Annotated in this window: 389 protein-coding genes, 11 tRNA genes, 3 rRNA genes and 8 pseudogenes (1 of these 411 only partly in view); 241 read left to right on the top strand and 170 right to left on the bottom strand. The window is 59.7% G+C overall.

The window, feature by feature from the left end:
• Positions 1 to 57 precede the first annotated feature (57 nt).
• Both AC3IUE_RS24715 and AC3IUE_RS24710 read left to right on the top strand, forming a co-directional pair.
• Positions 58 to 133, top strand: a tRNA-Glu gene (locus AC3IUE_RS24715).
• A 3-nt stretch (positions 134 to 136) separates the two neighbouring features.
• A tRNA-Gly gene (locus AC3IUE_RS24710) sits at positions 137 to 212 on the top strand.
• 309 nt (positions 213 to 521) lie between these two features.
• Here the strand turns inward: AC3IUE_RS24710 and AC3IUE_RS24705 are convergent.
• From AC3IUE_RS24705 to AC3IUE_RS24690, 4 genes are all read right to left on the bottom strand, one after another.
• The gene (locus AC3IUE_RS24705) at positions 522 to 2261 is read right to left on the bottom strand and encodes a dipeptidase (RefSeq protein ID WP_489264057.1); all 1740 of its coding nucleotides are present in this window, start codon (positions 2259 to 2261) and stop codon (positions 522 to 524) included.
• Positions 2262 to 2459: 198 nt separating this feature from the next.
• The gene (locus tag AC3IUE_RS24700; RefSeq protein WP_489264055.1) at positions 2460 to 3095 is read right to left on the bottom strand and encodes a LysE family translocator; all 636 of its coding nucleotides are present in this window, start codon (positions 3093 to 3095) and stop codon (positions 2460 to 2462) included.
• 1 nt (position 3096) lies between these two features.
• Positions 3097 to 3867 carry a 2OG-Fe(II)-dependent halogenase WelO5 family protein gene (locus AC3IUE_RS24695; RefSeq protein ID WP_056742718.1) on the bottom strand — a complete coding sequence of 257 codons (771 nt, stop codon included), beginning with the start codon at positions 3865 to 3867 and terminating at the stop codon, positions 3097 to 3099.
• 92 nt (positions 3868 to 3959) lie between these two features.
• Complete coding sequence (locus AC3IUE_RS24690) at positions 3960 to 4586, bottom strand: alanyl-tRNA editing protein (RefSeq protein ID WP_489264054.1); 627 nt, start codon at positions 4584 to 4586, stop codon at positions 3960 to 3962.
• Between the two features lie 91 nt (positions 4587 to 4677).
• On the opposite strand from AC3IUE_RS24690, the gene AC3IUE_RS24685 reads away from it, so the two are divergent.
• A complete protein-coding gene (locus AC3IUE_RS24685; protein ID WP_489264052.1) occupies positions 4678 to 5676 on the top strand; it encodes a LysR family transcriptional regulator in 999 nt (332 codons plus the stop codon).
• A gap of 202 nt (positions 5677 to 5878) precedes the next feature.
• On the opposite strand, the gene AC3IUE_RS24680 is transcribed toward AC3IUE_RS24685, so the two are convergent.
• Complete coding sequence (locus AC3IUE_RS24680; RefSeq protein WP_056742723.1) at positions 5879 to 6286, bottom strand: PA2817 family protein; 408 nt, start codon at positions 6284 to 6286, stop codon at positions 5879 to 5881.
• Between the two features lie 83 nt (positions 6287 to 6369).
• Complete coding sequence (locus AC3IUE_RS24675) at positions 6370 to 8817, bottom strand: acyl-CoA dehydrogenase (protein ID WP_489264051.1); 2448 nt, start codon at positions 8815 to 8817, stop codon at positions 6370 to 6372.
• A 249-nt stretch (positions 8818 to 9066) separates the two neighbouring features.
• Between AC3IUE_RS24675 and AC3IUE_RS24670 the strand changes: the two genes are divergently transcribed.
• The 4 genes from AC3IUE_RS24670 (at position 9067) to AC3IUE_RS24655 (ending at position 12235) form a co-directional block, all read left to right on the top strand.
• Positions 9067 to 9726: a transglutaminase-like domain-containing protein gene (locus tag AC3IUE_RS24670; protein ID WP_489264050.1), complete on the top strand. Its 660-nt coding sequence runs from the start codon at positions 9067 to 9069 to the stop codon at positions 9724 to 9726.
• 43 nt (positions 9727 to 9769) lie between these two features.
• A complete protein-coding gene (locus tag AC3IUE_RS24665; protein WP_150657071.1) occupies positions 9770 to 10393 on the top strand; it encodes a glutathione S-transferase family protein in 624 nt (207 codons plus the stop codon).
• A 133-nt stretch (positions 10394 to 10526) separates the two neighbouring features.
• On the top strand, positions 10527 to 11459 hold the full coding sequence (locus AC3IUE_RS24660) for an ABC transporter ATP-binding protein (protein WP_008152392.1): 933 nt from the start codon (positions 10527 to 10529) through the stop codon (positions 11457 to 11459).
• Complete coding sequence (locus AC3IUE_RS24655) at positions 11456 to 12235, top strand: ABC transporter permease (RefSeq protein WP_056742732.1); 780 nt, start codon at positions 11456 to 11458, stop codon at positions 12233 to 12235. Before AC3IUE_RS24660 ends, AC3IUE_RS24655 begins: the two co-directional genes overlap by 4 nt.
• 149 nt (positions 12236 to 12384) lie before the next feature.
• Here the strand turns inward: AC3IUE_RS24655 and AC3IUE_RS24650 are convergent, their stop codons facing one another.
• Positions 12385 to 12903 (bottom strand): DUF2062 domain-containing protein, encoded by a 519-nt coding sequence (locus AC3IUE_RS24650; RefSeq protein ID WP_489264048.1) that lies wholly within the window; start codon positions 12901 to 12903, stop codon positions 12385 to 12387.
• Positions 12904 to 13038: 135 nt separating this feature from the next.
• On the opposite strand from AC3IUE_RS24650, the gene AC3IUE_RS24645 reads away from it, so the two are divergent.
• From AC3IUE_RS24645 to AC3IUE_RS24590, 12 genes are all read left to right on the top strand, one after another.
• A complete protein-coding gene (locus AC3IUE_RS24645; protein ID WP_489264047.1) occupies positions 13039 to 15261 on the top strand; it encodes a DNA internalization-related competence protein ComEC/Rec2 in 2223 nt (740 codons plus the stop codon).
• A gap of 98 nt (positions 15262 to 15359) precedes the next feature.
• Entirely contained in the window at positions 15360 to 15995 is a 636-nt protein-coding gene (locus tag AC3IUE_RS24640; RefSeq protein WP_046049059.1) for a MotA/TolQ/ExbB proton channel family protein, read from the top strand.
• Positions 15992 to 16423 (top strand): ExbD/TolR family protein, encoded by a 432-nt coding sequence (locus AC3IUE_RS24635; RefSeq protein WP_046049060.1) that lies wholly within the window; start codon positions 15992 to 15994, stop codon positions 16421 to 16423. The genes AC3IUE_RS24640 and AC3IUE_RS24635 overlap by 4 nt, the downstream gene beginning before the upstream one ends.
• The gene (gene lpxK / locus AC3IUE_RS24630) at positions 16423 to 17433 is read left to right on the top strand and encodes a tetraacyldisaccharide 4'-kinase (protein ID WP_489264046.1); all 1011 of its coding nucleotides are present in this window, start codon (positions 16423 to 16425) and stop codon (positions 17431 to 17433) included. Before AC3IUE_RS24635 ends, lpxK begins: the two co-directional genes overlap by 1 nt.
• Positions 17434 to 17458: 25 nt before the next feature.
• Complete coding sequence (locus AC3IUE_RS24625) at positions 17459 to 17644, top strand: Trm112 family protein (protein WP_007945752.1); 186 nt, start codon at positions 17459 to 17461, stop codon at positions 17642 to 17644.
• Entirely contained in the window at positions 17641 to 18405 is a 765-nt protein-coding gene (gene kdsB / locus AC3IUE_RS24620; protein WP_008152377.1) for a 3-deoxy-manno-octulosonate cytidylyltransferase, read from the top strand. Before AC3IUE_RS24625 ends, kdsB begins: the two co-directional genes overlap by 4 nt.
• Entirely contained in the window at positions 18405 to 18869 is a 465-nt protein-coding gene (locus AC3IUE_RS24615) for a low molecular weight protein-tyrosine-phosphatase (protein WP_489264044.1), read from the top strand. Before kdsB ends, AC3IUE_RS24615 begins: the two co-directional genes overlap by 1 nt.
• A complete protein-coding gene (gene murB, locus AC3IUE_RS24610; protein ID WP_489264043.1) occupies positions 18866 to 19885 on the top strand; it encodes a UDP-N-acetylmuramate dehydrogenase in 1020 nt (339 codons plus the stop codon). The genes AC3IUE_RS24615 and murB overlap by 4 nt, the downstream gene beginning before the upstream one ends.
• Positions 19886 to 20131: 246 nt before the next feature.
• A complete protein-coding gene (locus AC3IUE_RS24605) occupies positions 20132 to 20605 on the top strand; it encodes a (2Fe-2S)-binding protein (RefSeq protein ID WP_150657063.1) in 474 nt (157 codons plus the stop codon).
• Positions 20602 to 22923 carry a xanthine dehydrogenase family protein molybdopterin-binding subunit gene (locus tag AC3IUE_RS24600; protein WP_489264042.1) on the top strand — a complete coding sequence of 774 codons (2322 nt, stop codon included), beginning with the start codon at positions 20602 to 20604 and terminating at the stop codon, positions 22921 to 22923. The genes AC3IUE_RS24605 and AC3IUE_RS24600 overlap by 4 nt, the downstream gene beginning before the upstream one ends.
• Positions 22923 to 23906, top strand: a complete 984-nt coding sequence (locus AC3IUE_RS24595) for an XdhC family protein (RefSeq protein ID WP_489264041.1) — start codon at positions 22923 to 22925, stop codon at positions 23904 to 23906. Before AC3IUE_RS24600 ends, AC3IUE_RS24595 begins: the two co-directional genes overlap by 1 nt.
• A complete protein-coding gene (locus tag AC3IUE_RS24590; protein WP_489264040.1) occupies positions 23903 to 24496 on the top strand; it encodes a nucleotidyltransferase family protein in 594 nt (197 codons plus the stop codon). The genes AC3IUE_RS24595 and AC3IUE_RS24590 overlap by 4 nt, the downstream gene beginning before the upstream one ends.
• 181 nt (positions 24497 to 24677) lie before the next feature.
• Here AC3IUE_RS24590 and rne read toward each other — a convergent pair whose 3' ends face one another.
• Positions 24678 to 27887 (bottom strand): ribonuclease E, encoded by a 3210-nt coding sequence (gene rne, locus AC3IUE_RS24585; protein ID WP_489264038.1) that lies wholly within the window; start codon positions 27885 to 27887, stop codon positions 24678 to 24680.
• 700 nt (positions 27888 to 28587) lie between these two features.
• Between rne and rluC the strand changes: the two genes are divergently transcribed.
• From rluC to AC3IUE_RS24570, 3 genes are read left to right on the top strand one after another with little or no spacing between them, the layout of a single operon-like run.
• On the top strand, positions 28588 to 29550 hold the full coding sequence (gene rluC, locus AC3IUE_RS24580; protein ID WP_461999521.1) for a 23S rRNA pseudouridine(955/2504/2580) synthase RluC: 963 nt from the start codon (positions 28588 to 28590) through the stop codon (positions 29548 to 29550).
• The gene (locus AC3IUE_RS24575) at positions 29537 to 30199 is read left to right on the top strand and encodes an HAD-IA family hydrolase (protein ID WP_134419081.1); all 663 of its coding nucleotides are present in this window, start codon (positions 29537 to 29539) and stop codon (positions 30197 to 30199) included. The genes rluC and AC3IUE_RS24575 overlap by 14 nt, the downstream gene beginning before the upstream one ends.
• Positions 30200 to 30223: 24 nt before the next feature.
• Positions 30224 to 31213 carry a S49 family peptidase gene (locus tag AC3IUE_RS24570; protein WP_489264037.1) on the top strand — a complete coding sequence of 330 codons (990 nt, stop codon included), beginning with the start codon at positions 30224 to 30226 and terminating at the stop codon, positions 31211 to 31213.
• A gap of 205 nt (positions 31214 to 31418) precedes the next feature.
• On the opposite strand, the gene AC3IUE_RS24565 is transcribed toward AC3IUE_RS24570, so the two are convergent.
• Positions 31419 to 31997: a Maf family protein gene (locus tag AC3IUE_RS24565; RefSeq protein WP_489264036.1), complete on the bottom strand. Its 579-nt coding sequence runs from the start codon at positions 31995 to 31997 to the stop codon at positions 31419 to 31421.
• 106 nt (positions 31998 to 32103) lie between these two features.
• Here AC3IUE_RS24565 and AC3IUE_RS24560 point away from each other — a divergent pair, with 106 nt between their 5' ends.
• From AC3IUE_RS24560 to AC3IUE_RS24480, 17 genes are all read left to right on the top strand, one after another.
• Entirely contained in the window at positions 32104 to 32631 is a 528-nt protein-coding gene (locus AC3IUE_RS24560) for a YceD family protein (protein ID WP_004371317.1), read from the top strand.
• A gap of 13 nt (positions 32632 to 32644) precedes the next feature.
• Positions 32645 to 32827, top strand: a complete 183-nt coding sequence (gene rpmF / locus AC3IUE_RS24555) for a 50S ribosomal protein L32 (protein ID WP_008152339.1) — start codon at positions 32645 to 32647, stop codon at positions 32825 to 32827.
• A gap of 4 nt (positions 32828 to 32831) precedes the next feature.
• On the top strand, positions 32832 to 33842 hold the full coding sequence (gene plsX, locus AC3IUE_RS24550; RefSeq protein WP_082459097.1) for a phosphate acyltransferase PlsX: 1011 nt from the start codon (positions 32832 to 32834) through the stop codon (positions 33840 to 33842).
• A gap of 125 nt (positions 33843 to 33967) precedes the next feature.
• Positions 33968 to 34906, top strand: a complete 939-nt coding sequence (gene fabD / locus AC3IUE_RS24545; protein ID WP_046049074.1) for an ACP S-malonyltransferase — start codon at positions 33968 to 33970, stop codon at positions 34904 to 34906.
• 16 nt (positions 34907 to 34922) lie between these two features.
• Complete coding sequence (gene fabG, locus AC3IUE_RS24540) at positions 34923 to 35666, top strand: 3-oxoacyl-ACP reductase FabG (RefSeq protein WP_461999515.1); 744 nt, start codon at positions 34923 to 34925, stop codon at positions 35664 to 35666.
• Between the two features lie 191 nt (positions 35667 to 35857).
• The gene (acpP, locus tag AC3IUE_RS24535) at positions 35858 to 36094 is read left to right on the top strand and encodes an acyl carrier protein (protein WP_003442511.1); all 237 of its coding nucleotides are present in this window, start codon (positions 35858 to 35860) and stop codon (positions 36092 to 36094) included.
• A gap of 108 nt (positions 36095 to 36202) precedes the next feature.
• Positions 36203 to 37447, top strand: a complete 1245-nt coding sequence (gene fabF, locus AC3IUE_RS24530; RefSeq protein WP_489264032.1) for a beta-ketoacyl-ACP synthase II — start codon at positions 36203 to 36205, stop codon at positions 37445 to 37447.
• Positions 37447 to 38262, top strand: coding sequence for an aminodeoxychorismate lyase (pabC, locus tag AC3IUE_RS24525; protein WP_461999513.1), 816 nt, complete (start codon positions 37447 to 37449; stop codon positions 38260 to 38262). The genes fabF and pabC overlap by 1 nt, the downstream gene beginning before the upstream one ends.
• Before the next feature lie 3 nt (positions 38263 to 38265).
• Complete coding sequence (mltG, locus tag AC3IUE_RS24520) at positions 38266 to 39522, top strand: endolytic transglycosylase MltG (protein WP_489264030.1); 1257 nt, start codon at positions 38266 to 38268, stop codon at positions 39520 to 39522.
• A 19-nt stretch (positions 39523 to 39541) separates the two neighbouring features.
• Positions 39542 to 40174 (top strand): dTMP kinase, encoded by a 633-nt coding sequence (gene tmk, locus AC3IUE_RS24515; RefSeq protein ID WP_489264029.1) that lies wholly within the window; start codon positions 39542 to 39544, stop codon positions 40172 to 40174.
• Positions 40167 to 41156 carry a DNA polymerase III subunit delta' gene (locus tag AC3IUE_RS24510; protein WP_489264027.1) on the top strand — a complete coding sequence of 330 codons (990 nt, stop codon included), beginning with the start codon at positions 40167 to 40169 and terminating at the stop codon, positions 41154 to 41156. The genes tmk and AC3IUE_RS24510 overlap by 8 nt, the downstream gene beginning before the upstream one ends.
• A gap of 42 nt (positions 41157 to 41198) precedes the next feature.
• The gene (locus AC3IUE_RS24505) at positions 41199 to 41555 is read left to right on the top strand and encodes a PilZ domain-containing protein (RefSeq protein ID WP_033056958.1); all 357 of its coding nucleotides are present in this window, start codon (positions 41199 to 41201) and stop codon (positions 41553 to 41555) included.
• Between the two features lie 14 nt (positions 41556 to 41569).
• On the top strand, positions 41570 to 42355 hold the full coding sequence (locus AC3IUE_RS24500) for a TatD family hydrolase (RefSeq protein WP_489264026.1): 786 nt from the start codon (positions 41570 to 41572) through the stop codon (positions 42353 to 42355).
• Positions 42356 to 42697: 342 nt separating this feature from the next.
• On the top strand, positions 42698 to 43336 hold the full coding sequence (locus tag AC3IUE_RS24495; RefSeq protein ID WP_007945721.1) for a TetR/AcrR family transcriptional regulator: 639 nt from the start codon (positions 42698 to 42700) through the stop codon (positions 43334 to 43336).
• 141 nt (positions 43337 to 43477) lie between these two features.
• Positions 43478 to 44446 (top strand): GTP 3',8-cyclase MoaA, encoded by a 969-nt coding sequence (locus tag AC3IUE_RS24490; RefSeq protein ID WP_489264025.1) that lies wholly within the window; start codon positions 43478 to 43480, stop codon positions 44444 to 44446.
• A 167-nt stretch (positions 44447 to 44613) separates the two neighbouring features.
• Positions 44614 to 45222: a DUF4823 domain-containing protein gene (locus AC3IUE_RS24485; RefSeq protein WP_056742765.1), complete on the top strand. Its 609-nt coding sequence runs from the start codon at positions 44614 to 44616 to the stop codon at positions 45220 to 45222.
• 17 nt (positions 45223 to 45239) lie between these two features.
• On the top strand, positions 45240 to 45800 hold the full coding sequence (locus AC3IUE_RS24480) for a DUF1285 domain-containing protein (RefSeq protein ID WP_046049085.1): 561 nt from the start codon (positions 45240 to 45242) through the stop codon (positions 45798 to 45800).
• Positions 45801 to 45860: 60 nt separating this feature from the next.
• Here AC3IUE_RS24480 and AC3IUE_RS24475 read toward each other — a convergent pair whose 3' ends face one another.
• Positions 45861 to 46733 carry an esterase/lipase family protein gene (locus AC3IUE_RS24475; RefSeq protein WP_489264024.1) on the bottom strand — a complete coding sequence of 291 codons (873 nt, stop codon included), beginning with the start codon at positions 46731 to 46733 and terminating at the stop codon, positions 45861 to 45863.
• 191 nt (positions 46734 to 46924) lie between these two features.
• Here AC3IUE_RS24475 and AC3IUE_RS24470 point away from each other — a divergent pair, with 191 nt between their 5' ends.
• The 6 genes from AC3IUE_RS24470 (at position 46925) to araH (ending at position 53378) form a co-directional block, all read left to right on the top strand.
• On the top strand, positions 46925 to 47641 hold the full coding sequence (locus AC3IUE_RS24470; RefSeq protein WP_046049087.1) for a FadR/GntR family transcriptional regulator: 717 nt from the start codon (positions 46925 to 46927) through the stop codon (positions 47639 to 47641).
• A gap of 130 nt (positions 47642 to 47771) precedes the next feature.
• Positions 47772 to 48647, top strand: a complete 876-nt coding sequence (locus AC3IUE_RS24465; protein ID WP_489264023.1) for an SMP-30/gluconolactonase/LRE family protein — start codon at positions 47772 to 47774, stop codon at positions 48645 to 48647.
• 198 nt (positions 48648 to 48845) lie between these two features.
• Entirely contained in the window at positions 48846 to 49664 is an 819-nt protein-coding gene (locus AC3IUE_RS24460; protein ID WP_489264022.1) for an SDR family oxidoreductase, read from the top strand.
• A gap of 121 nt (positions 49665 to 49785) precedes the next feature.
• Positions 49786 to 50790, top strand: coding sequence for a substrate-binding domain-containing protein (locus AC3IUE_RS24455; protein WP_461999506.1), 1005 nt, complete (start codon positions 49786 to 49788; stop codon positions 50788 to 50790).
• Between the two features lie 65 nt (positions 50791 to 50855).
• Entirely contained in the window at positions 50856 to 52400 is a 1545-nt protein-coding gene (gene araG / locus AC3IUE_RS24450; protein WP_489264020.1) for an L-arabinose ABC transporter ATP-binding protein AraG, read from the top strand.
• A gap of 9 nt (positions 52401 to 52409) precedes the next feature.
• Positions 52410 to 53378 carry an L-arabinose ABC transporter permease AraH gene (gene araH, locus AC3IUE_RS24445; protein ID WP_033056977.1) on the top strand — a complete coding sequence of 323 codons (969 nt, stop codon included), beginning with the start codon at positions 52410 to 52412 and terminating at the stop codon, positions 53376 to 53378.
• 77 nt (positions 53379 to 53455) lie between these two features.
• On the opposite strand, the gene AC3IUE_RS24440 is transcribed toward araH, so the two are convergent.
• Positions 53456 to 54616, bottom strand: coding sequence for an integrase core domain-containing protein (locus AC3IUE_RS24440; RefSeq protein WP_489264019.1), 1161 nt, complete (start codon positions 54614 to 54616; stop codon positions 53456 to 53458).
• Between the two features lie 339 nt (positions 54617 to 54955).
• On the opposite strand from AC3IUE_RS24440, the gene AC3IUE_RS24435 reads away from it, so the two are divergent.
• From AC3IUE_RS24435 to AC3IUE_RS24420, 4 genes are all read left to right on the top strand, one after another.
• Positions 54956 to 55669, top strand: coding sequence for a GntR family transcriptional regulator (locus AC3IUE_RS24435; RefSeq protein WP_489264017.1), 714 nt, complete (start codon positions 54956 to 54958; stop codon positions 55667 to 55669).
• Positions 55666 to 56664 (top strand): ADP-ribosylglycohydrolase family protein, encoded by a 999-nt coding sequence (locus AC3IUE_RS24430; RefSeq protein WP_489264016.1) that lies wholly within the window; start codon positions 55666 to 55668, stop codon positions 56662 to 56664. Before AC3IUE_RS24435 ends, AC3IUE_RS24430 begins: the two co-directional genes overlap by 4 nt.
• A gap of 222 nt (positions 56665 to 56886) precedes the next feature.
• Positions 56887 to 58353: a purine-cytosine permease family protein gene (locus AC3IUE_RS24425; protein ID WP_489264014.1), complete on the top strand. Its 1467-nt coding sequence runs from the start codon at positions 56887 to 56889 to the stop codon at positions 58351 to 58353.
• The gene (locus AC3IUE_RS24420) at positions 58346 to 59275 is read left to right on the top strand and encodes a PfkB family carbohydrate kinase (protein ID WP_489264013.1); all 930 of its coding nucleotides are present in this window, start codon (positions 58346 to 58348) and stop codon (positions 59273 to 59275) included. Before AC3IUE_RS24425 ends, AC3IUE_RS24420 begins: the two co-directional genes overlap by 8 nt.
• Positions 59276 to 59428: 153 nt before the next feature.
• Here the strand turns inward: AC3IUE_RS24420 and AC3IUE_RS24415 are convergent, their stop codons facing one another.
• The 3 genes from AC3IUE_RS24415 to AC3IUE_RS24405 all read right to left on the bottom strand — a co-directional run bounded on the left by AC3IUE_RS24415 (position 59429) and on the right by AC3IUE_RS24405 (position 61757).
• Positions 59429 to 59683: a hypothetical protein gene (locus tag AC3IUE_RS24415; RefSeq protein ID WP_056742783.1), complete on the bottom strand. Its 255-nt coding sequence runs from the start codon at positions 59681 to 59683 to the stop codon at positions 59429 to 59431.
• Between the two features lie 103 nt (positions 59684 to 59786).
• A complete protein-coding gene (locus tag AC3IUE_RS24410) occupies positions 59787 to 60992 on the bottom strand; it encodes an MFS transporter (protein WP_489264012.1) in 1206 nt (401 codons plus the stop codon).
• A 111-nt stretch (positions 60993 to 61103) separates the two neighbouring features.
• On the bottom strand, positions 61104 to 61757 hold the full coding sequence (locus tag AC3IUE_RS24405; RefSeq protein ID WP_489264011.1) for an HD domain-containing protein: 654 nt from the start codon (positions 61755 to 61757) through the stop codon (positions 61104 to 61106).
• A 296-nt stretch (positions 61758 to 62053) separates the two neighbouring features.
• Between AC3IUE_RS24405 and AC3IUE_RS24400 the strand changes: the two genes are divergently transcribed.
• The gene (locus tag AC3IUE_RS24400) at positions 62054 to 62536 is read left to right on the top strand and encodes a GNAT family N-acetyltransferase (RefSeq protein WP_056745432.1); all 483 of its coding nucleotides are present in this window, start codon (positions 62054 to 62056) and stop codon (positions 62534 to 62536) included.
• A gap of 74 nt (positions 62537 to 62610) precedes the next feature.
• Positions 62611 to 63168, top strand: a complete 558-nt coding sequence (locus AC3IUE_RS24395; RefSeq protein WP_056745431.1) for a hypothetical protein — start codon at positions 62611 to 62613, stop codon at positions 63166 to 63168.
• 19 nt (positions 63169 to 63187) lie between these two features.
• Here AC3IUE_RS24395 and AC3IUE_RS24390 read toward each other — a convergent pair whose 3' ends face one another.
• Positions 63188 to 63631 (bottom strand): hypothetical protein, encoded by a 444-nt coding sequence (locus AC3IUE_RS24390; protein ID WP_489264010.1) that lies wholly within the window; start codon positions 63629 to 63631, stop codon positions 63188 to 63190.
• A gap of 180 nt (positions 63632 to 63811) precedes the next feature.
• Between AC3IUE_RS24390 and AC3IUE_RS24385 the strand changes: the two genes are divergently transcribed.
• From AC3IUE_RS24385 to AC3IUE_RS24365, 5 genes are all read left to right on the top strand, one after another.
• Positions 63812 to 64804: a 2-dehydro-3-deoxygalactonokinase gene (locus AC3IUE_RS24385; protein WP_150657034.1), complete on the top strand. Its 993-nt coding sequence runs from the start codon at positions 63812 to 63814 to the stop codon at positions 64802 to 64804.
• Between the two features lie 19 nt (positions 64805 to 64823).
• On the top strand, positions 64824 to 65444 hold the full coding sequence (locus tag AC3IUE_RS24380; RefSeq protein WP_489264009.1) for a 2-dehydro-3-deoxy-6-phosphogalactonate aldolase: 621 nt from the start codon (positions 64824 to 64826) through the stop codon (positions 65442 to 65444).
• Positions 65445 to 65489: 45 nt separating this feature from the next.
• Positions 65490 to 66638, top strand: a complete 1149-nt coding sequence (dgoD, locus tag AC3IUE_RS24375) for a galactonate dehydratase (protein ID WP_008152275.1) — start codon at positions 65490 to 65492, stop codon at positions 66636 to 66638.
• A 201-nt stretch (positions 66639 to 66839) separates the two neighbouring features.
• A complete protein-coding gene (locus AC3IUE_RS24370) occupies positions 66840 to 68150 on the top strand; it encodes an MFS transporter (protein WP_149629305.1) in 1311 nt (436 codons plus the stop codon).
• Positions 68151 to 68210: 60 nt separating this feature from the next.
• A complete protein-coding gene (locus tag AC3IUE_RS24365) occupies positions 68211 to 69014 on the top strand; it encodes an IclR family transcriptional regulator (protein ID WP_008152270.1) in 804 nt (267 codons plus the stop codon).
• On the opposite strand, the gene AC3IUE_RS24360 is transcribed toward AC3IUE_RS24365, so the two are convergent.
• A complete protein-coding gene (locus AC3IUE_RS24360; RefSeq protein WP_489264008.1) occupies positions 69015 to 70067 on the bottom strand; it encodes an NAD(P)-dependent alcohol dehydrogenase in 1053 nt (350 codons plus the stop codon).
• Between the two features lie 190 nt (positions 70068 to 70257).
• Between AC3IUE_RS24360 and AC3IUE_RS24355 the strand changes: the two genes are divergently transcribed.
• Positions 70258 to 71148 carry an AraC family transcriptional regulator gene (locus tag AC3IUE_RS24355; protein ID WP_283181186.1) on the top strand — a complete coding sequence of 297 codons (891 nt, stop codon included), beginning with the start codon at positions 70258 to 70260 and terminating at the stop codon, positions 71146 to 71148.
• Between the two features lie 60 nt (positions 71149 to 71208).
• Here AC3IUE_RS24355 and AC3IUE_RS24350 read toward each other — a convergent pair whose 3' ends face one another.
• Positions 71209 to 72873 (bottom strand): electron transfer flavoprotein-ubiquinone oxidoreductase, encoded by a 1665-nt coding sequence (locus AC3IUE_RS24350; protein ID WP_489264007.1) that lies wholly within the window; start codon positions 72871 to 72873, stop codon positions 71209 to 71211.
• 549 nt (positions 72874 to 73422) lie between these two features.
• On the opposite strand from AC3IUE_RS24350, the gene AC3IUE_RS24345 reads away from it, so the two are divergent.
• The 10 genes from AC3IUE_RS24345 (at position 73423) to AC3IUE_RS24300 (ending at position 83580) form a co-directional block, all read left to right on the top strand.
• Positions 73423 to 74172, top strand: a complete 750-nt coding sequence (locus tag AC3IUE_RS24345; protein ID WP_056745417.1) for an electron transfer flavoprotein subunit beta/FixA family protein — start codon at positions 73423 to 73425, stop codon at positions 74170 to 74172.
• Entirely contained in the window at positions 74173 to 75102 is a 930-nt protein-coding gene (locus tag AC3IUE_RS24340; protein ID WP_489264005.1) for an electron transfer flavoprotein subunit alpha/FixB family protein, read from the top strand.
• A gap of 81 nt (positions 75103 to 75183) precedes the next feature.
• Positions 75184 to 76020, top strand: coding sequence for a substrate-binding periplasmic protein (locus AC3IUE_RS24335; protein ID WP_489264004.1), 837 nt, complete (start codon positions 75184 to 75186; stop codon positions 76018 to 76020).
• Between the two features lie 9 nt (positions 76021 to 76029).
• Positions 76030 to 76386 (top strand): DUF4398 domain-containing protein, encoded by a 357-nt coding sequence (locus AC3IUE_RS24330; RefSeq protein WP_056745411.1) that lies wholly within the window; start codon positions 76030 to 76032, stop codon positions 76384 to 76386.
• Positions 76383 to 77195, top strand: coding sequence for an OmpA family protein (locus tag AC3IUE_RS24325; RefSeq protein ID WP_489264003.1), 813 nt, complete (start codon positions 76383 to 76385; stop codon positions 77193 to 77195). Before AC3IUE_RS24330 ends, AC3IUE_RS24325 begins: the two co-directional genes overlap by 4 nt.
• 202 nt (positions 77196 to 77397) lie before the next feature.
• Positions 77398 to 78837, top strand: coding sequence for an aminotransferase-like domain-containing protein (locus tag AC3IUE_RS24320; RefSeq protein ID WP_008146981.1), 1440 nt, complete (start codon positions 77398 to 77400; stop codon positions 78835 to 78837).
• Positions 78838 to 78925: 88 nt separating this feature from the next.
• The gene (locus AC3IUE_RS24315) at positions 78926 to 79393 is read left to right on the top strand and encodes a translation initiation factor 2 (RefSeq protein WP_489264002.1); all 468 of its coding nucleotides are present in this window, start codon (positions 78926 to 78928) and stop codon (positions 79391 to 79393) included.
• 163 nt (positions 79394 to 79556) lie between these two features.
• Positions 79557 to 79811 (top strand): YkgJ family cysteine cluster protein, encoded by a 255-nt coding sequence (locus tag AC3IUE_RS24310; protein WP_056745406.1) that lies wholly within the window; start codon positions 79557 to 79559, stop codon positions 79809 to 79811.
• Between the two features lie 41 nt (positions 79812 to 79852).
• Positions 79853 to 80458 carry an START domain-containing protein gene (locus AC3IUE_RS24305; protein WP_056745401.1) on the top strand — a complete coding sequence of 202 codons (606 nt, stop codon included), beginning with the start codon at positions 79853 to 79855 and terminating at the stop codon, positions 80456 to 80458.
• A gap of 1028 nt (positions 80459 to 81486) precedes the next feature.
• On the top strand, positions 81487 to 83580 hold the full coding sequence (locus tag AC3IUE_RS24300) for an LTA synthase family protein (RefSeq protein ID WP_056742509.1): 2094 nt from the start codon (positions 81487 to 81489) through the stop codon (positions 83578 to 83580).
• A gap of 61 nt (positions 83581 to 83641) precedes the next feature.
• Here AC3IUE_RS24300 and AC3IUE_RS24295 read toward each other — a convergent pair whose 3' ends face one another.
• The gene (locus tag AC3IUE_RS24295; protein WP_174602692.1) at positions 83642 to 83800 is read right to left on the bottom strand and encodes a DUF3309 family protein; all 159 of its coding nucleotides are present in this window, start codon (positions 83798 to 83800) and stop codon (positions 83642 to 83644) included.
• A 279-nt stretch (positions 83801 to 84079) separates the two neighbouring features.
• Here AC3IUE_RS24295 and AC3IUE_RS24290 point away from each other — a divergent pair, with 279 nt between their 5' ends.
• From AC3IUE_RS24290 to csrA, 3 genes are all read left to right on the top strand, one after another.
• Positions 84080 to 84895: an SDR family oxidoreductase gene (locus tag AC3IUE_RS24290; RefSeq protein ID WP_056742507.1), complete on the top strand. Its 816-nt coding sequence runs from the start codon at positions 84080 to 84082 to the stop codon at positions 84893 to 84895.
• A 64-nt stretch (positions 84896 to 84959) separates the two neighbouring features.
• Positions 84960 to 85292 (top strand): YnfA family protein, encoded by a 333-nt coding sequence (locus AC3IUE_RS24285; protein WP_461978067.1) that lies wholly within the window; start codon positions 84960 to 84962, stop codon positions 85290 to 85292.
• Between the two features lie 153 nt (positions 85293 to 85445).
• Positions 85446 to 85631, top strand: a complete 186-nt coding sequence (gene csrA / locus AC3IUE_RS24280; RefSeq protein ID WP_046049117.1) for a carbon storage regulator CsrA — start codon at positions 85446 to 85448, stop codon at positions 85629 to 85631.
• 5 nt (positions 85632 to 85636) lie between these two features.
• Here the strand turns inward: csrA and AC3IUE_RS24275 are convergent, their stop codons facing one another.
• The 5 genes from AC3IUE_RS24275 to mnmC form a co-directional block, all read right to left on the bottom strand.
• On the bottom strand, positions 85637 to 85864 hold the full coding sequence (locus AC3IUE_RS24275; RefSeq protein WP_003199186.1) for a YheU family protein: 228 nt from the start codon (positions 85862 to 85864) through the stop codon (positions 85637 to 85639).
• 201 nt (positions 85865 to 86065) lie between these two features.
• Positions 86066 to 87256, bottom strand: coding sequence for an osmoprotectant NAGGN system M42 family peptidase (locus AC3IUE_RS24270; RefSeq protein WP_056742504.1), 1191 nt, complete (start codon positions 87254 to 87256; stop codon positions 86066 to 86068).
• Positions 87257 to 87428: 172 nt separating this feature from the next.
• Positions 87429 to 89174, bottom strand: coding sequence for an N-acetylglutaminylglutamine synthetase (gene ngg, locus AC3IUE_RS24265; RefSeq protein ID WP_489264001.1), 1746 nt, complete (start codon positions 89172 to 89174; stop codon positions 87429 to 87431).
• A 3-nt stretch (positions 89175 to 89177) separates the two neighbouring features.
• The gene (locus AC3IUE_RS24260) at positions 89178 to 90950 is read right to left on the bottom strand and encodes an N-acetylglutaminylglutamine amidotransferase (RefSeq protein ID WP_008151236.1); all 1773 of its coding nucleotides are present in this window, start codon (positions 90948 to 90950) and stop codon (positions 89178 to 89180) included.
• Positions 90951 to 91074: 124 nt separating this feature from the next.
• Complete coding sequence (gene mnmC / locus AC3IUE_RS24255) at positions 91075 to 93057, bottom strand: bifunctional tRNA (5-methylaminomethyl-2-thiouridine)(34)-methyltransferase MnmC2/FAD-dependent 5-carboxymethylaminomethyl-2-thiouridine(34) oxidoreductase MnmC1 (RefSeq protein WP_489264000.1); 1983 nt, start codon at positions 93055 to 93057, stop codon at positions 91075 to 91077.
• A 160-nt stretch (positions 93058 to 93217) separates the two neighbouring features.
• On the opposite strand from mnmC, the gene pap reads away from it, so the two are divergent.
• Positions 93218 to 94741: a polyphosphate:AMP phosphotransferase gene (gene pap / locus AC3IUE_RS24250; RefSeq protein ID WP_489263999.1), complete on the top strand. Its 1524-nt coding sequence runs from the start codon at positions 93218 to 93220 to the stop codon at positions 94739 to 94741.
• 101 nt (positions 94742 to 94842) lie between these two features.
• Positions 94843 to 96027: a thiolase family protein gene (locus tag AC3IUE_RS24245; RefSeq protein WP_489263998.1), complete on the top strand. Its 1185-nt coding sequence runs from the start codon at positions 94843 to 94845 to the stop codon at positions 96025 to 96027.
• Positions 96028 to 96149: 122 nt separating this feature from the next.
• Here the strand turns inward: AC3IUE_RS24245 and AC3IUE_RS24240 are convergent, their stop codons facing one another.
• Positions 96150 to 96344 (bottom strand): DUF6316 family protein, encoded by a 195-nt coding sequence (locus AC3IUE_RS24240; protein WP_033055288.1) that lies wholly within the window; start codon positions 96342 to 96344, stop codon positions 96150 to 96152.
• Between the two features lie 211 nt (positions 96345 to 96555).
• On the opposite strand from AC3IUE_RS24240, the gene AC3IUE_RS24235 reads away from it, so the two are divergent.
• Positions 96556 to 97515, top strand: coding sequence for a DMT family transporter (locus AC3IUE_RS24235; protein ID WP_489263997.1), 960 nt, complete (start codon positions 96556 to 96558; stop codon positions 97513 to 97515).
• Between the two features lie 124 nt (positions 97516 to 97639).
• On the opposite strand, the gene AC3IUE_RS24230 is transcribed toward AC3IUE_RS24235, so the two are convergent.
• Positions 97640 to 99034: a class II fumarate hydratase gene (locus tag AC3IUE_RS24230; protein WP_123368995.1), complete on the bottom strand. Its 1395-nt coding sequence runs from the start codon at positions 99032 to 99034 to the stop codon at positions 97640 to 97642.
• Between the two features lie 192 nt (positions 99035 to 99226).
• Between AC3IUE_RS24230 and AC3IUE_RS24225 the strand changes: the two genes are divergently transcribed.
• From AC3IUE_RS24225 to AC3IUE_RS24205, 5 genes are all read left to right on the top strand, one after another.
• Complete coding sequence (locus tag AC3IUE_RS24225) at positions 99227 to 99751, top strand: DUF2059 domain-containing protein (RefSeq protein ID WP_056742489.1); 525 nt, start codon at positions 99227 to 99229, stop codon at positions 99749 to 99751.
• A 12-nt stretch (positions 99752 to 99763) separates the two neighbouring features.
• Positions 99764 to 100063, top strand: coding sequence for a BolA family protein (locus tag AC3IUE_RS24220; RefSeq protein ID WP_008151216.1), 300 nt, complete (start codon positions 99764 to 99766; stop codon positions 100061 to 100063).
• A 102-nt stretch (positions 100064 to 100165) separates the two neighbouring features.
• Positions 100166 to 101107 carry an oxygen-dependent tRNA uridine(34) hydroxylase TrhO gene (trhO, locus tag AC3IUE_RS24215; RefSeq protein ID WP_046049127.1) on the top strand — a complete coding sequence of 314 codons (942 nt, stop codon included), beginning with the start codon at positions 100166 to 100168 and terminating at the stop codon, positions 101105 to 101107.
• 39 nt (positions 101108 to 101146) lie between these two features.
• Positions 101147 to 101749 carry a DsbA family protein gene (locus AC3IUE_RS24210; RefSeq protein ID WP_178082691.1) on the top strand — a complete coding sequence of 201 codons (603 nt, stop codon included), beginning with the start codon at positions 101147 to 101149 and terminating at the stop codon, positions 101747 to 101749.
• Positions 101742 to 103559, top strand: a complete 1818-nt coding sequence (locus AC3IUE_RS24205; protein WP_489263996.1) for an ABC transporter ATP-binding protein — start codon at positions 101742 to 101744, stop codon at positions 103557 to 103559. The genes AC3IUE_RS24210 and AC3IUE_RS24205 overlap by 8 nt, the downstream gene beginning before the upstream one ends.
• Before the next feature lies 1 nt (position 103560).
• Here the strand turns inward: AC3IUE_RS24205 and AC3IUE_RS24200 are convergent, their stop codons facing one another.
• Positions 103561 to 107733: a hypothetical protein gene (locus tag AC3IUE_RS24200; protein WP_489263995.1), complete on the bottom strand. Its 4173-nt coding sequence runs from the start codon at positions 107731 to 107733 to the stop codon at positions 103561 to 103563.
• 219 nt (positions 107734 to 107952) lie between these two features.
• On the opposite strand from AC3IUE_RS24200, the gene AC3IUE_RS24195 reads away from it, so the two are divergent.
• Together AC3IUE_RS24195 and AC3IUE_RS24190 are read left to right on the top strand one after the other, a co-directional pair.
• A complete protein-coding gene (locus AC3IUE_RS24195; RefSeq protein ID WP_489263994.1) occupies positions 107953 to 110412 on the top strand; it encodes an EAL domain-containing protein in 2460 nt (819 codons plus the stop codon).
• A gap of 78 nt (positions 110413 to 110490) precedes the next feature.
• Positions 110491 to 111252: an iron-containing redox enzyme family protein gene (locus AC3IUE_RS24190; RefSeq protein WP_489263993.1), complete on the top strand. Its 762-nt coding sequence runs from the start codon at positions 110491 to 110493 to the stop codon at positions 111250 to 111252.
• 85 nt (positions 111253 to 111337) lie between these two features.
• Here AC3IUE_RS24190 and sugE read toward each other — a convergent pair whose 3' ends face one another.
• The 3 genes from sugE to rdgC all read right to left on the bottom strand — a co-directional run bounded on the left by sugE (position 111338) and on the right by rdgC (position 113804).
• A complete protein-coding gene (sugE, locus tag AC3IUE_RS24185; protein ID WP_008151200.1) occupies positions 111338 to 111652 on the bottom strand; it encodes a quaternary ammonium compound efflux SMR transporter SugE in 315 nt (104 codons plus the stop codon).
• A gap of 119 nt (positions 111653 to 111771) precedes the next feature.
• Complete coding sequence (locus AC3IUE_RS24180; protein ID WP_056742477.1) at positions 111772 to 112737, bottom strand: bile acid:sodium symporter family protein; 966 nt, start codon at positions 112735 to 112737, stop codon at positions 111772 to 111774.
• Positions 112738 to 112883: 146 nt separating this feature from the next.
• Positions 112884 to 113804: a recombination-associated protein RdgC gene (gene rdgC, locus AC3IUE_RS24175; RefSeq protein ID WP_046056543.1), complete on the bottom strand. Its 921-nt coding sequence runs from the start codon at positions 113802 to 113804 to the stop codon at positions 112884 to 112886.
• 160 nt (positions 113805 to 113964) lie between these two features.
• On the opposite strand from rdgC, the gene AC3IUE_RS24170 reads away from it, so the two are divergent.
• The 4 genes from AC3IUE_RS24170 (at position 113965) to AC3IUE_RS24155 (ending at position 114508) form a co-directional block, all read left to right on the top strand.
• Positions 113965 to 114040: transfer RNA gene (locus AC3IUE_RS24170), tRNA-Val, on the top strand.
• Positions 114041 to 114059: 19 nt separating this feature from the next.
• A tRNA-Asp gene (locus AC3IUE_RS24165) sits at positions 114060 to 114136 on the top strand.
• 200 nt (positions 114137 to 114336) lie between these two features.
• Positions 114337 to 114412: transfer RNA gene (locus AC3IUE_RS24160), tRNA-Val, on the top strand.
• A gap of 19 nt (positions 114413 to 114431) precedes the next feature.
• Positions 114432 to 114508, top strand: a tRNA-Asp gene (locus AC3IUE_RS24155).
• Positions 114509 to 114649: 141 nt separating this feature from the next.
• On the opposite strand, the gene AC3IUE_RS24150 is transcribed toward AC3IUE_RS24155, so the two are convergent.
• On the bottom strand, positions 114650 to 115783 hold the full coding sequence (locus tag AC3IUE_RS24150) for a catalase family protein (protein WP_489263991.1): 1134 nt from the start codon (positions 115781 to 115783) through the stop codon (positions 114650 to 114652).
• Positions 115780 to 117588, bottom strand: coding sequence for a di-heme-cytochrome C peroxidase (locus AC3IUE_RS24145; RefSeq protein WP_489263990.1), 1809 nt, complete (start codon positions 117586 to 117588; stop codon positions 115780 to 115782). Before AC3IUE_RS24145 ends, AC3IUE_RS24150 begins: the two co-directional genes overlap by 4 nt.
• 270 nt (positions 117589 to 117858) lie before the next feature.
• Between AC3IUE_RS24145 and bamJ the strand changes: the two genes are divergently transcribed.
• The 5 genes from bamJ (at position 117859) to AC3IUE_RS24120 (ending at position 120567) form a co-directional block, all read left to right on the top strand.
• Positions 117859 to 118575, top strand: a complete 717-nt coding sequence (gene bamJ / locus AC3IUE_RS24140; protein ID WP_046049137.1) for a BamJ family beta-barrel-assembly machinery protein — start codon at positions 117859 to 117861, stop codon at positions 118573 to 118575.
• Between the two features lie 293 nt (positions 118576 to 118868).
• Positions 118869 to 119324, top strand: a complete 456-nt coding sequence (locus AC3IUE_RS24135) for a YkvA family protein (RefSeq protein ID WP_056742472.1) — start codon at positions 118869 to 118871, stop codon at positions 119322 to 119324.
• A 113-nt stretch (positions 119325 to 119437) separates the two neighbouring features.
• Entirely contained in the window at positions 119438 to 119779 is a 342-nt protein-coding gene (locus tag AC3IUE_RS24130) for a helix-turn-helix domain-containing protein (protein WP_033059241.1), read from the top strand.
• Complete coding sequence (locus AC3IUE_RS24125) at positions 119776 to 120147, top strand: hypothetical protein (RefSeq protein WP_046049139.1); 372 nt, start codon at positions 119776 to 119778, stop codon at positions 120145 to 120147. The genes AC3IUE_RS24130 and AC3IUE_RS24125 overlap by 4 nt, the downstream gene beginning before the upstream one ends.
• On the top strand, positions 120148 to 120567 hold the full coding sequence (locus tag AC3IUE_RS24120) for an SEL1-like repeat protein (protein WP_489263989.1): 420 nt from the start codon (positions 120148 to 120150) through the stop codon (positions 120565 to 120567). It begins immediately after the preceding gene.
• A 49-nt stretch (positions 120568 to 120616) separates the two neighbouring features.
• Here AC3IUE_RS24120 and AC3IUE_RS24115 read toward each other — a convergent pair whose 3' ends face one another.
• Positions 120617 to 122407: a bifunctional diguanylate cyclase/phosphodiesterase gene (locus AC3IUE_RS24115; protein WP_489263988.1), complete on the bottom strand. Its 1791-nt coding sequence runs from the start codon at positions 122405 to 122407 to the stop codon at positions 120617 to 120619.
• Positions 122408 to 122571: 164 nt separating this feature from the next.
• Complete coding sequence (locus AC3IUE_RS24110) at positions 122572 to 124653, bottom strand: carboxy terminal-processing peptidase (RefSeq protein WP_489263987.1); 2082 nt, start codon at positions 124651 to 124653, stop codon at positions 122572 to 122574.
• Between the two features lie 182 nt (positions 124654 to 124835).
• On the opposite strand from AC3IUE_RS24110, the gene AC3IUE_RS24105 reads away from it, so the two are divergent.
• Together AC3IUE_RS24105 and AC3IUE_RS24100 are read left to right on the top strand one after the other, a co-directional pair.
• Positions 124836 to 125798, top strand: coding sequence for a zinc-binding dehydrogenase (locus AC3IUE_RS24105; RefSeq protein WP_056742465.1), 963 nt, complete (start codon positions 124836 to 124838; stop codon positions 125796 to 125798).
• Positions 125799 to 125923: 125 nt separating this feature from the next.
• Entirely contained in the window at positions 125924 to 127093 is a 1170-nt protein-coding gene (locus tag AC3IUE_RS24100; RefSeq protein WP_489263986.1) for an IS4 family transposase, read from the top strand.
• A gap of 61 nt (positions 127094 to 127154) precedes the next feature.
• Here the strand turns inward: AC3IUE_RS24100 and AC3IUE_RS24095 are convergent, their stop codons facing one another.
• The 6 genes from AC3IUE_RS24095 to AC3IUE_RS24070 all read right to left on the bottom strand — a co-directional run bounded on the left by AC3IUE_RS24095 (position 127155) and on the right by AC3IUE_RS24070 (position 132470).
• Entirely contained in the window at positions 127155 to 127808 is a 654-nt protein-coding gene (locus AC3IUE_RS24095) for an HAD family hydrolase (RefSeq protein ID WP_134102893.1), read from the bottom strand.
• Positions 127809 to 127842: 34 nt separating this feature from the next.
• Positions 127843 to 128832, bottom strand: coding sequence for an ABC transporter ATP-binding protein (locus AC3IUE_RS24090; RefSeq protein ID WP_489263985.1), 990 nt, complete (start codon positions 128830 to 128832; stop codon positions 127843 to 127845).
• Positions 128829 to 129629 (bottom strand): ABC transporter permease, encoded by an 801-nt coding sequence (locus AC3IUE_RS24085; protein ID WP_489263984.1) that lies wholly within the window; start codon positions 129627 to 129629, stop codon positions 128829 to 128831. The genes AC3IUE_RS24090 and AC3IUE_RS24085 overlap by 4 nt, the downstream gene beginning before the upstream one ends.
• Complete coding sequence (locus AC3IUE_RS24080) at positions 129616 to 130452, bottom strand: ABC transporter permease (protein ID WP_415757390.1); 837 nt, start codon at positions 130450 to 130452, stop codon at positions 129616 to 129618. Before AC3IUE_RS24080 ends, AC3IUE_RS24085 begins: the two co-directional genes overlap by 14 nt.
• A gap of 5 nt (positions 130453 to 130457) precedes the next feature.
• Complete coding sequence (locus AC3IUE_RS24075) at positions 130458 to 131264, bottom strand: alkaline phosphatase family protein (RefSeq protein WP_489263983.1); 807 nt, start codon at positions 131262 to 131264, stop codon at positions 130458 to 130460.
• 138 nt (positions 131265 to 131402) lie between these two features.
• On the bottom strand, positions 131403 to 132470 hold the full coding sequence (locus AC3IUE_RS24070; RefSeq protein ID WP_489263982.1) for an ABC transporter substrate-binding protein: 1068 nt from the start codon (positions 132468 to 132470) through the stop codon (positions 131403 to 131405).
• 349 nt (positions 132471 to 132819) lie between these two features.
• Here AC3IUE_RS24070 and AC3IUE_RS24065 point away from each other — a divergent pair, with 349 nt between their 5' ends.
• The gene (locus AC3IUE_RS24065; protein ID WP_008145862.1) at positions 132820 to 133533 is read left to right on the top strand and encodes a UTRA domain-containing protein; all 714 of its coding nucleotides are present in this window, start codon (positions 132820 to 132822) and stop codon (positions 133531 to 133533) included.
• Between the two features lie 37 nt (positions 133534 to 133570).
• Here AC3IUE_RS24065 and AC3IUE_RS24060 read toward each other — a convergent pair whose 3' ends face one another.
• Positions 133571 to 134338, bottom strand: coding sequence for a DODA-type extradiol aromatic ring-opening family dioxygenase (locus AC3IUE_RS24060; RefSeq protein WP_461999470.1), 768 nt, complete (start codon positions 134336 to 134338; stop codon positions 133571 to 133573).
• A 103-nt stretch (positions 134339 to 134441) separates the two neighbouring features.
• Between AC3IUE_RS24060 and AC3IUE_RS24055 the strand changes: the two genes are divergently transcribed.
• The gene (locus tag AC3IUE_RS24055; protein ID WP_461999469.1) at positions 134442 to 135098 is read left to right on the top strand and encodes a thiopurine S-methyltransferase; all 657 of its coding nucleotides are present in this window, start codon (positions 134442 to 134444) and stop codon (positions 135096 to 135098) included.
• 186 nt (positions 135099 to 135284) lie between these two features.
• Here the strand turns inward: AC3IUE_RS24055 and htpX are convergent, their stop codons facing one another.
• Both htpX and AC3IUE_RS24045 read right to left on the bottom strand, forming a co-directional pair.
• Positions 135285 to 136172, bottom strand: coding sequence for a protease HtpX (htpX, locus tag AC3IUE_RS24050; protein ID WP_008145865.1), 888 nt, complete (start codon positions 136170 to 136172; stop codon positions 135285 to 135287).
• A 316-nt stretch (positions 136173 to 136488) separates the two neighbouring features.
• Complete coding sequence (locus tag AC3IUE_RS24045; RefSeq protein WP_056742510.1) at positions 136489 to 137700, bottom strand: pyridoxal phosphate-dependent aminotransferase; 1212 nt, start codon at positions 137698 to 137700, stop codon at positions 136489 to 136491.
• 226 nt (positions 137701 to 137926) lie between these two features.
• Between AC3IUE_RS24045 and msrB the strand changes: the two genes are divergently transcribed.
• The 3 genes from msrB to AC3IUE_RS24030 all read left to right on the top strand — a co-directional run bounded on the left by msrB (position 137927) and on the right by AC3IUE_RS24030 (position 139369).
• Positions 137927 to 138325: a peptide-methionine (R)-S-oxide reductase MsrB gene (msrB, locus tag AC3IUE_RS24040; RefSeq protein WP_056742451.1), complete on the top strand. Its 399-nt coding sequence runs from the start codon at positions 137927 to 137929 to the stop codon at positions 138323 to 138325.
• A 100-nt stretch (positions 138326 to 138425) separates the two neighbouring features.
• Positions 138426 to 138911 (top strand): glutathione peroxidase, encoded by a 486-nt coding sequence (locus AC3IUE_RS24035; RefSeq protein WP_007983498.1) that lies wholly within the window; start codon positions 138426 to 138428, stop codon positions 138909 to 138911.
• Positions 138908 to 139369: a MarR family winged helix-turn-helix transcriptional regulator gene (locus AC3IUE_RS24030; RefSeq protein ID WP_008145868.1), complete on the top strand. Its 462-nt coding sequence runs from the start codon at positions 138908 to 138910 to the stop codon at positions 139367 to 139369. Before AC3IUE_RS24035 ends, AC3IUE_RS24030 begins: the two co-directional genes overlap by 4 nt.
• Here AC3IUE_RS24030 and AC3IUE_RS24025 read toward each other — a convergent pair.
• A complete protein-coding gene (locus AC3IUE_RS24025; RefSeq protein ID WP_056742447.1) occupies positions 139353 to 141674 on the bottom strand; it encodes a hybrid sensor histidine kinase/response regulator in 2322 nt (773 codons plus the stop codon). The two genes, AC3IUE_RS24030 and AC3IUE_RS24025, sit on opposite strands and share 17 nt — an antisense overlap.
• 166 nt (positions 141675 to 141840) lie before the next feature.
• On the opposite strand from AC3IUE_RS24025, the gene AC3IUE_RS24020 reads away from it, so the two are divergent.
• Positions 141841 to 142731 (top strand): ATP-binding protein, encoded by an 891-nt coding sequence (locus AC3IUE_RS24020; RefSeq protein WP_056742445.1) that lies wholly within the window; start codon positions 141841 to 141843, stop codon positions 142729 to 142731.
• A complete protein-coding gene (locus AC3IUE_RS24015; protein ID WP_076028162.1) occupies positions 142728 to 143210 on the top strand; it encodes a GAF domain-containing protein in 483 nt (160 codons plus the stop codon). The genes AC3IUE_RS24020 and AC3IUE_RS24015 overlap by 4 nt, the downstream gene beginning before the upstream one ends.
• On the opposite strand, the gene AC3IUE_RS24010 is transcribed toward AC3IUE_RS24015, so the two are convergent.
• From AC3IUE_RS24010 to AC3IUE_RS23970, 9 genes are all read right to left on the bottom strand, one after another.
• Positions 143211 to 146159 carry an HD domain-containing phosphohydrolase gene (locus AC3IUE_RS24010; RefSeq protein ID WP_489263981.1) on the bottom strand — a complete coding sequence of 983 codons (2949 nt, stop codon included), beginning with the start codon at positions 146157 to 146159 and terminating at the stop codon, positions 143211 to 143213. It lies immediately after the preceding gene.
• 49 nt (positions 146160 to 146208) lie between these two features.
• On the bottom strand, positions 146209 to 149853 hold the full coding sequence (locus AC3IUE_RS24005) for a transporter substrate-binding domain-containing protein (protein WP_489263980.1): 3645 nt from the start codon (positions 149851 to 149853) through the stop codon (positions 146209 to 146211).
• Positions 149854 to 149861: 8 nt separating this feature from the next.
• Positions 149862 to 150488 carry a response regulator transcription factor gene (locus AC3IUE_RS24000; RefSeq protein WP_033059130.1) on the bottom strand — a complete coding sequence of 209 codons (627 nt, stop codon included), beginning with the start codon at positions 150486 to 150488 and terminating at the stop codon, positions 149862 to 149864.
• Positions 150489 to 150743: 255 nt separating this feature from the next.
• A complete protein-coding gene (locus tag AC3IUE_RS23995) occupies positions 150744 to 151136 on the bottom strand; it encodes a response regulator (protein ID WP_056742438.1) in 393 nt (130 codons plus the stop codon).
• A gap of 183 nt (positions 151137 to 151319) precedes the next feature.
• Positions 151320 to 152648: a deoxyguanosinetriphosphate triphosphohydrolase gene (locus tag AC3IUE_RS23990; RefSeq protein WP_056742437.1), complete on the bottom strand. Its 1329-nt coding sequence runs from the start codon at positions 152646 to 152648 to the stop codon at positions 151320 to 151322.
• A 69-nt stretch (positions 152649 to 152717) separates the two neighbouring features.
• Positions 152718 to 153881 (bottom strand): EAL domain-containing protein, encoded by a 1164-nt coding sequence (locus tag AC3IUE_RS23985; RefSeq protein WP_489263979.1) that lies wholly within the window; start codon positions 153879 to 153881, stop codon positions 152718 to 152720.
• Between the two features lie 903 nt (positions 153882 to 154784).
• Entirely contained in the window at positions 154785 to 155126 is a 342-nt protein-coding gene (locus tag AC3IUE_RS23980; protein ID WP_046049173.1) for a hypothetical protein, read from the bottom strand.
• Positions 155123 to 155512: a phage holin family protein gene (locus tag AC3IUE_RS23975; RefSeq protein ID WP_008145878.1), complete on the bottom strand. Its 390-nt coding sequence runs from the start codon at positions 155510 to 155512 to the stop codon at positions 155123 to 155125. The genes AC3IUE_RS23980 and AC3IUE_RS23975 overlap by 4 nt, the downstream gene beginning before the upstream one ends.
• A gap of 1 nt (position 155513) precedes the next feature.
• Entirely contained in the window at positions 155514 to 155828 is a 315-nt protein-coding gene (locus AC3IUE_RS23970) for an ElaB/YgaM/YqjD family protein (RefSeq protein ID WP_046049174.1), read from the bottom strand.
• Positions 155829 to 156134: 306 nt separating this feature from the next.
• On the opposite strand from AC3IUE_RS23970, the gene AC3IUE_RS23965 reads away from it, so the two are divergent.
• A complete protein-coding gene (locus AC3IUE_RS23965; protein ID WP_056742431.1) occupies positions 156135 to 157343 on the top strand; it encodes an ammonium transporter in 1209 nt (402 codons plus the stop codon).
• On the opposite strand, the gene AC3IUE_RS23960 is transcribed toward AC3IUE_RS23965, so the two are convergent.
• Complete coding sequence (locus tag AC3IUE_RS23960; RefSeq protein WP_489268940.1) at positions 157340 to 159052, bottom strand: cation:proton antiporter; 1713 nt, start codon at positions 159050 to 159052, stop codon at positions 157340 to 157342. The two genes, AC3IUE_RS23965 and AC3IUE_RS23960, sit on opposite strands and share 4 nt — an antisense overlap.
• A gap of 207 nt (positions 159053 to 159259) precedes the next feature.
• On the opposite strand from AC3IUE_RS23960, the gene AC3IUE_RS23955 reads away from it, so the two are divergent.
• From AC3IUE_RS23955 to AC3IUE_RS23945, 3 genes are all read left to right on the top strand, one after another.
• Entirely contained in the window at positions 159260 to 159496 is a 237-nt protein-coding gene (locus tag AC3IUE_RS23955) for a glutaredoxin family protein (protein ID WP_046049177.1), read from the top strand.
• Positions 159497 to 159664: 168 nt separating this feature from the next.
• On the top strand, positions 159665 to 159982 hold the full coding sequence (locus tag AC3IUE_RS23950; protein ID WP_008145883.1) for a hypothetical protein: 318 nt from the start codon (positions 159665 to 159667) through the stop codon (positions 159980 to 159982).
• Positions 159983 to 160053: 71 nt separating this feature from the next.
• Entirely contained in the window at positions 160054 to 160944 is an 891-nt protein-coding gene (locus tag AC3IUE_RS23945) for a pseudouridine synthase (RefSeq protein WP_489263977.1), read from the top strand.
• Between the two features lie 88 nt (positions 160945 to 161032).
• Here the strand turns inward: AC3IUE_RS23945 and AC3IUE_RS23940 are convergent, their stop codons facing one another.
• Positions 161033 to 161254: a YgdI/YgdR family lipoprotein gene (locus AC3IUE_RS23940; protein ID WP_056742424.1), complete on the bottom strand. Its 222-nt coding sequence runs from the start codon at positions 161252 to 161254 to the stop codon at positions 161033 to 161035.
• 76 nt (positions 161255 to 161330) lie between these two features.
• On the bottom strand, positions 161331 to 161933 hold the full coding sequence (gene mobA / locus AC3IUE_RS23935) for a molybdenum cofactor guanylyltransferase MobA (RefSeq protein WP_056742422.1): 603 nt from the start codon (positions 161931 to 161933) through the stop codon (positions 161331 to 161333).
• 81 nt (positions 161934 to 162014) lie between these two features.
• On the opposite strand from mobA, the gene moaB reads away from it, so the two are divergent.
• A complete protein-coding gene (gene moaB, locus AC3IUE_RS23930) occupies positions 162015 to 162554 on the top strand; it encodes a molybdenum cofactor biosynthesis protein B (protein WP_046049182.1) in 540 nt (179 codons plus the stop codon).
• On the top strand, positions 162538 to 163764 hold the full coding sequence (locus AC3IUE_RS23925; RefSeq protein ID WP_489263975.1) for a molybdopterin molybdotransferase MoeA: 1227 nt from the start codon (positions 162538 to 162540) through the stop codon (positions 163762 to 163764). Before moaB ends, AC3IUE_RS23925 begins: the two co-directional genes overlap by 17 nt.
• A gap of 60 nt (positions 163765 to 163824) precedes the next feature.
• Here the strand turns inward: AC3IUE_RS23925 and AC3IUE_RS23920 are convergent, their stop codons facing one another.
• Positions 163825 to 164139, bottom strand: coding sequence for a hypothetical protein (locus AC3IUE_RS23920; RefSeq protein WP_489263974.1), 315 nt, complete (start codon positions 164137 to 164139; stop codon positions 163825 to 163827).
• Between the two features lie 229 nt (positions 164140 to 164368).
• Here AC3IUE_RS23920 and yegS point away from each other — a divergent pair, with 229 nt between their 5' ends.
• Entirely contained in the window at positions 164369 to 165286 is a 918-nt protein-coding gene (yegS, locus tag AC3IUE_RS23915; RefSeq protein WP_056742416.1) for a lipid kinase YegS, read from the top strand.
• Here yegS and AC3IUE_RS23910 read toward each other — a convergent pair.
• The 3 genes from AC3IUE_RS23910 to AC3IUE_RS23900 all read right to left on the bottom strand — a co-directional run bounded on the left by AC3IUE_RS23910 (position 165270) and on the right by AC3IUE_RS23900 (position 167632).
• Entirely contained in the window at positions 165270 to 165929 is a 660-nt protein-coding gene (locus AC3IUE_RS23910) for a response regulator (RefSeq protein ID WP_046049186.1), read from the bottom strand. The genes yegS and AC3IUE_RS23910 overlap by 17 nt on opposite strands.
• Positions 165926 to 166819 carry a sensor histidine kinase gene (locus AC3IUE_RS23905; RefSeq protein ID WP_489268938.1) on the bottom strand — a complete coding sequence of 298 codons (894 nt, stop codon included), beginning with the start codon at positions 166817 to 166819 and terminating at the stop codon, positions 165926 to 165928. The genes AC3IUE_RS23910 and AC3IUE_RS23905 overlap by 4 nt, the downstream gene beginning before the upstream one ends.
• Before the next feature lie 342 nt (positions 166820 to 167161).
• Positions 167162 to 167632 carry a hypothetical protein gene (locus AC3IUE_RS23900; RefSeq protein ID WP_150656970.1) on the bottom strand — a complete coding sequence of 157 codons (471 nt, stop codon included), beginning with the start codon at positions 167630 to 167632 and terminating at the stop codon, positions 167162 to 167164.
• A 462-nt stretch (positions 167633 to 168094) separates the two neighbouring features.
• On the opposite strand from AC3IUE_RS23900, the gene AC3IUE_RS23895 reads away from it, so the two are divergent.
• On the top strand, positions 168095 to 169030 hold the full coding sequence (locus AC3IUE_RS23895; RefSeq protein WP_056742410.1) for a chemotaxis protein CheV: 936 nt from the start codon (positions 168095 to 168097) through the stop codon (positions 169028 to 169030).
• Positions 169031 to 169120: 90 nt separating this feature from the next.
• Positions 169121 to 169927 carry an MOSC domain-containing protein gene (locus AC3IUE_RS23890; RefSeq protein ID WP_489263972.1) on the top strand — a complete coding sequence of 269 codons (807 nt, stop codon included), beginning with the start codon at positions 169121 to 169123 and terminating at the stop codon, positions 169925 to 169927.
• Positions 169928 to 169999: 72 nt separating this feature from the next.
• On the opposite strand, the gene ppnP is transcribed toward AC3IUE_RS23890, so the two are convergent.
• The 8 genes from ppnP to AC3IUE_RS23850 all read right to left on the bottom strand — a co-directional run bounded on the left by ppnP (position 170000) and on the right by AC3IUE_RS23850 (position 179306).
• Positions 170000 to 170284: a pyrimidine/purine nucleoside phosphorylase gene (ppnP, locus tag AC3IUE_RS23885; protein WP_007940055.1), complete on the bottom strand. Its 285-nt coding sequence runs from the start codon at positions 170282 to 170284 to the stop codon at positions 170000 to 170002.
• Between the two features lie 69 nt (positions 170285 to 170353).
• The gene (locus AC3IUE_RS23880) at positions 170354 to 170896 is read right to left on the bottom strand and encodes a 3'-5' exonuclease (RefSeq protein ID WP_489263971.1); all 543 of its coding nucleotides are present in this window, start codon (positions 170894 to 170896) and stop codon (positions 170354 to 170356) included.
• 71 nt (positions 170897 to 170967) lie between these two features.
• Positions 170968 to 172929, bottom strand: a complete 1962-nt coding sequence (locus AC3IUE_RS23875) for an acetyl/propionyl/methylcrotonyl-CoA carboxylase subunit alpha (RefSeq protein ID WP_489263970.1) — start codon at positions 172927 to 172929, stop codon at positions 170968 to 170970.
• A 109-nt stretch (positions 172930 to 173038) separates the two neighbouring features.
• Positions 173039 to 173836: an enoyl-CoA hydratase/isomerase family protein gene (locus tag AC3IUE_RS23870; RefSeq protein ID WP_489263969.1), complete on the bottom strand. Its 798-nt coding sequence runs from the start codon at positions 173834 to 173836 to the stop codon at positions 173039 to 173041.
• Positions 173833 to 174990 (bottom strand): citronellyl-CoA dehydrogenase, encoded by a 1158-nt coding sequence (gene atuD / locus AC3IUE_RS23865; RefSeq protein WP_489263968.1) that lies wholly within the window; start codon positions 174988 to 174990, stop codon positions 173833 to 173835. Before atuD ends, AC3IUE_RS23870 begins: the two co-directional genes overlap by 4 nt.
• 23 nt (positions 174991 to 175013) lie before the next feature.
• Entirely contained in the window at positions 175014 to 176630 is a 1617-nt protein-coding gene (gene atuC / locus AC3IUE_RS23860; RefSeq protein WP_489263967.1) for a geranyl-CoA carboxylase subunit beta, read from the bottom strand.
• Between the two features lie 3 nt (positions 176631 to 176633).
• On the bottom strand, positions 176634 to 177503 hold the full coding sequence (locus AC3IUE_RS23855) for an SDR family oxidoreductase (RefSeq protein WP_489263965.1): 870 nt from the start codon (positions 177501 to 177503) through the stop codon (positions 176634 to 176636).
• Between the two features lie 12 nt (positions 177504 to 177515).
• Entirely contained in the window at positions 177516 to 179306 is a 1791-nt protein-coding gene (locus AC3IUE_RS23850; RefSeq protein ID WP_489263964.1) for an acyclic terpene utilization AtuA family protein, read from the bottom strand.
• 190 nt (positions 179307 to 179496) lie between these two features.
• Here AC3IUE_RS23850 and AC3IUE_RS23845 point away from each other — a divergent pair, with 190 nt between their 5' ends.
• The 3 genes from AC3IUE_RS23845 to AC3IUE_RS23835 all read left to right on the top strand — a co-directional run bounded on the left by AC3IUE_RS23845 (position 179497) and on the right by AC3IUE_RS23835 (position 182123).
• Complete coding sequence (locus AC3IUE_RS23845) at positions 179497 to 180123, top strand: TetR/AcrR family transcriptional regulator (RefSeq protein ID WP_046049199.1); 627 nt, start codon at positions 179497 to 179499, stop codon at positions 180121 to 180123.
• A 92-nt stretch (positions 180124 to 180215) separates the two neighbouring features.
• Positions 180216 to 181010: a substrate-binding periplasmic protein gene (locus AC3IUE_RS23840; RefSeq protein ID WP_489263963.1), complete on the top strand. Its 795-nt coding sequence runs from the start codon at positions 180216 to 180218 to the stop codon at positions 181008 to 181010.
• Positions 181011 to 181109: 99 nt separating this feature from the next.
• Positions 181110 to 182123: a GNAT family N-acetyltransferase gene (locus AC3IUE_RS23835; RefSeq protein ID WP_489263961.1), complete on the top strand. Its 1014-nt coding sequence runs from the start codon at positions 181110 to 181112 to the stop codon at positions 182121 to 182123.
• 169 nt (positions 182124 to 182292) lie between these two features.
• On the opposite strand, the gene AC3IUE_RS23830 is transcribed toward AC3IUE_RS23835, so the two are convergent.
• Positions 182293 to 182841: an RNA polymerase factor sigma-70 gene (locus tag AC3IUE_RS23830; RefSeq protein WP_008145913.1), complete on the bottom strand. Its 549-nt coding sequence runs from the start codon at positions 182839 to 182841 to the stop codon at positions 182293 to 182295.
• Between the two features lie 381 nt (positions 182842 to 183222).
• On the opposite strand from AC3IUE_RS23830, the gene AC3IUE_RS23825 reads away from it, so the two are divergent.
• Positions 183223 to 196206, top strand: coding sequence for a non-ribosomal peptide synthetase (locus AC3IUE_RS23825; RefSeq protein ID WP_489263960.1), 12984 nt, complete (start codon positions 183223 to 183225; stop codon positions 196204 to 196206).
• Positions 196207 to 196389: 183 nt separating this feature from the next.
• A complete protein-coding gene (locus AC3IUE_RS23820) occupies positions 196390 to 197202 on the top strand; it encodes an alpha/beta fold hydrolase (protein ID WP_489263959.1) in 813 nt (270 codons plus the stop codon).
• 94 nt (positions 197203 to 197296) lie between these two features.
• Here the strand turns inward: AC3IUE_RS23820 and dsbG are convergent, their stop codons facing one another.
• The 3 genes from dsbG to dsbD are packed head-to-tail and all read right to left on the bottom strand — an operon-like array spanning position 197297 to position 200645.
• Positions 197297 to 198067: a thiol:disulfide interchange protein DsbG gene (gene dsbG, locus AC3IUE_RS23815; protein WP_489263958.1), complete on the bottom strand. Its 771-nt coding sequence runs from the start codon at positions 198065 to 198067 to the stop codon at positions 197297 to 197299.
• A complete protein-coding gene (locus AC3IUE_RS23810) occupies positions 198043 to 198909 on the bottom strand; it encodes a TlpA disulfide reductase family protein (RefSeq protein ID WP_056742384.1) in 867 nt (288 codons plus the stop codon). Before AC3IUE_RS23810 ends, dsbG begins: the two co-directional genes overlap by 25 nt.
• Complete coding sequence (gene dsbD / locus AC3IUE_RS23805) at positions 198909 to 200645, bottom strand: protein-disulfide reductase DsbD (RefSeq protein WP_489263957.1); 1737 nt, start codon at positions 200643 to 200645, stop codon at positions 198909 to 198911. Before dsbD ends, AC3IUE_RS23810 begins: the two co-directional genes overlap by 1 nt.
• Positions 200646 to 200798: 153 nt before the next feature.
• Here dsbD and AC3IUE_RS23800 point away from each other — a divergent pair, with 153 nt between their 5' ends.
• The 5 genes from AC3IUE_RS23800 to AC3IUE_RS23780 all read left to right on the top strand — a co-directional run bounded on the left by AC3IUE_RS23800 (position 200799) and on the right by AC3IUE_RS23780 (position 205306).
• Entirely contained in the window at positions 200799 to 201482 is a 684-nt protein-coding gene (locus tag AC3IUE_RS23800; protein WP_046049207.1) for a response regulator, read from the top strand.
• Entirely contained in the window at positions 201479 to 202804 is a 1326-nt protein-coding gene (locus AC3IUE_RS23795) for an ATP-binding protein (RefSeq protein WP_489263956.1), read from the top strand. Before AC3IUE_RS23800 ends, AC3IUE_RS23795 begins: the two co-directional genes overlap by 4 nt.
• 217 nt (positions 202805 to 203021) lie before the next feature.
• Positions 203022 to 203507: a GNAT family N-acetyltransferase gene (locus AC3IUE_RS23790; RefSeq protein ID WP_489263954.1), complete on the top strand. Its 486-nt coding sequence runs from the start codon at positions 203022 to 203024 to the stop codon at positions 203505 to 203507.
• Positions 203508 to 203584: 77 nt separating this feature from the next.
• Complete coding sequence (locus AC3IUE_RS23785) at positions 203585 to 204997, top strand: aspartate aminotransferase family protein (protein ID WP_489263953.1); 1413 nt, start codon at positions 203585 to 203587, stop codon at positions 204995 to 204997.
• Positions 204998 to 205078: 81 nt separating this feature from the next.
• Positions 205079 to 205306: an MbtH family protein gene (locus tag AC3IUE_RS23780; RefSeq protein WP_008152757.1), complete on the top strand. Its 228-nt coding sequence runs from the start codon at positions 205079 to 205081 to the stop codon at positions 205304 to 205306.
• A gap of 187 nt (positions 205307 to 205493) precedes the next feature.
• Here AC3IUE_RS23780 and AC3IUE_RS23775 read toward each other — a convergent pair whose 3' ends face one another.
• The 9 genes from AC3IUE_RS23775 to AC3IUE_RS23735 form a co-directional block, all read right to left on the bottom strand.
• Entirely contained in the window at positions 205494 to 206396 is a 903-nt protein-coding gene (locus tag AC3IUE_RS23775; RefSeq protein ID WP_489263952.1) for a metal ABC transporter substrate-binding protein, read from the bottom strand.
• Entirely contained in the window at positions 206397 to 207296 is a 900-nt protein-coding gene (locus AC3IUE_RS23770) for a metal ABC transporter permease (RefSeq protein WP_489263951.1), read from the bottom strand.
• Positions 207296 to 208144, bottom strand: coding sequence for a metal ABC transporter ATP-binding protein (locus AC3IUE_RS23765; protein ID WP_489263950.1), 849 nt, complete (start codon positions 208142 to 208144; stop codon positions 207296 to 207298). The genes AC3IUE_RS23770 and AC3IUE_RS23765 overlap by 1 nt, the downstream gene beginning before the upstream one ends.
• Positions 208141 to 209067: a metal ABC transporter substrate-binding protein gene (locus AC3IUE_RS23760; RefSeq protein WP_489263949.1), complete on the bottom strand. Its 927-nt coding sequence runs from the start codon at positions 209065 to 209067 to the stop codon at positions 208141 to 208143. The genes AC3IUE_RS23765 and AC3IUE_RS23760 overlap by 4 nt, the downstream gene beginning before the upstream one ends.
• A gap of 35 nt (positions 209068 to 209102) precedes the next feature.
• Entirely contained in the window at positions 209103 to 209675 is a 573-nt protein-coding gene (locus AC3IUE_RS23755; protein WP_489263948.1) for a DUF6162 family protein, read from the bottom strand.
• Positions 209672 to 210001, bottom strand: coding sequence for a hypothetical protein (locus AC3IUE_RS23750; protein WP_489263946.1), 330 nt, complete (start codon positions 209999 to 210001; stop codon positions 209672 to 209674). Before AC3IUE_RS23750 ends, AC3IUE_RS23755 begins: the two co-directional genes overlap by 4 nt.
• Positions 209998 to 210540 (bottom strand): thiamine pyrophosphate-binding protein, encoded by a 543-nt coding sequence (locus AC3IUE_RS23745; RefSeq protein WP_489263945.1) that lies wholly within the window; start codon positions 210538 to 210540, stop codon positions 209998 to 210000. Before AC3IUE_RS23745 ends, AC3IUE_RS23750 begins: the two co-directional genes overlap by 4 nt.
• On the bottom strand, positions 210537 to 211736 hold the full coding sequence (locus AC3IUE_RS23740) for a PepSY-associated TM helix domain-containing protein (protein WP_489263944.1): 1200 nt from the start codon (positions 211734 to 211736) through the stop codon (positions 210537 to 210539). The genes AC3IUE_RS23745 and AC3IUE_RS23740 overlap by 4 nt, the downstream gene beginning before the upstream one ends.
• A gap of 399 nt (positions 211737 to 212135) precedes the next feature.
• Positions 212136 to 212594 (bottom strand): VOC family protein, encoded by a 459-nt coding sequence (locus AC3IUE_RS23735; RefSeq protein ID WP_489263943.1) that lies wholly within the window; start codon positions 212592 to 212594, stop codon positions 212136 to 212138.
• Between the two features lie 268 nt (positions 212595 to 212862).
• Here AC3IUE_RS23735 and AC3IUE_RS23730 point away from each other — a divergent pair, with 268 nt between their 5' ends.
• The 3 genes from AC3IUE_RS23730 to AC3IUE_RS23720 all read left to right on the top strand — a co-directional run bounded on the left by AC3IUE_RS23730 (position 212863) and on the right by AC3IUE_RS23720 (position 215592).
• Positions 212863 to 214077 (top strand): SfnB family sulfur acquisition oxidoreductase, encoded by a 1215-nt coding sequence (locus AC3IUE_RS23730; RefSeq protein WP_056742362.1) that lies wholly within the window; start codon positions 212863 to 212865, stop codon positions 214075 to 214077.
• 2 nt (positions 214078 to 214079) lie between these two features.
• Positions 214080 to 214745 (top strand): methionine ABC transporter permease, encoded by a 666-nt coding sequence (locus AC3IUE_RS23725; RefSeq protein ID WP_033059210.1) that lies wholly within the window; start codon positions 214080 to 214082, stop codon positions 214743 to 214745.
• A gap of 76 nt (positions 214746 to 214821) precedes the next feature.
• Positions 214822 to 215592: a MetQ/NlpA family ABC transporter substrate-binding protein gene (locus tag AC3IUE_RS23720; protein WP_489263940.1), complete on the top strand. Its 771-nt coding sequence runs from the start codon at positions 214822 to 214824 to the stop codon at positions 215590 to 215592.
• A gap of 109 nt (positions 215593 to 215701) precedes the next feature.
• On the opposite strand, the gene soxR is transcribed toward AC3IUE_RS23720, so the two are convergent.
• A complete protein-coding gene (soxR, locus tag AC3IUE_RS23715) occupies positions 215702 to 216169 on the bottom strand; it encodes a redox-sensitive transcriptional activator SoxR (RefSeq protein ID WP_489263939.1) in 468 nt (155 codons plus the stop codon).
• 95 nt (positions 216170 to 216264) lie between these two features.
• Here soxR and AC3IUE_RS23710 point away from each other — a divergent pair, with 95 nt between their 5' ends.
• A complete protein-coding gene (locus AC3IUE_RS23710) occupies positions 216265 to 216630 on the top strand; it encodes an antibiotic biosynthesis monooxygenase (protein ID WP_056742353.1) in 366 nt (121 codons plus the stop codon).
• Here AC3IUE_RS23710 and AC3IUE_RS23705 read toward each other — a convergent pair.
• The 4 genes from AC3IUE_RS23705 to msuE all read right to left on the bottom strand — a co-directional run bounded on the left by AC3IUE_RS23705 (position 216627) and on the right by msuE (position 220796).
• Positions 216627 to 217730, bottom strand: coding sequence for a sigma-54 interaction domain-containing protein (locus tag AC3IUE_RS23705; RefSeq protein ID WP_046049225.1), 1104 nt, complete (start codon positions 217728 to 217730; stop codon positions 216627 to 216629). The genes AC3IUE_RS23710 and AC3IUE_RS23705 overlap by 4 nt on opposite strands.
• A 23-nt stretch (positions 217731 to 217753) precedes the next feature.
• On the bottom strand, positions 217754 to 218941 hold the full coding sequence (locus AC3IUE_RS23700; protein ID WP_489263938.1) for an acyl-CoA dehydrogenase family protein: 1188 nt from the start codon (positions 218939 to 218941) through the stop codon (positions 217754 to 217756).
• A gap of 135 nt (positions 218942 to 219076) precedes the next feature.
• Positions 219077 to 220222 carry an FMNH2-dependent alkanesulfonate monooxygenase gene (gene ssuD, locus AC3IUE_RS23695; RefSeq protein ID WP_489263937.1) on the bottom strand — a complete coding sequence of 382 codons (1146 nt, stop codon included), beginning with the start codon at positions 220220 to 220222 and terminating at the stop codon, positions 219077 to 219079.
• 10 nt (positions 220223 to 220232) lie between these two features.
• Complete coding sequence (gene msuE / locus AC3IUE_RS23690; protein WP_046049228.1) at positions 220233 to 220796, bottom strand: FMN reductase; 564 nt, start codon at positions 220794 to 220796, stop codon at positions 220233 to 220235.
• A 402-nt stretch (positions 220797 to 221198) separates the two neighbouring features.
• Here msuE and AC3IUE_RS23685 point away from each other — a divergent pair, with 402 nt between their 5' ends.
• The 4 genes from AC3IUE_RS23685 to AC3IUE_RS23670 all read left to right on the top strand — a co-directional run bounded on the left by AC3IUE_RS23685 (position 221199) and on the right by AC3IUE_RS23670 (position 225419).
• Positions 221199 to 221468, top strand: coding sequence for a hypothetical protein (locus tag AC3IUE_RS23685; protein ID WP_056742349.1), 270 nt, complete (start codon positions 221199 to 221201; stop codon positions 221466 to 221468).
• A gap of 101 nt (positions 221469 to 221569) precedes the next feature.
• Positions 221570 to 222184 (top strand): LysE family translocator, encoded by a 615-nt coding sequence (locus AC3IUE_RS23680; protein ID WP_046054456.1) that lies wholly within the window; start codon positions 221570 to 221572, stop codon positions 222182 to 222184.
• Positions 222185 to 222387: 203 nt separating this feature from the next.
• Positions 222388 to 223545: a cysteine desulfurase family protein gene (locus AC3IUE_RS23675; protein WP_489263936.1), complete on the top strand. Its 1158-nt coding sequence runs from the start codon at positions 222388 to 222390 to the stop codon at positions 223543 to 223545.
• Between the two features lie 65 nt (positions 223546 to 223610).
• Positions 223611 to 225419: an aminopeptidase P family protein gene (locus AC3IUE_RS23670; RefSeq protein ID WP_489263935.1), complete on the top strand. Its 1809-nt coding sequence runs from the start codon at positions 223611 to 223613 to the stop codon at positions 225417 to 225419.
• Here the strand turns inward: AC3IUE_RS23670 and AC3IUE_RS23665 are convergent.
• The gene (locus AC3IUE_RS23665) at positions 225412 to 226332 is read right to left on the bottom strand and encodes a LysR family transcriptional regulator (RefSeq protein WP_489263934.1); all 921 of its coding nucleotides are present in this window, start codon (positions 226330 to 226332) and stop codon (positions 225412 to 225414) included. The two genes, AC3IUE_RS23670 and AC3IUE_RS23665, sit on opposite strands and share 8 nt — an antisense overlap.
• Before the next feature lie 104 nt (positions 226333 to 226436).
• Here AC3IUE_RS23665 and AC3IUE_RS23660 point away from each other — a divergent pair, with 104 nt between their 5' ends.
• Positions 226437 to 227435 carry a zinc-dependent alcohol dehydrogenase family protein gene (locus AC3IUE_RS23660; RefSeq protein ID WP_489263933.1) on the top strand — a complete coding sequence of 333 codons (999 nt, stop codon included), beginning with the start codon at positions 226437 to 226439 and terminating at the stop codon, positions 227433 to 227435.
• Here AC3IUE_RS23660 and AC3IUE_RS23655 read toward each other — a convergent pair.
• Positions 227432 to 228022 (bottom strand): 2-hydroxychromene-2-carboxylate isomerase, encoded by a 591-nt coding sequence (locus AC3IUE_RS23655; RefSeq protein WP_489263932.1) that lies wholly within the window; start codon positions 228020 to 228022, stop codon positions 227432 to 227434. The two genes, AC3IUE_RS23660 and AC3IUE_RS23655, sit on opposite strands and share 4 nt — an antisense overlap.
• A 36-nt stretch (positions 228023 to 228058) precedes the next feature.
• Positions 228059 to 228787, bottom strand: coding sequence for an SDR family oxidoreductase (locus tag AC3IUE_RS23650; RefSeq protein ID WP_489263931.1), 729 nt, complete (start codon positions 228785 to 228787; stop codon positions 228059 to 228061).
• A 92-nt stretch (positions 228788 to 228879) separates the two neighbouring features.
• Here AC3IUE_RS23650 and AC3IUE_RS23645 point away from each other — a divergent pair, with 92 nt between their 5' ends.
• Positions 228880 to 229440 carry a TetR/AcrR family transcriptional regulator gene (locus AC3IUE_RS23645; protein WP_489263930.1) on the top strand — a complete coding sequence of 187 codons (561 nt, stop codon included), beginning with the start codon at positions 228880 to 228882 and terminating at the stop codon, positions 229438 to 229440.
• Between the two features lie 15 nt (positions 229441 to 229455).
• Here AC3IUE_RS23645 and AC3IUE_RS23640 read toward each other — a convergent pair whose 3' ends face one another.
• Together AC3IUE_RS23640 and rhtA are read right to left on the bottom strand one after the other, a co-directional pair.
• Positions 229456 to 229737, bottom strand: a complete 282-nt coding sequence (locus tag AC3IUE_RS23640; RefSeq protein WP_008156219.1) for a hypothetical protein — start codon at positions 229735 to 229737, stop codon at positions 229456 to 229458.
• A gap of 168 nt (positions 229738 to 229905) precedes the next feature.
• The gene (gene rhtA / locus AC3IUE_RS23635; RefSeq protein WP_489263929.1) at positions 229906 to 230793 is read right to left on the bottom strand and encodes a threonine/homoserine exporter RhtA; all 888 of its coding nucleotides are present in this window, start codon (positions 230791 to 230793) and stop codon (positions 229906 to 229908) included.
• A gap of 661 nt (positions 230794 to 231454) precedes the next feature.
• On the opposite strand from rhtA, the gene AC3IUE_RS23630 reads away from it, so the two are divergent.
• From AC3IUE_RS23630 to rrf, 5 genes are all read left to right on the top strand, one after another.
• Positions 231455 to 232993 (top strand): 16S ribosomal RNA (locus AC3IUE_RS23630).
• Between the two features lie 161 nt (positions 232994 to 233154).
• Positions 233155 to 233231: transfer RNA gene (locus AC3IUE_RS23625), tRNA-Ile, on the top strand.
• Positions 233232 to 233258: 27 nt separating this feature from the next.
• A tRNA-Ala gene (locus tag AC3IUE_RS23620) sits at positions 233259 to 233334 on the top strand.
• A gap of 250 nt (positions 233335 to 233584) precedes the next feature.
• Positions 233585 to 236476 (top strand): 23S ribosomal RNA (locus tag AC3IUE_RS23615).
• Between the two features lie 156 nt (positions 236477 to 236632).
• A 5S ribosomal RNA gene (rrf, locus tag AC3IUE_RS23610) occupies positions 236633 to 236748 on the top strand.
• The 16S, 23S and 5S rRNA genes sit together here with 2 tRNA genes alongside, the layout of an rRNA operon.
• A 115-nt stretch (positions 236749 to 236863) precedes the next feature.
• Here the strand turns inward: rrf and AC3IUE_RS23605 are convergent.
• Positions 236864 to 237787 (bottom strand): TIGR03571 family LLM class oxidoreductase, encoded by a 924-nt coding sequence (locus tag AC3IUE_RS23605; RefSeq protein WP_489268936.1) that lies wholly within the window; start codon positions 237785 to 237787, stop codon positions 236864 to 236866.
• Between the two features lie 272 nt (positions 237788 to 238059).
• Between AC3IUE_RS23605 and mrdA the strand changes: the two genes are divergently transcribed.
• Positions 238060 to 239952 carry a penicillin-binding protein 2 gene (gene mrdA, locus AC3IUE_RS23600; RefSeq protein ID WP_489263927.1) on the top strand — a complete coding sequence of 631 codons (1893 nt, stop codon included), beginning with the start codon at positions 238060 to 238062 and terminating at the stop codon, positions 239950 to 239952.
• 12 nt (positions 239953 to 239964) lie between these two features.
• Here the strand turns inward: mrdA and AC3IUE_RS23595 are convergent, their stop codons facing one another.
• Entirely contained in the window at positions 239965 to 240924 is a 960-nt protein-coding gene (locus AC3IUE_RS23595; RefSeq protein WP_095131011.1) for a LysR family transcriptional regulator, read from the bottom strand.
• Between the two features lie 156 nt (positions 240925 to 241080).
• Between AC3IUE_RS23595 and AC3IUE_RS23590 the strand changes: the two genes are divergently transcribed.
• The 7 genes from AC3IUE_RS23590 to AC3IUE_RS23560 all read left to right on the top strand — a co-directional run bounded on the left by AC3IUE_RS23590 (position 241081) and on the right by AC3IUE_RS23560 (position 247950).
• Positions 241081 to 242382 carry an MFS transporter gene (locus AC3IUE_RS23590; RefSeq protein WP_056741990.1) on the top strand — a complete coding sequence of 434 codons (1302 nt, stop codon included), beginning with the start codon at positions 241081 to 241083 and terminating at the stop codon, positions 242380 to 242382.
• Positions 242379 to 243134: a class II aldolase/adducin family protein gene (locus AC3IUE_RS23585; RefSeq protein WP_056741989.1), complete on the top strand. Its 756-nt coding sequence runs from the start codon at positions 242379 to 242381 to the stop codon at positions 243132 to 243134. Before AC3IUE_RS23590 ends, AC3IUE_RS23585 begins: the two co-directional genes overlap by 4 nt.
• Positions 243131 to 244060, top strand: coding sequence for a 2-hydroxyacid dehydrogenase (locus tag AC3IUE_RS23580; RefSeq protein WP_489263926.1), 930 nt, complete (start codon positions 243131 to 243133; stop codon positions 244058 to 244060). The genes AC3IUE_RS23585 and AC3IUE_RS23580 overlap by 4 nt, the downstream gene beginning before the upstream one ends.
• A 127-nt stretch (positions 244061 to 244187) precedes the next feature.
• Positions 244188 to 245567, top strand: a complete 1380-nt coding sequence (locus AC3IUE_RS23575; protein ID WP_056741987.1) for an MFS transporter — start codon at positions 244188 to 244190, stop codon at positions 245565 to 245567.
• An 18-nt stretch (positions 245568 to 245585) separates the two neighbouring features.
• Complete coding sequence (locus tag AC3IUE_RS23570) at positions 245586 to 245978, top strand: RidA family protein (protein ID WP_489263925.1); 393 nt, start codon at positions 245586 to 245588, stop codon at positions 245976 to 245978.
• The gene (locus AC3IUE_RS23565; protein WP_461999413.1) at positions 245971 to 246591 is read left to right on the top strand and encodes an RraA family protein; all 621 of its coding nucleotides are present in this window, start codon (positions 245971 to 245973) and stop codon (positions 246589 to 246591) included. The genes AC3IUE_RS23570 and AC3IUE_RS23565 overlap by 8 nt, the downstream gene beginning before the upstream one ends.
• A gap of 48 nt (positions 246592 to 246639) precedes the next feature.
• Positions 246640 to 247950: an OprD family porin gene (locus AC3IUE_RS23560; protein ID WP_489263924.1), complete on the top strand. Its 1311-nt coding sequence runs from the start codon at positions 246640 to 246642 to the stop codon at positions 247948 to 247950.
• Between the two features lie 9 nt (positions 247951 to 247959).
• On the opposite strand, the gene AC3IUE_RS23555 is transcribed toward AC3IUE_RS23560, so the two are convergent.
• Complete coding sequence (locus tag AC3IUE_RS23555) at positions 247960 to 248892, bottom strand: LysR family transcriptional regulator (protein WP_033061190.1); 933 nt, start codon at positions 248890 to 248892, stop codon at positions 247960 to 247962.
• 162 nt (positions 248893 to 249054) lie between these two features.
• Here AC3IUE_RS23555 and AC3IUE_RS23550 point away from each other — a divergent pair, with 162 nt between their 5' ends.
• From AC3IUE_RS23550 to qhpG, 7 genes are all read left to right on the top strand, one after another.
• Entirely contained in the window at positions 249055 to 250365 is a 1311-nt protein-coding gene (locus AC3IUE_RS23550) for an MFS transporter (protein WP_046055142.1), read from the top strand.
• Positions 250366 to 250389: 24 nt separating this feature from the next.
• Positions 250390 to 251619, top strand: a complete 1230-nt coding sequence (locus tag AC3IUE_RS23545; RefSeq protein WP_489263923.1) for a Zn-dependent hydrolase — start codon at positions 250390 to 250392, stop codon at positions 251617 to 251619.
• 151 nt (positions 251620 to 251770) lie between these two features.
• Positions 251771 to 252796: a histone deacetylase family protein gene (locus tag AC3IUE_RS23540; RefSeq protein ID WP_489263922.1), complete on the top strand. Its 1026-nt coding sequence runs from the start codon at positions 251771 to 251773 to the stop codon at positions 252794 to 252796.
• A 248-nt stretch (positions 252797 to 253044) separates the two neighbouring features.
• Positions 253045 to 254949, top strand: a complete 1905-nt coding sequence (locus AC3IUE_RS23535; protein ID WP_489263920.1) for a sigma-54-dependent Fis family transcriptional regulator — start codon at positions 253045 to 253047, stop codon at positions 254947 to 254949.
• Positions 254949 to 256667: an ABC transporter ATP-binding protein gene (locus AC3IUE_RS23530; protein WP_489263919.1), complete on the top strand. Its 1719-nt coding sequence runs from the start codon at positions 254949 to 254951 to the stop codon at positions 256665 to 256667. The genes AC3IUE_RS23535 and AC3IUE_RS23530 overlap by 1 nt, the downstream gene beginning before the upstream one ends.
• Positions 256657 to 257334 (top strand): subtilisin-like serine protease QhpE, encoded by a 678-nt coding sequence (gene qhpE, locus AC3IUE_RS23525; RefSeq protein WP_489263918.1) that lies wholly within the window; start codon positions 256657 to 256659, stop codon positions 257332 to 257334. The genes AC3IUE_RS23530 and qhpE overlap by 11 nt, the downstream gene beginning before the upstream one ends.
• Positions 257331 to 258620: a flavin-dependent monooxygenase QhpG gene (qhpG, locus tag AC3IUE_RS23520; RefSeq protein ID WP_489263917.1), complete on the top strand. Its 1290-nt coding sequence runs from the start codon at positions 257331 to 257333 to the stop codon at positions 258618 to 258620. The genes qhpE and qhpG overlap by 4 nt, the downstream gene beginning before the upstream one ends.
• 123 nt (positions 258621 to 258743) lie before the next feature.
• On the opposite strand, the gene AC3IUE_RS23515 is transcribed toward qhpG, so the two are convergent.
• On the bottom strand, positions 258744 to 260234 hold the full coding sequence (locus AC3IUE_RS23515; protein ID WP_489263916.1) for an aldehyde dehydrogenase family protein: 1491 nt from the start codon (positions 260232 to 260234) through the stop codon (positions 258744 to 258746).
• 275 nt (positions 260235 to 260509) lie between these two features.
• Between AC3IUE_RS23515 and AC3IUE_RS23510 the strand changes: the two genes are divergently transcribed.
• Positions 260510 to 260764, top strand: a complete 255-nt coding sequence (locus AC3IUE_RS23510) for a DUF1652 domain-containing protein (protein ID WP_008145342.1) — start codon at positions 260510 to 260512, stop codon at positions 260762 to 260764.
• Positions 260765 to 260814: 50 nt separating this feature from the next.
• On the opposite strand, the gene AC3IUE_RS23505 is transcribed toward AC3IUE_RS23510, so the two are convergent.
• Positions 260815 to 261171 (bottom strand): hypothetical protein, encoded by a 357-nt coding sequence (locus AC3IUE_RS23505; protein WP_489263915.1) that lies wholly within the window; start codon positions 261169 to 261171, stop codon positions 260815 to 260817.
• Between the two features lie 343 nt (positions 261172 to 261514).
• Here AC3IUE_RS23505 and peaA point away from each other — a divergent pair, with 343 nt between their 5' ends.
• From peaA to peaD, 4 genes are all read left to right on the top strand, one after another.
• Positions 261515 to 263095: a quinohemoprotein amine dehydrogenase subunit alpha gene (gene peaA, locus AC3IUE_RS23500; RefSeq protein ID WP_489263914.1), complete on the top strand. Its 1581-nt coding sequence runs from the start codon at positions 261515 to 261517 to the stop codon at positions 263093 to 263095.
• Positions 263096 to 263190: 95 nt separating this feature from the next.
• A complete protein-coding gene (gene peaB / locus AC3IUE_RS23495; protein WP_489263913.1) occupies positions 263191 to 264621 on the top strand; it encodes a quinohemoprotein amine dehydrogenase maturation protein in 1431 nt (476 codons plus the stop codon).
• 1 nt (position 264622) lies between these two features.
• Positions 264623 to 264946 carry a quinohemoprotein amine dehydrogenase subunit gamma gene (gene qhpC, locus AC3IUE_RS23490; RefSeq protein WP_008145336.1) on the top strand — a complete coding sequence of 108 codons (324 nt, stop codon included), beginning with the start codon at positions 264623 to 264625 and terminating at the stop codon, positions 264944 to 264946.
• 24 nt (positions 264947 to 264970) lie between these two features.
• Complete coding sequence (gene peaD / locus AC3IUE_RS23485; RefSeq protein ID WP_489263912.1) at positions 264971 to 266089, top strand: quinohemoprotein amine dehydrogenase subunit beta; 1119 nt, start codon at positions 264971 to 264973, stop codon at positions 266087 to 266089.
• Between the two features lie 140 nt (positions 266090 to 266229).
• On the opposite strand, the gene AC3IUE_RS23480 is transcribed toward peaD, so the two are convergent.
• From AC3IUE_RS23480 to AC3IUE_RS23470, 3 genes are read right to left on the bottom strand one after another with little or no spacing between them, the layout of a single operon-like run.
• Positions 266230 to 266631 carry a lysozyme inhibitor LprI family protein gene (locus tag AC3IUE_RS23480; RefSeq protein WP_489263911.1) on the bottom strand — a complete coding sequence of 134 codons (402 nt, stop codon included), beginning with the start codon at positions 266629 to 266631 and terminating at the stop codon, positions 266230 to 266232.
• A 57-nt stretch (positions 266632 to 266688) separates the two neighbouring features.
• A complete protein-coding gene (locus tag AC3IUE_RS23475; RefSeq protein WP_489263910.1) occupies positions 266689 to 267087 on the bottom strand; it encodes a GFA family protein in 399 nt (132 codons plus the stop codon).
• Positions 267080 to 268012 (bottom strand): ADP-ribosylglycohydrolase family protein, encoded by a 933-nt coding sequence (locus AC3IUE_RS23470; RefSeq protein WP_489263909.1) that lies wholly within the window; start codon positions 268010 to 268012, stop codon positions 267080 to 267082. Before AC3IUE_RS23470 ends, AC3IUE_RS23475 begins: the two co-directional genes overlap by 8 nt.
• Before the next feature lie 195 nt (positions 268013 to 268207).
• Here AC3IUE_RS23470 and AC3IUE_RS23465 point away from each other — a divergent pair, with 195 nt between their 5' ends.
• Positions 268208 to 268696, top strand: coding sequence for an SRPBCC family protein (locus AC3IUE_RS23465; RefSeq protein WP_461999397.1), 489 nt, complete (start codon positions 268208 to 268210; stop codon positions 268694 to 268696).
• Positions 268697 to 268703: 7 nt separating this feature from the next.
• Positions 268704 to 269504, top strand: coding sequence for an aminoglycoside phosphotransferase family protein (locus AC3IUE_RS23460; RefSeq protein WP_489263907.1), 801 nt, complete (start codon positions 268704 to 268706; stop codon positions 269502 to 269504).
• Between the two features lie 103 nt (positions 269505 to 269607).
• Here AC3IUE_RS23460 and AC3IUE_RS23455 read toward each other — a convergent pair whose 3' ends face one another.
• Together AC3IUE_RS23455 and inhA are read right to left on the bottom strand one after the other, a co-directional pair.
• Positions 269608 to 269772, bottom strand: a complete 165-nt coding sequence (locus tag AC3IUE_RS23455) for a hypothetical protein (protein WP_489263906.1) — start codon at positions 269770 to 269772, stop codon at positions 269608 to 269610.
• 256 nt (positions 269773 to 270028) lie between these two features.
• Positions 270029 to 270724, bottom strand: a complete 696-nt coding sequence (inhA, locus tag AC3IUE_RS23450; RefSeq protein ID WP_489263905.1) for an isonitrile hydratase — start codon at positions 270722 to 270724, stop codon at positions 270029 to 270031.
• A gap of 90 nt (positions 270725 to 270814) precedes the next feature.
• On the opposite strand from inhA, the gene AC3IUE_RS23445 reads away from it, so the two are divergent.
• Complete coding sequence (locus tag AC3IUE_RS23445; protein WP_489263904.1) at positions 270815 to 271798, top strand: GlxA family transcriptional regulator; 984 nt, start codon at positions 270815 to 270817, stop codon at positions 271796 to 271798.
• Here AC3IUE_RS23445 and AC3IUE_RS23440 read toward each other — a convergent pair.
• The 3 genes from AC3IUE_RS23440 to AC3IUE_RS23430 all read right to left on the bottom strand — a co-directional run bounded on the left by AC3IUE_RS23440 (position 271767) and on the right by AC3IUE_RS23430 (position 275270).
• A complete protein-coding gene (locus tag AC3IUE_RS23440; RefSeq protein ID WP_489263903.1) occupies positions 271767 to 272669 on the bottom strand; it encodes an alpha/beta fold hydrolase in 903 nt (300 codons plus the stop codon). The two genes, AC3IUE_RS23445 and AC3IUE_RS23440, sit on opposite strands and share 32 nt — an antisense overlap.
• Before the next feature lie 36 nt (positions 272670 to 272705).
• On the bottom strand, positions 272706 to 273095 hold the full coding sequence (locus AC3IUE_RS23435; protein ID WP_056741965.1) for a hypothetical protein: 390 nt from the start codon (positions 273093 to 273095) through the stop codon (positions 272706 to 272708).
• A 348-nt stretch (positions 273096 to 273443) separates the two neighbouring features.
• Positions 273444 to 275270, bottom strand: coding sequence for a glycoside hydrolase family 15 protein (locus AC3IUE_RS23430; protein WP_489263901.1), 1827 nt, complete (start codon positions 275268 to 275270; stop codon positions 273444 to 273446).
• A gap of 310 nt (positions 275271 to 275580) precedes the next feature.
• On the opposite strand from AC3IUE_RS23430, the pseudogene AC3IUE_RS23425 reads away from it, so the two are divergent.
• From AC3IUE_RS23425 to AC3IUE_RS23385, 9 genes and pseudogenes are all read left to right on the top strand, one after another.
• Positions 275581 to 276752: pseudogene (locus tag AC3IUE_RS23425) on the top strand (MFS transporter).
• 170 nt (positions 276753 to 276922) lie between these two features.
• A complete protein-coding gene (locus AC3IUE_RS23420; RefSeq protein WP_489263900.1) occupies positions 276923 to 277657 on the top strand; it encodes a thioesterase II family protein in 735 nt (244 codons plus the stop codon).
• Positions 277658 to 277915: 258 nt separating this feature from the next.
• Positions 277916 to 279343, top strand: a pseudogene (locus AC3IUE_RS23415) (condensation domain-containing protein); the annotation flags it as partial.
• Positions 279335 to 287002, top strand: a pseudogene (locus AC3IUE_RS23410) (amino acid adenylation domain-containing protein); the annotation flags it as partial. The pseudogenes AC3IUE_RS23415 and AC3IUE_RS23410, both read left to right, overlap by 9 nt.
• Positions 286985 to 288526 (top strand): annotated as a pseudogene (locus AC3IUE_RS23405) (amino acid adenylation domain-containing protein); the annotation flags it as partial. The pseudogenes AC3IUE_RS23410 and AC3IUE_RS23405, both read left to right, overlap by 18 nt.
• Positions 288527 to 288559: 33 nt before the next feature.
• Positions 288560 to 288889 (top strand): phosphopantetheine-binding protein, encoded by a 330-nt coding sequence (locus AC3IUE_RS23400; RefSeq protein ID WP_489268934.1) that lies wholly within the window; start codon positions 288560 to 288562, stop codon positions 288887 to 288889.
• Positions 288889 to 300666, top strand: a complete 11778-nt coding sequence (locus tag AC3IUE_RS23395) for a non-ribosomal peptide synthase/polyketide synthase (protein WP_489263899.1) — start codon at positions 288889 to 288891, stop codon at positions 300664 to 300666. The genes AC3IUE_RS23400 and AC3IUE_RS23395 overlap by 1 nt, the downstream gene beginning before the upstream one ends.
• 167 nt (positions 300667 to 300833) lie before the next feature.
• On the top strand, positions 300834 to 301790 hold the full coding sequence (locus tag AC3IUE_RS23390) for an alpha/beta hydrolase (protein ID WP_489263898.1): 957 nt from the start codon (positions 300834 to 300836) through the stop codon (positions 301788 to 301790).
• Positions 301791 to 302282: 492 nt separating this feature from the next.
• Positions 302283 to 302513, top strand: a pseudogene (locus tag AC3IUE_RS23385) (DUF6124 family protein); the annotation flags it as partial.
• Positions 302514 to 302732: 219 nt separating this feature from the next.
• Here AC3IUE_RS23385 and AC3IUE_RS23380 read toward each other — a convergent pair.
• Together AC3IUE_RS23380 and AC3IUE_RS23375 are read right to left on the bottom strand one after the other, a co-directional pair.
• Entirely contained in the window at positions 302733 to 305210 is a 2478-nt protein-coding gene (locus AC3IUE_RS23380; protein ID WP_489263896.1) for a TonB-dependent siderophore receptor, read from the bottom strand.
• Positions 305211 to 305510: 300 nt separating this feature from the next.
• Complete coding sequence (locus tag AC3IUE_RS23375; RefSeq protein WP_461999384.1) at positions 305511 to 307160, bottom strand: cyclic peptide export ABC transporter; 1650 nt, start codon at positions 307158 to 307160, stop codon at positions 305511 to 305513.
• A gap of 233 nt (positions 307161 to 307393) precedes the next feature.
• On the opposite strand from AC3IUE_RS23375, the gene AC3IUE_RS23370 reads away from it, so the two are divergent.
• Positions 307394 to 308922, top strand: a protein-coding gene (locus AC3IUE_RS23370) for an IS3 family transposase (protein WP_185752810.1) whose coding sequence is annotated in 2 segments (ribosomal slippage) — positions 307394 to 307835 and positions 307835 to 308922 — 1530 coding nt in all. Because the reading frame shifts where the segments join, the coding sequence is not laid out codon by codon here.
• A gap of 129 nt (positions 308923 to 309051) precedes the next feature.
• Here the strand turns inward: AC3IUE_RS23370 and pvdO are convergent.
• The 3 genes from pvdO to pvdM all read right to left on the bottom strand — a co-directional run bounded on the left by pvdO (position 309052) and on the right by pvdM (position 312741).
• Positions 309052 to 309930: a dihydropyoverdine dehydrogenase gene (gene pvdO / locus AC3IUE_RS23365; protein ID WP_489263895.1), complete on the bottom strand. Its 879-nt coding sequence runs from the start codon at positions 309928 to 309930 to the stop codon at positions 309052 to 309054.
• Between the two features lie 150 nt (positions 309931 to 310080).
• Positions 310081 to 311361 (bottom strand): pyoverdine-tailoring periplasmic protein PvdN, encoded by a 1281-nt coding sequence (gene pvdN, locus AC3IUE_RS23360; RefSeq protein WP_489263894.1) that lies wholly within the window; start codon positions 311359 to 311361, stop codon positions 310081 to 310083.
• 30 nt (positions 311362 to 311391) lie between these two features.
• Positions 311392 to 312741: a pyoverdine-tailoring dipeptidase-like protein PvdM gene (gene pvdM, locus AC3IUE_RS23355; protein ID WP_489263893.1), complete on the bottom strand. Its 1350-nt coding sequence runs from the start codon at positions 312739 to 312741 to the stop codon at positions 311392 to 311394.
• A gap of 248 nt (positions 312742 to 312989) precedes the next feature.
• Here pvdM and pvdP point away from each other — a divergent pair, with 248 nt between their 5' ends.
• A complete protein-coding gene (gene pvdP, locus AC3IUE_RS23350) occupies positions 312990 to 314609 on the top strand; it encodes a pyoverdine maturation tyrosinase PvdP (protein WP_489263892.1) in 1620 nt (539 codons plus the stop codon).
• Positions 314610 to 314723: 114 nt separating this feature from the next.
• Here pvdP and AC3IUE_RS23345 read toward each other — a convergent pair whose 3' ends face one another.
• Genes AC3IUE_RS23345 through AC3IUE_RS23335 form a run of 3 tightly spaced genes read right to left on the bottom strand, consistent with a single transcriptional unit; the run spans position 314724 to position 319272 of the window.
• A complete protein-coding gene (locus AC3IUE_RS23345; RefSeq protein ID WP_489263890.1) occupies positions 314724 to 316118 on the bottom strand; it encodes an efflux transporter outer membrane subunit in 1395 nt (464 codons plus the stop codon).
• Between the two features lie 7 nt (positions 316119 to 316125).
• Entirely contained in the window at positions 316126 to 318099 is a 1974-nt protein-coding gene (locus AC3IUE_RS23340; protein ID WP_489263889.1) for a MacB family efflux pump subunit, read from the bottom strand.
• Positions 318100 to 319272, bottom strand: coding sequence for an efflux RND transporter periplasmic adaptor subunit (locus tag AC3IUE_RS23335; protein ID WP_489263888.1), 1173 nt, complete (start codon positions 319270 to 319272; stop codon positions 318100 to 318102).
• 400 nt (positions 319273 to 319672) lie between these two features.
• Here AC3IUE_RS23335 and AC3IUE_RS23330 point away from each other — a divergent pair, with 400 nt between their 5' ends.
• From AC3IUE_RS23330 to AC3IUE_RS23305, 6 genes are all read left to right on the top strand, one after another.
• Positions 319673 to 320155 carry a sigma-70 family RNA polymerase sigma factor gene (locus AC3IUE_RS23330; protein WP_056741950.1) on the top strand — a complete coding sequence of 161 codons (483 nt, stop codon included), beginning with the start codon at positions 319673 to 319675 and terminating at the stop codon, positions 320153 to 320155.
• Between the two features lie 122 nt (positions 320156 to 320277).
• Positions 320278 to 321615 (top strand): lysine N(6)-hydroxylase/L-ornithine N(5)-oxygenase family protein, encoded by a 1338-nt coding sequence (locus AC3IUE_RS23325; protein ID WP_489263887.1) that lies wholly within the window; start codon positions 320278 to 320280, stop codon positions 321613 to 321615.
• Between the two features lie 502 nt (positions 321616 to 322117).
• Positions 322118 to 324820, top strand: coding sequence for a magnesium-translocating P-type ATPase (mgtA, locus tag AC3IUE_RS23320; protein ID WP_489263886.1), 2703 nt, complete (start codon positions 322118 to 322120; stop codon positions 324818 to 324820).
• Between the two features lie 93 nt (positions 324821 to 324913).
• The gene (locus tag AC3IUE_RS23315) at positions 324914 to 325327 is read left to right on the top strand and encodes a response regulator (protein WP_489263885.1); all 414 of its coding nucleotides are present in this window, start codon (positions 324914 to 324916) and stop codon (positions 325325 to 325327) included.
• A 111-nt stretch (positions 325328 to 325438) separates the two neighbouring features.
• Positions 325439 to 326065, top strand: coding sequence for a response regulator (locus tag AC3IUE_RS23310; protein ID WP_489263884.1), 627 nt, complete (start codon positions 325439 to 325441; stop codon positions 326063 to 326065).
• A gap of 12 nt (positions 326066 to 326077) precedes the next feature.
• On the top strand, positions 326078 to 329296 hold the full coding sequence (locus tag AC3IUE_RS23305) for a transporter substrate-binding domain-containing protein (RefSeq protein ID WP_489263883.1): 3219 nt from the start codon (positions 326078 to 326080) through the stop codon (positions 329294 to 329296).
• Positions 329297 to 329299: 3 nt separating this feature from the next.
• Here AC3IUE_RS23305 and dkgB read toward each other — a convergent pair whose 3' ends face one another.
• Positions 329300 to 330103 (bottom strand): 2,5-didehydrogluconate reductase DkgB, encoded by an 804-nt coding sequence (gene dkgB / locus AC3IUE_RS23300; RefSeq protein WP_489263882.1) that lies wholly within the window; start codon positions 330101 to 330103, stop codon positions 329300 to 329302.
• Between the two features lie 318 nt (positions 330104 to 330421).
• On the bottom strand, positions 330422 to 331330 hold the full coding sequence (locus tag AC3IUE_RS23295) for a LysR substrate-binding domain-containing protein (RefSeq protein ID WP_489263881.1): 909 nt from the start codon (positions 331328 to 331330) through the stop codon (positions 330422 to 330424).
• Positions 331331 to 331434: 104 nt separating this feature from the next.
• Between AC3IUE_RS23295 and AC3IUE_RS23290 the strand changes: the two genes are divergently transcribed.
• The 5 genes from AC3IUE_RS23290 to AC3IUE_RS23270 all read left to right on the top strand — a co-directional run bounded on the left by AC3IUE_RS23290 (position 331435) and on the right by AC3IUE_RS23270 (position 335999).
• Positions 331435 to 332301: a pirin family protein gene (locus tag AC3IUE_RS23290; RefSeq protein WP_056745033.1), complete on the top strand. Its 867-nt coding sequence runs from the start codon at positions 331435 to 331437 to the stop codon at positions 332299 to 332301.
• A gap of 93 nt (positions 332302 to 332394) precedes the next feature.
• On the top strand, positions 332395 to 333078 hold the full coding sequence (locus AC3IUE_RS23285) for an isochorismatase family protein (RefSeq protein WP_046057124.1): 684 nt from the start codon (positions 332395 to 332397) through the stop codon (positions 333076 to 333078).
• A gap of 56 nt (positions 333079 to 333134) precedes the next feature.
• Positions 333135 to 333761 carry an isochorismate family cysteine hydrolase YcaC gene (ycaC, locus tag AC3IUE_RS23280; protein ID WP_033061120.1) on the top strand — a complete coding sequence of 209 codons (627 nt, stop codon included), beginning with the start codon at positions 333135 to 333137 and terminating at the stop codon, positions 333759 to 333761.
• 191 nt (positions 333762 to 333952) lie between these two features.
• Positions 333953 to 335395, top strand: coding sequence for a mechanosensitive ion channel domain-containing protein (locus AC3IUE_RS23275; protein ID WP_489263880.1), 1443 nt, complete (start codon positions 333953 to 333955; stop codon positions 335393 to 335395).
• 163 nt (positions 335396 to 335558) lie between these two features.
• On the top strand, positions 335559 to 335999 hold the full coding sequence (locus tag AC3IUE_RS23270; protein WP_489263879.1) for a carboxymuconolactone decarboxylase family protein: 441 nt from the start codon (positions 335559 to 335561) through the stop codon (positions 335997 to 335999).
• On the opposite strand, the gene AC3IUE_RS23265 is transcribed toward AC3IUE_RS23270, so the two are convergent.
• From AC3IUE_RS23265 to AC3IUE_RS23250, 4 genes are all read right to left on the bottom strand, one after another.
• Entirely contained in the window at positions 336000 to 337592 is a 1593-nt protein-coding gene (locus AC3IUE_RS23265; protein ID WP_489263878.1) for a DHA2 family efflux MFS transporter permease subunit, read from the bottom strand.
• Positions 337589 to 338710, bottom strand: coding sequence for an HlyD family secretion protein (locus tag AC3IUE_RS23260; protein ID WP_489263877.1), 1122 nt, complete (start codon positions 338708 to 338710; stop codon positions 337589 to 337591). The genes AC3IUE_RS23265 and AC3IUE_RS23260 overlap by 4 nt, the downstream gene beginning before the upstream one ends.
• 230 nt (positions 338711 to 338940) lie before the next feature.
• Positions 338941 to 339876: a choline ABC transporter substrate-binding protein gene (locus tag AC3IUE_RS23255; protein WP_489263876.1), complete on the bottom strand. Its 936-nt coding sequence runs from the start codon at positions 339874 to 339876 to the stop codon at positions 338941 to 338943.
• A gap of 25 nt (positions 339877 to 339901) precedes the next feature.
• Positions 339902 to 341368 carry an aldehyde dehydrogenase family protein gene (locus tag AC3IUE_RS23250; RefSeq protein ID WP_489263875.1) on the bottom strand — a complete coding sequence of 489 codons (1467 nt, stop codon included), beginning with the start codon at positions 341366 to 341368 and terminating at the stop codon, positions 339902 to 339904.
• A 204-nt stretch (positions 341369 to 341572) separates the two neighbouring features.
• Between AC3IUE_RS23250 and AC3IUE_RS23245 the strand changes: the two genes are divergently transcribed.
• Complete coding sequence (locus tag AC3IUE_RS23245) at positions 341573 to 342301, top strand: class II aldolase and adducin N-terminal domain-containing protein (RefSeq protein WP_489263874.1); 729 nt, start codon at positions 341573 to 341575, stop codon at positions 342299 to 342301.
• A gap of 2 nt (positions 342302 to 342303) precedes the next feature.
• Here the strand turns inward: AC3IUE_RS23245 and AC3IUE_RS23240 are convergent, their stop codons facing one another.
• Genes AC3IUE_RS23240 through AC3IUE_RS23230 form a run of 3 tightly spaced genes read right to left on the bottom strand, consistent with a single transcriptional unit; the run spans position 342304 to position 346259 of the window.
• On the bottom strand, positions 342304 to 343377 hold the full coding sequence (locus tag AC3IUE_RS23240; RefSeq protein ID WP_489263873.1) for a GlxA family transcriptional regulator: 1074 nt from the start codon (positions 343375 to 343377) through the stop codon (positions 342304 to 342306).
• 22 nt (positions 343378 to 343399) lie between these two features.
• The gene (locus tag AC3IUE_RS23235; RefSeq protein WP_489263871.1) at positions 343400 to 345061 is read right to left on the bottom strand and encodes a choline dehydrogenase; all 1662 of its coding nucleotides are present in this window, start codon (positions 345059 to 345061) and stop codon (positions 343400 to 343402) included.
• Between the two features lie 28 nt (positions 345062 to 345089).
• Positions 345090 to 346259, bottom strand: a complete 1170-nt coding sequence (locus AC3IUE_RS23230; protein ID WP_489263870.1) for an aromatic ring-hydroxylating oxygenase subunit alpha — start codon at positions 346257 to 346259, stop codon at positions 345090 to 345092.
• A 299-nt stretch (positions 346260 to 346558) separates the two neighbouring features.
• On the opposite strand from AC3IUE_RS23230, the gene queC reads away from it, so the two are divergent.
• The 4 genes from queC to AC3IUE_RS23210 all read left to right on the top strand — a co-directional run bounded on the left by queC (position 346559) and on the right by AC3IUE_RS23210 (position 351704).
• Positions 346559 to 347248: a 7-cyano-7-deazaguanine synthase QueC gene (gene queC, locus AC3IUE_RS23225; protein WP_489263868.1), complete on the top strand. Its 690-nt coding sequence runs from the start codon at positions 346559 to 346561 to the stop codon at positions 347246 to 347248.
• 410 nt (positions 347249 to 347658) lie between these two features.
• Entirely contained in the window at positions 347659 to 348159 is a 501-nt protein-coding gene (locus tag AC3IUE_RS23220) for a sigma-70 family RNA polymerase sigma factor (protein ID WP_461999360.1), read from the top strand.
• A gap of 40 nt (positions 348160 to 348199) precedes the next feature.
• Complete coding sequence (locus AC3IUE_RS23215; RefSeq protein ID WP_489263867.1) at positions 348200 to 349183, top strand: FecR family protein; 984 nt, start codon at positions 348200 to 348202, stop codon at positions 349181 to 349183.
• 97 nt (positions 349184 to 349280) lie between these two features.
• The gene (locus AC3IUE_RS23210; RefSeq protein WP_489263866.1) at positions 349281 to 351704 is read left to right on the top strand and encodes a TonB-dependent siderophore receptor; all 2424 of its coding nucleotides are present in this window, start codon (positions 349281 to 349283) and stop codon (positions 351702 to 351704) included.
• Between the two features lie 127 nt (positions 351705 to 351831).
• On the opposite strand, the gene AC3IUE_RS23205 is transcribed toward AC3IUE_RS23210, so the two are convergent.
• A complete protein-coding gene (locus tag AC3IUE_RS23205) occupies positions 351832 to 352983 on the bottom strand; it encodes an MFS transporter (RefSeq protein ID WP_056740119.1) in 1152 nt (383 codons plus the stop codon).
• 168 nt (positions 352984 to 353151) lie between these two features.
• Here AC3IUE_RS23205 and AC3IUE_RS23200 point away from each other — a divergent pair, with 168 nt between their 5' ends.
• A complete protein-coding gene (locus tag AC3IUE_RS23200) occupies positions 353152 to 354144 on the top strand; it encodes a diaminopimelate epimerase (protein ID WP_489263865.1) in 993 nt (330 codons plus the stop codon).
• A gap of 154 nt (positions 354145 to 354298) precedes the next feature.
• On the opposite strand, the gene AC3IUE_RS23195 is transcribed toward AC3IUE_RS23200, so the two are convergent.
• From AC3IUE_RS23195 to AC3IUE_RS23165, 7 genes are all read right to left on the bottom strand, one after another.
• The gene (locus tag AC3IUE_RS23195; RefSeq protein ID WP_489263864.1) at positions 354299 to 355558 is read right to left on the bottom strand and encodes an IS256 family transposase; all 1260 of its coding nucleotides are present in this window, start codon (positions 355556 to 355558) and stop codon (positions 354299 to 354301) included.
• A gap of 80 nt (positions 355559 to 355638) precedes the next feature.
• A complete protein-coding gene (gene codA / locus AC3IUE_RS23190; protein WP_123368400.1) occupies positions 355639 to 356886 on the bottom strand; it encodes a cytosine deaminase in 1248 nt (415 codons plus the stop codon).
• A 13-nt stretch (positions 356887 to 356899) separates the two neighbouring features.
• Positions 356900 to 358171, bottom strand: coding sequence for a cytosine permease (codB, locus tag AC3IUE_RS23185; RefSeq protein WP_489263863.1), 1272 nt, complete (start codon positions 358169 to 358171; stop codon positions 356900 to 356902).
• 280 nt (positions 358172 to 358451) lie between these two features.
• Positions 358452 to 359282 carry an alpha/beta fold hydrolase gene (locus AC3IUE_RS23180; protein WP_489263861.1) on the bottom strand — a complete coding sequence of 277 codons (831 nt, stop codon included), beginning with the start codon at positions 359280 to 359282 and terminating at the stop codon, positions 358452 to 358454.
• A gap of 201 nt (positions 359283 to 359483) precedes the next feature.
• The gene (locus AC3IUE_RS23175; protein ID WP_489263860.1) at positions 359484 to 359936 is read right to left on the bottom strand and encodes a GNAT family N-acetyltransferase; all 453 of its coding nucleotides are present in this window, start codon (positions 359934 to 359936) and stop codon (positions 359484 to 359486) included.
• 111 nt (positions 359937 to 360047) lie between these two features.
• Positions 360048 to 360404: a 6-carboxytetrahydropterin synthase QueD gene (gene queD / locus AC3IUE_RS23170; RefSeq protein WP_008152165.1), complete on the bottom strand. Its 357-nt coding sequence runs from the start codon at positions 360402 to 360404 to the stop codon at positions 360048 to 360050.
• A 94-nt stretch (positions 360405 to 360498) separates the two neighbouring features.
• Positions 360499 to 361578 (bottom strand): patatin-like phospholipase family protein, encoded by a 1080-nt coding sequence (locus AC3IUE_RS23165; protein ID WP_489268932.1) that lies wholly within the window; start codon positions 361576 to 361578, stop codon positions 360499 to 360501.
• Positions 361579 to 361824: 246 nt separating this feature from the next.
• Between AC3IUE_RS23165 and AC3IUE_RS23160 the strand changes: the two genes are divergently transcribed.
• The 4 genes from AC3IUE_RS23160 to AC3IUE_RS23145 are packed head-to-tail and all read left to right on the top strand — an operon-like array spanning position 361825 to position 364438.
• Positions 361825 to 362133, top strand: a complete 309-nt coding sequence (locus AC3IUE_RS23160) for a PepSY domain-containing protein (RefSeq protein ID WP_056740132.1) — start codon at positions 361825 to 361827, stop codon at positions 362131 to 362133.
• The gene (locus tag AC3IUE_RS23155) at positions 362133 to 362456 is read left to right on the top strand and encodes a PepSY domain-containing protein (protein WP_056740134.1); all 324 of its coding nucleotides are present in this window, start codon (positions 362133 to 362135) and stop codon (positions 362454 to 362456) included. The genes AC3IUE_RS23160 and AC3IUE_RS23155 overlap by 1 nt, the downstream gene beginning before the upstream one ends.
• Before the next feature lie 3 nt (positions 362457 to 362459).
• Positions 362460 to 363128, top strand: a complete 669-nt coding sequence (locus AC3IUE_RS23150; RefSeq protein ID WP_056740136.1) for a response regulator transcription factor — start codon at positions 362460 to 362462, stop codon at positions 363126 to 363128.
• On the top strand, positions 363125 to 364438 hold the full coding sequence (locus AC3IUE_RS23145) for a sensor histidine kinase (protein WP_489263859.1): 1314 nt from the start codon (positions 363125 to 363127) through the stop codon (positions 364436 to 364438). The genes AC3IUE_RS23150 and AC3IUE_RS23145 overlap by 4 nt, the downstream gene beginning before the upstream one ends.
• Positions 364439 to 364563: 125 nt before the next feature.
• Here AC3IUE_RS23145 and AC3IUE_RS23140 read toward each other — a convergent pair whose 3' ends face one another.
• Complete coding sequence (locus AC3IUE_RS23140; RefSeq protein WP_489263858.1) at positions 364564 to 366711, bottom strand: methyl-accepting chemotaxis protein; 2148 nt, start codon at positions 366709 to 366711, stop codon at positions 364564 to 364566.
• 371 nt (positions 366712 to 367082) lie between these two features.
• Between AC3IUE_RS23140 and AC3IUE_RS23135 the strand changes: the two genes are divergently transcribed.
• The 5 genes and pseudogenes from AC3IUE_RS23135 to AC3IUE_RS23115 all read left to right on the top strand — a co-directional run bounded on the left by AC3IUE_RS23135 (position 367083) and on the right by AC3IUE_RS23115 (position 370791).
• Positions 367083 to 368399, top strand: a complete 1317-nt coding sequence (locus AC3IUE_RS23135) for a Na+/H+ antiporter family protein (protein WP_489268930.1) — start codon at positions 367083 to 367085, stop codon at positions 368397 to 368399.
• A gap of 195 nt (positions 368400 to 368594) precedes the next feature.
• Positions 368595 to 369419, top strand: a pseudogene (locus tag AC3IUE_RS23130) (cache domain-containing protein); the annotation flags it as partial.
• 36 nt (positions 369420 to 369455) lie between these two features.
• On the top strand, positions 369456 to 370277 hold the full coding sequence (locus AC3IUE_RS23125; protein WP_489268928.1) for a methyl-accepting chemotaxis protein: 822 nt from the start codon (positions 369456 to 369458) through the stop codon (positions 370275 to 370277).
• Positions 370278 to 370415: 138 nt separating this feature from the next.
• Positions 370416 to 370532: pseudogene (locus AC3IUE_RS23120) on the top strand (DMT family transporter); the annotation flags it as partial.
• A 94-nt stretch (positions 370533 to 370626) separates the two neighbouring features.
• Positions 370627 to 370791 (top strand): metallothionein, encoded by a 165-nt coding sequence (locus tag AC3IUE_RS23115; protein WP_056740143.1) that lies wholly within the window; start codon positions 370627 to 370629, stop codon positions 370789 to 370791.
• Positions 370792 to 370838: 47 nt separating this feature from the next.
• On the opposite strand, the gene AC3IUE_RS23110 is transcribed toward AC3IUE_RS23115, so the two are convergent.
• A complete protein-coding gene (locus AC3IUE_RS23110; protein WP_008152143.1) occupies positions 370839 to 371066 on the bottom strand; it encodes a DUF6555 family protein in 228 nt (75 codons plus the stop codon).
• Between the two features lie 145 nt (positions 371067 to 371211).
• On the opposite strand from AC3IUE_RS23110, the gene AC3IUE_RS23105 reads away from it, so the two are divergent.
• The 3 genes from AC3IUE_RS23105 to AC3IUE_RS23095 all read left to right on the top strand — a co-directional run bounded on the left by AC3IUE_RS23105 (position 371212) and on the right by AC3IUE_RS23095 (position 373245).
• The gene (locus AC3IUE_RS23105) at positions 371212 to 371991 is read left to right on the top strand and encodes an AraC family transcriptional regulator (RefSeq protein ID WP_134099418.1); all 780 of its coding nucleotides are present in this window, start codon (positions 371212 to 371214) and stop codon (positions 371989 to 371991) included.
• Between the two features lie 95 nt (positions 371992 to 372086).
• Entirely contained in the window at positions 372087 to 372260 is a 174-nt protein-coding gene (locus tag AC3IUE_RS23100) for a DUF1427 family protein (RefSeq protein WP_082555777.1), read from the top strand.
• A 28-nt stretch (positions 372261 to 372288) separates the two neighbouring features.
• The gene (locus AC3IUE_RS23095) at positions 372289 to 373245 is read left to right on the top strand and encodes a quinone oxidoreductase family protein (RefSeq protein WP_489263857.1); all 957 of its coding nucleotides are present in this window, start codon (positions 372289 to 372291) and stop codon (positions 373243 to 373245) included.
• 146 nt (positions 373246 to 373391) lie between these two features.
• Here the strand turns inward: AC3IUE_RS23095 and AC3IUE_RS23090 are convergent, their stop codons facing one another.
• Both AC3IUE_RS23090 and AC3IUE_RS23085 read right to left on the bottom strand, forming a co-directional pair.
• Positions 373392 to 374414 (bottom strand): purine-nucleoside phosphorylase, encoded by a 1023-nt coding sequence (locus tag AC3IUE_RS23090; protein ID WP_489263856.1) that lies wholly within the window; start codon positions 374412 to 374414, stop codon positions 373392 to 373394.
• 24 nt (positions 374415 to 374438) lie between these two features.
• The gene (locus AC3IUE_RS23085; protein ID WP_489263855.1) at positions 374439 to 375395 is read right to left on the bottom strand and encodes a nucleoside-specific channel-forming protein Tsx; all 957 of its coding nucleotides are present in this window, start codon (positions 375393 to 375395) and stop codon (positions 374439 to 374441) included.
• Between the two features lie 243 nt (positions 375396 to 375638).
• Here AC3IUE_RS23085 and selD point away from each other — a divergent pair, with 243 nt between their 5' ends.
• Positions 375639 to 376673 (top strand): selenide, water dikinase SelD, encoded by a 1035-nt coding sequence (selD, locus tag AC3IUE_RS23080; RefSeq protein ID WP_489263854.1) that lies wholly within the window; start codon positions 375639 to 375641, stop codon positions 376671 to 376673.
• Positions 376673 to 377770, top strand: a complete 1098-nt coding sequence (gene mnmH / locus AC3IUE_RS23075; protein WP_489263853.1) for a tRNA 2-selenouridine(34) synthase MnmH — start codon at positions 376673 to 376675, stop codon at positions 377768 to 377770. Before selD ends, mnmH begins: the two co-directional genes overlap by 1 nt.
• 151 nt (positions 377771 to 377921) lie before the next feature.
• Here the strand turns inward: mnmH and AC3IUE_RS23070 are convergent, their stop codons facing one another.
• A complete protein-coding gene (locus tag AC3IUE_RS23070; protein WP_461999302.1) occupies positions 377922 to 378596 on the bottom strand; it encodes a histidine phosphatase family protein in 675 nt (224 codons plus the stop codon).
• Between the two features lie 368 nt (positions 378597 to 378964).
• Here AC3IUE_RS23070 and AC3IUE_RS23065 point away from each other — a divergent pair, with 368 nt between their 5' ends.
• From AC3IUE_RS23065 to hemB, 3 genes are all read left to right on the top strand, one after another.
• Positions 378965 to 379678: a glutathione S-transferase family protein gene (locus AC3IUE_RS23065; RefSeq protein WP_461999301.1), complete on the top strand. Its 714-nt coding sequence runs from the start codon at positions 378965 to 378967 to the stop codon at positions 379676 to 379678.
• A 20-nt stretch (positions 379679 to 379698) separates the two neighbouring features.
• A complete protein-coding gene (locus AC3IUE_RS23060) occupies positions 379699 to 380541 on the top strand; it encodes a PhzF family phenazine biosynthesis protein (RefSeq protein ID WP_489263852.1) in 843 nt (280 codons plus the stop codon).
• Positions 380542 to 380828: 287 nt separating this feature from the next.
• Complete coding sequence (hemB, locus tag AC3IUE_RS23055) at positions 380829 to 381803, top strand: porphobilinogen synthase (protein ID WP_046056079.1); 975 nt, start codon at positions 380829 to 380831, stop codon at positions 381801 to 381803.
• A gap of 125 nt (positions 381804 to 381928) precedes the next feature.
• On the opposite strand, the gene AC3IUE_RS23050 is transcribed toward hemB, so the two are convergent.
• On the bottom strand, positions 381929 to 383464 hold the full coding sequence (locus AC3IUE_RS23050) for an FAD-dependent oxidoreductase (protein WP_489263851.1): 1536 nt from the start codon (positions 383462 to 383464) through the stop codon (positions 381929 to 381931).
• 183 nt (positions 383465 to 383647) lie between these two features.
• Here AC3IUE_RS23050 and AC3IUE_RS23045 point away from each other — a divergent pair, with 183 nt between their 5' ends.
• On the top strand, positions 383648 to 384742 hold the full coding sequence (locus tag AC3IUE_RS23045; protein WP_489263850.1) for a DUF1615 domain-containing protein: 1095 nt from the start codon (positions 383648 to 383650) through the stop codon (positions 384740 to 384742).
• Between the two features lie 83 nt (positions 384743 to 384825).
• Here AC3IUE_RS23045 and AC3IUE_RS23040 read toward each other — a convergent pair.
• Positions 384826 to 385107 (bottom strand): annotated as a pseudogene (locus AC3IUE_RS23040) (hypothetical protein); the annotation flags it as partial.
• Positions 385108 to 385260: 153 nt separating this feature from the next.
• Positions 385261 to 386055, bottom strand: a complete 795-nt coding sequence (locus AC3IUE_RS23035; RefSeq protein WP_056740172.1) for a DUF4349 domain-containing protein — start codon at positions 386053 to 386055, stop codon at positions 385261 to 385263.
• Positions 386056 to 386218: 163 nt separating this feature from the next.
• Between AC3IUE_RS23035 and AC3IUE_RS23030 the strand changes: the two genes are divergently transcribed.
• The gene (locus AC3IUE_RS23030; protein ID WP_489263849.1) at positions 386219 to 386842 is read left to right on the top strand and encodes a glutathione S-transferase; all 624 of its coding nucleotides are present in this window, start codon (positions 386219 to 386221) and stop codon (positions 386840 to 386842) included.
• Position 386843: 1 nt separating this feature from the next.
• Here the strand turns inward: AC3IUE_RS23030 and AC3IUE_RS23025 are convergent, their stop codons facing one another.
• On the bottom strand, positions 386844 to 387284 hold the full coding sequence (locus AC3IUE_RS23025) for a CBS domain-containing protein (protein ID WP_008148332.1): 441 nt from the start codon (positions 387282 to 387284) through the stop codon (positions 386844 to 386846).
• A 426-nt stretch (positions 387285 to 387710) separates the two neighbouring features.
• Here AC3IUE_RS23025 and AC3IUE_RS23020 point away from each other — a divergent pair, with 426 nt between their 5' ends.
• Entirely contained in the window at positions 387711 to 390071 is a 2361-nt protein-coding gene (locus tag AC3IUE_RS23020; protein WP_489263848.1) for a DNA polymerase II, read from the top strand.
• On the opposite strand, the gene AC3IUE_RS23015 is transcribed toward AC3IUE_RS23020, so the two are convergent.
• The 3 genes from AC3IUE_RS23015 to AC3IUE_RS23005 form a co-directional block, all read right to left on the bottom strand.
• The gene (locus tag AC3IUE_RS23015) at positions 390036 to 390506 is read right to left on the bottom strand and encodes a DUF1810 domain-containing protein (protein ID WP_489263847.1); all 471 of its coding nucleotides are present in this window, start codon (positions 390504 to 390506) and stop codon (positions 390036 to 390038) included. The two genes, AC3IUE_RS23020 and AC3IUE_RS23015, sit on opposite strands and share 36 nt — an antisense overlap.
• Before the next feature lie 29 nt (positions 390507 to 390535).
• Positions 390536 to 391357, bottom strand: coding sequence for an aldo/keto reductase (locus tag AC3IUE_RS23010; protein WP_056740179.1), 822 nt, complete (start codon positions 391355 to 391357; stop codon positions 390536 to 390538).
• A 240-nt stretch (positions 391358 to 391597) separates the two neighbouring features.
• Positions 391598 to 392746 carry an aldose epimerase family protein gene (locus AC3IUE_RS23005; RefSeq protein ID WP_489263846.1) on the bottom strand — a complete coding sequence of 383 codons (1149 nt, stop codon included), beginning with the start codon at positions 392744 to 392746 and terminating at the stop codon, positions 391598 to 391600.
• A 252-nt stretch (positions 392747 to 392998) separates the two neighbouring features.
• Between AC3IUE_RS23005 and AC3IUE_RS23000 the strand changes: the two genes are divergently transcribed.
• Entirely contained in the window at positions 392999 to 393748 is a 750-nt protein-coding gene (locus AC3IUE_RS23000; protein WP_489263845.1) for a hypothetical protein, read from the top strand.
• 222 nt (positions 393749 to 393970) lie between these two features.
• Entirely contained in the window at positions 393971 to 394756 is a 786-nt protein-coding gene (locus tag AC3IUE_RS22995) for a sulfite exporter TauE/SafE family protein (RefSeq protein ID WP_046047606.1), read from the top strand.
• 42 nt (positions 394757 to 394798) lie between these two features.
• On the opposite strand, the gene AC3IUE_RS22990 is transcribed toward AC3IUE_RS22995, so the two are convergent.
• Positions 394799 to 395167: a VOC family protein gene (locus tag AC3IUE_RS22990; RefSeq protein WP_489263844.1), complete on the bottom strand. Its 369-nt coding sequence runs from the start codon at positions 395165 to 395167 to the stop codon at positions 394799 to 394801.
• 179 nt (positions 395168 to 395346) lie between these two features.
• Between AC3IUE_RS22990 and AC3IUE_RS22985 the strand changes: the two genes are divergently transcribed.
• Positions 395347 to 395919: a DUF4174 domain-containing protein gene (locus tag AC3IUE_RS22985; RefSeq protein ID WP_056740188.1), complete on the top strand. Its 573-nt coding sequence runs from the start codon at positions 395347 to 395349 to the stop codon at positions 395917 to 395919.
• A gap of 286 nt (positions 395920 to 396205) precedes the next feature.
• On the top strand, positions 396206 to 396574 hold the full coding sequence (locus AC3IUE_RS22980; RefSeq protein ID WP_489263843.1) for a DUF6124 family protein: 369 nt from the start codon (positions 396206 to 396208) through the stop codon (positions 396572 to 396574).
• A 244-nt stretch (positions 396575 to 396818) separates the two neighbouring features.
• Here the strand turns inward: AC3IUE_RS22980 and ampC are convergent, their stop codons facing one another.
• Positions 396819 to 397961: a class C beta-lactamase gene (gene ampC / locus AC3IUE_RS22975; RefSeq protein ID WP_489263842.1), complete on the bottom strand. Its 1143-nt coding sequence runs from the start codon at positions 397959 to 397961 to the stop codon at positions 396819 to 396821.
• A 160-nt stretch (positions 397962 to 398121) separates the two neighbouring features.
• On the opposite strand from ampC, the gene AC3IUE_RS22970 reads away from it, so the two are divergent.
• On the top strand, positions 398122 to 399042 hold the full coding sequence (locus AC3IUE_RS22970) for a LysR family transcriptional regulator (RefSeq protein ID WP_489263841.1): 921 nt from the start codon (positions 398122 to 398124) through the stop codon (positions 399040 to 399042).
• Positions 399043 to 399108: 66 nt separating this feature from the next.
• Here the strand turns inward: AC3IUE_RS22970 and gudD are convergent, their stop codons facing one another.
• Positions 399109 to 400452, bottom strand: a complete 1344-nt coding sequence (gene gudD, locus AC3IUE_RS22965; RefSeq protein WP_489263839.1) for a glucarate dehydratase — start codon at positions 400450 to 400452, stop codon at positions 399109 to 399111.
• A gap of 37 nt (positions 400453 to 400489) precedes the next feature.
• Entirely contained in the window at positions 400490 to 401836 is a 1347-nt protein-coding gene (locus AC3IUE_RS22960; RefSeq protein WP_489263838.1) for an MFS transporter, read from the bottom strand.
• Between the two features lie 281 nt (positions 401837 to 402117).
• Between AC3IUE_RS22960 and AC3IUE_RS22955 the strand changes: the two genes are divergently transcribed.
• Complete coding sequence (locus AC3IUE_RS22955) at positions 402118 to 402831, top strand: FadR/GntR family transcriptional regulator (RefSeq protein WP_046047599.1); 714 nt, start codon at positions 402118 to 402120, stop codon at positions 402829 to 402831.
• Between the two features lie 142 nt (positions 402832 to 402973).
• Here AC3IUE_RS22955 and AC3IUE_RS22950 read toward each other — a convergent pair whose 3' ends face one another.
• Positions 402974 to 403885, bottom strand: coding sequence for a DMT family transporter (locus AC3IUE_RS22950; protein ID WP_489263837.1), 912 nt, complete (start codon positions 403883 to 403885; stop codon positions 402974 to 402976).
• Positions 403886 to 403981: 96 nt separating this feature from the next.
• Between AC3IUE_RS22950 and AC3IUE_RS22945 the strand changes: the two genes are divergently transcribed.
• A complete protein-coding gene (locus AC3IUE_RS22945; RefSeq protein WP_489263836.1) occupies positions 403982 to 404845 on the top strand; it encodes a LysR family transcriptional regulator in 864 nt (287 codons plus the stop codon).
• Positions 404846 to 404963: 118 nt separating this feature from the next.
• On the opposite strand, the gene trhP is transcribed toward AC3IUE_RS22945, so the two are convergent.
• The gene (trhP, locus tag AC3IUE_RS22940) at positions 404964 to 406289 is read right to left on the bottom strand and encodes a prephenate-dependent tRNA uridine(34) hydroxylase TrhP (RefSeq protein ID WP_489263835.1); all 1326 of its coding nucleotides are present in this window, start codon (positions 406287 to 406289) and stop codon (positions 404964 to 404966) included.
• Between the two features lie 163 nt (positions 406290 to 406452).
• Between trhP and AC3IUE_RS22935 the strand changes: the two genes are divergently transcribed.
• Positions 406453 to 407514 (top strand): AI-2E family transporter, encoded by a 1062-nt coding sequence (locus AC3IUE_RS22935; protein WP_461999279.1) that lies wholly within the window; start codon positions 406453 to 406455, stop codon positions 407512 to 407514.
• Here the strand turns inward: AC3IUE_RS22935 and AC3IUE_RS22930 are convergent.
• The 3 genes from AC3IUE_RS22930 to AC3IUE_RS22920 all read right to left on the bottom strand — a co-directional run bounded on the left by AC3IUE_RS22930 (position 407511) and on the right by AC3IUE_RS22920 (position 408589).
• Positions 407511 to 407693, bottom strand: a complete 183-nt coding sequence (locus tag AC3IUE_RS22930; protein ID WP_056740211.1) for a hypothetical protein — start codon at positions 407691 to 407693, stop codon at positions 407511 to 407513. The genes AC3IUE_RS22935 and AC3IUE_RS22930 overlap by 4 nt on opposite strands.
• A 100-nt stretch (positions 407694 to 407793) precedes the next feature.
• Positions 407794 to 407988, bottom strand: coding sequence for a hypothetical protein (locus AC3IUE_RS22925; RefSeq protein WP_003179723.1), 195 nt, complete (start codon positions 407986 to 407988; stop codon positions 407794 to 407796).
• Between the two features lie 235 nt (positions 407989 to 408223).
• Positions 408224 to 408589: a hypothetical protein gene (locus AC3IUE_RS22920; protein WP_056740212.1), complete on the bottom strand. Its 366-nt coding sequence runs from the start codon at positions 408587 to 408589 to the stop codon at positions 408224 to 408226.
• 245 nt (positions 408590 to 408834) lie between these two features.
• On the opposite strand from AC3IUE_RS22920, the gene AC3IUE_RS22915 reads away from it, so the two are divergent.
• Positions 408835 to 409686 (top strand): shikimate 5-dehydrogenase, encoded by an 852-nt coding sequence (locus AC3IUE_RS22915; RefSeq protein ID WP_489263834.1) that lies wholly within the window; start codon positions 408835 to 408837, stop codon positions 409684 to 409686.
• Positions 409687 to 409698: 12 nt separating this feature from the next.
• Positions 409699 to 410217, top strand: a complete 519-nt coding sequence (locus AC3IUE_RS22910; RefSeq protein WP_489263833.1) for a cupin domain-containing protein — start codon at positions 409699 to 409701, stop codon at positions 410215 to 410217.
• Positions 410218 to 410385: 168 nt separating this feature from the next.
• Here AC3IUE_RS22910 and AC3IUE_RS22905 read toward each other — a convergent pair whose 3' ends face one another.
• Positions 410386 to 411033 (bottom strand): YceH family protein, encoded by a 648-nt coding sequence (locus AC3IUE_RS22905; RefSeq protein WP_489263832.1) that lies wholly within the window; start codon positions 411031 to 411033, stop codon positions 410386 to 410388.
• Between the two features lie 307 nt (positions 411034 to 411340).
• Here AC3IUE_RS22905 and AC3IUE_RS22900 point away from each other — a divergent pair, with 307 nt between their 5' ends.
• From AC3IUE_RS22900 to AC3IUE_RS22875, 6 genes are all read left to right on the top strand, one after another.
• Entirely contained in the window at positions 411341 to 412318 is a 978-nt protein-coding gene (locus AC3IUE_RS22900; protein ID WP_056740453.1) for an NAD-dependent epimerase, read from the top strand.
• Positions 412319 to 412366: 48 nt separating this feature from the next.
• Positions 412367 to 413107, top strand: a complete 741-nt coding sequence (locus AC3IUE_RS22895) for a glycosyltransferase family 2 protein (RefSeq protein WP_461999273.1) — start codon at positions 412367 to 412369, stop codon at positions 413105 to 413107.
• Positions 413104 to 413382: a lipid-A-disaccharide synthase N-terminal domain-containing protein gene (locus tag AC3IUE_RS22890; RefSeq protein ID WP_008148397.1), complete on the top strand. Its 279-nt coding sequence runs from the start codon at positions 413104 to 413106 to the stop codon at positions 413380 to 413382. Before AC3IUE_RS22895 ends, AC3IUE_RS22890 begins: the two co-directional genes overlap by 4 nt.
• A 3-nt stretch (positions 413383 to 413385) precedes the next feature.
• Complete coding sequence (locus AC3IUE_RS22885; protein WP_056740220.1) at positions 413386 to 414906, top strand: ArnT family glycosyltransferase; 1521 nt, start codon at positions 413386 to 413388, stop codon at positions 414904 to 414906.
• Positions 414903 to 415841, top strand: coding sequence for an SdiA-regulated domain-containing protein (locus tag AC3IUE_RS22880; protein ID WP_489263831.1), 939 nt, complete (start codon positions 414903 to 414905; stop codon positions 415839 to 415841). The genes AC3IUE_RS22885 and AC3IUE_RS22880 overlap by 4 nt, the downstream gene beginning before the upstream one ends.
• A gap of 154 nt (positions 415842 to 415995) precedes the next feature.
• Positions 415996 to 416505: a DUF1993 domain-containing protein gene (locus tag AC3IUE_RS22875; protein ID WP_008148402.1), complete on the top strand. Its 510-nt coding sequence runs from the start codon at positions 415996 to 415998 to the stop codon at positions 416503 to 416505.
• A 73-nt stretch (positions 416506 to 416578) separates the two neighbouring features.
• Here the strand turns inward: AC3IUE_RS22875 and sstT are convergent, their stop codons facing one another.
• Positions 416579 to 417811, bottom strand: a complete 1233-nt coding sequence (gene sstT / locus AC3IUE_RS22870; protein ID WP_056740223.1) for a serine/threonine transporter SstT — start codon at positions 417809 to 417811, stop codon at positions 416579 to 416581.
• Positions 417812 to 418091: 280 nt separating this feature from the next.
• On the opposite strand from sstT, the gene AC3IUE_RS22865 reads away from it, so the two are divergent.
• Positions 418092 to 419246: an MFS transporter gene (locus AC3IUE_RS22865; protein ID WP_056740225.1), complete on the top strand. Its 1155-nt coding sequence runs from the start codon at positions 418092 to 418094 to the stop codon at positions 419244 to 419246.
• A 4-nt stretch (positions 419247 to 419250) separates the two neighbouring features.
• Here AC3IUE_RS22865 and nhaR read toward each other — a convergent pair whose 3' ends face one another.
• Positions 419251 to 420150 (bottom strand): transcriptional activator NhaR, encoded by a 900-nt coding sequence (gene nhaR / locus AC3IUE_RS22860; RefSeq protein WP_008148408.1) that lies wholly within the window; start codon positions 420148 to 420150, stop codon positions 419251 to 419253.
• Positions 420151 to 420284: 134 nt separating this feature from the next.
• Here nhaR and AC3IUE_RS22855 point away from each other — a divergent pair, with 134 nt between their 5' ends.
• Together AC3IUE_RS22855 and AC3IUE_RS22850 are read left to right on the top strand one after the other, a co-directional pair.
• The gene (locus tag AC3IUE_RS22855; RefSeq protein ID WP_046047583.1) at positions 420285 to 420527 is read left to right on the top strand and encodes a hypothetical protein; all 243 of its coding nucleotides are present in this window, start codon (positions 420285 to 420287) and stop codon (positions 420525 to 420527) included.
• Between the two features lie 28 nt (positions 420528 to 420555).
• A complete protein-coding gene (locus AC3IUE_RS22850; protein WP_046054156.1) occupies positions 420556 to 421305 on the top strand; it encodes a TerC family protein in 750 nt (249 codons plus the stop codon).
• Positions 421306 to 421382: 77 nt separating this feature from the next.
• Here AC3IUE_RS22850 and AC3IUE_RS22845 read toward each other — a convergent pair whose 3' ends face one another.
• Positions 421383 to 421550 carry a hypothetical protein gene (locus tag AC3IUE_RS22845; protein WP_489263830.1) on the bottom strand — a complete coding sequence of 56 codons (168 nt, stop codon included), beginning with the start codon at positions 421548 to 421550 and terminating at the stop codon, positions 421383 to 421385.
• Between the two features lie 224 nt (positions 421551 to 421774).
• On the opposite strand from AC3IUE_RS22845, the gene AC3IUE_RS22840 reads away from it, so the two are divergent.
• The 3 genes from AC3IUE_RS22840 (at position 421775) to AC3IUE_RS22830 (ending at position 422977) form a co-directional block, all read left to right on the top strand.
• On the top strand, positions 421775 to 422443 hold the full coding sequence (locus AC3IUE_RS22840) for a peptidase C39 family protein (RefSeq protein ID WP_489268926.1): 669 nt from the start codon (positions 421775 to 421777) through the stop codon (positions 422441 to 422443).
• A gap of 94 nt (positions 422444 to 422537) precedes the next feature.
• A complete protein-coding gene (locus AC3IUE_RS22835) occupies positions 422538 to 422744 on the top strand; it encodes a DUF6021 family protein (RefSeq protein ID WP_489263829.1) in 207 nt (68 codons plus the stop codon).
• A gap of 17 nt (positions 422745 to 422761) precedes the next feature.
• Positions 422762 to 422977 carry a hypothetical protein gene (locus AC3IUE_RS22830; protein WP_074878456.1) on the top strand — a complete coding sequence of 72 codons (216 nt, stop codon included), beginning with the start codon at positions 422762 to 422764 and terminating at the stop codon, positions 422975 to 422977.
• Between the two features lie 51 nt (positions 422978 to 423028).
• Here the strand turns inward: AC3IUE_RS22830 and pbpG are convergent, their stop codons facing one another.
• The 3 genes from pbpG to folD form a co-directional block, all read right to left on the bottom strand.
• Positions 423029 to 423967, bottom strand: coding sequence for a D-alanyl-D-alanine endopeptidase (gene pbpG / locus AC3IUE_RS22825; RefSeq protein WP_489263828.1), 939 nt, complete (start codon positions 423965 to 423967; stop codon positions 423029 to 423031).
• Positions 423968 to 424142: 175 nt separating this feature from the next.
• Positions 424143 to 424943 carry a methanethiol S-methyltransferase gene (mddA, locus tag AC3IUE_RS22820; protein WP_489263827.1) on the bottom strand — a complete coding sequence of 267 codons (801 nt, stop codon included), beginning with the start codon at positions 424941 to 424943 and terminating at the stop codon, positions 424143 to 424145.
• 204 nt (positions 424944 to 425147) lie between these two features.
• Positions 425148 to 426002, bottom strand: a complete 855-nt coding sequence (folD, locus tag AC3IUE_RS22815) for a bifunctional methylenetetrahydrofolate dehydrogenase/methenyltetrahydrofolate cyclohydrolase FolD (RefSeq protein WP_008148421.1) — start codon at positions 426000 to 426002, stop codon at positions 425148 to 425150.
• Positions 426003 to 426281: 279 nt separating this feature from the next.
• Here folD and AC3IUE_RS22810 point away from each other — a divergent pair.
• The 10 genes from AC3IUE_RS22810 to AC3IUE_RS22765 all read left to right on the top strand — a co-directional run bounded on the left by AC3IUE_RS22810 (position 426282) and on the right by AC3IUE_RS22765 (position 436602).
• A tRNA-Arg gene (locus AC3IUE_RS22810) sits at positions 426282 to 426358 on the top strand.
• Positions 426359 to 426398: 40 nt separating this feature from the next.
• Positions 426399 to 426474 (top strand) — tRNA-His (locus tag AC3IUE_RS22805).
• A 54-nt stretch (positions 426475 to 426528) separates the two neighbouring features.
• Positions 426529 to 426613 (top strand) — tRNA-Leu (locus AC3IUE_RS22800).
• A gap of 422 nt (positions 426614 to 427035) precedes the next feature.
• Positions 427036 to 428346 (top strand): trigger factor, encoded by a 1311-nt coding sequence (tig, locus tag AC3IUE_RS22795; protein WP_046047576.1) that lies wholly within the window; start codon positions 427036 to 427038, stop codon positions 428344 to 428346.
• A gap of 92 nt (positions 428347 to 428438) precedes the next feature.
• Positions 428439 to 429074 (top strand): ATP-dependent Clp endopeptidase proteolytic subunit ClpP, encoded by a 636-nt coding sequence (gene clpP / locus AC3IUE_RS22790; RefSeq protein WP_033057292.1) that lies wholly within the window; start codon positions 428439 to 428441, stop codon positions 429072 to 429074.
• A gap of 112 nt (positions 429075 to 429186) precedes the next feature.
• Positions 429187 to 430470, top strand: a complete 1284-nt coding sequence (gene clpX / locus AC3IUE_RS22785) for an ATP-dependent Clp protease ATP-binding subunit ClpX (RefSeq protein ID WP_007946893.1) — start codon at positions 429187 to 429189, stop codon at positions 430468 to 430470.
• 161 nt (positions 430471 to 430631) lie between these two features.
• A complete protein-coding gene (gene lon, locus AC3IUE_RS22780) occupies positions 430632 to 433028 on the top strand; it encodes an endopeptidase La (protein ID WP_489263826.1) in 2397 nt (798 codons plus the stop codon).
• Positions 433029 to 433176: 148 nt separating this feature from the next.
• Positions 433177 to 433449 (top strand): HU family DNA-binding protein, encoded by a 273-nt coding sequence (locus tag AC3IUE_RS22775; RefSeq protein WP_002552737.1) that lies wholly within the window; start codon positions 433177 to 433179, stop codon positions 433447 to 433449.
• Between the two features lie 233 nt (positions 433450 to 433682).
• On the top strand, positions 433683 to 435554 hold the full coding sequence (locus AC3IUE_RS22770; RefSeq protein WP_461999264.1) for a SurA N-terminal domain-containing protein: 1872 nt from the start codon (positions 433683 to 433685) through the stop codon (positions 435552 to 435554).
• Between the two features lie 229 nt (positions 435555 to 435783).
• Positions 435784 to 436602 (top strand): DUF2242 domain-containing protein, encoded by an 819-nt coding sequence (locus AC3IUE_RS22765; protein ID WP_461999263.1) that lies wholly within the window; start codon positions 435784 to 435786, stop codon positions 436600 to 436602.
• A 350-nt stretch (positions 436603 to 436952) separates the two neighbouring features.
• On the opposite strand, the gene AC3IUE_RS22760 is transcribed toward AC3IUE_RS22765, so the two are convergent.
• Both AC3IUE_RS22760 and AC3IUE_RS22755 read right to left on the bottom strand, forming a co-directional pair.
• A complete protein-coding gene (locus AC3IUE_RS22760; RefSeq protein ID WP_489263825.1) occupies positions 436953 to 437993 on the bottom strand; it encodes an AraC family transcriptional regulator in 1041 nt (346 codons plus the stop codon).
• A 3-nt stretch (positions 437994 to 437996) separates the two neighbouring features.
• On the bottom strand, positions 437997 to 439127 hold the full coding sequence (locus AC3IUE_RS22755) for a carbon-nitrogen hydrolase family protein (RefSeq protein ID WP_056740248.1): 1131 nt from the start codon (positions 439125 to 439127) through the stop codon (positions 437997 to 437999).
• A gap of 208 nt (positions 439128 to 439335) precedes the next feature.
• Here AC3IUE_RS22755 and AC3IUE_RS22750 point away from each other — a divergent pair, with 208 nt between their 5' ends.
• Both AC3IUE_RS22750 and AC3IUE_RS22745 read left to right on the top strand, forming a co-directional pair.
• On the top strand, positions 439336 to 441375 hold the full coding sequence (locus tag AC3IUE_RS22750) for an oxidoreductase (RefSeq protein ID WP_489263824.1): 2040 nt from the start codon (positions 439336 to 439338) through the stop codon (positions 441373 to 441375).
• Positions 441376 to 441531: 156 nt separating this feature from the next.
• Positions 441532 to 442449, top strand: coding sequence for a 1-aminocyclopropane-1-carboxylate deaminase/D-cysteine desulfhydrase (locus tag AC3IUE_RS22745; protein ID WP_489268924.1), 918 nt, complete (start codon positions 441532 to 441534; stop codon positions 442447 to 442449).
• A 10-nt stretch (positions 442450 to 442459) separates the two neighbouring features.
• Here AC3IUE_RS22745 and AC3IUE_RS22740 read toward each other — a convergent pair whose 3' ends face one another.
• From AC3IUE_RS22740 to AC3IUE_RS22730, 3 genes are all read right to left on the bottom strand, one after another.
• The gene (locus AC3IUE_RS22740) at positions 442460 to 443008 is read right to left on the bottom strand and encodes a cytochrome b (protein ID WP_056740251.1); all 549 of its coding nucleotides are present in this window, start codon (positions 443006 to 443008) and stop codon (positions 442460 to 442462) included.
• A 186-nt stretch (positions 443009 to 443194) separates the two neighbouring features.
• On the bottom strand, positions 443195 to 444022 hold the full coding sequence (gene phnX, locus AC3IUE_RS22735; RefSeq protein WP_489263823.1) for a phosphonoacetaldehyde hydrolase: 828 nt from the start codon (positions 444020 to 444022) through the stop codon (positions 443195 to 443197).
• A 195-nt stretch (positions 444023 to 444217) separates the two neighbouring features.
• The gene (locus AC3IUE_RS22730) at positions 444218 to 445327 is read right to left on the bottom strand and encodes a 2-aminoethylphosphonate--pyruvate transaminase (protein ID WP_489263821.1); all 1110 of its coding nucleotides are present in this window, start codon (positions 445325 to 445327) and stop codon (positions 444218 to 444220) included.
• 109 nt (positions 445328 to 445436) lie between these two features.
• Between AC3IUE_RS22730 and AC3IUE_RS22725 the strand changes: the two genes are divergently transcribed.
• Positions 445437 to 446300 (top strand): LysR substrate-binding domain-containing protein, encoded by an 864-nt coding sequence (locus AC3IUE_RS22725; protein ID WP_489263819.1) that lies wholly within the window; start codon positions 445437 to 445439, stop codon positions 446298 to 446300.
• A gap of 110 nt (positions 446301 to 446410) precedes the next feature.
• Here the strand turns inward: AC3IUE_RS22725 and AC3IUE_RS22720 are convergent, their stop codons facing one another.
• Complete coding sequence (locus tag AC3IUE_RS22720; RefSeq protein ID WP_056740259.1) at positions 446411 to 447283, bottom strand: LysR family transcriptional regulator; 873 nt, start codon at positions 447281 to 447283, stop codon at positions 446411 to 446413.
• A 268-nt stretch (positions 447284 to 447551) separates the two neighbouring features.
• Between AC3IUE_RS22720 and AC3IUE_RS22715 the strand changes: the two genes are divergently transcribed.
• Together AC3IUE_RS22715 and AC3IUE_RS22710 are read left to right on the top strand one after the other, a co-directional pair.
• Complete coding sequence (locus AC3IUE_RS22715) at positions 447552 to 448877, top strand: MFS transporter (RefSeq protein ID WP_461999255.1); 1326 nt, start codon at positions 447552 to 447554, stop codon at positions 448875 to 448877.
• Positions 448878 to 448887: 10 nt separating this feature from the next.
• A complete protein-coding gene (locus AC3IUE_RS22710) occupies positions 448888 to 450279 on the top strand; it encodes an FAD-dependent oxidoreductase (protein WP_489263818.1) in 1392 nt (463 codons plus the stop codon).
• A gap of 3 nt (positions 450280 to 450282) precedes the next feature.
• Here AC3IUE_RS22710 and AC3IUE_RS22705 read toward each other — a convergent pair whose 3' ends face one another.
• Positions 450283 to 451707 (bottom strand): type VI secretion system Vgr family protein, encoded by a 1425-nt coding sequence (locus AC3IUE_RS22705; RefSeq protein WP_489263817.1) that lies wholly within the window; start codon positions 451705 to 451707, stop codon positions 450283 to 450285.
• Positions 451708 to 451939: 232 nt separating this feature from the next.
• Between AC3IUE_RS22705 and AC3IUE_RS22700 the strand changes: the two genes are divergently transcribed.
• The gene (locus tag AC3IUE_RS22700) at positions 451940 to 452647 is read left to right on the top strand and encodes a YebC/PmpR family DNA-binding transcriptional regulator (protein ID WP_046032546.1); all 708 of its coding nucleotides are present in this window, start codon (positions 451940 to 451942) and stop codon (positions 452645 to 452647) included.
• 141 nt (positions 452648 to 452788) lie between these two features.
• Here AC3IUE_RS22700 and AC3IUE_RS22695 read toward each other — a convergent pair whose 3' ends face one another.
• From AC3IUE_RS22695 to AC3IUE_RS22665, 7 genes are all read right to left on the bottom strand, one after another.
• Positions 452789 to 454102, bottom strand: coding sequence for a leucine-rich repeat-containing protein kinase family protein (locus tag AC3IUE_RS22695; RefSeq protein ID WP_489263816.1), 1314 nt, complete (start codon positions 454100 to 454102; stop codon positions 452789 to 452791).
• Positions 454103 to 454297: 195 nt separating this feature from the next.
• A complete protein-coding gene (gene zapE / locus AC3IUE_RS22690; RefSeq protein ID WP_489263815.1) occupies positions 454298 to 455428 on the bottom strand; it encodes a cell division protein ZapE in 1131 nt (376 codons plus the stop codon).
• A gap of 277 nt (positions 455429 to 455705) precedes the next feature.
• Positions 455706 to 456752: an ABC transporter substrate-binding protein gene (locus tag AC3IUE_RS22685; RefSeq protein WP_056740270.1), complete on the bottom strand. Its 1047-nt coding sequence runs from the start codon at positions 456750 to 456752 to the stop codon at positions 455706 to 455708.
• Positions 456753 to 456770: 18 nt separating this feature from the next.
• Positions 456771 to 457886 (bottom strand): NAD(P)/FAD-dependent oxidoreductase, encoded by a 1116-nt coding sequence (locus tag AC3IUE_RS22680; RefSeq protein ID WP_056740271.1) that lies wholly within the window; start codon positions 457884 to 457886, stop codon positions 456771 to 456773.
• Complete coding sequence (locus AC3IUE_RS22675; RefSeq protein ID WP_489263814.1) at positions 457883 to 459238, bottom strand: FAD/NAD(P)-dependent oxidoreductase; 1356 nt, start codon at positions 459236 to 459238, stop codon at positions 457883 to 457885. The genes AC3IUE_RS22680 and AC3IUE_RS22675 overlap by 4 nt, the downstream gene beginning before the upstream one ends.
• Before the next feature lie 1099 nt (positions 459239 to 460337).
• Positions 460338 to 460628, bottom strand: coding sequence for a (2Fe-2S)-binding protein (locus tag AC3IUE_RS22670; protein ID WP_046057143.1), 291 nt, complete (start codon positions 460626 to 460628; stop codon positions 460338 to 460340).
• A gap of 7 nt (positions 460629 to 460635) precedes the next feature.
• Positions 460636 to 461373, bottom strand: partial view of an ABC transporter permease gene (locus AC3IUE_RS22665; RefSeq protein WP_489263813.1) — the 3' portion only. The gene runs 57 nt beyond the window's last position; the window shows 738 of its 795 coding nt (coding positions 58–795); its start codon lies beyond the right edge, outside the window; it ends in the stop codon at positions 460636 to 460638.

Raw genomic sequence — 461373 nt, 5'->3', positions numbered from 1 at the left:
GCATCTTCGGATGCGGATTTGGGCACTGAAATACACACCATGTGTTTCAGTTAGCGTGTCCCCTTCGTCTAGTGGCCTAGGACACCGCCCTTTCACGGCGGTAACAGGGGTTCGAGTCCCCTAGGGGACGCCATTTGCGGGAATAGCTCAGTTGGTAGAGCACGACCTTGCCAAGGTCGGGGTCGCGAGTTCGAGTCTCGTTTCCCGCTCCATATTTAACAAAAACGCCGCTCAGCAATGAGCGGCGTTTTTGTTTGTGCGTCTTTTATGGCGCAACAGAAAACAACCTTCTTCGGGAAAGGCCGATCAGGTAAGCCGAGTCGCACTTTGTAGCAGCTGGCGAAGCCTGCGTTCGGCTGCGCAGCAGTCGTGAAATCAGAGGATGCGGTGTTTCAGGAAATCCGCGCATACAGGATTTACGACTGCTGCGCAGCCGAACGCAGGCTTCGCCAGCTGCTACAGGGTATGCGTTGCTACGATCAAAGCGTCGGACCCGCCAGAATAGCGGGCCCGAAAGGGGATCAGAGCTTCGGCAACTGCCCGATGCGCCCCATCATCTCGGTCACGATCTGCAGATCCAGCAGGAACTGGTCGACGGTCTTGAACTCGTTGTCAGTGTGGCCGGTGTACTTGACCTCAGGCCTGGCCAGGCCGAATTGCACGCCATTGGGCAGTTCATGGACCGAGGTGGCGCCGGCGGAAGTACCAAACTTGTGCTCCATGCCAAGGTTTTCGCTGGCAACGGCCAGCAGGGCCTTGACCCATTCACCCTCAGGATTGCGGAACATCGGCTCGGCGATCGAGTAGTCGAAGGCCACCGCAACGTGGGTCTTCTTGCTCCAGGCGCCAAGCTTTTCGGCGATTTCGGCCTTGAGCACTTCGGGGGATTTGCCCTTCGGCACCCGCAGGTTGACCGCGAGCTTGAAGGTTTTCTCATCCATCCCGACATAGGTCAGGGAAGTGGTCAGCGGACCCATGAAGGCATCGGAAAAGCCGACCGCCAATTTGCCACCCAGGTAATCCAGTCCCCAGTTGTCGGCGGCGTAGCGAGCAGCATCGGTAATGTGGTTGTGCTTGAGCGCAACTTTTCCGTCGAGGCTATTGATGAAGTCCAGCATCCTGGCCACCGGGTTAACACCTGACTCGGGCTCGGAGGAGTGGGCCGAAACGCCGGTGACCGTCAGCTTGACGTCCTTGCCGACGACCTTGGCGGTTACCTCGAAGTTGCCGCCATTGCGCTTGGCATAATCGCTACCTGCCTTCTGCAGGCTGGCGGCCAATTCAGCAGGCTTGTCACTCAAAAGGGTGGCGACCGATGTCGACGGAATCTGGTTGGTGGCCATGCCGCCCGTCATCGATATGATTTCAGCGCCCTTGCCCTCTGCCTTGCGCTTGGCAAAGTTCGCCATGACGGTGCCGTAGCCTTTCTCGGCAATCACCACCGGGTAGCCACCATCCAGCGCCAGGTTGTAGTTGGGTGTCGGGTTGTTTTCGAAGTAATAAGGGATGGCATCGCCGGTGGTTTCTTCGGTGGTGTCGACCAGCAACTTGAGATTCCTGGCCAGCGGCAGCTTCTCTTCCTTGATGATCTTCATGGCGTAGAGCGTTACCACGATGCCGTTTTTGTCATCCTCGGTGCCCCGGCCATACAGGCGGTCACCGATCAGAGTGACCTTGAACGGATCAAGTCGGGTGCCGTCTTTCAGGACCCAGTTCTCCGGCGTCACGGGCACCACGTCGGCATGCGCGTGAATGCCCACGACTTCATCGCCACTGCCTTCCAGGGAGATCTCATAGACGCGGTTGTCGATGTTGCGAAAGTTCAGGTTGAAGGCCTGGGCAAGCCCCTTGATCTTGTCGGCAATCTTGATGAATTCGGGATTGTCGTGCTGGGCAACGCCATCCACACGGAAGGTCGGGATGGCCACCAACTCGCGCAGGGTCTCGGTGGCGGCGCTGCCGTACTTCACGCGTGCATAGAGGCCGAGCAGGCGATGGATCTCGTTCTGCTGTTCTGAAGAAAGGGTCTTGTTGTCGAGAAAGGCACTGATGGCCGGGCCGAGGTCGTCGGTTTTGCCAAGGTCGCTTTTGGCCAGGCCTCCCAGGAACTGCCTGAAATCCGTTACCGATGCGTCGCTGAAGGTCTTGAGGATAGTCGCGCTCTGTTGCGGGCTGATGTTGGCGTGCGCGAGTGTGGTGAACGACGAAAGGCCGGCCAGTATCAGGGTCGACGCGGCCAAGTGCTTGAGTGAGAAATTCATTGCTGGGGGCATTCCTTTGCAGGCAGGTTGTGAGAGATTTCTGATCGATGAGGCAAGAAAACGTTCCCAAACTAACACCACGAGTGAGCAGTACGGGAGTCCCTGAAGTGAGATCTGTCGCACAGAAATGCAAAAGCGACGCAGAAACGAAAAAGGCCCGTCAGCCGACTGAGCGGGCCTTTTGCTTGGGCGCAGGTTTTACATCGACAGAATCAGGCGCCCGGCGAACAGGATCAGAATCACCCCCATGGTGCGTTCGAACCAGTGCCCCATGCGCATAAACAGCAGCCGTACCCGGGCACTGGAAAAGAACAGCGCGACGATCACAAACCACAGCGCATTCACAAAACACATCCAGATTCCGTAAAGCGCCTGGATCTTCAGTGGCGTTGTGGCGCTGATGATGGTGGTGAAGATCGCCAGGAAAAACAGTGTGGCTTTCGGGTTGGTCGCGTTGGTCAGGAAACCGGTGGTAAATGCCTTCAGCAATGTTTGTTCTGCGACCGGTTCGTCAGGCTTGTCGCCTTCCAGTACGGTCTTGGGCTTGCTGCGCAGCAGGCTGACACCGAGGTACAAAATGTAAGCACCACCCACAACCTTGGCCACCGTCAGCAGCCAAGGCGTCGTGTGCATCAGCGCGCCGACGCCGAGCAAGGTGTAAAGCACGTGCACGGAAATGCCCGCGCCGATGCCCAGCGCCGTGCAAATCCCGACCAGTCGACCGAAGCGCACGCTCTGGCGGATGGTCACTGCGAAGTCCGGTCCAGGTGCAACCACGGCCAGAAAGTGGATAGTTGCCAGCGCCAGAAACTCGCCCAGGTAATTCGAAAGCATCTCAACTCCAGAAAGTAAGGGGTGAAGCATTGCCGCGATAGCCGACAAAGAACGAAAGGCTCAAGCGCGGATCAGCCACACCCGGTGTCACCGAGTGCATGCAGCGCGAATTGAACATGATGAAATCACCCGGCTCAGGAAGAATCTCCAGGGTCGGAGTCCCGAGCAGAGCCGGATCGATCCCGTAACTGTCGCCACGCATTTCGTCGAACTGGTCCGGGGAGATGTCGTGGTCCCACATCTGCAGTGCACCGCCCTCGGCGGGCATGTTCAGGTAAACATTGCAGGCGAACTGCGCTTCCAGGCTTTTGGCCTGGTAACTGTCCGGGGCGTCCTTGGCGAAAATGTCGTGGTGGGCCAGAAAACAGATCCCGGGTTTCACCACCCGGGACAGTCCGACATACATCTTGCGACCGTAGAGGTTTTCCAGGTGCGCACCCGCCGGCCAGGACTCGTCGAGCATGCAGCGCAGGGTGTCGACGGGGGATGAGTAGGGCGCACACCGGTTGCGCAATTCCGCAATATTGCGGGTGGCGCGTTCGAAATAATCTTCGATCAGCAGCGGCTGGTTTTCCGCTTCATAAAACGCCATGCCGATGCGGCCGATGCTCGGCGCATTGATATAGCCTTCGAAGCCAGGGGCGAGGATCTTGTCGCCAATCTGAATCGCCAGCGGCTTGGGCAACAAGCCTTTGACGCGGATGGCGAGGACTTCTTCGTTGGCCAGTTTTTTTATGCACGTCTCATCGAGACGCTCGACGTCAAGCATCATGTCTTAGGTCCATCTATCAGATAGTCAACAGAACCCGCGGCCGCAGGTTCCCCCGGCGTCAGGCGATGACAGGAACGGCATCGCCCAAATGCTCAATCCACGCTGTAGTGGACTGACAGCGTTCCCTTCTTCAGTGAAAGGGAAGCGATCGTGACCGTGCCCAAATCCTTCAGGCTGCGTACATGGGTGCCACCGCAGCCGTAGGCGGGCAGGTCACCGAAACCGATTTCCCGGGCGCCTTCACGCATCGACGTCAGGCGTGGCTGATCATGGGTGATCCACTGCTCGATGCCGTGCTGAATCATCTCGGCATCAACCTCTTTTGCCGACTCTGCCGGTTTGAATTGCACACGTCCTTCGCCCGGCCAGTGATGAGCCTTGATCGGCATCCAGCCCATGGCCTGGACGAAGTGGCCGATCAGGTGGCCGGCGGAATGCATGCGTGAATTGAACTGGCGGCGTTGTTCATCGACCCGAATCTGAGTCATGCCCGGTTTTACCGGATGGTCGACGAAATGAATGATCCGGTCCGGATCCTGAACAACCCGCAGTACTTGGCTTTCGCCGATCCAGCCGGTGTCAAAGGGCTGTCCACCGCCCTGAGGGTGAAACAACGTGGCGCGCAGCACTACGGCAAATTCGTTCTCGTGGGGCGTGCAATCCAGGACTTCCACATTGGCCTTGAGGTCATCACTATGGAAAAAGAGGCGAAGCGTCATATTCCATGCCCTTATTAACAATTCTATTTTTTATTATATGAAGCGTGGAATTGCGTGATAATCCGTTCAAACATCAAAGGACTGTTGCGCTGTGAGCATAAATCTTCCACTTCCGCTGCTCGGTGAAATGGCGATCTTCGTCAAGGTTGTCGAGACCGGCAGTTTCTCCGAGGCTGCTCGCCAGTTGGGTTCTTCACCCTCGGCAGTCAGTCGCAGCATTTCGCGTCTGGAGAAGGCACTCGCCACCCGTTTGCTGCAGCGAACCACGCGCAAGTTGCGCTTGAGCGACGGTGGCGAAGAGGTGTTCAAGCGTTGCCAGGAGATGGTCAGCGCAGCCAAGTCGGTGATGGAAATCAGCGGTCAGTTCACCCATGAAGCGGAAGGACTGGTGCGCGTCAGTGTGCCGAAGGCAGTGGGGCGGTTCGTGATTCATCCGCATATGCCGGAATTTCTGCGGCGTTATCCCAAAGTGGATGTGGAGCTGTTGCTTGAGGACCGCCAGGTGGATTTGATCGACGACAACGTTGATCTGGCGATTCGCATTACTGATCGGCCACCCGCTGGACTGGTCGGTCGGCAATTGCTGACCATCGATCATTTGCTCTGTGCAACGCCGCAATACCTGGCCGAACACGGCACACCGACCCACCCTCACGACTTGCTCAACCACAGCTGCATCTATCTGGGCGAAACGCCGAGCGATGCACGCTGGAAATTCAAGAAAGGCAGCAAGGCTGTCACCGTTGGCGTGCGCGGACGTTATGCGGCCAATCACACCGGCGTACGGTTGGGCGCAGTGTTGCAGCACATCGGAATTGGCAGCCTGCCGTACTTCACCGCACGTTATGCGCTGGAGCAGGGGCTGATCGTGCAGGTGTTGCCCGACTGGACCTTCCTGGCGTCTTACCACGGCGGTGCCTGGCTGCTGCATTCGCCGACCCGTTATCTGCCACCGAAGTTGCGGGTGTTGATCGACTATCTGGTGGAGTGCCTGGAAAAGGAGCCGACCCTGAGCAAGCCGGGCAAGCCCAGTGCTTTGGGAAAAGTCGCTGCGCAGTATGAGTTGCCCGAGAGTGATGGGTTGCTTTGACGGGCCTCATCGTCGGAACGCCGCCCGGAGCAAGCTCACTCCCACATTTGATTTGAGTACGCCGTAGATCAAAATGTGGGAGCGAGCTTGGTCCGGGCGGCGTTCCGACGATGGCGTCAGCCCAGCCACCACATCTTTCGGCAATGCCAAAAAAAGGCCCGCATGTTTAACCATGCGGGCCTTTTGCATTTCTGACCGAGGATCAGTGCTTGCTGTCGTCTTTCGACATCGCCAGCAGCTGTTTTTCCTGGTTCCAGTCGAACGGCTCGTCGTTTTGTTCAGCTTCGAAACGACGTTCTTCCAGCGCCTGATACAAGTCGATTTCATCGTCGGGCATGTAATGCAGGCAGTCACCGGCGAAGTACCACAGCAGGTCGCGCGGGACCAGGTGAACGATTTGCGGGTAGCGGGTAATCACCTGGCACAGAATGTCCTGGCCCAGGTATTGGCTTTCGATCGGGTCGACCGGCAGCAACGCACGCAGTTCGTCGAAGCGCTCCAGGAACAAGGCATGGCTTTCTTCGGGAACCTGTTCGGCCTCACCTACGGCGACCAGGATGCTGCGCAGGTGGTCGAGCAAGACAAGATGATCGGCAACGACATTGGACACGAGATAAGTCCTCAAGAGCAAAACGGGCGCGGGAGTATAAAGCGCCCGCGCCCTTTTTTACATGGTGGAGGACGCAGGATGGATCAGCGGACCTTTCCTTTGCCCAGCGCCAGCTCCTTTTTGTCGAAATCATCGACATCAATCACCTTGCGCCGCGCCGCTTCGGCGTTACGCAGGGTCTGCGCTTCCCCAGGCTGCAACACACCAGCCTCAAGCGCTGCATCGATGACGTGTTCCCCTGCGACCGGTTTGACCTGACCGCTTTTGAGTGCGATATGAAGCTTTTTGCGCAACGGTTGCGCGGCACTCAGCAGGTTACACGCATGTTGCAGAGCGCCGACCGGATCATCAGTGGATTGCGGTCGGTAGCAACCGCCGAGCAACTCTTCCAGGGTCGGATCGCCCTTGGCGCGGCCGATCACCGCCGCCACTTCGGCGCCGAGTTTGTCTGATGGCCCTTTGTGACGACGACCGAACGGGAACACGATCACCCGCAACAGGCAACCCAACACCTTGTTCGGGAAGTTGGTCAGCAGTTCATCCAGCGCTCGTTCCGACTGACCCAGGCTTTCTTCCATGGCCCAGGTAAACAGCGGTGCCATGTGCTCCGGTGAATCGAGGTCGTGGTAACGCTTGAGCGCGGCGGAGGCGAGGTACATGTTGCTGAGCACATCCCCAAGACGCGCCGACAGACGTTCGCGTCGTTTCAATTCGCCACCCAGCAGCATCATGCTCAGGTCAGCGAGCATGGCGAACGCAGCAGCCTGGCGGTTGAGGGCGCGGAAGTAGCCTTGGCTGAGCTTGTCGCCTGGCGCGTGTTCGAAGTGACCGAAACCAAGGTTCAGCACCAGCGTGCTGGCGGCGTTACTCACGGCGAAACCGATGTGCTTGAGCAGCAGGCCATCAAATTCGGTGAGGGCCTGATCCTTGTCTTCACGACCGGCGAGGGCCATTTCCTTAAGTACGAAGGGATGGCAGCGAATCGCACCCTGACCGAAGATCATCAGGTTGCGCGAGAGAATGTTCGCACCTTCCACGGTGATGAAAATCGGCGCGCCGTTCCATTTGCGACCGAGGTAGTTGTTCGGCCCCATGATGATCGCTTTGCCGCCATGCACATCCATCGCCTGGCTGATGCATTCGCGGCCGCGTTCGGTGAGGTGGTATTTGAGAATCGCCGACAGCACCGACGGTTTCTCGCCGAGATCCACAGCGTTGGCGGTCAGCATCCGCGCGGCATCCATCATCCAGGCGTTGCCGCCGATGCGCGCCATGGCTTCCTGAATGCCTTCGAAAGCCGCAATCGGCACATTGAACTGCTCGCGAATCTGGGCGTACTGGCCTGTCACCAGGCTGGTGAACTTGGCCATACCGGTGCCCACCGCCGGCAGGGAAATGGAACGCCCGACCGACAGGCAATTCATCAGCATCATCCAGCCCTTGCCGAGCATTTCCTGGCCGCCGATGAGGAACTCCAACGGCACGAACACATCCTTGCCGGAGTTCGGACCATTCATGAACGCCGCACCCAGGGGCAGGTGGCGACGACCGATTTCCACACCGGCGATATCGGTTGGAATCAGTGCCAGACTGATGCCCAGGTCTTCCTCCTCTCCCAGTAAGTGATCCGGGTCATAGGCCTTGAACGCGAGGCCGAGAAGGGTGGCGACAGGACCCAGTGTGATGTAACGCTTTTCCCAGTTCAGGCGCAGGCCCAAGGTTTCCTTGCCTTCCCATTCACCTTTGCAGATGACCCCGGTGTCGGGCATGCCTCCAGCGTCGGAACCGGCCAGTGGCCCGGTTAATGCGAAGCACGGGATGTCGTCACCGCGCGCCAGTCGTGGCAGGTAATGGTTGCGTTGTTCGTCAGTGCCGTAATGCAGCAACAGTTCGGCCGGGCCGAGGGAGTTGGGGACCATCACGGTGGACGCGAGATCGCCGCTGTGGCTCGCCAGTTTCATCGCCACTTGAGAGTGGGCATAGGCCGAGAAACCCTTGCCGCCAAACTCTTTGGGAATGATCAGGGCGAAGAAACCTTGTTCCTTGATGTAAGCCCAGGCTTCGGCCGGCAAGTCCATGGTTTGACCGAGCTGCCAGTCGCTGACCATGGAGCAGAGTACTTCGGTCGGGCCGTCGATGAAGGCCTGTTCTTCTTCGCTCAACTGTACTTTTGGATAGGACAGCAGTTTGTTCCAGTCCGGGCGACCGCTGAACAGTTCGCCGTCCCACCACACGGTGCCGGCTTCAATGGCGTCTCGTTCGGTTTCCGACATTGGCGGCAGGGTTTTCTGGAACCAGCTGAACAGCGGCGCGCTGAAAAATTTGCGGCGCAGGTCGGGCAACAACAATGGCGCAGCCACCGCCGCGATCAACACCCAGAAAATCAGCAACAGCCAGCCTGGCGCGCGGCTGAAAGCGCCCATCGCCACCACGTAAACGGCAACGATGCACAGGGCGGGCAGCGGCGCGACACGACGGTGGGCTAAATAAGCAATCCCGACAACCAGAACCAGTATCCACAACAGCAGCATATTTAATCCTCCGTGAAACCAGGGCAAAACCAACTTTCAGAGCTTAGACGGCATCCGCAAAACAGGGTGGTCAGAGCGATGTGATTGAATTCGTGGGAAACCATGGATGAGTTTTGTAGGCCCGGTGGGCAACAGACCTAGGAAATCGTTCGTTGGGCGGGCGGCAAAGCGTCCATGTTTGGCCGAAACGTCGTTATCTCTGTGCTGAACGTGTCGCTAGACTCGTGGCTTCCCCAGGAGATTGTTCTCATGCACGAGTATCTGAGTCCCGGCCGCTTCATCGATAGTGACCACCCGTCGGTGGTGGAGTTCGCCGAAAAACATCGCGGCAGCTGTCGCGATCCTCTAGAGCAGGCGATCAATCTCTATTACGCCGTGCGCGAAGCCGTGCGTTACAACCCTTACACCTTCAGTCGCGACCCAAATACCTTGCGCGGCAGTTATGCGTTGGCAGCGGGGGAGAGTTATTGCGTGCCCAAAGCCACGCTGCTGGCAGGTGCGGCCCGGCATTGCGGGATTCCCGCGCGGATCGGTCTGGCGGACGTGCGCAATCATTTGTCGACGCCGCGGTTGCACGAGTTGCTCAAGAGTGACGTGTTCGCCATGCACGGCTATACGGAGCTGTATCTGAACGGCCGTTGGGTCAAAGCCACGCCAGCCTTCAACCAAGGCTTGTGCGAATTGTTCAATGTCGCACCACTGGAATTCGACGGCATCAACGACAGCGTTTTCCATCCGTTCAATCGCGACGGCGAGCAATTGATGGAATACCTGATCGACCATGGCCAGTTCACCGACGTGCCTGAAGCGTTCTTTTTCGAGCACCTCGAGAAGTGCTATCCGCATCTGTTCAGCGACACACTGCCCGCGCTGCTGGGTGACATGCAGAGCGATTTGAGTCGCGCCTGATCCGGCGTATGCTGCCTGCGCATTCATCCATAAAGAGGCGGTCATGCTGAAGATCTGGGGTCGGAAAAACTCGTCGAATGTCAGAAAACCGTTGTGGGCCGCCGAGGAGCTGGGCCTGGCTTATGAAGCCATCGACGCCGGCGGCGCCTTTGGTGTAGTCGATACGCCGCAGTACCGCGCGATGAACCCCAATGGCCGCGTGCCAGTGATTGAAGACGATGGTTTCGTGCTGTGGGAATCCAACACCATCGTGCGTTACCTGATGGCTCGCCACGCCAACGGCACCGCCTGGTATCCAGAGGATCTGCAGGCCCGGGCTTCTGCCGACAAGTGGATGGACTGGACCACTTCAAGTTTTGCCGGCCCCTTCCGCACGGTGTTCTGGGGCGTGTTGCGTACGCCGGAAGGTCAACAGGACTGGCCGGCAATCAACGCCGCGATCAAGGAGTGCGATGGCCTGCTGTCCATGGCCGATCAGGCGCTGGCGACCCAACCGTACCTGTCCGGCGATGAGATCGGCATGGGCGACATTCCTCTGGGCAGCTTCATTTATGCTTGGTTCGAGATGCCAATCGAGCGCGCGCCGCAGCCTCATCTGCAAGCCTGGTATGCACGTCTGAAACAGCGTCCGGCGTATCAGAAAGCGGTTATGACCGCGTTGACTTAATACTCACTATCGACACACTTGACTGTACTTGTGTGGCGGCGACAAGCACCATTGCGCTCGTGCGCCGCGGTTGTATTAGTCGCCGCCCGCCCTTAAATGTCCCTTTCTTCCCTTCTTGGTGCGTAAATCCGATATGAGTTCCGCTCTGTCCATCCGGCAGCTAACCAAAACCTACGGCAACGGTTTCCAGGCCCTGAGTGGTATCGATCTGGACGTCGCCGAAGGTGACTTTTTCGCCTTGCTCGGCCCTAACGGCGCCGGCAAATCCACGACCATCGGCATTCTCTCGACCCTGGTGAACAAGACCAGCGGGACGGTGAATATCTTCGGTCACGACCTGGACAAGAATCCTGCGCAGCTCAAGCGCTCCATCGGCGTGGTGCCTCAGGAATTCAACTTCAACCAGTTCGAAAAAACCTTCGACATCGTTGTGACCCAGGCCGGTTATTACGGCATCCCGCCGAAAATCGCCAAGGAACGCGCCGAGCAGTACCTGACCCAACTGGGCCTGTGGGACAAGCGCGATACGCCGTCGCGTTCACTGTCCGGCGGCATGAAACGTCGACTGATGATCGCCCGTGCGCTGGTTCACGAACCGCGCCTGCTGATCCTCGACGAACCGACGGCGGGGGTGGACATCGAACTGCGTCGCTCGATGTGGACGTTCCTCACCGAGCTGAACAAGAAAGGCATCACCATCATCCTCACCACCCACTACCTGGAAGAGGCTGAGCAGTTGTGCCGCAACATCGGCATCATCGACCACGGCACCATCGTCGAGAACACCAGCATGAAACAGTTGCTCGGCCAACTGCATGTGGAAACGTTCCTGCTCGACCTCAAGAACACTGTGCAAACCGCGCCGCAGTTGCTCGGTTACCCGACCAAGCTGCTCGACAGCCACACCCTTGAAGTTCAGGTCGACAAGGCCATGGGCATCACCGCTCTGTTCACCCAATTGGCGCAGCAGAACATCGAAGTGTTGAGCCTGCGTAACAAAACCAATCGCCTCGAGGAGTTGTTCGTGTCCCTGGTGGAGAAAAATCTGTCGAAGGTGGCGGTATGAGTTCCGAGCTGCAACCCAACCTCGTTGCCCTCAACACCATCGTTTACCGAGAGGTCAAACGCTTTACCCGGATCTGGCCGCAGACGCTGCTGCCGCCGGCCATCACCATGGTTCTGTACTTCGTGATCTTCGGCAATCTGATCGGCCGGCAGATTGGTGACATGGGTGGCTTCACCTACATGGAGTACATCGTGCCAGGGCTGATCATGATGTCGGTGATCACCAACTCCTACGGCAACGTGGTCTCGAGTTTCTTCGGCAGCAAGTTCCAGCGCTCCATCGAAGAATTGATGGTGTCGCCCGTGTCGCCGCATACGATTCTGATCGGCTACACCCTCGGCGGCGTGCTGCGCGGCCTGATGGTCGGGGTCATCGTGACCATGCTGTCGCTGTTCTTCACCCAATTGCAGGTGCATCACCTGGGCGTGACCATTCTGGTGGTGGTGCTGACGGCGACGATCTTCTCGCTGCTGGGCTTCATCAACGCCGTGTTTGCGCGCAACTTCGATGACATCTCGATCATCCCGACGTTTGTGCTGACACCGCTGACCTACCTGGGCGGGGTGTTCTACTCGATCTCCTTGCTGCCACCGTTCTGGCAGACCGTGTCCCTGGCCAACCCGGTGCTGCACATGGTCAACGCCTTCCGTTACGGCATTCTTGGCGTTTCGGACATCAGGATCAGCGTGGCGATCACCTTCATGCTGGTGGCGACCGTGGTGTTGTACATCGGTTGCGCACGGCTGCTGGTCAGTGGTCGCGGGATGCGCACGTAAGGAAGACTGAGTCGCCTTCTTCGTCGGAACGCCGCCCGGAGCCGGCTCGCTCCCACACTGGATCCCCTGTGGGAGCGAGCCTGCTCGCGATGGCGTCAGCCCAGACACTGCAAAAAGAACGGCCTCCCACTGTGGAGGCCGTTTTGCGTTTACTGCATCCGGTTTTTCTTGCGCCGCTTCCACTGCCGCCCGACCCACCAACGCCAGTACATCATGGTCAGGCAATAGGCGAGTGCGCCGAGCACCAGCCCCGTCACCACCGAGCCGAGTAAAAACGGCTGCCAAAGCGTCGAGAGTTCCCCGCTGATCCATTCCCAGGTCAGCTCGTCCGGCAAATGGCGGGTAGGAACGTCCATCAGCCAGGCACCGGTCTGGTAAGTGCAGAAGAACACCGCCGGCATGGTGATCGGGTTGGTCAACCAGACCAGGCTGACCGCAATCGGCATGTTGCCGCGCACCATGATGGCGAGAATGGCGGCGACCAGCATCTGCAGCGGAATCGGCAGGAACGCCGCGAACAGACCCACCGCCATGGCCCGTGCGACGGAATGGCGGTTGAGGTGCCAGAGGTTCGGGTCATGCAGCAGGGTGCCGAGAAAGCGTAAGGACTTGTGTTCCCTGATGCTGATCGGGTCTGGCATGTAACGTTTGAATAAGCGCCGGGGCATAAGGCTTCTCGGTCGGTTAAGGCGGCAAGTATGTCTGGATTCTATGCACCGCCCATTCAGACTTTGTGACAATTAATAACGATGCCTGTGCGATTAGCCGGCTATGCCTAGGAGGGGACTCTCAAGGACGGGCGTATGCGCACAGGGATGATGGCGCTGGCGTTGGGTCTGTTGATCCTGCGTTTTTTACCGGTATTACCGCCGGTCTGGTTATGGATGTTGCTGCCGGTAATCGGTTTGATGTTGCTGCCGTTTCGTAGCTATCCATTGGCATTTTTCCTGTTCGGCTTCAGTTGGGCAGGCGCGAATGCACAGTGGGCGCTGGATGATCGGCTGCCGATGAGCCTCGATGGCGAAACCCGTTGGGTCGAAGGTCGGGTGACGGGATTGCCCCAGAACAATGAGGCCGTCGTGCGTTTCGAGTTGGCGGACGCCCGGTCGCGACATGGCAAGGTGCCGAAACTGCTGCGCCTGGCCTGGTATGACGGGCCGCCGGTCAACAGCGGCGAACAGTGGCGACTGGCGGTCAAGTTGAAGCGTCCTGCGGGGCTGCTCAATCCCCATGCCTTCGATTACGACGCCTGGCTGTTGGCGCAACGTATCGGCGCTACCGGGACAGTCAAGGCTGGCGAGCGGCTCAAGGAAGCCCAATGGGCCTGGCGCGACGGCATCCGTCAGCGCTTGCAGGCCGTGGATGCCCAGGGGCGAACGGGTGCGCTGACGGCGTTGGTGCTGGGGGATGGCGCCGGACTGAGTCGCGAAGACTGGCAGGTGCTGCAAGACACCGGCACCGTCCATCTGTTGGTGATTTCCGGCCAACACGTCGGTTTGTTGGCAGGGCTGGTGTATCTGTTGATCGCCGGGCTGGCCCGTTATGGCCTGTGGCCGAAACGCTTGCCTTGGCTGCCGTGGGCCTGTGGACTGGCGTTCGCGGCCGCTCTCGGTTACGGGCTGCTGGCCGGTTTCGAGGTGCCGGTGCGGCGGGCCTGTGTGATGATCGGCCTGGTGCTGTTGTGGCGCCTGCGATTTCGTCACCTCGGCGCCTGGTGGCCGCTGTTGCTGGCGCTCGACGGTGTTTTGCTGCTGGATCCGCTGGCGAGCCTGCAACCGGGTTTCTGGCTGTCGTTCGCGGCGGTGGCGGTGTTGATCTTCACCTTCGGTGGTCGGCTGGGCCCATGGCGTTGGTGGCAAACGTGGACCCGCGCCCAATGGCTGATCGCGATCGGTCTGTGCCCGTTGCTGCTGGTGCTCGGGTTGCCGATCAGTCTCAGCGGGCCGGTGGCCAATTTGCTCGCGGTGCCGTGGATCAGTCTGGTCGTGCTGCCTCCGGCATTGCTGGGTACGTTGTTTTTACCCCTTCCTTACGTGGGCGAAGGGTTGCTGTGGTTGGCAGGAGGTTTGATCGACCTTTTGTTCAAGGGCCTGACGCTGATGGCCGGGTATTTACCCGCGTGGGTGCCGGTGGCTATCCCGTTGTGGGTATGGGCACTGGGAGCACTCGGTGCCTTTCTACTATTAATGCCTCGGGGTGTGCCGTTTCGCTCGTTGGGTTGGCCGATGCTGCTGTTGCTGGTCTTTCCACCCCGGCAGGTCTTGCCTGAAGGCATCGCGGAAGTCTGGCAGCTGGATGTCGGCCAGGGTTTGGCCATCCTGGTGCGCACCCGTCATCACACACTGTTGTATGACACCGGGCCACGTTTCGGCGATTTCGACCTGGGCGAGCGGGTGGTGCTACCGACATTACGCAAACTGGGCGTGGAGGGACTCGATTTGATGCTGATCAGCCATGCCGACGCCGATCACGCGGGCGGCGCCCGGGCCGTTGCCAATGGCCTGCCGGTGAAACGGGTGGTCAGTGGCGATCCCCTGGCGCTGCCGGCCGAGTTGCAGGCAGAAGGCTGCGAGAGCGGCAAGCAATGGGTCTGGGATGATGTGAGGTTCCAGCTCTGGCAATGGTCTTCGGCCCGCGACAGCAATCAAAAATCCTGCGTTCTGCAAATCGAAGCCAACGGTGAACGTCTGTTATTGACCGGTGATATAGATGCCGCAGCGGAGCGGGCGCTGCTCGACAGTCCACTGGCCGTCACCACCGATTGGTTGCAGGCGCCGCACCATGGCAGTCGCAGTTCGTCATCAATGGCGTTGCTTGCCGCGTTGCAGCCCCAGGCGGTGTTGATCTCCCGCGGTCAGGGAAATTCATTCGGTCATCCTCATCCCACGATCATGGCGCGCTATCGAAAGCGCGGCATATCGATCCATGACAGCGCCGAACAGGGTGCCATCCGTCTGCAACTGGGACGCTTCAAGCCGCCATGGACGATGCGTCAAGAACGGCGTTTCTGGCGCTCTGCGCAGTAGCCCGGAGTGATTAAAGACCGACTGGATGCGACATCACGGTCTTCGGTGCGCTCACCCCCTATGTTAGAGTGGCGCACTTTTTCGAGGGGACTGTCACTGTGTGGGAATTGGTCAAATCCGGCGGATGGATGATGATACCGATCATTCTGAGTTCCATTGCAGCCATGGCGATCGTCGCCGAACGTCTCTGGACCCTGCGAGCCAGCCGTGTGACCCCGGAGCATTTGCTCGGGCAGGTCTGGGTCTGGATCAAGGACAAACAACTCAATAAAGACAAACTCAAGGAACTGCGCGCCAACTCGCCGTTGGGCGAGATCCTGGCTGCCGGCCTGGCCAACTCCAGGCATGGTCGCGAGATCATGAAAGAGTGCATTGAAGAAGCCGCAGCGCGGGTTATTCACGAGCTCGAACGCTACATCAATGCGCTGGGCACTATCGCCGCCATGGCCCCGTTGCTGGGTCTGTTGGGGACGGTGTTGGGCATGATCGATATCTTCAGCGCATTCATGGGCTCGGGCATGACCACCAATGCCGCCGTGTTGGCCGGTGGTATCTCCAAGGCGCTGATAACCACAGCCGCAGGCCTGATGGTCGGTATCCCGTCGGTGTTCTTCCACCGTTTCCTGCAACGCCGGATCGATGAACTGGTGGTGGGCATGGAGCAGGAAGCAATCAAACTGGTCGAAGTGGTACAGGGCGATCGTGATGTTGACCTGAATGGGGGCAAAGCGTGAAATTCCGCCGCAAGCAACGGGAGAATGTGGACATCAACCTCGCGTCGCTGATCGACGTAGTGTTCATCCTGCTGCTGTTTTTCGTTGTCACCACCACGTTTACCCGTGAAACCCAGTTGCGCGTCGATCTGCCGGAAGCGGTCAGCGGTTCGCCTGCCGAAGACCAGCAGGTCAAGCATCTGGACGTTGCCATCAGCGCCGAGGGCGTGTTTTCGGTGAACAACCAATTGTTGTCGAAGAACGATCTGGCCACCCTGATGGACGCGCTGCAGAAAGAATCCAGTGGCGACACCAACCTGCCGCTGTCCATCAGTGCCGACGGCAAGACTCAGCATCAGTCCGTCATCACCGCCATGGACGCCGCCGGTAAACTCGGTTTTAGCCACCTGCGCATGACCACTGTCGAGGCGGCGCCGCCCGCGCCCTGATGGCCATGTCCGATCGCTTGCTCGCCGCGTGGTACCAAGGTCATCCGGCCCTGAAGCTGTTACAGCCGCTGGAGTGGCTGTATCGGCGCGTGGTCATGAACAAGCGCAAGCGTTTTCTGGCGGGCGAGGGCGAGATCTATCAACCGCCGGTGCCGCTGATCGTAGTCGGTAACATTACCGTCGGCGGCACCGGCAAGACGCCGCTGATTCTGTGGATGATCCAGCACTGCCAGCGCAGCGGCTTGCGGGTCGGTGTGGTTAGCCGGGGTTACGGCGCCAAACCGCCGCAACTGCCTTGGCGGGTGGAGGCGGATCAAAGCGCCGAGATCGCAGGCGACGAACCGCTGTTGATCGTCCAGCGTACCGGCGTTCCGTTAATGATCGACCCCGACCGCAGCAGCGCCGTCAAAGCCCTGCTGGCGAGTGAGCCACTGGACCTGATCCTGTCCGACGACGGCATGCAGCATTACCGATTGGCCCGCGACCTTGAACTGGTGCTGATCGACGCCGCTCGAGGTTTGGGCAACCAGCGCTGCCTACCCGCCGGGCCGTTGCGTGAGCCGGCCGAGCGCCTGCAAAGCGTCGACGCGGTGCTCTACAACGGTGCCGATGCCGATCGCGACGGCGGTTTTGCCTTCCAGCTTCAACCTACCGAATTGATCAATCTGCAAAGCGGCGAACGGCGTCCCCTCGACCACTTTCCCGCGGGCCAGGCGCTGCACGCCGTGGCCGGGATCGGCAATCCGCAGCGTTTCTTCACAACCCTCGAAACGCTACACTGGCAGCCAGTGCCGCATGCGTTTGCCGACCACGCCGAATACAGCGTGCAGGCCTTGAATTTCACACCGTCATTGCCGTTGGTGATGACCGAAAAGGACGCGGTGAAGTGCCGTGCCTTCGCCGCCGCCGATTGGTGGTACCTGGCGGTCGATGCTGCGCCATCGCCGGCCTTCGTGGCCTGGTTCGATACGCAGCTGATGCGCCTGTTGCCGGCTCGTCTTTTGCCTTAAATCCGTTTTTATCCAGGGAATGCTCATGGACACCAAATTGCTCGATATCCTCGCTTGCCCGGTCTGCAAAGGCCCGCTCAAGCTCAGTGCCGACAAAACCGAGCTGATCAGCAAGGGCGCAGGCCTGGCTTACCCGATTCGCGACGGCATCCCGGTGATGCTCGAAACCGAAGCCCGCACCCTGACCACCGACGAGCGTCTGGATAAATGACCACAGCCTTTACCGTTGTCATTCCATCGCGTTACGCCTCCACCCGATTGCCGGGCAAACCGCTGCTGCTGATCGCCGGCAAGCCGATGATCCAGCACGTCTGGGAACAGGCGAGTAAAAGCAGCGCTCAACGGGTGGTAGTCGCCACGGACGATGCGCGCATCGTCGAGGCCTGCAAAGGGTTTGGCGCTGAAGTGGTGCTGACCCGCGAAGATCACAATTCGGGCACCGACCGTTTGGCCGAAGTCGCCGCGAAGCTGGGCCTGGCGCCCGACGCCATTGTGGTCAACGTCCAGGGTGACGAACCGTTGATCCCGCCAAGCGTGATCGATCAGGTTGCCGCCAACCTGGCCGCCCACACCGAAGCGCGCATGGCCACATTGGCCGAGCCGATCGAAGACGTGGAAACCCTGTTCAATCCCAACGTGGTCAAGGTTGTCAGCGACCTTAATGGCCTGGCGTTGACCTTCAGTCGCGCCACGTTGCCGTGGGCCCGGGACGCGTTCGCCAAAAGCCGCGAGCAATTGCCGGAAGGCGTGCCATATCGTCGGCACATTGGCATCTATGCCTACCGCGCCGGTTTCCTGCATGACTTCGTCAGCTGGGGCCCGTGCTGGCTGGAAAACACCGAATCCCTGGAACAGCTGCGTGCCCTGTGGCACGGCGTGCGGATTCACGTTGCCGACGCGCTGATCGCACCGCCGACCGGCGTCGATACTGTCGAAGACCTTGAGCGCGTTCGTCGCCTGCTGGAGGCCTGATGCGGGTTTTGTTTGTCTGCCTGGGCAACATCTGCCGTTCTCCGACGGCCGAAGGCGTGCTACGACACAAACTGCGCGAAGCGGGGCTGGCCGATCAAATCGAAGTGGCCTCCGCTGGCACCGGTGACTGGCACGTCGGCAAGGCCCCGGACAAGCGCAGTCAGGCGGCGGCCAAGCTGCGCGGTTATGACCTGTCCGCTCAGCGCGCCCAGCAAGTGTCCCGCGCCGATTTCGCCACCTACGACCTGATTCTGGCGATGGACCACAGCAACCTGCGCAACCTCAAGGCCCTGCAACCGGCCAAGGGCAAGGCCGAGCTGGACCTGTTCCTGCGTCGCTACCAGTCGGAAATGGATGAAGTGCCGGATCCGTATTACGACGGCGACCAAGGCTTCGAGCAGGTGCTGGACCTGATCGAGCGCGCCAGTGATTTGCTGGTGATCGAATTGAAGGGACGGTTATGAGTTTGCAGGTGCGCGCCCAGGTTTCGCTCAAACCGTTCAACACCTTTGGTGTCGATGTTCAGGCCCGGCTGTTTGCCGAGGCCCATAACGATGCCGACGTGCGTGAAGCCCTGGCTTATGCGGTGCAACATGATGTGCCGCTGCTGGTGATTGGCGGTGGCAGCAATCTGCTGCTGACGGCCGATATCCAGTCGCTGGTGCTGCGCATGGCCACGCGCGGGATTCGCATCCTGAGCGATGACGGCAGCAAAGTCGTGATCGAAGCCGAGGCCGGCGAGCCTTGGCATCCGTTCGTGCAGCACACCTTGGCGCAGGGTTTGTCGGGCCTGGAAAACCTCAGTCTGATTCCCGGCACCGTCGGCGCGGCACCGATGCAGAACATCGGCGCCTATGGTGTGGAGATCAAAGACGTATTCGCCGGCCTGACTGCGCTGGATCGCCAGACCGGCAACCTGCGGGACTTCACCCTGGAAGAATGCAACTTCGCCTACCGCGACAGCCTGTTCAAGCAGGAACCGGGGCGTTGGTTGATCCTGCGGGTTCGGTTCATCCTGGACCGCGCCGCGCACCTGCATCTGGAATACGGCCCGGTGCGCCAGCGCTTGACCGAGCAAGGTATCGATCACCCGACCGCCACCGATGTCAGCCAGGCGATTTGCAGCATCCGCAACGAAAAGCTTCCAGACCCGGCAGTGCTCGGCAATGCCGGCAGCTTCTTCAAGAATCCTTTGGTGCCAGCGGCGCTTGTTGCACAACTCAAAGGTGAATACCCGGATCTGGTGGCCTACGCGCAACCCGACGGGCAGATGAAACTGGCGGCGGGCTGGCTGATTGAACGGGCCGGCTGGAAAGGTTTCCGTGACGCCGATGCCGGTGTGCATAAATTACAGGCGCTGGTGCTGGTCAACTATGGCAACGCGACCGGTCTGCAATTGCTGAACCTGGCACAACGCATCCAGAAAGACATTTCAGAGCGTTTCCATGTCGACCTGGAAATGGAGCCCAATCGGTATTGAGGCTACGCTTTCAAGACTGATCTCAAAGCCCTGCACACGTTTAACGGTGCAGGGCTTTTTTGTTAATGCTGGGTTAACTTAGCCACCTAACGATGCAAACGTTTGCTCCACCAAAGGCCCGATGCAGGCGCTATCGTCCGCATAAGAGAGCCTCATTAGCCTGAGCCGATCTGCGTGATGCCAACCGCCAACCCCACTGGCGGCAGATTGCTCGACCCCATAACCAATAACTATGCGGGCGTGCCCATGAATACCCTGAAGCTTAACGGTCAAGACTACAAAATGGATGTGCCGGACGAGATGCCGCTGCTGTGGGCTATTCGCGATGTAGCGGGCGGCCATCCAGGCACGAAATTCGGTTGCGGCATGGGGCTGTGCGGTGCCTGTACGATTCATATCGACGGCCAGCCTGCGCGGGCGTGCATCACGCCGATCAGTTCCGTGAACGGGCAGAACGTCACCACCATCGACGAATTGCACAACGACCCGATCGGGCAAGTCGTCCAGCAAGCCTGGCTCGACACTGCCGTGGCCCAGTGCGGTTTCTGCCAGGGCGGGCAGATCATGTCGGCGACAGCGCTGCTCAAGACCAACCCGAACCCCAGCGACGAACAGATCGAAGAGGCGATGGTCGGCAACATTTGCCGCTGCGGCACGTACAACCGCATCAAGACCGCCATCCGCCAGGCATCCACTCACCTGAAGGAGGCCAAGGCATGAGCCAGTTACCGAATGATTTCGCGCTGAGCAACCTCAGTCGTCGCGGTTTCCTCAAAGGCGTTGGCGCCACCAGTGCGTTGGTTTTGGTGGCGAGTTGGGGCTGGCAAGACGCTTTCGCTGCCGAGAAAGAGAAGAAATTCGGCGCTGATGGCATGCCCAACGGCTGGATCGATGATCCGAAGGTTTACGTCAGCATCGCCGCTGACGGCACGGTGACCGTGGTCTGCAACCGTTCGGAAATGGGCCAGGGTGTGCGCACCAGCCTGACGATGGTGGTGGCTGATGAGCTGGAAGCCGATTGGGCGATGATGAAGGTGCAACAGGCGCCGGGCGACGAAGTGCGCTTCGGCAACCAGGACACCGATGGCTCGCGCAGCATGCGCCACTGGTACGAGCCGATGCGTCGCTGCGGTGCTGCCGCGCGGACCATGCTTGAACAAGCCGCTGCCGAGCAGTGGAAAGTGCCGGTCAGCGAATGCCGCGCGCAACTGCATAAAGTCATTCACCAACCGACCGGGCGTGAGCTCGGTTACGGCGCTTTGGCCGCCGCGGCCGGTGCGTTGGCAGTGCCCGCGCGTGACAGCTTGCGGCTCAAGCAACCGTCGGAATTCCGCTATATCGGCAAGGAAGGCACCAAGGCTATCGACGGTGCCGACATCGTCAATGGCCGCGCCATTTACGGTGCAGACGTACATTTCGACGGCATGCTCTACGCCACCATTGCGCGCCCTGCGGTGTACGGCGGCAAGGTCAAGTCCGTCGACTCCAGCGCCGCGATGAAAGTCCCGGGCGTGATCAAGGTCGTGCAGATCGAAGGTCATCCGCTGCCGTCGGAGTTTCAGCCGTTGGGCGGCGTGGCCGTGGTGGCCAGCAATACCTGGGCGGCGATCAAGGGCCGCGAAGCGCTGAAAATCGAGTGGGATGATGGCCCCAACGCCAGTTATGACTCGATCGCTTACCGCAAGGAAATTGAGGCTGCATCCCTCAAACCCGGCAAAGTGGTGCGCAATACCGGCAACATCGACGAGGCCATGGGCAGCGCCGACAGCACCCTGGAAGCGTCCTATTACCTGCCGCACCTCACGCAGGCGCCGATGGAACCGATGGTTGCCGTCGCCCGCTTCAAGGACGGTGTGTGCGAAGCCTGGGCCCCAAGCCAGGCGCCCCAAGTCTCCCGCGAACGAATTGGCGAACGCCTCGGCATTCCGTTCGATAACGTCACCTTTAACGTCACGTTGCTGGGCGGCGGTTTCGGTCGTAAATCCAAACCGGACTTCATCATCGAGGCCGCCATTCTTGCCAAGGAATTCCCCGGCAAGGCGGTGCGGGTGCAATGGACCCGTGAGGATGACATCCACTGCTCCTATTTCCACACGGTGTCGGCCGAGTACCTGAAAGCCAGCCTGAACAAGGACGGCCTGCCGTCCGGCTGGTTGCACCGCACCGTGGCGCCAAGCATCACCGCGTTGTTTGCGCCGGGCATGAACCACGAGGCGGCCTTCGAGCTGGGCATGGGCTTCACCAACATGGCTTACGCGATCCCCAACGTGCGCCTGGAAAACCCGGAAGCGGCGATTCACACACGCGTCGGCTGGTATCGCTCGGTGTCGAACATTCCTCACGGGTTTGCGATTCAGAGCTTTGTCGATGAGCTGGCGCACAAGGCCGGTCAGGATCCGCTCAAGTACCAGATCAAGTTGCTCGGCCCGGACCGGCAGATCGATCCGCGCACCTTGAGTGAAGAGTGGAACTACGGCGAATCCCCCGAGCGTTATCCGATCGACACGGCGCGGATGCGCACGGTGCTGGAAACCGCCGCCAAAGCCGCCGGTTGGGGCCGCGAGTTGCCCAAGGGCCGAGGCCTGGGGCTGGCGGTGCATTACAGTTTCGTGACCTATGTGGCGGCGGTGATCGAGGTCGAAGTCAAAGACGACGGCACGCTGATCGTGCACAAGGCCGACATCGCGGTGGATTGCGGTCCGCAGATCAACCCCGAGCGGATTCGCGCGCAGTTCGAAGGTGCCTGTGTCATGGGCCTGGGCAACGCGGTGCTGGGGGAAATCAGCTTCAAGGACGGCAAGGTCCAGCAGGACAACTTCCATATGTACGAAGTGGCGCGCATGTCGCTGGCGCCGAAGGAAGTTGCGGTTCATCTGGTCACGCCGCCAGGCAATGTGCCACTGGGCGGTGTCGGTGAACCAGGCGTGCCTCCGATTGCGCCGGCACTGTGCAACGCAATCTTTGCCGCCACCGGCAAGCGCATCCGGGACCTGCCGGTTCGCTATCAGCTGCAAGGTTGGCAGAAGGCGCAAGCCTGATGGACAGCGTCGATCTGAACGTCCTGCGCAGCGTGCTCGAATGGCGCCGCGCCGGTCAGCGGGTGGTGTTGTACAGCGTGGTCCAGACCTGGGGCACCGCGCCGCGAGCACCTGGCGCAATGCTGGCCTTGCGTGAAGATGGCGTGGTGATTGGCTCGGTGTCCGGCGGGTGTGTCGAGGACGATTTGATTGCCCGGCTGCACGACGGTCGTATTCCAGCCGATGGGCCGCCGGTGCAATTGATCACTTACGGCGTCACCCGCGAGGAGGCGGCACGCTTCGGTTTGCCGTGCGGTGGGACCTTGCGCCTGACCGAGGAACGCGTCGGCGATCCGGCTTGGGTCGCCGAGTTGCTGGCGCGCTGCGAGGCGCATGAAATCGTGGCTCGCTCACTCAGTGTCGAGACGGGTGAAGTCATGCTGCAACCGGCTGACAAGACGGATGTCCTGACGTTCGATGGCAAGACGTTGCGAGCCATTTACGGCCCACGTTGGCGGTTGCTCCTGATCGGTGCGGGGCAGTTGTCCCGTTATGTCGCCGAGATGGCGCGGCTGCTGGATTTCGAAGTGCTGATCTGCGATCCGCGCACCGAGTTCGTTTACGGCTGGGAAGAGCAGCACGGGCGATTTGTTTCGGGCATGCCCGATGACGCGGTGCTCAGCATCCAGACTGACGAGCGTACGGCCATCGTCGCGCTGACCCACGATCCTCGACTCGATGACATGGCGCTGCTCACGGCGCTGGACTCCAAGGCGTTTTATGTCGGTGCGCTGGGTTCGCGGGTCAATAGCCTCAAGCGCCGGGACAATCTGGCTCAGTTAGGCTTGTCACAAGAGGCTATCTCTCGGCTGCACGGCCCGATCGGTTTGCACATTGGCAGCCACACACCGGCGGAAATCGCCTTGTCGCTGCTGGCCGAAATCGTGGCGATCAAAAACGGCGTCGAATTGAAGCAGAAGAAGCTGTTGCAGGAGGTGGTATGAGCGAGCCCATCGGCGTCATCGTGCTGGCAGCGGGGCTGGGCAGTCGGTTTCGACAGGTGGCCGGTGCCGAGAGGGACAAGCTGGTGGCGGATTGCACGGGGCGCGAGGGTGCTGTTCATTCGATGATCGAGCAAGTGCTGGTGAATTTGCCGGCCTCCCTTGAGAAGCGCGTCCTGGTGACCACTGTGGATCGACCGCAAGTGATTCGCATGGCCAAGGCTTATGGCTGCGAGATTGTGCTGACCGAATCGACCGGCATGGGCGACAGCATCGCGGCGGGGGTGGCGGCGTGTCCGCAGCTCGGCGGCTGGCTGATTGTGCTGGGGGATATGCCGTTTATCTTGCCGTCGAGTATTGAACGTGTGGTGGCGGAGATTGCTGATGACGCCGTCAGTGTTCCGGTGCATCAAGGTGAGTTTGGGCATCCGGTGGGATTTGGGCGCAGTTTTGGTCCGGCGTTGATGGCGTTGTCCGGTGATCGAGGGGCCAAGGCGTTGTTTGCGCAGGCGAGGGTGGTCGAGGTGGTCGTGGACGATCCCGGGGTGTTGTGGGATGTGGATGTGCCAGAGAAATTGATTTACCCGCAATGATCGTTCCCACGCTCTGCGTGGGAATGCCTCAAGGGACGCTCCGCGTTCCAGCTCTCGAGAGGGACGCGGAGCGTCCCGGGCTGCATTCCCACGCGGAGCGTGGGAACGATCAGCACAGAACCGCAGGCATAAAAAAGCCCCGCCTGGATCACCAGGCGGGGCTTTTTAGTGGCCGATGGAATCAGACGAGAGGTTTAGGCTCGTGTTCTTTTTCCAGGGCTTGCTCGTGTTGCTCTACCGCTTCCTGAACGGAGCGCGGTGCTTCGTCGATCACCGATTCAGCGGGTTCGGCAGCAGCGACTTCAGCAACCGGGGCAGGTGCTGCCTCGACGACTTCAGCGACAACCGGTGCTGGTTCGACAGCAACCGGAGCAGCAGTGGCAGCCAGTTCGGCTTCCTTCTGCAGACGCTCCTCTTCACGCTTGCGACGACGCACTTCACGTGGATCGTTCGGCGCACGGCCACTCGGCGTCAGGGCGCTGACAGGGGCGGCTTCGACTTCCGGTGCGGCCACTTCGGCAACAACCGGCGCTTCAACCACCGGAGCAGGCTCGGCAGCAGCAACCACTGGCTCGGACACCATGGCCTCGGCTACTGGCGCTTCGGCGGCGGCTGGCTCGGCAACCCAGTTGAACGCGGTTTGCTCTTCGCGAACTTCACGGACAGCTTCGGTCACTGTTTCGGAGGCTGTTTCGACAACCGGTTCTGCGGCAACCACTGGCTCAGCGGCAGCTTCAACGACAGGCTGTGCTTCACGAACCGGGGCTACTTCGATTTCCGGAGCAGCGGTGGCTTCGACCGGAGTCGTTGCTTCAACCACTGGCGCTTCCACTGGAGCGGTTTCCAGGGTGGCGGCAGTCGCGCGTTCGGCTTGCTCGTTAGCCTGTGCTTCGGCTGGAGCGCTGATCACGGTGCTGGCAACGGCTGCGGTAACAGCCAGGCCGGCGGCCAGATCGGCAGCGCTTGGCGCTTCGTTGGTTTCGGCAGCTTCGTTACCTTCGCCGGACTCGGACTCTTCCGAACCTTCGATCACATTACCGTTGGCATCGCGCTGACGCTCACGACGGTTGCTGCGACGACGCTGGCCACGGGAGCGGCGGCGTGGACGATCGCCTTCGGCGCCTTCCTGACCGTCTTCCTGCAGTTGCTCTTCGTTGGTCACCAGCTCTTCTTCAGCGACTGCGGCAGCAGCTTGCTCGGCACGTGGCTGGCGTTCTTCACGCGGTGGGCGCGGAGCACGTTCTTCACGTGGCTGGCGAGCTGGACGCTCTTCAGCAGTAGCAGTAGCAGTAGCAGCAGCGGCCGGAGCAGCATCCAGAGGCTCGCGCAGTTCACGAACCGGACGCTCTTCACGATCGCCACGTGGCTTGCGATCTTCACGAGGAGCGCGCGGTGCACGTTCTTCACGAGGGGCACGTGGTGCGCGCTCTTCACGTGGAGCACGTTCTTCGCGGGCGACTGCTACTGCCGGAGTTTCTTCGCGGGCTTCGCGTGGCTCACGTGGTGCGCGCTCTTCACGCGGTGCACGTTCCTCACGAGGCTTGCGTTCTTCATCGCGGCGACCGTTACGGTTGCGGCTCTGCTGACGACCGTTGCGACGCTCTTCGTTGCGGGCCGGACGCTCGGTGGTCGCCGGTTTTTCAACCACAACCGGAGCAGCAGGCTCTTCTTTGGTCGCGAACAGGCTGACCAGCGACTTCACCAGGCCCTTGAACAGGCTTGGCTCCGGCGCGACGGCGGCAGGTGCGGCAACCGGAGCGGCAACGACTTCGGTCGGAACCGGAGCGTTGGCGCGGGCCGGAGCTGTCTTGACCGCGGCTTCCTGGCGAACCAGGGTGCGGGTCGCAGCGGCAGGCTGAACTTCTTCGACTTCGGCAGCGGCAGCAGCGATTTCGTAGCTGGACTGGCCGACTGCGGCTTCCGGGCTGTCATCGCGCAAACGCTGCACTTCGAAGTGCGGTGTTTCGAGGTGATCGTTCGGCAGAATGACGATGCGGGCACGGGTGCGCAGTTCTATCTTGGTGATCGAGTTGCGTTTTTCGTTGAGCAGGAACGCGGCGACCGGGATCGGCACTTGGGCGCGAACTTCGGCAGTGCGGTCTTTCAGGGCTTCTTCTTCGATCAGGCGCAGGATCGCCAGCGACAGCGATTCAACGTCACGGATGATGCCGGTGCCGTTGCAACGCGGGCAAACGATGCCGCTGCTTTCGCCCAGCGATGGACGCAGGCGCTGACGGGACATTTCCAGCAGGCCGAAGCGCGAGATGCGACCGACTTGCACACGAGCGCGGTCGGCTTCCAGGCATTCGCGGACTTTCTCTTCCACGGCGCGCTGGTTCTTGGCAGGGGTCATGTCGATGAAGTCGATGACGATCAGGCCGCCGATGTCGCGCAGGCGCAACTGACGGGCGATTTCTTCGGCGGCTTCAAGGTTGGTCTGCAGAGCGGTTTCTTCGATGTCGCTGCCTTTGGTGGCGCGCGCCGAGTTGATGTCGATGGACACCAGGGCTTCGGTCGGATCGATAACGATGGAGCCGCCGGAAGGCAGTTCAACGACGCGCTGGAAAGCGGTCTCGATCTGGCTTTCGATCTGGAAACGGTTGAACAGCGGAACGCTGTCTTCGTACAGCTTGATCTTGCTGGCGTACTGCGGCATCACCTGGCGGATGAAGGTCAGGGCTTCGTCCTGGGCTTCAACGCTGTCGATCAGCACTTCGCCGATGTCCTGGCGCAGGTAATCGCGGATGGCGCGGATGATCACGTTGCTTTCCTGGTAGATCAGGAACGGCGCGGAGCGATCCAGCGAGGCTTCTTTGATAGCGGTCCAGAGTTGCAGCAGGTAGTCGAGGTCCCACTGCATTTCTTCGCTGCTGCGGCCCAGGCCGGCAGTGCGAACGATCAGGCCCATGTCGGCTGGGGCAACCAGGCCGTTCAGGGCTTCACGCAGTTCGTTGCGCTCTTCACCTTCGATGCGACGGGAGATACCGCCGGCACGCGGGTTGTTCGGCATCAGAACCAGGTAACGACCGGCCAGGCTGATGAAGGTGGTCAGGGCTGCGCCCTTGTTGCCACGTTCTTCTTTTTCGACCTGAACGATGACTTCCTGGCCTTCGCTCAGGACGTCCTTGATGTTGACGCGGCCTTCGGGGGCTTTCTTGAAGTATTCGCGGGAGATTTCTTTGAGGGGCAGGAAGCCGTGGCGCTCAGAGCCGAAATCGACAAAGGCAGCCTCAAGGCTTGGTTCGATGCGAGTAATCCGGCCTTTATAGATGTTGGCCTTTTTCTGCTCGCGTGCACCGGATTCGATGTCCAGGTCGTAGAGGCGCTGGCCATCTACCAGTGCAACACGCAACTCTTCGGGTTGAGTTGCGTTAATCAGCATTCTTTTCATGTAGTACCGTCGGTTTCCGGGCTGCCGGAAACGGCGTTCGGCACACACGACTTCTCATGGTCGGTGTCAGGTGCGTCAGGAGTGGTTGGACACTCCAGTGTCTAGCGAACCCCGACCAATTGGGCCAGCGTCGCGACGTACGCGTCCTGCTTGCTGTGGCTACTTAAGCACTCAGTCAGGAGGAGGAATCAACCAGCGGCTGTGGACGAGATGAAGCGTCTTGATAAAGCCTATTGCTACACAGTCCAGCGGTTGTGCATCTCCACCCTACACGTATCCCTGATAATTCGGGTGCTGCCGCGCGCAGAATCCGCAGCGGGTTGGCATTTACCGTGAGCTCCGAAAGGGGAGGTCACGCATCATGGCTAATTTAGGCGTTGTTTCCGAAGCGTTCGCTCGGGGTTGTTCGTAGCTGACTGCACTTTGTGAACTGGCCGTGAATATTTGCTCGCAAGGCGAGTGAAAACTCTGCTTTGCGGCATGCTTCAGGCCTCATGTCACCTGCGCTCGTTACAACTGCAAACTCTACCGTTTCGTAGCGAAAGCGCCGTAGGACGGCCTCTCGTCCTCGTGAATTGCGTTGGTCAGGGCCGGTTTTTGACCGTTAGTCCGCTGTCCAGGCCACTTTTGGCGGCGTTCGCGACTATAGCAGCAATGATTAAGTGCTTCAATTCCATAAAAAATTGTTATCATCCGCGCCATGACGACTACTGCCCCTTCGACCCCAGCCGTACAACTGCTGGAGGTCTCGCCGGAATATGCCGGCCAACGTATTGATAACTTCCTTCTCGCTCGGCTCAAAGGCGTGCCCAAGACCTTGATTTACCGCATTTTGCGCAAAGGCGAAGTGCGAGTGAACAAAGGTCGGATCAAGCCCGAATACAAGCTGCAGGCGGGCGATATCGTGCGCGTACCGCCGGTTCGCGTGCCCGAGCGCGACGAGCCGGTACCGCTGGCCCAAGGCTTGCTCCAGCGTCTCGAAGCCTCGATTGTCTTCGAAGACAAGGCATTGATCGTGATCAACAAGCCTTGCGGCATCGCGGTTCATGGCGGCAGCGGCCTGACTTACGGGGTGATCGAAGCCTTTCGTCAGTTGCGTCCCGATTGCAAGGAGCTTGAACTGGTTCACCGTCTCGACCGTGACACCTCCGGCCTGCTGATGATCGCCAAGAAGCGCAGCATGCTGCGCCACTTGCACACGGCATTGCGCGGCGATGGCGTCGATAAGCGCTACATGGCGCTGGTCCGCGGCAACTGGGCGGCCTCGATCAAGCAAGTCCGGGCGTCGCTGGGTAAGAGCAACCTGCGCTCCGGCGAGCGCATGGTCGAGGTCGACGAGGAGGAGGGCAAGGAGTCCGTGACCGTGTTCAAGGTCCTGCGTCGTTTTGGCGACTTTGCCACCCTGATCGAAGCCAAACCGATTACTGGCCGGACTCACCAGATCCGCGTCCATACCCTCCATGCCGGGCATTGCATTGCCGGTGACACCAAGTACGGCGATGAAGCCTTCAGCAAAGAGATTCGTGACTTAGGCGGAAAGCGCCTGTTCCTGCACGCCTACATGCTGACCGTTCCGCTGCCGGATGGTGGTGAGCTGAAGTTGCAGGCGCCGGTCGACGAGATGTGGGCCAAAACCGTGGAGCGCCTGAGTGCACCCATCTGATTACAAGCTGCTGATTTTCGATTGGGACGGCACTCTCGCCGACTCCATTGGTCGGATTGTCGAGTCGATGCATGTCGCGTCCGAGCGATCCGGATTTCAGTTGCGCGATGATTTTGCTGTCAAAGGCATCATCGGTCTGGGTCTACCGGAAGCGATTCGCACGTTGTATCCGGAAATCGGCGACGACGAATTGGTAGCCTTCCGTCAGCACTATGCTGATCACTACATCGCCTCGGAAGCTGTGCCTTCGCCGTTGTTCGAAGGTGTGGTCGAGTCGATGGAAGCGTTTCGCGCCGAGGGTTATCACTTGGCGGTCGCGACCGGCAAGGCCCGTCGCGGGCTGGATCGGGTGCTGAAGTCTCACGGCTGGGAAGATTATTTCGACATCACCCGCGCGGCCGACGAAACCGCCAGCAAACCCCATCCGCTGATGCTCGAGCAGATCCTCGCTCACTGCGAGGTTCGCCCGGAGCAGGCGCTGATGGTGGGCGATTCGTCCTTTGACTTGCAGATGGCGCGCAACGCCGGCATGGATTCGGTGGCCGTCAGCTATGGCGCGCAATCGATCGAAGCGTTGAAGTTGTTCGAGCCGGCGCTGGCCATTGATCGTTTTTCAGAATTGCATGCCTGGCTGAGTCAGCGGGCTTAATAGGTTTTTGCTGGGGTACATGTCATGACCGACGAATGGAAAGCGCCCGCCAAGGCGAGCGCAGAGAGCGGTGACGAGAAAAGCTGGAAGCTGCTGGAAAAGACCCTGCTGGCTGGTGTGCAGGAGCAGCGCCGGTCCCGCCGCTGGGGGATTTTCTTCAAGCTGCTGACCTTTGTGTACCTGTTTGGCGCGTTGGTCCTGTTCACGCCGCTGATGGACATGGAAAAAGCTGCCACCCGCAGTGGCAGCTACACCGCGCTGATCGACGTGACCGGCATGATCGCCGACAAGGAGCCTGCCAGCGCTGACAACATCGTCGGCAGCCTGCGTGCAGCGTTCGAGGACGAGAAGGTCAAAGGTGTCATCCTGCGAATCAACAGTCCGGGCGGCAGTCCGGTGCAGTCGGGTTATGTGTACGACGAAATCGTTCGCCTGCGCGGTCTGCATCCCGATACCAAGATCTACGCGGTGATCTCGGACCTCGGCGCTTCCGGTGCTTACTACATCGCCAGCGCGGCCGATCAGATCTATGCCGACAAAGCGAGCCTGGTGGGTTCCATTGGTGTGACGGCGGCCGGTTATGGCTTTGTCGGGACGATGGAGAAGCTGGGTGTCGAGCGTCGCACTTACACCTCCGGCGAGCACAAATCGTTCCTCGATCCGTTCCAGCCGCAGAAGCCTGAAGAAACTCAGTTCTGGCAGGGCGTGCTCGATACCACTCATCAGCAATTCATCAGCAGCGTCAAGAAAGGGCGTGGCGACCGTCTCAAGGACAAGGAGCATCCAGAGTTGTTCTCCGGGTTGGTCTGGTCCGGCGAGCAGGCACTGCCGTTGGGCCTGATCGATGGCCTGGGGAATGCCAGTTCGGTGGCGCGTGACGTGATCGGCGAGAAAGAGCTGGTGGACTTCACCGTTCAGGAATCGCCTTTCGACCGCTTCTCGAAAAAACTCGGTGCCAGCGTGGCTGAGCATCTGGCGATGTGGATGGGCTTCCAGGGGCCTTCGTTGCGCTGATCTCCTTCGGCATAAAAAAACCGGCCCAAGTGGCCGGTTTTTTAATGTCTGCGCGGTCTCTGTAGCAGCTGGCGAAGCCTGCGTTCGAGTGCGCAGCGCTCGCCAAACCATACGCCGCAACCTTTCAGATAAACCGCGCAATCCGGATTTGCGAGCGCTGCGCACTCGAACGCAGGCTTCGCCAGCTGCTACAGGACTGTGGTGTTCAGGGGATTTCAATCCCTTCGGTCAGCAACATGTCCACCAGGCGAATCAATGGCAGGCCGATCAGGCTGGTGGCGTCAGGGCCTTCGGTGCTTTGAAACAGGCTCACCCCCAAACCTTCGGCTTTGAAGCTGCCAGCGCAGTCATAGGGCTGTTCGGCGCGCAGGTAGCGTTCAATGCGTGCCTGATCGAGCGAGCGCATGTGTACGGTGAACGGCACGCAGTCGACCTGGCATTCACCGGTCTGGCTGTTGAGTAGCGCCAGGCCGGTGAGGAAGGTCACGCTGGCACCGCTCGAGGCCAGCAATTGTTCGCGGGCCTTTTCGAAGGTGTGCGGTTTCCCGATGATCCGCTCGCCAAGCACCGCGACCTGGTCGGAGCCGATGATCAGATGAGCGGCGTGGCTGCCGGCCAGCGCACGTGCTTTTTCCTCGGCGAGGCGTTTGACCAGCTCGATAGCGGACTCGCCCGGGCGATGGCTTTCGTCGATATCCGGCGAGCTGCAGGTAAACGGCAGCTGCAAGCGGGCCAGCAATTCCCGGCGATAAACCGAGCTTGAAGCGAGTAATAAAGGCAGCATGCGCATCTCCAGAAGACAGGCGCGAATTCTAGCGGAGGCTTGCAAGTGACGGACAGGGCTGAATTTCCTTTGACATGGCTGGGGGCATCCCTATAATGCTGCGCCTATGTTGAATGACCCGATTCCACCTCACGTTGACCCGCGCAAATTGGCTGATCGTGGCACCACCCTTCAAGGTGAACTGCTGCTGGCCGATTTGGAGAGACTCTGCGACCCGCTTTCCGACACTGTCGGTACGGTGCAGGCTAAATTCGTTTTTGAACGAGATGAACGTAAGTCTGTGGTAATCCACAGCTTTATCGACACCGAGGTCAAAATGGTTTGCCAGCGTTGTCTTGAGCTGGTCACCCTGCCGATCCATAGCGAATGCAGTTATGCTGTGGTGAAGGAGGGTGCGAATACCCAGTCGTTGCCGAAAGGTTATGACGTGCTGGAACTGGGCGAAGATCCTTTGGATCTGCAGTCACTGATCGAGGAGGAGCTTCTGCTCGCCTTGCCCATTGTGCCTGCTCATCATCCGGAAGAATGCCAGCAGCCGGCGGGTCTCGATGAGCCCGAACCGAGCGAGGACGAGGTAACGCGGTCCAACCCGTTCAGTGTATTGGCGCAGTTAAAGCGTGACCCAAACGTTTAGGAGTTAATCAATTATGGCTGTTCAGCAGAACAAAAAATCCCGCTCTGCCCGTGACATGCGTCGTTCGCACGACGCCCTGACGGCAAGCACTCTGTCTGTAGAAAAAACCACCGGTGAAATTCACCTGCGTCACCACGTATCGCCAGAAGGCGTATACCGTGGCCGTAAAGTGATCGACAAGGGCGCTGACGAGTAATCACTTGTCTGCTCAAGTCATCGCGATTGACGCAATGGGCGGGGACTTCGGTCCCCGCAGCATTGTTCAGGCCAGCCTTGCTTGTCTGTCTGCTACGCCCTCGCTGCACCTGACCCTCGTCGGTCAACCCTCCCTTCTTGAAGAATTGCTCTCTGGCCAATCGGCTGTGGATCGCTCGCGTCTGTCGATAGCGCCTGCGTCCGAAGTCATCACCATGGACGAAAAACCTGCGCAGGCGCTGCGCGGCAAGCCTGATTCGTCGATGCGAGTGGCGCTGGAGTTGCTGCGCGATGGCAAGGTCCAGGCCTGTGTCAGTGCCGGCAATACCGGTGCGCTGATGGCGTTGTCGCGCTTCGTGCTCAAGACCTTGCCGGGCATTGATCGTCCGGCGATGGTGGCGGCGATTCCGACGCAGAAGGGTTATTGCCAGTTGCTCGACCTGGGCGCCAATGTCGATTGCAGCGCCGAGCATCTGTTGCAGTTCGCTGTGATGGGGTCGGTGGCGGCGGAAACACTGGGCATCGTTCGTCCGCGAGTGGCGCTGCTGAACATCGGTACTGAAGACATCAAGGGCAATCAGCAGGTCAAGCTGGCGGCCACCTTGTTGCAGAGTGCTCGCGGCATCAATTACATCGGTTTTGTCGAAGGTGACGGTGTGTACCGTGGCGAGGCGGATGTGGTGGTATGTGACGGTTTTGTCGGCAATATCCTGCTCAAGTCCAGCGAAGGCCTGGCGACCATGATTGCCGGGCGCATCGAAGCCTTGTTCAAGAAAAACCTCGCGTCGAAAGTGGTCGGTGCTTTGGCATTGCCACTGATGAAGCGCTTGCAAGCCGATCTGGCGCCCGCGCGGCATAACGGTGCAAGCTTCCTCGGGTTGCAGGGGATTGTGGTGAAAAGCCATGGTTCGGCGGGGGTTCAGGGCTTCCAGAGTGCGATTCAGCGCGCCTTGATCGAGATTCAGGAAAACCTGCCTGAACGCATTCACGGTCGCCTGGAGGATTTGTTGCTTTAGGCGTTTTCGTCGGACAATGCTTAAATGTGACCGCTCAGTTCAATTTGCCATCCAACTGTCAGTTTCTTGCGTCCCCCAAGCGGGACGTCAATTCTCCGACGACAAGATCATTAGGGGCTTGTTACATGTCTGCTTCCCTCGCATTCGTCTTTCCGGGACAGGGTTCGCAGTCCCTCGGCATGCTGGCCGAGTTGGGCGCGCAACATCCGATTGTCCTCGAAACATTCAAAGAAGCTTCCGATGCTCTGGGTTACGACCTGTGGGCACTGACCCAGCAAGGGCCGGAAGAGCAACTCAATCAAACCGATAAAACCCAACCGGCCATTCTGACCGCCTCGATTGCCTTGTGGCGTCTGTGGCTGGCTGAAGGCGGCGCGCGTCCGGCTTATGTTGCCGGGCACAGCCTGGGCGAATACAGCGCTCTGGTTGCCGCGGGCAGCCTGAGCCTGGGTGATGCGGTGAAGCTGGTTGAACGCCGTGGTCAGTTGATGCAGGAAGCCGTTCCGGCCGGGCAAGGTGGCATGGCCGCCATTCTCGGTCTGGACGATGCTGATGTGCTGGCAGCCTGTGCCGAAGCGGCGCAAGGCGAAGTGGTCAGTGCGGTCAACTTCAACTCCCCTGGCCAAGTGGTCATCGCCGGTGCCAAGGCTGCGGTCGAGCGTGCCATCGAAGGCTGCAAGGCTCGTGGTGCCAAGCGCGCCATGCCGTTGCCGGTCAGTGTGCCGTCCCATTGCGAGCTGATGCGTCCGGCGGCCGAGCGTTTCGCCGAGTCGATCGCAGCGATCGACTGGCAGGCGCCGCAGATTCCAGTGGTTCAAAACGTCAGCGCCACTGTGCCGGCCGATCTGGAAACCCTCAAGCGCGATCTGCTTGAGCAGCTCTACAAGCCTGTACGCTGGGTCGAATCGGTTCAGGCGCTGGCCGCCAAAGGTGCTACCCAATTGGTCGAGTGCGGCCCTGGCAAAGTGCTGGCTGGCCTGAACAAGCGTTGCGCCGAAGGCGTGTCGACATCCAACCTCAATACCCCCGACGCCTTTGCTGCCGCTCGCGCAGCGTTGGCTTGAATCAGGAGAAGCCTGCATGAGTCTGCAAGGTAAAGTTGCACTGGTCACTGGCGCGAGCCGCGGTATCGGCCAGGCTATCGCCCTGGAACTGGGTCGTCAGGGTGCTATCGTAATTGGCACCGCGACATCTGCCTCGGGTGCCGAGCGCATTGCCGCTACCCTGAAGGAAAACGATATTCAAGGCACTGGCCTGGAACTCAATGTCACCAGCGACGAATCCGTTGCTGCAGTACTGGCGAGCATTACATCGCAGTTCGGTGCGCCGGCGATCCTGGTCAACAATGCCGGTATCACCCGCGATAATCTGATGATGCGCATGAAAAATGACGAATGGCATGACGTCGTCGATACCAACCTGAACAGTCTGTTCCGCCTGTCCAAGGGCGTTTTGCGCGGTATGACCAAAGCCCGTTGGGGACGAATTATCAGTATTGGCTCGGTTGTGGGTGCCATGGGCAACGCAGGCCAAGTAAACTACGCAGCCGCCAAGGCCGGTCTGGAAGGTTTCAGCCGTTCACTGGCGCGTGAAGTCGGTTCGCGTTCGATTACGGTAAACTCGGTGGCCCCTGGGTTCATCGACACCGATATGACCCGCGAACTGCCCGAGGCACAGCGTGAAGCCTTGCAGACGCAGATTCCGCTGGGCCGTCTGGGGCAAGCTCAAGAGATCGCGTCTGTGGTCGCTTTTCTTGCGTCCGACGGTGCGGCTTACGTTACTGGGGCTACAATCCCGGTGAACGGCGGGATGTACATGAGTTAAATGTGACGGATCGCTTCAAAAAAATGTCATACGAGCTGTCTAAAATCCGTTATAAAGCTGCAATCTATTTATAGGCAGAGGGTCGTCGGGTTTGAGGAGTGAAGCTTTCAGTTGAAAAACTGAAAAGTCTTTCTATACACTTACCCACTGGCCAGCTGCCTGAATTTGTCCATTAGGAGTGAAAACAAGGTATGAGCACCATCGAAGAGCGCGTCAAGAAAATCGTTGCTGAGCAACTGGGCGTTAAAGAAGAAGAAGTGGTCAACACTGCTTCCTTCGTTGAAGACCTGGGTGCCGACTCCCTTGACACTGTTGAGCTGGTGATGGCTCTGGAAGAGGAATTCGAGACCGAAATCCCTGACGAAGAAGCTGAGAAGATCACTACTGTACAAGCCGCAATCGATTACGTTACTAACCACCAGGCTTAATAGCTTGTAATCGTTGCTTGCTGTCATGGAAAAACCGCACTGCCATCACGGCGTGCGGTTTTTTCTTTAGGCCTGATGCAAAGTCGTCATTTGAAAAAGGAGAGTGCTGTGTCGCGTAGACGCGTCGTAGTCACCGGTATGGGTATGTTGTCGCCACTGGGCACGGATGTGCCGAGCAGTTGGCAGGGCATTCTGGCTGGCCGCAGTGGCATTGGTCTGATCGAACACACCGACCTTTCTGCCTATTCCACCCGTTTTGGCGGCTCGGTAAAGGGCTTCAATGTCGAGGAATACCTGTCGGTCAAGGAAGCTCGCAAGCTCGATCTGTTCATTCAATACGGTCTGGCCGCAGGTTTTCAGGCAATTCGTAACTCTGGTCTGGAAGTCACCGACGCCAACCGTGAGCGCATTGGCGTGGCCATGGGTTCGGGTATTGGCGGACTGACCAATATCGAAGAAACCAGCCGCACACTGCATGATTCCGGCCCACGACGGATTTCTCCGTTTTTCGTGCCTGGCTCGATCATCAATATGATTTCCGGTTTCCTGTCCATCCATCTGGGCGCACAGGGACCTAACTACGCCATCGCCACCGCGTGTACCACCGGTACGCACTGCATCGGCATGGCGGCACGCAACATCATGTACGACGAAGCTGACGTGATGATTGCCGGCGGCGCTGAAATGGCAGCTTGCGGTCTGGGCATGGGCGGCTTCGGTGCCTCCCGCGCACTGTCGACCCGCAACGACGAACCGACCCGCGCCAGCCGTCCATGGGACAAGGGCCGTGATGGCTTCGTGCTGTCCGACGGCGCCGGCGCTCTGGTTCTGGAAGAGCTGGAGCACGCCAAGGCTCGTGGTGCGACGATCTACGCCGAGCTGATCGGCTTTGGCACCAGTGGCGATGCCTACCACATGACGTCGCCACCGGCTGATGGTGCAGGGGCTGCACGTTGCATCACCAATGCGCTGCGCGATGCCAAGATCAATGGCGATCAGGTTCAGTACATCAACGCCCACGGCACCTCGACGTCGGCCGGCGACCTTGCCGAAGCCCGTGCGATCAAGTCGGTGTTCGGCGATCACGCTTACAAGCTGGCGGTCAGTTCGACCAAGTCCATGACCGGTCACCTGCTGGGTGCGGCGGGCGCGGTCGAGGCGATCTTCAGTGTGCTGGCGATCAACAGCCAGGTAGCACCGCCGACCATCAACCTTGATGAGCCGGACGAAGGTTGCGACCTCGATTTCGTACCGCATACCGCGCGCAATATGGATATCGATGTGGTGTTGTCCAACTCCTTCGGGTTTGGCGGCACCAACGGCTCGCTGGTGTTCCGCCGGTTCGCTGACTGATGGACAGCTGGGTCGACGGTCAGCCGGCTGACGCTTTGTCGCTGAAGGATCGCGGCCTGGCTTACGGTGATGGTCTGTTCGAGACCATTGCCGTGCGCAACGGCGCTCCGGTGCTGCTGGATCGGCATCTGGTGCGTTTGGTCAAAGGTTGCCAGCGGTTGGCAATTAATCTCGATCATGCGGCTGTGTGCACAGAGTTACTGACCTATGCCCAAGCGTTGGGCGAAGGTGTGCTCAAGCTCATTGTCACGCGTGGCGAAAGCGCGCGTGGTTATGCGCCCGATCCTTCGGCTCAGGCGCGCCGCATCATGTTGGGCAACCCACCCGCGGTTTATCCTGCTGCCCTTGCGGAGCAGGGTGTTCGCCTGTTCCCCTGTGCGACGCGGCTTTCCAAACAGCCTCTGCTCGCCGGACTCAAACACCTGAACCGTCTTGAGCAGGTTATCGCCCGTTCTGAATGGCAAGATACCGATCATGCCGAAGGCTTGATGCTCGATCAGGCCGGGCGCGTCATTGAAGGCGTGTTCAGCAATCTGTTCCTGATCCGCGATGGCGTGCTGATCACGGCTGATTTAAAGCGCTGCGGCGTGGCCGGCGTGATGCGTGCCGAATTATTGTTTCAAGCCGAGTCATTGGGGATCCCCACACAAATCACCGATATCACCCTCGATCAGCTGCAATGGGCTGATGAAGTCTTTGTCTGCAACAGCGTGTATGGCGTTTGGCCGGTGCGCGCCTATGCCGCACTGAGCTGGCCGGTTGGTCCGCTCACCCGTAAACTCCAAACCATTGCCCGCGCGCTACTGGATGCTTGATACGTGAGACGTAAATTCTTGCTGCTGCTGGAAACCGGATTGGTTCTGGCAGGGCTGTGTCTGGGCGCTTCCGCCTGGAAAATCCATTCGGCGCTGGAACAGCCGCTGAACATCACTCAGGAAGAGCTGCTGGAAGTGCCAAAAGGCACGACACCGACCCGCACCTTCTATCGACTCGAAGCCGATGGCGTCATCAAGGATGCTTTCTGGCTGCGGGTGTATTGGCGCTTCAATCTCGCCAAACAACCGTTGCACAAGGGCGAATACCGCATGCAGCCCGGCATGACCGTCGAAGGGCTGATTGACCTGTGGAAACGTGGGGAAATGGTTCAGTACAGCCTGACCCTGGTCGAGGGCTGGAATTTCCATCAGGTGCGCGCTGCTCTGGCCAAGGATGAAAAACTCGAAAAGACCCTCGACGGTTTGAGTGATAGCGAGGTGATGGACAAACTCGGCCACACCGGGATTTTTCCGGAAGGGCGATTCTTCCCTGACACCTATCGCTTCGTGCGCGGCATGACCGATGTCGAGCTGCTGAAAAAAGCCTACGACCGCCTCGACGAAGTCCTGGCCAAGGAGTGGAGCCAGCGCGCCGCTGACGTGCCGTACACCGAACCCTATCAGGCGCTGATCATGGCCTCGCTGGTGGAGAAGGAAACCGGCGTGCCGCAGGAGCGCGGGCAAATCGCTGGCGTGTTTGTACGGCGCATGGAAATGGGCATGTTGTTGCAAACGGATCCGACCGTGATCTACGGACTCGGTGACCGTTACAACGGCAAATTGACTCGCGCCCACCTCAAGGAAGCGACGCCGTACAACACCTACATGATTTCGGGATTGCCGCCGACCCCGATCGCCATGGTCGGCCGCGAAGCGATTCATGCAGCGCTGAATCCGGTGGCGGGCAATAGCCTCTATTTCGTTGCTCGTGGTGATGGCAGTCACGTGTTCTCCGATGATCTGGATGCGCACAATAACGCTGTGCGTGAGTTCCAGATCAAGCGCCGTGCCGACTACCGCTCCAGCCCGGCGCCGGCTACGGCACCAGAGGCGACGGATCAGCAGGCACCGATTCCGGCTGCTTCGCCCGACACAGCTCCCGAGGCTTTGCCGCAAGTGTCGCCGCAGGAGTCGGTGCAGGAATCGTCGCCGGTGCAGCCTCAAGAGACCCCGCCGGCGCCTGCTCCAGAACCCGCTCAAGAACCCGCAGCCGCACCCGCGCCCGAACCGGATGCAACCGCGCCGCAAAGCCCGCAATGACTCTGACTAAGGACTGCCTGTGACTGGCTTGTTTATTACCCTGGAAGGCCCGGAAGGGGCCGGCAAGAGCACCAATCGCGAATACCTGGCCGAGCGCCTGCGCGCTGCGGGTATCGAGGTCGTGCTGACTCGCGAACCAGGCGGCACGCCATTGGCCGAGCGGATCCGCGAAGTGCTACTGGCGCCGGTTGACGAAGTCATGAACCCCGACACCGAGTTGCTGTTGGTGTTCGCCGCGCGAGCCCAGCATCTGGCCGAGGTGATTCGTCCGGCGCTGGCCCGCGGTGCGGTGGTGCTGTGTGATCGCTTTACCGATTCGACCTATGCCTATCAGGGGGGCGGTCGCGGCTTGTCGCTGGAGCGCATCGCGACCCTGGAAGCCTTCGTCCAGGGCGATCTGCGCCCAGACCTGACGTTGATTTTCGATCTGCCGGTGGAAGTGGGCCTGGCCCGCGCCAGCGCTCGCGGTCGTCTGGATCGCTTCGAGCTCGAAGGCCGAACCTTTTTTGATGCGGTGCGCAGTGCTTTCCTCAAGCGTGCCGAAGCGAATCCTGCGCGTTATGTCCTGGTCGATGCCGCCCAGCCGCTGGCGCAGGTTCAGCAGGCACTGGATGCCTTGCTGCCGCGCCTGCTGGAGTTGACCCGTGGCTGAAGCCTATCCGTGGCAGGACAGTCTCTGGCAGCATTTGGCCGGTCGCAAGCAACATGCCCACGCCTATCTGCTGCATGGCCCGGCCGGAATCGGCAAGCGTGCATTGGCCGAACGCTTGATGGCCAGTTTGCTGTGCCAGCGCCCGAGCGCTGCCCACGAAGCTTGCGGCGAATGCAAATCCTGTCTGTTGCTCAAGGCCGGCAGTCACCCTGACAACTACATTCTGGAACCGGAAGAAGCCGATAAGGCGATCAAGGTCGATCAGGTTCGTGATCTGGTCAGCTTCGTGGTTCAGACCGCTCAGATGGGCGGTCGCAAAGTGGTGCTGATCGAGCCGGCCGAGTCGATGAACATCAACGCCGCCAACGCTTTGCTCAAAAGTCTTGAAGAACCTTCCGGTGATACCGTGTTGCTGCTGGTCAGTCACCAGACCAGTCGTTTGCTGCCGACGATCAAGAGCCGCTGCCAGCAGCAGGCCTGTCCGCTGCCGAGCGAAGTCATGAGTCTTGCGTGGCTGGCGAAGGCTTTGCCGGACTGCGCGGAAGAAGAGCGCATCGAGTTGCTGACCTTGGCCGCCGGTTCGCCACTGGCCGCCGTCAACTTGCAGGCCCAGGGCGTGCGCGAGCAGCGGGCGCTGGTGGTCGATGGCGTGAAGAAGTTGCTCAAGCAGCAACAGTCACCGACGCAACTGGCCGAAGGCTGGAATGCGATTCCGCTGTTGCTGTTGTTCGACTGGTTCTGCGACTGGTCGAGCCTGATCCTGCGTTATCAGCTGACTCAGGACGAAGAAGGTCTGGGGCTGACGGACATGCGCAAGGTGATTCAGTACCTGGCGCAGAAAGCCGGCCAGGACAAAGTCCTGAATATTCAGGACTGGATCCTCGCCCAGCGCCAGAAAGTGATGAGCAAAGCCAACCTCAATCGGGTGTTGTTGCTGGAGGCGCTGTTGGTGCAATGGGTGGGTTTGCCTACCCAGAAGTGACCGTCTGTGCCTAGACTCTGAGCATCTGCAACGGAGGTCAGCATGAATGAACTCGTCAATCCGGGGCCGCGCAACGGCATTTTGTCCCTGACGATCAAGGACAAGTCCGTGCTTTACGCGGCCTACATGCCGTTCATCAAGAACGGTGGCCTGTTTATCCCGACCAACAAGAGCTACAAGTTGGGCGATGAGGTATTCATGCTGCTCAACCTGATGGACGAGCCGGAGAAGATTCCGGTCGCCGGCAAGGTCACCTGGATCACCCCCAAAGGTGCGCAGGGCAACCGGGCCGCCGGGGTCGGCGTACAATTCAACGATGGCGACAATACCGCGCGCAGTCGAATCGAAACCCATCTGGCCGGAGCCCTGAAGTCCGACCGTCCCACTCATACGATGTAAGTTGCAGCCCTTTTATGCTCGTAGATTCCCATTGCCACCTTGATCGCCTCGACCTCGCCGCCCACGACGGCTCCCTGGATGCCGCACTGGATGCGGCCCGTCAGCGCGGAGTGGGGCACTTTCTGTGTATCGGCGTCAGCATCGAGAATGCCGCCGACGTCAAAGCCCTGGCCGAACGTTACGACGACGTCGACTGTTCGGTTGGCGTGCATCCGCTGGACGTGCAACCGGGCGCTGCGCCAGCATTGGATTGGCTGTTGCGCGAGCTCAACCACCCGCGTGTGGTGGCGATCGGTGAAACCGGTCTGGATTACCACTACGAGCCGGAAGCAGCGGAGTTGCAACAGGAGTCGTTTCGCCTGCATCTGCAAGCGGCGCAGCAGACAGGCAAACCGGTGATCATTCACACCCGTGGTGCCCGCGCCGATACGTTGAACCTCCTGCGTGAAGCGGCGCTGCCCCAGGCTGGCGTGCTGCATTGTTTCACCGAAGACTGGGACATGGCCAAAGCGGCACTGGACATGGGGTATTACATTTCCTTGTCCGGTATTGTCACTTTCCGCAATGCCGACGCGCTGCGTGACGTGGCCAGTAAAGTGCCGGCTGATCGATTGCTGGTGGAAACCGACTCGCCGTATCTGGCACCGATCCCTCATCGCGGCAAACCGAACCTGCCGCAGTACGTGCGCGACGTAGCGGAATTTCTGGCAATGTTGCGAGGTGAGTCCTACGAGCGATTTGCCGAGCAAACCACCGAGAATTTCAAGCGACTGTTTCCGCTGGCGCATGTGAAAGGTTAAATCGCAGGCAAAAAAAACCCGGGTTCTGGGGGGTGAATCCGGGTTAAGACCATTAGGAGTAAAACAAAGGCACGCGGTCCGTTGGTACCTATATCGGCGCAACACTTGGGGGAGATGTCCCGCCGACAGTTGAAGTATTGATCAGTATTGCGCCGAGTCCAGTTTACTGGTCGCGGTTTTTAAACAAATTTGGAATACGGGCGCTTCGGTTGAGTTCTCATTAATCTGCGAGGCTGCCGGAATTCATCAAGAAACACATATATGGTCGGATGATCCGTGCATTTTTGCGCAAGTTAGGCATAATACGCGGCTTCGAATTTTGACCCCAACAGACCTTTTCTTATGCATAAAGAACCTCGTAAGGTCCGTGAGTTTCGTCGCCGCGAGCAAGAAATTCTCGATACCGCGCTCAAGCTGTTCCTCGATCAAGGTGAAGACAGTGTCACCGTCGAGATGATTGCTGATGCCGTCGGTATCGGCAAAGGCACGATCTACAAGCACTTCAAATCCAAGGCCGAGATCTATCTGCGCCTGATGCTCGATTACGAGCGCGATTTGAACGAGCTGTTGCATTCGGCCGATGTCGACAAGGACAAGGAAGCCCTGTCCCGGGCCTACTTCGAATTCCGCATGCGCGACCCTCAACGCTATCGGTTGTTCGATCGCCTGGAAGAAAAGGTGGTCAAGGGCAATCAGGTGCCGGAGATGGTCGAAGAGCTGCACAAGATCCGCGCCTCGAACTTCGAACGCCTGACCCTGCTGATCAAGGGCCGGATCAGCGAAGGCAAACTTGAAGACGTTCCACCTTACTTCCATTACTGCGCATCCTGGGCGCTGGTGCACGGCGCCGTGGCGCTGTATCACTCGCCGTTCTGGAGCAATGTGCTGGAAGATCAGGAAGGTTTCTTCCAGTTCCTGATGGACATCGGTGTGCGCATGGGCAACAAGCGCAAGCGCGATAGCGACACCCCGAGCAGCTGAATCCATACAGTTCGCCTTATTGCGCCATTATTTCGCTACGTGGCGCAGTACCGCAGGAATATACTCAGGCATAGGACTTGCTAAAACTTGATTTGTGAGTCAAGTTTTAGCGGTCCGAATATTCTTCCGCCGGAGTAGTCCATGATCGTTGACCGTCAAGGCAGGCGTTTTCGCAATTTGCGAATCAGTCTGACTTCAGCCTGCAATTACGCTTGTACCTATTGCGTGCCCAACGGCAAGCGGTTGGTGGCTGCGCAGGATGAATTGTCGGCCGAGGCCATGGCGCGTGGCGTGGCCTATCTGATTGAAGCAGCGGGCATCGAGCGCTTGCGCATCACCGGCGGCGAGCCGCTGGTCAGCCCCAAACTCGAAACCTTCATGACCGCTGTCGGGCAGATGGGCCTGGCGGACATCAGCCTGACCACCAACGGTCAGCTGCTGGCGAAGAAGCTGTCACTGCTGGTGGATGCCGGCATTCGTCGCATCAACGTTTCCCTCGATACCCTGGATGCCAGCGCTTTTCGCAGCATTGCCCGTGGCGGCGATCTGGCGACGGTGCTCGACGGTATGGATCAAGCCAGCGCCGCCGGCCTGAAGATCAAGGTCAATATGGTGCCGCTGCGTGGGCAGAACCTCGATCAAGTGATGCCGCTACTCGATTACTGTCTGGAGCGCGGCTATGAGCTTCGCTTCATCGAGTTGATGCGCATGGGCCACCTGGCCAGCGACTCCAATGCTTTCCTGCAACAGTTTGTCAGCCTGCAGCAGTTGCTCAGCCTGATCGGCGAGCGCTACGAATACCTTCAGGCCGATGCGCCGGTAGACGCCACTGCCGTGCGTTACCAGATTCCGGGGCAGGGCTACTTCGGCGTTATCGCCAACGAAAGCGTTCCTTTCTGCCGCACCTGTTCGCGGCTGCGTCTGTCCTCCACGGGCTGGCTGCACGGCTGCCTGTCGTCGAGCAACCGCCACTATGTCGGCGACCTGCTGGACAAGCCCCGTCATCAAGCGCTGCCCGCCTTGCAGAGACTCTTGGTGAAAGCCTTGGGCGATAAGCAGGAAGTGGCATTTTCTGGCGGCGCGACCATCATGAAAATCATCGGCGGCTGATCGAACCTCATCGCGAGCAAGCTCGCTCCCACAGGTCCTGTGCCAACCCTGTGGGAGCGAGCTTGCTCGCGATGCGATCTGTGAGACGGTACTGATCCCGAGCTGGCGCGGAAGCTGCATCCAATGGCCATTCGCCGGTTTTCCGTCACCGGCCTCTGGAGGGTAGGATGCGTAGCCTGGTTTTGCTGCTGGCCGTTTTGGCGCTTGGTGGCTGCATGAATGTCAGCGATCTGGCTGAAGGGACTCGCTACCACATGAGCGACGCGGGGTTGCTCGACCATAGCGACAGCCGCCGTGTGAATAACCTGCGCATCCAACCGGACTCATTCGTGTATATCGCCCAGGGCGCGTTTGTGCCGCCAGGCAGTGCTGTCTACCCGCGACCTAACGTGATCGCCGAAGTCGCCTTCGATGGCTTTGTTGAATACTTCCCTATGGTCCGCCGCGCCCGTGCCCCGGAAGGTCTTGATCAAGCCATGAGTGAAGCCCGTGCCGCCGGTGCCCATTACCTGCTCTATACCCGGTTCGCCAAGTCTGACGACCGTATCGGCAACTCGGACGAGTGGCTCGATCAGGAAGCCCTGGATCGCCTCGGTATCGATGGCGGCGTGATTCAGATCATGTTGATCGAGACCAGCACCCAGTATTTGATTGATACTGCACGCATCAAGGGTCGTGGCGGTTTACTGACGTTCCACGACAAAAAGCCGGAAGACCTGATGGGCCCGCCGCTGGAACAATACGCGCGCAGCCTGCTGGGGCTCAGCGACCAGTAATTCAAAAGGAGAACGCCATGAGTGGCCCGCAAAAAGCCAACGATCTGTTGGGGCAAATCCCCAAAACCAAAGGCTTGCCGCCGGTCCACCTGTGGAACCCCGACTTCTGCGGCGACATCGACATGCGTATCGCCCGTGACGGCACCTGGTATTACCTGGGCACGCCGATCGGACGCAAGCCGATGGTCAAGCTGTTCTCCACCATCATTCGACGCGATGGTGACGATTACTTCCTCATTACCCCGGTCGAGAAAGTTGGCATCAAGGTCGACGATGCGCCCTTTGTGGCGATTGCCGTGGAGGTTGAAGGCGAAGGTGAAACCCAGGTCCTGCGCTTCACCACCAATGTTGACGAGACTGCCGAGGCCGGCACCGAACACCCCATGCGCGTGGTGATCGACCCGGTCACGCAGGAGCCCGCGCCCTACGTGCATGTGCGCACCAACCTCGAAGCCCTGATCCACCGCAACGTGTTCTACCAACTGGTGGAGCTGGCCGTCACCCGCGAGATCGACGGGCAGCGCTGGTTAGGCGTGTGGAGCGCTGGCGAGTTCTTCCCTATCGGGCTTGAGCCGTAACTCGCCAAATTGCTGTGTTCTGGATAATGGCCCGCTATTCAAGCGGGCCATTTTTTTTGCCTACAAACCTTTTTCCTTAAGCCGAGCAGCATGTTCCAGATAGAGGTGGACCGGGCTTACGTTCCAGCTCGTGATCCCGGCCATTTGATTGACTGCGTCGAAATGGTCCATCGGGTAATCCGAACGAATGACTTTGCCCAGGTGCGAGCTGTACTGTCCGACCAGCCCATCGTTGGCGTGTTTCTCTTTATAAAACAACTTCGACAGCACGATACAGTTCAAGTGAGACGGATCGAGAGGTTGCAGGCTTTGAAAGTTTTGCAGGATCCCGCTCCAGGAGTAGTAGTACACGCCGTTTTCAATTTCGTTGCCTTCCCCACCCCAATGTTGCGGTAGCCCTTGCGGGTACTTCTTGTTGAAGGCTGCCAAACCTGCGCTGGTCAGGGATTCGAAAGCCGCTTGAGGGTCCTGAGGGTTTTCCGGATGGTCGCTGATCAACGAAATGAAGATGCCGACGGCTTTGAACAGGGCGAGTACGAGGGCTTCGGGCAACTCACCCGGCGTCAGCGCCTTATGCAATTGGTCGGCAATCTCGGAGCCATGATTGGGGCAGCTGACAGACGTGACTGATGCGACCTTTTCCGGGTGTAACGCCGCTACGTAACGAGCAGCCAATGGACCTTGGCTGTGGCCGATAAGATTGGCCTTGGCGGCTCCCGTTTCCTGCAATATGCGATTGACGTGTTCGAGCAGTTTTTTACCACGCTCCTCGTTTCCGTTAACGGCTGGAATGTTAACGGCAAACACCTTGGCCCCGGCATGTTCCAGAGCTTCCTTGATCTCGAAGAAGTAGGGGTAACCGGCAATTTTATCGAAGCCAAAAAGGCCGTGGACCAAAACAATCGGGTATTGCGTAGACGCATCCATGTTCATGCTGATACCTGTCGATAGCGGACTTTAGTTGCGCTTGATCTGTCGCGGCTAACCGTAGGTCACAAAGCGGGTTCGTTCAAATCGCCCCATCTGCCGTCAGGCAGAAAAATCAAATTGACACACAATCGTATGATGATTAGCGTAGACACCCATCGCGAACGGCTGTGTGCTGTCCCTGAACTGAGGTGTCCATGTCCAGCAGTTTTCATGCGTCGACGGTCGATTGGCTGGGTTGCTGGATCGCCACGGGGCAGGTCAAACCGGGTGAGACGCTCAAGGTCGAAGCCGACCTGGGCGAGCAGCTCGGTGTCAGCCGCACCGTTATCCGCGAAGCCATCAAAACCCTGGTCGCCAAGGGCATGCTCGAAGTCGGGCCGAAGGTCGGCACGCGGGTGTTGCCGGTGCGCCGCTGGAACCTCTTCGATCCGCAAGTCGTAGGCTGGCTGTCACGCAGCGGCTTGCCGGAAAACTTCGTCGACGACTTGCTCGACCTGCGCCGCACCATCGAACCCATGGCCGTACGCTGGGCTTGTGAGCGCGCTACCGTCGAACAGGTTCACGCCATCCTTCAGGCCTACAACGCATTGGAGCGGGCAGTGGACAGCGGCGTCGATTACAACCGCGCCGACCAGTTCTTCCACGAGTGCATTCTCGCTGCCAGCCACAATCAATTCATCGAACAAATGGTCCCGGCCCTCGGCGCGCTGTTGGCGGTGTCGTTCGAGGTGTCCGCCGCCGACCCGGACGAACTGCGCCGCACGCTACCTATTCACAAAGACATGGCAGAGGCCATCGCCGCCCGGGATGCCGCGCGGGGCGTCTGGGCCTGCATGACGCTGATCGATAACGCCGACCTGGCCATCAAACGCTTCTACCCGCAAGTCATGGCCGACAAAAAGGCCAGCTGACAATAAATAACCCTGTGGGAGTGAGCCTGCTCGCGATGGGGGCATTACATTCAGCATCAATGTTGCCTGTTACACCGCTATCGCGAGCAGGCTCGCTCCCACAAAAAACAAGAACAATGCAGGAGGTTTCATGACGTGGACTGCGGTTACCGAGCACCGGGCACGGCTGGGTGAAGGCCCGTTCTGGGACGCGCCGACCCAGGCGCTGTACTGGGTTGATATCGCCGGTCAACAGGCGCTGCGGCTGATTGGCGCCAACGTGCAGATCTGGCAAATGCCCGAGCACGTGTCTGCCTTCATCCCTTGCGAAAGCGGCGATGCGCTGGTGACGTTGAACAGCGGCGTGTATCGACTCGATCTGGATTCCCCCGGCCTTGAACCACGACTGACCTTGCTCTGCGTCGCCGATCCGCAACCCGGCAATCGCGCCAATGAAGCCCGCTGCGATGCTCAAGGCCGGCTCTGGCTCGGCACCATGCAGAACAACATCGGCGAACAGGGCGAAGACGTGCCCATTGTGCGGCGCTCCGGTGGCCTGTTTTGCATCGATCGCGATGCTCGGGTCACGCCGTTGCTTCGCGGGTTGGGCATCCCGAACACGTTGCTGTGGAGCGAAGACGCGACCACCGTGTATTTCGCCGACAGCCTCGACAACACGCTCTACCAATACTTCATCCGTACCGACGGCAACCTCGACCCGGCCCGGGTCTGGTTCGGACCGCATGAACGCGGCGGTCCTGATGGTTCGGCGATGGATGCCGAGGGTTATCTCTGGAACGCCCGCTGGGACGGTAGTTGTCTGCTCAGGCTGACCCCGGACGGGAAGGTTGATCGCGTGATCGAACTACCCATCAGCCGCCCGACCAGTTGCGTATTCGGCGGTGAAGATCTGAAAACCCTGTACATCACCAGCGCCGCGAGCCCGCTCAACCATCCGTTGGACGGCGCGTTGCTGTCGATTCGAGTCGATGTGCCCGGAAAAACCTGTACTCGGTTTTCCGGATAAATCCCAAAATATGGGATGTAAAATTATATATTGAGATTATTTGGCAGTCGGGTTTATAGTCGGCTCCATCAGTTACACGCACTCACACTTAAAAAAACAAAACAGGTGAAGTGATGCAGCGATTTTCCAAAAAGCCTTTTGGCCGGACATCGACAGATGCCCGGTTTTTGTCGTGCCTTCGAAAAGGAGTCTTGATCCATGGCTGAACCTCTTTCCTTGCCACCGGTGCCCGAACCGCCGAAGGGTGAGCGCCTGAAAAACAAGGTCGTGCTGCTGACCGGCGCCGCTCAAGGTATCGGCGAGGCGATTGTCGCGACCTTCGCTTCCCAGCAGGCCAAGCTGATCATCAGCGATATCCAGGGTGAGAAAGTCGAAAAGGTCGCGGCGCACTGGCGGGACAAAGGCTTCGACATTCAGGCAATCAAGGCCGACGTTTCCAACCAGCAAGATCTGCACGCCATGGCCAGACTGGCGATCGAGCTGCACGGTCGGATCGACGTGCTGGTCAACTGCGCCGGGGTCAATGTGTTCCGCGATCCGCTGGAAATGACCGAGGAAGACTGGCGTCGCTGCTTCGCCATCGACCTGGACGGCGCCTGGTATGGCTGCAAAGCGGTGCTGCCGCAGATGATCGAGCAGGGCATCGGCAGCATCATCAACATCGCCTCGACCCACTCCACTCACATCATTCCCGGCTGCTTCCCGTACCCGGTGGCCAAACATGGCCTGCTCGGACTGACCCGCGCTTTGGGCATCGAATATGCGCCGAAGGGCATTCGCGTCAACGCCATCGCGCCGGGTTACATCGAAACCCAGCTGAACGTCGATTACTGGAACGGTTTTGCCGACCCGCATGCCGAACGTCAGCGCGCTTTTGATCTGCACCCGCCACGTCGCATCGGGCAACCGATCGAAGTGGCCATGACCGCTGTTTTCCTGGCCAGCGATGAAGCGCCGTTTATCAATGCTTCGTGCATCACCATCGATGGCGGTCGCTCGGTCATGTACCACGACTGAATCAATCGGGTTTCAGGCGCGGAACTACGTCTGAAATCCAATCATCATACGATATGACTATTACTGCACAGTTTGATTGGCTTTCAAATAACGCTCAAAAAAAATAACAAGGAGTCAGCTTATGAATCGTCGTCGTGGGATCCGTTCCCTGTGCTGTGCCGCTTTGGCGGTCACCGCGGTCAGCCTGAGCAGTTCGTTGCTGGCGGCCGAGGAAGTGAAGATCGGTTTTCTGGTCAAGCAGGCGGAAGAGCCCTGGTTCCAGACCGAATGGGCATTCGCCGAAAAGGCCGGGAAAGAGAAGGGCTTCACCGTCATCAAGATCGCCGTACCGGACGGCGAGAAAACCCTCTCGGCCATCGACAGCCTCGCCGCCAACGGTGCCAAGGGCTTCGTGATCTGCCCGCCAGACGTGTCCCTGGGACCTGCGATCATGGCCAAGGCCAAGCTCAACGGTTTGAAAGTCATCGCCGTCGATGACCGCTTCGTCGATGCCGGCGGCAAGTTCATGGAACACGTTCCGTACCTCGGCATGGCCGCGTTCGAAGTCGGCCAGAAGCAGGGCAGCGCCATGGCCTCCGAAGCGAAGAAACGTGGCTGGGACTGGAAAGACACCTACGCGGTGATCAACACCTTCAACGAACTCGACACCGGCAAGAAACGCACCGACGGTTCGGTGAAAGCGCTGGAAGACGCCGGCATGCCGAAAGACCACATCCTGTTCTCGGCACTGAAAACCCTCGACGTACCCGGCAGCATGGACGCCACCAACTCGGCGCTGGTGAAACTGCCGAGCGCGGCGAAAAACCTGATCATCGGCGGCATGAACGACAACACCGTGCTGGGCGGCGTGCGCGCCACCGAAAGCGCCGGTTTTGCCGCGGCTAATGTGATCGGCATCGGCATCAACGGCACTGACGCCATCGGCGAATTGAAGAAGGCCAACAGCGGTTTCTTCGGCTCGATGCTGCCGAGCCCGCACATCGAGGGCTACAACACCGCCAGCATGATGTACGAGTGGGTCACCACCGGCAAAGAACCGCCGAAGTACACCGCGATGGACGACGTGACGCTGATCACTCGCGAGAACTTCAAGCAGGAACTGGAAAAGATCGGCCTCTGGAACTGAGGCACGGTTGATTTCATCGGTGGCCCTGGCGACGGGGCTGCCTGATCTGTGTGAAGAGGTGGGTTATGCACGCGCAATCAAAAACACAACAACACGCTGCCGGCGGCAGCTTGCGCTTCAACGGGATCGGCAAGACCTTTCCCGGGGTGAAGGCACTGGATGGCATCAGCTTCGTCGCCCATCCGGGGCAGGTTCATGCTTTGATGGGCGAGAACGGCGCCGGCAAATCGACCCTGCTGAAAATCCTCGGCGGGGCTTACACCCCGAGCAGCGGCGACCTGCAGATCGGCGAGCAGGCGAGGGTCTTCAAGTCCACCGCCGACAGCATCGGCAGTGGCGTCGCCGTGATCCATCAAGAGCTGCACCTGGTCCCGGAAATGACCGTGGCAGAGAACCTGTTCCTCGGTCATCTGCCGGCCAGTTTCGGCCTGATCAATCGCGGCGCGTTGCGGCAACAGGCATTGGCCTGCCTCAAGGGCCTGGCCGATGAAATCGATCCGCAAGAGAAAGTCGGGCGCCTGTCCCTCGGTCAGCGGCAATTGGTGGAAATCGCCAAGGCCTTGTCCCGTGGTGCGCATGTGATCGCGTTTGACGAACCGACCAGCAGCCTCTCGGCGCGGGAAATCGATCGTTTGATGGCGATCATCGGTCGCCTGCGCGACGAAGGCAAAGTGGTGCTTTACGTCTCCCACCGCATGGAAGAAGTGTTCCGCATTTGCAACGCGGTGACGGTGTTCAAGGACGGCCGCTTTGTGCGCACGTTCGAGGATATGAGCGAACTGACTCATGATCAGTTGGTGACCTGCATGGTCGGTCGCGACATTCAGGACATCTACGATTACCGCCACCGTCAGCGTGGTGCGGTGGCGCTCAAGGTCGACGGTTTGCTGGGACCGGGTTTGCGTGAGGCGGTGAGTTTCGAGGTGCACAAAGGCGAGATTCTCGGTCTGTTCGGTTTGGTCGGCGCCGGTCGCACCGAGCTGTTCCGCATGCTCAGTGGCCTTGAGCGCAATACCGCCGGACGCCTGGAGTTGCGCGGTCATGAACTGAAGTTGCGTTCACCCCGCGATGCGATTGCCGCCGGGATTCTGCTGTGCCCCGAGGACCGCAAGAAAGAGGGCATCCTGCCGCTCGCCAGCGTCGCCGAGAACATCAACATCAGCGCCCGCGGCGCCCACTCCACCTTCGGTTGCCTGTTGCGTGGCCTGTGGGAGAAGGACAACGCCGACAAGCAGATCAAGGCGCTGAAGGTGAAGACGCCCAACGCGGCACAGAAAATCATGTACCTGTCCGGCGGCAACCAGCAGAAGGCTATTCTCGGCCGCTGGCTGTCGATGCCGATGAAAGTCCTGCTGCTCGACGAACCGACTCGCGGCATCGACATCGGCGCCAAAGCCGAGATCTACCAGATCATCCACAACCTGGCCGCCAGCGGCATCGCGGTGATCGTGGTCTCCAGCGACCTGATGGAAGTGATGGGTATTTCCGACCGCATCCTGGTGCTCTGCGAAGGCGCGATGCGCGGCGAGTTGTCTCGCGCAGAGGCCAATGAATCCAACCTGCTGCAACTGGCTTTGCCGCGCCAACGCGCTGACGGCGTGGCGAACTGAGAGGTGACTATGACAATCCAAAACAACGCTTTGCCCACCCAGCGCAAACCTCTGGACCTGCGGCGCTTTCTCGATGACTGGGTGATGCTGCTGGCGGCCGTCGGGATCTTCGTGCTTTGCACCTTGCTGATCGACAACTTCCTTTCGCCATTGAACATGCGCGGCCTGGGCCTGGCGATTTCCACGACGGGGATTGCCGCTTGCACCATGTTGTATTGCCTGGCGTCCGGGCACTTCGATTTGTCGGTGGGTTCGGTGATTGCCTGCGCCGGCGTGGTTGCGGCGGTGGTGATGCGCGACACCGACAGCGTGTTTCTCGGTGTGGTGGCGGCGCTGTTCATGGGGCTGATCGTCGGGTTGATCAACGGCATCGTGATCGCCAAGTTGCGGGTCAATGCGTTGATTACCACGCTGGCGACCATGCAGATCGTTCGTGGCCTGGCTTACATCTTCGCCAACGGCAAAGCGGTCGGTGTGTCGCAAGAGCAGTTCTTCGTCTTCGGTAACGGCCAGTTGTTGGGTGTGCCGGTGCCGATCCTGATCACCATCGTTTGCTTCCTGTTTTTTGGCTGGTTGCTGAATTACACCACCTACGGGCGCAACACCATGGCCATCGGCGGTAACCAGGAAGCAGCGCTGCTGGCCGGGGTGAACGTTGACCGGACCAAGATCATTATCTTCGCCGTGCACGGGTTGATCGGGGCGTTGGCCGGGGTGATCCTGGCTTCGCGCATGACGTCCGGTCAGCCGATGATTGGCCAGGGTTTTGAGCTGACGGTGATTTCTGCCTGTGTGTTGGGCGGGGTGTCGTTGAGCGGCGGGATCGGCATGATCCGGCATGTGATTGCCGGGGTGTTGATTCTGGCGATCATTGAGAATGCGATGAACCTGAAGAATATCGATACCTTCTACCAGTACGTGATTCGCGGTTCGATTTTGCTGTTGGCCGTTGTCATCGACCGACTAAAACAGCGTTGAGATTTGGGGGGGATTCAAGAACCACCCCACACTGTAGAGACCGGTACATCCTTTACACATTTGACCGGGTACATCGTTTACACATTTAACAGGCTTGATACGCGTTTGGCACCGCGTTCAAGCCTGCCTAAAGGGAAAGAGCAAAGGTACAACTCCCACACGCCATCAGCCACCTCCTTCAGCGCGACGTGCTCGTCGATCAGCGCCTCGCCCAGAAAGATCAGGCCCCCTTGCCACTTGATCTCACCATTCTTGCGCACCCGCCGTACTTCGACGTCGGCCCCGTATTCGATCGCCGGCAAATAGCCTAGATAAGGTCTGAGTGACGGGCGATAGATATCCGCTGGCGTCTTCATCTCCAGCGCCGTATGAGGCCGTGCGTGATTGAAATCCTGTACGAAGTCCTCAAAGGCAAGCTGCTGACGCAGCAGGTTTTCCGCCGGCGGCCTGAGAACGGCAGCCTTTAGCGTGCGGTGCATGCGTTCATGCCGACCGTTCTGATCCGGGCGTCCCGGCTTGATTGTTTCGGGGTGGACACCATGCCTGATGAACCAGACGGACAGCTTGGAGAGGCGGGCCAAGCCTGTCGATGCAAACGGAGCGCCGTTATCGGTGCGGATCACATCAGGCATGCCGAACTCCCGGAACGCCCACTCGAAGCCCTGACGCGTAGGTTCACCGTGGGTGCTGGGAAGCGCCCGGCACGCCAGAAGATAGCGACTGGCATGGTCGGTGATGGTCAGCGGATAGCACCAGCGGCCGTCCTGGGTTTTGAATTGTCCTTTGTAATCGGCGCACCAGGTTTGATTGGGCTCGTCGGCCTGACGCAGATGCACCGGCCCATGCGGACGGGGTGGGTGCAGCCGTCGAGGAATCACCAGACCGGCCTTTTTCAGCCACTCTCCAGCGGTGCTGGCGGCCGGCCAAGCGATCTGCGGCTGCGCATTGCGCAGACGCTGGATCAGTTGCTTCGGCCCGCGATCCGGGTGCTCGCTTTTCTTCGCAAGCAACGTGGCAATGATTTCATCGGGGGTTTGGTGCGGACAGCTCAGCGGTTTTCGCGAGCGCTCTTTCAAGCCATCTACGCCGCAGCTTGCATACCGATCAAGCCACTTATCGACCGTCGGACGGCTAATGCCATATCGCCGACTCAGTTGGCTCTTGCTGTAACTGCCGCTAAGCCAGTCATGGATTAATTTCACTCGCTGATCCATCGGGGACTCTCGATTCCAGGGCATGGTCAGTACCTCCTGACCATGATTGATACCTGTAAACCATGTCCCCGGTCTCAAACGTAAAGGATGTCCCCGGTTTTTACCCACCCCAGCCCTCTCCCCATAGGGGAGAGGGGGAAAGGGAGCAGATCTCCACGCTTTTCAAAGCCTGAGTTCGACTCGATATTTCAGGTCGATGTCACTCGAAAGAATCCCTCGTTCGGCCCCCTCGCCCCTCTGGGGAGAGGGTTGGGGTGAGGGGTGGATTCACCTGACACCACACGCCTCCGAACATCCCGCCTCCCGTCACCTACCCAAAATATTCCTTGCTCGGCCAACCCCGTTTCGGTTATCACTTTGTACATGATTAGACAGGTACGATTTGACAAGAAACAACGGGTGGTCGACGAACTCATCCGGCGCATCGAAAGCGGCCTCATGGAGGACGGCTTTCTGCTGCCGGGCGAGCATCAATTGGCTCAAGAATTCAAAGTCAGCCGAGGAACGCTGCGCGAAGCCCTGGCCGAGTTGAAACGGCGCAACTACATCGCGACGCAAAGCGGAGTCGGTTCCATCGTCACCTTCGACGGCGTGGTGCTCGATCAACGCAGCGGCTGGGCCCAGGCCCTGGCCGACAGCGGGGCGCTGATCAATACCGAAGTGCTGCGGCTGGAGGCGGTCACCCGTCCTGACCTGCTGCCACGTTTCGGCACTGACCAATTCATCACCCTCGACCGTCGCCGCCGTTCCAACGAAGGCAAGCTGGTCTCCCTTGAACGCTCATTGATGCCCGCCACCGGAGGCCTGGAAAGCCTGCCGCGGGTCGGCCTTATCGACAACTCCCTGACCATCACCCTGGCCGCCTACGGCTATATCGGCGAGCGCGGCGATCAATGGATCGGTGCCGAACCCTTGAGCGCCGAAGACGCCGAACTGCTCGGCCGTCCGGAAGGCACGGTGTTCCTCAAGGCCTTGCGCACCACCTACGACCGGCAAAACCGATTCATGGAGCAGGTCGAAAGCTTGCTCGATCCGGTGCATTTTCGCCTGCACCTGCAGTTTGGAGAGTCAAAATGACCGCGCTCAATCGTGCATTGGGCGCGTTCTACGGACTGGCCCTGGGCGATGCGCTGGGCATGCCGACCCAATCCCTCAGCCGTGCCGAGATCAAGGTGCGCTTCGGCAAAATCACTGACCTGGAAGACGCAGGCCCCAATCAACCGATCGCCGCCAACATGCTCAAAGGCTCGATCACCGATGACACCGAACAGGCGATTCTGGTCGGCCAATTGTTGGTCGACGGCGAGGGCCGAATCGAACCGTCGCTGCTAGCCCAACGGTTGATCGAATGGGAAGCCGTGATGCAGGCCAAGGGCTCGCAAGACTTGCTCGGCCCTTCGACCAAACGTGCCATCGAAATGATTCTCGCCGGCCACTCGCCGGAAGAAGCGGGGCGCTACGGCACCACCAATGGCGCGGCAATGCGCATCACGCCGGTCGGGATTGCGGCGGATGTCGCCAACCCTGAGCGTTTCATCAACGCTGTCGTGCAGGCGTGCCAGGTCACCCACAACACCACGCTGGGCATCTCCAGCGCGGCGGCTGTGGCGGCGGTGGTCTCGGCCGGTATCAACGGCATGGACCTGGGCGAGGCGTTGAACCTCGGCCAGCAAATCGCTCAACAAGCTGAAAGCCACGGTTACTGGGTGGCTGGTGGACGCATCGCCTCGCGCATCAGCTGGGCGCGGACCATCAGTGTCGACAGCGACAAGGCGTTGCTGGCGGATCTGATGTACGACGTGATCGGCACATCGGTGGCTTCACAGGAATCGGTGGTGGTCTCGTTTGCCCTGGCCCAGCAAGTGGCCATTGGTGAAATGAACGCGTTCGAAGCGCTGTGCATGGCCGCAAGCCTTGGCGGCGACACGGACACCATCGCGGCGATTCTCGGCGCCATGCTTGGGGCTTGCCTGGGTCTTGAGAGTTGGCCGGCGGCGATGATCGACAAGGTCAAAGCTGTCAATGATCTGGAGCTGGAACCGTTGGTGCAGGGGCTGTTGGCCTTGCGCTGATTGCACTGACGCCATCGCGAGCAAGCTCGCTCCCACAAGGGATAGTGCAAACCTTAAGGTACACGCCGTACCTGTGGGAGCGAGCCTGCTCGCGAAGGACGCGCCGCGCACTCAAATTCTTTCACCGCAACGGAAAGCACGAATACGGCCAGGACCGCCGGGATGTTATGTCGACTTCCGCAATTGCCCACAACCACAACAAAGGCAACAGGAGCATTTCACATGAGTTCAACAAACGCCGGGCAAAGCGCCGGGCAACTGGAAACCCGTGGCATCGAGCCCGTGCCGGAAGCGGAGTGCAACGGTCATCCGCTGCAGCTGTTCTGGGTCTGGTTTGCTGCCAACATCTCCATCCTCGGCCTGCCGCTGGGCGCGACCCTTGTAGCCTTCCGCGGCTTGGCGATCTGGCAGGCGATCATCGTCGCGATCCTGGGGGCTGCCGGTTCCTTCGCGGTGGTCGGGATCATCTCCATTGCCGGTCGCCGTGGTCGCGCCCCAAGCCTGACGTTGTCGCGAGCGATCTTCGGAGTACGCGGCAACATCGGCCCGACCCTGGTCTCGCTGATGTCGCGTCTGGGCTGGGAAACCGTCAACACCACCACCGCCGCGTTCGTGTTGCTGTCGCTGTGCTCGATCCTGTTCGGCTCGCCGGTGGAAGCCAAAAGCGCACCCGTGCTGACGTTGATCTTCATTGCGATTTTCGTACTGCTGACCCTGTCGGTGTCGGGCCTCGGTCACGCCACCTTGCTGGTGATCCAGAAGTGGGCAACCTACGTGTTCGGTGCGCTGAACATTCTGGTCGGCGGTTTCCTCTGCGCCACCATCGACTGGAGCGCGGTGTTCAACGCCACGCCTGCACCGCTTAGCGCAATGATTATCGGCGTCGGCACCATGGCTGCCGGCACCGGGATCGGTTGGGCCAACGCCGGTGCCGACATGTCGCGCTACCAGCACCGCAGCGTCAAAGCCGTGCGCCTGGTGGCGTCGGCAGCGTTTGGTGCGGGGATTCCGCTGGTGCTGCTGATCACCCTCGGCGGCCTGCTGTCAGTGGGCAACAACGATCTGGCCTCGGCCACTGATCCGATCATCGCGATCCGCGACATGCTGCCGACCTGGATGGCCGTGCCGTACCTGATCACCGCGTTCGGCGGGCTGCTGCTGTCGAACAACCTGTCGGTGTACTCCGCCGGATTGACCACGCTGACCCTCGGCCTGAAGGTCAAACGTGTCTACGCGGTGGTTGTCGACATCGTCGCGATCTTCGCCGGTTCGATCTATTTCATGCTGATCGCCGACAGTTTCTATGGCCCGTTCATTACCTTCATTTCGCTGCTGGCGGTACCGATCACCGCGTGGGTCGGGATCTTTGTCGTCGACCTGATTCACCGTCATTACTACAGCCCCAAAGACCTGCTGGACGTGAGCCCGAGCAGCGCTTACTGGTACAGCGGCGGTATCGAGTGGCGCGCCTTCGGTGCGTGGGCGTTGGCGATCGTGCTGGGCTTCAGCTTCACCACCATCGGTACGACCGAACAAACCGTGTGGTTCCGCGGCTTCCTGTCCGACTCCTGGCTGGGCCATAACGGCCTCGGCTGGATCGTGACGTTCCTGGTGGCGGGTGGCATTTACTTTGTACTCGGTGGCGCCAAGGATCGTCGTGCCGCGATGACCGAGAACGCTCATGCCTAGATTGCTGCACACCGGCCAGGTCATGATCGACCTGGTCATGGCCGTGGATAAACTGCCGCATTCGGGCGGCGACGTGCTGGCGCAATCCGCCAGTTTCGAAGCTGGCGGCGGCTTCAATGTGATGGCTGCCGCCCAGCGTAATGGCTTGCCGGTGGTCTATCTCGGCCGCCACGGTACCGGCCGTTTCGGTGATCTTGCCCGTGAGGCGATGAAGGCTGAAGGCATTCGGATTGGCATCGAGAGCAGCGCCGAACGGGATACGGGATTGTGCGTCGCGGTAACCGAAGCGTCGGCCGAGCGCAGTTTCATTTCCTATATCGGTGCCGAAGGTGAGCTGACGGCCGAGGATTTGGCCAGCGTGCCAGCCGAGGCGGGGGACTATGTCTACGTCAGCGGCTACAGCCTGCTGCATGGCGGCAAAGCCCAGGCGCTGGTGGATTGGGTGCTGGATTTACCGCGAGGAATCAACGTGGTGTTCGATCCGGGCCCGCTGGTGGATTCGCCGGATGAGCCGTTGATGCAAGCCTTGCTGGCGCGCATCGATCTGTGGACCAGCAACAGTGTCGAGGCGTTGAAGTTTACCGGTGCGGCGGACATTGCCGAGGCGTTGAACCGGTTGGCCGATCATCTGCCGGCCAACGTGTTGATGGTGGTGCGTGACGGCCCGCAAGGGTGCTGGATCAGCCAGCATGGAGACCGCCAGCATGTACCGGGTTTCAAGGTTGAGGCGGTGGACAGCAACGGCGCGGGGGATGCGCATGCCGGGGTGTTTGTGGCCGGGTTGGCACAAGGGTTAGTACCGGTTGAAGCTGCGCGGCGAGCTAATGCGGCGGCTGCGTTGGCGGTCACTCGATGGGGGCCGGCGACTTCGCCGGGGATTGCCGAGGTGGATGCGTTAATCAGCCAGACGTTCGGTGCCTGATCGGCCGCCATCGCGAGCAGGCTCGCTCCCACACTGGATCTGTGAACGACACAAATCCCCTGTGGGAGCGAGCCTGCTCGCGATGGGGTCATCAAATTCAACAAAAATCCTGACCTTACCCAGTCGCGCACGACTGCGACCTGAATCGTCTTGTTAAACGTCCAGCTTGCGCGCCGCCTCCACCCCCGCGGCACTGAGTTTGATCGGCAGGTTCAACGAGTGCTCACCGGCCTCGTTGCAGATCACATGACCATGCTGGATCAATCCACGATCCTGCAGCGTGGCGAGGGTGCTGGCCACGACTCTCTCCCCCCGGTAATTGTCCAGGACCTCTTTGCCCAAACCGATTGGATGGGCATGCAGCAGACGGGTCAGGACTTCTTTCTCAAGGTTTTTATCGACGTTCATGGTTACCTCTTCATGGATGTGGATAGGTCCATTTAATTAGAATCCTTTACTAGAGGTTGGTCCGCCCCCGATTGGGATTGGTGCCTGATGAACGACGAACGGTCTAGGCCTGCTGCAGCGCTTTGCTGGTAACGGCTCGACGCCAGACCAGCCGGCCGACGCTGATCAGCCAATTCAGTACAGCAACCGCCAATACCGTGAGTAACAGCGTCGCCATCCCCTGTTCCACGATGATTTTCCCGGCCAGCAACGGGAAGCCAAACACGCCGATAAAGTAGGACAGGCTGAACAGCAGCAAGGATTGCGCGGTGGTGCCGTGCGGTGCCTCGTTGGCCGCCAGGCCGTTGATCACCGAATAGGTCAGCCCGTAACCGACCCCGAGCATCACCGCCGCCAGCACGTAGCTGAACCCGTCGTCGACGACAAACCCGAACATCAGGATCGAGCCCATCATCAAGCCCGACAACAGACAGGACGCCCGGAACGGGTCGCGCTTGACCACGAAACCGGCGATCAGCATGCGGCTGCTGATCGCTGCGCTCATGAAACCGAGGAAGAACAATGAATAGTCGAGTGAACGCGCGGCGGCGTAGCTGGTTTGAAAACTCGACAGACCGCCGAAAACGCAACCACCAAGGCCGACCATGATGATCGGAAACACCGCTCTGGACGACAGCACTTGCGCCGCTGCACGCCATGAAATTCGCGACACCGCTGCCGAGTGGCCCGGCGCTTTTTTCAGCTGCGAATCCAACCGCCAGAACAGCAAGACGCCGATCAGGCTGGCCAGCGCCGCGAGGTAAAACGCCGCGGTGATCGGATATCCAAGGGCACTGGCAGCGCGACCTAACAAGGGACCGCTGCCGATCCCGGTCATCATGCTGCCCGACAACAGCGCAAAGTATTTCGCGCGTTGGGCGGGCGTTACCAGACTGGCCACAATGATCGGACCGAGGGTGTAGAACACGCCCCAACCCAGCCCCAGCAATAGCCCGAAAAACAACAGCAGATTGCCGAAGCCCGGCGCCAAGGCGAAGCCCAGGCTGGCGGCCACCAGCAGAATGCCGAACAGCGCAATCGAGCGCGCCGCGCCGAGCAAATCGGACAAGTGCCCGGAGACGATCACCGCTGCAAATGTACTGAGCATCGCCGCCGAAATCACACTGCCGGCATCGTGCTCGTTGCCGCCGCGGGAACCGATCAACAACGACAGCAAAAAGGTCGAGCCATAAGACAGCGACAGCAGATAGCTGGCCAGGCAAAACAGGCCGAACAACCTGCTTGAGACTTGGTGTGTTGCGCTAGGCATGACGCGGTTCCTTGACCGATAGGAGAGAGCTTCATCTATCTATCACGCAAGGCGTCGATGTCAGGTATGTGGTTATCGATTTCAGGGTTAGCGCTGGCCGGAGTAATGCGTTTAGCGGACGCCTATTTCTTCCTTGAACAGATCCATGAAACCCTTCAACCGTTCGTGGCGAGTCTGTGCCAGACGCTGGCCGGTGGTTGTCTGGAATCCGTCCGCCAGGTGCAGCAGCTTGGTCTGGAAATGGTCGAGGCAAAAACGTTTGTCATCGTACTCCCGGTCCTTCGCCTCAGGATCCTCTGGATCGTACAACGCGCTGCCCATACGTCCGGCGATGTAAAAGGTGCGCGCCACGCCGAGCATGCCAAGGGAGTCGAGACGGTCGGCGTCCTGCATGATTTTCGCTTCGAGCGTGGTCGGCGCGATGTTGGCGGAAAAACTGTGCGCTTCGATGGCATGGGCAACCGAGCTGATTTTTGCGCCAGGCCAAGCCATGTCCGCCAACATGATCGATGCCTTCTCGGCGGCCAGCCGCGACGCCTGAGAACGCAGCGGCGAGTTCTTCTCTACCGCCACGCAATCATGCAACAGCACTGCCGCGAGCAGCACCTCAAGATCGCCACCTTCTTCAGCGTGAAGCGTACGCACGTTGTGCCACACCCGCTGCAAGTGCGACAGATCATGGGCACCATCTTCCGACGGCTCAAGCGCGTGGGGCATCAGTTGCGCAGCGAGGAGTTGCAGTGGCGCGAAAGCATCAGTGTTCATAAACATCCTGTTAAGTGAAAACGTCTTTGCAGCGACATAGCCCTGTAGCAGCTGTCGAAGCCTGCGTTCGGCTCGGGCCGCGATCGGACGCAGCAGTCGTGGAATCAGACGATGTGGTGTTACAGGAAAACCGCGTGTTCAGGTTTCACGACTGCTACGTCCGAACGCGGCCCGAACCGAACGCAGGCTTCGCCAGCTGCTACACATGCTCCATGGATCAGCTTTGAATTTCCAGTGTGACGAGCGCCGTTCGCCGCCTTAGTATGGCGTTTTCAACTTTTGACGAAGGCACGTCCATGACGATCGAGATCCGCCCGGCGACCCCGAGCGATGCACCGCAAATCCTCGGGTTCATCACTGAACTGGCCGACTACGAACGTGCCCGCCACGAAGTCATCGCCAGCGTCGCCGACATCGAGCGCAGCCTGTTCAGCGAAGGCGCCACCGCCCACGGCCTGATCTGTTTGCGCGATGGCTCGCCAATCGGATTTGCGGTGTTCTTCTTCAGCTATTCCACGTGGCTGGGCAGCAACTGCCTTTACCTCGAAGACCTCTACATCACCCCTGATCAGCGTGGCGGCGGGGCGGGTAAAACCTTGCTGCGTCACCTGGCGAAAATCGCCTGCGCCAATGATTGTGGTCGATTTGAGTGGAGCGTTCTGGACTGGAACAAACCGGCGATCGAATTCTACAAGTCTTTGGGTGCGCAGCCACAGGAAGAGTGGGTGCGGTATCGGATGGATGGGGCGGTATTGCGGGAGTTTGCCGAGGGGCGGTGATCGATCTGGACACCAGCGTTACCGACGATCATGGAGATCGCTTTTGTCTCGCGTGACACTTAGAAAGGAATTTTATGCTGTACCTGATCGTGGTGGTCGCCGTGTTTTTGCTGGGTGTGAGGTTCTATATCCGTGCGTTGGTTAAACGCCTCGACTTACCACCATTGACGGATAACGTTAGTGCGTGCGTGGAAGTGCCTGTGCAGGTCCCAATCAAGAATGAAATGACTGAGAGCGGTACGGGCGTTCCTTTATACATTGGCTACAACGGTGCAACCATTTCATCGCCTGATCGCTCTTTGATCGTTGAGTGGACTTATCAAGACGAGGCACGATTCGGCGATAGCTGGAATGAGGTGTCAGTCAACGGCGCGAGTCTGAATGGCATTCTGTGGGGACGTGGTCACTGTTGGTCATCATGCCTGCGATACCTGACCTTTGAGCAGTACATGGGCTCTCACTCCAGGTTGATTGTGTATTGCGTCGAGCGAGCAGTTTATTTTGAGGTGGCGAAGTTTTCCGCTGCAATATCCTTCAACTATCCAGTGCTGTACTACGGTGAGTACTCGGATGGAGAAAAGGCAATAAGCCAATACGTTTTTGTCGGCAATGAAACATGGCGGTCACTGTAGCCAATGCTTTGAAGGGAAGTTATTCGCTGTCCTCCCAGTTACCGTTGATCATGCCGTCGAGTGTTTTGCTGACGCTGATCTTGAAAACCCCGGCCTTCTCTTCATCGAAGGCCGCTCTCCACGCAGCGTATCCCTGATTGAAATCCGGAATTTCTGCAGTTTCCCCTACTCGGTGGGTGATGCTGCGTTCCAGGGCTTTTGCCTGGAAGGGCAGGTGAGGCATGTCGTTGAACTCATTGCCTGTCACCGGATTGATCATCCGAAAGCCGTCGACCCTGATGTGAACGACCTTGCCCAGTTTCGGATAATTTTTGATTTTCAGGATCGTCAGTGTCGATCCATCCTCGCCCGGCCGGTTTTTGTAGGCCCAGATATCACCGACCTTCAAGTCTTTCGATGCGCTGAATGCCGCCATGGACCAGAGCACGCCGCATAACAGCAGAGCCTTTGAAGCAATCTTCATTTTTCTTCCTTGAGTGGGTGTACGGCTGCAATGGCCCGGCATTTTAAAGCGTCGCCGTAGAAAAACTTGTCACACTTGTAAATCCCATAATATGGGAGTGATATTTATATATTGAGATTTTTATGCGTCCGGGTTTATAGTCCAGCTCACTCACTGCCAATAAACAAAACAGGTGAAGCGATGCTGGCGCAATTGATCGCGCTCGATTGGGGGACAACCTCATTACGTGCTTACAAACTCGCCGCGGGTGGCCAGGTGCTCGAACAGCGTTCGCTGTCGTCGGGGATCATGCAGCTGCCCAGGACGCCGCGAATGATCGCGGGTCAGGAATGTGCCGACGGTTTTGAACTGGCCTTCGATGAGGCCTGCGGTGACTGGCTCGACGCGCAGCCCGATTTGCCGGTGATTGCGTGCGGCATGGTCGGCAGTGCACAAGGCTGGCGTGAAGCGGCTTACCGCGATACGCCGGCGAACGTCGCCAATCTCGGAATCTCCCTACAAACGGTTCGCAGTCTTCGCGGTGTCGATGTGCACATCGTGCCGGGCGTGATTCAGCGGTCTCGTTTGCCAAACGTGATGCGCGGCGAAGAAACCCAAGTGCTCGGCGTTCTGCACAATCTGCCGGGCGAGGCGGGCAACGATCTGTTGATCGGCCTGCCGGGCAGTCATTCGAAGTGGGTGGAAGTGGCCGACGGCTGCATCGTGCACTTCGATACCTTCATGACCGGCGAAGTCTTCGCCGTACTCAGCGAGCACAGCATTCTGGGGCGCACTCAGCAAAAGGGCGCGTCCTTCGATGGCCACGCCTTTGATCGTGGTGTGCAAGTGGCGCTGTCGGCGGATGGCGAGATCGGGCCGTTGTCGACATTGTTCAGTGCCCGCAGCCTCGGGTTGACTGGCGAACTCAGCGCCACCGCCCAACCGGATTACTTGTCCGGTCTGTTGATTGGCCATGAACTTTCAGCGTTGGCGAGTGTTCAGCGACGCCGACGCAACAGCGTTCATTTGCCTTCGATCATCCTCATCGGTAATGCCCAACTCTGTGCCCGCTACAGCCGGGCGCTCGACGCCTGTGGTTTTGCCCGGGTGACCCTGGCCGAACAAGCCACCGAACGCGGCTTGTGGCAGTTGGCGGTTGCCGCCGGACTGATCACACCCAACCCATCCCGTTAAACCTGACTGGAGGTCTGACATGCTCAAGCAAGCATTGGCGCAAAACGGACTGATCGCGATTTTGCGTGGCCTGCGCCCGCAAGAAGCGGCAGCCATCGGCGAAGTCCTTTACACCGCCGGATTTCGCGTCATCGAAGTGCCGCTCAATTCCCCTGAGCCGTACGAAAGTATCCGCATCCTGCGCAGTACCTTGCCCGCCGATTGCCTGATCGGTGCCGGCACGGTGCTGACGCCGGAGCAGGTCGAGCAAGTGAAAGCGGCGGGCGGCCAGGTGATCGTCATGCCGCACAGCGATCCCAAGGTGTTGCGCGCAGCGAAAGCGGCGGGGTTGTTCCTGTCGCCGGGAGTGGCGACGCCGACTGAGGCCTTTGCGGCATTGGCCGAAGGGGCGGACGTGTTGAAGATGTTTCCGGCCGAGCAGATGGGCCCGGCAGTCGTCAAAGCCTGGCTCGCGGTGCTGCCTGCGGGAACGATTCTGGCGCCGGTCGGCGGGATCACGCCGGACAACATGCAGGTGTTTATCGACGCGGGCGTCAAAGGCTTCGGCCTCGGTTCCGGGTTGTTCAAACCGGGCATGACAGCTGAGGAAGTGGCGGTAAACGCCAAGGCCTACGTGGCTGCCTGGAAAGCCCTTCGCTAAGACTTTTTGGCGCTGCGAGCGCTGCATCTATAAGAGAGACAAAAGATGAAAATCACCAAACTGACCACTTTCATCGTTCCACCGCGCTGGTGCTTCCTCAAGGTCGAAACCGACGAGGGCGTGACTGGCTGGGGCGAACCCGTGGTCGAGGGCCGCGCACACACGGTCGCTGCCGCTGTTGAAGAATTGTCCGACTACCTGATCGGCAAAGACCCACGCAACATCGAAGACATCTGGACCGTGCTGTACCGCGGCGGCTTCTACCGGGGCGGCGCGATCCACATGAGTGCGCTGGCCGGTATCGATCAGGCGTTGTGGGACATCAAGGGCAAGGCCTTGGGTGTGTCAGTCAGCGACCTGTTGGGCGGTCAGGTGCGGGACAAGATTCGTGTGTATTCGTGGATCGGCGGCGACCGGCCGGCGGACACCGCTCGCGCTGCAAAAGAAGCCGTCGAGCGTGGTTTCACTGCGGTGAAAATGAACGGCACCGAAGAGCTGCAGTTCCTCGACTCCTTCGAAAAAGTCGACCTGGCCCTGGCCAACGTCGCCGCCGTGCGCGATGCGGTGGGGCCGAATGTCGGCATCGGCGTCGATTTCCATGGCCGGGTGCACAAGCCCATGGCCAAAGTCCTGATGAAGGAACTCGACCCGTACAAACTGATGTTCATCGAAGAGCCGGTGCTCAGCGAAAACTACGAAGCGCTGAAAGAATTGGCGCCGCTGACCAGCACCCCGATTGCCCTCGGTGAGCGGCTGTTCTCGCGCTGGGATTTCAAGCGTGTGCTCAGCGAAGGTTACGTCGACATCATCCAGCCGGACGCGTCTCACGCCGGCGGTATCACCGAAACCCGCAAGATCGCCAACATGGCTGAAGCCTACGACGTGGCGCTGGCGCTGCACTGCCCATTGGGCCCGATTGCATTGGCGGCATGTTTGCAGCTGGATGCGGTTTGCTACAACGCGTTCATCCAGGAACAGAGCCTGGGCATTCATTACAACGAGAGCAATGACCTGCTCGATTATGTGAAAGATCCGCGGGTGTTCGACTACGACAAGGGCTTCGTGAAGATCCCCAATGGCCCGGGCCTCGGGATCGAGATCAACGAGGAGTACGTGATCGAACGCGCGGCCGTCGGCCACCGCTGGCGCAACCCGATCTGGCGCCATGCCGATGGCAGTTTTGCTGAGTGGTGATCGATCTCTGATCCACCGCACATCCCCTGTGGGAGCCAGCCTGCTGGCGATTTGGTCGGCCCCCCCAGCATTCTTGGTGACTGACACACCGCTATCGCCAGCAGGCTGGCTCCCACAGTTTGATCTCCATGGACAGGAAGATTTACGGCAACCCCCCGATTTCACATCGAACCTCAATAAACATAAGAAGAGGCATTCCCCATGCAACCGCAAACCCTTACCGGGCAGGCGTCGTTGGTGACGCCCAGTCGCAAGCGTTTTTTCATCATGGTGCTGCTGTTTATCACCGTGGTGATCAACTATCTGGACCGCAGCAACCTGTCCATCGCCGCCCCGGCACTCACCAGTGAACTGGGCATCGACCCGATCCACGTCGGGCTGATTTTCTCGGCATTCGGCTGGACCTACGCCGCCATGCAAATCCCCGGCGGCTGGCTGGTAGATCGCGTCCCGCCGCGCATCCTTTACAGCGTCGCATTGCTGCTATGGTCGATCGCCACAGTGATGCTCGGCTTCGCCGCCAGCTTCATCGCACTGTTCGTATTGCGCATGGCAGTCGGTGCGCTGGAAGCACCCGCGTACCCGATCAACAGCCGTGTGGTCACCACCTGGTTCCCCGAGCGCGAGCGCGCCACAGCCATCGGTTTCTACACGTCCGGGCAGTTCGTCGGTCTGGCGTTCCTGACGCCGGTATTGGCCTGGCTGCAGCATCAATATGGCTGGCACATGGTGTTTGTCAGCACCGGTGCGGTGGGCATTCTCTGGGCAGTGATCTGGTACGCGGTGTATCGCGAGCCACGGGATTTCAAAGGCGCCAATGACGCTGAAATCGACCTGATCCGCGAAGGGGGCGGACTAGTGGATATCCAGGCTGAACAAGCCAAAGTCAAAGCCAAATTCAGCTGGACCGATCTCGGCATCGTGCTGACCAAACGCAAGTTGTGGGGCATCTACCTCGGCCAGTTCTGCCTCAACTCGACGTTGTGGTTTTTTCTGACGTGGTTCCCGACCTACCTGGTGAAATATCGCGGCATGGACTTCATCAAGTCCGGCCTGTTGGCGTCGCTGCCGTTTCTCGCCGCCTTCGTCGGTGTGCTCTGTTCGGGGTTCTTCTCTGACTGGCTGATTCGCCGCGGCTACACCGTGGGTTTCGCTCGCAAGTTGCCGATCATTGGCGGCCTGCTGATTTCCACCTCGATCATCGGCGCCAACTTCGTCGAGTCGACCCCGCTGGTGATTGCCTTCCTCGCGTTGGCGTTCTTCGGTAACGGGCTGGCCTCGATCACTTGGTCGCTGGTTTCAACGTTGGCCCCGGCGCGATTGCTCGGGTTGACCGGCGGTGTGTTCAACTTCATCGGCAACCTGTCGGCGATTACCACGCCGATCGTCATCGGTTTCCTCGCTACCGGTGATTCGTTCGCCCCGGCGATCACCTATATCTCTGTTCTGGCGTTGATTGGCGCGCTTTCCTACATCTTGCTGGTCGGCAAAGTCGAGCGTATCAAGTTGTAGTTGCGGCATGCGGGCGACCATAATGCCGCCCGTTCACTCGCTCAACGGTAAAGGCTGGATATGCAGGAAGACGCCCCAAAAATCGCCAAGGACGCCGCACCGACCGGCACCCAGACACTGCTTCGTGGTTTGGGTGTGGTTCAGGCCGTGGCCAGTGGCGCCCGCGATCTCAAGGAAATCGCCCGACTGATCGGCACTACGCGTAGCACGACGCACCGTCTGGCCAGTTGCCTGGTGGACGAGCGTTATCTGCGCGTGGTGCCGCAAGTCGGTTATTTGTTGGGGCCGAAGCTGATCGAACTGGGTTTCCAGGCGCGCGAAGAGCTGCCGCTGGTGACCCTTGCCGGGCCGTATCTGGATGAGTTGTCGGCGTTGACCGGCGACACCATTCACCTGGCGATTCGCGAAGGCGATGAGGTGCTGTACCTGCACAAGAATCCGGGGCGCAATGGCCCGGAAATGCGTTCGCGGGTCGGCCATCGCATGCCGTTGGCGCGCACCGGGATCGGCAAGGCGCTGATGCTCGATGACACGCAGGAAGAATGGCAGCGGCTGTACGAAGTCAGCTTGCCGGCGGGTGGGAAAAATCAGTTCTGGCCGCAACACCCGGAGCAGTCCTGGGAGCAGTTTCAGCAGCGCATGGTCGAGTACGTGGCGGGCGGTTATGCGTTCGATCTGGAAGACAACGAGCCGTCGATCCGCTGCGTAGCGGCGCCGATCCGCGATGCCAGCAAACGTATCGTCGCCGGTATCAGCATTGCCAGCACCGTGCCGTACATGCCGCTGGAAAAAATGGCCGAGCTGATTCCCCTGATCAAAGGGGTCACGGCTCGGCTGTCGGCGGAGCTTGGCGCTAAGGTCTGATTAGACCTTCAGCGTGGCCATATCGATGACGAAGCGGTACTTCACGTCACCCGCGATCATGCGGGCGTAAGCCTCGTTGATCTGGCGAATGTCGAGCATTTCGATGTCGCAGGTGATGTTGTGCTCGGCGCAGAAATCCAGCACCTCCTGGGTTTCTGCGATGCCGCCGATCAGCGAGCCGGCCAGCACACGACGGCCCAATACCAGTTTGGCAGCGTGGACCGGTGGATCGACCGGTTCGATCAAGCCCACCAGAATGTGCACGCCGTCGAAACGTAGCGTATCGAGGTAGGGATTGAGGTCGTGCTGCACCGGAATGGTGTCCAGCAGGAAGTCGAAATGGCCTGCCGCGGCCTTCATCTGTTCGGCATCGGTGGACACGATCACGTGGTCCGCACCCTGGCGACGACCTTCTTCAGCCTTGCTCGCCGAGCGAGTGAACAGCGTCACTTCAGCGCCCATTGCCTTGGCGAACTTGATGCCCATGTGGCCGAGGCCGCCCATGCCGAGAATCCCGACCTTGTCGCCTGCCTTCACGCCGTAATGCTTGAGTGGCGAATAGGTGGTGATGCCGGCACACAGGATCGGCGCGGCGCTGGCCGGGTCGAGTTTTTCCGGGATGCGCACCACGAAGTGTTCGCTGACCACGATGCTGTCGGAATAGCCGCCCATGGTGTTGCTGCCATCGACGCGGTCCGGAGTGGCGTAGGTCATGGTCGGACCTTCGAGGCAGTATTGCTCGAGGTTCGATTGGCAGGCTTCGCAACTGCGGCAGGAATCAACCATGCACCCGACGCCAACCAGATCGCCGACTTTGTGCTGGGTGACGTTCGCACCGATGGCGGTAACTTTGCCTACGATCTCGTGGCCGGGCATCAGTGGGTAAACGGCAATGCCCCACTCGTTGCGTGCCTGATGGATGTCGGAATGGCAGACGCCGCAGTAGAGAATATCGATCGCGACGTCGTCGGCCCGTGGGCTGCGGCGCTCGAATTTCATGGGGGCGAGGGGAGTGGTGGCCGACTGGGCGGCGTATCCGATGGCGGTGTACATGATGAACCTCGCAAAAACGGTGACAGGTGAGGCGAGCAATTCTGGGCGCCGCACGGGTTACCGGCCATGGCGATTCCTCCGGGTGTCATGCCTAATCCTCCGGCATCAGCCTTCAATGGATCGCATTGGCCATCAGACCTGCGATGATGCTTTCATCCCTTTTTCCGCGACTTTTTTGTGAAGAGCTCTCATGTTGTTGACCCGTCATCTCGACGCCAATGCCACCCTGGTTTCATTGATTCAGCCGCTGACCACCCGCGATGGTTTCGCGCCCACGGCGTTGCCGGGTGTGCAGGTTTTGCGGGCCAGTTGTGATGTGGCTCGCGGCCCGCAGATTTATGAGCCGAGTCTGGTCATCATCGCCCAGGGCAGCAAACTGGCGTATCTGGGGCCGCGTACGCTGGAATACGGCGCCGGGCATTATTTGATTCAGGCCTTGCCGGTGCCGTTCGAGTGCGAAACGTTTTCAGCTCCCGATGGCCCGATGCTGGGTGTTTCCATCGCCATTGACCGGGTGTTGCTCGGTGAGTTGGTCTTGGCCATGGGGCTGGCGCCGGGGCGTAGTATTGCGGCGCAAACGCCAGAGTCCATGACCTCGGCGGTGCTCGACGATGCGATGCGTGGTTGTGTTGAACGGCTGCTGCGTTGCCTGCACGATCCGCTGGAATGCCAGGTTATGGGGCAGGCGCGATTGAGGGAATTGTTGTTCGTCGCCTTGCGCGGGCCGCAAGCCGATGTGTTGCGGGCGCTGGTCGAGCAACAGGGGCAATTCGCCCGGATCGCGGCGTCGCTCAGCCATCTGCATGCGCATTACACCGAACCCTTGAACGTCGAGACCTTGGCCAGTTGCGCGAATATGAGTGCGTCGACCTTTCATGAGCATTTCAAACGCAGCACGTTGTTGTCTCCAGTGCAGTACTTGAAGCGCTTGCGTTTGCTCAGGGCCCAGCAGTTACTGCTGGGCGAGGGGTTGGGCGTGGCACAGGTGGCGCATCGGGTCGGGTATCAAAGCACGTCGCAGTTCAGTCGCGAGTACAAACGCTACTTCGAGCGTAATCCCGGTGACGAACGCGCTGCCTGACAGGAATCGCGGGCAACAAAAAGGCCCCCGTTCGGGAGCCTTGATGTTCAGCCATTCGACTTACATGTTTGGGTAAGTCGGGCCGCCAGAGCCTTCCGGCGCCACCCAGGTGATGTTCTGTGCAGGGTCCTTGATGTCGCAGGTCTTGCAGTGAACGCAGTTCTGGGCGTTGATCTGGAAGCGCTTCTCACCGTCTTCCATGGTCACCACTTCGTACACGCCGGCCGGGCAGTAACGCTGGGCAGGCTCATCGTACAGCGGCAGGTTCTTGGCGATCGGGATGCTTGGGTCGGTCAACTTCAGGTGGCACGGCTGCTCTTCTTCATGGTTGGTACCGGAGATGAACACCGAGCTGAGTTTGTCGAAGCTGATCTTGCCGTCCGGTTTCGGGTAGTCGATCTTCTTACAGTCGGCCGCAAGCTTGAGGCACGCGTAATCCGGCTTGGTATCGTGCAAGGTGAACGGCAGTTTGCCGCCGAAGATATTCTGGTCGAGCCAGTTGAAACCGCCACCGACGATGGCGCCGAACTTGTGGATCGCCGGGCCGAAGTTGCGGCTGGCGAACAGTTCGTCGTAGAGCCAGCTCTTCTTGAACGCGTCGACGTAAGTGGTCAGCTCTTCGGTGCCGTCCTTTTCAGCGAACAGCGCTTCGGCCACGGATTCAGCGGCGAGCATGCCGGACTTCATCGCGGTGTGGCTGCCTTTGATCTTGGCGAAGTTCAGGGTGCCGAGGTCGCAACCGATCAGCGCGCCGCCCTTGAAGACCATCTTCGGCAGCGAGTTCAGGCCGCCTTTGCAGATGGCGCGAGCGCCGTAGCTGATGCGCTTGCCGCCTTCCAGGTACTGCTTGAGCACCGGGTGATGCTTGAGGCGCTGGAACTCGTCGAATGGCGACAGGTAGGTGTTGCTGTAGGAAAGATCGACGATCAGACCGACTACGACCTGGTTGTTTTCCAAGTGATAGAGGAACGAGCCACCGGTGTTCTCGGTGCCCATGATGTCCAGCGGCCAGCCGGCGGTGTGGACCACCAGGCCTGGTTGATGCTTGGCCGGGTCGATTTCCCAGATTTCTTTCAGGCCGATGCCGTAGTGCTGGGCGTCGGCCTCGCTGTCGAGGTTGAAGCGCTTGATCAGTTGCTTGCCGATGTGGCCACGGCAACCTTCGGCGAACAGCGTGTACTTGCCACGCAGTTCCATGCCTGGGGTGTACAGGCCTTCTTTCGGGTTGCCTTCGCGGTCAACGCCCAGATCGCCAGTGATAATCCCGCGAACCACGCCGTTCTCGTCGAACAGCGCTTCCTGAGCGGCGAAGCCTGGGTAGATTTCCACGCCCAGGTTCTCGGCCTGCTGTGCCAGCCAGCGGCACAGGTTGCCCAAGGAGATGATGTAGTTACCTTCGTTGTGCATGGTCTTGGGCACAAAGAGGTCGGGAATCTTTTGCGCGCTGTCGGCGTTCTTGAGAACGAAGATGTCATCGCGAGTGACTGGCGTATTCAGCGGGGCGCCGAGTTCTTTCCAGTCAGGGAACAATTCGTTCAGGGCGCGTGGTTCGAACACGGCGCCGGACAGGATGTGAGCACCGACTTCGGAGCCTTTTTCGACCACGCAGACGCTGATTTCCTTACCGGCTTCGGCGGCCTTCTGCTTCAATCGGCAGGCGGCGGAAAGACCAGCGGGGCCGGCACCGACGATGACCACGTCGAATTCCATGTATTCGCGTTCCACAGGTTATCTCCTACTCAAGGCTCAACAGTTTTTTTTCTAATTGGAGGTTTGGTGTCGCATCCATGAATTCCTGCGCAATGCAGGAAGAGGACAATCGATGAGCCACCTTTCTCTCTAAGGTGGCGCATTATATCTACACCACTCCTAGCGTCCAATACAAACGTTTGTTTGAATCGGCTCAAAGCCAGAGAAATCAAAGTCACGCGGCTTATGACTGGCCATTTTGCCGTATTGACCGGAATAGGCGTTCCGGTCAAGATACGGTCGGTTTTGCGCTCGCCGTAGGCTGACTGTTGGTTTCAAGAGCACCTCTAAAGACAGGGCGATGGCAGTACAAGGTGATGCGCAGCGCAGGTTCCGGCGCGCAGTTTACACGCCGCGATAATGAATGACTCGTCAGTCACCACTGACGAACGGTCATCTTCATCGTGAGCGCTTGTCACTTGACACCTTTGCCAGCGTTTTTAGAGGTGCCCTTGCGCCGATGAGCATCAAACCGCCAGGTTCGCCTAGGCGACTTTCTTTTCACCGGAGAGTAACGAGGAATCCATGAAGGTTCTTGTAGCTGTCAAACGCGTTGTGGATTACAACGTCAAGGTTCGCGTCAAGGCGGACAATTCCGGCGTCGACCTCGCCAACGTCAAGATGTCGATGAACCCGTTCTGCGAAATCGCAGTGGAAGAAGCCGTACGCCTGAAAGAGAAAGGTGTTGCGACTGAAATCGTCGTCGTCTCCATCGGCCCGTCCACCGCTCAAGAGCAACTGCGCACCGCGCTGGCTCTGGGTGCCGACCGCGCCATCCTCGTCGAATCCGCTGAAGACCTGACTTCGCTGGCCGTTGCCAAGCTGCTCAAGGCTGTTGTCGACAAGGAACAGCCTCAGCTGGTGATCCTTGGCAAACAAGCCATCGACAGCGACAACAACCAGACCGGCCAGATGCTCGCTGCATTGAGCGGCTACGGTCAGGGCACGTTCGCGTCCAAAGTCGAAATCAGCGGCGACACCGTTGCCGTGACTCGCGAAGTCGACGGCGGCGCGCAGACAGTTTCCCTGAAACTGCCGGCCATCGTCACCACCGACCTGCGTTTGAACGAGCCGCGTTACGCGTCCCTGCCAAACATCATGAAGGCCAAGAAGAAGCCTCTCGAAGTGCTGACTCCGGACGCTTTGGGCGTTTCCACCGCCTCCACCAACAAAACCGTGAAAGTCGAAGCGCCAGCTGCACGCAGCGCGGGTATCAAGGTCAAGTCGGTGGCTGAACTGGTCGAGAAACTGAAAAACGAAGCGAAGGTAATCTAAATGACTATCTTGGTTATTGCTGAACACGACAACAAAGTGCTGGCCCCGGCCACGCTGAACACCGTGGCTGCCGCCGTTAAAATCGGTGGTGACATCCACGTTCTGGTAGCAGGTCAGGGCGCTGGCGCCGTGGCTGAAGCCGCTGCGAAAATCGCTGGCGTGGCTAAAGTGCTGGTGGCCGACAACGCCGCCTACGCTCACCAGCTGCCGGAAAACGTTGCGCCGCTGGTTGCAGAGTTGGGCAAGGGCTACAGCCACATCCTGGCTGCCGCTACCTCCAACGGCAAAAACATCCTGCCGCGCGTTGCCGCTCAGCTGGACGTTGACCAGATCTCCGAGATCATCTCGGTCGAAAGCGCTGACACCTTCAAGCGCCCGATCTACGCCGGTAACGCCATCGCAACCGTTCAATCGAACGCTGCGGTCAAAGTCATCACCGTTCGTGCTACCGGTTTCGACCCGGTCGCGGCTGAAGGTGGTTCGGCGGCTGTTGAAGCCGTTGCGGCTGCTCACGACGCTGGCATTTCGAGCTTCGTTGGCGAAGAACTGGCCAAGTCCGATCGTCCTGAACTGACCGCTGCCAAGATCGTCGTTTCCGGCGGCCGTGGCATGCAGAACGGCGACAACTTCAAACACCTGTACGCCCTGGCTGACAAGCTGGGCGCTGCCGTCGGTGCTTCGCGCGCCGCGGTCGACGCAGGTTTCGTACCCAACGACATGCAGGTCGGTCAGACCGGCAAGATCGTTGCTCCACAGCTGTACATCGCCGTCGGTATCTCCGGCGCGATCCAGCACCTGGCCGGCATGAAAGACTCCAAAGTGATCGTTGCGATCAACAAGGACGAAGAAGCGCCGATCTTCCAGGTGGCCGATTATGGCCTGGTGGCGGACCTGTTCGAAGCAATCCCTGAGTTTGAGAAGCTGGTCTAATCCAGCGACCTGACTTATAAAGAGCCCGACCTTTTGGTCGGGCTTTTTTTTTGTTCCGGATTTGAGTGGGAGAGTGTTGCCATGGATCTGCGCCGCGTTTACGGCTGGTCATTGCTGCTGGGTCTGACGGTGTTGCCAGCGCTGTCCGTCGCCGCGGGCAAGTGCGAACGCCTGGTGGTGACCGGCAGCCCGGACGCGCCGCCGTATCTGTGGCAAGACCCGCAAAACCCCAAGCACCTGATCGGCGCCAGTGCCGACCTGTTGCAGCAAGTGGCGGGGGAGTTGGGGATCAAGGTCCAACTGCTTTACGCCGGCAAACGCTCCCAGGCCCTGGACGAAGTGCGCAGTGGACGAATGGACATGCTGGCGGATGCGTCATTGACGGTCAGCGAACTGGACACTCTGGATTACATTCATCCTCCGTTACTGGAAAACGATTACCTGGTCTGGACCCGCAAAGACTCGACGCTGATCTACAACGAAGCGCAGGACCTTCACGGTCATCCCGGCGCGTTGTCGGAAAAGTCTCGTATGACCCCGGTATTTGGCGCGTTCGCCGAGCAGCAATTGACCCTCGTACGTACACCTAACCTGACCCAGGCCTTTCAGAAATTGCTACTGGGCGAGGTGGAATTTGTCCTTGCCGGACGCTACTCGGGCATGGCGGCCGCGCAGACACTTAAGCTGGCTAGCGATCTGATCGCCCGTCCACTACCGATCGACAAACCCGGCCTGTTCCTCGCGGTTTCCCACAACTCCGCCTGCAACGATCCGTGGTTGCGCGGACAGCTGGCCAAAAAGATGACAGAATTGCCCGCGTCCGGACTGACGGAGGCCGTGCTGCAACGCAATATCGAGCGCTGGAAGGCGCAGCTCTCACAACCGCCGCAACAACCTGTCAGTACCCCAAAACAGTAGGGATTTTTAGTGAGTATTCGACCTCTTTTCGCTGCCCTGGCCGTTCTGGCTCTGGCGGGTTGTGCAGCCGATCCGGCGCCGAATGAACAAATGCGCCTGACCGAACAGGCACTCGAGCAGGCCAAGGCCGTGGGCGCCACCCCCGCCGATGTGCCGGAAATGAAACTGGCTGAAGAAAAGTTCAACCGCGCCAAGGGCAGCATGAACGACCAATCCTTCAAGAACGCGCGCATGCGGGCCGAGCAGGCCGAGCTGGACGCGCGTCTGGCCGAAGCCCGGGTTCTGACCCTCAAGAGCGAGGAACAGTTGAACGTGCTTAATACCCGCATCACTCGCCTGCGCAAGCAACTGGGAGATGCCCAATGAACCTCAAGACCAAAGCCCTGGGCGGTTTGATCCTGGCAGGCTGCGCCAGCCTCTATGGTTGTGCCGGTCAGCACAGCGAAGCCGCGTTGCAGCAGGCCAGCACTGACTTCCAGAAGGTCAAGGAAGATTCCAACGTGCTGCGAATCGCGCCCAAGGACGTTATTCGCGCCGGTGAGTCGCTGGCCCGTGCCGATCGTCTGTCCAGCTATTGGGGCAGTGGATCGGACGTGCTGCATTACGCTTACCTGAGCGAGCGCTATAGCGAAATCGCGCGCGAACACACCAATCAGGTGCTCAACGAAGAACGTGCGGCGAAGCTCGAACTGGAGCGTCAGCGCCTGCAACTGGCCCTGCGCGAATCCAAATTGCTCAGCGTGCAGCAGCAGGGCAAGTGGCTCGAAGAACAGATTGTCGCGCTGGCGACCACCCAGACCGACCGTGGCCTGGTGATGACGTTGGGCGACGTGCTGTTCGACACGGGCGAAGCGGAGTTGAAAAACTCGGCGAACCGCGTGGTGTTGAAGATCGTGCAGTTCCTGCAGCTCAACCCCAAGCGCGTGGTGCGCATCGAAGGTTACGCCGACAGTACCGGCGGCAAGCAGGAAAACCTCAAGCTGTCCCGTGACCGTGCGCAATCGGTGGCGGACGTGTTGATGGATTTGGGCATCGACGATAAACGTATTCAGGTCGAAGGCTACGGTGATGAATATCCGGTCGACGTGAACGCCTCCGAACGGGGACGTGCACAGAACCGTCGGGTGGAAATTGTGTTCTCTGACGAAAAAGGCCAGCTCGGCGCTGCCCGCTAAGGGCTGCGTCACTGGAAAACCCGGCCTGCCCGTCAGCGCCGGGTTTTTTTACGCCTGCTGATGAACTCTAAAAAACAGTACAGTTTTTGCTGACACTGCACTGTACGGTCGACTATTGTGGCAACTGTCCCAGTACACTTCTAAACTGTTCCGGTATTGTTTCACACAAGAATAAAATGCCCGTGAAATCGAGTGCTGCGTCATGACCAATCTTTTGCTCTACCAACGTATTGCTCAGCAACTGGCCGAAGACATCCGCCGTGGCGTCTATCAACCGGGGGAGCGCGTGCCTTCGGTGCGCAAGATGAGCTCGCAGCTCAACGTCAGCCATGCGACGGTGCTGCAGGCTTACGCCAACCTCGAGGATCAGGGGCTGATCCGCGCCCGGCCGCAGTCCGGTTACTACGTGCACCAGACCCCGGCCCTGACCGCGCCGACACCGGACATCGCCCGGGTCGAGCGTCCAGGTCTGGTCACTCGCAGCAGCATCATCCAACAAGTCCTGGTCGAATCCCGCCGCGAAGGTGTTTTCCCTTTGGGCGCCGCGGTACCGAGCGTTGATTATCTGCCGGTACGGGCGCTGCATCAGCAACTGGCCAAAGTCACTCGTTTCCATAGCCCGCGGGCGTTCAGCTACATGTTCAGCCCGGGTTTCGAACCGTTGCGCCGACAAGTGGCAATCCGCATGCGCGATGCCGGCGTGGTGGTCGATCCGTCGGAAGTGGTGATTACCCACGGCTGCGTAGATGCGTTGCAGATGTCGCTGCGTGTGCTGACCCGCCCGGGCGACCTGATCGCCGCCGAGTCGCCGACCTACTACGGTTTGCTGCAACTGGCTGACCTGCTGGGCCTCAAGGTCATCGAGATTCCGAGCGATCCGGCCACCGGTATGAGCCTCGAAGCTTTGCAGTTGGCGGCCAACCAGTGGTCAATCAAGGCGCTGGTGCTGACCACTCGTCTGAGCAATCCATTGGGCGGCACCATGCCCGAAGAGCGGCAAAAGCAACTGCTGCGCCTGGCCTCGGATTTCGATATCCAGATTGTCGAAGACGATATCTACGGCGAATTGATGTTCGAGCAGGGTCGCACCAAATCACTTAAAGCCTACGATCGGCTGGATCGGGTGATCTATTGCTCAAGCTTCTCCAAAACCCTGTCGCCGGGCGTGCGGATCGGCTGGATGATTGCCGGCAAGTACCAGCAGGAAATCCAGCGTTTGCAGACCTTCAGTACCCATTCGGCCTGCAGCGTCACGCAGATGGGCATTGCGGCGTACCTGGAGAACGGCGGCTACGACCGGCATTTGCGCTACATCCGTCAGGAGTACCGCAAGAACCTCAGCGCTTTCCAGCTGGCGGTGCAGCAATACTTCCCGGAAGGCACGCAGATGACCCGGCCGACCGGCGGCTTCATTCTGTGGGTCAGCCTGCCGGGGCGGGTCAATACTCAGGAGCTGCACGTTCGTGCGTTGCAGCAGGGCATCAGCATCGCGCCGGGGCTGATTTTCAGTAACACCGAGCAGTTCAATCACTGCATTCGGCTGAACTGCGGCACACCCTGGAACCGTGAAGCCGAGCGTGCGTTGATGACCTTGGGCATGCTCGCCACCCAGCTCTGTCAGGAGATGGTCGGCGGCTTTTGAGGGGGCGGGCAGGATATTCCTGCCCGAGCTTGTCATGTCGCGTGCAACAGGCGAGCATATGGCTCCTGCCGTTTGTACCGTTGGGTCCATGAAGCCGATTTTCCCCGCCGTCTGGCTATCGATCTGCCTGCTGATGACCTTCCAGGCCGAAGGCGTATTGGCGGCTTCCGTTCAAGAAAAACCGGCAGCAAGCGCCACCGCGAAAAAACCGGCACAGGTCAAGAAAGCCGCGCCGGTCAAAAAGACAGTGGCCAAGGTGAAAAAGCGACCGCCGATTGCCTCCAAGTCCAAAGCCGCCAGTGAGATCGTAAAAACCAAGCTTCCTTCGGCCGACCTGGATTTGAGCCTGCCCCAAGACATGGCCGAGGAGCTGAAGCCGCTCGGTACGGTAGCGTTGCCACGGCACGATGCACTATTGCCGCAAATGTTTGGTGAGAAGGCTGGTCCGTTTCAGCTCAACGGAAGGCTGATCAGCAACGAAATGAAGTTGCAACTGCGCAACGAAGAGCGCCGTGAAGTCGAAGGCGCAGCCCTGGAATTCGAGTTCAAACGATAATTTCCTTCCGTCCGTGACCCGCTGGCCAGACGCTTTGTCGGAGACTGGTCAGTCACGCTCGTTTAAGCGAAAAAACCCGGGTCCAGACAATTTTAAACAAGCGTTTTAGCGGTTACTCTGTGCCACGTCCTTTAACACATCGCCCGTCGAGGAGCTCGTCGTCATGAAATGCCGTGAAGGCTGTGGCGCCTGTTGCATTGCCCCTTCCATCAGTTCACCGATTCCCGGCATGCCCAATGGCAAGCCCGCCGGAGAACGTTGCGTACAACTCTCTGTCGATAACCTGTGCGGCATTTTCGGCAAACCGGAACGTCCTGCAGTGTGTTCGGCGTTCGAAGCCGACATCGAAGTCTGCGGAAGCAGCAGTGACGAAGCGATCAAATTGTTGGGTTGGTGGGAGCAAATGACGGCGGCGTGATGTGTTCAACGAACGGATCTTCAACAATAAGGAATAAGACTATGGGTTCGCTGCAACGTATGGCTGTGTTGTGTGGTTTGACGGTTTTGCTGGCTTCCACGGCCGCTCAGGCAGAAGACTGGAAAGTTGCCAAGAACGAAGACGGCATCAAGGTTTCCTTGAGTGAAGTGGCTGGCTCCGATTACAAGGCTTACCAGGGCGTCACCCTGATGAAGACTACCATTGCCAAACTGCGCGCTTTGCAGGAAGACGTGTCAGGCGCTTGCGCCTGGATTCACGACTGCAAAACCCAGAAGTTGCTCAAGCACGAAGGCGATCAAAGCTGGACCTACACCCAGTTCAATACGCCTTGGCCGGTTACCGCGCGTGACTCCGTGTTGCATGTCACCACCATCGAGGGTGCTGACGGCAGCCTGACTCGCAAGCTTGAAGGTGTGCCGAAGTACATTCCTGAAGAAAAAGGCTTTGTGCGGGTTACCAAGGTCGACGGTTTCTGGAAGTTCGTGCCCAAGGGCGATCAGATCGAAGTGACCTATCAGGTACACACCGAGCCGGGCGGTAGCATTCCGTCGATGGTGGCCAACAAGTTTGTGGTTGATGCGCCGTTTAATACCTTGAAAGCCCTGAAAGAACGCGCCGAGAAGTAATCACTCCGTTTTTTTGATGAAGCGCCCTGACTTTGTTCGGGGCGTTTGCTATTTGGTAGGGCTGCTTATTTGATCGGGGGCATATCCGTTTCTTCGGTCATGGCGACTGGTGGTTTCGCTTTTACAGCGAGTCACTTTGGAAAAGAACCCCAAAGTAACCAAAGGGTTCTTGCCCCTTTCGTTCGGTGCCTCGCTGTGGCTCGGCATGCCCTCGCTCCGGTCCTGCTCCGTGGGCCCGCCGCCATCGGCCATCCATGGCCGGGGGCGGCTAACCCGGCATCCATGCCGGGTTGCCCACTGCGCAGAACCTCCACTCGGCCTCTCGATGGGGCGGTGCATCAAGATCAAAAGCTGCAGGCGAGCTAACGCTCGGCCTGTTGAGTGGTGAGGAGCGAAAGCTGTACGCCGATCCATTGTGGGAGCGAGCCTGCTCGCGAAGCTGTTGATCTTGCCGTTGCCGTTGCTGTTGCCGTTGCCGTTGCCGTTGCCGTTGCCGTTGCCGTTGCTTTGGCTTTTGATTTTGATCTGTTGCCCCTTTCCCAGAGGCCGAACGCAGGCGTTGCGTAGGGGGCACCGCGGCAAGGATGCCGCGGTAGCCGCCCCCGGCCATGGATGGCCGATGGCGGCGGGCCCCCGGAGCAATGCCGGAGTGAGGGCATGCCGAGCCTAGGCGAGGCACCGAATGGCGGGGCAAGAGCCCTTGGTTACTTGGGGCTTTTCCAAGTGACTCGCTGTAAAAGCGAAACCGCCAGCCGCCGTTACCGCAGAAACGGATATACCCCCCGAACTAACTGCATTAGGGCTGCGGGGTTTTATTTTGTTTCCAGATATGCGTTGCACGAAATTTTCACAAAGCCTCCAAGACAATTCGCCCGCGCCAACATGCAGACAGTAATCAATGGCAATGCCGCGAGTGATCGTGCAACATTTGCGCACCGCGCAAGCCCCGGGGCCGAGAACTGGCCAACAGAGGGCAGGGCGCCGCTGTATTTTTTGAAACTTCAACTTCCAATGGGTCCTAAAACGACATGGCAAACCCGGACGCCCTGAGTCAGCAGCGAGCTTCTAGTCGCCTGCTGCAACCGACCGTCAAATCGCATCTGGCCTACACGCTGCTGTGTGCCCTGGTCATGATGGTCATGTTCAGCCTGCTGCGCGTTGCGCTGCTGGTTTACAACCGCGAGATGATCCTCGACACCCCGGCCTCGACCTTTCTCGAAGCGTTCGCCAACGGTCTGCGTTTCGACCTGCGCCTGGTGGTCTACCTCAGCATTCCATTGCTGCTGGCGCTGTTCAGCGTCCGGGCGATGGCCGCACGCGGGTTCTTCCGGTTCTGGCTGACCATTGCCTCGAGCATCGCGCTGTTCCTGGGCCTGATGGAGATGGATTTCTACCGCGAGTTCCACCAGCGCCTCAACGGCCTGGTCTTCCAATATGTGAAGGAAGACCCGAAAACCGTGATGAGCATGCTCTGGTACGGTTTTCCGGTGGTTCGCTACCTGCTGGCCTGGGCCGTGGGCACGTTGATCCTGACCCTGGCGTTCAAGGGCGCCGACCGCGCCACCCGGCCTCGTGGCCCCTTCAGCGGCGGCAGCATTGGCACGCGCCAGATCGCCCCGTGGTATGCGCGCATCACGGTATTCGTCGTCTGCCTGCTGGTTTGCGTGGTGGCCGCTCGTGGCACCCTGCGTCAGGGCCCGCCACTGCGTTGGGGTGACGTTTACACCACCAACTCGAACTTCGCCAACCAGTTGGGCCTCAACGGCACCTTGTCGCTGGTCGCCGCGGCCAAGAGCCGCATGTCCGAAGATCGCGACAACGTCTGGAAGGCCACGTTGCCACAGCCTGAAGCGCAGAAAATCGTGCGTGACATGCTGGTGATGCCGGACGACAAACTGGTGGATGCCGAGACCGCCGCCGTGCGTCGCGATTACACGCCGCCGGCCGACAAGACCCTGCCGATCAAGAACGTCGTCGTGATCCTGATGGAAAGCATGGCCGGTCACTCGGTGGGCGCCTTGGGTGCACCGGGCAACATCACGCCGTACCTCGACAAACTGTCGAAGGAAGGCCTGCTGTTCGACCGCTTCTTCTCCAACGGGACCCATACTCACCAGGGTATGTTCGCCACCATGGCCTGTTTCCCGAACCTGCCAGGTTTCGAATACCTGATGCAGACGCCGGAAGGCAGCCACAAGTTGTCCGGCCTGCCGCAATTGCTCAGTGCCCGTAACTATGGAGACGTGTACGTCTACAACGGCGACTTCGCCTGGGATAACCAGTCGGGTTTCTTCAGCAACCAGGGCATGACCAACTTCATTGGTCGTAACGACTTCGTGAACCCGGTGTTCTCCGATCCGACCTGGGGCGTGTCCGACCAGGACATGTTCGACCGTGGTCTGGTCGAGCTCAAGGCACGGGAAAACGGCAAGCCGTTCTATGCGTTGCTGCAAACCCTGTCCAACCACACGCCATACGCCTTGCCGACCCCATTGCCGGTCGAGCGCGTGACCGATCGCGGTAGCCTGAACGAGCATTTGACCGCCATGCGGTACGCGGACTGGGCGCTGGGCCAGTTCTTTGAAAAGGCCCGCAAGGAGCCGTACTTCAAGGAAACCCTGTTTGTGATCGTCGGCGACCACGGTTTTGGCAACGAGCGTCAGATCACCGAAATGGACCTGGGCCGCTTCAACGTGCCGATGCTGATGATCGCACCGGGCATCCAGGAAAAGTTCGGCCAGCGTGACCATACCGTGGGCACGCAGATCGACATCGTGCCGACCATCATGGGTCGTATCGGTGGCGAAGTGCGTCATCAGTGCTGGGGCCGCGATTTGCTCAACCTGCCTGAAGGCGACACCGGTTTTGGCGTGATCAAGCCGTCGGGTAGCGAGCAGACCACCGCCATCATCACGGCTGATCAGATTCTGGTGCTGCCGAAGGAAAAGGAAATGGCGCCGAAGATGTACCAGTACGAACTGGGCGCGACACCTCACGCCGAGATCGTTCCGGATGCGCCGCGTACCGCTGAGTTGAAGCTCAAGCTCGAAGCGTTCCTGCAAACGGCGACCAAGAGTCTGATCGACAACACCGCCGGTGTGGTTGATGGCAAGCCGGACTAAGTCTTGATGCAATAAAAAAGAGGCCCTTGAAAAGGGCCTCTTTTTTTTGCCTGTTAAACCTTTATATCTTGCCGAGCAACAGCAGGATCAACAGCACCACCAACACCACGCCGATGATACCCGACGGGCCATAACCCCAACTTCTGGAGTGCGGGAAGACCGGTAAACCACCTACCAGCAGGAGGATCAGAATAATGATTAGAATTGTGCCCATGTCTATTTCCTTGTTGGAAGTGTTCTGGAATTACCTGGCGTTTAATGGTCAGCCGGGCTGCTATAAAACCGGGCTGCTTACAAATTCCGACTGTGGCGAATGAAGGAAAATTCCAAGTTTTTTTAATGTTTTTCGAAGAAAGGCTTATTTCGTTTTTATTGCTCTAGTGGGTTCAGGCACGCTCCCGGTTTGCTCGGGCCATTCAGCAATCTGATGGAGCGTGGGTCGGGCATTGTCCTTCGCTACACTCGATGCATCTTCCCCGGAACAACAAGGCTGTTTGCTATGCAAAATCGCATGATGATCACTGGTGCGGGCTCGGGCTTAGGTCGCGAAATCGCACTGCGCTGGGCGCGTGAAGGCTGGCAGCTGGCCTTGTCGGATGTCAGCGAACCCGGTCTGCAGGAAACCCTGAAATTGGTTCGCGAAGCCGGCGGCGATGGTTTTATCCAGCGTTGCGACGTGCGCGATTACAGTCAGCTGACCGCTTTCGCCCAAGCCTGCGACGAAAAACTCGGTGGCATCGATGTCATCGTCAACAACGCCGGCGTTGCCTCGGGCGGCTTCTTCAGTGAACTGTCCCTGGAAGACTGGGACTGGCAGATCGCGATCAACCTGATGGGCGTGGTCAAGGGTTGCAAGGCCTTCCTGCCGCTGCTGGAAAAAAGCAAAGGCAAGATCATCAACATCGCGTCGATGGCCGCCCTGATGCAAGGCCCGGCCATGAGCAACTACAACGTCGCCAAGGCTGGCGTGGTGGCGTTGTCCGAAAGCCTGCTGGTCGAACTGGCGCAACAGGAAATCGGCGTGCATGTGGTGTGCCCGTCGTTCTTCCAGACCAACCTGCTGGACTCGTTCCGTGGCCCGACGCCGGCCATGAAAGCCCAGGTCGGCAAGTTGCTGGAAAGCTCGCCGATCAGCGCGACCGACATTGCCGACTACATCTATCAGCACGTTGCTGCTGGCGAGTTCATGATTCTGCCTCACGAACAGGGCCGTATGGCCTGGGCGCTCAAGCAGAAGAATCCGCAATTGCTCTACGACGAAATGACCGCCATGGCCGATAAAATGCGCGCCAAGGCCAAACAAACCGCAGGCTGAACTTGCCCGTACGCAACACCGTCGTTAGGGTGGCCGCCATCGGCCATCCTCGCGGGACGTTTGCATGCTCAATTATTTGTGGTTTTTCCTCGCCGCGCTGTTCGAAATCGCCGGCTGTTTCGCCTTCTGGATGTGGCTGCGCCAGGGTAAAAGCGCCTGGTGGGTCGTGCCGGCTTTGCTCAGTCTGACCTTGTTCGCGCTGCTGCTGACCCGCATCGAAGCGACCTACGCCGGTCGCGCCTATGCCGCGTACGGTGGCATCTACATTATCGCGTCGATCGGCTGGCTGGCGGTGGTCGAGCGAATTCGTCCGCTGGGCTCGGACTGGATCGGCGTGGCGCTGTGTGTGATCGGGGCCAGCATCATCCTTTTCGGCCCGCGCTTCTCCGCGTCCTGAAGGATCGGTCCTTCATTCAATGGAATTGTCGGACGTTTCCATAGGAGCTGTTCGGGGTGCGCTGTAGGGCGGGACTGATTTGCTGCTGTCGCATTGTAGGCCCGCTGAGTGCAGGGCATCTTCAGGGTTCGATAACCCTGAAGGACGAATGCCATGCTTGTACTCAGTCGCGTTGTGGGCGAATTGATTTCCATCGGTGACAACATTTCCGTGCGCATTCTTGCCGTCAACGGAGGCAGTGTGCGCTTCGGTGTCGAAGCGCCGCAAAACGTCAATGTGCACCGGGCCGAGGTCTACGACCGCATCCAGCTCAAACTGGCGAAAAACAAAGGACGCTGAAGGCGTCAGTCGAACAGGTGCTTGGGCACATCGTGCTTGAGCATCAACTGGCACTGCTCGCTTTCCGGATCGAAGACAATCAGCGCCTGGCCCTTGGTCAATGCCTGGCGAACACGCAGAACACGGGTTTCCAGCGGCGTGTCATCGCCGTTGTCCGTACCGTCACGGGTCACGAAATCCTCGATCAGGCGGGTGAGGGTGTCGACTTCAAGTTGGTCGTGGGGGATCAGCATAGGCACCTCGGCTAAACAATGGCGCGATGCTACGGCGAATGACCGATGGCGACTAGCCTCGGCCTCACGTGTTGCCTGACCTACCGCCATCGCGAGCAAGCTCGCTCCCACAGTTAACCACGTACTTCCATGGGAATGCGGTCGAATGTGGGAGCGAGCTTGCTCGCGATGGCGGTAGGTCAGGCGACGAAAAAGTCAGAGTCAGGTATCCGAGCGCTGACCCACCAGACTATCCACCGACGGCACCCGCGTATCGCTTTCCATCTGCGTCTCATGTTCGATCTGATGACTGAACCGGTCCAGTGACCCTTTGGCCGGTTGTGCATCGCTGGCAAACACCGGCGGACTCAGAATGTAGGCGCCGAGCAACCGACTGAGCGCAGCGAGGCTGTCGATGTGGGTGCGTTCGTAGCCGTGAGTGGCGTCGCAGCCGAAGGCGAGCAGGGCGGTGCGAATGTCATGCCCGGCAGTGACCGCCGAATGGGCATCGCTGAAGTAATAGCGGAACAGGTCACGGCGCACCGGCAACTCATTGTCACTGGCCAGGCGCAGCAGATGCCGCGACAGGTGATAGTCGTAGGGTCCGCCGGAATCCTGCATTGCCACGCTCACCGCGTGTTCGCTGGAATGCTGACCCGGCGCGACCGGGGCAATGTCGATACCGACGAATTCGCTGACGTCCCACGGTAACGCCGCCGCCGCGCCACTGCCGGTTTCCTCGGTGATGGTGAACAGCGGATGACAGTCGATCATCAGCTCTTCGCCGCTGTCGACGATCGCTTTCAGCGCCGCCAGCAATGCCGCGACGCCGGCCTTGTCATCGAGATGACGGGCGCTGATGTGGCCGCTTTCGGTGAACTCCGGCAAAGGGTCGAACGCGACAAAATCACCGACGCTGATGCCCAGCGAGTCGCAATCGGCGCGGGTGGCGCAATAGGCGTCCAGACGCAACTCGATGTGATCCCAACTGATCGGCATTTCATCCACGGCGGTATTGAACGCATGCCCCGAAGCCATCAGCGGCAGCACGCTGCCACGGATCACACCGTTGTCGGTAAACAGGCTGACCCGGCTGCCCTCGGCAAAACGGCTGGACCAGCAGCCGACAGGCGCCAGGGTCAGACGGCCGTTGTCCTTGATCGCGCGAACCGCCGCGCCGATGGTATCGAGGTGAGCGGAGACCGCGCGGTCGGGACTGTTTTTCTTGCCCTTGAGGGTGGCGCGGATGGTGCCGCGACGGGTCATCTCAAAGGGAATGCCCAGCTCTTCAAGCCGCTCGGCGACGTAACGCACGATGGTGTCGGTGAACCCGGTCGGGCTGGGAATGGCGAGCATTTCCAGCAGGACTTTTTGCAGGTAGTTCAGATCCGGTTCGGGAATGTTGCTGGTCATGGAAACTCCTGATGAGTTGAGGCCATCGATGGTTCCGATGAGGGGAAAAATTTGGTGCCTGACCTGACGCCTTCGCGAGCAGGCTCGCTCCCACAGGGGAATGCGGTCAAATGTGGGAGCGAGCGAGCTTGCTCGCGATGGCGATGGCGATGGAACAGGCAACACATCAATGTCAGGCCGCCGGCTGACTGTGCGGAAACAACAAGTCCACAAACCGCTCAGCCGTCGGCTGCGGTTCATGGTTAGCCAAACCGGCACGCTCATTGGCTTCGATAAACACGTACTCCGGTTGATCGGCAGCGGGCACCATCAGGTCGAGTCCGACCATTGGAATATCCAGCGCCCGCGCCGCCCGCACCGCCGCATCCACCAAGGTCGGATGCAGAATCGCCGTGACATCCTCAAGAATCCCGCCGGTATGAAGATTCGCCGTCTTGCGTACGAACAGATGCTCACCGGCCGGCAGAATGCTGCTGTAGTCATAACCCGCCGCGTGCAAGGTGCGCTCCGTCTCATGGTCCAGCGGGATTTTGCTTTCACCGCTGGTCGCCGCCTGACGACGCCGGCTCTGCGCTTCGATCAGTGCACCGATGGAATGCTGACCGTCGCCCACCACTTCTGCCGGACGACGAATCGCCGCGGCGACCACCTCAAAACCGATCACCACAATCCGCAAATCGAGGCCTTCGTGGAAACTCTCCAGCAGCACTCGACTGTCGAACTGGCGGGCGGATTCGATGGCCTGCTGGACCTCTTCGATAGTCCGTAAATCCACCGCAACGCCTTGGCCCTGTTCGCCATCCAGCGGTTTGACCACCACCCGTTCGTGCTCGTCGAGAAACGCCAGATTGTCATCGGCATTACCGGCCAGTTGCTGCGACGGCAGGTTCAAACCGGCGGCCTTGAGCACTTTGTGCGTCAGGCTTTTGTCCTGGCACAACGTCATGCTGATGGCGCTGGTCAGATCGCTGAGGGATTCACGGCAACGTACGCGGCGTCCGCCATGGATCAAGGTGAACAGGCCGGCATCGGCGTCATCGACTTGCACTTCGATGCCGCGACGGTGCGCTTCCTCGACGATGATCCGTGCATAAGGATTGAACTCCGCTTCAGGACCCGGGCCCAGAAACAGCGGCTGATTGATGCAGTTTTTGCGCTTGATCGCGAACGTCGACAGGTTGCGAAACCCGAGCTTGGCGTAAAGACTTTTCGCCTGCCGGTTGTCGTGCAGCACGGACAGGTCCAGGTAACTCAGCCCACGGCTCATGAAGTGCTCGATCAAATGCCGCACCAACACTTCACCGACGCCCGGTCGCGAGCATTGCGGATCGACCGCCAGGCACCAAAGGCTGCTGCCATTTTCTGGATCGTTGAACGCCTTGTGATGGTTGAGGCCCATGACGCTGCCGATGATCGCGCCGCTGTCCTCGTCTTCGGCCAGCCAATACACCGGGCCGCCCTGATGGCGCGGAGTCAGCAGACTCGCGTCGATCGGTAGCATGCCGCGCAACTGATACAGCTGATTGATCGCCAGCCAGTCCGCATCGCTCTGGGCCCGGCGGATGCGAAAGCCGCGAAACACCCGAGTCGACTGGCGGTAGTCGCTGAACCACAGGCGCAAAGTGTCGGACGGGTCGAGAAACAACTGGGCCGGCTCCAGCCCCAGCACTTGCTGAGGTGCAGCCACGTACAGGGCGATGTCGCGTTCACCGGTGTGCTCGTTGAGCAGCTCTTGGGCCAGGCTTGCCGCATCCGGAAAGGTGTGGCCGATCAGCAACCGGCCCCAACCGCAATGCACGGCAATCGGTGCGGCGCCTAATTCACTGCCGTCTTCGGCCAGGCGCGCCTGCAAGCGTTCGTACGAGGGCGCCTGACCGCGCAACAAGCGTTGGCTGTAGGCCGTGGCGTGGGGTTTCATCGATCAGATTCCTTGTTCGCTGAGCCACAAGTTCAGGGCCGCCAATTGCCACAGCTTGGAACCGCGCAACGGAGTCAACTGGCCTTGCGGATCGGTCAGCAGGCGATCGAGCATCTCTGGCTTGAACAGGCCGCGATCCTGACTCGGATCGAGCAGCAGTTCGCGCACCCAGTTCAGCGTATCGCCCTGCAAATGCTTCAGGCCGGGGACCGGGAAGTAACCTTTCTTGCGATCGATCACTTCACTCGGAATCACCAGCCGCGCCGCTTCTTTCAAGACTTGCTTGCCGCCATCCGGCAGTTTGAATTTGCCCGGCACGCGGGCCGACAATTCCACCAGGCGATAGTCGAGAAACGGCGTACGCGCTTCCAGGCCCCAGGCCATGGTCATGTTGTCGACGCGTTTGACCGGGTCGTCCACCAGCATGATCGTGCTGTCCAGACGCAAGGCTTTGTCCACCGCTGCATCGGCGCCGGGCTGTGCGAAATGTTCCTTCACGAAGTCGCCAGCGGCGTCATTCGCTGTCAGCCATTTCGGCTGCACGGTGGCGGCGTAGTCGTCGTAGCTGCGGTCGAAAAACGCATCGCGATAGGCGGCGTACGGATCTTCGGCACCGTCGACTTGTGGGTACCAGTGATAACCGGCGAACAACTCGTCGGCACCCTGGCCGCTCTGCACCACTTTGCAATGCTTGGCCACTTCGCGGGACAGCAGATAGAAGGCGATGCAGTCATGGCTGACCATCGGTTCGCTCATGGCGCGGAACGCTGCGGGCAGTTGCTCGATGATTTCTTTTTCGTCGATGCGCAATTGGTGATGCTGGGTGCCGTAGTGCTTGGCGATCAGGTCTGAATACTGGAACTCGTCGCCGCGCTCGCCGCCGGCATCCTGGAAACCGATGGAGAAGGTCGACAGGTTTTCAACACCGACTTCACGCAACAGACCGACCAGCAGGCTCGAGTCGACACCGCCCGAAAGCAGAACACCGACGTCGACCGCCGCACGTTGACGGATCGCCACCGCGTCACGGGTGCTGTCGAGTACACGGTCGCGCCAGTCTTCGAGTGTCAGATTCATCTCGTCGGCGTGTGGGCCGTAGGGCAGGGTCCACCAGGTTTTCTGCTCGGTGGTGCCGTCCGCTTCGATGCGCATCCAGGTGGCTGGTGGCAGTTTTTCGATGCCAGCCAGCAAGGTGCGCGGGGCCGGGACTACGGCGTGGAAATTCAGATAGTGATTGAGCGCCACCGGATCGAGGATCGGGTTGATGTCGCCGCCTTTGAGCAGCGCCGGCAACGCCGAGGCAAAGCGCAGGCGCTGGCCGGTGCGCGACAGGTACAGCGGCTTCACGCCGAGACGGTCGCGGGCGATGAACAGGCGTTGGGCGTCACGCTCCCAGATGGCGAAGGCGAACATGCCGTTGAGCTTGGGCAGCAGCGCTTCGCCCCAGGCGTGATAGCCCTTGAGCAGCACTTCGGTGTCACCACCGGAATAGAAGGCATAACCGAGGCTTTCAAGCTCGGTGCGCAGTTCCGGGAAGTTGTAGATCGCGCCGTTGAAGGCCAGGGACAAACCCAGTTGGTTGTCGACCATCGGCTGCGCCGAGCCGTCCGACAGGTCCATGATTTTCAGGCGACGATGGCCCAGGGCAATCGGCCCTTGGGCATGAAAGCCCCATGCGTCAGGGCCGCGAGGGGCCAGGTGATGGGTGATTCGCTCAATGGCTGCAAGGTCTGCAGGTTGATGATCAAAACGTAACTCGCCAGCTAATCCGCACATAAATTCCTTACCGGTTTTTCCGTTGGGGAGGGTCAATCGATACCGCGCCAAAAACGGCGGGTACTCAGAAACTGACCCGGCTGAATCCCCGGAGTTTTAGACCGATAAGTTATAAGGCGCGCCGTCAGACTTTTCCGCGGACCAACTGGCGCACGGCGAAACGGTTGGGATGGCAGGCCTCGGCGACCGTTCTGGGCAGGGGCAGAGGCTCGTTTTCGATCCATGCCGCGAGCAATTCACCCGACAGTGGCGCAGTGATCAGACCGCGAGAGCCGTGGCCGCTGTTGACGTAAAAACCCTCAAGCCAGGGGCAGGGAATGTCCGGCACTTGCCGGGCGTCCTTACTCAGTACGGCGTAGGCGTCGGCGAACGCTGCTTGCTCGGCCAACGGGCCAACGATCGGTAGGTAGTCTGGACTGGTGCAGCGGAACGCGGCGCGTCCTTCAAGCTGTTGCGGGTCCAGTGCCCGAGCCTGCAGTCGCGTGGCCAGGTCGGGGGAGATTTCCTCGAGCAAGGCCAGGTTGCCGAGGTGTTCGGCGAGGGTCGGGGTCAGGTCATCGCTCTTGAAGTCGAAGCTGGCGCCGAGGGTGTGTTCGCCCAGTCGAGCCGGTGCCACATAGCCTTCGGCGCAGACGACGGTGGCCAGGCTCTGGCTTTCAGGGGTTTGCGCGAGTCGGGTGATCTGGCCACGAATGCGTTTGAGGGGCAGCTCGGCGCTTTGAGGGAAACGCTTGATCTCGGCGGCGCCGGCCAGGATCACCACGGGGGCACTGGCCAGCAAATCATCACCGTCCCAGGCCTGCCACTGATCATCAACCTTGCGCAGTTCCAGGACATCGCGATGGGGCAGCCACTGGATGTTCGCCGAAGACGCCTGCCAATGGCACAACGCCGGCGGATGAACCCAGCCACCTTGCGGGAAGAATAATCCGCCGTGCTCCAGGGCGATGCCGGCCTGAATCTGGGCTTGCGGTTGATCGAGCAAGTGCACCAGGTCTGGCGAAAAGGCGGCGGTCAATTGCGCTTGACGCTCGGCTTCCTTGGCGTTGAAGGCCAGTTGCAAGACCCCGCAATCGTCCCAGTCGACGCCCCGTTGCAGATGTTCGAGCAAGCGTCGGGTGTGACCGAAACCACTGACAATCAGCTGCGACAACGCAGTGCCGTGGGCCGACAGCTTGAGATACAAAACGCCCTGAGGATTGCCCGAGGCTTCCTGCGCCAGCGCATTGTGACGCTCCAGCAGACTCACTTGCCAACCCCGCGCCGCCAGGCTGGCGGCGCTGGCGCAACCGGCCAGTCCGGCGCCGATCACCATCGCGCGACGCTCGCCGTTCAGTGGCGTCGGCCGCGCAAACCACGGTTTAGCCACGGCGGGCGCAGGGACTTCTTCAGGCCAGCCGAGAAACACGCCCCGCAGGATTTCCCATTTGTGGCCAATGCCTGGCGTGCGCTTCATCTTGAAGCCCGCCGCATTCAGCAGGCGGCGCACCCAGCCGGTGCTGGTGAAGGTGCTGATGGTCGAGCCGGGGGCCGCCAGGCGCGCCAGTTCGGCGAACAGCTCGGCGGTCCACATGTCAGGGTTTTTCGCCGGGGCAAAGCCGTCGAGAAACCAGGCATCGATCTGCGCGTCCAGTTGCGGCAATTGTTCCAGCGCATCACCGATCAGCAGGGTCAGGGTCACGCGGCCGTTGTCCAGTACCAGGCGCTGGAAGCCTGGGTGGATTGCGATGTATTGCGTCAGCAATTGATCGGCAAACGGTTTGAGTTCCGGCCACAAGGCCAAGGCACGCTGCAGATCGGGCAGGCTCAGCGGGTACTTTTCGACACTGACAAAATGCAGCCGCGCCCCGGTCACCGCGTGCTGTTCGAACAGCTGCCAGGCGCAAAGGAAATTCAGCCCGGTGCCGAAACCGGTCTCGCCAATCACCAGTCGACCGCCGGCCGGCAATGCGGCAAAGCGTTCACGCAAAGCGTTCTGTTCGAGGAATACGTAGCGGGTTTCGTCCAGCCCCGACAGATCGGAAAAATACACATCATCGAACACCCGCGAACGCGGGAGCCCTTGGTCGTCCCAGTCGAGCTGGGCGTGGGGCAATACAGGTTTCATGGCAGGCTCGGCAACGGCAAGGCGGCCATTCTAGCCGATCGCCGGAGCGGTGCTTGATCCATGGCAACGTCCGAGCCAGCTCGAACGGTGAAAATGGGATTTCTCCCACGCAGGAGAGGTCAATCCGCTAGTCTTGCTCAATCCTGGAAGGAGCCGTCCCATGTTCGAATCCGCCGAAATCGGTCACGCCATCGACAAAGAAACCTACGACGCCGAAGAACCGGCCCTGCGTGAAGCCTTGCTCGAAGCGCAGTTCGAACTTCATCAGCAAAGCCGTTTTCCGGTGATCATTCTGATCAATGGCATCGAAGGCGCCGGCAAGGGCGAGACGGTCAAGTTGCTGAACGAATGGATGGACCCACGCCTGATCGAGGTCCGCACATTCGATCAGCAGACCGACGAAGAGCTGGCGCGGCCGCCGGCCTGGCGCTATTGGCGGATGCTCCCGGCCAAGGGCCGCATGGGGATCTTCTTCGGCAACTGGTACAGCCAGATGCTGCAAGGCCGGGTTCATGGCTTGTTCAAGGACCCAGTGCTGGATCAGGCGATCAACCAGTCCGAGCGCTTTGAAAAAATGCTCTGCGATGAAGGCGCGCTGATCTTCAAGTTCTGGTTCCACCTCTCCAAGAAGCAAATGAAGGCGCGGCTCAAGGCACTGGCGGATGACCCGCTGCACAGCTGGCGCATCAGTCCACTGGACTGGCAACAATCGAAAACCTACGACAAATTCGTGAAGTACGGCGAACGCGTGTTGCGCCGTACCAGCCGCGACTACGCACCTTGGCATGTGATCGAAGGGGTGGACCCTCATTACCGCAGCCTGGCGGTGGGCAAGATCCTGCTCGAAGGCCTGCAAAATGCCCTGAATCGACCCAAGGTTCATCCCGACAAGGTCAATGCCGCGCCGTTGCCCATCCATGTCGATCAGTTGAACCTGCTCGATAGCCTGGATTTGACCCTGAGCCTGGACAAGGACGATTACGAAGAACAACTGATTACCGAGCAGGCGCGATTCTCCGGCCTGATGCGCGACAAACGCATGCGTCGGCACGCCTTGGTGGCGGTGTTCGAGGGCAATGATGCGGCTGGCAAGGGCGGGGCGATCCGCCGGGTTGCGGCGGCCCTCGATCCGCGTCAGTACAGCATCGTGCCGATTGCCGCGCCCACCGAAGAGGAACGGGCGCAGCCTTATCTGTGGCGTTTCTGGCGGCACATCCCGGCCAGGGGCAAGTTCACGGTGTTCGATCGTTCGTGGTACGGGAGGGTGTTGGTGGAGCGCATCGAAGGCTTCTGCCCGCCGGCGGACTGGTTGCGGGCCTACAGTGAAATCAATGATTTTGAAGAGCTGATCGCCGAGGCCGGGGTGATCGTGGTCAAGTTCTGGCTGGCCATCGACAAGCAGACGCAACTGGAGCGCTTCCAGGCGCGGGAAGAAATTCCCTTCAAGCGTTTCAAGATCACCGAAGATGACTGGCGCAATCGTGACAAATGGGACGACTACCGTGCGGCGGTCGGTGACATGGTCGATCGCACCAGCACCGAGATATCGCCCTGGACGCTGGTGGAAGCCAATGACAAGCGCTGGGCGCGGGTCAAAGTCCTGCGCACCATCAATCTGGCGCTGGAAGAGGCGTTTGAAAAGTCCGACAAACACGACCGGAAAGTGAAACAGCACAAGAAGTGAGCGATGGTTACGCATACGCGGGGTGAATGATTGTCGCGGTCGGTAATGCAGTGGACTTATGCTCGGTCCACTCTCAACCGACAACAACAATGAGGTATGCCATGCGTGAAGTGGTGATCGTCGACAGCGTGCGGACCGGCCTGGCCAAATCCTTTCGCGGCAAGTTCAACCTGACCCGTCCGGACGACATGGCGGCCCATTGCGTCAATGCACTGCTGGCGCGCTCGGGCATCGATCCGGCCAGCGTCGAGGACTGCATCGTCGGTGCTGGTTCCAACGAAGGTGGCCAGGGCTTCAACATCGGTCGCAACATCGCGGTGCTGTCGCGCCTGGGCACCGGCACTGCCGGCATGACCCTCAACCGTTTTTGCTCGTCGGGCTTGCAGGCGATCGCCATCGCCGCCAACCAGATTGCCTCGGGTTGCAGCGACATCATCGTCGCCGGTGGCGTCGAGTCCATCAGCCTGACCATGAAAAGCATCAACACCGACAACCTGATCAACCCGCTGCTCAAAGAGCAGGTGCCGGGCATTTATTTCCCGATGGGCCAGACAGCCGAAATCGTCGCTCGTCGTTACGACGTCAGGCGCGAAGAACAGGATTTGTACGCGCTGCAAAGTCAGCAACGTACCGCTCAGGCTCAGGCCGATGGATTGTTTGACGATGAAATCGTGCCGATGGCGGTGAAGTATCGCGTTGAAGACAAGGCCACCGGTCAGGTGCAGATCCTTGACGGCATCGTCGATCATGACGACTGCAATCGCCCGGGCACCACCCTGGAAAGCCTGGCGGGATTGAAACCGGTGTTTGCCGAAGACGGTTCGGTGACGGCCGGCAACTCTTCGCAGCTGTCCGATGGCGCGTCGATGACGCTGGTGATGAGCCTGGAAAAAGCACTGGAACTGGGGTTGAAGCCCAAGGCGTTCTTCCGTGGTTTCACCGTGGCGGGTTGCGAGCCGGATGAAATGGGCATCGGTCCGGTGTTCTCGGTGCCGAAGTTGCTCAAGGCCAAGGGTTTGCGGATTTCCGACATTGATCTGTGGGAACTCAACGAAGCGTTCGCCTCGCAATGTTTGTATAGCCGTATTCGGTTGGAGATCGATAACGACAAGTACAACGTCAATGGTGGCTCGATTTCCATCGGCCATCCGTTCGGCATGACCGGTTCGCGTCAGGTCGGGCATCTCGTGCGTGAATTGCAGCGCCGCAACGTGCGTTACGGCATCGTCACCATGTGTGTGGGTGGCGGGATGGGGGCGACCGGGTTGTTCGAAGCGGTGCGTTAAGACTGCAAGATTTGTGTTGCCTGGTTAACCGCTATCGCGAGCAAGCTCGCTCCCACATTGGATCTATGTCGCACACGAGATCCCTGTGGGAGCGAGCCTGCTCGCGATGGCGGCGCCGCGGTCTAAAGGCTCATACGCAAAAGCAGCATCCGCTCGATGTAAGCCTGTACCTCCCGCGCCAATTTCTCCGGGTTTTCAAACGGCCCTTCCAGGGTGTTTTCCCGGGTGCTGAAATACAAATCCCCATTCACACGACACACCCGGTCGCAGCGAAAGTGCGTGGCGGGGGCATTGTCCTGGGCGCGTTTGCCGTACATGGCGATCTCCTGAGGAATGTTCCTGTTGGCGAATCCCATGAGCTTATGCATGAACCACTTGCAACGCCTGGCCAGCCGATCGACGGCATAGCGCCAATTTAATGGTGCGACCTGCACAGTTTCATTCGCGGCCAGCGCCCAACTGTCCCTGTGTGCCGAACGGCTCTAAGCCTAGAATGACCTTTCTCGCCACTTGGCTTCGGGGTTCGCAATGCACATTTCATCGGGTCGCTGGGTTTACGGTCTGTTCCTGGCCTTGGTGACTGCGCTGCTGTGGGGAATCCTGCCGATCAAACTCAAGCAAGTGCTGCTGGTGATGGACCCGGTCACGGTGACCTGGTTTCGCCTGATCGTATCCGGCGGGTGCCTGTTCATTTATCTGGCGGCGACCAAACGCCTGCCGAGCCGCAAGGTGCTCGGGCCGCGTGGTGGCTGGTTGGTGTTGATGGCGGTGCTCGGCCTGGTGGGCAACTACGTGCTGTACCTGATGGGGCTGAACCTGCTTAGCCCCGGCACCGCGCAACTGGTGGTGCAGATGGGCCCTATCATGTTGCTGATCGCCAGTCTGTTTGTGTTCAAGGAACGGTTCAGCGTGGGGCAGGGGATTGGCCTGCTGGTGCTGTTGATCGGTTTTGCCCTGTTTTTCAATCAGCGGCTGGCCGAGTTGCTGACCTCGCTGACCGAGTACACCACCGGCGTGCTGTTGGTGCTGTTGGCGTCCACGGTCTGGACGTTCTACGCCCTGGGCCAGAAGCAATTGCTCACGGTGTGGAATTCGCTGCAGGTGATGATGGTGATCTACCTGTTCTGCGCGATGTTGCTGACGCCGTGGGTGCATCCGCTGGAAGCACTGCAACTGAGTCCGCTGCAAGGCTGGCTACTGCTGGCGTGCTGCATGAACACCCTGATCGCCTATGGCGCGTTTGCCGAGGCTCTGGCGCATTGGGAGGCATCGCGGGTCAGTGCGACGCTGGCGATTACGCCGTTGGTGACGTTCGCTGCGGTGGCAGTGGCTGCGTGGTTGTGGCCGGACTATGTGCATGCCGAGACGATCAATGGTCTGGGTTATGGCGGGGCAGTGCTGGTGGTGCTGGGGTCGGCGCTGGTGGCGTTGGGGCCGTCGTTGATTGCCGGGCTCAGAGCCCGAAAGGCCCGAATAGCGGTCGGCTGAGGATCTTCAGCGCTGCGAATCGCGAGCAAGCTCGCTCCCACATTAACCGGGTTCTTTCAGAAGAATGCGGTCAACTGTGGGAGCGAGCTTGCTCGCGATGGCGGACTTACTGTCAACGCTGATCTCAGCCCTTTGCGCCCGCTTCCAGCATATTCTCCGGCCTTACCCACGCATCAAACTCTTCATCCGTCAGATACCCCAACTGCAACGCCGCCTCACGCAAGGTCAGCCCTTCTGCGTAAGCCTTTTTGGCGATCTCCGCCGATTTGTCATAACCAATGTGCGGATTCAGCGCCGTCACCAACATCAACCCACGCTCCAGATGTTCAGCCATTTTCTCTGCATCCGGTTCCAGACCGGCGATGCAATGCTGCTGGAAGTTGCTGCAGCCATCGCCGAGCAGGCGGATCGATTGCAGCAGGTTGTGGATGATCACCGGTTTGAACACGTTCAGCTGCAGGTGCCCCTGACTCGCGGCAAACCCGATGGCGACGTCGTTGCCCAATACCTGACACGCCAGCATCGATAGCGCTTCGCACTGAGTCGGATTGACCTTGCCCGGCATGATCGAGCTGCCCGGTTCGTTGGCCGGCAGTTTGACTTCGGCGAAGCCTGCTCGCGGCCCGGAGCCCAGCAGGCGCAGGTCGTTGGCGATTTTCATCAGGGTCACGGCGAGGGTTTTCAGCGCGCCGGACAGCGTGGTCAGCGGCTCATGACCCGCCAGGGCGGCGAATTTGTTGGGGGCGGTGACGAACGGCAGGCCGGAGAGGGCGGCCAGCTCGGCTGCGATGGCTTCGCCAAAACCGTGGGGCGAGTTCAGCCCGGTGCCGACCGCGGTGCCGCCCTGGGCCAGTTCACAGACGGCCGGCAGCGCGCTGCGGATCGCCCGTTCGGCGTAATCCAGTTGCGCGATGAACGCCGACAGTTCCTGACCGAAGGTAATCGGCGTCGCGTCCATCATGTGAGTACGACCGGTCTTGACCAGCTTCATGTGCCGCGCGGACAGCTCGGCCAATCCGCCCGACAGTTCGTTGATCGCCGGCAGCAATTGCTGTTGCACGGCCTGGGCTGCCGCGATGTGCATGGCGGTCGGGAAGCAGTCGTTGGAACTCTGGGAGCGGTTGACGTGATCGTTAGGGTGAACCGGCGACTTGCCGCCACGAGCATTACCCGCCAGTTCGTTGGCCCGACCGGCGATCACTTCGTTGACGTTCATGTTGCTCTGGGTGCCGCTGCCGGTCTGCCACACCACTAACGGGAACTGGTCGTCGTGGCTGCCGTCGAGCACTTCGTCGGCGGCCTGTTCGATCAGCCGGGCGATGTCGGCGGGCAGGTCACCGTTGCGGTCATTGACCCGCGCCGCGGCTTTCTTGATCAGCGCCAGGGCATGCAGCACCGCCAGCGGCATTTTTTCGTTGCCGATCGCGAAGTTAATCAGCGAGCGTTGCGTCTGAGCGCCCCAGTAGGCTTCATCCGGGACTTCCACCTGGCCAAGGCTGTCGGTTTCGATACGGCTCATCATGCACACTCCTGTAGGTCGATAGCGCAGTTTAGGCCGTGATCGCCGGCCGTGGTTCCATCAGTCTGTTTTTTGACCATTCAACCCCTCTAAATCAGGCCAGACAAGGCTTGGGGTTGAGTGACACACTTTTTTAGGTGCAGAATGGTCGCCCTTGGGGTAATGACCTCGCCTGCTAGAAAAGGAAACTCGATGACTCGTCTTCGTGCCATCTGTACCGCGGTTGCACTGGTTTGCGCCAGCGGCCCTGTTTTTGCCGATACCGCCAGCCACAACGCCAGTGCCGAAGCTTTCCTGACTCTGGCGCACGCTGACAAATTGGGCACTCCGGTGTACATGCAAGTGCAGCAAATGTTCGCTCAGCGCTTTGAACAGACCAAAGCCCCTGAATCGAAAAAAGCCTTGCTGGAAACCTACCAGGCCAAGGCTAACGCAGCTCTGGATGCAGCCATTGGCTGGAACAAGCTGAAGCCGGACATGGTCAAGCTCTACACCACCAACTTCAGCGAATCCGAGCTGAAGGACCTGGTCGCGTTCTACCAGTCGCCACTGGGCAAGAAAGTCCTGGAAAAAATGCCGCAGCTGACTCAGCAATCGGCCCAGATGACTCAAGCCAAGCTGGAAAGCGCCGTGCCTGTGGTCAACAAACTGCTGGCTGACATGACGGCCGAGCTGGAGCCTAAAGGCGCCGCCGCTCCAGCCAAGAAAAAGCCTTAAGCGGAGTTCGGTATGACCATGCAACAACGCATCGAATCGACGCTGGGCCTGTTGCAGCCGCAGCATCTGCAAGTGCTGGATGAAAGCCACATGCACAGCCGTGGGTTGCAGACCCACTTCAAGGCCGTGGTGGTGAGCCAGCAGTTCGAAGGGCTCAACCGCGTCAAGCGTCACCAGAAAGTCTACGGCACGCTCGGCGAGCTGATGGGCGAGTTCCATGCGTTGGCGCTGCATACCTACACGCCAGAGGAATGGGCACAGATCGACGCGGCTCCGGCCTCGCCGACCTGTGCTGGCGGCAGCAAGCATTAAGCATCGGTTTTTTGCTAGAATCCGCAACGCGCCGCTCACCCGGCGCGTTTTTTTTCGCATCCGGTTCACCCCTTACGAGGGTAGCCACCTGGAGAATCACCCATGACACAACAGATTGTCGTGGCGGCACTGTATAAGTTCGTCACCCTGGAAGATTACGTCGCCCTGCGCGAGCCACTGCTGCAAGCGATGGTCGACAACGGCATCAAAGGCACGCTGCTGATCGCCGAAGAAGGCATCAATGGCACCGTGTCCGGCAGTCGCGAAGGCATTGACGGGCTGATGGCCTGGCTCAAGAACGACCCGCGCATGGACGACATCGACCACAAAGAGTCGTACTGCGATGACCAGCCGTTCTATCGCACCAAAGTCAAACTCAAGAAAGAAATCGTCACCCTCGGCGTTGAGGGCGTGGACCCGAACAAAAAGGTCGGCACCTACGTCGATCCAGAGAACTGGAACGCCTTGATCAGCGATCCGGAAGTGCTGTTGATCGACACCCGCAACGACTACGAAGTCTCGATCGGCACCTTCGAAGGCGCCATCGACCCGAAAACCACCAGTTTTCGTGAATTCCCCGATTACATCAAAGCCAATTTCGACCCGGCCGTGCACAAGAAAGTCGCGATGTTCTGCACCGGCGGCATTCGTTGTGAAAAGGCGTCGAGCTATATGCTCAGCCAGGGCTTCGACGAGGTCTATCACCTCAAGGGCGGCATTCTGAAGTACCTCGAAGAGGTGCCGCAGGAAGAAACCAAATGGCAGGGCGACTGCTTCGTGTTCGATAACCGCGTGACCGTGCGCCACGACCTCAGCGAAGGCGACTACGATCAATGTCATGCCTGTCGTACACCGATCAGCGCCTCCGACCGCGCATCCGAGCACTACGTGGCCGGCATCAGTTGCCCGCATTGCTGGGATAAACTGAGCGAGAAGACCCGTCGCAGTGCCATCGACCGACAAAAGCAGATCGAACTGGCCAAGGCTCGCAACCTGCCTCATCCGATCGGCTACAACTACAAGCAAACTCCTTCCGAGGCTTGAACCATGTCTGTGCAACGCCTGCTCTATGTGATGGACCCGATGTGTTCCTGGTGCTGGGGCTTCGCGCCGGTGGCCAACGCGCTGGTCGAGCAGGCGCAAGCAGCGGGGGTGGACGTGCACCTGGTGGTGGGCGGTTTGCGTACCGGCAGCGGCTCCGCGCTGGAGCCGACCACCCGGCGCTACATCCTTGAGCATTGGCAGGCGGTCAACGAGGCGACTGGCCAACCGTTCAAGCTGGAAGGCGCATTGCCCGACGGGTTTGTCTACGACACCGAACCTGCCTGTCGGGCGCTGGTGACTGCACGCAGCCTGGCGCCGGATTGTGCGTGGAAACTGCTCGGGCTGATTCAGCACGCGTTTTATGCTGAAGGGCGCGACGTCACCCACGCCAGCGTTCTGGTGGAGCTGGCGGAGCAGGCCGGTCTGCCGCGCATCGAATTCGCCGCTGCGTTCGACCGTGCCGATCAGCACGCCGCGACGGCGGCCGATTTCACCTGGGTCCAGGACCTGGGCATTGCCGGTTTCCCTACCTTACTGGCTGAGCGTGATGGTCAATTGGCGCTGTTGACCAATGGCTATCAGCCGCTCAGCGTATTGTCTCCGTTGCTCGGCCGTTGGCTGGAGCGCGCTGCCTGTGCATGATCTGCCCGACGACGCCCCAACCGCTACACGTGTCGACCGTCTGAGCTGGGCAGAAATCCGTCGCCTGGCGCTGCATCACAAAAAATCCCTGTGGATCGCCAACGGCCTGGCGGTGTTGGCGACCCTGTGTAGCGTGCCAATTCCCTTGCTCCTGCCGTTGCTGGTGGACGAAGTGCTACTGGGCCACGGTGACGCCGCGCTGAAGATCATGAACCACGCGTTGCCCGACGACTGGCAAAAAGCGACGGGCTACATCGGCCTGATGCTGCTGGTGACCTTGTTGCTACGCTGTGGTGCCTTGTTCTTCAACGTGGTTCAGGCAAAGTTGTTTGCGGCACTGGCCAAAGACATCGTGTATCGCATCCGCACGCGACTGATCGAACGGCTCAAGCGTATTTCCCTGGGCGAATACGAAAGCCTGGGCAGCGGCACGGTCACCACGCATCTGGTCACCGACCTGGACACCGTGGACAAATTCGTCGGCGAAACCCTCAGTCGTTTCCTTGTGGCCATGCTGACCCTGGTCGGCACCGCCTCCATCCTGATGTGGATGCACTGGAAGCTGGCGTTGCTGATCCTGCTGTTCAACCCACTGGTGATCTACGCCACGGTACTGCTGGGCAAACGGGTCAAGCACCTGAAGAAACTCGAGAACGACAGCACTTCGCGCTTTACCCAGGCGCTGACCGAAACCCTCGACTCCATTCAGGAAGTGCGTGCCGGCAACCGTCAGGGATTTTTCCTTGGACGCCTGGGTCAGCGCGCCCGGGAAGTGCGCGATTACGCGGTGAACTCTCAGTGGAAAACCGATGCCTCGAACCGTGCAAGCGGCTTGTTGTTCCAGTTCGGCATCGATATTTTCCGTGCGGCGGCGATGCTCACCGTGCTGTTTTCCGACCTGTCCATTGGCCAGATGCTCGCGGTGTTCAGCTACCTGTGGTTCATGATCGGTCCGGTGGAACAGCTGCTGAATCTGCAGTACGCCTATTACGCGGCCGGCGGTGCGCTGTCGCGGATCAACGAGTTGCTGGCCCGGGCCGATGAGCCTGAATACCCGGGCGGTGTCGACCCGTTCAACGGTCGCGAAACCGTGGGCATCGAAGTCCAGGGATTGAGTTTCGGTTACGGCGATGAGCTGGTGTTGAACCAGATGAACCTGTCGATTGCCCCCGGCGAAAAGGTCGCGATTGTCGGCGCCAGCGGTGGCGGCAAAAGTACTCTGGTGCAGTTGCTGTTGGGCCTGTACACGCCGCTCGCCGGGACCATCCGCTTCGGCGGCTCGACCCAGCAAGAGATCGGCCTGGAAACCGTGCGGGAAAATGTCGCCGTGGTCCTGCAACATCCGGCGCTGTTCAACGACACCGTGCGCGCCAACCTGACGATGGGTCGTGAACGCAGTGACGAGGCCTGCTGGCAAGCGCTGGAAATCGCGCAATTGCACGCCACGATTCGAGAGTTGCCCAATGGCCTGGACAGCATCGTCGGACGTTCCGGTGTGCGCTTGTCCGGCGGCCAGCGTCAACGCCTGGCGATTGCGCGGATGGTGCTGGCCGACCCTAAAGTGGTGATCCTCGATGAGGCCACTTCAGCGCTGGATGCCGCCACCGAATACAACCTGCACCAGGCGTTGGCGCGGTTCCTGAGCCACCGCACCACGCTGATCATTGCGCACCGGTTGTCCGCGGTGAAGCAGGCTGATCGGGTACTGGTGTTCGATGGCGGGCAAATTGCCGAGGATGGCGACCATCAGCAGTTGATTGCTGATGGGGGGTTGTATGCCAAGCTTTATGGGCATTTGCAACAGTTGTAAGTCAATTCCACAGTACCTTCAGAGCATCCGCCCCGCCGTCATGGCCGAACTCTTTGATGACGACTGAACAGCTATTGCACGGCGGCATGGTCGTGGCCACGTCGACTGATTTGATCATATTGTTCTCCGGGTATTTTATCCGCAGGGTGCTAATCAATTTGGCCTCGCTGTCCAGAGAGGTCGGTCGGCTGGTCATCGCAGGCGTATAGGTATCGATATTCTTTATCGTATGCGGGATGGCCAATACCTTTCCTTTGCTTGAGACGTCCAACGACGTCCTGGTAAATGTCTGGCCGAAGTCAATGTTGAAGTAGGTGGTATCGCCGACGATGACTTTATCCGGGGCGAAAGGATGTTTGAACAGCGGCAGCTCTGCGGTAAGTCCTTGTGCGCCGGAAACGCTGACATAAACCTCGCGCTTACCGGTCGATGTCACGATGTCGACGTAAGCGATATTTCTCGGGTTATGTGATTGGAAATTGTCGGGGAGCAGCCTCTGGAGCTTCTCCATCGTCTTATTGATTTTCAAATCAATGTCCGGGTTGACAGTGATGGTCTTTTCAACGAACAGCGTATCGAAGATGTCTGCAGTTCTCTGGCGAAAGGACTCCGAAGCGTTTCGACTGCGAGACCAGGACGTCGCCCCGTTCGGAAGATTGCTGACAATCATTCGGGTTGAGTGATCGAACAGCACCGCTTCGCCTGGACTGGTATCGACCTTGAGCAGCTTGAGCGTATCAGGCGGATTCACGTGGCCGCCAATCGGAATGGCAATTTTTTCCATTGTTTTCAACGCACGTTCCACCGCTTCCGTGCCGTGAATCCTTGCCATATTGTTGGCATTCAACGATCCGGTGTAGACAGTCAGCAATTCTGCTTTGAGATCTTCCGGCAATGTGGAAGCTTTCTTGAAATTCAGCGTGTCTCTTATGCTTTGACCTTGTGCCAGTTCGGCGACGTAAAAAGCCCCAGCATCCAGCCGGGTGAACACATAGCGCTTCGAATCGTCTATCGCCGGGACGATGATGGCACCGGCCCCGAAGGTATCAAATTGATTATGGTTCCCGTAGGGAATACTCACCTTGATCCTCCCATAAACCCCTTTTTGGAACTCCACCGTAGCCGGGAGCTGGCTTTTGTTCTTCAGGGTTTTAAGCAGCATCGCCCGATCCGCAGTAGCCGGCGTATAGATACTGTCTCCGAACCACGGCGCCCAGCCTTTGTTTTCGTCGAAACTGCCAATGGCCGGCGTCGGTGCCGGAGCACGGGTGACGAATGTGGTCGTGCATACATCGGCACCCGGGTTACGTCGTACCCGGCAAGGCAAGGCTCTGAACATCGCCTGATCATCAATCAAGTTGGCACGGCGCAGTTGGTTGCCGTCCAGGCGATAGGGAATGTCATCGACGAACAGTGTGGTTCGACCATCGACCTCAAGTACTTCACGGATACGGGCGTTTTCCGGGAGTTCTACCAGGACGTGGGATTCGGTAGGAGATAACGTTTTGAAGGTTGACCGGCCCTGTATGAGGTTGTCGCTGTGATTGTGCAGACGCGGGCCATAGGGCAAGGACGTCACCGGGTCGACAGGGTGGAATCGGGTCAGGTCCGACGGGCTGGTATTGCGCACAAGTACATCATCGACACCGTTGACCGTTGCCAGTCGATCATTGTTTGTCAGCGGCTTCCAGCGCCCCGGATCGATTGTCTGGGGCAGGTTGTGCACCAGTCGGTAGCTGTCGGTGTGTCCTGTCAGTTTCTTGAGCCCGATAACACCAAAGCGTCCCGCCGTGCGCAGTCCTTTCCACGCACCGCTTCCCATTGACTTGAGTAGTGTCGGTAGCCCGTCCAGCGGATTGAGGTTACTCAGCGTGGCGGTCAGGAGTTTTCGGGTCAACGTTGAAAAGGAAGGCAGGCTTGCTTTGACGGTCATGTGCGAGGCTGTGGCCCCGGCCCTGATCAACCGCACCGAACCCGACATGAATTTCCCGATAGGGGTGATGAATGAAGCCAGGTCCAATACGAGTCCAGCCACGCCTATGAGTATCTGGTCAATTTTGCCCGACAAAATGTCCTCAATACTGCCCCAGAAGGGCACAAACCCTTTGGCGACCTCTACGAACGTATCCCGCCGTTGTTCGTTTCTAGCCCTGATGGTGTCGAATGCCGTCATGCCGCGGGCTTGGGTATGCAGCTGCCGTTCATCGACGTACAGAAAATTCGTTGCAATGTAGTGGGCCACTGCATTCAAACGGGAGGATACCAGCGCCGTTCCTTCGCTATGGCTATCGGCTGCGCTTGGCGATACAGCCGCCGGCACGTCACCTACCACGCCGAGGATCGCTATGCAGAACCTGTCAGCAGGCTGCGTGCCATCTAAGTGCGCTGACCAATCGAGAAGCAGAGAAGTGCTGATTTCAGCCGTATAGGTTTGTCCGGGGATTGAGGCGTGCAAGGGAAACGTGGTGCGAACCCCGTTGACTGTTGAAAACCTCAAGTGGGGTCGGCAACGAATGACGCCAGCACTCGGGATCAGTTCGTAATAGGTGATTTCATGATTGTGGGTCACCTGTAGAACGAAACCTTTTCTTGGCCGGAGGTCTCCCCTTAATTCGATGAGTGTTTTTTCCAGGTGCAGGCTCAGCAAGCGGACGTCACCCCGTTCAAGGGCATGGCGGTCGGCCAGTGGCAGCGAGGTCAGTAGACTGGCGATCAGGGTCTGATAGGCCGTCCTGATTTTCGAGAGGTAGTTTGTGAAGTCTGTTTCAAACTGCGTGTTGATATCAGGCAGCGTCTTGCCCCTGTATCTGCTAATAAACACACGCCTTTCGATCCCCCTATGATCCTTGCGAAATTCCTCATGTTGCAGGGTTCGCTTGTCGTCGATATTGATCCAGTGATTGTTTCGTGTTTTCCCATCGGATTGGGTTACAAACCATTTGCTTCCGTCATCGAATTGGCCATCGGCATAGACATCGAGGAATGCATCGCCTGTCAGCTTCAATGAGGGCATGTCTCTGGACCCCAAGCCGCTCGGTAACTCATCACGCAGCAACTTGCGCCCGTCCGATTCGAACATTGCATCGCCAAACAGATCATCCTTTACCCGTTTGGCCATCTTCAGTCTTTCAGGGGGCGGCAAATCGACTGTCATGACGGCGTTGTTCAGGCTCTTGCTGTGGCTTTCCAGAGCCGCCATCGCCCGCGTCATATCGTCCTCGTCGTAATCGGATTCTGTTCGCGATTGAACGATGCCACTGCAAACCGCCCATTCCAGCGCTGGCTCCATCCTCAGTCGCGCAATCTTCTCAAGTTGCTCGGACGAGGCGTCGGCGCTCCGGGTCAGGGGCAGGTCGACGAGTTGTTGAAAGGACAGCGGTTGCAATCGATCAAGGCCGAGTTCATCTGCCAGCAGCACGCCGTGCATGAAGTTCACCCACACCACCGAGCTTTTGTAAGGAAGGTCGGACGGGATATCGCGCACAGCGAAGTCCTTTGACAGACGGGTCTCGAACACCCGCGCGAGAAGGGCCGCCTGTTTTGCATAAGTGACCCGATTGGTGCGCAGCAAGTGCTGTTCAAAATCGCTGCGCAGGGTCTGGTAGCTTTTGCCCCAGTGACCCGGGTCTTGCCAGCGGAATCCGGCGAGTTCCTGCGGCTCATCGGCTGACGGGGCGTGCAAGTAAAGGCATATGGCTTTGCAAACCAGTTGATGGCGCACGGACGCCGACGTTTGTTCGCCAGGGCCTGCGCCATACCACTTGAGCGTCCTGAGCAGCCTGTCGCCCAGCTCTTTTGCTTCGACCGTGTTCAGCATTCGCTGGAGGAATACAGAGGGCGTCGCGCGCAGTTGATCCATGGAGGCGGAAGCCAGTACAGAGGCGCCGAGATGACCGATTAACGAACGCTTGCCGTTCAGGAAAGTCCTCACGATGTCGGTGATTTGAGCATCGATGCGTTTTGACTTGTAAGTGTCGATGGTCATGGGTTGCGCGAGGTTGGTGGCCGCGCGCTGAATAGCCTTGAACCGTCTTCGATCCTGAGCAGTGGGGCGCAGGCCCAAGACTTCGATATCCGGGCCGTCGTCGAGTCCCAGAGCCTGTCTGGCGCGAAATTCTTCGTCCGCCGGTGACAGGGGGCGTTGATCAGGTGAAGGTAAAGACGTCTCTGTCATGTTGCACTCCTTTGAAAGGGTTCCCGCAACGAATAGGGGGAGCCCGAAGTGCCCAGTAAACAGATCTGCAAACCGGCTTTGGCGGTATATATCTATAGGGAGCGCACGTGTACGGCATTGAGCCCGATCCTCTGCTTGCCGGAACCGGGAACGCACCCTAGTCTAGCTGTAGCGATCACGTCGGGATGCTGATCTGGCAGTGCTAAAACAAGGGACTTCATGAATCAAGCGCGGACTCTCGGAACGCCACGGTTGTTGGGCATTGTCTGGCCATTTATTGCCGTCGTGTTATTTCAAGCCTTGCTGGGCGGTGTCAGCCTATATGTTCTGTCGGCGGTTCGCGGCTACGTTGCCGGTGAAAGCCTGTGGTCCAAAGGCCAAAAAGACGCCATCTATTACCTCAATCTCTACGCCGACAGTCACGACGAGACGATATTCAACAAATACCAGAACGCGATTGCCGTGCCTCAGGGTGGCCACGAATTGCGTGTGGCGCTGGATCATCAGCCGCCGAATATCGACGCGGCACGGGTGGCGATCCTCAAGGGAGGTAACCACCCGGATGACGTCTCCAGTGTGATCTGGCTGTACCTCAATTTTCGGCACTTCACTTACCACAAGAAAGCCATCGACCTCTGGATGGTGGGCGATGCGTATATGGTGCAACTCGATGCCATTGCGCGGGAGATGCATCAGCGCATCACCACCCGTCAGGCCACCGATGCCGATATCAAGCGCTGGAAGGATCAGATATTCGTCATCAACGAAAGTGTGACACCGGCAGCGAAGGCCTTCAGCGATGCCTTGGGCGAAGGCTCGCGGATGATCCTGCGGGTGTTGCTGGTGACCAACCTCGCCACCGCCCTGGGCTTGATTGCATTAGCGCTGATGCGAACTCACAAACTGCTCAAACACCGCAATGCGTTCGCCGAGGCCCTGCAGTTGGAGAAGGATCGGGCGCAGATCACCCTGCAATCGATTGGCGATGGCGTGATCACCACGAATGTCGACGGTGCAATCGCCTACATGAACCCGGCCGCCGAGGCGTTGACTCACTGGAAGGCCGAGCAGGCGACGGGTTTGCCGCTGGCGGCGCTGTTCAATCTGCTGGACGAGAACGCTCAGGCCGATGGCTTCACGTTGATCGAGCACATTTTGAGCGGACAACTGAGCGGTGGCAGCGAACACTCCAAACTGATCCAGCGCCTGGATGGCAGCACGGTTTCGGTCACCCTGGTCGGTGCGCCGATCCGCAACGCCGGCAAGGTCAGCGGTACCGTGCTGGTATTGCACGACATGACCCAGGAGCGGCAATACATTGCCAATCTGTCCTGGCAGGCGACCCATGACGCCTTGACCGGGCTCGCCAACCGCCGCGAGTTCGAATATCGCCTGGAGCAGGCGCTGCACATCCTGGCGCGGCAGTCGGGGCGCCATGCCCTGATGTTCCTCGATCTGGATCAATTCAAACTGGTCAACGATACCTGCGGCCACGCGGCGGGTGACGAGTTGCTGCGGCATATCTGCGCGCTGTTGCAATCCGGTTTGCGCGAAGGCGATACCCTGGCCCGCCTGGGTGGCGACGAGTTTGGCATCCTGCTGGAGAACTGCGCCCCGGAAGCCGCAGAAAAAATCGCCGAGGGCCTGCGTCAGACCGTGCAGAACCTGCACTTCGTCTGGAAAGGCCGACCGTTCGTGACCACTGTGAGTATCGGGCTGGTTCACATCGCTCAGAATCCGACCACCCTCGAAGCTTCGCTGCGCGCTGCCGACATGGCCTGCTACATGGCCAAGGAAAAGGGCCGCAATCGGGTTCAGGTCTATCACGCCGACGATTCGGAACTGTCCCTGCGCTTCGGCGAGATGGCTTGGGTGCAACGCTTGCACATGGCGCTGGAAGAAGACCGCTTCTGTCTGTACGCACAGGAAATCGCGCCCCTTGGTCATATCGAGAAGGGCGGTGGACATATCGAAATTCTGTTGCGCCTGCATGACGAAGCCGGACGCATGATTTTGCCCGACAGTTTTATTCCGGCTGCTGAGCGTTATGGTCTGATGACGTCCCTTGACCGCTGGGTTGTACAGAACGTTTTCAAAATTATTGCCCAATGCATAGCCGAACAGCACAAAGGACCATTGGCCATGTGTGCGATTAATCTGTCAGGCACAACTATCGGAGATGAGGCGTTTCTGCACTTCCTGCGTGAACAGTTTGTTACTTACTCCATACCGCCTGAAATGATTTGTTTTGAAATCACTGAAACCAGTGCTATTTCCAATCTCGGAAGTGCAATCAGATTTATTAATGAACTCAAAGGTTTAGGTTGCCACTTTTCACTGGATGACTTTTGCGCCGGAATGTCCTCATTCGCCTACTTGAAACATTTACCTGTAGACTTCTTGAAGATCGACGGGAGTTTCGTAAAGGATATGCTGGACGACCCGATTAACCGCGCGATGGTCGAAGTGATCAATCACATCGGTCATGTTATGGGTAAGCGTACGATTGCCGAGTTTGTTGAAACACCCCAGATCGAGCAGGCATTGCTGGAGATCGGGGTGGATTACGCTCAAGGGTATGTTATTGAACGCCCGCATTTGTTTACCTGCGACAGTTTACAAAGTCGTCCAGCCAGGCCACAGCCTTTGTTATTCAAGGCGCCTGGCACGTTCCGTTGAAATCTCTTGCTGATCCTTATAATCACAATCAAAAGGAGCTCGACAGTGATCGACACATTCAACCGAACCGGACCACTCATGGAAGCTGCAAGTTATCCCGCCTGGGCTCAACGCCTGATCCAGGATTGCAGCGAGAGCAAACGCCGGGTTGTCGAACACGAACTGTATAAGCGTCTGCGTGATAACAAACTCAGTGCAAAGACCATGCGTCAGTACCTGATTGGTGGCTGGCCGGTAGTCGAACAGTTCGCGTTATATATGGCACAGAACCTGGCCAAGACTCGCTTTGCCCGCCATCCAGGTGAAGACATGGCACGTCGCTGGCTGATGCGTAACATACGCGTCGAATTGAACCATGCCGATTACTGGGTGCACTGGAGCCGTGCTCACGGTATCAGCTTGGAAGATCTGCAAGCGCAACAAGTTGCTCCGGAACTTCACGCCTTGAGCCACTGGTGCTGGCACACCAGTTCGTCGGATTCGCTGATCGTTGCCATTGCCGCCACCAACTACGCCATTGAAGGTGCGACCGGGGAGTGGTCGGCGCTGGTCTGCTCCAGTGGCGTCTACGCGGCATCATTCCCCGAGGAAGATCGCAAGCGGGCCATGAAGTGGCTGAAGATGCATGCCCAGTACGATGATGCCCACCCGTGGGAAGCCCTGGAAATCATCTGCACGCTGGCGGGCATGAACCCAAGCAAGTTCCTGCAAGCGGAATTGCGTCAGGCGGTCTGCAAAAGCTACGACTACATGTTCCTGTTCCTGGAACGCTGCATGCAGCTTGAGCATGCGGGAAAGGCTCCTGTCGCGCGCGAACGCATGGAGCTGGCCGAGAGCTGATCGGTTAATACACGCCATTGAAAAAGCCCGCTCCCCCTGTCTGTATCGAAAGGGGGGCGGGCTTTTTCGTAATGGCAGCAATCAGTCAGGCGCTGATCTTCAGCCCGACCAGTCCGGAAATGATCAACGCCACACTGGCGAGCCTGAACAGTGCCATGGATTCACCGAACAGAATGATCCCGGCGATCACCGTCCCGACTGCACCGACGCCCGTCCAGATCGCGTAGGCCGTGCCCAGCGGCAATTCCTTCATGGCAAGGCCCAGCAAGCCAAGGCTGATGGCCATGGCTGCAACGGTCAATGCGGTGGGGAGAGGGCGGCTGAAGCCATCGGTGTATTTCAGGCCGACGGCCCAGCCAACTTCGAACAGGCCGGCGAAAAACAGAATGATCCAGGACATGAGAGACCTCCATCGATTGACGGGGTCGTCCCCAGATTAATGACTCGATCGAGCCGCGAGGTCGTCCTCGCGTTTTGCAATAGAGTGCCCATCATTAACCTGGGGATCAAGTTTTCGGATCAGTCGATAGCCTGCTGCGCCGCAGTTTCCCGATCTTCTTTCTCGCTCATCCGGCGGAAATAGGTCGAGAGCAGCGCCCCGGAGATGTTGTGCCAGACGCTGAACAACGCACTCGGCACCGCCGCCAGCGGCGAGAAGTGCGCACTGGCCAGCGCTGCACCCAGCCCGGAGTTCTGCATGCCGACTTCCAGCGCCAGGGATTTACGCTGGGCCAGTGGCAACTTGAACAGTCTCCCGGTGAAGTAACCCAGCAGATAGCCGAAGCTGTTGTGCAGCATCACTACGGCCATGATCAGCAGGCCGGATTCGGCAATCTTCGCCTGACTGGCGGCCACTACGGCTGTGACAATAATGACGATGCTGACCACCGAGATCAGCGGTAGAACCTCCACCGCGTGGCGAACCCGATCACCCAGCAGACGCTGGGCAACCACGCCAAGCACGATCGGCAACAGCACCACTTGCAGGATCGACCAGAACAGCTCCATGAACGACACCGGCAACCAGGCTGAGGCCAGCAGCCAGATCAGCGCAGGGGTCAGCAGCGGGGCGAGGAGGGTGGTGACAGCGGCGATGGCCACCGACAGCGCCAGATCGCCGCGGGCCAGCCAGGTCATCACGTTCGACGAGGTGCCGCTTGGGCAGCAGCCGACCAGGATGACGCCGACAGCGATCTCCGGCGGCAAGTGGAAAGCCTGGCAAAGCAACCACGCCACACCGGGCATGATCACGAAATGCGCAACCACGCCCAAGGCCACGCGCCATGGATGGCGAGCGACTTCGGCGAAGTCTTCAAGTTTGAGGGTCAGGCCCATGCCGAACATCACCAGCCCCAGCAGCGGCACGATCGCGCCTTTCAGACCGATGAACCAGGTCGGTTGCAGGAACGCCACGACGGCGAAAATCAGTACCCAGTAAGCGAAGGTGTTGCCGACAAAACGACTCAATGCAGCCAGTGCACGCATGGCCTGATCCTTATTCTTGAGTAACACCATAAAACCAATGTGGGAGCGAGCCTGCTCGCGAAAGCGGTCTGTCATTCAACAATGATGCTGACTGACATGACGCCTTCGCGAGCAGGCTCGCTCCCACAGTTTGAGATCACAAACTTTTAGATCCCCTGCGGAGTCTCTTCGCCGCCCAACGCTTCAACCAGTGCCGGCAGGAAGTCGCCGAAGGTCAGCATCATCAGGGTGAAGCTGGCGTCCAGTTGGCCGAGGGCTTCTTCGCCACCGTCCTGTTCCGCCTGGTCTTGCAGCAGGTCTTCGAACTTCAGGCGCTTGACCACCATCTTGTCGTCAAGAACGAAAGACAGCTTGTCTTGCCAGGCCAGCGATAGCTGAGTGACCACTTTGCCGGTGCTCAGGTGCAGCTGGATTTCTTCGCTGGTCAGGTCCTGGCGCTTGCAACGCACGATACCGCCGTCTTCGTGGGTATCACGCAGCTCGCACTCGTCCAGCACGAAGAAATCGTCCGCGGCTTTCTGGGTGGTGACCCATTCAGTCATGGTCGCGGTAGGGGACATCTTCACGGTCAGCGGACGTACCGGCAGCGTGCCGATGACTTCACGCAGGGTGGACAACAGGTCTTCGGCACGTTTCGGGCTGGCCGAGTTGACCAGGATCAGGCCCTGTTTCGGCGCGATGGCAGCGAAAGTCGACGAGCGACGAATAAAGGCGCGTGGCAGGAAGGCCTGGATGATTTCATCCTTGATCTGGTCGCGTTCCTTTTTGTAGACCTTGCGCATTTGCTCCGCTTCGATCTCTTCGACCTTTTCCTTCACCGCGTCACGCACGACGCTGCCCGGCAGAATGCGTTCTTCTTTACGGGCGGCGATCAGCAGGAAGTCGCCACTGATGTGCGCCAGCGGAGCATCTTCGCCCTTGCCGAATGGCGCGACGAAACCGTAGGTGGTCAACTCCTGGCTTGCACATGGACGCGCCAGTTTGGTGGCCAGTGCAGTTTCCAACGCCTCGGCATCAAAAGGCAGATCTTGGGTCAGGCGATAGATAAGCAGGTTTTTGAACCACATGGGGCGAGTCTCTCCTTTATACAAAGGGGGGCATTATTCTCTTCGCAGCGCCATAGGCCAACCCTTCTCTAAGCCTTTGGAAGGCCTGAAAAAATTAATTTAAAAAGTGCTTGCCAGAGATGTGGTCGCTCCGTAGAATGCGCGCCACACCGAAAGTGAAGGGTGATTAGCTCAGCTGGGAGAGCGTCTGCCTTACAAGCAGAATGTCGGCGGTTCGATCCCGTCATCACCCACCATTCGCTTCCAGTGTTACGCGCAGCGGTAGTTCAGTCGGTTAGAATACCGGCCTGTCACGCCGGGGGTCGCGGGTTCGAGTCCCGTCCGCTGCGCCATATTCGGTTATCTGGAACGCTGAACGCCAGGTCACCACGGAAAAGCCCGCTTAACGCGGGTTTTTTTCTGTCCAAAGTTTGTACGTTGTTCCTGCAGGTCGCGTCGTTTTATGGGTTTTCAGATTTTTTTGAAAAATTACTCAATTAAATCAACACTTTATGAAAATCTGTGGCACAATGCGCCCCGCAACGAAGGTAAAGGGTGATTAGCTCAGCTGGGAGAGCGTCTGCCTTACAAGCAGAATGTCGGCGGTTCGATCCCGTCATCACCCACCACTTACTTTCAACGCTACGCGCAGCGGTAGTTCAGTCGGTTAGAATACCGGCCTGTCACGCCGGGGGTCGCGGGTTCGAGTCCCGTCCGCTGCGCCATATTCGGTCACCTGGAACGCTGAACGCCAGGTCACCACAGAAAGCCCGCTTAATGCGGGCTTTTTGCTGTCTGGGGTTTGGCTTCTGCCGAGGCTCCACCGAGAAAGCGACCTTCGGGTCGCTTTTTTTCGTTCTGCCTTCTTATTGTTCGGCGTTGCGGCTGTGCCGGTAATCGCTCACCGCTTCATACACGGCTTTGCGCAACCGATTGATGCCGCCAATGGGGCGATGAGCCTCAAGGCCAAACCACGGGTTGAACGACTGGTTATCGCATTGCACGTTCAGCGCAGGCGTATCGAAGTCCTGGGCGGGTACGTTGATCCGCGCCACGGTCTCGAACAGAGCATCGCTTTCTTGCCACTCAATACTCGTGTCTTCGATCGGCATGTACTTGGCCGGGTCCTGGCGTTGTATCTGCAGGACGAAACAGGCAGGCATCCGGTCGGTCGACAGTTGCTGGTTCAGTGCATTGCGCAGGAAGTTCGGCAACTTCTGGTTTTGCGCAGGCAGGGTGTAAGTCGGGCAGCTTGCCGGATCGGGCATGACACGGAACTTGGCATTGGCTTCGCCGAATTTGTAGGGCGAAACCGAGAAGTAAGTCGTCTGGGTCGGGCTTTGCGGGGCGGGTGACAGTGTCGCCAGCGCGATAAACAGATGGCGAACCTGCCAGGTCCGCGGGTCCCAACCCGGAAAGAACGCCATCAGCTTCTTGCCGTCAGCCTGTGCGGCCACATTCTGACGATACTCGGCGACATTGCTGACAAAGAAATTCGGATGGCTGAACATCACGAAGTCCTGTTCACCACGACTCTGTTGGTCATGCAGCAGTTGTTTACCGGGCACATCGAGCAACTTGATGGCCATGCCCCGTGCATCGCGGATGCTGTCGAACTGCGGGTAGGCATTGCCGTTGGACAGCCGCATCGTCGCTTGCCAGGTTTTGCCGGGTTCGCTGAACACACCCTGACGCAGTTCGCCCGCCAGGTCCGGCAGCACCTGAACCTCGGCCTTCACGCAGCCATGGGCCTTGGCATGGGCGTCGCGCAGGTAGCGGGTGCTTTCACGGTGCTGATCGACGATGCGCACGGCCGTCTGGATGATGTCTTGGGTCATCGCTGATTCGCCATCCGGAATCAGTTCTTCAGCCGAAACCGGGCCGCTGTGGTGCCAGGCGAACCACGCCGTGGCTAGCGCCCAGCCGAGCAATCCAAGACCCAGCGACCACAACAGGGTTTTGCCGAGAAAGGCGCCAAAACGCATCCAGAGTCTGCTCATGGCAATTGTGCCTCTAACGGACCGCCCAACACTTTCAGATACTCCAGCAGCGCCCAGCGCTCTTCTGGTTGCAGCAGGCGACCGATGACGCCGTTGCCACGCTTGCCTGCCCGAAATTCGTGACCGCTGTTGTGATTGCCGGTGATGCGTGTGTCGAACATGAAGCCATTGGTGAAGGCCTCGGTGCGATAACCCAGGTGCCTGGGGTCGTACTCGAAAGTGCCCTTGTAGAAGGTGGTTGCGCGTTCATCCTGGGGCGAGAGCAACTGATAAATGCTCGGCACCGAACCGTTGTGCAGAAACGGTGCGGTGGCCCAGACTCCCGCCAATGGTCGCGCCTTGTAGGCGCGCAATTCGCGCACGCCAATCGGCAGGCCGAAGCCATCCATGTCCGGTCGTTCGGCCGCAGGAATGTTTGCTTCACGGAAGGCCCGGTTTCCGACGAAAGCGGTGACGTAGGCCAACCCTTTAGCCGATGAGAGCTTGCTCAAATCCAGCGGTTCGGTGGGCGTCGGCTGCAATTGCACATCCAGTTGCGCCAGCTCTGCCGGATCCCATTGCAAGGCTGTGAGGTCGAAGCGATGGTCGGCAATGTTATTGGCCGCGCCGGGGTCTGTGCCGATGAACTCCACGGGCAGCATTTTCAAATGTTGCGTCCAGCGCTCGTCGCTCTGGACCGATCGAGGTACATGGCAGCCGGCGCAGTTCTCAGTGAATAATTCGCGACCTTTTGCAGCCTGGGTTTTGTCGATGGCCCCCAGCAATTCTTCTGGCCAGGCCGGTGGTTTGAGCCGTTGCAGGGTTTGTTCGATCAGGTGCAGATCGCGCAAGCGGACACTGGACGGATAACGGGCGTCGCCTTTAAGCGGTTGGCCGTTAGCGTCGAAGAAATTCAGCGTGGCACCCACGCCCAAGGCCTCACCGATGTTGCGGGCCATCGGTTGCTGCGCCGAACCGTTCCACTGCACCCAGTCGAAGGTCCACATGTCCCACAGTTGCGGATAGTCGACCGGAGCGTTGGCTACACGGTAGTTGGCGGGGGAAATCGCATCGCCGAAACTGGCGTTGGCAATGCGCCCGAAAGCGTCGGTGCGGCCGGGGCCTTCTTCGGTGGGATAGAGCCCGCGATGGGTGTCGTTCCAGGCCACCTTCAAGAAGGTGTCGAGAGAGACTTTGAAATCTTTGCGCAGTTGTTGATGCCGGGCATCGTAGTCCTGGCCCAATACGTTGCGTGCGAAACGTTCGAATTTCCACGGGTTGTAGTAAGTCGACGTCAGACTCGCTACCAGCGCTTGTCCGAAACTGCCGCCGCGCAACGTAGGAACGCTGGATGGCAGAACGTGCTGAGCCGAACCGCCATCGATGCGCACGGCCTGGCCGTTAAAGCGCAGTTCGCCGGTGTGGCAGGCGGCGCAAGTAATGTCCAGAAACTCGTCCTGGCTTCCAGGGTTCTGATGAAGGGCAAAGCCCACTGGCAGATTGCCGGGGTTGTTCGGCGTGGGTCTCTGGCTGGGGTCGATCAGAAAACCGAAGCGGGCGAGGTATTCGGGGGCGGCGAATCGCTGTTGCGAGAACGGTAATTCGAGGGCCTTGAACCAGTCATAGCGCAAGCCTTTGACCTGAGTGCCCTGGGGCGTGAAGTAGTAAGTCTCGCGGTCACTGGCGCTCCATTGCTCCAGGTAATGCACCTGCTGCACGGGTGACCAGGCCGGCAGTTTAGGGTTGGCAGCGTAATACAGCACCACGGCGAGGCCCAGCCCCAGCAGGACTGCGAACAGAACCAGCAAGCGAAAGAAGAGGCGCAAGATAAACGTCCTTGTCGATTTGTAGCTCCCTTATGCCTCAGCAATCGGAGGTGCGGCAAGTGGCCATTACGCCAGATGCTGGGGGTTCTGCCATCGGTCTCTGTGAGCGCAAGATGACAGAAGCTTCATCAGCCCATTCCCGAAATGCGTTAAAACACCTGAACTTATCAGATGTTTCCTGCTCTCATGCCGGTAGCCATTGGTCGTGGCCGCCTGATAAGCTCGCGGCTTTATTCGATTGCCCTTTAGGCGCATGAACAAGGAAATAGCATGAAACAGCATCGGTTGGCGGCGGCGGTGGCCCTGGTTAGCCTGGTACTTGCGGGTTGTGATTCGCAGACCAGCGTAGAGCTGAAAACCCCGGCGCAAAAAGCTTCCTACGGGATTGGCCTGAACATGGGCAAGAGCCTGGCTCAGGAAGGCATGGATGATCTGGACTCCAAAGCCGTAGCCCAAGGCATCGAAGATGCCGTCGGCAAGAAAGAACAGAAGCTGAAGGATGACGAACTGGTCGAAGCCTTCGCAGCACTGCAAAAGCGTGCTGAAGAGCGTATGGCCAAAATGAGCGAAGAGTCGGCAGCGGCCGGCAAGAAATTCCTCGAAGACAACGCCAAGAAAGCCGGTGTAACCACTACCGCTTCGGGCCTGCAGTATGAAGTGGTCAAGAAAGCCGATGGCGCACAGCCTAAGCCGACCGACGTAGTGACCGTTCACTACACCGGCACCCTGACCAACGGCACTGTTTTCGACAGTTCCGTCGAGCGTGGCAGCCCGATCGATCTGCCGGTCAGCGGTGTGATTCCGGGTTGGGTCGAAGGCCTGCAACTGATGCACGTTGGCGAAAAGTACAAACTGTACATCCCTAGCGAACTGGCTTATGGCGCCCAAAGCCCAAGCCCGGCGATTCCAGCCAACTCGGTGCTGGTATTCGATCTGGAACTGCTGGCGATCAAGGATCCAGCAAAACAAGACGCTCCTGCCAAGTAATCAGCGTCTGCTCTAAAAACAACGCCTCGCTTATGCGGGGCGTTGTTGCATCTGGCGTTCAGCAAAGGTAAACAAAGCGAACGGATGCTGTAGGCTGGAGTCATAGCCATTGAGGACGCCCGTGCTAGCCGCGCCAGAGCGCCAAGTCAATGAAATCTTGGGCTTTTTTATGTGAGTAAAAAACGCCCGATCTGAGTTGGGCCCTTATGAAACGGGGCTTTCAGCCGTGAAAAGCAGCTCTGTTCACAAGGTTATCCACAATTTGTGTGGATAACATTTCAGCGGGAGGAATAATGAAAACACCCTGGAATTTCGCTCGTTTCCTGCCTCTGGCCGGACGCCTGCTCGCGCGTGGACGTTTGCCGACCTTGCTCTTCGCGGTAGCCAGCAAAGGTGCCAGCCAGGGTAACCGGCTGGGCAAGCTCAAGGATGATCTACGCCTGTTGCAGGCACTCTGCCTGGCTTACTGGCGCGGTGAGTATCGGGCTATCAGCCCCAAAGCCCTGATATCGGTCGTGGCAGGCCTGATGTACTTCCTCAGTCCGGTGGATGCCATTCCGGACTTCATTCCAGTGTTCGGCATGCTCGATGACATCGCGGTGCTGGCCTGGCTGATGAAGGTTCTCGACGATGAGCTCAACGCCTTCCGCGCCTGGCGCAAGCGTCAGTTGCCGGAAAAGCTTGCAGTGGTTGAACGCCTGCCCGATACCCCGGAACAACTTCAACTTCAGGGGCCGAAAAAAAACTGAACTGATTCAGTCTCATCCATAGATTGATACCCCCGCGACCTTGGCCGCTGTTAGGATTACACTTCTAGGGAAAAGTGCCGACTCGCTAAGTGTTGTTGTCCTACGGGGTAGTCATGGATATTCAGATAATTACACGCGAAGGAGAGCCCGAGTATGCGGTTCTGCCATGGGCTCAATATCAGGCTCTACTAAAAGCAGCAGGCATCAATGAACAACCGCCGCAGGTCGCCCCAGAGCGTCACGCGGCAACACCAGACCAGATTCTTCCGGGTCTGGATCAACTACGCAGTTTGCGCGAAGGGAAGGGCATCGCCATCGAGGCGTTAGCCCGCACGGTAGGCATCAGCCCGTCTTATCTGGCCTTGATCGAAAGTGGCGAGCGTCTACCCGACGCTGCGATTCGCCGCAGCCTGGCCTGGGAATTGACGGTGCCAGGGTGGAGGGATGAATCGTGAGCGTACGCATCAGTCGTCAACATTGGGACGGGTTGCTGGGCGAACTGGATCAGGCACGCCGCCAGCGACATCTTTTGACCTATCGGGCGCTGCTGGAGCGTTTGCAATTGCCGACGCCGGCCATGCTGACCCTCACGGCGGCCCTGGAGCATCTGGCCGCGCTGGACGCCAAGGCCGAGCAGCCACTGCGCAGTTCGCTGGTGATCAGTCAGGGGGCCAGTCGCCTGCCGCGTACCGGGTTCTTTGAGTGTGTCGAGCGTCTGGGGCGTTTCTCCGGGCCGTCCGATGGGGTGGCTGCAGCGTCCTGGCATGCCTCGGAAGTGGTGCGGGTGTTCGAATACGAATACCCCGAATCGGCAGAGGCCTGAGTGTTTCTGCGACTCAAGGCGAAGGCCAGTTACTGGCTGGCGCGTAGGCTGTTTCACTGGTCGTGGTTTGTGCGTCAGCCCCGTGGCTGGAGCTGGCTCGAAGGCCAGTTCGCACGCATGGCGAACCTGGGAGATGTCGGCGCGCAGAGCTTCTATGGCCACATCCTGACCTTTCGCGGCGTCGGCCTTGGGGCTCGTGAGGAAGGTGTGCGATTGCTGCGCCTGGCGGCGTTGGCGGGGGATGGCAAGGCGGCGTATCAAGTTGGCGTGATCAGTCTCGCTGGAACGCCGAGCAAAGCGCCGGATGCGGTTGAAGCTGCGCGGTTTTGGGAGATTGCTGCGAAGGCTGGGCATCCGCTGGCCGAGCTTAAACTGAAAGAGTTGGCGTCTCGCGGTTCCAAGGCACCGCCCTCAATCTGAGTTGAATGATCGTTCCCGCGCAGAGCGTGGGAACGATCAGGATCAGCAATCACCGCTGCCCGACGAGCAATTCTTCTTCGGCTTCAGGCACCGCCAGACTATCAATCACATGCACGCTATACCCCGGCACATTCTTCGCGTGATGCTTGGCCTGCGATGCCATCTCCGCCAACTGGCTTGCATTGAGTTGTCCACAGGCCTGTGGATGTAAATGCACCACGCCGATCGACAGTGACAACAATGCAAACTCCTGCCGCACGCCCTGACGGTTTGGAGCAATGAAGCAGCCAGCTTCCAGATGCTCGCTGCGATAAAAGCGGCGGCATTGGCTCTGGAAGTCGTCCAGCAGCTGGTTCAAGCGTTTGCGCCAGTCTTCCGGGCCGAGTACCAGCAGGAAGTCATCGCCGCCGATATGGCCGACAAAGTCGCGGGAAGGGTCGACGCGATCATTCAGGCATTGCGCCAGGCACAGCAGGACTTCGTCCCCACGGCCGTAGCCGTAGATGTCGTTGAAGGGTTTGAAACTGTCGATGTCCACGTAGCAGATCACCGATTCCCGTTGCTGTTGCAGCAGTCGCGTCAGGCATTGCTGGATCGGCACGTTGCCCGGCAGCAGGGTCAGGGGGTTGGCGTAACGGGCTTGCTGGATCTTCAGTTCAGTAATCAGTTTGAGTACGTCGATCACTCGGCCCAATCCCAGGTAACCGCCGTTGAGAGTGATGATGAAGTCTTCTTCGATGCGCTGCCGCGCGCGGCTGGTAATCAGGCGACTCACTTGTTGCAATGACTGGCTCATCTCAACGGCGAGGAAGTCATCACTCATTAAACGGCTGATCGGCTTGCGGGCGAACAGGTCGGTGGCAAAAGGCTTGAGCAGTGCATCGGAGAGCGAATGCCGGTGGACGATGCCGCAGGGCTGGCCTTGCTCGTCGAGTACCGCCAGGGAGTTCAGGTTGGCCTGGCAGCGAAAGGCTTCCAGGACGGTGGCGGTCGGGGTATCGCGACCCACTGCCGGTTGGTCGTTGAGCAACGCGCTAAGGTCGCTGACTTCATCATTTAACGCCACCGCTGTGCTTTCCCGTTTGGGCATCAGGGCTCGGGCATCACGAGGTGGATGTTCCTGGGGGCGGCAGAGCAGATAACCCTGAACCAGATCGACGCCCATCTCGGTCAACACCGCGAGTTCTTCCGGCAGCTCAATACCTTCCGCGATCACTTGTGCCCGTGAGGCCTTGGCGATTTGCAGGATCGAGCCGACGAATTCGCGCTTGAGGGCGTCCTGGTGAATGCCGTCGATGAAGTGTCGATCAATCTTCACGTAGTCCGGACGCAATTCAGACCACAGCCGCAAACTCGAATAGCCTGCGCCCAGATCATCCAGAGCAATGGAAAACCCCATCGCTCGATAGTGATGCAGCGCGGTTTGCAGCAGCTCGAAATCGTCGGTCGGGGTCTGTTCAGTCAGTTCGATCACCACCTGACTTGGCGGTATGCCGAAATCCTGCAGCAGTTGCAGGGTGCGACCGGGTTGGTGGGCGGCTTCGAGCAGGGATTCAGGGGAAACGTTGAGGAACAGTTTGCCGGGCAGTTGCTGATCATTGAAGCGTCGGCAGGCGCTTTGACGGCAAGCGATTTCCAGCTCGCTCAGGCGTCCGGCCTGACGGGCCACGGCAAACAGTGCGAGGGGGGAGTGCAGCGGACTGTTGGAGGGGCCGCGACTGAGGGCTTCGTAACCGACAATGCGTCGCTCAGAGAGGGAAATGATCGGCTGGAACAAGCTGTGCAAACCGCTTTGAGCCAGTATGGAACTCAAGGCACTCAGCTGTTCTGTGGTGGTCATGGCTTTCTCTGGCGATAAAAAAAGGACTGGGAGCACTCTCTTGGATAAAGAGGGGCTCCCAGTCCTTTATTTCACGACAGAATGATGACTGTATGATGACGCTCCGGAGAGCGTCAGCATTAAATTGCCATCATCTTGCTTGTAACAACCTTGCTCGTAACAACCTAGTGCTTGGCTACCGTGGTGTTGAGTTTCAAGTAATCCAGCAGAATCCGCCCGGTCTCGCTCAGGTAGGCATCGTCTTCTGGTTTGGTCTTGTCTGGCTCGGCCGCGATCGCGTCTTCGTCTTCTTTCTTCAGCTCTTTGAGCGGCTCTTCACCCTTGGCCTTGCGACGGATGTTTTCCATGGTCAGTTGCTTGGCTTCGATATCGGCGTGTTGTGCACGACGATCGGCTTCATTGAGGCTGACGGTTTTTTCCGCCATCAGTTTCTGCGCCAGGGCCAGTTTGTCGCGGATGAACACGAACTCCGCGTCTTTGGCCGAACGTAGGTCATGCTCGGATTTGAGCTGCGAAATGTACGGTTTGAACGGATCGACCGCAGGCTTGATGGCCGCGCGGATGGTGTCCCACGGCATGGCCTCAGGCAGTGCGCTTTCGCCGATTTCCTTGGTGTCGATGATCGACGGGTAATCGATGTCCGGCAGTACGCCCTGATGCTGGGTGCTCTGGCCGGAAACCCGGTAGAACTTGGCCAGGGTCAGTTTCAGCTCGCCATGGTTCAGCGGCTGAATGGTCTGCACGGTGCCTTTACCGAAGGTCTGGCCACCAATGATCAACGCGCGGTGATAGTCCTGCATGGCGCCGGCGAAAATCTCCGAAGCCGAGGCAGACAAGCGGTTGACCAACAACGCCATCGGCCCTTTGTAGAAGGCGCCCGGGTTCTCATCTTCCAGCACATCGACCCGGCCATCGGCATTACGCACGAGAACGGTCGGACCTTTGTCGATGAACAGGCTGGTCAGCTCGGTGGCTTCCTGCAGGGAACCGCCGCCGTTGTTGCGCAGATCGATGACCACGCCGTCGACCTTGTCTTTCTGCAACTCGGTCAGCAGTTTCTTGACGTCGCGAGTGGTGCTCTTGTAGTCCGGATCGCCAGCACGGAAAGCCTTGAAGTCCAGGTAGAAGGCCGGGATCTCGATGACGCCGAGCTTGTAGTCCTTGCCGTCCTGTTTCAGGTTGAGGACCGACTTCTTCACCGCCTGGTCTTCAAGCTTCACCGCTTCGCGAGTGATCGGGACGATCTTGCTGGTCTGGTCGTTCGGCGCATTGCTGGCCGGGATCACTTCCAGGCGCACCACGGTGCCTTTCGGCCCACGGATCAGCTTGACCACTTCGTCCAGGCGCCAGCCGACCACGTCGACCATCTCTTTGTTGCCCTGGGCAACGCCGATGATCTTGTCGGCCGGTGCGACGAGTTTGGTCTTGTCGGCCGGGCCTGCAGGCACCAGACGCACGACTTTCACCTGGTCGTTGTCGCTCTGCAACACGGCGCCGATGCCCTCGAGGGACAGGCTCATGTTGATGTCGAAGTTCTCCGCGTTATCCGGCGACAGATAGTTGGTGTGCGGGTCGTAGGACATGGCGAAGGTATTGATGTACGCCTGGAAGATGTCTTCCGGACGGGTCTGGTCCAGGCGCGTCAATTGATTCTTGTAGCGCTTGGTCAGGGTTTCCTGAATCTGCTTGGGCTCTTTGCCGGCGATCTTCATCCGCAGCACTTCGTCCTTGACGCGTTTGCGCCACAGCTCGTCGAGTTCTGCGGTGGACTTGAGCCAAGGGGCGTCCTTGCGATCGATCAGCAAGGTTTCCTTGGTGGTGAAGTCGATCTTGTCGACGCCTTTGTTCAACTCGGCAAGGGCGAAGTCCAGACGCGCTTTGACGCGGTCCAGGTAGCGCTTGTAGATGGTGAACCCGGCATTCAGGTCGCCGCTTTTGAGGAAGTCGTCAAACTGGGTTTTCCACTTGTCGAATTCGGCAATGTCGCTGGCCATGAAGTAGCTGCGCGACGGGTCCAGCAGCTTGAGATAGCTGTCATAGATGATCACGGAGCGCGCGTCATCGAGCGGCGGCTTGCTGTAGTGATGGCGCTTGAGCAACTCGACGACGTTCAGGCTGGCGATCACTTCGTCACGATCAGGCTGAAGCTTGTCCCAGCTATTGGCTGCAAACGAATTGGTCGACATCGGCAACAGACCGATACCAATGAATAGGGCTAGGGCGGTGCTGGGGAAAAAATGCTTCATGCTGATTCGACGCGGGGACAATTGATCACGCATATTAGGCCGTCTTTGAAGTCGCCGGTACCACTAGGCTCTGTACGAAAACTGCCTGCTAGGTTTCGTATAGGCCCCAGGGCCGGTCGCATAATGCAAGAAAGCCCGGCGCTACAGCTACGGGCTCAGTCCAGACTCACTATGGAGGCACTGTGAAAGCATTGCAAGGCGTTGAAGGTCGAGTGGAGTGGCTTGAAGAGCCCAGTCCTACATGCGATGTAGGACAAGTTCGGATTCGAGTGGCGGCTGCGGGTCTCAATCGCGCCGATTTGTTACAGAAGGCGGGTCTTTATCCGCCACCGCCGGGAGCCAGCCAGGTACTGGGTCTTGAGTGTTCGGGGGTCATCAGCGAGGTGGGGCCGGGCTCGTCCTGGCACGTCGGGGATCGGGTTTGCGCCTTGCTGGCCGGGGGCGGGATGGCCGAGGAGGTAGTTGTCGACGGACGGCATGTGTTGCCGGTTCCCGAAGGTTTGTCCCTGGCTGAGGCGGCAGCGCTGCCGGAAGTGTATGCGACCGTTTGGCTGAATTTGTTTCAACTGGCTGCGCTCAAGCCGGGTGAGAAAGTTCTGCTGCACGCCGGAGCAAGTGGAATCGGTTCAGCTGCCATTCAGCTGTGCAAGGCGTTTGGTAACCCGTGCTGGGTCAGCGTCGGTTCCGCCGAGCGTTTGGCTTACTGCGAAGCGCTGGGAGCCCAAGGTGGGGTCGTGCGCAACGGGGATCTGGACAGCTTGAGCGACCTGGGGCCATTCGATGTGATTCTCGACCCGGTGGGCGGCAACTACGCCGCGCTGAATCTGAAACTGATGGCGCGCGATGGCCGTTGGGTGCTGATCGGCCTGATGGGCGGTCGTGAGGCGCAGCTGGATCTGGCGCAGGTACTGGCCAAGCGCGTGCAGCTGCTGGGTTCGACCTTGCGCAGTCGCGACGAGCAGTTCAAGGCGGATCTGTTCAGCGATCTCAGCCAACATGTCTGGCCGTTGTTTGCTGAAGGACGTTTGAGCCCGCAATTGGCCAAGACCTTCCCGATCAAGGACGCCGAAGCGGCGTTTGCGGAGTTGGCGACTAATAAAGTGTCGGGAAAGTTGGTGTTGGTGATCGACGAAAGCCTGGTTTGATCCCTGTCGATCGTTCCCACGCTCTGCGTCACTAGTGTCCGGTAAAAACCCAAGGGGGAGCTTGCTCCCCCTTGCCGTGCCTGCTTCGTAAGCAATAATCAGGTTTTCAGACTCGATTTTCGCCCATGTTCAGCAGCACTCGATTTGCGCAAATGCTCCAGGCCCTTCCTCATCAGCTCTTCAAAGCAGCCGTCAAACGCTGTGGCGCTGATCGTTACGCCAAACAATTCACGTCCTGGGATCTGCTCGTCACGTTGATTTTTGGCCAGCTGACACAAGCCAAAAGCTTGCGCACGTTGGCGACAGCTTCACAGTCGCTGCAACCCCATCGTCACCACCTCAACGCCAAAAACATGGTGCGTTCAACCCTTTGTGATGCGTTGAACAAGCGCAGCTCAGAGCCGTTTCGGCTGGCCTGCGAGCACCTGCTTCAGGGCATTGGCCGCAAGCAGCGCAAGTCGCTCGAAGCCATGATCACCCTGATCGATTCGACCTCGATCAGCCTGCGCGGACCCGGTTTTGACGAATGGACCACCGCGACGAAAACCCGCATAACCCAAGGCTTGAAGGTGCATGTGGCCATCGATCCACAGCAAACAGCCCCGACTTACGTAAACATCACCGCCGCCAACGTCAACGATCTGAGCGATGCCCTGACCATGCCGCTTGAAGCGGGTATGACGTACGTTTTCGACAAGGGTTACTGCGACTACAACTGGTGGCACCAGATTGATCAGATGGGTTCTTTCTTCGTCACACGACTGAAGAAAAACGCCAATCTAAAGCCGGTAGAAAACTTGAGGGAACAGGGTGCACCGGAATTCATTGAGGCGGATGAATCGGTCTTGTTCGGTAAGAAATACCTGAACGCTCGACGTCCGAATCACTACCAAAATCAGGCTGTGCGTCGGGTTCAGGTCCGCCGAGAGGACCACGAAACGCCATTGATTCTGGTCACCAACGACTTCTCTCGCTCAGCGGAGGAGATCGCCGATCTGTACAAGCAACGTTGGCAAATCGAGCTGTTTTTCAAGTGGATCAAGCAAAACCTCAAGCTCAAACGGTATTTCGGCTTCTCTGAAAATGCCGTTCGTTTGCAGATCTACAGCGCCTTGATTACCTATCTTTTGCTGCATCTTTATCAGCGCCGTTCAGGTTGCTCCGGGTCTATTTCAGACTTTGCCATTCGGCTAACCCACAGCTTGTTCGAACGCCCGTTAAGCATCGAACACCTGGAACACCGAAGGCAAAAGCGAACAAAGCTGAAGGCTGCCCAAGGCAGCCTTCAGCTTTGAAAAGGTTTTACCGGACACTAGTGACGCTCTGCGTGGGAACGATCAGTCGGGAGAGGTGAGGTTACTTCCAGATATGGATTGGCCAGCCGGCTTTTTCGGCGTGCTCAAGCAGCACCGGATCCGGGTTTACCACGTGTGGGAAATCCACCTTCAGCAGCAACGGCAAATCATTGCGTGAGTCAGAGTAGAAACTGGCGCCCTCGAGGTTTTCCTCTTCCGCATCCAGCCACTCCAGCAAACGCGTGATCTTGCCTTCGCGGTAGGTCAGCGTGCCAACGGTGTTGCCGCTATACACCCCGTGTGCAACTTCCAGCTCGATGCCGAGAATCTCGTCAATGCCCAAACGATCGGCAATCGGCCTGACCAGGTGCGTGCCCGACGCCGAAATCACCAAAATCCGGTCGCCAGCCTTGCGATGGGCCGCAATGGCTTTGGTGGCGTCACTGAAAATGATCGGCTCGATGAAGTCTTCCACCCAGGGCCCTACCAAATGGTCGACCTCTTCCGGCGTGCGCCCGATCATCGGCTCCAGACTGAAGGTCATGTACTCCTCCATCCGCAGTTTCCCGTGGCTGTAGGCGTCCATCAGTTCGTTGTTCTGACGCATGAACGACTCGGGATCGACCCAACCCAGGCGGCCCATTTGCTCGCTCCAAAGGGTGGCGCAGTCGCCGTGGATCAGGGTTTCATCCAGATCAAAAATTGCCAGGGCCATCAGTGCGATTCTCTCTTCAACATCAGCAAAGTCATCAGGCTACCTCACACAGGGCCGTTGGATCGATGGAAAGCGCCAGACGCTGACCATCGGGATGCAGATCGGCCGCCGAGCGGTTCAGCACATCCACCACCAATTCCACGCCCCGGGCTTCGACCCGGTAGCGAATCACGTTGCCCAACAGGCTGTGGCTGCGGATTTGCGCGTCGAGTTCGCCGTTGAGGCTCAGCTCGATGGCTTCCGGGCGAATCGCGATGCGGTGGGTAATCGGTCGCTGCAGCAGTTTGGTGGCGCTGTCGGCGTCCAGCAGGTTGTAGTTGCCGATGAAACCAGCGGCAAAATAGTCGATGGGTGCAGTGTAAAGTGTCTGGGCGTCACCGCTCTGTACGATCTTTCCCTGATTCATCAAGAAAATCCGGTCGGACATGGTCAGGGCTTCTTCCTGATCGTGAGTGACGAAGATCGTGGTCAAGCCGAGTTCACGCTGGATCTGACGGATCTGTTCGCGCAGGTGCTTGCGAATCCGCGCATCGAGGGCCGACAGCGGTTCATCAAGCAGCAACAGACGAGGCCGGGTCACCAACGAGCGGGCGAGGGCGACTCGCTGGCATTGGCCGCCGGACAGTTGATGCGGATAACGCGCGGCGAAGTCGTTGAGTTCCACCAGTTTCAGTACTTCGGCAACACGCTTATGGCTGTCGTCGGCGTTGACCTTCTGCATGCGCAAACCAAAGGCGACGTTCTGCTCAACCGTCATGTTGGGAAACAGCGCGTAGCTCTGGAACACCATGCCGATCCCGCGTTTCTGCGGGCTCAACGGCACGAGGTCGACGCCATCGAGCAGGATTTTGCCGCCATCCACCGAGGTCAGCCCGGCGATGCAGCGAAGCAGTGTGGACTTGCCGCAACCGGACGGGCCGAGGAGGGTGACGAACTCGCCCTTCTGGATTTCACAGTTGATGTCGCTGAATACAGGGGTGCCTGAATAGTTTTTTTGCAGGTGTTGGACGCTGACATAGCTCATTCGCTTTTGTCCTTGTTCAAGATATTGGCAGCCCAGGTCAGAACCAGCACAAAGAAGAAGTAGGAAATCACCACCGCACTGGTGAAGTGGCCGCTGCTGTTACGCATGTTGTTGAGGTAGACCTGCAGGGTTTCGTAGCGGGTCCCGACGAGGATGTTGGCGAACACGAACTCACCGAACAGGAACGAGAACGACAGTAGCAACGCCACCATCAAACCTTTGCGCAAGTTCGGCAGTACCACCAGGAACGCGGCTTGCCAGGTGCTGGCACCGAGCAGTTGGGCAGCGTCCATCAGGTCGCGCAGGTTGATCGCTTGCAGGTTGTTGGTGATTGCCCGGTACATGAACGGCAGCGCCACGGTGAAGTAGCAACCGATCAGAATCCACGGTGTCCCGACCATCGCGAACGGCCCGGAACCGTAAAGCTGCAACAGACCCACCGACGACACCACCGGCGGCACCGCGAAGGGCAACAGGATCAGGATGTTCATCAGCGCATCGAGTTTCGGGAAGTGGTAATGCACCACAAACAGCAACGGCAGAATCAGCACCACCGACAGAATCAGCGCGCCGACGCAGACCAAAAGCGATTGACCGAACGCATGGAGAAATCGTGGATCACTCCACAGCTGCGCATACCATTTGATAGTGAAGCCGCTGGGCAAAATAGTTGCCGACCAACTGCTGGAGATCGAGTAAATCAGTGTTCCGAACAGCGGTAATAGCAGAATAGCAAACAGCAGGTAGACCACGACCCGGTGGTAGACACCGACGGGGCCCAGTTCAGCGCGAGACATGGTAGCTCCTCTTCAACAGCAGCTGATGCACGATGGTCACCAGGGTCATCAACGCCACCAGCACCACGGCCAGGGCGCTGGCCATGTTCGGGTCCAGGGAAATGTCGCCGGAAACCATCGCCGCAATGCGGATTGTCAGCACGTTGAAGTTGCCGGTGGTCAGGGCATACACCGTGGCGTACGCGCCCAGGGCGTTGGCCAGCAGGATCACAAACGTACCGAGCAGCGCCGGGGTCAGCACTGGCAAACCGATGTACCGCCAGTACTGCCAGCCTTTGGCGCCGAGCAACTCAGCGGACTCGCGCCAGTCTTCACGCAAGGCGTCGAAGGCCGGGTAGAGCAGCAATACGCCCAGCGGAATCTGGAAGTAGGTATAGAGAATGATCAGCCCGGTTTTCGAATACAAGTTGAAATCCTGAATGATCCCGGCCTGCTTGAGCATGAGGGTGAAGCTGCCGTTGAAGCCCAGCAGAATGATGAACGCGAAGGCCAAAGGCACGCCAGAAAAGTTGCTGGTCATGTTGGCGAAGGCGTTGACGAAGTTGCGCAGTTTCGAGTCGACCCGGCGCAGGGAGTAGGCGCCGAGCACCGCGATGATGATCCCTAACGCGCTGGACCAGAAGCTGATCTCGAGACTGAGCTGGATCGCCTGCAGATAGAACTTCGAGTTGAAGATTTTGGTGAAGTTGGCGATGCCCCAGCCGAACTCTTCCGATTGCAGGCTGTTGATCATTACCCAGCTCAACGGGGCGATCTCGAACACGATAAAGAACAGCACGAAGGGCAACAGGCACAGCGTCGCCAGCCATTTTCCGCGAGTCATGGCATTCACTTGAGGAGCTCCCGGCAGACTGGTTTGTCGTGGGTCACACCCAGCAGTTCGCAGACGGTGCCGCAGATTTCAGTCTGTTTCGGTGCGGCGCTGGCATTGAAGCTGAAGGCATCGCCGAAGACAAACAGCGGCACTTCGCGTTCTTCCGGCAACAGGCCGTTGTGGGAGCGGTCGTTGTTCATGCCATGGTCGGCGGTCACCAGCACTTGATACCCGGCGTCGAGCCAGGTTTGCAGATAATCGGCCAGAATAATGTCGACCGAGCGAGCGCTATTACGGTATTGCGGGGTGTCGAGGCCGTGCTTGTGCCCGGCGTCGTCAATGTTCATGGGGTGGACCAGTAAAAAGTTCGGCGCATGACGCAGGCGCAGGTTTTCGGCGTCGGCGAACAGGTGTGAGTCCGGGTAGTGATCGTTCCAGTAGAAATGACCGTGCTGGATTGGCAGGTCCGGGTTGTCGGTGTGACGATCCCGTGCGGGAACGAAGGGCGAGTTGTTGTACAGCTCGCTGACCCAGTGATAGGCCGCGGCGGCGGTTGTGAGGCCTGCATCGCTGGCGTAGTGATAAATGCTGCGCTGGTTGGACAGGCGCGAGACGTTGTTGTGGACGATGCCACTGTCGATCGGCGTGACGCCGGTCAGGATGCACTCGTAAAGCGGTCGGGACAGCGCCGGCAGTTCGCACTCCAGTTTGTAGAGCGCCGCGCGCCCTGCGCCAACGTAAGCCTGCAGGTGCCCCATGGCGTGTCGGGCGACCTCGTAATTGAGGCCGTCGAGTACGACAAGGATGACGTTGTGCTTCATAGGGGCTGGAACTCCGCAAAACAGAAATTTGAAACATCCATAGAAGCAAAGCTTGCTCGCGATGTGGGCAACTCGGACTGTCTGTTGACCGAGGTGAAGCCATCGCGGGCAAGCCTTGCTCCTACAAGAGTTGCAGTATCACTGCATCTCGATGATGACTACTTCCTGCCACTTCTGAGGAACGGACTTGGAAGTCTTCTCCCAGGCGTCGGCATCCTTGATCGGCGTTACGTGCTTGTATTGCTCGTTAGGCAACAGGTTGGCCTGTACATCAGCCGGCAGGGTCAGGTGCTCGGCACGGATCGGACGAGCGTTGCCGCGCGCCAGGTTGATTTGGCCTGCATCGCTGAAAATGTACTCGCGCGCCAGTTTGGCGGCGTTCGGGTGTTTGGCGTATTTGTTGATGATGGTGGTGTAGCCGGAGATCACCGAGCCATCGGATGGAATCACGACAGTGTAGTCATCCGGATTCACCATTTTGGCCTTGTAGCTCAGGCCGTTGAAGTCCCAGACCACGCCGACTTCGACTTCACCCTTTTCCATGCTGGCAATCGTTGGGTCCGTCATCGATAGGCGTTTTTGTTTGGCGAGCTCGGCGAAGAACAGCAGACCGGGTTCAATGTTCTTTTCGTTGCCGCCCTTGGAGAGCGCCGCTGCCAGAACGCCATTGATGGCCTGGGCGGACGTGCTCACGTCACCAATGGTGACCTTGTACTTGCCTTTCTCAAGATCGGCCCAGCTTTTGGGGGCGTCAGAACCGTGCAGCAGTTTGTTGTTGATGATGAACGCAATGGAACCGGTATAGGCCAGAGCCCAATGGCCATCTTTGTCTTTGGCCCAGTCTGGAACCTGATCCCAGGTGCTCGGCTTGTAAGGCTGCGAAACCTCTTGCTTGATAGCAATCGGGCCAAAGGCTGCACCGACGTCGCCGATGTCGGCGCTGGCGTTGTCTTTTTCAGCTTTGAACTTGGCGATTTCCTGGGCCGAGCTCATGTCGGTATCGATGTGTTTCAGGCCGTAGTTCTTGGCCAGGTCATCCCAGGTGCCTTTCCAGTTGGCCCAGTTGTCGGGCATGCCGACGCTGTTGACCTCACCTTCCGCTTTCGCCGCGGCTTCCAGGGTTTTCAAATCGGTATCAGCCGCCATCGCGGCGGTGCACATGGCAATGGTCGAGCCTAACAGTGAGGCCAGGAAAAGCTGTTTCATCCGAAGCTCCTTTGGGCGTTTTCAACGCTGCGATTGCGGTTGTGTTGGTCTAGGTCAGCAATACCTGAGCCAATTTAGGCGCCTCTGATGACATTTTGATGTCGACGACTGGTCGGCCTATATTTTTTGAGCTGCAATGCTCAGGCTTCGGAGTAAGCGTAGACCATGGCTAATAGGCTGATATAAAAGGACTTGGCCGTGAAATTGCAGGCGTCTGGATCAACCGTTCGGCGGCTTTGTCATCTGTCAGTCATGTGCAGTGCCTAGGCTTGTCGGGAGTTGAGGGAACCGATTTGAATCGCGGTTCCGCCCCGAAACAGTGCTGGTCTAGTCCAGATAGGTAACGTTGATGCGCATCGAGACAACCAAAGCGGTGACAGCCATCGGGCAGGTTCTGCAGGAACAGCTTGACCATGGCCTGTTGGCGCCCGGGAGCAAACTGCCGGCCGAGCGCAAGCTCAGTGAGTTGTTCGGTACCACCCGGATCACCGTGCGTGAAGCGTTGTTGCAGCTGGAAGCCCAGGGGCAGATCTATCGGGAGGAGCGCCGTGGCTGGTTCGTGTCGCCACCGCGCCTGGCCTACAACCTGATGCAGCGCAGTCACTTTCACGCGATGGTCAGTGCACAGGGGCGGGTGCCGTCCACCGAGGTGATTTCAGCGCGGTTGCAACCGGCGTCGGCGGCGGTCTGTGCCTGGTTGCAGTTGCCGGCGTTGTCCAGCGTGATTCAGATTTGCCGGGCACGGCGGATTGATGAGCGGCTGGTGTTGTATGTGGAGCACTATTTGAATCCGCAGTTTTTTCCGGGGATTCTGGATTTCGATTTGAATCAGTCGATTACCGAGCTGTATGCGCGGCATTACGATTTGCACTATGGGCGGGTGCGTTTCGAGATTGTGCCGACGGCGTTGTCGGTGGATGCGGCGGCGGCTTTACGGGTGTCGGTGGGGAGTCCTGGGTTGCGCATCGCTCGGGTCAATTACGATCAACATGAGCGGTTGATCGATTGTGATCTGGAGTTTTGGCGGCACGATGCGATTCATGTCGGGGTCGATGTGGTCTGAGCCTGGCCGCCATAGGTTGAGCGCTTGTACGGCGACATTATCCGAAGCGGTAAATGTCCATGCCCAAGGCTCCCATGGTGAATCCCTTGTGGGTCACGCTGAAGTTGCCTCCGGCGCCGCGGGCAAAATACAAAGGCAGCAAATGTTCATCACTTGGATGGTTGCGCACGGCATTCGGTGCTTGCTGACGATAATCGTGCAACGCGGTTTCGTCGTTGGCGGCGAGTTTTTCGATCATCCAGTCACGAAATGCCTGGGCCCAGGGTTCGACGCTTTCCGGGCCGGCGTGCCAGTCCAGTTCACGCAGGTTGTGGGTGATGCTCCCGGAACCGATCAGCAGCACGCCGTGTTCGCGCAGACTGGCCAGGGCATGACCGACGCGGGTCTGCAGGGCCGGGCCGCCGCGGGTGGGCAGCGAGACTTGCACCACGGGGATGTCGGCTTGTGGATACATCAATGACAAGGGCACCCAGACACCATGGTCGAACGGCCGTTCGGCGTCGATGCGTGCGGGCAGGCCATCGCTCTTCAGCAGTTCGACAACCTCTGCGGCCAATTGTGGATTGCCGGGCGCCGGGTATTGCACGTCGAACAACGCCTGCGGAAAGCCGCCGAAGTCATGCCAGGTTTCAGGCTGGGGATTGCCGCTGACGAGCAACTCATTGCTTTCCCAATGTGCAGATACAATTACGATGGCGTTGGGTTTCGGCAATTCTGCAGCCAGGCGAGCGAGGGCGGGCCCGCTGGCGCCCGGTTCCAGTGCCAACATGGGCGAGCCATGGGATATGTACAGGCTGGGGAACATGAATGAGCTCCTGAGGGGTAAGATGGCATCATCTTCAGTCAGATCATTGATCTAAATCTAATATAAGTTTTAGGGTCTTTTGATCGAATTTTCGGGATTAATTATGCAGCCGGAGTTTTGGCACAAGCGGTGGACGTCGAATCAGATCGGCTTTCACCTGCCGGAAGTGAATCCATATCTGCAACGGTACTGGCCGCAGCTGGGCCTGGAAGAGGGCGCGCGCGTACTGGTGCCGCTATGTGGCAAAAGCCTGGATCTGCTGTGGCTGGCGAAATGCGGTCACGAGGTGCTGGGCGTCGAGTTGTCGGAAAAAGCGGTGGAAGACTTTTTCCACGAGCATCAATTTGACCCGGACGTTAGCGACCAAGGCCCCTTCACCGTCTATCGGGCGGGCTCGATCGAGATCTGGTGTGGTGATTTCTTCGCGTTGACGGCCGGCGATGTCGCCGATTGCAGTGCGCTGTACGACCGCGCTGCGTTGATCGCCTTGCCACCGAAGATGCGCGAGCAATACGCCGAGCATCTGAAGCGGATTGTGCCGAAGGATTCGCTGGGGCTGCTGATTACCCTGGATTACGACCAGGCACAAATGGAGGGGCCGCCCTTTGCAGTGCTGGATGACGAAGTGCAACAGTTGTTCGGTGCTTCGTGGGAGTTGAAGATTCTGGAGGACCAGGACGTTCTGGGCGAAAGCTGGAAGTTCCTGGAAAACGGTGTTACGCGGCTTGAAGAGCGGGTGTACCGGGTTTCTACTCGGTAATTGATGTTGTTTGTGCTGGCCTCTTCGCGAGCAGGCTCGCTCCCACATTTGAAATGCATTCCCCCTGTGGGAGCGAGCTTGCTCCGGGCGGCGTTCCGACGATGGGGCCCGAATGAACACCACAAAAATCAGCAGACAAAAAAAGGCCCGCATCACTGCGGGCCTTTTCTTTTAGTGCGGAACCTCTCAGCCCCGACGACGCAGTGCGTCGATACGCTCTTCCAGCGGCGGGTGGCTCATGAACATGCGGGCGAACCCCTGTTTGATGCCACCGTTGATGCCGAAAGCCGTCAGGGTGTCCGGCATGTGCACCGGCAGCCCCTGTTCGGCACGCAGGCGTTGCAGGGCGCCGATCATTGCGGCGGTACCGGCCAGACGTGCACCGGCTTCGTCTGCACGGAATTCGCGTTTACGCGAGAACCACATGACGATGGCGCTGGCCAGAATGCCCAGGACCAGTTCGGCGAAGATGGTCGCCACGTAGTAGGCGATGCCCTGGCCTTCTTCGTTCTTGAAGATCACCTTGTCGACAAAGTTGCCGATGATCCGTGCGAAGAACATCACGAAGGTGTTCACCACGCCCTGGACCAATGCCAGGGTGACCATGTCGCCATTGGCTACGTGGCCGATTTCGTGGGCCAGAACGGCCTTCACTTCATCTGGCGAGAAACGCTCGAGCAGCCCTTGGCTGACCGCGACCAGCGCGTCGTTCTTGTTCCAGCCGGTGGCAAAGGCGTTCGCCTCGTAGGCCGGGAAAATACCGACTTCGGGCATCTTGATCCCGGCTTCCCGGGACAATTGCTCGACGGTTTGCAGCAGCCATTGCTCGTGACGTGTGCGCGGCTGGCTGATGATTTGGGTGCTGGTGCTCATCTTCGCCATCCACTTGGAGATGAACAGCGAGAACAGCGAACCGGCGAAACCAAAGACCGCACAGAAAATCAGCAGCTGATTGAGGTTGAGATCAACCCCGTTGGCCGCCATGAACCCGTTGAAGCCGAAAAGGCTCAGGGTGATGCTGGCAATCAGCACGACCGCCAGGTTAGTGGCCAAAAACAGCAGGATGCGCATCATGGTTGTAGAAATCTCCTCATGCTAAAGATGTAGCGTACTGCGGGGTATATAAGGTGCTGACCCGGGCTATTCAACCAGGTGACTATTTCAAACTGTGTCCTACGGCAACAGTCTAGCTGTTTGAAGGGCATTTCCGACGTCGATGCGGGAAGCGTTTGTCAGCCAATTAGCGTCATAGACCCCGCCGTTGTTAGACGCGAGCACTCAACGAGTCATCAGTCAGCGATTGAAGCAGCGATATTCGGCAGGGCGCAAAGAAATGTTGCTGAATCAATCACCGTGCGACTTGCGTAAGCGTCGCACGGTGACAGGCAGGTTACTGGCGATAGGTCTTGAGGAAGTTGCCGATACGTCCGATGGCCATGTCCAGGTCGTCCAGGCGTGGCAGGGTCACCACACGGAAGTGGTCCGGCCATGGCCAGTTGAAGGCGGTGCCTTGAACCACCAGCAGCTTCTCCGACAGCAGCAGGTCGAGCACGAATTTCTCGTCGTTATGGATCGGGCAGACTTTCGGGTCGATCCGTGGGAACGCATACAGCGCGCCCATTGGCTTGACGCAGCTCACGCCGGGAATGTCGTTGAGCAGTTCCCAGGTGCGATTGCGCTGTTCCAACAGTCGTCCGTTGGGCAATACCAGATCATTGATGCTCTGGTAGCCGCCGAGGGCGGTCTGGATCGCATGCTGGCTCGGCACGTTGGCACACAGACGCATGTTGGCCAGCATGTCGATGCCTTCGATGTAGCTCTGGGCGTGGTGTTTCGGGCCGGAAATGGCGATCCAGCCGGAACGGAAACCCGCCACGCGATAAGACTTGGACAGGCCGTTGAACGTCAGGCACAGCAGGTCTGGCGCCAGGGAAGCCGTGCAGATGTGCACGGCATCGTCGTACAGAATCTTGTCGTAGATTTCGTCGGAAAAAACCACCAGGTTGTGCTGACGGGCCAGTTCCAGCATGCCCAGCAGGACTTCTTTCGAATACACCGCACCGGTCGGGTTGTTCGGGTTGATGATCACCAGCGCTTTGGTGTTCGGGGTGATCTTGGCCTTGATGTCGGCCAGATCCGGCCACCAGTTGGCCTGCTCGTCGCACAGGTAATGCACCGGGTTGCCGCCCGACAGGCTCACCGCGGCGGTCCACAGCGGGTAGTCCGGAGCCGGCACCAGCACTTCGTCGCCGTTGTTGAGCAGGGCCTGCATCGACATCACGATCAGCTCGGAAACGCCGTTGCCCAAATAGATGTCTTCAATGCCGACGCCTTCTACCTGCTTTTGCTGGTAGTACTGCATCACGGCCTTGCGGGCGCTGAACAGGCCTTTGGAATCGCTGTAGCCCTGAGCAGTCGGCAGGTTACGGATGACGTCCTGAAGGATTTCATCCGGTGCTTCGAAACCAAAAGGCGCCGGGTTGCCAATGTTCAGCTTGAGGATGCGATGGCCTTCCTCTTCCAGGCGTTTGGCGTGCTTGAGCACTGGGCCGCGAATGTCGTAGCAGACGTTGGCGAGCTTGTTCGATTTGCTGACCTGCATGGCGATGTGTTCCCGAAAATGAACGATCCAGGCGGCGTATGAACGACCGTACTGGGAATCCTGCGTATTCACACAGGCCTGACGCCTTGAGAGGCAACACCCATAAATCCGTTTGAATGCGCGTGGTCTGGCTGCCAGACTGGCGTTTGACGAGGCGCAATCATACGTGCCGCCCGATCCGTGGAAAAGATACAGATCGGGCTTTTTCAGCTGCTGAGGTGTGATGATGGAAAAGTTGGAAAAAACCCTGGAAGAATGGCGGGCAATGCTCGATCCGGAGCAGTACAACGTTTGCCGCCTCAAAGGCACCGAACGGCCGTTCTCCGGCAAATACAACGACAGCAAGGTCGATGGTGTTTACCACTGCATCTGCTGCAACGAGCCGCTGTTCGACTCCAAGACCAAATTCGACTCCGGCTGCGGCTGGCCGAGCTTCTATGCACCGATCGGTGACAGCGCCATGGTCGAGATCCGTGACGTCAGCCACGGCATGATCCGCACCGAAGTGGTCTGCGCCAAATGCGATGCGCACCTGGGGCACGTGTTCCCGGACGGCCCGCCGCCGACCGGCCTGCGTTATTGCATCAACTCGGTGTGCCTGGACCTGGTACCCCGCGGGAAATAAACCAGAGGGCGATCGATGATCGCCCTTCGGATATTTAAATTGCACACAATTCAATTGCTCGCTATGTTTGTCTCATCTTCCCTCATTCAGAGTCCGAACCATGAGCGACAACCTGCTGAGCATCCCTTGCACCACCATCAAGGGTGAGCAAAAGACCCTGGCGGATTTCGCCGGCAAGGCCGTGTTGGTGGTCAACACCGCGAGCAAATGCGGCTTCACCCCGCAGTACAAGGGCCTTGAAGAGTTGTGGCAGACTTACAAGGATCAAGGTCTGGTGGTGCTGGGCTTTCCGTGTAACCAGTTCGGCAAGCAAGAGCCGGGCAACGAAGGGGCGATTTCCGAGTTCTGCGAGTTGAACTTCGGCGTCAGTTTTCCGCTGTTCAAAAAGATTGAAGTCAATGGCGCCGACGCCCATCCGCTGTTCGTTCAGCTGAAAAAACGTGCGCCGGGTGTGTTGGGTTCCCAAGGCATCAAGTGGAACTTCACCAAGTTTCTGATTGGCAAGGATGGCCAGCTGGTCAAGCGCTTCGCCCCCGCGACCAAGCCGCAGGACCTGACCCGCGAGATCGAAGCCCTGCTCAAATGAACACCTTGTCAGTCGATTCCCTGAAGCTTGACAGTCAACTGTGCTTCAAGCTGTACGCCGCTTCCCGGGCGGTGATCCGCGCCTACAAGCCGATGCTCGATCAGCTCGGCCTGACTTACCCGCAATACCTGGCGATGCTGGTGTTGTGGGAATGGCAGGAGGCAGCCCCGGAGCAGCCGACGGTCAAGGCGTTGGGCGAACGCCTGGCGCTGGATTCCGGCACGCTGACGCCGTTGCTCAAGCGTCTTGAGCAACTGCAACTGGTTCAGCGTCAGCGCTCGGCGCGGGACGAGCGTGAAGTGCACTTGAGCCTGTCGCCAACCGGCAAGGCGTTGCGCGATCAGGTCGGGCCGCTCAAGGCCCGTCTGTTATGTGACAGCGGTGTGGATCTGGACCGCCTGAATGATCTGCGCGATGGTCTCGATCACCTTTTGGGGCAAATCAAAGCGCTGTCGTAGTAGGAACCCACAAGTCCAGCAGGGCAGCCAACTCTTCCCGGCGGAAGGGTTTTGCCAGGTAATCGCTCATGCCTGCCGCACGACAGCGTTCGCGTTCTTCGGACATGGCGTTGGCGGTCAGGGCGACGATGGGCAGCTGTGGCCAGCGTCCGCTACGGCGGATTTGCCGACTGGCCTCGTAGCCGTCCATCACCGGCATGTTGCAGTCCATCAGCACCAGATCGAATTCGCTCTGCTCCAGCTGATCCAGCGCCTCGCCACCGTGACCGGCGACGATCACTTCGCAACCGAGTTTTCCGAGCATCCCCTTGGCCACCAATTGGTTGACCGGATTGTCCTCCACCAGCAGCACGCGTCCGCGTCGTTGTGGGGAGAGGGCGTCGAGCCGGGCACCGTTGATTGTGTTGAGCTCCGGCTGCAGGGTTCGCCGCAGTGTCTGGTACAGCGCATTGCGCGCCAGAGGCCGCGCCTGTTGTTGCAAAGGGGCGAGGGCACTGGCTTCTTCGCTGGGCATGAAACTGCCGTAAGCGGTGACCAGCAGAATGGGCGCTGTGCACGAAGGGCGAAGGCCAAACAGGCATTCGGGGCAATCGGTAATCAGTACATCCGGGTTCAGGCCCAGCAACGAGTCATCGATGGAACGCTGCTCATAGTCGAGCCCCCAACCGGGCAACACACTGTTCAACAGTTCTGCCAGACCGCTGCTGGCGGCAGTGATGGCGATGACCTTGCCCTGTAAAGAGGCGGGGGGAAGGGCGCGGGTGTGGCTGGGCAGCGGCAGATCCGCACAGAACTGGCTGCCGAAGCCTGCTTCCGAGCTGATGGTGAGGCGCCCTTGCATGGCTTCGCAGAGGTTGTAGGTCAGTGCCAGGCCCAATCCGGTCCCGCCGAATTGTCGGGTAATGCCGGCACCCGCTTGCGTGAAGGGCTGGAAGATCTTGACCTGGGCGTCCTGGGCGATACCGATGCCGGTGTCGCAGACTTCGATTCTGACGCCGTCCCCGAATGTCGACAGGCGCACATCGACCCGACCGAAACGGGTGAACTTGAGGGCGTTGGACAAGAGGTTGCTGACGATCTGTCGGACCCGCGTCGGATCCCCGAGCACCAGGGCCGGAAAGTGTGGGTCGATCAGGCAGCTCAGCTCGACACTCGGCGCGGCGTTTTGCGATAGCAGGTTCGCGGTGTCTTCGATCAGCGAGCCGAGGTCGAACGGAATATGTTCGAGCTCAAGTTGGCCGGCATCGAACTTCGACAAATCGAGAATATCGTTGAGCAGTTCCACCAGTACTTTGCCCGAGTCATGGGCGATGGACAGCTGTTGTTGTTGCTCGGCATTGAGCGGGCCGTCCAGGGAAAGCGCGATCATCCCCAGCAGGCCGTTGAGCGGCGTACGGATCTCGTGGCTCATGTTGGCCAGGAACACCGAGCGCGCTTCGGCCATGTCCAAGGCGGTTCTGCGGGCGACTTCCAGTTCCTGATTGGACTGGCTGAGCCGCGAGTTGATCGCCTTGAGCTCCGCTGTGCGGGCCGAGACGATGTTCTCCAGTTGCCCGAGGTAGTCGGTCAGGCGGTTTTCGGCGTTGCGTCGTTGCTGGATTTCGGTGGCGATGTTTTCGAATTGTTGATTGGCAACTTTGACCAGTACACCGATTTCATCGTTTTCATGGTCCGTCGGACACTCCAGCGACGTTGACTCCGTGCTGCGCGGGTCGCGACTGCTGAGTTCACGGATGACCCGCACCAACGGCTTGGTCAGCATCACATAGAACAGCGCCAGCAGGATGCCGGTCAGCAGCAGGCTGCGAGCGAAGCCGTTGAGCAGGGTCACCTCGGCCCGGCGCAGGAACCGGTTGCCGAATGAATAAGTGTCGACGTCCAGACGCAGGGTGCCGAGGGATTCAGTCGGCAAGTGATCCAGGTAGAGACGGTCTTCGAACTGCCGGTTGGCGCCGAACAGGAAGTCGCTGATCACCCGATAACCGCTTTGCACCTCCGGGCGTTTGACGCTGGCGAGCACGGTACTGTTGTTGTCGATCAACTGCGCGCCGATGATCGCCGGCGAGCGCAACAGGCCCAGGGTCAGTTCCTGAGCGAGTTCGGCGTCGATGTTATAGGCGATGCGAGACGCTGGGTTGTGGCTGATTTCCAGCAAAGACAGGATTTCGCGGTTGATGGAGGCGTCTTCACTGGCATAATCGATGCCTATTTGCAGCAGACTGAGCAGCGTGCCCAGAATGAAACCGACCAGCACGGTAAGCCTGGCTTGCTTGTAGGACAGCCGGTTGGTGAACTTGATATCCATGGGGTGTCGAACCACTTCCGTTTCCCTTCGCTGCTCAAGCATAGTCGATCATGCATGGATACCGATGTTCTCGCGAGCCCTTGTGCAAAGGGATGAACCGGACACCGAACGCTGTGTATTGTCGCTGTATCGCCATCATTACTGTGAACGTGCCCGAGGAGAAGACGTGGATTCCCGATTAAATGCTTTTCTTGAACGCGCCGATGCCGTTTTGGCCCGTATCGAACCGTTGCTGCCCACCCCTCGGCAAGCGATCGACTGGAATCATTGCCTTGCCGCACGCTGGCAACGCGAGGGGCGTAGCGGGTTCCTGTTGCCGCTGGAAGTCAGCCTCGACATGCGTTTGTCCGACCTGATCGGTGTCGACCGGCAACTGGAGCAACTGGGGCGAAATACCCAACAGTTCCTCGATGGCATGCCGGCCAACCACGCGTTGCTCTGGGGCTCGCGCGGCACCGGTAAATCGTCGCTGATTCGTGCCTTGCTGGCCGAACACGCCAAGGCCGGATTGCGGCTGATCGAGATCGAACGCGATCACCTGGCGGATTTGCCGCGCGTGGTCGAACAGATCGCCAAGCTGCCCCAGCGTTTCGTGCTGTTCTGCGATGACCTGTCATTCGAGTCGGGCGAGGGCGATTATCGCGTGCTCAAAAGCGTGCTCGACGGCTCTCTCGAACAGGCGCCGGATAACGTTTTGTTGTACGCCACGTCCAACCGTCGCCATCTGGTGCCGGAAAAGGAAAGCGATAACGAAAACTGGAAACGCGTTGACGGTGAACTCCATCCCAGCGAGGCGGTGGAAGACAAGATTGCGCTGTCGGACCGTTTTGGATTGTGGCTGTCGTTCTATCCGTTTACCCAGGAACACTTCCTCAACGTCGTCGAACACTGGATCGGTCAACTGGCCGACAAGGCGGGCCTTAAGTGGCAGCGAGACGAAGCACTGGACATCCTCGCGGTGCGCTGGGCCACGGGCCGGGGCAATCGCAACGGACGTTGCGCGTATCAATTTGCCCGCTATTGGGTCGGGCTGAAGCTGTTGGAGCACAAGGCATGATCGATTTACAAAAGAGCGGCCAGGGCCTCGAAGGCTACGGCATGCTGTGGGCGCAATTGGAGTCACTGCTGGCGGACGAGCGGGATTTCATTGCCAACGCCGCGCAGTTCTCGGCGTTCCTGTTCAACCAGCTCGATGACCTGAACTGGGCCGGGTTCTACCTCAATCGCAATGAAGAACTGGTACTTGGCCCGTTTCAGGGACAAATCGCCTGCGTGCGGATTCCGTTCGGCCGGGGTGTGTGCGGAGCGGCGGCGGCCACCTTGCAGACCCAGTTGGTCGAGGACGTGCACGCGTTCCCCGGACACATTGCTTGCGACAGCGCGTCGAACAGCGAGCTGGTGGTGCCACTGGTCAAGGACGGTCGCCTGATCGGCGTGCTGGACCTCGATAGCCCGAAACTGGCGCGTTTTACCGCTGAAGATCAGGCCGGTATCGAGCAGTTGGCGGCGATTTTCCTGCGCCTGACCGACTGCTGATCATGCCCGCAGGCCTGCCTTGACCAGCAGGCTTGCCGGATCAACCGCATCGATCTGTTGGGGATCGAGGAATCGATCGGCGTACTGCAAGTAGATTTGCGCGTCGATGAACAGCCCGAACAACTCAGGATCGATGTGGGCATCCCGGCACATGGTGGCCATGATGCCCAGCGCTTCGCTCAAGGACTTGGCTTTCTTGTAGGGGCGATCGGCGGCGGTCAGTGCTTCGAAAATATCGGCAATCGCCATCATCCGCGCTGGCAGGCTCATTTCTTCGCGCTTCAACTGTTTGGGATACCCGGTGCCGTCCATTTTCTCGTGGTGGCCGCCGGCGATCTCCGCGACATTGGTAAGGTGGCCGGGGAAGGGCAGGTGGCTGAGCATCAGAATCGTCTGCACCATGTGGTGATTGATGATGTAACGCTCCTCGCGGGTCAGGGTGCCTCGGGCAACACTCAGGTTGTAGAGCTCGCCCCGGTTGTACTTGTAGCGCGGCACATCGAGCTTGAACCCCCACGGATTATCCTCCGGAATCAGTTCGGCTTCGGGCCGTTCGAACAGGTGCTCGGGTTTGTCCGCCAGCAATGGCTCGCTGACCGGCAGTGTCGGAGCCGGGGTCCGCGCCTGACGCCGGTTCTCTTCCCAGGAAACACCCAGCCGGTCATCCAGGGTTCGGGTCCAGGTGCGTTGGGCGATGCTGCGCAGGCGTTGCAGGTCGGATTCGGCCATCGCCTCGCTACCCAGGTTGCAGCGGGCAATAAACGCGAAATCATCGTCCAGCCCCGCCAGCGTAGCGTTGCGCAGTTCGGCCAGGCGCTGCTCGTCACCGCCCAGGGCCATGGCTTGCCAATAGCTGATCCAGGCATCGCGCTTGAGCACTTCGAAGCGGGTGCGGATTTCGTGAATACGGTCGTTAAGGGTTTCCAGCTTCGTGGCTTTATCGACCACATACTCAGGAGTGGTGACCTTGCCGCAATCGTGCAGCCAGGCGGCGATGTGCAGCGCTTCCCATTCATCTTCGGTGGGTTGATAGCCACTGAAGGCCGGGTCCTGGCTGGCAGCGGCAGCTTGGGCGAGCATCAGGGTCAGCGCTGGCACTCGCTGGCAGTGACCTCCGGTATAGGGGCTTTTGGCGTCAATCGCCCCCGCCAGCAGTTGAATGAAGGAATCCAGCAGTTGTTTTTGTTTGGCTTGCAGCCGCTGACTTTCGATACTCACGGCGGCCGCGCCGGACACGGCCTGGAGGAACGCGATGCGGTCCGGGCGAAGTTTTTCCAGATCGCTCTGGTCGCCGGTATCAGCCAACAGCAGGATCAGCAGGCCCACGGTTTCGTTATGACGATTGTGCAGCCGAATGCCGATCAGATGAACGCGGGGACATTCCAGCGCATGCAACACCTTCTGCAAATCCCCGGCCTGTTCAAAACCAAGTGTGGTGACGACGTTGTCGGCATTCGACAGCTGTTGTAGCCATGCAGGGCTTTGCGGAGCCTGGAGTTCGTGTCCTCGAAGATCAAATGACGGCAATGCCCGTGAGGTGCCGTTGACGACCAGACCATGGGGCTCCATGCGATCGCCATCACTTTCGCGCAGGTAGATCAGACCGGCCTGGGCCTGGGCGATTTTCACGGTTTCAAACAACACCCGTTCCAGCAAGGGCGCGAAGCGGGTCTCGGCGCTCAGGCTGTCGGTGATCTGGAAAAAACTCGCCAGGGTGTCTTTCATACGCGTCATCGACACGCTCAGTTGATCGACTTCGAGCACGGGAGAGCGACGTGAGGCCGGAAAGTTGAAGTCGAAACTGCGAACCGCATCGGCCTCCCGTACCAGCGCTCGCAGGGGTTTAACCAGAACTCGCGAGGTCAGCCAGCCCAGCGGCAGGCACAGCAACAGCGTGGCCAGGGTAATCAACGCACCTTGCCAGCGCATTCGGTAGGCATCGACGAGTAATTCATCTTCCGGCACCAGCAGCGCCAGTTGCAGTCCCTGGGGGCCGCCCTCCTGCATGCTGCTGCGGGCAACGATCCATTGACGACCGGCGACATCCAGGCGATTACCTGCGGGGGGATTGTTGAGCAATGCGCCGAGGCCGGGGCTCAGGTCGGCGGCTTTGATCAGGCGGGCAGTCTGATCGTCGCTGATCAGTTTGCTGCTGTCGGGATACGCGATGGCATTCCCTTCCGCATCGAACAGCACGATGTCGGTACTGGGTGTCACGACATGTTTGGCCAGGGTTGCGGAGAGTTCCGCCAGGGTCAGATCAGCACCCATGATGGCCTGTTCGCCGCTGCGTCGGGCCAGGGTAGTGCCGACAATGTGGGTGGAGAAAAAGATGTAGGGTTCGGTAGTGATCTGATCGCTGTCGCTGCGGGCGCTGGCATACCAGGCGCGGGTTCGCGGATCGTAGGTTTCGTCGGGGTTGTCCTGGCGGCTGATGAGGGCCAGATCCTGATCGAAAAACAATGATTGGGAGCGGACCTGACCGCTGTTGCCTGTTCGCTCAATGCTCCACACCTGATAAGCCGCAGTGTCCGGTGCCTTGAGGAGCGTTTTCAGATCGGGGGTTCGCAAGGGCCGAACCATGAAGAAATCACCGTTGCCATAGCCCAGATACAACGAGGCCAGGTCGGGGTTGTCCTTGAGCGACTGGCTGAAGGGTTTGAGCAGCGCCAGGCGTTGCGCGAGGTCAGGTGCCTGGGTCGCCGGGTATTCCGCCAGCAGGGTCAGCAGATGGCGAATCGGTTCATAAGTGGCATGCAGGTCGAGACGGACGTCCTGCTCGATGCGGTTGAAGAGCTTTTCACTACTGGAAAGAATGATCTGCGTGGTTTGCTGGTAGTTGAAAAGGCCCAGCACCACGCCAGTCAGCAACAGCAGGAAAGTGAACATCACACTGATATGGACGTGCAGGGGAAACCGCCGTTGATCCGGGCGCAGTGGGCTGGGCATTGCGGGTCTCTCCATGATGGTGAACACACTGCTCAGCGTCCAAGCATAGTTAAGGCTCTGTCATTCTGCTTTTGTCGTTTTGGCCGATCTGTTGCTGCAATGCTTGCTCCAGGTCGAGCATGGCGCGCTCTATAGCCTTGCTGCAATCGGCCACTTCGTCGTGATGAAACACTTCATGGCAGGCCTTTTCCAGCGCCTCGCAACTGTCGATCACCCGGGAAGCCTGGACGATTCGGGCGGCGCCCTTGATTTTGTGGGCGACGTCGAGAAATGGCTGAGGTTCTTTGGAGGGGGACAGCGCCAGCAGTTCCTGTCGGTCCAGACGGTTGCTGTTCAACAGTTCGGTCAACAGTCGCTGGTCCAATACCGGATCTCCGCCGGTCAAAAGACGCAGTCCTTGCAGGCTGAATGCCGGATCACGGACGGTTGGCCTGATACCTTCAACCCACTGACTCAAGGCTGTCAGGGTAAGGGGCTTGAACAGGCAATCGTCCATCCCGGCTTGTTTGCAGCGTTGTATTTCTTCCGGTTGTGCATTGGCGGTAAAACCCAGCACGGTAGAGGGCGGGCGATGCGTTTTTTGTTCACGTCGGCGAATGGCGCGGGCCAGTTCGTATCCGTTCATGATCGGCATGTTGCAATCGACAATCACCAGATCGAACGGCTCGGCTTCCCATGCCTGAAGTCCTGCCTGGCCATCCGGTGCGACGCTGAATCGGTGACCCAGAAACTCCAGTTGCTGGCACATGAGCAAGCGATTGGCGGGGTGATCGTCGACCACCAAAACATTCAAGGGGGGCGTCGTGGTGTGGATTTGCGCTTCAACAGTCTCTGGCTTCTGCTCGAGTGGCAGTGTTGCCAGGTGCAACGACACCTCGACTTGAGTGCCGACACCCGGCTGGCTGCTCAATTGCAGGCTGCCGCCCATCATTTCGCACAGGCTGCGGCTGATCACCAGTCCAAGCCCCGCACCGCCTCTGGGTGACTGCCCGGAGTGATCGGCCTGGGCGAAAGGTTCGAACAGCCGCCGCTGATCCTGTTCACTGATCCCTATGCCGCTGTCGTGAACCTGCAACAGCATCCGGACCCGCTCAGGCTCGGCGGTCGGCTGCAGGTCGACGATGATCCTGATTTGGCCGTGCTCCGTAAACTTGATGGCGTTGCTCACCAGGTTGGACAGCACCTGCTTGAAGCGCATCGGGTCCAACAGGACATCAAACCCCGGATTGGCAGGGCGGAATTCCAGCAGCAGCCGGAGATTTTTCTGGCGCGCCAATCCATCGAAGACCCGCACCACCGAGGCCACGATTTCACTTGGATTGACCCGTTCAGGACTCAGGCTCAGCCGTCCGGATTCAATCCGTGCAATGTCGAGAATGTCCCCGATCAGCTCCAGCAGGTCCTTCGCCGAGTTGTACGCCACATCGATGGCCGGGCGATCCGGGTGCTCATGATCGATGCGCTTCAGCGTCAGTTCGAGCATGCCAATGACCGCATTCATCGGGGTGCGGATCTCATGGCTCATGGTCGCCAGAAATGTGGTTTTGGCTCGGTTGGCTTCATCGGCACGCTCTTTGGCATAGCGCAGATCATCGAACAGTTGCCGCCGTTCGCTGATGTCGATCCAGCCGCCAATGATGCCTTGTACTTCACCGCTCGAATCACGGTAGGGAAGAATCCAGTGGTAAATCGTCAGTCGACGGTCGCCGATGTGCAGCGCGCGATCGAGGATCAGCGGTATGCCCTCGGCCACGACGCGCTGGTAATCGGCCTGATATTCCCGGGCTTCGAACGCATTGCTCATGTTGGCTTGCATGACGCCTTTGCCGATGACGTCTTCACGTTTTGCGCAGAAGGCTTCCAGGTAACTGTCGTTGCAGCTTTGCAGCAGTCGCTGGCGATCGCGCACGTAGATGGGATGAGGCGTCCCGTTGACCAATGAGCGCATGAATTCGAATTGATCGTTCAATGCACGCTCGGCTGCCTGACGCTGCTTTATCTGGCGACGCATGTAAGCGTTCCAGGCAACGGAAATCAGCAGCAGCACCCCGGCACCGATAACGATTTGGTAGAACAGTCGGTGATAGTTGCGCCAGGTACTTTGCGAGGACGCCGAATAGCCGCGCCAGCGGCTGTTGATGATGCCCAGTTCTTCCGGTGCAATACTCAGCAGCGCCTTGTTGAGGATGGCGTTCAGTTCTTTGGCTTCCCGGCCTGTGGCCAGGGAGAATGCGGCCTGTCGGGTACCGATGGTGGTACTGATTTGAAGTGTTTGCTCGAAGAGCTGCGATGAGATGAAGTAGTTGGCAATCACCAGTGAATTCACCGCACCTTCTGCCTTACCCTCGGCCAGTAACTCCACGGCGCTGAACGCGTCCGGGGTTTCAATCAGCCTGATCCGCGGGAACTCGCTGCGAAGGTAATCCACCAGGGGATTGCCTTGGGCGATTGCCAGGCGTTTGTCCTGCAACTGCGCAAGGCTTGTCGGGCTGTCGGCGGCTTTGCGAGTCAGCAGGACAAAGGAATTTTGCAGATAGGGGCGGGTGAAGTTCAACGTCGTTTCACGTTGGGCGCTGGGGAGCAGGGCGGCGATCAAGTCGGCCTTATTGTCCCTGATCTGCTCGATCATCTCGTCATCACTGCGGCTGCGATGGACGTCGAAGCGCAAACCGGTGCGCAATCTGATCAGCTCGAGCAAGTCCGCGGTAACCCCACGAAAGTTGCCATCACTGTCGAAAAACGTCAGCGGCGCAAAAGCCTCATTGACCACCACACGCACTACCGGGTGTTGCGCCAGCCAGCGTTCTTCGTTGTGGGTGAGCTGCAGTTTTTGATCGGTGAGCAGCATGTCACTGCCGGCACTCCAGCGTTTGGCAATGTTGTCTCGTTCGCTGGTGGGGATGGCCATGAGCATTGCATTGATGATCCCGAGCAGTTGCGGGTTGTCCTTGTGCACGGCAAAGCTGAAACCGTGGGCTTCGTGTTTGCCGAAGTTGGCCATGCGGATGTTGTTCAGATACCCCTTGTTGATCATGTAATGGGTAGAAATGGTGTCACCCAGAAAAACATCAGCCTGGTCGAAGGCAACGGCATTGATCGCATTCTGGTAGGACGGAAAGGACGTGATGATCGCCCCCGGATACATGGCCTTGACCTCCTCCAGCGGCAAATAGTGATACACCATGCTCAGCCGTAGACCGGCCAGGCCATCGGTCAGGGATCTGGTTTCTCCTTCGCGTGTCACCAGAACCGGCTGGTCTACGGCGTAGGGGGTGGAAAGTACGATGTCAGCGTTGTGAGCTTCGAATCCATTGGCAGTACCCAGTAAATCGATCTCGCCGCTTTCGAGTGCCTCGATCGAGTCCTCCCGGGATGAGAAACGCCGAACCTTGATGGGCAAACCGGTGGTTTTGCCAAGGATACCTGCGTAATCGGCGGTAAAGCCTTCGTAGTCGTGACCACTGAGGGTCAGGTCGAAAGGGGGGTAGTCCGGTGCTGAAGTGCCAAGGATCAGTTCCCGTTTATTGTCTATCCATTGTCGTTGTGATTTATCCAGTTGGACTTCCTGGTGTCCGGCCATCGAGCGACTCATCAGGGTGTAGTGCTCGCTGACGGTCTGCGCAGCGGCCACTGAGGTGTTCAGGCATAAACCTGCGGCCATGAGTGTCAGATAATCCTTTATACGACTGGGCATCCTGTTTCTCACACTAACGCGTTACGTTTTGCCATATCGATGAGTTCAACCAGGGATTTGGCTTTGAGTTTCTGCATGAGGCGTTTTTTGTAAGTGCTGACAGTCTTGTTGCTCAGAAACATGCCTTTGGCAATTTCCTTGTTGGTGCGGCCTTGGGCAAAGAGTTGCAATACCATCAGTTCTCGGTCGTTGACTGACTTGAACAGTTCCAGGTCGGCAAAACGCGCGTCATCACAGCGAACAGGATTCAAAGCCTGGCTTGGGAAATAGTTGTAACCTGACAATACGGCTTTTATAGCACTGACCAGTTCACTCAGTTCTTCCTGTTTGCACACATATCCCGATGCGCCGGATTGCATGCAACGAATACCGAAAAGTGTTGGGCATTGTGCTGTTAATACCAACGTTTTCAGGCGGGTACTCATTGCGTTGAAACGGGCGAGAACTTCCAGCCCATCCAGTTTTGGAATACTGATGTCGAGAATGACCAGGTCAGGCATGCATTCGCGAACCATCTGCATGGCGTCGACCCCATTATCAGTTTCGCCGACGACTTTGTAACCTTCATGTTCAAGCAACATTCTGACGGCAAGGCGGATGACCGGGTGATCGTCGACAATAAAAACGGAGTTCATAATCAAATCCCATACGCGCTCTAATAAAGCGCGCACCTTAGCTCAGATAGTTGAGGCGACGCATGAGCTGACGGACCTGCAGCGGCAATATAGGAACAATCCTACAGCTGAAGAAGAATAGGACTACGTATCAACTAGGTTTTTTATGAAGAAGGGTAAAGGTTGTTGATAGTTAGTCGAGAGATTGGAAGTATTTAATTGTAAGTTGTGAGTGGTGTTTTGTCTGAGCTTTTAGTGCGTTTGGTGTGCGATTTTTTACAATGAGGCCAAGGTCAACAAGTTTCTAAATTCGGATTGTTTCAACGGTTTGATCAAGTATCCCAGTAATGGCAGTCCGTGTTCGTTGGCTTTTTTTTCAAGTTCATCCAGTTCGGCGGATGTCAGGCTACTTAACAGTATGGCCTGTCTAATCATCCCTCGGTGGCTGGCGAATTCGACCAGATCAAGACCGGAGAGGTCGGGCAGACATTGATCGCACAAAAGAATATCAAATGGTTGCACAGCCTTGAGCATTTGTTGCAAGGCGCCGTCGGCACTGTCGGTGGTGGTCAGTTGGGTGAAACCGTAACTCTCAAGCAGATATTGAGTCGCCCGGAGTTGGAAGGGGTGATCTTCTACCAGCAAGATGCGCAGATCGTCTTTGAACATAGGAGTATTCACGCTTCTTCTGTCGAACTGAAGGAAGCGAGATTATTTCGCGAAGTTACCGAATAATCGATCAGTTAGCTCCGCGCATGTTGTAGGGGGATTCGGTGAACGTTGAGTGCACTTGGGGTTTGAGAGGTAAATCAACCATTGCAGGCGGCGTAATGGCTGATCACCCAGGTCTCATCAGTGGCTCGAACGACCGGTCATCTCCAGCGCCATTTCGCTGGCATAGCTGTCAGTCATGCCGGCGATGAAATCAATCATCCGTAGAAACGAGGCGTGCAATGGGCCGTGAGGATCGGGCGCATTGTTACCCAGCAGGTCGAGGACTCGGCGACTCTTGAAGGACGGCGTTCGACCGTTGTGCTGTTCCAGTGCCGCGCCGCAGAAGGCATTGAGCAGGATTTCCAGCGTGGTGTAGGCGCCGATTTCATGCAGGGTCTTGCGCTTGTCCTGGAAGATTTTTTTCCGTGCCATGTCCTTCGCATTCAGGACGCAACGCTTGGCAGGGCCGTGCATGTGCTCCACCAGATCACCGGGCAGCGTGCCGGCCAGCAACGCGTCCTGTTGTTCGACAAAGGCCCGTGCTGCGGCGTTGGTCAGGTGTTCAATGGCTTTGCCTCGCAGGATCGCCAGTTTGCGCCGGCGCGAATCCAGTGGACCGAGCTGGCGATAGGTTTCCGGCAGATCGTCACCCACAAGGTCCAGCAACAGGGACTCGACTTCGGCGTACTCCAGCAACTCCATTTCCAGACCGTCTTCCAGATCGATCAGCGCGTAGCAGATGTCATCGGCAGCCTCCATCAGATACACCAGCGGATGGCGCGCCCAACGCTGTTCCTCGAGTTGTGGCAGGCCGAGTTTATGGGCGATTTGTTCCAGAAGCGGCAATTCGCTCTGATAGCAGCCGAACTTGTGTTTCTTGTAGCCCAGTGAGTCCGCGTGTTTTGCCGTCCATGGGTACTTCAGATAAGTACCCAGCGTGGCGTAGGTCAGCCGGGTGCCGCCGTCGAACTGGTGATATTCCAGCTGGGTGAGTACCCGGAAGCCTTGGGCATTGCCTTCGAAATTGAGAAAGTCATTACGTTCGACTTCGCTCATTGCATCCAGCCAGCCACGGCCGGCGGCTTGCTGGAACCAGTGGCGAATCGCGTCTTCTCCGGAATGGCCGAAGGGCGGATTGCCGATGTCATGGGCCAGGCAAGCCGATTGCACCACCATGCCCAGGTCGCTGGGCTCGCACCAGTCAGGCAGGGCGCTGCGGATGGTTTCGCCAACGCGCATGCCCAGCGAACGGCCGACGCAGCTGACTTCCAGCGAGTGGGTCAGGCGCGTGTGGATATGATCGTTGCTGGTGACCGGATGGACCTGGGTCTTGCGCCCTAGGCGGCGAAACGCGCCCGAGAAAATGATCCGGTCGTGGTCTTTGTGGAAAGGGCTGCGGCCGAGTTCTTCCGGGCTGTGCAGAGGCTTTCCGAGGCGTTCGCGGGTAAGCAGGGTTTGCCAATCCAAGGCGGGTTCTCTCCGTCAGGTGTTTGATTGCTTAAGCTTCCGGGTTCGCGTCCGGACCTGCAAGCGGAACTACAGCCCGGCGGCGTCGATATCGATGAGCAGCAGTCGCTCGCCGTGGTCGAAAAATTGCCCGGCGGTGAGGCAGTACTGGTTGCTGGTGGCATCGCGGTAAGTATTGGAGAGCGTCAACCTGCGCTCATCCCAACCCTCTGCCAGCAGGTGATAGAAGTAGGGACGCCACGACCAGTTGTGGCCCAGGTAGCGATTGTCGGCCTCCCAACCGTTGTTGCGCCATTCAAGGTTGGGCGTCATCTGCGTGCCGTGGCGGTCGCATTGATAGAAACGCAGCAGCCAGGGAAATGCATCCAGTTGTGGCAAGGCGCTGAGCGGCGCGCGGGCCTGAGCCCATGCTTGCAGGATGGTCATCAGCTCGCTGAGTTGCTGGCGCATGATCATCAGGCGGCCGCGCTCAGCCAGCTTCTGCTGAACATAGCGCTGACGCAGTTGCGCGAAGCGCTCGACAAAGGCGTCCGCGGCAAAGAAACCGGCTTGTGCCCGGGCGAACAGAAAGCCCTGAACGTAGCGCGAACCGCACTCCAGAGCAAAACTCAGTTGAGCCTCGGTTTCCACCCCTTCGGCGATGATCCAGCAACCGGTTTTCTCCGCCATTTGCGCCAGAGCCTTGACCACGTCGCTGCTCGGTCCACCTAGCGCAGCGGCCTGGAACAAGCGCATGTCGAGTTTGAGAATGTCCGGTTGCAGCGCGAGTACGCGATCAAGCTGAGAGTATCCGGCACCAAAATCATCGATGGCGATCCTCGCGCCGGCCTGTCGGTAGCGTGCCACGATTTCGGTCAGGCGCTGGATATCGCCCCCCAGTTCGGTGATCTCGAAGACAATGCGTTTCGGGTCGACGTTGTGCCTGCTCAATTGCTTGAGGCTCGGTAGCGCCTGGCCCTGTCGCAAGCGGTTGATCCAGCGTGGCGATATGTTCAGGCTCAGAAACCAGTCCGAAGGCGCTTCATGCAGGCGGCTCAGCGCGTTATCGCGGATCTGGCGATCCAGACGACGCAGCGCGATGGCGGGCGTTCGCGGGTCGGCGAACAGCGGCCCCACCGAGGCCAGTTGACCGTCGGTCTGGCGCAATCTTCCCAGTGCCTCGACGCCAGCGATACGGCCGGTGGCGGTATCGATGAAGGGTTGAAAACAGGCGAGCGGTTGCCCGTCGATCACGAGGCCTCCTTGGTCAGGTCTTGTTATTGGATAAAACCTGTTCACCGGGTAGGCACGCAGGATTGAACCCCTCGATAAAGAGGTTCAATGCCAATGTTGCAAGAATGCAGCCAGATAACGTAATGCTGTTCACTTAAGTTCGTTGTTTTCAGGTGTACACATGCGTAGCGAGGGGGCGGTGGATCGAGGGCCGACCTGTTTTTTGTGTGCATATCCGTTTCTGCGGTCACGGCGGCTTAGGGTTCCGCCCTTACGGCGGGTCACTTGGAAAAGCCCCAAGTAACCAAGGGCTCTTGCCCCTGACGTTCGGTGCCTCGCTGTGGCTCGGCATGCCCTCGCTCCGGTCCTGCTCCGTGGGCCCGCCGCCATCGGCCATCCATGGCCGGGGGCGGCTAACCCGGCATCCATGCCGGGTTGCCCACTGCGCAGAACCTCCACTCGGCCTCTCGATGGGGCGGTGCATCAAGATCAAAAGCTGCAGGCGAGCTAACGCTCGGCCTGTTGAGTGGTGAGGAGCGTGCGTACACCCCCTCCCTCCGGTAGGAGCTGTCGAGTGAAACGAGGCTGCGATCTTTTGATCTTGCTGTGGCTGTGGATGCGGCTTTTGATCTACTGCCCCTTTCCCAGAGGCCGAACGCAGGTATTGCGCAGGGGGCACCGCGGCAAGGATGCCGCGGTAGCCGCCCCCGGCCATGGATGGCCGATGGCGGCGGGCCCCCGGAGCAATGCCGGAGTGAGGGCATGCCGAGCCTAGGCGAGGCACCGAATGGCGGGGCAGGAGCCCTTGGTTACTTGGGGCTTTTCCAAGTGACTCGCTGTAAAAGCGAAACCGCCAGTCGCCATCACCGCAGAAACGGATATGTACCCCAACCCTAAGTGAACAGCATTATCCAGATAACGGCCTTAGGGGTTACGCGAAGAGCCTTGCATGACCAGCTTGATCAATGGCCCCAGCGTGGCGCCCAGACGAACCAGTCGAGTCAGGCTGCTGACGCCACCGCTCTTGGCGCCCTTACCTGTCAGAAAACCCAGCAAGGTGACGGCTGCCACGCCCCAGAGTGGAGCGTGCTTGATGCCGAAGCCATCTTGCAGGTTTTGCGTCATCCCGCGCACGCGCTGCAAGGGTTGCAGCAGTTGCGCGGATTCGTGGCGGATTTCCTGACGATGCATTTCCATGCGCAGGCGGATCAGCGCCTTGCGCATTTCGGTGCGCGAGCTGTTGTGAGGCAGTTCAGGCAGGCTCATGGCAGCAGACGCTCCCGATCGTTGGCTAACTCTTCCAGGGTGCCGTGGAAGGGCGACGATTCATCGAAAATCGCCGCTCTCAAGCGCATCGCACAGAAAATGGCCGCGAGTGTGTAGAAAACACAGAGCCCGATGATGGCGGCCAGGCGATAGGTGTCCCAAAACAGGATCAACACCAGCGTCGACAACCCCACCAGCAACAGCAAGGCAAAAACCAGCGCCAGGCCTGCGAATAGCAACAGGCTTACCGTGCGGGCTTTTTGTTCCTGCAATTCGATGCCGAACAGTTCGACATGGCTGTGCAGCAGTCCAAGAAAAGCGGCACCCAGGCGCCGCGGTGAGGAGCTTGGGCCCGTCGCGGACGAGCCGGATTCGCCGATCGCCATATCAGCGCCGAGTGGCCAGCAAGCCAAGCAGGAAACCAACGCCGGCCGCGATCCCGACCGATTGCCATGGGTTGGCCTGGACATAGTCTTCGGTGGCGGTAACGGCGGCCTTGCTGCGTTCGCGCAGGGAGTCTTCGGTCAGTTTCAAGGTTTCGCGCGCACGCAGCAGACTGTCGTGGATTTGCTCGCGCAGCTCATCAGCCTGATCGCCGGCCAACGTTGCGGTGTGTTCCAGCAACCGTTCGGTGTCGCTGACCAGGGTCTGAAAATCATTCATCAGGATTTCTTGAGCAGTCTTTGCCTTGATGCTGGCCATGGGTGGATCTCCGTAAGTGGCTTCTGAAGCGTTCGAGTATGAGCCTTGCGCGAAGGTTCAGTACAAATGACTGGTACAACTTTTGCTATGTCATGGTGCGTCTGCCTGCGCCGTTGCGCTGTTGCTGGGCAGGATTCGAGCAAAACCTTATCTCAAATAATGAAAACTCGCGCAAAGGTTCCAACCTTGTGCGCCAAAGTGGCTCATCGGGATCAATCTGCTGATCCCGGCAAGTCGCAACTTGGTGCATGAATTGTCTGCGCGAACTGCTTTGGTGCTTTTTTAGCCTTCAGGTCTGCCAACCCCATGGAAAATCTGCAAAGCGCTGTGGACAGTCTGGTCCATAGCTCCAATACGTTGTTCATTCTGATCGGCGCGGTCATGGTGCTGGCGATGCACGCCGGTTTCGCCTTTCTTGAAGTCGGCACGGTTCGACAAAAGAACCAGGTCAATGCCTTGTCGAAGATCCTCAGCGATTTCGCCATTTCGACCCTGGCCTACTTCTTTATAGGCTATTGGATTTCCTATGGGGTGACCTTCATGCAACCGGCGGCTGTGATCAATGCTGATCATGGCTATGGGCTGGTGAAGTTTTTCTTCCTGCTGACCTTTGCTGCGGCGATACCCGCGATCATTTCCGGTGGCATCGCCGAGCGTGCCCGCTTCGTCCCGCAGTTGTGTGCGACGGCACTGATCGTGGCGTTCATCTATCCGTTCTTCGAGGGCATGATCTGGAATGGCAACTTTGGCCTGCAAGCCTGGTTGCTGGAGCGTTTTGGCGCCAGCTTCCATGATTTCGCCGGCTCGGTAGTGGTTCACGCCATGGGCGGTTGGCTGGCCCTGGCGGCGGTGTTGTTGCTCGGGCCGCGCAATGGTCGTTATCGCGAAGGGCGACTGGTGGCGTTCGCGCCCTCGAGCATTCCCTTTTTGGCGCTGGGGTCGTGGATCCTGATCGTTGGCTGGTTCGGTTTCAACGTGATGAGCGCGCAAACCCTGCAAGGTGTCAGCGGACTGGTGGCGGTGAACTCGCTGATGGCCATGGTCGGCGGTACCGTGGCGGCGCTGATTGTCGGGCGCAATGACCCGGGCTTTCTGCATAACGGCCCGCTGGCCGGACTGGTGGCGATCTGTGCCGGTTCCGATCTGATGCACCCGGTGGGCGCGCTGATCACGGGCGTTATTGCTGGCGCACTGTTTGTCTGGTGCTTCACCGCGGCTCAAGTCAAATGGCGCATCGACGATGTGTTGGGCGTTTGGCCGTTGCATGGTTTGTGCGGCGTCTGGGGCGGGATCGCCTGCGGCATCTTCGGCCAGAGCGCGTTGGGTGGGTTGGGCGGCGTGAGTCTGATCAGCCAGTTGATCGGCACTGCGTTGGGGGTGGTCGTGGCGCTGGCCGGCGGCTTTGCCGTGTATGGCGCGATCAAGGCGTTCCATGGTCTGCGCCTGAGTCAGGAAGAAGAGTATTACGGCGCTGACTTGTCGGTGCACAAGATTGGCGCCGTCAGCCAGGACTAGGTCTCTTCGTCGTCAGCGCCTGGATAGAAACCGTGCAGCAGACGATAGCGGTCGTGCCGAATCTGGTCGGCCCGCTCCTGTACCTGATACGCGGGTAATCCCAGCATGATCAGCGCGTGGGAGGCGAGCATCAGGCTCGACTCCAGCAGTTCGGGCACGACTTCGCTGGCGCCGGCTGCCTTCAATTCGGCCAGTTGGCTGTCGTCGCGCGTGCGCACCAGAATCGGCACGGTCGCGTTGAGTCGCCGCGCTTCCTTGAGGATCAGCAACGCGATGTCGCTCTGATCCACGGCGATCACCAGCAGCCTGGCGCGCTCCAGCCCTATCGCGACCAGCAGTTCACCGCGACGTGAGTCGCCATAATGCACACAGGATTCACCCACGGCGGCTTCCTGGACACGCACCGGATCATTATCCAGTGCGATATAGGGTTGCTGCGCGTTGCGTAGCGCGCGTCCGATTGACTGACCCACACGACCATAGCCACAGATCACTACATGGTTATGCAAGTCGGCGTTGAGTGCGCTGATTTCCTCGAGTTTTGCTTCTTCGTTGGGTTTGCGGTGCAGGCGTGTGGCGATGTAGGGTGCGGCGCGCAGCAACAACGGCGTGACGAGCATCGAACAGAAGGTCGCCGCCAGCAGCAGGCCGCCAAAATCCGCGGGCATCAATTTGTTCTGCTGCATCTGTGCCATCAGCGCAAAGCAGAACTCGCTGCCCTGGGCCAATGCCAGGCCGCTGCGCCAAGCGGTTTCGCCATCGCTGCCACGCCATTTGACCAGCAGCGCAACGACGATGCCCTTGAGCACCAACAACCCCAGGGTCAGGCCGAGAATCAGCAGGCCGTGGCTGGCGAACAACTGCAAGTCGATCAGCATGCCGATACTGACGAAGAACAACCCGAGCAGGATGTCGCGGAACGGGCGGATGTCGGCCTCGATCTGATGCCGGTAGTGGCTTTCTCCCAGCAGCATGCCGGCGAGAAACGCACCCAGGGCAGGGGAGAGACCGAGCAGGTGCGTCAGCCATGCCGTCAGCAGAACAATCACCAGCGCCAGTAGCACGAACAGTTCCGGGGAACGGGCAGCCGCCACTTCATGGAACAGCCGCGGCAGCAACCAGCGACTGGCCAGCAGCAGACCGACGAACAGCACCACGGTTTTACCCAGCGTCAGTGGCAGCGCCCAATACCAGGCCTGGTCACTGCTGCCAGCGAACACCGGCACCAGGGTCAGCAGCAATACCGCCACGACGTCCTGGAACAACAACACGGCAATGGCATTCTGGCCGTGACTGCTGAAAATCTCGCCGAGACTGCTCAGCTCTTTACTGACAATGGCCGTGGAAGACAGCGACAGGCCGGCGCCGAGTAACAGCGCAGGCGTGATCGGCATGCCGAGCAGCATCAGCAAACCCCCTAACAGCATCCCGGAGCACAGCACCTGCAGACTGCCAAGCCCAAACACCACTCGGCGCAACGCGAGCATTTTCGACAGGGAAAACTCCAGCCCAAGGGAGAACAGCAGAAACACCACGCCCAACTCGGCGAGGTCCGGCAGTTCTTCGCTTTCATTCACCCAGCTGAATGCAGTTGGCCCGACGATCAGCCCCACGCACAAGTAGCCCAGCACCGGTGGCAATCGCAGGCGCTGGAACAGTGCAATCACCACCAGGGAGGAGGCGAAGATGATCAACAGATTGGCAAACACAAAAACTCCGGTGATGGACGCTGGCAATTCAAGCGTAGAGGCAAATAATCCGAGAGCATCGCGCAATGGGTATTGAAGACGACTGATGTGCGTCAGCGTATTGCCGCGATCCATTGCCGTTATGGCTCAAGGGTAGAGTACTCAATGGCTCGACGGCTTTTCGGGGCAGGCCTAGAATGATGACTTAATTTTTTCGGTTGAGCGCTCATGCTTCCTGAATGTCAGCTGTTCGGCACCCTTGGGTGTCATCTCTGTGAAGTGGCAGAAGCCATGCTGATGGAATTTGTCGAGCGCGGTCTGCTGGTGGAACTGGTGGATATCGCGGACGACGAAACATGGTTCGAAGCTTACAGTCTGCGTATTCCGATACTACGGCGGGTCGATACTGGCGCTGAGCTGGGCTGGCCGTTCAGTGCCGATCAGGTAGTGGCGTTCCTGCGTTAAGCGGTGGTTGCGGTGGCGATGTTCCGCCTGTCGAACTTTGCGATGGATCCCCTTGGCTTTACCGGTACTGATCGGATACTGTATGCGCATACAGTTATTCGTGATGCCTGCCTTGTACCCCTTGTTTTCGGGTTTGGGCAGGCGGTCCGGGCGTGAGAGGGATGAATCGTGGTCAATGTCGAACAATTGAAGAACAGCGTGAACCGGATGTCGGCGGACGTGGTGCGCGAGGCTGTCCTCGAATTGCGTCTGGATGGCCTGGTGACAGAAGGAAAAACTCCCTTCAATAAACTGCATTTCAATACCTGTTTCGCCGAAATCGAAGCCTTGTTCCAGCGTGCGGGTTATCACCGGCAGCTGGATGTCGTGGGCTATCAGGGCTTGTTGTATGCGCTTTATGATCCTGGTCGCTGGGAGGCAGTCGATGTGCTGCGCTGGCTCAAGGAGTTCACCGAAGCGGCAGCGCGCACGCAGATACCGGCTTGAGGATTCTCTTCTAGGTTCGTTCCGGCCGCTGTTGGATAATGCCGCCCTGTATTGAGGGTCAGAACTTTCGTATGTCCACTTCATCTTTTTCTGCTGCACACAACCAGGCCAGCACGCTCTACTTGCCGCCTGGTCCGTGGCAGACCGTACTCGATTGTCTGTGCGAACACTTCAGCGCCATCGGTCGTGAACAATGGCTGGACAGAATCGCTCGCGGTCGTGTCCTCGACGGTCACGGCATGCCGATCGCCCTTGATCTGCCTTACAAGGAAGGCTTGCGGATTCATTATTTCCGTGAGGTGCCGGACGAAAAGCCGATCCCGGTGGTCGAGTCGATTCTGTACGCGGATGAGCATTTGGTCGTGGCGGACAAGCCGCACTTTCTGCCAGTGACTCCCGCGGGTGAATACGTGGAGCAGACCCTGTTGCGACGGCTGATCCGTCGACTCGATAACCCGCATCTGGTGCCTTTGCATCGCATTGACCGGCACACAGCGGGGCTGGTGCTGTTTTCCGCCAACCCTCAGAGCCGTTCTGCCTATCAGTCGTTGTTTCCCACGCGACAAATCGAAAAGCGCTACGAGGCAATTGCGCGAGCGTTACCTGAACTCTCTTTTCCATTGGTCCATAAGAGTCGGCTCGTCAATGGTGAGCCTTTCTTCCGCATGCAGGAAGGTCCGGGCGTCAGCAATACCGAGACGGCTGTCGAAGTCAGGGAGAAGAACGGTGATCTCTGGCGTTATGCGCTTTACCCGGTGACGGGCAAGAAGCATCAGTTACGGGTGCACATGACAGCCTTGGGCGCCAGCATCTGCAACGACCCGTTTTATCCGCACGTACTCAAGGATGTTGAGGATGACTATGCCAATCCTTTGAAACTGCTCGCTCAGGGGCTACGGTTTGTGGACCCGGTCACCGGCCAGGAAAGAGCATTCGAAAGCACCATCACCCTGGAGTGGTGATCACGAGGTTCTGCGAATCTGCTGATCTTCAGCCACGAAAAAGCCCGCATAAAGCGGGCTTTTTCATATCCGGTTGTCACCGCAAAAATTACAGCTCCTTAACGGTACGAACCTGATCCTTGTTGATGCGGGTCTGCTTGCCATCCAGTTGTTCGAATTCGTAGAAACCCGAATCCTTATCGAACTTTGGCGCGTCGACAGCCTGGATTTCTCGACCGTCATTCAAGGTGATCACTGCAGGCGATGCGCAACCGGCGAGGGTAGCGAGGCCCAGTGCGAGCATGAAAGTGGCGAGGGTCCGTTGAGTCATGAGTGTGTCTCCGAATATGAATTCTTTTGGTTACTGTGCTTGAGACGTGTACAGCGAGCGCAAGTTCCTTCTCCTGTCAGTCTGACACAGTGTTGTGGGCACTTAATAGTTCCGGTGTGTTGAGGTTGGCCAGGCGTGGGTCATTGTCGGGGCATTGCAGGGCGGTAGCGCCCAGTTTGCGCATGAGGCGACCCGGGCTGCGTTCGCCGTCGTTCCAGGCACTGTCGAAATCGGCCGAGAGTGCCACGGGGATGATGCACAGTAGAGGTTCCCAGTGTTCGCCATGGCGCAGCATCAGCGGTTGGTCCGGATGCTGGTTGGCGGAGTCGCGCATGCTGTTGAGTAGTGCGGCGTCGATGCGCGGTACGTCACACGGCAGTACTAGCAGATGCGTATGGCGGGCGGCCTTCAGGCCTGCGCGAATACCGGCCAGGGGGCCAGGAAAGTCGCCCTCATCGTCATGAACCAGCTGGTCGGCGTAGGGCGCGTACTTTTCCAGGTTTCTGTTGCAGGAGATAATCAGGTCATCGCTCAGTGAACGGGTCTTGCGGTGCAAGTGGGCAATCAATGGCTCGCCATGCCATTCCAGCAGCCCTTTGTCCTGACCGCCCATGCGTTGGCCACGACCACCTGCCAGGAGCAGAATGGAACAGGGCGGCAAATGTGTATTCGAGGTCATGGCAGGTCTCCATGGGGGCGGCGAAAAAATGAAGCGCTGTGATATAACACCGGGCTGTTTCTCCTACAACTGGATGAGCCTATGAAAGCCAAGGCTGATGTACCTTTCGCACCGCTCAACATCGCGGTGCTGACGGTCAGCGATACCCGTACCCTGGAAACCGATACCTCAGGCCAGGTCTTCGTCGACGGTTTGAGCGCTGCCGGCCATAACCTGGCGGCCCGGGTTCTGCTCAAAGATGATCTCTACAAAATTCGCGCGCAAGTCGCCAACTGGATTGCCGACGATGTCGTGCAGGTGGTGCTGATCACTGGCGGCACCGGTTTCACGGGACGCGACAGCACTCCGGAAGCGGTAAGTTGCCTGCTGGACAAACAAGTCGACGGTTTTGGTGAGCTGTTCAGGCAGATATCGGTGGCGGATATTGGCACCTCTACTGTTCAGTCCCGTGCCCTGGCCGGCCTGGCTAATGGCACGCTGGTCTGCTGCTTGCCAGGTTCGACCAATGCCGTGCGCACCGGTTGGGATGGCATTCTTGCCGAGCAGCTGGATTCGCGGCACCGTCCGTGCAATTTCGTGGCCCATCTCAAACAGGCGGCACCCTGTGAATCCCGCGGGTAAGCCAGGCAAGACTGGCAGTCTGATGGCTGTCGAAGTGGCACTGGCGCGCTTGCTGGCAATGGCCGAAGCCTCACCGATTCGTGAGCGTGAACGCTTGCCATTGGCGCAGGTTCAGGGCCGGGTGCTGGCCGATGATCTGATCTCGACGCTTGATCTGCCACCTTGGCCCAACAGTGCCATGGACGGTTATGCCTTGCGCGTGGCCGACTGGACTGGAGAGCCACTGGTGGTCAGCCAGAAGATTTTTGCCGGTCAGGCTCCGGAGGCCTTGAAGCCTGGCACCTGCGCACGAATCTTCACTGGTGCGCCAGTGCCCGCCGGTGCAGATTGTGTCGAGATGCAGGAAAACACCGAGGTTCAGGCGGATGAGCGAGTACGTTTCACCGAAACCATGGCCCCAGGACAAAACATTCGTCCTCAAGGCCAGGAAGCTACTGTTGGTGAGTTGATTCTGCCAGCCGGCACGCGCCTCGGGCCGATTGAACAGGGGCTGGCTGCATCGCTGGGATGCGCAGAGCTGGACGTGATTCGCAAGGTTCGCGTTGCTGTTCTGTCCACCGGGGATGAACTGATTGAACCGGGTCAGGCTCTGGGGCCGGGACAGATCTACAACAGCAATCGAGTGTTGCTGTGCAGTTGGTTGCAGCGCCTGGGCTGTGAGGTGATTGATGCCGGAATTCTTCCGGATGATTTAGCGACCACCCGCACTCAACTGGGTGAGTTGAAGGATGTCGATCTGATCCTTTCCACCGGTGGTGTCTCGGTGGGAGAGGCTGACTTTCTGGGCATTGCCTTGCGTGAAGAGGGCGAGTTGACGTTGTGGAAACTCGCCATCAAACCCGGCAAACCGCTGACGTTCGGGCATTTTCGCGGCGTACCTGTAATTGGTTTGCCTGGCAATCCGGCTTCAACGCTGGTGACCTTTGCTTTGTTGGCAAGGCCCTATCTCTTGCGCCGACAGGGTGTAAAAGAGGTTGAGCCCCTGAAGTTTCAGGTGCCAGCAGGGTTTGCATGGCCAAAAGCAGGCAATCGACGCGAGTACTTGCGCGGACGTCTGGAGAATGGCCGGGCAATTATCTACAGGAATCAGAGTTCGGGTGTACTGCGTAGCGCTGCCTGGGCTGATGGTCTGGTTGAGGTGCTGGAGGAACGCACGCTGATCGAAGGTGACTACGTGAGCTTCATCCCGCTGAGCGAAGTCCTGAGCTGACTCCTGCCGCTGGCTTACTGCGCAAACCCGGTTGATCGAACCGGGTTTTGCGTTCATGGCTTACCCTTGGTGAGCCAGGAGTGTCACGAGCTGGTCGAAACGGCTATTGGCGATCCAGGCCAGAACCCCGATGACCACGGCTGTTCCGATAGCCGAATAGGCAAGCCTGTGTTTTATGGATTTGACGTCACTACGGACTTCATCCATGTCTCGTCGGATGTATTTGAGGTGTGTCTCCAACTCAACGACGCGAGATTCCATAGCAGCTTCTCCAATGGGCTTTGCGCTGTTTTTAAATTCAGCTTGATGATTGGCGCGTTTTTCTGCGAGCGGTGCAACCGGAATGACCGGTGACCTGATCTCTTTGCTTTGCATGGCACGTCCCTGTGTAGTTTCTGCTGATGTTTGATAACTTCAGGCGCCAAGGTGTACCAATCAAATGGGTCGGTCAATTGAGCCGATTCCTCACATCTTGTAAGAAAAAGTCCCGCCTTGTAGGACGCCATACGGCTCGACTTCAAATAATTCAAATTCTTGCGACTTTTATGTGGCGAGATGAGGTCAACATCTCCCATACGGAATTCAATCATGGGAGTGACAACTAATGAGCGAACGCAAGGCGCTGTTGATTCTGCATGGCAAGCAAGCGCTCAACGAGGCGGTTCGTTCTGCCGTTGCGGACAAGCGCAAACAGGGTTGGGAGCTGGCCGTTCGAGTGACCTGGGAAGCGGGCGACGCACAGCGTCTGGTAGATGAAGCACTGGCGGCAGGCTACACGCAGATCATTGCCGGTGGCGGTGACGGTACCTTGCGTGATATTGCCGAAGCCTTGGCGGCGCATTCGACGCAGGCCAGTCTGGTACTGATGCCGTTGGGGACCGCCAATGATTTTGCGCGTGCCGCCGGCGTGCCTCTGGAGCCCGGGCAGGCGCTGGAACTTCTCGACGCTGCGCCGAGGGCCATTGATCTGGGGGAGGTCGGCGGGCAGGTGTTCCTGAATATGGCCACGGGCGGTTTTGGCAGTCAGGTCACGGCAAACACCTCGGAGGACTTGAAAAAAATCCTCGGGGGCGCGGCTTACCTGTTCACCGGTTTATCGCGCTTCAGTGAGTTGCACGCAGCCTATGGCGAGTTGCAGGGGCCTGATTTCCAGTGGAGTGGCGAGCTGTTGGCATTGGGCATCGGCAATGGCCGGCAGGCCGGCGGTGGGCATGTGTTGTGTCCAGAAGCGCTGGCTGACGACGGTCTGCTGGACATCAGTATTCTGCCTGCGCCGCAGGAAGTCGTCGGCACCTTGAAAACCCTGCTGGCGGATGGCTTCGGCATCGACAACATGTTTGTGCGAGTCCGGTTGCCGTGGGTCGAAATCAAGGTCTCGGAAGGCCTCTACATCAACCTCGATGGCGAACCGCTGGAAGGTGACAACTTGCGTTTCTCGACACGTCCAGCGGCACTGCGCGTGCATCTACCTGAAAACTCGCCGCTGCTGGGGGCATCGCAATCGATCAATCATCCAGGCTGATGATCTGCTCGCGCACGGCGAACAGCACCAGGCCCGCCACATCGTAGATCTGCAAGCGCTTCATGATCTGCGAACGGTGGGTTTCAACGGTCTTGATGCTGAGGCCCAGGCCATTGGCAATTTCCCGGGTGGATTTTCCGCGAACGATCAGCCGAAGAATTTCCAGCTGACGCGCTGTCAGGTTGTGCGAGTCTGCAGGTTCCGGCTGGTTTTTCTGGGTTCGGGTCAGCGCCTGGTTGATGACGGTGTGGGCGATGGCCGGGCTCAGGTAGCGTTCGTTGTTACGCAAGGCATCCAGGGCATGTTCGAGCTCGGTAGCCGTGGTGTCCTTGAGCAGGTAGCCATGTGCACCGGATTCCAGTGCCTGCATGATGAGTGCGGGATCGGTGTGCATCGACAGGATCAGCACCTTGCTCTGCGGGCGTACTCGCTTGAGTCGCTGCAACGCGTCAAGGCCACTGGTTTCCTTCATGGAAATATCCAGCAGGATGATGTCGGGGGATAGTTGCTCGACCATCTCGAGCAACTGCGAGCCGTCATTGGCCTCACCGATTACCGCGTAGCCGGGAATATCCAGCACCAGAGCGCGCACGCCTGCCCTGATAAGCGAGTGGTCATCCACCAGAAGTAAGTTACAAGTCAACGCATAACCTTATTCGAACTGGCCCGTTCGAGCGCACGAGGCGCCCAGGGGAAGAGTGCTTCGATTTGAGTGCCTTTGCCTGGCTCGCTGGTCACGCTCAGTGTGCCTCCCAGCTGATTGATCCGTTCCGACATCCCTGCCATTCCACGTTGCCCTTCACGACCTGGATCGGTCGCTGGTGCGAAACCCAGGCCATCGTCGCTGATCAACAGCGACAGGCCCTGAGGTTGACGTTGCAGGCGGACCAACAGATTTTTCGCTTCGGCATGGCGCAATATATTGGTCACCGCTTCCTGGGTGATTCGAAAGGCGGCCAGCGTCATTTCCTCCGGTATACCGGCCAAACGCTGATGGCATTCCAGGCTCCAGTGCACCGGCGTGTTAGCCAGCGTCTTGAGTAAATGTGCCCGCAGACTGGCTTCCAGCCCGAGACTGGTCAGCTGCCTCGGATTGAGAATGGCCGATACGTCTCGCACTTTGGCCAGGGTTTCTTCCAGCGTGTCGCAGAGCACCGAACACTGGCCCTGAAGCTCTTCGGGCATTCGGCGTTTGAGCCAGTCGCTTTGAAGTTTTGCCGCGGTCAGCAATTGGCCGATGTCGTCATGCAGTTCCCGACTGAGCCGGCGCCGTTCGTTTTCCTGAACCTCCAACAGCCGGTCAGCCAACTCCTGGGGTTGAAACTTTATCGACTTGCGCGAAAGACAATACTGCACCCAGACGCAGGCCAATGCGGCGATATTGAGTACCAGCAGACTCAGCGGCAGGCGAGTGGACAGGCTATAAATCAGCAGACAGCCAAGCGCCGAGCCGGTACACAACACAAGCGTCACCAGACGCGCGTTTTTTCGGGAGGGTGGCTTTAGGGTGATCGACTTGAGGCTGGCGTACATAGCGGATGGAGCCAATGGATGTTCGCTGCGGGAAGACCTGGCATCGTGGATGACGGGTCTCTGTCTGGAGTCACTCTGCCATTAATTGACGTCAACTAATGGGCGGCATAATACCACTTAAGATACCGTTGGTCGCGTTTGGTATATAGGTCTGCAGGGTCAGGAAACAAGCGTTTATGGACAGCAGTTCCATAATGGAAAAAGTTGGGTGGCAAGAATGGTTTATTTGTTTCGAGTTGTCGTTAGCAGGTATGGAATATTCAATTGCGACATGGGCCCGCTAAAGTTAGAGGGGTAGTCATGGCAATAAAAAATCGCAGCACAGCATAGAGGCCCGATAATTCAGGCTTGTCGACCTGCAAAGGAAACGAGTGTGAACGGTTTGGAATTAGCGGGGGGTTGAAACTGACTGTGTCCGACCTGAAAGGCAAAGGCTTCGATCAGGGAGGTCTGTTCGCTGTCATCAAGGCTGAGTTGGCCGGTCTTCTGATCGATAAGCTCGAGTTGCCAGGCGATCAACGTCAGGCAGTCTTTCAGCGCACTCAGGGCCTGGTCGTGTAAATCCATGTGATTCTGGGCATGGCTCAGCAAACCATGAATGTGCAACGAAAACTCCGAAACGGCTGCCAGAGCGAGGGCATCGGCCTTGTTGGCCAGTTTGAGCAGGGTGCTCAGCATGCAGTCGATGGCATCCTTGTCATTGCTGATCAGTTGCAAATGACTCAGGCATTCCTCGGTTTTAACCAGGAGTGTCTCTGCTTCGACGAGAAACTCAGGGAGCCGGTGAGCCCACTCTTTACGATCGTTCGGCATGTTTATCTCCACAACGTCATGTCAAATGCGGGAATGTCGTGTGTGTCGACGGAGACGATCAGAGTCCCCGCATTGCTATGCCGTCGTGAGATCGCGCGCCGGCCTGTCTGGTTGCAGGCTGGGGAACTCGATAGGGTGGATGGCCACTTACCTGCGATCGCACACAAAAGCCTGACTCCGTTCATGCAATGAGAATGGCGTCACATTAATGGCTATTGGATATTGCGAATATCAGGTTGGGCCTGATTGTTACTAGGGGAATCCCTTACACGGGGGAACCAACCGAACGAAACGAGGTCTCGCGGCAGGCAATGGGGCAGATGAAATCGCCTGGCCAGTAAAGCATGATGCTAATGTGACATCAATGTTTGGTCGTGGCATTTTACACGGGGGTCAAGGTCCGGCGAAAACAGCCGATAACCCCCTTTAGTGAATTCATCAGAACAAGCCCAGGAGTCATTGATGGCCGGCATTCTCGACACAGTAGACCAACGCACGCAACTGGTGGGTGAGAATCGCCTGGAAATTCTGATGTTCCGGCTGGCCGGACGTCAATTGTTCGCGATCAACGTGTTCAAAGTGCAGGAAGTGCTGCAACTGCCGAAGCTGACCCTGATGCCCCAGCGTCATCCGTTTGTCTGCGGCGTGGTTAATCTGCGTGGCCAGACCCTGCCGGTGATCGACCTGTCCCAGGCCATCGGTATGCGTCCGCTGGTGCCAAGCCCGACCAGTACGATCATCGTTACTGAGTACAACCGTTCGGTGCAGGCGTTCCTGGTCGGTGGTGTGGACCGTATCGTCAACATGAACTGGGAGGCCATTCTGCCGCCGCCGGCCAGCGCCGGTCGTCAGCATTATTTGACTGCTATCAGCAAGGTCGACGATCAGTTGGTGGAAATCATCGACGTCGAAAAAGTCCTGGCGGAAATCGTCCCGTACAACGCCAAGGTATCGCGCGACAAACTCGACGATCCGGTTCTTGAGCGCGCCCGTGGCCGTGAAGTGCTGCTGGTGGATGACTCGAACGTGGCCCTGTCGCAATTGCGTGACACCTTGGGTCAGTTGGGCGTGAAGATGCACATCGCCAGCGATGGCTTGAAGGCACTGAACATGCTCAAGGCCTGGGCCGATACCGGTGTGAACATGACCGACAAACTGCTGATGATCTTCACCGATGCGGAAATGCCGGAAATGGACGGCTATCGCCTGACCACGGAAATCCGCAACGATCCGCGTCTGCGTGGCCTTTATGTGGTTCTGCATACCTCGTTGTCCGGCAGCTTCAACGACTCGATGGTGAAGAAGGTCGGCTGCGACAACTTCCTCTCCAAATTCCAGCCGGACAAACTCATCGATGTGGTACGCCAGCGCTTGATGCTCGATGAAGTGCCTGCCTGATAACGGTGCAAGAGGCTGGCCTGAAGTCAGCCTTTGATTCGGCGATCAAGCTCGTATAGGGTGGCGTTTTTGCCCACCAGGGAGCTGGCCATGTTGCGTCTGAGCGCGCTTTATCGTTATCCGTTGAAATCCGGCAAGGGCGAGATCCTGCAGCAGGTCAGCCTCGACAAGCTGGGCCTGGACGGTGATCGACGCTGGATGCTGGTGGACGAGGCCAGCGGGCGCTTCCTGACCCAGCGTGCGGTGGCGCAGATGAGTCAGCTGTCGGCGTTGTGGAATGCCGACGGGGGCTTGACCCTCAGTGCGCCGGGCCGCTCACCGATTGATATCGCCTTGCCCGCCAGCGACGCGGAACTGCGTGGCGTGACCATTTGGCGCGACACATTGCGTGTGCCGGATGCCGGTGACGAGGCGGGTGCCTGGGTCAGTGAATTCATTGGCAAACCGACTCGCCTGGTGCAAGTCCCTCTTGATCGCGCACGGACCACCCAGGCCGGCTACGGCAAGGACGACGATCAGGTGGCCTTCGCCGATGGCTTTCCGCTGTTGCTGATCGGACAGGCCTCGTTGGAGGACTTGTCGCAAAAGGTCGGCCGTCCGCTGGAAATGCTGCGCTTTCGGCCGAATCTGGTGATCGAGGGCAGCGAGGCGTATGCCGAAGATGGCTGGAAGCGTATCCGCATCGGCGATGTCGAGTTCCGCGTGGTCAAGTCGTGTTCACGCTGCATTCTGACCACCATCGACCCGCAAACCGGTGAGCGCAGTCAAGATCGCGAACCTCTGGCTACGTTGCAGAAGTACCGTGCCGAAGCCGACGGTGCGATGTTCGGACAGAACCTGGTCAACGACAGCAATGGTCAACTTGAAGTCGGTATGCCGGTGACGGTCCTGGAATAAGACAATCAGAATAAAAAATGCCCGTGTCCAAGGACGCGGGCATTTTTTTTGTCGCTGTGAAAACCCAGGGTTTTAGCCGCGGTATTCGCACAGGTAAGCGGTGTCGACGGCCACTTTCAGCTGGAACTTGCTGTTGGCGGGTACGTTGAACTGGCTGCCGGCGGCGAAGGTTTCCCAGTCGCTGCTGTCCGGCAGTTTGACGGTCAGGGCGCCGGACACCACGTGCATGATTTCACGCTGGCTGGTGCCGAATTCGTATTCGCCCGGTGCCATGACGCCGATGGTCGCAGGACCTTCAGCGGTGCCAAAGGCGATCGACTTGACGGTGCCGTCGAAGTACTCGTTGACTTTAAACATGGGCGATTCCTCGAAAAGGGCTAAAAAGGGCCGGCCAGTATGCACAAGGCCCATGCCGGCGTCACCTCTCTAAGACGGAAGAACCAGAGGCAATAATCGTGCGGTATTGCGCGCATCTTCCAGCGCCCGATGTTGTTGGCCATTGAACTGCATACCCGCCAGTTGCAGCGCGCCGTTGAGCCCCAGTGGGCGTTCCAGCCGGCGAGCCTTGGCAAAGCGCTGTTTGAGGTTCATGTGCGGCACTCGGCTCAGGGCGCTGTCGAGTTGCAGGCGCTCCCACTCCTGAACCAACTGTTTGCGATCGTAATCGCCCCAACTGGCCCAACCTTCGAGGCGCGAGTGATGCTGGCCGAGCCAGTGCTCGAATGACGCCCAGACCTCACTCAGAGGCTGCGCGGCATCGATGTTGGCCTGGGTGATGCGGGTCAGTTGCCGGCAAAACGGCGTCAGCAAAGGCCGACGCGTCGGGCGCACGAAGCGTTGAAAGCTATCCAGTTCTCGGCCTTTTCGGTCCACCAGGGTGGCGCCGATTTCGATGATTTCCATTTCCGTTACTGGCCAACCACCCTCATCGGTGGTGGCTTCTAGATCAATGACCAGCCAGTGAGGCATCGCAGGGTTCCTGGTATCCGCGTCCTGATAGGGCTTGAGCGTAGCCAAACCCGGCGGATCCGCCTAGCGGCTTATTCGACCTCCAACAAAATCTGACGATTTTTCACCTGGTCACCGACCCTGACCTGCAAGCGTTTGAGCACGCCGTCGATGCCCGACTTAAGCGGATGCTCCATTTTCATGGCCTCCAGCACCACCAACAACTGGCCTTTACTGACCGGGCTGCCCTCCGTCACCAGCACATCGACGATCGCCCCGTCCATCGGAGCCTTGAGGGTGCCGGTGCTGACGCTGGCCTGGCTGTTGACCACGGCTTGCGTCCGGTCCACCAGCCGTAGGTTGCCGGGTCGGGTGAACAGCCAGAGTTGCCCTGCCTCAAGACGATAAGCATGACGTCGCCGGATTCCGTTGATTTCCAGGCTAGCGCAGCGTCCGTCGCACTGGATGACCTTCAATTCAAAGGGCGTTGTGGCCACTTGAATCCGATACGGTTCACCCGGCACAGCATTCAATTCCACCGACCAATCCTGATCCTCAAGGCCGATTCGATAGTGCAAGGGCACGCTGGCGTTGTTGCGCCAACCGGCCAGTGGCGCGTGGTGAGACTGCGCCGAGGCCTGATAGAACAATGCAGCCGCGATGGCCAGTTCTTCGGCGCTCGGCACATGCGCATGCAGGCAGGGATGCTCGGCAAAGTGTGTCGGGATGAACCCGGTGCTGAACTCGCCACTGATGAACTGTGGGTGTTCGAGCAGGCTGGCGAGCAAGCGCTGATTGCTCTGTACGCCAAGCAGCACACTGTCCTGCACCGCCCGCAGCAACTGGCGCCGGGCTTCTTCGCGGGTGGCGCCGTGGGCGATGATCTTGCCCAGCATCGGGTCATAAAACGGGCTGATTGTCTGGCCTTCGATCAAGCCATGATCGATCCGCACACCGCGCTGCAACGCAGGCTCCCACGCGGTGATGCGACCGGTTTGTGGGAGAAAAGCGTGTGCCGGATCTTCGGCGTACAAACGGACTTCCATGGCATGGCCGCTGAGCTGAACCTGCTCCTGTCGCAAGGGCAGAGGCAGTCCTTCGGCGACGTGCAACTGCCAGGCCACCAGATCGAGGCCGGTAATCAATTCGGTCACCGGGTGCTCCACCTGGAGTCGGGTGTTCATCTCCAGGAAGTAAAACTGCCCGCGCGCATCCAGCAGGAACTCGACAGTGCCAGCGCCGACGTAATTCACGGCGCGACCCGCCTTGAGCGCCGCTTCGCCCATGGCCTGACGCAACTCGGCGGTCATCACCGGGCAGGGCGCTTCTTCGATGACTTTTTGATGGCGACGCTGGATCGAACAGTCGCGCTCGCCAAGGTAGATCAGGTTGCCGTGCTGGTCGCCGAACAGTTGAACTTCGACGTGACGCGGGTCGATCAGCGCTTGCTCGAGAATCAGTTCGTCACTGCCAAACCCATGCAGCGCTTCGGAGCGGGCGGTGCGCAGTTGCTCGAGCAAATCACTGGCCTCGTGCACCAGGCGCATGCCACGCCCGCCACCGCCGGCACTGGCCTTGATCATCAGCGGATAGCCGATGCGTGCAGCTTCGCGGCTAAGGGTTGCGTCGTCCTGTTCTTCGCCCTGATAACCCTTGATGCACGGTACACCGGCATCGAGCATGGCGAGTTTCGACAGGCGTTTGCTGCCCATCAGTTCGATGGCTTCGGGGCTGGGGCCGATGAAGGTGATGTCGGCATCCTGGCAGGCGCGGGCGAACCCGGCGTTTTCCGAGAGGAAGCCGTAGCCCGGATGGATTGCGTCAGCGCCCGTGCGCCGGGCGGCGTCGAGAATGGCCGGAATATTCAGATAGGACTGCTGCACCGGAGCCGGACCGATGTTCACGGCTTCGTCGGCCATCTGCACATGCAGCGCATCGGCGTCGGCATCGCTGAAGATTGCGACCGTGCGATAACCCAAGGCCTGGGCGGTGCGCTGGATGCGACAGGCGATTTCACCGCGGTTGGCAATCAGGATTTTTCTGAAGGCGGGCATTGGGTCTTCTCTCAAAGTGTGCGGTGACAGTGAAGGCGTCATCGCGAGCAAGCTCGCTCCCACAGGGGAATGCATTTCAAATGTGGGAGCGAGCTTGCTCGCGATGCTTTTAAAGGGCCCACCCCGGTTTACGCTTTTGTACGAAGGCCATGGTCCCCTCAATACCTTCAGCCCCGGTCACCGCCTCGCTGAACAAATCGGCCGCTTCATCCAGCAACGCATTCGATGGCTGTCCGGCACTCGCCAGCAACAACTTTTTGGTCGTCGCATTAGCCTCCGGTGCGCAGCACAACACGTGGGCCAATATTTCATCGAGACGCTCGGCCAACGCTTGCGCGTCATGTTCGACAAAATGCACCAATCCCATGCGCCGTGCGTGTGTGCCATCGAAACGTGCCGCGGTCAGCGCCAGTCGGCGAGTCTGAGTCAGGCCGATGCGCTGCACCACGAACGGCGCGATTTGCGCTGGCAGCAGACCGAGGCTGGTTTCCGGCAGACCGAATTGCGCCTGGTGATCGGCCAAGGCGACGTCGCTGACGCAGGCCAGACCGAAACCACCGCCGAGCACTGCGCCTTGCAGCACCGTGATCACCACTTGTGGTGCGTGTTGCACCTCTTGCAGCAGCGCACCGAATGCGCGATTCAAGTCGCGATAGGCGCTCGGGCCTTGAGCGCGTGCGTTGGCCATGTCCTTGATGTCGCCACCGGCGCAAAAATGCCCGCCGGCACCACCGATCACCAAGGCACGAATCTCACGGTCATCGCGCACGGCCAACAGCACGGCACGCAGTTCCGCGACCATCAACAGGCTCATGGCATTGCGGCTTTCCGGGCGGTTGAGGGTGATGTGCAGGACACCGTTATGCGATTCCAGCAGCAAGGTCTGGCAAACCGGCAGGGTGCTCATTTCTTTTTCCCCGGCAGGATGCCCATGAGTTTGCAGATGATCCCCAGCATGATTTCGTCGGCACCGCCGCCGATCGACACCAGCCGTACGTCACGGTAAGCACGGGCCACCGGGTTGTCCCACATGAAGCCCATGCCGCCCCAATATTGCAGGCAGCTGTCGCTGACTTCCCGGCCCAGACGCCCGGCCTTGAGTTTGGCCATCGACGCCAAGCGCGTGACGTCCTGGCCTTTGATGTACTGCTCGGTGGCCTGATAGACCAACGCCCGCAGGCATTCGATTTCGGTTTGCAGTTCGGCCAGGCGGAAGTGGATGACCTGGTTATCGATCAGCGCATTGCCGAAGGTTTTGCGCTCCTTGCAGTACTCGATGGTGCTGTCGACGCAGTACTCCAGGCCCTTGATCATGTTAGCCGCGCCGAACAGCCGTTCCTCCTGGAACTGCAGCATCTGCATCATGAACCCCGCGCCTTCATGGCCGATGCGGTTGCGTTGCGGCACGCGCACGTTGTCGAAAAACACCTGAGCGGTTTCCGAACTGCGCATGCCGAGCTTGTCCAGGTGCGAGCTGAGGCTGATGCCTGACGTGTTCATCGGCACCATGATCAGTGACTTGTTGATGTGCGGTTTGTCGTCCGAGGTGTTGGCCAGCAGGCAGATGAAATCCGCGCTCGGCGAGTTGGTGATCCACATCTTGCTGCCGTTGATCACGTAGTCGTCGCCGTCCTTGCGGGCGGTGGTTTTCAAACCGGCCACGTCGGAACCGGCGCCGACTTCGGAAACACCGATGCAGCCGACCTGCTCGCCAGTAATCGCCGGCCGCAGGAATTCTTCGCGCAATTCATCGGAGCCGAAACGCGCAAGCGCCGGGGTGCACATGTCGGTTTGCACGCCGATGGACATCGGAATGCCGCCGCAGTGGATGGTGCCGAACTCTTCAGCCGCGACGATCGAGTAGCTGTAATCGAGCCCCATGCCGCCAAACTTTTCCGGTTTGGAAATCCCCAGCAAGCCGAGGTCGCCGGCCTTGCGGAAGATCTCGTGGATCGGAAAGCGTCCGGCCTTTTCCCATGCCTCGACGTGAGGATTGATCTCGTGATCGACGAATTGGCGGACGGTGCGGCGCAGTGCTTCGTGTTCCTGGGTGAAGATCATTCTTATTGTTCTCCTGAGCGCCCTTAGAAACGGGCTACGCCAAAACTGTTGGTTTGCAGCGGCCGCACTTCGGCTTCATGACAGATATCCAGCAAGTACCCGAGCAAGGTCCGGGTGTCGCGAGGATCGATCAACCCGTCGTCCCACAAACTGGCGCTGCCGTACAGCGCGGTGGACTGGCTGTCGAGTTTCTGCGCGGTGACCTGTTCCAGCATGTCGAGCATTTTCGGGTCGGGCACCAGACCGTCCTTGGCCTGTTTGGCCTCGGTGACGATCCGCAGCACTTTGCCGGCCTGGGCGCCGCCCATCACCGCCGTGCGGCTGTTCGGCCAGGCGAAAATGAAGCGCGGGTCGAGGCCGCGGCCGCACATCGCGTAGTTGCCGGCGCCGTAGGAGCCACCGACGACGATGGTCAGTTTAGGCACGCGGGCATTGGCCACCGCTTGAATCATTTTCGCGCCGTGTTTGATCACGCCTTGCTGTTCCGACTCGGTGCCGACCATGAATCCGGTGGTGTTGTGAAAAAACAGCAGCGGCGTCTGGCTCTGGTCGCAGAGCTGAATGAACTGCGCCGCCTTGCTCGCACCCTTGGGTGTGATCGGCCCATTGTTGCCAATGAACCCGCAGGCGCGGCCTTGAATCTGCAAATGACCGCAGACGGTTTGCTGATCGAACTCACCCTTGAATTCGAGAAAGTTCGAGCCGTCGGCAATCCGCGCGATGATTTCGCGCACGTCGTAAGGTTTTTTCGCGTCGTCAGGAATCAGCCCGAGCAACTCGTCGATGGGGTAGAGCGGTTCTTCCCACCGACGTTCGGGTACCCAGGGCAGCTGATCGTTCCACGGCAACAGGCTGACAATCTCGCGCACCTGGCGCACGCCATCGGCATCGTTTTCGGCCAGGTATTCCGCGGTGCCGGCGATTTGCGCGTGCATCTCGGCGCCGCCCAGTGCTTCATCGGTGGCGACTTCGCCGGTGGCAGCCTTGAGCAGCGGCGGGCCGGCCAGAAACAGCTTGGCCTTGCCACGCACCACCACCACGTAATCCGACAACCCTGGCTGATAAGCGCCGCCCGCCGTGGCCGAGCCATGGACCACGGTGATTTGCGGCAGGCCCATGGCTGACATCCGCGCCTGATTGGCAAAGCTGCGGGCACCTTCGACGAAAATCTCCGCCGCGTAATTGAGGTTGGCGCCACCGCTTTCGGCCAGGGTAACGACCGGCAGTTTGTTCTCCATGGCGATCTGTTGCAGGCGCAGGGATTTTTTCAAACCGCTGGGGGAAATGGTCCCGCCCTTGATCGCACTGTTGTTCGCCACCACCAGCACGCGCACGCCGGACACGTAACCGATCCCGGCGATCAAGCCGCCGCCTGCGGAGCTGCCGTCCTTGTCGTCATGCAGTTTGTAGCCGGCCAGGCTGGCCAGTTCGAGGAACGGGGCGCCGGGGTCCAGCAGCAGATTGAGGCGTTCACGGGGCAACAATTGGCCGCGCTTGTCGAACCGGGGTTTGGCTTCGGCCGCCTTGTTCAGCAAGTTCTGTTCGAGCTGACGGACGTGCTCGATGCCGACCAACATCGCCGCGCGATTGCGCGCGAACTGTTCGCTGAACGGGTCCACTTGCGACTGAATCACCGGCATGACTTATTCCTTATCCTTGAGGACGTCCGGCAAGTAAGCGCGATGGAAGCCGTTATACGACTCGCTGATCTGCGCCTTGTGTATCGGCCAGGCGCGCCCGCCCAGGCTGGCGGCGCCGTCGATGCGCAAGGTGCTGCCACTGACAAACGCCGCGGCCGGGCTGAGCAGGAAAACGATCGCCGCGCTGACTTCCGATTCGGTGCCGATGCGTTTCAGTGGAACGTGCTCACGCAGCGTCGGGATCACCGCTTTGAACGCGCCTTCGTAGGTGTCCATGCCACTGGACGCGATCCAGCCCGGCGCCACGGCGTTGACCCGCACCCCGGCATAACCCCATTCGAACGCGGCGGTTTTGGTGAGGTTGTCCATGCCCGAACGCGCCGCGCCCGAGTGGCCCATGCCGGGCATGCCGCCCCACATGTCGGCGAGCATGTTGACGATGGCGCCGCCGTGCTTGCTCATGGATTGGTTGAACACTTCCCGGGCCATCAGGAAGCCGCCCATCAGGTTGGTGCGCAACACCGTATCGAAGCCTTTCTGATTGATCGACGCCAGCGGCGACGGGTACTGCCCGCCGGCATTATTGACCAGGCCGTGAATCGGTCCGTACTTGCGGATCAACTCGCTGACCACATGCGTGACCGCTTCTTCCTCACGAATATCGCAGACCATCCAATCCGCCTTGCCGCCATCTTCGGTAATCTCGGCCACGACGTTTTTCAGCTTGTCGGCCTTGCGTCCGAGCAGCAGCACATGGGCGCCGAGGGCCGCCAGTTCGTGAGCGGTGCAACGGCCGATGCCGCTGCCGCCACCGGTGACGATGATGTTTTGGCCTGCAAACAAATCGGCTTTGAAAATCGAATCGTAAGCCATGGCGACAGTCCTCTAGTTGACCTGGTCGGCGATGCGCTGAGGCACCGATATCTGGATTTCCAGCAGTTGCTGGGCGAAGGCCTTGCCTTGCGGGTCGATCCGCAGGCTAGCCACGCCACCGCCTCCCAGGGCGTTTTCCAGCAGAAAATTAAGGCTGTGGGTGCCCGGCAGGTACCAGCGTTCGACACGTCCGTGGATCGGGTCGAGGACGTGACTCATCCAGTCGACGATCACTTCCGGCGTCAAGGCTTCGGCAATCCACGGCAGGTACTCCGGCTTGCGGGCCATGACGCCGATGTTGCTGTGATTGCCCTTGTCACCGGAGCGCGCCACCGCAAGTTTGACCAGGGCCACGCTGGCATCGGCCCGGTCTGAGGGTTTCGGTGGGGCGCACGCCACGGGCAGGTCGGCGGTGTCGAGCACATCAACGGCGGGCAGGGCGCAGGGGTGGCGCTGGCCCTTGAGATCAATTTCCAGCGTGCAGGCGGTTTTGTCGATAAGGAACGAGAACAGCCGGATCAGCGGATACACCGTCGGCCGTCCACCGACAATCCCGGTCAGTCCCGGCGCCATGCCGGTGGCGGCCTGGGCGATCTCCCGGGAGAACACAATCAACGCCTGTTTACCCGGATGGCGCACCGCGAGTTTGATCACCACTTCGCGACTGTCCTGACGCTGACCGTGGTGGCCGTAAGTGGCCTCGCTGCCGAGCAGTTCGATGTTCACTTCGCTGTAGGGCGCCCAGCCACGCTGGCTGAAGATTTCCGAGGTCTTGTTGATGATCGCTTCGCTGACTCGACGCGCCTTGTCGACCGCATCTATCCCGGCGATCAGGCAGCTGGCGGTGCAGCGGAAACCGTCCGGGTACGTCGCGCTGACCTTGTACTGATCGGTCGGCGGCAAGCCTTTTGCGCCGTGCACCTGAACCGCATTTTTGCCTTGTTGCACGAGTTTGACTTCAGTGAAATCGCAGACCACGTCCGGCAGCAGATACGCCTGCGGGTTGCCGATTTCATACAGCATCTGCTCGCCGACCGTCAGCGGTGTGACCAGCCCGCCGGAGCCTTCGGGTTTGCTGACGATGAACTGGCTGTCGGCGCTGACTTCGACGATGGGGAAGCCGATGTGTTCGTAGTCGGGCACCTCGCGCCAATCGGTGAAGTTGCCGCCGGTGCACTGGGCGCCGCATTCGATGATGTGCCCGGCCAATGCGGCTTGGGCGAGTTTGTCGTAGTCGTGCCACGACCAGCCGAACTCATGCACCAGCGCGGCACTGACCACGGCGCTGTCGACCACGCGCCCGGTGATGACGATGTCGGCGCCCAGACGCAGGGCTTCGACGATGCCCGGTGCGCCGAGGTAGGCGTTGGTCGAGACGCACATCGGCGGCAAGGGCGCGCCGCTGAACATTTCATGGATACCGCTGCTGCCCAGCTGTTTGAGCTGCGGCTGCAGGTCATCGCCCAGCAGCACGGCGATTTTCAGCGCCACTCCGGCCTTGTCGCAGGCCGCTTGCAGGGCGGCGGCGCAGGCTTGCGGATTGACCCCGCCGGCGTTGCTGATGACGCGGATTTTCTGTTCGGCGAGTTGACCCAACAGCGGGCTGAGGACTTCGATGAAGTCGCTGGCGTAACCGGCCTGGGGATCTTTCATCCGCGCGCCGGCCATGATCGACATCGTGATTTCGGCCAGATAATCGAAGACCAGATAGTTCAGACGCCCACCTTCCACCAGTTGCGCGGCGGCGGTCGAGGTGTCGCCCCAGAAGGCGCTGGCGCAACCGATGCGGATTGTTTTTGGCACAGTCAACTCCATAACCACCCCCGACAGAAGTACATCGAGACTACCAAGCAAGCGCTTGGTTTGTAAACGGCTGAAATATCTTCTGCCCGAGCGCTTGCTTGGTCGCTCCGGCCAGCTTAAATTGCCCGCGCAACCCCGCAGTTTTAGCGGCGAGCGGCGTATTTGATTGATCGACTGTAGGAGAGAACGGGTGGACGAGCAAAAAGCCCTGAGGGTGATGCGCGAATTGGTCGACAGCGGCCAATTGACCGACCCGGACAGCGCCCGCGGCAAACTGCTGCAAGTGGCGGCTCACCTGTTCCGCAACAAAGGTTACGAACGCACCACCGTGCGCGATCTGGCCGGCGCCGTGGGGATTCAGTCAGGCAGCATTTTTCATCACTTCAAAAGCAAGGACGAGATCCTGCGGGCGGTGATGGAAGAAACCATTCGCTACAACACCGCGTTGATGCGTGCAGCCCTGGCAGAAGCCGGCAGTGTGCGCGAGCGGGTACTGGCGCTGATTCGTTGTGAGTTGCAGTCGATCATGGGCGGCAGCGGCGAGGCCATGGCGGTGTTGGTGTATGAATGGCGCTCGCTGTCCGCAGACGGGCAGGCGCAGGTGCTGGCGCTGCGTGATATTTATGAAGAACTCTGGCTGCAAGTGTTGGGTGAAGCCAAGGAGGCCGGTTTTATCCGCGGCGATGTGTTCATTACACGTCGTTTCCTGACCGGAGCGTTGTCCTGGACTACCACCTGGTTTCGCGCCGGCGGCAGCATGAGCCTCGATCAATTGGCCGATGAGGCATTGATTCTGGTGCTGGAAGAGCGGCAGTGAGCCGTCTATCTCGGCAAGAAACTGGCTAAGTAGCCGAAACCGCCTAGCTTGAATGCATTGATGCGTATTTTTTTGGGGAGTGGATTGTTTTGATGTCTTCGCCAATTCGGACGGCTTCGCGGCTTTTGCTGGCGACGCTTGCGGTGTTATGCGTGGTTCCGGTCCAGGCTGCACAGTTGGTGCGGGTCGGTGCCGCACATTTCCCCCCTTATACCGTGCGCCCGGAATCCGGGGCCGACACCGGTTTGCTGCCTCAGATGGTCGAGGCGCTCAATGCCTTGCAAAACGACTATCAGTTCGAGCTGGTGCCCACTTCCATTCCTCGACGTTTCAACGACTTCAAGGAAGGCCGGGTCGATATGGCGATTTTCGAGAACCCGGACTGGGGCTGGAAGGACATCCCGCATACCCTCGTCGACATGGGCCTGGAAGATGCAGAAATCTTTGTCGCGCAGAAGAAACCCGATCGCGATGAGAATTACTTCAAGGACCTGACAGGCAAACGCCTGGCGCTGTACAGCGGCTATCACTACGAGTTCGCCAATTTCAATGCCGATCCCAAGTATCTGGCCGACACCTACAAGGCCACGTTGACCTATTCCCACGACAGCAACTTGCTGATGGTGCTGCGCGCACGAGCGGACATTGCCTTGGTCACACGTTCCTACCTGAGCGATTACCTGCTGCGTAACGAGAAAGTCGGCGAGCAATTGTTGGTTTCCCAACGCATCGATCAGGTATATCACCATTACGCGCTGATCCGCCCTCAGGCGCCGATTACTGGCGAAGCATTCGGCAAGTTGCTGCAAGACCTGCGAGACAATGGCCAGATGCTGAAGATTTTCGATCCCTATAAAATTGCCCTGGTGCCGGTGGGCAAACCCTGATTCATGCCACGGGACGCGTATTTACCGACTTCTCTTAAATTTCCCGCACTGGCTCACGTCACCTCGTTGAACTGTCGACGATTAACGTGAGCCCGACCCATGTCCACTCTGAATGACCTGACTGCCCTGGCCTTGCCGACAGGAAGCCGTCTTGTAGCTGATGAAACCGAAAGCCGCCTGTGTCTCAGCCTTGAAGGGCAGCCGCTGATTCAGTTGCGCATGACTCGCGAGCCCGAGTTGCAGGTGCAAGTAGAAGAGCGCTTCGACCACGCCGACAATCGTACCGTCTGGGCGGCCTGTTATTGGCTGTTTGCCCGTGACCCAGCCTGCCAGCGCCTGACCTGGCAACTCGATGAAACCCCCACCGAAGCATTGCTCAGCGGGTTGCTGATCCCTACCGAAACCGTCGGCCAGTATTGCTGCGAGCGCACGCTGTTCTGGCAGTTGCCTCAGCCTTGGCTGGGCGCGTCACTGACATCGGGTTATCCGCAGCAAATGGTCATCAGTGGCGGCAAGCGTCATCCGCTGCGCCCGGTGAAACCGCGTGGTGAAGTCTATCGGCGTTTTGATGCGCGCCTTGGTGCCTGGATTTCCCTGCGCACGGTGGACATCGACCTGGACCTGGCGCGTTTCAATCGTTGGCAGAACAGCCCGCGTGTGGCGAGTTTCTGGCAGGAGGAGGGCAGTCTTGAACAGCATCACGAGTACCTGAGCAAACTTGAAGCCGATCCCCATACCCTGACGCTGATCGGTTGTTTCGATGATCAGCCGTTCGCCTACTTTGAAGCCTATTGGGCCAAGGAAGATCGCATCGCGCCGTTCTATGACACCGGCGATTACGATCGCGGTATTCACATGTTGGTGGGTGAGGAAAATCACCGTGGCCCGCACAAGGTGGCGAGCTGGTTATCGGCGTTGACGCATTACCTGTTTCTCGACGATCCACGCACTCAGCAACTGGTTGCCGAGCCTCGCGCCGACAACGCGAAGATGATCGGGCATATGCAGAACCAGGGTTTCTACTGCGAAAAAGCGTTCGACTTCCCGCACAAGCGCGCAGCGTTGATGGTGCTGGGGCGTGAGCGGTTTTTTGATCGGTGTGTGTTGGCTTGATGCTTAAGGCTCAAGATCCGTTGCGGTCTTGAGTCCGTCATCGTCGGAACGCCGCCCGGAGCAAGCTCGCTCCCACATTGGATCTTCAGTGAACACACAATGTGTGAGCGCTAGAGATCAAATGTGGGAGCGAGCTTGCTCGCGATGGGGGCGACGCAGATTTCCGATCTTAGCGACGGGCAAAGGTATCCACACGACTGCCCGACACCTTGCGGCAGTGCACCAGCGCATCGCGAATCATGAAGTTCACCAGGGTCGGCGAGACGCCAAGCTCCTTGGCGATGTCCTTTTGCGGCACGCCGTGTAGGCGATACATCTCGAAGGCGTAGCGGGTGCGGCTGGGCAGCTCGGTCAGCGCGTCGGCGATGTGTTCCAGCGTCGAGAAGTTGATGTGCGAGGTTTCCGGCGAAGCGCCTTGAATCACCACATTCAGACCTTCCTCTTCAGGGCCCGAATACTTCTGCTCCAGCGCCTGTTTGCGGTAGTGATCGATCGCCAGGTTGCGCACGATCTGGAACAGGTAGCTGAGCTGAGCCTTGAACGAGGACGTGATCTGCGGCGCGGATTGCAGCCGGAAAAACGCATCCTGCACCACGTCTTCAGCCCGCGACCGGCAGCCGGTAATGCGGGCTGCAATCTTGACCAGAATCAGTCGATTGTCGACGAATGCCTGAAGTAGCGGTGAATCGCACCTGCTTGTGGATACTTGTTCCGTCATGGAAATCACCTTGCTGCCAATAGGTTCGTGGGACGGCCCGCGGGGGCTGAGCCGTCCAACACATCGAGCGACAAATTATTCTGAATGATAATGATTGTCAAATGAGAAAGAGAACTAATGCTGCGCGAAGGTGCAGAGTGAGAACTGCGACACGTTGACGCGCCGTAGTCCCGTTGGCGATCAAGCCTGCCGACTAATTATTTGCAGACGTCGTCCGTTCTCATTGGTGAATGGCACAGCACAACCCTCATCACCCCGTAGGAGCGAGCTCGCTCGCGATGGTCGTCAACGATGACGATGGGCGCCTGACACCCCGCGGCGTTCTCCGGATTTTCGCGAGCAGGCTCGCTCCTACCAAGCCGAATTCAGGCAGGAAACCTCATGACCGACGCGTTCGAACTCCCCAGCACACTGGTCCAAGCCCTTCAGCGCCGAGCGGCCCTGACGCCGGACCGGGCGGCCTTGCGTTTTCTCGCCGAAACCGAGGATCAGGCTGTGGTGCTCAGTTATCGCGAGCTGGATCAGCGGGCGCGGACCATTGCTGGCGCGTTGCAGGCCGAGGCTGCGTTTGGCGATCGCGCGGTGCTGCTGTTTCCCAGCGGCCCGGATTACGTCGCGGCATTCTTCGGCTGCCTGTACGCCGGTGTGATCGCAGTGCCGGCCTATCCGCCGGAGTCGGCGCGTCGTCATCACCAGGAGCGTCTGCTGTCGATCATCAGCGATGCCGAACCGCGTCTGCTGCTGACCAGCGCCGGTCTGCGCGATGCGTTGCAGCAAATTGAGGGCGCGCCGCCTTTGCTGTGTGTCGATACGCTCGACAGTGCGTTGGCCGAACGTTGGGTGGCGCCGAACCTTGCAGACGACCACATCGCGTTCCTGCAATACACCTCGGGCTCCACCGCATTGCCTAAAGGAGTGCAAGTCAGCCACGGCAACCTGGTGGCCAATGAACTGCTGATTCGCCACGGCTTCGGCATTGATCTGAATCCCGACGATGTGATCGTCAGCTGGCTGCCGCTGTACCACGACATGGGCCTGATTGGCGGTCTGTTGCAGCCGATTTTCAGCGGTGTGCCGTGCGTGTTGATGTCGCCGGCGTATTTCCTCGGCCGGCCGTTGCGCTGGCTGGAAGCGATCAGCGAGTACGGCGGCACCATCAGCGGCGGGCCGGACTTTGCCTATCGGTTGTGCTGTGAGCGGGTCAGTGAATCGGCGCTGGAACGCCTCGACCTGAGTGGCTGGCGCGTGGCGTATTCCGGTTCCGAACCGATTCGCCTCGATACGCTGGAGCGCTTCGCCGAGAAATTCGCGGCCTGCGGCTTCACCCAAGACAGTTTCATGGCGTCCTACGGGTTGGCCGAAGCGACGCTGTTCGTGGCCGGCAGCGCTCGCGGTCAGGGCATTGGCAACCTGCGCGTGGACGATCAAGCCTTGGCACAAAACCGTGCGGAGCCGGGCGAGGGCAGCGCGATCATGAGTTGCGGCATCAGTCAGCCGGATCACGCGGTGCTGATTGTCGATCCGATTGCGCTCAACGAGTTGGCTGACAACGCGGTCGGCGAAGTCTGGGCCGCCGGGCCAAGCATCGCCCACGGCTACTGGCGCAACCCGGAGGCCAGCGCCAACACCTTCGTTCAGCACGCTGGCCGTACGTGGCTGCGCACCGGCGACCTGGGTTTTATGCGCGGCGGTGAACTGTTCATCACCGGGCGCTTGAAAGACATGTTGATCGTCCGTGGCCACAACCTTTATCCGCAGGACATCGAGCAAACCATCGAACGCGAAGTGGAGGTGGTGCGCAAAGGTCGTGTCGCCGCGTTCGCCGTGAACATCGAGGGTCAGGAAGGTATCGGCGTTGCAGCGGAAATCAGCCGCAGCGTGCAAAAGATCCTCCCACCCGACGCCCTGATCAAAGCCATCCGCCAAGCCGTGGCGGAGGCGTATCAGGAAGCGCCTAGCGTGGTGGTGCTGCTCAATCCGGGCGCGTTGCCCAAGACCTCCAGTGGCAAACTGCAACGCTCGGCATGCCGCAATCGTCTGGCGGACGGCAGCCTCGACAGCTATGCGTTGTTCCCGTCGGCAGACATCGAAAGTAAATCCGCGACTGAATCAGGTTCTGAACTGCAAACCCTGATCGGCCAGATCTGGTGCGAACAGCTGAGCGTCAAACAGATCAGCGCCGACGATCACTTCTTCCTGCTGGGCGGCAACTCCATCGCCGCCACCCAGGTGGTCGCACGTCTGCGCGAAGCACTCGGTCTGGAGCTGAACCTGCGCCTGCTGTTTGAAGCACCGACCCTTGGCGCGTTTGCCGCCGCAGTCGCTCAACAACAGCAGGACGGCGGACTCGCCCAAGGCGCGATCACTTCGTTGTCGCGTACCGAAGCCATACCGCAATCGCTTGCGCAAAACCGTCTGTGGATCACCTGGCAACTCGACCCGCAGAGCAGCGCCTACAACATTCCCGGCGCCTTGCGCCTGCGCGGCGAACTGGATGAAGACGCCTTGCGCGCCAGTTTCCAACAGCTGATCGAACGCCATGAATCCCTGCGTACGCGGTTCTTCGAACGTGATGGTGTGGCGCTGCAACAGGTCGATGCAGCGAGTGAGTTCAACCTGCAACTCATCGATATCAGCGACCTGCCGGTTGCCGAGCGTGAAGTTCGTGCGCAGCAAATTCGTGAGGACGAAGCCCGTACTCAATTCGATCTGGAGAAAGGCCCACTGCTGTGGGTGACCCTGGTACGCCTCGATGAAGAGGACCATCAACTGTTGGTGACGCTGCATCACATCATCGCCGACGGTTGGTCGCTGAACGTGCTGATCGACGAGTTCTCGCGCCTGTATGCCGCAGCGTCCCAAGGACAAAAGGCAACGCTTCCGGCATTGCCGACCCAGTACGCTGACTACGGCAGCTGGCAGCGCCAATGGCTGGCGCAAGGGGAGGGCGAGCGTCAGCTGACTTACTGGAAAGCGCAATTGGGCGATGAGCACCCAACCCTGAGCCTGGCCACTGATCATCCACGCTCGGCGCACCACATTCACACGGCTGCCCGCCATTCTGTGAAGCTGGGCGCGACCCTGAGCGATGCTATTCGCCAGACCGCCCAAGCCCATGAATCCACCTCCTTCATGCTGTTGCTCACCGCGTTCCAGAGCCTGCTGCACCGCTACAGCGGTCAACGCGACATCCGTATCGGCGTGCCCAACGCCAACCGTCCGCGTCTGGAAACTCAAGGGTTGATCGGCTTCTTCATCAACACTCAGGTGCTGCGCGCCGAGTTGGATTCGCAGCTGCCATTCGTGGAGCTGCTGGCGCAAACCCGTCGGGCGGCGTTGGACGCACAAGCGCATCAGGACCTGCCGTTCGAACAATTGCTCGAAGCCTTCCCGCAAGCCCGCGAACAAGGTTTGTTCCAAGTCATGTTCAACCACCAGCAACGGGATTTGAGCGCACTGCGTCGTCTGCCCGGGTTGCTGGCCGAAGAGCTGCCGTGGCACAGCCGCGAAGCCAAGTTCGACCTGCAACTGCACAGCGAGGAAGACAGAAATGGTCGCCTGAGCCTCTCCTTCGACTACTCCAGCGAGCTGTTCGACGCCGCGACCATCGAGCGTCTGGCCGAGCATTTCAGCAACCTGCTGCGAGCCGTTTGCGAGCAACCGAAAACCGCCATCGGCGACCTTCCACTGCTGACCCCGAGTGAGCACGATCAGCAAACATTGTGGAGCGCTGCACCGTGTACGCCGGCCAGCGTTTGGCTGCCGGAACTGCTCAACGAACAGGCTCGCCTGACCCCTGAACGCACCGCCCTGATGTGGGAAGGTGGCGCCATGGACTTCGCCGAACTGCACACCCATTCCAATCGACTGGCCCATTACCTGCGCGACAAAGGTGTCGGCCCGGACGTCTGCGTGGCCATTGCCGCCGAGCGTTCGCCGCAGTTGCTGATCGGCCTGCTGGCGATCATCAAGGCCGGTGGCGCCTACGTGCCGCTGGACCCGGATTACCCGGCCGAGCGCCTGGCCTACATGCTCAGCGACTGCGGCGTCGAATTGCTGCTGACCCAAACCCAATTACTCGACCGCTTGCCGGCCACCAATGGGGTCAGCGTGATCGCCATGGACGCCTTGCATCTGGAGAGCTGGCCGAGCCATGCACCGGGTTTGCACTTGCACGGCGACAACCTCGCCTACGTGATTTACACGTCAGGTTCCACCGGCCAGCCGAAGGGCGTCGGCAACACCCACGCAGCCCTCGCCGAGCGCCTGCAATGGATGCAGAACACCTATCGCCTGAACGACACCGACGTGCTGATGCAAAAGGCACCGATCAGTTTTGACGTGTCGGTGTGGGAGTGCTTCTGGCCACTGATTACCGGATGCCGTCTTCTGCTCGCCGGGCCGGGCGAACACCGCGATCCGCACCGCATCGCGCAACTGGTTCAGCAATTCGGCGTGACCACGCTGCACTTCGTACCGCCGCTGCTTTCGTTGTTCATCGACGAACCGCTGACCGCCGAGTGCACCAGCCTGCGCCGCGTATTCTCCGGTGGCGAAGCCTTGCCTGCCGAACTGCGCAACCGCGTGTTGGAACATCTGCCAGCCGTGCAATTGCACAATCGCTACGGCCCGACCGAAACCGCGATCAACGTCACTTATTGGCACTGCACAACCGCCGATGGCGAACGCTCGCCGATTGGTCGTCCGCTGGGCAATGTGCTGTGCCGCGTGCTCGATGAGGCACTCAATCCCGTGCCGGCCGGTGTGCCGGGCGAACTGTGCATCAGTGGCATCGGTTTGGCCCGTGGCTATTTGGGTCGTCCGGGTCTGACCGCTGAACGCTTCGTCGTCGATCCGCTGGGAGAGCAGGGCGCGCGTTTGTACCGCACCGGTGACCGCGCACGCTGGACCGCCGATGGCGTGATCGAATACCTCGGCCGACTCGATCAGCAGGTCAAACTGCGTGGCTTCCGCGTTGAACCGGAAGAAATCGAAGCACGATTGCTGGCTCAGGACGGCGTCGCTCAAGCCGTGGTGCTGGTGCGCGAAACGGCGGCCGGCGGGCAGTTGATCGGTTACTACACCGCAACCGATTCCACAGAAGATGTTGATGCTCAAACCGCACGCCTGAAAACTGCGCTGGCCGCCGAGTTGCCGGAATACATGGTCCCGGCGCAGCTGATGCGCCTGGACGAAATGCCCCTGAGCCCAAGCGGCAAACTCGATCATCGAGCGTTACCGGAACCGCAATGGCAAGTCTGCGAACACGTCGAGCCGGTCACCGCACTCGAGCAGCAAATCGCCGGCATCTGGCGTGAAGTATTAGGCCTCGCGCAAATTGGCCTGCGCGATGACTTTTTCGCCCTCGGCGGCCACTCTCTGCTGGCCACGCAAATCATTTCCCGCACCCGTCAGGCCTGCGACGTCGAGTTGCCGCTGCGCGCGCTGTTCGAAAACAGTGAACTGGGCGCGTTTGCCGAACAGGTTCAACTGATCCAGGCCAGCGGCAAAACCAACCAGCAGCCGCCGATCGAGAAAGTCGACCGCAGCCAACCGGTACCGTTGTCCTATTCCCAGCAGCGCATGTGGTTCCTCTGGCAGATGGAACCGGACAGCCCGGCCTACAACGTCGGCGGCATGGCGCGGCTGCGCGGGGTGCTCGATGTCGGGCGCTTCGAAGCCGCGCTGCAAGCACTGATCATGCGTCATGAAACCCTGCGCACCACGTTCCCGAGCATCGACGGCGTGGCCCGGCAACGGGTTCACCCGGACACCGGGATGCGCATGGGCTGGAAGGATTTCACCGCGCTGGATGCCGATGGCCGCGAGTGGGCGGTGCAGCAACTGGCCGACGACGAGGCGCATAAACCTTTCGATCTGGAAACCGGACCGCTGCTGCGCGCCTGCATGGTCAAGACCGCCGAGCACGAACATTATCTGGTGCTGACCCTGCACCACATCGTCACTGAAGGCTGGGCGATGGACATCTTCGCCCGGGAACTCAGCGCGCTCTACGAGGCCTTCGTCGATGACCGCGAATCGCCGCTGGAGCCGCTGCCGGTGCAATACCTGGATTACAGCGTCTGGCAGCGCCAGTGGCTGGAGTCCGGTGAACGTCAGCGCCAACTCGACTACTGGACCGCGCAACTGGGCCGCGAACATCCGCTGCTGGAATTGCCCGCCGACCGTCCACGTCCACCGGTACAAAGCCATCAGGGTGAACTGTTCCGTTTCGACCTGAGCGATGCTCTTGCCGCGCGCGTTCGTGCCTTCAATGCTCAAAACGGTCTGACCCTGTTCATGACCATGACCGCCGCGCTGGCCGTGCTGCTTTACCGCTACAGCGGCCAGACCGATTTGCGCATCGGCGCGCCGGTGGCCAACCGGATTCGTCCGGAAAGCGAAGGGCTGATCGGTGCGTTCCTCAACACTCAAGTGCTGCGTTGCCAACTCGACGGGCAGATGTCCGTGGGTGAGTTGTTCGAGCAGGTTCGCCATACCGTGATCGAAGGCCAGTCCCATCAGGACTTGCCGTTCGATCACTTGGTGGAAGCCTTGCAGCCACCGCGCAGCGCCGCTTACAACCCATTGTTCCAGGTGATGTGCAACGTGCAGCGCTGGGAATTCCAGCAGAGCCGCAGACTCGCCGGCATGACCGTCGAGTACCTGGCCAACGATGCGCGAGCGACCAAGTTCGACCTCAACCTGGAGGTCACTGACCTCGACCATCGTCTGGGTTGCTGCCTGACCTACAGCACCGATCTGTTCGATGAACCGCGCATTGCGCGCATGGCCGGGCATTGGCGCAACCTGCTGGAAGCGCTGCTGGCCGATCCGCAGCAGCGCCTCAGTGAGCTGCCGCTGCTGGAAGCCACCGAACAGCAACACCTGCTCGACAGCCTCGGCGTCGAGCCGGGCGAACATCGTCTCGACCAGTGCATTCATCACCTGTTCAGCGAGCAGGCCCTGGCGCGCAAGGATGCACCGGCATTGACCTTCGCCGGGCAAACCCTGAGCTACGCCGAGCTCGACAGTCGCGCCAATCGCCTGGCCTGGATGCTCCGCGAGCGGGGCGTGGGGCCGCAGGTTCGGGTCGGTCTGGCGCTTGAGCGTTCGCTGGACATGGTCGTCGGCCTGCTGGCGATCCTCAAGGCGGGCGGCGCCTACGTGCCGCTGGACCCGGAATACCCGCTGGACCGTTTGCACTACATGATCGAAGACAGCGGCATCGGTTTGCTGCTCAGCGATGCGGCGATGTTCAAGGCGCTCGGTGAATTGCCATCGACCGTTGCGCGTTGGTGTCTGGAAGAAGACGCCGCCACACTGGCCAACTACCCGGCCACTGAGCTGCCGTTCATCAGCCTGCCGCAGCATCAGGCGTACCTGATTTACACCTCAGGCTCTACCGGCAAACCGAAAGGCGTGGTGGTGTCCCACGGTGAAATCGCCATGCACTGCCGTGCGGTGATCGAGCGTTTTGGCATGCGTGCGGACGACTGCGAGCTGCACTTCTATTCCATCAACTTCGACGCCGCGACCGAGCGTTTGCTGGTGCCGTTGTTGAGTGGTGCTCAGGTTGTGTTGCGAGCACAGGGCCAGTGGGATGCAGAAGAAATCTGCGGTCTGATTCGCCGTCACAACATCAACATTCTCGGCTTCACCCCGAGCTACGGCAGCCAATTGGCGCAGTGGCTGGCGACTCAGGGCGAAATCCTGCCGGTGCGCATGTGCATCACCGGCGGTGAAGCGCTGACCGGCGAGCATCTGGCGCGGATTCGTGCAGCGTTCAAGCCGAGCCTGTTTTTCAACGCCTACGGCCCGACCGAAACCGTGGTCATGCCCCTGGCCAGTCTGGCGCCCGAGCAATTGGAAGAAGGCCTCGGCAGCGTGCCGATCGGCAGTGTGATTGGCGCTCGCGTGGCGTACATCCTCGATGCCGATCTGGCGCTGGTGCCGCAAGGCGCGACCGGCGAGTTGTACGTCGGCGGCGCCGGTCTGGCGCAGGGTTATCACCAGCGTCCGGGGATGACAGCCGAACGTTTTGTGGCTGATCCGTTCGCCGCCAATGGCGGGCGTCTGTACCGCACTGGCGATCTGGTGCGTCAGCGCGCCGACGGTCTGGTGGAATACCTCGGGCGTATTGACCATCAAGTGAAGATTCGTGGTTTTCGCATCGAGTTGGGTGAAATCGAAACCCGTCTGCTGGAACACGACTCCGTGCGTGAAGCCGTGGTGCTGGCGCTGGATGCCCCGAGCGGTAAACAACTGGTCGGCTATTTGGTGACTGAAGTCACCGAGCAAGACGAAGCGCAACAAAACACACTGCGTGAGGCGTTGAAGGCGCACCTCAAATCCCAGTTGCCGGATTACATGATGCCAACGCATTTGATCCTGCTGGCCAGCATGCCGCTGACCGCCAACGGCAAACTCGACCGCCGAGCATTGCCGGCGCCGGACCCGGAGCTGAACCGTCAGCAGTACGTGGCGCCGAGCAACGCGCTTGAACTGACGCTGGCCGCTATCTGGTGCGAAGTGCTGAACGTTCTACAGGTCGGCCTCAACGACAACTTCTTCGAACTGGGCGGCGATTCGATTCTGTCGATCCAGGTGGTCAGCCGTGCGCGGCAGCAGGGCATTCACTTCAGCCCGCGTGACCTGTTCCAGCACCAGACCGTGCAGACCCTGGCCGCCGTGGCGACCCGCACCGAGCAGGTCACCGCTGAACAAGGTTTGCTGACCGGCGAATCGCGCCTGACGCCGATCCAGCACTGGTTCTTCGACACCGACATCCCCCAGCGCCAACACTGGAACCAGGCATTGCTGCTGGAACCGACCGTGGCGCTGGAGCCCCATCGTCTGGAGCAAGCGCTGCTGGCTGTGATCGAACAGCACGACGCCTTGCGTTTGCGCTTCTCTGAATTTGCAGGCCAATGGCAAGCCGAGCACCAAGCGGTTTCCAACGCGCCGGTGCTTTGGCAAGTGCGCGTTACGTCCATGGACAAATGCGCGGCACTGTTCGCCGATGCCCAGCGCAGCCTCGACCTTGAGGACGGGCCGCTGATGCGCGCGCTGCTGGTCGATGGTCCCGAGGGGCAACAACGGCTGTTCATCGCCATTCACCACTTGGTCGTGGATGGGGTTTCGTGGCGGGTGTTGCTGGACGATTTGCAAACGGTGTATCGCCAACTGGACGCGGGGCAGTCGGCAAAACTGCCGGCGAAAACCAGTGCCTTCAAGGACTGGGCCGCACGCTTGCAGGCGTATGCCAGTAGCGAATCCTTGCGTGAGGAATTGAGTTGGTGGCAGTCGCAACTGGCCGGTGAAAGCGCCGAATTGCCGTGTGGTCGCCCCGAGGGTGGTCGACAGAATCGTCATGCGCAAACTGTCAGCGTGCGCCTCGATGTCGAGCGCACTCGCCAATTGTTGCAACAGGCACCGAGCGCCTATCGCACTCAGGTCAACGACTTGCTGCTGACCGCATTGGCCCGCGTGCTGTGCCGCTGGAGCGGTCACGAATCGGCGCTGATTCAACTCGAAGGCCATGGCCGCGAAACGCTGTTCGACGAGATCGATCTGACCCGCACCGTCGGCTGGTTCACCAGTGCCTATCCACTGCGGCTGATGCCTGCGGACGGGCAGGGTGCCTCGATCAAGGCGATCAAGGAACAACTGCGTGCGGTGCCGCACAAAGGTCTGGGTTATGGCGTGCTGCGTTATCTCGCCGATGACTCGAGCCGGCAGACCATGGCTGCCTTGCCGGGGGCGCCGATCACCTTCAACTACCTCGGTCAGTTCGACCAGAGCTTCGGCGCGGACGCCTTGTTCCGTCCTCTCGATGAAGCGGTCGGCGCGGCCCATGATCCTCGCGCGCCGCTGCCCAATGAGCTGAGCGTCGACAGTCAGGTCTATGGTGGTGAGCTGGTGCTGCGTTGGACCTTCAGCGCCGAACGCCACGATCTGCAGACCATCACTGAACTGGCAGACGCCTACCTCGGCGAATTGCAGAGCCTGATCGAGCATTGCCTGCGCGACGATGCGGGCGGCCTGACGCCGTCGGACTTCCCGCTAGCCAAGCTGACTCAGCCACAACTCGACGCGTTGCCCATCCCGGCGATTGCCATCGAAGACGTCTACCCGCTGACCCCGATGCAGGAAGGCATGCTGCTGCACACCTTGCTGGAACCGGGCACCGGCCTCTACTACATGCAGGATCGCTACCGCATCAACAGCGAGCTCGACCCGCAACGTTTCGCCCAGGCCTGGCAAGCGGTGATCGCCCGTCACGAAGCCCTGCGCGCGTCGTTCTGCTGGAACGTCGGCGAAGACATGCTGCAAGTTATCCACAAGCCGGGCAGCACACCAATCGAGTACCTGGACTGGACGGCAATCGCCGAAACCGAGCAAGAGCCGAAGTTGCAGGCGCTGCTGAAAAGCGAGCGCGAGGCCGGGTTCGATCTGCTCAATCAGGCACCGTTCCACCTGCGCCTGATCAAGGTCGGCGCGGCACGCTACTGGTTCATGATGAGCAACCACCACATCCTCATCGATGCCTGGTGCCGTTCGCTGCTGATGAGCGATTTCTTCGAAATCTACACCGCTCTGGACGAAGGTCGAGACGTGCAACTGGCCGTGCCGCCGCGTTATCGCGACTACATCGGCTGGCTGCAACGCCAGAGCCTGGCCGAGGCGCGGCAGTGGTGGAAAACCAACCTGCAAGGCTTCGAGCGGACCACGCCGATTCCGAGCGACCGGCCGTTCCTGCGCGAACATGCGGGCGAAAGCGGCGGCATGATCGTCGGCGACCGCTACACAAGGCTCGATGCCCGTGACGGTGCGCAACTGCGCGAACTGGCTCAGGCCCATCAGTTGACCATCAACACCTTCGCTCAAGCAGCGTGGGCGCTGGTGCTGCGCCGTTTGAGCGGCGATCGCGACGTGCTGTTTGGTGTCACGGTGGCCGGGCGTCCGGTGGACATGCCGGAGATGCAGCGTACTGTCGGGCTGTTCATCAACAGCATCGCGCTGCGGGTAAAAATGCCGGAAGACCATCAGCGTTGCAGCGTTCGTCAATGGCTGAGCGGTTTGCTCGACAGCAACATGCAACTGCGCGAGTACGAATACCTGCCGCTGGTGAGCATTCAGGAAAACAGCGAACTGCCCAAGGGCCAGCCGTTGTTCGACAGCCTGTTCGTGTTCGAAAACGCCCCGGTGGAAGTCTCGGTGCTGGACCGTGCGCAAAGCCTCAACGCGACCTCGGATTCGGGCCGCACCCACACCAACTTCCCGCTGACGGCGGTCTGCTACCCGGGCGATGACCTGGGCTTGCACCTGTCTTACGACCAGCGTTATTTCGATGAGTCGACCGTCGAGCGCATGCTCGGCGAGTTCAAGCGCTTGCTGTTGGCGCTGGTCGAAGGTTTCCACGGCGACATGGCCGATCTGCCGTTGCTGGGTGCCGAGGAGCAAGACTTCCTGATTCATGGCTGCAACCAGAGCGAACACGATTACCCGCTGGAGCAGAGTTATGTCTCATTGTTTGAAGCGCAGGTTGCCGAGCATCCACTGCGCATTGCCGCCAGTTGCCTGGATCTGCAGCACAGCTACCTTGAGCTGAATGAGCGCAGTAACCGTCTCGGTCACGCCTTGATCGCTGCAGGCGTGAGGCTGGATCAACCGGTGGCGTTGCTGGCTGAACGTAACCTCGATCTGCTGGGCATGATCATCGGCAGCTTCAAGGCTGGCGCGGGTTATTTGCCGCTGGATCCGGGGCTGCCGAGTCAGCGTCTGAGCCGGATCATCGACCTGAGCCGCACGCCGTTGCTGGTGTGTTCTCAGGCCTGCCGCGAGCAAGCGCTGGCGCTGCTGGATGAGTTCGGTTGCGCCAACCGGCCGAAGTTGTTGGTCTGGGAAGAGGTGCAGGCGAGCGAAATTTCGGTTGCGAATCCGGGCATCTACAGCGGCCCGAACAACCTTGCCTACGTGATCTATACCTCGGGTTCGACCGGCCTGCCGAAAGGCGTGATGGTCGAACAACGCGGCATGCTCAATAACCAGTTGAGCAAGGTGCCTTACCTGAACTTGAGCGATGCCGATGTGATCGCTCAGACCGCCTCGCAAAGTTTCGACATTTCGGTCTGGCAGTTCCTCGCCGCACCGCTGTTCGGCGCTCGAGTGGACATCGTGCCGAACACCATCGCCCATGATCCGCAAGGGTTGCTGGCGCATGTGGCGGCCCAGGGCATCACCGTGCTGGAAAGCGTGCCGTCGCTGATTCAGGGCATGCTCGCCCAGGAACGCATGAGCCTCGACGGTCTGCGCTGGATGCTGCCGACCGGTGAGGCAATGCCGCCGGAGCTGGCGCACCAGTGGCTGCTGCGCTACCCGGAGATCGGGTTGGTGAATGCTTACGGGCCGGCGGAATGCTCGGATGACGTGGCGTTCTTCCGTGTCGACATGGCGTCGACGCGCGGCAGCTACCTGCCGATTGGTACGCCGACCGACAACAACCGCTTGTACTTGCTTGATGGTGCGCTGGAACTGGTGCCGTTGGGTGCGGTGGGTGAGTTGTGCGTCGCGGGTACCGGTGTCGGCCGTGGCTACATCAGTGATCCGTTGCGCACCGCTCAAGTGTTTGTCCCGAACCCGTTTGGTAAACCGGGTGATCGTCTGTATCGCACCGGCGATCTGGCCCGTCGTCGCAGTGACGGCGTGCTGGAATACGTCGGGCGGATCGACCATCAAGTGAAGATCCGCGGCTACCGCATTGAGCTGGGTGAAATCGAAGCGCGTCTGCATGAGCAACCGGAAGTGCGCGAAGCGGCGGTCGGTGTACAGGACGGCGTGAACGGCAAACATCTGGTCGGCTATTTGGTAGCGGCTGATGCTTTGATCAATCCAACCGAGCGATTGGAACGCATCAAGCAACGCCTGCGCGCCGAACTGCCGGAATACATGGTGCCGCTGCACTGGTTGTGGCTCGATCGGATGCCGCTGAATGCCAACGGAAAATTGGATCGCAAAGCGCTGCCGGCGCTGGAGATCGGCCAGTTGCAGAGTCAGGACTACCAGGCGCCGCACAATGAACTGGAGCAGACGCTGGCGGATATCTGGGCCGAGGTGCTGAAGGTCGAGAAGGTGGGGATTCGCGACAACTTCTTCGAGCTGGGCGGGCATTCATTGCTGGCGACGCAGATCGCTTCGCGGGTGCAGAAAGCCCTGCAACGTGATGTACCGCTGCGGGCGATGTTCGAATGCAGCACGGTGGTGGAGTTGGCCGAATACATCGAGGGATTGGCGGCGAGCGATATCACCGAGGAGAAGGTGGATCGTCTGAATGATCTGATGGCGGAGTTGGAGGGGCTTTGATTCTCTAGCGTCTGTTCTGGCCCCATCGCGAGCAAGCTCGCTCCCACAGTGGTTCTGTGAACACAGTCCCATTGTGGGAGCGAGCTTGCTCGCGATGAGGCCAGTGCAGACAACTACAAGGTTGACTGTGGAACGACTCCGGCACAGTCTGCCTGCTCCATTTTTTGCGAGAGGAGACAGTCAATGCCCTTCGTTACGGTTGATGGACAACCCCTTCACTACCTTGATCAAGGCACTGGCCCTGCCGTTCTGCTGGCCGGCAGTTATCTGTGGGACCAGGCCATGTGGGCGCCGCAGATCGCCGCCCTGTCGCAGCAATACCGGGTGATCGCTCTGGACCTTTGGGGTCACGGTGAATCCGGGCGGATGCCCGAGTGCACACAGTCGCTGGATGACATTGCGCGCCAGGCACTGGCGTTGCTTGATCACCTGGACATCGACCGTGTCACGCTGGTCGGTCTCTCGGTCGGCGGCATGTGGGGCGTGCGTCTGGCGCTGTCGGCGCCGCAGCGGATCAACGGTCTGGTGCTGATGGACACCTACGTCGGCGTCGAGCCGGAACCGACTCGCCAGTACTATTTCTCGCTGTTCAAACAGATCGAAGACACCGGCGTGATTGCGCCGCAGTTGCTCGATATCGTTGTGCCGATCTTCTTCCGTCCGGGCATCGATCCACAATCGGCGCTGTATCAGGACTTCCGCGCCAAACTGGCCGCACTGCCGCCGGAGCGTCTGCGCGAGAGCATCGTGCCGATGGGGCGGATTACGTTTGGGCGGGATGATCTGTTGCCGCGTCTGGGCGAGTTGGATCCTGACACCACGCTGCTGATGTGTGGCGATCAGGACAAACCGCGGCCGCCGTCGGAGACAAGGGAGATGGCCGAGTTGATCGGTTGCCCGTATGTATTGGTGCCGGAGGCGGGGCATATCTCCAATCTGGAGAATCCGCAGTTTGTCACCGACGCACTGCTGAAGTTTCTGGCTGACATAACTTAGTCGATCTTACTGACGCCATCGCGAGCAGGCTCGCTCCCACAGGGGAATGCATTCCAATGTGGGAGCGAGCTTGCTCGCGATGGGGCCATTAAATTCACTTCGGCCCGAGAATTTGCACCAACTTTTCCGGCGATGGCGCACCTTGCTGTTGTTGCAGCTCGCCCTTGTCGTCCATGTAGAAAATCGCCGGGGTGGCCTGCAGCTCCAGGTCTTCCATCAACTGCATGTTGGCCGCCAGCTTCGCCTGAATCGCCGGGGGCACGTTTTTCAGGGCTTTTAGCGAGCTGTTCTTGCCTGCCTTTTCATGGTCTTCCAGCGCTTTCTGCGGATCCTTGGCGGCCAGCAGTGCTGCCGATTTCCCCGGACTGTCTTCGCGAATGATGCCGACCATGATGTGCCGCAGCTGCACCTTGCCCGCCTTGACCCATGGCCGCGCCTGTTCCCAGAACACGTTGCAATAAGGGCAGTTCGGATCGCTGAACAGGTACACGATCCGCGGTGCATCTTTCTTCCCGTCGCCGATCCAGTTGCTGGCTTCCATCTTGCCCCAGACTTCCTTGGCCATCGGTGCGTAAACCAGCTTCTGCAACGGCGCGCTGCTCAGGTCCTTGCCGTCGGCGTCGTACAGATTGCCGAGCAGCACGTGCTTGCCATCCGGGGTCAGGTACAGCGCTATGCCACGGTTCTGGTACTGCGCCGCATAACCGCGCAAGCCGTCGGGAGCGTCGAATTGGCCGACGATTTTCGCGCCCTTGGCTTCGATTTTCTTGATCGCTTCGGGCAATTCTTCGGCGGCCTGCACCGACGGTAGATGCAGCAGGGCAGCGCCCAGGGTCAACGTCAGCAGGTGGCGGAGGCGGGGCATGGCAATTTCCTTGAAGAGGTGGCCGGTACGGCAGGATTCGGGGTGTCGAAGTTTTCCAGGGCGCGGGCCAGGCTGGCTTCCGACAGCTCACCCAGATGGCTGCCCAGCAGGCGACCGTCGGGGCTATAGAACAGCGTCGTCGGCAACGCCATGGAGCCGACGGCCTGGCCCAATCGGCCACTGCCGTCGAACAGCACGTTGGACAGGCTCAGGCCCTGGGTTTCCAGAAAAGTACTGACGCTTTGCATGCTTTCAGCCTGATTGACGAACAGGAACGTCAGGTCCGGACGGTGTTGTTGGGCGTTTTCCAGCACCGGCATTTCCCGACGGCACGGCGGACACCAGGTGGCCCAGAGATTGATCACCAACGGGCCGCCCTTGTAATCGGCCAGTTGCACGGTTTCACCGGCGGCATTGCGCAGGGTAATTTCCGGCAGGCGCGTACCTTGTTCGTAAATAGTCAGGGAGAAGGTCGCCAGCAGCCAGAACGCCAGGCCGCTGGCCACGCCAAAGCCCAACGGCCGGCGCAAGCCCGGGCGACGCCAGCCTCGATACAACGCGGCAAGCAGCAGTGCGATTACGCCCGGCCAGGCGAGGAAACCGCCGTCGCGCAGGTCGATGATCTGCCAGGGGTCATCGCGATAATGGGTCCAGTAAACGGCCACGAAACTGACCCGGGCGGCCAGCATGCCCAGCAGGAACAGGCTGAACAGCACCGACTCCGGATTCTCGCCGCCGCGCTTGGCCACCCGCCAGCCGACGAAAGTCGCCAGCGCCAGGGCACTGATCAGCAGCAGGTGATTAAGCGCGATGGCAAAAGTGCCGAGGGTAAAGGTCAGCATTAACGGGCGTCTCGGGTGGTGGTCCAGCGTTGCAGGAAAGTGTCGGCATCGACTTCGCCGGTGATGCGCTGGCTGCGACGCTCGATGCCGTCGGCGCCGATCCACAGCAGGCTCGGTGGTCCCGGCACTTTATAACGGCCGAGCAGTTCGCGGCTGGCGGCATTGTCGGCGGTGACGTCCAGCCGTAGCAAGCGCACATCGCTCAAGGCTTGCAGTACGTGAGCTTTGCCGAACACCTGTTTTTCCATGACCTTGCACGACACGCACCAGTCGGCGTAGTAGTCCAGCAGCACCCATTGGCCTTGAGCCTGTGCCGCGTCGAGTTCCCGTTGCAGAGCTGCCGGGTCCTTGATCGTGGTGAATGCGTCGTGCCCGCCCGGGTTTGCGGCGCTGCTCGAGTTTGCAGCGCTGTAGACCTGCAAAGGCTTCACCAAGTCATCACTGCCGCCGGCAGCACCGATCAGCAGTAAGCTGCCCCACACACCCAGCAATAGTGAGCTGGCGCCGAACACATGGGCGACGCGACTGAAACCTTCCGACTGCTTCCAGGCGCTGTACGCGGCAATCAGCAGCAACGCCCCGCACAAACCAATCCACAGTGATTCATCCAGCACCGGGCGTAGCATCAGCAACGCGGTGGCGAGGAACAGGAAGCCGAATATGCCCTTAAGCAAGTTCATCCAGGCGCCGGGTTTGGGCAGGAATCGATTGCCGACGGTGACCAACAACAGCAGCGGCACACCGATGCCGATGCCCATGGCGAACAGAATCAGCCCGCCATGCAGCGCATTGCCGCTTTGAGCGATATATAACAGCGCACCGGCCAGGGGGGCGGTCATGCACGGACCCACCAGCAAACCGGACAAGGCACCCAACACACCGGCGCCGAACAGGCTGCCGCCGCGCTGATTGCGCGAGACGTTTTCCAATCGATCACGCACGGCCACCGGCAGTTGCAACTCGAAGAAGCCGAACATCGGCAACGCCAGCAACACAAACACCGCCGCGAAACTGCCCAGCAACCAGGGGTTCTGCAACAACGCCTGCAGATTCGCCCCGAGCAGCGCGGCCAGCACGCCCATCGCGGCATACACCAGCGCCATGCTGATTACATAACTGGTGGCGAGAGAGAAACCACGTTTAGGCGTCGCGCCACTGCCGACAATCATTCCGGCGAGAATCGGCAGCATGGGCAACGAGCAAGGGGTGAAAGCGAGCAACAGGCCCAAGCCAAAGAACACCAGCAAACTCCAGCCCAAGGCGCGCTGTTGCAATCCGCTGGCCAAGGCTTGATCCGGCGCCTCGTTTGTCGCAGAAGTGGCCGCGTTGCCGCCCAGATCCACGACCTGCGTTTGCGGCGGATAACACAAACCGGCATCGGCACAGCCCTGGAATCCGACCTTGATCTGACCGGTCGCACCTGCCGGAATCTTCAGTTCCAGACCCTGACGATAGACCTGCTGTTCGCCGAAGAACTCGTCGCTGTGCGCTTCGCCGTCAGGCAATGCAGGCTTGTGTTCCGCGGGCAAGCCATCGAATTTCAGGCGTTGCTGGTAAAGGTAATAACCGTCGGCGATCTGCCAATAGAGCTGGGTTTCACCGGAATCAAGGCGTTCGGAGGTGAAGATGAACGCCTTGCCGACGGGAAGAAAATCGGGTTTGGTCGCGAACGGATCAGTCCCGGCCTGGGCCACACCCGAGATCAAGAGAACAAAAAATAGAAACAGTCGACGCATGGGTAAGCCTTATCCCTGTGCAAGTGAGGTGCAGAATGGGAGGCGGCGATTAACCGATGATTAACCACAGTGGCCTTGTGGCAATGGCGCTTGCGGCATAATGTCCGCTTAATCGGCCGCCGGCCTAATCACCTTTTTTCAACAGGTCTCACCATGCACGTACTGGTTTGCGAAGACGACGAGTTGATCGCCAGCGGCATTGTCGCCGGCCTCACCGCTCAGGGCCTGACGGTAGAGCATGTCGCCACCGCATCGTCTGCCCGGGCGATGCTCAAGGTCGCCGAGTTCGATGTGATGGTGCTCGACCTTGGTCTTCCCGATGAGGATGGCTTGAAGCTATTGCAGCAGTTGCGACACAGCGGTCTGGAAATCCCGGTGTTGATCCTCACCGCCCGGGATTCAGTCACCGACCGTGTTGATGGCTTGCAAGCCGGCGCCGACGATTACCTGCTCAAGCCGTTCGATTTGCGTGAACTCGCCGCGCGCCTGCACACCTTGTTACGACGGGTGGCGGGGCGCAGCGTCAACCTGATCGAACATGGCCGTCTGACTTACGACCCAAGTAGCCGCGAAACCATGCTCGGCGGCCAGCCGGTGGACCTTTCCCGTCGTGAGCAGTCGCTGTTGCAGGCCTTGCTGCATAATCGGGGCCGGGTGCTGTCGACCGAGCAACTGAAAGACAGCGTTTATGGTTTTAACGATGAGCTGGAAAGCAACGCCCTCAACGTGCACATCCATCACCTGCGGCGCAAACTCGGCAATGGCATTGTCGAGACAGTGCGCGGCCTGGGCTATCGCCTGGGGCCGGCCGATGGTGGAGAGGAATTGAAAAAGTGATGAGTCTGCGTTTGCGCCTGAGCCTGACACTCGGCGCCGCTTTTGCCCTGATCTGGGCCTTGGCTGCGGCCTGGATGCTCAGCGACCTGCGCAATCAGATGATGTTTTCCCTCGACCAGCGGCTGGTGGCGTCGGCACGCATGGTCGCCGGCCTGATGGAGCAACTGCCGCCATTGCCGAGCAAGGGCGAGGGCACCCATTTCAGCGCTGAACAACTGAGCCTCCCCGGCGGCATGGCCTGCCAGGTCAGTTCATTGCGCGGCGAAATCCTCGCCCGCAGCCACACCGATCCGCAACAAACCCTGGAAGCCGAGAAAATGGGCTTTCACGACCAGATGATCGACGGTGCACCGTGGCGCAGTTTCACCCTGGCCCGCGGCGACGTGCGCATCACCACCGCCGACCGGCAGATCGAGCGTGAGGCCTTGAACATGTCGATCCTGCTGGCGGCTTCGGTGCCGGTGGGCGTGGCCTTGCTCGGTTGCCTGTGCCTGCTGTGGCTGGGGATCGGCCAGGGGCTGGCGCCGCTCAACCGCATGCGCGATGCCTTGATGCGCCGCAGCGCCGACTCCCTGGAACCATTGCAGATCCAGCCGCTGCCCAGCGAACTGCAACCGTTGCTGGACACCCAGAATCAGCTGTTCCAGCGCATCGGCAAGACCATCGAACGGGAACGCCGTCTGACCGGTGACGCCGCCCACGAGCTGCGCAGCCCGCTGACGGCGATCAAGACCCACCTGCAAGTGGCGCGCATGACCGATGGCGCGGCCCGGGATCAATCCCTGGCCCGGGCCGAAGAGGGCGCCGATCGCCTGCACCGGACCCTTGAACAATTGCTGTTGCTGGCGCGGGTCGAGGGCAGTCTGTCGTTCGATGACGGCGTGCAATGCAGCGCCGAGCAGGTGGCGAAACTGGCGATTCAGGACGCTGCCAGTGGTGATCGTCAGCGGATCAAATTTCAAATGCCGTCGAAAATCTCTCACGCCCCGGTGCAAATGCCCGCGGTGCTGTCGATTGCCGCGCTGCGCAACCTGTTGGATAACGCCCTGCGTCATACCCCTGGCGAAGGAGCTGTGGAGCTGAGCCTGGAAACCACTGGCAGTCGCGTGCGCTTTTTGGTCCGCGACCACGGCCCGGGGATTGCCGAAGACGATCTGCAACACCTGACCCAACGCTTCTGGCGCAACGGCCAGAGCACCGGCTGCGGCCTGGGCCTGGCGATTGTTCAGGCAATCGTCCAGCGCTGTGGTTGCACCCTGCATTTCGACAGCCGGCCGGACGGGTTGCGGGTTGAACTGACCATGCCGTTGCAACCGGTCTAACCCACAACACAAATCCCCTGTGGGAGCGAGCTTGCTCGCGATGGCGTCCTGACATTCAACGTTGATATTGACTGTACAGGCGCCATCGCGAGCAAGCTCGCTCCCACAGGGGTTCTATGTTGCACATCAAATGTAACTCCTCTCCAATGGCATTTAAGCCACCACCAGCGCTATCGTCCCCGGCAGCTTTTTCTCAATGGATTGAGGTAACAGCGCCATGGATGCACCCCTACACATTTGCAAGGCCACCCCCGCCGACGCCGGCATCATCAGTCGGATCGTCGAGCGCTCCATTCGCGTGGGTTGCGCGCTCGACCATCGCAACGATCCGCTCACCGTCGCCACCTGGACCCACAACAAAACCATCGAACACGTGCAGCCCTGGCTGACCGACGAGCGGTTGTACCTGAACATCGCCCTGTTGCAGGACAAACCGGTCGGCGTCGCGATGGCTGCGATCAGCGGCAAGGTCGCGTTCTGTTATGTGCAACCGGAATGGTTTCGTCGCGGGGCCGGGCAAGCGCTGGTGCGCGACCTCGAAGGCTGGTTGACCGATCAGGGTTTGTGCCAGGCACGACTCAACAGCACCCGCACCAGTGAAGCGTTTTACCGTCATCTGGGTTACCAGCCTTGCGCCGAAACCTTCGCCGTAGCCGGGCTCCACGCCATTCCCATGCATAAAGCGCTGCCACCCCCTTCATAGAAAGCTGATCGAGGGTCTAAATCCTCGGCACCCTGATGCGTTTCCAGAACAGGAAAACCTTATTGAGGGGTCGAGAGATGTCAGTCGCTACCAGCCTTATGGAAGATCAGTCGGCCCGGATCACTCCGGCGCCGAACGAGACGCTTTATCAGTTCAATGAATCGCCGCTGCTGGCCCGTCAGAACCAGCAGGAATCGAATGCCCGCAGCTACCCGCGACGCATTCCCCTGGCCCTCAAACGTGCCAAGGGCATTTATGTCGAAGACGTCGAAGGCCGCCGTTTCATCGACTGCCTGGCCGGCGCAGGGACGTTGGCCCTTGGGCACAACCATCCGGTGGTGATCGAAGCGATCCAGCAAGTGCTGACCGATGAACTGCCACTGCACACCCTCGACCTGACCACCCCGGTCAAGGATCAGTTCGTTCAGGACCTGTTCGGTCTGCTACCGCCGGCTTTGGCCGCTGAAGCCAAGATCCAGTTCTGCGGCCCGACCGGCACCGACGCGGTGGAAGCCGCGCTGAAACTGGTGCGCACCGCCACCCGGCGCAGCGCCGTGCTGTCGTTTCAGGGCGGTTATCACGGCATGAGCCAAGGCGCGCTGAGCCTGATGGGCAGTCTGGGGCCGAAAAAGCCTTTGGGCGCTTTGCTCAGCAGCGGCGTGCAGTTCATGCCGTATCCCTACGATTACCGCTGCCCGTTCGGGCTCGGCGGCGCGCAAGGCGTGCAGGTCAATCTCAACTACCTGGAAAACCTGCTGAATGATCCAGAGGCCGGCGTGCAATTGCCGGCCGCGGTGATCGTTGAAGTGGTGCAGGGCGAGGGTGGGGTGATCCCGGCCGATCTCGACTGGCTGCGCGGCCTGCGGCGGATAACCGAAAAGGCCGGTGTTGCGCTGATCGTCGATGAAATTCAGAGCGGTTTTGCCCGCACCGGCAAGATGTTTGCCTTCGAACACGCCGGGATCATTCCGGACGTGGTGGTCATGTCCAAAGCCATCGGCGGCAGTTTGCCGCTGGCCGTGGTGGTCTATCGCGACTGGCTCGACACCTGGCTGCCGGGCGCCCATGCCGGGACCTTCCGCGGCAATCAAATGGCCATGGCCGCAGGTTCTGCGGTGATGCGTTACCTGACCGAACACAAGGTCTGCGAGCACGCCGCCGCCATGGGCGAGCGCTTGAGCGAACACCTGCGCATCCTGCAACGGGACTTCCCGCAACTGGGTGATATTCGCGGTCGCGGCTTGATGCTTGGCGTCGAGTTGGTCGATCCGACGGGCGCGCCGGATGCCTTGGGTCATCCGCCGATCTTCGGTCGTCTGGCGCCGCTGGTGCAGCGTGAATGCCTCAAGCGTGGCTTGATCCTTGAACTGGGCGGCCGTCATGGCGGCGTGGTGCGCTTCCTGCCGCCGCTGGTGATCACTGCCGCGGAAATCGATCGGGTAGCCGAGATTTTCGGCAGGGCCATGGCCGCTGCCACCACCAGCCTCTAAATTTTTCAGCGCCTCTAACGTTCTTTCTACATAGCGGCTGCGCACGCAGTGCAGCCCACCCTACAGCGATGGAGAAACACCATGACTTCAGTATTCGACCGCGAGGACATCCTCTTTCAGGTCGTGGTCAACCACGAAGAGCAGTACTCGATCTGGCCCGACTACAAAGCCGTGCCTGCAGGCTGGCGCACCGTGGGCAAGAGCGGCTTGAAGAAGGAATGCCTGGCTTACATCGAAGAAACCTGGACGGATATGCGCCCGCTGAGCTTGCGCCAGAAAATGGAAGAACAAGCGGCTGTGGCTCACTAAGTCACCGCGCAAAAAGAAGCCCGCTGAACTGGTAACAGTCAGCGGGCTTTTTTTGGCTCGGGATTTGTGTCGTCTGTCAGGCCGCCATCGCGAGCAGGCTCGCTCCCACATTGGATCTATGGCGCGACACAAATCCCCTGTGGGAGCGAGCCTGCTCGCGAAGAACGATAACGCGGTCCAACTGCAGTTACGCCCCGCTCAACCCCTTGATCAGCAAATCCACATTCCCTTCCAGCTCGGCCACCGGATCCGCCGCATCCACACTCAACACCACCAACCGACTCCCGGCCTCTGTAATCACCGCTTTCACCGCTTCCGACGGCTGTCGGTGGTGCAACACCACCGCCACGTCATTGTCCTTGAGCGTCGCACCCAATTGCTTGAGCGCTTCAGGTGTCCACTCGGCATCCGGCCGTGCATCGAGGCCGATCAGCTCCAGGTTGAGGCCGCCAATCAGATAGCCAAAGTGATCGCTCAGGCTCATCACGCTGAGGTTGTCGGCACTCGCCAGTCGCGCTTCACTGTCGGCGCTGAACTTGAGCAAGCGCTGTTTGAGCGCGGCCAGGTTGGCCTCGATCTTCGGCTTGGCCTCGGGTGCCAAGCGCACCAGGTCCGCCGCCATCACGTCCGCCATCCGCCCCATATTATTGCTGGAAAACCACGGCTGACTGTTCAACCCATCAACCTTGTTGCCAGGCTGCACGGCGATGCCGGGCAGGGCGCCGTCCACCGGGCGGGCGGCGTCGACCTCGACGATGCGGATGTTGCTACGCCGGGAGATCGGGTACAGCGGATCATCCGCCCACAGCGAACGCAGACCAATCACTGCATCGGCGTCGGTCGCCAGTTTGGCCAGCGCCGGGGCGCCACGACCTGTGAAGTACGCGGTCTGACGGCTGCCGGGCAGGTTCGCCGGTGCGGCACGTTCAAGGTTGACGTCGGTGCCTTTGAGCAAGACTTCGCCCAGACCATAAGTGATCGGCAAGGACGCCAGCACGCGCAGCGGTTTGGCGCTGTCAGCTGCAAAGGTTGTGTTGACCAGCCCGCACAGGGCTGCGGCCAGGGTCAGTTGACGCAGAGAGAAAGACATTTATCCGAGATTCCCTTTCAGGCTGGGGACAACGCCACGCGCAATGGCGGCGAGAGCGAAGGCGATACCGGCCACCAGAATGATCGCGGCGCCGGACGGGATAGGCAGGTCGAAGACAATCGGCGCAAGGATCCCGCACAGCGTGCTGACTGTAGCGATCAGCACAGAACACCAAAAGAAACCCTTCAGCGACTGACTCAGCAATCGCGCCGCCGCCGCTGGAATCACCAACAGGGCACCGACCAGAATCGCGCCGATGACTTTCACCGCCGCCACAGTGATCAGGGTCACCAGAATCACAAACAGATAATCCAGGGTCTTCACCGCCACACCACGGACCGCCGCCAGTTGCGGATTGAAACTGGCCAGCACGATTCGGTTGTACAGCGGCAAGGCCAGCGCCATGACCAGCGAACCGACGATGGCCAACACCAGCAGGTCATTGCCGTTGACGGTCAACACCGAACCGAACAACACGTTTTCGAGGATGTGCACGTTGATCTTGCCCGCCAGAATCAGCAGCAGACTGGCACCCAGCGCCAACGACACCGACAGAAACACACCGATCAACGTATCCGGCGCCAGACCCGTGCGGTTGCGCAGGTAGTTCAGCAAAATGCCGAACAACAAGCAGTAGCCGAACAGACTGCCGTAAGGCCCGGTGTACGGTTCGCCCAGCAGAATGCCGATGGCTACGCCGGTCAGCGCCGCGTGGCCCACCGCTTCGGAGAAAAATGCGAAGCGCTTGACCACCACCAACGTACCCAAACCGCCCAGCACCGGGCCGATCAGCAAACCGGCGAGCAACGCGTTGACCACAAATCCATAGGCCAGCGCCTCGGGCAGATAACCCGACGAGGCCCAGCCCTGAACCATCAAACGAAAGGCTTCGTAACTCATCAGGCAGCGCTCCGTGGATGGGTCGAGAACAGGATGAGCAGGCGTTCCGGGGTCAGCGCCTGTTTCGGCGTGGCATCGAACAGTACCCGGCGATTGAGCCCGGTGACCCGATCCGCCAGACGACCCACGGCTTCCAGATCATGCTCGATCCACAGCACGGTGATGCCGCTCTGGCGCCAGTCGCCGAGCAGTTGTTCGAACACCTGAATTCCCGCCTCATCCAAAGCCGACATCGGTTCATCCAACACCAACAATTGCGGCGCCGGAATCAACCCTTGAGCCAGCAATACACGCTGACGCTCACCGCCGGACAACGCACCCATGCGCCGCTTGCGTTTGTCCTGCATGCCGACCCGTTCCAGGGCTTCGCCAATCGCGGCGGCGTAGTGCTTGCTCAACCCGAGGAACGCCGGACGCCGCTGGCACATCGCGGCCATGAAATCGTCGACGGTCATCGGCAAGCCGCGATCGAATTCGAGAGCTTGAGGCACGTAGCCGATGGTGCCCGGTGTGCCGGGCCATTGCAGACTCAGACGGCCCTGATGCGGCATCTGCCCGAGCAAGGTCTTGATCAGCGAACTTTTACCGCCGCCGTTGGGGCCGACCAGCGCATGCACGCTGCCGGGCTGGACCTGAAAAGTGACGTTGTCGAGGATCGTCGTTCGCCCTAGGGTCAAACTGACCTCCGCAAAATCCAGCGTCGGCCCCAAAACCTGTGGGAGCGAGCTTGCTCGCGATTGCGGAGTGTCATCGGACAATAATGGCGACTGATCCACCGCTTTCGCGAGCAAGCTCGCTCCCACAGGGGATTCGGGGTTGGTCGAACTGATGGTTTCTTTCGCCGTCATGCCCCGGACTCCTGAATCGCCCGGACCACGGTGTTGAGGTTGCCGGTCATTTCCTTTTCATACTTGTCGGCGGTGTACTCGCCATAGGAAATGTGCGACAGCGGGTACAGCTTCACCCCGGATTCACGCTGGATGGTGTCGACGTAGGTGGACGGGAAATCCATCTCCGAGAAGATCACCTTCACGTCCAGTTCGCGCAGTTGATCGATGGTCTTTTTCAGCTGGCTCGGGCTCGGTTCGATGCCGTGCGCCGGTTCGACTACCGCGGTCACTTCCAGGCCGAATTCGCGCAGCAAATAGTCGTAAGCCGCGTGAACCGTGGCCACTCGCAGTTCGGCGTTCGGCGCCTCGGTCAGTTTCGCCAGGGCATCAGCGCGCATCTGCCGCAGGCGTTTGCCGTAGGCGCGGGCGTTCTGGGTGTAGGTCTTGGCGTTGGCCGGGTCGAGCCTGCCCAGTTCCCGGGCGATGTTGTTGACCTGGGCAATCGAGGCGCTGATCGACAGGAACGTGTGCGGGTTTACAACCTTGCCAGCGCCGCGAGCGGCGACGCCGGTGGCGGCCAGCAACGGCACGTTTTCGTTGGCTTCGATCACTGGGATGTTCGGCGTTTCGCTGGCGGCGATCATGCGGTCGGCGAAGTCGTCATGGCCGACACCGTTGAGCACGACCACGTCCAGACCGCTGATGCGCTTGATGTCTTCGGCGCGCGGCTCGTAGGCATGCGGGTTGAAACCGGCCGGAATTAGCGGCACCACCTCGGCCTTGTCACCGACGATGTTGGCCACATAGCTGTAATAAGGGTGCAGGGTGATGCCGATGCGCAGGCGCTTGGCCCCGTCAGCACTGGCCAGCGGGGTCAGCAGACAAGCCAGTAAACCGACCAACATCAGGCGCAAGAAAGAACGTTGAGATGAAATAGGCATGGGAAAGCGGTCTTCTCTCGGGTGAAGGCGAGGGTTCAGTGCCGGTGCTGGCGGGTCACGCCGGCATCGAATTGCGCGACGATCTGCTGCCAGCCAGCGCTTTCCAGCGCGGCGTCGGTGAGGTCGGTCGGGGCCGCGAGGGCGTTGCGGCGGTTGAGCCAGACGTCCGGAGCATCGTCGTCAGCGGTCAAACGCATCAGAAACGAGCCCGCCACGGTGGGCGTCTGGCTCTGGCCGAAGTAAGCCTTAGCGTCGAGCAATTGCCAGGCATGACTGCCACGGCTGACGGAACTGGCGTCCTGGGCGAACGGCGCAAAACCTTCATCGGCGAGGGCTGCGGGGGCGGGTAGCGCCTGTTGCTCCTGACGCAGCAGATGAATTTCGTCGAGCGTCACCCGCAGGTCGGCGTAGATGCCTTGCTCGGACGCGCTCAAGTCACGGCGGGCATCCAGTTGATGGCTGCCCACGCTGCTGACTTCCTGAGACTCACCGCGCCAGGCAACCACCGAGCCGGCAACCGCGAGGATCATCAGGCACAACAGCAACACATAGAGGGTTTCATGGCCGGCACCGGCCGGGCGGACGATTTGCGTAGTCGGCGTACTCATGGGGCTTCGATGTCCGCTTGGTCAATCTCGACGACGTGGCCGGGACCTGCGTCGAACAGCACGTAGAATTCAGCGCCGGGCTTCTTGAAGGTCAGGGTCGAATCCGCACCGAGCTTGCCCGGCACCAGGATGGTTTCGTCGTAGCCGATCACATCCAGGGTCACCCCCGGCGCGCCGCTGCCGTCGGAGAAACCACCGGTGCATTTGATCTGCTCGGCGTCGATGGCTTTGCATTCGCACATCGGGTTGTGGGCCAGGGCGCTGGCGCTGAAGCCGGTGCAGAGCACCAGCAATACGGCGCTCAGAGGACGTAAAGCGTTGATCATGGTTTGCCTCCTTGTTGGTTCAGCCAGGCGAGGGTGGCCGGGGATGCCTGGCTCAGGGGGATGGAGGCCTGATGCATGGCGCCGTCCCAGCCTTCCATGGTGATCCATAGCTCGGCATCGGCTTTGGTCTTCTCGGGGATCGGCAACATCGCGCCCATGCGGTACGGCGTGCCGAAGAAAATCACCCCGGCAGCGCGCAGGCTGCGCGGTTTGCCAATGCGCAGGTACGTCGCCTTGACCTGATCGCGGCAGCTGTCGCACAGCGCAGCGTTGAAGCTTTTCATGTAGCCGGCCGGACCATCGAGGGTCGGCGCTTCGTTTCGCAACTCGGCCAGGCGCAGGCTCCAGGGGCCGACCTGAACCTCGCCGATTTCCCGCTCGCCCAGGCCGGTATCACCGCGAAACAGCGCAGCGTCGGCGAAGTACTTGGGCATAAAACCCAGCGGCACCAGCAACAGCAGAACGTTGATGTGGAAGCGCCATTTGTGCCAGAAACGGCTCAGTTTCGAAGTCGGTTTTTCCGCAGTGAACAGGCTCATTGGCTGACCTCCGTGGTTTCACGGCTGTTGGCCGCAGCGGTCTGACTGCGCGGGCGTTTGTTGCTGCGTTTGAGGGCGTTGGCCGTGGCCAGGGCGGTGCGCTTGGTCCAGATCAACAGGCCGCTGAGGACCATCATGCTCAGGATCAGGCCGAAGAAGAACCAGATCAGTTTGATCCAGATGCCGCCGAAATCCCCGGTGTGCAGAGGACGCATGGACTCGGTCACCAGCTCCAGGCCGGAACGGTCCGACAACAGGCGGGTGGCGGTGATGTCGCCGGTATACGGGTTGATGTCGGCAGTCTGGAACATCAGCGGATACCAACTGCGCCCGCCTACCGAGAGGTAGCTATAGGCATTCGCAGGCAGGCTGACAAAGCTGTCGTCCAGGCCGGGAATACGTTCCTTGGCTTCGCGGATCGCCGTCTCCAGGCTGATCATCGGCGCCGGTGAACCGTCGGCAGTCAGCGGGACACTTTCCCGCGGAACCACAGCAGCCACCGGCGCGGTGGAAATCGAAATCTGGTTATCGAACATGAACGCCTGAATCAGAAACCAGGTGCTGGTGATGGAAATCACCGCGATAAACCAGATCGACCAGATGCCGCTGAGGCGGTGAAAGTCGCCCCAGAAAATTCGTGCACCGTGACGAATGCGCAACGTCGGGCGCAAGAATCCTTTCCAGAAGCGCTTGTAGACCACCAACCCGGTGACCAACGACGCCAGTAATGGCAGGCTGAGAAACGACACCAGGTACCAGCCCCAGCTGTAACCGTTGGTGAACGGCACCAGCCACCAACCATGCAGGGCGCGGGTAAACGCCTTGAAATTGAATTGCGGGGCAGTGCCCTGAATCACGCCGCTGTAGGGATTGACGTAAACCGTCACCGAGCGACCGTCGGGATAGCTGACGTCCACATCGAGGGCGAAGTGCGATTCATCGGGTCGGCTAATGGCCTCAACCAGAGTGTTGGGCTCAGCCTTCTTGATGGCGGCGATGATCTGGTCATAACTGAGCAGCGGCGCATCGTCCGAAGGTTGGCTGGCGCGCATTTGCGGGTTGGCCAGCCAGACGATTTCCTGGCTGACCACCGCCAGGGTGCCGGTCACGCACACGATCAACACGAAAAACCAGATCGGCAATGCCAGCCAGCTATGGACCAGAAACCAGAGTTTTGAGCGGGATTTCTTCGACATGATTAAAGGTCTTGTTTCGATGAGTGGGCCTCTGCTGCGGGCTTCGCAGCGATGAGGTCCATGAAGGGCCGAGCTGTGGCTTTTGCCTACGCGGGCCGACTGCATCTAAATAAGACGGATGAGCATCGAAAATCCCGAAGGGGGATATGAAAGAAAATGTTTCGTATTGCAATGAAGCCTGCCCTTTGTGGGAGCGAGCCTGCTCCGGGCGGCGTTCCGACGATTGCAATCATCAATTCAACATCGTTGTTGGCTGACCCAACGCCATCGCGAGCAAGCTCGCTCCCACATGGGATCTTCTGTGATCACATTATTTGTGAACACCCAAGATCAAACTGTGGGAGCGAGCTTGCTCCGGGCGGCGTTCCGACGATGAGGCCAGATCAGGCACTGAAGATTTCAACCCTGTTTAAACATCTCCTGCGCCCGCTGCTCAATCTGCTCCTGAGTCAGATCTTCCTTGCGCGTGGCCAGAAACCACAGATGTCCATAGGGATCCTTCAAGGTCCCCGAGCGGTCACCATAAAACTGATCCTTGACCTCGGAAATCACCGTGCCACCCGCCGCAATCGCCTGTTTATAAGACTTGTCCACATCGTTCACATACAGATGCAACCCCACGGACGGCGACTTGTCCGGATTGCTCAGTGGTCCCTGATCGCACGGCGTGCCAAGCATGATCGGGCAATCGCCGATGCGCAGTTCAGCGTGGCCGATGCCGCCATCGGGCATGGACAGGCGCATGACTTCGGTGGCGCCAAAGGCTTTCTTGTAGAACTCGATGGCTTCCGCCGCTTTTTGAATGCCCAGATACGGGGTGATGCTGTGATAACCCTCTGGAATAGGTTTGACGCTCATGGCTGTTCTCCCTGTTTTTGTTGTCCGTCGAGAAAGATCCTGTGCCGTTTTCCGGCCGGATAACTATAGGTCAGCCTCTTTTCTGCAACCGAGTGTCCGACGAGCAGCAGCACCACTGTTCAGCCATCAACAGCGAAGCAGCAGATTGCTCTTGCTCGTTATCTTGAGGTCGCGAAAGTACCGCTGAACTCCCGGAAAACATTGGCTCGGACGGTCAGGCACAGAAGCTGCAATGCCCTCTGGTAAACATTGGTACCGAGAGACTTGTATGCCTGAATCTGCCGTTTATCCGATCAACCCACCGGCCGCCCATCGGATCGCCAACGAAGCCGAAGCCTTGCGCGTCGCCGAACGCATTGCCGCGGTGTTGCTGGAGCAAGACGCCGAGCGCGACCGCACCCGCCAAGTGCCCGCCGAGATCGTCGATCTGTATTCCAACAGTGGTTTGTGGGGCATCAGCGTGCCGAAGGAATTCGGCGGCGCGCAGGTGTCCTATGCGGTGCTGGCGCAGGTCATCGCGATCATCTCGGCGGCCGATCCGTCTCTGGGGCAAATCCCGCAAAACCACTATTGCCTGCTGGAAGACATTCGCCTGCAAGGTACGCCTGAACAGCAAGCGCACTTCTTCGGGCTGGCGCTGCAAGGTCACCGCTTTGCCAATGCCTTGTCGGAAACCGGCGGCAAGAACGTGCAGGACATTCAGGCGACCATTCGCCGTTACGGCGACGGCCATGTGATCAACGGTCGCAAGGGTTATTGCACCGGTTCGCTCTACGCCCACTGGCTGGCGGTGCTGGCGCTGGACGAGGAGCAGAAGGGCCAGTTGGCCTTTGTCGAGCGTGGCACTAAAGGGTTGGTGATCGTCGACGACTGGGACAGCATCGGTCAGCGCACCACCTCCAGCGGCACGGTGCTGGCTGAGGACCTGCACGTCTCGGCGTTCAATCTGTTCCCGACGTATCGCTCTTATGAAACCCCCACCCTGGCGGGCCCGTTCGCGCAGTTGACCACCGCCGCCATCGATGCCGGCATCGCTCGCGCGGCGCTGCGCGACACCATCGCATTCGTCCAGCAGTTCGCTCGACCGTGGATCGACGCCGGAGTGGAAAAGGCCAGTGAAGATCCGCTGACCATCATTCAGGTCGGCGGCCTGGAGATTCGTCTGGAAGCGGCCGAAGCCTTGCTGGAACGCGCCGGTTGGGCGCTGGATGCCGCACGTTCGGCACCTGACGAAGACAATGTCGCGCAAGCCTCACTGGCCGTCGCCAAGGCCAAAGTGCTAACCACCGAAATCGCCATCGAAGCCAGCAACAAGCTCTTCGAACTCGGCGGCACTCGCTCGACCCTGAGGAAACACAACTTCGACCGCCACTGGCGCAACGCCCGGGTCCACACCCTGCATGATCCGGTGCGCTGGAAGTACCACGTGGTCGGCAACTGGCTGCTCAATGGCGTCAAACCACCGCGCCACGACTGGTCGTGACCATGGCCGAATGGTTGAAAAACATCTATTGGGCCGACATTGCCCAGGCCTGCCTCGACACCCTGAGCATGCTCGGCGCCGCCCTCGGTTTTACCGTGCTGCTGGGGTTGCCGCTGGGCGTGGTGTTGTTTCTCACCGGCAAGCGCCAATTGCATGAAGCGGTCGGTGTTTATCGGGTGCTGTCGGTGATCGTGAACATGCTGCGTTCGCTGCCGTTCATCATTTTGCTGATCGTGCTGATTCCCCTGACCACGTTGTTGGTCGGCACTTCACTTGGCGTGCCCGGGACGATCCCGCCGCTGGTGGTGGGTTGCACGCCGTTCTTCGCGCGGCTGGTGGAAACCGCCTTGCGCGAAGTCGATCGCGGGGTCGTGGAAGCGACTCAGGCCATGGGCGCCAACACGTGGCAGATCATCCGCCACACCTTGTTGCCCGAAGCACGGGGAGGGTTGCTGGCGGCGGTCACGGTGACCGCGATTGTGCTGGTGGATTACACGGCGATGGCCGGCGTGATCGGTGGCGGTGGCCTTGGTGACCTGGCGATCCGCTACGGCTATCAGCGTTTTCAGACCGACGTAATGGTGGTCACCGTGGTGCTTCTGCTGATCCTGGTCCAGGCCCTGCAAATGACCGGCGACCGATTGGTGGCGCGCTACAGCCGACGATAAACAGTTCGATTCAACCCTTAAAAATCGGCCCAACGTCCACCCCACGACGGCCACTCAATCTGCCTAGGAGCACACCATGAAAAAGACCCTGGCCATTCTGGCTGCCGTCCTGTCGTTCAACGCTCACGCCAACGAAAAACTCATCGTCGGCGCCACCCCGGTGCCGCACGCGGAAATCCTCGAATTCGTCAAACCGACCCTGGCCAAGGAAGGTGTGGACCTGGACATCAAGGTCTTCACCGACTTCATTCAGCCCAACCAGCAATTGGCGTTAAAGAATCTCGACGCCAACTATTACCAGTACCGGCCATTTCTCGATGATTTCAACAAAACCCGCCATACCGATCTGGTACCGGTGGTCGGCGTGCACATCGAACCGTTTGGCGCTTACTCGACCAAAATCAAAAGCATCGCCGAGTTGAAGGATGGCGCCACGGTGTCGATTCCCAATGACCCGGTGAACACCGGTCGCGCACTGGTGCTGCTACACGAAGCCGGCCTGATCAAACTCAAGGATCCGAGCAACACCCTGGCCACTCAGCGCGACATCATCGAAAACCCCAAGCACCTGAAAATCCGTGAACTGGAAGGTGCATTGCTGGCGCGTTCGGTGAGCCAGGTGGACCTGGCGTTTGTCTTCGCCAACTACGCACTGGAAGCGGGGATTGATACCAACAGCGCTTTGATTGTCGAGAAGGGCAAGAGTTTGTACATCGAGTTTCTGGTCGCGCGGCCGGACAACATCAATGATCCAGGCGTGCAGAAACTGGCCAAGGCGCTGAATTCCGATGAGGTTCGGCAGTTCATTTTGACCCGCTACAAGGGACAGATTGCGCCGGGATTCTGAATCTTCGTTGACTGGCGGGACGCCATCGCGAGCAAGCTCGCTCCCACATTTGATCTGTGGCGTTCATAAATCCAGTGTGGGAGCGAGCCTGCTCGCGATGGCCGCAACGCTATTTCGGATCTGTCCTGGATTCCAGTAGCTGAGCTCCCGGCCCCTGTTCGCCAAGCACATCGCCAAAGTTGCGCAACGGACACGCCTCCATCGACAGACACCCACAGCCAATGCAGCCATTGAGCTTGTCCCGCAGCAAGGTCAGCTGATTGATCCGCTCATCCAGATCCCGACTCCACTGCGCCGACAACACCTTCCAGTCCGCTGCCGTTGGCGCTCGATTGTCCGGCAGCGATTTCAATGCCTCGCCAATCTCCGCCAACGGAATGCCCAATCGCTGGGCCACTTTGATCAACGCCACCCGGCGCAATACTTCCCGTGGATAACGCCGCTGGTTGCCCTGGTTGCGATTACTTTTGATCAAACCCTTGGATTCGTAAAAGTGCAGTGCGGTGACCGCGACGCCGCTGCGCGCAGCCACTTGGCCGACGGTGAGTTCTTTATGCAGATTTTCCGAGGTGATCATTTAAAAAATGCCCCTTGACCTCAAGTTAACTCGAGGTTTTACCCTGCAAGCCTTCGGATCGCAAGATCCGGCTTACAGGTCAGTGGGGACTCTTCATGCAACTGTCAGAGAAAAATCGTAGCTTCACCCAATTGATTGAATTCGAGATTGAACCCCATCAGCAGCCCGCACTGGTGTCGGCGCTGTCGAAACAGACCGAACGTCTGGCCCAGGACTTCACAGGTTTTTTGAGCGCCAGCATCCAGGCCAGCGACGACGGCCGGCGGGTGCTCAATTACCTGCAATGGCAAACACGCGAGGCGGGAGAAGCCGCGTTTCAAAGCTTTGAAAGCGGCGAGCAGGATTTTTGGCAACTGATCCGCGCCCATCAGGCGAAAACCGTGACCTTCGGCTCGTTCCAGGTGCTGCACAGCCTGGAACGCAGCCACGACAACGCGCTGCACTGCAATCTGGTGGGTTAGATCGACAGCTGCATGACGCGCTCGCCTTGAAGGTTTTCCGTGGGCCGGCGTTTGTTCACCGCCAGTTCGCCAATCTTGATCAGTCGCGTGCGCGTTACGTTGCGGCTCAGCCCCAGTAGCGCAGCGGTGTGCACCTGGTTGTAATGGCTGAATCGATAGGCCGCCCGCAGCAACGCGTCTTCGACTTTCTCGTGCAGCGCCCCGGCCTGTTCTTCGAAGAGCTTTTGAAAGGCCCGATCGAGCAGGGCTTCCGGTGAGTCGTCGACGGTGCTGTGGTAATCGTCCTGACGCTCGATGCGCATGTTCGACAGGCGCAAATCGTCGCGTTCGATCACGCCGTTTCGGCAGATCAGCAGGGTGTGGTGAATGACGTTTTCCAGTTCGCGGATGTTGCCCGGCCAGCTGTAGCTGCGCAGTTTCAGTTCGGCCTCTTTGCTGATGGTGATGGTGCCGTAGCCGAGGCGCTGGCTGTAGGCTTCGACGAAGTGTCGGGTCAGCGGCAGGATGTCGCCGGGGCGGTCGCGCAGCGGGCTCAGTTCCAGGCTGACCACGTCGAGGCGGTAGTACAAATCCTCGCGGAAATGCCCGGCGTTGATGGCTTTCTCCAATTGCACATTGGTCGCGGCCAGCACGCGCACGTTGATGGGAATGCTCTTGCGCGAACCCAGTCGCACCACTTCGCGCTCCTGCAACACCCGCAACAACTTGACCTGAATCGCCATCGGCAAATCGCCGATTTCGTCGAGGAACAACGTACCGCCGTCGGCCTCTTCGAACCATCCGGCCTTGGCGCTCAACGCACCGGTGAAGGCACCTTTTTCATGGCCGAACAATTCGGCTTCCACCAGGGATTCGGAGAACGCGCCGCAATTCACTGCCACAAAAGGCCGGTTACGGCGGGCGCTGAGGTTGTGGATATGTCGCGCCACCAGCTCCTTGCCGGTGCCGGTTTCGCCGATGATCAGCACGCTGGCTTCACTCGGTGCGACTTGTTGAATGTGGGCGAGCAAGGCCTGGGATTTAGGGTCTTCGAACACCTGCGCCGTGGCGCGGATCGAGGTGGCCAGAGCGGGCGAGGGCGGTAAGGTCAGCAGTTGCATGGGCAGGCTCCATGAATAGAAGGCTATGAATAGAAAGTCGGAATCGGCAGGGACTGGTTGAGCGCCCAGTCACCGAGTTCATGGAGTTTGTAATCCACCGGGTCGTGCAGGGTTTGCGTACGCAGGTTGCGCCAGTGGCGGTCCAGTCGCAGTGAGGCATGAGTTGAACGGGCGCCGGTCACTTCGAACAATCGGCTACAGAGCTCCAGACCGTTGCGGGTGGCAGCGACCTTGGCCGTGGCGATGGCGTTAGCCAGGTGCCCGCGTTCTTCGGCGCTGAGGTTCGGGCCTTTGGCCCAGGCCTTGTCGAGCAACCCGGCAGCGCGCTCCACCAGCAGTCGAACACTTTCGAGGGCGACCCAGAATTCGCCGTAGTGGCCGAGTACATAAGGATCCTGGCGCACATCCTGAGCACTGGATTTGTGCCACGGACGAGTCTCGGTGAGGGTGTATTGCCGCGCCTCTTCGAAGGCACCTTCGGCGATGCCGAGGAACATGTGGGTGAAGGTCAGCTGGGCAATCAACGGCCGCAGGCAGGCGAATGGCGTACTCAACGGACCCGGATCGAGCAGCAATTCCGACTCTTCGACCCGTACCCGTTCGAACGTCGCGCTGCCGCTGTCGGTCTGGCGCTGGCCCATGTTGTTCCAGTCGTTGTGCAAGGTGATGCCGCTGCGACCGCTGGGAATCGCCGCGATCAACAGCTTGCCGCCAGCGCTTTCATCCACCGCCGAGGCGATCAGCATTTCCGAATCGCTGGCGCCGGAGCAGAAACTTTTCTTGCCGGAAAACTCACGCCAGCCACCGAGGTTCTTCACCACGGTGCGGGTGTCCAGCGGATTGAGGGCGTTGCCCCAGAACCAGTTCTTGCGCGCGGTCTGTTCGAACCACGGCTGCCACTGCTCGGGCCGGGCGAACAGGCGCACGGTGGCGAGCATCAGGTGATGGAAGCCGAAGACATGGGCAATTGAACTGTCGACCTTGGCGAACTCGCGCACGATGCTCAGGGTGTCACTCCAGCTGGCGCCGAGGCCGCCGTACTGGGTGGGAATGCTTAACGCGAGCAGACCGCTGTGGCGCAAGGCATCACGTTCGGCTTTGGGCGTACCGCCACGTTCATCGCGCTCGACAGCGGTCAGGGCAAACTCGGCGGCCAATCGACGGGCGGTCTGCAAGGGGGATATCAGGGCGCTTTGCGGTTTGGCAGTCACACGGGGCTCCTCAATGAAATCGACACAATCCCCTGTGGGAGTGAGCCTGCTCGCGATGGCGCCATAACAGTCGAAATAAATGTCGATTGGACGGACACCATCGCGAGCAGGCTCGCTCCCACAGGGTTGGCGTGGTCAGGCCGTGGCTTTAGTGGGCAGCACATCATTGGCGATCATTTCGCCAAACGGCCCGGTAAGGTTGGTAACCCCACGCCCGGCCAGGCTGGCATACGGCTCAGGCAACAACGGGAACACCAGCTCGGCAAAGCGATAAGCTTCTTCAAGGTGCGGATAGCCGGAGAAGATGAAGCTCTCGATTCCCAGGTCCGCGTACTCCTTGATTCGCGCCGCCACTTGCTGCGGATCACCCACCAACGCCGTCCCGGCACCGCCACGCACCAGACCAACACCGGCCCACAGGTTGGGGGATATTTCCAGGTTGTCACGACGCCCGTCATGCAGCGCGGCCATGCGCCGCTGACCTTCGGAATCGAAACGCGAGAACGACTTCTGCGCGGCCGCGATGGTCTCGTCGCTGATGTGCTCGATAAGTTTATCCGCGGCTTTCCAGGCTTCTTCGGCGGTCTCGCGAACGATCACGTGCAAGCGAATCCCGAACTTCACCGAGCGACCGTTTCGCGCTGCACGCTCACGCACATCGGCCAGTTTTTCCGCCACCGCGGCCGGTGGTTCGCCCCAAGTCAGGTAGACATCAACCTGCTCGGCGGCCAGTTCATGCGCTGCCTCGGAAGATCCGCCGAAGTACAGCGGCGGATACGGTTTTTGCACCGGCGGATACAGCGCCTTGGCGTTCTGCACTTGCAGGTGTTTGCCTTCGAAATCCACCGATTCGCCTTGCAGCACCCGACGCCAGATTTTCAGGAATTCGTCGGTCACTTCGTAGCGTTCGCTGTGATCGAGGAAGATGCCGTCGCCACGGTTTTCATCCGGATCACCGCCCGTGACCACGTTGATCAGCAAGCGGCCATTGGACAGTCGATCCAGCGTGGCGGCCATGCGCGCCGAGACCGTCGGCGAGATGATCCCCGGCCGAATCGCCACCAGGTAACGCAGGCGTTCGGTCAGCGGCACCAGCGCCGAAGCAATCACCCACGAATCCTCGCAGGAGCGCCCGGTGGGAATCAGTACACCGTGGTAGCCGAGGCTGTCGGCCGCCTGAGCCACTTGTTTCAGGTAGTTGAGTGTCACCGGGCGTGCGCCCTGAGTGGTGCCCAGGTAATGGCCGTCGCCGTGAGTCGGCAGAAACCAGAAAACATCCATGAAGAAATCCTTAAGCGATTTTCAGCAGATTTTTGGGGTGCACGCCAAACAACGGCGCCGCGCGTTCTGCAGCAAGGCGTATGCGGGCCTTCAAGGGCTCACTGGTTATTTGATAATTGGAGAAATCGGCTTCAGTGGCATAGACGCCAATCGGCAAGGTCAATGCCTGGAAGAAACTGAACAGCGGCCGCAACTGGTGATCCAGCACCAGCGCATGGCGTTCGCTGCCACCGGTGGCGGCCAGTAACACCGGCGTGTCGATCAATGCATTGAGGTCGATCAGGTCGAACAGATGCTTGAGCAGTCCAGGGTAGGAACCGCGATAAACCGGCGCGGCGACGATCAGCAGGTCAGCGTTCTCGATCGCTTGCAGCTCGGCTTCGATCTCGGCGCTCAATTCCTGACGGGACAGCGCGGCGCCCAACGGTCGGGCGATGTCACCCAGTTCAATCAGCTTGCTTTCAATCGGCAATTGCTCGGCCAGTTGCGCCAACAGCGCCTGGGTCAGCACCAATGTGCGGGATGGACGCCAGGTACCGCCGGAGAGGGCAACGACTTTCAATGGACGCGACATGATCAGTTCCTTTTTAAACAGTTGCTCAGGGAGCAGTGAGTAGTCACTGACAGAGAGCAAGAGCTGTACCAATCCCTCGGAGCCCCGATTTACGGGGCTTTCAGCGCGTTGGCCGGTAGACACTGTACGAATGGCAGAGCTGTTTGTTGAATGACTGTTGCTTGGCAAACAGTTGCTTGGGCAACAGTGCGTGAAGCGATGACAGTTGTTATAAAGGCTCTGTGTTATTCCGTAAAAGACCATAAATTAATATTTATAGATCGTTTAGAGATATAAGGCGCTCAAGTTGAGCGGCATTAGGCAAAGTCGATAGCCACTATCGAGAGCGTTGATTTCTGCTGATCGGATGCCCGGCGTAGCCTGTGTTCATTGCCCGAACCCAGATACACCAGGACGCTCACCATGAAACCTCTAATCGCTACTTTCTTGCTGCTTGCGGTCTCCGTGCTCGCCGGATGTGCCAGCCATGTTTCCCCGGAATTACGGCCGTACACCGCGGAAGAAACCAGAGAATTGGCACTTGAGGCGTTGAATCGTCGCGGTCTGTCTTTCGACGAATACCACGCGAAGAAAGCCGAATTGCTCGGCCAACCGCAAAAGTCGTTCAGTTTCGACAAACAAGGCGAGATGAACGCCGAACGTGCTGTACAGCTTCACGGTCGTCCTAGCTGATCGAAAACTGTACCGCTCGAAGTTTCACGCAACTGTCCGTGGGTTTCCCTGAAGTCCTGCGATAGGGTCAACACCTGACTGACCCCAATGGACTGCCACCCATGACGCTCTCGCTCGATTTGCTGCTGGGCTTCGCCCTGTTTGCGCTTGTCACCTCGATCACCCCCGGCCCCAACAACACGATGTTGCTGGCATCGGGTGTGAACTTCGGCTTTAACCGCACCATCCCCCACATGCTTGGCATTACCTGTGGCTTCTTCGTACTCGTCGTCGCGGTAGGTTTTGGCTTGGGCGCCGTGTTTCAAACTTATCCTTTGCTCTACAGCGTGCTGCGTTACGTCGGCGCGGCGTATTTGTTGTACCTGGCGTGGAAAATCGCCCGTTCGGGACCGGTTTCCGAGAGTGAAAAGGGCGAGAGCAAGCCGATCAGCTATTTGGGCGCCGCAGCGTTCCAGTGGGTCAATCCCAAAGCCTGGATCATGGCCATCGGTGCCATCAGCACCTACACGCCAATGCAGGGTTATTTCACCAACGTGATCGTGATTGCGGCCGTGTTCGCCTTGATCAACCTGCCGAGCGTCAGTGTCTGGGCAGGCTGCGGTACGTTGTTGCGCAACGTGCTGAAGGATCGCCGCTGGTTGCGGCTGTTCAACTGGGGCATGGCCTTGCTGCTGGTGGCTTCTCTGTATCCGTTGTTGCTCGAAAGCTTTAGCTGACGCATTGCTTCAACCGGTTGCCCGATGCCTGTTAAGCTCGACTTCAGGAGCGTTCCTACGCACTTTTAAATGAAGTTGTTCTTCTTTAACGGCCTCCGATCAGGTATTTCTAACGCTCTGCACATCGGCGCAGCTCACGAGGCTGCGCTTTGATGTTTCAGTGACGAGCCTCCTGATCCCGGAACATGCTCTGCGAGTCTTCTATGAATAAACGTCCTCTGTATTTCGACTACGCCGCCACCACGCCGGTGGATGAGCGAGTCATCAAGGTCATGGTCGAGTGTCTGGGTTTTACTGGCAACTTCGGCAACCCGGCGTCCAGCTCCCATGCGTTCGGTCAACAGGCCCGGCAAACGGTCGAGCAGGCGCGGTGTCAGGTCGCCGAACTGGTCGGCGCCCAGGCGGACCAGATCGTCTGGACCTCCGGCGCCACCGAATCGAACAACCTTGCCCTCAAGGGCGTGGCCCAGGCCCGCGGCGTTTCTGGCGGCCACATCATCACCAGCCAGATCGAACACAAAGCGATTCTCGACACGGCGAAGCAGTTGCAGGACGCCGGTGTTGCGGTGACCTATCTGGTGCCTGACGCCGAGGGTTTGATTACCCCGCAAGCGGTCAGCGAAGCGATGCGCGAAGACACCTTTCTGGTGTCGCTGATGCTGGTCAACAACGAGCTGGGCACCGTCAACGACATCTCGGCTATCGGTGAAGTCGTGCGTGCTCGCGATGCGTTGTTCCATGTCGACGCGGCTCAAGGTGCAGGCAAAGTGCTGATCGATCTGGCCCGGTGGCCAGTGGATCTGATGTCATTTTCCGCCCACAAGATTTACGGCCCCAAAGGCATCGGCGCGCTGTACGTCGGGCCGCGCGCGCAGCAGCATGTGCAGGCGCAGATTCACGGCGGTGGTCACGAGGGCGGTTTGCGTTCCGGCACCCTGGCGACTCACCAAATCGCTGGCATGGGTGTGGCGTTCGCGTTGGCGGCCTCTTCGTTCGACGAAGAGAAAGCCACGATCGTCCGGTTGCGCGAGCGCTTGCTCGAACAGTTGCTGAGTATTCCCGGCGTTCGCCTCAATGGCAGTCCGACCCAGCGCATCCCTCATACGTTGAGCCTGACCTTCAACGAAGGTGAGTTCAATTCCGCGGCGTTGAGCACTTCGATCGCGTTTTCCGCGACCTCGGCCTGCAATTCCGCGAGCAATGCGCCCTCCCATGTGCTGCTGGCCCTGGGGCATGACGCCCGCTCGGCGAGTCGCACCATTCGCTTGAGTCTCGGCCGGTTCACCACCGAGCAGGACATCGACCAAGCGGTACACCTGATTAAAGCGGCCTGCGCCAGTGCTCCGGCATTCTGGCAATAAGGTCTGAAAGTGTCGGCGTTGATCGGCACTCAACAATAATGATGAAGTGATTAGCAGGAGACATGATGAGTACGCAGCCTTCGATCAATGGATCGGTGCCCCAACGCCTGGCGCAAACCCGCGAACTGATGAGCCGGGAGGGCATTCATGCTCTGCTGGTGCCGTCGGCCGACCCACATCTTTCTGAATACCTGCCGGGTTACTGGCAAGGGCGGCAATGGTTGTCGGGCTTCCATGGCTCGGTCGGTACGCTGATCGTTACGCCGGACTTTGCCGGCGTCTGGGCCGACAGCCGTTATTGGGAACAAGCGACCAAGGAACTCAAAGGCAGCGGGATCGAACTGGTCAAGCTGCAACCGGGTCAGCCCGGCCCGCTGGACTGGCTGGCCGAGCAAACCCCTGAAGGCGGCGTCGTCGCGGTAGATGGTGCGGTAATGGCCGTGGCTTCGGCGCGTACTCTGGGTGGCAAGCTCGAAGAACGCGGCGCTCGACTGCGCACTGACATCGATGTGTTGAGCGAAGTCTGGAGCGACCGCCCGACGCTGCCGAATGAGCCGATCTATCAACACCTGCCGCCTCAGGCGACGGTCAGCCGCGGCGAGAAACTTGCCAAGCTGCGTGAGGTTTTGGAAGATCGCGGTGCCGACTGGCACTTCATCGCCACCCTCGACGACATCGCCTGGCTGTTCAACTTGCGCGGCGGTGATGTGTCGTTCAACCCGGTGTTTGTCTCCTTTGCCTTGATCAGCCAGCAGCAGGCAACCCTGTTCGTGGCGCTGAGCAAGGTCGATGCCGAACTGCGCGCCGTCCTCGAACAGGACGGCGTGACCCTGCGCGATTACAGCGAAGTGGCCGCCGCCTTGCGCGCCGTACCGAGCGGGGCGAGCCTGCAAGTCGATCCGGCGCGCGTCACCGCTGGCTTGCTGGAAAACCTGGATAGCGGTGTGAAGCTGGTCGAAGGCCTGAACCCGACGACGTTGGCCAAGTCGCAGAAAAGCCTGGCCGATGCCGAGCACATTCGTCAGGCCATGGAGCAGGACGGCGCGGCGCTGTGCGAATTCTTCACCTGGCTGGACACTGCGTTGGGTCGTGAACGCATCACCGAACTGACCATCGACGAACACCTGACGGCCGCGCGTACCCAACGTCCGGGGTATGTATCGCTGAGCTTCAACACCATTGCCGCGTTCAACGCCAACGGCGCGATGCCGCACTACCACGCCACCGAAGAAGAACACGCGGTGATCGAAGGCGACGGTCTGTTGCTGATCGACTCTGGCGGCCAGTACCTGGGCGGCACCACTGACATCACGCGGATGGTGCCGGTCGGTACGCCGACCGCTGAGCAGAAGCGCGATTGCACGCGAGTGCTCAAAGGTGTGATTGCGTTGTCCCGTGCGCAATTCCCTCGTGGCATTCTTTCGCCGTTGCTCGATTCGATTGCCCGGGCGCCGATCTGGGCTGAAAGCGTTGACTACGGTCACGGCACCGGTCACGGCGTCGGCTACTTCCTCAACGTGCACGAAGGCCCGCAGGTCATCGCCTATCAGGCCGCCGCGGCACCACAAACCGCTATGCAGCCGGGCATGATCACGTCCATCGAACCGGGCACTTACCGTCCGGGCCGCTGGGGTGTGCGGATCGAGAACCTGGTGTTGAACCGTGAGGCAGGCAAAAGCGAATTCGGTGAATTCCTGAAGTTCGAAACCCTGACCTTGTGCCCGATCGACACTCGCTGCCTGGAGCCGTCGCTGCTGACCGATGACGAAAAGCAGTGGTTCAACGCCTACCACGCCGAGGTGCGCCAGCGCTTGAACCCATTGCTCGACGGCGCAGCCCTTGAGTGGTTGAACACCCGGACTGCGGCTATTTGATCGGTTTGAGTTCAGGCGCTTCTTCGAGCGCCTGGCTCATGTAGTCGACAAAGGCTTTGACCCTGGCGGATTGGCGACGATTCGCCGGGGACACGGCATGAATCGGCAGCGACTGCGCGCTGTATTCCAGCAGAATCGCTTTCACGCGTCCCGCCTTCAAGTCCTCGCTGAACAGCCAAACCGGCGACAGCGCAATCCCCAATCCCCCCAACACCATCTCGCGGATTGCCTCGGAATTGTTACTTTGTGCGTTTCCCTTGATTCGCACTTCGTGACGCTGGGCATCTCTCTCGTAAACCCATAGGTTCTGACTGTTCAGCAGGTTGAACAGCAGGCAGTTGTGCTCGCTCAGTTCTTGCGGTGTTTGCGGGTGGCCGTGTTGCGCAAGGTAGTCGGGCGTTGCGACGGTCACTCGGTGGGTGGTGCCGATGCGGCGGGCAATCAATCCACTGTCGTTCAACTCGCCGATCCTGAACGTGACGTCCAGTCCTTCACTGACCAGGTCCTGATTTTGATCGCTCAGTTGCAGATCAATTTGCACCTGGGGATGTTTTTTGAGGAATGCCGGCAGTCGCGGAGCAATCTGCAAGCGCCCAAAACTCACGGAAGAGCCGATTTTAAGGTTTCCGGCAACAGCTTCGCGGCCGGAGTGAAAGCTGTGTTCTGCGGCATCTACGGCCGCCAGTATTTGTCGACATTCGCTGTAGTACCGCTGACCTTCGTCGGTCAGGGACAGTTGTCGGGTGCTGCGGGAAATCAGCTTCCCACCCAGCTCAGTTTCCAGTGCTCGCAGCACTTTGCTGATGGTCGGCTGACTGGTCTGCAATTCCCGGGCGACGGCAGAAAAGCTGCCACGTTCGACGACACGGACGAAGATCGCCATTGCATTGAGTTTGTCCACGGGGTTTCTCATTGATGCCAAATGGGCATGGTCACTATAGCTATATAGCGTCTTATCGGCATGAGTGAGCAGGAGGAAGATTTATCCCACAGCCACCTCTGACGGGAAGATGCGAAATGACTGACTCACTTGAAATGCGTGCTCTGATTGTTGATTCGGCTAACGGGCCTTTACGCTTGGCTTCCATTCAACGCCCCGTGCCTGGAGCCGGTCAGGTGTTGGTCAGGATCAAGGCCAGTGGGGTGAACCCTTTGGATGGAAAGATTCGCTCGGGTCAGGCTGCTCATGCGCGTCAGCCTTTGCCGGCGGTATTGGGTATTGATCTTGCGGGGACAGTGGCGGCATTGGGGGAGGGCGTCAGTGGATGGCTGCCGGGTGATGAGGTCTATGCGATGGCCACCGGCATTGGCGGTGCGCAGGGTTCACTGGCGGAGTACGCCGCCGTCGATGCACGACTGCTGGCGCGCAAGCCAGTCAATCTGAGCATGCGTGAGGCCGCAGGGTTGCCGTTGGTACTGATCACGGCGTGGGAAGGATTGGTGGATCGTGCGCGGGTGCGGACGGGGCAGAAAGTGCTGATTCACGGCGGTGCGGGTGGTGTCGGGCATGTGGCTGTGCAAATTGCCCGGGCTTTCGGTGCTGACGTGTTTGCCACCGGGTCGGCCGGGAAGCAGGCGATCATTGAAGGGGTTGGTGCGACGTTTATTGATTACCGTAAATCTTCGGTTGAGGAGTATGTGGCTGAGCACACGGCGGGGGAGGGTTTCGATATTGTCTACGACACGGTGGGTGGTGAGACGCTGGACGCTTCATTCAAGGCTGCCCGGGTCTACGAGGGGCATGTCGTGAGTTGTCTTGGATGGGGGCAGCACAGTCTTGCGCCACTCTCGTTTCGTGGGGCGACTTATTCTGGGGTGTTTACCTTGTTACCGTTGTTGACTGGCAAGGGGCGCGAGCATCACGGGGAGATACTTAGGGAGGCGGCGCAGTTGATCGAGGCGGGTCAGTTGAAACCGTTGCTCGACCCTCGGCAGTTCACCCTGCAAACCGCCGACGCCGCCCATGAGCTGCTCGATTCGGGAGCTGCGCAGGGGCGGTTGGTTGTCGAGATTTAACTCAGGGCTTCAAGGACGAAATCCAGGCGGTCCTGCCCGAAGAACAGCTGATTATCGACAAACATGCTTGGGGCACCGAATACGCCCCGTTGCACCGCTTTCTCTGTGTTGTCCTTGAGCGCCGCTTTGACCTCCTCGTCGGCGGTCAGGGCCAGCACCGCATTGGGCTCGAAACCGTTCTGTGTCAGTACTGACGCAACGGTTGCGAGGTCATCGAGGCTGCGGCCTTCTACCCACAGGGCGTGAAACAGGCAATCGATGAACGCCAGAAAGCGTTCGGGATGGCGCAATTGCATGCCGGTGACGGCGCGCATCAGCATCAGGGTGTTGATAGGAAAGTGGGGATTGAACTTCAGTGGCACGCCATAGCGCTTGGCATAGCGGTCCAGGTCTTGAAACATGTAGCGGCCCTTGGCGGGGATGGTCGCGGGGGAGGCGTTACCAGTGGCTTTGAAGACGCCACCCAGCAGGATGGGTATGTAGATCAACTGGCTGTCGGTCTGTTCGCAGATCTTCGGTAGTTGGGTATAGGCCAGGTAGGTGGCGGGGCTGCCGAGGTCGAAGTAGAACTCCACGGTTTTGCTCATGGTCGATGCGCTCTGTTTATTATTGTGGGGGAGGGCTTACCAGCGTTCGCTCCAGGGGCGCAGGTCCAGCTCGAAGGTCCATGCGTCACGGGGCTGGCTGTGCAGGTACCAATAGTTTTCGGCGATGTGCTCTGGATTGAGAATGCCGTCCTCGTCCTTGGTCGCGTACTTTTCGGGGAAACTCTCGCGGATAAAATCGGTATCGATGGCACCGTCGACTACAACATGCGCGACGTGGATGTTCATCGGCCCCAGTTCACGCGCCATGCTTTGCGCCAGGGCACGAATCCCGTGTTTGGCGCCGGCGAACGCCGCAAATCCTGAGGCCCCACGCAGGCCGGCGGTAGCACCGGTGAACAAAATTGTCCCGCGTTGACGCTTGGCCATGCGCTTGGCCACTTCACGAGCGTTGAGAAATCCTGAGAAGCAGGCCATTTCCCAGATCTTGAAATATTTGCGCGCGGTTTCTTCGAGAATGCTGCAAGGCACATTGGCGCCGATGTTGAAGACGAACGCTTCGATTGGGCCAATCTGGCTTTCGATCTGCTCAACTAACGCAATCACGTCCTCTTCCTTGCGTGCATCGCAGGCAAAACCATGGGCTTCACCGCCTTCGGCCTTGATGGTATCCACCAGCGGCTGGAGTTTGTCCGCGCTGCGTCGGGTGACACACGCCACAAATCCTTCCTGCGCAAAGCGTTTTGCAATTGCGCCGCCGGTGGCATCCCCAGCACCTACAACCAGTACGACCTTCTTGTTATTCATGGGTAGATCCCTTTGCTAAACGATCGTTAACTAAACGAACGTTATGCTACGATTCGGCAAGCGTCAAGGCGATCAATCCTGAGGGCAAGGCAATGCGTTACTCGGCCAATCACAAACTGGAAACCAAAGAGAAACTACTTGAAAGCAGTGCGGTGTCGGCCAAGAAGTCCGGTTTTTCAACGGTGGGTGTCGACGGTTTGATGAAGGCGATCGGTTTGAGTGGCGGGGCGTTCTACAGTCACTTTTCATCGAAGGATGAGCTGTTCGCTTCAATCGTCGAGCGTGAGCTGTCTCAAAGCCTGGAGCGTTTAGGGGCGGACCAGAGTCGTGACAAGCTCAAGCGCTGCCTGAAACACTATCTGAGCATGGCTCATGTCGAGCACCCGGAGTCCGGATGTGCTTTGCCGGCATTGGGGGCTGAGATTGCACGTTCAGACGTGATGATTCGTCAGCAGGCGGAGAGCTGGATTTGTCGGCTTCAGGGGAGTTGGGCGCAAGTTCTGGAAAGCGACAGCCTGGCCTGGGCGATTCTGTCGCAATGTATCGGTGCGTTGGTCATTGCGCGAATGCTGGCCACACCGGACATTCAGCGCGCGGTACTGAAATCCAGTTACGATGAGATTGGCCGCCAGATCGCAGGTCCACGAACCTGACCAGGCAGCATCAACCTATTTGCAGATGACGATCATGCTGCGGCTGGTATAGCCGGCAGGGTTGAGGCCGAACGGGTAATCGCCTGGTTCTTCCACAGCGTCCCCTGACTTGGCGATGACCTTGTAACCTTTGGGAGCGCACGAGTTGGCAGCGCTGGTGTAGCACTTGTCCCAGGATGACGACAGCCCGGAACAGTTGATATGCAGCCCTCTCTTGCCGTGTTTTACCTGGGTTTTCGATGTCGCCGCGCAGCCCGCAACCGCAAGTACGGCGATCAGTATCAAAATTCGTTTCATTACTGTCCTTATAGCGTCCCCGGATCTTTGCGCCCGGGTCTGGCTGCATTCGCTTTCGCTTGAAGCGTTCTGATATCCCTATCTGAAAAATCCATGTCTGACACTGGGTTACGGGTCTAAACATGGCCTAATTGCGCGGCAAATACCAGACCCTCGTCAAATCCTGTCTCAATCTGCAGCGACAGCAGGCTTGGTTGCACTCCCCATCGTCATGGTCGCGCCTATGGAAGCCAGAATGATGCACAGGATGGCCATCCATTGTGACAGTGAGAGGTACTCATGGAGAAACAACAGGCCTGACAGGGCGCCGATCGCAGGTTCAATACTCATCAACGTGCCGAAGGTCCGGGTCGGGATTCGGGTGAGGGCGACCATCTCCAGCGTGTAGGGCACGGCGGTGGACAGAATGGCGACAGCGATGGCCACGGGGATCAGTGAGGGAGTGAGCAGCGCGGCGCCAGCATGGACGATGCCGATAGGGGCTACAAAAAGTGCCGCAATCATCACCCCCAGTGCCGCGGTCTGCACGCCATTGTCGGCGCCGGCCTTTTGGCCGAACAGAATGTACAGCGCCCAGCAGACACCTGCGCCCAATGCGTAACCGGCGCCTACCAGATCGATTCCCGCGGTCGCTTCTCCCATAGGTATTAACAGCAGCAAGCCGACGGCTGCCAGGGCGATCCACAAAAAGTCGATCGCGCGACGTGAGGCGTAGATGGCTACCGCCAGTGGGCCGGTGAATTCCAGCGCAACCGCGATACCGAGGGGGACGGTTTGCAAGGACATATAGAAGAGGAAGTTCATGCCGCCCAACGCCATTCCGTAGACGATGACAGTGCGCAGGGATTTTGCGGTGAGCTTCGCTCGCCAGGGGCGCAGTATCAACATCATGATCACACTGGCGAAGATCAGCCGCAGGGTGGTGGTCCCTTGCGCGCCGATAATGGGGAACATGCTTTTAGCCAGGGAGGCTCCCGACTGGATTGATGCCATGGCTATCAATAGCAGGCCAACCGAAAACAGGGTCGAGGCAAGGCTGCGAGGTTGGTCATTCATGGCGTGGCATCGTCCGAAGTAGGAAGCGAGAGTGTTATTGGGCAATATACTGCGCATTCATGGCGGGCGCGTCTATATATAAGCAGCGATTTTGAGCATCCTTATAGAAAAGCATAATTAAGGGTTGACGGCAGATTCTGGAAGTCTATAATTCGCCCCACTTCCGGCGCAGTCGAAACGGAAAACTCCTTGGTAAACAATGAGTTGCGCAGTTTTCGACAGCGAGTTGCTTCAGGTCATCGAAGCCCAGAAGGAGTCGGTCAGGCAGGGTGGTTTAGCTTGATTGACGGTTCGATCTTCTCGGTCGAAAGCGGTGTAAAAGAGGTGTTGACAGCAGCGAGTAACGCTGTAGAATTCGCCTCCCGCTAACGAGAGATCGCAAGCGCAAGTGGTTGAAGTTGCAAAGGAAACTTTGAAAACTTCGGAAAATAACCGCTTGACAGCAACAGAGGCTGCTGTAGAATGCGCGCCTCGGTTGAGACGAAAGATCTTAACCAACCGCTCTTTAACAACTGAATCAAGCAATTCGTGTGGGTGCTTGTGGAGTCAGACTGATAGTCAGCAAGATTATCAGCATCACAAGTTACTCCGCGAGAAATCAAAGGTGTAACCAACGATTGCTGAGCCAAGTTTAGGGTTTCTTAAAAACCCAAAGATGTTTGAACTGAAGAGTTTGATCATGGCTCAGATTGAACGCTGGCGGCAGGCCTAACACATGCAAGTCGAGCGGCAGCACGGGTACTTGTACCTGGTGGCGAGCGGCGGACGGGTGAGTAATGCCTAGGAATCTGCCTGGTAGTGGGGGATAACGCTCGGAAACGGACGCTAATACCGCATACGTCCTACGGGAGAAAGCAGGGGACCTTCGGGCCTTGCGCTATCAGATGAGCCTAGGTCGGATTAGCTAGTTGGTGAGGTAATGGCTCACCAAGGCGACGATCCGTAACTGGTCTGAGAGGATGATCAGTCACACTGGAACTGAGACACGGTCCAGACTCCTACGGGAGGCAGCAGTGGGGAATATTGGACAATGGGCGAAAGCCTGATCCAGCCATGCCGCGTGTGTGAAGAAGGTCTTCGGATTGTAAAGCACTTTAAGTTGGGAGGAAGGGCATTAACCTAATACGTTGGTGTCTTGACGTTACCGACAGAATAAGCACCGGCTAACTCTGTGCCAGCAGCCGCGGTAATACAGAGGGTGCAAGCGTTAATCGGAATTACTGGGCGTAAAGCGCGCGTAGGTGGTTTGTTAAGTTGGATGTGAAATCCCCGGGCTCAACCTGGGAACTGCATTCAAAACTGACAAGCTAGAGTATGGTAGAGGGTGGTGGAATTTCCTGTGTAGCGGTGAAATGCGTAGATATAGGAAGGAACACCAGTGGCGAAGGCGACCACCTGGACTGATACTGACACTGAGGTGCGAAAGCGTGGGGAGCAAACAGGATTAGATACCCTGGTAGTCCACGCCGTAAACGATGTCAACTAGCCGTTGGGAGCCTTGAGCTCTTAGTGGCGCAGCTAACGCATTAAGTTGACCGCCTGGGGAGTACGGCCGCAAGGTTAAAACTCAAATGAATTGACGGGGGCCCGCACAAGCGGTGGAGCATGTGGTTTAATTCGAAGCAACGCGAAGAACCTTACCAGGCCTTGACATCCAATGAGTCTGCTAGAGATAGTGGAGTGCCTTCGGGAGCATTGAGACAGGTGCTGCATGGCTGTCGTCAGCTCGTGTCGTGAGATGTTGGGTTAAGTCCCGTAACGAGCGCAACCCTTGTCCTTAGTTACCAGCACGTAATGGTGGGCACTCTAAGGAGACTGCCGGTGACAAACCGGAGGAAGGTGGGGATGACGTCAAGTCATCATGGCCCTTACGGCCTGGGCTACACACGTGCTACAATGGTCGGTACAGAGGGTTGCCAAGCCGCGAGGTGGAGCTAATCCCAGAAAACCGATCGTAGTCCGGATCGCAGTCTGCAACTCGACTGCGTGAAGTCGGAATCGCTAGTAATCGCGAATCAGAATGTCGCGGTGAATACGTTCCCGGGCCTTGTACACACCGCCCGTCACACCATGGGAGTGGGTTGCACCAGAAGTAGCTAGTCTAACCTTCGGGAGGACGGTTACCACGGTGTGATTCATGACTGGGGTGAAGTCGTAACAAGGTAGCCGTAGGGGAACCTGCGGCTGGATCACCTCCTTAATCGACGACATCAGCTGCTCCATAAGTTCCCACACGAATTGCTTGATTCATTGAAGAAGACGATAAGAAGCAGCCCTAACAGGTTGTAGCTTAGTTGGTTGGAACGCACCCCATGCTCTGTGGTAAAGAGCAGGGTGGGGTCGGCCTTAAAGCTCGAAATTGGGTCTGTAGCTCAGTTGGTTAGAGCGCACCCCTGATAAGGGTGAGGTCGGCAGTTCGAATCTGCCCAGGCCCACCAATTTTGTGTGGGAACCTGTAGAAATACGGGGCCATAGCTCAGCTGGGAGAGCGCCTGCCTTGCACGCAGGAGGTCAACGGTTCGATCCCGTTTGGCTCCACCACTACTGCTTCTGTTTGTTGAAAGCTTAGAAATGAGCATTCCATCGTGATGATGGTGAATGTTGATTTCTAGTCTTTGGATTAGATCGTTCTTTAAAAATTTGGGTATGTGATAGAAAGATAGACTGAACAACACTTTCACTGGTGTTGGATCAGGCTAAGGTAAAATTTGTGAGTTGCTCTTAATTGAGTATTATCGAATTTTCGGCGAATGTCGTCTTCACAGTATAACCAGATTGCTTGGGGTTATATGGTCAAGTGAAGAAGCGCATACGGTGGATGCCTTGGCAGTCAGAGGCGATGAAAGACGTGGTAGCCTGCGAAAAGCTTCGGGGAGTCGGCAAACAGACTTTGATCCGGAGATGTCTGAATGGGGGAACCCAGCCATCATAAGATGGTTATCTTAAGCTGAATACATAGGCTTAAGAGGCGAACCAGGGGAACTGAAACATCTAAGTACCCTGAGGAAAAGAAATCAACCGAGATTCCCTTAGTAGTGGCGAGCGAACGGGGACTAGCCCTTAAGTGGCTTTGAGATTAGCGGAACGCTCTGGAAAGTGCGGCCATAGTGGGTGATAGCCCTGTACGCGAAAATCTCTTAGTCATGAAATCGAGTAGGACGGAGCACGAGAAACTTTGTCTGAATATGGGGGGACCATCCTCCAAGGCTAAATACTACTGACTGACCGATAGTGAACTAGTACCGTGAGGGAAAGGCGAAAAGAACCCCGGAGAGGGGAGTGAAATAGATCCTGAAACCGTATGCGTACAAGCAGTGGGAGCCCACTTTGTTGGGTGACTGCGTACCTTTTGTATAATGGGTCAGCGACTTATTTTCAGTGGCGAGCTTAACCGAATAGGGGAGGCGTAGCGAAAGCGAGTCTTAATAGGGCGTCTAGTCGCTGGGAATAGACCCGAAACCGGGCGATCTATCCATGGGCAGGTTGAAGGTTGGGTAACACTAACTGGAGGACCGAACCGACTACCGTTGAAAAGTTAGCGGATGACCTGTGGATCGGAGTGAAAGGCTAATCAAGCTCGGAGATAGCTGGTTCTCCTCGAAAGCTATTTAGGTAGCGCCTCATGTATCACTGTAGGGGGTAGAGCACTGTTTCGGCTAGGGGGTCATCCCGACTTACCAAACCGATGCAAACTCCGAATACCTACAAGTGCCGAGCATGGGAGACACACGGCGGGTGCTAACGTCCGTCGTGAAAAGGGAAACAACCCAGACCGTCAGCTAAGGTCCCAAAGTTATGGTTAAGTGGGAAACGATGTGGGAAGGCTTAGACAGCTAGGAGGTTGGCTTAGAAGCAGCCACCCTTTAAAGAAAGCGTAATAGCTCACTAGTCGAGTCGGCCTGCGCGGAAGATGTAACGGGGCTCAAACCATACACCGAAGCTACGGGTATCACTTAGGTGATGCGGTAGAGGAGCGTTCTGTAAGCCTGTGAAGGTGAGTTGAGAAGCTTGCTGGAGGTATCAGAAGTGCGAATGCTGACATGAGTAACGACAATGGGTGTGAAAAACACCCACGCCGAAAGACCAAGGTTTCCTGCGCAACGTTAATCGACGCAGGGTTAGTCGGTCCCTAAGGCGAGGCTGAAAAGCGTAGTCGATGGAAAACAGGTTAATATTCCTGTACTTCTGGTTATTGCGATGGAGGGACGGAGAAGGCTAGGCCAGCTTGGCGTTGGTTGTCCAAGTTTAAGGTGGTAGGCTGGAATCTTAGGTAAATCCGGGATTCTAAGGCCGAGAGCTGATGACGAGTTACCCTTTGGGTGACGAAGTGGTTGATGCCATGCTTCCAAGAAAAGCTTCTAAGCTTCAGGTAACCAGGAACCGTACCCCAAACCGACACAGGTGGTTGGGTAGAGAATACCAAGGCGCTTGAGAGAACTCGGGTGAAGGAACTAGGCAAAATGGCACCGTAACTTCGGGAGAAGGTGCGCCGGTGAGGGTGAAGCATTTACTGCGTAAGCCCATGCCGGTCGAAGATACCAGGCCGCTGCGACTGTTTATTAAAAACACAGCACTCTGCAAACACGAAAGTGGACGTATAGGGTGTGACGCCTGCCCGGTGCCGGAAGGTTAATTGATGGGGTTAGCTAACGCGAAGCTCTTGATCGAAGCCCCGGTAAACGGCGGCCGTAACTATAACGGTCCTAAGGTAGCGAAATTCCTTGTCGGGTAAGTTCCGACCTGCACGAATGGCGTAACGATGGCGGCGCTGTCTCCACCCGAGACTCAGTGAAATTGAAATCGCTGTGAAGATGCAGTGTATCCGCGGCTAGACGGAAAGACCCCGTGAACCTTTACTATAGCTTTGCACTGGACTTTGAATTTGCTTGTGTAGGATAGGTGGGAGGCTTTGAAGCGTGGACGCCAGTTCGCGTGGAGCCAACCTTGAAATACCACCCTGGCAACTTTGAGGTTCTAACTCAGGTCCGTTATCCGGATCGAGGACAGTGTATGGTGGGTAGTTTGACTGGGGCGGTCTCCTCCTAAAGAGTAACGGAGGAGTACGAAGGTGCGCTCAGACCGGTCGGAAATCGGTCGTAGAGTATAAAGGCAAAAGCGCGCTTGACTGCGAGACAGACACGTCGAGCAGGTACGAAAGTAGGTCTTAGTGATCCGGTGGTTCTGTATGGAAGGGCCATCGCTCAACGGATAAAAGGTACTCCGGGGATAACAGGCTGATACCGCCCAAGAGTTCATATCGACGGCGGTGTTTGGCACCTCGATGTCGGCTCATCACATCCTGGGGCTGAAGCCGGTCCCAAGGGTATGGCTGTTCGCCATTTAAAGTGGTACGCGAGCTGGGTTTAGAACGTCGTGAGACAGTTCGGTCCCTATCTGCCGTGGACGTTTGAGATTTGAGAGGGGCTGCTCCTAGTACGAGAGGACCGGAGTGGACGAACCTCTGGTGTTCCGGTTGTCACGCCAGTGGCATTGCCGGGTAGCTATGTTCGGAATAGATAACCGCTGAAAGCATCTAAGCGGGAAACTAGCCTCAAGATGAGATCTCACTGGGACCTTGAGTCCCCTGAAGGGCCGTCGAAGACTACGACGTTGATAGGTTGGGTGTGTAAGCGCTGTGAGGCGTTGAGCTAACCAATACTAATTGCCCGTGAGGCTTGACCATATAACACCCAAGCAATTTGCTGTCCTGAAGAGGCGCCAGATTGCGGTGTGTGAAGACGAAACGAACCGAAAGTTCGAGATACTCACAAAACACCTGCTGTCACATACCCAATTTGCTGAAGCGAGACCAACAGGTCACGACTCAGTACCCGAATTTCTTGACGACCATAGAGCATTGGAACCACCTGATCCCATCCCGAACTCAGTAGTGAAACGATGCATCGCCGATGGTAGTGTGGGGTTTCCCCATGTGAGAGTAGGTCATCGTCAAGATTAAATTCCGAAACCCCTATCTGCGTATGCAGGTAGGGGTTTTGTTTTGCCCGCAGAAAAGTGCCGTGGCGAAAAAGGGACAGTCCATCGGCTATCCCAGATTCCAGCAGCATCATTAGTGAAACTTCGGCAGAACGTATTCAGCGATCTCTTCCATAACCTCGGCAACCGGCCGCTCGCTACGACGCAGATGCAAGCCAACGTGCTGCACACCGGCTTCACGCAAAGCCTGGAGCTCATCGATCAGTGCCAGCCTCCCGCAACTGCCGCCAAAACGCACGCGTCGCATCGGTGCATGAGGATTGGCCGCCAGATCCAGGTGAACGAAGCTGATGTAGGGTTTATCGCCGCCGACCTCCCGCCACAGTCCCACACGGCGCCGATGCTCATCCGGAGTACCGGGGTAGGCGAGCCAGCCGTCCATGTGTTGGCCAATCCACGCTGGAGATTGCTGACCAAGGCCTGCAACCAGCAATGGCACTGGCTGATCTCGCTCCGGTAACAGGCGAGTACCTTCGGGCAGGCGGCCTTCACCTTGGCTGCGCAACAACTCGACCGTATCGCGAAAGATCTCTCCCCGCTGATCGTAGACCACACCAAACAACGGATACTCCATAGGCCGGTCGCCACTGGCCACACCCAGTAGCAGACGTCCATCGCTCAGCTCATCAACACTGTTGGCTGCCTTGAGCGTTAACCAAGGTTGACGTAGCGGTAATACAACCGCCGCCGTACCCAGCATGATGTTGTCGGTGATCCCTGCCAGGTAGCCAAGGTAGGAAAAGGTTTCAAACACCTGTGCAGCATCACCAAAATCGGGATCATAAACCGGCACATCACGCACCCACAGCGCACGGAAACCCGCCTTGTCTGCGAGGCGCGCCATAGCGGCATGCTGCTTCAGGTCCGGAACACCAAACGGTCGATCCTCGGCAATCCGCAGCCGCTGCCCATCGCTAGACCAATCGTTATCCAACGGCAGTTCCAGCCCAATGGAAAATCCATTGGAGCCCAGTAAACGTTGAAATCGTGGATGCATGAAAGACTCCAAAAAAACCAAACGAAATGACATGCACCCAGTATCTACAGGCCCTCCTTCAAGAAAAATGCATGAATGGGAATATCAATCTTGAGCAAACCGCACGAGTCATAAAAAAACCGACCGTCGTTTTGGCCCTCAAGGACAACCGTTAGAGGAAATCGCACTAAAGTGACCGCACGGTTTTTGGTATGGTGCAGCTCGTTTTTTAACGGACTGATTTCAAGCCTACGGATTGGCGCCCCTTTTACAGTCAAAGAGCTGCTGCAGAAATGCCCCAACCGATACCGATCAAGGACCACGAAAAAGAGACGCGCCTGGTCAACAAAAGACTGATGGCCTGCGCCCTGTTCGTTGTCGCCATTACCTGTGCGCTGGTCGTGCGCATGTATGTTCTGCAGGTGGTCGAATTTGACTATCACTCGACGATCTCTGAAAACAATCGCGTCCATGTCCTGCCGATCACCCCCACGCGCGGATTGATTTACGACCGCAACGGCGTAGTTCTGGCGGACAACCGTCCCAGCTTCAACCTGACCATCACCCGCGAACGCGCCTCCGATGTCAAAGAGGAACTGGATGAGGTGGTCAGCCTCCTGCACCTGCCGACCGAAGACCGCTCGCTGTTTGACAAGGCGATGAAACAGGCGCGCCATCCATTCGTGCCGGTCACCTTGTTCTATGAACTCAGCGAAGAACAGATCGCGGTGTTGGCGGTCAACGAGTTCCGTCTGCCGGGGATCGACGTAGAGCCACAATTCGTTCGCCACTACCCGATGGGGGCGCACTTTGCGCATTCAATCGGCTACGTTGGCCGCATCAACGAGAAAGAGTCCAAAGCCCTGGACACGGTGGAATACCGTGGCACTCAATCCATCGGCAAGACCGGCATCGAAAAATTCTACGAGTCGCAGTTGCACGGCCAAGTGGGTTACGAAGAAGTCGAAACCAACGCTCAGGGCCGGGTCCTGCGAGTGCTCAAGCACACCGATCCAATTCCAGGCAAAAACATCGTACTGAGCCTCGACGTCAAACTTCAGGAAGCCGCCGAGGAAGCCTTGGGTGATCGTCGCGGTTCGGTGGTCGCTCTTGATCCGTCGACCGGCGAAGTACTCGCGATGGTCAGTAAGCCGAGTTTCGACCCGAACCTGTTCGTCACCGGTATCAGCTTCAAGGAATACGCAGCGCTCCACGATTCCATCGACCGGCCGCTGTTTAACCGCGTACTGCGCGGCCTCTATGCACCGGGTTCGACCATCAAGCCGGAAGTGGCCATTGCCGGCCTGGACGCCGGCGTCGTTACCCCGCAGACCCGCGTCTTCGACCCCGGTTATTACCAACTCCCGGACTTCGATCACAAATACCGCAACTGGAACCACAGCGGCGATGGCTGGGTGGACATGGACGCGGCGATCATGCGCTCCAACGACACCTACTTCTACGACCTGGCCCATAAACTGGGCATCGATCGCCTGCATGACTACATGGCCATGTTCGGCCTCGGCGAGAAAGTCTCGCTGGACATGTTCGAAGAGTCTGCCGGTTTGATGCCATCGCAAGCCTGGAAGCGTGCCACGCGCCGTCAGGCATGGTTCCCGGGTGAGACCGTGATCCTCGGCATCGGCCAGGGCTACATGCAGGTCACGCCGTTGCAGCTGGCACAGGCCACGGCATTGATCGCCAACAAAGGTGTCTGGAACCGGCCGCACCTGGCCAAAACCGTGGACGGTGTGGCGCCAGTGGATGAGCATCCAATACCAAACATCCTGTTGAAAGACCCGCGTGACTGGGAGCAGGTCAACCATGGCATGCAAATGGTGATGCACGACGCTCGCGGGATTGCCCGAGCGGCAGCGCTGGGCGCTCAGTACCGTATCGCCGGCAAGAGTGGTACCGCGCAAGTGGTGGCGATCAAGCAGGGCGAACGTTACAACCGGGCGAAAACCCTGGAGCGTAACCGAGACAACGCCTTGTTCGTCGGTTTCGCCCCGGCCGAACATCCGAAGATTGTCATCTCGGTGATGATCGAAAACGGCGAGGCCGGTGGTCGCGTCGCAGGTCCTGTGGTGCGGCAGATCATGGACGCCTGGCTACTCGATCAGGACGGCCACTTGAAGCCGCAATACGCTACACCTAGCAAAGCACCGGGTGATCCTCACGTCTAAGCGATCAAGGCTTCACAGCACAGGCTCACGAATACTGAGCATGTGCTGGAAGCTTTCGAGGAACACGGTTTCGGCCTGACTCATCTTCTGTTCGCGATTCCACAGCAGCTGGATATCGAAATCCACCACCCCATCTTCCGGCGGCAAACGCCAGAGCAAACCTTGCTCGACATCCCTTCGTACCAGGTGCGTCGGCAGGCAGCCAATGCCGAACCCTGAACAGATCAAGCGATAAATCTCTTCGAAACTCGTCGATGAAGCGACGATCTTGCCGGTAAAACCTTGTTGGTCGCGGAACAATGTCAGGGGCGAAAGATTGCCCCCCAGTTGATCGCTGGTGAAGCTGACAAAGTTCTCCGCCGCGAGCTGTTCCAGGGTCAGATTCTCTTGCCCGAACAGTCGATGACGCTGCCCACAAAAGTACGCATAAGTCTCACGAAACAGTACTCGCTGCTCCAGCCGCGGCTGCGGTAAACGGCACAGGCCGACGCCAATGGTCGCTGTCTTTTGCAGCAGTGAACTGATGATGTTCGAGCTGCCCATCACCTCGACTTCAAACTCGATTTTTGGATGAGTTTCGTGGAAATCGGCGAGGAACTCGTCGTAATGTCGTGCTTGCACGCCGCTGACGGTAAGGATGCGAATCTTGCCGACCACGTCGTCGTTACGACTTTCTACCACCGTGCCCAGACGCGAAATATCGCCGTAAATATCCGCCGCAATACGCAGGACTTCCTCCCCGGTTTCCGTCAGGTCAAACCGTCGCCCACTGCGGGCAATCAACACACATTCCAGCTGTTCCTCCAGCCGTTTCAGTGCCTGGCTGACGGCTGACTGCGTGATGTGCAATCGCGCGGCGGCCCGGCTCATGCTGCCTTCCTGGCCGATCACCAAATAGGTGCGTAGGAGGTTCCAGTCGAGGCGGTCATTCAGAAAGCGGCGACCGACCCAAGGGTTAGAAGTGGAGGGCATAAAACTCCTGGTAGTAGCAAGGCTAATAGTAAAGATAAGAATTTGAAAATTGACTAATCCTGGCACGGAAGCGATAAAGCTAACAAGCGCCACAGAGTGCAACCCGTAAACAGCCTTCAGTACCTGCCCAAAACTATAAATACACAGGGTCCTTGCATGCACACTACCCCTCAACCGCGTCGAGCGGCGGCGGCAGCCTTCATTGGCACGACCATCGAGTTCTACGACTTCTACATCTATGCCACGGCGGCCGCGCTGGTGCTCGGGCAAGTGTTTTTTCCCAGCCACGACCCGGTGATGAGTACCCTGGCAGCGTTCGGCAGTTTCGCCGTCGGCTTCATCGCTCGCCCAATGGCCGGCATGGTGTTCGGTCATCTCGGTGATCGCCTGGGTCGCAAGAAAATGCTGCTGGTGACCATGGCCCTGATGGGGTTGGCGACCGCCGGCATCGGTCTGTTGCCCAGCTACGCCAGCGCCGGTATCTGGGCGCCGATCGGCCTGATCGTGCTGCGGTTGATTCAGGGCATTTCGGTCGGTGGCGAGTGGGGCGGGGCTGTGCTGATGGCCAGCGAACACGCCCCGGCCAAGCGCAAAACCTTCTACGCCTCGTTCGCCCAACTCGGCAGCCCGGCCGGTTTGCTGCTGGCTTTGATCGCCTTTCGCCTGGTGACATCCCTTGAGCCAGAGGACTTCCTCGCCTGGGGCTGGCGTCTGCCGTTTCTCGCCAGCGGTGTGTTGATGATGGTCGGCCTGATGATCCGTTCCGGTGTCCACGAGTCGCCGGAGTTCGCCAAGGCCCGGGACAACAACGAGACTTCCAAGTACCCGGTGAAGGACGTGATCCGCACCTGCTGGCGGCAGATCCTGTTTGCTGCCGCCGCCGTGACCATCGGTTCGGCCGGGTTCTTCTTTACCAATACGTTCATGATCACCTACGTCACCCAGTATCAGGGCATCGCGCGCTCGACGATTCTCGATTGCCTGTTCCTGGTGACCGTCATTCAGCTGCTCTCGCAACCGCTCTCCGCGTTGCTGGCCGAGCGCATCGGCGAAGGCCGCTTCCTCAAACTCGTCGCGCTGCTGTGCATGGTCACGCCGTACCCGATGTTCATGTTGGTGGGCACACAGAACATTGTGCTGATGACCGTCGGCATCGCCCTGGCGGTGGTGATTCTCTCGGCGCTGTACGCGGTGATCGCCGGCTACATGACCCAGGCGTTCCCGGTGCACCTGCGCTACTCGGGCATTTCTATCGCCTACCAACTCAGCTGCGCGCTGGCCGGCGGCACCACGCCGCTGATCGGCACGCTGCTGGCGAGCAAGTTTTCCGGACAATGGTTGCCGCTGGCGGTGTTCTTCACCTTGCTCTCGGCCCTGTCCTTGATCGGTGTTTGCGGCCTGGCCCGCCTGCGCGCCAACCCGGTCGTCACCCACGCTGCTAAAGAGGTGTATTCGTGAGTAAACCTGAACACATCGGCCCGGTTGAATGGCAAGCCCGTTGCGAACTGGCTGCGCTGTATCGCCTAGTCGCGCACTTTCGCATGACCGACCTGATCGACACCCACATCACCCTGCGAATTCCAGGGCCGGAGCACCACTTCCTGATCAACCGCTACGGGGTGATTTTCGACCGCATGCGCGCTTCGGACCTGGTGCGTATCGATCAGGACGGGCGAGTCGTCGATCCGGAGTATGAAGGTCATCGGGTCAACGCCGCCGGCTTCGTCATTCACTCGGCGATCCACATGGCCCGCCCGGATCTCAACTGTGTGATTCACACCCACACGGCCGCCGGCATGGCGGTCGCCGCCCAGAAGCACGGTTTGCTGCCGATCAGTCAGCACGCGCTGAAGTTCTACGGAAAATTGGCGTATCACACCTATGAAGGCATCGCGCTGTCACTGGATGAGCGCGAGCGTTTGATTGCCGATCTGGGCCCGCACCGGGCGATGATCCTGCGCAACCATGGACTGTTGGTCGGTGGTTCCGGCGTGGCCCAGGCGTTCCAGGAGATTCACTTCCTGGAGCGTGCCTGTCAGGCGCAGGTTGCGGCGTTGTCCGGTGGGTCGGCGCTGCATTATCCGTCCCCGGAAGTGTGCGCACATACTGCCGAACAGTTTGACCGCGATGAGCAGGACAACATCATCGACCTGGCCTGGGAGGCCGCACTGACCCTGATCGAATCCCAGCGCGAGTCATATTTGTCATGAACACCGTGGTTCTGCTGTCCCGCGACACCTTGCTGCTCAAGCAACTGCAGGCAGCCTTTGCCCGCAGTGCGCCGCAACTCACAACCGTGCTGGCGGATGATCCGTTGGCCAGGAATGCGCAGATTGCCGCGTGCTGGTTTCCCTTGCCGGGCAGTCTCGCCGCATTGCCGAACCTGCAAGTCATTCACTCGGTGGCCGCCGGCATCGATCACCTCGATCACGACCCGTCGTGCCCGGACTTGCCGATCTGCCGAGTGGTCGATCCCGGCCACCGCCAAGGCATGACCGAGTACGTGCGCTGGGCGGCGATTCACTATCACCGCGGCTTCGATCAGGTGCTGTTGCAGCAACAGGACCAGCGTTGGGAGCGGCCGCTGCAACGGGCGGCGGGGCAGTTCAAGGTCGGGGTGATGGGGCTTGGGTCGTTGGGCAGCGCGATTGCCCAGGACCTGGCTGCCGCCGGTTACGACGTGCGTGGTTGGGCGCGCCGCAGCAAGGACTTGCCGGGCGTACAGACGTTCGCCGGTGCGGAAAAGCTGAACCCGTTTCTCGATGGATTGGAGTTGCTGATCAACCTGTTGCCGCTGACCAGCGAAACCCGCGGCATCCTCGGCAGTGCAACGTTCGAGCGACTCGCCAATGGCGCCGCGCTGGTCAATTGTGGTCGCGGCGGTCATCTGAACATCGACGACCTCGAACTAGCCCTGGCCCGAGGAAAACTGCGCGGTGCGTTGCTGGATGTTTTCGAACAAGAACCGCTGCCGGTCGATCACCGCCTCTGGACAATGCCCGGCGTCACCATCACTCCGCACATGGCATCGGCGGCCTCTCACGACTGTATCGCCGAACAAGTAGCAGAGAACTTTCGCCGTTTAAATAGCGGAGAACCGTTATTGAATTGTGCAGACCGAACACTCGGTTATTAATAAGAAAGCGCCTTGCAAACTCGCCCATTGAATTGGGCGATCTATAACAACACTCCCTCACTTCGAACGTTTTACTGCCAGTTAAAACAATTAAATACGAGTTCCTGATGAACTCCTGGAGACAGTAATGAGCGATCTATCGCCTGTAGAAAAGTCCGGCGCACCTCCGGAAGTTGCAGTCAGCATGAAAAAAGTTGCCGTGGCCAGTGTGATTGGCACCACGGTGGAATGGTACGACTTGTTTGTGTTCGCCACGGCGTCGGCGCTGGTGTTCAACAAAGTGTTCTTTCCGGATTTCGATCCGTTGATCGGTACATTACTGGCATTCGGTACGTTTGCTTCGGCCTACCTGGCCCGGATTGTCGGCGCGGCACTGTTCGGTCATTTCGGTGACCGCTTGGGACGCAAGTCGATGTTGTTGGTTTCACTGTTGACCATGGGTGCCGCTACTTTCGCCATCGGGTTATTACCCAATTACGCGGCCATTGGTATCTGGGCGCCGATCCTGTTGTTGCTGCTGAGGGTGATTCAAGGCCTGGCGTTGGGTGGCGAGTGGGGCGGTGCGGTGCTGATGGCGGTGGAACATGCGCCCGCCAACAAACGCGGTTTGTACGGCTCATGGGTACAGATCGGCGTTCCGGCCGGGACCATGATTGCCAACCTGGCCTTCCTGCTGATTGCCGCGTGGCTATCCCCTGAAGACCTGTTGGCCTGGGGCTGGCGTATCCCGTTCCTGGGCAGCGTGCTGCTGATCGCCGTGGGCTTGTACATCCGTTTGAACATCTCTGAAACCCCGGCCTTCAACAAGGTCAAGGAAGCCGAGGTGCAAGTGAAAATGCCGCTGGCGGAAGTGTTTCGCAAGTACTGGAAACAAGTCGTGCTGGGCGGGATCGCCACCATGTCGACCGGGGCGTCGTTCAACATCATCGTTGCCTTCGGCCTGACCTACGGCACGCAGAATCTGGGGTTCAGCCGCAGCGTGATGCTTGGCGTGGTGTTGCTGTCCTGCGCCTGGTGCATCGTCATGCTGCCGGTGTTCGGCGCGCTGTCGGATCGTTACGGACGCAAGCCGATCATCGTTGCCGGCATCGTCGCCGAAGCGTTGGTGGCGTTCCCGCTGTTCTGGTTGATGGACACCAAAGAGTTGCCCTGTGTGATCTTCGGCTACCTGCTGTTGATGACGGCCTTCGCGGCCAATTACGGGCCGATCGCCACCTTCCTCGCCGAACTGTTCGGCACTCGGGTGCGCTATTCCGGGTTGTCGATCAGCTACATGTTGTCCGGTCTGCTCGGCAGTGCCGCGACGCCGATCGTCACCACCGCATTGCTGGCCGCGACCGGCAAAGGCTCTTCGGTGGCCTGGTACATGATCGGTGCAGCGTTGATTTCGCTGGTGGCGCTGTTGTTGCTGACCGAGACCTTCAAGCGAGACATCAGTGAAGTCCCAGCGGCAGTGCCGGCCAACGAGCCAGCCCTCGGCAAACCTGTCAAATCGGCCGCCGCCTGATCAATGGAGTTCAACAACATGCGCAGAATTCAGTCAGCCCCGGGCTTCATCGGCCCGGTCGGCCCTTACTCCCAAGCGGTGGTCAGCGGCCACCTAGTGTTCACCGCCGGGCAGATTCCGGCCCAGAGCGGGCTCGATGACCAGCCCGCCCACTTCACCGAACAAGTGCGACAAACCTTGCGCAATCTGGAAGCGATTCTGATTGAAGCCGGGTCCGATTTCAGTCACGTGATCAAGGTTAATGCGTACCTCACCGATCCCGCGCAGCTGGAGCTGTTCAACGCGGTGTATCGCGAGTTTCTCGGCCATGCGCCGCCGGCACGCACCACGGTGTGCGTGGCGTTGTGGGGTGTGTCGCTGGAAATCGACTGTGTTGCCGAGTTGATTGCCAAGGAGGCGCAACATGGATGAATCGCAGCTGATCGAGCAGCTCAACGCGGTGAGTTTTCCGACCCTCGGGCATTTTCTCGAGGAGGGCTTTGCCGACTCGCAACTGCGGGCCATGGTGCCCAATGTGAAACTGGTCGGCCGCGCGCTGACCCTGAAACTGGTGGGCGCCGATGCCATCGCGGTCAACCAGGCCCTGGCGCTCATCCAGCCCGGCGATGTGCTGGTGATCGACACCGATGGCGACTGGCAACACGCGCCGGTGGGCGCCGTCACCAGTTGCGCGGCGCGCTGCGCCGGTGCGGTGGGGATCGTGGTGGACGGCGCGGTGACCGACTTGCTCGAACTACGCGAGACCGGCCTACCGGTCTTCGCCCGCGGCACCAGCCTGCTGACCACCAAGTTGCATGGCCGTGGCGACAGTCAGATCAATCAGCCGATCCACTGTGCCGGCGTCACGGTGCATCCCGGGGATTTCGTGCTGGCGGACGACAACGGGGTGCTGTTTCTCGATCCGGTCACCGCGCAAAACGTCATCGAGCGTGCGCTGGCATCGGACCGGGCAGAACCGCAACTGCTGACCCGGTTAATGGCAGGCGAGCCGGTGTCCAGTGTCTTGAGTATCAAACTTTCTTAATGACCGGCAGCCAGCGCAAAAGCTGGCTGCTCAGGAACTTCAAAATCAATGAACAAACAACCGTTGGCACTTATTGCGATCGGCAGTGCGCTATTCAGTCCGTTAAGCATGGCGGACTTTATTAAAGACAGTAAAGCGACCCTCGGGATGCGTAACTATTACTTCAATAACGATAATCGCGATGGCGCCGCGAGCCCTTCAAAAACCGAAGAGTGGGCGCAGGGTTTCATGCTCAACTATCAGTCCGGATTCACCGAAGGCACCGTCGGCTTTGGTGTCGATGCGCTAGGGCTGCTGGGTATTCGCCTGGACAGCGGTGACGGTCGCCATGTCGGCAGTTCGATGATCCCCAACGATGGCAACGGCGCCGCCGAGCAATGGTCGCGTTTCGGTGCGACGGCGAAGATGCGCTTTGCCCAGACTGAAATGCGTTACGGCACGCTGACGCCGAAGTTGCCGATTCTGCAGGCCAACGACGGCCGGCTGCTGCCGCAGACGTTCGAGGGTGGGCAGATCGTCTCCAATGACTTCGAGCACCTGACCCTGACCGGTGGTCATCTCGAACACGCCACGGGCCGCGGTTCCAGCGACAGCACCGGCCTGGCCGTGGCCGGCGGCACCCGGGAAAGCAACGCGTTCAATTTTGCCGGTGCCGATTACAAGGTCACCGATGCGCTTCTGGCGCAGTACTACTACGCCACTCTCGAAGACTATTACCAACAGCATTTCGCCGGTCTGGTTCACAACCTGACGCTGGGGGATTTCGGCGCGCTGAAAACCGATCTGCGCTACTTCAAGACCTCCGCCGACGGTGCCAATGACTCGGCCAGCGGTCGGGCCAGCGGCTACCGTACCAGCGGTTATACGCAGAACGGCGACGGCAAGATCGACAACAATACCTGGAGCCTGGCGTTCACCTGGAGCATCGGCGCTCATGCGCTGATGGCCGGTTATCAGCAGGTGTCCAGTGACAGCGGATTCGTGCAGCTCAACCAGGGTGGTTTACCGGACAAAGGCGCTGGAGGCGCCAGCGTCTACCTGCTGACCGACCGTTACATCCAGAACTTCACCCGCGCCGGTGAACGTACCGGTTTTGCCCAGTACAGCTACGATTTCGCGGCTCTCGGCGTGCCGGGGCTCAAGGCTTCGGCGATGTACCTTTCAGGCAGCGGCATTAAAACGGTGGCCGGACCCGAGCAAGAGGAATGGGAGCGGGACCTGAGCCTCGACTACGTGATCCAGAGCGGGCCGTTGAAAAACGTCGCACTGGGTTGGCGCAACGGCATGTCGCGCAGTCAAGCGTCGCGCGATGCGGACCAGAACCGCCTGGTGGTCAGCTACAGTCTGCCGTTGTTCTGATCGGGTCACTCAGTCCAGCAAGCACTGTTGCAGGCTCTCGAGAAAGATCGTCTCGGCCCGGCTCATGCGCTGCTCGCGGTTCCACAGCAAATGAATGTCCACATCGGCAATCCCTTCGTGGGGCGGCAGGCGCCAGAGCAATCCGGCGTCGACGTCCGCCGCCACCACGTGCTCGGGTAAACAGCCGATCCCGTACCCGGCGATCACCAGTCGCCGGACTTCTTCCAGGCTCGGTGACGAGGCGACGATCCGTCCGCTGAAACCTTGCTGATCACGAAAAATCGTCAGCGGCGAGAGCATGCCGCCGATCTGGTCGCTGGTGAAACTGACGAAGTTCTCCCGCTGCAAATCCCCTTCGGCAACGTTCTGTTGGCCGAACAGCGCATGGTGCTTGCCGCAGAAAAACGCATAGCGCTGACGCAGGAACAGCCGTTGTTCCAGGCGCGGTTGTGGGCGGCGATTGAGGCTCAGGCCGAGGGTCGCGGTTTTTTCCTGGAGGGCGCTGACGATGTCGGAACTGCGCATCACGTCGACTTCCAGATCCACTCGCGGGTGCTGGCGATGAAAGTCCGCGAGGAAGTCATCGAAGCGCTCCGAAAAGATCCGGCTGATGATCAGCAAGCGAACCTTGCCGATCACTTCGTCGGCCGGTTGCTCCAGCACGCTGCTGACCTGGGACATCTGCCCGTAGATTTCCCCGGCCAGTTCGAAGATCTGCTCGCCGACTTCGGTCAGGGCAAACCGTGGCCCGCGACGGGCGATCAGTTGTCGGCCCAATTGCTCCTCCAGACGCTTCAGCGCCTGGCTCACTGCCGGTTGCGTCAGGTGCAGGCGGGCGGCGGCGCGGCTGATGCTGAGCTCCTGACCGATCACCCGAAAGGTGCGCAGCAGGTTCCAGTCCAGACGGTCATTGAGCAGGCGTTGTACATCGCGTTCGGCCATGGCGGCTCTCGATTATAAGCTGTAGTAATAGTCCGCATAATAAATAGAAAATTGACTAATCATAGCCCCGAGACGATAAATCATCTCCAGACAGGCGCCGTCAGAGCACCTTGATTTTGCAGTTTCACTCCTGCCAAAAAAATAACCAAAGGAGACCGACCCATGAAGCCCCACGCTTCTCCTCAGCCGCGCCGTGCGGCAGCCGCAGCCTTTATCGGCACCATGATCGAGTGGTACGACTTTTACATCTATGCCACCGCTGCTGCGCTGGTATTTGGCGCGCTGTTCTTCCCCTCCGACGACAAACTGTTCAGCACCATGGCCGCCTTCGGCACCTTCGCCGTGGGCTTTTTTGCGCGGCCGTTGGGCGGGATTATCTTCGGCCATATCGGCGACCGCATCGGCCGTAAAAAGTCGTTGATCATTACGTTGCTGATGATGGGCGTGGTCACGGTCTGCATCGGTTTGCTGCCGACCTACGCACAAATCGGCGCAGCGGCGCCGGTGTTGCTGATCCTGCTGCGCATCGTCCAGGGCATTGCCGTCGGTGGTGAGTGGGGCGGGGCGGTGTTGATGGCCGGCGAGCACGCGCCGAAAGGTCGACGCAACTTCTTCGCGTCCTTTGCGCAGCTGGGCAGCCCGGCCGGTTTGATCCTGTCACTGTTGGCCTTCAGTGCGGTCACTCGTTTGCCGGAAGAAGACCTGATGAGCTGGGGCTGGCGCCTGCCGTTCCTCGCCAGTTCGTTGTTGCTGCTGGTGGGCCTGGCGATTCGCCTGGGCGTGAATGAGTCGCCAGAGTTCCTCGCCAGCCGCGAATTGGCGCGCAAAAGCACACGCAAGGAGCAGGCGCCGGTCATGGAGGTCCTGCGTACCGCGTGGCGTCCGCTGCTGCTGTGCATCGGCGCCAACACCCTCGGAATCGCCGGGGTGTATTTCACCAACACCTTCATGATCGCCTACACCACCCAGCAACTCGAACTGCCGCGCTCGCTGATCCTTGAGTGCCTGTTTGTGGTGGCGATCATTCAGTTCTGCATTCAACCGCTGGCGGCGTGGGTCGCCGAGAAAATGGGCGCCACGCGATTCCTGTGTCTGGTGTCGTTGTTGGCCATCGCCTCGCCGTACCCGATGTTCGTGCTGGTCAGCTCGGCCCAGGCGCCGCTGATCATCCTCGGCATCGCCCTGGCGGTGGTGTGCATGGCGTCGTTCTACGCGGTGATCGCCGGTTACGTCAGCGGCATGTTCGAGACCCGCGTGCGCTACACCGCGATTTCGTTGGCCTATCAGATTTGCGGCGCCGTGGCCGGTGGCCTGACGCCGCTGATCGGCACCTTGCTGGCGCATAAGTTCGCCGGCCAATGGTGGCCGATGGCGGTGTTCTACAGCCTGATTGCCGCGACTTCGCTGATCTGTGTCCTGTCCCTTGCCCGCCGCCATGCCAGCGCTGAACGCCTCGAAATGGCCAACGCTTAATTAACGTATTCCCAGGAGTAACTCATGTTGAAAATTAATGGTGAACGCCTCTGGGCGAGTCTGATGGACATGGCCGAAATCGGCGCCACCGCCCGTGGCGGCAGCTGCCGCCTGGCCCTGAGCGATGAAGACAAGGCCGGTCGCGAACTGTTTTCCCACTGGTGCCGCGAAGCCGGCATGACCCTGAGCGTGGACGCCATCGGCAACCTGTTCGCCCGTCGCGCCGGCACCGACCCCGATGCCGCGCCAGTGATGATGGGCAGTCACCTCGACACTCAGCCTGAAGGCGGGCGTTTCGATGGCGTCTACGGCGTACTCGCCGGCCTGGAAGTGGTGCGTTGCCTGAATGACCTCGGCATCCAGACCCGCAAGCCGCTGGAAGTGGCGGTGTGGACCAACGAAGAAGGCGCACGCTTCACCCCGGCGATGTTCGGCTCGGCGGTGTTCACCGGGATCATGCCACTGGACGCAGCGCTGGCGGTGCGTGACATCGACGGCATCAGCGTTGCCGAGGCGTTGCAACGCACCGGTTACGCTGGCGAGCGCCCGTTTGGCGGCGCGGTGGATGCGTACTTTGAAGCGCACATCGAACAAGGGCCGATCCTAGAAGACAACGCCAAAAGCATCGGCGTGGTCAGCGGTGGCCAGGCGATTCGCTGGCTCGACGTGCGGGTCGAAGGCATGGCCGCCCACGCCGGTACAACGCCGATGCCGTTGCGCAAGGACGCCTTGTACGGCGTCGCACAAATGATCCAGGCAATCGAAGGCCTGGCCAGCGATTTCACCCCCGAAGGGCTGACCACTGTCGGCGAGTTGAGCATCAACAAGTCCTCGCGCAATACCATTCCGGGCTTGGTGAATTTCACCGTCGACCTGCGTCATCACCGCGACGAAGCCATCGAGGCCATGGAGCAGCAAGTCCGCGAGCGGCTTCAGGCGATTGCCGATAGCCGAGGCTTGAACCTGACGATTACGCCGCACTGGATCAGCCCGGCAACACCGTTCGATGCCGATTGCGTGGCGGCGGTGCAGCAGGCGGTGGACGCGTTGGGCTACGCTCAGCAATCGATTGTCAGTGGCGCCGGGCATGATGCGATTCATCTGGCGCGGTACTGCCCGACGGCGATGGTGTTCATCCCATGCGTCGGCGGATTGAGCCATAACGAAGCCGAAGATGTGCTGCCTGAAGACGTGCGTCAGGGCACTGATGTGTTGCTCAACGCTGTGCTGGCCCGCGCAGGAAGAACTGAATAAACGCAATCCCTGTGGGAGCGAGCCTGCTCGCGATAGCGGTGGATCAGTCGCCATCAATGTTGAATGTGCTGACCTCATCGCGAGCAAGCTCGCTCCCACAGTTGAACGCGAACGGATTCAAGATCTAGGTTAACTGACAGGTATTCATCCCATGCGCAGTTTTTTCCACCCCGAACAATTGCTTCACCATCCACGTAGCTACTACTCCCGTGGGCAGATGCGCACGCCGCAGGAAGTGCCTGAGCGGGCTCAGCGGTTGGTGCAGGCATCGCATTCACTGGGCTTTAATGTCGAGCAACCGGTCGATGCCGGGCTCGATCCGCTGCTGGCGGTCCACGGCGCGCCGTACCTGACGTTCTTGCAGGAAGCGCATCAGCGCTGGAAGGAGATCCCCGAAGACTGGGGCGACGAGGTGATGTCGAACATCTTCGTCCGCGAGCCCAACGCCCTGCGCGGGATTCTCGCCCAGGCCGCCCGCTATCTGGCGGATGGCAGTTGCCCGGTGGGCGAGCAGACCTGGCGGTCGGCCTATTGGTCGGCGCAAAGCGCGATCGCTGGCGCCCAAGCCTTGCTCGATGGCGAGCCGGCGGCTTACGCCTTGTGCCGTCCCCCCGGCCACCACGCCCGGGCCGAGGCGGCCGGGGGGTTCTGCTATGTGAACAACGCTGCGGTGGCTGCTCAGGTTCTGCGTGCCGGGTTTGCGCGCGTCGCGGTGCTCGACACCGACATGCACCACGGGCAGGGGATTCAGGAGATTTTCTACGACCGCGATGACGTGCTCTATGTCTCGGTGCATGGCGATCCGACCAACTTCTATCCGGGGGTTGCCGGGTTCGCTGATGAGCGGGGTGTCGGGAAGGGCGAGGGCTTCAACCTCAACTTGCCGATGGCGCATGGTGCCAGTGAGGCGGACTTCCTGGGTCAGTTGGACGTGGCATTGGCGGCGGTGAAAGACTTCGGCGCCGAAGTGTTGGTGTTGTCCTTGGGGTTCGATATTTTCGAGCTGGATCCGCAGAGCAAAGTGGCGGTGACCCGTGAAGGGTTTGCGCTACTGGGCGAGCGGATTCGCAGCCTTGGGTTGCCGTGTCTGATTGTGCAGGAGGGCGGGTATCACCTCGAAAGTCTTGAAGATAATGCGCGGGCGTTTTTTGTGAATACCGAGGTGTGGCAGCTCTGAGATCTTTGGTGTCTGGTCGATCGCTATCGCGAGCAGGCTCACTCCCACAATGGACCGAAGTGAACCGCAGATTTGTGTTCAACACCGGCCACTGTGGGAGTGAGCCTGCTCGCGATGAACGATAACGCGGTCCCCTGGATGAAACACAAGCGCCGTAAGGCACTTGCCATCGCCCTGACGTTAACGTAAAGATTGCGGCAGGGCGCTGATCTTAAAAAAGCGCAGGGCGGACCGATCCGGAGCGCTTGATGACGCTAATAAAAACAACTCCTCCCAAGCTGCACCACGAAGCCCGGCTGGCCCGGGAAAAACTCCATCTCGAGGGCGAAGTCCCGGATGGCGTGTTGCGGGCGGAAATCGATGCGTCGTGGCGGCGTAGCCTCAGCCATGGCGTGCATTTCAATGCCAAGCACGAGCTGGCGCTGGAATCGAGCGCGAGCCTCGACGTGCTGTTGGCGAGCAATCGGCTGCTGATCGACGCGGCATTGCCGGCCATCGATTACCTGGCCGAGCGCCAGGGCAAGGAAGGGCTGATCATCCTCGCCAATTCCGACGCCACCATCCTCGCTGTCGAAGGCCGCGCCGATCGCCTCAAGGGCAGCGGCCTGCAAGACATCACCCTTGGCGCCTGCTGGAGCGAAGCCGCTCGCGGCACCAACGCGCTGGGCACCGCATTGGTGGAAGCCCGGCCAACGATGATCGATTGCGGCGAACATTACCTCGATCGTTTGACCGATTTCTCCTGCACCTCGGTGCCGATCCATTGCCCGCAGGGCGACATCCTCGGTGTACTCGACCTGACCCGCGAAGGCCCGCTGGGCCGCGTCCATGACAGCACCGCGTTGCTGGCGATGGCTGTCAGCCAGATCGAAAGCCGGGTGTTCAACGCCAGTTATCCAGACGAAATCGTCCTGGCTTTCCACAGCCGTCGGCAATACCTCGAATCCCCTTGGCAGGGTCTGCTGGCGGTGAGCCTTGGCGGGCAGATTCTCGCGGTCAGCGCCCAGGCCTGTCAGTTGCTCCACGCCGAGCGCTCGGCGCTGGTCGGTCGACGCTGTGAAGAGTTTCTGGGCGTCGATGGCCTGCAACTTCTGTCGCGTCTGCATCAGGGCGGTGTCGGCAGTTTGCAAACGGCCAAAGGCGAGTTCTTCTACAAAACCCTGCGTGCGCCGCAGCGTTCGATCAACCTCAGTACGCCGCCGCGCAGCACAGCGAAAACCGCCAAAGCACAACCGGATCTCGAATCCCTGGCCGGCAGCAATGTCCGGTATGCCCGAGCGTTGCGCATGGCCCGTCAAGGCCTGGCCAATGAGCTGCCGGTGTTGCTGCTGGGCGAAACCGGCACCGGTAAGGAAGTCATCGCCCGCGCCCTGCACATGGCCGGCACCCGCTGCGACAAACCCTTTGTCGCGGTGAACTGCGCGGCGATCCCCGAAGGCCTGATCGAGTCGGAATTGTTCGGCTACCGCGAAGGCGCGTTCACCGGCTCGCGTCGCGGCGGCATGATCGGTCGTCTGCAACAGGCCCATGGCGGCACCTTGTTTCTCGACGAAATCGGCGACATGCCGCTGGCCTTGCAGGCCCGTCTGCTGCGGGTGTTGCAGGACCGCAAAGTGGCACCGTTGGGTGCCGGCGAAGAGCAAGACATCGACGTCGCACTGATCTGCGCCACGCACCGTGACCTCAAGCGCCTGGTCGAAGAAAAACATTTCCGCGAGGACCTGTTCTACCGCGTCAACGGCATCAGCGTGATGCTCCCGGCCTTGCGCGAACGTGAGGATTTCAGCGGTCTGGTCGCTCGCCTGCTGGCCAAGCTGGATGCGCCGACGATGGTCCTGCATGACGACTTGAACCGCTTGCTCGGCGGCTATCACTGGCCGGGCAACATTCGCCAACTGGAAATGGTTTTGCGTACAGCGCTGGCCATGCGCGAGCCGGGGGACACCGTACTCACCCTCGACCACTTGCCCGACAGCATGCTCGACGAGTTGAGCGCTACCGAACGCCCTCAGGCCGGCAGCATTCGCGAAAACGAACTGGAGCTGATTCGCCAATCCCTGGACACTCACCAGGGCAACGTCTCGGCCGCCGCCGACGCCTTGGGCATCAGCCGCGCGACCTTGTATCGCAAGCTCAAACAGTTGCGCTCGTGATGCAGCGCCTGATCGTTCGGCTGATCGACAGCCAGAACCCCGAAGCCCTGCAAGCGGCCTTGCGCTGGCTCTACAGCTTCGTGCGGCCGCATCGTCTGGCGATTGCCGGGCTGCTCGGGTTATCGGTTTGCGCCTCGTTGCTGGTGTTGGTCCAGCCTTGGCTGACCAAACTGCTGATCGACGATGGCCTGCTCGCACGCAACTTTCCGATGCTGGTGCTGATCGCCGGGCTGATGATTGTGGCCGGGTTGTTGGGCACTGCGCTGTCGGGGATCAATCGTTACCTGCACACGCGGCTGTCCGGACGGATTCTGTTTGCCCTGCGCGATGACCTTTATCGACATCTGCAAACGCTCTCGCCGAGTTTCTACGGACAGCGCCGCATCGGTGACCTGATGTCACGCCTCGATGGCGACGTCGCTGAGATCCAGCGCTTTGCCGTGGACTCCTTGTTCTCGGCGGTGTCGAGCGTGATCGGTCTGGTCTGCGCCGTGGCGATGCTGCTGACCCTGTCGTGGAAACTCTCGTTGCTGGCGCTGGTGCTGATTCCCCTCGATGTGCTCTGGCTACGCTGGATGCGACGCAAGGTCGAACGCGATGTGCGGCAATTGCGCGAGCGCTCGGCGGACATGTCCTCGTTCATGGTCGAGACCTTGCCGGTGATGAAATTCATTCAGTCTGCCGGCCAGCAACAGCGTGAATCGCGGCGCCTGGAGACATTGGGCCAAGGCTACATGAGCCAGTTATTGCGGTTGCAAGTCACCGAGTTTTTCACTCAGGCGGTGCCGGGCACACTGACGTCTCTGTCTCGTGCCTGCGCGTTCCTGATCGGCGGATATTGGGTGGTGCAGGGGACGTGGCAACTGGGCGCGCTGATCGCGTTTTCCACCTACCTGGGCATGGCCGTCGGACCGGTGCAGAGCCTGCTGGGTCTCTATGTCGCGGTCCAACGAATGACCGTCAGCCTCGGGCGCGTGATGGAATTGCGTGGCGAAGAGCCGACCGTTCTCACGCCGGTCACGCCGCAGCCGATGCCGGCCTCTGGCGAGCTGCGTTTCGACGACGTGCACTTCAGCCATCCCGGTCGCCCGACAACTTTGCGCGGCATCGAAGCGCGAATTCCTTACGGTTTGAAAGTTGCCCTGAGCGGCGGCTCTGGCGTCGGCAAAACGACCCTGATCGACCTGCTGCAACGGCACCACGACCCGCAGTCCGGTCGGGTGTTGCTGGGGGAGGTCGATCTGCGCGAGCTGGACCTGTTCCAGCTGCGTCGACGGATTGCCGTGGTCAGTCAGGACATCGTGCTGTTTCGCGGCAGCCTCGCCGACAACCTGGCCTACGCGGTGCCGGACGCCAGCCGTGAAGCGATTGCCGAAGTGGCGCGGCTGGCGCAACTCGACAGCCTGATCGAGTCGTTGCCCGAAGGCCTCGACAGTCCGTTGGGCGAACGTGGTCAGCAGTTGTCCGGTGGGCAGAAACAACGCATCGCCATCGCCCGGGCGCTGTTGCAGGATCCGTTGATTCTGGTGCTGGACGAAGCGACCTCGGCGGTGGATGAAGCCACCGAACGCGAAGTCATCGAAGCCATCGATCGACTGTTTGCCGGGCGTACGCGGATCCTCATCAGCCACCGTCCTTCAACCTTGGCGGATGCCGATTTGCGCTTTGAATTGCTCGACGGCGTACTCACTTCAAAAACGGTGCTGCATGAAGCCTGAGCTGCGGATTGGCGTGGTGGACAGCGGTCACTCGGCGGCGCAGCGGGTGCAGGTGATCGCCGGGCGACGCTTCTCGTTGCTGGCGGATGGATTGGCCGAGAGCGACTTGCGCGACGATCCGCTGGGCCACGGCAGTGCGGTGATCGAGGCCATCGGTCGGCGAGCGCCGTCGGCGGTATTTTGTGTGGCTCAGGTGTTCGACCAGCGTGGGGTCACCAGCGCGTTGCAGATCGCTACGGCAATTGATTGGCTGGTGGCGCAGGACGTCCGGCTGATCAATTTGAGCCTCGGTCTGCGTCAGGATCGCAGCCTGTTGCGTGAAGCCTGTGCCGGGGCGGTGGCGCGGGGCGTGTTGCTCTGTGCATCCAGCCCGGCTCAGGGCGAAGGCGTGTTTCCGGCGAATTATCCACAGGTGCTGCGAGTTACCGGCGATGCGCGTTGTGCCGAACAGGAATGGTCATGGCTCAACAGCGCTCAAGCGGATTTCGCCGCGTGTGTGCATGGAACTTATCCGGGGCAGTCCGGCGCCAGTCTCGGCTGTGCAGCGTTGAGCGGGCACATCGCAGGTTTCCTGGTTGCGCATCCCAAGGCGAGCAACGAACAAGTCATCGAGTGGCTGCGAGAAAACGCCCGTTATCGCGGCCCTGAACGGCGCTTCGGGCCATGATTTTGATTCTTGGCGCAGGGCCGGCGGGAGCGGCGGTTGCCTTGGGTTTGCGTCGACTCGGTTATCCCGTGACGCTGGTCAGCGAATGGCGGCGGTTTGCGGCGCTGGAAGGCGTTTCCATTCGGGTGCTGGAGGCCTTGCGTGGCGCGGGGCTTCATCAAGCCTTGGTGGATGCGGCGCTGCCGTCCCAACGACAGGTGTCATGGAACGGCCAGCAGCATGCGCAAAACATCGAATTTTTACTGGATCGCCCAAGCTTTGATCGAGGTTTGCGCGAGGATCTGCGCCTGGCTGGCGTTGAGCTGATCGAAGGCCGTGTGTTGACGGTACAGTCATCGGTTTCGGGCCATCGGATCGAGGTCGAAGGGCGCGAGGCGCTGCTGGCGGATTTTCTGGTTGAGGCGCGTGGGCGTCAGGCGCCGGCGCTTGGCAAAGGCCTGCGCGGACCGGAGACGGTCAGCTTGCTCAATCGCTGGCAAGGTACGCCGGGCAGCACCGCTAGTGCTGTGGAAAGCCTTGAGGACGGCTGGGCCTGGATGGCCCGGCGAGCCGACGGTCAGTGTTACTGGCAATGGACGGTGGACGTGGCCAGTGCTGAATTGCCGGGCAAGGCGATGTTGCTCGACTACTGTCGTCAACGGCGCCAAGGCTCGGCGTTGGCGCGAGCGTTTTTCGGTGTCGAGCCTGAGGTCGATCTACAGCTGCATGCGCGCAGCAGCACGGCGATTTTGTGCCCGCAGGTGTGTGGCGAAAACTGGATTCGGGTAGGGGATGCGGCGATGGCGGTGGATCCGCTGTCGGGCAACGGGATTTTTCAGTCCTTGTCGTCAGCGTTACAGGCGCCGACGGTGATCAACACGTTGTTGCGTAAACCCGAGCGAGCGGCGCTGGCTCAGCGCTTTCATCAGCAACGGGTGGAGCAGTTGTTTTTACGTTTTGCGCGGATCGGGCGGGATTTTTATGCCGATGAGCAGCGTTGGTTGCAGCAGCCATTCTGGCTTGCGCGCCGGCAGTGGCCGGATGCTGAAGTGGCGCATGCCGAGGCGGATTTTTCCTCGTTGAGGATTGAGCGCGCGCCGGTGTTGAAAGAGGGGTTTGTGGATGAGGCTGAGGTGGTGATCACGGCGGATCAGCCGCTGGGGATCTGGCATGTGCAAGGGGTTGAGCTGGCGCCGTTGGTGCGGCGGTTGCAGACCGAACCGGCCGAGCAGGCGTTGGCCGGGTTGACGGTGGAGCAGGGGCGGGTGGTTCGCAGTTGGTTGTTGGCTCAGGGATTCAAGCCCTGAGATTCTTGTTGTCTGGGCTGGCCCTATCGCGAGCAAGCTCGCTCCCACAGTAGTTTTGCGTCGATCACAAATCCCCTGTGGGAGCGAGCTTGCTCGCGATGGCGCCCGTGCGGGCGCCGCAGATCACAACTTGATCAACACCGACTTCAACTCGGTGTAATGCTCAATCGCCGCATACCCCATCTCGCGCCCAACCCCCGACATCTTGTACCCACCAAACGGCAACGCCGGGTCCAGGGCGCTGTGGCAGTTGACCCACACCGAACCCGACTTGATCCGCGGAATCATCCGGTGCACTGCCGCCAAATCGTTCGACCAGATACTCGCCCCAAGCCCATACGGACTGTCGTTGGCCATGCGCAACGCATCGGCTTCATCATCGAACGGAATCGCCACCAGCACCGGCCCGAAGATCTCCTCCTGCACCAGCGAGTGCTTCTGATCGACATCCACAATCACTGTCGGTTTAACGAAGAACCCCGGCCCGAACTGCTCACCACCGCAAGCGATGGTCGCGCCGCTTTCCCGACCCTTTTCGATGTACCCGTAAACCCGTTCCTGCTGACGCGCCGAGATCAGCGGCCCCATTTCCACACTTGGGTCCAGGCCATTGCCGAGCTTCATGGCGTTGGCGATGTCGGCGATGTCCGCCACCACATTGTCGAAATGCTTGCGCTGCACATACAGCCGCGAACCTGCGCAGCACACCTGTCCCTGATTGAAGAAAATCGCGCTGGCGGCGCCGGCTGCGGCGGACTTCAGGTCGGCGTCGGCCATGACGATGGTCGGTGATTTTCCGCCCAGTTCCAGGGTCACCCGGGTCATGGACTCCATGGCAATCTTGCCGATCTGCTTGCCCACGGCGGTGGAGCCGGTGAAGGTCAGCTTGTCCACCAACGGATTGTGGGTCAGGGCGGAACCAGCAGTGATGCCGGTGCCGGTGACCACGTTGAACACGCCTTCGGGGTAACCGGCTTCCAGCACCAGTTCGGCCAGTTTCAGCGCGGTCAGCGGGGTTTCATCGGCGGGTTTGAGCACCACGGTGCAACCGGTGGCCAGGGCCGGGCCGAGTTTCCAGCAGGCCAGCAGCAGCGGGAAGTTCCAGGCAACGATGGCGCCGACCACGCCCACCGCTTCGCGGCGGATGAAACTGTGGAATTGATCGTTGGGCATCAACGGTAACGACACTTCAACGCTGGAGCCTTCGATCTTGGTCGCCCAACCGGCCATATAGCGCAGGAAGTCGATGGACAGTTGCACGTCCATCACTTGGGCCACCGCCGCACTTTTGCCGTTGTTCAGGCATTCCAGTTGCGCCAGCAGTTCGGCGTCGCGCTCCATCAGATCAGCGAGTTTCCACAGCAGGTTCTGCCGTTCCCGAGGTCGGGTGCGGGTCCAGGCCGAATCATCGAAGGCCTGACGCGCAGCGAGCACGGCGCGGTCGACATCCTCAGGCGTCGCCCGCGGCACGACGCACAGCACTTCGCCGGTGGCCGGGTTGTGCAGGGGCATGGTCTGGCTGTCGGCGGCCTCGACCCAGTCGCCGCCGATGAGCATGCGCGGGGCGCGCTGGATGAACGCCGAGGTGGCGGGAAGCAAATAAGGGAGGGGCATGGCGAGACCTCTTGTTGTTCGTGAGAACGAGGGCTTTCGCAATGGCTGTGCCAAGTGCCCGAAAAGGCAGAACCGCCCTTGGTCGGCGGGGTTTTGGGGCGGTCAAGGGAGTCGCGGGCGCTGTGAGGTTGTTGCAAATTGCGACAGCTATGAGACGACGAGCAACCGGGTTGCGACCTTGAGGTACCTATTATTGAGGACTAGAATTTTCAGGATAGGTGGGTGAAATGACGGACCGTTCATCCGGCAATACATCTGGCGTGAGGGAGGTAACGATGTTCCTTTCAACCCTGGAAATTCAAAACATCATTGAACACAGTTTTCTGCCGTCCGTGTGCACCTGCACCATGGCGGCGGACCAGTCCCTGACGATTCGGGTCTGCGACTGCATGACCGGCAAAGTGGATATTGTGGCCACCCACGTTCCCCTGTGGACACTGGACAGTCCCCATGCAATCGCGTCGCTGGTGGCGGACATGCAGCACGAGATCGACGTACACAAAAGCGTTTCCCCCACCTATGACATCTGAATCGGCGTCACGCCGCACCGTGGGAAAACGGTGCGGCCCGCGCCGATTATTCAGGCTGAAAACTTCCGGGAAATTTCTTCGAACGTGTTGCCATCCACGGCGGCCAACAGCTTTCTGTCGTCCTTGAGCGTCGCCAGAAAGGTTACTTCGGTTTCCTTGCCAGCCAGCATGAACCCGGCAATTGCGCCGATGGGCCCCAACAGCATGGCCCCGGCCACGCCAAAGCCGATGGCATCCTTGATGTTGTTGATCGAATCCTCGTTGGCCACTTCCACGCTCTTGAACGATGAGAGCGGGAGGGTAATGCCAGGCCATGGATGAAGCGACGTTCTGAGGGTGAAAACGCCGTCTCTGTACTCTCCATCACCCTGCAGAAAGTCCCCCGCCAGGACAGTGATGCTTGCCATTTTTTTATCCCCTGGTGGCAATCGGTGAACAACCATTTCGCGCTTGCAGGGGATCGACGTCAATCGCCGGCCGATGAGCTGTTCCGGTCAGGCCATCTATGCTGTCTCAGACTGCAACAACTGTCGCGATATTAGACGCAGGCGATCTCGTTCAGCGATGGCGAAAAGCAGTCATCTTCGCGCAACGACTTGATTTAAAAGGTAATCGGCAAGCTGGCACGCTCCGTGTATTGCTCATTGCAGACGTTTCTCTTGCCTCCGTCAGCGGTGCGCCGCCGACGGCAGAAACCATAAAAACGATAAGCCACAAAAATAAGAAAGCACCGTGCGAGGTTCGACGTTGATGAAGAGAAAACTCCGATCAGGCCTGAGTGCCAGTCTGCTGGCCGTGGCCGCTTGTGTGGCGCTGCATTCGCCTTACAGCCTGGCAGCCCGCGACGCTCAGACCATCCTCAAGGAAACCTGTCAGGGCTGTCATACCCCCGAAGCCGATAACGCCCTGAGCCGCATCAGCCACCAGCGCAAAACCCCTGAAGGCTGGCTGATGAGCATCGCCCGCATGCAAACCATGCACGGTTTGCAGATCAGTGATGACGACCGCCGAGCCCTGGTCAAATACCTGGCCGACACCCAAGGCCTGGCCCCAAGCGAGACCGATGGGGTGCGTTATGCGCTGGAACGTCGACTCAATACCGTCGAGAAATTCGACGACCAGACCAGCCAGATGTGCGGCCGCTGCCACTCCGGTGCGCGGGTCGCCCTGCAACGTCGTCCCGCTCAGGAATGGGAGCGTCTGGTGAACTTCCACCTCGGCCAATGGCCGTCGCTGGAATACCAGGCTCTGGCTCGTGACCGTGATTGGTTCGACCTTGCTCGAAAAGACATGGTGCCGCTGTTGGCCAAGCGTTATCCGCTGGACAACCCGGCCTGGAAAAAATGGCTGAGCACCGCGCCGAAAGCTGATGTTCTGGTCGGTGACTGGAGCTTCAGCGGCCACTTGCCGGGCAAGGGTGAATTGGCCGGCGTGATGAGCGTCACGGCCGATGGCAGCGACACGTTCAAGGTCAGCGTCAAAGGCCAATACGCCGACGGCAGCCCGTTCAATGGCGATGGCAGCGCGATTCTCTACACCGGTTACGAATGGCGCGGCAACGTGACCATCGACGGCGTGACCATGCGCCAGGTGTTCGCCGCACAAGGCAACGCGATGCAGGGCCGGATGTTCGAGGCCGAGCACGATGAGCGGGGCCTGGACTTCGTCGCCGCCAAGCAGGGCAGCAGCCGTTTGCTGGCGGTGCAGCCGGGTTACCTGAAGGCTGGCGGCGAAACTGAAGTGACCCTTGTCGGCAGCGGCCTCACCGGCAAACCGAACTTCGGCAAAGGCGTGGAAGTGGTCGAGGTGCTGGAGCAGACGCCAGAGCGCCTGCGCGTCAAGCTCAAGGCCGCTGCGAATGCCCAACCGGGTCTGCGCAACGTCACCGTCGGCACGCTGAAAGGCCCGACCCTGTCGGTCTACAGCAAGATCGCTGAAGTTAAAGTCGTGCCCGAGTTCTCGGTGGCGCGGATCGGCGAGGGTGGTGGTTCGACGCCGAAAGTCCAGGGCCGTTTTGATGCCGAAGCCTGGGGCAAGGGTGCCGATGGCAAGCCGTATCGCATCGGCGTATTCCCGGCGCAGTGGTCGGTCGAAGCCTTCGACGACCGTGCCAAGGAAGACGAGGACGTCAAGTTCGCCGGCACCATGCAGGCTGACAGCGGCGTGTTCACACCGGGCGATGCCGGGCCGAACCCGCAGCGCAAAATGTCCACCAACAATGCCGGCAACCTCAAGGTGATCGCCGCGGTCGACGACGCAGGGAAATCCCTGACCGGCGAAGGCCACATGATCGTCACCGTGCAACGCTGGAACAATCCACCCATTCCATGATTTTGAAAACGTGAGCTGGCTGACTTCAACGGCTTCAGACATTTTTTTGGAATGACCGTGAGCCCCGTAGAACGGGGTTTGCACAGGAGGTTGCAATGGGCGCTATTTTGAATCTGGTTGAGCGGAACCTGCACGAAGTGCACGTCGATGCCGACCGCATGCTGTTTCACATTCCCAGCAGTTCGCTGTTCGCCAGCGATGAGCTGACCGGCACCATCATCGACACCTTGCGCGGTCCTGGCTGTTCGTCGGACGACCTGATCCAGCGTTTGTCGTCACGCTTCAACGGCGAAGAAATCACCGAGACCTTGCGTGAGTTGATGTCCCTGGAGTTGGTCAGCGACGGCTCGCCGCTGACCCCGGACATCGGCACCAAACGGGTCGAGCGCACGGCAATCAACACCGTGGTGCTCAACGTCAACACCGGCTGCAATCTGAGCTGCACCTACTGCTACAAGGAAGACCTGGACAAGCCGTCGGCCGGCAAGAAAATGGACGTCGAAACCGCGGTCGCGTCGGTGGAAATGCTGCTGCGCGAGTCGCCGGACGAAGAGCGTTTCACCGTGGTGTTTTTCGGTGGTGAGCCGCTGAGCAATCGCAAGCTGATCGAGTACATGGTCGATTATTGCGAGAAGCGTTTCCGCGAGGCCGGCAAGTTCGTCGAGTTCGTCATGACCACCAACGCGACGCTGCTCACAGAAGAGACCGTGGACTACCTCAACGCCCACCGTTTCGGCCTGTCAGTCAGTATCGACGGACCGAAAACCGTGCACGACCGCAATCGCATCACCGTGGGCGGGCAGGGCACTTACGACGTGGTGCGGCGCAAGGCCGAGATGCTGCTGTCGCGCTACATCAGTCGTCCGGTCGGTGCCCGCGTGACCCTGACCACCGGCGTCACTGACGTCGAAACCATCTGGGATCACCTGTTCAACGAACTGGGTTTTGCCGAAGTCGGGTTTGCCCCGGTGACCTCCGGCGACATCAGCACCTTCAACCTGTCCAGTGACGAACTGATCGAAGTCTTCGCCAACATGAAGAAACTCGGCCGGCGTTATCTGGAAGCGGCGCTGGAGCACCGCAACATCGGTTTCTCCAACCTGCACCAGTTGATCACCGACATCCACGAAGGCCACAAAAAAGCCCTGCCCTGCGGCGCGGGCCTGAAGATGCTGGCGGTGGATCACAAGGGCGAATTGAACCTGTGCCACCGCTTTACCGGCTCATCGTTGCCAACTTTCGGCAACGTTCATAGCGGGGTGAAGCAGGTGGAGTTGAACGACTTCCTGTCCCAGCGCCTCGACCGTACCAACACCGGTTGCGAGGACTGCCAGATCCGCAATCTGTGCTCCGGCGGCTGCTACCACGAGAGCTACGCCCGTTACGGCGATCCGACCCACCCGACCTATCACTACTGCGAACTGATGCGTGACTGGGTCGACTTCGGCATCGAGGTCTACACCCGGATCATGGCCCACAACCCTGCGTTTATCAGCAGCTACATCACTCCGCGCAAGGCTCACTGATATGAAACATCTCAAGGCAATCAATAATAAAGCGCTGAAACTGGATGAGGCCGCGGCCGAAAACCGCATCGAAGAAGTGGTGGCGATGAGTTCCGTCGCCGGCTGCGCCTCGACCACCGACCCCGGCTGGGAAATCGACGCCTTTGGCGGTGTGTCGTCGCTGTGCCAGCCGATGGAAGCCGACCTTTATGGCTGTTCCGATCCTTGCTGGTGGCCGGCCCAGGTGCCCGACATGATGAGCACCTACCCGGACTGGAACAAGGATGCCCAGGCGTCCAATGAAAACTGGCGCAACCTCGGGACTGTCTTTCCAAAAGACAAGTAATCGGTCAGATATAAGGATTCCAGCATGCCTAGCATCAAAGCCTGCGGCCTGGCCGCATTCGCCGTCCTGAGCGCCTGTTCGCTCACTGTTCTGGCCGATGAAAACACCGCACTACAAGATGGTCACGAGTACATGTTGACCACCAATTACCCGAACAACCTGCACGTCATCGACCTGGCCACCGACACCCTGTTCAAGACCTGCAAAATGCCGGATGCCTTCGGTCCCGGCACCGTTCAGTTGTCGCCGGACCGCAAGACCGCTTACGTGCTGAACAACCACTACGCGGATGTCTACGGTGTTGAACTCGACAGCTGCAAACAGGTGTTCCACGCCAGCATCACCCAGAAACCCGGAGAGAAAGCGCGGTCCATGTTCGCCTTCACCCTCAGTCATGACGGCAAGGAATTGTTCACCATTGCCAACCCGACGTTGATGCTTAACGACCGCTACGAAGTGCAGCAACCTCGGCTCGATGTGTACGCCACCGACGCCGGCATGGGCGCCAAACCCGTGCGCAGTTTCCCGGCGCCACGGCAGTTGACCATCATGCAGAGCGGTGACGACGGCGCGCTGTATGTGGCGGGGGCGGACGTCTACAAGGTCGATGTGAAAACCGGCAAGTTCGACGTGCTGATCCCCAGCCGCCACTGGAAACGTCCTGGCTACAGCGCGCCGGACGTGCTCTACGTGTGGAACCAGCAGACTTATCGCCATGACTTCTCGCTGCTCTACACCGCGGCAAAATTCAAGGACAAGAAGCAGGACCCGTTGACGGCTGAGTACCTTTACGGGCTGTTCAGCATCGACCTGAAAACCGGCAAGACCGAAACCACCGACTTCGGCCCGCTGACCGAAATCTACTTCAGCGGCATGCGCTCGCCGAAGGATCCGAACCTGATGTTCGGTGTGCTCAACCGTTTGGCGAAGTACGACATCAAGGAAAAGAAAATGCTCCAGGCGGCGACGCTGGATCATTCCTACTACTGCATTTCGTTCAACAAGGACGGCAGCAAAATTTATCTGGCTGGGACGTTTAACGATGTGGCGATCTTTGATCCCGAGAGCCTGAAGCAGATTGGCAGCATCAAGTTGCCGGGTGGGGATATGGCGATTACGACCGCGCAGATATTTGTTCGGTAATTTGCGGCGTCTGAACTGACGCTATCGCGAGCAAGCTCGCTCCCACAGTGGATCTTCAGTGTGATCACTATTGCGTGAATATCATTGAACCCTGTGGGAGCGAGCTTGCTCGCGATGAGGCCCTCAAGATCACTGAATCATCAAGCCCCAGGCACCGGACAACTCAAATCCCCCTCCTGGCACTTCAAATAATTCTTGAAAGTCTCAACCCGCGCCTTGGTCAATTCAGTAACACAGTTGCTGTAGATCAGCGGATACACACTCCCGCCTTCCACCCCGGCACTCGAGAACTTGCACTCGGCATCCCGAAACGCAATCCACGAACGCTGCGCCCCGATCAGCAGCTTTTTGCTTTCGGGGTTGCTCTTCAAACGCTCGTTGATCTGCTGGTAAAGCGCATTCAACTCCTTGTCCGCCGTCTTGTGCTGCTGCGCCGCGCACTGATTCATCGTGGCCTGATCGGCGGCGTTGTCGCAGTCCACAGCATAAGCAACGGTGGTGAACAGCAGAGGCGTCAGCGCCAGAAGAAAGCGTGGGTGCATGGGGGTTCTCGTTGTGGCAGGAAAGTCGGGATGCAGTTTAGTGCCGTATTCGACCCTTTATGTTTGCCATTCAGGGTATTTTTTAATCGAGTCATAGCCAAGCCACGGCACGTCATGTGTCGTCCAGATATGCGCCTGAGGCGTCATTTTCGGGTCATCGTCCAGTGTCGCCACACGAACAATAACGTGGCGTTGGGCCAAGCGTTCAGCCATCAAATGTGAACCGCAGACCGAACAGAAATGCCGAAGCTTGCCCGGTGACGATTCGTAGCTGCTCAGGCGGTCCTGGCCTTTGGTCCAGCGAAAATGTTCGCGCATGACTCCGGCTGTCGAGGCAAATGCCGCCGCGTGTGCCTTGCGACAGGTTTGGCAGTGGCAATGACTGATGGGCATGTCGAGGCTATCGACTTGGTACTCGACGGCTTCGCACAAACAGCTGCCATGCAGGCTATTCATCGCGTGCTCCTGATTGCGTTAGGGTGGCTGCCCGCAGCAAGGCGTCAGCCGTGGCTTCGATGTCTTCGCGCCAATGTAACTTCTCCAGCCAACGGTCGGGAATGGCCTGCACACCGTAATGAGCCCCGGCCAACTGGCCAACAATGGCGGCGGTGGTATCGGCGTCGTCGCCCAGGTTGGCGGCTTTCAGGATGGCGGCTTCAAAGCTGTCAGTCTGATGAAAGCACCACAGGGCCGCTTCCAGTGAAGCAACGCAGTAACCGCTGCCACGGATATCGCTTTCAGGTTTACCGAAATAATCGCCTCGTGCGATGGCGGCCACTTTGGGTTCCAAGCATGTCGTTTCTGACAAGCTGAGCACTTCTGCCTTGGGCGCGCCTTGTAACGCTCGGTGGATCAGCTCGGCGAACAACTGACAGCATTCGATCGCTTCCGGTGCGGCGTGGGTGGTTCGCGAGCTGTTGGCGGAAAACGCCAGGATCCGGTCGCGATCGGGAAGGTAATACAACACCACCGGCACCAGGCGCATCAGCGAGCCGTTGCCGGCCGTGCGGGGATCGGTGGAGCCGGCTAACGGTTCGCCGGTTTCCTGAAAACGCGTCAGGGCGTCGCGTACGGTCATGCCAATATCGAAGCATTCACCCGTTGAACTCAGATAACCCCATTGCCACCAATTCAAGTAACGACCCATTTGGTCGGCCGCCTCGAAGCCGTTTTTGCTCAGCAGGCTTTCGGCCAGGCACAGCGCCATCGAGGTGTCATCGGTCCATTGCCCGGGTTTCAGATTGAAAGGGCCGCCACCCACCATGTCGGTCAAGGGCTTGAACGAGCCGCGTGGCTGGAACTCGACGCTGGTGCCGACGGCATCACCGCAGGCCAGGCCCAGCAGGGCTCCGCGATAACGCTCCGTAAGTGAAAGCTGCATGAATCGTCCTTGCCTGAGTCAATTTCGTTTTTTACGTTAGCAGTTTCGGTCTACTCGTTTTGCTTTCAAACCAGCAGTTACACTTGGAAATGCAGCTGAATGTTTCGTCAGGGTTGATTGCGATACCCGATTGATACAACTTTAGGGTTGGTCTTGTGGTCTTACAGGCCTACTGTTCAGTACAGGAGGTGACTTATGAATCCAGCATCAGATCGCATCGAAAGGAAGATCCTGCTCAAAACGCCGCGCTCGCAGGTCTGGCGTGTGCTGGCCAATGCCGAAGCCTTTGGGCAGTGGTTTGGCGTGGCGCTTGAGGGCAAGCGTTTTGTCGCCGGTGAATGGACCCAGGGGCAGATTACGTACCCGGGTTATGAGCACTTGCTGTGGAATGTACTGGTGGAGCGGGTCGAGCCGGAACGGGTGTTTTCGTTTCGCTGGCATCCGTACGCGATTGAGCCCGATATCGATTACTCCCAGGAACCCACCACGCTGGTGAAGTTCGAGCTCGAAGACATGGATGAAGGCACGTTACTCAAGGTCACCGAGTCCGGTTTCGATCACATCCCTCAGACGCGCCGACTCAAGGCGTTCCGCATGGACAGCCGCGGTTGGGATGAGCAGATGAGTAATATCGAAGAATTTCTCAAAGTCAGTGCCAAGGCGCGCGAGCGTCAGGAAGAGTGATGGCTGCATGTTCGAACCTTGGCTGAAACGCTGGGCGCTGGTGCCGGACGGTGAACCGATAATCACGCCCGGCAGTCGTTTATTGCCGGTGCGCATGGGTGATGTGCCGGCGATGTTGAAGATTGCTGTCGATGCCGAAGAAAAGTTCGGCAATTTGTTGATGACCTGGTGGGGCGGCGAGGGCGCTGCCCGCGTTTATGCCCATGACGGTGACGGGTTGTTGATCGAGCGTGCCATGGGCCAGCGATCGCTGATGCACATGGCGCTCAACGGTCAGGATGACGAAGCCAGCCAGATCCAGTGTGCGGTGTTGGCGCGGTTGCATGCGCCGCGACCGTCACCGCCGCCACCATTGGTTCCATTGGCGCCATGGTTCAAGTCGCTTCGTCTGGCGGCTGAACAGTTTGGCGGCCCTTATTCCCTCAGTCTCGCCACTGCCGAAGCCTTGTTGGCCGAACCGCAAGACGTCGTGGTGCTGCACGGCGACATGCATCACGACAATGTTCTGGACTTCGGCCCGCGGGGTTGGCTGGCCATCGATCCCAAGCGGGTGATCGGTGAGCGCGGATTCGATTACGCCAACCTGATCTGTAATCCCGACTTGCCGACGGCGACTGATCCGCAGCGTTTCCACAGGCAGGTCGCGGTGGTGGCTGACGCCGCCGGCCTCGAGCGTCGACGGTTACTGCAATGGGTGTTGGCGTTTGCCGGATTGTCGGCAGCCTGGTTTCTCGAGGATGACGATACCCTGGCGGCAGATGGTCAGCTGCAGGCCGCTAAACTCGCGGCTTCAATGCTCGATACCTGAGCCGTCTAAGGGTTTTCGGAAGGGCGGCTATAGCGAATGTCCTACACGCGATGGTAGCTATGTCGTCTATTGCACATTGGATCCGAAGCGTAATCTAGCCTCATCAACCGAAGCACAGGAAGTGCTCGGGATCATGGATGATCGACCATAAGCAAGGAATCGCTGCCGACAGGGAGTCGTAATGGTCTTGGGAAAAACCCGCTTCGGCGGGTTTTTTTTTGTCTGTTGAAAAGGCTTTGGCAGAGGGCTTCAAGGCTGGAATGGTCAATGGCTTACACCAGCGTGTGGGTATGTCGTCTTTTGATGCGTCGCCGATGTGTTTAATCTGGATCCATCAACTGAGTCGCAGGAAGCGCTCAGGATCACGGATGATCGACCATTGGCCAGGATGGCTGCCGACAGGATGTCGAAATGGTCTTGAGAAACCCGCTTAGGCGGGTTTTTTTGTGGGCGATGGAAAATCCTCGGCACCTCATTTTGGCCGAGGAAACGGCAGCCAGGCACTGGCTGCCGGTCGGGATGGATCAGCGAGCTGACATCTGATCGAGTTTCGCCGCTGCACGCTCAGTGATTTCCGAGCGCAATTTCAATGACCCGGCAGCACGTTTGCGGGCCTCCTCCAGCACACTGACCGGAGCCGTCTCAGGACTGCCCGACGCAAACGGCGGTGCCGGTGCGTATTCGAGCTGCAACTGCACCAGCTCTGCCGTGTCCTTATCGAACAGCTCCGCGGCCAGGGTCAGGGCAAAATCGATGCCCGCCGTGATCCCGCCACCCGTCAACAGATTGCCGTCGCGCACCACCCGATCCTTTACCGGGATCGCCCCCAAAGGCGCCAGCAACTCGTGATAAGCCCAGTGAGTGGTAGCGCGTTTGCCCTTCAGCAGACCCGCCGCACCGAGCACCAGCGCGCCGGTACACACCGACGTGACGTAACGCGCGGTGGCGGCCTGCGCCTTGATGAAGGCCAGCGTCTGTTCATCTTCCATCAACGGCCCGACACCGCTGCCGCCGGGAATGCAGATGACATCCAGTGACGGGCAATCGTCGAAGGTGGTGGTCGGTTTCAGCACCAGGCCCGTGCTCGCGGTGACCGGCACCAGGTCCTTCCAGATCAAATGCACCTTCACGTCCGGCAGCGAGGCCAGTACGTCGTAAGGGCCGGTGAGGTCCAGTTGCTGAACCTGTGGAAACAACAGAAAACCGATCTGCAACGTCATGGCATTTTTCTCATGAAGTGGGTGGACGACTTCACTTTAGGCTCGTAGGATTTGGCGCATACGCCAATAACCCCACGAATTACGCCAATCATGCCGAAAACCATTCACGTGCTCGCCTTTGCCAATGTGCAATTGCTCGACGTCACCGGGCCGTTGCAGGTGTTCGCCTCGGCCAACGATATTTCCCGCCAGCAAGGCTTGCCGGCGCCTTACGCGCCGTCGGTGATTGCCCGCGGCGGCGGGGCGGTGATGTCGTCGGCGGGGCTGGCGCTGTTGGCCGAGCCGTTGCCCGAAGAGGGCAGTGACACGTTGATCATTGCCGGTGGCTGGGGCGTTTACGACGCGGCGCGAGATGAACCGCTGGTGGCGTGGGTACGTGAACATGCGACGGGGTGTCGGCGGGTATCATCGGTGTGCACCGGGGCATTTTTGCTGGCGGCCAGCGGCTGGCTCGATGGCCGGCGGGTGGTCACTCACTGGACCCGTTGCGAGCAGTTGGCGCAGCAACATCCGCGGCTGCAGGTTGAGCCCAATCCGATTTTCATCAATGACGGTCCGGTCTGGACCTCGGCCGGGGTCACCGCCGGTATCGATCTGGCGCTGGCCATGGTCGAAGAAGATCTTGGCCGCACGATGGCCCTGGAAGTTGCCCGGCAATTGGTGGTGTTCCTGAAACGTCCCGGCGGCCAGTCGCAGTTCAGCGTGACCCTCTCTTTGCAAAAGGAAGGCAACCGCTTCGACGAACTTCATGCCTGGATCAGCGAAAACCTCACCAAGGATCTCGGCGTCCCGACCCTGGCCTTGCAGGCCGGCATGAGCGAACGCAGCTTCGTCCGCCACTACCGCGCCGACACCGGCCAGACGCCAGCGCGGGCCATCGAACTGATTCGGGTCGAGACCGCCCGACGTTTGCTCAGCGATACCGGCGTACCGGTCAAACGGGTCGCGGTGCAATGCGGTTTCGGCAGCGAAGAGACGCTTCGACGCAGTTTTCTGCGGGCCATGGGCGTGACCCCGCAGGCCTATCGCGAGCGTTTCAGCGTCAGCCCTCCAGCAGATCCAGTAACGCTCTGAGCGTTGCCTCGGGTGCTTCTTCGGGAATGTTATGGCCGACGCCCGCCAGCACTCGCCGCTCATAACGCCCGGTGAAATGGGCGATGTCTTCGTCTATCTCCGGTGCCGGTCCGACGCCATCGTCGGCACCGCATAGAGAAATCGTCGGTACGCTGATCGGTGGCTGTCGGGTCAGCGCTTCTTCGATCCACTCCAGTGCCGGGTCGCCGGGCACGTACATGAACCGGTGGCGGTAGGAGTGAATCACCACCTCGACGAAATCCGGATTATCGAAGGCCGGTGCGCTTAACGGGTACAACTCAGGACCTTTTTTCCAGGTCGGTGACCACAACGTCCACAGCAATTCGCACAAAGCCCGGCGACTTTTCGTCAGGCCTTCGACGCCGCGTGGCGTGTGAAAGTAGTACTGATACCAGAGGCGGTGCTCGGTTTCCGGGTCCAACGGTTCAGTGGAATGGGGAATGTTCTGAAGGTTGTAACCGTCGCCGGTCACCAGGCAACGAACCCGCTCAGGCCATAGCGCCGCCACGATGCACGCCGCCCGACCACCCCAGTCGTAGCCGCACAGGGCGGCTTGTTTAATGGCCAACGCATCCATCAGATCCAGCAGATCCTGGGCGAGGGCGGCTTGTTGTCCGGAGCGCAGGGTGTCGGGGTGGTTGAACCGGGTCGGGCCGTAACCGCGCAGGTACGGGACGATGACGCGGTAGCCCTTGGCGGCGAGGGCTGGGGCGATTTCGTCGTAGGCGCGGGGAGAGTAGGGGAAACCGTGGAGGAGGATGATCGGGTCGCCGGTGGTGGGGCCGTGTTCTTCGTAGGCGAGCGACAGACTTGGCGTTTGGGTGAAGTGGATCAGCGCTTCATTGTTCATTCGACACTCCATAAAGAGTTGTTTTTCGCCTGTTTCCTAGGCTTCGATTTCCGCCACTTGATTGAAGTACTTCGACCGATCCGGCGTAAACGTCACCACCATGTTGGTCCGCGAACAGGTCAATGCCCGTTCTTCACCCAAATCAACATCCAGATCTTCCCCACGCAACCCTTGCCACTGAGCGAGGTATTTGAGGGATCCGTATTTTTCGAGTTTTTTCAGGCTGCGGCTGACGCCACCTTTCCAGCCCAGCACCGGCAGTTCGCCGGCAAGGCAGCGTTGGGCGAGTTCGGGGAAACGGGCGGCGCGTTGGCGGCCGATTTCCCAGCATTTGATCAGGCCTTTGTCTTGGGCTTCCCACAATTCGTCGCGGTTCAGTCCGGACCTGAGAGGGGTGTCAATGCTGCGGTGGATGCGCTGGGTCATTCTGGTTCCTTGAATTCGGGTTTTGTTGGACAGCTCCGCTGTACCCGTTGAGGGGGGATGGTAGGTGGGGATGTAACGGGTGGCAACAAACGTTTTCAGGCTATAGAAATGAGGTGCTTCGTGCGATTGAACAGGTCTGTTTAGTAGTTGTAGGAGCTTGGCCTGAACCGGCCAAAGTTTCTTTCGCCGGTATTCAGTCGGTCTTATGTTGTGGTTGATGGCCCCATCGCGAGCAAGTCGGATCGCCGCACCGTCGCTCCCACATTTAATCTCGGTTGAACACAAATTTCGTGGCCACTAAAGATCAAATGTGGGAGCGAGCTTGCTCGCGAAGGAGGCAACACGGTCTCAAGGCTGCCAGAAACTCTTCTCCCCACTCAATTTCCGATCCAGAAAGCACGCCGCACTGATCAGTGCCAAATGCGTCAGCGCTTGCGGCGTATTCCCCAGATGCCGCGCATGGCTGTCGAACTCTTCGGCGTACAACCCCAGCGGGTTCGCATACCTCAGCAACTGTTCAAATTCCAGATGCGCTTTTTCCACCCGTCCGGCGCGGGCCAGGCATTCGACGTACCAGAATGAGCACGCGGCGAAGGCGCCTTCGGTGCCGTCGAGGCCGTCGATCCGGGTGTCGTCATTGCGATAGCGGTAAACCATGCCATCGCGCACCAGATTCTTTTCGATGGCGTCGAGGGTCGCGAGCCAGCGCGGGTCTTTGGCGCTGACGAAGCGCACCAGCGGCATCAGTAGCATCGAGCCATCGAGGGCGGTGCCGCCGATGTGCTGGACGAAGTGCCCGCGTTCTTCGTTCCAGAAGTTTTCCCAGATGTCCGCGTAGATCGCCTGTCGGGTCTGGTCCCAGCGGGCGAACGGGGCGGGCAGTGAGCGTTTTGAGGCGAGGCGAATGGCTCGGTCCAGTGCGACCCAGCACATCAGCCGCGAGTGTAGAAAGTGATGCTGTTCGCCGCGCATTTCCCAGATGCCGACGTCCTCTTGCTCCCAGGTTTCGCAGACCTGGTCGACCACTTCTACGGTGTGTTTCCAGCCTTCATGGGAGATGGCGTCGCCATATTTGTTGACCAGGTACACCGCGTCCATCAGTTCGCCGAAGATGTCGAGCTGGACCTGGTCGTAAGCCTGATTGCCGATCCGTACCGGTGTTGCGCCGCCATGACCGGAGAGGTGCGAGAGTTCGGTTTCCGGCAGTTCCTGGCGGCCATCGATGGCGTAGAGGATGTTAAGTTTCATCGATTTACCGTGGCAATCGCTGACCCGCCCGCGCAGCCAGCGCATGTAATCATTGGCTTCCTGAACGAAGCCCAGGCGCATGAACGCGTAGACGGTGAACGAGGCGTCGCGGATCCACGTGTAGCGGTAGTCCCAGTTGCGCTCGCCGCCAGGTGTTTCCGGCAGGCCGAAGGTCGCGGCGGCGAGGATTGCGCCATGCTTGCGCGAGGTCAGCAGCTTCAACGCCAGGGCCGAGCGATTGACCATTTCCCGCCAGCGGCCGCGGTAGTTGGATTGACCAATCCAGTCGCGCCAGAACTTCAGGGTCCGTTCCAGGCAGATCGCGGCGGCGCCTTCCTTGAACCGCGGATCGTCGATACCGCCCAACATGAATTCGGCGCTCTGGTCCTGTTCGAGGGTGAATTCGGCGACTGCCGCATGGCTGTCTATGCGTAAAGCCTGATCCGAAGACAGGCGCAGGGACGGGTGATTGGCGGCCTCGAAGGTCACGTCCTCTTCATCCATGCGTGCGCGGGTCTTGGCGCGAGCGTAGTCATGACGCACGGCGCAGCGCATTTGAAACGTCGCCTGGCCGCTGACCACCCGAACCCGGCGCATCAGCACCGGCGTGTCATCTTCGCTGTCGCCGATGGGCAGCAGGTCGGTGACTTCGACGACTGCGCGGTCGCTCAGCCATCGGGTTTGCAGCACATTGGTGTCGGGCAGGTAAATCTGTTCGCGGCGGGCATCGGGCAGGTCCGGCGACAGTTGAAAGATACCGGCCTCGGGGGTGTCTAGCAGTGAGCAGAAAATCGAAGGGCTATCGAATTCCGGCCAGCAAAAAAAGTCCACGCTGCCTTTGTCATTGACCAGTGCCGCGCTGCGCATGTCGCCGATGATGCCGTGGGCGTCGATGGCGCTTTGTCGTTCGGGATGATGATCAGTCATTGCCGCGAAACTCCGGGAGCCTTGTGTCGAGGGCTTAACTAGCTGACTGGCGGGCGGTGATGAGAGTTCACGCAGAACCGTGAAAGTTTCGTCACCTGACTGCCTGATCGTTCCCACGCTCCGCGTGGGAATGCCTCTCTGGACGCTCTGCGTCCAACTGGGACGCAGAGCGTCCCTAGCTGCATTCCCACGCAGAGCGTGGGAACGATCAGGTCACGGGGGCAGCGCCTTAACACTCATCCAACAATTGCCTGCTTTCCCCTCAATCAAGCTTATGGCAACTTGCAGGCCCTTGTTGAGATCTGCACCTATGGCAAACCCCTACCTCGAGCTGTTCAAAGCCCCAGGCAGCAGCGCTTTTGTGCTGGCCGGGATGATCGCGCGCATGCCGATTTCCATGACCGGCATCGGCCTGATCACCATGCTCTCGCAGCTGCAGGGCGGGTATGGACTGGCTGGCGCAGTGGCGGCCACGTTTGCCCTGGCCACGGCGTTTTGCGCGCCGCAAGTCTCGCGGCTGGTGGACCGTTTCGGGCAGCGTCGGATCTTGCCAGTCTCGGCACTGATCGGTGGCGGAGCGTTGTTGCTGGTGTTGCTTTGCACTCGCTTGCAGGCGCCGAACTGGACGTTGTTTGTATTCGCCGCGCTGGCCGGTTGCATGCCGAGCATGTCGGCGATGGTGCGGGCGCGCTGGACCGAGGTGTATCGCGGCCAACCTGAGCTGCAAACCGCCTATGCACTGGAGTCGGTGCTGGACGAGGTCTGTTTTATCGTCGGGCCGCCACTGTCGGTGGGGTTGTGCGTGGTGGCGTTCCCCGAGGCGGGGCCGTTGGCGGCGTTGCTGATGCTGGCGATCGGGGTGACGGCGTTTGTGCTGCAACGTGACACCGAGCCAGCGATTCATCCCCATGAAGACCATCATCAGGCCTCGATCATTCGTTCCAGCGAGATTCAGTTACTGATGCTGTTGATGGTCGCCATGGGCACCATCGTCGGCGTGGTGGACGTGGTCAGCGTGGCGTTCGCCCAGCAGCAGGGCCAGCCGGCGGCGGCGAGCATTGTGTTGTCGGTGTATGCCATCGGCTCGTGCCTGGCGGGGCTGGCGTTCGGGGCGTTGCGCTCGAAACTGCCGTTGCCGCAACTGTTCCTGTACGGCGGAGTGGCGACGGCGGTGACCACGCTGCCGTTGCTGCTGGCGACGAACATTCTCGGGCTGTCGCTGGCGGTGTTCGTCGCCGGGTTGTTTTTTGCGCCGACCCTGATTGTGGCGATGGCGTTGGTGGAAGCATCGTGCCGCCGGCCAAACTCACTGAAGGCCTGACCTGGCTAGTGACCGGGTTGAGTATTGGTGTGGCGATCGGTGCGGCCAGTTCGGGTTGGCTGGTGGATGCGTTCGGCGCGCGCAGCGGGTTCTGGGTGGCGATTGCGGCTGGCGCCGTGGTCCTCGGTTCCGCAGTCCAGAGCTTCCGCCACTTGAAATAAAGAATAACTGTGGGAGCGAGCCTGCTCGCGATAGCGGTGTGTCAGTCAACATGGATGTGACAGACAGAGCGCTATCGCGAACAGGCTCGCTCCCACAGGGTTATCTGTACGACTAATTCTCCCCGGCGCTCATCCGTTCTCTTAACAGACAACTTTTTGAGGTAAACCCGGTGACCCAGCTGACATTGCTCTGCCTGCCTTATTCGGGCGCGAGTGCCATGGTCTACAGCCGCTGGCGGCGCAAGCTACCGGAGTGGCTCAAGCTGCAACCCGTGGAACTCCCAGGACGTGGCGCCCGGTTTGGCGAACCCTTGCACACCGACATGCGGCGCCTGGCGCTGCAACTCGCGCAGGAGCAAAAAGCCACGCTCAAGACGCCGTACGCGCTGTTCGGTCATAGCCTTGGCGCGTTGCTGGCCTGTGAGATGGCCCATGCGTTTCGCTCGCTGGGCTGTCCGGAACCGGTGGCGCTGTTCGCTTCGGGAACCGCCGCACCGACCCTGCGTGCCGACTACGACCGGGGTTTCGCCGAGCCCAAAACCGATGCCGAATTGATCGAGCTATTACGCACCCTCAACGGCACCCGTGAAGAGGTGCTGGCCAACGAAGAACTGATGAGCCTGACGCTGCCAGTGCTGCGCGCGGACTTTCTACTGTGCGGACGTTTCGAGCCGCAGCAACGCCCCTTGCTCAAGTGCCCGGTTCATGTGCTTGGCGGCAAGGCTGATCGTGCCACCACTGAGCAGCTGATCGGCTGGAGCAAGGAAACCCACGGTAGCTTTTCGGTGGACATGCTCGCTGGCGGTCACTTCTTTATCCACGAGCACGAGGCCAAGGTGTTGCGGGTGATCAAGGATCAGCTGGAAGTTCACCATCGGCGGCACGCCATGGCCGTCAGCGCCTGACCCAATCTCAACATCACTCAATACCTGTGGGAGCGAGCTTGCTCGCGATAGCGGTCTGTCAGTCACATCCATGTTGAATGTGCCGCCGCCATCGCGAGCAAGCTCGCTCCCACATTTTGAACTGCTACAACCTGACCTTTCCTCGCCACAACCTTCCTTCCTGATACTTGTTCTCATCCGCTAATTTTTCCGATCTGCATTCGTTTTATAGGGACGACGTGCCTTTGTGCTTCCCGCCACTGATCCGGATGCTAAGAAATGAATGCTGAAGACTCCTTGAAACTTGCTCGCCGGTTTATCGGGTTGCCCCTGGAAAAGCGCCAGATGTTCCTTGCGGCCTTGCAAAAGGAAGGCGTTGATTTCGCCCGTTTCCCCATTCCTGCCGGCGTCGAAGCCGAAGATCGCCAGGCGTTGTCGTACGCCCAGCAACGCATGTGGTTTCTCTGGCAGCTGGACCCGCAAAGCGGCGCGTACAACCTGCCGGGCGCGGTGCGTCTGACCGGGCAGTTGAACCTGTCCGCGCTGGAGCAAGCGTTCGTCAGCCTCGTTGAACGTCACGAAACCCTGCGCACCGTGTTCCAGAGCCAGGCCGATGACACCCTGCTGCAAGTGCCGGCCAGTGCGCCGTTGGTCATTGATCATGTGGATTTCAGCGCATTACCGGCCACGGAGCGCGAAAGGTCCGTTGCCCAAGCGGCCGAACAGCAATCCGTGCTGCCGTTTGATCTGGCAACCGGCCCATTGCTGCGCGTCACCTTGCTCAAACTCGCCGAGCAGGAACACGTCCTCCTATTGACCCTGCACCACATCGTTTCCGATGGCTGGTCGATGAACGTGCTGATCGACGAATTCATCCGCTGCTACGACGCCTTTGAGGCGGGTGCAGAACCGCAACTCGCGCCATTGCCGATCCAGTACAGCGACTATGCGTTGTGGCAACGTCGCTGGCTGGAGGCGGGTGAACAGGCGCGTCAACTCGACTACTGGCAGGCGCAACTGGGCGACGAGCACCCGGTGCTGGAACTGCCCACCGATCACCCGCGCCCGGCGATGCCGAGCTATCGCGGCACCCGTTATGAGTTCGCCGTCGACGGTCAGTTGGCCGAGCAACTGCGGGCCGCGGCGCAGAAACACAACATCACCCTGTTCATGCTGTTGCTCGGCGCCTTCAACGCGCTGCTGCATCGCTACACCGGGCAGACCGACATCCGCGTCGGCGTGCCGATCGCCAACCGCAACCGCGCCGAGATCGAAGGCCTGATCGGCTTCTTCGTCAACACCCAGGTGCTACGCACCCAGCTCGACGGCCAGACCCGTGTCGACGACTTGCTGCGTGCCATCAAGGAAACCGCCCTCGGTGCCCAGGCCCATCAGGACTTGCCGTTCGAGCGCCTGGTCGAGGCGCTGAAACTGGAACGCAGCCTCAGCCACACGCCGCTGTTCCAGGTGATGTACAACCACCAGCCGCAGGTCGCGGACATTTCCACGGTCAGCACCGCGTCCGGTCTGGCGCTGGGCGTGATCGAGTGGGAAGGGCGCACCACCCAGTTCGATCTGACCCTGGATACCTACGAAAAGGGCGGCAAGCTGCACGCCGCGCTGACCTACGCCAACGACCTGTTCGACGCAGCGACCATCGTGCGCATGGCGCAGCACTGGACGCATTTGTTGCAGGGCATGGTCAGTGATTCGCAGCAGCGCATCAGTGATTTGCCATTGCTGGAGAGCGCGGAATACCAGCGCATCGTGCATGACTGGAACCGCGCTGACGAAAGCTTCCCGCAGGACCTGTGCATTCATGAGCTGATCAGCCAGCAAGTCGTCGCGAACCCGAATGCATTGGCGGTGACCTTTGCCACGAAGCAGCTGACTTACGCCGAGCTCGACCATCAGGCCAATCGTCTGGCACATCGGTTGATCGAACTGGGCGTGGGCCCGGAGGTCCGGGTTGGCGTGGCGATGCAACGTTCCGACAACCTGTTGGTGGCGCTGCTGGCGGTACTCAAGGCGGGCGGCGCTTATGTGCCGTTGGACCCGGATTACCCGGCCGAACGCGTTGCCTACATGCTCGAAGACAGCCGCGCTTTGGTGCTGCTGACTGAGCAAGCTGTCGCCGCAACATTGAACGTGCCGGCGGATACACAAGTGTTGCTGATGGACGATACGGAGTGGGCCGCTTACCCAAGCAACGCGCCGGTGACCCGCGTCACGCCGGACAACCTCGCCTACGTGATCTACACCTCTGGCTCCACCGGCAAACCCAAAGGCGTGGCCATCGCCCACCGCAACGTGTTGGCGCTGATCGACTGGTCGAAATCGGTCTACAGCCGCGAAGACATCCAAGGCGTGTTGGCCTCAACGTCGGTGTGCTTCGACCTGTCGGTGTGGGAGCTGTTTGTCACACTGGCCAACGGCGGCTCGGTGATCATCGCCCGCAACGCCCTGGAATTACCGCAGCTGCCGGCCCGGGATCAGGTGCGCCTGATCAACACCGTGCCGTCGGCGATCAATGCGTTGCAGCGCGACGGGCAGATCCCGCCAAGCGTGCGCATCATCAACCTCGCCGGCGAGCCGTTGAAGCAGAGCCTGGTAGAGGCGCTGTATCAGCAGTCGACCGTCGAGCATGTCTACGATTTGTACGGTCCGTCCGAAGACACCACCTATTCGACCTGGACCCGTCGTGAGGCCGCTGGCCGCGCAAACATCGGCCGACCGCTGAAACACACCGCCAGCTATTTGCTCGATGCGGACCTGCAACCGGTGCCGCAAGGCGTGTCCGCCGAGCTGTACCTGGCTGGCGCCGGCATTACCCGTGGTTACCTGGCACGTCCGGGCATGACCGCCGAAAAATACGTGCCGAACCCGTTCTCCAACACCGGCGAACGCCTGTACCGCACCGGCGACCTGACCCGTTATCAGGCCGACGGCACGTTGCAATACGTCGGTCGTATCGACCATCAGGTCAAGGTCCGCGGTTTCCGCATCGAACTCGGCGAAATCGAAGCGCGACTGTTGCAGCAGGACGCCGTGCGCGAACTGGCGGTGTTGGCGCAGGACGGCGTCAACGGTCAGCAACTGGTCGCGTACATCGTGCCGACCGATCCGTCGCTGCTGGACGACATCGACGCTCAAGCGACCCAGCGTGAAACCTTGAAAGCCGCGCTGCGCCAGCATCTGCCGGACTACATGGTCCCGGCGTTCCTGCTGTTCCTCGAACAGCTGCCACTGACCCCCAACGGCAAACTCGAACGCAAGGCTTTGCCGGCGGTTGACGGCTCGCAGCAACAACGCGAACACGTCGCGCCGCGCACGGCGATGGAAAAGTCCCTGGCAGCGATTTGGCAGGACGTGTTGGCCATCGAAAATGTGGGTCTTGAAGACAACTTCTTCGAACTGGGCGGCGACTCCATCGTTTCCATGCAAGTGGTCAGCCGTGCGCGTCAGTCCGGGATCGTGTTGAGCCCCAAAGACCTGTTCCAGCACCAGACCATCCGCAGCCTGGCCCAGGCCGCCCGCAACGGTGAGCAACCGTTGATCGATCAAGGCCCAGCGGTTGGCGCGGTGGCGTTGGCGCCGGTGCAACAGTGGTTCTTCGAGCAAGCGATCCCCGAGCGTCAGCACTGGAACCAGTCGCTGCTGCTGGTGCCGCGCAAGGCGTTGAACGTCGAGGCTCTGGATCGCGCGCTTGAGCAATTGCTGACCCATCACGACAGCTTGCGCCTGCGTTACCAACAGACCGCCGAAGGTTGGCAACAAACCTATGCCGCGCCGACCACAGAGTCGGTGTTGTGGCAACGTCAGGCGCAATTGCTCGAAGAACTCAACGCCCTGTGCGACGAAGCCCAACGCAGTCTCGATTTGCAGAACGGTCCATTGATGCGGGCGCTTCTGGTAGCAATGGCCGACGGTACTCAGCGTTTGCTGCTGGTGATTCATCACTTGGCCGTGGACGGTGTTTCCTGGCGTGTACTGCTGGAAGACCTTCAACAGTTCTACAGTGGCGACGCCGCGACAACGGTAAAAACCAGCACCTATCAACGCTGGGTCGCTCGCTTGCAGGATCATCTGCCAGTCTTTGAAAACAGCCTCGGACACTGGCAGACCCAACTGAAAAACGCGCCGAGCGATCTGCCGCGCGACCGCCCAACCGGCGCACTGGAAAACCGCTTCGAACAAAAACTCGAACTCAAACTCGACGCTGAGCAAACCCGCAAACTGCTGCAACAGGCCCCGGCGGCCTATCGCACCCAGGTCAACGACCTGCTGCTGACCGCGCTGGCTCGCGCGGTTTGCCGCTGGAGCGGGCAGGGCAGCACGCTGATTCAGCTTGAAGGCCATGGCCGTGAAGACCTGTTCGACGACATCGACCTGACCCGCACCGTCGGCTGGTTCACCAGCCTGTTCCCGGTCAACCTGATGCCATCCAGCGATCTCGGCGCGTCGATCAAATCCATCAAAGAACAACTGCGTGCCGTGCCGGACAAAGGCCTGGGCTATGGCGCGTTGCGCTACCTCGGCACACCGGCGATTCGCGCCGAACTTGCGGCGTTGCCGCAACCGCGTATCACCTTCAATTATCTGGGGCAGTTCGACCGTCAGTTCGACGATGCGGCGATGTTTGTGCCGTCCACAGAAGGCAACGGTATCGCGCAAGATCCATCGGCACCGCTGGGCAACTGGCTGACGGTCGAAGGCCAGGTCTACGGCGGCGAGTTGTCGCTGAGCTGGGGTTTCAGCCGCGAGATGTTCGACGTCGCGACCATCCAGCGTCTGGCGGACGATTACGCGCTGGAACTGAGCGCGCTGATCGATCACTGCTGCGCCGTTGAAGCGCCGCAAGCCACACCGTCGGACTTCCCTTTGGCGCGCATCAGTCAGGTGCAACTCGATGCACTGCCGGTCGCTGTTTCGACCCTCGAAGACCTATATCCACTGTCGCCGATGCAGCAGGGCATGCTGTTCCACACCCTGTACGAACCCGAAGTCGGCGCTTACATCAGTCAGTTGCGCCTGGACATTCAGGGCCTCGACCCTCAGCGTTTTGCCGACGCCTGGCAAACCGCGCTGGAGCGTCATGACATCCTGCGCAGCAGCTTCCACTGGCAAGGTCTCGACACCGCGCATCAAGCGATTGTCCGCAACGTAGCGTTGCCGCTTGAAGTGCTTGAAGCAACCGACACCGATGCGCTGGCCGACGCTGAACGCGCCCAGGGTTTTGCACTGGGCAGCGCGCCGCTGTTCCGCTTGAAGCTCATCCGCGCGGGCGTCAATGACTGGCACCTGATCTACACCAGCCACCACATTTTGATGGACGGCTGGAGCAACGCGCAGCTGCTGGCCGAAGTGATCCAGCACTACGCCGCTGGACAATCGCTGCCGGCACCGACCGGGCAGTACCGCGATTATCTGGGTTGGTTGCAGCAGCAATCGGCCGTCGCTGGCGAGCAGTTCTGGAAAGCGGCATTGGCACCGCTTGAAGCGCCGACGTTGCTGGCCGAAGCCTTGCGGCCGCCGGTGGGTGCCGAGGGCAGCGAGGAATACCGAATCGCACTCGACAGCCGCGCGACCCAGCGTCTGGCCGAGTTCGCCCGTCAGCAGAAGGTCACCCTCAACACCGTGCTGCAAGCGGCGTGGAGCCTGTTGCTGCAACGCTACACCGGTCAGGATTGCGTCGTTTTCGGCACCACGGTCGCTGGGCGTTCTGCTCCGCTGCCGGGCATCGAAGAGCAGCTCGGCCTGTTCATCAACACGCTGCCGCTGGTGTGCGCGATGAAGCCGGATCAAACCGTCAGCCAATGGCTGGGCGAGTTGCAAGGGCTGAACCTGGCCATGCGCGAGTTTGAGCATGTGCCGCTTTACGATATTCAGGGCTGGGCGGGGCAGCAGGGTTCGGCGCTGTTCGACAGCCTGCTGGTGTTCGAAAACTTCCCGGTGGCCGAGGCGCTGAAGCAAGGCGCGCCGGCCGGGTTGTCGTTCGGCAACCTGCACAACCACGAACGCACGCACTATCCGCTGACCCTGGGCATCGAACTGGGCGAAGGCCTGAGCCTGGACTTCAGCTACGACGCGACGCGGTTCAGTGCGGTGCAGGTCGCTGAGTTGTCGGCCAATCTGCAGCATCTGCTGACGCAACTGGTGGCGCAGCCGGACGCGCCATTGGGCGCGCTGGAACTGCTCGATGTCGATGGCAAAGCCGCTGTGCTCGCAGTCAGCCAACCGGCCGCGGTTCAGTTATCCACAACGCTTTTGGCACACGAACAAATCGCCGCTCAGGCCGCCGCCACCCCAGACGCGATGGCATTGCAGGTCGATGGTCAGACCTTGAGCTACGGCCAATTGAACGCGCAGGCCAACCGACTGGCCCATCGCTTGATCGAAAACGGTGCCGGCCCCGGCAAGCGCGTCGGCCTGGCGCTGAACCGTGGTCCGCAACTGATCGTCAGCCTGCTGGCCGTGCTAAAAAGCGGCGCTGCCTATGTGCCGCTGGACCCGAAATACCCGGCTGAGCGCCTAGCCTACATGATCGATGACAGCCGCCTCGACGTGCTGCTGTGCGAGTCCGGTCTGCTGGAAAATGTGTCAGGCGTGCGACGTCTCGGCCTTGACGACAGCGCCGACTATCCCGACAGCAATCCGCAAAGCCACGCGCTCGCTGAAGACCTTGCCTACATCATCTACACCTCCGGCTCCACCGGCCAACCCAAAGGCGTGGCCATCGCCCATGCCGCGCTACGCGAGTTCTGCCAGACCGCCGCCGATTATTCGCTGCTGTCGGCGTCGGACCGCGTGTTGCAGTTCGCGACCTTCAGTTTCGATGGCTTCGTCGAGCAGTGCTTCCCGGCGTTGTGCGTCGGTGCGGCGTTGATCATGCGCGGCGATGAGGTGTGGGATGCCGGCCGACTTGCCACCGAAATCGTCCAGCAAGGCGTGACCGTGGCGGACTTGCCGGCCGCTTACTGGTACTTGCTGGCCCGGGAATGCGCGAGCGGTGTGGTGCGCAATCTCGGTGATTTGCGCCAGGTTCACGTCGGCGGCGAAGCGATGTCGGTCGAAGGTCTGCGCTTGTGGCATCAGGCCGGTTTGAGCCATGTGCGTTTGCTCAATACCTACGGCCCGACCGAGGCGACCGTGGTGTCCAGTGTTCACGAATGCCGTCTCGAAGATGCCAGCGACGCGTTTGGCATCCCGATCGGTCGAGCCATCGCAGGTCGGGCGCTGTATGTGCTGGACGCGGCCGGTCAGTTGTTGCCCAACGGTGGCGTCGGTGAACTGTGCATCGGCGCGCCGGCAAGCCTCGCTCAGAGCTACTTCGATCGCCCGGCGCTGACCGCTGAACGTTTCCTGCCGGACCCATTCGCCCGTGAACCGGGCGCACGGCTGTACCGCAGCGGCGACCTCGCGCGCTACAACGCTGAAGGGAATCTGGAATACGTCGGCCGCATCGACCATCAAGTGAAGATTCGCGGTTTCCGCATCGAAATGGGCGAGATCGAAGCCTGCCTGCAAGCTCGGGAGGAGGTGCGCGAAGCGGCGGTTATCGCTCAGGACGGTACGCAACTGGTGGCGTACATCGTGGCCAACGGCGCGGTAGCCTCTCAGACGGAATATCTGGAAGGCCTCAAAGCCGTTCTGCGCCAGTCGTTGCCTGAATACATGGTGCCAAATCACCTGATCCTGCTGGCCAAACTGCCGCTCAACAACAACGGCAAACTCGACCGCAGAGCCTTGCCGCGCGTTGAAGCCGGCGATGCACAACGTGACTTCGTGGCCCCGGCCGAAGGGCTGGAAACGCAACTCGCGCTGATCTGGCAGGAGGTATTGCAGGTCGAGCGCGTGGGCCGTGACGACAACTTCTTCGAGCTGGGCGGACACTCGCTGCTGGTGCTTCAGGTGATCTCCCGCGTACGTCAGCAGTTGCAGCTTGAACTGTCGGTGAGCAGTCTGTTCTCCGCCGCGAATCTGGCGGAATTCGCCGAGCGTGGAGCACTGGCGAGCGTCAGCGGCCAACCGTCCCTGCAACGTGCAGCGGTCGATCAGCCACACATTCTGTCGTACGCCCAACAGCGTCAATGGATTCTCTGGCAACTGGACCCTCAAAGTTCGGCCTACAACATTCCCGCCGCGCTGCGCCTCAAGGGCTCGCTGAACCGCGAAGCCCTGCGCGAAGCCTTCACTCAACTGCAGGCCCGTCACCAAACCCTGCGCACAACCTTTGAGCAGGACGGCCAGCAGGCGCGTCCGGTGCTGCACGACAATCTGGCGCTGCAACTGGATGAACGCACACTCGATCAGTCGTCGATCGACAATGCCGTAGCCGAAGAAATCGCCCGTCCGTTCGACCTGCGCAACGGTCCGCTGTGGCGCGTGTTGCTGCTGCAAGTGAACACTGACGAACACGTGCTGGTGCTCACCGTGCACCACATCGCTGCCGATGGCTGGTCGATGCAGGTCATGGTCGATGAATTCAGCGCGCTGTATCAGGCGGTCGTCGAAGGCAAAGCTGCGAACCTGTCGAGCCTGCCGGTGAACTACAGCGACTACGCCCGTTGGCAGCGTGACTGGCTGGAGGCCGGGGAGGGCGCACGCCAACTGGCGTGGTGGCGCGAGCAACTGGATGGCAGCCAGGCACCGCTGGCATTGCCGAGTGAACTGACCCGTCCGGCCCGTCGCACCGAGCGCGGCGCCAGCCTGGTGCTGAACGTTGATCGCGAATTGCTCGTCGGTTTGCGTCACCGTGCCCAGGAACAACAGGTGACTTTGTTCATGCTGTTGCTGGCGAGTTTCCAGACCTTGCTGCATCGCCAGAGCGGACAGTCGAGCATCAGCGTCGGCGTGCCGAGCGCCGGTCGTTCGCGCCTCGAAACCGAAGGCCTGATCGGCTTCTTCATCAACACCCAAGTGCTGCGTGCCGAGATCGATGGGCAGCAGACTTTCAGCACCTTGCTGCAACAGGTCAAGCGTGTGGCATTGGGCGCTCAGGCCAATCAGGACTTGCCGTTCGAGCAGTTGGTCGACGCCTTGCCGCCGGACCGCAGCCTCAATCACAGCCCATTGTTCCAGGTGCTCTACAACCATCAACAGCAGTTGGGCGCGAGCGTCGAGCGCAGCGTCGCCGACTTGCAGGTCGAGCGTCTGCACTGGCAGCAACACACCACGCAATTCGATCTGGTGCTCGACACTCAAGAGCAGGGCGAAGCGCTGGATGCCAGCCTGACCTACGCCACTGACCTGTACGACGAGGCGTCGATGAACCGCTTCGCCGAGCAGTGGCTAAACCTGCTGCGAGCGGTGGTCGTCGATCCGCAGCAGCGCGTCGCCGAACTGCCGTTGCTGCAAGCCCCGCAACGCGATGCGTTGATCCAGCACTGGAACCCGACGTTCCAGGCACAACCGCCGTCGCCAACCCTGCACCACTTGTTCGAAGCCCAGGCTGCCGAGCGACCGAACGCAATCGCGCTGGTCTACGAAGGCGAGCAACTGACCTACGCCGCGCTCAACGCTCAGGCCAACCGACTGGCGCGCAAACTGCGTGAACAGGGCGTCGGCCCCGAGGTGCGCGTCGGCATTGCCACCGAACGGGCGATGTCGCTGGTGGTTGGCTTGTTGGCGATTCTCAAGGCCGGCGGCGCCTATGTGCCGCTCGATCCGCAATACCCGGCCGAGCGCCTGAGCTACATGATCGAAGACAGCGGCATCACGTTGCTGCTGACTCAACAACACTTGATCGACGGTTTACCGGCCCGCGACGGCGTGCAGGTGCTGAGCCTGGAGTCGTTGCAACTGGAGGCCTTCAGCGACGACAACCTGCCAGCGCTGGCGACCCCGGACAACCTCGCCTACGTGATCTACACCTCCGGTTCTACCGGCCGGCCGAAGGGCGCATTGCTCAGCCACGGCAACGTCGGGCGTCTGCTCACCGCCACCGCTGCCGAGTTCAACTTCGGCCCGGACGATGTCTGGACGCTGTTCCATTCCTACGCGTTCGATTTCTCGGTGTGGGAGCTGTTCGGTTCGCTGTGCACCGGCGGGCGTCTGGTGATCGTGCCGTATTACATCAGCCGCGAGCCGCAAGAGTTTCATCGCTTGCTCTGTGATGAAGGCGTGACGGTGTTGAACCAGACCCCGACCGCGTTCCGCCAGTTGTTGCCGATTGCCTGCGCCAGCGAACGAAGTATGGCGTTGCGTCAGGTGATTTTCGGCGGCGAAGCGCTGGAAGTTGCGAGCCTGCGTCCATGGTTCGAACGCTTCGGCGACCAGCAGCCAACCCTGGTCAACATGTACGGCATCACCGAAACCACGGTGCACGTGACCTACCGTGCGATCCGCCTGGCCGACCTCGACGGCAAGGCCCAAAGCCCGATTGGCCTGCCGATCCGCGACCTGCGCTGGTACCTGCTCGACAGCCAGTTGCAACCGGTGCCGGTGGGCGTGGCGGGCGAGTTGTACATCGCCGGTGCTGGTCTGGCGCGCGGTTATCACGGCCGTTTCGGCCTGACTGCCGAGCGCTTCGTGCCAAGTCCGTTCGACGTATCACAGCGTCTCTATCGCAGCGGCGACCTGGCGCGTCAGCGTGCTGACGGCAGCATCGATTACCTCGGCCGGATCGACCAGCAAGTGAAGATCCGTGGCTTCCGCATCGAACTGGGTGAAATCGAAGCCGCGCTGCTGGCCCAACCGGGCGTGCGCCAAGCGGTGTTGAGCGTGCATACCGGCGACGGCTGCCCGCAGCTCTGTGCCTACGTCGTGGCCGAGCAAACCCCGCACGACCCGATCGTCTGGCGCGACAACTTGCGCGCCGCGCTCAAGGTGGATCTGCCGGATTACATGGTGCCGAGCCACTGGTTGTTGCTCGACGCCTTGCCGCTGACCGGCAACGGCAAGCTCGACCGCAAGGCCTTACCGGTGCCTGACGCTCAGGAATGGCAGCGACCGTTCGAAGCCCCCGAAGGCGATCTCGAACGGCAACTGGCCGACATCTGGGCCAGCGTGCTGGGCGTGGCGCAGATCGGCCGGCGCGACAACTTCTTTGAACTGGGCGGGCACTCGCTGCTCGCCGCCCAGGCCAGTGCCCGTGTGGAACTGGAACTGGGCATCGAGCTGCCGCTGCGTGCGCTGTTCGAATCCACCGACCTTCAGGCTTATGCCGCCATGGCCGGGCAACACGCCCCGGCTGACAACGATGCACGTCTTGATGCGCTTGAGTCGCTTCTCGACGAGATGGAGATCAACTGATGGAACACACCACTGCCCAGCGTATCGCCAGCCGCTTCGCCGGCCTGCCGGCTGACAAGCGCCGCGAGTTTCTGCAACGCATGCAAGAGCAGGGCGTGAGTTTTGGCCAACTGCCGATTCCGCCCGCTGCCGAGCCGCAAACGACCTTCGAACTGTCGTACGCGCAGCAGCGCCAGTGGTTCCTCTGGCAGCTAGATCCGCAGAGTTCCGCTTACAACATTCCCGCCGCGTTGCGTTTGCACGGGCCCCTGAATATCGCGGCGTTGCAGCAGAGTTTCGATGTGCTGCTGGAGCGGCATCAGAGTTTGCGCAGCCGTTTCGTCGAAGACGACGGTCAGGTGGTTCAGACGCTGGCCGGGTTCACCTCGCTGCCGATTGAACAGATCGACCTGCGCAGTGAACCTCAGGAACAGCGTCTCGATTTGGCCATGAAAGCGGTTGAGCAGGACATCGCCCGACCGTTCGATCTGCAGCACGGTCCGCTGTTGCGGGTCAGCCTGTTGCAGCTCGACGGCGAAGACCATGTGCTGTTGCTGACCCTGCACCACATCGTCACCGATGGTTGGTCGATGGGTGTGTTGGTGGAAGAGTTTTCCCGGCTCTACGCCGCCCATTGCCAAGGGCAAAACGCGGCGCTGGAAGCGTTGCCGATCCAGTATTCCGACTACGCAATGTGGCAGCGCCGCTGGATGGAAGCGGGGGAGCTGGAGCGTCAACTCAACTGGTGGCGCGAGACCCTGGGTAGCGAACAACCGCTGCTGGAATTGCCGACCGACCGTCCACGTCCGGCGCAGCCGAGCCAGCGCGGTGCGCGTCTGGATTTCGCCCTCGATGTAACGTTGGCCAGCGGCCTGATGAGCCTGGCCAAACAGCGCGGTGTCACGCCGTTCATGCTGTTGCTGGCGAGTTTCCAGGCCTTGCTCTATCGCTACAGCGGCCAGTCCGACCTGCGCGTTGGCGTGCCGATTGCCAACCGTAATCGCGCGGAAACCCGTGGCCTGATCGGCTTCTTCGTCAACACCCAGGTGATGCGTGCTGAACTCGACGGACGTCTGCCCTTCAGCCAATTGCTCGACCAGACCCGCGCCGCGTCGCTGGATGCCCAGGATTATCAGGACTTGCCGTTCGAGCGTCTGGTGCAGGCGCTGCAAGGTGAACGCAGCCTGAGCCACAGCCCATTGTTCCAGGTGATGTTCAACCACCAGCAAGCCAAACCGGCGGCGGTCAGCGGTTTGCTCGCCGGTCTGCGCGTCGAAGCGATGAACGCCACGGCGCACACCACGCAATTCGACCTGCAACTGGACACGCAGGAGGAGGGCGACAAGCTGTTCGCCAGCCTGACGTATGCCACCGATTTGTTCGACGCTGAGCGCATCGAGCATTTAGCGCGTCACTGGCGCAATTTGTTGGCCGGTGTGCTGGCGAACCCGCAATGCCCGCTCGCCGAGTTGCCATTGCTGAACGCCGACGAGCGTCTGCGCATCCTCGATGACCTGAACGACACGGCTCAAACCTATCCGGGCGAAGTCTGCGTGCAACGCCATTTCGAAGCGCGCGTGGCAGAAAACGGTGAGGCGACAGCGCTGGTGTTCCAGAACCAGAGCCTGAGTTACGCCGAGCTGAATTTGCGCGCCAACCGTTTGGCCCATCACTTGCGCGCCCAGGGCGTTGGCCCGGAAGTGTTGGTGGGGATTGCCTGCGACCGCTCGTTTGAAATGGTCGTCGGCCTGTTAGCCATTCTCAAGGCCGGCGGCGCGTATGTGCCGCTGGACCCAGAGTACCCGATTGATCGCCTGAGCTACATGATCGAGGACAGCGGCATTTCGCTGCTGCTGACCCAAGAACATTTGCTGGCGCAATTGCCGACCCCGGACAACGTGCGCACCTTGTGCCTGCACAGCGAAGCCGATTGGCTGAGCGATCTGCCGGGCACCGATCTGCCTACTTCTGATTTAAAGAGCCGCGCCATCGCAGAAAACCTCGCCTATGTGATTTACACCTCCGGCTCCACCGGCAAACCCAAGGGCGCGGGCAACCGCCATGTGGCGTTGCACAACCGTCTGGAGTGGATGCAGCAAGCCTACAACTTGCGGCCTACGGACCGCGTGCTGCAGAAAACGCCGTTCAGTTTCGACGTGTCGGTGTGGGAGTTTTTCTGGCCGCTGATGAAGGGCGCCACCCTGGTGATCGCCGCGCCGGGCGAGCATCGCGATCCGCAACGTCTGGCCGCGTTGATCGTCGAACAGGCGATCACCACGCTGCACTTTGTGCCGTCGATGCTCTCCGCATTCATCGGTGCCGACGAGGCGCTGGCCTGCACCTCGCTGCAACGGATCATTTGCAGCGGTGAAGCGCTGCCGATGGAACTGCAACGCCAGACGCTGCGCAGCCTGCCGCAAGCCAATCTCTACAACCTCTATGGCCCGACCGAAGCGGCCATCGACGTGACTCACTGGACCTGCGTGGAAGAGGGCCGCGACAGCGTGCCGATCGGTCGGCCAATCGCCAACCTGCGCACCTGCATCCTCGACAGCGAACTGCAGCCGTTGCCACTGGGCGCGGTGGGCGAGTTGTACCTGGGCGGTGTCGGTCTGGCGCGCGGTTATCACCGCCGTGGCGCGCTGACGGCCGAGCGTTTCGTGGTCGATCCGTTCGGCAGCGGCGAGCGCCTGTACCGCACCGGTGACCTGGCGCGTTATCGCGCTGATGGCGCCATCGACTACTGCGGGCGTATCGACCACCAAGTGAAGATTCGCGGTTTGCGTATCGAACTGGGCGAAATCGAAGCGCGTCTGCAAGAACATGCGGACGTGCAGGAAGCCGTGGTGCTGGCCCTCGATGGCCCGAGCGGCAAGCAATTGGTTGCGTACATCGTGCCGCAGGATCGAGCCTTGGTCAGCGCCGATGCAGAGCAGCAAAGCGCATGGTGTGAAACCCTGAAAAGCCATCTGCTGGCGAGCCTGCCGGATTACATGGTGCCGGCGCAGACCGTGCTGATCGAACAAATGCCGCTGAGCCAAAACGGCAAACTCGACCGTAAACGCCTGCCCGCGCCGACCGCGGAAGTCAGCCAACGCGCGTTCGAAGCGCCACGCAGTGAACATGAACAGGTGCTGGCGCAGATCTGGCAGGACGTGTTGGGCGTGGAGCAGGTCGGGCGTCAGGACAACTTCTTCGAACTGGGCGGCGACTCGATCATTTCGATTCAAGTGGTCAGCCGTGCCCGTCGTGCCGGCCTGAGCCTGCAACCGCGCGACCTGTTCCAGCAGCAGACGTTGCAAGCGCTGGCCGCCGTGGTCAAAGAACAGGCTGCGCCGTTGGCGCAGCAAGGGCCGGTGGACGGTGTGCAAATACTCACGCCGATCCAGCGCTGGTTCTTCGACGAGCCGATTCCGCAACGCGCGCACTGGAACCAGGCCGTGCTGTTGGTACCGCGTGAAACCCTCGAATTGCCACGTCTGCAAGCCGCGCTGCAACGGCTGCTCAAGCAGCACGATGCGCTGCGTTTGCGCTTCAGTCAGGTCGACGGTCAATGGTCGGCGCGGTATGTCGGGGCCGACAGCTGCGATGTGATCGACATGCTCTGGACCGCTCGCGTGGCCAGCGATGCCTCGCTGGAATCGGTGTGCGACGAAGCCCAGCGCAGCCTCAGCCTGCAAGACGGTCCGCTGCTGCGCGTGGCGTTGATCGCCCAGGCGGATGGCTCGCAGCGGTTGCTGTTGGTGATCCACCACTTGGCGGTGGACGGTGTGTCCTGGCGGGTGTTGCTGGAAGATTTGCAGGCCGCCTATCAAGGGCAAGAGCTGCCACCGAAGACCAGCGCCTTCCAGGCCTGGGCCGACAAGCTTGACGCATACGCACGTTCCGAAACCGCTGCCGGCGAACTGAACTGGTGGCAGGCGCAACTGAGCGTGGCGAATGATTCGCTGCCAGCCGCCAACGCCCAAGCCAGTCAGGCCGGGCATTTGCGTCAGGGCGTCAGCATCGGCCTGGACCGCGAGCAGACCCGCCAGTTGCTGCAACAGGCGCCAGCGATCTACCGCACTCAAGTCAACGACCTGCTGCTGACCGCACTGGCCCGCACCCTCAGCCGCTGGACCGGCCACGAGTCGGCGCTGATTCAGCTCGAAGGCCATGGCCGCGAAGAGCTGTTCGACGACATCGACCTGACTCGCACCGTCGGCTGGTTCTCCAGCCTGTTCCCGGTGCGCCTGACGCCGACCGCCGACCTTTCGGGTTCGATCAAGGCGATCAAGCAGCAACTGCGCGAAATCCCCGGCAAAGGCATGGGCTACGGCCTGTTGCGCTACATGGGCGATGCCGCGACCCAAGCGGCGTTGGCCGCGTTGCCGCAAGCGCGGGTGACGTTCAACTACCTCGGCCAGTTCGACCAGAGCTTTGCCGAGGACGCACTGTTCACTCCGGCCCGCGAATCCAGCGGCGCCGCGCAATCGGCTGACGCACCGTTGCCGAACTGGTTGTCGGTGGACGGTCAGGTCTATGGCGGCGAACTGAAACTCGACTGGACCTTCAGCCGCGAATGCTTCGACCTGCGCGAGATCGAAGCGCTGGCGGCGGATTTTCGCAGCGAGTTGCTGGCGCTGATCGCCCATTGCCTGAGCGACGGCGCGGGCGGCGTGACCCCGGCGGACTTCCCGCTGGCGCGTCTGACCCAGGCGCAACTCGATGGTCTGCCAGTGCCACCGGCGCAAATCGAGGACCTGTATCCGTTGTCGCCGATGCAGGCCGGTTTGTTGTTCCACAGCTTGTACGAATCCGATTCAGGCGCCTATGTGAACCAGCTCAGCGTCGAAGCCCGGGGGCTCGATGCCGAACGGCTGGGCCGCGCTTGGCAAGCGGTGCTCGACACTCATCCGATCCTGCGCAGCAGTTTCCACTTCCCCGACGGCTTCGAAGCGCCGGTGCAGTTGGTGCATCGTCATCTGCAATTGCCACTGACTTGCCTCGACTGGCGCAACCGCAGCGATCAGGCCGAAGCGTTGGTTCAACTGATCGACAGCGAACGCTTGCAGCTCGATTCGACTCGCGCGCCGCTGATGCGTTTGACCCTGGTGCGACTGGACGATGAGCGTCAGCAACTGATCTACACCCACCATCACTTGTTGCTCGATGGCTGGAGTAATTCGCTGCTGTTGAGCGAAGTCCTGCAGCGTTATGCCGGGCAAGACGTGCAGGCGCCGATTGGGCGTTTTGCCGACTACATTGGCTGGCTGCAACGTCAGGATGCCCAGGCTGACGAACTGTTCTGGCGCGAGCAATTGTCGACCTTGGACAACCCCACCTTGCTGGCGCAGAGCCTGGCCCATGGCGACAGTAAAAACCCGTCGACGGCGGAATTTGCCGATCATCGCCAGACCTTCGATGTCGCCACCAGCAAACGCTTCAGCGACTTTGCCCGTCAGCAAAAAGTCACCCTCAACACCTTGGTCCAAGGTGCCTGGGCACTCTTGCTGCAACGCTACAGCGGTCAACGCAGCGTCGCGTTCGGCGCGACCGTGGCGGGGCGGCCGGTGGACTTGGCGGGTGCTGAAAGCCAACTCGGCCTGTTCATCAATACTTTGCCGGTGATCAGCAGCCCGGACGCGGTTGAAAGCGTCGGCCAGTGGCTGACCCGTTTGCAGACGCAGAACCTGGAACTGCGTGAGCATGAATTCACCGCATTGGGTGACATTCAGCGCTGGGCCGGGCGTGCCGGAGAGCCGCTGTTCGACAGCCTGCTGGTGTTCGAAAACTTCCCGGTGGCCGAAGCCCTGCAACAGGGTGCGCCAGCCGGTTTGAGCTTCTCGATCCCGCAGAACCACGAACGCACCAACTTCCCGCTGACGCTGGCGGCTACTGCCGAAAGCCAACTCAGCCTGAACTGGAGCTACCAGTGCGCCCACTTCAGCGGCGAGGCGATTGCCCGCATGAGCGAGCATTTGGCCGCGCTGCTGGCAGCGATGGTCGCCGCACCACAGGCTGCATTGAGTGAACTGGACCTGCTGACCGCGCCGGAACGTGCGCAACAGTTAGTGGAGTGGAACCCCGCATTCACTGCGTCGGAAAACCCGCTCTGCGTGCATCAATTGATCGAGGCCCAGGCCGTTGTTCGCCCGGACGCCACGGCGCTGATTTTCAACGACCTGGAATTGAGCTTCGACCAACTCAACCGCCGCGCCAACCAATTGGCCCATCGCTTGCGCGCACTGGGCATCGGCCCGGAAGTGCGGGTCGGCCTGGCGATGCAGCGTTCGCCGGAAATGATCGTTGGCCTGCTGGCGATCCTCAAGGCGGGCGGTGCCTACGTGCCGCTTGACCCGGCGTACCCGGCCGAACGCCTGCGCTACCTGATGGAAGACAGCGGCATTTCGCTGCTGATCAGCCAATCGTGGCTGCGGGGAAAACTGCCCTTGCCGGAAGGCCTGTCGGTGCTGGAAATCGACCGCGAGCCGCTGGAGCAAATGTCGGAAACCAACCCGGTCAACCTGACCTGCGGCGAAAACCTCGCGTACCTGATTTACACCTCAGGCTCCACCGGACGGCCGAAAGGCGTGAGCGTGGCCCACGGTCCGTTGGCCATGCATTGCCTGTCGATCGGCGAGTTGTACGGCATGACCCCAGACGATCGCGAGCTGCAATTTGCCTCGATCAGCTTCGACGGCGCCCATGAGCGCTGGTTGACGCCACTGGTGTTCGGTTCGGCCGTAATGCCCCGCGACGACGAGTTGTGGAGCGTGGAGCGCACCTGCGCCGAGATCGAAAAGCACGGCATCACCATCGCCTGCTTCACCCCGACCTATCTGGGGCAGATCGCCGAATTCATGGGCGAAGCGGGGCGCGATTTGCCGATCCGCTCCTACACCCCATGCGGCGAAGGCATGGCCAAGCACGCGTTCGATGAAGTCCAGCAAGTGTTGCAACCGAAGCGCCTGATCAACGGCTACGGCCCGACCGAAACGGTGATCACGCCGCTGATCTGGCTGGCGTATCCGGATACCGAATTCGACTCGGCGTTCATGCCGATTGGCCGGCCAGTCGGCAACCGCAGCGCCTATATTCTGGACGGCGGCTTGCAGCCGTTGCCGGTTGGCGTGGCGGGCGAGTTGTACCTGGGCGGCGAGGGCGTCGCGCGTGGTTACCATCAACGTCCGGACCTGACGGCTGAACGCTTTGTGCCGGATCCGTTCGTGCCGGGCGCGCGTTTGTATCGCAGTGGCGACCTCGCGCGGTTCCGCGCTGACGGTGTCGTCGAGTACCTCGGCCGTATCGACCAGCAAGTGAAGATTCGCGGGTTCCGTATCGAACTCGGTGAAATCGAAGCCTGCCTGCTGGAACGCGAAGGCGTGCGTGAAGCGTTCGTGATCGATCGCGAAGGCCCGGTGAGCCGCCAGTTGGTCGGTTACGTGGTGCCGCGCGATCCACTCACCGACGAGCACGATTTGCGTGAAGCGCTGACGTTGCACCTGCGCAGCCGTCTGCCGGCGCACATGCTGCCAGCGCATTTGATGTGCCTGGCCACGTTGCCGCTGACGCCGAACGGCAAGCTTGATCGTCAAGGCCTGCCGGCGCCTGAAGCAACCCGGCAGAACCACGATCAAGTCGCCGCTGCGTCGCCGGCCGAAGCATTGCTGGTGGAGATCTGGCAGGAACTGCTGGGGCTGGAGTCGGTGGGCGTCACCGAGAACTTCTTCGAGCTGGGCGGTGACTCGATCATCTCGCTGCAAGCGGTGAGTCGTGCCGGTCAGCGCGGGCTGGTGTTCAGTCCGAAGCAACTGTTCGAGCAGCAAACCATTCGGGCACTCGCTGCGGTGGCGACCAGTCGTGAAGCGGCGTTGGTTGAAGCGCCGAAAGTCCCGGCTTTTGCGCTGGTGCCGCACATCGACATGGCCGCCCGGGTCGGGCTGCAAGACCTGTATCCGCTGTCGCCGATGCAGCAAGGCATGCTGTTCCATTGCCTCGATTCGCCGGAGCTGAACCCTTACGTCAACCAGTTGAGCGTGGCGGTGGATGGCTTGCAGGTGCCGCGTTTCCGCGCCGCTTGGCAATCCCTCGTCGAACGTCATGAAGTGCTGCGCGCGGCGTTCCGCTGGCGCGATGGCTTGGCCGATCCGCTGCAAGCGGTGTTCGCTGATGTCGAGTTGCCGATCGAAGAACTCGACTGGCGTGACCGCACCGACACTGAGCAGGCGCTGGGCGAACTGGCGGCTGCGGAACAGGCCAAAGGCTTCGACCTGAGCTGCCCGCCGTTGATGCGTTTTATCCTGGTGCGCCTGGGTGATGACCGTTACCAGATGATCTGGATCTACCATCACCTGCTGCTGGACGGCTGGAGCGCTTCGCGTCTGCTGGGCGACATGTTGCGCCTGTACCACAACGACAGCCTGCCGACCCTGGGCGGTCGTTACGCTGACTACATCGCCTGGCTGCAACGACAGGACGGTGCGCAGGCGGAAGGCTTCTGGCGTGAGTGTCTGGCGTTGCTCGAAGAACCGACCATTCTGGCCAAGGCTTCCGGTGCGACAGGCTCCGGCCATGGCGTGATGTACAGCAACCTCGACGCCGAGGCGACGCGCAAACTGCACAGCTTCGCCAAGCGTCAGCGCGTGACCCTCAACACACTGGTGCAAGGCGCGTGGCTGTTACTGCTGCAACGCCACAGCGGCCAACGCAGTGTCGCGTTCGGCGCCACGGTGGCGGGGCGTCCGACCGGGTTGGCCGGCGCGCAGGACATGCTCGGCCTGTTCATCAACACCTTGCCGGTGATCCAGACCCTCGATCCGCAACAGCCGTTGGGCGAGTGGTTGCGCGATTTGCAGGATTACAACCTGATGGTCCGCGACTACGAACACACGCCGTTGTCGGATATTCAGCGCTGGGCCGGGCAGGGTGGTCAGGGCTTGTTCGACAGCATCATCGTGTTCGAAAACCATCCGGTGGACCGTGCCTTGAAAGGGGGCGAGGAAGGTGAGCTGCGCTTCGCCGAGGTTGGCAGCGGCGGGGTGACCAACTTCCCGATGGACTTGATGGTCAGTGCCAATGAAGAAGGCCTGGAAGTCGAATACCTGTTCCTGCGTGATCGCTTCAGTGACGTGGAAGTTGAGCGGATTCGTGCGCAGCTTGAAGGGTTGCTGCGTGCGTTGCCGGAAGATGCCACGCGCCTGCTTGGCAACATTGGCTTGCCTGAGGCGCGTTTGAGTCTGCCGCAGGTGTCCGACGATAACGTCGATTTGTTGCACGCGTTCAATCAGCACGTGCGCACGCAACCGCAGAAAGTCGCCTTGAACTGCGAGGATCGGGAAGTCAGTTATGCACAGCTTGAGGCGCAGGCCAATGGGCTGGCGCAGCAACTGATTGGTCGCGGCATCGGGCCGGAAAGTCTGGTAGCGGTGGCATTGCCGCGTTCCGAGCGCACGATTGTTGCGTTCCTCGCGGTGCTCAAGGCTGGGGCGGCTTATCTGCCGCTGGACTTGGCGTACCCGGCCGAGCGGCTGGCTTATATGTTGAGCGATTCTGCGGCCAGCCTGTTGCTTTGCGACAGAGATCTGGGCGAACGACTGACCCTGGCTGATAGTCCGCCACGTCTGTTGCTCGATCAGATGTCCGTTGCTGGCAACACCGAGTGTCCGGTTGCCAATCCGCTGCCAGGGCATCTGGCGTACCTGATTTACACCTCCGGTTCCACCGGCCAACCGAAAGGCGTGGCCGTGGCGCGCGGACCGATTGCCCGGCATTGCCGCGGCATCATCGAGCTCTACGAACTGGCACCGCGCAGCCGCGAGCTGCACTTCATGTCGTTCGCCTTCGACGGTGCGCAGGAGCGTTGGCTGAGTGTGCTGTTGGCCGGCGGCAGTCTGGTGATCCGCGATGACAGTTTGTGGACGCCGGAGCAAACCCTGGAAGTGCTGCAGCGTCATGCCGTCACCGTGGCCTGTTTCCCGCCGGCGTACCTGCAACAGATGGCCGAAGTCGCCGAACGTCTGGGCAATCCACCGGCGGTCGAGGTGTATTGCTTTGGCGGTGATGCGGTGCCGGAGGCCAGTTTCGAGCAGGTCAAACGCGCCTTGCGTCCGCAGCGTCTGGTCAACGGTTACGGCCCGACCGAAACCGTGGTCACGCCGCTGCTGTGGCGTGCCGAGGTCAGCGAAACCTGCGATGCGGCGTATGCGCCGATTGGTCGTGGTGTGGCCGGGCGTGGTTTGTACGTGCTGGATGCCGACCTCAATCCGTTACCGGTCGGTGTCAGCGGCGAGTTGTACCTGGGCGGCGAATGCCTGGCGCGCGGTTATCACCAGCGTCCCGGCATGAGCGCCGAGCGTTTCATTCCGGACCCGTTCGAGGCCGGTGGCCGCATGTACCGCACCGGCGACCTGGTGCGCCAGCGCGAGTGCGGGTTGATCGACTACCTGGGGCGTCTCGACCAGCAAGTGAAGATCCGAGGTTTCCGCATTGAACTGGGCGAAATCGAAGCTCGTCTGCGCGACTGCGCCGGGGTGCAGGATGCCGCGGTGGTGGTGCACGACACGCCGACCGGTAAGCAGTTAGTGGGTTATGTGGTGGCGGCCGGTGCTGTCGGGCTGGATCGTCGCTTGAAGACTGAACTGCAAGCGCAACTGCCGGACTACATGGTGCCGGCGCGAATCATGGTGCTGGAGCGCTTCCCGCTGTCGGCCAACGGCAAGCTCGACCGTCGCGCACTGCCTACGCCGGAATGGGCGCTCGGCGGTTATCGCGCGCCACGCAACGCACTGGAAACGGCGCTGACCGCGATCTGGCAAGAGGTGCTGGGCGTGCCGCAAGTGGGCATCGATGACAACTTCTTCGAACTCGGCGGCGACTCGTTGCAGGTGCTCAAAGTCATCTCGCGGGTGCGCAGCCAGCCGCAACTGGGCTTTGAATTGAAGTTGCGCGACTTGATGCAGAAGCCGTGCATCGCCGAACTCAGCGGTTATCAGGCTGCCGAGCCGGCATCTGCACCAGACCCGTTGCTGGCGCTGAATGCGCGGATCCCGAACGTGCCGGCGCTGTTTTGCCTGCACGCCGGTTTCGGCACGGTGTTCGACTACGAACCGCTGGCCCGTCGACTGGAAGGCCGGCGCACGGTGTACGGCGTGCAATGCCGGATGCTGCTTGATCCGCTGTGGCAGGACGAGTCGCTGCTGGCCATGGCTCAGGCCTATGCGCAACGGATTCGCAGTCAGCAGGCCAAGGGGCCGTATTACTTGCTGGGTTGGTCATTGGGCGGGGCGTTGACGCAACTGGTCGCTCACGAACTGGAAGCCCAGGGTGAAACGGTCGCGTTTGCCGGGCTGGTCGACAGTTACGTAGCGGGCACCGCAGAAGCGGGGGACTGGCGCGAGGACCTGGGCGACTTCCTGAAGTTTGTGCTCGGTCTGCCGACCGATGAGGCTCAGGCATTGATTGCGCTGAAAGCCGCTGATTTGAATGAGCGCGAGGGTTCCACGGCGGTGATCGAGGCGGCCATGCACGGCTCCAATGAGCAAGCTGCGTTGGGCGCGGGGGAACTCACGCAGATCTTCGCCACCGGCTCACGCCTCAAGCAATTGGCGCTGGTGCATCGGCAACTGCCGGCGATCCAGGTCACGGCGCATCGCTGGTGGGTGGCTGAACGCGATGATGAACGTCGAGTGTTCGAGGCCCAGGTTGGTAGCCACGGCGTTGATCGCTTGTTGGCGGGCGGGCACTACGAGTTGCTGCGCGGTGATGAGTTGCTCGACGAGCTTGAAGACCTGTTGGAACGCCGATTGGCCATCGCTTAAACGAGGGCGTCACGGTCCCCTGTAGGAGCTGTCGAGTGAAACGAGGCTGCGATCTTTTTAAGATCAAGATCAAAAGATCGCAGCCTCGTTTCACTCGACAGCTCCTACAAAAGCTCCGCTCGTTTCAAGATTTTGTATTGACCTATTTGTGTAGAAGGATTCGTCCCATGGCTGTGTTGCCAGAACTTGAAGCATTTCTAGAACTCGCCGAGTTCGGCCGGATGACCGGCAAAAGTCGCGCGATGCATGAACAGTCGCCGCAACAGGCGCGGATCGATTTCGAAGCGTCGTCGGGGTTTCTCGATGTGCCGCTGGACAGCGTTGCCTGCGAGGACTTCACCATCGCCGCGCGAGATGGCCACAGCCTGTCGGCAAGGGTGTATCGCGACGGGCAATCGGTCGATGGGCTGCAACCGGTGGTGTTGTATTTCCATGGTGGCGGCTATGTAGTCGGCAGTCTCGATTCCCATGATGCGCTGTGCCGACGGCTGGCCTCCCAAGGTGGTTTTGCCTTGTTGACGGTGGATTATCGCCTGGCGCCGGAATGGCGATTCCCGACGCCGGTGCAGGATGCCTGCGATGCGGGTAACTGGCTGGTGCGTGAAGGCGCGGCACATGGCCTGGACGCAACGCGGGTGGCCGTGGCCGGTGACAGCGTGGGCGCGACGCTGGCGACGGTGTTGTCGATCATGGCGGTGCGTGAACCTGAGGAACTGGCGTTGAAACCCAAGGCGCAATTGTTGGTGTACCCGGTGACGGATGCCACCACCAAGCGTGCGTCGCATCGGGATTTCGCCGAGGGTTATTTGCTGGAGACGCCGACGCTGGATTGGTTCTATGCGCATTACGGGCGTACGCCGGAAGATCTGGCAGATTGGCGCTGCTCGCCGTTGCTGGCGGAGGATCTGTCAGGCGTGGCGCCGGCGTTGGTGTACCTGGCCGGGCATGATCCGTTGCATGACGAAGGGCTGGCGTATGCGGATCGGCTGCGAGCGGCGGGGAATGAGGTGACGTTGCTGGAACAGCCTGGGATGACCCATGACTTTTTGCGCATGGCGGGGTTGTTGGGGGAAGTGGAAGGGATTCATGCGGAAGTGGCGGGGTGGGTGCGTTCTCGGGTGTGAATGATCGCTCCCACGCTCCGCGTGGGAACGAAATGTGGGAGCGAGCCTGCTCGCGAAGAGGGAGTGTCAGTCGACATCACCGTTGCCTGGCACACCGCTTTCGCGAGCAGGCTCGCTCCCACATGGACCGCGTTTAAACATGGCTTGAGCCGGCGTGTTTAAAAGACCTGTAGGTTACTTCCTGAAAGCTACAACGCCTTGCGTCGTTGCCTACAGGTACGCCAGAATCCGCCGGCTTGTGCGCCTTGAGCCTGGGTTTTATCGTTTTCCGGTCGCTGAAAATCAGCGTCCGGATTTGACCGTCCGAGTTAATCAAGGCGTGCACATGCCCAAGAGAAGTTCAGTCTTTTTGCGGTGGCTGTGCGCGGGACACCTCCGGGTGTGCCGGATACCTTGATTTCCGGTCGGTCAACCCGCGTACAGCTGCCACCTTATTCGTTTGACCGCGGACGGTCGCAGCTCCACTAATCAAGGAGCACCACTATGTTCAAAGCCACCCCACGCACACCCAGCACCCTGTTCATCGTCAATCCAGAACTCGATACCGAAACCCTGCTGGCCCATGCGTGCGAATCGCTGGCCTCGGCCAATGTCATGACCATGGATCTGGCGGATCATATGGACGGGCCGAGTCGCAACTCCCTGCTGGGCATTGCGCAAGTCATCATGCTGGGGGAGCTGGCGGTGAACCGGGCGCTGGATAGGATTGATTCGCCTGAGTAGTTGCTGTCGGGTTTTAGTGTTTGATCAGTGGGATCTCTGGTGGGGCGACTACCGGCATCGCGAGCAAGCTCGCTCCCACATTTGGTTTTGTATCCACCACAGATCCACTGTGGGAGCGAGCTTGCTCGCGATGAGGGCATCACAGACGACACAAATCTCACAGCCATAAAAAATGCCCGTATCTCGCGATACGGGCATTTTTCATTTCAGCTCAGCCACTCAGAAATCATATTTCGCGGTGATCTGCAGGTTGCGTGGCTCGCCGTAGAACGTGGTGCCGAAGTTGCCCAGGCCGGTCAGGTACCTCTTGTCGAAGACGTTGTTGGCATTGGCGGTGAAGCTCAGGTGTTCGTCGTACTGATAACGGGTCATCAGGTCCACGAGGGTGTAGCCACCTTGCTTGAGCATGGTGCTGCCGCCCTCGCCACCGCCCACGTTGGGGCTGTAGCTCTGGCCGTAAAAAGCGCTCTGCCAGCTGACACCGCCACCGACGGTGAACTGGTCCAGCGCGCCGGGCAGACGGTAGGTGGTGAACGTACGAATCACGTGTTCCGGTTTGCTGGTGGCCAGCGGGAAACCGAAGATGCGCTGTTCGTCCTTGTCACGGGTGCGGGCGTAGGTGTAGCCGGCAGACACGTTCCAGTCCTGAGCCAGTTCGCCGGCCAGTTCCAGTTCCACACCATTGGTGGTGGCGCCGTCGGTGGCTTTGAAAATGCCATCGCCGGTATTCAAATCGGTGCCGATCGATTGAGCGACGTTGTCCTGCTCAATGCGGAAGAAGGCCAGGCTGGCGTTCAGTTTGCCTTCGAAGTAAGCCGCTTTCAGGCCGGTTTCGTAGCTGTCGCCTTCGACCGGTGCCAGGGTCGAACCGTTGATGTCCTTGTTGATCTGAGGTTGGTAGATCTTGGTGTAGCTGGCGTAGACCGAGTACGTATCGTTCAGGTCATAGACCACACCGGCGTAAGGCGTGACAACGCCGTGTTCCTTGTAGCTGGCGTGGGTGTCGGTGAGGGTGCCGCCCGGATAGTACGAGTAATCCTCGTTGTACTTGAAGGTGCTCAGACGGCTGCCGAGGATGAACGACAGGTCGTCGGTCGGACGCAGGCGCGTGGCCAGGTAAAGACCGTTCTGGCTCTGGGTGCGTTCGTACTTGCCGTTTTTCGGGAACTCCTGTTTCGGCAGGCTACCGTTCCAGTCATAGATGCTGCCCGGCACCAGTTCGAAGGCGCTGGTGTCGTACGTTGCGCCGGTCTGGCGCGAGTGGGACGCCATGAAGCCGGCCACCAGTTCGTGTTCGCGACCGCCCAGGGTGAACGGTCCGGAGACGTTCACGTCAGCCGTGTTTTGCACGCGATGACCTTCCCAGCGACCCCAGTAAAGGAAATTGCCTTCGCCCGTGGCGCGGTCCGCAGAACCGCCGCTGGCCGAGGCCAGTTGGGTATCGTGATCGGTGGTTTTCTGGTCGAAGCTGGCCTTGAACTTCCAGTCATTGGCCAGTGCCTGTTCCAGCGACGAGAAGTAGGTGACGCTGTCGAAATCACGACGGCTCCAGTCGGCGCCGGGGTTGAAACTGCGAGAGAAGTCGGTACGGCCGCCGTCGGTGAAGTACGGCGCGTTACCGGTCCAGGAACTGCCGCGCGGGGTGGCACTGGACTTGTCGACGCCGAGGGTCAACAGGGTGTCATCCGTCAGGTCGGCTTCGAGGATGCCGTAGAACAGGTCTTTCTTCTGGCTGTAGTGGTCGATGTACGAGCCTTTATCCTGGAGGGCGCCGACGAAGCGGCCGCGCACGCTGCCGGAATCGTTCAGCGAACCGGAGATGTCGCCTTCGGTGCGGTAGTTGTCCCAGTAACCGGCGGTGGCGCTGACCGAAGCCTTGAAGTCCTTGGTCGGTTTCTTGCGCACCAGGTTGACGGTGGCGGACGGGTCGCCCGCGCCGGTCATTAGGCCGGTGGCGCCTTTGATCACTTCGACGCGATCGAGGCTGGCAGCGTCGTCGCTGTTGTTGGGGTTCTCACCGTAAACGCCGTCGTACGGGAGGTTGATGCCATCGTACTGAAAGTTGGTGATGGCGAAGCCACGGGCGGAAAACTCGGTACGGTCACTGTCGTACTTCTGCGCCGTGACGCCAGGGGTGTTGCGCAATACGTCGCCGACGCTCTTGGCGCCGCGATCGTCCATTTGCTGACGCGTCACCACGGTCACCGATTGCGGTGTTTCGCGAAGGGTCAGCGGCAGTTTGGTCGCGGTGGTGGTGGCGCCGGTGGTGTAGGAACCGGTGTCTTCAGTGGTCAGGCCCAGGGCCTGGCCGGAAATGGTGGTCGCACCCAGTTGCAGGCTCGAGCCGCCGCCAGACACCAGGGTGACGCTGTTGCCGTTGATCTGGAACGAGATGCCGGTGCCTTGCAGCAGGGCCTTCAGGGCATCGGACGGTTCCAGTGAACCGGACACCGCGCGAGACTTGATCCCGGCAACCTGATCCGGGCTGTAGAGGATTTGCAGATTGGTCTGCATGCCCAGTTCGGTCAGCGCGTTGGAAAGCGATTGACCTGCAATGTTCACTTTTACAGGTGCCGCATTGGCCATCGAGCTCCCCAGCAAGGTGGCGGTCAGCAGTACGCTAGTGAACAGGGTGCGATGCAAAGTCGGGCGCTGTACGGCTAGCGCGAGAGGTGTGCGGCGTGTTTGAGGTCGCATTACTTACCTGAGCTCCTGAAAAAGTGTTGTGCAGAGTTTTTGTTAATAGGAATGATTATTAGACGCAGCACGAACGTAAAACCGGAAAGAAACCGGAGAAATAAAACTCTTGAAGGCCGCCGCAACGCGATCTATGTAGCAGCTGGCGAAGCCTGCGTTCGGCTGCGAAGCAGTCGTAAAACCAGAATCCGCGGTGCATCAGGAAGACCACGCGAGCCGAAATGGCGACTGCTGCGTCCGAACGCGGCCCGAACCGAACGCAGGCTTCGCCAGCTGCTACACAGACCGCGGTTTTCTGTTTCAGGCGGGGGCGAGCTCGGTGACGACCCGTCCGCTTTCCATGCGCACCAGTTGGTCCGCCACGTCGAAATAACGGTCATCGTGGGAGATCACGATGATGGTCTTGCCCAGGCGTTTAAGGTCCGGCAGCAGCTCGGTATAGAAGATCCGGCGGAAGGTGGGGTCCTGGTCGGCCGCCCATTCATCGAACACCAGCACCGGACGTTCCTCCAGCCAGGCATTGACCAGGGCCAGGCGTTTGCGCTGGCCGGTGGAGAGGTCGGTGGTGGTGAAGTTGCCGTCCTTGACGCTGACCTTGTGCGCGATCTCCAGCCGTTGCAGGTATTTGTTGGCGTCTTCGGGGATGTGCGTATCGCCCTGGACCACATCATCGAACAGGTAATAGTCGGCAAAAATCGTGGTGAACAGCTGGCGATAGTCATCGCGGTTCTGCGCGTCGATCGCCTCGCCATTGACGCGGATTTCTCCCTGTTGAGGTGTGTACAGACCCAGCAGTAGCTTGATCAGCGTGGTCTTGCCGCAACCGTTCTCGCCGACAATAAAGGTGATGTCGCCTTGCTTGATCGTCAGGTTCACCGGCCCTAGCTGGAAGGGCGCAGCGCCTTCGACCGCCGGGAAGCTGAAACGCACATCGGCCAGTTTCAGTTCGTGCACCGCTTGCTTGACGTTGCCTTTATCGCTGAGCAGCAGATGAGGTTCCGGGGTGGAAAACTGCTCCGACAGTTCGGCGATGCGGCGGAAGGCGATCTGCGCGCGACTGACAATCGGCAAGGTGCTGATCAAATGCTCCAGCGGGCCTTTCATATAAAGCAGCACCAGCACGAAGCCGCTCATCACGGTTTTATCGGCACTCGGCCAAAAGGTTTGCAGCGCGAGGGCCAGGCCGATGACCACGAAGAACAGCATCGAGCCGAAGGTCTTGGCGATCACGAAAGTGTTGATGGAACGCACTTGGGTGTTGCAGATGAACTCGGCCGTAGCCTTGATGCCCGAGACGAACATGCGCTGGCGGCGTGGGCGATGAATGCGCAGTTCCTTGGCACCTTCGGCAATCGCGTTGTAGTGCTTTTGCAGTTCATCTTCGGCCTCTCGGGCGGCCATGAAACCCTGAACACCCTTGCTCTGGGCATAGGCCTGAATCGCCGTGCCGATCAGGATGGCGGCGACCATGATCAGGAACATCGGCCACGACAGAATCGCCAGGTAGCCCATGCAACCCAGGGTCACGGTGACGGAAATGGCCAGCGGCGCGAAGGCGAAGGCGAAGTCGCTGATGGTGTCGACGTCGTGGGTCAGCACCGGGATCAATCGGTGGCTGCGATAGCGCTCGATCTGTTCGATTGGTGCCGACAGGACTTTCTCGCCCAGCTGTTTTCGCAGCTTGGCGATGATGTGCTGGCCGACATAATTGGTGCCGATGTCCGAGCAGATCGAACTGGCCAGCGCCAGCAGGCACAGGCCGGCGAACAGGGCGACGACGCCCTGGGTCAGGCCGGTGTCCGAATGCAGGGCGTTGTTGATGGTCGCCAGCAATACCGTGACGCTCAGGCCGCCGACCATGCCCAGGAAAATGGACGCGGCAACGATGAGCCGAAAGGGTTTCAACAGGGCGAACAATTCGCCGATGGCGCCACGGGTAGGCTGGGTCATGGAAGACAGTTCCTTGGGTCGTGAAGGCAGATACCCAGTAGAACGTCTGGTGGAAGGCTTAATTTAGAAGGGCGCCGACTGGCGGCGGGGGTTGCCACACAAAACCCTGTAGGAGCTGACGAGTGAAACGAGGCTGCGATCTTTTGATCTTGTCCCTCCGTGTCAGGCTACCTGTCGCCCTTGTTGATTGACTCAATCATTCAAGAGGGCGAAGGTGCATAACAATGTCCAAAATGGGCAAGCGATACGAAAGCGACTTCAAAGACTGGGTCGTTCTGCAAATGATGCCGCCCCTCAATCGATCAGTGGCAGAACTTGCCGTTGCGCTCAATCTCACGCCACAGTCACTGCGAAACTGGAGGCAAATGGCTAGAGATAAGGGCTTGATCGTTCCGGGAAACGGCAAGACCAGTGATCAATGGTCAAGCGCCGATAAATTCAATGCGGTCATGGAAACCGCGCCATTGAGCGAGGTTGAGATCTCTCAGTACTGCCGAATCAAGGGCATTTACCCTGAGCAAATCCAACAGTGGCGAGTGGCTTGCCAAAACGCCAATCCGGTTGTTGATCTCAACTCTCGAACCTCCAAGACAGCTGAGGAACGGCGCATCAAAGTACTTGAGCGTCAACTGATCCAGTCTGATGCCGGTCGTGCGGAGGCGGTGGCCTTGCTGGAGCTCAGAAAAAAAGCCAATGCGATCTGGGGCAAGGACAAGGAAGACTGATCAACGCCTCTGATCGTACGCACGCCATGAAGTTGATTGCAGACGCGGTGCTGAATGGTGCTCGTCGATATCGAGCCTGTAATGAGCTGGGGCTGAGCCTGCGAACAGTTCAACGCTGGCGACACGCTGACTGTGATGGGCGACTGCTGGCTCAGCGGGCAATGCCGACGAACAAGCTCAGTGAGGCAGAGCGCCAAGCGGTTCTTGATGCTGCCAATCAGGCTGGCTACGCCAGCCTCACCCCGCACCAAATCGTTCCTAAGCTGGCTGATAAAGGCATCTATCTGGCTTCGGAGTCGACGTTTTATCGTGTGTTAAAAGCCGCCAATCAAAACGTGCGTCGTGGCCGTACCAAAGCCCCAAAACGCAGGGTGCTGACGACGCATCGCGCTGACGCTCCCAATCAAGTGTGGTGTTGGGATATCACTTGGCTGCCCAGCACTGTCAAAGGTCGTTTTTTCTACTGGTACATGGTCAAGGATGTCTTCAGCCGCAAGCTGGTTGCCAATGAAGTGCATGAGGTTGAATGCGCTGAACACGCGTGTGAGCTGCTCAGAAAAGGATGCTTACGTGAACACACAGCAGGTCGTCCGTTGGTGCTGCACTCGGATAACGGCCACGTTATGAGAGGCTCTTTGTTACGTGAAAGCATGATAGCCCTGGGCGTCGAACCCTCTTTTAGCCGGCCAAGGGTGAGCAATGATAACGCCTATGCCGAGGCACTTTTTCGCACCGCAAAGTACTGCCCACTCTGGCCGGATCAACCATTTGATACGGTCACGGAAGCAAGGCTTTGGGTACAGAAATTTATCGAGTGGTACAACGAAGATCACCGCCACAGTGCTTTGAAATACGTGACACCAAACGAACGCCACGAAGGCAAAGCTACAGCTTTATTAAAAGCTAGAGCAGCGCTGTATGAAGATGCGAGGGAAGCTAATCCGAGCCGCTGGAGTACTCGGACACGGAACTGGAAGCTCGCAGATGCGGTGTATTTAAACCCGGAACGCCCTGAAATTAGGGGCGCAACGGGCTAACAACTGTAGGAGCAAGGCGACAGGTACCTTGACACGTACCGTTGTTTTTAAAAAGCAAAGTCAAAAGATCGCAGCCTCGTTTCACTCGTCAGCTCCTACAGAGAGCACAGTCATCCAGAAAACTCTGGGTTAAAGATCACGCACGATGCGAAATCCCATCCAGTCGCCGCGCTCTTGCGGGTACTGGCTATTGCGGTTGCCGGAGCGGGAGAACACCGGTGCTTCACCCCAGTCGTTGCCGCGAATCCGCACGGCTTCGCATTTGGGCTCGACCCAGGCGCTGCCATCGGTGGGCGCACCGACGTAGTCCGGGTGTTCGCAGTCCTCGACCCATTCGTAAACGTTGCCATGCATGTCGTACAGGCCAAAGGCGTTCGGCGGGTAACTGCCTACTGGCGAGCTGAAGCTGTAACCGTCCGCCGGGCCATAGGTGTTGGCGTGTTTGCTGATGCTGTATTCCTTGCCCTCATCGAACGGGAAGGGGAACGGCCCTTTGCTGCCGCCACGCGCGGCATATTCGCGTTGGGCTTCGCTGACCATGCGGTACGTCTGCCCGGTTTTTTTCGACAGCCAGGCGACGTAGTTCTTCACGTCGTCGAAGTTCATACACACCGCCGGCTGACGCGGGCTCTGCGGATAACGCGGCTTGCTGGCGACGCACTCGCGACCCGGCCGGGTGTCGCCATTGGCGATGGTCACGCCACTCTCGCGCACGTAGCTGTCCCATTCACCGGCAGTGACCTGGAAGCGGCTCATGGCGAACGGTTTGGCGAAGGTCACCTCGTGCATCGGACCTTCATCAGGCTCGCGCCCGACTTCGTCATCGGGGGTGCCCATGGTGAAGGTGCCGGCGGGCAGCACGACCATTTCCGGGCAGTCCCGGCAGTCCTTGAACACCTTGCCCGGTTGCGCCGTTGCCGCGGCTTGCGCGGCAGCCGGCAACAGGCCGGCCATGAGGGCTGTCAGTGTGAGTGCCTTGAAAGGCAGGGTCAGCAGATCACTGTTCATGAATCATCTCGATATAAAAAACGGGTGTCACGCCAGGCCCAATGTGGGAGTGAGCCTGCTCGCGATTGGGCCATCACATTCAACATTGATGGTGACTGACCCACCGCTATCGCGAGCAGGCTCGCTCCCACAGGGTTCTGCGTCATGGCGTCAGGAGGTCTTGGTCAGCAGGGCCATGAAACGGTCGATATCGTTTTCGGTGTTGAGCAAGCCGGGGGCGATGCGGATCACCGGGCCGACGTCGCGGTCCACCGAGTCGCAGACCACGCGGTTTTCCATCAGCTGGACGGCGACTTTTTCGCAGTCGTGATCTTTGATCCGGAAGAAGGTAAAGCCGGCCGACAGGTCCGGGCTTTTAGGCGTCACAAGCTCGATCTGCGGGTGCTCCAGCAAGCGGTTTTTCGCATAGGTATTGAGCGCGTGGATGCGCGCCTGCACCTCGGCCTTGCCCAGGTCCAGGTGCAGCTTGAAGGCTTCGTTCAGGGCCCAGCGATGTTCGAAGCTGTGATAGCCACCGGGGGTCATGATGGTCGAGAAGGTGGTGGCTTCGGAGAACGTTGGAATGGTCGGCGTCACGTCCTTGAGCTCGGTCGAACGGGCGCAGATGATCCCGGTACCGCGCGGGCCGAACATCCATTTGTGCGTGCCGGCAATGAAGAAATCGCAGTGCATGTCGGGGAAGTCGAGGTCCTCGACGCCGAAGCCATGGACGCCGTCGACCACATACAGGATGCGGTCCTTTTCCTCGCGGTTGCGATTCTGTTCGTCCACCAGTTTGCCAATCTCGCCGATCGGCAGTTTCACGCCGCTGCCCGATTGCACCCACGTCATACCGAGCACTCGGGTTTCCGGGCGAATGCCTTTGGCAATCGAGCCCAGCACTTCATCCACGGAAACGCTGTGGCTGTTCTCGAACAGCTTGAGCTTGCGAACCTTGACCCCGTCCTTTTGCTGGCGATACCCCAGCGCATAGTTCGTTGCGTAATGTTCGTGTTCGCTGGTGAGGATTTCCTGGTCGGGGCGCACATGGATGCCGCCGTAGATCAGGGAAAGGCCTTCGGTGGTGCTGCCGGTGAGGGCGATCTGCTCGGGCTTGGCCTTGAGGTAGCGACCGGCCCAGACGCGCACTTCCTGCTCGCGCTTTTCGGTTTCTCCCAAGTCCCAGTCCATGGCCCGGCCGGGGTTGCGGTCGAGGTTGGCGCGGTGCAGGTCGATGGCGTCACGTACAGGTTTGGGGTGTGAGGTCACCAGAAAGTTGGCGAAGTGCAGGTAGTCCGGGTCCTGATTGAACATCTGGCGCAGTTGCGCCCATTTATCCTTCGGCAGCGGCGCCGGATTGGCGGCCAGCGCCGGCAGGTTCACGGCAGCGCCAAAGGGCAGGCCGGCCGCGAGAATACCGGCCTGCTTGAGGAATGAACGACGGTTGGTCATGAGCTCGGTTCGCTTCTGCAAAAGAGAGAATCAGTTTTTCGCCACAGGCTTGGAGGACTTCTGCACCTGGTCCCAGACCCGCAGGAAGTTGCCGCCCCAGAGCTTGGCGATATCGGCTTCGCCGTAGCCGCGACTGATCAGCTCGGCTGTCACGTTGCGGGCCTCGCTGACATCCTTCCAACCGTCCAGGCCGCCACCGTCGTTGAAGTCGGAACTGATGCCGACATGGTCGATGCCGATTTTCTTCACCGCGTAGTCGATCGCGTCGCCGTAGTCCTTGAGCGTGGCCTTGGGCTCCTCGTCGACGATGGCGTAGAGCTGACTGGCGTACTCGCCGAAACGTTGTTCGGACCAGACGGTGATCACCGGGTCCCCCGGCATCAGTGCCATCTCCAGGCCTTGCAACGGTTGCAGGTCGAAGCGTGCGCGCAGGGCGTTGAGTTTGTCCTGGGTGGCCTGGCTCAGCGGGCGGATGTAGGTCGGGAAACCGACAATCTGCACCACGCCGCCGCTGTTCTTGATCAGTTGCATTTCCTGGTCGCTGAGGTTGCGCGGGATGTCCACCAACCCGCGTGGTGCCGAGTGGGACGCGACCATTGGCGCACGGCTCAGTTGGGCGACTTGCTCCAGCGCCTTGGTCGACATCTGCGAAACGTCGATGATCACGCCGAGGTCGTTGAGGCGGTGCACGGCCTGCTTGCCGATCTCCGAGAGGCCGCCGAGGGCGTCGCGGGAATCGTTGAAAAACGGCAACGGCCGGGATGAGTCAGCCCAGGCGTTGTTGCCCACGTAGCTGAAGCCGAACATGCGCATGCCGCGCGCCGCCCACTTGTCCAGGGCGTTCAGGTCATTGCCCAGCGGATAGGCGTTGAGCATGCTCATGAAGATCGCGAACTTGCCTTCGCCGTGCAGGCGGCGGAAGTCGTCGGGGGTGTAGGCGATGGCAACCTGATTGGGAAAGTCGCGAACCATTGTGCTGATGATTTTGTAGCGGGTTTCCTGCTCGAACCGTGCTTCGTCGACGAAACCGGCGGTTGGGCGGTGCGGGGCGTTGGCGCCGTTCCAGATCTCCGGCCAGCCGAAAATCGTCAGGGCCGCACCGGACAGGCGTCCGCGCCCGGTCTTGACCAGGTCGAATTGCCCGGTGCCGTCCTTGTCGGCTTCATTGCCGGCGGTGCCGAAGTCCAGCGGGACGGTGACGTGGCTGTCGAAGGAGAGGATTCGCTCGTGCAGCTCATCGGCCTGTTTCATCACCTTGACCGGGTAACCGGGATTGTCCTTGAACCAGTAATCCCAGGCCGCAAAGCCTGCACTGGCGCTGATCGCCAGGGCCAGCGGCAGGCCGATGTAAAGAGCCTTTTTCGAACGTGGTTTTGTCATTGCCGTCTCAGTCAGGTTCGTTGCCCCGGTGTGGGGGGCTTTGCTATCTGGGATGGACGAGTGATCCCGTTGGAAATTTAGGGTGGAGCTGATGGCCTCATCGCGAGCAGGCTCGCTCCCACAGGGATTTTGCGAACACCGAAGATCCACTGTGGGAGCTAGCCTGCTGGCGATGCTGTTAAATTTTTGAAGGGGATGAACGTTCTAGCTTGGATAAAGCCTGCTTCATGGCTGACACAGGTAGGGCAATGACGATTTCTCGACGATGGTTCATGGCAGGCCTGGCGCTGACCGGCGCCGCCGTGCCTGCGGTTTTTTATGGGCATCGTGAATGGACGAAACCGGATCCGACGATCACCCCCGGCGAAGCGTCATTCGATGTCGCGGATGTCGCTGGCCAGCATTTGGCGAACACCTTGCGCGGTGTTTGGCAGATTCGTTTCGAAGGGCGTGATGCCGGCATCGAAGGCCTGCCACGGGACGGGCTGGAGGTGTTTCTCGACATCGGTCACAAAGGTCGCGGCTTGAGCGGGTTCCTCGACACCGCCGAGCGTTTGCGTTCGAGCGAAGCGCCGCGTTACCGGGTGCTCGGCGATCTGGCCGTCGCTAAACCGGCGCAATTGAGCTGGCGGCTGCTCAGCGCCAGCGGCGCAGCGGATTACGAATTCAGCCTGTTGCTGGACGAAGTCTGGGCCGGTTTCGGCAATGCTGGCAGCGGCACCCTAAGTGGTCGGGTGTTGAATCTGGATCGTCCGTTGATGTTGACGGCCCAGGACAATCGCTTCATTGCCGTCAAGCGCGTGTTCCCCGAAGCCCGCGAGCGCAGCGGTCTCAATCCGCCACTGCTGGCCTGGCTGGTGTCCCCGGAGCATCGGCTGTTTCACCAGCTCTGGCATGCCTCCCGGGACAAATGGCACACCCTGCCCGAAGACAAACGCGGCGCCCTGCGCGGTATTGGCTGGCAGCCTGGCCCGCGGGACAAGGAGCGTGATGCCCGTGGCGCGCGCAAGGATCGTAACGGCTCGGGTGTGGATTTCTTCTTCATGCACCGGCACATGCTCGGCAAGGCGCGCTCCCTGCAAGACTTGCCGTCCTGGCAGCACTTCCCGCTGCCACAGCCGGAACTGGCGCGTGATCGGGTAGGGTTCGCCCGTTATTTCGACAACCACGACGGCACCGCGCTGCCGCCGACCTGGCTGGCCGACGACGATGCCGAGTACTCGCAATGGGTCAGCGACATCAAGACCGCCGAGACCTACCACAGCAATTTCCAGGTCTGGGAATCGCAGTACCGCGATCCGCGCTACCTGTCGAAATTGACCTTGGGTCAGTTCGGTTCAGAGGTGGAATTGGGGCTGCACGACTGGCTGCACATGCGTTGGGCCTCGGTGCCGCGTGATCCGTCCAACGGCCAACCCGTGCCGTTTGCCCGGGATCCGGCGGACTTTTCCGCACGCTGGTATGCGCCGGAAAACGACTTCCTCGGCGATCCGTTTTCGTCCCACGTGAACCCGGTGTTCTGGCATTTCCATGGCTGGATCGATGATCGTCTGGAAGACTGGTTCCGTGCGCACGAGCGTTTTCATCCGGGGGAGGTCAGTCGGCTGGAAGTGAATGGCGTGCCTTGGTTTTCGCCCGGCCGTTGGGTCGAGGTCGACGACCCGTGGCTCGGTCCGAGCACCCATGGTTGCAGTACTACGCCGGGATTACAGGCCGGCAAGTCGGTGGAGATGGACCCGGAAACCATGAAGCTGGCGTTGCGGATTACCTTTGGTGACGACGAGAAGAAACTGGAGGATCTGTTCCGCAAAGTGCCGCAGCGGCCTTGGTATGCAAGGCATTTGAAGGCCAAACCAGTCGTTACATGATCGTTCCCACGCTCTGCGTGGGAATGCCTCAACGGACGCTCCGCGTTCGGCTCTCGATGGGACGCAGAGCGTCCCGCGCTGCATTCCCACGCGGAGCGTGGGAACGATCATTTTCTAGAGTGTCTGCCACCCGCCGCCCAGCGCCTTGTACAACGCAATACTCGCCTGCAACCTCGACAACCGCAGTTGCACATTCAGATCCTGCGCCGCATACAGCGTGCGCTGTGTCTCCAGCACCGTCAGCAAATCCTCGGCACCGGCCTGATAGCGGCTTTGCGCAATGTTGAAGGCCGTCTGCGCCTGGTTCAGTTCTTCACCTTGCCACTGCCGCTGTTCGTCCAGACCGCGAATGCTGTTCAACGCTTTTTCCACATCGGCGAACCCATTGATGATCGCCCCACGATACGTCTCCAGCAGTTCCTCCTGGCGGGCCGTGGCCTTGTCGCGCTCAGCGCTCAGGCGACCATTGTTGAAGACCGGCGCGAGCAGTCCGGCGGTGAGGTTGTAGAAGGGATTACGCAGGACGTCGGCAGCGCGGTCGGCACCGGAGCCGATTTCTGCGCTGAGGGTTACGGCCGGCAGCATGGCTGCACGGGCGACGGTGACATTGGCTTGTGCGGCGGCCAATTGCGCTTCGGCGCGGGCGATGTCCGGGCGACGGCTGATCAGCTCGCTGGGCAGGCCAGCGCCAATGGTCGGCCATGACAGTTGATCAAAGCGTTCCTGACCCAAAGACAATGCCTGCACCGGCCGGCCGAGCAGGGCGGCAAGGCTGATCTGTGCGTCCTGAGCCTGTTGCTGCACCAGCGGCAATTGTCGCTGTTGCGCGGCGACCAGACTCTTCTGCTGCGCCAGTTCAAGGGCAGTTGCCGAGCCTGAGTCAAAACGCGTCTGCACCAGTTTCAAAACATTCTGCGCGTTCGCCAGGTTCAGCTCGGCGATGCGACTTTGCTCACGCAACGACAAGCTTTGCGCGTAGCTGTTGGCGACGCCGCTGAGCAGCGTCAACTCCACTGTCGCTTGATCGAATTCGCTGGCCTGCAAGCCGAATTGCGCACTGTCGCGGGAAGCGCGTTGGCCGCCCCAGAAGTCGACTTCGTAAGTGGCGCTGAGGTTGGCGTTAAAGTAATCGACGGCCTTGTTATCGCCGTCGGCATCGAGCTGGCTGTAGCCGTTGCCGCGCAATAGCTTCTGCCGATTGGCGTTCAGGCCAGCCTTGACCTCCGGCAGCAGCGAGCCGCCGGCAATCACGGTCTCGGCTTGCGCTTGACGCACCCGAGCGATAGCAGCGGCCAAATCGTAACTGCCGACCCGGGCCTGTTCGATCAAGCGATCAAGCTCCGGGCTGCCGAACTGCGTCCACCATTGCCGGTGGCTGCGGGTAGCGCTTTCAGTGTGTGGCGATTGCCAGGCGGCGGGCGGCTGGAGGCCGCTGTCCGGGCGCTGGGCGGGACTGCCGCAGGCGCCGAGCAACAGGCAGATAGTCAACAGGCTGAGTGTCGGCTTCATAGATCGATCATTCACTGGTAAGGGCCGTGACCGGGTCGAGTCGGGCAGCTTTGCGGGCCGGCATGAAGCCGAAGACAACACCGGTGACCAGGGCGCAGCCGAAGGCGCCGAGTACCGCTATCAAGGAGAACGCTACGGCAACTTCGCTGAGGATCAGCACGCCGCCGACGATCAGTGCCAGGGCAATCCCGGCGAGCCCGCCGACCACCGAAAGCATCACCGCTTCGGTCAGAAACTGCCGGAGGATGTCCCGTTGGCGGGCGCCGGTGGCCATGCGGATACCGATCTCGCGGGTGCGTTCGCGTACGGTCATGAGCATGATGTTCATCACTCCGATCCCGCCCACCAGCAACGAAATCGCGGCAATCGAGCCGAGCATCAGCGACAGCGTATTTTGCGTGCGCGCCTCGGCCTGGATCATCGCCGCGTTGTTGGTCAGTTCGAAATCCTTCTTGCCGTTGTGCAGACGCAGCATCAATTGCTCGATGGCTACTTCGGTCTCTTTGACCTTGCGTGCATCGGCAGCGGCGATGGCCACGTATTCGGGGTTGTGGGTGCCAAACAGTCGGACGCTGGCGGCGGAGTAGGGGATGGCGATGCGGTCGTCGCTGTCGGAGTCGCCCGAGCTGGCGCCTTTTCCCGCGAGCACGCCGACCACCTGGAACGGCACGTTCTCGATCAGGATGTACTGGCCGATCGGGTTGGCGACGTCCTTGAGCAACTTGGTTCGCACCTTGTGGCCGATCACCGCGACTGCCGCCGCGTTGCGTTCATCGTCCTGAGTGAAGTAGCTGCCTTCCACCACCGGCCAGTTGAAAATCGCCGGGAAGTTGGTGTCGTTGCCGCCGACGTAACTCAAGTGGTCGAGGTTGCCGAAACGCACCCCGGCCTCCTGGCCGTTGACCGGCATGATCCGTGTCACTTGCGGCAGGCTTCCCACCGCCGCGACATCATCCAGGGTGACGATGCCCAGCGGTGTTCGCGGGTTTGGCGACGAGCCGCTGAGGTAAATGATGTTGGAGCCGAACGCGCCCATTTGCGCCATCACCTGACGCTTGCTGCCTTCACCCACTGCCAGCATGACCACCACCGACGCGACGCCGATGATGATCCCGAGCAGCGTCAGTGCGGTACGAAAACGGTTGATCCACATCACCCGCCAGGCGGCTTGCACCGCATCGACCAGTTCGCCTTTCCAGGCGCCGGTGGCTTCTGCGCCTTCAGTCAGGCGCTTGCGCAGATCCACCGCTTGCAGCGCGCCAGGGTTGGCCGAGGTCTGCGCTTCGGGATTGTCGCGGGCGCTGTCGCTGACGATCAGCCCGTCGCGAATTTCGATGATGCGTTTGGCCCGTGCCGCGACTTCGCGGTCGTGGGTGATGAGGATCACCACGTGGCCCTGGCCCGCCAGTTCGTCGAGCAGGGTCATGACCTCGGCACCGCTGTGGCTGTCGAGGGCGCCGGTGGGTTCGTCGGCGAGGATGATGTGGCCGCCGTTCATCAAGGCGCGGGCGATGGACACACGCTGTTGCTGGCCGCCGGAGAGCTGGTGCGGACGGTTGCCGGTGCGCGAGGCCAGGCCGAGGCGGTCGAGCAGGGCGGCGGCGCGGGCGTGGCGTTCGGCGGCCGGCAAGCCTGCGTAGATGGCCGGCATCTCGACGTTTTCCTGGGCCGAACCGGACGGGATCAGGTGATAACCCTGGAACACAAAGCCGAAGGCTTCGCGGCGCAACCAGGCCAGTTCGTCGCTGTCGAGTGCGGCGACGTTTTCCCCGGCGAAGCGGTATTCGCCCGAGGTCGGGCGGTCGAGGCAGCCGAGGATGTTCATCAGCGTCGACTTGCCGGAGCCGGAGGCACCGACGATCGCCACGAATTCCCCGGCATGGATCGACAAGTTGATGCCGCGCAATACGTGAACTTCCGGTGAATCGCCGCCGCCGTAGGCTTTGCGGATGTCCTGCAGGTCGATCAGGGGCGTCAGCATTCAGCCGCCACTCCCGTCGGCCGGGCCGATCAACAGGTGATCGCCTTCCTGCAAGCCGTCGATGATCTGCACCCGCAGGCGATCGCTGATGCCGGTGCGGACGTCGCGCGGCTGGATGCTGCCGTTTTTGGCGACGACCTGGGCAATTTGCATATTCGCTTCAGTGCCGGCCTGCAACGCCGCGACAGGCGCAGTCAGGGTGTTTTTCGCCTGATCCGAAACGAAGAAGACCTGGGTGGTCATTTCCGCCATCAACGCGTTGTCGGCGTTATCGACGTCCAGCAATACGGTGTACAGCACCACGCGAGCACTGCCGCTTTTGCTCGAACTGGCGGGGCTGCCGCCGCCCTGGCTGGTCTGGTCCAGCGGCTTGGGCGGCACCGGCAAAATTTGCCGCACGGTGCTGTTCCAGCGACGGTTGCCGCCGCTGAGGGTGGTGAACCAGGCCGTCATCCCGGGTTTGACGTGACCGATATCGGCTTCCGACACCTCGGCCCAGACGGTCATCGGCGACAACTTGGCGATGCGCAGAATCAGTGGCGTTTGTTGCTGGGCGTTGAGGGTCTGGCCGACCCGGGCGTCGAGTGCGACGACGGTTCCGCTCATAGGCGCATAGATTCGGGTGTAACCCAATTCCGCCTGATCGCTGCGCAGGCTGGCCTGGGCCTGGCGGATCTGTGCCTGGAACATGTCGATGCGGGCCTGGGTGGCGCGCAGTTCGGCCTCGGCGGTCTGCACATCTTCTTCGCGGGTGGCGCCACCCGCCTTGAGGTTTTGCTGACGCTGGAATTTCTGCCGGGCGAGGTCGTGCTGCGCCCGTTGTTCCTGCAGCTGTGCCTTGAGGTTTTCGATGGAGAAACGTCCGGCGTCGAGTTTGGCCTGTTGCGTGGACGGATCGATCTCCACCAGCAACTGACCTTCCTTCACCACATCGCCGACCTCCACGTGGAGCTTGTGGATCTGCCCGGACGCCTGGGCACCGACGTCGACATAGCGTCGAGGTTGCAGGGTGCCCAGGGCCGTGACGCTGCTTTCGATGTCGGCGCGGGTGACCTGCACGGTGGCGAACTGGTCGCGGCCGGGCGGGATGATCTGCCAGGCGGCCACGGCGATAACGGGGATCAGACAAAGTGCTACAAGCAGGGCGCGTCGGGTCTGTCGGGGACGTTTCATGCAGGGTTCCGGCCAATGAATATCGGCCCGTCGCTCAGCCTGCGCACAGAATCGGGCAACAGCTGAGCGCTGTCGGGGGGCCGACAGAGACGGGGAGCTGTCCTGTAAACGATGAACGTACCGGGGAATTTAGGCGCGGACACAATCAAAATGTGGGAGCGAGCCTGCTCGCGAAAGCGATTTAACTTCAACACAAATGTTGTCTGGCCAGACGCCTTCGCGAGCAGGCTCGCTCCCACAGTTCAAGACTATTTGTGAGGCAAGGTGAAGCAATACTTTAAATCTATATGAGAATTACTATAAATTACGCGCTTCAAACTGCCACTATCGTGCCACTGCCTATTTCGGCGGTCGCCGGTCTGGCTCAAGGACAGAAACCGCACCCCTGCGGCCGGGAGTCATGTTGGAAAACTACTATCGCGAGCTGGTGTGTTTTTTGAACGCCAAGCTGGGCAACCGTCAGGTGGCCGAAGATGTGGTGCATGACGCTTATCTGCGGGTATTGGAGCGGTCCAGCGACACGCCGATCGAGCAGCCTCGGGCGTTCCTGTATCGCACCGCGCTCAATCTGGTGATCGACGACCATCGGCGCAATGCCCTGCGTCAGGTCGAATCGCTGGAAGTGCTCGACAACGAAGAGCGCTACTTCACCCCATCCCCTCATCACAGCCTCGATCACGGTCAACGCCTGGAGATGCTCCAGCGTGCATTGGCGGAATTACCCCGGCTGTGCCGCGAGAGTTTCCTGCTGCGCAAGATCGAAGGTCTGTCGCATCCGGAGATCGCCGAACACCTCGGTATTTCTCGCGCGCTGGTGGAGAAGCACATCGTCAATGCAATGAAACATTGCCGTGTGCGGATGCTGCAATGGGACGCCCATTGATCATTAGCGGTTAAATTTTTTTTCATTGTCCTCGTTCCTACTCAACAGACGACCTGCTGTCCTGCATCAGGTCACTTAGGCTTATTCCCCTTGTTGAGGGGTTCATCCAGAGGACACTGGAAATGACACAGGCAATTGCATCGCCCATCGTTCACGACCTGATCGGCGTCGGTTTCGGCCCTTCGAACCTGGCGCTGGCCATCGCTCTGCAAGAGCGCGGGCCGAGTCAGGGCGAGCTGGATGTTCTGTTTCTCGACAAGCAGGCCGACTACCGCTGGCACGGCAACACCCTGGTGACCCAGAGCGAGTTGCAGATCTCCTTCCTCAAGGACCTGGTGACCCTGCGCAACCCGACCAGCCCGTACTCCTTCGTCAACTACCTCAAGCACCACGGCCGTCTGGTGGACTTCATCAACCTGGGCACCTTTTATCCGTGCCGCATGGAGTACAACGATTACCTGCGCTGGGTCGCCGGGCAATTTGAAGCGCAGAGCCGCTACGGCGAAGAAGTGCTGGCCATCGAGCCGGTGCTGCACAACCAGCAGGTCGAAGCGCTGCGGGTGATCTCGCGCGATACTCAAGGTCAGCAGCACGTTCGCACCGCCCGTTCGGTGGTGGTCAGTGCCGGCGGAACACCGCGTATTCCCGAATCGTTCAAGGCGCTCAAGGGTGACAGCCGGGTGTTCCACCACTCCCAGTACCTGGCGCAGATGGCCAAGCAGCCGTGCGTGAACAACCAGCCGATGAGCATCGCAATCATCGGTGGCGGGCAGAGCGCGGCGGAAGCGTTCATCGACCTCAACGACAGCTTCCCGTCGGTGCAGGTGGACATGATCCTGCGTGGCTCGGCCCTGAAGCCGGCGGACGACAGCCCGTTCGTAAACGAAGTGTTCTCGCCGGAGTTCACTGATCTGGTGTTCCAGCAGGCGAGCAGCGAGCGCGAGCGTCTGGTCAACGAGTACCACAACACCAACTATTCGGTGGTGGACATCGACCTGATCGAACGCATCTACGGCATCTTCTATCGCCAGAAAGTCTCGGGCATCGCGCGCCATGCGTTCCGCACCCTGACCACCGTCGAAAGAGCCACCGCCACCGAGCGTGGTATCGAGTTGGCCGTGCGCAACAACGCCACCGGTGAAGTTACGGTTCGTCATTACGATGCCGTGGTATTGGCCACCGGTTACGAGCGCCAGATGCACCGCAAGCTGCTGGCGCCGCTGGAGCAATACCTGGGGGATTTCGAGGTTGATCGCAATTACAAACTGATCACTGACGAGCGCTGCAAGGCCGGCATCTACATGCAGGGCTTCTGCCAGGCCAGCCACGGTTTGAGCGACACCTTGCTGTCGATCCTGCCGATCCGCGCCGATGAGATTGCCGGTTCGTTGTATGACCATGGCAAGAACCGTGGGCATGGCCAGTCGGTGATGGACTTGCTGTTGGCGACTGCCAGCTAAGATCTTCAGCGACTGACAGGCCGTCATCGCGAGCAGGCTCGCTCCCACATTTAGCCTGTGGACACAGGTCCATTGTAGGAGTGAGCCTGCTCGCGATGAGGCCCTTGAAAGCACCGATAATTTTGAAAGCTGAACCCTTCCTGAAGAACCCCGCGATTCCCCCTCCACATGCCTTTCCTTCGTTTACTCTCCAGAAATCGGGGCGTAAGCTTCGCGCGTTTTCAATCAAAAGCGGAGACCCACAGTGGGTACTTGTTCGAGTGACAGTAGTCGGCCGGTTTCGATAACCGGCACCTTCCCGGCAAGATAACGCGCAACTTTTTTGTGCCGTTGTCTCGCCGAAAAGCGAGCAGCGGCATCCCGATCGCGGCCAGTCCTGGTCCGTGTCCCGACGTCCCTCTCATCGACGCTGAACCGTGCGTGATGTTCGACTGTGTGTCGTCATCGCGGCGTATCGACACGCCTGCTCGACGGTTTCCCGGCTGACCCTGGGGGAACTGCCATGAACCTGACCCTGCTCAAAGAATTCTTCGCCGGATTCCTGCGCACCCGCCACATCGCCCGACACTTCCGTCGCCTGGCGCTGCTGGAAAACTTCACCGACACCACGGTCAGCCGCGAGGTGCCTCCCACCCTGGCGCAAACCCTGGTGAGTGCCGCCAACAGCGACACCGGCCGACTGCTGGACAACCTCGGCAGCCACACCGATGGCCTGAGCGAACTCGAAGCCGATGCACTGCGCGTGCAATTCGGCCTCAACGAAGTCGAGCACGAACAGCCTCTGCCGTGGTGGACCCACTTGTGGCACTGCTACAAAAACCCGTTCAACCTGCTGCTGACCTTGCTCGCGGTCATCTCCTGGCTGACCGAAGACATGAAAGCCGCCATCGTGATTTTCTCCATGGTGGTGCTCTCGACCTTGCTGCGCTTCTGGCAGGAAACCAAATCCAACCAGGCCGCCGACGCGCTCAAGGCGATGGTGAGCAACACCGCCACGGTGTTGCGTCGGGATGTGCAACGTACCGAGCTGCCGATCAAGCAACTGGTGCCAGGCGACCTGATCGTGCTCTCGGCCGGCGACATGATTCCCGCCGATTGCCGGGTGCTCGGCGCCAAGGATTTGTTCGTCAGCCAGGCCGCGATGACCGGCGAATCGATGCCGGTGGAAAAATTCCCCCGTCAGCAGGACAGCGACACCCGCAACCCGCTGGACCTCGACAACATTCTGTTCATGGGCACCAACGTGGTGTCCGGTACGGCCATGGCGGTGATTCTCACCACCGGCAACAACACCTATTTCGGTGCACTGGCGCAGCGGGTCGGCGCCACCGATCGCGCACCCACCTCATTCCAGACCGGGGTCAACAAAGTCAGTTGGCTGTTGATTCGCTTCATGTTCGTCATGGCGCCGCTGGTGCTGTTCATCAACGGCTTCACCAAGGGCGACTGGACCCAGGCGCTGCTGTTCGCGCTGTCGATTGCCGTGGGCCTGACCCCGGAAATGCTGCCGATGATCGTCACCTCGACCCTGGCCAAGGGCGCGGTGTTCCTGTCGCGTAAAAAAGTCATCGTCAAACGCCTCGACGCGATCCAGAACTTCGGCGCCATGGACGTGCTGTGCACCGACAAGACCGGCACCCTGACTCAGGACAAAATCTTCCTGGCGCGCAATGTCGATGTCTGGGGCAACGATTCCGATGACGTGTTGGAAATGGCCTACCTCAACAGCTACTACCAGACCGGCCTGAAAAACCTGCTGGACGTGGCGGTGCTGGAACACGTGGAAATCCACCGTGAATTAAAAGTCGGCACCGCGTTTCGCAAGGTCGACGAGATCCCGTTCGACTTCACGCGCCGGCGGATGTCGGTGGTGGTCGCCGAGCGCGATCATTCGCACCTGCTGATCTGCAAAGGCGCGGTGGAAGAAGTGCTGGCGGTGTGCACGCGGGTGCGTCACGGCGAGGTCGATGAAGCACTGAGCGATGAATTGCTGGCGCGGATTCGTCAGGTCACCGCATCGTTCAACGCCGAAGGACTTCGTGTTGTCGCTGTCGCCGCACGGCCAATGATTGAGGGCCGCGACACCTACAGCCTGGCGGATGAGCAGGAACTGACGCTGATCGGTTACGTGGCGTTTCTCGATCCACCCAAGGAAAGCACCGCGCCGGCCCTCAAAGCATTGGCCGCTCACGGCGTGGCCGTGAAAGTGCTGACCGGCGACAACGAACTGGTGACCGCGAAGATTTGCCGCGAAGTCGGCCTGGACCAGCAAGGCCTGCTGATGGGCAACGACATCGAGCGCATGAGCGACGCCGAACTGGCGGTAGCGGTGGAGACCACCAACGTTTTCGCCAAACTCACCCCGTCGCACAAGGAACGCATCGTGCGTTTGCTCAAGGGCAACGGCCATGTGGTCGGTTTCATGGGTGACGGCATCAACGACGCGCCAGCGCTGCGCACCGCCGACATCGGCATTTCGGTGGACAGCGCCGTGGACATAGCCAAGGAAGCGGCGGACATCATCCTGCTGGAGAAAAGCCTGATGGTGCTGGAGGAGGGCGTGCTGGAAGGGCGTCGGACCTTCGCCAACATGCTCAAGTACATCAAAATGACTGCCAGTTCGAACTTCGGCAATGTGTTCTCGGTGCTGGTGGCCAGTGCGTTCATCCCGTTCCTGCCGATGCTGCCGATGCACCTGCTGGTGCAGAACCTGCTCTATGACATTTCGCAGATCGCCATCCCGTTCGATAACGTCGATGAAGAAATGCTGAAAACACCACAGCGCTGGCAGCCGGCGGACGTCGGGCGTTTCATGCTGTTTTTCGGGCCGATCAGCTCGATCTTCGACATCACCACGTTTGCCTTGATGTGGTACGTCTTCGACGCCAATACCCCGGACCATCAAACCCTGTTCCAGTCCGGCTGGTTCGTGGTCGGGCTGCTGACCCAGACCCTGATCGTGCACATGATCCGCACACCGAAAATCCCGTTCCTGCAAAGCCGGGCAGCGATGCCACTGATGGTGATGACTGGAATCATCATGGCCGTCGGCATCTTCCTGCCGATGGGACCGCTGGCGCACTACTTCAAATTGCAGGCGCTGCCGTCGCTGTACTTCGTGTTCCTGCCGGTGATTTTGCTGGCGTACATGGGCCTGACGCAGGCGGTGAAGGGGTTCTATATCCGCCGGTTTGGCTGGCAATAAAGCGTGCACATTTAGGAAAAGTCCTACAGAAAGCTCGGCGGGTCTTCCGTAGCCTTGCGCCCTCACGAATCTGACACTCTCTGGGGGCCCACGTTGTCGAACAAAGCCTTACGCATCCTGATCGCCGACGAGTTGCATTTTCACTGCATGAAGGTCGAGCGACTGTTCAATCAACTCGACTACTACCGGATAGCACCGGTGCACAGCCTTGAAGAACTGTTGACCCTGGTCGAATACGGTTGCGAGCCGTTTGATCTGGTGGTCATCAATGCCTCGCTGGCGGGCGGGGCGTTGAACCTGTTCGATTTTTTCCTTGATAACCAACAGGTTCATCACGCCTTGATCTATGACGGTCAACTGGCGCAACTGCCGCCCATTCCTGCCTGCGTTCAACAGACGGTTGAGGTGAGCCACGCAATGCTGCCTGATCGGGCATCCATTGAGCGGCTGATGGCGATTATCGATCCTGGTCTACCGTTCGTCGGCACTGTCATTTCTATCAGGTAGTTGCGCCCGGTTTTCCATGCAAAAGTCTTTGCGCAGCCATTACGTTCAACGGGGCAGGGCTTATGGGCATTGATTGCTCAATCGTCATATTTTTTTGCACAGGAAGTTGCCATGAAGTCAGTGCTGATTGTGGACGATCATCCGGTGGTTCGCGCCGCAGTCAAAATCGTACTGATGCAAGAGGATTTCAAGCAGATATACGAAGCGGCGTGTGGTAATGAGGTCTTGCCGAAGATCCGCGAACACAAGCCTGATCTGGTGGTGCTGGATCTGATAATGCCCTCGCTCGACGGGCTGGATGTGCTGGCGCGGATCAAAGCCAGTGAGGTGCCGTGCCGAGTACTGGTCTTCACGTCCCAGGAACCCATGTTTTATCAGGATCGTTGCATGAACGCCGGCGCCGCAGCCTATGTCGCGAAGACCAATGATTTGCAGCATTTGCACAAGGCCGTGCAAGCCGTGATGGCCGGTTACACCTATTTCGCCCAGCTGCCCTCGGCGTCGGTGTTGCTGAACTCGATACAACTGAGTGAAAAACAGATGATCGATAAACTCTCCGACCGGGAATTGACGATCTTTCAGCATCTGGCCCGGGGCACCAGTAACAAGGCGATCGCTGAAATCATGCACTTGAGTCACAAGACCGTCAGTACCTACAAGACCCGTCTGGTTGGAAAACTCAACGTGGACTCGGCGGTACTCCTGAGGGATTTTGCCAAGCGTAATCATCTGATCTGAGTGAGCCCGATCATGCGCGATTGTTTGTGGGCTCTGTTGCTGTTCTGTGGACTGGGAGCACCGGTGACGGCGGCCGATGAGCCAACGCTTTTGCATGTGCTGGGGCGTTCCGCGGTGGAGGGGTATCAGGTCCAGCTGGATGAAAAAGACTGGCAGTGGTTGCGTGGCAAACGAGTCTTGCGCCTCGGGGTGTCGGGGGCGGACTACCCGCCGTTCGAGATCACGCGAAACGTTGATGAGCTGGAAGGCATCACCGCAGACTATGCCGCACTGTTGGGGCAACTGCTGCACGTAAAAATCGACGTGCTTCGTTATCGCACGCGCGAGGCGGCCATGGATGCGCTCAAACGCGATGAACTGGACCTGCTCGGCACGTCCAACAACTTCGAGGCGGCTGACCCCGAGCTGACCCGATCCAGTGCCTATGCCGAAGATCAGCCGATGCTGGTCACCCGTCTGGACGACTGGATGCCCGTCGACCTCGCGGGCAAACGCATCGCCATGGTCGATGACTATCTGCAGGCGCAGACTGTCGAAGCCTTCTATCCCGATGCGAGCTTGCAACGCTACCCCTCGGCACTCGACGCGATCGGGGCGGTGGCGTTCGGGCAGGATGATGTGTACCTCGGGGACTTCATCAGCGCCAATTACCTCATCAATAACAACTACCTCAGCAACGTACGCCTGGTGGGGCCTTCCGGCCTGGACGCCAATCCGTTCGGCTTTGCCTTCAGCCGGGGCAACCCTCGTCTGAAGCGCATTGTCGATAAAGCCCTGGCGACGATTCCCATGGATGAGCGCACGGCCATCGAGCAGCGCTGGAGTGCCGGAAGAGCCAACATGGCGGGTCAAGAGCGAGTACGTTTGAGCGCCAGTGAACAACGTTGGCTGGATCAACATCCGACGGTGGAAGTCGGTGCCATCGAGAACTTTGCCCCGCTGACTTTTTACGATGCCCAGGGACAACTCAGCGGGTTGACTGCGCAATTGCTGACGCTGATCAGCCAGCGCAGCGGCTTGACCTTCAAGGTGCAGCGGGGTAACTCCCTCGATCAGCAGATCCAGCAACTCAAGGACGGCAAGATCGACGTGTTACCTGTGGTCACGCCCAGTATCGATCGCGAAGTCGAACTGCGTTTCACTCGGGCCTACTTGAACAATCCGTTTGTACTGGTCAGTGCGACCACCCCGGGAAGCCCCAGGACCCTGGATGACATGGCCGGTAAACGCCTGGCGATTTATCGCGGTCATCCGTTGCTCGGGTTCATCCGCGCTCGGGCGCCCAATGTACGTCTGGTCGAAGTGCAGAGTCCGGCGCAGGGTATGGAATGGGTGATCAAGGGCCAGGCCGACGGGGCCGTCAGTTCATTGATCGTGGCTCGGTATCTGATCACCCGGCAATACCGCGAGCGTCTGCGGATCAGCAGCACCGTGGGTGATGAACCGGCGCGTATCGCTCTGGCCACCAGCCGTGGTGCGCTGGAGTTGCACTCGATTCTGAACAAGGCACTGCTGAGTATTTCGCCCCGGGAGATGGATGAGCTGTTAGCCCGCTGGAGCAATGATGTGGTGGTCGATGACAGCTACTGGCTGCGTCATCGCCAAGGCATTCTCCAGGCGTTTGCCGCTGCGGGCGCTTTGTTGTTGCTCGCACTGGCCTGGATTGCCTGGCAGCGTCGGCAGATAGCTCAACGCCAACAACTGCTCGGGCAATTGCAGGATGCCAAGAACGCAGCCGACGATGCCAACCGTGCCAAAACCACCTTTCTGGCGACCATGAGTCATGAAATCCGCACACCGATGAATGCCCTGATCGGCATGCTCGAACTGGCGCTCAAGCGAGCGGAAGAGGGCTTCACTGATCGCTCCGCCATCGAAGTGGCCTCCAATGCCGCGCAGCAATTGCTGGCGTTGATTGGCGACATCCTGGACATCGCCCGCATCGAATCCGGGCATTTGTCGCTGACCCCTGAGCGGGCCAATCTACGCACGCTGGTGGAGTCGGTGTGCCGGGTTTTCGAAGGCCTGGCACGGCAGAAGAACTTGCAGTGGCGGGTCGAATTGGCCGAACACAGCGATCGTGACGTGTTAGTCGACCCCACGCGCTTCAAGCAGGTGCTGTCCAATCTGCTGAGCAACGCGATCAAGTTCACCCGTGAAGGTGAGGTGAGTCTGACATTGCGAGTAGAGCCCGGTGTGTCGGGGCATCTGGCCGTCAGTGTGCGTATTGAGGACAGCGGCATCGGTGTCAGTGTGGTCGATCAGCAACGACTGTTCAGCCCGTTCGTGCAGGCCGGTAACAGCCAGCAGTCCGGCCACAATGGCTCCGGACTGGGACTGGTGATCAGCCGCACTCTGTGCGAAATGATGGGCGGCCGATTGCAGCTCGACAGCGTCCTCGGACTGGGTACGCAGGTCGACATCAGCCTTGATCTGATTGCGTTGCAACCGTTGGCCTGCAGCGAGCGGGCCGATAGCGGATTGCAGGTGGCCACTCGGCTGCTGAGGATTCTGGTGGTCGACGATTACCCGGCCAATCGATTGTTGCTCTCACGGCAGCTGAGTTACCTGGGGCATCAGGTGCTGGAGATTGAGGATGGCGAGCGTGGTCTTGCGCAGTGGCGCGAGCATGAGCTCTATTTGGTCATCACCGATTGCAACATGCCGGTGGTCAATGGTTATGAATTGGCGGGTGCGATACGCGATGAAGAGCGCGCCAATGGCTTGCCACCCACGCTGATTCTTGGGTTTAGCGCCAATGCGCAGCCGGAGGAAAAGATCCGTTGTCTTGAAGCGGGCATGGACGACTGCCTGTTCAAACCGATCCGGTTGGCCGATTTGAGTGCCTGGCTGGCGTCCCGATTTGTGAATGAGCCGCCAGCGCCGGTTGCAGAAAAATCAACGTACGAGATCGACTTGACCGGCCTGGAGCTCTACGTCGGTGAAGACCGGACGCTGATCAATCAGTTGTTGCGCGAACTGGCCGTAACCAACCTCTACGATCGCGATGATCTGCTTGCGGCGCACGTCAGTGGCAATCGTCACCGGCTGCAAGACCTGGCGCACCGCATCAAGGGTGGTGCGCGCATGGTTCGTGCAAAACGTTTGATCGAGTGCTGCGAACATCTGGAACGTGCCTGCGCCGAGGGGCGCGCGGCGTTGATCGACGAGGCCGTCGATCAATTGCAGCACGCCATGGCACGCCTGGATCAGAACCTCAAGCGAGACTGACGCTTAATCCCACTGGGGCGCGATGCCTTTGGGGCTGGTCAGTCGATGGCCACGATCCAGACCCGCGATCAGCGCCATGTCGGCGTCGCTCAAGGTCATGGCGCAAGCTTTCAGGTTGCTGGCGAGGTTGGCGCGTTTGGTCGACGAGGGAATCACTGCGTAACCCAGTTGCATGGCCCAGGCCAACGTGACGTGTGCCGGCGTCGCCTGCAGGCGATCGGCGATCTGCTGGATCACCGGGTCTTTCAGCACTTCGCCGTAAGCGAGGGTCATGTACGAGGTGATCTGGATGCCCTGGCTCTGCGCGAATTCGACGACCTTGCGGTTTTGCAGGTAGGGATGCAATTCGATCTGGTTGGTCGCGATGTGTTCGGCGCCGACCGCGGCGATCGCCTGTTTCATCAGGTCGACGGTGAAGTTGGACACACCGATCTGCCGGGTCAGGCCCAGTTGTTTGGCTTCGAGCAGGGCGCCCATGAATTCCTCGACCGGCACCTGATCTTCCGGGGACGGCCAATGGATCAGGGTCAGGTCCAGGTAGTCGGTTTGCAGCTTTTGCAGGCTTTCCTTGAGGCTGTCGATCAGGCGATCCCTGGCGAAGTTGGCCACCCAGATCTTGCTGGTGATGAACAACTCGTCACGGGCAATGCCGCTGGCGGTAATCGCCTCGCCGACCTCGGCTTCGTTCTCGTAGATTTGCGCGGTATCGATGACTCGATAGCCCAGTTCCAGGCCAGTGCTCACCGAATCGATGACCACCTGGCCTTGCAAGCGAAAAGTACCAAGACCGAATGCGGGAATAGACATCAATGACTCCAGGGTTGCAGTGGGAATGGGCAGGAGTATCCGCGTCCGCACCCATGAGAAAAACCGCTGGATCGGCAAAGCAATGTTTACCGCAAGTCATGAATCGGGCGGCCATCTGGGGGGTTGATAGTGTTTGGTCGGCCGCCATCGCGAGCAGGCTCGCTCCCACATTGGATTGATGTACGCCACAGATCCCCTGTGGGAGCGAGCCTGCTCGCGATGGCCGCGACTCGGTTTAAAGCCTTACTTCACGACTGCTATGTCCGAACGCGGCCCGAACCGAACGCAGGCTTCGCCAGCTGGCGTGTGTACGGGCTTCTAAGCAATATCGCTGTGGCTGAATTCCTCGCCCAGAAAGTCGATCAATGCACGCACCGACGGCAGCAGCCCACGGCGTGACGGGAAGATGGCATGCACGATCCCGCATTTGGGTGCCCAGCCCGGCACCAGTTCCACCAGTCGGCCCGCGGCAATGTCATCGCGCACCACTACGCTGGGCAGGTGAGCGATGCCGATCCCGGCCACCACGGCGTGACGCAACGCCAACAGGTCATCGGTGACCATTCGTGGCGCATGCCGAATCATCGCGCTGGCGCCATCGGCCCCAAACAATTCCCACTGATATTCACGCTGCGCCGCGCCCCAGTGCAGGCTCGGCAACCCGCTGAGGTCGGCCGGGGAGGCCGGTGATGACAGGCGCGACACAAAGGCCGGACTGCCCACCAGGCACTGGGTGCTGTTGCCCAGCACCTTCATCACCATGTCGGTATTTTCCAGCGGCGGAAAGCGCACGCGCAGGGCGATGTCGAACCCCTCGTGGATCAGGTCGATCCGGCGGTTGGTGCTCTCGATGAACAACTCCACCAGCGGGTACTTGAGCATGTAGCGGGTCAGCATCGGCCCGACCCAGGCGTTGAGCAGCGCGGTCGGGCAACTGATGCGCACCAGGCCTTGGGGTTCGGAGCGGTTGCGTTCGATCAGTTCGGCAGCGCTTTCGGCTTCCACGCGCATCGCCAGGCAACGCTGGTAATAGGCCTGGCCGATTTCCGTCAGTGAACAATGCCGGCTGGTGCGGTGCAGCAGGCGCACACCGAGGCGCTCTTCGAGTTCGGCGATGCGTCGGCTCAGCTTCGACTTGGGCATGTCCAGCGCTCGACCGGCCGGGGCGAAACCGTGATGTTCCACCACTTGGGTGAAGTAGTAGAGGGTGTTGAGGTCTTCCACCATCGTTCTCCATATAGAACGCTAAGGCTGATTTTTGCAGTCTAGTGCATCAAAGGGTTCAGTTTTAAGCTTTGTCCATCGCGTCACTCACCAGATTCGGAGGCGGAATGAAAAACATCATCGGTATCTACACCAGCCCACGGACCCATTGGGTCGGCGACGGTTTTCCGGTTCGCACGCTGTTTTCCTACGACAACCTGGGCAAACACATCAGCCCGTTTTTGCTGCTCGATCACGCCGGTCCGGCAGAATTCACCCCGACCACCGAGCGTCGTGGCGTTGGTCAGCATCCACACCGCGGTTTCGAAACCGTGACTATCGTTTATAAGGGCGAACTGGAACACCGCGACTCCACCGGCAGCGGCGGCAAGATCGGTCCAGGCGACGTGCAATGGATGACCGCAGCCTCCGGGATTCTCCACGAAGAGTTCCACTCAGAAGGTTTCGCCAAAACCGGCGGCACCCTGGAAATGGTTCAGCTGTGGGTCAACCTGCCGGCCAAGGACAAAATGGCCGACGCCGGTTACCAGACGATTCTCGATGGCGACATCCCGAGCATCCCGCTCAAGGACCAGGCCGGCAGCCTGCGCTTGATCGCCGGTGAGTTCGACGGCCACACCGGCCCGGCGCGCACGTTTACCCCGATTGACGTCTGGGACCTGCGCCTCAACGGCGGCAAGTTGCTGACCCTGGACCTGCACGAAGGTCGTAACACCGCACTTGTAGTGTTGCGTGGCACGGTTCAGGTCAACGGTGTGGAACTGGTGCGCGAAGGGCAGTTGGCGTTGTTCGAACGCAATGGCCAGCAGCTCAGCCTGGAAGCCAATAACGATGCCGTCGTGTTGCTGCTCAGTGGCGAGCCGATCGACGAGCCGATCGTCGGTCACGGTCCGTTCGTGATGAACACCGAGCAAGAGATTCACCAGGCCTTTGCCGACTTCCAGTCCGGTCGGTTCGGCCAGATGCACGGTTAACCCGCACAGGTTCAACAACCCGCTCTACACAGGATGCGTAGGCCGGTTCCCGGGCCAGGGATGGCTGTTGCCTGAAAGAAAGAGGAGACGCACATGAATACCGTCAACGCGGCCAACTTCAATGGCCAGAAACCGACCATCGATCCCAACGACAGCGCGATGCTGTTGATCGACCACCAGAGCGGATTGTTCCAGATCGTCAAGGACATGGACGTGCCGCAACTGCGCGCCAATGCCATTGCCCTGGCCAAAGCCGCGACTCTGCTGAAGATGCCGGTGATTACCACCGCCTCCGTTCCGCAAGGGCCGAACGGGCCGTTGATTCCGGAGATTCACGAGGCAGCACCGCACGCTCAATACGTGGCACGCAAAGGTGAAATCAACGCCTGGGACAATGCTGAGTTTCACGCGGCAGTAAAAGCGACCGGCAAGAAAACCCTGGTGATCGCCGGCACCCTGACCAGCGTTTGCCTGGCGTTCCCGTCCATCGCGGCGGTGCATGAAGGCTACAAAGTGTTTGCGGTGGTCGACGCTTCCGGCAACCACTCGAAACTGGCCACTGATCTGACAATTGCCCGATTGACGCAAGCCGGGGTGGTGCCTATCGACATCATGGCTACGCTCTCTGAGCTGCAAGGCTCGTGGAACCGTCCGGATGCCGAGCAGTGGGCGGCCGTCTACGCCCAGGCCATGCCGCATTATCAATTGCTGATCGAGAGCTATCTCAAGGCTCAGCAAGTGGCGAACGAACACGAAGTGCTGGACTCCCAGCGCTAACCGGGTACCCCACGCCGACTTCCACTCGGCATCGATAAAAAGCGAGGATTACTCCCATGACTACCTCTTACAAACGTCTCGACAAGGATAACGCCGCCGTTCTGTTGGTTGATCACCAGGCGGGTCTGCTTTCTCTGGTGCGCGACATCGAACCGGACCGTTTCAAGAACAACGTGTTGGCCCTGGCTGACCTGGCCAAGTACTTCAAGTTGCCGACCATTCTCACCACCAGTTTCGAAACCGGCCCCAACGGCCCGCTGGTGCCCGAGCTCAAGGCGCTGTTCCCGGACGCGCCGTACATCGCCCGTCCCGGCCAGATCAATGCCTGGGACAACGAAGACTTCGTCAAGGCGATCAAGGCCACCGGCAAGAAACAACTGATCATCGCCGGCGTGGTGACCGAAGTATGCGTGGCGTTCCCGGCGCTGTCGGCACTGGCTGAAGGCTTCGAGGTGTTCGTGGTGACTGACGCTTCCGGCACCTTCAACGAACTGACCCGTCAATCGGCCTGGGACCGCATGTCGGCCTCCGGCGCACAGTTGATGACCTGGTTCGGCCTGGCCTGTGAGCTGCATCGCGACTGGCGCAACGACGTGGAAGGCTTGGGCACCTTGTTCTCCAACCACATCCCGGACTATCGCAACCTGTTTACCAGCTACAACGCGCTGACTAACAGCAAGTAACCCCTGACAACATAGATCCCCCTGTGGGAGCGAGCTTGCTCGCGATTACGGTCTGCCAGTCACCATCAATGGTGACTGGCATGGCCTCATCGCGAGCAGGCTCGCTCCCACATTGGTTTTGCATCAAACACTCCTACAATGTGGCCAATGTGTGCGATCTTCCGATCATTGACCTTCGCTGGAGTTGCTTGATGCTGTCACTGCTTACCGATCACCCATTGATCTGCGCGATGGCTTTGATCCTTATCGATCTTGGGCTGTGGCGCCTGCTCAGTGCCAATGGCAGCCAATGGAAAATGGTCGTGCGGCTGGTGATTTTTTCGTTGTTCAGTGTCCTGCTGTTCAACGAAGGCCTGAACCCCATGGAGACGGCGCCCTGGCCCGACAACGTCCCGCTGCACCTGGCGGCCACCGGTTTGCAGATCGGCTGGTGGCTGTTCGGTGCGCGCACCCTGACGGTGCTGATCGGCGCGGTGATGATGCAACGGGTCGGGCACACCGGGCGCTTGCTCCAGGATTTGCTCGGCGCGGTGATTTTCCTGATCGCGATCATCGCCGCCCTTGCGTATGTACTCGATCTGCCGGTCAAAGGCGTGCTGGCGACCTCCGGCGCATTGGCGATCATCGTCGGCCTGGCTTTGCAAAGTACCCTCAGCGACGTGTTCTCCGGGATCGTCCTCAACACCACCAAGCCCTATCAACTGGATGACTGGATCTCGATCGACGGCACCGAAGGTCGAGTCACCGATATCGACTGGCGCGCGACGCGCCTGCAAACGGCCCAGGGCAGCATGGCGGTGATCCCCAACTCCCTGGCGGCCAAGGCCAAGATCATCAATTTCAGCCGGCCCAGTGACATTTTTGGCGTGTCCATCAGCTTGCAATTGAGCCCGCATGCGCGTCCGCAAACGGTGATCGACGCGCTGGAACGGGCGATGCAAGGATGCCGTTATTTGTTGATCAAACCGGCACCGTGTGTAGCGTTGAAAGGCTCCAGTGCCACTGGAGTGGAATACGAAATCAGTGGTTTTGTGGTCTCCATGGATCAGAAACGCATGGTCCGTAATCTGCTGTTCGACCTGGCGTACCGGCACTTGCAGGCCAGCGGCGTCAGCCTGTTGTCGAACGTCGAACCGAACGCACCCGCCAACCTGTCGCGGCCACGGGCATTGCTGGATGCGTCGAACATTTTCTCGACCCTGCGTCAGGAAGAGAAAGAAACCTTCAGCCAGAACATGACCCTGCAAAACTTCCGCGCCGGTGAAATGATCCTGCCAGCGGGGGAGGTCAGCGATCATTTGTTCATCATCGAATCCGGAGTCGTCTCGGTGGAGCTGAGCCGTGGCGGGGTCAAGTTCGAGTCCGGGCGAATGGGCCCGGGTGAGGTAATCGGCGAGGGCGGGATTTTGTCCGACACGGCGCTACCGGCGGACTTCAGCGCCAAGACATTCTGCAGCTTGTACCGGATCGAGAAGGAATACCTCAAACCGTGTCTGGATGCGCGGCATGACATCAGCGAAGCGATGAAGGCGTTGCTGGATTTCCGCTTGAACAAGGCTCAGACGTTGACTCAGGAAGCGCCTAGGGTTGTGCAGAAGAAGGGATTTTTGCAGTGGCTGCGCAATCGAGCGTAGGGGCTTGAAGGTCGTTGGAGCGGGTGTGGCAAAGGCATTTCGGATGAGGACGACATGGGCAGGAGGCACCCCATTGGCATCCTCATCTTCCCAATAATTGGCTATTTGCTGCAGATCAGTGCGGGATTAACGTAGCTCCACACCCTTTTGACTGGAGCCCACCATGCAACCGCGTATTGATTTCTACACTGCTTCCCCAGATGCACTCAAAGCCATGATCGCGCTGGAAACCGCTGTGTCGAAGCTGCCTCTGGAAAAAACGTTGATTGAACTGGTCAAGCTGCGCACCTCGCAAATTAACGGCTGCGCCTTCTGCCTGGATATGCACAGCGCCGATGCCCGCAAGGGCGGTGAAGACGAGCGCCGTCTGTACACACTGTCGGCCTGGCGTGAAACGCCGTTCTTCACTCCGCGTGAACGCGCGGCGCTGGCGTGGACCGAATCCCTGACGCTGCTGAGCCAGACCCACGCGCCGGATGAGGACTACGAACTGGCGGCGTCCGAGTTCAGCCCAAAGGAAATGGTCGACCTGACCGTGGCGATCACCACCATCAACGCCTGGAACCGCCTGGCGGTAGGTTTCCGCAAAATGCCTCAAGCCTGATCAATGAGCGTCTGCTGACGGCGCGGCCGGTGGTTTCACTTTGCGCATCAAGGGCACCATCGCCGTGGCAAGGATGAAGCAGACCATGATCATCAGGAACGCGTCGCCGTAGGTTTGTGTCTGCGCTTCGCGGTAGGTCAGCAGCCAGAGCTGATGCAGGCTGGCGGTGACGCCCGCGTCACCGCTTTGACCGAGGGCGGCGAAGTTGTTGCCGACCTGGGACAGCCATTGGTTGAGTGCTTCATTGGTGCTGTTGAGGTTTTCCGCCAGCCGGGTGAAGTGCAGGTTGGTGCGGTCATTCAGAATGGTCGCGCACGCGGCGATGCCGATGGCGCCACCCAGGTTTCGCATCAGGTTGAATAACCCCGAAGCATGTTTGAGCCGCGCCGGTGCCAGACCACCCAAGGTCAACGTCACCGCCGGCGGCACCGCCAGTTGCTGGGCAATCCCGCGCAGTGCTTGCGGCAACATCAATTCCTTAGCCCCCCAGTCATGGGTGATCGGGCTGAAATCCCACATCGACAACGCGAACAACCCAAGTCCGGTCATCATGATCCAGCGCAGATCAATGCGGTTGGCCAGAAAGGCGTACAGCGGAATCGCCATGATCTGGAACACCCCGGTGGAGAAAACCGCCAGACCAATGTCCAGCGCACCGTAGCCACGCACCCGGCCGAGAAACAGCGGCGTCAGGTAAATGGTGGCGAACAGGCCGATCCCGGTGACGAACGAAAAGAAACAGCCAAGGGCGAAGTTGCGGTCTTTCAAGGCGCGCAAATCGACGACCGGGTTGGCGACATGCAGGGTTCGACCGATGAACGCCAGGCCAGCCAGTCCGCTGATCCATGCCGTGGTCAGAATCGTGCTGTCGCTGAACCAGTTCCAGCGCGGGCCTTCTTCGAGGGTGTATTCCAGGCAACCGAGAAACAGCGCCATGAACACCATGCTCAAGTAGTCGGCGCCCTTGAGCAGCGACAGTTCCGGCTGGTCGATTTTCACCAGCATCGGCACCGCCACCGCGACGAAGATCCCCGGCACCAGGTTGATGTAGAACAGCCAGTGCCACGAGGACACATCGGTAATCCAGCCGCCGATTACCGGCCCCAGGGTCGGTGCCAATGAGGCCACCGCGCCGATGGTTGCGGCGGCGATTACCCGTTGCTTGCCGGTGAAGAAAAAGAACGCGGTGGTGAACACCAGCGGGATCATCGAACCGCCGAGAAACCCTTGCAGGGCGCGGAACGCGATCATGCTCTGAATGTTCCAGGCCGCGCCGCAGAGCAGGCTGGCCAGGGTGAAACCCACCGCTGAAGCGCAGAACAGCCAACGCGTCGAGAACACTCGGGAGAGCCAGCCGGACAGCGGGATCACGATGATTTCGGCGATCAGATAGCTGGTTTGCACCCACGCCGTTTCATCGGTGCCCGCCGAGAGTCCACCGCCGATATCACGCAACGACGCCGAGACGATCTGGATATCCAGCAGCGCGATGAACATGCCGATGCACATGCTGGCGAAGGCGAACACCTTGGTCGCCGTCGCCATGTTCGCGGCGTTGAACGGCTGTGCGGGAGCGGCGAGGGCGCGGCTCATGGTGCGCTGGCCACGGCCGGGGTTGCAGGTTCCTTGCGAGTGTCCACTTCAGCGGTGACCGACAGGCCCGGACGCAGATGGCCGAGCACGCCATCGGCCGGATCAAGCACGATGCGCACCGGCACCCGCTGAACGATTTTGGTGAAGTTGCCCGTAGCGTTTTCCGGCGGCAGCACGCTGAACTGCGAGCCACTGGCCGGCGCGAGACTGTCCAGATGACCGTGGAATTCCTGCCCCGAGAGCACGTCGGCATGAATGATCACCCGTTGCCCTGGGGTCATCCGCGCCAGTTGATCTTCCTTGAAATTGGCATCGACCCACAGCCCGCTGGCCGGTACCACCGACAGCAGTTGCGAACCGGCCTGAGCATAAGCGCCGACCCGCGCCCGGCGATTGCCGATCACGCCGTCTACCGGGGCCTTCAGTTCGGTGTAACCCACGTTCAACTGCGCCAGATCACGTTCGGCGCGTGCCTGCATCAGTGCGGCGCGGGCTTGTTGTTTCTGGGTTGCGATCACGTTCAGCTGACGTTGGGACGCCAGCAGTTCAGCCTGAGCCCGGGCGCTGAGGGCTTGGGCGGTCTTGAAGGTGGCGTTGGCGCGTTGGGCGCTTTCCACTGAGACGGCATTGCTGCCGACCAGTTTTTTGTAGCGAGCATCATCATCCCGGGAGCGGGCGGTTTCGGCGCCGGCGGCATCGATCCCGGCGCGGGCCTGGCCGATCACCGCGTGTTGCAATTCTTCGGTGGCATCAAGGTTGGCGAGCAGCGCTTCTTCGGCGGCCACCGCACCTTCGGCCTTGGCGAGATTGGCGCGGTAATCGCGGGAGTCGAGGCGAATCAGCACGTCACCGGCCTTGACCTTCTGGTTGTCGGTGACCAGCACTTCTTCGATGTAACCGGCCACCTTCGGCCCGATCACCGTCACATCGCCGCCGATGTAGGCGTCGTCGGTCTCTTCGATGAAACGGCCGGCGGTCCACCAGTGAGTCGCGTACAGCCCGGCGAACACCAGGCCAGCGATGACCGCAGCGAGCAAGATCAACCGTTTGAGCAGGGGAGGCTTGGGTGTGCTCACCGGGACAGCAAGGTCGGTTTCAAGGCTGGGCATGCTGGTCATGGAGATTACCTGTGGGAAACGAGTGTTTATTACGTGTGTAATATGACGCAGGTAATATTTTGTGGCAATTGATTTTTGCTGCCGGTCGTCAGTTACCCGAATGGTTCAGTCGATAAAGATGTTTGCCTGATAAGACGCCTTCGCGGGCAAGCCTCGCTCCTACAAGGACCATACAAATCCTGTAGGAGCGAGGCTTGCCCGCGAAGAACGATGACGCGCAGGTGGGATTGTTATTGGCTCGCCAACTTCGCCCCGGCCACCTTCACCCCATCCTGCCCATCCCGACTGCTCACCCCCACCAACCACGCTTCCAATACCGCCGGGTTGGCCTTGAGCCAGGCTTTTGCTGCCGTCCGCGGTTTCTGGTTCTGGTTCAACACGGCGTCCATCAACTGGTTCTCCATGGCCAGTGTGAACTCCATGTTCTGCAGCAATTTACCGACGTTGCTGCACTCTTTGAGGTAGTCCTTGCGCACATTGGTGTAAACCGTGGCCTGGCCAAAATTTGGCCCGAAGTACTCATCGCCGCCGCTGAGGTACTTCATCTTGTTGCGGGTGTTCATCGGGTGCGGTTCCCAGCCGAGGAACACCATCCATTCGTTTTTGCGGGTGGCGCGTTTGAGTTGCGAGAGCATCGCCGCTTCGCTGGATTCGACGATTTTGAAGTCCTTCAAGCCGAAGGCGTTCTTGTCGATCATGCTCTGGATCAGGCGGTTGCCGTCGTTACCCGGTTCGATGCCGTAGAGCTGGCCGTTGAGTGTGTCCTTGAATCTGGCGATGTCGGCAAAGTCGTGCAACCCGGCGTCGTACACATAATCGGGCACCGCCAGGGTGTACTTGGCGCCGTGCAGGTTGGCGCGTACGGTTTCCACGGTACCGGCGTCGCGGTAAGGCTTGATGTCGTTTTCGGTGGTGGGCATCCAGTTACCGAGGAACACGTCGAGCTCTTTGCCGGATGACAGTGCGCGATAGGTCACAGGAATCGACAGCAGGGTGGTTTTGGTTTTGTAACCCAGCGACTCCAGCACTTCGCTGGCAATGGCCGTGGTCACGGTGATGTCGGTCCAGCCGACATCGGAAAAACGCACCGTGGCACAGGACTCCGGTTCCGCTGCCTGGGCCAACAGCGGCAAGGTGATGGACGCAAGCAAGAGCAAGGCTTTCATGGGGGCGACTCCTCGAAGGTAAACGTCAGACCCCGAACCAGTTCAGAGGCGCGGGTTCGGTGTTGAGGTAGATGTGCTTGAGTTCGGTGAACTCATCCAGCCCGGCCCGCGACAGTTCGCGGCCGATGCCGCTGGACTTGTAGCCACCCCACGGCGCCTGTGGAAACGCCGCGTTGTAGTCATTGACCCACAAGGTGCCAACCCGCAACCGCTTGGCCATGCGGTAAGCCTTGCCGATGTCTTGGGTCCAGACCCCGGCGGCCAGACCGTAGGGTGTGTCATTGGCCAGTTGCAGCGCCTGGGCTTCGCCGCTGAAACGCTCGACGGTGATCACCGGACCGAAGACTTCCTCCTGGGCGATTCGCATCTCGGCCGTGACGTTGCCCAGCAAGGTTGGCCGCAGCCAGAAGCCACGTTCGAACTGCTCGGGAATCGTCCCGCCGGCCAGCAAGGTCGCGCCTTGTTCGACGGCACCGGCAATCATCGTGAGGATCTGGTCGCGCTGGCCAGCAGAAATCAGCGGACCCATTTGTGTGAGCGGGTCGAGGCCATCGCCCAGACGGATATTCAGAATTCGTCGCTGCAAGGCCTCGACAAATCGATCGTGAATCCCGTCCTCCACCAGCAACCGGGAACCGGCGGAACAGATTTGCCCGGCATTGAAAAACACCGCGTTCAGCGCCTGATCCAGCGCCACTTCAAAGTCGGCATCGGCGAACACGATGTTCGGATTCTTGCCGCCCAGTTCCAGCGCCACACGTTTGAAATTGCCGGTGGCCGCACGCATCACCTTGCCGCCGGCACCGGCGCCACCGGTTAGCGACACCAGGTCCACTTCATCGCTGGCCGCGAGCAATTCACCGACGTCACCCGGACCGCAGAGCAGGTTGAACACGCCGGCCGGAAGGTCTGCTTCGGCGAGTAACTCGGTCAAGCGATGGGCCGTCATCGGCGTCAGGCTGCTGGGTTTGAACACCACGGTGTTGCCAGCGGCCAGGGCCGGGGCGATCTTCCATACCGCTTGCAGCAGCGGGTAATTCCACGGAGCGATCAAGGCACACACGCCCACCGGTTCACGCTGGTTGAAGCTGATGACATGGGCCGGGGCATGGCTGTTGACGCTGGCACTTTCGGTTTCCAGCAGCGCCGCGTAATAGCGAAACGTGGCGACCACATTGCCAACGTCGCTGAGGCTTTCACCCAGGGTTTTGCCGGCGTTGAGGGTTTCCAGGCGGGCGAGGTTTTCGGCGTCCCTTTCGATCAAACCGGCGATCCGCTGCATCAGTTGCGCACGCTCGGTCACCCGCATCGTCGGCCACGGCCCCTCATCGAATGCCCGGCGTGCGGCACTGATCGCCAACTGCGCATCGACAGCCCCGGCCACGGCCACTTGCGTCAGCACGTCTTCGGTTGCGGGGTTGATGACGTCGCGGTAGCGCGCCGCCTGTGGTGCCTGCCAACGGCCTGCGATGAACAAGGGAATCTGAGGCATTTGCGTCTCCAGCCAAGTGGGTCGTGGTGCTCACTATGGCGGCGTCGGCAACGCTGCTATTGATCAAACACGGCATAACCACGCCGTTTTTCCACGGCTTCCCGGCTGCGAGATAACGGCAGTCAATGTCGTTTCCCGTCAAGTGCGCGCAAGGCGTCTCTCTACACTGCCAAGCATCCGGTTAAACGAACTGTGGGGGACGCAATGAATCAACCTGTCGAGCAACTGAGAATCCGCCTGGCCTGCGCCTTTCGCTGGGCGGCGCGGCTGAACCTGCATGAGTCCATCGCCAATCACTTCAGCGTGGCGGTGTCGGGTGACGGTCGGGAATTTTTGATCAATCCGTATGGCAAGCATTTCTCACGGATCAAGGCCAGCGACCTGCTGCTGGTGAATGCCGATGACCCCGCGAGCCTGGATCGCCCGGACGCGCCGGACATCACCGCATGGGCCTTGCACAGCGCCTTGCATCGCAACCAGCCGCACGCCCGTTGCATCCTGCATACCCACTCCAAATACGCGACGGCGCTGGCCTGCCTGACGGATTCGCGGTTGCCGCCGATCGAGCAGAACGCCATGCGATTTTTTGAGCGGGTGGTTATCGACGACGGATTCGATGGCATGGGCTTGGGAGACGAAGCCGAGCGCGTCAGTCATCTTCTGGGAGACAAACCGATTCTGCTGATGGGCAACCACGGCCTGCTGGTCGCGGCGCCGACCATCGCCCAGGCGTTCGATGATCTGTACTACTTCGAACGGGCCTGCGAGACGTACATCACCGCGCTTTCCACCGGTCGCGAGTTGCGCATCGCCAGTGATGAAATCGCCCGCAAGACCTGCCGGCAATGGCTCGACTATCCGGGCTTCGCCGACAAACATTTCAACGCGTTGATGGACATTCTGGATGAAGAAGAGCCGGGCTATCGACTGTGAGATCAATCCGCCTCGGCCGGCCGGTGTTCCTTGCGCAGCGGCTGGCGCATCACCGGGGCGGTCCAGACCTGGCTGCGGTCCTCGCTGGGCGGGCAACCGAAGCGGGCGCGGTAGGTGCGGGAAAAGTGCTCCAGCGAACCAAACCCTGAACACGCCGCCACTTGCGCCACGCTCAAGCGAGTTTGCTGTAGCAGGCTGTGGGCCTTGGCCAACCGCAAAGTGATGTAGTACTTGAGCGGCGACAGGCCGGTCTGATGCTTGAACTGCCGCTCCAGTTGTCGCCGCGAAAGGCCGACCTGGCTGGCAATTGCCTCGCAGTCGAGCGGTTCTTCCAGCGCCTTTTCCATCAACTGCACCGCACGACGAATCTTGCTGCCATACGGGCCGGTGTTGGTCAGGCCGCCATCGAGTTGATTGTCCGCCGGCGCACGTACTTGGCCCATCAGCAGGTGCATGCCGATTTCCCGCGACAGATCGCTGTCGATGCTTTGGCCGATCCAGCCGAGCAGCATGTCGAGCGTCGTCGTTGCGCCGGCGCAAGTCATGCGCTGACGCTCAAGCGTATAGAGCTGCGGCTTGGCGTGAACGCGGGGATAGCTCTCCTGAAAGCCCTGAAGATTGTCCCAGTGCACCGCGGCTTCATAGCCGTCGAGCACGCCGGCGGCCGCGAGTAATTCAGTGCCGGTTTCCACGCCCATCAACACCGCGCCGAACAACGCCTGTTTGCGCAGCCAGCTTTTGAGCGCCAGGTTGCGGCTGTGTTTATGCACATCGAAACTGGCGATCACCAGGCACACATCGAAACCCTGATCGGCGCGCAGACCCTCGTTGGCCACGGTCGTCAGGCCATTGCTGGCCTGCACCGGTTCACCGTCCAGCGATAACAGCGTCCATTCGAAGAGCTGCCTTTGGGTCAGCCAATTGGCAATGGCCAACGGTTCCAGCACCGCGGCTAACCCGAAGTTGGAAAACGACGGCAACAGCAGCACCGCCACCCGCAACGGCGTGACATCGCCGCGCCGCCAGGTGAAGCGGGTTTCGGGGGGCGCTGCGTTGTCGGACGGTTGATTGCTCATGCGTCATCTCTGCGTTCAAACATCATCGTTGCCGTGTCTGCCACTGCGGATGAATCCACACCGGCGCATCAGAGGGCGGCAGGGGGATCAATCCACGAATCATGTCGCTGGCCTTTTCAGCGATCATCACCGTTGGCGCATTGGTGTTGCCGCTGACGATCACCGGCATGATCGAGGCGTCCACCACCCGCAAGCCAACGAGGCCATGCACCTGCAGCTGCGGATCGACCACCGCTTCCGGATCAATGGCCGGTCCCATCTTGCAGGTGCCGCTGGCATGGTAACCGGTTTCCGTGACCTGCCTGGCCCAGGCATCCAGCGCTTCATCGCTCTGCGCGTCGGGGCCCGGGACCAATTCTTCACCTTTGAACGCGGCCATGGCCGGTTGCTCGATAATCTCGCGCACCAACCGTGCACCGGCGCGCATGTCAGTTTGGTCCTGCTCGGTTTTCAGGTAATTGAACAGGATGCGCGGTGGCTGTCGAGGGTCGGCGCTGTTCAACGTGACGCTGCCCAGGCTGGTGGGGCGCATCAGGTCGATATGGATCTGGAATGCATGACCTGGCACCAGGTCGACGCTGCCCGGTTGGACGGCCAGCGGCATGAAGGTCAGTTGCAAATCAGGATGCTCGACGCCGGCCCGGGAACGGATGAACGCGCCGGCTTCGAAATGATTACTCGCCGCCAATCCGTCGTGGGTCGCGAACCAGCGTGCGCCGATCCACCACTTGCCCGGCGCGGTGGTCCACGGATACAGCGACACCGGTTTTTTGCACAGGTACTGCACGACGGTGTCCGGATGGTCGTTGAGCCGCCGGCCAACACCGGGCAGGTCATGTTTCACCGTGATCCCCAGATCGCGCAATTCGGCCGCGGGACCCACGCCCGAGAGCAACAATAACTGCGGCGAATTGATCGCTCCAGCGGTCAGTAATACTTCGCGTCGGGCGTGAGCGTTATGAATCTCGCCGTTCTGCTCGTATTCGACCCCGACAGCGCGATTGCCGTCGAACAGGATGCGCAACGCCAACGCGTCGGTGGCCACCCGAATATTGCCCCGAGCCAGCGCCTCGCTCAGATAACCCCGCGAAGTGCTCCAGCGCCGCCCGGCGCGAGTGGTGCGATCCACTGGCCCGAAAGCTTCCTGTCGATAGCCGTTCAAGTCGCTGCTCAATCCATACCCGGCCTCGGCGCCGGCGGCCAAAAATGCCGCACACAACGGCGTCTGCGTATCGCCCGGTGTGACGTGCAAATGCCCCGTCGCCCCTCGGTAATCATCGGCGCCGTCGGCGTGGGTTTGCGCTCGCTTGAAGTACGGCAGCACCTCCTGATAACTCCAGCCGTCACATCCTTGATCGGCCCAACCGTCGTAATCCCGGGCATGGCCACGGATGTAGACCATGCCGTTGATCGACGACGAGCCGCCCAGCGTCCGACCTCGTGGTGTGCCGATCCGGCGTCCATCCAGATGTGGTTCCGGCTCGGAGCTGTAGCTCCAGTTGAAGCGCGTACCGCCGACCACGATCCCTACGGCGGAGGGCATGTCGATGGTCCAGCTCTTGTCGGCTGGACCGGCTTCCAGCACTAAAATCTGCACCGACGGGTCTTCACCCAAACGGTTGGCCAACACGCAGCCCGCAGACCCGGCGCCCACAATCAGGTAATCAAACTCATGATCGGCCATGGTTCGCTGTGCTCCACTTAAAGAAAATTCAGACTGCGGACGGCCCGTGAATACCGTTGAAAACCAGGCGATGAAAGTGGTGCACCAGGTGCTCGCTTTCATTGCTGCGCTGGGCGTCGATCATGTAGCGACCCTGGTCGTAGCCCAGAGAATGCAGGCCTTTCTGCACCGAGATGTTCAACGCGATGTCTTCCGGTCCCAAATCCTCATTCATCCACTTCATGCAGGACGCGGTGACCGCAGCGGTCTCGGAGTTGGTGGCGTAGTAACCAAAGCGCAGCAGCGAGCGCTCGGCGTCTAGCGGAATCATGATGAACGAGCCGAGAAACTCCGAGAACGGGAAGGTATAGAAGGTGTTGTTCGGCCACATGCCGATGTTGAAAAAGCATTCGTTGGGGTTCACCTGGCTTTTCAGGGGGACCCCATAGGCTTCGGTCACCGAGAGGTTGGCCGGGGCGACGTAGGTCCACCAGTTGTCGCGTTTGGTCAACTGATAGCCTTTGAAGTCGATCAGCTTGGCGAGGTCGATATGGCACGGCCCGGACAACTTGAAGTGATAGCCCTCGATGGAGTTGTCCATGATTACCTTCCAGTTGGCAGGCACGATCACGTCCTGCTCCTCGATCAGGCGCATGTTCGCAAGGTCCGGAAACACTCGACGCATTTCCTCATCGGCACCGGGGAACAGGTCCCGCAACGACGGCGCGGCCGGGTCAAGATTGAAGTAGATGAACCCGCCCAGTTCTTCGGTGCGGATCTGCGGAATGTTGAACTGCTGCAACTCGAAGTTCTTCATCTTTTCGCAACGCGGCGCACTGCGCAGGCTGCCATCCATCTCGTAGCACCACGAGTGATAGGCGCAGCGGACAACGCCGCCAGTAGTGCCGCGACGCTCTTCAAGCAAGCGGTTGCCGCGATGCTGGCAAACGTTGTGGAACGCATGGATCTGGCCCTGACGATTCTTCGCCACCACCACGCTCTGGTCGAACAGATCTGTGACCACGTACTGCCCCGGCTCGGCGAACTCGCTGACGTGTCCGGCGACGTGCCAGGCGTGCATGAAAATGTTATCGCGTTCGGCCTTGAACAGGGTCTCGTCGAAGAAGTAACGCGAGGGCAGGGTGAAGGCCTCTTCCGGGTCCTGATGGTCCCAACCGTCGACGGGGCTTTGCTGTTTGCGGGTTTGGAAACTTTGCATGGGGTGATCTCCACAGTGACTGGCCGCACGGCACGGCTGCTTGTTCTGGGCGTTAATCTAGGGCGCGGGGAGGCGGTGGGATTGATGGATTGCGACCAGTTGATGGGAGAAATCATCAAGCGCTTGAAGCGGGTCATCAGTGGTGACTGTTTGGAAAACCCCGCGGGAATCCAGCATAGAAATGACACAAACGGAAATCGGAGACGGTCATTTCGGAAACCTCCCACACCCTGAGTTTGAGCTTCCCGGTAGGGTCAACGGCCCCGGCACCCTGCCGAGCCCCCAAGGAAGAACGAACCATGACCAGAAAAGCCGTTATCGTTTTCAGCGGCGGACAAGACTCAACCACCTGCTTGATCCACTCATTGCCGATGTACGATGAAATTCATTGCATTACGTTTGATTATGGCCAGCGCCATCGTGCGGAAATCGAAGTGGCGCAACAGCTTTCAAAACAGCTTGGCGTGAAGGTGCACAAAGTATTAGACACTTCATTGTTGAGCGAACTGGCCATTAGCAGCTTGACGCGCGACCACATTCCAATTGCAAGGAGTACGGGGAACGGCGTGCCTGATACGTTCGTGCCTGGCAGGAATATTCTGTTTTTAACGTTGGCTTCTATTTATGCCTATCAAGTGGGGGCTGAAGCTGTCATCACAGGTGTGTGTGAAACAGAGAGCTCTGGTTATCCTGATTGTGGCGATGAGTTTGTTAAGGTGTTGAACAGCGCCATTCACTTGGGCATGGACTATAAGATTCGAATCGAGACGCCGCTTATGCGGCTGAACAAAGCTGAGACTTGGGCTTTGGCCGATTACCACAAGCAGCTGGATTTGATTCGTTACCACACATTGACTTGCTATAACGGCGTAACGGGAAGTGGATGCGCCGACTGTGATGCATGTGCTCTTCGTGCAAAAGGATTGAGTGAGTTTTTGGAGAATAGAGCAGAGGTTGTTCACAGTCTAAAAATTAAATTAGAACTATAGGAAGTAATGCACATAGGGGGAGAGGCGATTAGCAGCTAATTCACACTCCCTAGCTGGTGACTTCACTGCGCGATGGCTGTGATTTGATGGATGTCGTCGGACGACGATTGCAGGTGCGGGTTTCAGTGCAGGAAAACAGGTAGTGCCGATCAATTAAGCCGCAACACGATCTGTAGCAGCTGGCGAAGCCTGCGTTCGGCTGCGTAGCAGTCGTAAAACCTGAGTTTGCGGTCGTCCTGAAACACCGCATCATCTGATTTCACGACTGCTACACAGCCGAACGCAGGCTTCGCCAGCTTCTACGGTACGTGTTGTTCCTTAACGGGTCGGCTCCTACGGGTTCTTAATCCCGTTGCTTCCAGTTAATAGGAAGCATTACTATTCACGTCTCGTCTTCACAGCACACCACAATGACCCCCAAGCTGCCCCGCAGACACGGCTTTTTCGAGCATTACGAAGAGTTGGTCGGGACCTGGACCCGTCGCCTGAGAAATCGTCAGCAGGCCGAGGACCTGGCCCACGACACCTTCGTGAAGGTGCTTGAGTCCGATTCGGCGACGGTTGCACAACCTCGGGCGTACTTGCACCAGACCGCGCGCAACATCGCGGTGGATGGTTATCGGCGGGAGGATCGGCGGGGCGCCATGGAGTCGGAGGCGGTTGATCACAGTGTGTCGTCGTCCGGCGACCCGGAGCATTTCATGCAGGCGATCCAGTTGGCTGACTCCATCGAACGGGCGCTCACCGAGCTGCCGGTCAACTGCCGCAAAGTGTTTGTCTGGCAGAAGATCGAAGGCCTGACCCAGGCCGAAATCGCCGAACGCCTGGGTCTGTCCAAGAACATGGTGGAAAAGTATATGATCCGCACGCTGCGGCATCTGCGCGACCGCCTTGACGGATTGCAGCCATGATCGGCGGTGCCTTCTCATCCCCAGCCAAACAGGAACTTCCATGATGGATACTCGTGATTGTGCGTGCGGGCAAACAACGGTTCGCGACGAGGCGGCGCGATGGTTTGTGCGTTTGCAGGAACCTACGGTGAATGCCGAAGAGTCACGGCATTTCGACGCCTGGCTGGACGAACACCCTCAGCATCGCGACGAATTCCAGTTGCTCCAGGGCTTGTGGTCGGCGGCGGATTTGCTGCCGGCGGCGCGTCTGCAAGCCTTGTGTGAAACCCCGCCGGCCCGTAACAAACGTCGCCCGCTGGTACGTTATGCAGTGGCCGCCAGTGTGTTGGCCGTCGCGCTCGGGTTGGGGTTGTTCAGCGGTTTGAATCACCCGGCAATCTACACCGCGGAATTTTCCACGGCCCTGGGCGAGCGACGTCATGTGGCGTTGCCGGACGGTTCGGTGATCGACCTGAACAGCCGCAGCCGCGTTCAGGTGCGTTATGAAAACGACCGCCGCAGCATCGAGTTGACGCAGGGCGAAGCGATGTTCAGCGTCGAGCATGACACCCGTCGGCCCTTCGTGGTCGAGGCGGGCAGCGGTAAGGTGACGGTCACCGGCACCCGTTTTGATGTGCGCCGTGACACCACCCAAACCCGGGTCGTGGTGGAGCAGGGCACCGTCAAGGTTCAGAGCAGCACCGCGGCGGACAGCGATTTCATCAGCCTCACGGCCGGCCTCGGTACGCACATCGATGCCCAAGGCAAAGTGGCCGCTGCCTACGCGGTCAACCCTGCCGAGCTGACTGCCTGGCGCAGCGGCAAACTGGTGTTCAACAACGCCAGACTCAGCGATGTCGCCGAGGAAGTCTCGCGCTATCGGGCGAAACCGCTCACCGTCGATAACGACAAAGTGGGCAATCTGCGCCTGACCAGCGTGTTCAAATCCGATAACACCGACGCACTGCTCAAGATCTTGCCGAACATTCTGCCGGTGGCCGTGCGCACCCTCGATGACGGCAGTCAGGAAATAATTTCAAAATAAATTCAGGTTTTTTTCGAGTTGATCGTCTTCCTGTCCAACTGCAACTGGTTTGCATTAACAAGCGCACACTCTTGCGATCCACAGGACTACGTTCGACGTGAAAGAATCCACCGCTAAAAACAACAAATCACCTTGGTTGCGCCTCGCTCTCGCCCTGGCTGTCACTGCGGCGCTGCCCCAGGCCTTTGCCGCCGACGCGATTCGCATCCCGGCGCAACCCCTGGGGCAGGCCCTGAGTGAACTGGGCCAGCAAACCTCGCTGCAGGTGTTCTTCAGCCCTGAGCTGGTTGCCGGCAAACAGGCCCCGGCGGTGGACGGCAACCTTTCGCCAGAAGACGCGTTGCGCCAACTGCTGCAAGGCAGCGGTCTGCAATACCAGATCGACGAAGGTTCGGTCACGTTGATGCCGGCGCCGACGTCTGCTGCAAACGGCCCTTTGGAATTGGGCGTGACCGACATCAAAGTGGTTGGCAACTGGCTTGGTGACGCCGATGCCGCCGTGGTGCAGAACCACCCCGGCGCGCGTACGGTGATTCGCCGCGAGGCGATGGTCGAGCAGGGCGCGATGAACGTCGGCGACGTGCTGAAGCGCGTACCCGGTGTGCAAGTGCAGGACGCCAACGGCACCGGCGGCAGCGACATCTCCCTGAACGTCGGCGTGCGCGGCCTGACTTCGCGCATGTCGCCACGCTCCACCGTGCTGATTGACGGCGTGCCGGCAGCGTTTGCCCCGTACGGCCAGCCGCAGTTGTCCATGGCACCGATTTCTTCCGGCAACCTCGACAGCATCGACGTGGTTCGCGGCGCCGGCTCCGTGCGTTATGGGCCGCAGAACGTCGGTGGCGTGATCAACTTCGTCACTCGCGCGATTCCGGAGAAAGCCACCGGTGAAATCGGCAGCACCCTGGAAACCTCCCAACACGGTGGCTGGAAGCACATCGACACGGTGTTTCTCGGCGGCACCGCGGACAACGGCATCGGCATGGCGTTGCTGTACTCGGGTGTGAACGGCAACGGTTACCGTGAACGCAACAACGGCAACGACATCGACGACGTGATCCTCAAGACCCACTGGGCACCCACCGATGTGGACGATTTCAGCCTCAACTTCCACTACTACGACGCCAGCGCCGACATGCCCGGTGGCCTGACCCAGGCGCAGTACGACGCCGATCCGTTTCAGTCCGATCGCAACAACGACAACTTCAGTGGCCGCCGCAAGGACGTCTCGTTCAAGTGGGCACGGCAGATCGACGACCGCACCCAGGCCGAAGTGCTGACCTACTATTCCGACAGCTTCCGTGGCAGCAACATCGCCGCTCGCGATCAGAAAACCCTCGGCTCGTTCCCGCGGACTTACTACACCTTCGGGATTGAACCGCGGGTCTCCCGTGTGTTCGATGTCGGCCCGACCACCCAGGAAGTCAGTGTCGGTTATCGCTACCTCAAGGAAGGCATGCACGAAGAGGCGAGCCGCTTGGCGCTGGTCAACAACGAGCCGGTCGCGACCAAGAGCTCCGACGGCCATGTCTATCAGGACCGCACCGGTGGTACTGAAGCCAACTCGGTGTACGTCGATAACAAAATCGACGTCGGTAACTGGACCATCACCCCCGGCATCCGCTTTGAACACATCAGCACCGATTGGCACGATCGCCCGGTGCTCGACACCGCTGGCAAACCGGTGCTGGAAAAGAACCGCAGCATCGAAAGCAACGAGCCACTGCCGGCCCTGAGCGTGATGTATCACGTGTCGGAGGAGTGGAAGCTGTTCGCCAACTACGAAACCTCGTTTGGCAGCCTGCAGTATTTCCAGCTCGGCCAGGGTGGCGCGGGTGACAACACCGCCAATGGCCTGGAACCGGAAAAGGCCAAGACCTACGAGGTCGGCACGCGCTACAACAATGATGTGTGGGGTGGCGAAGTGACGCTGTTCTACATCGACTTCGATAAAGAGCTGCAATACATCAGCAACGATGCGGGCTGGACCAACCTCGGCGCGACCACGCACCAGGGCCTCGAAGCCTCGGTGCACTACGACATGGCGGCGCTGGACCCACGGCTGGACGGCCTGACCGCCAATGCCGGCTTCACTTACACCCGCGCCGTTTATGAAGGCGAGATCCCGGGCTTCAAGGGGCGTGACCTGCCGTTCTACTCACGTCAGGTGGCGACTGCCGGCCTGCGTTACGACATCAACCGCTGGACTTACAACCTCGATGCCTTTGCCCAGTCCAAGCAGCGTTCGCCGGGCGTGGCGGTGAACGCTGATGGCAGTTTCAGCGGCAACTACATCACCGAAGGCACCGCGGACGGCCAGTACGGCGACATCCCGGGTTACGTCACCTGGAACGTGCGCGGCGGTTATGACTTCGGCGCGACGCTTTCAAACCTGAAAGTCGGCGCCGGGGTGAAGAACATTTTCGACAAGCAGTACTTCACTCGTTCCAGCGACAACAACTCGGGGATGTACGTGGGTGCGCCGCGCACGTTCTTTGTGCAGGCTAGCGTCGGTTTCTGATAGACCGGGGTGACTTCATCGCGAGCAGGCTCGCTCCCACACTTGATCGGCGTCGAACACAGACAGTGTGTGCACCGAAGATCCCTGTGGGAGTGAGCCTGCTCCGGGCGGCGATCCGACGATGCTTCTAAACCTTCAACACCTTCCCGCCAATGGCCACCGCCACCAGCAACACCGCCATCAACCCGAAGGCAAAACTCAAACTGCTGCCATGGGCGATAAACCCGATCAACGCAGGCCCCGCAAGAATGCCCGCATAACCCAGCGTGGTAATGGCCGGCACGGCGACGCTTTCGGGCATCACCGTCTGTTTACCCACTGCGGTGTACAGCACCGGCACAATGTTAGAACACCCCGCCCCCAACAATGCATAACCCACCAGCGCCGCTTCCCAACTCGGGGCGAAGGTCGCCACAAACAGGCCCGCCGCGGCCGTCAACCCACCGAACACAATCACCCGGGTAGCGCCGAGACGACGCACGATCGAATCACCGGTCAAACGGCCGACGGTCATGGTCAACGCAAACGCCGCGTAACCCAGTCCCGCATAAGCGGTGTCGATCCCGCGCTCCTGCGCCAGGAACACCGCGCTCCAGTCGAGCGCCGCGCCTTCGGCGAGGAACACGATGAAACACATCCCGCCGATGAACAGCACGATGCCATGGGGAACAGCAAACGCCGGCCCCGAACTTTCGCTGCCGTAAGGCAATAGGTGCGGCGCGGCCTTGGCCAGGGCGATCAGCAGCATCACGATCACCACCAGCGTTGCCCCCAGCGGTGAAACCCCGAAGCCGAGCAGGGCACTGACGCCCGCCGCACCGACAATCCCGCCGAGGCTGAACAGCCCATGGAAACCCGACATCATGGTCTTGCCGCTGGCCCGTTCGACGATCACCGCTTGCAGGTTCACCGTCGAATCCACCGTGCCAAGGCCCGCGCCGAACATGAACAGCGCAGCAATCAACGCCGGAATCGACGTCACCGTCGCCAACAGCGGCAGGGCCGCACAGATCAGCAACACCCCGGCGCTCACCACCCGGCGACAGCCGAAACGCGTGGCCAGAAGCCCCGCCATCGGCATCGCCAGAATCGACCCCACCCCCAGGCACAACAGCAGCAAACCGAGCGTCCCTTCATCCAGCCCGGCCCGAGCCTTGGCGTAGGGCACCAGCGGCGCCCATGCTGCAATGCCGAAACCGGCAATGAAAAAAGCGATGCGCGTGGACATCTGTTCCAGGCGTCCGGGAACAAATGCGGTTTGGGTGTTGAGGTTGGTCATATCAATCCTTGGCAAAAAACGTCGCGTACAAGGGACAGTGACTCACCGGTGAGGGTTCGATCAGCGTCCGCCCAGGTTCGCGGTGAGGCAGGGTGACATCCTTGCACAGCCTGACGGTGTTTCGCGATATGTTGAGCCCAACCAATGATTTCCTTAAGGGAGGGCGCCATGGCGCGGAGGTACGATGCACGAGGCAATATCTACATGGTTGTGGCGCCTGAGGACTTGCGCAGCAATGGTATCGACATACCCGATCAGGCCAGCGACGCCGCGCAAACCCGCAAGGTCTGGGCGATGGCGGCCATCGAGGCTTGCTGTGGCTGGGCCCCCGGCACTCAACCACCGGGCAGCAAGGCCCATCGTAGCGATGGTTTGCTGGTGGGACCGTTCCAGTCGTCGCATCCTTTTGATTTGTTGATCGTGAACACCGACGGCACCCTGGCCGAGCGTAGCGGCAACGGCCTGACGATTTTTTCCCAGGCGCTCAGCGACCTTGGGCTCTGGCCGAGGGACGAGGCGTGTCTGCTCAGGGTTCATCATGACAAGGCCGATATGCCTTCACCGGGAGAAACATCGGTGAAACTGGCACAGGTCGAAGGTGTGCACGGTTTTTGGCTGGACTTGGGCAAGCCTGCCTTCGGGCCGGGTGCCGTCAGTGCCGAAGGGGTTGAAGGCGTGGCATTCAATGGTCACGAACTCAGCCATGTGCAGCCGTTGTCGGCGCTCGATCCCGCCTGGTCTCGAAGCCAGTTCGTGCGCATCGGTAATCCACATTGTGTGACGCTTTTAGAAAGCGCCGATGCCTTGCCGGGCAATGAGCAGATGCGTGAACCGCGGTTGTCCGAAGGGCTGACGCGTATCGCTTACGCCATGCCGACCGGGGCGGGGGAGCCGTGTGCTGCTGGCGTGAATCTGCAATGGGCGATGCTTGAGTCTGAAGGGCGAGTCGTCGCGCGGGTATTCGAGCGTGGAGAAGGGCCGACGGCGTCGTCGGGTACCAGCGCCAGTGCGGTGGCTTGCGCGGCGTGGCGGGTGGGTTGGGTCAGCGCCGGGGAGGTCAAAGTGGTTATGCCCGGCGGTACGGCGCCGATTCTTCTGGAGGAAGAGCTGGGTGAGTTGAGTCGGGTCAGGTTATTCGGGACGGCGCGGTTGATGGGGTGATTGTTAGATCGCCATCGCGAGCAGGCTCACTCCCACAGGGGATTTGTGAACGACACAGATCCAATGTGGGAGCGGGCTTGCTCGCGAAGGCGTGAGAGTGTCAGATTTTTTGTGTGCGGGCCGGTAATGGCCTGCCGTCAGGCAGGCCTTCATTTCACCAGGTCGGCCTGATGAATCGATCTCCGTACAAGACCGCAAACTGATTCATGGCGTTCTTCCAGTCATGGGCGGGGCTGCCCCAATTGGCGGTGATATTTTGCAATGCCAGCCAGATCAACTTCGTCGCTGCATCGTCGGTTGGAAAGTGCCCCCTTGTCTTGATGATCTTGCGCAACTGAGCATTGATGCTCTCGATAGCATTAGTGGTGTAGATCACTTTTCGTATGGCTGGCGGGAAGACAAAAAACGGGATGACTCGATCCCAGGCACGTCTCCAGGCCGCAGCCACCGTTGGATATTGCTTACCCCAAGGTCCAGACTCGAAGGCCTCTAGAGCCTGCTCGGCAACTTCAGCGTTGAGTGCTTGATAGATCGGTTTCAGGGCCTTGGCCAGTTCGCGGCGCTTGTCCCAAGCCGCGTAATCAAGGCTGTTACGGATCAAGTGGACGATACAGGTTTGCAACGTCGTCTGAGGAAACACCGCACTTAAGGCTTCTGGCATGCCTTTAAGTCCGTCAGTTACCGCGATCAAAACGTCTTCGACGCCTCGGGTCTTGAGGTCATTGAAGACCTTCATCCAGAACTTGGCACCCTCAGTGGTCTCAATCCAGATCCCCAAAATATCTCGTGTGCCGTCCGGCAACACGCCCAGGGCCAAGTAGATTGCCTTGTTGCGAACCACCCCTTCGTCACGGATTTTGACCCGCAGAGCATCGAAGAAAATGACTGGGTACATGGGTTCAAGTGGTCGTTGCTGCCAGGTACTGACTTCTTCCAGAACAGCATCGGTGACGGAGCTGATGAAGTCATGGGAGACGTCTGTTCCGTATTGCTCCGAGAGAAATGCACGAATCTCGCGAACACTCATGCCGCGGGCATACATAGCAATGATCTTGTCGTCGAAGCCTGTAAACCGGCGCTCGTGTTTGGGGATCAGGATCGGAGCAAAGCTGCCATCGCGGTCTCTGGGAATATCCAGGCGCAACGGGCCGTCATCGGTCAGCACGGTCTTGCCGCTTCGGCCGTTACGTTGGTTACTCGACTCCTCGGGGCGTTCCGCGCCCTGAGGATAACCAAGGTGGTGCCCCAACTCGGCACCAAGGGCTCGCTCGATGAGCGCCTTCTTGAACGCCATCGAGGCATCCTGAATGGCTTCGGCACTCATCGGGCCGTTTACGAACTGATCAATCAGCTCTTTTGGAATGGCTGGAAGGTCTCGCGCGGCCCCACTGGCCGGTTTTTTCTTGGTCGGCATACATGCACCTCTGCAACATGTTATGCCCGAACACAAAATTTATGACACTCCCGAAGGCGTCAGCCCAGTCAACGCAAATCTCAGCTCTGATCGCCGAAGAACTCCACCACCGGCATCTGCCGCTTCATCAACACCTTGCCATCGCGCACCGAATACAGCGGCAAGCCCTGGCTGCGGATCACCTCGTAATCACTGTCCGCCGACAGAATCAGCAAATTCGCCGGCCGCCCGCGTTCCAGTCCATAACGATCACCCAGGTTCATGGCCTTGGCGCTGTTGTCGGTAACCAGGTCCAGCGCGCTTTGAAGATTGCGGTAACCGAGCATGTGGCAGATGTGCAGGCCGGCTTCGAGCACTCGCAAGATATTGCCGTTGCCCAGCGGGTACCACGGGTCGACGATCGAATCCTGACCGAAACACACGTTCATCCCGGCTTCGAGCAGCTCATTCACTCGAGTCACGCCACGGCGTTTCGGGAAGTTGTCGAAGCGCCCTTGCAGGTGAATGCTTTCGGTGGGGCAGGAGACAAAACTGATCCCCGAATGCCCGAGCAGGCGGAACAGTTTGGCGCAGTAAGCGTTGTCATAAGAGCCCATGGCCGTGGTGTGGCTGGCGGTCACTCGCGAACCCATGTCGCGGCTGCGGGCTTCTTCGGCCAGCACCTCCAGAAAGCGTGAGTGCGGGTCGTCGGTTTCATCGCAATGCACGTCCACCAGGCAACCGGTGCGCTCGGCCAGGTCCATCAGGAACTTCACCGAGCTCACGCCTTGATCGCGGGTGTACTCGAAATGCGGAATGCCGCCGACCACATCGGCGCCCATGCGGATCGCTTCTTCCATCAGCTCGCGACCGTTGCGGTACGACTCGATGCCTTCCTGCGGGAACGCAACGATCTGCATGTCAATCAGGTGACGGCTTTCCTCGCGCACTTCGAGCATCGCCTTGAGCGCGGTGAGCTGCGGGTCGGTGACGTCGACGTGGGTGCGCACGTGCTGGATGCCGTGGGCGGCGAGGGTCTGGATGGTTTTCTTGGCGCGGGTCTTGGTGTCCTCTTCGGTGATGGTCACCTTGCGCTCGCCCCAGCATTCGATGCCTTCGAACAAGGTGCCGCTCATGTTCCAGCGCGGCTCGCCGGCGGTGAGCGTGGCGTCGAGGTGGATGTGCGGCTCGACGAAGGGTGGCACCACCAGGTTGCCGCCAGCGTCCAGATCATCGGGGCCCAGGGTTGGGGCTTCGGTCTGTCGGGCGATGTTGCTGATCAGGCCGTTTTCCAGGTGCAATTCATGCAGGCCATCTTGGTTGCGCAGGCGGGCGTTGATGATGTGCATCAGGCGAATCCTTTTATAGATCTTGTAATGGTGCGTTGGCAGTACGGGCACCCAGCACGCCGGTCAGTAACACATACGTTAGCGCGGCAGCGGCAATCCCTACCAGCGGCGCGACCCACGGTGAACTGAAAGCAGCGACAGTGCCGACTGCGTAGGCGGCCAAACCGGCCCAGTTGAACGCTGGCAACCGGGCATCGGCCAGACGTGGGTATTGACCACGATAACGGTAGAAGAAGTCCGCCATGATCACGCCGCCAATCGGCGGAATCACGGTACCCAACAAAATCAGGTAGGGCACCAGCATGTCGTACATGCCCAGCAGTGCCAGCAACGTGCCGATCACCGCGCCCGCCAGGGTCACGGTCTTGCGACGGCCGGTGCGCAGCAGGTTGCAACCGGCAACGGCGAAGTTGTAGATGGTGTTGTCCTGGGTGCTCCAGATATTGAGCAGCAGCATCGCCATCGCCGCCATGGCGAAGCCTTGCAACAGCAACACTTCGACCACGTCCGGTTGCTGGTAGACGATGGCACCGTAGGCACCGATCAACACCATCAGGCCGTTGCCGATGAAGAAACCGATCAGGCTCGCCAGCACCGCGACGCGTGCTGAACGGGAGAAGCGCGTCCAGTTGGTCGCCTGGGTTGCGCCGCTGACAAAGGTGCCAAATACCAAGGTAATCGCGGTCGACCAATCCAGTGTTCCCGTCGGGACTACCGCGAGCAAACCGTCGAGGCCGCCGACCTTCACCGTGGCCACCCACATCGACAGCATCAGCAGCAACATCATCGCCGGTACGGCGATGTACGACAGAATCTCCAGGCCGCGATAGCCGACATACGCGGTCGCGCAAAACAGCAGGCCGAACAGCACCATCAGCCCGAGAACGGTACCCTCGCTCAATTCGAAATACTTGCCCAGCACCACGGCGGCAGTGGCCGTGCCCCAGGCGTACCAGCCGATCTGGGTAAAACCGAGGATCAGGTCGCTGAGCTTGCTGCCCACCTCACCGAAGCAAAAGCGTCCCATCAACACCGAATTCAGACCGCTCTTGAAGGCGATGTAACCCAGGCCTGCGGCGTAGATCCCCAGCAGCAGATTGCCGACGATAATCACCGCCATCATCTCGCCGAAGCTGAACGCCACACCGAGCTTGCCGCCGGCAAACATGGTCGCGGTAAAAAAGGTGAAACCCAGCAGCACCATGGCCGTTGAGGCCAGGCCTTTGCGGGCATGCATCGGGACTTCACTGAGGGGGTAGTCGTTGCCGGGATCGTTCTGCGTCATGGGGCGTTCCTTGCTGAATGAGTGACGCGGGAGCGTGTTGCAGTGGTCGTGCCAAGCGTGGGTTGGCTTAGTTATTTATAGCCGAGCGGGGGAATTTGGCTTGAGGAAGGGCGCGAAAGAGGTGCACCTGAAGGAACACAGAACCCATGTGGGAGCGAGCCGGCTCCGGGCGGCGTTCCGACTATAGCGGTGGGTCAGTCGACATCAATGTCGGATGTGACTCAGTCATCGTCGGAACGCCGCCCGGAGCCGGCTCGCTCCCACAGTGGATTCGGTTTCTTCAGGGGGATTTGTGTTGCGGCAGAAACCGCAGCAACGCCGCGACGATCGCTTCCGGCGCATCTTCCTGAACCAGATGCCCGGCATTCGGAATCGCCTGAAACCGTGACCCCGGAATCATCTGATGCAACGCCTGCCCGCGTTCAATGGGAATCCACTGATCATCTTCCCCCCACAGAATCTGCACCGGACAACGAACCGTCGGGTACAGCCCTTCGGCCTCTCGGGTATAACGCTCATCCATCTGCGCGATCTGCCGATAGAACGCCGCTTGCCCCGGATCGCCGAGCCACGGCTGCACGTAAGGCGCGAGTTCGTCGTCCGGGATTTCGCGCTTGATCGCCCCGCGTATATAGGTCGGCACAATCGCCCGTTGAATGTAATCGGGCAGGCCACTGAATGCCGCCTCATGCTGACGCACATGCTGCACAAACGGCGAACCCCAGGGCGTCAGCGCCACGGGATCAATCAGCGTCAGGCTGCGGTAATCCTTGCCGTTCAGCAGGTGAGCACGCAGAGCGGTGGCGCCGCCGAAGTCGTGAGCAACCACGTCTGGCCGTTCCAGGCCCCAGTGATCCAGCAAGTGAGCCAACAGGTCGTTCTGCACACCCAGCGACACATCGCCGTCGATTTTCTCCGAAAGCCCATAACCCAACAGATCAAAGTAATGCACCCGATGGGTGGTGATGAAGTGCGGCGCAATCCGGTGCCACACGTAAGAAGAGAAGGGCGTGCCATGCACGAACACCAGTGGTGGACCGTCACCCCGTACGGCGTAGCGAACGGAATGCCCGTTGAAGCGATAGGTCTGCGGCAGCGGCCAGTCAGTCATTGGGGGTGTCCTCTTGGCGTGGGGGAGCCAAAAAGCATAGGCATAAAAAAACAGCCATTGAAGGCTGTTTTTACATTTACTGACGAAACGCAGTTCACTGTGGGAGCGAGCCTGCTCGCGAAGGCGTCTGCACATTAAACATCAATGTGACTGCAAAGCCGCCATCGCGAGCAGGCTCGCTCCCACAGGTTTTTAGTGCGCTCAGCCCAGCGATTTGCTCATGTGCACACGGCGCAGGCCGTTCTCTTCGACCCGATGGGTTTCGACATACCCTCGGCGGGTGTACAGCGCAATGTTTTCGCTCATGGCTTCGTTGGTGTACAGCCGGATCGTTGGGTAACCCGCGTCGAGTGCGTGGCGTTCGGCGAAGTCCAGCAACTGACGGCCATGACCTTGCCCCTTGTCCGCCGGGCTGACCGCGATGTTGTCCAGCAGCAAGTACTCTTCCGTGTCGATCAACACCACAAAGCCGCTGAGTGTCTGCTCGTGGGCGAGTACATGGACGCGCCTGGCCAGCACTTGACTGGCGTAGTCATCCAGCATCGGTGCGGGTTTGCGGCCGATGCGCTCGATGTAAGGCGAGTAAGCCGCCTCGACGATGGCTTCGATCTGCGCGATATCCTCAAGCGTAGCGGGACGAATAAGCAGCGACATCAGACGGGTTCCTTTGGGCCAAGGATGAGGCCCGACTGTACCGGGGAGGACGGCGAAACGACAGGCATAAAAAAACCACCGTCGCCGGTGGTTCTTTTCAATCGGGTGTTTTTACTCACCGTGATAGATGCAACCGCTGGTGCACGTCTCGTGAATGCGGATCGCGCTGAGTTCCGGCAGCAGAGGCTTCAATTCTTTCCAGATGAATTTGGCCAGGACTTCACTGGTCGGGTTTTCCAGGCCAGGAATGTCGTTCAGGTAGTTATGGTCCAGGCGTTCATAGAGCGGCTTGAAGATCGCCTTGATTTCCGAGAAATCACGGATCCAGCCCGTGTGCGGATCGAGGTCGCCGCTCAGGTGGATCGCCACTTTGAACGAGTGACCGTGCAGGCGGCCGCACTTGTGGCCTTCCGGCACGTGGGGCAAGCGGTGGGCGGATTCGAAGGTAAATTCTTTGAAGATTTCCACAGTGATTTCAGCTCTGTCAGGTGGCGATCGCCGCGGCGATGTGGGCAGGCGGCGAGTTTAACAGTTTGCGTTTGGCGTTGCGGGAAAACACTGACTAAAGGGTCAGCAAGCGCTCCCCGAGGCGACCGCTGGCAGCCAGTTCGAGGAACTCATCGCCCATACGACGGCTTTCATCCATCGTCGTGCGCCAGTATTTCTGCCGGCTCGGGGCATCGCCCATGAAGCGTTTGAAGTCGTTGCGGTCCGGAAGTTTGCCGTAGGGCAGGCGCGCCAGGTATTCCTTCGAAGGCGCCAACAACAGGACATCCTGCAAACGCGCAGGACACGCGCGGCGCCACGGCAGGGTCTTGTCGAACCAGCCGGGAATCACCCGGTCGGTGAAATGTGGGTAGAGCACGATGTCGTTGCCGCTGTAGGGCAGGTCGAGGTGATAGTCCAGCAGACCGCCATCGCGAAACGTCCCGGCACCGGCACCCGGCAGGTCACGCACGCCTTCCATCACCATCGGGATCGAGCCTGACGCGAGCAAGGCCTGGCGCAGGTTGCCGGCATTCAGCGCAACGAAGCGCGAGGGGAAATCGTTCAATGCATTGACCGGCGGTGCCAGACGCGGATCGTGAATGATCAGCCGCTCGAAATGCCGCGACAGCCGCGCCCGGCCGCGCAGGTTGTCGGCGATCACCGATGACAGGCCCAGCCCCAGTCGGCCGCGATGATCGTCCGCCAGCAGGCCGTGGCTTTTGACCACCATGATGTTCAGTCGGTAATGAACGTTGTCCAGAATCGAGGCATCGCGGCCGTCGAGCAGGTCATCGAGCATGCGCCGAGAGCTCAGACTGATCTGCGCCATGGTCACGCCCTTGGCGAAGTTCTGCTCGGTGTAGAGGTGACCGAGGCGGCGGATACCTTCGGCGGCATCCGGCAGGCACGCGCTGGCGAAGCGCCAGGAACCCACCGACGCACCGATCAACGAACGCTCGCGCGGTGCCGCCGGCAGCCATTCGCCGAACAACGCCAGGTCCAGACCTTGAATCCCCAACGCCTTGGGACCACCGGCGGCACCCGGCAGTGTGCCGACATCGGCGGCGCTCAAACCGTTTTCACGGATGCGCGCCAAGGCACGAGGGCCGGCCTTGAGCGTCAGCGAGGGGAATTTGATGTGGATAGCGGTCATACCGGTCTCGAATGCAGGCAAGCGGGGGATTATAGACATGCACGGTCATTGTGGGAGCGAGCCTGCTCGCGAAGAGGCCGTTACAGCCAGCATTGATGTTGCCTGACCCAGCGCTTTCGCGAGCAGGCTCGCTCCCACAGGTGATGTCGTGTTGCCATCCCCAATGATGGCAATTCAGTTTCAATTAAGTTCGCCCCGTTAAGGTGCACTCCGTAGGCAACACATAAAAAAATACGGAGACACCCCATGAAAACCTTCACTGCCCTGTTCACCGCGTCCATCATCGGCATGACCGCCAGCATCGTCCACGCTCGCGACCTCGGTCCCGACGAAGCCCTGAGACTGCGCGACGCTGGTACCATTGTGTCTTTCGAGAAGCTCAACGCCACCGCTCTGGCCAAACATCCCGGCGCCAAGATCACCGAAACCGAACTGGAAGAAGAGTACGGCAAGTACGTCTATCAGGTGGAGTTGCGCGACCCTCAGGGCATTGAGTGGGACCTGGAATTGGACGCTGTCAGCGGGCAGATTCTCAAGGATCATCAGGATACGTAATGAAGGTGTTTTCTTTTTCACAGCGGTGCACGAGCGGTCGAATGGCGCTGGCGCTTCTGGCTTTTTGCTCGGTGGTCATGGCCCGCGACCTGGATCAGGACGAAGCCCTGCGCCTGCGTCAACGGGGCGTGATCCTGCCGCTGGAGCAGCTGTTGCAGCAAGCGCTGGACCGCTACCCCGGGGCCAAATTGCTGGAAGCCGAGCTTGAAGAGAAACACGACGTCTATGTTTATGAAGTCGAGTTGCTGACCGCCGACGGTGTGGTCCGCGAACTGGACCTCGACGCCAGCACCGGCCAGTTACTGAAAGACAGGGAAGATTGATCGATGCGTTTGCTTCTGGTGGAAGACCATGTGCCGCTGGCCGACGAACTGATGGCCGGCCTCAACCGACAGGGTTACGCCGTGGACTGGCTGGCCGACGGTCGCGACGCGGTGTATCAGGGCAGCAGCGAGCCTTATGACCTGATCATCCTCGACCTCGGCCTGCCGGGTTTGCCAGGGCTCGAGGTGCTGACGCAATGGCGGACCGCTGGTCTGTCCACGCCAGTGCTGATCCTCACCGCCCGTGATTCCTGGGCTGAACGGATCGAAGGCCTCAAGGCCGGCGCCGACGATTACCTGACCAAACCCTTCCACCCCGAAGAGCTGCACTTGCGCGTCCAGGCGCTATTGCGCCGTTCCCATGGCCATGCCAACCAGCCGACGCTCAAGTCTGCCGGACTGCACCTGGACGAAGGCCGACAATGCGTGACCCGCGACGGTGCTGACATCCAGCTCACCGCCGCTGAATTCCGCCTGCTGCGTTATTTCATGCTGCACCCCGAGCAGATTCTTTCCAAAAGCCACCTCGCCGAACACCTCTATGACGGTGAAACCGAGCGCGACTCCAACGTGCTCGAAGTCCACGTCAACCACCTGCGGCGCAAACTCGGGCGCAGTGTCATCGAAACCCGTCGCGGCCAGGGTTACCTGTTCGGCGGGCAAGCCCAGTGAGGTCGATCCAGCGCCGCTTGAGTCTGGGGCTGATCAGCGTGATGGTGATCGTCGGCCTGGTGCTGGCGCAGACCAGCCTGTGGCTGTTCGAAATGGGTTTGCAGCGCTACCTCGAAGCCGGGCTGCGCGACGACAGCGAAAACCTGCTGGTGGCGCTGGTGCGTGGGCCGCAGGGTTTACAGCTGGATGAGCGACACCTGTCGCCGGCCTATCAGCGACCGTTTTCCGGGCATTACTTCCGCATCGATTTTGCCGACAGCCATTGGCGCTCCCGTTCGCTATGGGATCAGGAACTGCCGCGCCTCGACCATGCCGGCCTGCACAGCAACCTGCAATTGGGGCCGGAAGGCCAGCAATTGCTGGTGCTGCGTTCGGACTATCGGCGCTTGGGCCAATCGATTTCCATCAGCGTGGCCCAGGATTACACGCCGGTGCGCGAGAGTTTCCAGCGCATGCGTCAAGTCGGTTTGGGCCTTGGGCTGGCGGGATTGCTGCTGATTCTGCTGCTGCAACGCATCACCGTGCGCCGCGCCTTGCGCCCGCTGGAAAAGGCGCGTGAGCAGATCGCCCAGTTGCAGCAGGGGCAGCGCTCGCAACTCGATGATCAGGTGCCGGTCGAGCTTGAGCCGCTGGTGGCGCAGATCAACCATTTGCTCGCTCACACCGAAGACAGCCTCAAGCGTTCGCGCAATGCGCTGGGTAACCTCGGCCACGCCTTGAAAACTCCGCTGGCGGTGTTGTTGAGCCTGGCCTCAAGCGAGAAGCTCGATGCGCAGCCGGAACTGCGCAAAGTGATTCAGGCGCAGCTGGAACAGGTCCAGCAGCGACTCAATCGCGAACTCAATCGCGCACGGTTATCCGGCGATGCGTTGCCGGGGGTGTTGTTTGATTGCGATGCTGAATTGCCTGGGTTACTGGCGACGTTGAACATGATTCATGGTGAGCATCTGGACCTCAGCTATGTGGCACCGAAGGGGTTGCAACTGCCTTGGGATCGCGAGGACTTGCTCGAACTGCTCGGTAACCTGCTGGACAACGCCTGCAAATGGGCGGACGCCGAGGTTCGGTTGAGCGTGGTCGAGACGGTAGAAGGGTTTGAGTTCAGCGTGGAAGACGATGGGCCTGGGATTCCCGAAGACCAGCGCGATCAGGTGTTCAGCCGGGGGACCAGGCTTGATGAACAGACGGATGGGCATGGGCTGGGATTGGGGATTGTGCGGGACATCGTCGATACGTGGGGCGGGGTGTTGCGGCTGGAGGAGAGCGAGTGGGGCGGGTTGAAAGTGCTAATCAAACTGCCCAAACGCTGAATAACCTGTGGGAGCGAGCTTGCTCGCGATAGCGCCAGTACATTTAACATCTATGTCGACTGTCAGACTGCTATCGCGAGCAAGCTCGCTCCCACATTGGATCTTCAGTGGGCAATAAGTCCGGGTTAAACGCGGAATTGATCCATCAAACCCTGCTGCTGATTCGCCAGGCTATTGAGCGACTGACTCACCCGCGCTGATTCATTCGCTTGCCCCGACAGCGACTCCGTCACATCCCGAATCGTCGCCACGTTGTTGTTGATCTCCTCGGCCACCGCACTTTGCTCTTCAGCGGCACTGGCGATCTGCAAGTTCATGTCGCTGATCACCGTCACCGCTTCACCAATCTGCCGCAGCGCCGTCACCGCCTGACCCACCTGTTCGACACTGCCCTGAGCCTGACGATGGCTGTTGTTCATCGAACCAACCACGTCCTGAGTGCCACTCTGCAATTGCTCGATCACCAGACGGGTTTCTTCGACAGACTCCTGGGTCCGGCGTGCCAGGTTGCGCACTTCATCGGCCACCACGGCAAAACCGCGTCCGGCTTCACCGGCACGAGCGGCCTCGATGGCGGCGTTAAGCGCCAGCAGGTTGGTCTGCTCAGCGATGGCCCGGATCACTTCCAGCACCGAACCGATCTTCTCGCTGTTGGCCGCCAGGCCTTCGACTTGAACCATTGCCGCGCTCATGTCGGCCGCGAGGTTGTCGATGCTGGCGGTGGTGCGGTCGATCACGGTCAAACCGCGACGGGTGGCCTGATCCGCATCCCGCGCCGCCTGTGCCGCTTGCGCTGCGCTGCGGGCAACGTCCTGGGCGGTGGCGCTCATTTCGTGGGAAGCGGTAGCGACCTGATCCACCTGACGGTATTGCTGCTCCATGCCGGCGCTGGTCTGGGTGGCGATGGCGGATGACTGATCCGCCGTGCTGCGCGCGTCCTGCACCGAGCGTTTGACCTCGGCGATGATCGGTTGCAGCTTGTCGAGGAAGCGGTTGAACCAGCCGGCCAATTGGCCGAGTTCGTCCTTTTTGTCATAGGCCAGGCGGCGGGTCAGATCGCCTTCGCCGCTGGCAATGTCTTCGAGCATGTGCGCCACACCGAGGATCGGCCGGGTCACGCTGCGGGCCATCAGCCACACCAGCAACAGGCCAATCAACGCGGCCAGCACACCCAGGCCGAGTTCGACCAGGGTGCCGGCGGTGTTGCTTTCATCGAGTTGTTTTTTCAGTGCTTCGGCGGGGCCGACCAGGACTTTCTCCGGCACATCGAGCAACACGCCCCAGGACTTGCCACCGGGAATCGGCTGGAACGGCGACAGCACTTTGAGCTGTTGATTGTTGTGCAGGCTTGCGGTCTTGCTGCTGGTGGCGAGCATGCGGATCAGCTCGGCACCGTTGGTCTTGTCCACGGTGTCCAGGCGCTGGCTGAGCTTGCTGGCGTCCGGGCTGTAACCGGCCAGCAAACCGACCGGGCTGATGATGCTGACGTTGGTCTGGCCATCATAGAGCTTCTTGCTCGCACCCTGGCTGACGGCTTGCAGGCTGTTGAGGTTGATGTCCACCGACAGCGAAGCGATGACCTTGCCGTTGACCATCAGCGGGAAAACGATGCTGGTCATCAGCACGTTCTGGCCGTCGATCACATAGAAGTAGGGTTCGATCACGCAGGGCTTGAGGGTCGTGCGCGGGCAGGTGAACCAGGCGTTGGCCGGTTCACCGCTGGGGCCGGTGCTGGTGTCGGCCATGTCGCTTTCCGGTAGCGCCATCGACGTCACCTTGCCCGGAGTCGGTTGCGACCAGTACAGGGCAAAACGACCCTTGTCGTTGCTGCCCAACTCGGCCTGGCCGGCGAACAGATCGTCCTTGCCGTCCAGCGCATTGGCTTCGAACACCAGCGAGAGGCCGAGCAATTCCGGATTGGCTTGCAGGGCCGACTTGACCTGGCGTGTCAGGTCTTCACGCAAGTCAAAGGCATCGAGAAAGCGTTTCTCGGCCTGGTCGCGCAGGAACAGCACCTGACGCGAAAAGCCGTGGCCATATTGATAGGCGTCCATGAACTGCTGGCGTATCCCCAGCGCCTGGTTTTCACCCTGGGATTCGATCCGGGCCTGGGCCGCTTCGGTGAGCATCTCCATGCTGGATGCTTTCACCATCTCGGAGCTGTGCTCCATGCGATACAGCGAAAGACCCACCAGCAGGGTCACGATGCCGGCCAGGCACAGCCCGGCCAGCAGGGTGATTTTCCATTGAATGGAAAGTTGTCTGAGCGACATGGAGACGTCCTTTATTCGATAAATATCTGAGACTTTGCACTGTAACGGCCGCTAATCTGCTTTCTTTATGCCGCTCGACGAATATCGAGGCACACAAACCTGTAGCCGCTGGCGCAGCCCTTGTGGGAGCGAGCCTGCTCGCGATGACGGAGTGTCAGTCGACATTTGTGTTGCCTGATCCACCGCTATCGCGAGCAGGCTCGCTCCCACAGGGGCATCACCAGCGGCAGCAAGGGATCGTGATCGCTTTGACAAGGCGTGGATGCTGCGGCACAGTGCGCGCCCTCTAATAAAACCCTCTCATTTAATCCGCTGGCGGCTCTTTGCAGACTGCCGGCCGGACTCTTTCCGTTTGCCTTGAGGTACCGATGATTAATGCTGTAATTGCCGCGGTCGGCATCATGCTGATCCTCAGCCTGTCCCGCGTGCACGTAGTAATCGCGCTGATCGTGGGCGCCCTGGTGGGTGGTTTGACCGGTGGCCTGGGCATCGACGCAACATTAAAAGCCTTCAACAGCGGCCTCGGTGGCGGCGCGACGGTCGCGTTGTCCTACGCATTGCTCGGCGCTTTCGCCGTGGCCATTGCCAAGTCCGGCCTGGCGCATGCCCTGGCCGACAAAGCCTTGCTGATGGTCGACCGCCAGCACGCCAGCGGTGGCCGTCAGGTCAAATGGCTGTTGATCGGTTTGCTGTGGGTGGTAGCCATCGCGTCCCAGAACATCTTGCCGATACATATCGCCTTCATTCCGCTGCTGGTGCCGCCGCTTTTATATGTGCTGACCAAGCTGCAGCTGGACCGCCGACTGATTGCCTGCGTCATGACCTTCGGCCTGATTACGCCGTACATGTTCCTGCCCGTGGGCTTCGGCAACATCTTCCTTAATGAAATCCTGCTGGCCAACGTCGCCCGTAGCGGTGTGGACATCAGCGGCATCAACGTCACCCATGCCATGGGGATTCCGGCCTTGGGCATGGTCGTCGGGCTCGCGGCAGCGTTTGTTAGCTATCGCAAGAAGCGCGTCTATGATCTGGAAAAGATCGAGCAAGTCGAACAGGTCGCGGTGCAGTACAACCCGATGAGCCTGATGGTCGCCGGTCTGGCCATCGCGGTGGCGTTTATCATTCAGCTGTTGCTGGACTCGATGATCATCGGTGCGTTGGCTGGCTTTCTGATTTTTTCGGTGTCGGGGATCGTGAAGTGGCGTGAAACCGACGACCTGTTCACCGAAGGCATGAAAATGATGGCGATGATCGGTTTCATCATGATCGCCGCCTCAGGTTTCGCCGAAGTGATGAAAGCCACCGGTGAGGTGCAGACACTGGTCGAAGCCTCGGCCTCGTGGATCGGCCACAGCAAAGGCATTGGCGCGTTGTTGATGTTGCTGGTTGGCCTGTTGGTGACCATGGGCATCGGTTCGTCGTTTTCCACAGTGCCGATCCTGGCAGCGATTTTTGTGCCGTTGTGCGTACAGTTGGGTTTCAGCCCGATCGCGATCGTGTGCATCGTCGGCACTGCCGGTGCGCTGGGCGATGCCGGCTCACCGGCGTCGGACTCGACCCTCGGCCCGACCTCGGGCCTGAACATCGACGGCCAGCATCACCACATCTGGGACACCGTGGTCCCGACCTTCCTGCACTACAACCTCCCGCTGCTGGCGTTCGGCTGGGTGGCGGCGATGGTTTTGTAAACACCGCAGATTAAATGTGGGAGCGAGCTTGCTCGCGATGGCGGTCTGTCTGATACATGGATGTTGGATGTGCCACCGCTATCGCGAGCAAGCTCGCTCCCACAGGGGATTTGCAGTGTTCCTTAATTCAACTTTTGATCCGGCGTGCCGTTAAAGCCTTTAACCACGCCAATAAAATCAAAAGAGTGAACCGTCATGCGCATGAGCCTGAAGGCTAAAGTCCTGTCCCTTGCCGTCCTCCCGGTGTTGCTCTTTGCGCTGGTCATCAGCCTGACCACGTTGTTCATTCTGCAGGAGCAGGCCCGCAAGGAAGTCGAGGAAACTCGCCAGCGCCTGCTCAGCGATGCCAAGGCAACGCTGCAAAGCTACGTCGCCGTGGCCATGACCACGATCAAACCGCTCTACGACGCAGCCGCCCCCGGTGATGACGCGGCGCGGGCCCAGGTGGTCAAGTTGCTGTCGAGCATCACCTACGGCAAGGACGGCTACTTCTTCGGCTACGACTCCAACACCGTGCGCCTGTTCAAGGCCAACAGCCCTGAAGGCGTGGGCCAGAGCTTCAAGGACAACCGCGATCCGAACGGCGTCTACGTCAACCGCGACCTGGTGAAAGTCGCCAAGGACGGCACCCACTACCTGCAATACAGCTCGCCGCTGCCCGGCAACACCCAAGTGCTGGTGCCGAAACTGGGCTACACCGAATACCTGCCGAAGTGGGACATGGCGGTCGGTACGTCGGTCAACCTCGACGGCATCGAAGCCCAAGTGGCACTGGTCGAAATCAAGGTCCAGGAGCGCATGCAAGGCGTGGTGCTGAGCATCGTCGGGATTGCCGCCGTGGTGCTGTTGGTGATTGCCGCCGCCGGGATGCTGCTGGCCAACACCATCCTGCGTCCGCTGAACCTGATGAAAGCCAACCTCGATGACATCGCGGCGGGCGAGGGCGACCTGACGCGTCGCCTGACCATTACCAGCCAGGACGAACTCGGCGAACTGGCCGGCTCGTTCAACCGCTTCGTCGACAAGATCCACGGCCTGGTGCGCCAGATTACCGAAATGACTTCGCAATTGACCGGGTTGGTGAATCAGGTCTCCGATCAGGCCCAGCGCTCGGATCAGGCCATGGAACGTCAGCGACACGAGACTGATCAGGTCGCCACGGCGATCAACCAAATGTCCGCCGCCGCTCAGGAAGTGGCGAAAAGTGCGCAAAACGCCGCGGTGGCTGCCCAGCAGACCGACGAAGAAGGTCAGGCTGCCAAGCGTGTGGTGGCCGGCAGCATCGTGAAGATTCATGCGTTGGTGGACGATATTCGCAGCAGCGGCGTGTCTCTCGACAGTTTGCAAAAAGACGTGTCGTCGATTGTCAGCGTGCTCGGCGTGATCCGTTCGATTGCCGAGCAGACCAACCTGTTGGCACTCAACGCCGCCATCGAAGCCGCTCGTGCCGGTGAGGCCGGGCGCGGCTTTGCCGTGGTGGCCGACGAGGTTCGTGCGTTGGCCAGTCGCACGCAAATCAGCACCCAGGAAATCCAGGGCATGATCGATCGCTTGCAGGCCGGCACCCAATCGGCCGTGGAAGCGATGCGCCGTTCCAGCGAGGCCGGCGACGGCACCTCGGCTCAGGCCAATGAAGCGGGAGCATCGCTGGACACCATGGCCCAGCTGATCGGCACCATCAATTCGATGAACGCGCAGATCGCCAGCGCCGCCGAAGAGCAGACCGCCGTGGCCGAAGAGATCAACCGCAGCGTGCATCAGATCGCCGTGGCGGTGGACAGCGTTGCCGACGAAACCCAGCTCGGCGCCCAGACCTCCCGCAGCCTGGCCGACCTCGGTCATCGTCTGGGCAAACTGGTGGGTCAGTTTCGCATCTGATTGCACCGGCACAGAACCTGTGGGAGCGAGCCTGCTCGCGATAGCGTCGGCACTTCCAGCATCAATGTGACTGATTCACCGCTATCGCGAGCAGGCTCGCTCCCACAGGGATTGTGGTGCTGACAGACATTACGGTTTGTCCCAGTAGGGCACTGCACCGAAGCACTCGATATAGAGTTTTTACTGTTGCTGTTCAGCGGTCCGCAACAGGGGCCCGCCTTGAATGAGCTGCCGCGCTGGCAGTTGATCGGCGGGATCAGTCCCCGGCAGGGCTGACGCAAGCTCCTACACTGGTGGTACGGGTCGCATTTGCCAGACCCGGACGACCACAACCTATGGAGTCAGGCTCATGATCGACAGTGAAAGTAAATGCGACTGCCCCAAATGCTCCTGCAAACTGGGCGAACATCCGATCGCGCGCCACGGCAAGCACTATTGCTGTGAAGCCTGCGCCAAGCACCACGAACATGGCGAAGAATGTGCCAGCAAGGGCTGCAAGTGCGCCCAACGCTGACCACTCATCCAAAAAAAGGTGGAGCCTGATCGGGCTCCACTTTCATTTCAATTTGCCGGCCGCCACTTGACGTTTTCCACGCCGAACTTCTCCGCCATCGGCTTGCTGGTTTTTTGCACCTTCTCTCGGCCGAAGCGGGGGATTCGTCCGACCCCCGCGTCGCAACTTGCCCAATGCCAAGCCTCCGCGTTATCCATCTTGTCCAGGCGGATGATGAAAGACTTGGGCGCGCCATGAAGGGTGTATTCAATGACGAAAAGTTTTGCGTTGTTCATAAAGCCCATATTCCTCCCTGTGGTAATACAAGGATCGTCGGGGTTACGGAAAATTCAGTCGGATTGTCAGGCGGATGCCACCAGTGGCGACAAGGCCGGTGGCTCGTTACCATGCAATCTCTGAAACCCCCAATGATTGCTGCCCATGGCCCTTGCCGCCCCGCCAGACCTGAGTGACACCGATGTGCCCGTGCAACCGCTGGCGCGCACCTATCCGCGCGGCTTGTACATCGAGCCGCATGAGCATGTCTGGGGGCAGTTGCTGTATGCGATGAGCGGGGTGATGTGGGTCGAGACGCCCCATGAAGCGCTGGTGGTGCCGCCGCAACGAGCGGTGTGGTTGCCGCCGGGTGTGCCCCACGGGATTCGCGTGGTCTCGGATTTACAGATGCGCAACATCTACTTGCGGCCCTCATTGGCGGCGACGCTGGACGACACGGTTCAGGTGATCGAAGTCGGCGGACTGTTGCGTGAGCTGATCGTCGGGTTGGTGGAGCAGGGCGACGATGGCGCGCCCGAGTATTACGAAGCGCTGGTCGGCCTGGCGCTGCTGGAGCTCAGGCGAGCCAGGCGCTCGTTGCTGAAAATCCCCTTGCCGGATGATTCCGACCGGCGCCTGATGAACCTGTGTCAGGCGGTCATGGCCGCGCCATCGCTGGACATTGCCTTCGAACAACACGCGGAAAACGCAGGTGCCAGCGTGCGTACCCTGGCGCGGTTGTTCAAGGACGGTCTGGGCATGGGCTTCGCCGAGTGGCGGCGCCAGGTGCAATTGGCGACGGCGGTGGCGGAGTTGATCCAGGGCGTGCCGGTCAGTGCGATTGCCCGGGAGCTGGGTTATTCACCGAGCAGCTTCAGCGACATGTTCCGACGTGAACTGGGTGTCGCGCCTTCGCAGTTTTCCGCGAGCCAGCGTCAGGATTGAAAGCGCTTTGGCCGATATTCAGAAGCACTTGGCCGATGCTCGTCGCGACCGATCTTTAGACTCTGGACCTATCTTAATTAGCCACGGAGTCCGCCATGAGCTTCCTCATCTCATTGGTCATCGGTCTGGGCGTCGGTCTGCTCTACGGCGCTCTGGATTTTCGTTCCCCCGCACCGCCGGCCATCGCGCTGGTAGGGCTGCTCGGCATGTTGGCCGGTGAGAAGTTGTGGCCAATGGGCCGGCAACTGGTCACTGGCTGGATCTCCTGAACCGTTTATTCATTCGAGGGAAACGCTCATGAAAGCACTGCAATTCGACAAGACCGGTGACCTCTCGGCCCTGCGCTATGTTGAGGTTCCTACCCCCGTCCCCGGCACCGATGAAGTGCTGGTCCAGATCAAGGCCGCCGGCCTCAACCCCAGCGATGTGAAGAACGTGCTGGGGCGTTTTCCCTACACCACACTGCCGCGGATTCCCGGTCGTGATTTCGCCGGTGTGGTCGTTGAGGGTCCGCAGGCTCTAATCGGCCAGGAAGTCTGGGGCACCGGCCGTGAGCTGGGATTTTTCGCCGATGGCTCCCATGCACAATTCGTCAAACTGCCGGCCAATGGCGTGGCGCAAAAGCCGACCCATTTGAGTTTCGCCCAGGCTGCCAGCCTCGGCGTGCCGTACACCACGGCGTGGGATGCGTTGGAACGCAGTGGGGTGACGGCCGAAACCCGGTTGCTGGTGATCGGTGGCGGGGCGGTTGGCACTGCGGCGCTGGCGCTGGCCAAGGTGCGTGGCGCTCAAGTACTGGCAGCGGCGCGGCGGCCGGAGCAGGTCAAGGATTTGCAGGCGCAGGGGTATCAGACGCTGCAACTGGATAATCCCGAGGACCTCGGTGCGCAGGTGAGCGCCGTGTATGCCGGTGGCGCTGATGTGATCTTCGACACTACCGGTTTCTGGCTGCCGGCCTCGGTCCCGGCGCTGGCCGCGTTCGGTCGCATCGCGATCATCGCCGCGCCGGTGGACGGCCTGGTGCAATTGCCGGCCCTGGCGCTGTATCGCAAGGGCGGTTCGGTGGTGGGGATCAACTCGTTGCTGTACGGCGTCCAGGCGTGTGCGGCGATGCTTGAGCAGTTCGGCACGTTCTTCGATCAGGGCTTGTTGCCGTTGCCCGAGGGCTTGTTTGAATCGCCGTTGGCGGAAGGTCTGGAGCGGTATGCCGAGGTGAGTCAAGGCAGTGGTGACAAAGTGATTTTGTTGCCATAACTCCAATCAAAATGTGGGAGCGGGCTTGCTCGCGAAAGCGGTATAACAGCCGACATCTTTGTTGAATGTTATGCCGCTTTCGCGAGCAAGCCCGCTCCCACATTTGATCTGTGTTAATCACAGATTTACGTGATCAACCTGTCAGATCAAGCCTCGGGAACACCGTTCTCCCACGCCGGCCAATTCTTCAAAATCTCCTGCACCAATGGATTTCCCGTCCGGTACAGGTTCTCCAGCGCCGGCACAAATCCACCTTGATCCGCATACTTGAGCAGGTTATCCACCTCACTTTGGCCCGGGGCTGGCCGGTCAAAATCGGAACCCGCACGCACCACCGCCAGCCGCTGGACATCGACTAATCCCTCGCGACTCGCCCGCAGCAGCGCCTCATAGGTGGAGTTGTCTTCCTGCTGCGTCGTGCAGTACTCACCTTTGTTATCGGTCAGCAGTTGGGTCCAGACTTCGGCGCGCTCACTCAACCGCGTCCCGGAAAACCAGGTATTGCCCGCCAGCGTGTCGCACTGCGTCACCACCGGCGGCTGATTGGCCGGGGCCGACGGATACTTCATGCGCCACACGGCCGATTCCTTGCTCTCGCTCAGCTCGACTTTTTGGGTCAGCGCAAAGGCCTTGGCCTGCAACTTCGGGTTGAGTTCGAAGACTTCGGTCTTGTAATCCAGCGGTGGTTTCTCGTTCGGGCCTTTGGTGTTGATGCCGATATAACCGGTCGGCCAGTCTGTCGGCGCGTCCCGGGAATCGATCTCCCACTGGGTGCCGAACTCCACCAGATAATGCGCCCACGCGGTGGTGCCAATGGTCCCGTGTTTCGGGCTGATCCCGGCAATCCCGGCGATCAGGAAGTAACTTTTGCGCAGGTCGAATTTCGACGACAGCGCCAGGGCCAGCGTCGACGCCGCGGCGTTGGTCTGGCCCATGCCGGTGACCATCAGGCATACCTGCTGGCTGTTGCAGCGAACGGTCGGGTACTCGGCGGACAGCCCCGGCACCCGCACTTCCTGCTTGAGCTCCAGCCGATCAATCCAGTTTTGCGCCTCGGGGGCGAACATGGTGATCAGCATCACTTTCGGCTGGATCGGCGCTTCAGTCGCCCAGGCCGTTGAAGAGAGCAGGGCGGCACAGGCCAGGGAAAGACGCGTCATTGCATGCATAAAACCTCCTGATTCAAACAAGACTTAAAACTGATAACCAACGCCGGCGTAGTAACCCCAGCCGTCGGAACGGGCGCGGAAGTTACCGTCGCCAAAATTCAATTCGCTGCCATCCTCCCAGTTGCCGCCGTTGTGGAAATAACGACCGACCAGGGTGAAACGCAAGTGGGTGAACGAGTACAGCAAGACGTTGGTGGCGACGGTGGCGTTGGCCGTGCGGGCCGGGTTGTCCTTGTGCAGGTCCGAGCCGAAGTCGACGTTGGTGAACCCGATGTAGGTCAGTGACGCGCCGTTGCTGAAGCTGCTGATCGGCACGATGTATTTGAGTTGGGCGCGATAGCCGTCCCACGAATACTCATTGCTGGCACCGTAGTTTTCCCACTGGTAGCGCCCATAGAAGTTGGCCGACAGGTTGACCCGCGAATGGGTATCGATGTCGGTGCCCAAACCGCTGTACAGCGTATTGGCGCGGTTGGCGCTGTTGCTGCCATGGTCGTAGATCCAGTCGAAGGCGACGTACCATTCCTTGAACGGCCCGATGGCCAGGCTGCGGCCGGCGAGGTAATCGATGGAGATCCGCGGTTCATGCTCCATGAACACCGGCGAGCCGTGGTCCCACACGCCTTTGTCATGGCTGTTGCCGATGTCGAAGATCTTCGGGATGTCGATGTAGCCGTACAACTCGAACGGCCCCTTGCGCCCGAAGTACTCGTATTCCAGGTAGATATCGTCGGCCGGTTGCGGGCCGAAACTGATGTCTTTGCTGCCGATGACGGTCAGGTCCTGATTGAACCAGTCCGAGAGGTACACGCCTTTTTTTGGTGGGCTGGCTTCGGGGCTGAGGGTTTCGCCCTGGGCGGATTCTTCGGCGGGAGCGGGTTGCGCCAAAACGGTGCTGCTGAGTAGTCCTGTAACGCTGGCCAGCAGCAAGGAAACAGCAAAAGTGCGCGAGCAAGTCACGCGGCTGGACGTGCGGTGCATTAAAAGTCCCTTTTCGTGCGGATCGAAGGCCCGCTTCTGCGGGCTTGCGCGGTTATGTAGCGAAAACGCTTGTGTCAGCGACTCGCAAACGTTTGCACAACGCATACCAGTTTTGCTCAAGGCACGGAAAAGGCTAGGGAATTGGTGGTTTAACTGTCCTTTCGGTCAACGATTCGCGGGACCTCAGGGGAGACGACGTTGATGTAGACTCTTTGGCACTGACTTCACGAGGTGTGTCCCCCCATGAGCGAGCCGATTCGTCTGACCCAATACAGCCACGGCGCAGGATGCGGCTGCAAAATCTCCCCGCAGGTGCTGGAGGTGATTCTGGCCGGCAGCGGGGCGCAGAACCTTGACCCGAAACTCTGGGTCGGCAACGCCTCGCGCGATGACGCGGCGGTGTATGCCATCGATGAAGAACGCGGCGTGGTGTCGACCACCGACTTCTTCATGCCGATCGTCGACGACCCGTTCGATTTCGGTCGGATCGCCGCCACCAATGCCATCAGCGACATCTACGCCATGGGCGGCGATCCGTTGATGGCGATTGCGATCCTTGGCTGGCCGGTCAACGTACTGGCGCCGGAGATTGCCCGGGAAGTGATTCGCGGCGGGCGTTCGGTCTGCGATGAAGCCGGAATTCCGTTGGCCGGTGGGCATTCCATCGACGCGCCGGAACCGATCTTCGGCCTCGCCGTGACCGGTCTCGTGGAAAAGCGCCACATGAAGCGCAACGACACCGCCACCGCCGGTTGCCTGCTCTACCTCACCAAACCGCTGGGCATCGGCATCCTCACCACCGCCGAGAAGAAGGGAAAATTGCGCCACGCCGACATCGGCCTGGCCCGCGACTGGATGTGCACCCTGAACAAACCCGGCAGCCGCTTCGGCAAACTCGAGTGCGTCACCGCGATGACCGACGTCACCGGTTTTGGCCTGCTGGGGCATTTGGTGGAAATGGCCGACGGCAGCAACGTGACCGCTCGCATCGAGTACGACCGCGTACCGCGTCTGCCGGGTGTCGAGTATTACCTCGACCAAGGCTGTGTGCCGGGCGGGACGCTGCGCAACTTCGACAGCTACGCCAGCAAGCTTGGGCGTCTTCAGGAAATGCACAAACGCGTGCTCTGCGATCCGCAGACCAGCGGTGGCCTGCTGGTTGCGGTCACCCCCGAAGGTAACGAACACTTCCTCACGGTGGCCGCCGAGCTGGGCCTGACCCTTGAGCCGATCGGCGAACTGATCGAGCGACAGACGAACGCGGTTGAGGTGTTTTGATGTCCATCGAATTCACCGATTACCGCGACATTTTCCTCAACGACCGACCGATGATGGATGCCCGTGCGCCGGTCGAATTTCTCAAGGGCTCATTCCCCGGCGTGATCAACCTGCCGCTGATGAATGACCATGAGCGGCAACGGGTCGGCACTTGTTACAAGCAACACGGCCAGCAAGCGGCCATTACGCTGGGGCACCAGTTGGTGTCCGGCGAGATAAAAGCCGAGCGTATCCAGGCCTGGGCCGATTTTGCCCGGGCTCATCCTGATGGGTATTTGTATTGTTTTCGCGGCGGTTTGCGTTCACAGATCGTCCAGCAATGGCTCAAGGACGAGGCGGGCATCGACTATCCGCGAGTGGGTGGCGGCTACAAGGCGATGCGCACCTTCTTGCTCGACACGCTAGATCAGGCGGTTGCCCAGTGTGATTTCGTCTTGCTGGGCGGCATGACCGGCACCGGTAAAACCGAAGTGCTCACGCAATTGCGCAACGGCCTGGACCTTGAAGGTCACGCCCATCATCGCGGCTCCAGTTTCGGTAAACGCGCCACCGGCCAACCCTCCAACATCGATTTTGAAAACCGTCTGGCAGTGGACGTGCTGAAGAAGCGCGCCCACGGTATCGAGCAGTTTGTGCTGGAAGACGAGAGCCGCGCGATCGGCAGTTGTGCGCTGCCGTTGCCGCTGTTTCAGGGCATGCAACAGTTTCCGATGGTCTGGCTGGAAGACAGCCTGGAAGGGCGGGTCGAACGGATCCTGCGCGATTACGTGGTGGACTTGTGTGCCGAGTTCATCGGCGTGCATGGCGATGAAGGCTTCGCGCTGTTTTCCGAGCGCTTGCTGGAGAGCCTGAACAATGTGCAGAAACGTCTGGGCGGTGAACGCCATCGGCGGATGTTGATGTTGATGGAAGACGCGCTGGCGGAGCAGGCGAGCAGCGGGGCAGTGGACTTGCACCGGGGCTGGATCGAAGGGTTGCTTCGCGAGTATTACGACCCGATGTATGCGTTTCAGCGGGAGAAGAAAGGGGCTCGCATTGAATTCGCCGGGGAGCGGGCTGCGGTGCTCGAATACCTGCGAGAGCGTGTTATCCAGTGAGGGTTATGTAGTTTCTGCCGGCCCCATCGCGAGCAGGCTCGCTCCCACAGTTGATCGCATTTCTTCTGGAAGAACTCGGTCAAATGTGGGAGCGAGCCTGCTCGCGAAGGGGCCCTTGCAGACGCTATAAAACTTAAAGCACTGCCGCCCCCTATGTTGGACAGGTCTGCGGACCGTTATTCAGGCCTTGCTTGTAGCTGTGGCTCACCACACTGGCCTTGCCGTTGTGCCAGGTCAGGGTGAGCACGAACAGCGAGTCGTAATCGCTGGATTCCCAGTCATCGGCGATGGTCTGTTTCTTGCCGACGGCTTCTCCAGCGACCTTGTTGATCAGTTCGGGCAGGTAGCCGTGGGACCAGGCGGTGTAGATGACCGAGTTGTGATACTTGTCCTGAAGCAACTCATCCGCGAGGTCGCTGGTGTCGTTGGCCGAGAAGTTGATGTTCACCGGCAAACCGAGCTTGATCGCGCTGGGGCTGATGGTTATCAGAGGACGGATGTAACTGTAGGAATTGTCCTGTTCGCCTTCCTCGACATTGCGCGTCGGGTTGGCGGCAAACACGTAGTTGGCCTTGCCGAATTTTTCCGGCAGCAAGGTGGCCAGGTCGATGGCGCGGTTCAGGCCCTGGCAGTTGAGCTGGCCGAGGCCCCCCTCTGGTTTTTCTGCGTGACGCAGGAACACCAGCGTCTGAGTGCCGTTTGCCGGTTGGGCGCGGCTTTCGCGGGAGTCCAGCACCAGAAACAACGCGCCGGCCGCCAGCAGGGCGGGCAGTAACAGATAAGCGCGATGTTTGAAGCGGTTGGCGAATTTCAGAGGGTTCTTCATGGAATTAGGGGTTCTTCAGCGCATTCGATTAAGGCTGACAAACCTTTACACCGCGAAATTCCTGCGTCGGTGTTTTCCATGTCATTCAGCCGGTCCGTTTCAAAGGGGCAGTGCTCAGAGTCCTCTGATACCCATTTGGTTCGATTCCGGCACGTGCGCAGCAATGTACCGGTAACCTTGAACAGGTCGGAGCTTAGGTTATCGACAGGATGTTGCGAATTTGTGGACACGTTACACGTAGTGGAGCAGATGCAGGCTGCAATCTTTTGATCATGTTCATCAGCGATATCAATAACGCCAAAAGGTCGCAGTTTTTCGGCCGCTGACATTATGATCGTCACTCTCAATTTTCTCGTGGATCCTTTCCCATGACCGATCTGTCCGCGTTCCCGATTACCCAAAAATGGCCGGCTCAATACCCCGAGTGGATCCAGCTTTACTCTTTGCCGACGCCTAACGGCGTCAAGGTGTCGATCATGCTCGAAGAGATCGGACTGCCCTACGAACCGCATCGTGTGGGCTTCGACACCAACGATCAGATGTCCCCCGAATTTCTTTCGCTGAACCCCAACAACAAGATCCCGGCAATCCTCGACCCCCACGGTCCGGGGGACCAACCCCTGGCGCTGTTCGAGTCCGGGGCGATTCTGATTTACCTGGCCGACAAGAGCGGGCAACTGCTGGCCCAGGAATCGGCGGCGCGATACGAGACCCTTCAATGGCTGATGTTTCAGATGGGCGGCATCGGGCCGATGTTCGGCCAGGTCGGTTTTTTCAACCGATTTGCCGGCAAGGACTACGAGGACAAACGTCCCCGCGACCGCTACGTCGATGAAAGCAAACGCCTGCTTAATGTGCTCAATAACCGCCTGGAAGGGCGCGACTGGATCATGGGCGAGCGCTACACCATTGCGGACATCGCGACCTTCCCCTGGGTGCGCAACCTGATCGGCTTCTATGAGGCTGGCGAGCTGGTGGGCATCGAGAACTTCCCGAACGTCACGCGGGTGCTGGAGCGCTTTCTGGCGCGGCCGGCGGTGATGCGCGGGCTGGAAATCCCCAAGCCAAACGCTTCGATTTGATCAAGAAACCAAGGAAGGCCATGCACTCATTCGATTTCAAGCAAGTAGATGTCTTCAGCCGTGTTGCGCTCAAGGGCAATCCGTTGGCGGTGGTGTTCGGTGCCGATGAGCTCAGCGATGAGCGCATGGCGGCGTTCGCCAGCTGGACCAACCTCAGCGAAACCACATTCATACTCGAACCGCGCGATCCTCGCGCCGATTATCGCGTGCGGATCTTCACCACCCTGAACGAATTGCCGTTCGCCGGTCATCCGACACTGGGCACCTGCCATGCGTGGCTGGAGGCCGGTGGCGTGCCCAAGGGCGAAGAGATCATTCAGGAGTGCGGCGTGGGGCTGGTGCGGGTTCGTCGACAAGGGACAGAGTTGGCTTTTCTCGCACCGCCATTGCTCAAAACCGGGCCGGTGGAGGCGGATGTGGTGGAACGGGTGCGGCGGGGGCTCGGGCTGGAATCAGGGGCGATCGTGCGCACTCAGTGGGTCGACAACGGTGCCGGATGGCTGGCGGTGATGGTCGAGGATCGCCAGCAGGTGCTGGACCTGCAACCGGATCATTCGCAAATGCTCGGCCTGGCCGTCGGTGTCATCGCGCCATGGCATCCCGAGCGTGATGGCGATGGCGCACAGTTCGAAGTGCGGGCATTCATCTCCGGCGACGGCATGCCGGAAGACCCCGCCACCGGCAGCCTGAACGCCGGGATTGCCCAATGGTTGCTCAGCGAAGGACTGGCGCCGGCGTCCTATGTGGTCAGCCAGGGCCTGACCATGGGCCGCGCCGGACGCATTCAGGTCGAGCAAGTGGGCGACGAAATCTGGATCGGCGGCGCGGTGGTGACCTGCATCAGCGGAACCCTGACGCTGTAAGAGCCTTGTAGCAGCTGTCGAGCCTGCGAGGCTGCGTTCGACTGCGAAGCGGTCGTAAAACCTGCAACCGTGTTCTTTCAGGCAGATCGCGTTCACCGGACACGACCGCTTCGCAGTCGAACGCAGCCTCGCAGGCTCGACAGCTGCTACAAGGCTCATATCTCAGTGATTATTGCCGAACCGGTAAGGGTTTTTCCTCACCTGAGATTTGTGCCCTGCAAGGTCCAGGGCATAAGCTTCGCCCCCTACGACTTTCGTCTCGTCCTCCCGTTTTTCAGGAACCCCTCATGTCCAGTCAGTTCCCCGAAGCACGTCCACGCCGTCTGCGCCGCAATGCGAGCCTGCGCAGCCTGTTCCAGGAAACCGAGTTCAGCTTGAACGATCTGGTGTTGCCGATTTTCGTCGAGGAAGAGATCGACGACTTCGTACCGATCAAAAGCATGCCCGGCGTGATGCGTATTCCAGAGTCGAAACTGGCGGGTGAGATCGAGCGTTATGCCCGGGCCGGGATCAAGTCGGTGATGACGTTCGGCGTGTCGCACCATTTGGACGGCAACGGCAGCGACACCTGGAGCGACAACGGTCTGGTGTCGCGCATGTCGCGCATCGCCAAGGACGCGGTGCCGGACATGATTGTGATGTCCGACACCTGCTTCTGTGAGTACACCGACCACGGCCATTGCGGTGTGCTGCACAACCATGAGGTCGACAACGACCAGACCCTGATCAATCTCGGCAAACAAGCCGTGGCCGCCGCTCGTGCCGGTGCTGACGTGATCGCCCCGTCGGCCGCCATGGACGGGCAGGTTCAGGCCATTCGCCGGGCGCTCGATGAAGCGGGTTTCAACCAGACCGCGATCATGGCCTATTCGACCAAGTTTGCCTCGGCGCTCTACGGTCCGTTCCGTGAAGCCGGCGGCAGCGCACTCAAGGGCGACCGCAAAAGCTACCAGATGAACCCGATGAACCGCCGCGAAGCCGTGCGCGAATCACTGATGGACGAGCAGGAAGGCGCCGACGCGCTGATGGTCAAACCGGCCGGCGCGTACCTGGACATCATCCGCGACATCCGTGAAGCCTCGCGTTTGCCGCTGTCGGCGTATCAGGTGAGCGGCGAGTACGCGATGATCAAATTCGCCGCCCAGGCCGGGGCGATAGATGAAGATCGCGTGGTGCGGGAAACCCTAGGGTCGATCAAACGGGCCGGCGCGGATCTGATCTTCACTTACTTTGCGATGGACCTGGCGCTGGCCGGCATCTAAAAAACACCACACAACCCCTGTGGGAGCGAGCTTGCTCGCGATAGCGGTTTGTCATTCAACATTGATGTCGACTGAACTGCCGCCATCGCGAGCAAGCTCGCTCCCACATTTGATTTTCGGTGTCTTCAAGATTTGCCGAAAAACGGTCTGATCCCGTGATCCCGGAAGTACCGCTCGATCACTTTGGGATCGGCAGAGTTGTCGGCAATCGCCACATACGTATCCGGCCGCAGCAGGTAAAACCCGTTACGCCCCAGACCAGCCGCTTCAAACGCCGGCCGCCAGTCAAACACATGCAACGGCAAATGATGTTCGTGGCACCAGGCGATCATTTCGTCGCTGGTGTCGCCATACACATGCACCTGCCAGGTCGCGCATTTCAGCGATTCGAAATTGTCCCCCTCACCATCGTGAGCCCAAGGCAGGCGGTCGCCACCGTGAACATGACCGGCAACGCCCGTGCTCAACGGCATCCCGCGATAGTTCAAGGTGATCTGCGACACCGTGCGAAACAGGAATTCACGGGACGCCTCAAACGATGCCATTTTCGGAATCACGAACGGCGCCAGACGCGTGCGCAACAAATCGGCCATGCGCCCTTCGGCCGTGACGAAACTGAACACCCGATCGGTGGTGGCAACCAGTTTGCGGGCAAACGCAATGCGCTCGGTTTCGTAAGTGTCGAGGAGTTTGGCTTCAGCGCCGCCGCTCAACACCGCCGCGAGTTTCCAGGCGAGGTTGATGGCATCGCCAATGCCGGTGTTCATGCCCTGGCCACCGGCGGGGCTGTGGACGTGGGCGGCGTCACCCAATAGAAACGCGCGCCCGGTGCTGAAATGATCCGCCACCCGATGATGCACGCGGTAGGTCGAGAACCAGTTCAGTTGCTCGATCTTTACTTTCATATGTTCGATGGCCCGGCTGCTGACGTCTTCAAATTGCAAGGTTTCGGCTTGCTCGGCGCGCTCGTCGCGTACGGTGCCGATCAGGCGGGCGCGGCCTTCACCGGCCAAGGGAAACACCGCGAGAAAATCCGCTTCATCGAGATCCACGTGCAGTTCGCCGTTGAACGTCGGGCCGCTGGCTTGCACGTCGGCGACGTAGAAAATCTGCTGGTAGGTGCCGCCGGGAAATCCGGTGTCCAGGGTCTTGCGCACGATCGACCGGGCACCGTCACAACCTGCCAGATAGCAAGCCTGGCAGGTTTCCTCCTGACCATCGGCCAAGCGCAAATAGGCGGTGATGCCGTCACCGGTTTCCACGAAACTCTCCAGCGCCGTGTTGCGCTCCACCTTGATGCCAAAGGTTTCGAGGCGGTCTATCAGCAGCCGTTCGTGTTCGTCCTGAGGAAAGATTTCGAGGAACGCATAAGGTGTCAGGCCTTCGCCGATGCGGCTCAACGGCAAGCGCGCCACGGGTTCGCCCTTGACCCAGAAGTTCGCCGCGGCCACTCGATGACCGTTCTGCACCACCGCATCGCTGAGGTCGAGCTGGCGATACAGCTCCAGCGTCCGTGCCTGCACGGCCAGCGCCCGCGACGTGGTTCCGGGTGTCGACGTCTTGTCGATGATGCGTACTTGCACGCCAAGCTTGCTCAGCCACAGCGCCAACACCAGCCCGGTCGGGCCGGCGCCGATGATCAGAACGTCGCTACGGTTCATGAGACTGTCCTCCTCGGTGTGTGGCTCAAGTATGGTTCAGCCGCGACAGACGGGCAGGATGTCTGCCAAACGGAAAAAGGCCCCGCGCTGCTACGGGGAACAGTGGGGGGCGGCGAGAGTCATAGCCTGCGCCATGCCATTGATCGTATGGTTACCCCGGCTCAACGGATTTGATGGAGCAACATGCAAGCCAATCGATTGATGATGAGCGTCGCCGCGCTGCTGGTGCTGGCGGGTTGCGGCACTCAGCGCACGCAAGAGCTCCCTGCTCGCAAGCCTGCCGAGGTCAAGGCCGAGATCGTGCGCCTGCTGCCGGCCCAAACCACCGATCGTCAAGGCTGGGCTACCGATATTTACGCAGCATTGGCTGCCCAGAACATTTATCCATCCACCCAAAACTTGTGCTCGGTACTGGCGGTCACCGAGCAGGAATCGACCTTTCAGGTGGACCCACCCGTACCGGGCCTGGGCAAAATCGCCCGCGAGGAGATCGACCGCCGTGCCGACAAAGCCCACATTCCCGGCCTGCTGGTCAGCGGTGCGCTGCAGGTGAGTTCATCCAACGGCAAAAGCTATAGCGACCGACTCAATGCCGCGCGCAGCGAAAAAGAGCTCAGCGCGATCTTCGATGACTTCATCGGCATGGTGCCCATGGGTCGGACGCTGTTCGGTGGGTTCAACCCGGTGCACACCGGCGGGCCGATGCAGGTCAGCATCGACTTCGCCGAGCAGCAGGCGAAGGCGTATCCGTACCCGGTGGACGGCTCGATCCGTCATGAAGTGTTCAGTCGTCGCGGCGGCATGTACTTCGGTATCGCCCACTTGCTCGGTTATCCGGTGAGCTACAAACAACCGCTGTATCGCTTTGCCGATTTCAATGCCGGTTGGTACGCCAGTCGCAATGCCGCGTTTCAGAACGCGGTGAGTCGCGCGTCGGGCATACCGCTGGCGCTGGACGGTGACCTGGTCCGCTACGATTCGATCATGCCGGGCACCACGGAATTGGCGGTGCGCACCCTCGGCAAGCAACTGGGCATGCGCAATCCGACCCTTCGGGACCAATTGGAGGAGGGCAAAAACTTCGAATTCGAGGACACCCAGCTCTATGCACGGGTTTTCGCCTTGGCCGAAAAGGCGGAAGGTCGGCCATTACCGCGTGCGGTGTTGCCGGGGATTGTGCTGCAAAGCCCGAAAATCACCCGCAAACTCACCACGGCGTGGTTTGCCAAGCGGGTCGATGAGCGTTATCAGCGTTGCATGGCGCGGGCCGGCAAGTGACCGAGCGCAAAAAACAGGCGTAAAAAAACCCGGCTGATGAGGCCGGGTTTCTCATTGAGTACTGCGGTAAAACCATTCATTTACGCAGCGCGGTTTTCGATCAGGCGATCCGAGCCACCTTCTGCAACGCGGTTCTCGATCAGGCGATCCGAACCACCTTCAGCAACGCGTTTCTCGATCAGACGATCCGAGCCACCTTCGGCAACACGATTTTCGATCAAACGATCCGAACCACCTTCGGCCACACGACTTTCAATCAGACGATCCGAGCCGCCTTCAGCGACAACCGGGTGAGCAGAGGTAGCGGCGAAAGCGTTAACTGCAAAAACCGAGAAAACGATGCTGAGGATAGTTTGGCGTTTCATGAGGGTGTGCTCCGGGGTGTAGTTGTTGGGTCTGGAGCTGATGTTACGCCGCGGATTTTTTATGAGAACTTCATTGCCGTGATGGTGAACATCGACGGCAATGATAGGAAGGACGAGGCACCCCACGCGAGCGTGATGTTTCAGTTCAACGACTCAGGTGCGACGGCGAACAAACTTGCGCCACAACCAGACCCACAGCATGAACAGCGGGAAGGCCAGAATCAGGAAGGGCAGCGCGTAGCTGACTTTTTCCAGCGCATCGGCGGCGCCATCGGCCAGGTTGTCCAGCAAATTGCTGAACGCTTGGCTCAGGTGCGACGAGCGACTGCTGGCGCCGGTCGGCAGGAACGACAGCGTGACCCGATTGGTGTCCAGTCGGCGCTGGTGCCCGGCGGCGATCTGGGCCAGGGCTTGCAGGTCGTTTTCGATCCCTGCCTGTTCCTTGCTCAAGGTAATCAGGTCCGTGACGCTGATGTCTTTGCGGGCCGCCAATTCATCCAGACGTTGCTGCTGAGCCTTGAGCCGTTCTTGACGCCGACGAGTGTCGTCCACAGCATCGGCCAGGTCTTCGGCGCTGGTGATCCGCTGACCCAGTTCCCCACCCTCGGCCGCCATCGTGACCAGCGGTTCGACGCCAGCGGGGGCAATGCGCAAAGTGATCTCGGCGCGGCCGGCGCCTTGCTCGATACGCAGAACGTTACAGGCCCCGAAGCGTGCGGTTTCGCAGGCCTCGCGTGTGGCCTGCAAGCGCGGCCCGATTTGCGCCTGGGGCAGCAACAGTTGCAGTTCGTGCTCATAGGCGAGCATGGCGCCACCGCGCCCTTGTTCACCGGCTAGACTGGCCGAAGACGAGTGTTCGCTCGGCGAGCAGCCACTCAAGGCCAAACCAGCCAGAAGCAACCCATAGAGACGAAGAAACGAGGCGAGACCGCCATCCTGTTGGCGCATGTTCTTTCCTTGAAGTGTGCAGTAGGGCTTGAACCGCGACAGGTAGTCATGAGTGCGGCCCGGGAGGCGTATCTTACCTGTATCGCCCGGCCCAATGGCAGGGAGCGTGCCTCGTGCCCAATCGTCTGCTGACGCTATTTTCGTTTCGCCAGGAGCGCGCGATATGTACCAGCTATACGGACACCAGAACTCCGGCGCTGCCGCGATAGAAGCGGCACTGGAGCTTTGCGAAATCCCTTACCGCTTCATCGACGTTGAAGCCTCTCCCGAGGCGACCCACGCGCTGGAGAAGCTCAATCCGCTCAAGCAGATTCCGGCACTGCAATTGCCCGATGGCAGCGTTCTCACCGAGAGCGCGGCGATTCTGATTCACCTGGGGCTCACGTTTCCCAAAGCAAATCTGCTGCCGAAAAACACCGCCGCGCGGGATCAGGCCATTCGCGGCCTGGTGTACATCGTCAGCAATTGCTATTCGGCCATTGGCATCATCGACTACCCCGAGCGTTGGTTGGCCGAGGCGGATGAATCGTCCAGGCAAAACCTCATGGCCGGCGCCCGCGCGCGACTGCACAGGAGTTGGGAGGTGTTTGCCGATCAGTTTTCGGGCGATTTGTATCTGGGTGACGAGACGCCGGGGGCGCTGGATGTGCTGGCGGCTGTGGTGTCCAGATGGGCGGGTAGCCGGGAACATTTACGCAGTGCAAGGCCTGGGTTTTTCGCGTGGCTTACGCGCATCGACCGGCACCCGACATTGGCACCGGTCTTCGCGCGGCATTGGCCGGACTGATCTATTCGCCGCGGATGTACTGCTCCAACTGGCGAATCAGCTCAGCCTGTTCGGCGATGGCCTCCTTGACCAGGTCGCCGATCGATAGCAAACCAATTAGCTGGCCGTTTTCCACCACCGGCAAGTGGCGCAGGCGTTTGTCGGACATGATGCCCATGCAGGTTTCGACGGTTTGATGGGTGTCCACGGTGATCACCGGCGACACCATGATGTCTTCGACCGGTGTACCGACGGAGGAGCGGCCCTTGAGCACAAGTTTGCGCGCATAGTCACGCTCGCTGATGATGCCGACGACCTCGCCATTCCTCAAGACCGGCAATGCGCCGACGTTTTTCGCGGCCATGACCATCAGCGCTTCCAGCACCATTTGATGCGGCGCAATGGTGTGGACCTCATGATTCTGTTCAGCCTTTAACTTCAGCAGTTGGGCGACGGTTTTCATGGCAGTTTCTCAGGTGTTGTCGTTGTCCTTGAAGAATCGTAGACACGGGCGCTGAGGGCAAGGCAGAAAGCGGCAGATAACGCGCAAAAAACGCCATTCAGCGGTTTTTCTTCCGAATATCTCCGTACCAGGTCGATAAACACCTGCAATCTGGCAGCGACTTCAAGAGCCACCCCTCACCCCAACCCTCTCCCCACGGGGGAGAGGGGGAAAGGGAGCTGATCTTTATGGTTTTCGAGCCTGAGTTCGACTCTATTTCCTCGGTCGCAGAACGTCTAAAAATCAACTCGGTCAGTCCCCTCTACCCCGTGGGGAGAGGGTTAGGGTGAGGGGTGTTTCCAAAGGCTGCCAAATCCATAAGCCACCACGCTCTCCATCCCGATCCCGCGTAGAATCTCCCTCTGAATCAGATTCGAGGTTGCAGTGGTGGATTTACAGCGGGGCTTCGTCCTGACTCGGCATTGGCGCGATACCCCGGCCGGTACGGAAGTCGAGTTCTGGCTGGCGACCGATACCGGTCCCCAGCGGATCCGCCTGCCTCATCAACCGTCGGTGGCGTTCATCCCCGCCGCCCAGCGCGAGCAGGCCGAAGCGCTGCTGCGCGGCGAAAAGAACGTCGAGCTGCGGCCGTTGGCGCTGCTGGATTTCGAGCACCGCCCGGTGCTCGGCCTGTATTGCCAGCAGCACGGTCAGTTGATGCGCCTGGAAACCGCGCTGCGCAAGGCCGGCGTCGACATGTTCGAAGCCGACGTGCGCCCGCCGGAACGCTACATGATGGAGCGTTTCATCACCGCGCCGGTCCGGTTCAGTGGCACGCCGAACGCCGAAGGCCTGCTGCTCGATGCGCAGATGAAACCCGACCCCGACTATCGCCCGAACCTCAGGCTGGTCTCGCTGGACATCGAAACCACCGCTCAGGGCGAGCTGTATTCCATCGCCCTGGAAGGCTGCGGCGAGCGCCAGGTCTACATGCTCGGCCCGCCCAATGGCGACGACAGCGAAGTGGATTTCCAGCTCGAATACTGCGATTCCCGAACCCTGCTGCTGAAAAGACTCAACGAATGGTTCGCCCGCCATGATCCCGACGCGATCATCGGCTGGAACGTCGTGCAATTCGACCTGCGTGTGCTTCACGAACACGCCCGGCGCCTGGCGGTGCCGCTGAAACTGGGGCGTGGAGGCGAGGAAATGCAGTGGCGTGAACACGGTAGCCGCAACCATTATTTCGCCTCGGCTGCTGGCCGGCTGATCATCGATGGGATCGAATCCCTGCGTTCGGCGACCTGGAGTTTCCCCTCGTTCAGCCTGGAAAACGTCGCGCAAACCCTGCTTGGTGAGGGCAAGTCGATCGACAATCCGTACCAGCGCATGGACGAAATCAACCGCATGTTCGCCGAGGACAAACCGGCCCTGGCCAAGTACAACCTCAAGGATTGCGAGCTGGTGACGCGGATTTTCGCCAAGACCGAGCTGCTGACCTTCCTGCTGGAACGGGCCAGCGTCACCGGTTTGCCGGCGGATCGCAGCGGCGGCTCGGTGGCGGCGTTCACGCACCTTTACATGCCGCTGATGCATCGCCAGGGTTTCGTTGCGCCGAACCTTGGGAACAAGCCTGCGCAGGCCAGCCCCGGCGGTTTTGTCATGGACTCGCAACCGGGGCTGTACGAGTCGGTGCTGGTGCTCGATTACAAAAGCCTCTATCCATCGATCATCCGAACCTTCCTCATCGACCCGGTGGGCTTGATCGAGGGGCTTAAACATCCCGATGACAGCGAGTCGGTGCCAGGCTTTCGCGGCGCGCGTTTTTCCAGAACCCGGCATTGCCTGCCCGCCATCGTCGCCCGGGTCGCCGAAGGTCGCGAAACCGCCAAGCGCGAACACAACGCGCCGTTGTCCCAGGCCCTGAAAATCATCATGAACGCTTTTTACGGCGTGCTCGGATCCAGCGGTTGCCGTTTCTTCGACACACGCCTGGCGTCGTCCATCACCCTGCGCGGTCACGAGATCATGCTACGTACGCGACAGCTGATCGAAGCCCAGGGCCACACGGTAATTTACGGCGACACCGATTCGACCTTCGTCTGGCTGCGCCGTGCCCATGGTCAACAAGAAGCCGCACAGATCGGCCGCGCGCTGGTGGATCACGTCAACCAGTGGTGGCGCGAGCATGTGCAGCAGCAATACGGTCTGGAAAGTGCCTTGGAGTTGCAGTTCGAAACCCACTACAAGCGCTTTCTGATGCCGACCATTCGCGGCGCCGAGGAGGGCAGCAAGAAGCGCTATGCGGGGCTTGTGACCCGCGTCGATGGCACCGACGAAATGGTCTACAAAGGCCTGGAAACCGTGCGCACCGACTGGTCGCCACTGGCCCGGCAATTCCAGCAGGAGTTGTACCTGCGCATCTTCAATCGCAAACCCTATCAGGATTATGTGCGCGACTATGTGCGCAAGACCTTGGCGGGGGAGTTCGACGATCGCCTGATCTACCGCAAGCGCCTGCGCCGCACCCTTGATGACTATCAGCGCAATGTGCCGCCTCACGTGCGTGCCGCGCGAATGGCCGATGATTACAACGACCAGCAGGGCCGCCCGCGGCAATACCAGAACGGTGGCTGGATCAGTTACGTGATCACCGTCGCCGGGCCCGAACCGCTGGAAATCCGCAGCGCGCCCATCGACTACGACCACTACGTCACCCGGCAACTGCAACCGGTGGCGGACGCCATTCTGCCCTTCGTGGACGACGACTTTTCAACCTTGATTGGTGGGCAGCTGGGCCTGTTTTGAGTCGAGTAGCAACAACGTCCAGTCATCCAGGATGCCGTGGAAATACTGGTCAAGTGCTCGATGAAAGTCGCTGTTAGCGCCGGCAACCTGGGCGAACAGCGTCATGGAAGAGTGAAACTTGAGATTGTCGGGGTGACCGAAGATGGCCGTAATTGAGCTGTTTTCGATGTTCAGCACCAATTGCGTGCAGGTGCGCAACCGTGAACCCAGCAGCGGATGATTGAGGTACGCCGCAGCTTCCTCTTTGGAACGAATGGCAAAGTGGCGGGACATCTCGCTGCCGCCCAATCCTGAGAATTGCGGAAAGATGAACCACATCCAGTGACTGCGCTTGTGACCGGCGTTCAGCTCGGCCTGGATCCGTTTGAACACCGGGTCCTGTGCCTGGATAAAGCGTTGCAGATTAAAGGAATCGTCCTGATCAGTGCTTCTCATGCCGAAGCCCTCTGACAGACTGCGATGGCTCAGACCATGGCCAACCGCTGTTTGCGTTGTGGCGCGCGAAACGCCTGGTCCAGCGCCTCCAGATCCCCAGCCTCCAGTTGCAATTGCGCGGCTTGCGCGTTGAGTTGCACGTGCTCGGGTCGGACCGCTTTGGGGATGGCGATCACGCCTTCCTTACGCAGCATCCATGCCAGTGCTACCTGGGCCGGCGTCACACGGTGACGGGCGGCTATTTGTTTGAGCGTTGCATGGTTCAGCATAGGCCCACCCTGACCGATCGGACAGTAGGCCATGACCGGCATTTGATGCTGGCGGCTCCAGGGCAGCAGATCAAACTCGATGCCGCGTTCTTCCAGGTTGTAGAGCACCTGATTGGTGGCACAGGCCGGTGAGGCCAGTTCCTCCAGGTCGTCGACATCAAAATTGGAGACGCCCCAGCGACCGATCTTGCCTTCTTCGCGCAGGCGTTCGAAGGCTTCGACCGTTTCTTCGAGGGGATACTGGCCGCGCCAGTGCAGCAGGTAGAGATCGATGTAATCGGTATCGAGCCGCCGCAGACTGCGTTCGCACGCCTGGGGGATGCCTTTGCGGCTGGCGTTGTGCGGGTACACCTTGCTGACCAGAAACACTTCATCACGTCTGCCGGCGATGGCTTCACCGACCACTTCCTCCGCGCCGCCCTCGCCGTACATTTCAGCGGTGTCGATGAGGGTCATGCCCAATTCGATGCCGAGGCGCAAAGCCGCCACTTCCTGGGTGTGCCGGGAACGATCTTCGCCCATGCGCCAGGTGCCTTGACCGATGACCGGTACGTTGACGCCGGCCAGTTCGAGGGTCCGCATTCAAATCTCCTTATTTTGAATCGATAAGTACTCTTCGGTTGGCAACAGAATACCCCGGTGGTTCCATCGACCTGTAGCAGCTGTCGAGCCTGCGAGGCTGCGTCCGGCTGCGAAGCAGTCGCCGAATCAAACAATGAGGTGTTTCAGGAGCATCGCGTGCGCAGGAACTGCGAGGACTTCGTCCTCGGACGCAGCCTCGCGGGCTCGGCAGCTGCTACATGATCGTGTGATGTCGGATAGTTAGTTGGCAGAAAACTTCATCACAGTGCTCTGGGCATAGGTCTTGCCCGGGTCCAGGCGCGTGGACGGAAAGGTCGGCTGATTCGGCGAATCCGGATAGTGCTGGGTCTCCAGCGTGAACGCGCCCCAGTGCGGATAGACCTTGCCGGCCTTGCCCTTGACCGAACCGTCGAGGAAGTTGCTGGTGTAGAACTGCACACCGGGCTCGCTGGTGTAGAGCTGCAAGCGACGACCGGATTGCGGATCGCTGACCTCGGCGGCGAGTTGGCCCACATCACCCATGGCGTTCAGCACCCAGTTGAAATCGAAGCCGCCCTGTTTCGGTTCGGCAAACTTCAACTGTGGGTGATCGGCTTTGATGTTCTTGCCAATGGCGGTCGGTTGGGTGAAGTCCATCGGTGTGCCGGCCACCGGGGCCAGTTCGCCGGTCGGGATCAATTTGCCGGTAACAGGCGTGTAATGGCTGGCATGCAGGGTGGCGAGCTGTTTCAGCACATCGCCGTTACCGGCGCCGGCCAGGTTGAAATAGCTGTGATTGGTCAGATTCAACACCGTGGCTTTATCGGTGGAAGCCTTGTAGTCAATGCGCAGCTCGTTGTGCTCGTTGAGGCTGTAGGTGACCTCGGTTTTCAGGTTGCCGGGGAAGCCCATTTCACCGTCCGCCGACAGGTATGTCAGGGTCACGCCGACCGAATCCTTGCCATTGCTCGGTTGGGCTTTCCAGACGTCTTTGTCAAAACCCTTGGGGCCGCCGTGCAGCGAATTGGAACCGTCGTTGAGCGGTACCTGATAGCGCTTGCCGTCCAGTTCGAAAGCACCGTTGGCCAGGCGATTGCCGAAGCGCCCGATGGTCGCACCGAAGTACGCGGTGCCGCTCTGGTAGCCCTGCACGTTATCGAAACCGAGCACCACATCGTCGAACTTGCCGTTTTTGTCCGGCACTTTCAGCGACTGCAGGATGCCGCCGTAGGTAATGACCGTGGCGGTCAGGCCATGGCTGTTGCGCAAGATGTATTGCTCGACGGGCGTGCCGTCATTGGTTTTGCCGAAGGACTTGTGTTCGCTGGACAGGCCGGCGGCCTGGGCGGAGAGGGTGGCGATCATCAGGGACAGTCCAAGGACGCAGAGTGGGTGTCGGGATTGAAGCATGGTTGACCTTCCTTTTTGTTGTTTTTGAAGAAGTAGTCATACTAATAATCGAGTTTTAATCCGATCAAGGAAGGATTTATAGCTTATGTATGAACTGTTGCAATTATAAAGTATGACTAATATGGTGATCCTCTTAACGAATGCCAACGCTTACGGACCGTCGGCACTGCACTTTTCAAGGATTCACGGCTCTATCCTTGGCCAGCCTGCGGCGAATCCCCACCGCCGGCCCATGCCCAAGTTCAATAACCCATGGCTCGAGTTTTACTCCGCACCACCCCGCGAATCCGCCGCCATTGCCTGCTGTTGGCCTGCTTGTCGATGCTCGCCGCCTCCGGGTGCAGCCAGCAGCAGGGCAGCGACATCGTCAGCCAGTTCCGCGAAGGCAAACCCCAGGAATTCCTCCAGACCAGCGTCGACCGCATAGCGACCCTGGCGATGCGCGACAACCTCGACAGCCTCTACCTGCTGATGAGCAAGCTCTACCTGCGCAACCCGGACGAGCTGAAAAAATCCGGCTTCCTCGACGCCCGCACCGCTGGCAAGCAAGTGCGCATGGCCATCGAACAGCAACAACCGCTGCCGACCCTGGGTGGCAAAAAAGACCTGGCAGCGCTGAGTTATGCCATGAGCCCGGAGTTTCTCGGCGACCGGGTCGGTGCCTTCATCTACGCCATCGGCAGCATGCTCGTCACCGCCCACGGCAATCGGCTCGAGTTCTACATGACGGATGTGATCAACCCGACGTTCGTCAGCAACGCCGCCCGCAATATCGAGAAAGCCACCTGGATACTCAGCCAGCGGCAAAGCAAGAACGGCGAGCCGTTGCTGTTTTCCAACGAAATTTCGGAGGAGGGCAGCAACCTGAGTTTCGCCGTGGAGTTCGGCAAGATCGTCGCGCGGCTGGACCTGCTGACGCAGATGCTGGACGAACGCTACCGACGGATCGGTTTGAATTACGCGCAGAGTTTGCTGTTCCTCAATTTTCTCCCAGTACAGTGAACCCCTTGTGGGAGCGAGCCTGCTCGCGAAGAGGCAGGACCGACACTTTTGCAGTGTCTGCCAAACCGCCTTCGCGAGCAGGCTCGCTCCCACAAGGAACTGCGTGCACAGGAAATACTGCGTACTTGTGGCATAAAGATAGATCGCATCGATATAAGTGGTTATAAGAAAAATCGCTATGCTGCGGACCAGATTTTTCATGCGTTTTTTGTGGGCGTGTTAATGGAATTCGGTAATTTCGGTTTAGTCGTGGCAGGTCTGGTGGTCGGCTTTATTGTCGGGATGACCGGGGTCGGTGGCGGTTCGTTGATGACCCCCATTCTGTTGTGGTTCGGCGTCAATCCGGCCACCGCAGTGGGGACGGATTTGCTGTACGCGGCGATTACCAAGTCCAGTGGCGTGCTGGTTCATCGAAAGAACAAGAACATCGACTGGGCCATTACCGGTTGGCTGACGCTCGGCAGTGTGCCGGCGGTGGCGCTGACATTGTGGTTCCTGAGCACCTTGCAAACGTCGCCCGAGGCGATGAACGCGGTCATCAAGCAGGCCTTGGGCTTTGTCCTGTTTGCCACGGCGCTGGCGATTTTCTTCAAGAAACGCCTGCTCGATTTCGCCCACAAACGCGCGGGCGGTCATTACAACCCCAGCGGCAACCGCTTGAATGCGCTGACCGTGATCACCGGCCTGGTCCTCGGCACCATGGTTGCCCTGACCTCCATCGGCGCTGGCGCCCTGGGCACTGTCGCGTTGTTCATTCTCTATCCGCTGCTGCCGACCCGCCGCCTGGTGGGCACGGAAATCGCGCACGCCGTACCGCTGACCCTGGTGGCCGGTCTCGGCCATGCGAGCATGGGCAACATGGATTGGCACGTGCTGGGTTACTTGCTGATCGGTTCGCTGCCGGGGATTTATCTGGGCAGTCACCTGACGGGCCGTATCTCCGATGAAGTGCTGCGACCTTGCCTGGCCACGATGCTGGTGCTGATCGGGTACAAACTGGCCTTTTAATCGGGTAGAGGTTCCAGAAACAAACCCGCTTGGCAGGCCCGCTTAGGGCCGGGTCAGAATCTCCAACAGATGCCCGTCCGGGTCATCGAAATAAACCCGCCGGCCACCGCCGTAATCGTTGATCTCGTTTGGGCGTTGTTTGCCGGGGTCGGCCCACCAGGGTTGCTTTCTGGCTTGCAGGCGGGCGAAGGCCGCATCGAAATCCTCGTCACCGATCAAAAACGCGTAGTGCTGGGAGGCTATCGGCGGGTCATTGTCGTAGAAGTCCAGCGACACACCGTTGTCGAACTTGACGATCAGCATCGGGCCAAAGGGTTCGGGGCCGGGCAGACCGAGGATGTCTGCCAGATAGTTGGCTGATGTCTGCTTGTCACGACACCAGACGATGGTGTGGTTCAACTGAGCGCTCATGCACAGGTCCTCACGGCGGATCAGGGCTTGGTTGTTGAGCTATGAGATTAGCTCAGCCTGTTGCGCAATGACCGCCCTGACCTAAGCTTGGGGCAAGGCGAGACATAATTGCGAGCGTCACCCGGAACGAACGCCGCGATGCGCAATCATTAGAGCGTGGATATCAAAAGGAGATGCGCATGCTCATCAGGTCATTGACCCTGACTACCCTGCTGGCTTTCGCCGGCGCCTTGTTCGCTGCCGATGACGGCTCACCGCTGGACATGGACAAGGGCAGGTCCCGGCCGTTGATTGTCATCGCTCCAAGTACGGTCGATCCCACGTGGGTCAGCCTGAAAAAGTCGCTGGATGATCCGACAAACCGCAAGGGGTTCACCGAGCGAAACATGGTCCTGTATACCGTGCTCAATTTGATGGGCCAGCGCGAGGGCAAAGACCTGGGGCCACAAGACACGGCGGCATTGATCCGCTCGCTCAAGTTGGGTGCCGGCGCGAAGAGCAAAGTCATCCTGGTGGGCAAGGACGGCGAAAAGAAACTTGAGAGTTCGGGGGATGAATCAAAATCGGTCGATTTGAAGAAAATTTTCGACACGATCGACGCCTTGCCAGCGACTGAGAAAGAAGCCGCAGCGATGACGGTCGCGACGCCTGTTGAAGCGGCTGAACCGGTCAATGGTGCAAAGGGTGCCAAGGGCGCAAAACCAGGCAAGTCGGCGAAACCCGCCAAGCCGCCTGAAATGCCGGATGATTGACCCCGGACCTTTGTAGCAACAATGAAAAATGGGCGACCTCAAGAGGTCGCCCATTTTTTTGCTCGGCAATTGCTAAAAGAAAAGGGTGTTCCAGGGTGAGATGTATTGGCTTCTATTGGTCTCGGAAGTTTCCTGCAAGTTCTGTCGGTCTTGATGAACTGGTTTCTGTCAGAGCGCACCGCTAGCCTTCGTCAGCCACCGCAAAAACGCGGTCGGACGTGGGAATCCGCGACACTGAGGGATCCAGGGACGAAAAACACCAATGGCACAAAAAGGAGCCTCGTCTGTGAAAAAGTTCAGCAAGCAGCAACCGCAAACCCCAACCGACGCCGATCATCTCGATCCCGCGAAGCCGTGTGAAACCGCAAAAGGCGCAGTCACCCGAAGCCCCAGGCGTACCGCCACGCCCCAGCAGATTTTCACTGTTGCTCCTGGAGTCGACACACTGACCCTGCTAAATCAGGCCTGCGAAAACCTTGCCTCCCTGACTGTCCTGATTGCGAATTTTGTCGGGAAACTGGAAGGCTCGAACCGCAAGGTGCTGCTGTCGATTCAGCAATTGGCGGCGGTCACCGAGTTGTTGGTGAATCAGGCACGGGAAAATCTTGATCCGAGAAACGATGCACCTGACGCTCAGCCGCCGACTCGGCATTGAGCTGACGCAGTAACGACAATGGGCGACCTCAAGGGGTCGCCCATTTTGTTCGCCTACTGGAAATCTGTAGCAGCTGTCGAGCCTGCGAGGCTGCGTTCGGCCGCGCAGCGGTCGTGAGATCAGACTATGCGGTGTTTCAGGTAGAACGCAGATACAGGTTTTACGACTGCTGCGCCCGAGCGCGGACCGAGCCGAACGCAGCCTCGCAGGCTCGACAGCTGCTACGAGAGATCGCGTTTCTGGGCTACTTCGCCAGTGCGCTCAATATCGTATGAGCAATCTTGATCCGTTCAGGGTTCGGGTAGTTTTTGTTGGCCAGGATCACGATGCCGATGTCTTTCGACGGCACATACGCCACGTAGGCACCGAAGCCGCTTGTTGAGCCGGTTTTGTTGATCAATACGTTTTCTGGTTGAGGTTGCGGCGGGGTCAGCCACTGGACTTTGTGAGCCTCCATCGTCATCTGCGTCGAGTTACCGGCCAGCAATGTATCGAGGGTGACCGGGTAGTGGTAGAACTCCCAACCCAGCCCCTGAGTCATCTCGCCCACCTTGTAGTAACCGGTATGCGTCGTGGCAATTGCCCGTTGCATCGGGTCTTCGAGGCTGGCCGGCTTCATGTTCGCCTCAACATACCGAATCATGTCCGCCGCGCTGGTTTTCACCCCATAAGCCTCCGAATCCAGTGCCCCCGGCCCAACCCGAATAGGCTTGTCTTCCTTGTTGTAACCCTGAGCGTAAAGCCCCATCTGAGCCTGCGGCACTGTGAGGTAGGTGTGCTTCAGCCCGAGTTTCGGCAGCAGGGTTTTTTCCATCACGTCATCAAACGGTGCGCCCATGCTTTGGGCTGCCAGATAACCGAACAACCCCAGGCTCGGGTTCGAATACAGCCGATGGCTGCCAGCGGCATAAGTCGGTTTCCACTGCTGGAAGTATCCGAACATCTTGTCCGGTGCATCGGCATCGTCGGGGAATTGCAGCGGCAGGCCGCCGGCGCTGTAGGTGCCCAGTTGCAGCACGCTGATGTTATCGAACGCGCTGCCACGCAGATCCGGCAGCACGCTGCTGGCCTTGTCCGACAGGGACAGCTTGCCGGTGGCCTGAGCGTAGGCGGCGAGGGTGGCGGTGAAGGTTTTGCTCACCGAACCGATCTCGAACAGGGTGTCTTCGGTGACGGCTTTGCCGTTTTCCTTCGAGGCCACGCCGTAGTTAAAGTAATGCGGTTGGCCGTTGACGGTAATTGCGATCGCGACACCGGGGATCTGCTGTTGCTGCATCACCGGTTCGATGGCGGCCTTCACGATGGCTTCGATGCGGTCGTCAGCAAAGCAATGACCGGCGCTGAGGAACAGTGCGAAAGCGCTGTAGAATGCGAGCTTGTTATGCATGATTGAGTCACTTTCCATGAGGTTCAAGGGTACTAACCGCTACACTCCGAGCGGCTTTTCAATCCGGGTTGCTGATAGGCGAGCCAAATCTATGCAGTCTGCCGAAATTCGACAACCGATGATATTTCGGACGAGACATTAGAAAAATTTGGGAGTGGTCATGATCCGGCCTCAATTACCGCTCAATGCATTGCGCGCCTTCGAGGCCTCTGCCCGGCACTTGAGTTTCACCCGGGCGGCCGTTGAGTTGTGTGTCACTCAGGCGGCGGTGAGCCATCAGGTCAAGAGCCTGGAGTCTCAACTTGGCGTGACCCTGTTCAAGCGCTTGCCCCGCGGGCTTATGCTGACCAGCGAAGGCGAAACGCTGCTGCCGGTTCTGCGCGAATCTTTCGACCGTATCGCGCAAACCCTTGAGCGATTCGAAGGCGGACATTTTCGCGAGGTATTGACGGTCGGCGCGGTGGGGACGTTTGCGGTGGGCTGGTTGTTGCCACGGTTGACCGACTTCCAGGCGAAACATCCGTTCATAGATTTGCGCCTGTCGACCCACAACAATCGAGTGGATGTGGCGGCCGAAGGGCTGGATTACGCGATTCGTTTTGGCGCGGGGGCGTGGCATGGCATTGAAGCGGCGAGGTTGATCGAAGCGCCGTTATCGGTGTTGTGTGTGCCCGAGATTGCCCGGCAACTGAAAACTCCGACAGACCTGTTGCAGCAAACGCTGTTGCGTTCCTATCGCACGGACGAGTGGCCCGAATGGTTCCAGGCCACCGGCCTATCGACCCACACAGCGTCGCCCCGAAGCATCGTCTTCGACTCATCGCTGGCGATGATGGAGGCAGCGCTGCAAGGGGCGGGGGTGGCATTGGCGCCGCCGTTGATGTTCGGCCGGCAACTGGCGGCGGGTGCAATCGAACAACCGTTCGCTATCGGGATCACTACCGGCAGTTACTGGCTGACCCGCTTGCAGTCCCGCCCTGAAACGGCGGCGATGGCGGCGTTCAAGCAATGGTTGCTGCAAGCAGCACAAGAACCTGTGGGAGCGAGCCTGCTCGCGAAAGCGGTCTATCCGTCACATTGATGCTGGATGTGCCGACGTCTTCGCGAGCAGGCTCGCTCCCACAGGGATTGCGATATTCCAATAGCGTTAACGCACCAGACACGGCCGCTTGTTATCGAATTTCCATCCCGGAATCAGAAACTGCATCGCCACGCTGTCATCCCGCGCGCCCAATCCCATGCCTTTGTACAACTCATGGGCCTTGGCCAGCTGATCCATGTCCAGTTCGACGCCCAGCCCTGGTTTCTTCGGCACCTGCACGCAGCCGCCGACGATTTGCAGCGGCGCTTTGGTCAGGCGCTGACCGTCCTGCCAGATCCAGTGGGTGTCGATGGCGGTGATTTCACCCGGCGCAGCGGCCGCGACATGGGTGAACATCGCCAGGGAAATATCGAAGTGGTTGTTGGAATGCGAACCCCAGGTCAGGCCCCATTCATGGCACATCTGCGCCACGCGAACCGAGCCCTGCATCGTCCAGAAGTGCGGGTCGGCCAGCGGAATGTCCACTGATTGCAACTGGATCGCGTGGCCCATTTCCCGCCAGTCGGTGGCGATCATGTTGGTGGCGGTTTTCAAACCCGTGGCGCGACGGAATTCAGCCATGACTTCACGGCCCGAATAGCCGTTTTCCGCGCCGCACGGGTCTTCGGCGTAAGCCAGGACGTGATGCTGATCCCGGCACAGGCGAATGGCTTCTTTCAGCGACCACGCGCCATTCGGATCGAGGGTGATGCGCGCATCGGGGAAGCGTTCGGCCAGGGCGATGACGGCTTCGATTTCTTCATCGCCACTGAGCACGCCGCCCTTGAGTTTGAAGTCCTTGAAACCGTAGCGCGAGTGAGCCGCTTCGGCCAGACGCACCACGGCGTCGGCGGTCATGGCTTTTTCGTGACGTACGCGGAACCAGTCGTTGGCGGCGTCCGGCTCGCTGCGGTAGGTCAGGTTGGTTTCGTTTCGATCACCGACATAAAACAGGTAGCCGAGCATCTTCACTTCATCGCGCTGCTGACCTTCGCCGAGCAGGGCGGCGACCGGCACGTCCAGATGCTGACCGAGCAGATCGAGCAGGGCGGCTTCCAGGCCGGTGACGGCGTGGATGGTGATGCGCAAATCGAACGTCTGTAACCCGCGACCGCCGGCATCGCGATCGGCGAAGGTCTGGCGCACTTGATTGAGGATCTTCTGGTACGTGCCGATCGGGCTGCCAACCACCAGGCTGCGCGCATCTTCGAGAGTCTGGCGAATGCGCTCGCCGCCCGGTACTTCACCGACGCCAGTGTGACCGGCGTTGTCCTTGAGGATCACGATGTTGCGGGTGAAATACGGCCCGTGAGCGCCGCTCAGGTTGAGCAACATGCCGTCGTGGCCGGCCACTGGAACAACCTGCATGCTGGTGATGATCGGGGCTTTGGCGGTTTCTTGTGCGTTCATTGTTATGTCCTTCAAAACAGTGCTCTTACATGAGTGTTCAGGCGTGGTTGGGCGCTGGTTTGGCCAGTGCAGAGGCAGGTGCGGATTTCGGTTTGTTGCGTGCGGCGAAGACGATGATCGCGGCGATGATCGAGGTCGCGGCCAGGCCGTACAGCCCGCCCTGAATCGAACCGGTGCGTTCTTCCAGCAGACCGAACGTGGTCGGCGCGACGAAGCCGCCGAGGTTGCCCACCGAGTTGATCAGCGCGATCACACCTGCCGCAATTCGCGCATCCAGATAGGCCTGTGGAATCGGCCAGAACAACGACGACGCCGATTTGAAACCCAGCGCGGCAAAGCAGATCGCAACGAAGGCGAAGATCGGCCCACCGGTGGTGGACATGAACATCCCGGCTGCTGCGATCAGCAGGGCAGCGGCGACCCAGGCTTGTTGATGCTTCCATTTGGCCGACAGCGAAGCGAAGGCGTACATGCCAACGATCGACAGCAACCACGGAATCGAGTTGAACAACCCGACCTGAATATCGCTCAGGTCGCCCATCTTTTTGATGATGCTCGGCAGCCAGAAGGTCGCGGCGTAAATGGTCAATTGGATGAAGAAGTAGATCAGGCAGAACAGGATGATCTGGCGATCCTTGAGCAGGGTGCCCAACGACGGTTTGATCGGCGTCGCGGCTTCGCGGGCCAGTTGTTCGTCATCGATGGCCTTGACCAGCGCGTCTTGTTCGGCGCGGCTCAGCCATTTGGCGTCGTGGGGTTTGGAGTCCAGCCAGAACCAGACGAACACGCACAACCCCACCGAGAACATTCCTTCGATGAAGTACATCCACTGCCAGCCGTGCATGCCGAAACCGCTGATTTGCAGCAGCAACCCGGACAGCGGGCCGGAGATCAGCGAAGCAATCGCCGAACCGCTGAGGAAGATCGCAATCGCCTTGCCGCGTTCAACACCAGGTAACCAGCGGGTGAAGTAGTAAATCACTCCGGGGAAGAAACCGGCTTCGGCCACGCCCAGCAGGAATCGCAGGATATAGAAGTGGGTTTCGTTCTGGATGAACGCCATGCAAGCGGCGACCACGCCCCAGGTCAGCATGATGCGGGTCAGCCAGATTCGCGCGCCGACTTTTTGCAGGAGGATGTTGGAAGGGACTTCGAACAGCGCGTAACCGATGAAGAACAGGCCGGCGCCGAGGCCATAGGCGGCAGCGCCGATGCCCAGGTCATGTTCCATGTGGGCGCGGACGAAGCCGATGTTCACGCGGTCGATGTAGTTGACGATGAACATGATCACGAACAGCGGCAGTACATGGCGTTTCACTTTCGAGATGGCGGATTTCAGGACCGAATCGGCGCCATCGTTCATCCCGGATATGGATGTATTCACTGCGTTATCTCCCACTGATTATTTTTATGCGGGGTGCGACTGGGTGTTGCGATGTTGATAGACATCATACAACTACGTTTTTTCATACCGCAAGAGTGGTTGTCCAACAAAATGGCGCTTTATGGAGTGTTTATTATTCTTTTACGCTAATGCATGACCTTTATGATGGTCTCGAATACCTTGTTTGTTGAATGTTGTCATACAAGTTGGTCGGCGTTTTCCTGAGATTCCCGTCGAGCGCAGTGCTACGATTCCGTTAGCCCTGCTTTCGGATGATCGCCATGCAAGAAGACCTCGACGCGCCTGCCCGCAAGCGCACCCACAACCTGGCCCATGACCTGGTGGCCAAACTGACCCAGAGCATCTTGCTCGGCCAGATGCTGCCCGGGGACAAGCTGCCGTCCGAGAACACGATTGTTCAGGAGCACGGGGTCAGTCGCACGGTGGTGCGCGAGGCGATCTCGAAGTTGCAGGCGTCGGGGCTGGTGGAAACCCGCCACGGCATCGGCACCTTTGTTATCGAGCGAGCACCGGAGCAAGGGCTTCGGTTGAATGTCGATACCGCGCTGGGGGTGCGCAGCATTCTGGAGTTGCGCATGGGCCTGGAAACCCAGGCCGCCGCACTGGCGGCAACCCGTCGCACGGATCATCAGTTGGCACAGATGCGCGAAGCGCTGGACGACTATCAAAGCCTGCTGGCCAACAACGACAGCTGCGTCGAAGCCGACAAGCGCTTCCACCTGCTGATCGCCGAAGCCACCGGCAACGTGTGCTTCACCGAAATCATGCAGCACCTGGGCAGCGCCATGATCCCGCGCACCCGCGTCAATGCCGCCGAGCGCGGCGCAGTGGACTTGAGCAAGCTCGGGCAACTGGCCAACCTTGAGCACGAGGCGATTCTCAACGCGATCAAACGCCAGGATCCGGACGCGGCGCGGGCGGCCATGTGGCTGCACCTGACCAACAGTCGCGACCGGTTTTCGGCCGATCGCTGACCCTACATTTTGTGGGCGGCATTCCACCGCGTCATCGTTCTTCGCGAGCAGGCTCGCTCCCACAATTGACCGAGTTCACTCAGATCCAATGTGGGAGCGAGCCTGCTCGCGAAGGCGCCAGTCGCATTGGCGCCAGTCTGGATCAGGCGCTGGTTACTCGAGCAACCACCGGCCTGCGCTCCAGATTCAAGGCCAGCACGCTGACCAGCACCACCAGTGCGCCTCCAACGATCATCAACGTCGGCCGCTCGCCCAGCGCAAAAGAGGCAATCGCCATGGCGGTCGGTGGAATCAGATACAGCGTCATCGTCGCGCGGCTCAAATCCACATGAGTGAGCACATAGGCCCAGGCGAGATACGCAAGGGCACTTGGGAAAATGCCCAGCCCGATGACCGCAAGCTGCACTTCAACCGGAGCGGTGATGACCTGGCTCACCAGCCCCGGGAGATAAACCAACAGCAGCAGCGTCCCGAACCAAACCGTGTAACACACCAGCGTCAGCCCGTCGTAGCGCCGCGAGTGATGCTTCTGCAAGGCAAAGTAAACACTCCACGAAACCGCCGCCAACACAATCAGCCATCCATGGGCGTCGATGCTCCCCAGTCCGTGATCCCCGGCCACCACAATCACCACGCCGATCAATCCCAGGAAAACGCAGCCCCAGCGCCACGCGCTCACCCGGTCCTTGAACACGAAGCGCGCCAGCAGCGTACTGAACAACGGCGTTGATTGCGCCAACACACTGGAGGCGCCGGCGCTGACACTTTGCTGGCCGAAGTTCAGCGCGACATGGTGCAGGCTCACGGCAAAAAAACCGAGCGCGAACAGCAGCGGCAGGTCACGCCTGTTCGGCAGGCTGATGCCTCGGAACACCGCGACCACCGCCATGAATGCCGACGCCAGCAGAAACCGCAGCAAGGCCAGATGACCAGGCTCATAGGCCTGCAAACCGATGTGAATGCCGGTCGGTGAGTAACCCCAGCAGCCGACCACAAATGCCATGGCCAGGATGAGTTTGACGGGAGAACCGGGGGAGGGCGTGAGTGGCTTCATGATCGGGCACCTGTAGGCGGATGCACCCAGTATCAGAAGCCTGACTGTTCGCTACAACTGACTTATAGTGCGTCAACTCTTCACTTTCGGTGATGTATGGAGCTGGCACAGATACGCATGTTCAAGACTGTCGCCGAGGTCGGCAGCATCGCCCGGGCGGCCGAGTTGTTGCATTGCGTGCCGTCGAACATCACGGCACGGATCAAGTCCCTGGAAGCGGAACTGGGTGTCGCGCTGTTTCTGCGCGAGGGCCGAGGGCTGCGAATCAGCCCGACGGGGCAGACCTTTCTGGTTTATGCCTCGAAAATTCTCGCCCTGACGGCGGAAGCCAAACGCGCGGTGGACCCTTCGGCCGAGCCGTCAGGGCCGTTGCGCATTGGCGCCATCGAGTCGTCGGCGACCGGTCGATTGCCGCGTTTGCTGGCGAAATTCCACAAACGTTTCCCCGGCGTTGCGCTGGAACTGACCACCGGCACCTGGAGCCAATTGCTCGACGACACGCTCAATCACCGGCTCGACGGCGCGATCGTTGCGGTGGATGTCGAGCGCTCACACCTCAAGCGCACGCCGATGTACCGCGAGGAACTGCTGCTGATTGCCTCGACGTCCCTGGGACCGGTGCGTGACATCGCGGATTTGCAGGACAAGACCGTGTTCATGTGGCCTCAGGGCTGTCCCTACCGGGCGGCGCTGGAGCATTGGTTGCTGCGGCAGGGGCAGGCGTTGCCGATCGTCAGCCTGGCCAGTTACGGGGCGATTGTCGGCTGTGTCAGTGCCGGGGCGGGTGTCGCGCTGGTGCCAAAAGGCGTGTTTGATCAGTACGCCAAAGGGGCAGGTTGTGCGGGGTATGAGTTCCCCGAGCTGACGGCGATCGACAACCTGTTTTACTGGCATGAAAACGCCGGGGTTCACCCGGCGCGGGAAGCGTTTGTGGGGATGTTGCGTGAAGAGTTCGCCTGAGCCCCTGTGGGAGCGAGCTTGCTCGCGATAGCGGTTTAACATTCAACAATGATGTTGGCTGTGATTCCGTCATCGCGAGCAAGCTCGCTCCCACAGGGGAGGTGTGTGTTCTTGATGATCATGTGACGCTGACATCGCGCATCAACAACCCAAACCGCAAATCCACTGCATCCGGAATCGGCAAGTACACGGTGTGCCCGTCCCCCGGCGCCACCTCGATCGGCTCGCCTTTAACGTTTTGCAGCTCATGCAAGTCGAATTGGAAGTTGCCCTTGGGCGTCATCAGTTCCAGGCGGTCGCCCAAACCAAATCGATTCTTCACCTTGATCTCCGCCATCCGGTCACGCCGCTCGCCGGTCAGCTCGCCGACAAACTGCTGCCGCTCCGACACCGAACTGCCGTGCTGGTAGTTCTGGTATTCGTCATGCACATGCCGCCGCAGAAAACCTTCGGTGTAGCCGCGCTGGGCGAGGGATTCCAGATCCGTCATCAGGCCGCGGTCGAACTCGCGACCAGCCACCGCGTCGTCGATTGCCCGACGATAAACCTGAGTGGTCCGCGCGCAATAAAAGTGGGATTTGGTCCGGCCCTCGATTTTCAGTGAGTGCACGCCCATCTGCGTCAGACGCTCGACATGCTGCACCGCGCGCAGGTCCTTGGCGTTCATGATGTAAGTGCCGTGTTCGTCTTCGAAGGCCGGCATCAGTTCGTCGGGCCGATTGGCTTCCTGCAACAGGAACACCTGGTCGGTCGGGGCGCCGATGCCCAGGGTTGGTTCGGGCTGGAAGGTCTGAACGATCTCGCCGAGCTGATTTTCCGTGGCCTCTTGCGCCGAATATTTCCAGCGACAGGCGTTGGTGCAACTGCCCTGATTGGCGTCGCGCTTGTTCATGTAACCCGACAACAGGCAGCGACCGGAGTAGGCCATGCACAAGGCGCCGTGGACGAACACCTCCAGCTCCATCGCCGGGACTTGCTCGCGGATTTCGGCGATTTCTTCCAGGGACAGTTCCCGCGACAGGATGATCCGGCTCAAGCCTTGTTGCTGCCAGAACTCGACACTGGCCCAGTTCACCGTGTTGGCCTGTACCGAAAGGTGAATCGGCATCTGCGGATAATGCCGGCGAACCAGCATGATCAGGCCTGGATCGGACATGATCAGCGCGTCCGGCGCCATGGCAATTACCGGCGCCAGGTCTTTGAGGAAGGTTTTCAGTTTGGCGTTGTGCGGGGCGATGTTCACCACCACATAGAAGCGCTTGCCCTGAGCCTGGGCCTCGTGGATGCCGAGGGCCAGATTGGCGTGATCGAATTCGTTATTGCGCACCCGCAGGCTGTAGCGCGGCTGACCGGCGTACACCGCATCGGCGCCGTAGGCGAAGGCGTATCGCATGTTTTTCAGGGTGCCGGCGGGGGCGAGCAGTTCTGGAGGCAGGAGAGTCATGGCAGAGTCGGTCACAAAAGCCGCCGAGAGTAAGCGGCTTGCCCATGGGGTTCATTGATCTGGATCTATGCTTGATGAACAAACGGATGGCACTCGCGCGAACCGTGGCGGACTAAGCATCAGGACACGACATTGTGTCCTTGCGGACTGACATGGATCGGACATGAACGAAGAGACAGTACAAAACAAATCACTGGTGATTTTGCTGGGGCTGGTCACCGCCGCGTTCATCTGGATTTTGCTGCCGTTTTACGGCGCGGTGTTCTGGGCGGTGATCCTCGGCATCCTCTTCGCGCCCCTGCAGCGACGACTGCAACTGAAGTTCGGCTGGGAGCGCAACCTGACGTCGCTGCTCACCCTGAGCATCTGCCTGGTGATCGCGATTCTGCCGGTGATCGTCCTCAGTATCTTGCTGGTCCAGGAAGGGGCTGCGGTGTACAAGAGCATCGAAAGCGGCGAACTGGACATCGCCGGGTATGTGACGCATTTCAAACACAGCCTGCCGCCGTACTTCCAGCACTTGCTCGATCGGGCCGGGGTTGGCGAGCTGGAAGGGCTGCGAGAGAAGATCATCAAGAGTGCGGTGACAGGCAATGAGTTTATCGCCACTCAAGTCTTCAGTGTCGGTCAGGGTACGTTCGATTTTGTGGTGAGTTTTTTCATCATGCTCTACCTACTGTTCTTCTTTTTGCGGGACGGCGCCGAACTGGCCCGCAAAGTACGCGCTGCCGTGCCGCTGCAAGAGCACCAGAAACGTCGTTTGCAACTCAAGTTCAATCGCGTGGTTCGGGCGACAGTGAAGGGCAACCTGCTGGTGGCGATCACGCAGGGCGCATTGGGCGGTTTGATTTTCTGGTTTCTGGATATTCCGAGCGCGCTGCTCTGGGCGGTGCTGATGGCGTTTCTGTCGCTGTTGCCAGCAGTGGGAGCGGGGATCGTCTGGGCGCCAGTGGCGGCGTTTTTCCTGTTCACCGGGGCGATCTGGCAAGGCGTGGTGTTGGGGTTGTTCGGGGTTTTTGTGATCGGCCTGGTGGATAACGTGCTGCGACCGATCCTGGTGGGCAAGGATACCAAGATGCCGGACTATCTGATCCTGATCTCGACCCTTGGCGGTCTGGCGATCTTCGGCCTCAATGGCTTTGTGATCGGGCCGCTGATCGCTGCGCTGTTCATGTCGAGCTGGGCAATCTTTATTGAAACCAAGCCGCGGGTGCAGCTGCCTTAAGCGCTGAGATGGCCTTGGCCAATACGTTGCGACAGTGCCTGGGCGGCCGGCAGCGAGGTGAGCGGACCGCTGATCGGTTCGCCGTCCTGCACCAGGTACCAACAGGCGAGCAATCCTAGCTCTCTAAGCGGTGCGGGAACGGCGCTGCCGATAACGGACATGATCTGGACCTGGGACATAAGTACCTCCATTAATCTATGGAGCTACCTTACGGAACGGACACTTGGACGGACAATCAACGCTTTCGATAGTCGTCATTGACGCCAATGAGTCATCGGTTCAGTCGACCACCAGGTCCAGCATATGAACCACTTCCTGCTCGTTGAGCAGGCCTTTTCGCACCAGGTTTTCTGCCAGCAGCGAAAGAAACTTGGCGCTGCGATGGCCTTCCAGGTGCTTGAGTTCGGTCAGTGCGTTGTACACCTTGCTGGAAGTGCACAAGCCGACAATGCGGTGCGGGTTTTGCGTGGGCATGAGGTCGTCCTTGTTTTTATCAACCTGTTGTTAACGGACAGGTCCAAGATTGCGGACCCGACATGACATAAATATGACCGTTTTCCCCAAAGCGGGGGAAGGATGGCGAGTCAATCTTGCCAACTTGCACCGCAAAGACTGTCCCGACAGCGACCTTGGCGAGATTTATCCAGACCTCTGCCGACGGACGGTCACAAAAAAGGCCCCGCTGTTGAGGCGGGGCCTGATGATTCCGTTACCAGCGGCCATAGCCGTGGGGAGGGCCGTAGTAACCGCGCGGTGGACCGTAATAACCACGTGGCGGGCCGTAATAAACCGGCGGCGGGCCGTAATAGACCGGTTGTTGCACATAGACCGGTGCCGGCTGGTAATAAACCGGTGGGGGTTGTTGCACATAAACCGGTTGTGGCTGAGCGTAAACCGGTTGCTCTACATAGACCGGGCGGTTGCTGTTGATGATGGCCGAACCGACGATGGCCGAGCCAACGATTGCGCCAAATACCGCTGGACCTTGCCAACCGCCACCGCCATGCGCTTCTGCCTGCCCTGCGATAGCAAGAGCACCGATCAGCAAGGCTACTGTGGGGATTTTACGGATCATGATAGTTCCTCGGTTCTTCGACCCGGCGCTTGTGTCTGCAATAGACCCAAGGATTGTCGCGGGGATACTTCTAAGACAGCGTTTTTTTCAAAATCAGCACAGCCGTTGGGTAAATTTTGTGTAAGGTCTGTACCAGCTTCTTTACGATCCAATGAGGCCGCGTGCAGACACGCCGTTATGATCGATCAGACCCGATGGATTGGCTAATCCCGTCCATCTGAAAGTGCTATTCCAGGAGATTTTTCATGCAGATGAACCCCAACAAAGATACCCAGCTGTGCATGTCGCTTTCCGCACGTCCCGGGAACTTCGGTTTGCGGTTTCACAATCATCTGTATGAGCAATTGGAGCTGAATTTTTACTACAAGGCCTTCAGCAGTCAGGATCTGCCAGGCGCCGTTGGCGGTATTCGCGCCTTGGGGATTCGTGGTTGCGGCGTGTCGATGCCGTTCAAGGAGGCCTGCATTGCCCTGGTCGATGAACTGGACGCCTCCGCTGCGGCTATTCAATCGATCAACACCATCGTTAACACTAACGGCCATCTCAAGGCTTACAACACCGATTACATCGCGATCGCCCAGTTGCTTGACACCCACCAGGTGCCGAAGGAATTGACCTTTGCCCTGCGCGGCAGCGGCGGCATGGCCAAGGCTGTGGCCAGCGCCTTGCGCGATGGTGGCTACAAAAATGGCCTGATCGTCGCCCGTAACGAGCGTGCCGGACGGGCGTTGGCCGACTCGCTGGGCTATCGATGGCAAGCGGAGCTGGGCTCAGAGCGGCCGCAGATGCTGATCAACGTCACACCGATCGGCATGAACGGCCCTGAGGCCGATCAGCTGGCGTTCGATGCTGAAACCATCGCTGCTGCCGAGACTGTCTTCGATGTCGTGGCAGTCCCCTCGGAAACACCGTTGATTGTGCGCGCTCGTGCTGAAGGCAAGCGAGTGATCACCGGGCTGGAAGTGATCGCGATCCAGGCGCTGGAGCAGTTCGTGCTGTACACCGGCGTGCGGCCGACCGATGAGCAGTTTCACAAAGCCGTGGAATTTGCCCGCAATGGCCTTGGCTATTCTGGTGCCCGGCAAGCGAAACCGTGACTGAGGTGACTCATGCATCCTGCCATTCTTAATCTGGATCAGGCCGAGCTTGAACCGCTGCCCGAAGCGTTTGCCCCGACGGGAGATACCGCCGACCGCTATCGGCAACGGCAGGCGCGCATCGGCCAGCAACTGGGTGCGCAGAAGCTGGGTTATCGCCTGTACGCGCTGGAACCGGGGATGCGAGGCAGCCCGTTTCACAGTCATCGGGTCAACGAGGAGATGTTTTACATCGTGGCCGGGGAAGGGGAGATTCGCTTGGGCGCCGAGCGCTTTCCCGTTCGCGCCGGTGATGTCATTGCCTGCCCGCCGGGCGGCCCTGAAGCCGCGCACCAGATCATCAACACCAGCAACGCTGAGCTGCGCTACCTGGCGGTCAGCACCCAGCAATCACCCGAAATTTGCGAGTACCCGGATTCCGGCAAGTACGCGGTGATGGACGACTTCAAGGTCGATGCCGAGGGCAATACCTCGGGCTTCGTCGCCGTCGCCAGGCCGGCCGACGGCGTGGATTACTGGGACGGCGAATAATCGCGGCCTGTAGCAGCTGTCGAGCCTGCGAGGCTGCGTTCGGCTGCGCAGCAGTCGTAAACCCTGCATGTAAGATTTTCCTGAAACACCGCATCGCTTGATTTAACGACTGCTGCGCAGCCGAACGCAGCCTCGCAGGCTCGTCAGCTGCTACATAGACCGTGTTGTTTATTCGAGGCGGGCCAGACGCTCTTCCAGCGCCGCAATTCGCGCCTCCAGCTCTTCGATCCGCTCAACCGATACGCCGCCACCCGCGCCACGCTCGGTCGGGTTCTGCCGTGCCGCCAGGATCACTTCGATGTCCGCCGGGTCGCCCAAGGCGTGCATGTAGCGGTCTTCACGCTGACCGGCCTGGCGCGGAATCAACAGCGCCAGACCGCGAGCGATCAAGCGTTCCAGTTGATGCACCACCTGTTCGGCATCTTCGAAGTCATGCATGCGGCCGCTGCGGGTCAGCAGTTCATTGACCGTTTGCGGACCGCGCAGGAACAGCAGCCCCGCAAGAATGACCTGAGCCGGCACCAGTTCCAGTGCCTTGTCGACTTTGTGTTCCCAGCGATCCGCACGGCTGCCCATCACCAGTTTGGTGAAGCCGCGTCCTTCGAGGGCGCGCAGGCTCTGGCCGACCTGACCCTGGGTCAGGTTCATCACCGGCTCGCGGCTGGTTTTCTGGTTGCAGGCAATCACCAGCGCATTGAGCGTCAGCGGATAGGTTTCCGGGCTGGTGGCCTGTTTCTCGATCAACGAGCCCAGTATGCGGATTTCCGTGCTGTTAAGCCGCGGCTCGTCTAAGGTCATCTCTTGCTCAGTACTCATGGCTCTTTATCCTTCCCGGAGGCAATTTTTGCTCCTGCTGGCATGCACTTTAGATTGACGTGTGTCAATGGCAACTGAATTCGTCACGCCTTCTTGGCAATCATCACAAAACCTAAATGAATAATTAACGCTATTTTTACAATCCGACGAGCAACGTATGCAGGGCCGAGAACTGGCGGACCTCATTGTGGGCATCCGGTAGTTCTCCCATCGACGATATAAGCCTTATTGACTGGACTATGGAGCAAAGCATGAAGCTGACGTGGGTATTGGCCAAAAACAGTGCGCTGACCGGCGCGTACTCCTGATGACCGTTCTGGTCACTGGCGCTGCCGGTTTCATCGGGTATCACACTGTTAAGCGTTTGTGCCTGGAAGGCCTTGAAGTCATCGGAATCGACAACCTCAACGACTATTACAGCGTTGAGCTTAAACGCGCACGGCTCAACGAGCTTGCATCCTTGCCAGGCTTTCGTTTTCAGACCCTGGATATCGTCGACAAACCGGCTTTGATGGCGTTGTTCAAAGAACATCGTTTTACCGAGGTTGTGCACCTGGCGGCCCAGGCGGGAGTTCGCTATTCACTGGATAACCCGGACGTCTACGCGCAATCGAACCTGGTGGGTTTTCTGAATGTGTTGGAAGCTTGCCGTCACTATCGTCCCGAGCACCTGATCTATGCATCAAGCAGTTCGGTGTACGGTACCAACAGCAAAATGCCGTTCAGTGTTGAAGACGCTGTCGATCATCCCATTTCACTGTACGCGGCCAGCAAACGTGCCAATGAGTTGCTGGCTCACAGCTACTGTCATTTGTATGGGCTGAAGGCCAGCGGCCTACGCTTTTTTACCGTATACGGACCTTGGGGGCGCCCCGACATGGCGCTGTTCAAGTTCACCGAAGGGATCCTCAACGGCCTGCCGATCGATATCTATAATCACGGCCAGATGGCGCGCGACTTCACTTACATCGATGACATTGTCGAAAGTGTCGCCCGTTTGCGCCCACGGCCGCCGATCCCGGATGGGGAGGGCGACGGCGTTAACCGGATTTTCAATATCGGGCGTGGCATGCCGGTAGCACTGCTGGAATTCGTCGATTGTCTGGAATCGGCGCTGGGGATCAAAGCGCAGCGCAACTTTTTACCCTTACAGCCTGGTGATGTGGTCAAGACCTGGGCTGACGTGTCGGCATTGACCCAATGGGTCGACTTCCACCCTCAGGTGACGGTGGAAGAGGGTGTAGCGGAATTTGTGAAATGGTATCGCCACTTTTATCAGAGATGAAATGTTCGCCCTTGATAATAAGAAACCAAGGATTAAAGGGGGGACCCTATGAGTCATGAAATTTTTGTATCTGTACTGATTCCGGCAAAAAATGAAGCAAACAACCTAAAGCCCTTGATTGAAGAAGTGCGCATGGCCTTGGCCGATGAGGCGTACGAAATCATCGTCGTGGACGATGGCAGTACCGATGCCACTTTGCACGAACTGCGGCAGATCAAAAACAACGGCCTGAGCACGCTGCGTATCCTGCGTCATGAGCGTTCGCTTGGGCAAAGTACCTCGCTTTACCATGCGGCATTTGCTGCCAAGGGGCAGTGGCTGGCTACGCTCGATGGTGACGGCCAGAACGATCCTGCGGACATCCCCGGGATGTTGGCGTTGGTGCGCGGTGAACAGGGGCTGGCCGGCATTCAGTTGGTGGCCGGGCACCGGGTTAATCGTCGAGACAACGCGAGCAAGCGCTGGGCTTCGCGGTTTGCCAATGGATTGCGCAGCCGCATGCTCAAGGACCAGACACCGGACACCGGTTGCGGATTGAAACTGATCGAGCGGGCGGCGTTTCTGCGCCTGCCGTACTTCGATCATATGCATCGGTACATTCCTGCACTGATCCAGCGCCACAACGGCCGAATGATCACCCATCCGGTCAACCACAGGCACCGCACGGCCGGGGTCTCCAAATACGGCAACCTCGACCGTGCCCTGGTGGGCATTCTCGACCTGATCGGCGTCTGGTGGCTGATCCGGCGCACGCGCCTGAACGCCAATGCGCAGGAAATCGAAGGATGAATCTCTCCCGTGAAACCCTGTGGCTGGTGGTCGGCTTCGCCGGCCAGATAGCCTTTACCGGTCGCTTCGTCCTGCAGTGGCTGTACAGCGAATACAAGAAACGCAGCGTGATTCCAGTGAGTTTCTGGTACCTGAGCATCGTCGGTAGCGCCCTGCTGCTCGCTTATGCCATTTACCGGGAGGACCCGGTGTTCATTGCCGGTCAAGCCTTTGGCTCGATCGTTTATCTGCGCAATTTGCAGTTGATTGCCCGCAGCAAACACTTAAAGGACTGAGTCATGCGCAGAACGTTATCACCCCGGGTCGAATGCCTGGGTTTGATGTTGCTCGCCCTGGTTTTGATCGGTGCCGGGCTGGGGCTACGTCAGCCGCAGAATGTCGACGAGGAGCGATTCCTTGGCGTTGCGCTCGAGATGCTGCAGCACGGCTCGTGGCTGATTCCGCACCGTGCGGCAGAGATCTATGGCGACAAGCCGCCGATTTTCATGTGGACCGTGGCGTTCTTCGCCTGGCTCACCGGTAAACCCTCCATCGCCCTGTACCTGCCGGGGCTTCTATCGGCCGTGACGGTTACCGCAGTGGTCTATGACCTGGGCCGCCGGTTATGGAATCAGCGTGTCGGTCGGATGGCGGCGCTCTTGTACCTGGCGACTTATCAGACCTATAGCATCCTGCAGACCGGCCAGATCGACAGCTTTTTGATTCTGTTCACCTCCGTGGGCATGTACGGCCTGGCGCGGCACCTGTTGCTCGGGCCGGCCTGGCGCTGGTTCTACCTGGGTTGCGCCGCCATGGGTATTGGTGTGATCACCAAAGGGGTTGGCTTCGTCCCGGCCCTGATGCTGATTCCGTATGCCTACGCGGTACGCAAAGGTTGGCCCGGTGTGGTGGCCATGCCGGGCGAGGCGCGCAAGTGGCTGCTGGGATTGTTGGTCATGCTGGGCGCCATCGCGATCTGGTTACTGCCCTTGGCCTTGTCCATCGCGCTCAATGGCACTGCTGACGAGATCGCCTATGCGCGAGAAATTCTGCTGCGCCAGACCGCGGGACGCTATGCGGCCGCCTGGGACCATCGCGAGCCGTTCTGGTATTTCTTCGTTCACGTGATCCCGCAATATTGGCTGCCGCTGGTACTCGCGTTGCCTTGGCTGGTGCCCGCTTGGCGCCGGCAACTGCACAAGCGCGACGGCCGAGTGCTGGTGCTGCTGGGCTGGGTCGTGCTGGTGGTACTGTTTTTCTGTATCAGCAGCGGCAAGCGCAAGTTGTACATCTACCCGGCGCTGCCCGGGCTGGTGCTGGTGGCTGCACCGCTGATTCCCTGGTTGCTCAAGCGCTGGTTCAGTCAGCGTCCGCGTGGTCGGCGAGTATTCCAGGCGCTGGTCGTGACCTGGTTTGCGCTTTGGATTGCCCGCGGTTTCATCGAGCCGATCAAGGACGGTCCCAACCCTCATGAGGCGCTCATGGCGCAGGCGGCGACCATGACCCAAGGCGCCGACCTGGTGTTGGTCAATTGGCGCGAGGGCCATTGGCTGTTCGCGCGACAACCGATCGTGCACTTCGGGATGGTCGGCTCCACGGTCGAGCAGGCGGCACTGTGGCTGCGCGAACACCCTCAGGCGTACGCGTTGGTCCCCGACGAACTGTTGAGCCAGTGTTTCAATCCCCAGGCCGCGCGTGAGTTGGGCGAAACCTCCCGTGCACAGTGGTCGATCGTCGGTGCCGATGCCGATAACGGCCAATGTCATCCGGCAAAACCCGTCAATGTCTATCGATTTACTTGGGATCGGAAAAAAGCATGAGCAAAACAGGGAAGGTTGGCGTTCTGCTGATCGCCGTGCTGGTCGGCGTTAGCGTGGCTTCCGTTCATTTTAGCTGGCACGGGCAGTTGTACGCGCACTGGCATAACAGCTGGTATGGCAATCAGGCGCCAGACAAAAATATCTGGCTGCCAGACTACAAGGTCGCGATCGAAGGCAAACCGATCCCGGGCATCACCGATTTGTCCGGGCTCGCCTATGACCCTGATCACGACCGCTTGTTGGGTATCACCAATGGTGTGCCTATGGAAATTCTGGCGCTGACCCGTGACGGCGATTTGATCGAACGCTACCCATTGATCGGTTTCGAGGACACCGAAGGCATTGCTTACATGGGCAAAGGGCGGGTGGTCATCGTTGATGAACGAAAGCAGCGGCTGCACATTTTTACCCTTCCGGACACCGCTGGACCCATCCGTGAAGAGCAAACCGAATCACTCGCCATTGAGATCAACCTGAGCCAGCATAACAAGGGGTTTGAAGGTGTGACCTATGACCCGGCCAATGACCGCATCTTCGCCATCAAGGAGCGTGATCCGCGGCAACTGTACTCAATCACCGGCATGCTCGGCTCCATCGGCAGCCGAATGCAGATCCGTATCAAGGACTTGACGACCTGGGTCGACCGCGGCGTTTTCAGCAAAGACCTTTCCGAGGGTTACTACGATCCTCGGACCGGCCACTTACTGTTGCTAAGCGAAGAGTCCAGCAACGTGACCGAACTGGACCAGCAGGGTAACTTCGTCAGTATTCTCTCCCTGCGCGCCATGGCGGGTGACCTCAAGCATACGCCGCCGCAAGCCGAAGGCATGACCATGGACAACGCAGGCGAGCTTTACATTGTGAGCGAGCCCAATCTGTTTTACCGGTTCACTCAATCGAAGGCCGGTCTGTCGGCGAGTGCAGAAAAACACTGATGAAGTTGAAGTTTTCATGCCGGCAAGGGGCTAACGTGCGCAGATCGTTCAGAGGTGCGCTGCGTTTCCCCACCGGATAAAAGACCCGCCGCAGGGGGGCCGCGCATGGCTATAATCGCCCCACGTTTCCCTCCTGTCACAACACGAGACTGCCATGACTATTTCCCTGTACGCCGCTTCCGTTCCGGTTTTCAAACAAATGCTCAACGCCCTGAGCGACGTTTTGAACAAGGCCGAAGCCCACGCCACCGCCAAGAACATCGATCCAAATGCTTTCCTGCAAGCCCGTCTGTACCCGGACATGTTCCCGCTGGTTCGTCAGGTGCAGATCGCCGTTGATTTCGCCAAGGGCGTTTCCGCGCGTCTGGCCGAAGTTGAACTGCCGAAGTACGACGACACCGAAACCACCTTCGCCGAGCTGCAAGCGCTGATCGCCAAAGTGCTGGCCTTCATCGGCGAGATCAAACCGGAACAGATCGACGGCAAGGAAGGCATCGAAATCATCACCCGTCAGGGCACGCCGAAAGAGAAGCGCTTCACTGGCCAGGCTTACCTGCTGAGCTACGGTCTGCCGCAATTCTTCTTCCACGTCACCACCACCTACGCACTGCTGCGTCACAACGGTGTGGAAGTGGGCAAGCGTGATTACATGGGCGCGTTCTAAACCGCCCGGATATACAAAAGCCCGCCAAGGTTCGACCTTGGCGGGCTTTTTTTGGTGAGTCTTTTGATCTTTGTTACGCCAGACGTTGGGCTTTCTCGTCTTCACCCAGGCACGCCGCCGCGGTGAACAGTACGTCGGTGGAGGAATTCAGTGCGGTTTCCGCCGAGTCCTGCAACACCCCAATAATGAAACCGACCGCCACCACCTGCATGGCGATTTCACTGGGGATGCCAAACAGGCTGCACGCCAGTGGAATCAACAGCAACGAGCCGCCAGCCACACCCGAAGCTCCACACGCACAGATCGCCGCGACGACGCTCAGCAGGATGGCGGTCGGAATGTCCACGGCGATACCCAGCGTATGCACGGCCGCCAGGGTCAGCACGGTAATGGTGATCGCCGCGCCGGCCATGTTGATGGTCGCGCCCAACGGGATCGAGACCGAGTAGGTGTCTTCGTGCAGGCCCAGGCGCTTGCTCAATTCCAGGTTGACCGGAATGTTCGCCGCCGAGCTGCGGGTGAAAAATGCGGTGATGCCGCTTTCGCGCAAGCACATGATCACCAGTGGATACGGGTTGCGGCGCAGCTTCCAGAACACGATGACCGGGTTCATCACCAGCGCTACAAACAGCATGCAGCCCAGCAACACCGCCAGCAGATGCACGTAGCCGATCAAGGCACCGAAACCGGAGGTGGCGAGGGTCGACGCCACCAGGCCGAAAATGCCCAGCGGCGCAAAACGAATCACCAATCGCACGATCAAGGTCACGCCATTGGACAGGTCACCCAGCACCTCGCGAGTGGTGTCACCGGCATGGCGAATGGCAACGCCCATCCCGATCGCCCACGCCAGAATGCCGATGAAGTTGGCATTCATCAGCGCGCTGACCGGGTTGTCGACCACGCTCAGCAGCAGACTTTGCAACACTTCACTGATCCCGCCCGGCGCGGTGACCGCAACGTCGTGAGTGGCCAATACCAGGCTCGAGGGGAACAACGTACTGGCGACAACGGCCACCACCGCCGCCGCAAACGTTCCCAGCAGATACAGAAACAGAATCGGCCGGATGTGGGTTTCCTGGCCGTGCTTATGGTTGGCAATCGAGGCCATGACCAGCACGAACACCAGAATCGGCGCGACAGCTTTAAGCGCCGATACGAAGACTTTGCCGATAAACGCGGTGGACTTCGCCACCTCCGGCGCGAACAGGGCCAGGGCAATCCCGGCGATCAGGCCAATGATGATTTGTGTGACCAGGCTTAAGCGTTTCAGGCGTAACCATAGCGAAGGGGATGAAGCGGTCATAAAACGGCATCTCTGATTTTTTTAGGTGCGGGGTATCGCGACATCAATGCCAATCAATGGCCGATGAACAGGGTGTACATATCGCAGGGCGCGGACTTTATCACAGCGTGGTCTTCATCCTTCAGACCTGTGACGATCTGCCACCCGCGGGGTCAACGAGATCGGCAGGTTCGTGCAACCCTGATCGGAAACACTCTGTTAAGATTCGCCATCCTCATTTTCAAGTCATGCCAGTGGGCCTTCGGGCTAGCGCTGGTGTCGTCGTTTTCTGGAGTTCTGCATGCTGTTGCCCATCCTTCTGTTGTCTGCTGCCGGTTTCACGGTGCTGACCACGGAATTCATCATCGTCGGCCTGTTGCCGGCGATCGCTCGAGACCTTGAAGTCAGCATCCCCCAGGCGGGTTTGCTGGTGACCTTGTTCGCCTTCACGGTCGCCGCATTCGGGCCGTTCCTGACCGCCTATTTCGCAAGGTTCGAGCGCCGCAAATTGTTTATCTCGGTGCTGATCATGTTCGGCCTGGCCAACACCCTCGCGGCGTTTGCCCCGAACATCTGGGTGATGTCCGTCGCCCGATTGATCCCCGCGTTGGGGTTGCCAGTGTTCTGGGCGCTGGCCAGTGAAACCGCGGTGGACATTGTCGGCCCGGACTACGCGGGTCGCGCCATCGCCAAGATTGGTTTCGGCATTGTCTGCGCCACGGTGTTTGGCATTCCGGTGGGCACACTGATCTCCGATGCGTTCGGCTGGCGCAGTGCCTTCGGCATTCTGGCGGTGATCGCGTTTGCCAAGGCGTTGCTGCTGTTTATCTACCTGCCGAAAACCAATCTGCATCAGCATCAGGTGAGCTTTCGCTCGCAGTTCAGAATCCTGCGCAGCCCGCTGATGGTGGGGCATGTGCTGCTGTCGATCCTGGTGTTCAGCGGCATGTTCACCGCTTACACCTATCTGGCGGACATTCTTGAACGCCTGGCCGGTTTCAACGGCACGGTGGTCGGTTGGTGCCTGATGGGCTTCGGCGCGGTCGGGCTGATCGGCAACTCACTGGGCGGCCGCGCGGTGGATCGTCATCCGTTGATCGCCTCGATGATGTTCTGCGCGTTCATGATCGCCGGCCTGGTGGCGTTGGTGCCGAACATTCATTCGCCGCTGGGTCTGGCTGCGGCGATGGGGATCTGGGGCGTGACTCAGGCGGCGTTGTTCCTGGTCAGCCATGTGCGATTGATGAAGGCTGCACCCGAAGCACCGGCGTTCGCGGCATCGCTGAACATTGCCGGGGCTAACCTCGGGATAGGCCTGGGCGCCATGATCGGCGGTAGGGTCATCGACGGTGTAGGCCTGCAAGGTCTTGGTTTCGCGGCGGCCGCTTTTATCCTCGCCTCGATCCTCTTGGCCATCGCGCTGATGACCTTCAAGCCCCGCGAAGTCTGCGCCTGATACCTCACATCTCGGTGAACAGCTCGCGTCGGGCACCTTCGGTAATCGCGACAATGCCGGGGTGCTTGACCTTGCGTTCCACCGAAATGGCGTAGAACGACTCGGTCACCGCGTCGGTCTGGCCAATCAATTCCACGCCGTATTGGCGTATCACTTCATCGGCAATCACGCTCGGGCCGATGAAGATCCCGCTGCCGGATTGGCCGAACGCCTGCATCAAGGCGCTGTCGTCGAACTCGCCGACGATGCGCGGCTGGATCTGTTGCTCGGCAAACCAGCGCTGCAAGCGACTGCGCACCACGGTCTCCGGCCCTGGAATCAACAGCGGTGCGCCGTGCAGGCTGCGGGGGAAATCCTGACCGTATTGCGCCGCCAGTTCAGCAGTGGCGAAGAAACTGATCCCGCATTCCCCGAGTTTCTGGCTGTAGCCCTTGATGTCCAGGTGCGAGGGCATCGGGCTGTCGGAGATCACCAGATCGAGCCGCTGGATCGCCAGGTCGGCGAGCAGGCGTTCCAGTTTGTCTTCGCGACAGGTGATGCGCAGCGGCTCGCTCAATTCCATGGTCGGCGCAATCAGGCGATAGACGATGGATTTGGGCACCACGTCGGCCACCCCTACCCGAAACAGAATCTGCTGTTCATTGGGCTGTGCTCGCAGCATCAGCTCCAGTTCGCCGCCCAGCTGAAACATTTGCTCGGCGTAGGGCAGGGTCTGACGCCCGGCTTCGGTGAGTTCCAGCTGCCGGCCGACCCGGCGAAACAGCTCGATGCCATAGGTTTGTTCGAGCAGGGAAATCTGCCCGCTGATGGTCTGCGGCGTCAGGTTCAGCTGCTCGCAGGCGCGCACGATGCTGCCGGTCTTGGCCACCACCCAGAAGTAATGCAGCTGTCGATAGTTGAGCATGGCGACCTACAGTTCGTTAAAACCGAAGTATAACCGCTAAAAATACGAATTTTCCTGAAGTGTTTGCCTCCTTAGAATGCCCAGCTATCGACGGGTGGCCTTTTCGCCCTGTCTGTTCTATCGAGGAAAGCATCATGAAGCTTAAAACCACGGCACTGTTGATCACGTCTTTACTGGTATTGGCCGGTTGTGACCAGGCCGAAAAAAGCGCTCAGCAACTGATGGGCAAGGCTGCCGAAACCGCCAAGCAAGCGATCGACGACACCCACAAAGCCGCAGAGCAGGCAATCAGTGATGCCACGGGCGGGCTGATCAGCAAGAAAGAACAACCGGCCAAAGAAACGGACAAAACCGAATCTACGTCCCAGGAAATCTAAACCGTCTTAAAAGAGTCAGGACTGACCCATGGAATACCTTTTAGAACTTGCTGCAAGCCCCACCGCCTGGGTTGCCCTGGCCACGTTGATCGTCATGGAAATCGTACTCGGCATCGATAACCTGATCTTCATTTCGATCCTGACCAATAAACTGCCCGAGCAGCACCGGCAGAAGGCGCGGCGCATTGGTATCGGCATGGCGCTGATCCTGCGACTGGCGCTGTTGAGCACCATCGCGTTCATCGTCCAGTTGACTGAGCCTGTGATCGATATCTTCGGCCAGACGTTCTCCTGGAAGGACATGATCCTGATCGCCGGCGGCCTGTTCCTGTTGTGGAAGGCGACCACCGAGATCCATCACAGCATGGACCCGGCACCGGATGATCCGACGTCGGCCACCTCGACCGTGACCCTGGGCTTTGCCGCCGCGATCGGTCAGATCCTGCTGCTGGACATGGTGTTCTCCATCGACAGCATCATTACCGCTGTCGGCATGACCGAACATTTGCCGATCATGATCATCGCGGTGGTGGTGTCGGTACTGGTGATGTTGCTGGCGGCTGATCCTCTGGCCAAGTTCATCAACGACAACCCGACGGTGGTGATGCTGGCGCTGGGCTTCCTGATCATGATCGGCATGACGCTGATCGCCGAAGGTTTCGGCGCCCATGTACCGAAAGGCTACGTGTATGCGGCCATGGCGTTCTCGGCGACGATCGAGGGTTTGAACATGATGTCGCGACGGGCAAAGCAGAAGCGTATCGCCGCTGAAGCATAACCTGCGTTAAACGAAACGGCCGCCTGCGCTCGAAAGAGCCAGGCGGCCGTTTTTGTTTGAATACATAAGGGTGTCGGTCAGTGTGCGGTAGCGTGCTGCTCAGCGGATTTATCGGCTTTCGCCACCGGCGTCGACTGAGCCGGATGATGGTGCCGGCGAGTAATGCGCAGGACTCCCCATAACATGGCGGTGGCAACGGCCAGCCAGCCAGAAATCAACATCACAATGGTCATTGTCAGGCTCATCAGTGCCTCCTCTTCGCCCTGCTGCGGGCACACACTCTTTGCACATGACAGTCTAGTCGCTGCTGTGTTTCAGGCTATTGACCAAAGGTCAGCTGTCACCAATCAGTTCGCTCTATCGAATCCCGTCATCTGCCGGTTAAGGCTATACCGCTGCCGCGCGGCGTCCTATGATCGACGGCCAAGCCGGGAGCCGAATGCCTGGCGTCTAGATCAAGAGAGTGATGATGGTGCGGGTATTTTCTCGAATTCGATCGTTAGTGCTGGTCGTTGGCTGCGTGGCAGGTCTGGCTGGCTGCGCGGGTGTGGCGCCTGAAATCAAGCGCCTGCCGGAGCGTGTCGAGCTCAGTGGCACGTTCTACCGTGGCGTGGCGAATCAGAGTGGGCCGCAAGTGCTGGCCAGCATGTTGTCCCAGCAAGGCATTGTGATTACGCCAGGTTTGCTCGAAAAACCGTTGCATTTGCCGGGTGCCGAAGCCCAGTTGCAGCAGAACATGCAGAACCTCGCTCGCGAGTACGGCATGGTCGTCTATCCCCTCGACAGCAATCTGCCTGCACTGTTGACCCAGGTGGCGGCCGGTTACCCGGTAATGGTGCGTTTCACGGAAGGCTCGGCGTTCTGGGCTGAACCGCGTTACGCCATTCTTGCCGGGTACAACCGCCAGAAGCAGACGGTGCTGCTGCGCTCGGGCATGAATCGTCGGGAGTTGATGGGCTTCGGTTCGTTTGAATCAGCGCTCAAGGATGCCGGTGGCTGGGCCGTGCTGATCCAGAAGCCGAATCAACTGCCGGCCAATGTCGATCAACAACGATGGCTCAAGGCAGCGAGCGACCTTGCTCAGGCAGGTCAGGAGCAGGCGGCTGCCAGGGCGACGAAAGCGCTGAACGCACGATAAGTCCGTTCGTCATCTGTCGGGCACCCCTGGACTTTGCCGACCTCTAATGAAGTAGGGCCCGGATTTCTCCGGGCCAGACTCAAAGGAGGCGCCCATGGCACATTCCACCACCCCCGTCGGCCCGCACTCGTCTGAGCATTCTTCGGGTGATGAGTTGGGTTTCGATCCCGATTCGCCGGACCTCGCCGATCCTCAGGTCGACCCCATCGGACCTGCCAAGGCGCCCAGGGATGTGAAGCCGGGCGACAACTCCAAGGCTCCCGCGAAGCCTTACGATCCACTCGCCGATCTGAAACTCTGAGCTTGAGTGAGGTGCGTATGTCTACTGATTCGAGTTTCAACGACAAACGTCCGGACAGCGTTCCAACCACCCCGGAAAAGGACATCGATCCCGTGATGGATCCGAACGATCCGTTAAGGGATCCCTTGGCGCGTCCGATGGTTGTGCCAACGGAACATCCCCACGGCACGAGAGATCCGAGTGCCGGGGATGGCATTCCAGATGACGACCAGATGCCGTTGCCCAATGACTGACGCCGGACGAAAAAAAGCCCCGAATATTCGGGGCTTTCTTTTATCGTTTAGTTATTTCGACGCTTCAACCACGCCGCTCTGACGATGCTTGAGGTTCTTGTCGGATTTGTACTGCAAGGCTACAGACGGCACTTTCGTGCCTTGGCCGGTTTCCACCCAGCTGCGAATACGGCTGGCATCGGCAAAGTGTGTGTATTTGCCGAAAGCATCGAGGATGACCAGCGCAACCGGGCGATTGCCCATGCTGGTGACCAGCACCAGGCAGTGACCGGCCTCGTTGGTGAAGCCGGTTTTCGTCAGTTTGATGTCCCAGTTCGGTTTGTTGACCAAATGATCGGTATTACGGAAACCCAGGCTGTAGTTGGGTTTACGGAACGAGACGGTTTTTTCCTTGGTGGTACTTAGCTCAGTCAACAGTGGGTACTTGTGCGCAGCGATCAGCAGTTTGCTCAGGTCGCGAGCCGTGGACACGTTGCGAGGGGAGAGACCGGTGGGTTCGACGAAGTGCGTGCTGGTCATGCCCAGTGCTTTCGCTTTGGCATTCATTGCGGCAATGAACGCGACGTAGCCGCCCGGATAGTGATGGGCCAGGCTTGCGGCAGCGCGGTTTTCCGAGGACATCAGGGCAATCAGCAGCATTTCCTTGCGCGGCATTTCGCTGTTGAGTTTCACCCGGGAAAACACACCTTTCATTTCCGGGGTGTCACTGATGTTGATGTTGATGTATTCGTCCATGTTCTGTCTGGCTTCAACCACGACCAGGCCGGTCATCAGTTTGCTGACGGAAGCGATCGGCACCACCACGTCAGGATTGCTGGCATAGATGACTTTGTTGGTCTGCAGATCCATTAGCAATGCGCTGCCGGAGGCGATCTTCAGTGATGACGTATCTCGCGGCGCCGAAGTGGTGTCGGCAGCGTTGACCATTGGCGTGGTGAAAGTCCCTGTAAATGCAAAAAATAGGCTCAGGATGGAAAGACGGATTTTCACGCTGGCGAACTCATAAGGGTGGATATGCCGTTTTGTTACGGGCTGTTTCTTAAAAACGACGCATTTTAGGAGTATGAGCCACGAAAGCGCTAGGCGCCTGTATGGCGATTGCATTATATGAAAAAAAATTTAAAGTTTTTGATGCCTGCCCTTGGTGAGCAGGCGCCGGATTGACTTACTTTTGATCGTTGCGCCGTGGGTCGGGTTTGCGTTTGATCAGAGGCACCAGCATTGCGACGTTCTGCTGATAGCGTCGGTATTGCTCCCCAAACAGATCCACCAGATCTTTCTCTTCAAAATGCACCCCAATCAGGATGTAGAGAGTGTTGAGCAGCGCAAACAGTAGATGTCCGGCTGTCATGTCGGGTGTCGCCCAGAACACCATCACAAACCCCAAGTACATCGGGTGGCGAACCAGCTTGTAGAGTAATGGGGTTTTAAAGGCGGGGTTCTCGGGTCTGGCGGGGTAAAAGGCGCTGAGTGCCTGCTTTATGCCGAACAGTTCGAAATGGCTGATCAGGAACGTCGCGAGCACGACCACGCCCAGGCCCAGCCAAAATAAAGCCATGAGTAATCCGTGGCCCCATACAGACGTTACGCGCCAGATGGACGTTTCCATGGGTTGCCATAGCCAGAACAGCAGCGCGAGCGGCAGGCACGTCGACAATACGTAGGTCGCGCGCTCGATGGGGGGCGGGACGAACCGGGTCCACCAGCGCTTGAAGCGTTTTCGCGCCATGCCGCTGTGCTGTACGGCAAACAGCGTAATCAGCAAGGTGTCGACGAGGGCAGCCACGGGCCAGTCGAGGCTGGAGCCGGAGTTAATGTCTTTGGGCACTCCGATGCCTGAGAGAAAACCCGTCAGGTAAAGCGCGGTGAGCAGAAAACACAGGTAACAGAAGAGGCTGTAAAGCAGGCCAGCGAGTTTTCCAGTGAAAACGAAAAAACGATGGTGAGTCAGGCCGCGGGGGTTCATAAATGATGCCTTTTCAGCGTCGCGCGTACTTCCCGATTCGCGTCTACGGTTTATGGGATGTTTCGATAATCAGTCTAGGACGATTTAAGGTTTTCGCCGTTGCTCTGTCTGGCAGTCCTTCAGGGGTATTACTTGTTCCATGGCTGAAAACAAGAAACCCCACCAGCGGCGGGGTTTCTTGTGTGTTCGGCGTAGCCGGTGGAATCAGCTGTGCAGTGTTTCGGCTGCGTACAGCGTGTTTTCCAGCAGGCAAGCGCGGGTCATCGGGCCAACGCCACCCGGGACTGGAGTGATCCAGCCGGCGCGGGGCAGGGCGGTGTCGTAGATCACGTCACCGACCAGTTTGCCGTCTTCCTGGCGGTTGATGCCGACGTCGATCACGATCGCGCCTTCCTTGATCCACTCACCCTTTACCAGCCCCGGCTTGCCGGCGGCGACCACCACCAGATCGGCGCGACCGACGTGGCCTGCCAGATCCTTGGTGAAGCGGTGGGTGACGGTCACGGTGCAGCCGGCCAACAGTAATTCCATCGCCATCGGGCGGCCAACAATGTTGGAAGCCCCGACAACCACTGCGTCCATCCCGTAGAGATCGACACCGGTGCTTTCCAGCAACGTCATGATGCCTTTAGGCGTGCACGGACGCAGCAGCGGAATACGCTGGGCGAGGCGGCCGACGTTATAAGGGTGGAAACCGTCGACGTCCTTGTCTGGACGAATGCGCTCCAGCAATTTGGAGGCGTCCAGGTGTTCAGGTAAAGGAAGCTGAAGCAGAACGCCGTCAATCGCCGGGTCGTCGTTCAGGCGATCGATCAGATCGGTCAGCGCTTCTTGAGTGGTTTCGGAAGGCAGGTCGTAGGCTTGGGAAATGAAGCCGACCTCTTCACAGTCTTTACGCTTGTGCGAGACATAAACCTGAGAGGCAGGATCGCTGCCGACCAGGATCACCGCGAGGCCGGGCGTGCGCAGACCTTGCTGGCGACGCTCGTTGACGCGTTTGGCGATCTGCTGGCGCAGGCTGGCGGCGATCGATTTGCCGTCGATTAGTTGTGCAGTCATTGCGCGTGATTAACCATCGAGAGGGGAAAAAAAGAGAACGCATTCTCGCATGTCATGAGGTGAGGGCAAAGGCGCTTGGTCTGCAAATTCCCCTAACCCCTTTAATTAAATGAATTTTTTTTAAAAAAGAGTTGACGACCTTCAGGGTCACCTATAACATTCGTCGCACTTGTCGGGCACAGCCTAGCACTGGTTAAGAAGGTCGAGCAGAGTTGATGTTTAATTCGGTGAGACTGAAAGCACTTAGTTTGTAATCGTCCAAGAATACAGATTAACAAGGCGCCCGTAGCTCAGCTGGATAGAGCATCCGCCTTCTAAGCGGATGGTCGCAGGTTCGAGTCCTGCCGGGTGCGCCATTAGGCAGCTTTGGCACAAGTAACGCAACATGGCAATATGGTGGGCGTAGCTCAGTTGGTAGAGCACGGGATTGTGACTCCCGTTGTCGAGGGTTCGATCCCCTTCGTCCACCCCATATTTAGAAAGGCGCCAGATTAACAGTCTGGCGCCTTTGCTTTAAAAGCTTGATGCGGATGTGGTGGAATTGGTAGACACACTGGATTTAGGTTCCAGCGCCGCAAGGTGTGAGAGTTCGAGTCTCTCCGTCCGCACCATTACAAACAGCTATTTAATAGCAGAAAACGGCGCAGCACCTGAAAAGGGCTGCGCCGTTTTTGTTTTAGAAGTCTGAATTTTCAAAGCGGCCGCAGGTTCTGGGTCGAGAGGGCGGCTCGGATCGTCGGATTTATGTTTCTCGATGATGCTGGCTCGCCCGTTGGTCCCCTCGTGGGGTCGACTGTCAGGGATGGATTGCCGATGCCTTCTATATATAGAAGGATTGGCGCAGAGCCCTGGCATGATTGGCTGTATTTGCTAACAGGGCGAGGCACAACCGTTTGTCCCCGCCTATAAATTGCCTGCTGCTTTTTTACCCGTTTTCAGTAGGGTGACTTCTTGAGTTTGACCCACTAGAATGCATGCCCTTGATTCTGGGGTCGGAAACGGCCGGCTAACGTCTGTGCAACGAGGAATATCCATGCAAGTTTCTGTTGAAAATACTTCTGCTCTTGAGCGCCGCATGAGCATCACCGTGCCGGCTGAGCGCATCGAGACTCAGGTCAACAAGCGTCTGCAGCAGACTGCCCAAAAGGCCAAGATTGCTGGCTTCCGTCCAGGCAAAGTGCCAATGAGTGAAATCAAGCGCCGTTTTGGTGCTGATGCACGTCAGGAAGCCGTTGGCGACGTGATCCAGTCTTCTTTCTACGAAGCTGTTGTTGAACAAAAGCTGAACCCGGCTGGCGCTCCTTCGATCGAGCCGAAATCGCTGGAAGCTGGCAAAGACCTGGAATACGTCGCGATTTTCGAAGTGTTCCCTGAGTTCACCGTTGCCGGTTTCGAAGGTATCGCGGTTGAGCGCCTGAGCGCTGACGTGGCTGATGCCGATCTGGACAAAATGCTGGAAGTGCTGCGCAAGCAGAACACCCGTTTCGAAGTGGCCGATCGCGCTGCTCAAAACGAAGACCAGCTGAACATCGATTTCGTTGGCAAGGTCGACGGTGAAGTGTTCGCTGGCGGTTCCGCCAAAGGTACTCAGCTGGTTCTGGGTTCCGGCCGCATGATTCCTGGCTTTGAAGACGGTCTGGTTGGCGCTAAAGCCGGCGAAGAGCGCGTTCTGAACCTGACCTTCCCAGAGGACTATCAGAACCTCGACCTGGCAGGCAAAACTGCTGAGTTCACCGTGACCGTGAACACTGTTTCCGAGCCAAAACTGCCAGAACTGACCGAAGAATTCTTCGCTCAATTCGGCATCAAGGAAACGGGTCTGGAAGGCTTCCGCACCGAAGTTCGCAAGAACATGGAGCGTGAACTGCGTCAGGCGATCAAATCCAAGGTCAAGAATCAGGTAATGGATGGTCTGCTGGCCACCAACCCGATCGAAGTGCCTAAGGCTCTGCTGTCCAACGAAGTTGACCGTCTGCGCGTGCAGGCTGTTCAGCAGTTCGGTGGCAACATCAAGCCTGAGCAACTGCCGGCCGAGCTGTTCGAAGAGCAAGCCAAGCGCCGCGTTGTGCTGGGTCTGATCGTGGCTGAAGTGGTCAAGCAATTCGACCTCAAGCCTGACGAAGCCCGCGTTCGTGAAATGATTCAGGAAATGGCTTCGGCTTACCAGGAGCCTGAGCAGGTTGTGTCTTGGTACTACAAGAACGACCAGCAACTGAACGAAGTTCGTTCGGTTGTGCTGGAAGAACAAGTTGTGGATACTGTTCTGCAGAAAGCTAGCGTGACCGACAAATCGGTCTCTTACGAAGAAGCAGTCAAGCCGGTAGAAGCTCCACAAGCCGACTGATCGTTTTTGCGGTAAGAAGTACACACATAAGCCAGCCTTCGTGCTGGCTTATGCGTATTCAAGACATAACTATTTGGGAGTGACTGCAGAGCATGTTCCGTAATTCGTATATTCAGCAGAACTCTGATATCCAGGCCGCAGGCGGCCTGGTCCCGATGGTTGTCGAGCAGTCTGCTCGTGGCGAGCGCGCCTATGACATCTACTCGCGCCTTCTCAAGGAGCGAGTGATCTTTCTGGTTGGTCCGGTAGAGGACTACATGGCCAACCTGATCTGTGCGCAACTGCTGTTCCTTGAAGCGGAAAACCCGGACAAGGACATCCATCTCTATATCAACTCCCCGGGTGGTTCGGTGACGGCGGGCATGTCGATCTATGACACCATGCAGTTCATCAAGCCAAACGTGTCGACCACCTGTATCGGTCAAGCGTGCAGCATGGGTGCGTTTCTACTGACGGCCGGTGCCGCTGGCAAGCGTTACTGCCTGCCGAACTCACGTGTGATGATTCACCAGCCACTGGGCGGTTTCCAGGGCCAGGCTTCGGATATCGAAATCCATGCCAAGGAAATCCTCTTCATTCGTGAGCGTCTCAACACGCTGATGGCCAAGCATAGCGGGCACACTCTTGAAGAAATCGAGCGCGATACCAACCGCGATAATTTCATGAGTGCAGAAGCAGCGCGTGAATACGGGTTGATCGATGAAGTGATCAGCCAGCGCCCCGCTTAAATTAAGCAGCTCAAAATAAGGTTGGTCGGCGCGTCCGATCACTCGCGGGCTTGAAAAAGCCCGCAATAGCCTTCATCTTGTGTTGCAAGCCTATCGGATTTGGATCGAACGAATGACTGACACCCGCAACGGCGAGGACAACGGCAAGCTGCTCTATTGCTCCTTCTGTGGCAAAAGCCAGCATGAAGTGCGCAAATTGATTGCCGGCCCCTCGGTCTTTATCTGCGACGAGTGCGTCGACCTGTGCAATGACATCATCCGTGAGGAGGTGCAGGAAGCCCAGGCCGAAAGCAGCGCGCATAAATTGCCTTCGCCTAAAGAAATCAGCGGCATCCTTGATCAGTACGTGATTGGTCAGGAGCGTGCGAAAAAGGTTCTGGCCGTAGCGGTGTACAACCACTACAAGCGCCTGAACCAGCGTGACAAAAAGAATGACGATGTCGAACTCGGCAAGAGCAACATCTTGCTGATCGGCCCGACAGGCTCGGGTAAGACCCTGCTTGCCGAAACACTGGCCCGCTTGCTGAACGTTCCGTTCACCATCGCCGACGCAACCACCCTCACCGAGGCAGGTTACGTGGGTGAAGATGTCGAAAACATCATTCAGAAGCTGCTGCAGAAGTGCGATTACGACGTAGAAAAGGCCCAAATGGGCATTGTCTACATCGATGAGATCGACAAGATCTCGCGTAAATCTGACAACCCGTCGATCACCCGGGACGTTTCCGGTGAAGGCGTGCAGCAGGCCCTGCTCAAGTTGATCGAAGGCACGGTCGCTTCCGTTCCGCCACAAGGTGGTCGCAAGCATCCGCAGCAGGAATTCCTTCAGGTCGACACCCGTAACATCCTGTTCATCTGCGGTGGTGCGTTCTCCGGTCTGGAAAAGGTTATTCAAAACCGTTCCACCAAGGGCGGCATCGGTTTCAACGCGGAAGTGCGCAGCAAGGAAGAAGGCAAGAAAGTCGGTGAGTCCCTGCGTGAAGTCGAGCCTGACGATCTGGTCAAGTTCGGTCTGATCCCGGAATTCGTCGGTCGTCTGCCGGTACTTGCCACGCTGGACGAGCTTGATGAGGCTGCGCTGATGCAGATTCTCACCGAGCCGAAAAATGCTCTGACCAAACAGTATGCCAAGCTGTTCGAGATGGAAGGTGTGGATCTGGAATTCCGGGCCGACGCTCTGAAATCGGTCGCCAAACGTGCCCTGGAACGCAAAACCGGTGCCCGTGGACTGCGTTCGATTCTCGAAGGTGTATTGCTCGACACTATGTATGAAATCCCCTCGCAGTCCGAGGTGAGTAAAGTAGTGATCGACGAAAGCGTTATAGAAGGCAAGTCCAAGCCACTGTATATCTACGAAAACAGTGAGCCGGCTGCCAAGGCAGCGCCAGACGCCTAAGCGTCACGCTGCTGGAATAAAGAAGGGGCCTTCGGGCCCCTTTGCTTTTTGCGCGTTTTAACACCTTCTTTAAGCTTGTTTTTTTTGAAGGTAGCCCCCATCTTGGTTTCAAGCTCACTTCCATCTGTTTACGGCCTTATGGCCGCCGTAGAGGCGAAATCATGAAGACAACCATCGAATTGCCTCTCCTGCCATTGCGTGATGTTGTGGTTTATCCGCACATGGTTATCCCGCTGTTCGTGGGGCGCGAGAAATCCATCGAAGCCCTCGAGGCAGCGATGACGGGCGACAAGCAGATCCTTCTGCTGGCTCAGAGAAACCCTGCTGACGACGATCCCGGTGAAGAAGCACTTTATCGCGTAGGTACCATTGCTACCGTTCTACAGCTGCTCAAGCTGCCTGACGGCACGGTCAAGGTTTTGGTCGAAGGTGAGCAACGGGGCGCCGTTGAGCGTTTCAGCGAAGTGGACGGCCACTGCCGTGCCGAAGTCTCATTGATCGACGAAGTCGACGCGCCAGAGCGCGAGTCGGAAGTGTTCGTCCGCAGCCTGCTGGCTCAGTTCGAACAATATGTGCAACTGGGCAAGAAAGTCCCGGCTGAAGTCCTGTCGTCGCTCAACAGCATCGACGAACCAGGCCGCCTGGTCGACACCATGGCCGCACACATGGCCCTGAAGATCGAGCAGAAGCAGGAAATCCTCGAAATCATCGATTTGTCGGCCCGGGTCGAGCACGTTCTGGCGTTGCTGGATGCCGAGATCGACCTGCTGCAAGTCGAAAAACGCATTCGCGGTCGCGTCAAAAAACAAATGGAGCGCAGCCAGCGCGAGTACTACCTGAATGAGCAGATGAAGGCCATTCAGAAAGAGCTCGGCGACAGCGACGAAGGCCACAACGAAATCGAAGAGCTGAAAAAGCGCATCGATGCCGCCGGTCTGCCGAAAGATGCCTTGGTTAAAGCCCAGGGCGAACTGAACAAGTTAAAACAAATGTCGCCAATGTCTGCGGAAGCGACCGTGGTGCGCTCGTATATTGACTGGCTGGTTCAGGTGCCGTGGAAGGCGCAGAGCAAAGTGCGTCTGGACCTGGCGCGCGCTGAAGACATTCTCGATGCAGACCACTATGGTCTGGAAGAAGTCAAAGAGCGGATCCTCGAATACCTCGCCGTGCAAAAACGCGTGAAGAAAATTCGTGGTCCGGTGTTGTGCCTGGTCGGTCCTCCTGGGGTGGGTAAAACCTCTCTGGCGGAGTCGATTGCTCACGCCACAAACCGCAAATTCGTGCGCATGGCCCTCGGTGGTGTGCGTGATGAAGCGGAAATTCGTGGTCATCGCCGTACTTATATCGGTTCGATGCCAGGAAGATTGATTCAAAAGATGACAAAAGTGGGCGTCCGCAACCCGCTGTTCCTGCTCGATGAAATCGACAAAATGGGCAGCGACATGCGTGGCGATCCGGCGTCGGCGTTGCTGGAAGTGCTCGACCCTGAGCAGAACCACAACTTCAACGATCACTATCTGGAAGTCGACTACGACTTGTCCGATGTGATGTTCCTTTGCACCTCGAACTCCATGAACATTCCACCAGCCTTGCTGGACCGGATGGAAGTGATTCGCCTGCCGGGTTACACCGAAGACGAAAAGATCAACATCGCCGTCAAATACCTTTCGCCAAAGCAGATTACGGCTAACGGCTTGAAAAAAGGCGAGCTGGAATTCGACGCCGAAGCGATCCGTGACATCATCCGCTACTACACCCGCGAAGCCGGTGTACGTGGGCTGGAGCGCCAGATTGCCAAGGTTTGCCGCAAGGCGGTCAAAGAGCATGCAATGGAAAAACGCTTCTCGGTGAAGGTCACTGCCGAGATGCTGGAACACTTCCTGGGCGTGCGCAAATTCCGCTACGGTCTGGCTGAATCGCAGGATCAGATCGGTCAGGTCACCGGGCTGGCGTGGACTCAAGTGGGCGGCGAATTGCTGACCATCGAAGCCGCCGTCGTACCGGGTAAAGGCCAGTTGATCAAGACCGGTTCTTTGGGTGACGTCATGGTCGAATCGATCACGGCGGCCCTGACTGTTGTTCGCAGTCGCGCGAAGAGCCTGGGGATTCCCCTGGACTTCCACGAGAAGCGCGACACGCACATCCATATGCCGGAAGGGGCGACCCCGAAGGACGGCCCTAGCGCCGGTGTGGGCATGTGCACGGCTCTGGTGTCGGCATTGACCGGGATCCCTGTGCGCGCGGACGTTGCGATGACTGGCGAAATTACGCTGCGTGGTCAGGTGCTGGCGATTGGCGGTTTGAAAGAAAAACTGCTCGCTGCTCACCGTGGTGGAATCAAGACGGTGATCATTCCTGAAGAGAACGTACGCGATCTGAAGGAAATTCCTGACAATATCAAGCAAGATCTGCAGATTAAACCGGTTAAATGGATTGACGAGGTCCTGCAAATTGCGCTGCAATACGCGCCGGAGCCCTTGCCAGATGTAGCTCCAGAGATAGTTGCAAAGGATGAAAAACGCGAGTCTGACTCTAAGGAAAGAATTAGCACGCATTAGTACGCATTTGCCTGGGTGGCTTGTTGACAGCTTTTTAGAGCCCTTGTTATAAAGCGGCTCTTAAGTGTCTGTAGGCCATTCAGCACTCGTTTTTGCTTTCACCAAAAAACTTAGAATCATACTCAAAATAGATATAAGGGGACTTAGAGTGAACAAGTCGGAACTGATTGATGCTATCGCTGCATCCGCTGATATCCCGAAAGCTGCTGCTGGCCGTGCGCTGGACGCTGTAATCGAATCCGTCACTGGCGCTCTCAAGGCCGGCGACTCTGTTGTTCTGGTTGGTTTCGGTACTTTCTCCGTAACTGATCGTCCAGCTCGCATTGGTCGTAACCCACAGACCGGTAAGACGCTGGAAATCGCAGCTGCTAAAAAACCAGGTTTCAAAGCCGGTAAAGCACTGAAAGAAGCTGTCAACTAAGTTCGATTCAGGTTTTTGCCTATCCGGGTCGGGGTCATGCCTGACCTGGCAGCGGAGCGGTAGTCCAGTCGGCGAGTCGCCGATCCGAGACACCGAGGCTCGCAAGTTCGAGTCATCGGTCCGCTCCGCCAGTTACGAGAAGGCGCATCCTCGGATGCGCCTTTCTTCTATCCGGATTCTACCCACGCTCCACGGTTGCCTAATTTTGAAGTTCAACCGTTTCTGGGGGACGCATGCTGCAGAATATCAGGGACAATTCACAAGGCTGGATTGCCAAGACCATTATCGGGGTCATCGTTGCACTGATGGCTTTGACCGGTTTCGACGCCATCTTCAAGGCCACTACGCATCGTAATGATGCGGCCAAGGTCAATGGTGAAGAAATCAGCCAGAACGAGCTGAGCCAGGCGGTCGATATGCAACGCCGTCAGCTCATGCAACAGCTGGGCAAGGATTTCGATGCTTCCTTGCTCGACGAAAAAATGCTGCGCGAATCGGCCCTCAAAGGCTTGATCGATCGCAAGCTGCTGCTGCAAGGCGCAGAAAACTCGAAGTTCGCTTTTTCCGAAGCTGCTTTGGACCAGGTGATCCTGCAAACGCCTGAATTCCAGGTTGATGGCAAGTTCAGCCCTGAGCGTTTCGACCAGGTTATTCGCCAACTCGGCTACAGCCGCATGCAATTCCGCCAGATGCTGGCTCAGGAAATGCTGATCGGTCAGCTGCGCGCTGGTCTGGCAGGTAGCGGTTTCGTCACCGACGCACAGGTTCTGGCATTCGCCCGTCTCGAAAAACAGACCCGCGATTTCGCTTCCTTGAACGTCAAGGTCGACCCGGCGGCTGTGAAGCTGACCGACGATGAAGTCAAAGCCTACTACGACGAACACGCCAAGGAATTCATGACGCCGGATCAGGTGGTCATTGATTACCTGGAGTTGAAGAAGGCTTCCTTCTTTGATCAGGTCAGCGTCAAGGACGAAGACCTGCAAGCGGCGTATCAGAAAGAGACCGCGAACCTGTCGGAACAACGCCGGGCCGCGCACATTCTGATCGAAGTGAACGACAAGGCGACCGAAGCGCAAGCCAAGGCCAAGATCGAAGAGATCCAGGCACGCCTGGCCAAAGGCGAGAAGTTCGAAGCTCTGGCCAAGGAGTTCTCCCAGGATCCTGGTTCGGCGAACAACGGCGGTGACCTCGGCTATGCCGGTCCTGGTGTCTACGATCCAGCCTTCGAAACAGCGCTGTATGCGTTGGCCAAGGATCAGGTCTCGGCGCCGGTTCGCACCGACTTCGGTTTCCACCTGATCAAGCTGTTGGGTGTCGAAGCGCCTGAAGTGCCGACGCTCGCCAGCCTGAAAGACAAGCTGACCCGTGAGCTGAAAACCCAGCAGGTCGAGCAGCGTTTCGTGGAGGCGACCAAGCAACTGGAAGACTCGTCGTTCGAAGCCTCCGATCTGGTTCAGCCGGCGCAGGACCTGAAGCTCACTGTTCATACGTCCAAACCGTTCGGCCGTGAAGGTGGCGACGGTGTTGCGGCCAACCGTGCCGTGGTCACTGCGGCGTTCAGCCCTGAAGTGTTGGATGAGGGTGCCAACAGCACCGCTATCGAGCTCGATCCGGAAACCGTGATCGTGTTGCGCGCCAAGGAGCACCTGAAACCTGCGCAACTGCCGCTGGAAAGCGTAGCTGCCAGTATTCGCGTGCAATTGGCCAAGGAACACGCCAGTTCTGCCGCCAAGACCAAGGCTGAAGAGCTGATTGTCAGCCTGCGCGATGGCAAGACTGCGCTGGACAAGGCGATCGACGGTCAGAGCTGGAAAGTGACCCAGGCAGCCACTCGTGGCCAGGAAGGGGTTGACCCAACCGTGCTGCAGGCGCTGTTCCGCATGCCCAAGCCTGTCGCCAAGGACAAGCCGACCTTCAGCAGCGTGACCCTGGCCGACGGTAGCCTGGTGATTGTGCGTCTGAACGGCGTGAACGAAGCTGCTGCGCCGACCGAAGAAGAGAAGGCTCAATACCGTCGCTTCCTTGCTTCGCGCATTGGCCAGCAAGACTTTGCGGCCTACCGCAAACAGCTGGAAAGCCAGGCTGAGATCAAACGCTTCTGATGCCTGACTGAGTGTTGCGCTACACAAAGACCCCGGCCGAAAGGCTGGGGTTTTTTATGGGCGAAACAAAAGCAGCGAGGGTTACCCGTCGCCTGAGTGTTTCCCGTGCGACTTTTTCCTGTAAATGACAGTCAGTAGACTTGTAACTGTTTTAAGACACTAATCGATACTCCGCTAAGCATCGATCTGTTGCACAATACGCCCCGGACCGTTTTCCTCAGGATGTTCAATGTTTAAATCATTTCCCATGCGTGTTGCAGGGCTGGCGTTGGTGCTGGCCGCCGCGGCCGGCTGCTCGTCGAAGAAAGCCCCGATCTATGAGCATGAGAACTTCGATGACTCCGGAACGTTTTCGCGCAGCTACCCGGTGACGGATGCGCAGACGTGCGAAGCCGCCCGTCGGGCGTTGCTCAGCCAGGGCTACATCATCACCAGCGCCGACCCGAAACTGGTCAGCGGACACAAAAGCTTCCAGCAGACCGGCGAAACCCACATGGAGATCAGCTTCAGTGTGGTCTGTGCCGATGACGGCAGTGAAGGGCACCACGCGACGATGTTCGCCAACGCCCTGCAGGACCGTTATGCGCTGAAGAAGACCAACAACTCCGCCAGCGTTGGTGTAGGCGTGCTGGGTTCTGTGTCGATGCCGATCGGCTCGTCCGACGACTCGATGGTCAAGGTCGCCAGCGAAACCGTATCGTCGCCCAAGTTCTACGAGCGGTTCTTCACCCTGGTCGAGTTGTTCCTGCCGCCGGAAGCGAAAAAGGCCGCGCACATCAAGGATAAGCCGAAACCCGATCTCGGCGTGCCTGAAGCCAAGGTCGCACCGGCTCCGTTGGCGCCGTCTGCGGCAGAACCTGCGCCGGCACCTGCCGAAGCTGCTCCAGCAGCCTCTGAGCCGGTTGCACCGCCGCCTGAAGCCGCTCCGATTGCTCCGGCCGGGAATACCGAGCCGGCATCGACCACGGAAACCGTCACTCCGCCGCCCCAATCAAGCCTGCCTCCACCCACCGAGCCTATTTCGGCCATTCCTGTATCTGGCCAGTAATCGTGCTCTGACGCTGCGGGATCGGGTCAGACGACACCAATCCCGCAGCGGCTTTTAAATTGATCCGCGTCAACCCAGGCCGTTGTCCTACGGCCTGTATCGAAAAAATCCTGTGATAAATTCCTGACGGCCTGCTACGTTTTATTAAGTAGCCGCTGAGCGGCGTGCCTGCGTCATTTTTCTTTCACGTGGGCACTTTATGCTCGGGGCGCTGGTCATTTATTCAGGCGTTTTTTTCAACGAGCTGTGGGGGATTCAAAATGGACGATTATCAAGAAGAGCTGCTCGAGTATCAGGCGTTTGAACTGGACCCGCTGGAACCGGCCGAAGACGCTACCGAGCTGTAAGCGTCAAGCGGATTGGCGATGACTGCGGCGAAACTCGCCGGGAGTCTGGCCGCTCCAGCGTTTGAAGGCCCTTTGAAAGGCTTCGGCTGAGGCAAAGCCCAGCAGGTAGGCGATTTCTCCGAACGCCAGTTCGGTATCGCGGATGTAGGTCATGGCCAGGTCGCGACGCGTGTCATTGAGGATCGCGCGAAATTGCGTGCCTTCCTCGGCGAGTTTGCGGCGCAAGGTCCAGGTTGGCAGCTTCAGGCGTGCCGCCACTTCTTCCAGGTCGGGTTCCCGGCCACCATTGAGCAATGGCCCCAGTAACTGAGTGATGCGTTCACGCAGGCTGCGGGTGCGTGTCAGTTGCTCCAGCTCCCGTTCACACAGTTGCAGCAAGTGTCGCCAGGTGCTCGGGCAGTGTTCCGGGTTGCGCTGGGCGAGGCTGGCAAGGCTCAAGCGCAGTTGATTGTGCTCGCCGCCAAACTGGATCGGGCAGTCGCCCAGCACCTCATAAGCCGTTCGGTAATCCGGCTCATCGAACTCGATCTCGATGCGTTCGGCCCTTAAAAGGGCAGGGCTGATGCTGGACAATTGCTGCAACCAGCCAGCGATGATCGAATCCACCACGAAGCGGTTGTAGGCGTTGTAAGGGCTGATGGAATAAAACCGCAGCCAGGCGCCTTGGGCGTCTTCGTGAAAGCTCGATTGACCGCGATAGTTGGAGCCATACAAGGCTTCGAAGCGAATCAGGCACCGCGCGGCTTCTCGCACCGTTGGCGCCTGAGCGGCCGTGACCCCGGCCAGGCCGACCTGGCTCAGGCGACTGAGCTGACCCATGCGCAAGCCAAGTGCCGGGTTGTCGGTCAGTTGAATGGCGCTGTGACCCAGGCGCATGTAGCGCGGGATCGAGAGCCGGGCGCTCGCTTCGCTCAGGCGAGCCGTGTCGAGGCCGTATTGTTCGAGCAACGGCTGAGGGTCTACACCATGGCTGCGCACGGCGTCGGCCAGGCTATGAACAAAGCCGACCGACAGATCGCCGAGGCGCATCGGCAACGGTTTCATCGGTTACAACCAGAGGTTCAGCAATCGCGCGCCACGGGCATTGCCGTCGGCGAACTGCTGCCCGTTGCTGCTGAGAAAACTTTGACCGGCGCTGCCCTGATCCCAGAACTGACCGCGCAGGAACACGCTCATGCCGGCGATTGCCTGGCTGCTGGGCGGCTGGGCGGTGAGGGTCAGACGATGCCAGGCCTGGCCTTCGCTGAGCTCCCCGGCCTTGAGACTGACGGAGTCAGGCGTCGACAGACCCTTGTAACCGCCCCACGGTTTGTCCCAGGTGCCGCGCCCGATCACAAACGCCGGGACCGCGACGAACTGCGCTCCCTGGTCGTCGAGCTTGCGGTAATTGTCCGGGTACCAGCTGTCGCTGCCGATCAACACGCCCAGGCGTCCGGCCGGGGTGTCGACGACGTTGAGCGTATGCTCGCCGTTGGCGGCGATGACTTCATGTTCATCGAAAATCGGGTGCATCTGGCGCTGGGGTTGGCCGATCGGCAAGCCATCGCGACCGAATACCACGCTGCTGTTGTACAACGCGCCGCGGCCGATTTTCAGGGTGCCGTCGATGATGCTGGGCTCGGGTAGCACGATGGAGCCCGCCACCAACGTCACGTGGAATTCTTTCGCCAGACCACCAAACAGTGACTGGTAGTCCTTGGCCATGCCTTTGGCCTTCATGCGCAGGTGCGCGTCGTCCAGACGTTTGTCGCCCTTGGCGCTGATCAGTGCGCGGACGAACTTCAGTGGGTTACTGACCGCCAGCCAGTTCATGGCTTCCTTGAGCGTGGTCGCCTGGTACAGCTCATCTTTCTCGCCGCTGACCATCAACCAGGTGCCGACATGTTCGGGCAGGACGACGATGGTTTTTTCGTTCAGCAGGCCCTGGTCCTGGGCCTTCTGCAAATAGGCCGCCAACTTGCGGTGCAGGCGCTCGGGGCTTTGATAGTCGGTGGGAAACAGCTCGGGCTGGATGCCCAGCAAATTGCCGCGATCAGCGGGTGTGCCTTGGTCGACCGCGAGGTTGATGCGCAGGTCCGACAGGTAATGACCCACCGGACGGTCCGCGGCCCACATGGCGTAGGTCGTAAGGGCGGCAATCAATGCCATGGAGAAGGTCAGGTACAGAAGTTTGCGCATGGGGAAACAGTCAACGGCCGTGTGCAGGATTCGCGACTAGGGTAGGGCGCATGCCGGCCCTTGCCAAGGGGCGCTGCACATTTGGATCAATAAGTTGTCAGTTACGGTCATTGAGTGACAGCGGCGCGACTCTTAGTCTGTCCAACATGACTGACGGGGCCGCAGAGCTCCTGCACTTTTTCCGTGATCGCTCGATGTGGAGTTACCGATGGCCGCCGCTCATTACCCGCACCTGTTGGCCCCGCTGGACCTGGGTTTTACCACGCTGCGCAACCGTACCCTGATGGGTTCGATGCACACCGGTCTTGAGGAAAAGCCCGGCGGTTTCGAGCGCATGGCGGCGTACTTCGCCGAACGTGCCCGTGGCGGCGTTGGCCTGATGGTCACCGGCGGTATTGGCCCGAACGACGAGGGTGGGGTGTACTCCGGCGCGGCCAAACTGACCACTGAGGAAGAAGCGCTCAAGCACCGCATCGTCACCCGCGCGGTGCACGAGGCGGGCGGCAAGATCTGCATGCAGATCCTTCACGCCGGGCGTTATGCCTACAGCCCGAAACAGGTCGCGCCGAGCGCCATTCAGGCGCCGATCAACCCGTTCAAGCCTAAAGAGCTGGACGAGGAAGGCATCGAGAAGCAGATCAGCGATTTCGTCACCTGCTCGACCCTGGCGCAACAGGCCGAGTACGACGGCGTCGAGATCATGGGCTCCGAAGGTTATTTCATTAACCAGTTCCTCGCCGCCCACACCAACCACCGCACCGACCGTTGGGGCGGCAGCTACGAAAACCGCATGCGCCTGCCGGTGGAAATCGTCCGCCGGGTGCGCGAAGCGGTAGGCCCGAACTTCATTATTATCTTCCGCCTGTCGATGCTCGATCTGGTGGAGGGCGGGAGCAGCTGGGAAGAAATCGTAACACTGGCCAAGGCCATCGAGCAGGCCGGTGCGACCATCATCAACACCGGCATCGGCTGGCACGAAGCGCGGATCCCGACCATCGCCACCAAAGTGCCGCGCGGTGCGTTCAGCAAAGTCACGGCCAAGCTGCGCGGTTCGGTGAGCATTCCGCTGATCACCACCAACCGTATCAACACCCCGGAAGTCGCCGAGCAGATTCTGGCCGAAGGCGATGCCGACATGGTCTCCATGGCGCGGCCGTTCCTCGCCGACCCGGACTTCGTCAACAAGGCCGCTGAAGGTCGTGCCGATGAAATCAACACCTGCATCGGTTGCAACCAGGCCTGTCTGGACCACACCTTCGGCGGCAAGTTGACCAGTTGCCTGGTGAACCCGCGCGCCTGTCATGAAACCGAACTCAATTACCTGCCGGTGCAGCAGATCAAGAAAATCGCGGTGGTCGGTGCCGGTCCTGCGGGTCTGTCCGCGGCGACCGTGGCCGCCGAGCGTGGCCATCAGGTGACGCTGTTCGATTCGGCCAGCGAAATCGGTGGCCAGTTCAACATCGCCAAGCGTGTGCCGGGCAAGGAAGAGTTCTTCGAAACCCTGCGCTACTTCAACCGCAAACTGCAGACCACCCACGTTGAGGTGTGCCTGAACACCCGCGTCGACGTCGCACAGCTGGTCGAAGGCGGTTACGACGAGATCATTCTCGCCACCGGCATTGCTCCAAGAACCCCGGCGATTCCGGGTGTCGAGAACGCCAAGGTGCTGAGCTACCTGGACGTGATCCTTGAGCGCAAACCGGTGGGCAAACGCGTCGCGGTGATTGGTGCCGGTGGTATCGGATTTGATGTGTCGGAGTTCCTGGTTCACCAGGGCGTGGCCACCAGCCAAAATCGCGAGGCGTTCTGGAAGGAGTGGGGCATCGATACGCATCTGCAAGCGCGCGGCGGTGTCGCCGGCATCAAGGCTGAACCCCATGCACCGGCACGTGAAGTGTTCCTGCTGCAGCGCAAGAAATCCAAGGTCGGCGATGGCCTGGGTAAAACCACCGGCTGGATTCACCGCACCGGTCTGAAAAACAAGCAGGTGCAGATGCTCAACAGCGTTGAGTACCTGAAGATCGACGACGAAGGTTTGCACATCCGCATCGGCGAAACCGGCGAGCCACAAGTGCTGCCGGTGGACAACATCGTGATCTGCGCCGGGCAGGATCCGCTGCGTGAATTGCAGGAGGGGCTGGTGGCGGCCGGGCAGAACGTGCATTTGATTGGCGGCGCGGATGTGGCGGCTGAGTTGGATGCCAAGCGGGCGATCAACCAGGGTTCGCGTCTGGCTGCCGAGTTGTAATACGCAGGTCGAGCGCGCCAATGGCCATCGCGAGCAAGCTCGCTCCCACAGTAGATCTTCGGTGCGACATGGATCGAGTGTGGGAGCGAGCTTGCTCGCGATGGCTGACTTTGAGCGACTAGAATGCTGGATCTATCCGAGCACAATCAGGCGCCAATGCTTTCCCCTCCAACCGATTGGCTACCCCAGGCCCCCCTCGAACCCCTTCATCTTGATTGGCTGACCCGATCAAGCATCGAAGTCGCGATCCTGCGCCTCGACCAGATCGACCCACTGATCAGCGGTAACAAGTGGTTCAAACTCATTGAGCACCTGAAAGCCGCTGACCAGATCGGTGCCAAAGGCATCATCAGTCTGGGCGGTGCCCACTCCAATCATCTGCATGCACTGGCGGCGGCGGGTAAACGTTTTGGTTTTCGCACCGTTGGCCTGCTGCGCGGTCATCCGCAAGAAACGCCGACGGTGAAAGACTTGCAGGCGTTCGGTATGCAGCTGCATTGGCTCGGTTATGGCGGTTATCGAGCGCGGCACGAGCCGGGTTTCTGGCTGCCATGGCAGGCGCAGTATCCGGATCTGCATCCGGTGTCGGAAGGTGGCGGCGGTTTGCAGGGAGCCAAGGGTTGCATACCGCTGAGGACAATGGTCAGCGAGCAACTGAACGGTCTTGGCTGGAGCGACTACGACGGCTGGTGGCTGGCCTGCGGAACGGGCACGACCCTGGCCGGTCTGGTGCTGGCCGAGGCGGGTGAACACCCGGTGTATGGCGCGCTGGCGGTGCCCGACGATCATGGGGTGGCGCAGCAAGTCGAATCAATTGTGCAAGAGGCGGGTTTACAGTGTCGCGCTTATGAATTGTTCGACGCCAGTCGTGGCGGCTTTGCCAAAGTCGATCCGCTGTTGCTCGAATTCATCGATCAGACCGAACAGGCCTGCGGCATTCCCCTCGAACCGCTGTACACCGGCAAAGCCCTGTTGGCGCTCAAGCAGCAAGTCGAAGCCGGAAGATTCGAAAAGGGCACGCGCCTGATCTTCATCCATACCGGCGGTTTGCAGGGCCGCCGGGGTTTCCAGTGAGCGGCGGGATTCACCCGCGCTTGGGCATCATCCGCAGCAAGGTGTTATCACCCACTACATAGTGGTGATAAATCCCCGCCACGGCGTGCAGGCCGATCAGCCAGTAACCGATGGTGCCGCCGAGTTCATGCCAGCCCTGGAGTTCTTTGGCGAACTCCTTGTTTTCGGCAATCAGCAACGGCAGATCAATGCCGTAAAACATCACTTGATTGCCCTTGGCGCTGGTCACCAGCCAACCCAAAATCGGCATGGCGATCATGAAAATGTACAGCGCCCAGTGCATCAGCCTGGCCAGCACGGTCTGCCAGTGAGGCGAGGCCGGGAAGATCTGCGGTGCCGGGCCGAGGCTGCGGGCGAACAGCCGCAGCCAGACCAGCACGAACACGGTCAGGCCGAGCATGAAGTGTGATTCGACGATCAGTGTTCGTGCCCCACTGCCTTTGGGAAAGATCCCGCGAAACTCGATAGACGCGTAAACCAGCGCCAGCAGGACCAGCATCAACCAATGCAGCGCGATCGATACGGTGCTGTAGCGTGAGTCAGAGTTCTTCCAGGGCATACGGTGTTCCTCACAGGTCAGGTCGAGCCACCGTTCTTGTTCGACGGTGTGCTTTAACTGTAATCCGCTTTGGTGGATTTGCCTGTGGCTATTTGGGTGTTCAATGCTCTAGATCACGAGGTCGGCCACAAAAAAGCGCCAGTTCCGTTAAAGAACTGGCGCTTTTTTATGCGGCGGCAGGCGCAATCAGTTGGTTTGCGGCATCTCGCCCTTGGCCAGACGCTTATTGATATCGGCAATCACTTCCGGCAAATCGGTGATGGTGTCGATCATGTAGTGCGGCCGTGAACCTTCGAACATCCCGTGGATGCGCTTGCGTTCGCTGGCCAGTTGGTCGCTGCCGAGGGCGCGGTAACCTTCGTAGTCCAGGCCCAGCGCGTTGCCCGAGCAGATCAGCGCCACGGTCCACATGCCGGCACGACGACCTTCGAGAATGCCCGGCACGGTGTCGTCGATCTTCACGCAGGCTGCGACATCATCGATGCCCAGCGCGATCACGTTGGCCAGCGCCTGGGCCGGCCATGGACGGCCGTTGGGCACTTCGTCGGTGGCGACCACGTGGTCAGCGACGTAGCCGTTGGTGGCGGCCAGTTCGACCACCTTGTCCATGACCTGTTTCGGGTAGCCGGAGCAGGAACCGATCTTGATCCCTTGCTGGCGAAGATTGGCGATGGTGTCCAGCGCGCCCGGAATCAGCGCCGAGTGCTCGGCGATTTTCTCGATTTGCAGGGGCATGAAGCGTTTGTAGATGGCGGTGACGTCATCGTCGGTTGGCGTACGGCCGAACACGGCGCGATAACGTTCGGCCACTTCCGGCTGATCGCACAGGGTGCGGATGTGGTCCCACTTGCCCATGCCCATCGGCCCGCGGGCTTCTTCGATGGACACCTGGACGTCGAATTCGGCGAAGGCTTCGACAAAAATTTGAGTTGGCGCGAAAGAGCCGAAGTCGACCACGGTGCCGGCCCAGTCGAGGATGGCGGCTTGCAGCTTGGTTGGGTTTGCGTAGTTCATGTCTCAAATCCTGTATTTGGGGAATGAAGAGCCCTGTAGCAGCTGTCGAGCCCCAGCGAGGCTGCGTTCGGCTGCGCAGCAGTCGTTAACTCTGGCTACTCGGTTCATCTAAAAACACCGAGGTGGATGGTTTACGACTGCTTCGCAGCCGAACGCAGCCTCGCAGGCTCGACAGCTGCTACAAGTCGTGGTGAGTCAGATTTCGAGGACTTCCATCTCGCGCAGCACTTCGGCGATCGCCGCCACGGCCGCGTGCATCTCGTCCTGGTTGACGTGGCCAATGCAGCCGACGCGGAAGGTTTCGACCTGGGTCAATTTGCCGGGGTAGAGGATGAAACCCTTGGCCTTGACGCGTTCGTAGAATTCCTTGAACTGGTAGCGCGGATCTTTCGGTGCATGAAAGGTGACGATGATCGGCGCCTGAATCGCGGCGGGCAGGAAGCTGCGCAGCCCCAGTTTGGCCATGTCATCGAGCAGCACCTGGCAGTTGTTGGCATAGCGCTGATGCCGGGCGGGCAAGCCACCTTCTTCGTTGTATTGCAGCAGGGCTTCGTGCAACGCCGCGACCACGTGGGTCGGCGGGGTGAAGCGCCACTGGCCGGTCTTGGCCATGTAGGTGTGCTGGTCGAAAAGGTCCATCGCCAGCGAGTGCGAGTTACCGGCGGCATCGGCCAACGCTTCTTTGCGAGCAAAGACAAAGCCCATTCCCGGCACGCCTTCCAGGCATTTTCCCGAGGCGGCGATCAGCGCATCGAACGGCACCTGTTGCGCGTCAATCGGCAGCGCGCCGAAGGAGCTCATGGCGTCGATGATCAGGCGTTTGCCGTGTTGCGCGATGACGTGGGCGATTTCCGGCAGCGGATTGAGGATCCCGGTGCTGGTTTCGCAGTGAATCAGCGCGATGTGGGTGATGCTGGCGTCGGCGCGCAGCAGGCGGTCGACGTCGGCGGCGGTGGTCGGCTCGTCTTCGGCGGTTTCAAAGGTACTGAAGGAGCGGCCGAGCACTTCGCAGATCTTCGCCAGGCGTTTGCCATAGGCGCCGTTGATCAGCACCAGGACTTTGCCGTCGCGAGGTACCAGTGTGCCGATCGCCGCTTCGACCGCGAAGGTTCCGCTGCCTTGCAGGGGCACGCAGTGGTGGCTGTCGCCGCCGTTGATGATCGCCAGCAGTTGTTCGCACAGGCTGGCGGTCAGTTGATTGAAGCGGTCATCCCATGAACCCCAGTCGACCATCATCGCCTGACGGGTGCGGGCCGATGTGGTCAGTGGGCCGGGGGTGAGCAGGATGGGTTCGGCAGTACTCATTCTCGTGTCCTCGCAATCGATGGGATGAAGCTACGGGGCTTAAATTGCAATTTGCCGTGCTATCAATCAAATTGTTTGTTGTTATGCCAGCCATCAGTGAGGGTTATTCATGAACCTGTTCCAGCTCCGCGCATTCGATGCGGTGGCCCGCGAGGGCAGCTTCACCCGGGCCGCCGCGCGACTGTTCATCAGCCAACCGGCGGTCACCGGGCACATCAAGGCGCTGGAGGAGCATTACCAGATCACCCTGTTGCGGCGCACCGCACGACGGGTGGAGCTGACGGAGGAGGGCACCAAACTGGCTGCGATCACCCGGGCGATGTTCGGTCTGGCCGAAGAGGCGCAGGTGATGCTCGAGGCCAACCGGCAGTTGCTGACCGGGCGTCTGGAAGTTGCGGCGGACGGGCCGCACATGGTCATGCCGATGCTCGCCAGCCTGCGCGCGCGGTATCCCGGCATTACCGTGAACCTGCGGCTGGGCAATGCTCAGGAAACCTTGGCGGCGTTGCTGTCGGAGCATGCCGACGTGGCGGTGCTGACCGAGGTCGAACCGCGCAAGGGGCTGCATTTGCAAGACTTAAGCGAATCACGGATTTGTGCGCTGGTGCCCGACGGTCATCCCTGGGCGCAGATGTCCAAGGGCGTGCCGCTCAAGGCGCTGGATCAGGTGATCATGGTGTTGCGCGAGCCGAGCTCGATCACCCGGCGCACCTTCGACGAGGCGTGCGCGGCGGCGTTGGTCAGTCCACGGGTGTTGCTGGAGCTGGACAGTCGCGAGGCGGTGACTGAAGCCGTCGCCGCAGAGTTGGGGGTTGGCGTGGTGTCGTCGGTGGAGGTCAGTCATGACCCGCGGGTGGCGGCGGTGCCGATACTTGGTGAAGGGTTGGTCAATCGGCACATGATCGGGTGCATGGAACGGCGGCGGGATTTGCGCTTGATACAGGCGTTTTTCGAGTTGGCGCCCGCCTTGTAACCGAGGTGCGCCCATCGCGAGCAAGCTCGCTCCCACATTTGACCGAGTTCTTCCTGGAGAAATACGATCCAATGTGGGAGCGAGCTTGCTCGCGATGGGGCCAGACCTGCCTACACCAGACTCTCGCGAACCATCTCCAGAAACGTCGCCACCACCCGCCGTGAACTCTGCTCGCGCAAGCACACCAGCGTCTCGGTCAATCGTCGTTTGCAGTCGGTAATCGGCAACGCGCACACCCGCGAATCTGCACCGAACTCGGCGGCCGACACCACACCAACGCCAATCCCCACGACCACCGCTTCACGCGCCGCTTCCCGACCTTCAACCTGAATCGCTGGCCGAATGCGAAAGCCTGCCTGGGCCATTTCTTCTTCCAGCGTTTGCCGCGTCACCGAGCCGATTTCCCGCAACACCAACGGCGTGTCATCCAGATCCGCGAGGCAAATCGACTCACGGTCGGCCCACGGATGATTGCGCGAAACGAACGCCACCATCGGGTCATTGCGCAGCGGCAGCGAGATCAGACGTTCGTCACTCACCTCCCGGCCCAGCAATGCCAGGTCGGCCTGGTAGTTGAACAACCGAAACAGCGATTCATCGGTGTTGCCGGTTTCGATCTTCACGCTGATGCCGGGGTAGCGTTCGCAGAACCGCGCGATCTGCGGCAACACGTGCACTGGCGCATCCACCGCGAGAATCAGGCTGCCGGTCTGCAAGGCCCTGGAGTCATGCAAGAGCTCCTGCGCCTCGGCCTCGATAACGAACAATCGCTGGGTAATGCTCAGCAAGCGCTCGCCCAGATCGGTCAGGCGTACCGAGCGTTTGTTGCGGTGGAACAGCAGCACACCGAAACGCTCTTCGAGTTTGCGCACTTGGTCGGAAATCGCCGGTTGCGTGAGGAATAGCCGCTCGGCGGCTTTGGTAAAGCTTCCGTGCACGGCCACGGCGTGGAAGGCTTTGAGCTGGGCGTGGGAAACCGACATCGAAACCTCCAGTAACAAGCTGAGCTTATATTGGAAATACGATAAATCGATTTCACTTATTAATCAGTAATTGTTTTTATCCACCTCAGCCCCGGTGACTGGTCAGTCGAACAGTGTCGGCGGCCATGAGCCTGTGCGTGCAACAGCAGGACTCATCTGACCGATATCGCCTCAGGGAAGCTGCGATATCGAAGTGCTCAACAATAAAAAAACAGGCGTTATTTCTCAATTTCTGCCGGCACACTCACACCCTGAGGTCAGAACCACCATGAACAAGCACATCGGCACTATCAAGCGTTGGCGCGTGCAGATCTTCGCGATCACCTGGCTCGCTTACGCCGCTTTCTACTTCACCCGCAAAGCTTTTTCCGTGGCAAAACTGGGGATCGCCGAAGACCCCACCTTCATGCTCGACAAAATGGCCATGGCCAACCTCGACGCCATCTACCTCACGGCTTACGCCATCGGGCAATTCACCTGGGGCATCCTGGCCGACCGCTTTGGCCCAAGGGTCGTAGTGTTAGGCGGGTTGCTGATTTCAGCGGCGGCAGCCTTGGTGATGGGCAGTTTCGCGACGTTACCAATCTTCGCTACCTGCATGCTGATTCAAGGGTTTGCCCAGTCCACCGGCTGGTCCGGGCTGTGCAAGAACCTCGGCAGTTTCTTTCCCGCCGAACAGCGCGGGCGGGTGCTGGGGTTGTGGAGTTCCTGCTACGCCTTTGGTGGGTTGGTGGCTTCGCCGTTTGCTGGCTGGTGGGCGTATACGCTGATCGGCACCTGGCATGCGGCGTTCTTTTCCAGTGCGGCGGTGGTTGGGCTGGTCGCCGTGCTGTTTTTTATTTTTCAACGCAACAAACCGGAAGATGTTGGCTTGCCGGCGGTGGAACCGGAACCGCAACTGACGGCGCAAGAGGCCGACGCGCAAAGCAAGATCAGCATGCTGGAACCGTTAAAAGAAATTCTGCGCAACCGCACCGTGCTGGTGCTGGGTCTGGCGTACTTTCTGCTGAAACCGGCGCGCTACGCGATTCTGCTCTGGGGACCGGTAATCGTCTTCGAGCAGATGCCCTCAGTGGGCAAGGTCGGCGCGGCAATCATTCCGACTGCGTTTGAACTGGCCGGGTTGCTCGGGCCGATTCTGCTGGGCCTGGCTTCGGACAAAGTGTTCGGCGCCCGACGCATGCCGGCGTGTGTGCTCAGCCTGTTGGCGCTGACCGTGACCCTGGCCTTGTTCATGGGCGCCCTGCATACCGGCAGCGTGATGCTGGTGGTGGCGCTGCTGTTCGTCATGGGCCTGACCCTGTACGGACCGGACTCGATGATCAGCGGCGCGGCCGCGATCGATTTCGGCACCGCCAAGGCGGGCGCCACAGCGGCCGGCTTCGTCAACGGTTGCGGCTCGGTCGGGGCGATTCTCGGCGGCTTGCTGCCGGGCTACTTCGACTCGGTCACCGTGTTCATCGTCTTCGCCGGCTGCGCGTTGTTTTCGGCCCTGGTGCTGATCCCGCACTGGAACAGCCGTCCGGCTGGCCTGAGTGCCGAAAGCGTTTTCGTACCTAATCAACCGATCACCGTAAAACCTCTGCGTACTTAAGGATTGACCCATGAGACCTTTCTGGCTGGAACAGGCGCTGGCGGCCGAGTCCTGCGCGCCATGCGAACCCTTGGTGGGCGACACCCGCGCCGATGTCTGCATCGTCGGCGGCGGCTACACCGGGTTGTGGACCGCGATCATGCTCAAGGAGCAGAACCCCGAGCTGGATGTGCTGCTGATCGAGGCTGATATCTGCGGCGCCGGTGCCAGTGGCCGCAACGGTGGTTGTGCACTGTCGTGGTCGGCCAAGTACTTCACCCTGGAACGGCTGTTCGGCGTCGAAGAAGCGGTGCGCCTGGTCAAGGAATCGGAGCGCAGCATCCATGCCATCGGCGCCTTTTGCGAGCAGTACGCGGTGGACGCCGATTACCGCCTCGACGGGACGCTCTACACCGCCACCAACCGTGCCCAATGCGGTTCGACCGACGCCGTGATCGCGGCGCTGGAGCGTAATGGCATCAACTCCTTCACCCAACGGCCGGTGGCCGATGTGCAACGCATGGCCGGTTCCAGCAAACATCTGGAAGGCTGGTTTTCCCCGGCGGCGGCCAGTGTGCAGCCGGGCAAACTGGTGCGCGGCTTGCGCCGGGTCGCCTTGCAACTCGGCGTGAGGATTCACGAGCACACCGCCATGACCGGGTTGCAGGAGGGCAAGCCAGCGGGGATACAAACCCCGAACGGCACCGTTCGCGCTGATCGCGTGGTGCTGGCGATGAACGCCTGGATGGCCCGGGCGTTTCCACAGTTCGAGCGCAGTGTGGCGATTGTTTCCAGCGACATGCTGATCACCGAACCGCGACCCGATCTGCTCAACGAAATCGGTTTGACCAGCGGCGTCACGGTGCTCGATTCGCGGATTTTCGTGCACTACTACCACAACACTCCGGACGGCCGAATCATGCTCGGCAAGGGCGGCAACACCTTTGCTTACGGCGGGCGAATGTTGCCGGTGTTCGATCAGCCATCGCCCTATGCCGGTTTGTTGCAGCACAGCCTGAGCGAGTTCTTTCCGGCGTTTGCCCAGGTCAAGGTCGAGGCGACCTGGAACGGTCCGTCTGATCGCTCGGTCACCGGTTTGCCGTTCTTCGGCCAGATGAGCGCCAGCGGTAACGTGTTTTATGGTTTCGGATATTCCGGCAGCGGGGTTGGCCCGTGTCATATGGGCGGGCAGATTCTCGCCTCGATGGTTCAGGGACTGGACAACGCCTGGACCCGTTCGCCTCTGGTCAACGGTCCGTTGGGCTTGTTTCCGCCGGAACCGATTCGTTACCTCGGCTCATTGATGGTGCGCAACGCCATCCGCCGCAAGGAGCGCGCCGAGGATCACGGGCGTCGGCCACGGCATCTGGATGTGCGTCTGGCGAAGTTCGCGGCGGCGGCAGGCAAGGCCGACAAAGGGTGAGTGTCAGGGCGTGAGGTCCGAGCGATTGACCAGCCAATCGAGCAGCAAGTGGCTATCGCGGCGTGGCTCGGGAACGCGCCGAGTGCGCGGGTGATGGCCCATGCCGACGCACAGCACCGGCCGGTCCGGGTCGCTGTCGAGAAAACTGATCAGGACGTCGCTGCCGGCCTTTGGCAGGCTGGACGGGTCAATCCGACCGTCCGGCGTTGCAAGGGCTACCGGTAACCAGAGACCGGCAGACTCAAGCGGATCCGCTTCCGCTGTTGGCCACAGCCTGACCTGTATTCGACCTCGATCATCCAGCGCCGCCGGCTGCCCGGCCGGGCCCAGCACCCGGGCGGTCTGATAACCCGGGATGCTCGGCCGGGTCTGTTTGAGCGCCGGCCTGAAGACCGTCGACCAGGGAATGGCGGTGAACTGATTGCGGTAATGGCGGACAGTGACAGGTTTGTCGGTGGCAAGAATCGAAGGTTGTTGCCCCTGATGTCGGGTTTCGGTGAGCAGCCACTGATCGTTGAAATTCGTCAGTGGATGTTCTGACACTTGCACTATCCGTGCGCTGCGCAGTGCGCTCTGGTTGCTTTGACCGTGGATCTGCAGGTGCTGGCAACGCAGACGTTCCAGGTGTCGACGGCTTAGTTGATCGCGATGGATGTGCTCGGGCGCGGGGCGGACCATCACCGGCAATGGTTTGCTGAACGCGTGGTTGGCCGCGCCGTCGTCGGGGCTTTGCGAGCCACGGTTCCTGGCCTCCAGTCGCGAGGGAAAGGGCGGCGAGTCATGGCGCTGGAACAACTCACTGATCACCGGCTCGTCACTGTCTTCGGGCGCGTCGCCCTGGAAAGGCGTAAGGACGGGTTCCTGGGGGAAACTCAGGCTGTCATCCGCCAGGACCAGCACATGCCCGTCGCGCTGATGTTCGAAGTGATAGTGAATGCCTTCTGCTTCGCACAGCCGTTGCAGCAATGCCAGATCGCTCTCCTCGTACTGAATGCAAAAAGGCCGGACGGGATAGTGCCCGTTCGACAATTCGAAGCGATAGCTCCCCTCGGGCACATCATGTTCCTCCAGCAGTTGGCGCAGGATCATCGGTACGCTGAGGTGATGAAAGACGCGGCGTGAACGCTGCCGGTCGAGCCATTGAAGGTAGGGCACCAGCACCAGTTTGTAGCCGATCCGGTGGGGGCCGCGATGCTCGCGACTGGCACTGTGAAGGACGCCGTGAATACCCTGGCCCTCCATCAGGCTGAGGAACACCGGCTGTTGCAGCAGTCGGTCGAGGTTCATGGCCGGTGCGAGACCGATGACTTCGATGTCGAATCGATAGGGCTGGTTGAGGGCTTCTCGGCCACTGAACTGCAACACCTGCAAACTCAAATCGCCGTCGAGAAGTGTCAGGGTGAAGGGACTTTCCTTGTCGTTGTGCATCGAACGCGCTTCTGCCATGGAATTCGGGCGCAGAGGGTACGAAACCACAGCCCTTTATGGTCACCGCAAATCGAAGTTTCAGAATCGCCCTACAACTGCCGGTGAAGATGTCGATTCGCCATGCGGGTGAACAGGGTGGATTTTTTGGTCGATTGCCAACTTTAGGCCGTATAAACTTGCGCCATGCGTCGGCCAATAGATGTCTCGGCGCCACAGATCAAGAGAGTGAGTAATGGGCGCACAGTGGAAGGTTAAACACAAAGAAGCGGCATCCAACGCCAAGGGCAAGATCTTCGGCAAACTGGTGAAAGAAATCACCATTGCTGCCCGCAACGGTGCCGATACTGCCACCAACGCACACCTGCGTCTGGTGGTCGAGCAGGCCAAGAAAGCCTCGATGCCCAAGGAAACCCTGGATCGCGCGATCAAGAAAGGCGCGGGCCTGTTGGGCGAAACCGTGCAATACCATCGCGTGACCTATGAAGGCTTCGCACCGCACCAGGTGCCGCTGATCGTTGAATGCGTGACCGACAACATCAACCGCACCGTCGCTGAAATTCGCGTCGCGTTCCGCAAGGGCCAATTGGGCGCTTCCGGTTCGGTAGCGTGGGACTTCAACCATGTCGGCATGATCGAGGCGTCCCCGGACAGCCCTGACGCCGATCCGGAAATGGCCGCGATCGAAGCCGGCGCCCAGGATTTCGAGCCGGGTGAAGAAGAGGGCACGACCCTGTTCCTGACCGAGCCTGCGGACCTGGACGCCGTGCAGAAAGCCCTGCCTGAGCAAGGTTTCACCGTGTTGTCGGCCAAGCTGGGTTACCAGCCGAAAAATCCGGTCAGTGGTCTGAGCGATGAGCAGATGGCTGAAGTCGAAGCCTTCCTCGAAGGCCTCGATAACCACGATGACGTGCAGGACATGTTTGTCGGGTTGGCGGGTTAATTTGATTTTTCAGTGATACCGCTTTCGCGAGCAGGCTCGCTCCCACAGTAGGTTGTGTTGAATAAAAATTATATGTTCGACACAAAACCTGTGGGAGCGAGCCTGCTCCGGGCGGCGATCCGACGATTGACCGCGTAGCGGTCACCAGCGATTCAATTCCTGCACAATCTCGCCGAACCCCGGCCGCGCCAGCACCTGCGGCTGACAGCAGCGCTGCTGCAATGCCTCCAACTGGCCCCGACCCTCATCGCTCAACCCCGAGTCGATCCGCTCCAACAATTCCCCCAGCAAAATACCAAACGCCCGCACTTCTATCCGTTGCAGCGCACGGCTTTCAAGGCTGTCCGAGGTGGCATGGAAAGACGCCGCGCCGAAATCCCCCAGCAGGCAATCACCGTGCTCGTTCCACAGAATATTGTGGCCGTAGAGGTCGCCGTGGGTGATGCCATGCTGGTGCAAATGCTCGGCTGCCGAGGCGATGCCACAGGCGATGCGCAATGCCACACCCGCGCTGAACCGGGTGTCATTGGCGTAAACGTCGCGGGTACATGACGCCAGGCTCGGCAGCCCGGCCAGATTGCGATAGCTCGGATCGATCAGCTGCATCACCAGCCCGGCCTGAGCTTCTGGATGCCCGACGACGCGCCCTTCAACCCGGATCAGGTTGGGATGACTACCGGCGGTGATGCAGGCGTTCATTTCGTGCAACGGCGAGCCATCGCTGGTCATTTCGCCTTTGTAGAGTTTGACCGCGACCTGTGTGGCCGGTTGGCTCAGTCGATCCCAATTAGCCCGATGAATCACCCCCGACGCGCCTTCGCCCAGTTTCTGCTCCAGACGCAGTTCGGACCAGGGAATACGGGGCGTGGCTTCGAGGGCGGCCGCATCGGCTTCGGTCTCCAGAGGGTTGCCGGCGTACGCCAGCCAAGCCAGGCTCGGCAGGGACAGCAGCCATTCGGGTAACTCGCTCAACTGGTTGGCGGCGATGCGGATCAGTTCGAGTCGATGGCAATGACGCAAGCTCTCGGGCAAACGTTGCAAGCGGTTGCCAGCGAGCATGAGTTTTTGCAGGTGCGGGCGTTCACCCAGCTCGGCCGGCAACTCAGTGATGCAGTTATCGGTCAGGATCAGCCAGCGCAGCAACGGTGGCAGCGCGGTGCCGGGCACGCGTTCGATGCGGTTGGCCTTGAAGCTGACCATCGTCAGTGCGGCGCAGTGGCCCAGGCAGTCGGGCAGTTCGGTGAACAGATTGTCCGCGCAGAACAGCACGCGCAAACGGGGCAGGCGGTGCAAGTCGTCCGGCAGACTGCTCAAGGCATTGCCGCTGAGGTTGAGGACTTCCAGCGAGTCCGCCAGGTCGAAGATTTCTCGCGGAAACTCCGTCAGGCCACAGCCGAGGTCCAGGCGGGTAATGCCCGACAGTTGGCCGGCGCGCAGTTGGGCAAGGGTATCCATGAACAGATTCACTATTGATCAAAGGGAAGGCGCGGGGCCTTGAAATGGGCGACATGATACCGACAAAGGTGTGGTGTCTGTCAGGCCGCCTTCGCGAGCAAGCCCGCTCCCACACTAGTGTTGTGTTGTACACCGATCCAATGTGGGAGCGGGCTTGCTCGCGAAGAGGCCAGCAGCCGCACCGAAGAATATTGATCAGACCGCTCCCTTCATTTCCACCAATTGCCCCAACCGGCTGCGCGTGCGCGCCAGATCGATGGCATCGCCGCCCAGGCTTTCGCGCAAAGACTGCTGTCCGAGCAGAATCAGGTGCTTGTCCTGGTCGTACAGGACGTCGACCAGGTTGATGAAACGCTGTTGGGCGGCGATGGAACAATCGGCGAGGTTGGGCAGTTCATCGATGAACCAGTGATCGAAACGTCGGCACAGCTCCAGGTAATCCATCACCGCAGTCGGTTGGTCGCACAGATCGCCGAAGGTGAAACCGATGGTTCGCCCTTCGCAGTGTCGGGCCTGAAGGTTGCGTGTCCCGACGGGCAGCTGAATGGCCGGCGCGTCGCGTTCGGGCAGGTTCAACGATTGACGCTGCGTCGCGGTAGCGGGCCAGACGTACTGTCCCTGGGTAAACAGCTGCTGGGCATGGTTTCTGACCTGGCTGCGGTAGTCGTGGGGGCCACCGACTTCCATGACCTGCATGCGTGCGTTGATCAGGTCGATCACCGGTTTGAAGCGCGCGTGGTACAGCGGGTTGGGCAGCAGTCCTTCCGGTGGGTAGTTGGAAGTGACCAGCAGTAGAATGCCTCGGCGGAACAGTGCCTTGAACAACCGGGTGATCAGCATTGCATCGCCGATGTCATGGACGTGAAACTCGTCGAAACACAGTACCCGGCAATCGCGCAGTTGTTCGTCGAGGGTGGTTTCCAGTGCATCGGGCTGATCGCGATGACTGAACATCCCTTGATGAAGGTGCGCAAAAAACTCATGAAAATGCAGGCGCTGTTTTTCCGCGATGGGAAGGGCCTGGAAAAAACCGTCGAGCAGCCAGCTCTTGCCGCGGCCCACGGCTCCGTACAGGTAAAGGCCGGGGAGCGTTTTTGCCGAGGTGCCCGCCAGCGCTGCGGCGTGTTGCGCCATGCAGTCGATGACACGCAGTTGGCTATGGCTGAGGGTGTAGCCCTGGGAGTGGGCCTTGCGGTGGAAGTAGTCGTGGATGACTCGACCGGTCGCGCTGTTACCGGCGGATGCAGCCGATGACTTGCCGAACAAGCGGCGTAGCGCAGGCCAGCGTGGTGCGAGTCGCGAACGGTTGGGCGGTCGAACGGCCACTGTGATTTCACCCCGTAATCTTCATGCCGGCTCCCAGAGCGGCGGCATAGTGTAACCAGAGGGGGAATTTTCATTCCAGTAGTGTCGGCCTGTAGCAGCTGCCGAGCTTGCGAGGCTGCGTTCGGCTGCGCAGCAGTCGTAAAACCAAGCACCGCGGTCATTCAGGTAAACCGCTGGGAATGGATTGGCGACTGCTTCGCAGCCGAACGCAGCCTCGCAAGCTCGGCAGCTGCTACATCGATTGCGTTCCTGCTGACAGCTATGGGGTATTTGTCAGTTACCGCTCGATACTGCGATTCCACCGCGCATTCCAAGCCGGGCGCTGTTCGTTGACCTGATCCCAATCGATCGCAATGGCCGTGGTCAGGTACTGTTTCATCGCCTCGACCTGGCCGCGAGTCTTGTCAGTGGTCGGGGTATTGGGGTTGGACGGGATCTGGTCGCCGTCTTCAAGCGCGGCGGCCTGCGCTTCCGGCGTCAGCAAGAAGGCGGCGAGTTTCTGCGCCAGTTCCGGCTGAGTGTTGTTGGCGATGGCACATTCGGCCACGTTGAGCACCACGGCGCCTTCCTTCGGTTGCGCATACTCCACCGGCATGCCCTTGAGTTTCAGGGCGGTGACCTGGGTCGGCGTCAGTGGGAACAGCGCGGCTTCGTCGGTCTGAAGCATTTCGGAAATCTTCGCAGAACTCGGGATGTACTCCAGCACGTTGCGCCCGACGGTGTTCGGCCACGCCTTGAAGCCCGGCTCGACGTCGGTTTCGCTGCCGCCCTGAATCCGGTTGAACATCAGGAACCCGTGCAGGCCAAAGGTCGAGGAGGCCATCGACTGGAACACCAGTTTGTCCTTGAAGCGCGGGTCGGCCATGTCCATCCACGAGGTCGGTGCGGTCCAGCCTTTCTCCTTGAACAGACGCGTGTTGTACGCCAGCCCGGTCACGCCGAGGCTGACTGCCACGGCTTGATCCTTGATGCGGCCCTTGGCCGGAATCTGCGCCAGCGGTGCGCTGTCTTCGAGTTTGTCGCACAGCCCCATGGCGATGGCGCGGTACATGATGCCGTCGTCGAGGAACATCACGTGCATCTGCGGGTTGCCTTTGCTGGCCTGGACCTTGGCCAGGATATCGGCGGAGGTGCCGGGCACAATCACCACTTTGACGTTATTGGCCTTCTCGAAAACCGGCAGCACCTTATCGGCGTAGAGCCGCTCCATGGTCCCGCCGTTCATGCCCAGGTAAAGCGTCGGTTCGGCCTGGGCCTGGGCGGTGGCGAGCAGGGCGCTCATGCAGGAGATACCGAGCAGTGCAGTGCGTTTGACGTTATTCATTGGCGCGACCTTCCTCTATCAAGCAACGGAGATGGAGTGAAACCGGGTGATGGAAAACGCATCCAGTGGCGTCTTTGAGGCGCCGCTGCAGATGATTTCGGTGAGCGCCTGGCCCACCGCGGGACCGATCTGAAAGCCTGCACCGGCAAAGCCGAACGCGTGCAGCAGACCGGGTTGAGTGCCACTGTGGCCGATCACCGGTTGGCGATCGGGCAGGTAACCTTCGGTGCCGCTCCAGGTACGAATCGCCTGGGCGCCTTCAAGAAACGGATAGAGCTCGACCGCTTGACGCAGGATCTCGATCACCGCGTGCTGACCGGGCCGGGCGCGGGCGCCGTCGAGGGCAAAACCCTGACCGCCACCCAACACGCAATTGCCGCGCGCGACCTGACGCGCATAGATACCGCCGCCCTCGACCCCGGTGCTGGCATTCATCACCAGCGGCAAGGGCTCGGTGACCAGCATCGCCGGGTGCCCGGCGTGCATCGGCACGCCCTCACCGAATTGTTTTGCCAGAGTGTCGGCCCAGGCGCCGGCGCAATTCAGCAGCCAGGGCGCCTGCAGCTCCAGACCGGTTTGCGTGCTGATGCGAAAGCGCTGACCGTCGTGTTCCACCGCCGTCACCGGGCATTGTTCATGGACTTGTGCGCCATGTCGCCGCGCCGCCCGGGCGAACGCCGGGGAGACCAGTCGCGGGTTGGCGTGACCGTCATCGGGGCAAAACGAGGCACCGACCGCCACCTCGCCGACCCACGGAAAACGTGCGCGTAGTTCACTGCGTTCGAGTACCTGCAAATCAAGGCCAAAGCCCCGACTGCTGGCGGCATAGTCTTGCAAGGCGTGCAGGTCGCTGAGGCTGCGGGCCAGTTTCAGGTGGCCGCTGCGCTGATACTCACCGTCGATGCCAATCAGCTGCGGCAGTTGCCCCCATATGTCGTGGGCCCGTTGCGACAGCGGCAGTTGCGACAGCGGTCGCCCCTGACGCCGCACGCCGCCGTAGTTCACGCCGCTGGAGTGCGAACCACAGAAGTCCCGCTCCAGCAGCGCCACGCGACGCCCGGCCTTGCTCAGAAAAAGCGCGGCGGAGGCGCCGACAATTCCGCCGCCAATGATGACGGCATCGACTTCGATCATGACTCGACCTCCAGACCAAACGGCAGGGGTTTGATGGGGGCCTGAGCCCGAAGCCTGCCGATGTCTGACACGCAGCGCTGGCTTTCGCAGGCAATGATTTCCGCAGCGGCGGCGCCACACATCCGGCCCTGACAGCGCCCCATGCCGACCCGGCAATGCGCCTTGACCCGGTTGATCTCCCAATGGCCCTCGCGCACGACCTGACGGATGTCGCCGGCCCGCACTTCTTCGCAGCGGCAGATCATCACGTCATTCGGGGCATCGGCGGCCCAATGCTCGGGAAAGACGAAGGCCCGTTCCAGACCTTGGCGGAAGGTATCGATCCGCCCCAGCGTCTGCTCCAATTGCGCCCCACGTTGCGGCGGGATCAGGTAACCGATGTCTTCGAGCAACGCCAGGGCCGCGCGTTCGCCGGCCATTTCCGCCGCGTCGGCGCCCATGATGCCGGCGCCGTCACCGGCCAGGTAAACCTCGGCGACACTGCTACGACCGGCGCTGTCACGTTGCGGCAGCCAGGCGCGGTTGAGCGGGTTCCAGGCGAATTCACAGCCGAGCAGGTCGGCCAGTTGGGTTTCACTGCGCAGGCCGTGGGCGAAGGCGACGGCGTCGCAATCGAGTGGCTGTTCACCCTTTGAGTTGGACCAGTTCAGCGATTGCACACGTTGTTCGCCATTGATGCGTTTCAGGCTGGCACCCTGGTGTACCGGGATGCCATGGGCGGTCAGCCAGCTGCGGTAATAGATGCCTTTGGCCAGGGTGGCCGGTTGCGAGAGCAGGCCGGGCAGGGCGCGGGCCTGAGCGCTGAAAGGCGAACTGTCGAGCACAGCGATCACCTTTGCGCCGGCCTTGGCGTATTGATACGCCACCAGGTACAGCAACGGACCACTGCCGGCGAACACCACGCGTTCACCGATGGCGCAGCCTTGAAATTTGAGGGCGATCTGCGCTGCGCCGAGGCTGTAGCCCCCCGGAAGGGTCCAGCCCGGTACCGGCAGAATCCGGTCGGTGGCGCCCGTGGCGACGATCACCCGGGAGAACGCCAGCCGCGCGGCGCGGCCTTCATGCAAGGTGTCGAGCGCACCGTCCTCGGTGTTCCATACCAGGGTTTCGGGACGGTAGTCGAGTTGCTCGCGCAGCGCGTCGATCGTCTGATGCAGCGCGTTGGCCTTGCCGGCTTCGAAGCCATACAGCTTGACTGGTGAACGCTTGAAGTTTGCCGGTTGGCGGCGATAAATCTGCCCGCCACCGCGTGCTGCTTCGTCCAGCAGCACCGGGCGAACGCCGTGGGCGACCAGGGTTTGTGCAGCACGTATACCGGCCGGACCGGCACCGATGATGACTACAGGCTTCATACCCACCTCATGTGTAAACGCCGCTGAACCCCTGTGGGAGCGAGCCTGCTCGCGATGACGGCGGCACAGTCGACATTGATGCTGGCAGACAGTCCGCTATCGCGAGCAGGCTCGCTCCCACAGTTGATCGGGGTTGCGCCCGGGTGTTGTGAACGCTGCTGAACCCCAGTGGGAGCGAGCTTGCTCGCGATGATGGCGGCACAGTCAACAGATGTGGTGGCCGACAAACCGCTATCGCGAGCAAGCTCGCTCCCACAGTTGATCGGGGTTGCGCCCGGGTGTTGTGAACGCCGCTGAACCCCAGTGGGAGCGAGCTTGCTCGCGATGACGGCGGCACAGTCGACAGATGTGGTGGCCGACAAACCGCTATCGCGAGCAAGCTCGCTCCCACAGTTGATCGGGGTTGCGCCCGGGTGTTGTGAACGCCGCTGAACCCCAGTGGGAGCGAGCCTGCTCGCGATGACGGCGGCATAGTCGACATTGATGCTGGCCGACAGACCGCTATCGCGAGCAGGCTCGCTCCCACAGTTGATCGGGGTTGCGCCCGGGTGTTGTGAACGCCGCTGAACCCCAGTGGGAGCGAGCTTGTTCGCGATGATGGCGGCACAGTCAACAGATGTGGTGGCCGACAAACCGCTATCGCGAGCAAGCTCGCTCCCACAGTTGATCGGGGTTGCGCCCGGGTGTTGTGAACGCCGCTGAACCCCAGTGGGAGCGAGCTTGCTCGCGATGACGGCGGCACAGTCGACAGATGTGGTGGCCGACAAACCGCTATCGCGAGCAAGCTCGCTCCCACAGTTGATCGGGGTTGCGCCCGGGTTTCGTGAACGCCGCTGAATCCCTGTGGGAGTGAGCTTGCTCGCGATGACGGCGGCACAGTCAACAGATGTGGTGGCCGACAAACCGCTATCGCGAGCAAGCTCGCTCCCACAGTTGATCGGGGTTGCGCCCGGGTGTTGTGAACGCCGCTGAACCCCTGTGGGAGCGAGCCTGCTCGCGATGACGGCGGCACAGTCGACATTGATGCTGGCCGACAGACCGCTATCGCGAGCAGGCTCGCTCCCACAGGGGATTCGGTTTCTGCTGGTAGAAAGGGTATTCATAAGGAACGCCCTGGTTCGCGGCTGATCTGCTGCCCGGCTTCGAGCAACGTCGAGCAAGCCCGCACGCGTCGACCATCGCCCAGTCGAACCCAGCAGTCCTGACACGCACCCATCATGCAAAACCCGGCGCGGGGTTCGGCGCTGAAGTCGCTGCCGCGCAAGTGTTCGCTGCAGGTCAGCACCGCCGTCAGCAAGGTGTCGCCGAGCAGGCCGGTGGCCGGTTGGCCGTCGAGGGTAAAGTCCAGGGCCGGGCGGTCGCCTTCGGCCAGTCGTTTCAGTAGAGCCATGGCGCCCTCATTGTTTACCCACCAGAACCCGATCCAGTCCGTAGACCCGGTCGAGCAAAATCATCGTCAGCGCGGTCAGTGCAATCACCAGTGCCGACACCGCCGCCATCATCGGATCGATGGATTCGGTGGCGTACACGTACATCCGCACCGGCAGGGTTTGCGTGGCCGGCGAGGTGACGAAAATCGACAGCGTGACCTCGTCAAAACTGTTGATGAACGCCAGCAGCCAGCCACCGGCCACTCCCGGCAGAATCATCGGCAAGGTGATTTCCCTGAACAGCGTGAAGCGCCCGGCACCGAGCGATTGCGCGGCGTGTTCGGCGCTGCGATCCAGGCCGATGGCCGACGCCAGCACCAGTCGCAACACGTACGGAGTGGTCACCAGCACGTGGGCGAAGATCAGCCAGGCGAAGCTGCCGTTGACGCCCATCAGCGCAAACAAGCGCAGCAATGCGACACCCAACACCAAGTGCGGAATGATGATCGGCGACAGGAACAAACCATTGAAAAAGTCGCGGCCGGGGAACTCGAAGCGCGTGATCGCCAGCGCCGCCGGCACCGCAATCAACGTCGCCAGACTGGCGGCGCAGAACGCCAGGATCAGGCTGTTGTAGAACGCATCGACAAAGTCAGCACGCTCGAACACCGCGCGAAACCAGCGCAGGGAAAACTCCGTGGTCGGCAGGCTCAGGGTGTTTTCCGGGGTGAAGGCCACGAGGCAGACCACCACCAGCGGCGCCAG

The organism is Pseudomonas sp. GL_093 (assembly GCF_057837605.1).
Note: the sequence above shows the minus strand (reverse complement) of the source record. Positions and strands in the feature narration are given on the sequence as shown.

Coding starts and splice junctions, on each gene's coding strand:
- AC3IUE_RS23800 (WP_046049207.1), top strand. CDS start 200,799: ATGCACGTACTGGTTTGCGAAGACGACGAGTTGATCGCCAGCGGCATT.
- mrdA (WP_489263927.1), top strand. CDS start 238,060: ATGCCCCAACCGATACCGATCAAGGACCACGAAAAAGAGACGCGCCTG.
- AC3IUE_RS24025 (WP_056742447.1), bottom strand. CDS start 141,674: ATGGATATCAAGTTCACCAACCGGCTGTCCTACAAGCAAGCCAGGCTT.
- AC3IUE_RS24360 (WP_489264008.1), bottom strand. CDS start 70,067: ATGTACACCGCCATCGGATACGCCGCCCAGTCGGCCACCACTCCCCTC.
- AC3IUE_RS24655 (WP_056742732.1), top strand. CDS start 11,456: ATGAGTTCCGAGCTGCAACCCAACCTCGTTGCCCTCAACACCATCGTT.
- sugE (WP_008151200.1), bottom strand. CDS start 111,652: ATGTCCTGGATCATTCTGTTTTTCGCCGGCCTGTTCGAAGTTGGCTGG.
- AC3IUE_RS23460 (WP_489263907.1), top strand. CDS start 268,704: ATGTTCGAACCTTGGCTGAAACGCTGGGCGCTGGTGCCGGACGGTGAA.
- AC3IUE_RS22955 (WP_046047599.1), top strand. CDS start 402,118: ATGCAAGAAGACCTCGACGCGCCTGCCCGCAAGCGCACCCACAACCTG.
- AC3IUE_RS23295 (WP_489263881.1), bottom strand. CDS start 331,330: ATGGTGGAAGACCTCAACACCCTCTACTACTTCACCCAAGTGGTGGAA.
- AC3IUE_RS24410 (WP_489264012.1), bottom strand. CDS start 60,992: ATGCCTAGCGCAACACACCAAGTCTCAAGCAGGTTGTTCGGCCTGTTT.
- AC3IUE_RS22945 (WP_489263836.1), top strand. CDS start 403,982: ATGGAGCTGGCACAGATACGCATGTTCAAGACTGTCGCCGAGGTCGGC.
- AC3IUE_RS24100 (WP_489263986.1), top strand. CDS start 125,924: ATGTTCAGCAGCACTCGATTTGCGCAAATGCTCCAGGCCCTTCCTCAT.
- AC3IUE_RS23215 (WP_489263867.1), top strand. CDS start 348,200: ATGATGGATACTCGTGATTGTGCGTGCGGGCAAACAACGGTTCGCGAC.
- AC3IUE_RS22950 (WP_489263837.1), bottom strand. CDS start 403,885: ATGAAGCCACTCACGCCCTCCCCCGGTTCTCCCGTCAAACTCATCCTG.
- bamJ (WP_046049137.1), top strand. CDS start 117,859: ATGAAACAGCATCGGTTGGCGGCGGCGGTGGCCCTGGTTAGCCTGGTA.
- AC3IUE_RS23970 (WP_046049174.1), bottom strand. CDS start 155,828: ATGGCCAGCATCAAGGCAAAGACTGCTCAAGAAATCCTGATGAATGAT.
- AC3IUE_RS22880 (WP_489263831.1), top strand. CDS start 414,903: ATGAGCAAAACAGGGAAGGTTGGCGTTCTGCTGATCGCCGTGCTGGTC.
- AC3IUE_RS23305 (WP_489263883.1), top strand. CDS start 326,078: ATGCGCGATTGTTTGTGGGCTCTGTTGCTGTTCTGTGGACTGGGAGCA.
- AC3IUE_RS23835 (WP_489263961.1), top strand. CDS start 181,110: ATGTCCACTCTGAATGACCTGACTGCCCTGGCCTTGCCGACAGGAAGC.
- AC3IUE_RS24385 (WP_150657034.1), top strand. CDS start 63,812: ATGCTGGCGCAATTGATCGCGCTCGATTGGGGGACAACCTCATTACGT.
- AC3IUE_RS23245 (WP_489263874.1), top strand. CDS start 341,573: ATGAATCAACCTGTCGAGCAACTGAGAATCCGCCTGGCCTGCGCCTTT.
- AC3IUE_RS23550 (WP_046055142.1), top strand. CDS start 249,055: ATGAAGCCCCACGCTTCTCCTCAGCCGCGCCGTGCGGCAGCCGCAGCC.
- AC3IUE_RS23025 (WP_008148332.1), bottom strand. CDS start 387,284: ATGAAAACCGTCGCCCAACTGCTGAAGTTAAAGGCTGAACAGAATCAT.
- araH (WP_033056977.1), top strand. CDS start 52,410: ATGACAATCCAAAACAACGCTTTGCCCACCCAGCGCAAACCTCTGGAC.
- AC3IUE_RS22700 (WP_046032546.1), top strand. CDS start 451,940: ATGGGCGCACAGTGGAAGGTTAAACACAAAGAAGCGGCATCCAACGCC.
- peaA (WP_489263914.1), top strand. CDS start 261,515: ATGAAGAGAAAACTCCGATCAGGCCTGAGTGCCAGTCTGCTGGCCGTG.
- AC3IUE_RS23470 (WP_489263909.1), bottom strand. CDS start 268,012: ATGCAGCTTTCACTTACGGAGCGTTATCGCGGAGCCCTGCTGGGCCTG.
- gudD (WP_489263839.1), bottom strand. CDS start 400,452: ATGAACGCACAAGAAACCGCCAAAGCCCCGATCATCACCAGCATGCAG.
- AC3IUE_RS23140 (WP_489263858.1), bottom strand. CDS start 366,711: ATGTCGCTCAGACAACTTTCCATTCAATGGAAAATCACCCTGCTGGCC.
- AC3IUE_RS24285 (WP_461978067.1), top strand. CDS start 84,960: ATGCTCAATTATTTGTGGTTTTTCCTCGCCGCGCTGTTCGAAATCGCC.
- AC3IUE_RS22675 (WP_489263814.1), bottom strand. CDS start 459,238: ATGAAGCCTGTAGTCATCATCGGTGCCGGTCCGGCCGGTATACGTGCT.
- AC3IUE_RS23105 (WP_134099418.1), top strand. CDS start 371,212: ATGGCCCTTGCCGCCCCGCCAGACCTGAGTGACACCGATGTGCCCGTG.
- AC3IUE_RS23200 (WP_489263865.1), top strand. CDS start 353,152: ATGGCGCGGAGGTACGATGCACGAGGCAATATCTACATGGTTGTGGCG.
- AC3IUE_RS22705 (WP_489263817.1), bottom strand. CDS start 451,707: ATGCACAACGACAAGGAAAGTCCCTTCACCCTGACACTTCTCGACGGC.
- AC3IUE_RS24465 (WP_489264023.1), top strand. CDS start 47,772: ATGACGTGGACTGCGGTTACCGAGCACCGGGCACGGCTGGGTGAAGGC.
- AC3IUE_RS23560 (WP_489263924.1), top strand. CDS start 246,640: ATGAACAAACAACCGTTGGCACTTATTGCGATCGGCAGTGCGCTATTC.
- AC3IUE_RS24485 (WP_056742765.1), top strand. CDS start 44,614: ATGCGTAGCCTGGTTTTGCTGCTGGCCGTTTTGGCGCTTGGTGGCTGC.
- AC3IUE_RS23005 (WP_489263846.1), bottom strand. CDS start 392,746: ATGCTTCAATCCCGACACCCACTCTGCGTCCTTGGACTGTCCCTGATG.
- araG (WP_489264020.1), top strand. CDS start 50,856: ATGCACGCGCAATCAAAAACACAACAACACGCTGCCGGCGGCAGCTTG.
- lon (WP_489263826.1), top strand. CDS start 430,632: ATGAAGACAACCATCGAATTGCCTCTCCTGCCATTGCGTGATGTTGTG.
- AC3IUE_RS24705 (WP_489264057.1), bottom strand. CDS start 2,261: ATGAATTTCTCACTCAAGCACTTGGCCGCGTCGACCCTGATACTGGCC.
- htpX (WP_008145865.1), bottom strand. CDS start 136,172: ATGATGCGCATCCTGCTGTTTTTGGCCACTAACCTGGCGGTCGTGCTG.
- AC3IUE_RS24590 (WP_489264040.1), top strand. CDS start 23,903: ATGAGCGAGCCCATCGGCGTCATCGTGCTGGCAGCGGGGCTGGGCAGT.
- AC3IUE_RS23980 (WP_046049173.1), bottom strand. CDS start 155,126: ATGAGCCTGCCTGAACTGCCTCACAACAGCTCGCGCACCGAAATGCGC.
- AC3IUE_RS23205 (WP_056740119.1), bottom strand. CDS start 352,983: ATGACCAACCTCAACACCCAAACCGCATTTGTTCCCGGACGCCTGGAA.
- fabD (WP_046049074.1), top strand. CDS start 33,968: ATGTCTGCTTCCCTCGCATTCGTCTTTCCGGGACAGGGTTCGCAGTCC.
- peaB (WP_489263913.1), top strand. CDS start 263,191: ATGGGCGCTATTTTGAATCTGGTTGAGCGGAACCTGCACGAAGTGCAC.
- AC3IUE_RS24430 (WP_489264016.1), top strand. CDS start 55,666: ATGACCGCGCTCAATCGTGCATTGGGCGCGTTCTACGGACTGGCCCTG.
- AC3IUE_RS24245 (WP_489263998.1), top strand. CDS start 94,843: ATGCGTGAAGTGGTGATCGTCGACAGCGTGCGGACCGGCCTGGCCAAA.
- AC3IUE_RS24030 (WP_008145868.1), top strand. CDS start 138,908: ATGAACACCTTGTCAGTCGATTCCCTGAAGCTTGACAGTCAACTGTGC.
- AC3IUE_RS24355 (WP_283181186.1), top strand. CDS start 70,258: ATGTTGTTGACCCGTCATCTCGACGCCAATGCCACCCTGGTTTCATTG.
- AC3IUE_RS24340 (WP_489264005.1), top strand. CDS start 74,173: ATGACTATCTTGGTTATTGCTGAACACGACAACAAAGTGCTGGCCCCG.
- AC3IUE_RS24690 (WP_489264054.1), bottom strand. CDS start 4,586: ATGACGCTTCGCCTCTTTTTCCATAGTGATGACCTCAAGGCCAATGTG.
- trhO (WP_046049127.1), top strand. CDS start 100,166: ATGACACAACAGATTGTCGTGGCGGCACTGTATAAGTTCGTCACCCTG.
- AC3IUE_RS23670 (WP_489263935.1), top strand. CDS start 223,611: ATGAGTACGCAGCCTTCGATCAATGGATCGGTGCCCCAACGCCTGGCG.
- AC3IUE_RS23435 (WP_056741965.1), bottom strand. CDS start 273,095: ATGACCCAGCGCATCCACCGCAGCATTGACACCCCTCTCAGGTCCGGA.
- AC3IUE_RS23095 (WP_489263857.1), top strand. CDS start 372,289: ATGAAAGCACTGCAATTCGACAAGACCGGTGACCTCTCGGCCCTGCGC.
- AC3IUE_RS23070 (WP_461999302.1), bottom strand. CDS start 378,596: ATGAAGAACCCTCTGAAATTCGCCAACCGCTTCAAACATCGCGCTTAT.
- AC3IUE_RS23605 (WP_489268936.1), bottom strand. CDS start 237,787: ATGCATCCACGATTTCAACGTTTACTGGGCTCCAATGGATTTTCCATT.
- AC3IUE_RS23580 (WP_489263926.1), top strand. CDS start 243,131: ATGAACACCGTGGTTCTGCTGTCCCGCGACACCTTGCTGCTCAAGCAA.
- AC3IUE_RS23380 (WP_489263896.1), bottom strand. CDS start 305,210: ATGCGACCTCAAACACGCCGCACACCTCTCGCGCTAGCCGTACAGCGC.
- trhP (WP_489263835.1), bottom strand. CDS start 406,289: ATGACTCTCCTGCCTCCAGAACTGCTCGCCCCCGCCGGCACCCTGAAA.
- AC3IUE_RS24260 (WP_008151236.1), bottom strand. CDS start 90,950: ATGTGCGGATTAGCTGGCGAGTTACGTTTTGATCATCAACCTGCAGAC.
- AC3IUE_RS24290 (WP_056742507.1), top strand. CDS start 84,080: ATGCAAAATCGCATGATGATCACTGGTGCGGGCTCGGGCTTAGGTCGC.
- pabC (WP_461999513.1), top strand. CDS start 37,447: ATGGACAGCTGGGTCGACGGTCAGCCGGCTGACGCTTTGTCGCTGAAG.
- msrB (WP_056742451.1), top strand. CDS start 137,927: ATGGAAAAGTTGGAAAAAACCCTGGAAGAATGGCGGGCAATGCTCGAT.
- AC3IUE_RS23810 (WP_056742384.1), bottom strand. CDS start 198,909: ATGCTGACCTTTACCCTCGGCACTTTTGCCATCGCGCTTAATCACCTG.
- ampC (WP_489263842.1), bottom strand. CDS start 397,961: ATGCATAACAAGCTCGCATTCTACAGCGCTTTCGCACTGTTCCTCAGC.
- pvdN (WP_489263894.1), bottom strand. CDS start 311,361: ATGACCAACCGTCGTTCATTCCTCAAGCAGGCCGGTATTCTCGCGGCC.
- AC3IUE_RS23730 (WP_056742362.1), top strand. CDS start 212,863: ATGCCTGAATCTGCCGTTTATCCGATCAACCCACCGGCCGCCCATCGG.
- dkgB (WP_489263882.1), bottom strand. CDS start 330,103: ATGTCTATTCCCGCATTCGGTCTTGGTACTTTTCGCTTGCAAGGCCAG.
- AC3IUE_RS23235 (WP_489263871.1), bottom strand. CDS start 345,061: ATGGCCGATCATGAGTTTGATTACCTGATTGTGGGCGCCGGGTCTGCG.
- AC3IUE_RS23000 (WP_489263845.1), top strand. CDS start 392,999: ATGGCTCGAGTTTTACTCCGCACCACCCCGCGAATCCGCCGCCATTGC.
- AC3IUE_RS24495 (WP_007945721.1), top strand. CDS start 42,698: ATGCATAAAGAACCTCGTAAGGTCCGTGAGTTTCGTCGCCGCGAGCAA.
- AC3IUE_RS23745 (WP_489263945.1), bottom strand. CDS start 210,540: ATGAGCCTGTTCACTGCGGAAAAACCGACTTCGAAACTGAGCCGTTTC.
- qhpC (WP_008145336.1), top strand. CDS start 264,623: ATGAAACATCTCAAGGCAATCAATAATAAAGCGCTGAAACTGGATGAG.
- AC3IUE_RS23955 (WP_046049177.1), top strand. CDS start 159,260: ATGCTTCCTGAATGTCAGCTGTTCGGCACCCTTGGGTGTCATCTCTGT.
- AC3IUE_RS24440 (WP_489264019.1), bottom strand. CDS start 54,616: ATGCCCTGGAATCGAGAGTCCCCGATGGATCAGCGAGTGAAATTAATC.
- AC3IUE_RS23570 (WP_489263925.1), top strand. CDS start 245,586: ATGCGCAGAATTCAGTCAGCCCCGGGCTTCATCGGCCCGGTCGGCCCT.
- AC3IUE_RS23825 (WP_489263960.1), top strand. CDS start 183,223: ATGACCGACGCGTTCGAACTCCCCAGCACACTGGTCCAAGCCCTTCAG.
- AC3IUE_RS24605 (WP_150657063.1), top strand. CDS start 20,132: ATGAATACCCTGAAGCTTAACGGTCAAGACTACAAAATGGATGTGCCG.
- AC3IUE_RS22875 (WP_008148402.1), top strand. CDS start 415,996: ATGACTATTTCCCTGTACGCCGCTTCCGTTCCGGTTTTCAAACAAATG.
- AC3IUE_RS23545 (WP_489263923.1), top strand. CDS start 250,390: ATGTTGAAAATTAATGGTGAACGCCTCTGGGCGAGTCTGATGGACATG.
- rdgC (WP_046056543.1), bottom strand. CDS start 113,804: ATGTGGTTCAAAAACCTGCTTATCTATCGCCTGACCCAAGATCTGCCT.
- AC3IUE_RS23780 (WP_008152757.1), top strand. CDS start 205,079: ATGACTTCAGTATTCGACCGCGAGGACATCCTCTTTCAGGTCGTGGTC.
- AC3IUE_RS23575 (WP_056741987.1), top strand. CDS start 244,188: ATGAGCGATCTATCGCCTGTAGAAAAGTCCGGCGCACCTCCGGAAGTT.
- AC3IUE_RS23110 (WP_008152143.1), bottom strand. CDS start 371,066: ATGAACAACGCAAAACTTTTCGTCATTGAATACACCCTTCATGGCGCG.
- AC3IUE_RS24470 (WP_046049087.1), top strand. CDS start 46,925: ATGTCCAGCAGTTTTCATGCGTCGACGGTCGATTGGCTGGGTTGCTGG.
- AC3IUE_RS24130 (WP_033059241.1), top strand. CDS start 119,438: ATGGATATTCAGATAATTACACGCGAAGGAGAGCCCGAGTATGCGGTT.
- AC3IUE_RS24090 (WP_489263985.1), bottom strand. CDS start 128,832: ATGAGCTATGTCAGCGTCCAACACCTGCAAAAAAACTATTCAGGCACC.
- AC3IUE_RS24665 (WP_150657071.1), top strand. CDS start 9,770: ATGCTGAAGATCTGGGGTCGGAAAAACTCGTCGAATGTCAGAAAACCG.
- AC3IUE_RS24065 (WP_008145862.1), top strand. CDS start 132,820: ATGCGCATCGAGACAACCAAAGCGGTGACAGCCATCGGGCAGGTTCTG.
- mddA (WP_489263827.1), bottom strand. CDS start 424,943: ATGAACCCCCGCGGCCTGACTCACCATCGTTTTTTCGTTTTCACTGGA.
- nhaR (WP_008148408.1), bottom strand. CDS start 420,150: ATGCTCAACTATCGACAGCTGCATTACTTCTGGGTGGTGGCCAAGACC.
- AC3IUE_RS22670 (WP_046057143.1), bottom strand. CDS start 460,628: ATGGCTCTACTGAAACGACTGGCCGAAGGCGACCGCCCGGCCCTGGAC.
- AC3IUE_RS24560 (WP_004371317.1), top strand. CDS start 32,104: ATGTTGAATGACCCGATTCCACCTCACGTTGACCCGCGCAAATTGGCT.
- AC3IUE_RS24700 (WP_489264055.1), bottom strand. CDS start 3,095: ATGCTTTCGAATTACCTGGGCGAGTTTCTGGCGCTGGCAACTATCCAC.
- AC3IUE_RS24080 (WP_415757390.1), bottom strand. CDS start 130,452: ATGACTCGCGGAAAATGGCTGGCGACGCTGTGCCTGTTGCCCTTCGTG.
- AC3IUE_RS23755 (WP_489263948.1), bottom strand. CDS start 209,675: ATGAGTACGCCGACTACGCAAATCGTCCGCCCGGCCGGTGCCGGCCAT.
- AC3IUE_RS23465 (WP_461999397.1), top strand. CDS start 268,208: ATGAATCCAGCATCAGATCGCATCGAAAGGAAGATCCTGCTCAAAACG.
- rne (WP_489264038.1), bottom strand. CDS start 27,887: ATGAAAAGAATGCTGATTAACGCAACTCAACCCGAAGAGTTGCGTGTT.
- AC3IUE_RS23725 (WP_033059210.1), top strand. CDS start 214,080: ATGGCCGAATGGTTGAAAAACATCTATTGGGCCGACATTGCCCAGGCC.
- yegS (WP_056742416.1), top strand. CDS start 164,369: ATGAGCGAACGCAAGGCGCTGTTGATTCTGCATGGCAAGCAAGCGCTC.
- AC3IUE_RS23590 (WP_056741990.1), top strand. CDS start 241,081: ATGCACACTACCCCTCAACCGCGTCGAGCGGCGGCGGCAGCCTTCATT.
- AC3IUE_RS23650 (WP_489263931.1), bottom strand. CDS start 228,787: ATGAATAACAAGAAGGTCGTACTGGTTGTAGGTGCTGGGGATGCCACC.
- AC3IUE_RS24645 (WP_489264047.1), top strand. CDS start 13,039: ATGCGCACAGGGATGATGGCGCTGGCGTTGGGTCTGTTGATCCTGCGT.
- AC3IUE_RS24480 (WP_046049085.1), top strand. CDS start 45,240: ATGAGTGGCCCGCAAAAAGCCAACGATCTGTTGGGGCAAATCCCCAAA.
- AC3IUE_RS24240 (WP_033055288.1), bottom strand. CDS start 96,344: ATGTACGGCAAACGCGCCCAGGACAATGCCCCCGCCACGCACTTTCGC.
- AC3IUE_RS23705 (WP_046049225.1), bottom strand. CDS start 217,730: ATGCAACTGCTGACCTTACCGCCCTCGCCCGCTCTGGCCACCTCGATC.
- AC3IUE_RS22910 (WP_489263833.1), top strand. CDS start 409,699: ATGCATCCTGCCATTCTTAATCTGGATCAGGCCGAGCTTGAACCGCTG.
- AC3IUE_RS23265 (WP_489263878.1), bottom strand. CDS start 337,592: ATGAGCCGCGCCCTCGCCGCTCCCGCACAGCCGTTCAACGCCGCGAAC.
- selD (WP_489263854.1), top strand. CDS start 375,639: ATGAGCGAGCCGATTCGTCTGACCCAATACAGCCACGGCGCAGGATGC.
- AC3IUE_RS22925 (WP_003179723.1), bottom strand. CDS start 407,988: ATGCCCACGCAAAACCCGCACCGCATTGTCGGCTTGTGCACTTCCAGC.
- AC3IUE_RS22930 (WP_056740211.1), bottom strand. CDS start 407,693: ATGTCCCAGGTCCAGATCATGTCCGTTATCGGCAGCGCCGTTCCCGCA.
- AC3IUE_RS24400 (WP_056745432.1), top strand. CDS start 62,054: ATGACGATCGAGATCCGCCCGGCGACCCCGAGCGATGCACCGCAAATC.
- AC3IUE_RS24490 (WP_489264025.1), top strand. CDS start 43,478: ATGATCGTTGACCGTCAAGGCAGGCGTTTTCGCAATTTGCGAATCAGT.
- AC3IUE_RS23975 (WP_008145878.1), bottom strand. CDS start 155,512: ATGGCGATCGGCGAATCCGGCTCGTCCGCGACGGGCCCAAGCTCCTCA.
- mgtA (WP_489263886.1), top strand. CDS start 322,118: ATGAACCTGACCCTGCTCAAAGAATTCTTCGCCGGATTCCTGCGCACC.
- AC3IUE_RS24395 (WP_056745431.1), top strand. CDS start 62,611: ATGCTGTACCTGATCGTGGTGGTCGCCGTGTTTTTGCTGGGTGTGAGG.
- inhA (WP_489263905.1), bottom strand. CDS start 270,724: ATGACGTTGCAGATCGGTTTTCTGTTGTTTCCACAGGTTCAGCAACTG.
- kdsB (WP_008152377.1), top strand. CDS start 17,641: ATGACCACAGCCTTTACCGTTGTCATTCCATCGCGTTACGCCTCCACC.
- AC3IUE_RS23260 (WP_489263877.1), bottom strand. CDS start 338,710: ATGACCAGCATGCCCAGCCTTGAAACCGACCTTGCTGTCCCGGTGAGC.
- AC3IUE_RS22710 (WP_489263818.1), top strand. CDS start 448,888: ATGAGACCTTTCTGGCTGGAACAGGCGCTGGCGGCCGAGTCCTGCGCG.
- AC3IUE_RS23050 (WP_489263851.1), bottom strand. CDS start 383,464: ATGAACCGTAGCGACGTTCTGATCATCGGCGCCGGCCCGACCGGGCTG.
- clpX (WP_007946893.1), top strand. CDS start 429,187: ATGACTGACACCCGCAACGGCGAGGACAACGGCAAGCTGCTCTATTGC.
- AC3IUE_RS22865 (WP_056740225.1), top strand. CDS start 418,092: ATGCTGTTGCCCATCCTTCTGTTGTCTGCTGCCGGTTTCACGGTGCTG.
- hemB (WP_046056079.1), top strand. CDS start 380,829: ATGTCCAGTCAGTTCCCCGAAGCACGTCCACGCCGTCTGCGCCGCAAT.
- AC3IUE_RS23655 (WP_489263932.1), bottom strand. CDS start 228,022: ATGAGCAAAACCGTGGAGTTCTACTTCGACCTCGGCAGCCCCGCCACC.
- AC3IUE_RS23285 (WP_046057124.1), top strand. CDS start 332,395: ATGAATACCGTCAACGCGGCCAACTTCAATGGCCAGAAACCGACCATC.
- AC3IUE_RS23735 (WP_489263943.1), bottom strand. CDS start 212,594: ATGAGCGTCAAACCTATTCCAGAGGGTTATCACAGCATCACCCCGTAT.
- AC3IUE_RS24325 (WP_489264003.1), top strand. CDS start 76,383: ATGAACCTCAAGACCAAAGCCCTGGGCGGTTTGATCCTGGCAGGCTGC.
- AC3IUE_RS23035 (WP_056740172.1), bottom strand. CDS start 386,055: ATGCGCCAACAGGATGGCGGTCTCGCCTCGTTTCTTCGTCTCTATGGG.
- AC3IUE_RS24650 (WP_489264048.1), bottom strand. CDS start 12,903: ATGCCCCGGCGCTTATTCAAACGTTACATGCCAGACCCGATCAGCATC.
- AC3IUE_RS22915 (WP_489263834.1), top strand. CDS start 408,835: ATGCAGATGAACCCCAACAAAGATACCCAGCTGTGCATGTCGCTTTCC.
- AC3IUE_RS23195 (WP_489263864.1), bottom strand. CDS start 355,558: ATGCCGACCAAGAAAAAACCGGCCAGTGGGGCCGCGCGAGACCTTCCA.
- AC3IUE_RS24345 (WP_056745417.1), top strand. CDS start 73,423: ATGAAGGTTCTTGTAGCTGTCAAACGCGTTGTGGATTACAACGTCAAG.
- folD (WP_008148421.1), bottom strand. CDS start 426,002: ATGACTGCACAACTAATCGACGGCAAATCGATCGCCGCCAGCCTGCGC.
- AC3IUE_RS23325 (WP_489263887.1), top strand. CDS start 320,278: ATGACACAGGCAATTGCATCGCCCATCGTTCACGACCTGATCGGCGTC.
- AC3IUE_RS23275 (WP_489263880.1), top strand. CDS start 333,953: ATGCTGTCACTGCTTACCGATCACCCATTGATCTGCGCGATGGCTTTG.
- acpP (WP_003442511.1), top strand. CDS start 35,858: ATGAGCACCATCGAAGAGCGCGTCAAGAAAATCGTTGCTGAGCAACTG.
- AC3IUE_RS23945 (WP_489263977.1), top strand. CDS start 160,054: ATGTCCACTTCATCTTTTTCTGCTGCACACAACCAGGCCAGCACGCTC.
- AC3IUE_RS23125 (WP_489268928.1), top strand. CDS start 369,456: ATGACTTCGCAATTGACCGGGTTGGTGAATCAGGTCTCCGATCAGGCC.
- codA (WP_123368400.1), bottom strand. CDS start 356,886: ATGCACATCATCAACGCCCGCCTGCGCAACCAAGATGGCCTGCATGAA.
- pvdO (WP_489263895.1), bottom strand. CDS start 309,930: ATGAACAGTGATCTGCTGACCCTGCCTTTCAAGGCACTCACACTGACA.
- AC3IUE_RS23680 (WP_046054456.1), top strand. CDS start 221,570: ATGACGCTCTCGCTCGATTTGCTGCTGGGCTTCGCCCTGTTTGCGCTT.
- AC3IUE_RS23060 (WP_489263852.1), top strand. CDS start 379,699: ATGCACTCATTCGATTTCAAGCAAGTAGATGTCTTCAGCCGTGTTGCG.
- AC3IUE_RS24195 (WP_489263994.1), top strand. CDS start 107,953: ATGAATCAAGCGCGGACTCTCGGAACGCCACGGTTGTTGGGCATTGTC.
- AC3IUE_RS22760 (WP_489263825.1), bottom strand. CDS start 437,993: ATGAAACCGTTGCCGATGCGCCTCGGCGATCTGTCGGTCGGCTTTGTT.
- AC3IUE_RS24230 (WP_123368995.1), bottom strand. CDS start 99,034: ATGAGCCGTATCGAAACCGACAGCCTTGGCCAGGTGGAAGTCCCGGAT.
- AC3IUE_RS23765 (WP_489263950.1), bottom strand. CDS start 208,144: ATGACGGCGAAAGAAACCATCAGTTCGACCAACCCCGAATCCCCTGTG.
- AC3IUE_RS23220 (WP_461999360.1), top strand. CDS start 347,659: ATGACCCCCAAGCTGCCCCGCAGACACGGCTTTTTCGAGCATTACGAA.
- moaB (WP_046049182.1), top strand. CDS start 162,015: ATGAAAGCCAAGGCTGATGTACCTTTCGCACCGCTCAACATCGCGGTG.
- AC3IUE_RS24000 (WP_033059130.1), bottom strand. CDS start 150,488: ATGAACTCCGTTTTTATTGTCGACGATCACCCGGTCATCCGCCTTGCC.
- AC3IUE_RS24390 (WP_489264010.1), bottom strand. CDS start 63,631: ATGAAGATTGCTTCAAAGGCTCTGCTGTTATGCGGCGTGCTCTGGTCC.
- AC3IUE_RS23255 (WP_489263876.1), bottom strand. CDS start 339,876: ATGAAAGCCTTGCTCTTGCTTGCGTCCATCACCTTGCCGCTGTTGGCC.
- AC3IUE_RS24595 (WP_489264041.1), top strand. CDS start 22,923: ATGGACAGCGTCGATCTGAACGTCCTGCGCAGCGTGCTCGAATGGCGC.
- AC3IUE_RS23165 (WP_489268932.1), bottom strand. CDS start 361,578: ATGACCGCTATCCACATCAAATTCCCCTCGCTGACGCTCAAGGCCGGC.
- queC (WP_489263868.1), top strand. CDS start 346,559: ATGACCAGAAAAGCCGTTATCGTTTTCAGCGGCGGACAAGACTCAACC.
- AC3IUE_RS23665 (WP_489263934.1), bottom strand. CDS start 226,332: ATGAGAAACCCCGTGGACAAACTCAATGCAATGGCGATCTTCGTCCGT.
- AC3IUE_RS23445 (WP_489263904.1), top strand. CDS start 270,815: ATGCCGAAAACCATTCACGTGCTCGCCTTTGCCAATGTGCAATTGCTC.
- ppnP (WP_007940055.1), bottom strand. CDS start 170,284: ATGTTTAAAGTCAACGAGTACTTCGACGGCACCGTCAAGTCGATCGCC.
- AC3IUE_RS22895 (WP_461999273.1), top strand. CDS start 412,367: ATGAGTCATGAAATTTTTGTATCTGTACTGATTCCGGCAAAAAATGAA.
- mnmH (WP_489263853.1), top strand. CDS start 376,673: ATGTCCATCGAATTCACCGATTACCGCGACATTTTCCTCAACGACCGA.
- AC3IUE_RS23830 (WP_008145913.1), bottom strand. CDS start 182,841: ATGACGGAACAAGTATCCACAAGCAGGTGCGATTCACCGCTACTTCAG.
- pap (WP_489263999.1), top strand. CDS start 93,218: ATGTTCGAATCCGCCGAAATCGGTCACGCCATCGACAAAGAAACCTAC.
- AC3IUE_RS22970 (WP_489263841.1), top strand. CDS start 398,122: ATGATCCGGCCTCAATTACCGCTCAATGCATTGCGCGCCTTCGAGGCC.
- AC3IUE_RS23065 (WP_461999301.1), top strand. CDS start 378,965: ATGACCGATCTGTCCGCGTTCCCGATTACCCAAAAATGGCCGGCTCAA.
- AC3IUE_RS24235 (WP_489263997.1), top strand. CDS start 96,556: ATGCACATTTCATCGGGTCGCTGGGTTTACGGTCTGTTCCTGGCCTTG.
- AC3IUE_RS24180 (WP_056742477.1), bottom strand. CDS start 112,737: ATGCGTGCACTGGCTGCATTGAGTCGTTTTGTCGGCAACACCTTCGCT.
- AC3IUE_RS22985 (WP_056740188.1), top strand. CDS start 395,347: ATGCTCATCAGGTCATTGACCCTGACTACCCTGCTGGCTTTCGCCGGC.
- AC3IUE_RS24425 (WP_489264014.1), top strand. CDS start 56,887: ATGAGTTCAACAAACGCCGGGCAAAGCGCCGGGCAACTGGAAACCCGT.
- AC3IUE_RS23340 (WP_489263889.1), bottom strand. CDS start 318,099: ATGCTGACGCCCCTGATCGACCTGCAGGACATCCGCAAAGCCTACGGC.
- AC3IUE_RS24405 (WP_489264011.1), bottom strand. CDS start 61,757: ATGAACACTGATGCTTTCGCGCCACTGCAACTCCTCGCTGCGCAACTG.
- AC3IUE_RS24015 (WP_076028162.1), top strand. CDS start 142,728: ATGATCGATTTACAAAAGAGCGGCCAGGGCCTCGAAGGCTACGGCATG.
- AC3IUE_RS22695 (WP_489263816.1), bottom strand. CDS start 454,102: ATGGATACCCTTGCCCAACTGCGCGCCGGCCAACTGTCGGGCATTACC.
- AC3IUE_RS24190 (WP_489263993.1), top strand. CDS start 110,491: ATGGAAGCTGCAAGTTATCCCGCCTGGGCTCAACGCCTGATCCAGGAT.
- AC3IUE_RS23920 (WP_489263974.1), bottom strand. CDS start 164,139: ATGCAAAGCAAAGAGATCAGGTCACCGGTCATTCCGGTTGCACCGCTC.
- AC3IUE_RS23505 (WP_489263915.1), bottom strand. CDS start 261,171: ATGGCAAGCATCACTGTCCTGGCGGGGGACTTTCTGCAGGGTGATGGA.
- AC3IUE_RS22720 (WP_056740259.1), bottom strand. CDS start 447,283: ATGTCGGTTTCCCACGCCCAGCTCAAAGCCTTCCACGCCGTGGCCGTG.
- AC3IUE_RS23870 (WP_489263969.1), bottom strand. CDS start 173,836: ATGAGCACCCTGCCGGTTTGCCAGACCTTGCTGCTGGAATCGCATAAC.
- AC3IUE_RS24460 (WP_489264022.1), top strand. CDS start 48,846: ATGGCTGAACCTCTTTCCTTGCCACCGGTGCCCGAACCGCCGAAGGGT.
- AC3IUE_RS24475 (WP_489264024.1), bottom strand. CDS start 46,733: ATGAACATGGATGCGTCTACGCAATACCCGATTGTTTTGGTCCACGGC.
- AC3IUE_RS24225 (WP_056742489.1), top strand. CDS start 99,227: ATGACTCGTCTTCGTGCCATCTGTACCGCGGTTGCACTGGTTTGCGCC.
- csrA (WP_046049117.1), top strand. CDS start 85,446: ATGCTTGTACTCAGTCGCGTTGTGGGCGAATTGATTTCCATCGGTGAC.
- AC3IUE_RS22900 (WP_056740453.1), top strand. CDS start 411,341: ATGACCGTTCTGGTCACTGGCGCTGCCGGTTTCATCGGGTATCACACT.
- AC3IUE_RS23310 (WP_489263884.1), top strand. CDS start 325,439: ATGAAGTCAGTGCTGATTGTGGACGATCATCCGGTGGTTCGCGCCGCA.
- AC3IUE_RS23565 (WP_461999413.1), top strand. CDS start 245,971: ATGGATGAATCGCAGCTGATCGAGCAGCTCAACGCGGTGAGTTTTCCG.
- pvdP (WP_489263892.1), top strand. CDS start 312,990: ATGACGATTTCTCGACGATGGTTCATGGCAGGCCTGGCGCTGACCGGC.
- AC3IUE_RS23475 (WP_489263910.1), bottom strand. CDS start 267,087: ATGAATAGCCTGCATGGCAGCTGTTTGTGCGAAGCCGTCGAGTACCAA.
- AC3IUE_RS22680 (WP_056740271.1), bottom strand. CDS start 457,886: ATGATCGAAGTCGATGCCGTCATCATTGGCGGCGGAATTGTCGGCGCC.
- AC3IUE_RS23270 (WP_489263879.1), top strand. CDS start 335,559: ATGCAACCGCGTATTGATTTCTACACTGCTTCCCCAGATGCACTCAAA.
- AC3IUE_RS23905 (WP_489268938.1), bottom strand. CDS start 166,819: ATGTACGCCAGCCTCAAGTCGATCACCCTAAAGCCACCCTCCCGAAAA.
- AC3IUE_RS24075 (WP_489263983.1), bottom strand. CDS start 131,264: ATGAAGCACAACGTCATCCTTGTCGTACTCGACGGCCTCAATTACGAG.
- AC3IUE_RS24095 (WP_134102893.1), bottom strand. CDS start 127,808: ATGGCCCTGGCAATTTTTGATCTGGATGAAACCCTGATCCACGGCGAC.
- AC3IUE_RS22725 (WP_489263819.1), top strand. CDS start 445,437: ATGAACCTGTTCCAGCTCCGCGCATTCGATGCGGTGGCCCGCGAGGGC.
- dgoD (WP_008152275.1), top strand. CDS start 65,490: ATGAAAATCACCAAACTGACCACTTTCATCGTTCCACCGCGCTGGTGC.
- msuE (WP_046049228.1), bottom strand. CDS start 220,796: ATGTCGCGTCCATTGAAAGTCGTTGCCCTCTCCGGCGGTACCTGGCGT.
- AC3IUE_RS24200 (WP_489263995.1), bottom strand. CDS start 107,733: ATGACAGAGACGTCTTTACCTTCACCTGATCAACGCCCCCTGTCACCG.
- AC3IUE_RS22885 (WP_056740220.1), top strand. CDS start 413,386: ATGCGCAGAACGTTATCACCCCGGGTCGAATGCCTGGGTTTGATGTTG.
- AC3IUE_RS22755 (WP_056740248.1), bottom strand. CDS start 439,127: ATGCGCAAACTTCTGTACCTGACCTTCTCCATGGCATTGATTGCCGCC.
- AC3IUE_RS23375 (WP_461999384.1), bottom strand. CDS start 307,160: ATGACCCAGCCTACCCGTGGCGCCATCGGCGAATTGTTCGCCCTGTTG.
- AC3IUE_RS23155 (WP_056740134.1), top strand. CDS start 362,133: ATGAAGGTGTTTTCTTTTTCACAGCGGTGCACGAGCGGTCGAATGGCG.
- AC3IUE_RS24010 (WP_489263981.1), bottom strand. CDS start 146,159: ATGCCCAGCCCACTGCGCCCGGATCAACGGCGGTTTCCCCTGCACGTC.
- AC3IUE_RS24435 (WP_489264017.1), top strand. CDS start 54,956: ATGATTAGACAGGTACGATTTGACAAGAAACAACGGGTGGTCGACGAA.
- AC3IUE_RS22730 (WP_489263821.1), bottom strand. CDS start 445,327: ATGAGTACTGCCGAACCCATCCTGCTCACCCCCGGCCCACTGACCACA.
- AC3IUE_RS23875 (WP_489263970.1), bottom strand. CDS start 172,929: ATGCCCGCCTTCAGAAAAATCCTGATTGCCAACCGCGGTGAAATCGCC.
- AC3IUE_RS23595 (WP_095131011.1), bottom strand. CDS start 240,924: ATGCCCTCCACTTCTAACCCTTGGGTCGGTCGCCGCTTTCTGAATGAC.
- AC3IUE_RS22920 (WP_056740212.1), bottom strand. CDS start 408,589: ATGATCCGTAAAATCCCCACAGTAGCCTTGCTGATCGGTGCTCTTGCT.
- AC3IUE_RS24220 (WP_008151216.1), top strand. CDS start 99,764: ATGACCATGCAACAACGCATCGAATCGACGCTGGGCCTGTTGCAGCCG.
- AC3IUE_RS23180 (WP_489263861.1), bottom strand. CDS start 359,282: ATGACTGACTGGCCGCTGCCGCAGACCTATCGCTTCAACGGGCATTCC.
- qhpE (WP_489263918.1), top strand. CDS start 256,657: ATGAAGCCTGAGCTGCGGATTGGCGTGGTGGACAGCGGTCACTCGGCG.
- AC3IUE_RS24455 (WP_461999506.1), top strand. CDS start 49,786: ATGAATCGTCGTCGTGGGATCCGTTCCCTGTGCTGTGCCGCTTTGGCG.
- AC3IUE_RS23535 (WP_489263920.1), top strand. CDS start 253,045: ATGACGCTAATAAAAACAACTCCTCCCAAGCTGCACCACGAAGCCCGG.
- AC3IUE_RS23335 (WP_489263888.1), bottom strand. CDS start 319,272: ATGAAACGTCCCCGACAGACCCGACGCGCCCTGCTTGTAGCACTTTGT.
- AC3IUE_RS23965 (WP_056742431.1), top strand. CDS start 156,135: ATGGAAAATCTGCAAAGCGCTGTGGACAGTCTGGTCCATAGCTCCAAT.
- AC3IUE_RS22935 (WP_461999279.1), top strand. CDS start 406,453: ATGAACGAAGAGACAGTACAAAACAAATCACTGGTGATTTTGCTGGGG.
- mobA (WP_056742422.1), bottom strand. CDS start 161,933: ATGACCTCGAATACACATTTGCCGCCCTGTTCCATTCTGCTCCTGGCA.
- AC3IUE_RS24115 (WP_489263988.1), bottom strand. CDS start 122,407: ATGACCACCACAGAACAGCTGAGTGCCTTGAGTTCCATACTGGCTCAA.
- AC3IUE_RS23230 (WP_489263870.1), bottom strand. CDS start 346,259: ATGCAAAGTTTCCAAACCCGCAAACAGCAAAGCCCCGTCGACGGTTGG.
- AC3IUE_RS22835 (WP_489263829.1), top strand. CDS start 422,538: ATGGCACATTCCACCACCCCCGTCGGCCCGCACTCGTCTGAGCATTCT.
- AC3IUE_RS23085 (WP_489263855.1), bottom strand. CDS start 375,395: ATGCACCGCACGTCCAGCCGCGTGACTTGCTCGCGCACTTTTGCTGTT.
- AC3IUE_RS23100 (WP_082555777.1), top strand. CDS start 372,087: ATGAGCTTCCTCATCTCATTGGTCATCGGTCTGGGCGTCGGTCTGCTC.
- AC3IUE_RS24365 (WP_008152270.1), top strand. CDS start 68,211: ATGCAGGAAGACGCCCCAAAAATCGCCAAGGACGCCGCACCGACCGGC.
- AC3IUE_RS24660 (WP_008152392.1), top strand. CDS start 10,527: ATGAGTTCCGCTCTGTCCATCCGGCAGCTAACCAAAACCTACGGCAAC.
- AC3IUE_RS23345 (WP_489263890.1), bottom strand. CDS start 316,118: ATGAAGCCGACACTCAGCCTGTTGACTATCTGCCTGTTGCTCGGCGCC.
- murB (WP_489264043.1), top strand. CDS start 18,866: ATGAGTTTGCAGGTGCGCGCCCAGGTTTCGCTCAAACCGTTCAACACC.
- dsbD (WP_489263957.1), bottom strand. CDS start 200,645: ATGCGTCGACTGTTTCTATTTTTTGTTCTCTTGATCTCGGGTGTGGCC.
- AC3IUE_RS24335 (WP_489264004.1), top strand. CDS start 75,184: ATGGATCTGCGCCGCGTTTACGGCTGGTCATTGCTGCTGGGTCTGACG.
- AC3IUE_RS23010 (WP_056740179.1), bottom strand. CDS start 391,357: ATGCGGACCCTCGAACTGGCCGGCGTCAACGTACCGGTCATCGGTCAA.
- AC3IUE_RS22740 (WP_056740251.1), bottom strand. CDS start 443,008: ATGCCCTGGAAGAACTCTGACTCACGCTACAGCACCGTATCGATCGCG.
- AC3IUE_RS24210 (WP_178082691.1), top strand. CDS start 101,147: ATGTGTTCCTGGTGCTGGGGCTTCGCGCCGGTGGCCAACGCGCTGGTC.
- AC3IUE_RS23540 (WP_489263922.1), top strand. CDS start 251,771: ATGCGCAGTTTTTTCCACCCCGAACAATTGCTTCACCATCCACGTAGC.
- AC3IUE_RS23750 (WP_489263946.1), bottom strand. CDS start 210,001: ATGATCAACGCTTTACGTCCTCTGAGCGCCGTATTGCTGGTGCTCTGC.
- AC3IUE_RS23290 (WP_056745033.1), top strand. CDS start 331,435: ATGAAAAACATCATCGGTATCTACACCAGCCCACGGACCCATTGGGTC.
- AC3IUE_RS23775 (WP_489263952.1), bottom strand. CDS start 206,396: ATGTCTTTCTCTCTGCGTCAACTGACCCTGGCCGCAGCCCTGTGCGGG.
- AC3IUE_RS22715 (WP_461999255.1), top strand. CDS start 447,552: ATGAACAAGCACATCGGCACTATCAAGCGTTGGCGCGTGCAGATCTTC.
- AC3IUE_RS23645 (WP_489263930.1), top strand. CDS start 228,880: ATGCGTTACTCGGCCAATCACAAACTGGAAACCAAAGAGAAACTACTT.
- AC3IUE_RS23555 (WP_033061190.1), bottom strand. CDS start 248,892: ATGGCCGAACGCGATGTACAACGCCTGCTCAATGACCGTCTGGACTGG.
- AC3IUE_RS23890 (WP_489263972.1), top strand. CDS start 169,121: ATGTTGCGTCTGAGCGCGCTTTATCGTTATCCGTTGAAATCCGGCAAG.
- sstT (WP_056740223.1), bottom strand. CDS start 417,811: ATGACCGCTTCATCCCCTTCGCTATGGTTACGCCTGAAACGCTTAAGC.
- AC3IUE_RS22850 (WP_046054156.1), top strand. CDS start 420,556: ATGGAATACCTTTTAGAACTTGCTGCAAGCCCCACCGCCTGGGTTGCC.
- AC3IUE_RS24505 (WP_033056958.1), top strand. CDS start 41,199: ATGAATGAACTCGTCAATCCGGGGCCGCGCAACGGCATTTTGTCCCTG.
- AC3IUE_RS23720 (WP_489263940.1), top strand. CDS start 214,822: ATGAAAAAGACCCTGGCCATTCTGGCTGCCGTCCTGTCGTTCAACGCT.
- AC3IUE_RS24415 (WP_056742783.1), bottom strand. CDS start 59,683: ATGAACGTCGATAAAAACCTTGAGAAAGAAGTCCTGACCCGTCTGCTG.
- AC3IUE_RS23790 (WP_489263954.1), top strand. CDS start 203,022: ATGGATGCACCCCTACACATTTGCAAGGCCACCCCCGCCGACGCCGGC.
- AC3IUE_RS23240 (WP_489263873.1), bottom strand. CDS start 343,377: ATGAGCAATCAACCGTCCGACAACGCAGCGCCCCCCGAAACCCGCTTC.
- AC3IUE_RS23160 (WP_056740132.1), top strand. CDS start 361,825: ATGAAAACCTTCACTGCCCTGTTCACCGCGTCCATCATCGGCATGACC.
- AC3IUE_RS24695 (WP_056742718.1), bottom strand. CDS start 3,867: ATGATGCTTGACGTCGAGCGTCTCGATGAGACGTGCATAAAAAAACTG.
- AC3IUE_RS23015 (WP_489263847.1), bottom strand. CDS start 390,506: ATGAGAAGCACTGATCAGGACGATTCCTTTAATCTGCAACGCTTTATC.
- AC3IUE_RS23660 (WP_489263933.1), top strand. CDS start 226,437: ATGACTGACTCACTTGAAATGCGTGCTCTGATTGTTGATTCGGCTAAC.
- soxR (WP_489263939.1), bottom strand. CDS start 216,169: ATGATCACCTCGGAAAATCTGCATAAAGAACTCACCGTCGGCCAAGTG.
- AC3IUE_RS23175 (WP_489263860.1), bottom strand. CDS start 359,936: ATGTCGCTGCTTATTCGTCCCGCTACGCTTGAGGATATCGCGCAGATC.
- AC3IUE_RS23530 (WP_489263919.1), top strand. CDS start 254,949: ATGCAGCGCCTGATCGTTCGGCTGATCGACAGCCAGAACCCCGAAGCC.
- atuD (WP_489263968.1), bottom strand. CDS start 174,990: ATGATCTTCACCCAGGAACACGAAGCACTGCGCCGCACCGTCCGCCAA.
- rhtA (WP_489263929.1), bottom strand. CDS start 230,793: ATGAATGACCAACCTCGCAGCCTTGCCTCGACCCTGTTTTCGGTTGGC.
- AC3IUE_RS24675 (WP_489264051.1), bottom strand. CDS start 8,817: ATGCTGCTGTTGTGGATACTGGTTCTGGTTGTCGGGATTGCTTATTTA.
- AC3IUE_RS22830 (WP_074878456.1), top strand. CDS start 422,762: ATGTCTACTGATTCGAGTTTCAACGACAAACGTCCGGACAGCGTTCCA.
- AC3IUE_RS24060 (WP_461999470.1), bottom strand. CDS start 134,338: ATGTTCCCCAGCCTGTACATATCCCATGGCTCGCCCATGTTGGCACTG.
- ycaC (WP_033061120.1), top strand. CDS start 333,135: ATGACTACCTCTTACAAACGTCTCGACAAGGATAACGCCGCCGTTCTG.
- AC3IUE_RS23640 (WP_008156219.1), bottom strand. CDS start 229,737: ATGAAACGAATTTTGATACTGATCGCCGTACTTGCGGTTGCGGGCTGC.
- AC3IUE_RS23895 (WP_056742410.1), top strand. CDS start 168,095: ATGGCCGGCATTCTCGACACAGTAGACCAACGCACGCAACTGGTGGGT.
- AC3IUE_RS24625 (WP_007945752.1), top strand. CDS start 17,459: ATGGACACCAAATTGCTCGATATCCTCGCTTGCCCGGTCTGCAAAGGC.
- dsbG (WP_489263958.1), bottom strand. CDS start 198,067: ATGCCCCGCCTCCGCCACCTGCTGACGTTGACCCTGGGCGCTGCCCTG.
- AC3IUE_RS23150 (WP_056740136.1), top strand. CDS start 362,460: ATGCGTTTGCTTCTGGTGGAAGACCATGTGCCGCTGGCCGACGAACTG.
- AC3IUE_RS24565 (WP_489264036.1), bottom strand. CDS start 31,997: ATGCTGCCTTTATTACTCGCTTCAAGCTCGGTTTATCGCCGGGAATTG.
- peaD (WP_489263912.1), top strand. CDS start 264,971: ATGCCTAGCATCAAAGCCTGCGGCCTGGCCGCATTCGCCGTCCTGAGC.
- AC3IUE_RS24380 (WP_489264009.1), top strand. CDS start 64,824: ATGCTCAAGCAAGCATTGGCGCAAAACGGACTGATCGCGATTTTGCGT.
- AC3IUE_RS23760 (WP_489263949.1), bottom strand. CDS start 209,067: ATGCCTATTTCATCTCAACGTTCTTTCTTGCGCCTGATGTTGGTCGGT.
- AC3IUE_RS23115 (WP_056740143.1), top strand. CDS start 370,627: ATGATCGACAGTGAAAGTAAATGCGACTGCCCCAAATGCTCCTGCAAA.
- AC3IUE_RS22770 (WP_461999264.1), top strand. CDS start 433,683: ATGCTGCAGAATATCAGGGACAATTCACAAGGCTGGATTGCCAAGACC.
- AC3IUE_RS24570 (WP_489264037.1), top strand. CDS start 30,224: ATGACCGACGAATGGAAAGCGCCCGCCAAGGCGAGCGCAGAGAGCGGT.
- AC3IUE_RS23515 (WP_489263916.1), bottom strand. CDS start 260,234: ATGCCCCTCCCTTATTTGCTTCCCGCCACCTCGGCGTTCATCCAGCGC.
- AC3IUE_RS24315 (WP_489264002.1), top strand. CDS start 78,926: ATGAAGCCGATTTTCCCCGCCGTCTGGCTATCGATCTGCCTGCTGATG.
- AC3IUE_RS23430 (WP_489263901.1), bottom strand. CDS start 275,270: ATGACTGATCATCATCCCGAACGACAAAGCGCCATCGACGCCCACGGC.
- AC3IUE_RS24300 (WP_056742509.1), top strand. CDS start 81,487: ATGGCAAACCCGGACGCCCTGAGTCAGCAGCGAGCTTCTAGTCGCCTG.
- AC3IUE_RS23900 (WP_150656970.1), bottom strand. CDS start 167,632: ATGCCGAACGATCGTAAAGAGTGGGCTCACCGGCTCCCTGAGTTTCTC.
- clpP (WP_033057292.1), top strand. CDS start 428,439: ATGTTCCGTAATTCGTATATTCAGCAGAACTCTGATATCCAGGCCGCA.
- ssuD (WP_489263937.1), bottom strand. CDS start 220,222: ATGGATGTTTTCTGGTTTCTGCCGACTCACGGCGACGGCCATTACCTG.
- phnX (WP_489263823.1), bottom strand. CDS start 444,022: ATGAACTACGCAAACCCAACCAAGCTGCAAGCCGCCATCCTCGACTGG.
- AC3IUE_RS24110 (WP_489263987.1), bottom strand. CDS start 124,653: ATGAAGCATTTTTTCCCCAGCACCGCCCTAGCCCTATTCATTGGTATC.
- AC3IUE_RS23880 (WP_489263971.1), bottom strand. CDS start 170,896: ATGCCTCACTGGCTGGTCATTGATCTAGAAGCCACCACCGATGAGGGT.
- rluC (WP_461999521.1), top strand. CDS start 28,588: ATGACGACTACTGCCCCTTCGACCCCAGCCGTACAACTGCTGGAGGTC.
- pvdM (WP_489263893.1), bottom strand. CDS start 312,741: ATGACAAAACCACGTTCGAAAAAGGCTCTTTACATCGGCCTGCCGCTG.
- AC3IUE_RS24670 (WP_489264050.1), top strand. CDS start 9,067: ATGCACGAGTATCTGAGTCCCGGCCGCTTCATCGATAGTGACCACCCG.
- AC3IUE_RS24045 (WP_056742510.1), bottom strand. CDS start 137,700: ATGCAGGTCAGCAAATCGAACAAGCTCGCCAACGTCTGCTACGACATT.
- AC3IUE_RS22750 (WP_489263824.1), top strand. CDS start 439,336: ATGGCCGCCGCTCATTACCCGCACCTGTTGGCCCCGCTGGACCTGGGT.
- AC3IUE_RS24055 (WP_461999469.1), top strand. CDS start 134,442: ATGCAGCCGGAGTTTTGGCACAAGCGGTGGACGTCGAATCAGATCGGC.
- AC3IUE_RS23770 (WP_489263951.1), bottom strand. CDS start 207,296: ATGAGTTACGAAGCCTTTCGTTTGATGGTTCAGGGCTGGGCCTCGTCG.
- AC3IUE_RS24370 (WP_149629305.1), top strand. CDS start 66,840: ATGCAACCGCAAACCCTTACCGGGCAGGCGTCGTTGGTGACGCCCAGT.
- AC3IUE_RS23785 (WP_489263953.1), top strand. CDS start 203,585: ATGTCAGTCGCTACCAGCCTTATGGAAGATCAGTCGGCCCGGATCACT.
- AC3IUE_RS23995 (WP_056742438.1), bottom strand. CDS start 151,136: ATGTTCAAAGACGATCTGCGCATCTTGCTGGTAGAAGATCACCCCTTC.
- AC3IUE_RS24420 (WP_489264013.1), top strand. CDS start 58,346: ATGCCTAGATTGCTGCACACCGGCCAGGTCATGATCGACCTGGTCATG.
- AC3IUE_RS22765 (WP_461999263.1), top strand. CDS start 435,784: ATGTTTAAATCATTTCCCATGCGTGTTGCAGGGCTGGCGTTGGTGCTG.
- AC3IUE_RS24615 (WP_489264044.1), top strand. CDS start 18,405: ATGCGGGTTTTGTTTGTCTGCCTGGGCAACATCTGCCGTTCTCCGACG.
- AC3IUE_RS22745 (WP_489268924.1), top strand. CDS start 441,532: ATGCTTTCCCCTCCAACCGATTGGCTACCCCAGGCCCCCCTCGAACCC.
- AC3IUE_RS23045 (WP_489263850.1), top strand. CDS start 383,648: ATGCAAGCCAATCGATTGATGATGAGCGTCGCCGCGCTGCTGGTGCTG.
- AC3IUE_RS24310 (WP_056745406.1), top strand. CDS start 79,557: ATGAAATGCCGTGAAGGCTGTGGCGCCTGTTGCATTGCCCCTTCCATC.
- fabG (WP_461999515.1), top strand. CDS start 34,923: ATGAGTCTGCAAGGTAAAGTTGCACTGGTCACTGGCGCGAGCCGCGGT.
- AC3IUE_RS23480 (WP_489263911.1), bottom strand. CDS start 266,631: ATGCACCCACGCTTTCTTCTGGCGCTGACGCCTCTGCTGTTCACCACC.
- AC3IUE_RS23675 (WP_489263936.1), top strand. CDS start 222,388: ATGAATAAACGTCCTCTGTATTTCGACTACGCCGCCACCACGCCGGTG.
- AC3IUE_RS23820 (WP_489263959.1), top strand. CDS start 196,390: ATGCCCTTCGTTACGGTTGATGGACAACCCCTTCACTACCTTGATCAA.
- AC3IUE_RS23330 (WP_056741950.1), top strand. CDS start 319,673: ATGTTGGAAAACTACTATCGCGAGCTGGTGTGTTTTTTGAACGCCAAG.
- AC3IUE_RS22905 (WP_489263832.1), bottom strand. CDS start 411,033: ATGAGTACTGAGCAAGAGATGACCTTAGACGAGCCGCGGCTTAACAGC.
- AC3IUE_RS23940 (WP_056742424.1), bottom strand. CDS start 161,254: ATGACTCAACGGACCCTCGCCACTTTCATGCTCGCACTGGGCCTCGCT.
- lpxK (WP_489264046.1), top strand. CDS start 16,423: ATGGCCATGTCCGATCGCTTGCTCGCCGCGTGGTACCAAGGTCATCCG.
- AC3IUE_RS24085 (WP_489263984.1), bottom strand. CDS start 129,629: ATGTCTCGCGCTGAACTGGGCCCCGTCGGTGTCTACCACCGGGTCGTG.
- AC3IUE_RS22990 (WP_489263844.1), bottom strand. CDS start 395,167: ATGAGCGCTCAGTTGAACCACACCATCGTCTGGTGTCGTGACAAGCAG.
- AC3IUE_RS24305 (WP_056745401.1), top strand. CDS start 79,853: ATGGGTTCGCTGCAACGTATGGCTGTGTTGTGTGGTTTGACGGTTTTG.
- AC3IUE_RS23685 (WP_056742349.1), top strand. CDS start 221,199: ATGAAACCTCTAATCGCTACTTTCTTGCTGCTTGCGGTCTCCGTGCTC.
- AC3IUE_RS24035 (WP_007983498.1), top strand. CDS start 138,426: ATGAGCGACAACCTGCTGAGCATCCCTTGCACCACCATCAAGGGTGAG.
- AC3IUE_RS24320 (WP_008146981.1), top strand. CDS start 77,398: ATGACCAATCTTTTGCTCTACCAACGTATTGCTCAGCAACTGGCCGAA.
- AC3IUE_RS22995 (WP_046047606.1), top strand. CDS start 393,971: ATGGAATTCGGTAATTTCGGTTTAGTCGTGGCAGGTCTGGTGGTCGGC.
- AC3IUE_RS23030 (WP_489263849.1), top strand. CDS start 386,219: ATGTACCAGCTATACGGACACCAGAACTCCGGCGCTGCCGCGATAGAA.
- AC3IUE_RS23710 (WP_056742353.1), top strand. CDS start 216,265: ATGCAACTGTCAGAGAAAAATCGTAGCTTCACCCAATTGATTGAATTC.
- AC3IUE_RS23250 (WP_489263875.1), bottom strand. CDS start 341,368: ATGCCTCAGATTCCCTTGTTCATCGCAGGCCGTTGGCAGGCACCACAG.
- AC3IUE_RS22890 (WP_008148397.1), top strand. CDS start 413,104: ATGAATCTCTCCCGTGAAACCCTGTGGCTGGTGGTCGGCTTCGCCGGC.
- AC3IUE_RS22685 (WP_056740270.1), bottom strand. CDS start 456,752: ATGAATAACGTCAAACGCACTGCACTGCTCGGTATCTCCTGCATGAGC.
- AC3IUE_RS23740 (WP_489263944.1), bottom strand. CDS start 211,736: ATGTCGAAGAAATCCCGCTCAAAACTCTGGTTTCTGGTCCATAGCTGG.
- AC3IUE_RS24135 (WP_056742472.1), top strand. CDS start 118,869: ATGAAAACACCCTGGAATTTCGCTCGTTTCCTGCCTCTGGCCGGACGC.
- AC3IUE_RS24005 (WP_489263980.1), bottom strand. CDS start 149,853: ATGCCCAGTCGTATAAAGGATTATCTGACACTCATGGCCGCAGGTTTA.
- ngg (WP_489264001.1), bottom strand. CDS start 89,174: ATGAAACCCCACGCCACGGCCTACAGCCAACGCTTGTTGCGCGGTCAG.
- AC3IUE_RS24500 (WP_489264026.1), top strand. CDS start 41,570: ATGCTCGTAGATTCCCATTGCCACCTTGATCGCCTCGACCTCGCCGCC.
- AC3IUE_RS24275 (WP_003199186.1), bottom strand. CDS start 85,864: ATGCTGATCCCCCACGACCAACTTGAAGTCGACACCCTCACCCGCCTG.
- AC3IUE_RS22840 (WP_489268926.1), top strand. CDS start 421,775: ATGGTGCGGGTATTTTCTCGAATTCGATCGTTAGTGCTGGTCGTTGGC.
- qhpG (WP_489263917.1), top strand. CDS start 257,331: ATGATTTTGATTCTTGGCGCAGGGCCGGCGGGAGCGGCGGTTGCCTTG.
- AC3IUE_RS23090 (WP_489263856.1), bottom strand. CDS start 374,414: ATGCATGCAATGACGCGTCTTTCCCTGGCCTGTGCCGCCCTGCTCTCT.
- AC3IUE_RS23510 (WP_008145342.1), top strand. CDS start 260,510: ATGTTCCTTTCAACCCTGGAAATTCAAAACATCATTGAACACAGTTTT.
- tig (WP_046047576.1), top strand. CDS start 427,036: ATGCAAGTTTCTGTTGAAAATACTTCTGCTCTTGAGCGCCGCATGAGC.
- AC3IUE_RS23395 (WP_489263899.1), top strand. CDS start 288,889: ATGGAACACACCACTGCCCAGCGTATCGCCAGCCGCTTCGCCGGCCTG.
- AC3IUE_RS22845 (WP_489263830.1), bottom strand. CDS start 421,550: ATGAGCCTGACAATGACCATTGTGATGTTGATTTCTGGCTGGCTGGCC.
- AC3IUE_RS22855 (WP_046047583.1), top strand. CDS start 420,285: ATGAAGCTTAAAACCACGGCACTGTTGATCACGTCTTTACTGGTATTG.
- AC3IUE_RS23390 (WP_489263898.1), top strand. CDS start 300,834: ATGGCTGTGTTGCCAGAACTTGAAGCATTTCTAGAACTCGCCGAGTTC.
- mnmC (WP_489264000.1), bottom strand. CDS start 93,057: ATGAAACCTGTATTGCCCCACGCCCAGCTCGACTGGGACGACCAAGGG.
- AC3IUE_RS23840 (WP_489263963.1), top strand. CDS start 180,216: ATGTCTTCGCCAATTCGGACGGCTTCGCGGCTTTTGCTGGCGACGCTT.
- AC3IUE_RS24150 (WP_489263991.1), bottom strand. CDS start 115,783: ATGAGCAGACTCTGGATGCGTTTTGGCGCCTTTCTCGGCAAAACCCTG.
- atuC (WP_489263967.1), bottom strand. CDS start 176,630: ATGCCGGTGATTCAGTCGCAAGTGGACCCGTTCAGCGAACAGTTCGCG.
- AC3IUE_RS24270 (WP_056742504.1), bottom strand. CDS start 87,256: ATGACCAGCAACATTCCCGAACCGGATCTGAACTACCTGCAAAAAGTC.
- AC3IUE_RS23440 (WP_489263903.1), bottom strand. CDS start 272,669: ATGAACAATGAAGCGCTGATCCACTTCACCCAAACGCCAAGTCTGTCG.
- codB (WP_489263863.1), bottom strand. CDS start 358,171: ATGACGCAGAACGATCCCGGCAACGACTACCCCCTCAGTGAAGTCCCG.
- AC3IUE_RS23855 (WP_489263965.1), bottom strand. CDS start 177,503: ATGGCTTACGATTCGATTTTCAAAGCCGATTTGTTTGCAGGCCAAAAC.
- rpmF (WP_008152339.1), top strand. CDS start 32,645: ATGGCTGTTCAGCAGAACAAAAAATCCCGCTCTGCCCGTGACATGCGT.
- AC3IUE_RS24070 (WP_489263982.1), bottom strand. CDS start 132,470: ATGAAACAGCTTTTCCTGGCCTCACTGTTAGGCTCGACCATTGCCATG.
- AC3IUE_RS24600 (WP_489264042.1), top strand. CDS start 20,602: ATGAGCCAGTTACCGAATGATTTCGCGCTGAGCAACCTCAGTCGTCGC.